General features: G+C 34.8%; 300 protein-coding genes, 2 tRNA genes, 1 other RNA gene and 1 pseudogene. 233 read left to right on the plus strand and 71 right to left on the minus strand.

Annotated features, from left to right (window positions below; all coding sequences use genetic code 11):
- Nucleotides 1-911: 911 nt before the first annotated feature.
- From ACT3CE_RS04355 to ACT3CE_RS04365, 3 genes are all read left to right on the plus strand, one after another.
- Nucleotides 912-2465: a sulfatase family protein gene (locus ACT3CE_RS04355; protein WP_444708536.1), complete on the plus strand. Its 1554-nt coding sequence runs from the start codon at nt 912-914 to the stop codon at nt 2463-2465.
- Between the two features lie 250 nt (nt 2466-2715).
- Entirely contained in the window at nt 2716-3921 is a 1206-nt protein-coding gene (locus ACT3CE_RS04360; RefSeq protein ID WP_444708537.1) for a glycoside hydrolase family 117 protein, read from the plus strand.
- 145 nt (nt 3922-4066) lie between these two features.
- Nucleotides 4067-6295 (plus strand): T9SS type A sorting domain-containing protein, encoded by a 2229-nt coding sequence (locus ACT3CE_RS04365; protein WP_444708538.1) that lies wholly within the window; start codon nt 4067-4069, stop codon nt 6293-6295.
- Nucleotides 6296-6383: 88 nt separating this feature from the next.
- Here ACT3CE_RS04365 and ACT3CE_RS04370 read toward each other — a convergent pair whose 3' ends face one another.
- Nucleotides 6384-10538 carry a hybrid sensor histidine kinase/response regulator transcription factor gene (locus ACT3CE_RS04370; protein ID WP_444708539.1) on the minus strand — a complete coding sequence of 1385 codons (4155 nt, stop codon included), beginning with the start codon at nt 10536-10538 and terminating at the stop codon, nt 6384-6386.
- A 269-nt stretch (nt 10539-10807) separates the two neighbouring features.
- On the opposite strand from ACT3CE_RS04370, the gene ACT3CE_RS04375 reads away from it, so the two are divergent.
- The 9 genes from ACT3CE_RS04375 (at nt 10808) to ACT3CE_RS04415 (ending at nt 24847) form a co-directional block, all read left to right on the plus strand.
- A complete protein-coding gene (locus ACT3CE_RS04375) occupies nt 10808-13927 on the plus strand; it encodes a SusC/RagA family TonB-linked outer membrane protein (RefSeq protein WP_444708540.1) in 3120 nt (1039 codons plus the stop codon).
- An 18-nt stretch (nt 13928-13945) separates the two neighbouring features.
- Nucleotides 13946-15715 (plus strand): RagB/SusD family nutrient uptake outer membrane protein, encoded by a 1770-nt coding sequence (locus ACT3CE_RS04380; RefSeq protein ID WP_444708541.1) that lies wholly within the window; start codon nt 13946-13948, stop codon nt 15713-15715.
- A gap of 128 nt (nt 15716-15843) precedes the next feature.
- The gene (locus tag ACT3CE_RS04385) at nt 15844-17400 is read left to right on the plus strand and encodes a hypothetical protein (protein WP_444708542.1); all 1557 of its coding nucleotides are present in this window, start codon (nt 15844-15846) and stop codon (nt 17398-17400) included.
- 596 nt (nt 17401-17996) lie between these two features.
- Nucleotides 17997-19010: a zinc-dependent alcohol dehydrogenase gene (locus ACT3CE_RS04390; RefSeq protein ID WP_444708543.1), complete on the plus strand. Its 1014-nt coding sequence runs from the start codon at nt 17997-17999 to the stop codon at nt 19008-19010.
- Between the two features lie 53 nt (nt 19011-19063).
- On the plus strand, nt 19064-19834 hold the full coding sequence (locus ACT3CE_RS04395) for an SDR family NAD(P)-dependent oxidoreductase (protein WP_444708544.1): 771 nt from the start codon (nt 19064-19066) through the stop codon (nt 19832-19834).
- 247 nt (nt 19835-20081) lie between these two features.
- Nucleotides 20082-21530 carry an aldehyde dehydrogenase gene (gene aldA, locus ACT3CE_RS04400; RefSeq protein WP_444708545.1) on the plus strand — a complete coding sequence of 483 codons (1449 nt, stop codon included), beginning with the start codon at nt 20082-20084 and terminating at the stop codon, nt 21528-21530.
- Nucleotides 21531-21623: 93 nt separating this feature from the next.
- Nucleotides 21624-22715, plus strand: coding sequence for a mandelate racemase/muconate lactonizing enzyme family protein (locus tag ACT3CE_RS04405; protein WP_444708546.1), 1092 nt, complete (start codon nt 21624-21626; stop codon nt 22713-22715).
- A gap of 26 nt (nt 22716-22741) precedes the next feature.
- A complete protein-coding gene (locus ACT3CE_RS04410; protein ID WP_444708547.1) occupies nt 22742-23791 on the plus strand; it encodes an aldose epimerase family protein in 1050 nt (349 codons plus the stop codon).
- A gap of 42 nt (nt 23792-23833) precedes the next feature.
- Entirely contained in the window at nt 23834-24847 is a 1014-nt protein-coding gene (locus ACT3CE_RS04415; protein WP_444708548.1) for an L-rhamnose/proton symporter RhaT, read from the plus strand.
- A 299-nt stretch (nt 24848-25146) separates the two neighbouring features.
- On the opposite strand, the gene ACT3CE_RS04420 is transcribed toward ACT3CE_RS04415, so the two are convergent.
- Entirely contained in the window at nt 25147-26556 is a 1410-nt protein-coding gene (locus ACT3CE_RS04420; RefSeq protein ID WP_444708549.1) for a M64 family metallopeptidase, read from the minus strand.
- A gap of 187 nt (nt 26557-26743) precedes the next feature.
- Here ACT3CE_RS04420 and ACT3CE_RS04425 point away from each other — a divergent pair, with 187 nt between their 5' ends.
- The 4 genes from ACT3CE_RS04425 (at nt 26744) to ACT3CE_RS04440 (ending at nt 30602) form a co-directional block, all read left to right on the plus strand.
- On the plus strand, nt 26744-27436 hold the full coding sequence (locus tag ACT3CE_RS04425) for a DUF554 domain-containing protein (protein WP_444708550.1): 693 nt from the start codon (nt 26744-26746) through the stop codon (nt 27434-27436).
- A 46-nt stretch (nt 27437-27482) separates the two neighbouring features.
- Nucleotides 27483-28922: a RapZ C-terminal domain-containing protein gene (locus tag ACT3CE_RS04430; protein WP_444708551.1), complete on the plus strand. Its 1440-nt coding sequence runs from the start codon at nt 27483-27485 to the stop codon at nt 28920-28922.
- Between the two features lie 197 nt (nt 28923-29119).
- On the plus strand, nt 29120-29854 hold the full coding sequence (locus ACT3CE_RS04435; RefSeq protein ID WP_444708552.1) for a nucleotidyltransferase family protein: 735 nt from the start codon (nt 29120-29122) through the stop codon (nt 29852-29854).
- A gap of 118 nt (nt 29855-29972) precedes the next feature.
- Nucleotides 29973-30602, plus strand: a complete 630-nt coding sequence (locus tag ACT3CE_RS04440; protein WP_444708553.1) for a hypothetical protein — start codon at nt 29973-29975, stop codon at nt 30600-30602.
- A 72-nt stretch (nt 30603-30674) separates the two neighbouring features.
- Here the strand turns inward: ACT3CE_RS04440 and mnmA are convergent, their stop codons facing one another.
- Nucleotides 30675-31847, minus strand: coding sequence for a tRNA 2-thiouridine(34) synthase MnmA (gene mnmA / locus ACT3CE_RS04445; RefSeq protein ID WP_444708554.1), 1173 nt, complete (start codon nt 31845-31847; stop codon nt 30675-30677).
- Nucleotides 31848-32414: 567 nt separating this feature from the next.
- On the opposite strand from mnmA, the gene ACT3CE_RS04450 reads away from it, so the two are divergent.
- The gene (locus ACT3CE_RS04450; RefSeq protein WP_444708555.1) at nt 32415-33299 is read left to right on the plus strand and encodes a DUF3078 domain-containing protein; all 885 of its coding nucleotides are present in this window, start codon (nt 32415-32417) and stop codon (nt 33297-33299) included.
- A 59-nt stretch (nt 33300-33358) separates the two neighbouring features.
- On the opposite strand, the gene ACT3CE_RS04455 is transcribed toward ACT3CE_RS04450, so the two are convergent.
- Nucleotides 33359-33754, minus strand: a complete 396-nt coding sequence (locus ACT3CE_RS04455; RefSeq protein WP_444708556.1) for a DUF6146 family protein — start codon at nt 33752-33754, stop codon at nt 33359-33361.
- Nucleotides 33755-33922: 168 nt separating this feature from the next.
- Complete coding sequence (locus ACT3CE_RS04460) at nt 33923-38077, minus strand: fibronectin type III domain-containing protein (protein WP_444708557.1); 4155 nt, start codon at nt 38075-38077, stop codon at nt 33923-33925.
- Nucleotides 38078-38449: 372 nt separating this feature from the next.
- Here ACT3CE_RS04460 and ACT3CE_RS04465 point away from each other — a divergent pair, with 372 nt between their 5' ends.
- The 4 genes from ACT3CE_RS04465 to ACT3CE_RS04480 all read left to right on the plus strand — a co-directional run bounded on the left by ACT3CE_RS04465 (nt 38450) and on the right by ACT3CE_RS04480 (nt 44587).
- The gene (locus ACT3CE_RS04465; protein WP_444708558.1) at nt 38450-41704 is read left to right on the plus strand and encodes a UvrD-helicase domain-containing protein; all 3255 of its coding nucleotides are present in this window, start codon (nt 38450-38452) and stop codon (nt 41702-41704) included.
- A 66-nt stretch (nt 41705-41770) separates the two neighbouring features.
- Complete coding sequence (locus ACT3CE_RS04470) at nt 41771-42580, plus strand: toxin-antitoxin system YwqK family antitoxin (protein WP_444708559.1); 810 nt, start codon at nt 41771-41773, stop codon at nt 42578-42580.
- Between the two features lie 224 nt (nt 42581-42804).
- Nucleotides 42805-44001 carry an isocitrate/isopropylmalate dehydrogenase family protein gene (locus ACT3CE_RS04475; protein ID WP_444708560.1) on the plus strand — a complete coding sequence of 399 codons (1197 nt, stop codon included), beginning with the start codon at nt 42805-42807 and terminating at the stop codon, nt 43999-44001.
- A 34-nt stretch (nt 44002-44035) separates the two neighbouring features.
- Entirely contained in the window at nt 44036-44587 is a 552-nt protein-coding gene (locus ACT3CE_RS04480) for an HDIG domain-containing metalloprotein (RefSeq protein ID WP_444708561.1), read from the plus strand.
- Between the two features lie 29 nt (nt 44588-44616).
- On the opposite strand, the gene ACT3CE_RS04485 is transcribed toward ACT3CE_RS04480, so the two are convergent.
- A complete protein-coding gene (locus ACT3CE_RS04485) occupies nt 44617-45192 on the minus strand; it encodes a DUF2284 domain-containing protein (protein ID WP_444708562.1) in 576 nt (191 codons plus the stop codon).
- A gap of 141 nt (nt 45193-45333) precedes the next feature.
- Here ACT3CE_RS04485 and ACT3CE_RS04490 point away from each other — a divergent pair, with 141 nt between their 5' ends.
- The 6 genes from ACT3CE_RS04490 to ACT3CE_RS04515 all read left to right on the plus strand — a co-directional run bounded on the left by ACT3CE_RS04490 (nt 45334) and on the right by ACT3CE_RS04515 (nt 56144).
- A complete protein-coding gene (locus ACT3CE_RS04490) occupies nt 45334-47115 on the plus strand; it encodes an SLC13 family permease (protein WP_444708563.1) in 1782 nt (593 codons plus the stop codon).
- Between the two features lie 44 nt (nt 47116-47159).
- Nucleotides 47160-47969 (plus strand): 3'(2'),5'-bisphosphate nucleotidase CysQ, encoded by an 810-nt coding sequence (gene cysQ, locus ACT3CE_RS04495; protein ID WP_444708564.1) that lies wholly within the window; start codon nt 47160-47162, stop codon nt 47967-47969.
- A gap of 29 nt (nt 47970-47998) precedes the next feature.
- Entirely contained in the window at nt 47999-50815 is a 2817-nt protein-coding gene (locus ACT3CE_RS04500) for an alpha/beta hydrolase family protein (RefSeq protein ID WP_444708565.1), read from the plus strand.
- Nucleotides 50816-51173: 358 nt separating this feature from the next.
- Complete coding sequence (locus ACT3CE_RS04505) at nt 51174-51635, plus strand: Lrp/AsnC family transcriptional regulator (protein WP_444708566.1); 462 nt, start codon at nt 51174-51176, stop codon at nt 51633-51635.
- A 100-nt stretch (nt 51636-51735) separates the two neighbouring features.
- Nucleotides 51736-55086, plus strand: a complete 3351-nt coding sequence (locus ACT3CE_RS04510; RefSeq protein ID WP_444708567.1) for a PAS domain S-box protein — start codon at nt 51736-51738, stop codon at nt 55084-55086.
- Between the two features lie 128 nt (nt 55087-55214).
- On the plus strand, nt 55215-56144 hold the full coding sequence (locus tag ACT3CE_RS04515) for a hypothetical protein (protein ID WP_444708568.1): 930 nt from the start codon (nt 55215-55217) through the stop codon (nt 56142-56144).
- Nucleotides 56145-56164: 20 nt separating this feature from the next.
- Here the strand turns inward: ACT3CE_RS04515 and ACT3CE_RS04520 are convergent, their stop codons facing one another.
- Nucleotides 56165-57607: a bifunctional metallophosphatase/5'-nucleotidase gene (locus ACT3CE_RS04520; protein WP_444708569.1), complete on the minus strand. Its 1443-nt coding sequence runs from the start codon at nt 57605-57607 to the stop codon at nt 56165-56167.
- Between the two features lie 232 nt (nt 57608-57839).
- On the opposite strand from ACT3CE_RS04520, the gene ACT3CE_RS04525 reads away from it, so the two are divergent.
- Nucleotides 57840-58475 (plus strand): 7-carboxy-7-deazaguanine synthase QueE, encoded by a 636-nt coding sequence (locus ACT3CE_RS04525; RefSeq protein ID WP_444708570.1) that lies wholly within the window; start codon nt 57840-57842, stop codon nt 58473-58475.
- 98 nt (nt 58476-58573) lie between these two features.
- On the opposite strand, the gene ACT3CE_RS04530 is transcribed toward ACT3CE_RS04525, so the two are convergent.
- The gene (locus tag ACT3CE_RS04530) at nt 58574-59317 is read right to left on the minus strand and encodes a hypothetical protein (protein ID WP_444708571.1); all 744 of its coding nucleotides are present in this window, start codon (nt 59315-59317) and stop codon (nt 58574-58576) included.
- Between the two features lie 505 nt (nt 59318-59822).
- Here ACT3CE_RS04530 and rbr point away from each other — a divergent pair.
- Nucleotides 59823-60401 (plus strand): rubrerythrin, encoded by a 579-nt coding sequence (gene rbr / locus ACT3CE_RS04535; protein WP_444708572.1) that lies wholly within the window; start codon nt 59823-59825, stop codon nt 60399-60401.
- A 41-nt stretch (nt 60402-60442) separates the two neighbouring features.
- On the opposite strand, the gene trmD is transcribed toward rbr, so the two are convergent.
- Complete coding sequence (gene trmD / locus ACT3CE_RS04540; protein WP_444708573.1) at nt 60443-61120, minus strand: tRNA (guanosine(37)-N1)-methyltransferase TrmD; 678 nt, start codon at nt 61118-61120, stop codon at nt 60443-60445.
- A gap of 262 nt (nt 61121-61382) precedes the next feature.
- On the opposite strand from trmD, the gene ACT3CE_RS04545 reads away from it, so the two are divergent.
- The 26 genes from ACT3CE_RS04545 (at nt 61383) to ACT3CE_RS04670 (ending at nt 95333) form a co-directional block, all read left to right on the plus strand.
- Complete coding sequence (locus ACT3CE_RS04545; protein WP_444708574.1) at nt 61383-61817, plus strand: Hsp20/alpha crystallin family protein; 435 nt, start codon at nt 61383-61385, stop codon at nt 61815-61817.
- A gap of 267 nt (nt 61818-62084) precedes the next feature.
- Nucleotides 62085-64031 (plus strand): DUF349 domain-containing protein, encoded by a 1947-nt coding sequence (locus tag ACT3CE_RS04550; RefSeq protein WP_444708575.1) that lies wholly within the window; start codon nt 62085-62087, stop codon nt 64029-64031.
- Between the two features lie 235 nt (nt 64032-64266).
- Entirely contained in the window at nt 64267-65868 is a 1602-nt protein-coding gene (locus tag ACT3CE_RS04555) for a CTP synthase (RefSeq protein WP_444708576.1), read from the plus strand.
- Between the two features lie 37 nt (nt 65869-65905).
- Nucleotides 65906-67756: a membrane protein insertase YidC gene (gene yidC, locus ACT3CE_RS04560; protein WP_444708577.1), complete on the plus strand. Its 1851-nt coding sequence runs from the start codon at nt 65906-65908 to the stop codon at nt 67754-67756.
- Between the two features lie 387 nt (nt 67757-68143).
- Nucleotides 68144-70402, plus strand: a complete 2259-nt coding sequence (locus tag ACT3CE_RS04565; RefSeq protein ID WP_444708578.1) for an NADP-dependent malic enzyme — start codon at nt 68144-68146, stop codon at nt 70400-70402.
- Between the two features lie 597 nt (nt 70403-70999).
- The gene (locus ACT3CE_RS04570) at nt 71000-71524 is read left to right on the plus strand and encodes a UpxY family transcription antiterminator (RefSeq protein WP_444708579.1); all 525 of its coding nucleotides are present in this window, start codon (nt 71000-71002) and stop codon (nt 71522-71524) included.
- A gap of 18 nt (nt 71525-71542) precedes the next feature.
- Nucleotides 71543-72826 carry a UDP-N-acetyl-D-mannosamine dehydrogenase gene (wecC, locus tag ACT3CE_RS04575; protein ID WP_444708580.1) on the plus strand — a complete coding sequence of 428 codons (1284 nt, stop codon included), beginning with the start codon at nt 71543-71545 and terminating at the stop codon, nt 72824-72826.
- 71 nt (nt 72827-72897) lie between these two features.
- Nucleotides 72898-74121: a non-hydrolyzing UDP-N-acetylglucosamine 2-epimerase gene (wecB, locus tag ACT3CE_RS04580; RefSeq protein ID WP_444708581.1), complete on the plus strand. Its 1224-nt coding sequence runs from the start codon at nt 72898-72900 to the stop codon at nt 74119-74121.
- A gap of 3 nt (nt 74122-74124) precedes the next feature.
- Complete coding sequence (locus ACT3CE_RS04585; RefSeq protein ID WP_444708582.1) at nt 74125-75585, plus strand: lipopolysaccharide biosynthesis protein; 1461 nt, start codon at nt 74125-74127, stop codon at nt 75583-75585.
- Complete coding sequence (locus ACT3CE_RS04590) at nt 75564-76745, plus strand: DegT/DnrJ/EryC1/StrS family aminotransferase (RefSeq protein WP_444708583.1); 1182 nt, start codon at nt 75564-75566, stop codon at nt 76743-76745. Before ACT3CE_RS04585 ends, ACT3CE_RS04590 begins: the two co-directional genes overlap by 22 nt.
- 37 nt (nt 76746-76782) lie before the next feature.
- Nucleotides 76783-77745: a glycosyltransferase gene (locus ACT3CE_RS04595; protein WP_444708584.1), complete on the plus strand. Its 963-nt coding sequence runs from the start codon at nt 76783-76785 to the stop codon at nt 77743-77745.
- 43 nt (nt 77746-77788) lie between these two features.
- A complete protein-coding gene (locus ACT3CE_RS04600; protein ID WP_444708585.1) occupies nt 77789-78994 on the plus strand; it encodes an ATP-grasp domain-containing protein in 1206 nt (401 codons plus the stop codon).
- 7 nt (nt 78995-79001) lie between these two features.
- On the plus strand, nt 79002-80240 hold the full coding sequence (locus ACT3CE_RS04605) for an O-antigen ligase family protein (protein WP_444708586.1): 1239 nt from the start codon (nt 79002-79004) through the stop codon (nt 80238-80240).
- A gap of 121 nt (nt 80241-80361) precedes the next feature.
- The gene (locus ACT3CE_RS04610) at nt 80362-81438 is read left to right on the plus strand and encodes a GNAT family N-acetyltransferase (protein ID WP_444708587.1); all 1077 of its coding nucleotides are present in this window, start codon (nt 80362-80364) and stop codon (nt 81436-81438) included.
- Nucleotides 81431-82360 (plus strand): polysaccharide deacetylase family protein, encoded by a 930-nt coding sequence (locus ACT3CE_RS04615; RefSeq protein WP_444708588.1) that lies wholly within the window; start codon nt 81431-81433, stop codon nt 82358-82360. Before ACT3CE_RS04610 ends, ACT3CE_RS04615 begins: the two co-directional genes overlap by 8 nt.
- A 42-nt stretch (nt 82361-82402) precedes the next feature.
- Complete coding sequence (locus tag ACT3CE_RS04620) at nt 82403-83452, plus strand: glycosyltransferase family 4 protein (RefSeq protein ID WP_444708589.1); 1050 nt, start codon at nt 82403-82405, stop codon at nt 83450-83452.
- Between the two features lie 109 nt (nt 83453-83561).
- Nucleotides 83562-84719, plus strand: coding sequence for a hypothetical protein (locus ACT3CE_RS04625; RefSeq protein ID WP_444708590.1), 1158 nt, complete (start codon nt 83562-83564; stop codon nt 84717-84719).
- Between the two features lie 47 nt (nt 84720-84766).
- Complete coding sequence (locus tag ACT3CE_RS04630; RefSeq protein ID WP_444708591.1) at nt 84767-85903, plus strand: hypothetical protein; 1137 nt, start codon at nt 84767-84769, stop codon at nt 85901-85903.
- A 3-nt stretch (nt 85904-85906) separates the two neighbouring features.
- Nucleotides 85907-86875, plus strand: a complete 969-nt coding sequence (locus tag ACT3CE_RS04635; protein WP_444708592.1) for a glycosyltransferase — start codon at nt 85907-85909, stop codon at nt 86873-86875.
- Between the two features lie 43 nt (nt 86876-86918).
- The gene (locus ACT3CE_RS04640; protein ID WP_444708593.1) at nt 86919-88001 is read left to right on the plus strand and encodes a hypothetical protein; all 1083 of its coding nucleotides are present in this window, start codon (nt 86919-86921) and stop codon (nt 87999-88001) included.
- Between the two features lie 127 nt (nt 88002-88128).
- Complete coding sequence (locus tag ACT3CE_RS04645) at nt 88129-89352, plus strand: hypothetical protein (protein ID WP_444708594.1); 1224 nt, start codon at nt 88129-88131, stop codon at nt 89350-89352.
- Nucleotides 89315-90076 carry a WecB/TagA/CpsF family glycosyltransferase gene (locus ACT3CE_RS04650; RefSeq protein WP_320118835.1) on the plus strand — a complete coding sequence of 254 codons (762 nt, stop codon included), beginning with the start codon at nt 89315-89317 and terminating at the stop codon, nt 90074-90076. The genes ACT3CE_RS04645 and ACT3CE_RS04650 overlap by 38 nt, the downstream gene beginning before the upstream one ends.
- A gap of 41 nt (nt 90077-90117) precedes the next feature.
- The gene (locus tag ACT3CE_RS04655) at nt 90118-91521 is read left to right on the plus strand and encodes a sugar transferase (protein ID WP_444708595.1); all 1404 of its coding nucleotides are present in this window, start codon (nt 90118-90120) and stop codon (nt 91519-91521) included.
- Nucleotides 91522-91631: 110 nt separating this feature from the next.
- On the plus strand, nt 91632-92423 hold the full coding sequence (locus ACT3CE_RS04660) for a polysaccharide biosynthesis/export family protein (RefSeq protein WP_444708596.1): 792 nt from the start codon (nt 91632-91634) through the stop codon (nt 92421-92423).
- 12 nt (nt 92424-92435) lie between these two features.
- A complete protein-coding gene (locus ACT3CE_RS04665; RefSeq protein ID WP_444708597.1) occupies nt 92436-94814 on the plus strand; it encodes a GumC family protein in 2379 nt (792 codons plus the stop codon).
- Between the two features lie 108 nt (nt 94815-94922).
- Nucleotides 94923-95333: a BT0820 family HAD-type phosphatase gene (locus ACT3CE_RS04670; RefSeq protein WP_320118839.1), complete on the plus strand. Its 411-nt coding sequence runs from the start codon at nt 94923-94925 to the stop codon at nt 95331-95333.
- A gap of 10 nt (nt 95334-95343) precedes the next feature.
- On the opposite strand, the gene ACT3CE_RS04675 is transcribed toward ACT3CE_RS04670, so the two are convergent.
- The gene (locus tag ACT3CE_RS04675) at nt 95344-96657 is read right to left on the minus strand and encodes a DEAD/DEAH box helicase (protein ID WP_444708598.1); all 1314 of its coding nucleotides are present in this window, start codon (nt 96655-96657) and stop codon (nt 95344-95346) included.
- 588 nt (nt 96658-97245) lie between these two features.
- Between ACT3CE_RS04675 and ACT3CE_RS04680 the strand changes: the two are divergent.
- From ACT3CE_RS04680 to ACT3CE_RS04690, 3 genes and pseudogenes are all read left to right on the plus strand, one after another.
- Nucleotides 97246-98487, plus strand: a pseudogene (locus tag ACT3CE_RS04680) (site-specific DNA-methyltransferase).
- A 204-nt stretch (nt 98488-98691) separates the two neighbouring features.
- Entirely contained in the window at nt 98692-99723 is a 1032-nt protein-coding gene (tdh, locus tag ACT3CE_RS04685; protein WP_444708599.1) for an L-threonine 3-dehydrogenase, read from the plus strand.
- A 265-nt stretch (nt 99724-99988) separates the two neighbouring features.
- Complete coding sequence (locus ACT3CE_RS04690; RefSeq protein ID WP_444708600.1) at nt 99989-100678, plus strand: DUF4369 domain-containing protein; 690 nt, start codon at nt 99989-99991, stop codon at nt 100676-100678.
- Nucleotides 100679-100818: 140 nt separating this feature from the next.
- On the opposite strand, the gene ACT3CE_RS04695 is transcribed toward ACT3CE_RS04690, so the two are convergent.
- On the minus strand, nt 100819-101166 hold the full coding sequence (locus ACT3CE_RS04695; protein ID WP_444708601.1) for a hypothetical protein: 348 nt from the start codon (nt 101164-101166) through the stop codon (nt 100819-100821).
- Between the two features lie 349 nt (nt 101167-101515).
- Here ACT3CE_RS04695 and ACT3CE_RS04700 point away from each other — a divergent pair, with 349 nt between their 5' ends.
- From ACT3CE_RS04700 to trxB, 7 genes are all read left to right on the plus strand, one after another.
- Nucleotides 101516-102718, plus strand: a complete 1203-nt coding sequence (locus tag ACT3CE_RS04700; RefSeq protein ID WP_444708602.1) for a thioredoxin family protein — start codon at nt 101516-101518, stop codon at nt 102716-102718.
- A 319-nt stretch (nt 102719-103037) separates the two neighbouring features.
- Nucleotides 103038-104435, plus strand: a complete 1398-nt coding sequence (locus ACT3CE_RS04705; protein ID WP_444708603.1) for an MFS transporter — start codon at nt 103038-103040, stop codon at nt 104433-104435.
- A gap of 193 nt (nt 104436-104628) precedes the next feature.
- Nucleotides 104629-105099 (plus strand): protein-disulfide reductase DsbD domain-containing protein, encoded by a 471-nt coding sequence (locus ACT3CE_RS04710; protein WP_444708604.1) that lies wholly within the window; start codon nt 104629-104631, stop codon nt 105097-105099.
- A 498-nt stretch (nt 105100-105597) separates the two neighbouring features.
- Nucleotides 105598-107589: a cytochrome c biogenesis protein CcdA gene (locus ACT3CE_RS04715; RefSeq protein WP_444708605.1), complete on the plus strand. Its 1992-nt coding sequence runs from the start codon at nt 105598-105600 to the stop codon at nt 107587-107589.
- A gap of 358 nt (nt 107590-107947) precedes the next feature.
- The gene (locus tag ACT3CE_RS04720) at nt 107948-110746 is read left to right on the plus strand and encodes a M16 family metallopeptidase (protein WP_444708606.1); all 2799 of its coding nucleotides are present in this window, start codon (nt 107948-107950) and stop codon (nt 110744-110746) included.
- Between the two features lie 136 nt (nt 110747-110882).
- Nucleotides 110883-112163, plus strand: a complete 1281-nt coding sequence (locus ACT3CE_RS04725; protein WP_444708607.1) for an L-cysteine desulfidase family protein — start codon at nt 110883-110885, stop codon at nt 112161-112163.
- Between the two features lie 22 nt (nt 112164-112185).
- The gene (gene trxB, locus ACT3CE_RS04730; protein WP_444708608.1) at nt 112186-113142 is read left to right on the plus strand and encodes a thioredoxin-disulfide reductase; all 957 of its coding nucleotides are present in this window, start codon (nt 112186-112188) and stop codon (nt 113140-113142) included.
- Nucleotides 113143-113226: 84 nt separating this feature from the next.
- On the opposite strand, the gene yccS is transcribed toward trxB, so the two are convergent.
- The gene (gene yccS, locus ACT3CE_RS04735; protein WP_444708609.1) at nt 113227-115359 is read right to left on the minus strand and encodes a YccS family putative transporter; all 2133 of its coding nucleotides are present in this window, start codon (nt 115357-115359) and stop codon (nt 113227-113229) included.
- Nucleotides 115360-115749: 390 nt separating this feature from the next.
- Here yccS and ACT3CE_RS04740 point away from each other — a divergent pair, with 390 nt between their 5' ends.
- The 13 genes from ACT3CE_RS04740 to ACT3CE_RS04800 all read left to right on the plus strand — a co-directional run bounded on the left by ACT3CE_RS04740 (nt 115750) and on the right by ACT3CE_RS04800 (nt 137761).
- Complete coding sequence (locus ACT3CE_RS04740; protein ID WP_444708610.1) at nt 115750-117180, plus strand: ATP-binding protein; 1431 nt, start codon at nt 115750-115752, stop codon at nt 117178-117180.
- A 307-nt stretch (nt 117181-117487) separates the two neighbouring features.
- On the plus strand, nt 117488-118540 hold the full coding sequence (locus tag ACT3CE_RS04745; protein WP_444708611.1) for a serine hydrolase domain-containing protein: 1053 nt from the start codon (nt 117488-117490) through the stop codon (nt 118538-118540).
- A gap of 356 nt (nt 118541-118896) precedes the next feature.
- The gene (locus ACT3CE_RS04750) at nt 118897-120423 is read left to right on the plus strand and encodes a PAS domain-containing sensor histidine kinase (RefSeq protein ID WP_444708612.1); all 1527 of its coding nucleotides are present in this window, start codon (nt 118897-118899) and stop codon (nt 120421-120423) included.
- Between the two features lie 304 nt (nt 120424-120727).
- A complete protein-coding gene (locus ACT3CE_RS04755) occupies nt 120728-121180 on the plus strand; it encodes an Hsp20/alpha crystallin family protein (protein WP_444708613.1) in 453 nt (150 codons plus the stop codon).
- 567 nt (nt 121181-121747) lie between these two features.
- Complete coding sequence (locus tag ACT3CE_RS04760) at nt 121748-123226, plus strand: potassium/proton antiporter (RefSeq protein WP_444708614.1); 1479 nt, start codon at nt 121748-121750, stop codon at nt 123224-123226.
- A 67-nt stretch (nt 123227-123293) separates the two neighbouring features.
- Nucleotides 123294-123659, plus strand: coding sequence for a hypothetical protein (locus tag ACT3CE_RS04765; RefSeq protein WP_444708615.1), 366 nt, complete (start codon nt 123294-123296; stop codon nt 123657-123659).
- 99 nt (nt 123660-123758) lie between these two features.
- Nucleotides 123759-124244: a hypothetical protein gene (locus ACT3CE_RS04770; protein WP_444708616.1), complete on the plus strand. Its 486-nt coding sequence runs from the start codon at nt 123759-123761 to the stop codon at nt 124242-124244.
- Nucleotides 124245-124767: 523 nt separating this feature from the next.
- Complete coding sequence (locus tag ACT3CE_RS04775; RefSeq protein WP_444708617.1) at nt 124768-128529, plus strand: CHASE domain-containing protein; 3762 nt, start codon at nt 124768-124770, stop codon at nt 128527-128529.
- Nucleotides 128530-128541: 12 nt separating this feature from the next.
- Entirely contained in the window at nt 128542-129729 is a 1188-nt protein-coding gene (locus ACT3CE_RS04780) for a hybrid sensor histidine kinase/response regulator (protein WP_444708618.1), read from the plus strand.
- Nucleotides 129730-129877: 148 nt separating this feature from the next.
- Nucleotides 129878-130441: a TetR/AcrR family transcriptional regulator gene (locus tag ACT3CE_RS04785; RefSeq protein WP_444708619.1), complete on the plus strand. Its 564-nt coding sequence runs from the start codon at nt 129878-129880 to the stop codon at nt 130439-130441.
- Nucleotides 130442-130499: 58 nt separating this feature from the next.
- Entirely contained in the window at nt 130500-130964 is a 465-nt protein-coding gene (locus ACT3CE_RS04790) for a hypothetical protein (RefSeq protein ID WP_444708620.1), read from the plus strand.
- 120 nt (nt 130965-131084) lie between these two features.
- Nucleotides 131085-131231: a MauE/DoxX family redox-associated membrane protein gene (locus ACT3CE_RS04795; RefSeq protein WP_444708621.1), complete on the plus strand. Its 147-nt coding sequence runs from the start codon at nt 131085-131087 to the stop codon at nt 131229-131231.
- 1250 nt (nt 131232-132481) lie between these two features.
- Complete coding sequence (locus ACT3CE_RS04800; protein ID WP_444708622.1) at nt 132482-137761, plus strand: PAS domain S-box protein; 5280 nt, start codon at nt 132482-132484, stop codon at nt 137759-137761.
- 293 nt (nt 137762-138054) lie between these two features.
- Here ACT3CE_RS04800 and ACT3CE_RS04805 read toward each other — a convergent pair.
- Nucleotides 138055-138139: transfer RNA gene (locus ACT3CE_RS04805), tRNA-Ser, on the minus strand.
- Between the two features lie 153 nt (nt 138140-138292).
- Nucleotides 138293-139801 (minus strand): ATP-binding cassette domain-containing protein, encoded by a 1509-nt coding sequence (locus ACT3CE_RS04810; RefSeq protein WP_444708623.1) that lies wholly within the window; start codon nt 139799-139801, stop codon nt 138293-138295.
- A gap of 365 nt (nt 139802-140166) precedes the next feature.
- Between ACT3CE_RS04810 and ACT3CE_RS04815 the strand changes: the two genes are divergently transcribed.
- From ACT3CE_RS04815 to ACT3CE_RS04895, 17 genes are all read left to right on the plus strand, one after another.
- Nucleotides 140167-142776 carry a WD40/YVTN/BNR-like repeat-containing protein gene (locus ACT3CE_RS04815; protein ID WP_444708624.1) on the plus strand — a complete coding sequence of 870 codons (2610 nt, stop codon included), beginning with the start codon at nt 140167-140169 and terminating at the stop codon, nt 142774-142776.
- Between the two features lie 88 nt (nt 142777-142864).
- Complete coding sequence (locus ACT3CE_RS04820; RefSeq protein ID WP_444708625.1) at nt 142865-144646, plus strand: arylsulfatase; 1782 nt, start codon at nt 142865-142867, stop codon at nt 144644-144646.
- Between the two features lie 15 nt (nt 144647-144661).
- A complete protein-coding gene (locus ACT3CE_RS04825; protein WP_444708626.1) occupies nt 144662-145498 on the plus strand; it encodes a family 16 glycosylhydrolase in 837 nt (278 codons plus the stop codon).
- A 431-nt stretch (nt 145499-145929) separates the two neighbouring features.
- On the plus strand, nt 145930-147555 hold the full coding sequence (gene glpA, locus ACT3CE_RS04830) for an anaerobic glycerol-3-phosphate dehydrogenase subunit A (protein ID WP_444708627.1): 1626 nt from the start codon (nt 145930-145932) through the stop codon (nt 147553-147555).
- Nucleotides 147556-147567: 12 nt separating this feature from the next.
- The gene (gene glpB, locus ACT3CE_RS04835) at nt 147568-148809 is read left to right on the plus strand and encodes a glycerol-3-phosphate dehydrogenase subunit GlpB (protein WP_444708628.1); all 1242 of its coding nucleotides are present in this window, start codon (nt 147568-147570) and stop codon (nt 148807-148809) included.
- 7 nt (nt 148810-148816) lie between these two features.
- Nucleotides 148817-150076, plus strand: a complete 1260-nt coding sequence (glpC, locus tag ACT3CE_RS04840; RefSeq protein WP_444708629.1) for an anaerobic glycerol-3-phosphate dehydrogenase subunit GlpC — start codon at nt 148817-148819, stop codon at nt 150074-150076.
- A gap of 371 nt (nt 150077-150447) precedes the next feature.
- Nucleotides 150448-152274 (plus strand): sulfatase-like hydrolase/transferase, encoded by a 1827-nt coding sequence (locus ACT3CE_RS04845; RefSeq protein ID WP_444708630.1) that lies wholly within the window; start codon nt 150448-150450, stop codon nt 152272-152274.
- Nucleotides 152275-152314: 40 nt separating this feature from the next.
- Nucleotides 152315-154873, plus strand: a complete 2559-nt coding sequence (locus tag ACT3CE_RS04850) for a VPS10 domain-containing protein (protein WP_444708631.1) — start codon at nt 152315-152317, stop codon at nt 154871-154873.
- 54 nt (nt 154874-154927) lie between these two features.
- Nucleotides 154928-155536: a sugar-binding domain-containing protein gene (locus ACT3CE_RS04855; protein WP_444708632.1), complete on the plus strand. Its 609-nt coding sequence runs from the start codon at nt 154928-154930 to the stop codon at nt 155534-155536.
- 15 nt (nt 155537-155551) lie between these two features.
- Nucleotides 155552-157441 carry a glycoside hydrolase family 2 TIM barrel-domain containing protein gene (locus ACT3CE_RS04860; protein ID WP_444708633.1) on the plus strand — a complete coding sequence of 630 codons (1890 nt, stop codon included), beginning with the start codon at nt 155552-155554 and terminating at the stop codon, nt 157439-157441.
- A 6-nt stretch (nt 157442-157447) separates the two neighbouring features.
- The gene (locus ACT3CE_RS04865; RefSeq protein WP_444708634.1) at nt 157448-158833 is read left to right on the plus strand and encodes a family 43 glycosylhydrolase; all 1386 of its coding nucleotides are present in this window, start codon (nt 157448-157450) and stop codon (nt 158831-158833) included.
- Between the two features lie 30 nt (nt 158834-158863).
- On the plus strand, nt 158864-160456 hold the full coding sequence (locus ACT3CE_RS04870) for a sulfatase-like hydrolase/transferase (protein ID WP_444708635.1): 1593 nt from the start codon (nt 158864-158866) through the stop codon (nt 160454-160456).
- A gap of 65 nt (nt 160457-160521) precedes the next feature.
- Nucleotides 160522-161796, plus strand: coding sequence for a glycoside hydrolase family 117 protein (locus tag ACT3CE_RS04875; protein WP_444708636.1), 1275 nt, complete (start codon nt 160522-160524; stop codon nt 161794-161796).
- A gap of 35 nt (nt 161797-161831) precedes the next feature.
- A complete protein-coding gene (locus ACT3CE_RS04880) occupies nt 161832-162011 on the plus strand; it encodes a hypothetical protein (protein WP_444708637.1) in 180 nt (59 codons plus the stop codon).
- Nucleotides 162012-162443: 432 nt separating this feature from the next.
- Nucleotides 162444-163973, plus strand: coding sequence for a sulfatase family protein (locus ACT3CE_RS04885; protein WP_444708638.1), 1530 nt, complete (start codon nt 162444-162446; stop codon nt 163971-163973).
- A gap of 3 nt (nt 163974-163976) precedes the next feature.
- Nucleotides 163977-166334 (plus strand): glycoside hydrolase family 3 N-terminal domain-containing protein, encoded by a 2358-nt coding sequence (locus ACT3CE_RS04890; RefSeq protein ID WP_444708639.1) that lies wholly within the window; start codon nt 163977-163979, stop codon nt 166332-166334.
- A 20-nt stretch (nt 166335-166354) separates the two neighbouring features.
- Entirely contained in the window at nt 166355-167773 is a 1419-nt protein-coding gene (locus tag ACT3CE_RS04895; RefSeq protein ID WP_444708640.1) for a sulfatase-like hydrolase/transferase, read from the plus strand.
- 164 nt (nt 167774-167937) lie between these two features.
- Here the strand turns inward: ACT3CE_RS04895 and ACT3CE_RS04900 are convergent, their stop codons facing one another.
- Nucleotides 167938-168324: a winged helix-turn-helix transcriptional regulator gene (locus tag ACT3CE_RS04900; RefSeq protein ID WP_444708641.1), complete on the minus strand. Its 387-nt coding sequence runs from the start codon at nt 168322-168324 to the stop codon at nt 167938-167940.
- A gap of 228 nt (nt 168325-168552) precedes the next feature.
- On the opposite strand from ACT3CE_RS04900, the gene ACT3CE_RS04905 reads away from it, so the two are divergent.
- From ACT3CE_RS04905 to ACT3CE_RS04965, 13 genes are all read left to right on the plus strand, one after another.
- Complete coding sequence (locus tag ACT3CE_RS04905; RefSeq protein WP_444708642.1) at nt 168553-169254, plus strand: putative quinol monooxygenase; 702 nt, start codon at nt 168553-168555, stop codon at nt 169252-169254.
- Between the two features lie 2 nt (nt 169255-169256).
- Complete coding sequence (locus ACT3CE_RS04910) at nt 169257-170189, plus strand: SMP-30/gluconolactonase/LRE family protein (protein WP_444708643.1); 933 nt, start codon at nt 169257-169259, stop codon at nt 170187-170189.
- Between the two features lie 60 nt (nt 170190-170249).
- On the plus strand, nt 170250-171170 hold the full coding sequence (locus ACT3CE_RS04915) for a hypothetical protein (protein WP_444708644.1): 921 nt from the start codon (nt 170250-170252) through the stop codon (nt 171168-171170).
- A gap of 35 nt (nt 171171-171205) precedes the next feature.
- Complete coding sequence (locus ACT3CE_RS04920) at nt 171206-171841, plus strand: 4Fe-4S binding protein (RefSeq protein ID WP_444708645.1); 636 nt, start codon at nt 171206-171208, stop codon at nt 171839-171841.
- Between the two features lie 5 nt (nt 171842-171846).
- Nucleotides 171847-172725, plus strand: a complete 879-nt coding sequence (locus ACT3CE_RS04925; protein WP_444708646.1) for a radical SAM protein — start codon at nt 171847-171849, stop codon at nt 172723-172725.
- Nucleotides 172726-172740: 15 nt separating this feature from the next.
- Nucleotides 172741-173337: a DsbA family oxidoreductase gene (locus ACT3CE_RS04930; protein ID WP_444708647.1), complete on the plus strand. Its 597-nt coding sequence runs from the start codon at nt 172741-172743 to the stop codon at nt 173335-173337.
- Between the two features lie 38 nt (nt 173338-173375).
- Nucleotides 173376-173945 (plus strand): peroxidase-related enzyme, encoded by a 570-nt coding sequence (locus tag ACT3CE_RS04935; RefSeq protein WP_444708648.1) that lies wholly within the window; start codon nt 173376-173378, stop codon nt 173943-173945.
- A gap of 114 nt (nt 173946-174059) precedes the next feature.
- Nucleotides 174060-174395, plus strand: coding sequence for a DsrE family protein (locus tag ACT3CE_RS04940; protein ID WP_444708649.1), 336 nt, complete (start codon nt 174060-174062; stop codon nt 174393-174395).
- Between the two features lie 147 nt (nt 174396-174542).
- Nucleotides 174543-175211, plus strand: coding sequence for an NAD(P)H-dependent oxidoreductase (locus ACT3CE_RS04945; protein WP_444708650.1), 669 nt, complete (start codon nt 174543-174545; stop codon nt 175209-175211).
- 109 nt (nt 175212-175320) lie between these two features.
- On the plus strand, nt 175321-176535 hold the full coding sequence (locus tag ACT3CE_RS04950) for an MFS transporter (protein ID WP_444708651.1): 1215 nt from the start codon (nt 175321-175323) through the stop codon (nt 176533-176535).
- 31 nt (nt 176536-176566) lie between these two features.
- Nucleotides 176567-177427, plus strand: a complete 861-nt coding sequence (locus ACT3CE_RS04955) for a helix-turn-helix domain-containing protein (RefSeq protein WP_444708652.1) — start codon at nt 176567-176569, stop codon at nt 177425-177427.
- A gap of 279 nt (nt 177428-177706) precedes the next feature.
- The gene (locus ACT3CE_RS04960; RefSeq protein ID WP_444708653.1) at nt 177707-178552 is read left to right on the plus strand and encodes an SDR family oxidoreductase; all 846 of its coding nucleotides are present in this window, start codon (nt 177707-177709) and stop codon (nt 178550-178552) included.
- Between the two features lie 47 nt (nt 178553-178599).
- On the plus strand, nt 178600-179451 hold the full coding sequence (locus tag ACT3CE_RS04965; RefSeq protein WP_444708654.1) for a hypothetical protein: 852 nt from the start codon (nt 178600-178602) through the stop codon (nt 179449-179451).
- A gap of 89 nt (nt 179452-179540) precedes the next feature.
- On the opposite strand, the gene ACT3CE_RS04970 is transcribed toward ACT3CE_RS04965, so the two are convergent.
- Nucleotides 179541-180563, minus strand: a complete 1023-nt coding sequence (locus ACT3CE_RS04970; RefSeq protein WP_444708655.1) for a LacI family DNA-binding transcriptional regulator — start codon at nt 180561-180563, stop codon at nt 179541-179543.
- 322 nt (nt 180564-180885) lie between these two features.
- Here ACT3CE_RS04970 and kduI point away from each other — a divergent pair, with 322 nt between their 5' ends.
- From kduI to ACT3CE_RS04990, 4 genes are all read left to right on the plus strand, one after another.
- Nucleotides 180886-181728, plus strand: a complete 843-nt coding sequence (kduI, locus tag ACT3CE_RS04975; protein ID WP_444708656.1) for a 5-dehydro-4-deoxy-D-glucuronate isomerase — start codon at nt 180886-180888, stop codon at nt 181726-181728.
- 42 nt (nt 181729-181770) lie between these two features.
- Nucleotides 181771-182562, plus strand: coding sequence for a gluconate 5-dehydrogenase (locus tag ACT3CE_RS04980; protein WP_444708657.1), 792 nt, complete (start codon nt 181771-181773; stop codon nt 182560-182562).
- Nucleotides 182563-182684: 122 nt separating this feature from the next.
- A complete protein-coding gene (locus tag ACT3CE_RS04985; RefSeq protein ID WP_444708658.1) occupies nt 182685-183953 on the plus strand; it encodes a DUF4861 domain-containing protein in 1269 nt (422 codons plus the stop codon).
- A 55-nt stretch (nt 183954-184008) separates the two neighbouring features.
- A complete protein-coding gene (locus tag ACT3CE_RS04990) occupies nt 184009-185325 on the plus strand; it encodes an MFS transporter (RefSeq protein ID WP_444708659.1) in 1317 nt (438 codons plus the stop codon).
- Between the two features lie 296 nt (nt 185326-185621).
- On the opposite strand, the gene ACT3CE_RS04995 is transcribed toward ACT3CE_RS04990, so the two are convergent.
- Entirely contained in the window at nt 185622-189716 is a 4095-nt protein-coding gene (locus ACT3CE_RS04995; RefSeq protein ID WP_444708660.1) for a hybrid sensor histidine kinase/response regulator transcription factor, read from the minus strand.
- A 1073-nt stretch (nt 189717-190789) separates the two neighbouring features.
- Here ACT3CE_RS04995 and ACT3CE_RS05000 point away from each other — a divergent pair.
- From ACT3CE_RS05000 to ACT3CE_RS05215, 44 genes are all read left to right on the plus strand, one after another.
- On the plus strand, nt 190790-193957 hold the full coding sequence (locus tag ACT3CE_RS05000) for a SusC/RagA family TonB-linked outer membrane protein (protein ID WP_444708661.1): 3168 nt from the start codon (nt 190790-190792) through the stop codon (nt 193955-193957).
- 97 nt (nt 193958-194054) lie between these two features.
- Entirely contained in the window at nt 194055-195827 is a 1773-nt protein-coding gene (locus tag ACT3CE_RS05005) for a RagB/SusD family nutrient uptake outer membrane protein (RefSeq protein ID WP_444708662.1), read from the plus strand.
- A 424-nt stretch (nt 195828-196251) separates the two neighbouring features.
- On the plus strand, nt 196252-197460 hold the full coding sequence (locus ACT3CE_RS05010; RefSeq protein WP_444708663.1) for a glycoside hydrolase family 88 protein: 1209 nt from the start codon (nt 196252-196254) through the stop codon (nt 197458-197460).
- A 39-nt stretch (nt 197461-197499) separates the two neighbouring features.
- On the plus strand, nt 197500-198942 hold the full coding sequence (locus tag ACT3CE_RS05015) for a glycoside hydrolase family 30 protein (RefSeq protein WP_444708664.1): 1443 nt from the start codon (nt 197500-197502) through the stop codon (nt 198940-198942).
- Between the two features lie 122 nt (nt 198943-199064).
- Nucleotides 199065-200711 carry a GH39 family glycosyl hydrolase gene (locus ACT3CE_RS05020; RefSeq protein ID WP_444708665.1) on the plus strand — a complete coding sequence of 549 codons (1647 nt, stop codon included), beginning with the start codon at nt 199065-199067 and terminating at the stop codon, nt 200709-200711.
- 24 nt (nt 200712-200735) lie between these two features.
- A complete protein-coding gene (locus tag ACT3CE_RS05025; protein ID WP_444708666.1) occupies nt 200736-201533 on the plus strand; it encodes a DUF1961 family protein in 798 nt (265 codons plus the stop codon).
- Between the two features lie 36 nt (nt 201534-201569).
- Nucleotides 201570-202943, plus strand: coding sequence for an alpha-L-fucosidase (locus ACT3CE_RS05030; protein ID WP_444708667.1), 1374 nt, complete (start codon nt 201570-201572; stop codon nt 202941-202943).
- 146 nt (nt 202944-203089) lie between these two features.
- On the plus strand, nt 203090-206569 hold the full coding sequence (locus tag ACT3CE_RS05035; RefSeq protein ID WP_444708668.1) for an alginate lyase family protein: 3480 nt from the start codon (nt 203090-203092) through the stop codon (nt 206567-206569).
- A gap of 276 nt (nt 206570-206845) precedes the next feature.
- Nucleotides 206846-209362 carry a glycosyl hydrolase family 95 catalytic domain-containing protein gene (locus ACT3CE_RS05040; RefSeq protein WP_444708669.1) on the plus strand — a complete coding sequence of 839 codons (2517 nt, stop codon included), beginning with the start codon at nt 206846-206848 and terminating at the stop codon, nt 209360-209362.
- A gap of 324 nt (nt 209363-209686) precedes the next feature.
- Complete coding sequence (locus ACT3CE_RS05045; RefSeq protein ID WP_444708670.1) at nt 209687-212590, plus strand: heparinase II/III domain-containing protein; 2904 nt, start codon at nt 209687-209689, stop codon at nt 212588-212590.
- An 11-nt stretch (nt 212591-212601) separates the two neighbouring features.
- Nucleotides 212602-215349, plus strand: coding sequence for a hypothetical protein (locus ACT3CE_RS05050; protein ID WP_444708671.1), 2748 nt, complete (start codon nt 212602-212604; stop codon nt 215347-215349).
- A gap of 127 nt (nt 215350-215476) precedes the next feature.
- On the plus strand, nt 215477-216823 hold the full coding sequence (locus ACT3CE_RS05055) for a family 43 glycosylhydrolase (protein ID WP_444708672.1): 1347 nt from the start codon (nt 215477-215479) through the stop codon (nt 216821-216823).
- A 605-nt stretch (nt 216824-217428) separates the two neighbouring features.
- A complete protein-coding gene (locus ACT3CE_RS05060) occupies nt 217429-220782 on the plus strand; it encodes an SGNH/GDSL hydrolase family protein (protein WP_444708673.1) in 3354 nt (1117 codons plus the stop codon).
- A 38-nt stretch (nt 220783-220820) separates the two neighbouring features.
- Nucleotides 220821-222488: a hypothetical protein gene (locus ACT3CE_RS05065; protein ID WP_444708674.1), complete on the plus strand. Its 1668-nt coding sequence runs from the start codon at nt 220821-220823 to the stop codon at nt 222486-222488.
- Between the two features lie 20 nt (nt 222489-222508).
- Complete coding sequence (locus ACT3CE_RS05070; RefSeq protein ID WP_444708675.1) at nt 222509-225136, plus strand: TIM-barrel domain-containing protein; 2628 nt, start codon at nt 222509-222511, stop codon at nt 225134-225136.
- Nucleotides 225137-225257: 121 nt separating this feature from the next.
- Nucleotides 225258-227696, plus strand: coding sequence for a glycoside hydrolase family 3 N-terminal domain-containing protein (locus ACT3CE_RS05075; RefSeq protein WP_444708676.1), 2439 nt, complete (start codon nt 225258-225260; stop codon nt 227694-227696).
- Nucleotides 227697-227826: 130 nt separating this feature from the next.
- The gene (locus tag ACT3CE_RS05080; RefSeq protein ID WP_444708677.1) at nt 227827-230181 is read left to right on the plus strand and encodes a glycosyl hydrolase family 95 catalytic domain-containing protein; all 2355 of its coding nucleotides are present in this window, start codon (nt 227827-227829) and stop codon (nt 230179-230181) included.
- Between the two features lie 412 nt (nt 230182-230593).
- Entirely contained in the window at nt 230594-232027 is a 1434-nt protein-coding gene (locus ACT3CE_RS05085) for a sulfatase-like hydrolase/transferase (RefSeq protein ID WP_444708678.1), read from the plus strand.
- A gap of 40 nt (nt 232028-232067) precedes the next feature.
- Complete coding sequence (locus ACT3CE_RS05090) at nt 232068-232196, plus strand: hypothetical protein (RefSeq protein ID WP_444708679.1); 129 nt, start codon at nt 232068-232070, stop codon at nt 232194-232196.
- 378 nt (nt 232197-232574) lie between these two features.
- Nucleotides 232575-234539: a DUF1565 domain-containing protein gene (locus ACT3CE_RS05095; protein ID WP_444708680.1), complete on the plus strand. Its 1965-nt coding sequence runs from the start codon at nt 232575-232577 to the stop codon at nt 234537-234539.
- 25 nt (nt 234540-234564) lie between these two features.
- The gene (locus ACT3CE_RS05100) at nt 234565-235365 is read left to right on the plus strand and encodes an SGNH/GDSL hydrolase family protein (RefSeq protein WP_444708681.1); all 801 of its coding nucleotides are present in this window, start codon (nt 234565-234567) and stop codon (nt 235363-235365) included.
- 48 nt (nt 235366-235413) lie between these two features.
- Nucleotides 235414-236991, plus strand: coding sequence for a sulfatase family protein (locus ACT3CE_RS05105; RefSeq protein WP_444708682.1), 1578 nt, complete (start codon nt 235414-235416; stop codon nt 236989-236991).
- 18 nt (nt 236992-237009) lie between these two features.
- Nucleotides 237010-238152 (plus strand): glycosyl hydrolase family 28-related protein, encoded by a 1143-nt coding sequence (locus ACT3CE_RS05110; protein ID WP_444708683.1) that lies wholly within the window; start codon nt 237010-237012, stop codon nt 238150-238152.
- Between the two features lie 13 nt (nt 238153-238165).
- Nucleotides 238166-239044, plus strand: coding sequence for an alpha/beta hydrolase (locus tag ACT3CE_RS05115; RefSeq protein ID WP_444708684.1), 879 nt, complete (start codon nt 238166-238168; stop codon nt 239042-239044).
- 4 nt (nt 239045-239048) lie between these two features.
- On the plus strand, nt 239049-240851 hold the full coding sequence (locus ACT3CE_RS05120) for an arylsulfatase (RefSeq protein ID WP_444708685.1): 1803 nt from the start codon (nt 239049-239051) through the stop codon (nt 240849-240851).
- Nucleotides 240852-240901: 50 nt separating this feature from the next.
- Nucleotides 240902-241825, plus strand: a complete 924-nt coding sequence (locus ACT3CE_RS05125) for a prolyl oligopeptidase family serine peptidase (protein WP_444708686.1) — start codon at nt 240902-240904, stop codon at nt 241823-241825.
- Between the two features lie 79 nt (nt 241826-241904).
- Nucleotides 241905-242732, plus strand: a complete 828-nt coding sequence (locus ACT3CE_RS05130; RefSeq protein WP_444708687.1) for a 3-keto-disaccharide hydrolase — start codon at nt 241905-241907, stop codon at nt 242730-242732.
- Nucleotides 242733-242892: 160 nt separating this feature from the next.
- A complete protein-coding gene (locus ACT3CE_RS05135; protein WP_444708688.1) occupies nt 242893-244122 on the plus strand; it encodes a putative glycoside hydrolase in 1230 nt (409 codons plus the stop codon).
- 213 nt (nt 244123-244335) lie between these two features.
- Complete coding sequence (locus ACT3CE_RS05140) at nt 244336-246282, plus strand: hypothetical protein (RefSeq protein WP_444708689.1); 1947 nt, start codon at nt 244336-244338, stop codon at nt 246280-246282.
- A gap of 690 nt (nt 246283-246972) precedes the next feature.
- Nucleotides 246973-248190, plus strand: coding sequence for a hypothetical protein (locus tag ACT3CE_RS05145; protein ID WP_444708690.1), 1218 nt, complete (start codon nt 246973-246975; stop codon nt 248188-248190).
- A 170-nt stretch (nt 248191-248360) separates the two neighbouring features.
- Nucleotides 248361-249122: a DUF726 domain-containing protein gene (locus ACT3CE_RS05150; RefSeq protein ID WP_444708691.1), complete on the plus strand. Its 762-nt coding sequence runs from the start codon at nt 248361-248363 to the stop codon at nt 249120-249122.
- Between the two features lie 676 nt (nt 249123-249798).
- On the plus strand, nt 249799-251232 hold the full coding sequence (locus tag ACT3CE_RS05155) for a hypothetical protein (protein WP_444708692.1): 1434 nt from the start codon (nt 249799-249801) through the stop codon (nt 251230-251232).
- Nucleotides 251233-251290: 58 nt separating this feature from the next.
- Entirely contained in the window at nt 251291-252379 is a 1089-nt protein-coding gene (locus ACT3CE_RS05160; protein ID WP_444708693.1) for a glycoside hydrolase family protein, read from the plus strand.
- A 49-nt stretch (nt 252380-252428) separates the two neighbouring features.
- Entirely contained in the window at nt 252429-254777 is a 2349-nt protein-coding gene (locus ACT3CE_RS05165) for a right-handed parallel beta-helix repeat-containing protein (RefSeq protein ID WP_444708694.1), read from the plus strand.
- 36 nt (nt 254778-254813) lie between these two features.
- Entirely contained in the window at nt 254814-256469 is a 1656-nt protein-coding gene (locus ACT3CE_RS05170) for a sulfatase family protein (protein WP_444708695.1), read from the plus strand.
- A 73-nt stretch (nt 256470-256542) separates the two neighbouring features.
- Nucleotides 256543-258966 (plus strand): glycoside hydrolase family 3 N-terminal domain-containing protein, encoded by a 2424-nt coding sequence (locus ACT3CE_RS05175; protein ID WP_444708696.1) that lies wholly within the window; start codon nt 256543-256545, stop codon nt 258964-258966.
- Between the two features lie 17 nt (nt 258967-258983).
- Entirely contained in the window at nt 258984-259805 is an 822-nt protein-coding gene (locus ACT3CE_RS05180; protein ID WP_444708697.1) for an alpha/beta hydrolase, read from the plus strand.
- A gap of 140 nt (nt 259806-259945) precedes the next feature.
- Nucleotides 259946-262621, plus strand: coding sequence for a hypothetical protein (locus tag ACT3CE_RS05185; protein ID WP_444708698.1), 2676 nt, complete (start codon nt 259946-259948; stop codon nt 262619-262621).
- Between the two features lie 44 nt (nt 262622-262665).
- Nucleotides 262666-263874, plus strand: a complete 1209-nt coding sequence (locus ACT3CE_RS05190; RefSeq protein ID WP_444708699.1) for a glycoside hydrolase family 88 protein — start codon at nt 262666-262668, stop codon at nt 263872-263874.
- A gap of 272 nt (nt 263875-264146) precedes the next feature.
- Nucleotides 264147-265055: a hypothetical protein gene (locus tag ACT3CE_RS05195; protein ID WP_444708700.1), complete on the plus strand. Its 909-nt coding sequence runs from the start codon at nt 264147-264149 to the stop codon at nt 265053-265055.
- Between the two features lie 5 nt (nt 265056-265060).
- On the plus strand, nt 265061-265339 hold the full coding sequence (locus ACT3CE_RS05200; protein WP_444708701.1) for a hypothetical protein: 279 nt from the start codon (nt 265061-265063) through the stop codon (nt 265337-265339).
- A 1-nt stretch (nt 265340) separates the two neighbouring features.
- The gene (locus tag ACT3CE_RS05205) at nt 265341-266030 is read left to right on the plus strand and encodes an SGNH/GDSL hydrolase family protein (protein ID WP_444708702.1); all 690 of its coding nucleotides are present in this window, start codon (nt 265341-265343) and stop codon (nt 266028-266030) included.
- 41 nt (nt 266031-266071) lie between these two features.
- Complete coding sequence (locus ACT3CE_RS05210; protein WP_444708703.1) at nt 266072-267004, plus strand: ROK family protein; 933 nt, start codon at nt 266072-266074, stop codon at nt 267002-267004.
- Nucleotides 267005-267058: 54 nt separating this feature from the next.
- Complete coding sequence (locus ACT3CE_RS05215; protein ID WP_444708704.1) at nt 267059-268234, plus strand: MFS transporter; 1176 nt, start codon at nt 267059-267061, stop codon at nt 268232-268234.
- 80 nt (nt 268235-268314) lie between these two features.
- Here the strand turns inward: ACT3CE_RS05215 and ACT3CE_RS05220 are convergent, their stop codons facing one another.
- Nucleotides 268315-269223: a helix-turn-helix domain-containing protein gene (locus ACT3CE_RS05220; RefSeq protein WP_444708705.1), complete on the minus strand. Its 909-nt coding sequence runs from the start codon at nt 269221-269223 to the stop codon at nt 268315-268317.
- A 119-nt stretch (nt 269224-269342) separates the two neighbouring features.
- Between ACT3CE_RS05220 and ACT3CE_RS05225 the strand changes: the two genes are divergently transcribed.
- The 24 genes from ACT3CE_RS05225 to ACT3CE_RS05340 all read left to right on the plus strand — a co-directional run bounded on the left by ACT3CE_RS05225 (nt 269343) and on the right by ACT3CE_RS05340 (nt 316323).
- Nucleotides 269343-271130: an L-fucose isomerase gene (locus ACT3CE_RS05225; RefSeq protein ID WP_444708706.1), complete on the plus strand. Its 1788-nt coding sequence runs from the start codon at nt 269343-269345 to the stop codon at nt 271128-271130.
- A 76-nt stretch (nt 271131-271206) separates the two neighbouring features.
- Nucleotides 271207-272676 (plus strand): L-fuculokinase, encoded by a 1470-nt coding sequence (fucK, locus tag ACT3CE_RS05230; RefSeq protein WP_444708707.1) that lies wholly within the window; start codon nt 271207-271209, stop codon nt 272674-272676.
- A gap of 4 nt (nt 272677-272680) precedes the next feature.
- A complete protein-coding gene (fucU, locus tag ACT3CE_RS05235; protein ID WP_444708708.1) occupies nt 272681-273139 on the plus strand; it encodes an L-fucose mutarotase in 459 nt (152 codons plus the stop codon).
- Complete coding sequence (fucP, locus tag ACT3CE_RS05240; RefSeq protein ID WP_444708709.1) at nt 273132-274430, plus strand: L-fucose:H+ symporter permease; 1299 nt, start codon at nt 273132-273134, stop codon at nt 274428-274430. Before fucU ends, fucP begins: the two co-directional genes overlap by 8 nt.
- A gap of 112 nt (nt 274431-274542) precedes the next feature.
- Nucleotides 274543-275340: a rhamnulose-1-phosphate aldolase gene (gene rhaD, locus ACT3CE_RS05245; RefSeq protein ID WP_444708710.1), complete on the plus strand. Its 798-nt coding sequence runs from the start codon at nt 274543-274545 to the stop codon at nt 275338-275340.
- Between the two features lie 69 nt (nt 275341-275409).
- Entirely contained in the window at nt 275410-276564 is a 1155-nt protein-coding gene (locus ACT3CE_RS05250; RefSeq protein WP_444708711.1) for an iron-containing alcohol dehydrogenase, read from the plus strand.
- A gap of 713 nt (nt 276565-277277) precedes the next feature.
- Complete coding sequence (locus ACT3CE_RS05255; RefSeq protein ID WP_444708712.1) at nt 277278-280352, plus strand: SusC/RagA family TonB-linked outer membrane protein; 3075 nt, start codon at nt 277278-277280, stop codon at nt 280350-280352.
- Nucleotides 280353-280461: 109 nt separating this feature from the next.
- Nucleotides 280462-282120: a RagB/SusD family nutrient uptake outer membrane protein gene (locus ACT3CE_RS05260; protein ID WP_444708713.1), complete on the plus strand. Its 1659-nt coding sequence runs from the start codon at nt 280462-280464 to the stop codon at nt 282118-282120.
- A gap of 211 nt (nt 282121-282331) precedes the next feature.
- Complete coding sequence (locus ACT3CE_RS05265; RefSeq protein WP_444708714.1) at nt 282332-284749, plus strand: glycoside hydrolase family 3 N-terminal domain-containing protein; 2418 nt, start codon at nt 282332-282334, stop codon at nt 284747-284749.
- Nucleotides 284750-284925: 176 nt separating this feature from the next.
- A complete protein-coding gene (locus ACT3CE_RS05270) occupies nt 284926-287343 on the plus strand; it encodes a glycoside hydrolase family 3 N-terminal domain-containing protein (protein WP_444708715.1) in 2418 nt (805 codons plus the stop codon).
- 156 nt (nt 287344-287499) lie between these two features.
- Nucleotides 287500-290304, plus strand: coding sequence for a hypothetical protein (locus ACT3CE_RS05275; RefSeq protein ID WP_444708716.1), 2805 nt, complete (start codon nt 287500-287502; stop codon nt 290302-290304).
- Between the two features lie 442 nt (nt 290305-290746).
- Nucleotides 290747-292801 (plus strand): glycosyl hydrolase 115 family protein, encoded by a 2055-nt coding sequence (locus tag ACT3CE_RS05280; RefSeq protein WP_444708717.1) that lies wholly within the window; start codon nt 290747-290749, stop codon nt 292799-292801.
- 17 nt (nt 292802-292818) lie between these two features.
- Entirely contained in the window at nt 292819-295125 is a 2307-nt protein-coding gene (locus ACT3CE_RS05285; RefSeq protein WP_444708718.1) for a GH92 family glycosyl hydrolase, read from the plus strand.
- A gap of 135 nt (nt 295126-295260) precedes the next feature.
- Complete coding sequence (locus ACT3CE_RS05290; protein WP_444708719.1) at nt 295261-296565, plus strand: alpha-L-fucosidase; 1305 nt, start codon at nt 295261-295263, stop codon at nt 296563-296565.
- Nucleotides 296566-296647: 82 nt separating this feature from the next.
- Nucleotides 296648-299209 (plus strand): glycoside hydrolase family 3 C-terminal domain-containing protein, encoded by a 2562-nt coding sequence (locus ACT3CE_RS05295; protein WP_444708720.1) that lies wholly within the window; start codon nt 296648-296650, stop codon nt 299207-299209.
- Nucleotides 299210-299230: 21 nt separating this feature from the next.
- Nucleotides 299231-301090 (plus strand): alpha-L-rhamnosidase-related protein, encoded by a 1860-nt coding sequence (locus ACT3CE_RS05300; protein WP_444708721.1) that lies wholly within the window; start codon nt 299231-299233, stop codon nt 301088-301090.
- Between the two features lie 45 nt (nt 301091-301135).
- Nucleotides 301136-302998: a family 43 glycosylhydrolase gene (locus ACT3CE_RS05305; RefSeq protein ID WP_444708722.1), complete on the plus strand. Its 1863-nt coding sequence runs from the start codon at nt 301136-301138 to the stop codon at nt 302996-302998.
- Nucleotides 302999-303122: 124 nt separating this feature from the next.
- Nucleotides 303123-303407, plus strand: a complete 285-nt coding sequence (locus ACT3CE_RS05310; RefSeq protein ID WP_444709170.1) for an alpha-L-rhamnosidase C-terminal domain-containing protein — start codon at nt 303123-303125, stop codon at nt 303405-303407.
- A gap of 114 nt (nt 303408-303521) precedes the next feature.
- On the plus strand, nt 303522-304442 hold the full coding sequence (locus tag ACT3CE_RS05315) for a sialate O-acetylesterase (protein ID WP_444708723.1): 921 nt from the start codon (nt 303522-303524) through the stop codon (nt 304440-304442).
- 61 nt (nt 304443-304503) lie between these two features.
- Nucleotides 304504-306123, plus strand: a complete 1620-nt coding sequence (locus ACT3CE_RS05320) for a sialate O-acetylesterase (RefSeq protein WP_444708724.1) — start codon at nt 304504-304506, stop codon at nt 306121-306123.
- 190 nt (nt 306124-306313) lie between these two features.
- Nucleotides 306314-307372 carry a phosphatidylinositol-specific phospholipase C1-like protein gene (locus ACT3CE_RS05325; RefSeq protein ID WP_444708725.1) on the plus strand — a complete coding sequence of 353 codons (1059 nt, stop codon included), beginning with the start codon at nt 306314-306316 and terminating at the stop codon, nt 307370-307372.
- A 6-nt stretch (nt 307373-307378) separates the two neighbouring features.
- Nucleotides 307379-310342: a glycosyl hydrolase 115 family protein gene (locus tag ACT3CE_RS05330; RefSeq protein WP_444708726.1), complete on the plus strand. Its 2964-nt coding sequence runs from the start codon at nt 307379-307381 to the stop codon at nt 310340-310342.
- Nucleotides 310343-310368: 26 nt separating this feature from the next.
- Nucleotides 310369-312207 carry a metallophosphoesterase gene (locus tag ACT3CE_RS05335; RefSeq protein ID WP_444708727.1) on the plus strand — a complete coding sequence of 613 codons (1839 nt, stop codon included), beginning with the start codon at nt 310369-310371 and terminating at the stop codon, nt 312205-312207.
- Nucleotides 312208-312321: 114 nt separating this feature from the next.
- On the plus strand, nt 312322-316323 hold the full coding sequence (locus ACT3CE_RS05340) for a hybrid sensor histidine kinase/response regulator transcription factor (protein ID WP_444708728.1): 4002 nt from the start codon (nt 312322-312324) through the stop codon (nt 316321-316323).
- A gap of 641 nt (nt 316324-316964) precedes the next feature.
- On the opposite strand, the gene ACT3CE_RS05345 is transcribed toward ACT3CE_RS05340, so the two are convergent.
- Both ACT3CE_RS05345 and ACT3CE_RS05350 read right to left on the minus strand, forming a co-directional pair.
- Nucleotides 316965-317049, minus strand: a tRNA-Ser gene (locus ACT3CE_RS05345).
- 287 nt (nt 317050-317336) lie between these two features.
- On the minus strand, nt 317337-318485 hold the full coding sequence (locus ACT3CE_RS05350; RefSeq protein WP_444708729.1) for a molybdopterin molybdotransferase MoeA: 1149 nt from the start codon (nt 318483-318485) through the stop codon (nt 317337-317339).
- A 353-nt stretch (nt 318486-318838) separates the two neighbouring features.
- Between ACT3CE_RS05350 and ACT3CE_RS05355 the strand changes: the two genes are divergently transcribed.
- A complete protein-coding gene (locus ACT3CE_RS05355) occupies nt 318839-319765 on the plus strand; it encodes a cation diffusion facilitator family transporter (protein ID WP_444708730.1) in 927 nt (308 codons plus the stop codon).
- A 13-nt stretch (nt 319766-319778) separates the two neighbouring features.
- Here ACT3CE_RS05355 and ACT3CE_RS05360 read toward each other — a convergent pair whose 3' ends face one another.
- Nucleotides 319779-320426 (minus strand): HAD family hydrolase, encoded by a 648-nt coding sequence (locus tag ACT3CE_RS05360; RefSeq protein ID WP_444708731.1) that lies wholly within the window; start codon nt 320424-320426, stop codon nt 319779-319781.
- A gap of 716 nt (nt 320427-321142) precedes the next feature.
- Here ACT3CE_RS05360 and thrA point away from each other — a divergent pair.
- The 10 genes from thrA to ACT3CE_RS05410 all read left to right on the plus strand — a co-directional run bounded on the left by thrA (nt 321143) and on the right by ACT3CE_RS05410 (nt 333783).
- Entirely contained in the window at nt 321143-323581 is a 2439-nt protein-coding gene (gene thrA / locus ACT3CE_RS05365) for a bifunctional aspartate kinase/homoserine dehydrogenase I (protein ID WP_444708732.1), read from the plus strand.
- Nucleotides 323582-323667: 86 nt separating this feature from the next.
- Nucleotides 323668-324594 carry a homoserine kinase gene (locus tag ACT3CE_RS05370; protein ID WP_444708733.1) on the plus strand — a complete coding sequence of 309 codons (927 nt, stop codon included), beginning with the start codon at nt 323668-323670 and terminating at the stop codon, nt 324592-324594.
- A 29-nt stretch (nt 324595-324623) separates the two neighbouring features.
- Nucleotides 324624-325931, plus strand: coding sequence for a threonine synthase (thrC, locus tag ACT3CE_RS05375; RefSeq protein ID WP_444708734.1), 1308 nt, complete (start codon nt 324624-324626; stop codon nt 325929-325931).
- A 318-nt stretch (nt 325932-326249) separates the two neighbouring features.
- Nucleotides 326250-326609 (plus strand): HU family DNA-binding protein, encoded by a 360-nt coding sequence (locus ACT3CE_RS05380; RefSeq protein ID WP_444708735.1) that lies wholly within the window; start codon nt 326250-326252, stop codon nt 326607-326609.
- Nucleotides 326610-326677: 68 nt separating this feature from the next.
- Entirely contained in the window at nt 326678-327367 is a 690-nt protein-coding gene (locus ACT3CE_RS05385; RefSeq protein WP_444708736.1) for a TrmH family RNA methyltransferase, read from the plus strand.
- A gap of 164 nt (nt 327368-327531) precedes the next feature.
- Nucleotides 327532-328239, plus strand: coding sequence for a LytTR family DNA-binding domain-containing protein (locus ACT3CE_RS05390; protein ID WP_320118947.1), 708 nt, complete (start codon nt 327532-327534; stop codon nt 328237-328239).
- Between the two features lie 51 nt (nt 328240-328290).
- Nucleotides 328291-329484 carry an aspartate aminotransferase family protein gene (locus tag ACT3CE_RS05395; RefSeq protein ID WP_444708737.1) on the plus strand — a complete coding sequence of 398 codons (1194 nt, stop codon included), beginning with the start codon at nt 328291-328293 and terminating at the stop codon, nt 329482-329484.
- 3 nt (nt 329485-329487) lie between these two features.
- On the plus strand, nt 329488-330297 hold the full coding sequence (locus tag ACT3CE_RS05400; protein WP_444708738.1) for a hypothetical protein: 810 nt from the start codon (nt 329488-329490) through the stop codon (nt 330295-330297).
- Nucleotides 330298-330420: 123 nt separating this feature from the next.
- Nucleotides 330421-332379, plus strand: coding sequence for a dipeptidyl-peptidase 3 family protein (locus ACT3CE_RS05405; RefSeq protein WP_444708739.1), 1959 nt, complete (start codon nt 330421-330423; stop codon nt 332377-332379).
- Nucleotides 332380-332520: 141 nt separating this feature from the next.
- Nucleotides 332521-333783 (plus strand): M28 family metallopeptidase, encoded by a 1263-nt coding sequence (locus ACT3CE_RS05410; RefSeq protein ID WP_444708740.1) that lies wholly within the window; start codon nt 332521-332523, stop codon nt 333781-333783.
- Between the two features lie 425 nt (nt 333784-334208).
- On the opposite strand, the gene ACT3CE_RS05415 is transcribed toward ACT3CE_RS05410, so the two are convergent.
- The 4 genes from ACT3CE_RS05415 to ACT3CE_RS05430 form a co-directional block, all read right to left on the minus strand.
- A complete protein-coding gene (locus ACT3CE_RS05415) occupies nt 334209-334952 on the minus strand; it encodes a DUF6261 family protein (RefSeq protein ID WP_444708741.1) in 744 nt (247 codons plus the stop codon).
- 702 nt (nt 334953-335654) lie between these two features.
- Nucleotides 335655-338288: a DUF5686 and carboxypeptidase regulatory-like domain-containing protein gene (locus ACT3CE_RS05420; protein WP_444708742.1), complete on the minus strand. Its 2634-nt coding sequence runs from the start codon at nt 338286-338288 to the stop codon at nt 335655-335657.
- 387 nt (nt 338289-338675) lie between these two features.
- Complete coding sequence (locus tag ACT3CE_RS05425) at nt 338676-340322, minus strand: hypothetical protein (protein WP_444708743.1); 1647 nt, start codon at nt 340320-340322, stop codon at nt 338676-338678.
- Between the two features lie 5 nt (nt 340323-340327).
- Nucleotides 340328-341125 (minus strand): ABC transporter ATP-binding protein, encoded by a 798-nt coding sequence (locus tag ACT3CE_RS05430; protein ID WP_444708744.1) that lies wholly within the window; start codon nt 341123-341125, stop codon nt 340328-340330.
- A gap of 257 nt (nt 341126-341382) precedes the next feature.
- Here ACT3CE_RS05430 and htpG point away from each other — a divergent pair, with 257 nt between their 5' ends.
- Nucleotides 341383-343434: a molecular chaperone HtpG gene (htpG, locus tag ACT3CE_RS05435; protein WP_444708745.1), complete on the plus strand. Its 2052-nt coding sequence runs from the start codon at nt 341383-341385 to the stop codon at nt 343432-343434.
- 246 nt (nt 343435-343680) lie between these two features.
- Here the strand turns inward: htpG and ACT3CE_RS05440 are convergent, their stop codons facing one another.
- Nucleotides 343681-345018 (minus strand): DEAD/DEAH box helicase, encoded by a 1338-nt coding sequence (locus ACT3CE_RS05440; protein ID WP_444708746.1) that lies wholly within the window; start codon nt 345016-345018, stop codon nt 343681-343683.
- Between the two features lie 109 nt (nt 345019-345127).
- Nucleotides 345128-345652, minus strand: coding sequence for a DUF7935 family protein (locus ACT3CE_RS05445; protein ID WP_444708747.1), 525 nt, complete (start codon nt 345650-345652; stop codon nt 345128-345130).
- 179 nt (nt 345653-345831) lie between these two features.
- Between ACT3CE_RS05445 and ACT3CE_RS05450 the strand changes: the two genes are divergently transcribed.
- The 3 genes from ACT3CE_RS05450 (at nt 345832) to ACT3CE_RS05460 (ending at nt 348451) form a co-directional block, all read left to right on the plus strand.
- A complete protein-coding gene (locus ACT3CE_RS05450; RefSeq protein WP_444708748.1) occupies nt 345832-347025 on the plus strand; it encodes a pyridoxal phosphate-dependent aminotransferase in 1194 nt (397 codons plus the stop codon).
- Between the two features lie 165 nt (nt 347026-347190).
- Entirely contained in the window at nt 347191-347802 is a 612-nt protein-coding gene (locus ACT3CE_RS05455; RefSeq protein WP_444708749.1) for a hypothetical protein, read from the plus strand.
- A gap of 10 nt (nt 347803-347812) precedes the next feature.
- Nucleotides 347813-348451, plus strand: a complete 639-nt coding sequence (locus ACT3CE_RS05460; protein WP_444708750.1) for a hypothetical protein — start codon at nt 347813-347815, stop codon at nt 348449-348451.
- 57 nt (nt 348452-348508) lie between these two features.
- Here ACT3CE_RS05460 and ACT3CE_RS05465 read toward each other — a convergent pair whose 3' ends face one another.
- From ACT3CE_RS05465 to ACT3CE_RS05485, 5 genes are all read right to left on the minus strand, one after another.
- Nucleotides 348509-349708: an FprA family A-type flavoprotein gene (locus tag ACT3CE_RS05465; protein ID WP_444708751.1), complete on the minus strand. Its 1200-nt coding sequence runs from the start codon at nt 349706-349708 to the stop codon at nt 348509-348511.
- 186 nt (nt 349709-349894) lie between these two features.
- Entirely contained in the window at nt 349895-350566 is a 672-nt protein-coding gene (locus ACT3CE_RS05470) for a Crp/Fnr family transcriptional regulator (RefSeq protein ID WP_444708752.1), read from the minus strand.
- 159 nt (nt 350567-350725) lie between these two features.
- Nucleotides 350726-351961 carry an ABC transporter permease gene (locus tag ACT3CE_RS05475; RefSeq protein WP_444708753.1) on the minus strand — a complete coding sequence of 412 codons (1236 nt, stop codon included), beginning with the start codon at nt 351959-351961 and terminating at the stop codon, nt 350726-350728.
- Nucleotides 351962-351987: 26 nt separating this feature from the next.
- Entirely contained in the window at nt 351988-352914 is a 927-nt protein-coding gene (locus ACT3CE_RS05480) for an ABC transporter ATP-binding protein (RefSeq protein ID WP_444708754.1), read from the minus strand.
- Between the two features lie 67 nt (nt 352915-352981).
- A complete protein-coding gene (locus ACT3CE_RS05485; RefSeq protein WP_444708755.1) occupies nt 352982-355234 on the minus strand; it encodes a T9SS type B sorting domain-containing protein in 2253 nt (750 codons plus the stop codon).
- Nucleotides 355235-355539: 305 nt separating this feature from the next.
- Here ACT3CE_RS05485 and ACT3CE_RS05490 point away from each other — a divergent pair, with 305 nt between their 5' ends.
- The 11 genes from ACT3CE_RS05490 to ACT3CE_RS05540 all read left to right on the plus strand — a co-directional run bounded on the left by ACT3CE_RS05490 (nt 355540) and on the right by ACT3CE_RS05540 (nt 365259).
- Nucleotides 355540-356829, plus strand: coding sequence for an ABC transporter substrate-binding protein (locus ACT3CE_RS05490; protein ID WP_444708756.1), 1290 nt, complete (start codon nt 355540-355542; stop codon nt 356827-356829).
- A gap of 32 nt (nt 356830-356861) precedes the next feature.
- Complete coding sequence (locus ACT3CE_RS05495) at nt 356862-357569, plus strand: GTP-binding protein (protein ID WP_444708757.1); 708 nt, start codon at nt 356862-356864, stop codon at nt 357567-357569.
- 149 nt (nt 357570-357718) lie between these two features.
- Nucleotides 357719-358747, plus strand: a complete 1029-nt coding sequence (locus tag ACT3CE_RS05500) for an ATP-binding cassette domain-containing protein (protein WP_444708758.1) — start codon at nt 357719-357721, stop codon at nt 358745-358747.
- A gap of 202 nt (nt 358748-358949) precedes the next feature.
- Nucleotides 358950-359192, plus strand: coding sequence for a hypothetical protein (locus tag ACT3CE_RS05505; protein WP_275108677.1), 243 nt, complete (start codon nt 358950-358952; stop codon nt 359190-359192).
- Between the two features lie 275 nt (nt 359193-359467).
- Complete coding sequence (locus tag ACT3CE_RS05510; protein WP_444708759.1) at nt 359468-360271, plus strand: ThuA domain-containing protein; 804 nt, start codon at nt 359468-359470, stop codon at nt 360269-360271.
- A gap of 40 nt (nt 360272-360311) precedes the next feature.
- Complete coding sequence (locus ACT3CE_RS05515; protein WP_444708760.1) at nt 360312-361304, plus strand: Kelch repeat-containing protein; 993 nt, start codon at nt 360312-360314, stop codon at nt 361302-361304.
- Between the two features lie 159 nt (nt 361305-361463).
- Entirely contained in the window at nt 361464-362135 is a 672-nt protein-coding gene (locus ACT3CE_RS05520) for a GOLPH3/VPS74 family protein (RefSeq protein ID WP_444708761.1), read from the plus strand.
- Between the two features lie 2 nt (nt 362136-362137).
- Nucleotides 362138-362791, plus strand: coding sequence for an HD domain-containing protein (locus ACT3CE_RS05525; protein WP_444708762.1), 654 nt, complete (start codon nt 362138-362140; stop codon nt 362789-362791).
- Between the two features lie 58 nt (nt 362792-362849).
- Complete coding sequence (locus ACT3CE_RS05530) at nt 362850-363791, plus strand: TRM11 family SAM-dependent methyltransferase (RefSeq protein WP_444708763.1); 942 nt, start codon at nt 362850-362852, stop codon at nt 363789-363791.
- Nucleotides 363792-363853: 62 nt separating this feature from the next.
- On the plus strand, nt 363854-364201 hold the full coding sequence (locus ACT3CE_RS05535) for a DUF1801 domain-containing protein (RefSeq protein ID WP_444708764.1): 348 nt from the start codon (nt 363854-363856) through the stop codon (nt 364199-364201).
- Between the two features lie 254 nt (nt 364202-364455).
- Entirely contained in the window at nt 364456-365259 is an 804-nt protein-coding gene (locus tag ACT3CE_RS05540; RefSeq protein WP_444708765.1) for a Cof-type HAD-IIB family hydrolase, read from the plus strand.
- Nucleotides 365260-365334: 75 nt separating this feature from the next.
- Here the strand turns inward: ACT3CE_RS05540 and ACT3CE_RS05545 are convergent, their stop codons facing one another.
- From ACT3CE_RS05545 to ACT3CE_RS05560, 4 genes are all read right to left on the minus strand, one after another.
- Nucleotides 365335-366456 (minus strand): hypothetical protein, encoded by a 1122-nt coding sequence (locus ACT3CE_RS05545; protein WP_444708766.1) that lies wholly within the window; start codon nt 366454-366456, stop codon nt 365335-365337.
- A gap of 191 nt (nt 366457-366647) precedes the next feature.
- Complete coding sequence (locus ACT3CE_RS05550) at nt 366648-367793, minus strand: YibE/F family protein (protein ID WP_444708767.1); 1146 nt, start codon at nt 367791-367793, stop codon at nt 366648-366650.
- Between the two features lie 143 nt (nt 367794-367936).
- The gene (locus ACT3CE_RS05555) at nt 367937-369454 is read right to left on the minus strand and encodes an alkaline phosphatase (RefSeq protein ID WP_444708768.1); all 1518 of its coding nucleotides are present in this window, start codon (nt 369452-369454) and stop codon (nt 367937-367939) included.
- A gap of 90 nt (nt 369455-369544) precedes the next feature.
- Nucleotides 369545-371452, minus strand: a complete 1908-nt coding sequence (locus tag ACT3CE_RS05560; RefSeq protein ID WP_444708769.1) for an AMP-dependent synthetase/ligase — start codon at nt 371450-371452, stop codon at nt 369545-369547.
- Between the two features lie 309 nt (nt 371453-371761).
- Here ACT3CE_RS05560 and ACT3CE_RS05565 point away from each other — a divergent pair, with 309 nt between their 5' ends.
- Entirely contained in the window at nt 371762-373225 is a 1464-nt protein-coding gene (locus ACT3CE_RS05565) for an aminotransferase class V-fold PLP-dependent enzyme (RefSeq protein ID WP_444708770.1), read from the plus strand.
- A gap of 115 nt (nt 373226-373340) precedes the next feature.
- Nucleotides 373341-374273, plus strand: a complete 933-nt coding sequence (locus tag ACT3CE_RS05570; protein ID WP_444708771.1) for a metallophosphoesterase — start codon at nt 373341-373343, stop codon at nt 374271-374273.
- On the opposite strand, the gene ACT3CE_RS05575 is transcribed toward ACT3CE_RS05570, so the two are convergent.
- A complete protein-coding gene (locus ACT3CE_RS05575; protein ID WP_444708772.1) occupies nt 374260-374646 on the minus strand; it encodes a hypothetical protein in 387 nt (128 codons plus the stop codon). The two genes, ACT3CE_RS05570 and ACT3CE_RS05575, sit on opposite strands and share 14 nt — an antisense overlap.
- A 263-nt stretch (nt 374647-374909) precedes the next feature.
- Here ACT3CE_RS05575 and ACT3CE_RS05580 point away from each other — a divergent pair, with 263 nt between their 5' ends.
- Nucleotides 374910-375599, plus strand: a complete 690-nt coding sequence (locus ACT3CE_RS05580; RefSeq protein WP_444708773.1) for an HAD family hydrolase — start codon at nt 374910-374912, stop codon at nt 375597-375599.
- A gap of 5 nt (nt 375600-375604) precedes the next feature.
- Here the strand turns inward: ACT3CE_RS05580 and ACT3CE_RS05585 are convergent, their stop codons facing one another.
- Genes ACT3CE_RS05585 through ACT3CE_RS05615 form a run of 7 tightly spaced genes read right to left on the minus strand, consistent with a single transcriptional unit; the run spans nt 375605 to nt 382316 of the window.
- The gene (locus tag ACT3CE_RS05585) at nt 375605-376180 is read right to left on the minus strand and encodes a peptidylprolyl isomerase (protein ID WP_444708774.1); all 576 of its coding nucleotides are present in this window, start codon (nt 376178-376180) and stop codon (nt 375605-375607) included.
- A 10-nt stretch (nt 376181-376190) separates the two neighbouring features.
- Nucleotides 376191-377522 carry a DUF58 domain-containing protein gene (locus ACT3CE_RS05590; RefSeq protein WP_444708775.1) on the minus strand — a complete coding sequence of 444 codons (1332 nt, stop codon included), beginning with the start codon at nt 377520-377522 and terminating at the stop codon, nt 376191-376193.
- Nucleotides 377523-377548: 26 nt separating this feature from the next.
- Nucleotides 377549-378529 (minus strand): AAA family ATPase, encoded by a 981-nt coding sequence (locus ACT3CE_RS05595; protein WP_444708776.1) that lies wholly within the window; start codon nt 378527-378529, stop codon nt 377549-377551.
- A 23-nt stretch (nt 378530-378552) separates the two neighbouring features.
- Nucleotides 378553-379740 (minus strand): DUF4350 domain-containing protein, encoded by a 1188-nt coding sequence (locus ACT3CE_RS05600; protein WP_444708777.1) that lies wholly within the window; start codon nt 379738-379740, stop codon nt 378553-378555.
- A complete protein-coding gene (locus ACT3CE_RS05605) occupies nt 379737-380483 on the minus strand; it encodes a hypothetical protein (protein ID WP_444708778.1) in 747 nt (248 codons plus the stop codon). Before ACT3CE_RS05605 ends, ACT3CE_RS05600 begins: the two co-directional genes overlap by 4 nt.
- On the minus strand, nt 380476-381333 hold the full coding sequence (locus tag ACT3CE_RS05610) for a hypothetical protein (RefSeq protein ID WP_444708779.1): 858 nt from the start codon (nt 381331-381333) through the stop codon (nt 380476-380478). The genes ACT3CE_RS05605 and ACT3CE_RS05610 overlap by 8 nt, the downstream gene beginning before the upstream one ends.
- Nucleotides 381334-381353: 20 nt before the next feature.
- Nucleotides 381354-382316, minus strand: coding sequence for a stage II sporulation protein M (locus tag ACT3CE_RS05615; RefSeq protein ID WP_444708780.1), 963 nt, complete (start codon nt 382314-382316; stop codon nt 381354-381356).
- A 207-nt stretch (nt 382317-382523) separates the two neighbouring features.
- Here ACT3CE_RS05615 and ACT3CE_RS05620 point away from each other — a divergent pair, with 207 nt between their 5' ends.
- The 4 genes from ACT3CE_RS05620 to ACT3CE_RS05635 all read left to right on the plus strand — a co-directional run bounded on the left by ACT3CE_RS05620 (nt 382524) and on the right by ACT3CE_RS05635 (nt 385714).
- On the plus strand, nt 382524-383237 hold the full coding sequence (locus ACT3CE_RS05620) for an RDD family protein (protein ID WP_444708781.1): 714 nt from the start codon (nt 382524-382526) through the stop codon (nt 383235-383237).
- A 116-nt stretch (nt 383238-383353) separates the two neighbouring features.
- Nucleotides 383354-383608, plus strand: coding sequence for a hypothetical protein (locus tag ACT3CE_RS05625; protein WP_444708782.1), 255 nt, complete (start codon nt 383354-383356; stop codon nt 383606-383608).
- A gap of 181 nt (nt 383609-383789) precedes the next feature.
- Complete coding sequence (gene sigZ, locus ACT3CE_RS05630) at nt 383790-384344, plus strand: RNA polymerase sigma factor SigZ (protein WP_444708783.1); 555 nt, start codon at nt 383790-383792, stop codon at nt 384342-384344.
- Nucleotides 384345-384478: 134 nt separating this feature from the next.
- Entirely contained in the window at nt 384479-385714 is a 1236-nt protein-coding gene (locus tag ACT3CE_RS05635; protein ID WP_444708784.1) for a DUF438 domain-containing protein, read from the plus strand.
- Between the two features lie 62 nt (nt 385715-385776).
- On the opposite strand, the gene ACT3CE_RS05640 is transcribed toward ACT3CE_RS05635, so the two are convergent.
- Nucleotides 385777-386151 (minus strand): thioesterase family protein, encoded by a 375-nt coding sequence (locus ACT3CE_RS05640; protein WP_444708785.1) that lies wholly within the window; start codon nt 386149-386151, stop codon nt 385777-385779.
- Between the two features lie 29 nt (nt 386152-386180).
- The gene (locus tag ACT3CE_RS05645; protein ID WP_444708786.1) at nt 386181-387755 is read right to left on the minus strand and encodes a peptide chain release factor 3; all 1575 of its coding nucleotides are present in this window, start codon (nt 387753-387755) and stop codon (nt 386181-386183) included.
- 209 nt (nt 387756-387964) lie between these two features.
- On the opposite strand from ACT3CE_RS05645, the gene ACT3CE_RS05650 reads away from it, so the two are divergent.
- The 3 genes from ACT3CE_RS05650 to ACT3CE_RS05660 all read left to right on the plus strand — a co-directional run bounded on the left by ACT3CE_RS05650 (nt 387965) and on the right by ACT3CE_RS05660 (nt 392503).
- Nucleotides 387965-388468, plus strand: coding sequence for a metallophosphoesterase family protein (locus ACT3CE_RS05650; protein WP_444708787.1), 504 nt, complete (start codon nt 387965-387967; stop codon nt 388466-388468).
- Between the two features lie 370 nt (nt 388469-388838).
- Nucleotides 388839-391103, plus strand: coding sequence for an aconitate hydratase (locus tag ACT3CE_RS05655; RefSeq protein ID WP_444708788.1), 2265 nt, complete (start codon nt 388839-388841; stop codon nt 391101-391103).
- 65 nt (nt 391104-391168) lie between these two features.
- Nucleotides 391169-392503, plus strand: coding sequence for a citrate (Si)-synthase (locus ACT3CE_RS05660; RefSeq protein ID WP_444708789.1), 1335 nt, complete (start codon nt 391169-391171; stop codon nt 392501-392503).
- 465 nt (nt 392504-392968) lie between these two features.
- Here ACT3CE_RS05660 and ACT3CE_RS05665 read toward each other — a convergent pair whose 3' ends face one another.
- The 6 genes from ACT3CE_RS05665 to ACT3CE_RS05690 all read right to left on the minus strand — a co-directional run bounded on the left by ACT3CE_RS05665 (nt 392969) and on the right by ACT3CE_RS05690 (nt 399838).
- Entirely contained in the window at nt 392969-394762 is a 1794-nt protein-coding gene (locus tag ACT3CE_RS05665; protein WP_444708790.1) for a hypothetical protein, read from the minus strand.
- Nucleotides 394763-394960: 198 nt separating this feature from the next.
- Complete coding sequence (locus ACT3CE_RS05670; protein ID WP_444708791.1) at nt 394961-395473, minus strand: methylated-DNA--[protein]-cysteine S-methyltransferase; 513 nt, start codon at nt 395471-395473, stop codon at nt 394961-394963.
- 20 nt (nt 395474-395493) lie between these two features.
- Nucleotides 395494-396216, minus strand: coding sequence for a tRNA threonylcarbamoyladenosine dehydratase (locus tag ACT3CE_RS05675; RefSeq protein WP_444708792.1), 723 nt, complete (start codon nt 396214-396216; stop codon nt 395494-395496).
- On the minus strand, nt 396209-396877 hold the full coding sequence (locus ACT3CE_RS05680; RefSeq protein ID WP_444708793.1) for a TatD family hydrolase: 669 nt from the start codon (nt 396875-396877) through the stop codon (nt 396209-396211). The genes ACT3CE_RS05675 and ACT3CE_RS05680 overlap by 8 nt, the downstream gene beginning before the upstream one ends.
- 439 nt (nt 396878-397316) lie before the next feature.
- Nucleotides 397317-397964: an AlbA family DNA-binding domain-containing protein gene (locus tag ACT3CE_RS05685; protein ID WP_444708794.1), complete on the minus strand. Its 648-nt coding sequence runs from the start codon at nt 397962-397964 to the stop codon at nt 397317-397319.
- A gap of 53 nt (nt 397965-398017) precedes the next feature.
- Entirely contained in the window at nt 398018-399838 is a 1821-nt protein-coding gene (locus tag ACT3CE_RS05690) for a peptidase U32 family protein (protein WP_444708795.1), read from the minus strand.
- Nucleotides 399839-400119: 281 nt separating this feature from the next.
- On the opposite strand from ACT3CE_RS05690, the gene ACT3CE_RS05695 reads away from it, so the two are divergent.
- On the plus strand, nt 400120-401202 hold the full coding sequence (locus ACT3CE_RS05695) for an alkene reductase (RefSeq protein WP_444708796.1): 1083 nt from the start codon (nt 400120-400122) through the stop codon (nt 401200-401202).
- Nucleotides 401203-401247: 45 nt separating this feature from the next.
- Here ACT3CE_RS05695 and ACT3CE_RS05700 read toward each other — a convergent pair whose 3' ends face one another.
- The 9 genes from ACT3CE_RS05700 to ACT3CE_RS05740 all read right to left on the minus strand — a co-directional run bounded on the left by ACT3CE_RS05700 (nt 401248) and on the right by ACT3CE_RS05740 (nt 411108).
- Nucleotides 401248-402126 (minus strand): aldose 1-epimerase family protein, encoded by an 879-nt coding sequence (locus ACT3CE_RS05700; protein WP_444708797.1) that lies wholly within the window; start codon nt 402124-402126, stop codon nt 401248-401250.
- Between the two features lie 314 nt (nt 402127-402440).
- Nucleotides 402441-403190: a tetratricopeptide repeat protein gene (locus tag ACT3CE_RS05705; protein ID WP_444708798.1), complete on the minus strand. Its 750-nt coding sequence runs from the start codon at nt 403188-403190 to the stop codon at nt 402441-402443.
- Nucleotides 403191-403217: 27 nt separating this feature from the next.
- On the minus strand, nt 403218-405026 hold the full coding sequence (locus ACT3CE_RS05710; protein ID WP_444708799.1) for a BatD family protein: 1809 nt from the start codon (nt 405024-405026) through the stop codon (nt 403218-403220).
- 162 nt (nt 405027-405188) lie between these two features.
- On the minus strand, nt 405189-405977 hold the full coding sequence (locus tag ACT3CE_RS05715; protein ID WP_444708800.1) for a tetratricopeptide repeat protein: 789 nt from the start codon (nt 405975-405977) through the stop codon (nt 405189-405191).
- 21 nt (nt 405978-405998) lie between these two features.
- Entirely contained in the window at nt 405999-407036 is a 1038-nt protein-coding gene (locus ACT3CE_RS05720; protein WP_444708801.1) for a VWA domain-containing protein, read from the minus strand.
- Between the two features lie 36 nt (nt 407037-407072).
- Nucleotides 407073-408065: a vWA domain-containing protein gene (locus ACT3CE_RS05725; RefSeq protein WP_444708802.1), complete on the minus strand. Its 993-nt coding sequence runs from the start codon at nt 408063-408065 to the stop codon at nt 407073-407075.
- An 18-nt stretch (nt 408066-408083) separates the two neighbouring features.
- Entirely contained in the window at nt 408084-409103 is a 1020-nt protein-coding gene (locus ACT3CE_RS05730) for a hypothetical protein (protein WP_444708803.1), read from the minus strand.
- Between the two features lie 23 nt (nt 409104-409126).
- A complete protein-coding gene (locus tag ACT3CE_RS05735; protein ID WP_444708804.1) occupies nt 409127-409993 on the minus strand; it encodes a DUF58 domain-containing protein in 867 nt (288 codons plus the stop codon).
- 119 nt (nt 409994-410112) lie between these two features.
- Complete coding sequence (locus ACT3CE_RS05740) at nt 410113-411108, minus strand: AAA family ATPase (RefSeq protein ID WP_444708805.1); 996 nt, start codon at nt 411106-411108, stop codon at nt 410113-410115.
- A gap of 346 nt (nt 411109-411454) precedes the next feature.
- Between ACT3CE_RS05740 and truA the strand changes: the two genes are divergently transcribed.
- From truA to ACT3CE_RS05760, 4 genes are all read left to right on the plus strand, one after another.
- Nucleotides 411455-412213, plus strand: a complete 759-nt coding sequence (gene truA, locus ACT3CE_RS05745; protein ID WP_444708806.1) for a tRNA pseudouridine(38-40) synthase TruA — start codon at nt 411455-411457, stop codon at nt 412211-412213.
- Nucleotides 412214-412251: 38 nt separating this feature from the next.
- Nucleotides 412252-412734, plus strand: coding sequence for a ribonuclease HI (locus ACT3CE_RS05750; protein ID WP_444708807.1), 483 nt, complete (start codon nt 412252-412254; stop codon nt 412732-412734).
- Nucleotides 412735-413002: 268 nt separating this feature from the next.
- Nucleotides 413003-413470, plus strand: coding sequence for a DUF1847 domain-containing protein (locus ACT3CE_RS05755; protein WP_444708808.1), 468 nt, complete (start codon nt 413003-413005; stop codon nt 413468-413470).
- 2 nt (nt 413471-413472) lie between these two features.
- Nucleotides 413473-414138 (plus strand): PHP domain-containing protein, encoded by a 666-nt coding sequence (locus tag ACT3CE_RS05760; RefSeq protein ID WP_444708809.1) that lies wholly within the window; start codon nt 413473-413475, stop codon nt 414136-414138.
- Nucleotides 414139-414365: 227 nt separating this feature from the next.
- On the opposite strand, the gene ACT3CE_RS05765 is transcribed toward ACT3CE_RS05760, so the two are convergent.
- The 3 genes from ACT3CE_RS05765 to ACT3CE_RS05775 all read right to left on the minus strand — a co-directional run bounded on the left by ACT3CE_RS05765 (nt 414366) and on the right by ACT3CE_RS05775 (nt 417073).
- Nucleotides 414366-415394 (minus strand): anion permease, encoded by a 1029-nt coding sequence (locus ACT3CE_RS05765; RefSeq protein ID WP_444708810.1) that lies wholly within the window; start codon nt 415392-415394, stop codon nt 414366-414368.
- A 105-nt stretch (nt 415395-415499) separates the two neighbouring features.
- On the minus strand, nt 415500-416138 hold the full coding sequence (locus tag ACT3CE_RS05770; RefSeq protein ID WP_444708811.1) for a response regulator: 639 nt from the start codon (nt 416136-416138) through the stop codon (nt 415500-415502).
- Complete coding sequence (locus tag ACT3CE_RS05775; protein ID WP_444708812.1) at nt 416135-417073, minus strand: sensor histidine kinase; 939 nt, start codon at nt 417071-417073, stop codon at nt 416135-416137. The genes ACT3CE_RS05770 and ACT3CE_RS05775 overlap by 4 nt, the downstream gene beginning before the upstream one ends.
- A 664-nt stretch (nt 417074-417737) precedes the next feature.
- Between ACT3CE_RS05775 and ACT3CE_RS05780 the strand changes: the two genes are divergently transcribed.
- The gene (locus ACT3CE_RS05780) at nt 417738-418580 is read left to right on the plus strand and encodes a GLPGLI family protein (RefSeq protein ID WP_444708813.1); all 843 of its coding nucleotides are present in this window, start codon (nt 417738-417740) and stop codon (nt 418578-418580) included.
- A 78-nt stretch (nt 418581-418658) separates the two neighbouring features.
- Nucleotides 418659-421352, plus strand: a complete 2694-nt coding sequence (locus tag ACT3CE_RS05785) for a TonB-dependent receptor (protein WP_444708814.1) — start codon at nt 418659-418661, stop codon at nt 421350-421352.
- A 159-nt stretch (nt 421353-421511) separates the two neighbouring features.
- Here the strand turns inward: ACT3CE_RS05785 and ACT3CE_RS05790 are convergent, their stop codons facing one another.
- The 4 genes from ACT3CE_RS05790 to ACT3CE_RS05805 all read right to left on the minus strand — a co-directional run bounded on the left by ACT3CE_RS05790 (nt 421512) and on the right by ACT3CE_RS05805 (nt 426366).
- Nucleotides 421512-422255: a shikimate dehydrogenase family protein gene (locus ACT3CE_RS05790; RefSeq protein WP_444708815.1), complete on the minus strand. Its 744-nt coding sequence runs from the start codon at nt 422253-422255 to the stop codon at nt 421512-421514.
- 15 nt (nt 422256-422270) lie between these two features.
- Nucleotides 422271-423215, minus strand: coding sequence for a DUF368 domain-containing protein (locus tag ACT3CE_RS05795; protein WP_444708816.1), 945 nt, complete (start codon nt 423213-423215; stop codon nt 422271-422273).
- A 41-nt stretch (nt 423216-423256) separates the two neighbouring features.
- The gene (locus tag ACT3CE_RS05800; RefSeq protein ID WP_444708817.1) at nt 423257-424660 is read right to left on the minus strand and encodes a tetratricopeptide repeat protein; all 1404 of its coding nucleotides are present in this window, start codon (nt 424658-424660) and stop codon (nt 423257-423259) included.
- Between the two features lie 149 nt (nt 424661-424809).
- Nucleotides 424810-426366 (minus strand): DUF4301 family protein, encoded by a 1557-nt coding sequence (locus ACT3CE_RS05805; protein WP_444708818.1) that lies wholly within the window; start codon nt 426364-426366, stop codon nt 424810-424812.
- 433 nt (nt 426367-426799) lie between these two features.
- Between ACT3CE_RS05805 and ACT3CE_RS05810 the strand changes: the two genes are divergently transcribed.
- On the plus strand, nt 426800-427750 hold the full coding sequence (locus ACT3CE_RS05810; RefSeq protein ID WP_444708819.1) for a TIGR01212 family radical SAM protein: 951 nt from the start codon (nt 426800-426802) through the stop codon (nt 427748-427750).
- On the opposite strand, the gene ACT3CE_RS05815 is transcribed toward ACT3CE_RS05810, so the two are convergent.
- A complete protein-coding gene (locus ACT3CE_RS05815; protein ID WP_444708820.1) occupies nt 427751-428470 on the minus strand; it encodes a tetratricopeptide repeat protein in 720 nt (239 codons plus the stop codon).
- A 249-nt stretch (nt 428471-428719) separates the two neighbouring features.
- Nucleotides 428720-430555, minus strand: a complete 1836-nt coding sequence (locus ACT3CE_RS05820; protein ID WP_444708821.1) for a YgiQ family radical SAM protein — start codon at nt 430553-430555, stop codon at nt 428720-428722.
- Nucleotides 430556-430690: 135 nt separating this feature from the next.
- Between ACT3CE_RS05820 and hisJ the strand changes: the two genes are divergently transcribed.
- From hisJ to ACT3CE_RS05835, 3 genes are all read left to right on the plus strand, one after another.
- On the plus strand, nt 430691-431530 hold the full coding sequence (gene hisJ, locus ACT3CE_RS05825) for a histidinol-phosphatase HisJ (protein WP_444708822.1): 840 nt from the start codon (nt 430691-430693) through the stop codon (nt 431528-431530).
- A 221-nt stretch (nt 431531-431751) separates the two neighbouring features.
- Nucleotides 431752-433557: a lysophospholipid acyltransferase family protein gene (locus ACT3CE_RS05830; protein WP_444708823.1), complete on the plus strand. Its 1806-nt coding sequence runs from the start codon at nt 431752-431754 to the stop codon at nt 433555-433557.
- A gap of 54 nt (nt 433558-433611) precedes the next feature.
- On the plus strand, nt 433612-434262 hold the full coding sequence (locus tag ACT3CE_RS05835; protein ID WP_444708824.1) for a LysE family translocator: 651 nt from the start codon (nt 433612-433614) through the stop codon (nt 434260-434262).
- Between the two features lie 358 nt (nt 434263-434620).
- Here the strand turns inward: ACT3CE_RS05835 and ACT3CE_RS05840 are convergent, their stop codons facing one another.
- The gene (locus ACT3CE_RS05840) at nt 434621-435649 is read right to left on the minus strand and encodes a DUF2027 domain-containing protein (RefSeq protein ID WP_444708825.1); all 1029 of its coding nucleotides are present in this window, start codon (nt 435647-435649) and stop codon (nt 434621-434623) included.
- A gap of 140 nt (nt 435650-435789) precedes the next feature.
- On the opposite strand from ACT3CE_RS05840, the gene ACT3CE_RS05845 reads away from it, so the two are divergent.
- The 6 genes from ACT3CE_RS05845 (at nt 435790) to ACT3CE_RS05870 (ending at nt 446079) form a co-directional block, all read left to right on the plus strand.
- Nucleotides 435790-437046, plus strand: a complete 1257-nt coding sequence (locus tag ACT3CE_RS05845; RefSeq protein ID WP_444708826.1) for an S-adenosylmethionine:tRNA ribosyltransferase-isomerase — start codon at nt 435790-435792, stop codon at nt 437044-437046.
- A gap of 245 nt (nt 437047-437291) precedes the next feature.
- Nucleotides 437292-438212 carry an SPOR domain-containing protein gene (locus ACT3CE_RS05850; protein WP_444708827.1) on the plus strand — a complete coding sequence of 307 codons (921 nt, stop codon included), beginning with the start codon at nt 437292-437294 and terminating at the stop codon, nt 438210-438212.
- Nucleotides 438213-438343: 131 nt separating this feature from the next.
- The gene (locus ACT3CE_RS05855) at nt 438344-438700 is read left to right on the plus strand and encodes a four helix bundle protein (RefSeq protein WP_444708828.1); all 357 of its coding nucleotides are present in this window, start codon (nt 438344-438346) and stop codon (nt 438698-438700) included.
- Between the two features lie 136 nt (nt 438701-438836).
- Nucleotides 438837-439200: RNase P RNA component class A (gene rnpB, locus ACT3CE_RS05860), an RNA gene on the plus strand.
- 1995 nt (nt 439201-441195) lie between these two features.
- Nucleotides 441196-443151, plus strand: a complete 1956-nt coding sequence (locus tag ACT3CE_RS05865) for a polysaccharide biosynthesis protein (protein ID WP_444708829.1) — start codon at nt 441196-441198, stop codon at nt 443149-443151.
- A 504-nt stretch (nt 443152-443655) separates the two neighbouring features.
- Nucleotides 443656-446079, plus strand: a complete 2424-nt coding sequence (locus tag ACT3CE_RS05870; protein ID WP_444708830.1) for an SLBB domain-containing protein — start codon at nt 443656-443658, stop codon at nt 446077-446079.
- Nucleotides 446080-446454 lie beyond the last annotated feature (375 nt).

Consider the following 446454-nt stretch of genomic DNA (forward strand, 5'->3'; position numbering starts at 1 on the left):
CAGCCAAATCATAATTAATCATATTTAGGCTTTAGAATCAATAAGATAGTTGAATAAAAGTGCTAGAATTAAATTTTCAACAAGCCAAAATGTTTACAATCTTAAAAATCTGCGTCTGATAATTTTGGGATACTTTGGCGATGTGGAAAAAAAGCCGCTGGAAATTCATAATTCTTAATTACTCATTATTAATTTTCTTAATTCCTTCCATTTGTGTCATTTGTGGACCTTTTTTCGACCTTGGTTAAAGAGATCCTTCGTCGCTCCGCTTCCCTCAGGATGACTGCAAACTTTGGACCTTTTTACCTTTTCACCTTGCCACCTTTCGTCGCAGGAGCCATCTGCCTTTAATTTAACAAAGCTGTGCGACAATTTATATTGGGAACTTTCTATCCCAGGGTGGCATTCGCTGCGCTCATTTGCCCTGGGCTATAAATATGTTTGCCCTACAGGCAAAAAAAAACAAATTACCTTCTATTTTTAAAGACACTTCGACTACGCTCAGTGTAGCGTTTTTCAACACTTTGGGCTTTGTTACTTGGAACTTGGAACTTGGAGCTTGGATTTTGGACTTTGTTACTTGAAACTTGGACCTTGGATTTTTTTCGTAAGGTCTTTTGCAGTTATGGGTTCCCCATCTACTTTGGCGAGGTCAATGGCCCTCCAGATAATTTTTAATTCTTAATTACTCATTCTTAATTATAAGTAGCACTTACTTGTTCCTTTATCCCTTATCCTTGAAACTTGTTCCTTTTTACTTGTCATTTGGAGCTTGAAACTTATTATTTGTCATTTGTTCCAGACCATTTTTCCTTTGCCCCCCTTAAAAGTGATTATTTAATCCCTAAGTTGATAATTAAATGGGTAATTTTGGATTACCAGGTCTGATTACTAAAATCAAAAAATTAAATATGAATTTATTTACAAAAAGAAAACTGTTTTATGTGATGATAGCTTTAGTGCTATTTTCTTCTTGTAACAGTTCCCAGAAAAAAGAAGAAAAATTGTCTAAACCGAATGTAGTTGTTATTTATTTAGACGATTTAGGTTATGGTGATTTGGGGATTTATGGTGCCAAAGGATTGGAAACCCCAAATATTGATAATCTCGCTAAAAATGGAATAAAATTTACCAATGGGTATGCAACATCGGCTACTTGTACACCCAGTAGATATGGATTGCTGACAGGGATCTATCCATGGAGAAATAAGGATGCTAAAATTCTTCCGGGAACAGCTCCTTTGCTTATTGGAACCGAGCAAATGACAATTCCTAAAATGATGAAAAAGCAGGGGTATCAAACTGCAGTTGTGGGTAAATGGCACCTGGGTTTGGGTTCTGGTATTAACGATTGGAACAAGCATATTACACCTGGTCCTAACGAGGTGGGTTTCGACTATGCTTATATTATGGCGGCTACGCAAGATCGTGTTCCTACGGTATTTATTGATAATGGATATGTTGACGGTTTGGATCCAAATGATCCTATTGAGATTAACTACGATAAGAATTTTGAGGGGCAGCCTACGGGGAAGGATAATCCGGAATTGTTAAGAATGAAATGGCATCACGGACACAATAGCAGTATCGTAAATGGTATTCCGCGTATTGGTTACATGAAAGGTGGAGAGTCTGCAAAATGGGTAGATGAGGATATGGCTGATCATTTTTTGGCGAAAGCGCAAAAATATGTGAAGGATCATAAGAAAGAACCCTTTTTCTTGTACTATGCAATGCAGCAGCCTCATGTTCCGCGTACTCCTAATCAAAGATTTGTTGGAAAATCGAGTTTAGGACCAAGAGGAGATGTTATTGTAGAGGCCGACTGGTGTGTGGGTGAATTTATGAAAACATTGAAAGAGGAAGGAATTTTAGATAATACCTTAATTATTTTCTCGAGTGATAACGGACCTGTTTTAAATGATGGATATTACGATGATGCTGTTGAGAAGCTTGGCGATCATCAGCCTACAGGCGGATTAAGAGGTGGAAAATACAGCTTGTTTGAAGCAGGCACGCGTGTTCCTTTTATTACTTACTGGAAAGGGAAAATTTCTCCCGCGGTATCCGATGCTTTAGTATGTCAGGTTGATGTGTTTGCTTCATTGGCAAATCTTGTGGGTAGCGATATCGCCGTAAGCGATAGTGAAAATATGCTGGGTTTATTGCTTGGAAGCGATAACAAAGGCCGCGAAGATCTTATAATAGAAGCTACCAGCAGAACGGCTTACCGAAAGGGGGATTGGCTAATGATTCCTCCGTATAAGGGAGATAAACTTCTGAAGGAAGTGAATATTGAGATTGGCAATTCTGATGATTTTCAGTTGTATAACTTGAAAGAAGATATGGGACAACAGAATAATCTGGCCAAAACAAATCCGCAAAAGTTAAAAGAAATGCTATCAGGTTTTGAGGCGATTCGTGGAACCGATTATAAGGAAATTGAAGCGGTAGAATTAAAATAAACTGATTGATATCATCTTAATTGTAAGGCTTGTTCATAGTTTGAACAAGCCTTTTTCTTTGTTAAAAGCAAGTGTAAATATGTGTTTTCGTTTACTATTTACCCCCCTTTGGATTATCAAATGCATCCTTTTATATCAAACACACATGCTATATGTGTTGAAACACGGAGGGAGAAGGCTGTAATTTATATCTAGTTTTGAGTAGTGTTTAATTTAGACCTCGAATATTAATTAGAGATATTGAAATGTTATGAAGAGATTACTTAATTTACTACTTATAGCTTTGTTTGCAGGTGTGACTGCCTGCAATTGTAACAAAGAAAATCAGTCCGATTTTGATATCAGGAACTATAATGATGCAGATTTTGATCGTTTGGGCATAAGCGATAAAAATCATTTAAGTGAAGCATCTAAAAGAGCATTGAAATGGGGAAAGATGAGTAATGAATGGTTTATTGAGTTTGAGGTTTCGGATCTTAAAGGAGATTTGGCCTACGAAGAGGGAGTTGTGAGAAGAGATCCAAGTGCGGTTATAAAAGTTAATGATAAATACTACGTATGGTATACAAAGAGTACCGGACCAACTCAGGGGTTTGGAGGTGATGTTGAGAATGAAAAAGTTTTTCCCTGGGACAGGTGTGATATTTGGTATGCCACATCGAAAGATGGAATTACCTGGAAAGAGGAAGGCTTAGCTGTTGGTAGAGGTCCCAAAGGAGCTTACGACGATCGTTCCGTATTTACTGTTGAGGTGATGCAGTGGGATGGCATGTATTATTTATCTTATCAAACCGTCAAATCACCATACACAGTACGTGTAAAAAATCAGGTAGGTTTGGCTTGGTCTAATTCTCCCGATGGTCCATGGGTAAAATCAGAAAAGCCAATTTTGAGTCCTGCCGATAATGGAGTTTGGAAAGGTGAAGAGCAGGATCGTTTTAGTGTATTGAAGAAGGGTGATTTTGATAGCCATAAAGTACACGATCCTTGTATTATTCCTTTTAATGGTAAGTTTTATCTGTATTATAAAGGTGAGCAAATGGGCGAAGAAATTACTTTTGGAGGTCGCCAGATTCGACATGGTGTTGCCATTGCCGATAAACCCAAAGGTCCGTATGTAAAATCGCCTTATAATCCAATTAGTAATAGCGGACACGAAATTTGTGTCTGGCCCTACAATGGAGGTATTGCCTCATTAATTACTACCGATGGTCCCGAAAAAAATACCATTCAGTGGTCGCCCGATGGAATTAACTTTTCAATTAAATCGGTTATTAAAGGTGCACCTCATGCAATCGGTCTTAATCGTTCTGCTGATAGCGAAAAAGAACCAACAGAAATACTACGATGGGGATTAACCCATGAATATAAAAGCTACGATTATCAATACATTAGAAGATTTACTTCGAGGCGTATTGTTGCTCATAAAGCAAAAGGTGTGGGGCTTAAAAAATAATGAAATTAGATTAGTTATTAGTGTGTTAAAAAGGTCGTTTCATATCTACTTATGGAATGACCTTTTTTAGAAAATTATTGTTTTGATTACCGATATTACCCTTTCAAGTGTTAGTATTTGCAAATAGAATTTAAATATAAAAAATATGAATAGGTTGGCGTTTTTAGTAGGTATTGTTATTTTTTTCTGTAACGAATTGCAGGCTGCAGAACCCGATAAGGTAATTGTAGATGTGAATTTAAAAGTGCAGAGAAATTTAGGTGAGATATCAACTTTTGATAGAAATAAATTTATTGCTATACATGCCGATATTAGCGAACAGGAATGGGACGGAGATAATTTTACTGCTGATTTACGAAATGATTTTTTGAATGGGTATGATGTTTACTTAGGCAGAAACACAGGAAGTATTGGTTGGAATATGAATGCTGTTGTAAGCGAAGATCCGGATAGATCTGGTTATGCCGATCCTGAAAGTATAAGAAGTACTGGAGAGAGTGCTAAAGCCAGTTACGGAAATAATACTGAGTATCATGCCTACGAGTTTAGAAACGATCAAATTCTATGTGCTCAGCTGCATCCTTTTTGGCCCGATGGTCAGGAAACGAAAAAAGGATGGGCTTTTTCGCAAATCGATACTGATAAAGAGGCATTTGGAACGGCATCGGGAGAATATATGGGACGTTATATTCACGATCATTATGCTAAGGGCGGAGCCACGGGAAAAGCAGAACCTAAATATGTTGAAGTGATTAACGAACCTCTTTATTGGTTAACAGATAATGGTAACGAAGAACCGGAAAAAGTATTTCGATTTCACAATGCGGTAGCAAATCAAATTAGAAAATTTAATCCCGATTCGGATATTCTAATTGGTGGCTTTTGTGTTGCATTTCCGGACTTTGAGAAGAATGATTTTAAGCGCTGGGAAGAGCGATGGAAATTATTTATGGATATGTGTGGTGCCAATATGGATTATTTCACCATTCATTTGTACGATTTTGCAGCCAAAGAGGGGAAGCAAATGTATCGAAAAGGCAGTAATATGGAAGCTACTTTCGATATGATGGAGCAATATTCTTACTTGTTATTCGGAAAGGTAAAGCCAATAATGATTTCGGAGTATGGGGGCGTTTCCCACGACTTGAAAGGAGCCTGGTCGCCTTTGCGGGACTGGCATCATATAAAATCGGTAAACTCCATGAGAATGCAATTTATGGAGCGGGCAAATATCATTACTAAAACCATCGATTTTTTGCCTGTAAAAGCAGAATGGGGATCAACAGCAGCCGATAATACCTACAGTCATCGATTAATGCGCAAGGCAAATGAACCAGATAGCTATACTGGCCAATGGGTGTATGCCGAGACTGCAAAAGTTTACCAGTTATGGTCTGATGTGAAAGGAATTCGTGTGGATTCAAAATCGACAAATCCTGATCTGATGACGGATGTGTATGTGGACAAAAATAAGGCTTATGTAATTTTAAATAATCTTGACTTTACGCCTCTTGATGTTTCAACTACTATTTTGGACCCTAATCTTAATTTGCAGAGCCTAAAAATTAAACATCTGTATTTATCAGGATCAAATGTGGTGCTAGATGAGGAAATACTTAGTCAGGAACAGGAGGTGTATACAATTGGAGCCGAGGGAAGTATGATTTTAGAATATACTTACGAAGATGATATTGTGATTGATGAAAGTTCTGCAGAGCAAAAATATTATGCAGATACTTATTTTAAGACGATAACAGCAAATACTCCGGAAACATTTATTCTGCAGGGAGTGAATACCGGTAAATATGGCGAAGCTACTTTGCGTATTGGTGTGGGGAGAGCTCATGGAAAATCTTTACATCCCAAAGTATTGGTGAATGGTAGCGAAATAGATGTTCCAACGAATTTTAGAGGTGGAGCACAAACGCAGCGAGAAAGTTTTTTTGGTGTACTAGAGATTCCTGTTCCTTACGAGTTGATAAAAAGTAGCAATACAATTTCAGTAAGTTTTCCGGAATCGGGAGGTCATATTAGTACTGTGACCATGATTTGCAATTTGTTTAGTAAGGAGATTATAAGATCGGGGAATGTTCCTCTTGCCATTGAGGATGAATTACCCAAAAACAGAAATTCAAAATTGGGTATTAAATTATACCCTAATCCTGCTAGTTCACTACTAAATGTGCAGATTGAAGATAAGAAAAGATTTACCCATTTAGAGGTGGTTTCGCAAAATGGAAAAGTGATTTTAAAATCGAATATTGAGAATCATGATGCTACTATTCAGATAAATATAAATTCGTTGCCCAACGGTTTTTATGTGCTCAGATTAGAAGGGGATAGCTTTCAATCTTTTCCTTTTATAAAAAATTAGCCGTTGCTCGGCAAATAAATATAAAGGGTCTTGCAAACACATTTATTGTTTGCAAGACCCTTTGTCTATTTTATAAATAAAGAAGTTTTTATTTGTTATTGGATTTAGCATACTCTGATGGGCTCACTCCAAATTTTTCTTTAAATCGGGTTCTAAAGGTTCGTAAATCGTTATAACCCACTTGCCAGGTTACTTCCGATACGCTTAATACATTCTGACTTAGTAATTCAGCAGCATGTTTTAAACGTATGTTTCGAAGAAACTGGTTTGAGGTTTCTCCTGTTAGCGCCTTAATTTTTCTGTTCAGGTATATTCTCGAAACACCATATTCTTTGGCTAGTTTTTCTATGGAAAAGTCCGATTCGGAAAGGTTTTTCTCAATAATTGCTAAAATCTGATCTAAGAATTTTGAATCGGTAGGCGAGTTGGCAATAATCATTGGATTAATCTCAATCTCTTTCTGAAATTTTTGGCGAAGTTTTTCTCTGTTCTTTAAAAGAGAAATTACCCGTGCTCTTAAAATGTCAGAATGGTAGGGTTTGGGAATATAGGCATCGGCACCAATTTCAAAACCTTCAATCTGCGATTCTATGGTATTTTTTGCCGTCAACAATAAAATAGGAATGTGACTCACCGCTTCCTCCGATTTAATTTTCTGACAAAGTTCAATGCCATCCATATTTGGCATCATTACATCACTAATAATTACATCTGGCTGATGTGCCATGCATTGTTCATATCCCTGTAATCCGTCATCGGCTTCAAAAACAATAAAATCGTCTTTAAAAATATCACAGACCACATTCCGTAAATCAATATTGTCTTCAACCAGAAGAATTTTGTAATGATTTTTCTTAAAATCAGTAGCTCTTTCGGTATTTAATGGAGAATATTCTTCTTCGTTTTCTTCCTCGTAATTGTATTCTGCTTCGGAAGGTGCAATAAGGCTTAACGAATTTGATTCCATCCAGCTTTCTCCTTTATGGAGTTTTACTGCAAACGAAGTACCTTTTCCTTTAACGCTGTTTACCTCTATTGTTCCTTTGTGCATATCTACAAGTCCTTTGCAAAGGGCCAGACCAATTCCTGTTCCACCAAAAGATTGTTTGTCTTTACTTTCCGATTGATAATAGCGCTCGAAAATATGTTCCTGTTCCTTAGGATCGATCCCAATTCCTGTATCAGAAACATAAATGGTAATAAAATTATTGTTTTCAGAATCTTCAATTTCAAGATTTATCGATCCATTTTTTGGGGTAAATTTAAAAGCATTGGAAAGTAAATTATAAATAACTTTTTCAATTTTTTCCGGATCGAAATACATTAATTGTTCCTTATCGCTTGCCTCAAAATTAATGTTGATATTTTTTTGTTCAGCCCAGGGCTTAAACGATTGATAAATATTATCTACAAATTGATTCAACTCAATAGGCTCCAGTTTTAATTTCATTTTGTTTTGATCCAAGCGTCTAAAATCCATTAGTTGATTTACCAGACGCAGCAGCAGATTCGCATTTTGCTTAATTAATTTGTAGTTGCTTAATCTTTCTTCATCGGATAATTCTTTGTTTTTGCTTATTAACTTATTTAATGGACTTGTGATCAGGGTTAATGGAGTTCTGAATTCGTGAGAAATATTAGTGAAAAAGCGAAGTTTAATTTGAGCAATTTCCTCTACTTTATTTTTCTCTACTTCTGCAATTAATAGTTTCTTTTTCTTGCTTTCGTTCATCTGAATTACGCGGTAAGCAACGTACATAATCAGTAACAAGAGAATAAAATAGGCCAGATAAGCGTAGGAGGTTTTGTAAAAAGGAGGTTTAATTTTTATGCTAATGCTAGCAGGTTGGGGGGCCCATATATTATCGCTGTTTGCAGCAATTACCTTAAAAGTATATTCTCCTACAGGAACATTGGTGTATTTTGCAATTCGATACGAGGCTGAAGCATTGTACCAGTCGGCATCAAAGCCTTCTAATATGTATTTGTATTTGTTTTTTTGTGGTGCATTGTAATAAAGTCCCAAAAAACCAATCGAGAAACTATTTTGATTGTAGTTTAATTCAATTTCTTTGGTGTATTCTATACTTTTTTCGAGAATAATTTTCCCATTAATCTTTTCTCCGGGCTTAAGTTGTTTGTTTAAAATATAAAAATCGGTTAAGAATAGTTTAGGAGCTACTGTGTCTTTGTGAATTTGCCGAGGCGAAAAAACATTAAAGCCGTTAATTCCTCCAAAAATAAGATCTTCGTTGGCTCTTTTGTAGGCACAGATCTCACTAAATTCATTGTGCTGCAACCCGTCTTCGGCATCATAATTAACAATCTTACCTGTTTTCGGATTGTATCGGCTCAGCCCTTTGTTTGTTGAGAGCCATAAATATCCCTTTTTATCTTCAAGTATCGATTTTACGGTATTATTTGGTAATCCTTCCTGCATAGTTACCTTCGAGAAATGATCCTGCTTACTGGCATCAAGCCAGTGAGATACAAGCCCGCTGCCCATACTGCCCATGTATAATGCGCCATTTTTGGCTTCATAAATCTGTAAGCAGTACATGTCTTTAATGGATTTAGAATTCTCGAAACTTTCAAATTCAGGATTGGCTTTGTTTAGTTCACTGGCTTTAATTCTGTTTAAACCTTTATCGGTAGCAATCCATAAATTATTATTTCGGTCGAGCAATAAATGTCTTATAATTCGCGATGAGATATGTGATTTTGTACCATTTTGAGGAGTAAAGTTTTGGGTTTTGGTAATTTCTCCTTTTTTATTGAGGCTTAGTTTCCAAAGTCCTTCCCCGTAACTTCCGGCCCACAAAACGCTGTCTCCCTGCGATTCAAGGGTGAATAAAAATCCCAGATTCTCATTTATGTAATTCAAATCTATTCTTTTTAGGCTTACTGGGTTTATAGCTGCCAGATTGGTTGGAAAGCTGGAGCCAACCCAAATTAAACTTTTGTGATCTTTAGAGTCTGGGGTTAAGGTTTCTTCTATGGCGTAGGCTCTGTTTTCTTCTGGGTTATTACTAACACTAATATTCTTAAATCCCTTGTTGTAGTTATTTGGGTTCTTGTTCGAAAGAAAATTGATTCCTTCATCTTCTGTGCCTATCCATAAATTTTTATTGTGATCTTCGAATACAGATTGAACAAAATTACTACTAATTGATCCTTTCTTAGTGGTTTTGTAATAATGTTTGAATTTTTTTGGACTCAGGTCGATGGTATAAATTCCTCCGGCTCGTGTTCCAACCCAAATTTGACCGATTTCGTCTTCGGTTATAGAGGTAACAATATTACTTTTGATGTGCTCATCTAAATTGGTTTTATTAATTTCTAACTCTACTTGCCATCCTTTGTCGGGATGGTATTTTAAACAACTAATTCCATGTCTGTTGCCCGACCATATTTTTTGATTTTTATAGATGAATCCGTTTGTTGATAAGTTGTAGATCAGGTTTAATTTGTAGGAAGCATTTTTTTGTTTTTGAATAGCATAAATACTGCTACCTCCGGCTAAAAGTCCATCTTCGTATTCATAAAAAGCATTCCCCTGGCAGTCGAATTCTTCATATTTTAGGTTTTCTTTTTTTTCATACGGATTAATAATTCTGAAAACCCTAAGGTTTGTACCCAGCCAAATTTTTCCTTCCTTATCCTGATGGATCTTTTTAATGGAAAGTTTAATGTTATCCTCTGTGAATTGATCCTGAATTGGTATTGTGATTATCTCTGATATTTTATCCAGGTTTTTATCCAATTTTATTCTTGAATAGCCATACCAGTTTCCGAGCCAAATAACATCATTATTATCAATAATCATACAGGTAACATCGTTGCTGTGTAGTTTGGTGTTTTTGTCTCCTCTGGTATCATAAATGGTAAATTTTTCGTTTAGCGGATTTAATTTACAAATTCCCCGACCATAGGTGCCAATCCAAATGTTCCCCTTGCTGTCTTCATCAATAGCAATTATCATATTACTACTAATACTTTCGGGATCGTTAGATATTTGGTAGGTTTTATAGGTATAGCCATCAAATCGGAGAAGACCATCTAAAGTCCCTATCCACATAAAACCTTTGCTATCCTTAAATATGCAGTTAACATCGTTTTGAGGTAGATTTTTTAATTGAAATACCGAAAAGGAATCATTTTTATCAGCGTAAACTTTACTTGTAAATAAAGGAAGCCAAAGTAAAGCTATTACCAATTGGTATTTTATAATTATATTTTTCATAAACGAGCTTTGTTTTTTAATTGTGTAGCATCAATACGTGTAAAAATACTCAATTTATCTTTTTTATAAACTCGTGTTTGATAACTACTCTTCGAAAACGTTATCAAACACCACCTTGTTCTTCTCAAATATCTTATTTGTTATCATTTACACCTACTTATTTATGGGAAATGGGGCGGTATTCTTACTGTACTATGAAATAAATTTGAATCTAATCAAATGAGTAACGATTTATTTTAATCCTAAACTGTAAATGAAAATGCTTTCTTATGAGAGAACTAATTAGAATTAATGGAAAATCAATAGTCTTATTGGCTTTCCTCTGTCTGTTTTTTGGTGCAAACGTTATTGCCCAAGATAAGAGTATTACTGGAACTATTTATGATTCATCAAATGGAACGCCGCTTCCTGGCGCAACTGTTGTCGTAAAAGGAACTACAATTGGTACAACCAGTAATATTGATGGTGTATTTACAATTAATACATCTGAAAATAGTATCCTTCTTGTGTCATTTATTGGCTATGTAACTCAGGAATTTCCATTGTCAGGAAAATCAAGTGTAAAGATAAATCTTTCGCCCGATTTTGAGGAATTATCCGAAGTTGTAGTGGTAGGTTATGGTACACAAAAGAAAATTGAGTTAACAGGAGCTGTTTCATCAGTTAAATCGGATGAGATGGCGAAGATTGTTTCTTCCGATTTTACCAAATCACTTCAGGGTAAAATTGCCGGAGTTAGTGTAATTGAAAGTAGTGGTCGCCCGGGAGATCAGGCCAATATCCAAATTCGTGGATTGGGATCCATCTCGAGTAATGCCAGTCCTTTGTATGTAGTCGATGGAATTCCTTACGATGGAAATCCAAATATTGCATCGGAGGATATTGAAACTGTTGATATTTTAAAAGATGGTGCATCGGCAGCGGTGTATGGTACGCGTGCATCCAATGGGGTAATTTTGATTACTACCAAAAGAGGAAAAGAGGGAAAAACAAAAGTAAGTTTTTCTTCTTACTATGGTATTCAGAATATTACTTCGGGAACAGAACTTTTAAATACAAAAGAGCATTTATATGTTGATGAGATGATGCAACAAATGCAAGGTTCTCATTCAAGTATTCTTCATTATAATCCTAATGCAATGGATTATGATACCGATTTTGTTGGTTCTATTACCAATGATAATGCAGCCATTCAAAGTCATAATGTAACTTTATCGGGTGGTCGCGATGGGCTAACCTTTAATGTAAATGCCAATTACTTTAATCAGGATGGTATTTTACGTCAATCAGGATATAACCGATTTACCACTCGTGCCAATGCAAGTTTAAAAAAGGGAAAGTTCGATGCTTTTGTAAGTCTTGGTATAATGCACTCTAATAAAGAGCAGGAACCATGGGCACTGTATGAGTTTGCAATGTTTCAGGGACCTTACCGTCCACCATTGGCCGGACTAGCAACAACAGAAAATTCAGTTGTAATTCCAGGTAATAACCCCGATCATGTGGGATATTTATCCCGATTGTTAAATCAGGAAGATGACAGAATTGAAAATTCTTATAATGTTTCGGCCAACCTAAAATATGAAATAGCAAAAGGTTTGACTTATCAGGTTAACTTAGGTTTTAATCACTGGAACTACCACCGTGAATTCTGGCAACCACAATACCTGGTATACGATGAGGATGGAGATCTTAATAAATTAGGTAGTCGTGAAGAGGCCGTTTTAACTGAAGATTTTACTACATCGTATAAATACACAATGGAAAATATTGTTAATTATACGAAAACGTTTGATAAACATACCATTACAGCAATGTTAGGTTATACTATCGAAAAATCGGACTACGATAAGACTTCTGCAACCAAAAAAGATTTTATAAGCAATAGTGTTTCTGTTTTTGATGGTGGTTCAAGCAATACAGCAATAACAGGGAACGATAGTGAACATGGTATTGTAGGTAAACTGGGACGTTTGCAATACAATTATGACGATCGTTATTTGTTTAGTGCAAGTATTCGTTACGATGGATCTTCAAATTTTGGTGAAGATTACCGATACAATGAGTTTTATGGAGCTTCTCTGGGTTGGAATATCAGCGAAGAGAGTTTTATGGATTCTTTCGAATCTATTGATAATCTTAAACTTCGTGCAAGTTATGGTGAGGTAGGTAATCAGGGAATTTCTTCATACTTGTATGCTGCTTATGTAGATGCAAATATTGATTATGTATGGGGACCTGAAAATAGTGATGAACTGGGAGCTGGAGCTATTCAAAGAGGTTATGCAAACCCTTTGGTACAGTGGGAAACCAACGTTTCACAAAATATTGGTGTTGATTTACTAATGTTCGATGGCAAATTCAGTTTTACCGCCGATGTGTACAAGAACGATAAACAAGACATGCTTTTAGATGTTCTTCTTCCTGCATCTACAGGAACAACGGTTCCTGGTGACTGGGGAAATTACAATTCGAAAATTTCCAATGTTGGTAATATGGTGAATAAAGGATTCGAACTTTCAGCTTATTATAAGGAGAGAACGAAATATGGCTTAAACTGGCAGTTGACAGGTACTTTTACCCGAAACATAAATGAAATTACCGATTTAGGTGACGATTTAGATAAGATTGCTTTGGAAGATAGTAAGCCTGGAAACTGGCGTGCAACACAACAGGATATCACAACTTATATGGTTCCAGGTTACGAAGCCGGAGCATTCTTCCTGATTCCTACTGATGGGATTTTTAAAACTGCCGAGCAGCTTGCAGCTCATGTACATACATACGAAGATGGAACAACAGGTGCTATTCAGCCAAATGCTAAATTAGGAGACTTAAAATACATCGATACCAATAATGATGGAGTCATTAATGATAACGATCGTGTGTATCAGGGATCGGGTATGCCTAAATTCGAAGCGGGTTTAAACTTTACTGCTGACTATAAAGGATTCGATTTAAGTGTTCAGTTGTTCTATTCTAATGGAAATAAGGTGTTTAATGGATCTAAGTTGTTTGCTTATTCAAATAAACGACATAAAGATCTGTATCAGATGTGGACTCCTCAAAATTCTGATTCTGATATCATGTCAGCCCGCGTTAGTTCTGAGCACGATAACTTCCGTTCTCGTTCTAATTATTTCCTTGAGGATGCCGACTTCCTTAGAGTTCGTAACCTAACCCTGGGGTATTCTATTCCTAAAAAGATCATAGGAAAACACCTTGATAAGTTGAGAGTTTATTTTACAGCTCAAAATCCATTCACATTCACCGATTACGATGGTTATGATCCTGAAATTGGTGGAAATGGAGTTTCAACAAGAGGTATCGATAAAGGAACATATCCTGTAACTCGTAAGTTTTTAATGGGAGTACAAGTTGATTTTTAATATCAAAACAAGTAGAAAATGAAAAATATATTAAAATATACGCTAATTTTCGTGCTCTTGCTTGGTGCGTTAAGTAGTTGTGAAGATGATTTGCTGGAACAGGTAAACCCCAATGCGGTTACCACAGACTCGTTTTGGCAATCGGCAGAAGATTTCGATAAAGCTGTAAATGCATTATATAGTTCTTTACAGTTTCCTGCAGTTAGTGGTCAGGGGCTTGTGAAAAATATGGTTAGAAGCGATTTTGCCGGATCAGAAAGTTGGTACGCAGATGTAAAGTATTCAAATTTAGTTTGGAATGATGCCTCAGATAATGTTGTAGATAGATGGTCACAACTGTATGTAGGTATTTACAGGGCAAATCAAATATTGTATTATATCGATGGAGTAACATTTTTAAGCGATTCTGAAAAAGAATTAATTATTGCCCAAACTCGCTTTTTAAGAGGATTGAATTATTTCTGGTTGATACAATCTTATAATCAGGCAATTATTCATGATGTGCTTCCTGTTGAAGATGTGGATATGCACAAACCTTTGAGCACCAGAGAAGAAGTGCTTTCAGAAATGATAATTCCTGATCTTACTTTTGCCTATGAGCATCTTCCTAAAACCTGGTCGGATAGTGATACTGGTCGATTTACCTGGGGAGCTGCAGCTTCTATGCTGGGAAAAACCTATTTGTATGAAAAAGACTGGACAAATGCAGCAAAGTATTTTAAAGAGGTGATTGATGCTGCTGATAATGATGGCCTTTATTCATTGGTACCTAATTTTATGGATAATTTTACCATAGAAAATGAATTCAATTCTGAATCAATTCTTGAAGTGGCTTATTCTGATAATTATAAAGAAGGTGCCAGCGGAACCCGACAAGATGATATAGGAACAGTTCCCGGATCGGAAGCTACTTCTATTGCAAGTTCTTTTGCCAGTATTACTGGTGCAGGTGGTTACAATACCTGTTTGCCAACTTATTGGTTACAGGAGCTATTTGTTGCAGCCGATTCCATTGATCAAGCTAATCCTGTAAATATTGGAATGCGTTATTCGCAAAGAACCTATGCTACTATTGCTGTTGAATTTGGAGATGGTGATTATTATCAGGCACCACTAACATCCACAGATACAGAAAAAAGTAAAGCTAATTTTAATTACGGACAAGGTTCTAAAGTTAAAAAATGGACAAGTTGGTATTATAAAGAGAGTGAAGATGCATCAACCTCTGCACGTTCTGGTATTAATTTCCGTCACATTCGTTTGGCAGATGTGTATCTGATGTATGCAGAAGCGGTGCTCGAAAAAGATGGAAATACGACCGAGGCTTTAAAATATATCGAAAAAGTTAGAGCCAGAGCTGGCGTATTGTCCTTACAACATTATATGGATAATAATAGCGGAATGATTCCTGTTTTGGATAAAGCTCGTTTCCCAAATGGTTTAGCTCAATACGATATGGTAGCAGTAAGCAAAGAATCTTTACTTCATCACCTAAGAATGGTAGAAAGACCATTGGAACTTGCATTCGAAGGACATCGTTGGTATGATTTGGTTCGCTGGGGTATTATTGCTGAAACCTTTACTGCAAGAAAAGCAGAAGAAGATTTAATCAAGGAGAAGCTTCTCGATCCGGTAACGAATAAAATGCTTGGTGATAAAATTTTCCCACTGTACTTAAATGAGAGAGTTCGTCCGGATTGGCCTGTGCCAGCAGCTAATTACAATAGTGCTGTTCACGATTATTATCCAATTCCTTCGATTGAAAATCAGTCAAATAGAGAATTGTAATTGTTGAGGAATAATTTAAAAAGATTAAAATGAAACTAGCAAGATTAACTAATTAGTAAGTCATACGTGAATACGATTAGTTAAGAATGCTAAGTTTCATGAAATCTTAAAATGAAAATTATAAACAGATGAATAAGATATTTAATAAAATCGGATTATTGCTGGCAATGACCCTCGTGATTCTTTGGTCGTGCGACGATGAATATGAAACTCCGGGAACAGAGCCAAGTCATGTTTATGCAACCACATCCTTTGGTGATACAGAAAATAAATTACAGGTAAACAGTTTCATGTCTTTTATTGATCTTTCAAGAGGTGTAGAAAGCAGAATGTGGACATTTACTGATGATGCAGTTGGTATTGATGGAAATGGCTTGCCAAGTTCTTCGGAAGAAGCTGTTAAAGCCATGTTTACCACAGCAGGAGTGCACAATATAGGCTTGTCTCAAACATTTTCAGGAAATGTATGGGTTGGCGAGACTCAAAAAGAGACTGCAACTTACGATACGATAATTGCAATTACAGTTTTAGATAGTGTTAAAGCCAGCTTTACTGCTTTTCAGGTAAAAGAAGGAACCGATCTGGTAAATGCTGACAATGCTATGAATGAAGTTTATGCGGGTCGTGAAATTAAATTAACACAAACAAGTTCCGAATTAATGGGAGCCGATAATTTTGTTTGGTATTTTACCAAGCAAGGTGGAGCCAGCTTTAAATATGAAGAAGCAGAAGTTACAGCAAAATTTAGTAGTGTAGGGGTTTATGATGCGATGCTAATTGCATCTAATGAATTTAGTAAAGATACTGTTTCTTACGATTCATATTTAAATATAGTAGCATCTACCGATCCTGTTGAGTTATTGGGAATAACTGTTGATGGTGACCTAAAAGTTCGTTTCGGACGCGACATGGGCTATCCAACAACTTGTGATCCTGCATCGTTTAGCTTAACGGTAACAAATAATGGAGTTGATATTCCTGTTAGTGTTACAGGTTTAAGACTGGATGCTGATGAAAATAACGTTATCGTTTTAGAATTGAGCGATGAGTTATTTAATAGTGATGTAGTAACAATGAGTTACGATGCTACGGTAGGCGATTTAATTACATCTGATGGAATGTTAGCTGATTCGTTTACAGATGAGAAAGTTATATTTATTACTGATAATATTCTTGCCGCATCTGATTTCGATTATGGATTTGAAACAAGCACAACCCAAGACTGGAAATATCTTTGGTGGGGTGGTGTTTGGGGAGAATACACTTTCGAGGTGTCAGAAACACAGTTCTATAAAGGTAAAAAGAGCGGCCATGTAAGTATGAATCCAGGTGGTGGAATGATTATGGGATTAAAAGATGCAGCCAATGAATACATTACTTTTACAACCGAAGCTGGTAAAGAATACGAGATTTCCTGCTGGGTGTATATGGAATCAATTGGAGACAGAGCATCTACTCCTGATTTACGTTGTTACTGGTCTGCTGATGTTGACTGGAGTGTTCAGGGGGCATTTTTCGATCCTGAATATGAGGAAGGAAAGTGGGTTTACCACTCATGGAGAGTGAATTCACCTGGCGATGGCGAGTATGGCTTCCAGATTAGAGGTGATAATCAGGGTAACTCTCAGGCTTGTTCATTCTATTTCGATGAAATGTCTATGTCGGTAGTTGAGCCAAGAAAATAAAAAGAGTTTAAATTTTAACAGATAACAGGGAGAGCAATTTGCTCTCCCTTATTTTATTTATGTGGCATAAACTTTACTAAAAGTTACTCTTAATTTTAAGGGTTCACTTAAACCATTTAGCAATTAAATGCTCATTTGTATTTTCATTTTCATTAAGGATGTAAATTTTAGGATTCAAACACCCCCTGTAGTCCATTTTTAGCACCTTTTGTTATCAAACGCCCCTAGTTTTTTATTCGGCTTACCTCCTGCACAGCACAGTTTGTCTGCTTAAATTTGATAGTGAAAAGCAAGTCTTAACTAGCAATGTATGAGTGAAAATTAATGATTGATAAAGGTTTTATTCGCAGCAGAGTCAGATAAATTATTGCCTTTTGTTTTTGTTTGTGAGGGTGAAATTCAAACTGAACATTAACTCAACAGTTCTTGTAAGTTCTTTGTTGATAAATGTTTTGTGGATTTTTAGATCATTGCCTATTTAAAATTTACCCCCTTTCAGAAACTTGGATTGAGCTTATATTTAAATCAAAGATTAAGTAAAAATTAGTGTGTAGATATTATTTAGTAGAATCAATAAATATTAATTCATAGTTATTATGAAAGCATCATTATACGAAGGTAACAAAACCTTCTCGGTAGTCGAAAAAGAAAAAGAAGCGCCAAAGGCTGGCGATGTAAGAGTAAAAGTAGCCTATTGTGGAGTTTGTGGAACAGATGTTCACATCTATCATGGTATGATGGATCAGCGTGTGAGTATTCCGGAAACAATCGGACATGAAATGTCTGGAATTATTGATGCTGTGGGGGAAGGAGTAACAGAATTTAAAGTGGGCGATAAAATTACAGTTCGACCATTGGATAACAGATTGGAAGAGGCTTCCGATAAAGGATATAGCCACATTGCTAAAAAACTAAAATTTATTGGTATTGACAGCCCCGGTGCCATGCAGCAATACTGGAATGTTCCAGCATTTACATTGCACAAATTACAGGAAACAACAGATTTGAAATTGGCTGCTTTAATCGAGCCTTTATCAGTTGCTTGTCATGATGTGCGCATGGGGCAGTTAAAAGCTGGCGAGACGGCAGTGGTATCAGGTGGTGGCCCTATTGGTTTACTAGTAGCCATGGTTGCCAAAAGTAAAGGTGCCAATGTAATCATTTCGGAGGTGAACGAGCTTCGCATTAAAATGGCCGAAGAAATGGGATTCGAAGTAGTAAATCCTGCTAAAACAGATTTAGTTGAGTATGTAGATAAAAAAACAAATGGAGCTCTAGCTGATGTGGTATTTGAGGTTGCCGGCGTACAGGCTTCATTGGATATCACTACAGAGGTAGTTGGCATACGAGGAAGAATTGTGTTGGTAGCTATTTATGGAGAAGCAAAACCTGTGAACTTATTCAAATTTTTCTGGAAGGAATTGAGATTAATTGGAGCTCGTGTATACGAAAAAGAAGATTACGAAGAGTCAATTCGCTTGATCACAGAGAATAATTATCCTTTCGAAACAATTATAACGGATACAAAACCATTGGAACAAATTCAGGAGCTTTTCGAAAGCATTGATACCAATCCAAATGGAATGAAATTCTTAGTAGACTGTCAGTAAGGATTTATTCAATTAATATAGATAATTAACAAGTTCATAATAAAATAATCACAATGAGTGTTTTAAATACATTTAATTTAGAGGGTAAAGTAGCTTTAGTAACAGGTTGCAAAAGAGGTATCGGAATGGGAATGGCAATTGCTTTGGCCGAAGCTGGTGCCGATATTATTGGTGTAAGTGCTTCATTAGAAAAGTCAGGAAGTGCTATTGAAAAAGCAGTTACTGCTGTAGGACGCAAATTTACTGCTTACACCTGTGATTTTAGTGATCGTAAATCTCTTTATGCATTCATTAAAGAAGTAAAAGCTGAGAATCCAGTAATCGATATTCTGGTAAATAATGCAGGTACTATTTTAAGAGCGCCAGCGGCAGAACATCCAGACGAAATGTGGGATAAAGTAATTGAGGTAAACCAAAATGCTCAATTCATCTTAACACGTGAAATTGGTAAAGAAATGGTAGCACGTGGTGCTGGTAAAATTGTATTTACAGCTTCATTATTAACCTTCCAGGGTGGAATTACCGTTCCAGGTTATGCCGCCAGTAAAGGTGCTATAGGTCAAATGACTATGGCTTTTGCTAATGAGTGGGCATCGAAAGGGGTTAATGTAAATGCTATTGCTCCTGGTTATATCGATACAGATAATACAGAAGCTTTGCGTAATGATCCTGTTCGTTCAGAACAAATTCTTTCTCGTATTCCTGCCGGAAGATGGGGTAAACCAGCAGATTTTGCAGGTCCAATCGTATTCCTTTGTTCAGATGCTGGTGCATATATGCAAGGTAGTATTGTAACAGTTGATGGTGGCTGGATGGGACGATAGTTCAAAATAGCTGTTAGAGATTAGCTTTAAGCTATTAGCTAACAGTTTATGATACTCCGCTGGCTGTACTTATGAATCAATTAGGTTATTGTCAAATAATGATAAAAATGGTGAATCGTAAATTTAATAGAAGTACTAAAGAAATTTGCGTTACAAATAGTATTATAGTTCAAACTAAGCTAAAATTTATTAGAAACTTTTATTGGCATAGGTTAGCAGCCAAAAGCCAATAGCTAAAAGCTAAAAAATGGATCTAAATTTTAAACAATATATCAATGGAGCCTGGGTAGCTCCAACAAATGGACGTACTGCTGATGTTTTAAATCCGTCGAACGACGAGATTGTAGGAACAGTAGCAAACGGAAACGAAGAGGATGCTGTTGTTGCACTTGAGGCTGCAGAAAAAGCACAAAAAGGATGGGCGAAGATTCCTGCTCGCAAAAGAGCTGAATTGATGTATGCCTTTGTTGCGGAAATTAAAGCCAATCGTGAAGAGCTGGCAACCGTTTTAACCAAAGAACAAGGGAAGCTTTTTAAAGTAGCTCAGTTCGAGGTTGATGTTTGTTGTTCGTTTATTGAATATGCTTGCGAGTGGGCACGTCGTATCGAAGGGGATATTATTCCTTCTGATAACGAAAACGAGCAAATCTGGATTCAGAAAATCCCTCGCGGAGTAGTGGTAGCCATTACGGCATGGAATTTTCCATTGGCTTTAGCGGGTCGTAAAATTGGACCAGCTTTGGTGGCGGGTAATACTATTGTTGTGAAACCTACTACGGAAACGCCAATGTCTACTTTAATGTTGGGTGAACTGGCAAAGAAAGCCGGTATTCCTGATGGTGTTTTAAATATCATTACAGGTCCTGGTCGTACCATGGGAACAGCACTTTGTAAGAATGAAATCACAAAAATGGTGAGCATGACAGGTAGTACTCCTGCAGGACAAGCTATTTTTAAATCAGCTTCAGAGAACCTGGCTCACGTACAATTAGAGTTAGGTGGAAAAGCGCCATTTATAGCTTTCGAAGATTGTGATGTCGATGCAGCGGTTGAAGGTGCATTGCATTCTCGTTTTGATAATTGTGGTCAGGTTTGTACTTGTAACGAACGTATGTATGTTCACGAAGATATTTACGATGTGTTCATGGAGAAATTCATGGCTAAAGTCAAAGAAATCAAAGTAGGCGATCCTTTCGATGCAACTTCTGATATGGGAGCGAAAGTAAACAAATCGGAGTTAAAGCACATGCACGAATTGGTTGAGGTAAGTTTGAAAGAGGGAGCTACTTTAGCTTACGGAGGAAAAGCTCCAGAAGGTGCTGAATTCGAAAAAGGAAACTGGTTTATGCCGACTATCCTTACCGATGTGAAGCAGAATATGACTATTGTTCATGAAGAGGCATTCGGACCAATTCTACCCGTAATTAAATTTTCATCTTTCGATCAGGTAATCGAATATGCGAATGATTGTGAGTTTGGTTTGGCTGCTATGGTTTATACCAACGATATGAACAAAATCATGAGCTGTAATAGTGAATTAGATTTCGGTGAGATTTATATCAATCGTGGACATGGTGAGCTTCACCAGGGATTCCATAATGGATATAAGATGTCTGGAACAGGTGGAGAAGATGGAAAATATGGCTTCGAGCAATACCTGGAAAAGAAAACTTTCTACGTAAGGTTTAAAGGTTAATTTAAATACAATACGCAATGAATTATTCCTACGTCATTTCTAATTAGGAGATGGCGTAGGTTTGGTTTAAGGCTTGCTTATAAAATAGAAAAAATGAGTAGTAAGATTTCAAATATAAAAGTGCAATTGTTTAAAGTTCCTCTTCCTGAGGTACTTTCCGATGCCAAACACGGAGATCATTTTCATTTTGAATTGGTAACGGCAACAATTACTCTTGAAGATGGTAGCGAGGGGACTGGTTATACCTATACAGGAGGTAAAGGTGGTCATGCCATAAAAGCGATGATTGAACATGATTTTGCACCGGTTCTTATAGGTAAAGATGCTGATAAAATTGAAGAACTTCATGATTTTATGTGGTGGCACATCCATTATGTTGGTCGTGGAGGTATTGATGCTTTTGCAATGGCAGCTATTGATATTGCCTTATGGGATATTCGCTGTAAAAAAGCGGGAGAACCATTATGGAAAGTCGCTGGAGGAGCAAATAATACATGTAAAGCATATTGTGGTGGTATCGATTTAATGTTTCCATTACCAAAGTTATTGGATAACATTAGAGGATATCTGGATAGAGGATTTAGTGCTGTGAAAATTAAGATTGGGCGTGATATTCTCGATGAAGATATTGAACGTATCAAAGCAGTTCGCGAACTAATTGGTCCGGACGTAACTTTTATGGTAGATGCCAATTATTCAATGAGCGTAGAGAAAGCCATCGAAGCTGCCAATCGATTCAAGCAATATAATATTTATTGGTTCGAAGAGCCAACAATTCCAGATAACTATAAAGGATATGCCGAGATTGCCGATGCAACAGGAATGCCTTTAGCAATGGGCGAAAATCTTCATTCTATTCATGAGTTTGAATATGCTATGGCAGATTCGAAATTGTCTTTTGTTCAGCCAGATGCATCCAACTGCGCTGGAATTACCGGATGGTTAAAGGCCGCTAAATTAGCTGCAGAGAATAACATTCCAGTATGTTCTCATGGAATGCAGGAGTTGCATGTTAGTCTTGTTTCTTCTCAGCCAAATGCAGGTTGGATTGAGGTGCACAGTTTCCCTATTGATGAATATACAACTCGTCCTTTGGTAGTTGAAAATTACCGAGCAGTTGCTCCTGATTATGCAGGTGTAGGAGTGATTTTCGATTGGGAAAAATTGGCTCCTTATAAAGAGTAATCAGTATTCATTCATATCTGAACAAAATGAAAAATCAAAAATCCCGTTTTGGAGAATATCAAGGTGAAGCAATAGAATTGTTTCATTTGGAAAATGACAATGGAATGATTGTAAAAATCATGAACTATGGTGCTACGATTACGTCCATTTCGATTCCATCGGAAAATAACTCTAAAAGAATAGAACTGGCTTGTGGTTTCGATAATTTCGATGCTTATTTTGCAAAAGAATATAAAGAAAATTCACCTTATTTTGGATGTACGGTAGGCCGATATTGCTCCCAGATAAAAGATGCAAAGTTTGCCATAGATGGAAAAGAATACCAATTGGCTAAGAACTGTGGTGAAAATAACCTGCATGGTGGAACTGTTGGTTTCGATAAAAAAGTTTGGCAAGCAGAAAGTACAAATGCCGACAATTCGGTAGGTGTGCAATTGAAGTTAAAAAGTGCTGATTTGGAAGAAGGTTTTCCTGGTAATGTTGCTTCTACTGTTACTTTCATGCTTACTAATGATAATGAGATTCAAATTACTTATCAGGCTACAACCGATAAAACAACACCGCTTTCACTAACGAATCATACCTATTTTAATTTATCTGGATTTAAAAATGATATCACCGATCATAAGGTATCCGTTTTAACAGGAAAGCGTTTAGAAACGGATGAGACTGGCGCTGCTACCGGAGTTATTCTAGATTTAGATAATGCAATTGATGATTTGCGAGAAGGAAAAATTGTAGCAGATGTCCACAAAGCAATGGAGACAGGCTTCGAACATTTTTTTGTTTTTGAAGATGCAAATTTCGAATTGCAAAAGGTTGCTGAGGTAGTAGATCCAGAAAGTGGACGCAAACTAGAAGTGGAAACCTCTGAACCATGCATGCTTTTTTACACAGGAATGTACACTTCAGATGAATTGAAACGCGAAAATGGCGATCAATTTGGAAAATATCGTGGCTTTTGTTGTGAAACGCATCGATACCAAAATGGTCCCAATATAGAAGGATCTCCGAAAACGATGACGAGACCCAATGAGTTTTTTAAAAGTAAAACTGTGTTTCGGTTGACTTTTTAATCTAATCCAGAAGAATAAACTAATCACATAAAAATTGTAATTATGATTGAAGGAATTATATGGGCCATATTTGCCGGATTAATGCTGGGAACTTATGCCTTACCCGAAAAATTTACCAAAGACTTTGAGTTTGAGAATACCTGGGGTTTAATGTTTACTTTAAATATGTTTTTGATTCCCATTATTTCAGCTTTATTGCTGATTAAAGGTTTTGGAGGTATCCTTAATGGAATTCCAATGGACATTTTGTTGAAAATGGGAATCGCAAGTATTCTTTGGGGAGTAGGTGTAATGATGTGGGGAAAAGCAATCAACCACATTGGATTATCTCTTGGTTTTTCAATTTTTATAGGAACCGTAATTTTAGTAGGTTCACTATTACCATTCTTAGTTGATGGATTGCCATCGGGTAATATGCTGATTTATATTCTTTCAGGTATTGCAATTGTATTAGTGGGTATTATTGTAAATGGTAAAGCAGGAATTCTACGAGAGCATGATGAAAAAACAGATAGCTCGTCTGATAAAAAATCAATGGGAGCAGGTATTACCATTGCTGTTGTTGGTGGATTATTAGCTACCGGATTTAGTTTTGCCAATGCCGTAGGACGTCCTTATTTGCATGAAGCTTGTCAGGCTGCAGGAAATTCGGAATGGGTAACTTCAGTAGCAGTTATGTTTGTAATTTATGTTTGTGGAGGTTTATTTGTAGTTCCGTATTTTGTTGTGAAATTGAGTCAAAATTCGTTATGGTCTAATTTTAAAACACCTCACCTTACAAAAAATGCGATAATGACACTTTGCATGGCAGTTTTAAACTTTGCAGCATCGGCAGTTTTTGCTTATGCGGCTTTTAAGTTGGGAAAAGCTGGAAATACAGTTGGATATGCAATTTTTAATACCATATCGGTGGCTGTAGCTATTATAGGTGGTTTGCTTACCAGCGAGTGGGCAAAAGCTTCGGGAAAAGCAAGAATGTATTTGTATCTCGGACTGGCAAGTATGATAATTGGTGTACTTGTAATTGCTATTGGCAATAGTCAGGGAATGATGTAATATTGTTTTTAGTACAATCATATTGAAAAAGGCCAAAATCTTTAAGATTTTGGCCTTTCTTCTTAAACACAGATCTTTCTGATTGTTGTATTTTTTAGGTCGCCTTGAGTTTTTTCCTTAGTTTTTGGGTCAAGCCAAAAAGTAAGAGCCCTTCCGGCTCGAGGATAAAAGAATGAAAAGTCAAAAAATAGATGACCAAACAAGTAAGCTTATGCAGATCAATTTACTCCTCAATTGTGAAAACTTTCATTCCTGTTGGTGATTTCCTTTAATCACGTATGTTTTTACAAGATATTCTATTATTTCGAATATTGATCGATAATTAGTTTAATAGCTCGCTGGCAAGCCGGGCAAAATTCATTGTGACGGGTGAACATGATACAGTTGGCAGCACTTCTATACAAACCTTTCGATTTGTATTGAGCACCTTCAAAAGCACCAACTTCTCCGCTGTGTTCCATATTCGATAAAAGTTCATTGTCCCAGGCTTTTTTCTTCATAAAGAATTCTTCCATTACCTTTTCATCGACTTTTGCTTTACGCATTTCTACACGTTTTTTCTGAGTAGCAATGCTGTGCTTGTCGTATTTTTCTTTTTCCCAAGGTGTTGGAATAGGCGTTCCGGGAGTTAGAATGTCTTTCCATTTTATACTTTCCGGATCAGCATTAGCGGTTACGTTCAGTTCCCATGGTTCTTGGTGTTCCGCATCCATTTCGTAAGCTGTTGCTGAGGTGTAATACTCATCGGCCAAATCGGCAAAATGATGACCAAATTCGTGTACAAACAAATATTCCTGAAAAGCATTATCAGCGGCAGCTGTAATATAAAGATTGTAAATACCTCCTCCTCCATAAATCGAATCGTTCATTAAAATGGCTGTAAATTCGTAAGGAACAGCAGCTGCCGCGTTACGAATGGTTTTGTTATCGAATCCCAAAGCATACCGTTCCGAATCGAAAGCACCGTAAGTTACCGAAAGAGCCGAGCGTGTATGAATATCCTGATGGGGATGATTCACACCAGAGTCGGGCGATGGTGTTTCAACTGCACGAATCGAAAACTTATTTTTAGAAGAAGCAAAAGGCTCGGTACTCAACAAAACTTCGGCAAAACGTTTTGCATCTTTCCTAAATTTGCTCATGTCATTTTTTGCGTATCCTTCGCCCAATACCACAATGTCAACTTGTTTTTCAGGTTTTCCGTTTACCACAATATCAATGGTATTGTAATGGTTTTTTACAGCACTTGGAAATGCACGATGATGTTTTGGATTTACTCTGTAGGTCCAAACCGGATCGAATCCATTATTAATATTTCTTTTCAGAATGGTAACATTAACATCAGTTTTGGGCCAGGGGAAACGTAACGATTCATGAAAGCTGCCCCATTCTTTTTCTGCTTCGGGTGTGGTTTCCCATTCTCCGTAAATACTTGCAAATCCTCTCGAATAAAGTAGTTTTCCTGATTTTGGATCTTTCACCTCGAAGAAATATTTTCCCAGTCGCAGTTCATCGATTAAAACCGTTTTGCTACCGGCCCATTCGCCATCGTTAAGCATTTGGTCGAAGGCAAAATGTTCTTCTGTTGCGGTACCTACATGGTTATAATCCAGTCGCATGCAGGCAGAGGTAAAATAATCGGCATATTGTGCCTTGGTAAACAGAGAAATACCCATTAGCATTACAGCACATACAAAAAATTTTTTCATAGTATTTGTGTCTTTTCTTAGTGTTGGTTTTGATGCACAAGATAAGGAATATCAATTATTTTAAAGATGCATAAAATCATATCTAAAAACTTATGCATTTATTAATAATCTCTCTTTTTTCTCCTCGTTTAATCAGCTTCCGAATATTTCTTTTAATTTAGATTTTTTGTAACAATACACATTTTTTATGATAGGAACACTCGTAAATGTAGCAGCCATAATTGCAGGAGGAAGTTTAGGTCTTTTGTTTCGCACAAAAATTCCCGATCGCTTGTTTAAAATTGTTTTTCAGGCCTTGGGTATTTTTACCTTGTATTTGGGTATTAGTATGGCTTTAAAGGCGAACGAACTACTAATAATGGTTTTTAGTTTGGTTGTAGGGGCATTGTTAGGTGAATATTTTCAATTGGAAGAACGCATTGAAAAATTTGGCGAGAAACTTAAAAAAAGAATTGGAAGTAAAGATGCAAATTTTACAACAGGCTTACTTACTGCTTTTATGTTGTTTTGTATGGGAGCCATGACCATTGTGGGTAGCATGGAAGAAGGAATGGGAAAAGAACCAACCTTACTGCTAACAAAATCTTTAATGGATGGGATTTCATCGGTTGCATTGGCGGCAGTTTTAGGAATAGGAGTTTTATTTTCGGTGGTTCCTCTTTTAATTTTTCAGGGTGGATTAACTTTATTGGCTGCTTATTTTGGCGATGTAATTCCCGAAATTATTATTAATGAGATTACCGGTATTGGTGGTGTTTTAATCATTGGCTTGGGATTAAGTATATTAGATGTCAAAAAAATAAAGGTTTTAAATATGCTGCCGGCAATTTTGGTGGAACTACTTCTGTGCTATCTCTTTTTATACTATAAGTTTTTGTAAATTTGTATTTCCTTGAAATATCAGGCTAACTAAAAGAAAAATTACCTTGAAACAAGAAATAAAAAATGCGCTTATCCAATTGTTCGAAGATTGGGCCGATGATAAAGTTGTTGATGTTGAATTGTTACCACAATCGGGATCTTATCGCGAATATATCCGTCTAATTGGTGAAAAAAGAACGGTGCTGGGGGCTTACAATGCAGATAAAAAAGAAAATAATGCATTCGTTAGTTTTAGTAAACATTTTGCTTCTAAAAATTTGCCGGTTCCCGAGATTTACCATCAGGATGACGAGCAAAATATCTACCTTTTACAGGATTTAGGAAACACCACCTTGTTCGATTATATTCTTCACCTTCGTGTAGGAGAAGGTTTTGCGAATGATTTGGTGATTATTTATAAAAAAATAATCACTCAATTGGTACGTTTTCAGGTAGAAGGTGGCGATGGCCTAGATTATTCGGCTTGTTATCCTCGTGATAGTTTCGATAAGCAATCCATGATTTGGGATTTGCACTATTTTAAATATTATTTTCTGAAACTTGCAAAAATTCCTTTTGATGAACAGTTGCTGGAAAATGATTTTCAGAAATTCTCTGATTACCTTTTAGAAGCACCAAGAGAATATTTTTTATATCGTGATTTTCAGTCCCGAAATGTGATGCTGGTAAACGGTGAACCATGGTTTATCGATTATCAGGGAGGCAGAAAAGGAGCCTTGCAATACGATTTGGCATCTTTGTTATACGATGCAAAAGCAGATTTACCGCAGGATGTGCGCGATGAATTACTAGAGCATTATCTTCAGGAAGTCAAAAAAGTTCAGGAAGTAGATCCAAAATCCTTCCGTTCCTTTTTTCAGGGATATGTGCTTATACGTATCATGCAGGCAATGGGAGCTTATGGGTTTAGAGGTTTTTATGAGCGCAAGGAGCACTTTTTAAAGTCTATTCCTTTTGCTCTTAAAAATTTGGAAACTATTTTAGAAAGAATGGATATTCCAGTTGAATTACCAGAGTTAAGCAAAGCTCTACGAGAAGTAATTAATTCTGAATTTTTGCAACATGTTGGGAGAGAGGATGAGGTAAAACTACATGTTGAAATCAACAGCTTTTCGTATCGTAGAGGAATTCCTTTGGATAAAACAACCAATGGTGGTGGTTTTGTTTTTGATTGTCGTGCTATTCATAATCCCGGGCGATATCAGGAATATGTAGAGATGACAGGAAAAGATCAGCCAGTGATTGATTTTTTCAAAGAGAAATCGGAAATGGATGAGTTTCTACATTCAGTTTTCAATATTGTAGATATGAGTGTGGATAAATATATTAGCAGAAAATTTCAAAATTTACAGGTGAGTTTTGGCTGTACCGGAGGTCGTCACCGTTCGGTATTTTCGGCCGAAAGTCTGGCGAAGCATTTACGCGAAAAATTCGATGTTAATGTTACTCTGCGTCATATCGAAAGGGAGATAGAAGGCAATTAATATGGCAAAGAAACGTTGTAAATTATCGCCACAGGAATATGCGGAGAAGGTATGCGACTCCGCTAATTTTGTGTGCAAAAAATGCAACAGAGTAGCTAAAAATATAAAGAAACTTTGTAAACCAAAGAAAAAGTGATTGCAAGTTTCTTGAGAATAAAAATTCTTCATTATTAATTTATAATTCTTAATTAAACAAGATGTTAAATGCAATGATATTTGCGGCCGGATTGGGAACTCGTCTTAAGCCATATACTAATTCTAAGCCTAAAGCTTTGGTGGAATTAGCAGGAAAATCTCTTTTAGAGCGAGCCATTTTAAAGTTAAAAGATTTGGGTGTCGATCGAATTGTAATTAACGTACATCATTTTGCCGATTTAATAGAGTTATTCTTAACGGAGAACAATAATTTTGGTCTTGATATTCGCATATCCGATGAACGAAACGAATTATTGGATACTGGTGGAGGTTTGAAAAAGGCTAGAGATTTATTTATTCCCAATGAATCCATTTTAATTTATAATGTAGATATTCTTTCTTCTATTGATCTGAATCAGTTAATAGAAAGTCATCTAAAATCGGAAGCTTTAGTGAGTATGGTAATGCGGAAGAGAGAAAGTAGTCGTTATCTTTATTTTAATAATGATAATCAGTTAACAGGCTGGAAAAATTGCAAAACAGGAGAAACGAAAGTGGCACGTAGCGATATGAATCAATCGCATCCATTGGCTTTTAGTGGTATTCATCTGGTCGATTTTAAACTGTTCGATTTAATTGATGAAAATGGGAAATTTTCTATTATCGATTTATATTTGCGATTGGCAAAAAATGAAAAAATGCTGGCTTTCGCCGATCAGTCGGATCTTTGGTTCGATTTGGGTAAACCAGAGCAACTAAAAAAGGCAGAACAGATAATTAGTAACTACGAATTGTAGAAACAAATTATCTATTTAAGCAGGCTTAAGTATTTTCTCTGGAAAAGAGAAAGGATTGTAAAAATAGAATTATTGGTCGTTTTATTTTACGACTATTAGATTATTAAAATATTATAAGATGAATTTGAAACCGATAATTTTTGCAGCAGTACGAGTGGTATTGTATGCCATTCCTGTGGTAGCATCGGCATTAATCATTAAAAGCGATGCAGGTATTTTGATTGATGGAGGAAAATTTGGTGAAGCTTCGCAAACCGAGCTGTTGCAGGAGCTTTATTTGTTACTTACCAGTTTAACTTTTATTCTGGTAGGTGTACGTTCTAAAAATCACAAAGCCATTTCTTATCTGTTTGGAGGGGGAGCTTTCGTAGCGTTTATTCGCGAGTTGGATGTGTACTTCGATCAGATTTATCATGGTGCATGGTTTCCATTGGCAATGATAGTTTTGCTTGTTGCCGTATTTCTTGTTTTTAAGAAGAAAAAGCAAATCTGGGAGAATCTCGAAGAGTTTTTTACCACTCCGGCATTTGGAACATTTATTGCTGGATTCTTAAGTGTATTTGTATTCTCGCGATTATTCGGAACCAAAAAAGTATGGAGAGCCTTGTTCGAAGTTGAGCAACTAGAGCCTGTGCAACGTTGGGTGAAAAATGCAGTTGAGGAGGGAAGTGAATTGTTCGGCTATACCTTACTGTTTATTGCAGCGGTGGAATTCTTCGTATATGTAAATAAGAAATTGAAAGAGTAAGCAGAATTAAATATAAAATTAAAGCCGTTTTGTTACAACAAAACGGCTTTAATTTTATGGTTTTTTTCAGGTTTAATCAATAACTCCAGAACCAATTAGCTCACCTTTATCGTACCAGGCAGCAAATTGTCCGGCAACAATGGCACGTTGTGGTTCATCAAAATGGATGTATAATCCTTCTTCTTTAAAATGAATGTTTCCACCTTGCAATGGCTGACGATAGCGAATTCTGATATCGTATCTCCTTTCGCAATTCTCAGTAGGACGCAAATCTTCACGAATAAAATGAATTTCTTTTTTCGGGATAAACAGAGCTTTCCGCATTAGCAACGGATGTTCGTGTCCCATTCCAACGTAAACAATATTTTTTACCACATCGGTTCCAATTACAAATAAAGGTTCTACCTTACCTCCAACATTTAAACCTCTGCGTTGACCTACCGTAAAGAAATGAGCACCATTGTGAGTTCCTACTTCAGATCCCATTTCAGGTGAAAATTGATAGGGTTGTGCAATGTCTTCTAAAGCTGTTGATTGTGGGATAATTTCATGAGCTTTATCAGCTGTTATTTCTATAATTTTTCCTTTTTTGGCTTTTAATTTTTGTTGAAGAAAAACAGGTAAATCTACCTTACCGACAAAACAAATTCCCTGAGAATCTTTTTTCTCTGCCGAAGCCATTTTTTCCCGGCGGGCGATTTCTCTCACTTCAGGTTTTTCAATGTGTCCGATTGGAAACATAGCTTTTGAAAGTTGTTCTTGCGAAAGCTGGCATAAAAAGTAAGACTGATCTTTGTTTTTATCTTCACCAGCAATTAGTCGGTATATTTCTTTTCCATCTTTTACAATGGTTTCTTTTTGGCAGTAATGTCCTGTTGCAACGTAATCGGCGCCCAATTCTAACGCTTTTTTTAGGAAAACATCGAATTTAATCTCGCGATTACAAAGTACATCGGGGTTTGGTGTTTTTCCTTTCTCGTATTCGGCAAACATATAGTCAATTACCTGAGCGCGATATTCAGTGCTCAAATCTACAAAATGAAAAGGAATACCCAATTTTTTGGCAACCATTTGCGCAAATAGAACATCTTCTTCGAACGGACATTCTTCCGATTTTAATCCAACTGTGTCATTCCAGTTTTGCATGAACAGTGCTTCTACTTCGTAGCCTTGCTCAATTAATAAATGAGCAGCAACGCTTGAGTCAACTCCTCCCGATAATCCGATTACAACTTTTTTCTTCATCAATTTAATTCTCCTGTTTTCAGCTGACAAAAGTATTCATTTTTTGTTTAGGGGACAAGTCTCAAAAAATAAGTACAAAGCAGATATTTTTATGATGTAAGTTAAGGCCAAAATTTAAGTTTATAGAAGTGTTAAATCATTACTATAAAACGAATATAGGATATGAGTTTTATGTATTTGATTTTAAATATTTACTGATATTTATGTCTTTGCTACTTATTGCAGTTTTATCTTTTAATTATAAGAATAATTTTAGGTGGGTTTGATTAGCTTAAAGATCTATATAATAGTTTGTTTGTGTGCAATAGTCAATTGATAAAACCGATTATAAAAAGACAGATGTAAAACAGATTGTGAATAGGTAAAATTTTGTAAATTAGGGAATGAGTAATGCGAATTGCTTCAATTATAAGTTCATAGATTATCTTTAACAATCAATTGCTATTTTCTATAATATTTTTTTTTATGAAAGTATTTTGAAAAGGTAAAAAGAGTTAACTTCGTTTTAAATTTGAAGATAAAATTGACCCTATTCATATTAAATAACTAAAACTAAAATTTAATAAAATGAGAAAAATTGCACTATTATTATTTGCTGTAATGCTAGGATTTATTGCCGTAGCACAGGAGAAACAAGATACTTCGTATTGGAAAAAAGGCGGGATGGCTTCTCTTACCTTTTCGCAAACATCATTAACAAATTGGTCGGGTGGTGGCGATAATGCTATTTCTACCAATGCTTTGTTAGATCTTTTTGCTAACTATAATAAAGGTAAAAATAGTTGGGAGAATACTATGAAATTAGAGTATGGTTTGGTAAAACAAGGCGACGAAGGAGTTCGTAAGAGTATTGATAAAATTGATTATACATCGAAATATGGTTATAAAAATGGTGGACACTGGTTTTATTCGGCTTTATTCGATTTTAAAACTCAGTTTGCCAAAGGTTATAACTATGCAAGTAGCGATGCTGATTCAGATGTGAAGGTTTCAAATTTTCTAGCTCCAGCTTATGTTACTTTCTCACTTGGTATGGATTACAAGCCTAATGAAATATTTTCAGCTTATTTGTCTCCTGTAACTTCTAAAATGACAATTGTTAACGATGATGATTTATCAGATGCCGGAGCTTTTGGTGTTGATCCGGGAGATAAATTCAGAGGTGAGTTTGGTGCATTTACCAAAATGGCTCTGAATAAGGATATCATGAAAAATGTAAATCTAAAAAGTACTTTAGACTTGTTCACGAACTATTCTGAGAATTTTGGAAATATCGATGTAACCTGGGAAGTAATGGTAAATATGAAGGTTAATGATTTCTTAACGGCGACTATTAATACATCATTAGTTTACGATGATGATGTTGACTATGTTAACGATGAGGGATTAAATAAAGGACCTAGAATTCAGTTTAAGGAAATTGTAGGAATCGGTTTAGCATATAAATTTTAATCGATCTAAAAATAAAAAAACGGAAGAACTATTTTTTAATTCTTCCGTTTTTTTATGCTTTATTTTCCACGCTGTACCAGATTAATTCCTGTTTTATCTTCTACAAAAAGGAAATAATGATAGAGTTTGTAGTTTACATCAAAACCATAATCTTCCATTGGACTGAAATCAATTAAATTTTCAAAATAAGGATGTCCCTTTAGATACAATCTGTTCCATTCTAAGATATATCTTTCATTCCAATTTTTATAATACTCTTTAGAATGTGCAGCTGCAAGCAAGTTATGAGTTGCAAACCAGCTTTCGAAGCGAAGGTCTAAAATTACAAGCTCATATTCGCTACTATCTGTACTGATTATTGCTTTGTCTTCGGTCTTTTCATTGTTAAATGATGAATAAGTACCACAGGAGCTTAACAGGAGCATTGTTACTATTAAAATCAGTAAATTCTTCATAAGTATGTTATTTAAACTGAAAAGAATTTTTGAGCAATATTGATAAAATCAATAAATAGAGAGTTTATATTATAAGGAACGTAAGGCAATTAAAAAGGTTGCAGAATTAGAGTGTGTATAAAAAAGGCAGATGTATTACATCTGCCTTTCCACTATGATTTATCTAATTTATAGTTTAAGTAATTTTTTAGTTACAACTTCTTCTCCATCTTCAATCGAAATAAAATACATGCCTGAAGGTAGTTCCGAAACATCAATGTTATTATTCTCCATATTCAAAGTCATCAGTTTAATGGTTTTACCCGTAATTGTAGTAATACGAACCCGAGATTGAATATTTCCCTGAATGTAAAGATTCACATAGTCTTTAGCCGGATTTGGATATACTTTTAGTTCTTCAACAGGAGGCGTTTCGCTTAGAGATAAGCCTAAAGCCATAGTTTTAGTAGCAAGATTTTGTGTTGTATTTGAAATGTTAATGGTATAATCTTCAACCTCACCCTGACTGAATATCTGACAAGCATCGGCAGCGCCTCTTCTGTGTTTTAAGATAACTCTCATTCTTGTATGTCCTAAAGCTGCATCGGCAGGAACTAAGACATTGGTCGAATAAGTTCCACTGCTTATTGCATATCCTGAAACAATATTTTCATCCTTGCTAAAAGTTCCATCGCGGTTAAAATCAATGTATATTTTCCAATGGCTTAAATAAGTTCTTGATTTGTAAGCCAACGAAAAGTTTAAAACATAGCTTCCACCAGGATTAACATCTGCAATTAAGCCTGTATAATCTCCATATCCACCATCGTCGCCCGATGGATTGCTCATATTTGCAATTTCTACCAAATCGATGTACTGATATCTGGTATCTTTAGCATAAGATTCACAATATTCGGGTGTTGGAGAATCTTCCAGTGTAGTTACTGATTGAATAGGAGTGTATTCGCTTTCTCCAGAAGAGTTGGTTGCTCTAAGTTGATATTCATAGCTTGTTTCGGCACTTGCCCCTATATAATCGAAGTTAGTAGATGAGCTTGAGAATGATTCCCAGGCAGCACCAGATTCCCGAATTTGAATATCGTAATTATCTGCAAACTCCATTGCATTCCAACTTAAAGTAAACGAACTGGCAGTAATATTAGATGCACTTAAGCCTGTAGGAGTTTCAGGAACAGGAATAGGATTGGTTGTTAGCGTACCTACAACCGAATATTCTCCATTTCCAACATTATTGTTTGCTCGTACTCTAAATTCATAATCAGAATTCGCTTCGGCAGGACTAAAGTCATATGAAGTAGAAATAGTATTAGTTGATTCCCAGCTTCCACCTGATATCCGAATATCTACATCGTAATTATCAGCATCGTCTACATCATTCCAGTTAATTGTAAATGAGTTGTAGGTTATATTGCTGGCAACTACATTTTCAGGGATTCCTGGAACGGTAGGTTCTGAAAGTGTTTCTGCGCTTACAATAGCAGAGTAGGCACTCGAACCAAAATCATTATTCGCTCTTACCTGAAATTCGTAGGTAGTTGCGCCACTAAGTCCGGTATAATTATATGAAGTAGCAGTTTGATTAATTGTAGTCCAGCTTTCACCAGTAGCCCGTACTTGTAAGTCATAGTTGTTTGCATCTTCCGAGCCATCCCAGCTAATGGTCATAGAGTTATAGGTAATTGCCGAAGCTATTAGGTTAGCAGGAGTTTCAGGAGCCGGAGGAGCTTGAAGTGTGCTTACTTCAGTCGTTGAAGTAAAAGCACTTGCGCCTATGTCATTTTTTGCCAATACTCTAAATTCATAAGTAGTTTCAGCGCTAAGTTCTGTATAATTGTAAGAGGTGCCTACTTGCTCGATACTTGTCCATGCTTCACCTTTTGGTCGAACATTTAATTCGTAACTGTCGGCATCCACTGATGCATCCCAACTAATAGTCATGGAGTAATAGGTAATATCCGAAGCTATTAAATTTTCGGGAGTAGCCGGTGCAGAAGGAGCTTCCAGAGTAGTTGCCTGAGCAATATCAGAATAGTCGCTCGAACCATTATTATTTTTTGCCAAAACTCTAAATTCATAAATAGTTTCAGCGTTTAGTCCGGTATAACTGTAGGAGGTTCCTGTTTGCTCAATACTTGTCCATGTTTCACCATTAGGGCGAACATTTAGTTCGTAGCTGTCGGCATCCACTGATGCATCCCAGCTAATGGTCATGGAGTTATAGGTAATATCCGAAGCCAATAGGTTAGCAGGAGTATCTGGTGCCGAAGGAGCTTCCAAAGTTGTTGCTGCTACTATTGCTGTATAATCGCTTGAGCCTTCTGCATTATTGGCTCTTACTTTAATCTGATAAGTTGTTTCTGCGCTTAATGATGTGTGAGCATAAGTAATTTCTGCTTGAGTAATTGTAGTCCATTCTCCTCCTTCAGGACGAATGTCAAGATCATAATCAACAGCATTTGTAACAGCATCCCAGCTAATGGTCATAGAGTTATAGGTAATATCAGTAGCAGCTAGGTTAGTTGGTGTATCGGGAGGAGTTGGAGCTTCTTCGGTTGTAAGTGTTGCTATGGCAGAATATGAACTTGAGCCTGAATCATTATTTGCTCTTACCTGATATTCATAAGTTGTACCCGCAGTAGCACCTGAATAGTTATAGCTTAGTTCACTTGTGTTGTAAGTTGTCCAGCTTTCTCCCTGTTCACGAATTTGTAAATCGTAGGAAGTAGCACCACTCACGGTATTCCATTCAATAGTAAAAGAAGTTTGTGTAATATTTGTTGCTGTTAATCCTGATGGAACAGATGGTAAATTGTCGCCGCTAAGTGCTTTGTATGCATTTAACCTTCCGCTACCTAATTTGCCAGCATATCTTGAGCTTTGTAAATCGTCAATAGGATCAGTATTGTCAACAAGTTTGTTCCATACCTCGCTCGGAGTTATGTTTCCAGCATACTTGGATACGATTAGAGCTGCAACTCCTGATACATGAGGACAAGCCATTGATGTTCCTTGAAATACTCCATACTGATCGTCAGGGAATGTACTATGAACAGCTGTAGGATCTTCGTTAGTAGTTTCTAACTCTCCACCTGGAGCGGCAATATCAACCCAATCGCCATAATTCGAGTAATAGGATCTTACATCGTTTTTATTAGTTGCAGCAACAGCCATAACCTTATCGTAATAAGCAGGATAATATCTGCTTTGAGAATTATCGTTACCTGCGGCAAAAATTACGATTCCACCATTCATAGGTGCACCGTTACCACCTGCATTGGCAATAAAATAGTCTATTCCATCAAGAACAGCCTGATCGTATTGATAAGGATAAGAGTAACTCCAGCTATTTTGAGAGATAACAGCTCCATTATCGGCCGCATAAGTAAAAGCTTCAGCAAAACCACCACTTGAGGCTCCAAAAACATTACATGACATTAGCTTGACACCATCATTATTACCGCTACCACCGGCAATTCCACTTACACCAATACCATTATTATTAACGGCAGCTACGGTTCCTGCAACGTGAGTACCATGATCACCAACATAAATATCCCCAGTGTCATCTCCAAAGTTATAACCATAAATATCATCCACATATCCATTGTTATCGTCGTCAATTCCATTTCCAGGAACTTCACCACTATTTATCCACATATTCGCAGCTAAATCTACATGATCGAAATCTACTCCACCATCTTCAATAGCAACAATTACATTAGAGTTACCGGTTTCAATTTGCCAGGCTTCCAGCAGGCTAATATCAGCTCCTGCAGTACCTTCGTTTTGTCCGGTATTTTCGTAATGCCACTGATCTCCAAACAGAGGATCGTTGGTTCCGGTAGGCAATGCTGTAGGTTCAATTTTTTTTCCATTTTCAGCGCCTATCATTTTTGTAGCATGTACTCCCTCTGCAACAGAAATTTCTGCTACATTTTGATAGGATTCAATTAATTGTTTTACGGGAGTATTTGAGTTAAACTCTATTTCGTACCATAGGTGCAAACCAAATTTTCGGTGACGATCTTCAAATTTACCGGCATCACGGTAAACTCTTTTCATCTTGTGTGCCTTAAATTTTTCGTTAACTCTATCCAGATTTCTGATGTTGGTAGTTACAAATTCTGGTTTTTGTTTTAGTTTTATTTTTTTTGCATCCAGTAGAATTTGATTTAGGGCATCTACTTTTTTAACTTCTTTAGGTGCAAATTTTACATGAATAACACCTTTGTATTTACCTTCGGTATTAATTTCCCGGTTTTGACTATAAGCAGTACCTGCAATAAATATAAAACAAAGAAAAAGAGTAAAAAATCTTTTCATAATTGGTTGGTTTAAAAGTGAATATTTTGATAATAGAGATTAAGTTAGTTAAAATAGTTTTCTATGTCAATACCAATTAATTAAGGAGTTTTTGGTGTTTTATATTTTTATTAAGTTATGTAAAATTTAGTTTAGACAAGATAATTATTTGCTTATACTAGGGAAATAAAGAGAATTTAAAATTAATATCTGCTTTGTTTATTTTAATAAAAATTAAACTCTATTTTTTATTAAGTTAATTAAAGTTTTGAGTGAAAAAAATATGATTTTTTCAAGAGTCTGTTCTTCTTAATAGTTTTTCAAATATTAATGAGCTTTTAATTCTTAATCCATTTCTATAATTAGTATTTTTCGAACTAAATATTATCCATAATGTCAGAACTTAATATATACCGAGCTTCAGCAGGTTCGGGCAAAACCTATACTTTAACGGGTGAGTTTTTGAAACTGGTTTTCGAAGATCCATCTAATTACAAAAGCATTCTTGCAGTAACCTTTACCAATAAGGCTACTGATGAAATGAAATCCAGAATTATAAAAGAAATACATGTGATTTTTTCAGGGAAAAATTCTCCTTATGCTAAAGATTTATGTGTAGCTAATAATTTAAGTATTGCTGAATTACAAAATAGGGCTGGTGAAATTTTAAATCGTTTACTTCACGATTATTCGCGGTTTTCGGTGACAACAATTGATAGTTTTTTTCAGAAAATTGTTCGTTCGTTTACACGGGAAATTGGTTTGCAAATGGGTTATAATATTGAGTTGGATCAAGGCAGAGTTTTAAATGAGGTTGCCGATTTGCTTTTGCAGGATGTTGATGATGATAAACAGTTGAGAGCATGGTTGACTTCCTTTGCAGAATCGAAAATAAGAGAAGGAAAAACCTGGAATTTTAAACAGGATATTCTGGTTTTGGGAAGTGAAGTTTTTAAGGAAGATTTTCAGAACTTTTCAGGAAAACTAATTGAAAAATTATCTGATAAAGGTTTTTTGAATGAATACCGAAAAATTTTAAAAGAAATTAAAGATGATTTCGAAGCTTATTTTACACGAATAGGAGAGAAAGCCAAAGAGCTTATAGAGAATCATGCATTGGATGTTTCTGATTTTTCCTATGGTAAATCGGGTGTGGCAGGATACATAACAAACCTGGGTAAAGGTGGAAAGTTTGAGCCTGGAGCAAGAGCCAAATCAGCTGTTGATACTCCTAAAAAGTGGTATGCCGGAAAAGCATCTCCAGAAATAAAAAAAGCTGTTGAAGCTGCGTGTTCAGCGGGATTAAATGAGTTATTAAAAGATGCAATAAAATATTATGAAGAGCAGGGGATGCTCTACAAATCAACAGATAAAACCTTGAGTTATATTTATACTCTGGGAATTTTAACCGATTTGTCAAAAAAAATCAGAGCGTACTCAGAAAGTGAAAATATTTTTCTGTTATCGGATGCCAGCAGACTGCTGAGAAATATAATTGGAGAGAATGATTCTCCATTTATTTACGAAAAAATTGGTAATGTTTACAAGCATTTCATGATTGACGAATTTCAGGATACCTCATCAATGCAATGGGATAATTTTAGACCTTTGCTTGGAAATTCACTGGCTGAAAATCAACATTCACTGGTAGTTGGAGATGTAAAGCAATCGATTTATCGCTGGCGAAACGGGGATTGGAAATTATTGTCGGAGCAGTTGGATATTGATTTTGAAAGTTACGGTGTAAATGGCATGAGTCTAAATTACAATTGGCGAAGTGCGAAAAATGTAATTGACTTTAACAATGCCGTATTTTCTCTGGGAGCAACTATTTTGCAGAATGATTATAATGCCTCTATTCCAGATGAAATATCAGAAGCATTGCAGGAAGAGCAGGGGAAAATTTTAAATGCTTATAAAGATGTGTATCAGCATTACCCAGACAAAAAAGAGGGTGTTGGAGGGTATGTAAAAGCTCATTTTATAGAAAAAGATTCAGAACGAGATTGGATCGAACCTGTTTTGGAAGATCTACCTTTGAAAATAGAGGAGTTACAGGCTAATGGATATAAGGCCAGAGATATTGCTATTTTGGTTAGAAATGGGAAAGAAGGTGGCTTAGTTGCAGATGCACTTATGGCTTACCGAGCCAGTGAAAAAGCAATGAAAAATGTTAATTATGATGTGATTTCCAATGATTCATTGTATCTGAAAAATTCATCGGTCATAAATTTTCTAGTCCATCTTCTTCATTATCTGGTTTATCCTGAGGATAAGGTTAATATTGGTTTTTTGCGTCAGGAGTTTTGTTTGTACGTGGAGGAAAGTACCGATTTAGCAGCTGATGATATTTATAGTGTTAGTGATGAGGCGAAATCAGTTTTTCCAAGTGAATTTACTGATCATATTCCGGAGCTAAAAAGACAGCCTTTGTATGATTTAACTGAACGATTAATACAAATGTTTAATTTGAATAAAAATCCTCACGATTATCCTTTTTTAGAGGCTTTTCAGGATTTTGTTTTAGGCTTTACCAAAAGTGATTCCCCAGATTTAAACTCATTTGTTTTGCATTGGCAAGAGAGAAAAGATAAGGAAGTAATTTCGGTGTCCGACGAGCAGGATGCAATTAGAATTATGACTGTTCATAAATCGAAAGGTCTGGAATTTAAAGCTTTAATTTTACCTTTTTGCAATTGGGATTTAGACAATACACGACATACCAATATTCTTTGGTGTCAGCCTAAAGTAGAGGGCTTTGATGTTTTAGATGTATTACCGGTTAGGTATGGAAGTACTTTAAAGGATACCATTTATTACGAGGAATATTTTACTGAGAAACTTCAATCGTATATCGATAATTTAAATTTATTGTATGTGGCACAGACTCGTGCCGAAGAGGTTTTTATCAGTTATTCTCCATTAACGAATAATAAAGAATTGAAAACGGTTGCCGATTTATTGCATTTTTCTTTTCAAAAATCCAGCGAGTTTTCTTCCGATTTCTTTGGTGATAAAATAATTTCTTTATCTGAAAACTGGAACGAGGAAGGAAAGTTTTTTGAATTGGGAAAAATAGTAAATAAGAATGCAAGTATTCCTGCAGAAGCAAAACATAAAATGCTGGAATATCCTGCTTCGCTTTTGGATGACAGGTTAAAATTGCGATCGCATTCTGCTGATTATTTTGATTTTTCGGAAGCAGAATCTGTGGAGACATTTTCGCCTGTGAGCAGAGGAAATATTCTGCATCAGTTGTTCCAACTTATTGAGTATGCCGACGATTTAGATAAGGCAGTTACCGCTTTGCAGTTCGAGGGGAAATTAGATTCCAATCAAGCAAACGAGGTAAAAGAATTTGCAAACGAACTTTTAGATAATCCGAAAGTTAAAATGTGGTTTTCGAAAGAATGGACTGTTGTGAATGAGAGAGATATCTTAAAGGGAAATGGTGATATTTACCGTCCCGACAGGGTGATTTATAAAGGAAAAGAAGCAATAGTTATTGATTATAAATTTGGAAAAAAGAAAGAGAAAACTCACCAGAAACAGGTGTCTACGTATAAAAATCTGATTAAAGAATTGGGTTTTAATTCGGTTAAAGGCTATGTTCTTTACGGAAAACTTTCAGAAATAGTAGAGGTCTGAAAATTTAATTAGTTTGCCAGTATTTATTTTTACATCTTGTTCAATAATCAATAAAACAATTAATTTATGAGACTTACTATTTTGCTGATTTCAATATTATTGCTTTTTAACTCTTGCGATTTTATTGCATCTGGAATAAAAACTTTTAGTACTGTTAAGCAAGAAGTACAAAAGAAAAAGATACAGGAGGAAGATCAAAAAATAAATGAATCCTTAAAGCTTAAAGATGGTGAGAAAAAATATTATTATGCGAATGGTAATATTAAGTCAATTGTAAATTATCGTAAGGGTAAAAAGATTGGGATAAGTCAGACTTATTATAAATCAGGAGAAAAGCAGTATGATATTCCGTATCAGGATGGAATGAAACATGGAAAAGTAATTTGGTATTATAAAAGTGGTAAAATTTATCGAGAGACCCAGTACAAGAAAGGAAAGAAGAATGGTTATCAGCGAAAATACTGGGAGTCGGGTAAGTTAAAATCAGAAATGATGTATTTCGATAATTTATTATCTACCGGATTAAAAGAGGTGTCGAACACAGGAAAAGTAAAGAAGATGCCAGTTATTAAAGTAGAAAAGATCAACCGTTTAAAGGAGACAGGAGAATATTGGTTGAAAATGAAACTAAGTAATGGAAGATCGAAAGTACAGTTTTATTTAGGGGATTTAATTGATGGTAAATATTTTCCGGCTGATGGACGTGGATTTATGGCAATAGATACTAAAAATGGAGTTGCTGTTTATAAAATAAGAATTGGTAAAGGAGAGCAATTAATTGGCGATTTTAAACTTGTGGCAATTGAAACTACAGCTTATCAAAATAAAAGATTATTGCACAAAAATATTCCTTTAAACATTAGAAATGCTAACTAAAAATATGATTATTATTTAGTATATAAAGCTCCCTAAACAGGAGCTTTTTTTATGACTTTTAAAATTTTTACAAGTACTAATTTTTAATTTCTGGAAAACAGTTTTTTATTCTGAAATAAAAAGGATCAATCTGATTTACTAAAAATATTATTTTAAATAATGCGTGTAATTCCTTATATTTAAGATAGATATATACTAGTACATATTCATTAAAACACTAAGCAATGACAACAAGAACGATTGTTAGCATGCCAGGCGATGGTATTGGTCGCGTTGTAGTTGAAGAAACCCAAAGAGTTTTATTGGCTGCCGGGTTTAAAGCCAATTATGTAGAAGCTGATATTGGCTGGGAGTTTTGGTGCAAGGAAGGAAATCCTCTTCCCGAACGAACTATTAAGTTATTAGAAAAACATAAAATTGCTTTGTTTGGAGCAATCACGTCAAAGCCTAAAGATGATGCAAGTAAGGAGCTTGCAGCCGATTTACAAAATAAAGGGCTTGTTTATTCCAGTCCGATTGTGGGTTTACGTCAGTATTTTAATTTAGATATTTGTATTCGTCCTTGTAAAAGTTATCAGGGCAACCCCCTAAATTTTATACGGCGTGGTAGAAATACGACCATAGAAGAACCCTTGGTTGATGTTGTGATTTTTAGACAGAATACCGAAGGCTTGTATGGTGGTGTGGAGTGGTCTAATCCTGATAATGTGGTATATGCTGCATTAACCAGTCATCCAAAATTTGTAAAGAATTTTGGAATGGTTCCGCGTGAGGAGTTATCTGTGTCGACCCGAATTTTCTCTAAAAATGCAACAAGCAGAATTTTATATGCAGCCTTCGATTATGCCCGACAATACAATTACAAGTCGGTTACCGTTTGCGAGAAACCCAACGTAATCAGAGAAACTTCGGGCATGATGTTTAAATTGGCTCAGGAAATTCAAAAAAAAGAGTATCCCGAAATTGATTTGTGGAATACTAATATTGATGCTCAAATGATGTGGCTTACTAAAAATCCTGAAAATTATGGGGTAATTGTTGCCGGTAATATGTTTGGTGATATTGTATCCGATGGTTTTGCTGGCCTGATAGGAGGTTTGGGTTTTGCATGTAGTGCGCAGATGTCGAACGATGGACTTGCCGTTTTTGAACCTACACATGGTTCTGCTCCCAAATATGCCAATTATCCGGTTTCCATTGTTAATCCCATAGCAATGATAGAGTCGGCCTGTATGATGCTCGATTATCTTAAGGAAAAAGAAATTGCCATAAAAATAAGAAAGGCTGTTGCTCAGGTGATTATGGAGGGTAAAGTGCAAACTTATGATATGATGAAAATGCCGGGAAACCCGAATGTAATTAATCAAGGTGCTGCTTCTACAGCGCAAATGGCCGATGCAATTATAGAAAAATTAGCATAAACTAATCAACTGGTATTAGATTTAAATTGATCTTATGAGAGAAACAGTAAAAGAATTGTGGCCCGAATTAGATTGGATTAAGGATAAGAATCTGAGAGAGAAAACAACAGGGGTGTGGGAACTGGCACTTAAAAAAAGCGTGCTTTCTGCAGGCGATTTAAAGCTTATCCCTTTTACTTTATTATGTGATCCCGAATTAAAAGTTAGCTTTATGGATCATAAAAAATGTGTTGTTCATATTGCCAGAGAGAGTGGTCTAAAAATGAATGCTTTTTTTAGCGATCAACTGCCTGTTAATATGGATGTTTTAATTTCGGGAGCCATATTATGCGATGTTGGAAAATTACTGGAATATGTTTTCGATGAGAATGGAAAAGTTGTTCAGGGAGCTTATGGCAAATATCTTCGGCATCCGTTTTCCGGGGTTTCATTGGCCGAGCAATGCGGGTTACCGCCAGAAGTTTGTCATATTATTGCGAGTCATGCTGGTGAAGGGGATTTGGTAAAGCGCAGTACCGAAGCATATATTGTTCATCATGCCGATTTTATGACATTTCTGCCATTTAAAGATCGCTTGCAAATATAATAGTTTTGTAGGAGTAAGTTTTGGGCAAGCTATTTTTGTAGTATCGCAGCAAGACTACTAATATAATCAGGAGCTTTATCTTTATCGAGCCATTTTAATTCATATTGAAATAAATCATTCATTATTGCGTTTACATTAAAACCGAAAGCAACCAGATTGTACCTTATTTTTTCAGGCATCGGACAATTTTTACCTGAAGCAAGAGCGCAGGGTGAACATATTTCACAACTATTTGCAGCAATCATTATGTTGTTTTCAGATTCGATGTCGTGCAAATAGGATTGTAGTTCTTCTTTTATAAAATTATAGGCTTTTAAACCGCGATTTTTAGCTTCGATAAAATTAAACTGATCGGTACGCGTATAAAATAAGTGTAGATTAATTTGTGAAAAATTTTTTGCATACTCAGTAAAAGGGGGACAATTAGGTGGACAAGTCCATTTTTTATTAAAATTTGAACATCCTTCTTTGCACAGGGAATTAAATTTATCAGGCTGTAAATAGGTTAATATCTCATTTGTAGGAATCTGTAACTGCTTGTGTTCGATTGTTATGTTCTTATGAAAATAAGTTTTAATCAGATGTTTATTTACAGTTTTGAGCATTGTAATTTTATGTAGTTTAGTACAAAAGTAATTTTTTTCATACTTTACTAATAAGTTGTATGACATATTGATAATGGATTGTAATGTGTCTAATTGTATTTTTGTATCTTCGTAACTTGAATATTATCCAAAAATCTATCTATGCTCTCATTTGATGCGATCGTTGTATTAATCGTATTGGTATTTATTTTAATCTCATTCTACAAAGAATGGATCGGACCTGCATTTACATTTCTCATTGGAGTAGTCGTTTTGGGGATATGTGGAATTTTAACTCCATCTGAGATTTTAAGTGGATTTGCCAATGATCAGGTTGTTGTCATTTTAATGTTATTGCTTATTGGCGATATCATTAGAGATTTAGGAATTGTAGAAACCCTGTTCGACCGAGTCTTTCAGAACGCACGAGGATATCGGCAATTTATGGCTCGAATGATGTTGCTGGTCGGAGGTTTTTCTGCGTTTTTAAACAATACCCCATTGGTAGCAGTAATGATGCCTTACGTTCACAATTGGAGCAAACGTAATAATATATCCCCTTCTAAAATGCTTATCCCATTGTCGTATGCGGCAATTTTAGGAGGATGTATCACATTAATCGGAACTTCAACAAACCTTATTGTTAATGGTATGGTTAAGGATCAGGAAATTATTCCGGCATTAGATTCTTTGAGTATGTTTAGTTTTGCTTATGTTGGAATTCCGATGATGTTTATTGGATCGGCCTATTTACTTATTGTTAGCAAAAAATGGCTGCCAGAAAAAAGCGATGTTTTAGGAGAATTTTCGGAAAACGCCAGAAAATATATTGTCGAAGCTCACGTAAAACCAAATTCCGATTTAATTGGAAAGACCATTGAAGAAGCCGATTTAAGAAACTTAAAAGGCTTGTACCTGTTTCAGATTAACAGAGGGGGAGTTAAAGAAGCTGCAGTTTCTCACGATTTTAGATTGGAGAAAGGGGATCGTTTACTTTTTGCGGGTGATACCGAAACAATAGCCGATTTGGTGCTTCCAAATTCAGGATTAACATTGCCAACCGTTGGTATGTTAACACACAAAAAACATTTAGAGGTAGTAGAAATTGTTATTTCGCACAATTCAACATTAATTAGCAAAACAGTAAAAGAGGCCAATTTTAGAGGACAGTTCGATGCCGCAGTAATTGGAATACATCGAAATGGAGGTCGTGTGAGCGGTAAAATTGGAGAAGTAAAATTGCGGGCTGGCGATGTTCTGTTACTATTAGGAGGTGATGATTTTGTAGAACGAACTCGCCGAATACAGGATTTTTATTTTATCTCAAGAGTAAAAGAATTTAAAAAACAGGAAGGATATAAAATTGGATTATTATTAGGAGGAACAGTGCTGGCAGTTATTTTATCGGCACTTAATATTGTTCCATTATTTATGACATTAATTGTAATGATTATTGTTGTGCTGGCTTTAAAAATATCGAATCCTAAAGATATTGCTACCATGATAGATTTTAATTTGGCCCTAATAATTTCACTTTCCCTCGCATTTGGAACAGCAATGATAAAATCAGGATTGGCAGAAATTATCGCCGATTTGTTGATTTCAGTCTTTTTACCACTTGGTCGAGTTGGAGTTTTATTTGGAATTTATCTGATTACCTCAGTTTTGGCAGCTTATATTACCAATAAAGCAGCAGTAGCCATTGTATTTCCTATTTCATTAACCATGGCTTTAAGTTTACATTTAAATCCGGAACCATTTGTATTAATTGTAGCCTTTGCAGCAGCAGCTAATTTTATGACTCCTATTGGATATCAAACCAACTTAATGGTATACGGACCAGGAGGATATTCATTTAAAGATTTCTTTAAAATAGGATTCCCATTAACAATTATTTATATGATTGTTACAGTTTTAATACTGTCAGTTATTTATTTTTATTAGTCGATATTATTACTTTCTACTTAAGTAGATTAGAAAACTTATACATGAATTTTAGTAAAAGAAAAGAACTCCTTTTTACAGCAATTTTAGCATCGCTGAAAGCAGGCAAAAAGATTTTAGACGTTTATCATTCTGATGATTTCGAAGTGCAATTAAAATCGGATGATAGTCCGCTAACGATTGCCGATCAGCGGGCACACAAGGCAATTGTATCACTTATTGATAACTTAGGGATTCCCGTTTTGAGCGAAGAGGGAGTTCATGCCAATTACGAAGAGCGAAAATTATGGAAGCAGTGTTGGATTGTTGATCCCCTTGATGGAACCAAAGAATTTATAAAAAGAAACGATGAATTTACCGTAAACATTGCATTAATTGATGAAGGAAAACCTGTTGCAGGAGTAATATATGTTCCAGTTTATCGTCAGTTGTATTTTGCAGATAAGGATTTAGGTGCTTTTCGTACCGATGATATTGAAGATTGGAAGCAGAATTTTGATGATCTGGTAAAATTTTCCAATAAAATGCCCTTCGATAAGAAAAGAGAAGGCCTGATTGTTGTAGGTTCCCGTTCTCATATGAATGTTGACACTCAGAGTTTTATCGAAAATTTAAAAAAGGATAATTCTCGGGTAGAAATGATTTCGAAAGGAAGTTCCTTAAAGTTGTGTATGGTAGCTGAAAATGAGGCTAATATCTATCCGCGCTTTGCTCCAACTATGGAATGGGATATTGCCGCAGGACATGCTATTGTAGCTGCTTCGGGAGGAAAGGTTTTGCACATTAATTCGAATTTAGAACTTAGCTATAATAAAAAGGATTTGTTAAACCCGTTTTTTATATGTAAACGATAAGTAGCCAAAACAGAATCAACACAAATACTATGAAAAGATTTATAACCTGCTTTATTATCTGTACACTTTCTATACAGATGATGGCTCAGACAAAAAAAGTACCGCTTAATCATTCTGATTATGATGGATGGAAGAATTTGATAAATCAGCAAGTTTCTAACAACGGGAAATGGATTTGTTACGAAGTTAATCCGCAAAAAGGCGATGGTTTTTTATATCTATACGAAGTAGCAAGCGATAAAAAAGATTCTATTGCCAGAGGATATGATGCTAAATTTTCTCCTGATGCTGATGTGTTAAGTTTTAAAATTAAAGCGCAATACGATACCCTTCGTCAGGCTAAACTCGATAAAGTTGATAAAAAGGATCTGCCAAAAGATTCATTGGCAATTTGGAACTTGTCGAATGGGGAGTTGACTAAATTCTCAAATCTTAAATCGTTTCAAATGCCAAAAGAAAAAGGCGATTGGATGGCTTTTTTACTGGATATGCCAAAGGAAATTGCGGATACTTTACAAAAAGATTCGACTGAATTGCCACTAAAAAAGAAAGATAAGAAAAGAAAGAATAAGAAGAAAGACAAGTTGGAAAAAGGTGAACTGCTGATTAAAAATTATAAATCGGGAAAAGAGTTCAGATATATGAATGTTAGCGATTATGCTTTATCCAGAAATGGGAATGCAGTAAGTTTTATTCAATCGAAGGGCGATAGTATCCAAATCGCTTCTGTTCATAAATTTGTGGGCAAATCAGAGGAAGCAAAATTAATTTTTGAAAAAGAAGGAAGCGCCAAAAAAACTACAATTTCGCCCAATGGAGAGAAGTTAAGTTTTATTTTTTCTGCAGATACATTAAAAAACAAATGCTACAATCTTTTTTATGCAGATTCTAAAACTGAAGCAAAAATTATTGTAGATACATTAAATCGCGAAATTCAGGACAATTGGACAGTGAGCGAGAACGGAAAAATTTACTTTTCCCGTAACGGAAATAAAATGTTTTTTGGGGTTGCACCTAAGCCAATAAATGAATCTAAGGATAGTTTGCTGGATGAGGAAAGATATAGTGTAGATATTTGGAATTGGAAAGATCCTTTACTGCAACCACAACAAAAATTACAAGCTAAAAAAGAGAAAAAACGAACTTACTTAGCAGTCTATCATACTCAGGATGATAAGGTAGTTCAGTTGGGGCAAAAAGAAATGCCGAATCTTAAATTATATGATAATGGCAATTCAAATTTGGCTTTGGGAAGTTCAGAATTACCATATCAGATATTGACTTCCTGGGACGATTGGTATTCCGATTATTATTTAGTAAATCAGGAAACGGGAAAAAGAGAGCTGATTTTAAAAAAGAAAAATTCTGATGTGAGTATTTCTCCCGATCAGAAGTATATGATTTGGTTCGAGACTCAGGATAGTATTTGGTATTCTTATCAAATAGAATCGAAAAAGAAAATAGCTTTGAATAAAAAAGTTAAAGCTGCATTTTACGACGAAAAACATGATACTCCAAGCGATCCATCGCCCTACGGATTGGTTGGCTGGACCAAAGGAGATAAAAAAGTGATTGTTCAGGATCGATATGATCTTTGGATGCTCGATCCCAGCGGGAAAACCGGAGCTATTAATTTAACCAATGGATATGGAAGACGAAATAAAATTCGATTCGACTATGTAAAATTCGATGAAGAAGATTTATTTGTTGATATCACCAAACCTATTTTGTTAAGTGCATTTCATGAATACAATAAGAAATCAGGCTTTTTTAGGTTGGAAAATGAGGAAGATCCAACAGAATTTGTTTTTAAGGATGTAAGTTACCGAAGTCTTAAAAAAGCAAAAAATGCTGATCGTTTAATTTGGAAACGATCTACTTTTAAGGAATATCCTAATTTATGGACCAGTAACATAAGTTTAACATCACAAAAACAAGTGTCGGATGCTAATCCTCAGCAGAGTAAATATTTATGGGGAGATGTTGAGCTGGTAGACTGGACATCCGGTGATGGTGAACAATTACAGGGATTACTTTATAAGCCTGAAAATTTTGATCCAAATAAGAAGTATCCTATGTTGGTTTATTTTTACGAAAGAACATCGGATCGTATGCATAGTCATCATGTTCCACGACCTAATTGGTCTATCATAAATCCTTCTTATTGCGTTAGTAACGGATATCTTGTGTTTATGCCAGATATTACTTATCCAAAAGTTGGATATCCGGGCGAATCGGCTTATAGTGCAGTTGTTACAGGTACACTAGCTATGATGGATAGGTATAAATTTATTGATAAGGAAAATATTGCATTGCAAGGTCAAAGTTGGGGCGGATACCAAATTGCATATCTGGTTACAAGAACCGATTTATTTAAGTGTGCTATGGCAGGAGCACCGGTAAGTAATATGACTTCGGCTTATGGTGGAATGCGTTGGGGAAGTGGTATGAGTCGTATGTTTCAGTACGAAAGAACACAGAGTAGAATTGGAGGTACTTTATGGAACAGTACTTTGCAGTACATTGAGAATTCTCCGATCTTTTTTGCTCCTAAAATAAAAACTCCATTGTTAATTATGCATAATGATAATGATGGTGCTGTACCCTGGTATCAGGGAATAGAATTATTTGTTGCCATGCGACGATTGCAAAAACCATGTTGGATGCTTTCCTATAATAACGAAGCCCATAACCTAAAAAAGCGTCCCAACAGAATGGACTTATCAGTTAGAACTATGCAGTTTTTCGATTATTATTTAAAAGGAAAACCTGCACCTATTTGGATGATCGAAGGAATTCCAGCAATTAAAAAAGGAAAAACAGATGCCTACGAATTTTCTAAATAACTAAGTTTATAAAATGAAAAATGCGCCTGATAAAGAGCGCATTTTTTATGGATAAATATGAGTATATCTCAAAGAAGAACGCCTTCATTTCCGATAAATGAAGGCGTTAAAATTAGTCTTAATTGTTAGTTAAGTGCTTTGTTGTTTGTTGTTGTGTTTTGTGTTAGCTAAAATAGCCAGATAATATTTAGTGTTGTTGTTGTTTTCAGTATTATTTGATAGTAAAGTAAATGCTTTTCCAATATATTTCATACATATTTGTAGAAAATAAGTAAAAATTACCGATATTGTAGGTGTTAGGAGTAAAATCAGCTAAAGCTTTATGCAAACGTTATAAATAGGAGTAAAAATTTCTTTTATGGAAAACCTAGATCAAACCGATAAAACCATTTTGCGAATACTTCAGAATGATTCGAAAAAGACAGCAAAAGAAATTGCTGGCATGTTAAATATTACAGTATCGCCGGTATATGAAAGAATTAGAAGGCTTGAAAATCAGGGATTTATAAAGAAATATGTTGCTATTCTCGATAAAAAAAGAATTGAAAGAAGCGTAACAGCAATCTGTCAGGTTTCAATGAGATATCACGACGAGGCATTTATTGATGAGTTTGAAACACAAATACAAAATTTAAAAGAAGTTCAGGAGTGCTATCACATGGCTGGCCAGGTCGATTTTATTCTAAAAATTCATGTTCGAAGTCTGGAAGAATATCATGAATTTGTTCGTTATAAATTGTCTAAAATTAAGAATATTGGTGTTTTAAACAGCACATTTGTTATTAAAGAAATTAAACATACCTCTGAATATTATATATAAAAATACGTAAAAGAAATACAGATTTGAATATCTTAAAAAATTTTGTAACTTACTTTTAACTAATGAGGTATGAAATTGTAAGTTGATAAGATATAAAGATATGACAAAACAATATCATCATAACTGCTTAGATAAATCAGATAAGAATGTTCTAAACTACAAGAAGAAAATTGAAGTTCTGGAAAAGGAATTGGAACAACTTCGGAAAGAGAAAAAACGATATGCTCAAGATTTCCATAATGCCCATTCTGTAAGTAATTACGAATTGCTTTTTAAGTATACTGGGCTTGGTGTTATTTGCCGAAATCAAATGGGTAAAATTATTTATGCCAACGCTGCTGCCTCAAATATATTAGGGGTATCTAATAGTAGACTTCTAAATATAGAGAGTTTTGAACCTGCCGTAAAAAATATTTATAAGGATGGTACCTCGATGACAGGAAGTATGCATCCAGCTAAAAAAGTGTTCAAAAGCGGTAAAGAAATTGCTAATGAGCTTATGGGGGTTTATAACTATGTAAGTCAGTGTTATGTATGGATAAACCTAACTGCAATTCCTTTAATTGATCATTTGGGACAAGTTGAAATGGTTTATACTGTTTTCGAGGATATCAGCGATAGAATTAAAATGGATGAGTTATTGGCTGATAATATGGCCAGATCTAAAGCTTTGTTAAGAACTATTCCTGATTGTATTATAAGAATTGATAAACATGGAAAACTTTTAGACTTTCATGGTGAGGATTTAAAATTATTTTTGGTTGATAAGGCAGTTATAGGAAAGAATGTTAAATTATTATTTAAACCTGATTTTTATCAGTTTTTTACTGATAAGCAAGATCAGTTGAAAAGTAACAAAGAGTTATTTGTTTTTGAGTATCAAAATATCTGGCCTAATAGTAAAAAGCTATTTTTCGAGATTAGAATGAGCTGGAATGAGAATGGTGAAATTACAGCAATTATAAGAGATGTTACCGCTACTAAAAAGTCAGAACAAAAAATAGAGGAAGCAAAAAGACAACATTCCACATTAATGGGGAATTTGAATGGGATAGTATATCGATGCTTGGCCGATAAAAATTGGACCATGCTTTTTCTTAGTGATGGAGTTTATAATTTAACTGGTTATAAAGCTGATGAACTACTTAATAACTCTTTTATATCATTTGGAGATTTGATATATCCTGAAGACAGAAAAAATGTTGAGGAAGTTATAAATAAGGCAATGCTTGCCAACGAGAGATTTAGTGTTGAGTATAGGGTTTTAACAAAAAAAGGCAAGCTAAAATGGGTTTATGAACAAGGTCTTACTATAAAAGATACATCTAATAAAATTTTGTTTATTGAAGGATATATTAGTGACATTACAGATCGGAAACAAGCTCAGGAAGATATAGAATCCCGCGAAGCTAAGTATCGATTATTGTTTAATTCTTTAAATCAGGCAGTTTTTGTACACCCTTGGAAAGAATCGGTATTTCAAACTTTTGTTGAGGTTAATGATATGGCCATTCATCGTTATGGATACACCAGACAGGAGTTTCTAAACTTATCTCCTTCTAATTTAATCAAGCAGGGTGAGTTAAGTGGAGCCGAATTAGAGAGAATAAGAAGATCGCTTAAAAATTTTGGTCAGGTTCGTTTTGAAACCAGGCACTTAACTAAGTCTGGAGAAATATTTCCTGTTGTACTCTATGCCAGTATAATAGAATTAAATGGAGAGAAATTTATTCAGTCAATTGTGCGGGATGTAAGTGAACAAAAGAAAGCTGCCGCAAAGTTGAAGCATAGATCGCAAATTGAAAAACTGATTAGTAGTGTTTCTAAGGAATTAATAAGTTCTGACATTAATAAGTTCGATAAAGTAATTGATAGAGCTTTGCAGAGTATTTCAGAAATTCTTTATGCAGATAGGAGCTATATTTTTCTTTTAGACAATTATAATTCGAATGCAGTTAACTCTCACGAATGGTGTAGAGAAAATGTGCCAAATGTCTTAGGAGAGCAAAAAGAAATTCCTAAAGGCTTATTGCATTGGTGGATTCGTAAATTCGAAAATCATGAGCAAATATATATATCATCTATAGCTGATCTGCCTAAAGAGGCTCTTCTTGCTTTTGGAATAAACAAACAGGAGAAGTCAGGATTGTATTTGCCAATTTTTTATCAAGAACAATTACTTGGTTTTATCGGGTTTGAAGTATTGCAGTCTAATGCAGGTTTGAATAAAACCGATTTTTATCTTCTTTATACTTTTGCTGATTTGTTAGCTGGAGTATTTTATCGTAGAAACTTCGAAGAGCAATTAATAATTGCAAAGGAAAAGGCAGAAGAAAGTGATCGGTTAAAATCTGCATTTTTAGCTTCAATGTCGCATGAGTTAAGAACACCATTAAATGCAATTATTGGCTTTAGTGGTTTGGTAGAAAAGGATATAAATAATGAAAATTACCAGAAATGGAATAAAATTATTAATTCAAGTGGAAAACATCTGCTTAATATTATTGAATCAATTTTTGATGTGTCCTTGTTGCAGGCAAAAGAAGCCAGATTAGAGGAGGTTGAATTTTCATTATCTGAATTCTATTCAACCCTTCAGCAATATTTAAAATCTCAGCTTAAAAAGCATAATAAAACAAATCTTGCTGCTAAGATGTTTAGCTTTTCAAATTCTGAAGTTTTTATTAAAGCTGATAAAACTAAGTTGCTGCAGCTACTTACGAATTTTCTTAATAATGCAATTAAGTACACTGAGCAGGGAGATATTGAGTATACTTACCGGGTTATGGGAAATGATGTTTTGTTTAGTGTATCCGATACGGGAATCGGGATAAAAGATGAACATAGGCGTGTAATTTTTGATGTTTTTCGACAAATTGAAGATTCTATGGGTTCTATTCAATCGGGGGTAGGTTTAGGTTTAGCGATTTGTAAAGAAATTTCTGATTTAATGAATGGAGAAATTTGGTTAGAATCGGAAGAGGGAAAAGGATCAACGTTCTATTTTAAGTTATTTGATGTCGTTGTTAACAAGCATGAACAGCCTAGGGAATCAAAAGTAAAGCCACCCAGTTTAAGTGGAAAAACTATTTTGGTGGTTGAGGATGTAGAATTCAATTATTTATTAATAAATGAGATGCTGAGTTCAACTTCGGCCAAGGTTCTTTGGGCAAAAAATGGGAAAGAGGGCGTTCGTTTGGTTAATTCTGAATCGTCAATCGAATTAATATTAATGGATATAAAAATGCCTTTAATGGATGGTTATGAGGCATCTCGCAGAATATCAAATACAAAACCTAATATTCCTATTATTGCACAAACAGCCTATGCTCTTAGTAATGATAAGAAAGATATAATTGAAGCCGGTTTTATTGATTATATTCCGAAACCTATTAATGAAGCTTTGTTGTATGAATTGCTTAGGCGTTATTTATCCCCAAAAATGGTCTAATGTACTTTAATACAGGATGAAAAAATGCTGAAAATTTATTGGTAATAAAAGTTTGAATATCAGTTTGTGAATGATTGATAAAGTCAATTTTTTTGTTCAGTTTTGTGATGAATATAAAAATACAAAACATGAAAAATCTAATCGTACTTAGCTTACTGATATTGCAATTTTGTCTTACTTCTTGTAATTATTGTTCTCGTAAATCAAATTCGGAAGCAGAATCCGGACTTGAACTTATGTCTAAAAAAATAAGTGCTTATCAACCTGTTTTGTTAAGTAATACTTTATCCGAAAAGGTAGATGAACAATCGGGAATAGTTTGGTATGATAAGCTTTTTTGGGTGAATAATGATAGCGGTTGTGAGCCCGAATTATATGCCTATAATAAATCCGGAAAGCTTCAAAGAACAGTACACATTAAGAATATAAACAATGCAGATTGGGAAGATTTAACCGACGATTCAGAATATTTTTATATCGGAGAATTTGGAAATAATTACGGTCGTAGAAAAGATTTAAGAGTGTTGCGTGTTGCAAAATCACAATTAACAGAAGAGCAAAACATAGAACTTACTGCCGATGTTTTAACTTTCGAATGGGCCGATCAGCATAATTTTGAGAAGCGTAAGCACAATCATGATTTTGATTGTGAGGCTTTTTTTTCCTACGGTGATTCCTTGTATTTATTTTCGAAAAATTGGGCCAATTATAAAACCCGAATGTATGTGATGCCAAAAACAAAAGGGCACCATAAGCTAAGTCCTAAAACCGAGTTTAATACAGGATTTATGGTAACTGGAGCCGATATTTCCTCAGATGGTAAACAGGTATCATTAATAGGTTATAAAGATTTTAAAACCTACATGTATTTGTTAACAGATTATAAGGGAACTGAGTTTTTTAGTGGAAATAAAACATGGGTAGATATGAGCCCTTTAGGAGGAGCGCAAACCGAAGGGATTGTTTATGGAGAAAACGACTCTCTTTTTATTTGTACAGAAAAAACAAATCAGCCACAAAGTATTTATAGAGTAGAGTGGGAACAATGGAAAAATTAATTTTACAGAATTCAATTTTATTATTGCATTCTAAAATACCTGTCGCAAGCCGGATAATCTATCTCATTGTTTAAGCTCATAAGGTAAGAGATAATGGTTTCTGTATCAGTTTGATTCTGTCGGTCTCTATTCTCAGGGAAATAATCATCATGCACAGCTGGTATATAATCGTTTAAGCCAACTTTTAAAATTGTTTGGTCGGCGAGAGCTTGTCCTTGCAGATCTTTAATGATAATGTTTTTATCTTGCTGATTTAAAGTAACTCCTGAGTAGTAAAAGCCAGATCCGCTCTCTTTTAGAAAATTTTTTATTTCTAGTACACTCATTTCATAAATAACTGTTCCGTTGTTAAATGGCGATATTTCATATACTTCTTTTTTGGTAATATCGCCTTCGTTTAAGCTTGATCTTATTCCACCAGTATTTTGAAAACAAATATCAACTTGCAGTTGAGAGCGCAAAGCATCGGTATAGAAACAACCAACCTGATTTTTTTGATGATACTTGTTTGAATAACCAATAACATCTGAGAGGTAAGATTGATTGTTGTAGGTCTCAATAATAGACTTCATGTCAGAGTCTGACTGATTGTATTTGTTAAGGTCTATTAATTCAAATTGTATGTTTTCTATTTTTTTATTGATTACCGAGAGTTCAATTTTTCCCAGATAGTTTAAATAACTTCCCGATTGGAAAATAGGAATACCATTGACAGTTCGGTTAACTTTTGCATGAGAATGTCCACCAATTATCAGGTCAAAATAAGGAAATTTACTTGCCAATTGATTGTCTCCCAAAATATTGTTGTTTCCATCATCGCCTAAATGACTTAGGCAAATATACAGATCCGAATTTTCCTCCTTTTTTATGTTCGAATATAGAGATACAACATTTTCAGGACGATAGAATGATAGATTTTCCACCCTCCATGGATGAGTGGAAGGAATTGTGGCATTCTTTTTACCATTGGTCTCCACAAGTCCTAAAAATGTAAGTTTAATATTGTCTTTTATAATGCTTACATATTCATTTGGTTCTGGTAATTCACTAGTGTCGGTGTCAACATTCGCACACACCCATTTAAATTCCGATTGTTCCATTCTGTCTTTCAGAAAATCAGTACCATAATCAAATTCGTGGTTACCAAAAACCGCAACATCAAAACCAATTTTATTCATTAAATCTATTATAGGATATCCTTTCTGGGGATGATTATCTACAACAGGATTACCTGAAAATAAATCACCTGCACTAACAAGAATCACATTGCTCTGTTCTTTTTCCTGATCGACAATATATTTAATTTTTGAGAAATTTTCAATCTTACCATGAACATCATTAACGCAAAATATAGTTATCTGTTTTTTGGTATTGTCAATTGAGGAAATATTCTTTGTGTTGCTATCCGAACATGAAGTAAATAAAAGTAAGACAACAAATATATAAAGGATTTTATTTTTCATAAGTTATTAGGCTAATTACGATAGTTAAAAATATTAAAAATATAGTAGAAAAATGTGTTTGCTTTTAATTATCGTAGTAGATATGAGATTTCGCTCTATTTAATGATTGTAGAATGTTGACTGTAAAATAATCTTGCGCTTTGATTTTGAAATCCTTAAAAAGCGTGTGATTTTGCAAGCCAGTTTACTAAACAGCCAAAATTTAGGGTTTTAATTGGTTAAGAAGAACGTTTTGAAAGACAAGTACAAAGAATTATTCGATAAAGGAACAGATTTACCTCTAGTTGAGGATTTCTATACCATACAAGGGGAAGGGTACCACACGGGTAAGCCTGCTTACTTCATAAGAATTGGTGGCTGTGATATCGGTTGCCGGTGGTGCGATAGTAAGATTTCATGGAATCCGGCAGAGCATCGTTTAATTTCGGTGGAAGAGGTTGTTCGAAAAGCAGTTGAGTCACCAGCAAAAGCTGTTGTTGTAACGGGAGGGGAACCTTCCTTATATAATTTAAAGCCTTTGTGTACGGAACTCAAAAAGCACAAGATTGAGAACTTTTTAGAGACTTCGGGCGCCTATGAAATAAGTGGTGAATGGGATTGGATTTGTTTGTCGCCAAAGCGTAATATATTGCCAGTGCCGTCGTCCTACCAAAAAGCAAATGAGTTGAAGGTGATTATTTACGATCTGGAAAAAGATTTTGAATGGGCTGAAGAGTTGGTAAAGAATGTTGGTGATGATTGTTTGTTGTATTTGCAATCGGAATGGAGTAGGTATGTTCATAATGTAAAGCCAATTGTAGAGTATGTGAAAAATAATCCGAAATGGAATATTTCATTGCAGGCACATAAATTTATACGAATTCCATAAGTTGTAAGGATATAGATAGTAAGAAGGGCATTCAAAATTTTTTGAATGCCCTTTCTTTTCCTAAACTAATAATCTAAAATTGGTAAAAACTAATACAATTAAAATGATACTCCTAAAACAAGGAATAAATTTTCAGCCATTGGGTTAGCAATTACTGATGCTGATAGGGGTAGTGAAAATTTTTCTGTGATACTTATTTCTTTTGAGGCTGTAAATCCCATATTTACAAATCCTGCTGTTTCGCCGTAAAATCCAGATTCACCTTTTTCTTCGTCGGCATCAATTGGTGTAAAACCTGCAAATACATCAATGCCAATTTCTTTATAGGTAAAACTGTGTCCAAGTTCAATATATAATGAATATTGCTGATCGCCGTTGGCATCTTGATCAGCTCCCCAAAAGTTCATTGCTGCCATTATGCTTATAGGAAATCCTTCGCTTCCGTTAAAGGCAAGTGTTCCTTCTAGTATATGGCCTGTTGATGCTTTTTTAAAGTCAAAATAGCTATTATTCATAGCAATTTCATCCGTTGGAAAAAAGTAATCGGTAACAGTAGCGGTAAATAAATCGTCTGCAAATGTGTAGGACATATAAAGATCAGCCTCGGCACCATCTGCGCTGCCATTTTGTGAGTATGAACCCCATGCGCCAATTGCAAATCCACCTTTGCTATATTCTACTCCTGGCTGAATTACAGGACCGGTTGAAAATTGTGTTCCTCTCCATACATACCTGCTCATTAAATCAGCTCCGAATGTTAATTCGCCTTCCTGGGCTTTTGCATTTCCTATAAATAGGATTATTCCGAAAATTAAGGTGATAATTTTTTTAGCTTTCAACATAGTAATACATTTTAGGATTAATAAATAATAGTAATAGTTATATCTAAAAATTGTGGTTTTTGTTTTTTTAGTTAAAAGTAACACCTACCCCTTTTTTCGAGGGGCAGGTGCTAGCATGAATCAACTAATTTTTATTTCATCCCTAATCATTATGGGGTTGCCTTGTCAAAAGTATAAAAATATTTTAATGAGACATCATTTTCAAGGGGGTTTATTTAAATAAAATGTATTTTTTTAAGTGCAAAGGTTTTAATTTAAGGGGGTATGTTGAAAAGTAATGCTTTTTTGTAAAAGGGAGGTGTGGATTAAAAGGGGTTTAAACTAGAATGAAGATATTTTTATTTATTTCTCTAATCAGATTTATTTAAAAGTAAGTTGTTATCTATTTTTGCTTAGGTATTTTGTATTGAATATAAATTAATTAAAAATATAGAGAATCTGTTTTTAATCTTTGAAAAATTATAGACATTCGTGTAGGTGAAATTAAAATCAATAAATTAAAACTATGAGCGAAAGTATAAAAGGTACACAGACAGAGAAGAATCTTTTGAAATCATTTGCAGGAGAATCTCAGGCTAGAAGCAGATATACCTATTTTGCAAAACAAGCTAAGAAAGAAGGTTACGAGCAAATTTCAGCTATTTTTATGGAAACGGCAGAGCAGGAAATGCAGCATGCTAAAAGATTTTTTAAATTTTTAGAAGGTGGTGAAGTTGAAATTACTGCTGCTTTTCCTGCAGGTGTAATTGGAACAACAGCAGAAAATTTAAAAGCTGCAGCTGCAGGTGAGAACGAAGAATATACCGATTTGTACCCTGAATTTGCAAGAGTTGCGGAAGAAGAAGGTTTTAAGAAAATTGCAACAGCATATAAGTTAATCTCTAAGGTTGAAAAAATGCATGAGCAAAGATATTTGAAACTTCTTGCAAATCTTGAGGCTGAAAAAGTTTTTGAATCAGAAGAAAAGGAAGAATGGTATTGTCGTAATTGCGGATATGTTCATGAAGGAACTAAATCTCCTAAAATGTGTCCTGCTTGCGAACATCCACAAGCTTATTTCGAAAAGAAAGCAACAAATTATTAATTGTTAAAATAAAAAAGCTTCCATTAGGAAGCTTTTTTATTTTAGTCCTTAAGTAAGTCGGGACGAAGTTTTTTTGTTCGTAAATAGGCTTGTTCCTCTTGCCATTTTTCAATTTTTTTATGATCTCCCGACAATAAAATATCTGGAACTCTCCAGCCTCGAAATTCTGCAGGTCTGGTATAAATTGGTGGCGATAAAAGATTATCCTGAAAAGAATCGGTTAGTGCCGACGTTTCATCGCTCATCGCTCCTGGTATTAAGCGAACTACACTGTCGGTTATAATAGCAGCAGCTAATTCACCTCCTGTAAGCACAAAATCTCCTATGGATATTTCTTTACTGATAAAGTGATCTCTAATTCTTTGGTCGATACCTTTATAGTGTCCACAGAGAATCATAATGTTTTCTTTTAAGGATAAGTTGTTAGCTGTTTTTTGATTGTACTGATCACCATCGGGTGTTGTGAAAATAATTTCATCATATTTTCTCTGTTCGCTTAGGTGTTCAATACATTTTACCACAGGCTCAAGACGCATCACCATTCCAGCACCTCCACTAAAAGCATAATCATCAACTTTATTGTGCTTATCTTCCGAAAAATCACGAATGTTATGAATGTGTATTTCAACTACGCCTTTGTCTTTGGCTCTCTGGATTATAGAATGATTTAAAGGACTTTTCAGTAATTCGGGTACAACAGTTAGTATATCGATTCTCATTTTTTTTAAATTTTCTGTAAAAGTATATAACCCATGCTTGTGTTGCAAGGAAATAAAAAATCTCATTAAAAATAGATATTTAATGACATATAGTCATGGTGTAGGTGTATTTTGCAGTCAGTATGGCATTAAATATTTTATTTTACTGTCGAAAATAGTTTAAAATTCAAACGGCACAGACATTGATTAATGATTTCTGAAAATAATTAAAAAAATATCGGAATCCGGAACCGAATAAATAAAGTAAAAGGAGATTTAAGTTATGACAGTTTTAAGATATTCAAGACCTGGTGATTTTTTTACAAATCAATTAATGAATCAATTATTTAGAGAAACAAAGGATAGTTTTAAAAATGCAGCTGAGAGAGAGTCTGGTTTTCATCCGGCAACAAATATTATTGAGGAAGAAAACTATTATCTTATCGAGATGGCTATTCCTGGATTATCTAAAAAAGAGATTAGTATAAACGTTGAAGATGGATTCTTAAAAATTTCAGGAGAGAAAAAAGAACAGCAGACCGATACCAAATTCTTACGTAAAGAATTTGGTATTAAAAAAGTAGAACGCAATTTTAAATTAGCTGATGCTGTAAATAAAAATAATATTTCGGCCGAAGTTAAAGATGGAATATTAAATGTTGTACTTCCAAAAGTTGAAAAAGTAGAGCCAGAGGTTCAGAACATAGAGGTAAAATAGTTTATTGAATACTATATATATTGTTATGAAATAAGTAAAATTTAATGCAAATAATAAGTATTAGTGTAATTAATTAGTTTGTTTTAGTTAAGAGGTTCGCATATCTGTGTGAACCTCTTTGTTTTTAAGTAATAAAAAACTTGAAAAACTTTGAGGATTAGCACATAATTAGTTAAATTCGTAAGAAAGTGTAAAAAGAATTCCTTTAAGGTTGTATTGTTAACGCGGGACTTCGTTCTTTCGAAATCCTAATCTAACTCAAATTACATGAAAGCACAAGATCTATCAAATCCCTCTCAAGAGAATGAATTAAATGAGAATGTTGAAGAGCAAGCTAAGTTTACCGAATCTGATAAAGAGGAGAAAGTGGAAGAAAAACTAGTTAATGAAGATTCCGCTTCTAAAGATGATCAGGTATCAGAAAAAACCGATCAAAAAGAAGGTGATCATGAAAGTTTGCAAGAAGAAAAAGAAGGTGAGTCAGAACTACAAAAAGAACCAGATTATAGTTTAATGGAGAAAAGTGAACTACGCGATAGGCTGGTGCTCTTGCTAGAGAATGATTCTTTGATAGATATAAAAGATAAGGTTGCAGGTATAAAACTGAATTTCTTTAAGAAACATAATGAGGAAGTTGCTCTGCTTAGGACTAAATTTATTGAAGGTGGAGGCAAAGAGGAGGAATTTTCTTATGATGAAGGCGAGGTAGAGAAACAAATTAAAGAGTTGCTGCAAAAATACAAGCAAAAAAAATCGGAGATTACTCGTAATCTGGAGCATGAAAAAGAAGAAAATCTTAAGAAAAAATATCAAATTATCGAGGATATTAAAGATCTGGTAAATCGAAAAGAAGCCTTCGACAAAACATTTCATGAATTTAGAGCATTACAAAAGCAATGGCATGAGATTGGTATGGTTCCTCAACAGGCATTAAAAAATTTGTGGGATAATTATCACCATCATGTCGAGAACTTTTACGACTATATAAAAATTAACAAAGAGCTTCGCGATTTAGATTTAAAGAAGAATATGGCTTCGAAAATCAAATTATGCGAAGAAGCTGAAAAATTATTAAACGAGGAGTCTATTGTAAAAGCATTTAATACACTTCAAAAATTTCATGAGCAGTGGAGGGAAATTGGACCAGTGCCTCGCGAAGATAAGGAAGCACTTTGGGCACGATTTAAAGAGACAACAACCATTATTAATCGTAAACATCAAGGTTTTTATGAAGGATTAAAATCTGAACAAAAAGAGAACCTTGAAAAGAAAGTAGTGCTTTGTGAAAAGGCAGAAGAAATTGCGAACCGAAAAATAGAATCGCATAAAGAGTGGAATGCTACATCTAAAGAAATTATAGAGCTTCAGAAAGTTTGGAGAACAATTGGTTTTGCACCTAAAAAAGATAATAATAGTATTTATCAGAGATTTCGTGCTGCCTGCGATTTGTATTTCGATAGGAAACGAGATTTTTATATGGTGCTAAAAGAGAAGCTCAATGAGAATCTGACCAAGAAAAGTGAACTTTGTGAAACCGCAGAAAGCCTTCAGGATAGCGAAGACTGGAAGGAAACAACAGATAAGCTAATTACGATACAAAAACAATGGAAAAAAATAGGACCAGTTCCAAGAAAATTTTCTGATGATTTATGGGGGAGGTTTCGTGCCGCTTGCGATAAGTTTTTTGATAATAAGTCTGAACATTTCAATAATGCAGATACCGATCAGCTCGATAATTTAAAAAGTAAAGAAGCATTAATTGAACAGATCAAAGAATTTGAATTATCGGAAAATAACGAAGATAATTTAAATGCTCTTCGTAAATTTCAAAAAGAGTGGTCGCAAATAGGATACGTCCCTTACAAGAAGAAAGATCGAATACAGGAAGCTTTCCGAAAAGCTATTAATCTTGTGTACGATAAAATGAAAATGGATGGTGAGAATGTTGAACTTCAAAAGTTTAAGTCTAAGATTGATGCCTTTCTTGATATGAATAATTCTGAAGATAAAATTATTATTGAAAGAAATAAAATAGCTAATAAAATTAGGCAGCTTGAAAGTGATATTGCTCTTTGGGAAAATAATGTGGGATTTTTCTCATCATCGAAAAATTCGAGTGTTGTTGCAGATATTAAAGAGAAAATAGAAAAAGGAAAGCAAAATTTAAATCTGTTAAACCAAAAACTGAAAGTGATAGATGGATTAGTTTCCTAAATATTTAAATGAATTATAAAGAACATTCTTGTAAATAATATAGAATGTTCTTTTTTTTGTGATTGATAAATTAGTTAGAACTTTTATTTCCGCATAAAGTGAAAAAAAGAACTTGCTAAGTGCTTAAAATTTAATTATTCGTGGATTCATGATTTGAAACATTAAAATTGTTTCTTAAAAAACTATAAAATGACTACTTTTGCTGCTTTATTAATCCAGTAAAACGTATAGAAAAGTGTCAACAACCAAATACATCTTCGTTACAGGTGGGGTTACCTCATCATTGGGAAAAGGAATTATTGCATCTTCATTGGCTAAGTTACTGCAGGCCAGAGGGTATTCCGTTACAAACCAAAAATTGGACCCTTATTTGAATGTCGATCCGGGAACATTAAATCCGTATGAGCACGGTGAATGTTTTGTAACCGACGATGGCGCAGAAACAGATTTGGACTTAGGACACTACGAACGTTTTACGAATGCACCTACTTCTCAGGCTAATAATGTTACAACAGGAAGAATTTACCGCAACGTAATTAATAAAGAGAGAAAAGGTGATTTTTTAGGGAAAACAGTTCAAATTATTCCTCACATAACCGATGAGATTAAACGAAACATTAAAATGCTTGGCACAAAGCAGAAATTTGATGTTGTAATTACCGAAATTGGCGGAACTGTGGGAGATATTGAATCATTACCATATATCGAGGCTGTGCGTCAGCTAAAATGGGAATTGGGTCGCGATGCTCTTGTCATTCACTTAACATTGGTACCTTATTTGGCAGCATCAGGTGAGCTAAAAACAAAGCCAACGCAGCATTCTGTTAAGTCTTTATTGGAAACAGGCGTTCAGCCAGAAGTTTTGGTGTTAAGAACCGAACATGAATTACCTAGTGATGTTCGTCGTAAGGTTGCATTGTTTTGTAATGTTGAACCTAAGGCTGTTATTCAGTCTATCGATGTGTCGACGATTTACGAGGTGCCATTAAAAATGCGTGAAGAAGAGCTTGATAAAACAGTTTGTGAAAAGCTTGGACTTGACCTTAAAAAAGAGCCTAAACTAAAGGAATGGACTAAGTTTCTTACCCGCTTGCAAAATCCAAAATCAGAAGTGAAAATAGGATTAGTTGGTAAGTATGTAGAACTACATGATGCTTATAAGTCTATTGCCGAATCATTTATTCATGCCGGATCGGTAAATGAATGTAAGGTAAAAATTCAATGGATTCATTCTGAGAAATTAAGCGATAAGAATTATCAGGATGAACTTAAGGATTTGAAAGGAATTCTAGTTGCTCCGGGGTTTGGTCACCGAGGACTTGAAGGAAAAATTTTAGCTGTAAAATATGCTCGTGAAAATAATATTCCATTTTTAGGAATATGTTTAGGTATGCAGGTTGCAGTTATTGAGTATGCCCGAAATGTATTGAAATTAGAGGAAGCCGATTCACTGGAAATGAATCCGAAAACTCCACATCCGGTTATCAACTTAATGGAAGAGCAAAAAAATGTAACCGAAAAAGGGGGTACCATGCGATTAGGAGCTTACGATTGTATTTTAAAAGATGGATCGAAAGCAATAAAGGCTTATGGGAAAAAAGAAATCTCAGAGCGTCATCGCCATCGTTACGAATTTAATAATGAGTATTTGGAGCAATTCGAAGCAGCAGGAATGAAATCTGTTGGAATGAATCCAGATACAGGTTTGGTTGAAATTGTTGAATTAGATACTCACAAATGGTTTGTTGGAGTGCAATTCCACCCAGAATATAAAAGTACAGTAATTAATCCACAACCATTGTTTGTAGATTTTGTGAAAGCAGCAATGAGTGAGTAAGGACTATAAAAATTGATTAAGAAACTAAATAGAAGAAATGGATAAAAATTCGATTTGGGGTTTGGTGATCATTGGAGCAATTTTGCTTGGGTATACATACCTGACAAAACCTTCTGATGAAGAGATCAAGGCCATGAAAACAAGAGATTCCATTGCAAGTGTTGAACGCTTGCGCGATGAGAAACTTGAAGCTGCAAGAATTGAAGGATTGAAAAAGCAGTATGCCGAACAAAAAGAAGATACTGTAGCTCTTCAAAAAACTTATGGCGCATTTGCAGGAGCAGTTCAACAAAAAGAAGAGATTATTACTCTTGAGAACAAGTTGGTAAAACTTAGCATTAATACGCTAGGAGGTAAAATTGCAAATGTTGAGTTGAAAGATTATAAAACTCATGATGCTAAGAAATTGATGCTTTGGGGCGAAAAGAATTCTAAATTTGGATTGACATTTTATGCCGAAAACAAAGCACTAAATACTCAGGATTTATTTTTTGTTCCTGTAAAAGCTCTTAAAACTGTTGATGCTTCTACTGCCGAACAGGTTGTTAGCATGCGTTTATCTGCTGGCGAGGGAAAATATATCGAATACAAATATACTCTAGAGCCCGATTCGTATAAAGTTGGTTTTGATATCAATGTTGTAGGAATGCAGGATGTAATATCTTTGAATCAAAGAGATTTAACTTTTAACTGGGCTGCCGATATTCCAAGTAAGGAAAAAGGACGTAAGTTCGAAAATCAATATACTGCATTGTATTATAAATTCTTCGAAGATGATGTGGAATCTCTTTCTGCATCAGGAGAAAAAGAAGAGAGCGTAAGTACAAAAGTAAAGTGGATTGGTTTTAAGCAACAGTTTTTCTCATCAGTTTTAATTGCTGATGAAGCTTTCAAAGGAATCGAATTTAAATCAGTTGATATGGAGGAAACTTCTCCAATCCTGAAAAACTTTTCTGCTGCCATTTCATTACCTTATCAGGGATCTCAATTAGAAAACTACCCAATGAGTTTTTATTTTGGTCCTAATAAATACAAAACTTTAAGAGAATATGGTAAGGATATTGAACTTCACTCATTGGTTGATTTAGGATGGAAAATGTTTGCCTGGGTAAACAAGTGGTTTGTAATTCCTATTTTCAACTTCCTGGAGAAGTATATCATGAATTACGGTATCATTATCCTGATTTTGACCATTGTTATAAAATTGATTTTAGCACCACTTACTTATAAGTCGTATATGTCGACAGCTAAAATGAAGGTATTGAAACCACAAATCGATGAAATAAACGAAAGAATACCAAAAGATAAAGCAATGGAACGCCAGCAGGCAACCATGGCATTATATAAGAAAGCCGGCGTAAATCCAATGGGTGGATGTTTGCCAATGGTGGTACAGTTCCCGATTTTAATTGCTCTGTTCCGATTCTTTCCATCATCTATCGAGTTGCGACAAAAGAGCTTCTTGTGGGCTACAGATTTATCATCATACGATTCAATTGTGAGTTTACCTTGGGATATTCCATGGTATGGAGATCATGTTAGTTTGTTCTGTTTGTTAATGGCAGCAACCAACTTAATTTATACTCGCATGAATAGTCAGATGCAAACTTCGCAACAAATGCCTGGTATGCAAACCATGATGTATATGATGCCTCTAATGTTCTTGTTCTGGTTCAATAATTATGCATCGGGTCTTTCTTACTACTACTTTATTGCAACCTTATTTACTGTTGTTCAAACATGGGCAATTCGTAAATATTTAGTTGACGATGAAAAAGTATTGGCAATGTTAGAAGCTAACAAGAAAAAGCCAGTTAAGAAATCGAAATTCCAACAACGTTTGGAAGATGCTGCAAAACAAAAAGGTTTTAAAGCACCTAAAAAATAAGATCGATTAGATTCTATATAATGAGCTCCACAATTTTTTGTGGAGCTTTTTTGTGATAATACCTCATTGACTAGTCACTAACCCAAAAGAAAAGCTTATAATCTTTCGATGTTTTAATTGTGAAGTTTCTCTTTTCACTACTAGAGGGCTAGGCGTTTAAGTATTTCAAATTATTGATCACATTCCTTGAAGTTTTTTCGATTTGGCTTTTTTCTTTAAAAAAAATGGCAGAAATTATAGGTAGATAAAAATAATCTTTATTTAGAAGTCAGGTTCTTAGTTTTATACCTGCCTAAACATAGGAATTAGTCTATTAGTTCTCTTTCAGGGTGTTTATCGCCTTATCTGCGTTTTGCAAAGAATTAATTACATCCAAATTTACTAATCATGGCTAAGTTTACCAAAGAGGATGCATTACGGTATCACGAAGGAAATCGGCCAGGGAAAATTGAGGTAATCCCTACCAAATCTTATTCTACACAATTAGATTTATCGCTTGCCTATTCGCCAGGAGTAGCAGAACCCTGCCTTGAGATAGAGGCTAATCCTAAAAATATTTATAAGTATACAGCAAAAGGAAATTTGGTGGCAGTAATTTCAAATGGTACAGCAGTACTTGGTTTGGGAGATATTGGTGCTGCAGCAGGAAAACCTGTTATGGAAGGAAAGGGCTTGCTTTTTAAAGTGTTTGCCGATATCGATGTATTCGATATCGAGGTTGATACAAAAGATGTAGATGAGTTTGTTAAAATTGTAAAAGGAATTGCTCCTACCTTTGGCGGAATTAACCTGGAAGATATTAAGGCACCCGAATGTTTTGCCATAGAAGATAAGCTTAAAAAAGAACTTGATATTCCGGTAATGCACGACGATCAGCATGGAACAGCTATTATTTCGGCTGCGGCTTTATTAAATGCTGTAGGCTTACAGAAAAAAAAGTTAAGTGAGATTAAGCTAGTGGTAAATGGAGCCGGAGCGGCGGCTGTGGCATGTACTCGTTTGTATATTTCATTGGGTATAAAAAAGCAAAATATAGTAATGGTCGATAGTAAGGGTGTAATTCATAAATCGAGAGCCAATTTAAGCGATGTAAAAAAGGAATTTGCAAGTTCGAAAGATGTTTACACTTTAAAAGATGCTATAAAAGGTGCTGATATGTTTTTAGGATTATCGGTAGCTAATGTTTTAAAACCTGAGATGGTAAAAAATATGGCCAGTAGACCAATTGTATTTGCATTGGCGAATCCAAATCCTGAAATTACTTATGAGAAAGCCATGAATGTCCGTGATGATTTAATAATGGCTACCGGCCGATCGGATCATCCTAATCAGGTAAATAATGTCTTGGGTTTTCCATTTATTTTTAGAGGTGCTTTAGATGTAAAAGCCAGTGGTATTAACGAGGAAATGAAAATAGCCGCAGTAAAAGCAATAGCCGGATTAGCCAAAGAGGATGTTCCTGATATGGTAAATACAGCATATCAGGAAATAAATTTAAATTTTGGGAAGGACTATATCATTCCGAAACCTTTAGATCCCCGACTGCTTACAGTTGTTGCGCCGGCAGTAGCTAAGGCTGCAATGGATTCTGGAATTGCCCATTCATCAATTCACGATTGGAATGCTTATAAAATGGAATTGGAAAAGCGAATGGGGCGAGATAATAAGCTTCTACGGGCATTAACAGATAAAGCAAAACGAAATCCTAAACGAGTGGTATTTGCCGAAGGAAGTAGTTTTAGGATTTTAAAAGCTGCACAAACTGTTCTTAATGAAGGTATCGCCAGACCTATTTTGTTGGGTGATCAGGAATATATCAGTAAAGTTATAAAAGAAAATGAACTGGATTTAGGTGATGTTCCAATTATTAATTGGAGATCGATAGAGGAGAGAACGAGAAGAGAAGAGTATGCAAAAATATTGTTTCGTAAGAGAAATCGTAAGGGATTAACTTTTACAGAGGCTATCGATAAAATGAACGATCGTAACTATTTTGGTGCTATGATGGTTGAAACTGGGGAGGCCGATGCATTTATTAGTGGATCAACTTCGAAATATGCTGACACCATTCGTCCGGCAATTCAAACTGTAGGAATAAAATCAGATATAAATCACATTGCAGGAATGTATTTGTTAATGACCAGTCAGGGACCAATTTTCTTTTCGGATACAACCGTAAGTCCTCGTCCTGACGCACAAACTTTGGTCGATACAACTTTACTAACAGCGGAAGCGGTTCGAAAGTTTAATATCGATCCGGTAATTGCTATGGTTTCTTATTCTAATTATGGATCAATACGAACAGGTAGTCCAACCCGGGTTCAAAAAGCAGTTGAAATTTTGCATCATCAATATCCCGAGTTAATTGTTGATGGAGATATTCAAATGAATTTTGCTTTGAATGCTGATTTGCGAACAAAGATGTTCCCATTTTCAAAATTAGGCTGGCGAAAGGTAAATACCATTATTTTTCCGAATTTAAGCAGTGGAAATATAGCCTATAAAATGATGCAGGAAATTGGTGGAGCAGAGGCTATTGGTCCAATTTTGTTAGGAATGAATAAGTCAATTCATATTGTTCCTTTGGAAAGTTCTGTTCGGGAAATTGTGAATATGGTTTGTATTGCAGTAGTTGATGCCCAATAAGAAATAAGCTATATATTTAAACTATGATTAATAGTATTTGGTTATATTGAAGCCTAACTATAAGTTGTACAATGTGTTATTAGTGGTGTAAGTGGGAGGTATTTAAAATATAATAAACAAAATAGGAGAGTTTAAGTTTTATTAATTATTGGTAATCAGGTTAAAATGTAGATTGGTCAGCTTAGATTAACCTCTCACCAAAATTACTTAGATTAAATCTAAGTAATTGCCAATCAAATTTGTTCAATTCCCTAAATGTCCCGAAATTTTATTTACAATTAGAAAAAATACGAAGGTGTATTTTCTAATGCTATGTAAGAATGAAAATATCATTTTTGCATAAAAAAGATTACTACCCAAAATAAAACTATCAATTACCCAAAAAAAGTGTAATAAACTTTTCTTGTTAGAAATATTTATGGATTATCGGCAGTATTAATTTCTGTAACCGAGGAAGCGAAGCTATGCCGATAGTTAAAGAAAAAAAGTAAACGTACCTCCTTATTAAATAATGAAAAAGAGACTTCAACCATCTCATCAATTTTAGTTATTTTTTAAGTAGTTCATTCACTAGTATAAACCTTAACTCAATCAACCATGCAAGCCTTAAAAAGGCCATATTTTTGGCATGCGATTTATACAAAATCGCGTGCTGAAAAAAGGCTCTACAAAGAATTGTGCTCAAAAAGTATTGAGTGCTACCTTCCTTTAAAAAAACAGCTCCGTCAGTGGAGCGATCGATCTAAATGGGTTGAAGAACCTTTGCTAAGATCGTACTTATTTGTAAAGGTTAGCGAAAGAGAATATTACGACGTTGTAAATTCAAATTATGCGGTTCGATATGTAACTTTCGGTGGCAAAGCTGTGCCCATACCTGAAAAACAAATCCTTACACTTCAACTTTTTCTTGAAAATGAAAATCAGAAAGTAGATCTCAGTCATGAGAATCTGGAAAAAGGTGAAATGGTAGAAGTTGTTGGAGGTCCCTTGAAAGGGGTTACGGGAGAAATTATACAAATAAGGGGAAAGAATCGAATCGTTATTAGATTTGATTCTCTCGGGACTTGTGTTTATACCGATATTTCATTGAATAAGATTAAGCAAGTTCAAAGCGTTTTTTAAATTTATCCATAGAATTTTATGAAGCATTTCGAAGTAGTTACCACAATTGGATTGGGGTATATCGGACTTCCTACGGCCTCACTTATTGCTAAAAGTGGGATTCGTGTGTATGGGGTAGATACAAATCTGAAAGTTGTTGAAGCCGTAAATCAGGGAAAAATAATTATTGTAGAACCCGATTTAGATAAACTTGTAAAGCAAGTTGTTGAAAATGAGTTTTTATCTGCCCATACAAACCCCATGGAAGCTGATGTTTATACCATAGCAGTTCCAACTCCTTTTAAGGGCAATCATGAGCCTGATATTTCTTACGTGATTAAGGCTGCTAACTCTGTAATTCCTTTATTAAAAGAGGGCGATTTATTTATTATTGAATCAACATCTCCGGTTGGAACCACCGAAAAAGTACAGAATTTAATTTATTCAGTGCGTCCCGATTTAGAGAATAAAATATATATCGCATATTGTCCGGAACGTGTTTTACCTGGAAATATAATTTACGAACTGGAAAATAATGACAGAGTAATTGGAGGAATTAACGAAGAATCGACCGAAATGGCTTGCGAATTTTTTAGGCAATTTGTAATTGGTGAATTACATAAAACCGATTCAAAAACTGCCGAAATGTGCAAATTGGTAGAGAATTCTTCCAGAGATGTCCAAATTGCTTTTGCCAACGAACTTTCTATTATCTGCGAAAAGGCCGGTATTAATGTTTGGAAACTTATAGAATTAGCGAACCGACACCCAAGGGTTAATATTCTAAATCCTGGTTGTGGAGTAGGAGGACATTGTATTGCGGTAGATCCTTACTTTATTGTTTCGGAATATCCGTTGGAAAGCCGAATTATTGGTAAAGCTCGTGAAATTAATAATTACAAAACCTTTTGGTGTGTAGAAAAAATTAGAAATGCCCGATTGGAATTTAAAATTACCCATGCTTACGATCCAAAAATTGCAATAATGGGGATGGCTTTTAAGCCTAATATTGATGATTTAAGAGAGTCTCCAGCGCAGTATATTGTCAAAAAAGTGATAGATGAAGGATACAATGAAGTAATGGTGGTTGAGCCTAATATTAGTAATCATGAAGAATATACATTAATCAATTTTAAATTGGCATTTGGAGAAGCTGATATTGTAATTTATTTGGTGGCTCACGATGAGTTTAAACTATTACCCTTTACCAGAGAAAAATTAATTCTCGATTTTTGTGGCGTTACCCGATATCAGGATAAGGTATCAGAAGAAGTTTTTGTTGAGGCTGTAAAATTCAACTCAATAAGAAATAAAATTTCCTGATAAGCTCTAATTTTTACTTCTACATATATTTTGTTCTTGTTTAAAAAAAATCAAATTTAATCATTTTTCTTATGGATGCTAGTAATAAATATCGTGTATTATTGGTATTTGGAACTCGACCCGAAGCTATAAAAATGGCTCCTTTGGTAAAAGAGTTTCAAAAATATACCGAAGAATTTGAAACTGTTGTTTGTGTAACCGGCCAACATCGCGAAATGTTAGATCAGGTATTAAACTTATTTGAAATAGTTCCTGATTATGATTTGCAAATTATGAAATCGGGACAGGATTTATATGATATTTCTGGAAAAGTCTTATTAGGGATGAGAGATGTTTTAAAAGAAGCACAACCCGATTTGGTGCTTGTGCACGGCGATACAACAAGTTCTTCAATTACTGCTTTGGCTGCATATTACCAGCAAATTCCTGTTGCTCATGTTGAAGCAGGATTGCGCACTTTAAATTTGTATTCACCGTGGCCCGAAGAAGCTAATCGGCAGATTACCGGACGCCTGGCACAATGGCATTTTGCTCCTACCATTATGGCTCAAAAAAATTTATTAGATGAGGGAATTAGTAAAAACAGAATTATAGTAACAGGAAATACTGTAATTGATGCTCTACAGTTAACATTAACAAAAATTCATCGATCGTCGCGCGTGGTAATGAATATTGTAAATGCTTTGCAAGCCAAAGGAATACCAACAGGTTTGGTTGCCGAATGGGTATATCGGACCAGAAAAATGGTGTTGATAACAGGGCATAGAAGAGAAAATTTTGGGAGAGGATTTATGAATATATGTGAGTCTGTTAAGTTTCTCGCCAATAGATATCCTGATGTTGATTTTGTATATCCAGTTCATCTAAATCCGAACGTTCAAAAGCCTGTTTACGATATTCTAGGAGATGATTTAGCAAATGGCAAAGAGAAGAGTAAAAATATTTACTTAATCGATCCTGTTGAATATTTGCCTTTTGTGTATCTAATGAATTTGTCTCATATCATATTAACCGATTCGGGAGGAATTCAAGAGGAAGCTCCTTTTTTAGGAAAGCCAGTTTTGGTAATGAGAGATACCACAGAGCGTCCCGAAGCCTTAAACGCAGGAACAGTAAAGTTAGTAGGCACCGATTCTCAAAAAATTATTGAATCGGTAGAATTTCTTTTTGAAGAAGAACTTACTTACCGAAAAATGGCTCAGGCTATAAATCCTTACGGAGATGGTAAGGCATGTATTCGAATTGTTCAGGAAATAAAAAAATCATTAGAAGTTAAAGAGCGAGGTGTTGCCTAGAGTATGTCCGATTTAAAAAGCCAAACAATTAAAGGTGTTTTCTGGAGTTTTATAGAAAAGTTTGGGAGTCAGTTTATTTTACTGATATCACAAATTGTTTTAGCAAGGTTGCTGGAACCGGAAGATTTTGGTTTATTGGGAATGATTGCCATATTTATAGCAATATCTCAGGCTTTTATTGATAGTGGTTTCGATAATGCTTTGATTCAAAAAAAGAATCCCACACAAGTTGATTTTTCCACAGTCTTTTTTTTTAATATCAGCATAGCTTCTGTTTTGTACCTTATTTTATTTTTAGCAGCTCCACTTATTGCTGATTTTTTTAGATCTCCGCACTTGTTAAATTTAACAAGAGTTGTTTGCTTAATATTAATAATTAATTCGTTTGGACTCATTCAATTTGTAAAGTTCAAAATTGATATGGACTTTAGAACCATAGCTCAGGTTGTGGTAATTGCAAATCTGTTTTCGGCAGTAATCGGAATCTCAATGGCACTCACGAATTTTGGTGTTTGGGCATTAGCCGGACAAATTCTGTCAATGTATTTTTTTAGAACTTTATTGTTTTGGTTTAAAAGTAGCTGGAAACCTTCTTTTGTATTTTCTATTCAATCGTTTAAAGGTCTGTTTAATTTTGGTTCGAAGTTACTTTTGTCCGGACTAATTAATCAAACATTCGAGAATATTTACTTATTGGTAATTGGCCGGATGTTTTCGGCTACAGCCCTTGGGTTTTATGATCAGGCAAGAAAGTTTCAGCAAGTTCCTGTTGCAACATTGGCGCAAGTAGTCGGGAATGTTACTTTTCCAGCTTTTTCGAAAATTCAGGACGAAAACGAGCGTCTTCGCATTGGCTTTAGCAAACTTATAAAGCTATTAGTTTTTATAAATTTTCCTCTCATGATTGGATTGGCAGTAATGGCTGATCCCTTATTAATCGTAATTCTGGGTGCCAAATGGCAGCCTACAGTTCCTTATTTTCAGTTGTTATGTGTTGCTGGAATGATTTATACGGTACATACTTCGAATCTTAACATTTTAAAGGTAAAAGGTCGTTCCGATTTATTTCTTTATCTGGAAATAATTAAAAAAGGAATTGTAGTTATTGCCATTGCCGTTGGATTACAATGGGGAATTATTGGCTTGATATTGGGGCAGATATTTACCTCATTTGTAAGCTTTTTTATAAATGCATTTTTTACCGGGAAATTAATTTCCTATACAATATCAGATCAATTAAAAGACATGAGTCAGGCATTCCTGATTACGATTTTTACAGCTGCTGTAATGAGTCTTGGTTGGTTAATTCAAAATCAAATTTTAACTCTCTTATATCAGATACTTAGTGGTATCGGTACGTATTTGCTACTAGCTTTTATCACAAAACAAGAAGCTATTAGCGATGGTTTATTAATTCTTAAAGAACTAATGCCAACACAAAGATGGAAAAACGTAAAATCTTAGTAACCAGACCTCAATTGCCTCCTTTAAACGAGTTTATTCCGCTTTTAGCTGATATTTGGGAAAGTAGATGGTTGACAAATAATGGCAAATATCATCAGGAATTTGAGAAAGCATTGGCACATTATTTAGGTGTTCCCTATGTTTGTTTATTTGCAAACGGAACATTGGCTTTAATGGCAGCCTTACAATGTTTACGAATAAAAGGTGAGGTAATTACCACTCCTTATAGTTTTGTTGCGACTACACATTCGCTTAAATGGAATCATATAAAACCTGTTTTTGTAGACATAGAACCAGATTACTGTAATTTAGATCCTGCAAAAATTGAAGCCGCAATAAGTCCGCAAACAACAGCAATTTTGCCTGTCCATGTTTATGGTAATCCTTGTGCTGTTGATCAGATTCAGAACCTTGCGGATATATACGGATTAAAAGTAATTTACGATGCAGCACATGCTTTTGGGGTTCGTAAAAATGGTTCAAGTATATTTAATTATGGGGATTTATCGATTGTTAGTTTTCATGCTACTAAAGTTTTTAATACAGTTGAAGGAGGAGCAATTATTTGTCATGATTTAAAAACAAAAAAAAGAATCGATTACCTTAAGAATTTCGGTATTGCGAATGAAACAACAGTAATCGGACCAGGGATTAACGCTAAAATGAACGAATTGCAAGCTGCCTATGGATTATTGCAATTGAAATATTTCGATACGGTAATTGATGCACGAAAATACATTACCGATAAATATAAGAAAGGTTTGCAAAGTATTGCTGGTATCCGTTTTTTGGATGTTGCCGATGATATTGATTATAATTATGCTTATTTCCCTGTTTTTATTGATGAATTACAGTTTGGACAAAGTCGAGATGCTGTCTTCGAAGAACTTAAAAAACATGATATTTTTGCGCGCAGATATTTTTATCCACTAATTAGCGAATTTCCAACCTACCGAAGCTTACCATCTGCAAAAGGATTACATGTAGCACATGAAATGTCGAGACAAATTATCTGCTTGCCACTTTATCCAGACCTACCCGATGAAATTGTTGATTTAATAATTTCTATAATAGAGAATATGTCGGAAGTGTCTGCAGCCAAAATATCTGTTAATGTTTTAAGTGATTTAAACAGGAATCATGATCTTCATAAAAAGTAAGCTCAATCATATTATTGATATTTTTTGATAAATAGATATGGAAAAACCATTGGTGAGTGTTAAAACAATAACTTACAATCATCAGGAATACATTGCCCAGTGTATAGAAGGGGTTATGAAACAGAAAACGAACTTCTCATTTGAATATATTATTGCAGAAGATTGTAGTACCGACCATACTTTGGAAATTGTTAAGGAATATGCCAATAAATATCCTGAAATTATAAAAGTAATAAGCAGCGATAATAATGTTGGAGCATGCGAGAATGATCACCGATCGGAATTGGCATGCACAGGAAAATATGTAGCATTATGCGAAGGTGATGATTACTGGACAGACCCTTTTAAATTACAAAAACAGATAGATTTTTTGCAGGCCAATCCCGATTATGGCCTGGTGCATTCTAGTTTTTCTTGTTTAACAGATAAAAAAATACTTGAAGATGTGTGGGGGAATAATACGGTTCCAACTGGCAATATATTAGATAGTTTAATTAAAGGAAACTGTATTGCTACGGGAACGGTGTGTGTACGAAACGATTTGTTAAAAAAAATTAGAATAGGTCAAATTATAAAAAAACAGAATTGGGGAATGGGTGATTATCCTTTGTGGATAGAAATTGCAGCCGTGTCGAAAATCGGGTATATTACGGATGTAACTTCGGTGTATAGAGTTCATTTTGGATCGATAACACATGGTTTAAATTGGGAAGGAGAATATAATTTTTTTATGGATCGCTATCGAATAAAAAGATATTATGCCAAAAAATATAAACAAGAAAATATTTTGCCGTCTATTGATGAGATGTACCATAGAGAGTTACTTAAATATGCTATTTTTCTAAGAGATAAAAAGCTTAGAAATAATTGTATTAGCTACTTCGAAAAAGCGAAAACAATAAAGGATTTACCCTTTTTATGTTTCTCTAAATTTTCTTTTCTAGATTCCATTTTTAAGTTTATATATCGCTCAAAAAAACGTTTTATAGCAAGTGTTTAGTTCGTAATAATATGTTTTATACAAATTTGCAACTCAGGAAATCATGACAGATAGACAAAAAAGATTGTTAATCCTAGGTGGGTCGCCTTTTCAAATTCCCTGCATTGAGTATGCAAAATCGAAAGGGTATTATGTAATTACATGCGATTATTGTCCTGATAATCCTGGGCATAAATATGCCGATGAATACTATAATGTGAGCACTACCAATTTACAGTCGGTACTAAAGTTATCCAGAAAGTTGGAAATTGATGGGATATTGGCTTATGCATCCGATCCGGCAGCTCCTACGGCAGCTTATGTTACCGAAAAAATGGGTTTGCCAGGAAATCCATATAAATCTGTAAAAATATTATCAGAGAAAGATCTTTATCGTAGTTTTTTAAGACAGAATAACTTTAATACTCCTTGGTATGGAGGATTTAATAACTTAAAGGAATTCGCAAAATCTTCATCTCAGTTTTCTTATCCTGTTTTGGTTAAACCAGTAGATTCGAGTGGAAGTAAGGGAATTTCGGCAGTCAATAATTTTTGGGAAATGGATAAAGCAATTAATTATGCCATTAAATTTTCCCGATCGAAAAGGTTTATTGTTGAAGAGTTTATAGAGAAGAAATATCCTCAACTCGATGGAGATATTTTTGTTTATGATGGAAAAATTATTGCCTATTATTTAGGCGATCAGCGCAATGATGTTGCTGTTAATCCTTTTGTTCCTTCTAGTATAAATTATCCTTCACTACTTCCGCAATGGGTGCACGACACAATAAAAACAGATTTACAACGGGCAATTGATTTATTGAAAATTAAAATGGGCGGTTTTAATATTGAAGTAATCGTAAATGAGAATGATGAGGTTTATCTTATTGAAATGGGCGCAAGAAATGGAGGAAATTGTATTCCTGAGATTATTAAATGTGCCAGTAATGTTGATATGATAAAAATGAGTGTGGATACATGTATGGGGCTAGAGCCAAGTATCTTAGAGCAAAAGCTAATCGATAGCTTTTATACAACTTATGTAATACATTCAAATAAAGATGGATATTTTAAATCTGTAGAGTTGGATGATGTCATTTCTAAATATGTTTTAGATGTAAAATTAATGGTTCAGGAAGGAGAAGAAGTTTTAAAGTTTAATGGTTCGAATTGTACAGTTGGAGTTGGTTTATTCGAATTTCCCGATTTACAAGTACGCGATAAAATGATGAATAATATAGAACAATTAATAAAAGTAGAACTCGAGTAATTACAAAATGAAGTATATAAAAATAGGATTTCTATTCCTGATTTTTTTTATAGCATTTTATCTTAAAAGCTTTACAATTGGAGGTTTCGAATTGGTTTATGCCTGGAAACTACCTTTACTATTTTATTTGATATATCAGCTTGCCGGTCAGGAAATAAAATATGCATTTCTTGTGTTGGGTTATGCTTTTGCCATTAAAAATATTATTAATGTTTCATTTTTTGATTTTCCCCTCGATACATTCATAAATTTTATAAAATACATGAGTATACCCTTATTTGCTCATTGGATTTTGTTAAATGTTAATAGCCTTAAATCGTTACAAATATTGCGTATTGTCCCTGTATATTTGTCTGTGTTTTTTATTATTAGTAATGTTCCTTTTTACCTGGGAATAATTTCTGCTCCAGTTCAAACTATGATGTGGCTGGAAGATTCTCAGTTAGACGGATTAATAGGGATCTTAGGAGCTGCACATTATTCTTCGGTTGTTCTGGCTGTTACATCGGTAATTTTGCTCGAGTTTTTAATAAAAAAAAGAGCACAAGGTTTTATAAATGTAATTTTAATTTTTGTGCTTTTGTTGGGTTTGTTTTTTCTATTTAAAACCTATGCAAGAACAGGATGGTTGATGTTTGTACTTGGATCTTTTGTGCTGTTTATTCGGAATATATCGTTTAAGAATATGGGTAAAATAGCTATTGTTTCTATGGTATTAATAGGTGGCTTGTTTTTCCTATTTCAAACAAATGAGGGATTTCGACGGAGAGTTTTAGACGAACGAGCAGGTCAGGAAGAACAATCAACCTATGAAACAGTTGGTTCGGGAAGGCTTAAAATTGCAGAAATATATCTTGAAAATTTATATGAGAGTAATTTTCTTACCTATTTAATTGGTATGGGTATGGAAGAATCGATTCTTAGGTTCGAGAGAAAAGATGGGACTCCTCTTTTTGCGCACAATGGATTTATTCAAACGCTTGTAGATAATGGTCTTATAGGTTTTGCTTTGTATTTGATGTTTTTGATATTGATTTATCAGGCGATTTCTAAATCCGTAAGTAGTCATAATCAATTGGCTGTGGCAATTTTTTTTATGTTTATTTCATGTCTGGCTACACAGCAGGCAAATTACTTTTTACTCGATGTTTTTTTGTCTGTATATATTGGCATAGTACTTATTGAAGATCGTATTAATTTACATGTTCATTACCAAAAAATCAAACCTAAATTAGTATCTGATTAAAAACTTATTTGTTTATTAGTGCATCTGTTTTAGATGTTTACTGTAAAAACAGATGCAAGTTTATCCATAAATTTATTATAAAATATCCGTTCATTTTATTCATAAACATAATTAAAAGGAAATGTATACTTTTCAATTTATTTCATTGAGTGAACTGGGGCAGGTAGAGTATAAAGGGGAATTTCCTAGTTGTCAATATAAGTGGATAAAAGACTGGTATTCAGTTTTTAAAAATGTTGAGAATAATGTTATAGGTTATAAGAAAAAGCCTTATATAATTGCTGCTTATACAAATAATACTTTGGTAGCTATTGTTCCATTGGTTAAGTTATGCAGGGTTTATTGTAGGTGCATTCGTTTAGAATTTATTGAATTTTTAGATCAGCAATGGAGTAGTATGGGAAATGATATTATATCCGTTAAACCTTTACAGCATAGTTTTGTAAATGAACTAATTTATTGGATTGAGAAGAATATTAACTATCACTTTATTTTCCTGAAATATCTACCAAAATCGACCATATTAAAAGAAAAGTATAAAATGTATCATTATTCTGGAATTCCGTTTATACCTCTTTCTAAATATCAAGATTATCAGGATTTTAGAACGAGAGGTTATAAAAAAAGATTTCGAAAGCAATTGGATAGAACTTACCGAAAAATAGAGCGAGATGGTTTTACTTTTGATTTGTCGTTTGAAGATGTAAACGAAACCAATTTTGAAGATATTAAAAGAATTTCCAGGACAAAAAAACTTGATGGCAAAGGCTTTTTGTATGGAGACTCCAAAAAGGAAGAGTTTTATTTGAAACTGTTTAAGCATTATTCTTCTAAAGTTGTACTCGTTAAATTGAATAATCAGCCAGTAGCCTATGTTGTTAATATTGAGTGTAATGGTGTTAGAATAGGTGTAGATTGTGCTTTTGATAGAGAGTATCGTACATATGGCGTAGGTATACAGTGTATGAATGGTAATATTAAGTATAGTTTTACTGCTAAAAATGATCAGTTTTCTTTTGGTGATGGATTAGATCCTTATAAATTTCAGTTTACACATTGTGCAGAGCCTCTTTATATGTGTTTTGATTTTAAATACAGTTTCAAATCTATACTTGCTTTGCCTTTTTTAATGTATCTGATAAATAAGAAAGATAAAGAGGTTTATAATCAGCTTCAAAAAGTAGATTGTAATGAGTAGTTTAAAAAAGGCAATTGCCAATTCTTTAGGTTTTGTAATGCTCCTATTTTTTAAAAGAATAGCATTAAAGCAATTCGAAAAATGTGTTTTATCAATTTACTTTCACAATCCATCTGCAATTTTATTTAAGGGAATTATTAATTTTCTAAATGCAAACGGATTTAAATATATCGATGAAAAAGAATATTACGAAATCGTAAAAGGGAATGCAAATATAAGTGGCAGAAGTGTTTTTATTTCCTTTGATGATGGTTGGAGAGGTAACTTAAAGTTAATTCCTGTAATTGAAAAATATAATATTCCCATAACAGTTTTTGTATCGGTTAAACCTGTAATAAGTGGAAATTTTTGGTGGGAATATACCGATTATATAAAAAAAAATAATTCTAAAATTTCAAGTGTTGAGGATTTAAAAAAAATGACCAACGAGCAACGTCTTTATCATGTGAATAAAGCTATCGAGCATCGTAAACTTGAAAGATCTGCCATAAATAGTGATGAGTTGTGTTTATTACACAATCATCCTTTGATAACTATTGGAAGTCATACCTATACTCACCCAATAACAATAATGTGCAGTGATGATGAGCTGCAATTTGAATACAGGGAGTCGAAAAAATATTTAGAATCCTTACTTCATACCAATATCGAGTCTTTGTCATTTCCAAATGGAGATTACAATAAAAGGGATTTGAGCTTGTTAAAGAAAAATGCTTACATAATGGCTTTTACGACCTCTGTAAATATCTTTAATGATATTATTGATGAATATGAGATTCCCCGAATATCCATTAATTCCATGGGAGGAAAATATGAGAATATTTCTAGGATGCTGGGGTTATGGGATCAGTTTATTCAACCACTTCATTTTCGATTACGGGAAGTTAACCGGAAACTTAAAACTGCCATATATTGTTTTTAAAACTTTGTTTATTGTGTTTCCCCTAGATATAATCCTATTTAAATGAAAGAAATACTCTACATAAGTCCGGAATTTAAAAATAGTAGGGGCGGAATAGGTTTATGTGTAAATAATTATGCACAATTTATGCCGACCTTTAAGATATTGGTAACAAATAGTTTTCGTTCTAAGTTGCTCAATTTTATATATTTCCCTGTTTGTATTTGTCATTTATTCTTTAAATTAATTACTGATAAAGACATCAAAATCATTCATATTCATGGTGCATCGAAGGGAAGTTTCTACCGAAAATACATTCTTTTTATTATGGTAAGAAGTCTATTTCGTAAGAAGGTAATTTATCACATGCATGGAGGTGGATTTCGTGATTTTTATAATGATTCACCTTTGTTTATCCAAAAGAGGATTCGTTACATGATTAATTCTTCGGATCTGTTAATTTGTTTATCGCAAAAGTGGAAAGATTTTTTTACCGAAACATTTTATCCAAAGCGAATAGAGATACTTAATAATATGGTTTTGCCTCCTGTAAATACAGATAGAATAGAATCGAAAAGAAAGTTTAGACTCTTTTTTTTAGGCTTAATAGGGGATAATAAGGGGATATTTGATTTGTTAGAGGTGATTGCTGAAAATAAAGAACAGTTCGGGAAACTGCTTATTTTAAAGGTTGCCGGTAATGGAGAAATAATACGTCTGGAAAAGAGAATTAAAGAATTAGGAATTGATAAAATAGTGCAATTCCAAGGATGGGTAGATTCGAAAAAGAAGGAAGAATTATTTCGTTCATCAGATGCATTAATTCTTCCATCCTATAAGGAAGGCTTACCCTTATCGATACTAGAGGCTATGAGTTATGGACTACCCATTATATCAAGCGATGTGGGCGGAATTCCTGATCTGTTGCTTACGCATAAAAATGGAATATTACTTGAACCAGGAAATAAATTATCAATACAACAAGCGATTATGAGTCTTGTAAATAATAAAGATTTGGTGGAAAAATTTTCTAAAAGATCGATAGAAGGAGTTGCGGAATTTTATCCTCAGAGTGTGCTAAAAAAATTGAACTCTATTTATGATGAATTATAAACGAGCAAAGGATTTTATAGTTAAGAAGCTTAAGTATGGATTCGTTTTCGAGAGAGAATTAAGAAGAGTCAAATTCTTACATTCACTTGATAAATCTCAATTACTTGAGATGAAAAATAAAAAATTTATTCAGCAATATCGAAATGCCTATTTGAATTCTCGCTTTTATAATAATTTGTATCGCCACCATGGATTAACATTAAATTCAGTTAAATCTTTAAGCGATATTGAAAAATTGCCGATAATAAGTAGAAAAGACATTCAGCATAAAGTTGAGGATCTTCTTACTACAAAACGAATATTTGTGTACGAAGCATTTACCAGTGGAACATCTGGTTCGCCTCTAAAGATCTATCGCGATTATGTATCGGCATGTAGAGAACATGCTTACTTGCATTATTTTCAGCAGCTTTACGGCTATGAGTTAGGCGATCCGGTATTGTCATTAAGGTCTTTTCACGATAAAAACAGATTATCATATTTAGATAAAAGTAATAATATACTTCACTTGTCTAGTTTTCATATCAATTCTGATAGAATTAATGAATATCATCAGCTAATAAAGGGTTTTAAGCCAAAAGTGCTAAAATCTTATCCAGGATCGATGCATATTCTTGCTACAGAGCTTTATAAGGCTGGTAAAGAAATACAAATTCCTATTACTTTTTCAGCATCAGAAACTTTACATGATTTTCAAAAAAAGAATATTGAAAAAGTGATGAATACAAAAATTTATGATTGTTATGGTAATGCAGAGAGGACAGTTGCTTTGGGGCAGTATAATGGTTCTTTATATCGTGAATTTCCTTTGTATTCACATGTAGAGGTAAAATCGGATCATCTTATTACAAGCAGTTTTATAAACTCTTCGTTTCCTTTAATTCGTTATACAGTTAACGATGTACTTAAACTTTCGAATAGCGGTGACATAGATAAAATCGAAAAAATTATTGGTAGAAGTAACGATTATGTTTTAATGGAAAACGGACAGAAAGTTTCAAGTTTAGAATTGGCATTTAAAGAAGTCGAACATTTATGCGCAGCTCAAATTGTTCAGAAACAAATTGGTTGTTTGAATGTTAATATCGTTCCTGATAAGAAGTTCTCAGAAAAAAACCGACAGCATCTCGAACAAAACTTAAGAAATTATTTAGGAGATAAATGTAGAATTCGTTTTGATATTATAGATACCAATCAATTGATTTTAACTCAGAAATCGAAATTTAAATTTGTGGTTTCTCAATTAGATAAAACCAAAGTAGGATAAATAATAACCTCTTGTTTAAACGATTAAATCTCATTTAAAAAAATACTATGACAAATTTATGTCTTACTCTCGATTATGAATTGTTTGGTTCGGGAAGAGGAAATGTATTTCAGCATATTATTGAGCCTACAGAACGTTTATTAACGATTTGTTCGGAGCATAATGTTAAGCTTAGTATTTTTTTTGAAGTTGTGGAGTATTGGAAAATTAAAGAATACTATGAAAATGGGGTAAGTATGGGCTATCAGTGTAATCCTGCTGATGCAATGAAAGAGCAAATTATTAGGGCTTATCAGCAAGGACACGATATTCAGCTACATGTTCATCCACAATGGATTGATGCAAAATATACAAATGATAAATGGATCCTGAATTTAGATTACTGGAGATTACCTCAGCTGCCAATGCAGGCGAACGAATCAATTAGTATGGGATTAAATGATTTGATTAGAAATGGGAAACGATGTCTGGAAGAGTGGTTACAAGTAATAAACCCTGATTATAAATGCAATATTATTCGTGCAGGAGGTTATAATGTAGATCCTTCTCAAAACCTGATTAAAGTATTAAAAGATAATGATTTTGTTGCAGATAGTTCGGTGTATTATGGTGGAATTATGAATAGTGAATTATCAAAATATGATTATTCCGAATTATCGCAGGAAATTCCTTACTGGTATAGTTCTAGTTTTTCTTTATTTAAAGAGGATAGGAATGAATCGGGTATTTTAGAATTGCCGGTTTTTGCAGATAATATCCGTAGGATACATAAGTACGATTGGATAAGGATAAAGTCAGCATTGAAAAATAAAACAAATGCAGTAGAAAAATTTAAGAATAATTCTTTAAAAAAATCGAAGTGGGAAATGCTTGGTTTTATACTCGATAAAGAGGCGGTTACCTGGGATTTCTGTTTGTTCTCAACTTTTAAAATGAAAAGATATTTAAAAAAGGTCAATAAAATTCAGTTAAAATCTTCATTTCCTTTTCATCCTTTTGTATTAGTTGGGCATCCTAAAGATTTTTATTATTCGGATGCACTAAACTACATAATACAGTATAATAGAAAACAAAAAGGAAGATTTTTAACAGTAAGCGAAACGGTAGAGAAAATAAAAAGTGCTGCTGTTAACCGGCCAGCAGTTTGTAAAGAAGAATTAATTATTGATAAGATAAATCAGTAAATTATGATTAAACCCCTTGTTAGTGTTAAAACCATTACTTATAACCATCTGCCTTATATAAAAGATTGTATAGAAGGTGTTTTAATGCAGAAAACCAATTTTAGTTTTGAATATATTATTGGTGATGATTGTAGTACCGATGGAACAGCAGATATTGTGAATGAATATGCTCAAAAATATCCACATATAATTAAATTGATTTCGTCTGAAAATAATGTGGGTGCCTGGCAGAACGATAGACGAACAACCAATGCATGTAATGGAAAGTATGTGGCTGTTTGTGAAGGTGATGATTTTTGGACTGATACTCTAAAATTACAAAAGCAGATTGATTTCTTAGAAGCTAATCCCGATTATGGAATGGTGCATTGTGATTTTTCCAATAAAATTGGCAGGATATTGGTTCGAAATGTTTGGAAAAACAGGCAAATTCCTCAGGGTGATGTTTTCCAAGAGTTGGTCCTGGAGAATTTTGTGGTTACAGCTACAGTTTGCATGCGGAACGATCTACTGCAGGAAATATGCATTAATAGTGCCGACAAAACAAAAAAATGGATAATGGGTGATTACCCTTTATGGCTTGAGATTGCCAGTAGAATGAAAATCGGTTTTATTACCGATGATATGGCTACTTATCGGGTACATTCTAATTCTGTTTCTCATAATCTTGATCTAGAGGGGAGTTATAAATTTTTTACGGACAGATATGACATAAAAAGATATTTCGCAAATGAATATGGAGCTAAACACTTGAATTCTACTATTGAGGATAATTATCACAAGGAGCTTTTAAAGTTTTCAATATTCATGAAGAGTTCGAATTTAAGAAGGCAGTGTATTAATCATTATAAAGGCAGTGAGAAAAAACGTTTCTTTTTGTGGAATTTATTTGCAAAATATTCAATTCTCGATCCTCTTTTTAATCTGCTTTACTTTTTGAAGCAAAAATTTAAGTTGCGGGAATCATTATAATTAAAGTATAAAATTATTCTATTTAGAAAAGCTATTTATAATTATGAAAGATAATGAGTATACATTTAAACGTATTTCTTTACAGCAGTTTGCAGAGATAAAATACCATAGTGATTTTCCCAGCTCTATAGTTGATTGGCTTTTGGAATGGTATGTTATTTTCAATAAAAAGCAGGATAATGTGCTTGGTTATAATAAGGATTTATATTTAATAGCTTCCTATCAAGAAGGAAAAATTGTGGCTATTTTACCATTAGTTTGTGTTACCCGACGTTATTTTGGACTTTTTTCGGTACGTTTTTTAGAGTTTCTAGGTCAGCAGTGGTCTAGTTTTGGGAACGATTTAATTATTATTGAAAAAATAGGAAAAGATTTTTTTCTGCAGTTAAAGAGTTGGATCAAACAAAATATATCCTATAATTTTTTGTTTCTTAAGTTTATGCCAAGAGAGTCGATTATTGAAAGGAATTGCCGCTTTTATAGTCACGGTGGAGCTCCGGCAATTAATCTTTCTAATTATGAGGATTACAATCAATATGCCAAGCAGAATCATTCTCGTAATTTAAAACAGAATTTGCGGAAAGCTTTAAACAAAACAAAAAAAAATAATATTCAAATTCAGGAATGTGTCGAAGAAATAAATGATTCTAATTTTAAGGAGATTAAACGAATATCAAAAAGCAAATTGATTGACAATAAGGGGTTTGTATATGGTGATAAGGAAAAAGAAAATTTCTATCGATTTGTGTATCAAAAGTTCGATTCGAATGTGGTTTTTGTAAAGTTTAATGGTGTAGCTGTAAGTTACCGCACGAATATTTTTCTTAATGGAAACAAATATTGTGTTGATGCGGCCTTTGATCGTGATTACAGAAAATACAATTTGGGAATTTGGAATGTAGATGCCAGTATTAAAGATAGTTTCTCCAGAGGCATTAAAATTCATTCGATGGGACCCGGATTAGATAGCTATAAGTTCAAGTTTGCCAATGCTTTTAATAATTATTTTATGTGTGTAGATTGGAAGTTTAGCTTTAAATCATTACTTCTTATTCCATACTTTATTTATTTATTGCGCAGAAAAAATAGTTCCGTTAATCAAGAGTTGCAAAACTTTGGTTTTTAGCAAGGGCTGCTTGTAAAATCACATTATAATCAATTGAGAAGTCTTATTGCAAAATGGCTTGTTTTCGAACAGGCTTACTATCAAACACCCTTTTATTTCTAGTGTGCCTATTTAAAATTTCTTTGATATGATTGTTGAAAATAGAAGTAAAATTGCAGAAAGTTTTGAACGTTTAAGAGAATATTGTGAGGCGGAAGAATTTAAAGGCTGGGATCCTTATGATGGATTAAATTCCAAAATTTTTAAGGCTTTTCCTTTAGTAAATAAGAGCAGGCTAATTCGATTAATTTGGATACAGATATTTAAACGAAACTTAATTAATTTCCGGGATCTTGCAGGGATTAAAAAGGCTTATAACCCTAAAGGTCTTGGTTTATTTCTTAGCGGTTATTGTAAGCTTTATCAATTTGATCGCACACAGGAGGTAAGATCCCGGATTGTTTTTCTCTCTAAAAAGTTATTAGAATTACAAAGTAAAGCTTGGTCGGGTGCTTGTTGGGGTTATAATTTCGATTGGCAGGCTCGTGCATTTTTTCAACCCAAAGGAACACCATCGGTTGTTGTTACATGCTATGTAGCTAATGCTCTACTCGATGCCTATGAGATATTAGAAGATCCCGAATTACTCGAAACAGCCATAAGTGCAAAGGATTTTATCTTAAACGATTTACATAGAACTTATGATGAAAAAGGAGATTTCTGTTTTTCATATTCTCCTTTAGACAAAACGCAGGTTTTTAATGCCAGTTTGCTGGGAAGTAGCTTGTTAGCTCGTATTTTTTATTATACAGGAAATGAGGAATTGGCAATTAATGCCAAACATTCGGTTCAGTTTTGTGCTACCAATCAGAATACCAATGGTTCCTGGTCCTACGGAACTTTAGCTTATCATTCCTGGATTGATAATTTTCATACCGGATTCAACCTGGAAGCCATAAACAATTATCAAAAATATACGCAAGATAAATCATTTGATAGTATACTAACTACAGGATTAAACTACTACCTGGGGAATTTTTTTACCAACGAGGGCATACCCAAATATTATAACAACTCAATTTATCCTATAGACATTCATTGCCCAGCTCAGTTGCCAATTACTTTGAGCAAACTGGGAAAGCTAAACGAAAATATTGAGTTGGTAGATAAGGTTATGAATTGGACTCTATCCAATATGCAAAGTTCCCGTGGATATTTCTTTTTTCGAGCAGGAAAAAGATTTAAAATCACCATCCCCTATATTCGCTGGGCACAAGCCTGGATGTTTTTATCATTATCAACTTTATTAATGGAAACCTTAAAAGCACCAGAATATGAGAAAGAGAATTACAATAATGAATTCGCCGGTTGATGTTTTAACAATGCGCCAAACTATTGACTTAATTAGTGATTCCATTCGCGATAGAAAACCAATTCAACATATTGTTGTGAATGCAGCAAAACTGGTTCTCATGCAGGAAGATAAAGAATTGTATCAATCGGTTGTGAAAAGTGATATAATAAATGCAGATGGAATGGCTGTTGTATGGGCCGCCGAAATTTTAGGAAAGCCCTTACCTGAAAGAGTTGCAGGTGTTGATTTAATGCAAGAACTTGTGATACTAGCCTCAGAGAAAAAGTATAAAATATTTTTCTTTGGCGGAGTAGAAGAAGTGGTTTGCGAGGTTGTTCGTAAATACAAATCTGTATTTGGCGAGGAAATAATAGCTGGATATCGTAATGGCTATTTTAAGAAAAATCAGGAAGCAAATATTGCTGCGCAAATAGCAGAATCTAAAGCCGATATTTTATTTGTAGGAATTAGTTCGCCGACCAAAGAAATATTTCTGAATACTTATAAAGATAAATTAAAAGTGCCTTTTATTATGGGAGTGGGAGGATCTTTTGATGTGTTGGCGGGAAAAGTAAAAAGAGCACCCAAATGGATGCAAAAATCTGGTTTGGAATGGTTTTTTCGTTTTTTACAGGAGCCAGGACGAATGTGGAAGAGATACTTGTTTACAAATTCTCTGTTTATTTATTATGTATTAAAAGAAAAATTTAAAAGTCTATTCGCAATTAAAAGATCTAACTAAAATCTTCTACTAAAACCACTTTAAACCTTAATAAACCAAGCATGATTAAAGGAAGAGAAAAAACACTAGCAAGAATTAGTATTCTTTCGCAGGTGGCTTTGTCTGCAGCATGTTACTGGCTTGTGACCTGGGCGGTAACAAATTTCTTGCGACCAATGCAAATTGCTGATCATGACAACAATACCATTTATTTATTGATAATAGCCATTTGGTATACTCTTATAAAGGAATTTAACCTGGGTAAAATGCTTAGAGTTAAAACCTACTCCGAATTATTTACCGAATATTTTGCAATGGTATTTATTAGCTCTGCGATTCTATATTTGGGCAGTTTGTTTTTAACCGATTCTGTGCCTGTTTTAATTCTTTGTTTGTTTGCCTGTTTAAATATGACTTTACTTTTCGGCTTTAGACTGTTAAGTTATCATTTTTTTAAAAAGATAAGAGGAAAGGGCTACAATCGACGAAATGTATTAATCGTTGCCGACGATGAATCTTACGTCCATTTTATTGACAGAATGCTTTTCGTTAAAGATTGGGGCTATCATGTGTGGGCCATAATGTCCGATGGGAAGCATATAAAAGATCAGTATGAATCGCATGTTAGAGTTCTTCCGGAACATTTTCAACTCACAGAAATAATAGATGCCAACGTGGTTGATGAAGTAATCTATTGTAAAGGAAATTTTGATAATACTGAAGTTCGCGACTTGATTTATACCTGCTCCGAGGTAGGTGTAAAATTTCGGGTTTATTCCGAATTGCTTAGTGTAGTTAGTATGCAGTCTCATCTGACTTATTTTAAAGAACTTCCCTTCTTAACATTTGCAAATACTACCAAGAATTATTTTGCTCTTAAAGTGAAGGAGATATTAGATTTTATTTTTTCTTTCCTAATAATTTTGCTGATCTCTCCAATATTGTTAGCCATAGTAATTGCAATAAAGATTGAAGATCGGGGAACGATTTTTTTTAAGCAAAGACGAGTTGGTCTGAATGGACGAATTTTTTCCTGTTTAAAATTTAGAACAATGGTCGAAAATGCTGAGGCTTTAAGGGTTAGTTTAGAGAATCAGAACGAACAAAGCGGACCTGTTTTTAAAATTAAGAATGATCCTCGGGTTACCAAAGTAGGACGCTTTTTAAGAAGAACATCATTAGATGAATTGCCACAATTTTTTAATGTTTTAAAGGGCGAAATGTCCATTGTAGGACCCAGACCTCCAATTCCATCGGAAGTGCAGCAATATCAGCGTTGGCAACGTCGCCGATTAAGTATGAAACCGGGAATTACTTGTATTTGGCAAGTCTCGGGTCGCAATAACATTCCTTTCGAAGAGTGGATGAGATTAGACATGATGTATATCGATACTTGGTCGTTAAAGCTCGATTTAATGCTTTTTATAAGTACCATCAAAGTTGTTTTAACTGGCGATGGGCAGTGATTTACTGAGGGTTCAAACTTTCCTTTCTCCTTAATAGTGCATATTATCAATGAAATAAACCACCAATTACTAGTTAACAAGCGATAATTATTAATTAAAAAACCAAGACCATGACTAAAAAATATTTAATCCTAATGGGCCTTTTTATAGTAATAGGGCTTATTTCCTGTCGATCGAATAAGGATTTGGTGTATTTGCAGGATGCTGATGCTGAGGTTTTAGCACCCGATTTTGTGATTAGCGCACCCGAATACAAAATTAAAACGAACGATAATTTGTTTGTGAGTATAATATCTTTGAATTCAGAGATAAATCAATTGTATAATCCTGCACAGAGTATCGGTGGACAACAGGGTAATCAGCAGTTGTATAGTCAGTTACCCGATCAGTATCTTAATGGATATTTAGTAGATTCTCAGGGGAATATTTCCTTGCCAATAATTGGAAATGTAGGAGTGGCCGGTTTAAGTCAGGCTCAGGCTCAGGCAAAAGTGCAAGAACATGCCAACGAGTATTTGAAAGATGCCAGTGTAAAAGTGAAATTATTAAATTTTAGGGTTAGTGTAATGGGGGAAGTTACAAGTCCTGGAGTTTACTATAATTACAATAGCAACTTAACTATTTTAGAGGCCATTAGTATGGCCAATGGTATTACCGATCACGCTAAAATAAATAGAATTTTGGTAATTAGAAATTCCAATAATCAGAGTAAAACTTATCGTGTTGATCTATCTTCCAAAAATGTATTAAAATCAGAAGCCTTTTTTTTGCAGCCAAATGATGTTGTTTATGTTGAGCCTCATAAAATTAAAAGTACCGATATGAACTCTAATATTTATAGTTTGTTGTTGTCGACTGTTTCAACCGCTGTGCTTATTACCAGTTTGATTATTTCCAATTAATATTGAGCCATTATGCAATATGTAGATGAAGTAATGGATTATTTCGATAAAAAAGAAGGTCCTGATGTGAAAGAATTTCTCTATCGCATCTTGTCCAAATGGAAATTATTTGTGTTTTGTGGAATTCTTGGGCTTGGTGCTGGTTACCTGGTCAGTAAATATACTACGCCTGTTTATATGATGCGAAGTTCTCTTTGGGTACATGTTGATACGGAAGAAACGAATGCTAAAGCGATGTTTGAGGGGTATCAGGTTAAGGATAAGGCAAATATTCAAAACCATGTTGAGATCCTAAAATCATTTACCCTGAATAGGAAAGCAATGGAGAATTTAAACTGGAAACAATCCTGGTTTAAAAGTAAACTGTTTAGAAATGAAGGTTTGTATCGTAAAGAGCCATTTGAGGTGGTACAGCATGAAGGGGTTAATCTGTATCAAATTCCGATATATATAAGTCAGTTAGATAAATATACCTACAAAATTAAAGTAGATGGAAAAGCTGAATATAAGGATGATGAAATTAAGGTGAAGTTTGAGGAAGAAGCCTTTTTCGATATGCCTTTTAAGAATGAATATTTCAATTTTACACTGAAGAAAAATCAGAAGAAAATAAACAGGGAAAAAAATTATTTCTTTGTTTTTAATGATTTGGATAAGATTACATTGAGATATATTGATAACATGTTGATTAGTGCTGCGGAGAAAAAAGCCGAATTAATACACCTTAGAATCGATGATAGTGAACCCGCTCGTGGAGTAGATTATTTGAATGAGTTGAATTGGGTTTATCTCCAATTTATGCTAATAGAGAAGAATAAAAAATCGGAAAATACGGTTCGTTTTATTGATTCTCAGCTAAAAGGTATTGTTGATTCATTGCAATTGGCAGGACAAAGTTTTACTAATTTTCGATCGAGGAACAGAATTGTTGATTTAGGACAGGAAGCAGGTGTTGTTGTTGCTAAAATGGAAGAAATAGAGAGCCAGTTATCTGAGGCTCAAATTTCTTTGGAATACTATGAAAATTTGCTTCGTAATTTGGGCGATGCCAATCGAATGAAACAAATGCTCGCACCTTCAGTAGCAGGTATAAGCGATTCGTCCATAGGTGCTTTGGTTGCTAAGCTTACCGATTTGTATGGTAAAAGAGAAGTGTTATCCTATAGTGTGCAAGCCAAAAATCCTAGCCTCCTTATTTTAAATAAAGAGATTGATTTAATCCGTCAAAGCTTAGACGAAAATCTAAAGACTTTGGTGGCAAACTCTCAAATCGAAGTTCAAAGCCTGAGTTCAAGAATGGATAAAGTAAAAGCACAGCTTGCCAGAATGCCAAAGAATGAACAGAAATTGAATAATATGAAGCGTAATTTCGATTTGAATAATGAGCTATATACTTTTTTGTTGAAAAAAAGAGCTGAAGCGGCAATTGCTAAAGCTTCGAATGTTTCAGATTCGCAGATTATAGATCCTGCCCGCCTTTCAACCATTGTAAAAACAAAACCTAATATTGCTATAAATCTTTTAATTGGTTTGCTTTTGGGCTTAGGTTTGCCTTTTTTAATTATCATATTACGGGAGTTCTTTAATGATAATATTCAGAGTAAAGAGGAATTACGTAAAAATACACAATTGCCAATTTTAGGAACAATTATTCACAATCGATACGAAAATTTACTTCCTGTCTTTCATCATCCAAGATCTTCTATTTCTGAATCTTTTAGGACCTTACGAACCAATCTTAATTATGTTGTGCCCGATCAGCCTTGTAAAATCATCGGAATACATTCGACTATGCCTTCTGAAGGAAAGTCGTTTGCCTCGGTTAACTTAGCTACTATTATAGCTATGAATAATAAGAAAGTTTTATTGATTGGTGCCGATATGAGAAAACCTCAGATTGATAATATTTTTGATTTGGAGAATACGGTAGGTTTGAGCACTTATTTAGTTCGGTATAATAAATGGCAGGAGATTATCCAGGAATCAAAAATTAAGAATTTAGATTGTGTAAGTTCCGGGCCTATTCCTCCCAATCCGGCTGAACTTCTTGAAAATGGGCGATTGAAATTATTTTTAGAGAAAATCAATAATAGTTATGATTATGTAGTAATTGATAATGCTCCAATTTCAATGGTTACCGATGCTTATATTACTGGAAAATTGTCTCATGCAAATCTCTTTGTTTTGCGTCAGGATTATAGTCATCGCGATCAGATTGATTTTGTAAATCAAATATCCGAAAAAGGAAATATCGAAAATGTTTCTCTAATTTTGAACGATGTTGATGCATCAAGTAAGTATGGACATTATTCAAACGGAAAGGGCTACTACTATGAGGAACCTTCACAAGGAATGTTAGATCGTCTTTGGCAAAAACTTAGTAGTAATTAATATTTAGATCGTGATGGAATAAAATCGAAGCTTTTTATTCATTTACATTGAGATAGAACCAAATAATTGCATAATTTTATAGGAGTGTTATTTTCTAAAATTTTGCTTATGATTATTGCAGTTGATTTTGATGGTACGATAGTACAACATAAATATCCAAAAATAGGAAAAGAGATCCCTTTTGCTATTGAAAGTTTGCTTCAACTGCAAAAAGAAGGACATCAAATTATTTTGTGGAGTTACCGAACAGGAGAACTATTGCAGGAAGCCATTCGTTTTTGTAGTAGTAATGGTTTAGAGTTTTATGCTGTTAACTGTAATTATCCCGAAGAGGAATTTGACGAATGCGTGAGTCGAAAAATTTATGCCGATTTATATATTGATGATCGAAATATTGGCGGATTGCCAGATTGGGGAAATATCTATAATATGATTTCAAATTCGAATACAGAGCCTAAAAATGAAGCAAATTCAAAAGGCTCTATCATTCGATTTTTGGATAATATTTTTGGAGAGTAGTTTGCTAAAATTAGAAAGATAGTTCAATTTTGACTTTCTTCTTTTTAACTTTCTCATGTTTTAGTTTACCAATTAATTTTTTTCCTAGTCCTCTTTTTACAGCCACATAAGAGGTGTGATCTAAAACATCGATTTTTCCAAGTTCATCTTTCTTCATTTTTCCCATTTTAAAGAAAAATCCTACCAAATCAACTTTGTTTACCTTTTCCTTTTTGCCAACTCCAACGTAAAGGGTTTCCCATTCGGGTAATTTTGGAACACTAATTTCCTCCAAAAGTGGCATTATTTCCATATCCTCAGGAATAAAATCAGGAACTCGTTCGGCTTCGGCAAGAACAATAAATGAATTCCCATTGGCGTGCATACGAGCAGTTCTTCCATTACGATGCACAAAAGCTTCCTCTACTCTTGGCAGTTGATAGTGAATTACATTTTTTATTTCTGGAATATCCAATCCGCGTGAGGCCAAATCGGTGGTAATTAACAAATGGTTACTTCCATTTCTAAATTTAATTAAAGCTCGTTCCCGGTCCGATTGCTCTAATCCACCGTGGAAAATATCACAACTAATTTCCTCATCCAGCAATAGTTCCCCAATTCTTTCTACAGCATCTCTGTGATTACAAAAAACAAGACTCGGTTGATCTCCAACTTTACAAATTAACTGAAAAAGAGCAGCAAGTTTGTCTTTGTCATTCGCAATTACCTTCATTTGTGTTAAGGCAATTTGTTTTTCTTCCGGAAGAAAATTAATTTCTTTTGGAAAGTTCATTTGTGCAAATTCAGGGAGTTCAATTCCTTTTGTTGCCGAAGTAAGAATTTTCTTAATGCGATTGGGTAATGCTTGAATTACCTCGGTCATTTCTTTCTGAAATCCCAATTCAAGAGCCTTATCAAACTCATCCAAAATTAGAATCTTAATTTTAGAGCAATCTACATTTTCTCTGCGAATATGATCTGCTATTCTTCCCGGAGTTCCAATTAAAACAGCAGGAGGAGTTGTTAAGTTATTCTTTTCAATTTTCATGGAATGTCCACCATAACAGCAATTTACTTTCAGCGACGTTCCTAAGGATTTAAAAACGGATTCAATTTGCAAAGACAACTCTCTGGCAGGAGAAAGAATCAATGCCTGAACACCTCTTTCCGTTGGGTTCAGATTTCGCAGCATTGGCAATAAAAAAGCCAGTGTTTTCCCTGAACCAGTAGGAGACAAAAGAACCAAATCTTTATTGGTACTCCATGCTTTAGCTGTAGAGTTTTGCATTTCATTCAATTCCTGAATGCCCAGTTTCTTTAAAATATCTTCCGTATTTATTTTCATGCCGCAAAGGTAATAACAATTTAATCAGTTTTAGGTAACCTATCAGAAACATACTCTTATCTTACCTTTCTTAAATTAGCATAGACAAACTACAATCTATAATTATGGAAGCTCGCAAAGAAGGAATGTACAGAATTGAAGTTTTTAATCTTGAAGGAGATATAGTTTTTCTGAGTCTGGATTCTTTAAATCATTTTTATGAGGATTCCTTGCCTGGGAACTTGCCTTAAGATGCATATACAGTAAGAATTTCAGGAAATGATGATTATTTTTACGAGAAGTTATTGATTGCCGAAGAATGCTAGTATTATTGTAGATATTAATAGCTGAATTTTTATTCAAAAGCTAAATGTGTTAGGTTTGTGATAGAATTTTATTGCTTTCCTAATTCCTATGACCAAAGAATCGAAATTACTTTCTAATTATCTAAAACAAAAGCAGATTAGAGCATTAAAAGAATTAATGCCACAGGTTTTTAATGGTGATAAACTGAATTTAAACCAACTGAAAAGTTATTTGGGAAGTGATTTGTATTCCGATGAGAATAATTACGGATTAAGCTGGTTTAGTAAGCAGTTATGTGTCGATATGAATGAAGATACTGAACTGGGAAAATTCATTTTAGATAAAGAAAAATCTTTAGGATTAAATAATAGCAACTTTTTAATTGAAGGGGATAACTTAAGTGGTATAAAGCTTTTAAAAAAGAACTATCGTGGCAAAATTAAGCTGATCTATTTCGATCCTCCCTACAATACAGGCAAGCAATTTGTTTTTAGTGATAATTATCAGATTAGTTCTTCTCAATATCTGGATTATCTGAATGAATTGAACCCAGTTAGAGTTGATACTTTAATGCAAAATAGAATAGAAAGTGGAGAAAAGCATACCCAATGGTTAAATATGATTTATCCACGATTGATACATGCCTGCGATTTATTAACTAAAGATGGGCTTATTTTGTTTTCGATTGATGAATCGGAAAAAAGTAATTTGTAAATTATCTGTAACGAAGTACTTGGAGAGGCAAACTTTGTTGGTTTGTTTATCTGGATTAATAGAAGTATTCCAAACGATTCGTCTAATTTTTTTGCTACTACGCATGAATATATTTTAGTGTATGCAAAAAATAAAGAATTGATAAAATTTAAAGGTGAGGAGAAGGATTTATCTTTGTATGCTAACCCTGATTGCGATTGTAATGGAGATTGGATTGCTGATAATCCAACAGCAGCAAGTGGAAATGAGAACTCGCGTTTCCCAATTAAAAATCCTATGACAGGAGAAGAATATTTACCGCCATTGGGAAGATATTGGGCATTTTCAAAAAATAGAGTAGAGGAGTGGACTAAATCTGGTAAGTTAATTTTTCCTGAGGAGCTTGGAAAACGTTTTTTGCTTAAAAAATACAAAAGCGAATTAAAAAGCAGAAGAAAACCTATATCTTCAATAATTACCGATATTCCTACATCGAAAGGTACTAAAGAGCTGAAAGCTTTATATCCCGAAGGAGTACCATTTAAGTATCCTAAACCTACCGATTTACTTGTGAAATTATTTGAGCAACTAAGTGATGATGGAGATTATATTCTCGATTTATTTGCCGGATCGGCTTCGACTGCTCATGCTATCTTTAAATTAAATGAAAAAGAGAATACCAATCGTCATTTTATTTGTCTACAAAACGATGAGCCAATACACAAAGGTACCGATGCTTACAAAATAGGGTTTCGGAGTTTGTGCGATCTATCAAGAGATAGAATTGTTAGAGCAGGAAAATTGTATTCTTCAGAAAAATCAGGGTTTAATTATTTAAAAATTGAGTTTTAGGAGTAAAAATTCCTGTGTTTTGATGTTTTATTCTAAAATCATACTAAACGATTCTTATAAGTTATACTTTATCAGTTTTATTTACTTAATAGTGTTGCTTGTTGTTGAAATTATACTCAAGTTTTTTTACTTTGCATAAGGCTACCGACTAATTGGAAAGCTCAAAAAACAATACTTAAACAAACAACAATATACCTAGTTATCATGGCAAAAATGAAAGCTTTAGTAAAATCCAAAGCAGAAAAAGGAATTTGGATGGAAGAAGTTGATATTCCTAAGATTGGAGTAAATGATGTTCTTGTTAAAATTAGAAAAACTGCAATTTGTGGCACCGATTTACACATTTATAAATGGGATGAGTGGTCGCAAAATACGATTAAGCTAGGAATGATTATTGGTCATGAGTATGTTGGCGAAGTGGCCGAAATAGGTGCTGGTGTTACAGGTTTTAAAATTGGCGATCGGGTTACAGGAGAAGGTCATATTGCTTGTGGTCATTGCCGTAATTGCCGACGAGGACGTAAACATGTTTGTGAAAACACAGTTGGTATTGGCGTAAATATCGACGGGATTTTTGCCGAATATGCAGCCATTCCTTCATCAAATTTGATGAAGATGAGCGATCAAATTGAAGACGAATTGCTTGCCATTATGGATCCTTTTGGAAATGCAACTCATACAGCTCTTTCTTTTTCAGTTATTGGTGAAGATGTATTGGTTACAGGTGCCGGATTAATTGGTTCTATGGCAGTGGCAATTGCTAAATTCGCTGGTGCTCGTTATGTTGTGGCTACCGAAACAAATCCCTACAGAATTGAGCTGGCTAAGAAAATGGGTGCAACTCGTGTTGTCAATCCTATGGAAGAGAGTCTTGATGACGTGATAAAAGAGCTTGGAATGATTGGTTTTGATATCGGATTGGAATGCTCGGGTGCACCAGCAGCCTTTAACGATATGGTAAGTCACATGTACAATTCAGGTAAAATTTCATTATTGGGAATTTTACCTTCTCAAACTACTGTAAATTGGAGCAATATTATTTTTAAAGGACTTCAGCTAAAAGGTATTTATGGTCGTGAAATGTACGAAACATGGTATCAGATGGAGCAAATGTTAATGAGTGGATTGGATCTTTCTCCAATGATTTCTCATCGCTTTAAAGCTGATGATTTCCAAAAAGGTTTCGAGATAATGGAAAAAGGGGATTGCGGTAAAGTAATTTTGGATTGGGAATAATACTTATTTTATGATACAGAGAAGCTCGGTTTTTTTTGCCGGGCTTTTTTTGTGAACTAATGTCAAAAAATCGAATAGTCAAAGAGTATGTAAAAGTTTTAAAAAGAGAAAGGTAGGTTTTAAACTTTGGGCGGCTATAAAAAATAATCAGCATCTATTCACCCTAAATCATTTCTGTGCGTCATAATAATGTAAGTGCAAAATTAATGCACGTAAAATCAACTACTAATTATTATAATCACTTAAGCTTCTTAAATAAAAAATAATGAAAAAGATAGGGTATTTGTTAATAGCGATTTTGTTTCTGTTTGCTTGTAATCCGGAATCAATAAAATTAAAAGGAGAAATAGAAGGATTAGAAAATGGACTTTTGTTGGTGAAAATGAAAACCAATAAAAAGCTTTCGGAAAAATATATTGATACCATTCAAGTAGTAAATGGTGAATTCGAGTTTCGATCAAATGATATTAAGCCTCCTGTACGACTTACAATGTGTGAAAACAAAAATTGTGAATTCGATATTTGGCTTGGGAAATATGGAAGCTTTACTATTACCGGAAATATTTCTGATTGTAAGGATGCTGTTGTATATAAAGATGATTTGGCTACAGAATATAACGCATATCTTACTCGTTTAGATGATGCCTACATTGTTCCTGTAAAGAAAAAAATAGCTTGGGTACAACAAAAAAACGAGGAAGCTGAAAATGGAAATAAATTATCGCAGGATGATGAATTTACTATGTTTGATTACAAAAAGGACATAAAGAAAGCATTCTCGCGCAGAAGAATGTCTATTGTAAAAACTGTACGTGCCAACCCTAATTCACCTGTGGTAATGGCCGTAGTGCAGAAAGAGTTTAATTCGTTTAATAAACGACATAAAGCCGAAATGAAAAAGATTTTTAGAAGAAGGTTTAGCGATACAGCTTTGTATTGGCAATTATGCCCGTAGGAAAATTAAATATTGCTGATGTATGAACGCAAAAAGAGCAGTCGTTTGTGATACGACTGCTCTTTTGTTTATTTAATATTGTTTTTTAGAAGAAGGCCAGTTGAGTATGCCTTTTTCTTCTATATTAAATCAATAAGTTGTCAGTTCTTTTTTACAGGTTCATTTTTCTTTATTTTGTTTTTGTTATCAATTGTGATATAATTAATTCCCGTAGAATCAACTTTTATACGAACACCTTTTGTTTTAGAATTTACAATGGTATCACTTTTCGTTCCCAAAACAATTTTTCTTCCATCCGAAAGAATTAAAGTAGCCTGTTTTTTCCCTGGCTTAATTTTTTTATCCGCTAACACTTGATTATTTGCCGGCAGAATAAAAGCGACTACAACAAGTGCAATAGCAAATCGATGCAAACAAATGGTAGCATTCACTAATTTACCTTTACGATCCAAAAAGTTTATGGATTTGGCAATTTTTCTCTTCTTCATTATTTTCCCCCTATTTATATTACGCTAGCTCAGAATCGAAAAAATTATTCACAACCTAACAATACAATAACAGTCGAATGTTATTATTGGGTGAACATTTAAGTGTTATTTTTTGTTAAAAATGTCAAGGCTATAGTTTAAAGGAGTACTTAATAATACTATGTGTTTGTGAATTAGTTTAATTGTATTACTTGTGTAAGTATAGTTAATGGTTGAAAATGAAAAATCTCAACTGTAGTATGGTTAATTAAGGTTAAAAAAACACATTCCATTCACACAAAAAGCATTTTCTATTGTCTAAAGGGTATAGAATTTAAATTAATTGGGTAATACCACTAAAATTAAACAAATGAAAAAAGTATTTGGAGTAATAGTAGCATTGTTCTTAACAAGTAGTGTTTTTTCTCAGGGAATCGCATTCGAACACGGAACATACGCCGAAGCTTTGGCAAAAGCAAAAAAAGAAAACAAAATGGTTTTCATGGATTGCTATACAACTTGGTGTGGTCCTTGTAAAATGTTGGCGAAGAATATTTTTCCACAAAAAGAGGTGGGCGATTTCTTCAACAAACATTATGTATCTGTAAAAATGGATATGGAAAAAGGGGAAGGCATTGAATTAATGAAGAAATATGAAGTGAAGGCATTTCCAACCTTATTATTTTTGGATGATAATGGAGTTGTTCTTCATAAAATGGTGGGGGGATCGGATGCTGCCGGATTAATAGGAGAAGCCAAGGCGGCTCTTGATCCAAATCAGCGAATTGGAGCTTTAGATGCCCGATATGCAAAAGGCGAAAGAGGTGTGAAATTTGTAGCCAAGTACATTCAAGCACTGCAGAAAGCTTACAACGAAGAGAAAATGGCTCAGGTAGGAAAAGAGTTTATTGAAAATACCCCTGTTGATCAACTCTGCAACGAAGATGCATTTACAATTTTATCCTGTGGAGGTACCGAGTATAATAGTAAATCATATCAATACCTGATCGCTAATAAAGTTAAATTTATTGATTTGGTTGGTGAGGAAAGTTTTGCTCAGGTAATCGGATCAGCAATTAACAATCATTTAAATGCTTTTGCTGCAACAAGTACATTGGAAGGTTTAAAATCCGAAATTGAAAACACAAAGAAAGATTTTGTCACTCCAAATCAGGTAATGATGGAAAAGAATTTAATGAGTCAGTATTACCTTTCGCATAAAGAATTCGGAAAATGGTTCGATGAGCAAATAGCAGGAGCGAAAGAAGCTTTGAAGACCGATAAGAGAATGGGATCAAGTATCTTAATTAATACTACATACAGAGTTGCGATGGATCCTGCATTCGAAGGTGCCGGATTGTATGGTAAAGCAATTACTGCTGTCGAAGATTATTTGAAAGAAGATGGTGAAATGTTAGCCGGATATTACTGTTTAGCCAGCTTGTACAAGAAAGATGGCAACAAAGAGAAGGCTTTGGAAAATATAAATGTGTTTATGACTAAGAACGCAGCAGCAGGTCGACAAAATGATAGCAGAGTGGAGCAGTTCAAGCAATCTATTGAAAGTATGTAATATCGAAGTATGCCTTTAAACAGAGGTCTATTTTATAACGAAAGGCTGTCTCAGTGTGGTGAGATAGCCTTTTGTTTTTGCAGACAAACATACCTATTTTTAAGGAGGCATTCGAAGGATTGAATTGCAGGAATGATCCGATTCATTCCTTTATTTAGGCAGAAGCTGGAACGAGATTGTCTTTTATTAAGGATGCTACAGAAGGTTTTATGTGAAAATAGCTTTATCTCTACTTGTGTAATTCACTTAGGAAATCTATTTTTACCAATTATAATAACGGACAAGTTGATCTTAAAATAAAAACGAACAAAGAAGTTATATGAGTGTTGAGAAGGAAAGTGTAGCGAAAGCGGGGTTTAGTAAAGCCTTTTGGGTTGCCAATTCAGTGGAGCTTTTAGAAAGAGCTGCCTATTATGGAGTATTTATCGTAATTACCATTTATTTATCCCGAATATTAGGATTTAGTGATATAGAAGCAGCCTTGATTTCGGGTAGTTTTTCAGCTGGATTGTATTTTCTGCCCACATTTAGCGGTGCTTTGGCCGATAAAATGGGCTTTAGAAAAGCTCTTTTGCTGGCATTTAGTTTGTTAAGTGTTGGCTATGCCGGATTAGCACTTTTACCCACTATGCTCGAGTCGGCGGGTTTGGTAAAGTATACCGATATAACGGAATTTACTGGATTGGAAAATACCAGCTGGAAATGGATGATTGTACCTATTGTTACGGTGATTATGATAGGAGGATCGTTCATTAAATCGGTAATTACAGGAACGGTTGCAAAGGAAACAACTGAGTCGAACCGAGCCAGAGGTTTTTCTATTTTTTATATGATGGTGAATATTGGTTCTTTCTCGGGAAAAACCATTGTTAAGCCTTTGCGCGAAGCCATGGGAAACGAAGGCCTGGTAAATTTAAATTACTTTTCGGCAGCCATGACCTTTCTTGCAGTAATTGCAGTTTTCTTTTTCTTTAAGAGTGCGAAAACTGAAGGTGAAGGAAAGTCTTTAAAAGAAATATGGGATGGTTTAATCAGAGTGGTTTCCAATGGGCGTTTGGTGGCTTTAATCCTTATTGTAACCGGATTTTGGATGGTTCAACACCAGCTGTATGCCACCATGCCTAAATATGTATTGCGTATGGCAGGAGAGGGAGCTTCCCCATCTTGGTATGCCAATGTAAATCCATTAGTGGTTGTTTTATCAGTAGGTTTAATTACTCAGCTTATGAGCAAACGTTCTGCGCTTTTCTCAATGACAGTAGGAATGTTTATTATGCCATTTTCCGCACTTTGTATGGCTGCAGGTAATTTGTTAGATGTAGAAAGCATAAATTTAGGTTTTTTTAGCTTGCATCCAGTTGCTTTTATGATGATTGTAGGTATTATATTCCAGGGGTTTGCAGAATCTTTTATTTCTCCCCGGTTTTTAGAGTTTTTCTCATTGCAGGCACCAAAAGGTGAAGAGGGAATGTATTTAGGATTTAGTCATTTGCACTCCTTTGTTTCTTCTATTTTAGGATTTGGATTGTCGGGGGTTCTGTTAACCAAATACTGTCCCGATCCAACATTGTACGAATCGAGAGCAGAGTGGGAATTAGCTTCGGCACATGCTCATTATATATGGTATTATTTTGTTGCTATTGCTGCAGTTTCGGCAATTGCATTGATTATTTACGGGCGAGTTACTCGTAAAACCGATGCTAAATTGAAAGTTTAAATTAAGCAAAACATTACAGGAACCGTCTCTTTTAAGAGACGGTTTTCTTGTATACACAAATTCACAAAAGTTAATTAAGCTTAAAAAATTCTACTTGCTTTCACCCTATTGGGATTTAATATTGTCTTACTAACAGAAAGAATATCTACTAATGATAGAAGAGAGACTCTTTTATCCTGAAAAAAGAAATAAAATGAAAAATAAAATTGCAGTACTTCTGGTACTAATGATGAGCGTATCGGTTATTTCGTTTGCACAAATTTTAACTCCTGCGAAGTGGACTTCAGAATTATCGAAGAAAGAAATTAAGGTGGGAGATGAGATTGAAATTATTTTCAAAGCAAAAATTGATAAAACCTGGCATGTGTATTCCAATGATTTCGATCCTGAATTAGGCCCCATTTTAATTGAATTTGATTTTGAGGCTGATGCAAGTTACGAACGAGTTGGAAAAGTAAAGCCTGTAAATGCCCAAAAGCATTACGATAAAATTTGGGAGGGCGAAGTAAGTTATTTTGAAAATACTGCCGAAATGCGTCAGAAAATTAAGGTTAAAAGTTTACCATTGCATATCGAAGGAACTTTCGATTTCCAGACTTGTTCCGATCAAACAGGGCAATGTGTAATGGGCGATGATGAATTTGAGTTTACTTATGGAAAGTAGATTGGTTCAAAATTGATATGCTTAACCTAAGATAATAAGCAGAAGTAAAGATTACTTGTAGTTTTATACTAAAGTGATCTTTTTTTTTAGGTGTTGTTTAGGATAAGCTTAAAATGAAAATTAACTGAATTTGTCAGAACCATAATTAAATTGAAAGGAAAGTCAAAGTCAGTAACAAAAAACTACATAAATTCATAAGTTTTTTTAAAAAATAATTCTTATCTAATCTAGATTGTAATAGAATTTATTAGCCATAGGTAATCAGTAGTGTTATCATGTTTTTAATAAACAAAATAAAATATAAATTGTCTTGTGTGTGTTAGCTAATGTGCTTATTATTAACATTAATTAACGAAATTTTTCTTTACTTCGTTCACCCATTAATAGATTTTAGTTGTCTTTAATGCAAAGGTGAAAAACAAAATACATAAACAAATAAATCGAACAAGTTGGAAATTGCAGTAGGAGACTATTTCCAGCAAATAAAAAGACTGAAAAATGAGAGGTAAAATTACAATTTTGGCCATTTTTATGATGGTGTTTAGTGGACTTTCTTTCGGGCAAGTAATACAACCAGCCAAATGGAAAGTAGAATTCTCAAAAAAAGAAGTTAAAGTTGGCGATAAAATAGATATCGTTTTTAAAGCTTCAATTGATAAAACATGGCATGTTTACTCTAATGATTTTGATCCGGATTTAGGACCGATTCTAATTACGTTTGATTTTAAAGACAACGCGAGTTACGAAAGAATAGGTGATGTAAAGCCAGTAAATGCCCACAAACATCACGATGAAATATGGGGCGGAGAGGTCAGCTATTTTGAAAGTGAAGGAGAAATGCGCCAATCCATTAAAGTAAAAGAATTGCCTCTTAAAGTAGCTGGTACTTTCGAATATCAGACTTGTTCAGATGAAACCGGACAGTGTGTAATGGGCGATGAAGAGTTCGATCTTAAAGCTGGTAAAGAAGATGCTAAAGTTGTTGCTGCTGCAAGTCAAACTCCGGTTAAAAAATCGGATGATCCAACAAAAGGATCGCTTTGGAATATTTTTATTCTTGCATTTTTAGGTGGTTTAGCTGCTATTTTTACTCCTTGTGTATTTCCTATGATTCCAATGACTGTGAGTTTCTTTATGCACAGTGATGAGAATAAAGCAAAGGCAAAATTTAAAGCATTTTTTTACGGATTTTCTATTATTTTAATTTATACAGTAATTGGTACTATTGTAGCAGTTACCTTAGGAGCTAATTTTGCAAATTTCCTAAGTACTCACTGGATTCCTAATGTGTTATTTTTTGTTATCTTCATGGTTTTTGCAGCATCCTTTTTCGGAATGTTCGAAATTACCATGCCAAGTTGGATCGTAAATAAATCGGTTGCAAACGAAGATAAAGGTGGTTTAATGGGTGCATTTTTTATGGCATTTACTCTGGTACTGGTTTCATTTTCATGTACAGGTCCAATTGTAGGTGCAATTCTGGTAGCATCGGCTGGCGGTGAGGTGTTAATGCCAATTATAGGAATGTTAGGATTCTCTTCTGCATTTGCATTACCTTTTACACTATTTGCAATTTTTCCATCGTGGCTAAACAACATGCCAAAATCTGGTGGTTGGTTAAATTCTGTAAAAGTAGTTTTAGGTTTTATCGAGGTGGCTTTGGGATTAAAATTTTTAAGTATTGCCGACCAAACATACCATTGGGGAATTTTAGATCGAGAAGTTTATCTTGCAATTTGGATTGTAGTATTCACATTATTGGGATTTTATTTATTAGGAAAATTAAAGTTTGCTCACGATAGTGATGTTAAGTTTGTGAGCGTTCCTCGATTAATGTTGTCGATTGTTACATTTGGTTTTGTAGTGTATATGATTCCTGGTTTATTCGGAGCTCCGCTAAAAGCATTGTCTGGATATATGCCTCCACAAGCTTCTCTCGATTTCGATATCAATAAAATTGTAATGAATAATTCGGGTGGGAGCACACCTAAGGAAACGCATACCGCGAAATATTCCGATTTCTTACACTTACCTCATGGCTTAAACGGATATTTCGACTATGAAGAAGGAATGGCAGCTGCTAAAGCACAATCTAAGCCGGTATTTATCGATTTTACAGGTCATGGTTGTGTTAACTGCCGCGAAATGGAATCGAATGTTTGGTCCGACCCTCAGGTTTTAAAACGCCTGCAAGAAGATTATATTGTAATTGCAATGTATGTTGATGATAAGACAAGATTACCTAAAGAGGAATGGATCGTTTCGGAATACGATGGCAAAAAGAAGAAAACTTTAGGCAAGAAAAATGCCGATTTTCAGATTTCAAATTACAATGTAAATGCTCAACCATACTATTGCTTGCTCGATTCCAATGGTAATGATTTAACAGAACCAAGAGCTTATGATTTGAATGTAGAGGCTTTTGTAGAATTTCTTGATAGAGGAAAACAAGAGTTTAACCAGAAAAAAACAGCGCAAGCCATAAAATAATACATGAACAAAGTGATGATAGATAGGCTGGAAAAGTTCTTGTAGTATTGGTAATGCTTAGAAGAGAAATTTAGGATAAGAGAAACATTTTTCGTTTCTATATTATCTAGGATATCTATTTGGATTTATACAAAAACAACAACAAATACTAGTTAGTGGTTAAGAGCAGAACAATAAAAGACTTTATCCCAATATATGATTTTAAAGTTTCTGCTCAGACCCTTTTTTAATTAGAAAAGCACTTGTCCAATAACATTTTTTAATACACAAAAATTTTACTTTTGTATGTATTAAAAGGGTAATGCGGATCAAAGGAGCTCTAGGAATGATTTTGAGGAAAACTTTAAAAAATAACAAAATGAAGAAATATTCAATTTTACTCATAATGAGTACTATTTTGTTCTCTGTAATTCATATTCAGGCTCAGAATACGACTACAATACCTTTAAAGTCGGATGTGAAGCATGGTACGCTTTCAAATGGAATGCAATACTATGTAATGCATAATGAGGAGCCAAAAGATCGTGCTAGTTTTTATTTTGTACAAAATGTAGGTGCAATTTTAGAGGAAGAACCTCAAAATGGTCTTGCTCACTTTTTAGAGCACATGGCCTTTAACGGTTTAGAGCATTACCCTGGAAAAAATATGATTAACTACCTTGAAAAGAACGGTATTCAGTTTGGTAGAGATATTAATGCTTATACTGCGCAGGACGAAACAGTTTATAATATCAGCAATATTCCTACAAATAATGAAAACCTTTTGGATTCAACTCTTTTGGTTTTGCACGATTGGTCAGGCGGATTATTGCTGGAAGGAAAAGAAATTGAATCGGAACGAGGTGTAATACACGAAGAGTGGAGAACTCGCAGAAATTCACGTTTCAGAATTGGAATGCAAAGAAATCCGGTAATGTACAATCACTCGCAATATGCAATTCGCGATGTAATTGGTTCTTTAGATGTGATTGATAATTTTGAGCATCAGACACTACGCGATTACTATAAAAAATGGTATCGTCCAGATAATCAGGCAGTAGTTGTTGTTGGAGATGTTGATGCTGCAAAAATGGAAAAAAAAATAGAAACTTTGTTCTCGAAAATTCCAATGCCAGAAAATGCAGCAGAAAGAGTCTATTATCAGGTAGAGGATAGTAAAGAAACTCAGTATGTGTTGGCAAAAGATAAAGAAGCAAAATCGGTTTCTATTAACTGGATTTTTCGCAAGCCGGTAACAACTGTTCGCGACGAGAAATATTTAAGAGAAAGCCTGGTTAGTGGGATGTTTAACACCATGCTAAACAATCGATTAAAAGAATTGATGCAAAAACCAGAATTTCCAGCAGTTGCAATGGAAGTTGGTGATTTTGAAATGTGTAGAACAAAAGCAGCAAATTATTTATATGTTGCTCCTAAAGAGAATAAAGAGTTAGAAGCTTTTGAGGCATTAATAACAGAATTTACACGAGTTCAGCGCTTTGGATTTACCAAATCGGAATTGGAACGCGTAAAAATATCTTTCTTAAGAAGCTATGAATCATACCTTCAGGGTAAAGATAAAATATCTAATGAAGATTGGGCAAAAACATTCCAAAAGCATTTCTTGAAGGCAGAGCCTGCATCATCAGTAGAATGGGAGGTTGAATTTGCTCAGAAAGTAGTTCCTCAAATTACACTTCAGGAAGTGAATTCAATGTTAAAGAATTACGGAAATGTCAACAATAGTTTATTTTCGGTAAGTGGTCCTGATAAAGCAGAGATTAAATATCCTACCAAAGAAGAATTATTTGCAACTGTTAAGAAAGTTATGACTTCGGATATTGAAGCTTATGCTGATGAAACAGGAGATGCTCCACTTGTAACTGATGAATTAACTGATAAGAAATTTGTTTCAGAATCGCTTGTTAAGGGTACTGATGCTAAGAAGTATGTTTTGGAAAATGGAGCAAAAGTAGTTGTTCTTCCTACAGATTATAGCAAAGATGAAATCTTGTTTAATGCATACAGTGTAGGTGGTAGTTCCTTATTGGAAAGAGCAGATATGGAGTCTGGGGAAATGGCAACCATGTTAGCCCAAATTTCGGGTGTTGGTGAATTTAATGCTATTCAGTTAAGAAAGAAATTAACGGGTAAAATTGCAGGTGTTAAGCCATCTTTGGGTGAGTTTACCGAAGGTTTTTCTGGTTCGGCATCGCCAAAAGATTTTGAAACTATGCTACAGTTGTTGTATCAGTATTTCGAGCATCCAAGATTCGATCAGAATGTATTTCAGGCTCAAATGGGAGCAATCAAAAACAATCTTCAAAATGCGAAGGCTGATAACGGAAAAGCATTAAAAGATACCATTGGTCAGATAATGACAAATTACCATGAGCGTGCTTTAATGTTCAACGATAATTTTGTAAACAATATCGATTTTGAGAAGGCTAAAAAAATCTATTTGGATAGATTTAAAGATGCCAGCGATTTTACATTCTTTTTTGTAGGTAATATTGATGAGGAAAAACATTTACCTTTGATTAGAAAGTATATCGGAAGTATTTCATCGGAGAAACGTAATGAAAACTGGATTGATCGTAAGGTTAGAATGCCTGAAGGAAAAGTACAAAGAATCTTCGAAAGAGAGATGCAGGTTCCTAAAACAACTGTTTTTATTGCTATTAATAACGAAATGGAGTATAATCTTAAAACCAGGATGTATGCCAGAGTAGTTGCTGAGTTACTATCGAAAAGATATATGGAAACTATTCGTGAGGAAGAGGGTGGAACTTATGGAGTAAGTGTTAGACCATCAATTAGCAAGCGACCTTATGAACATGTTGTTTTAACAATTAACTTCGATTGTGGTCCTGAAAAACAAGAAAGACTAAGAGAATTGGTTTATAAGGAAATTGATGCAATTGTAAAAAGCGTGAATAACACAGATCTTGAAGAGATTAAGAAAAATTACATTAAGAGCAGAGCAGAATCGGAAAAAGAAAATAGTTTTTGGTTGAGTGTAATTAAAGGATCACTAATAAATGATGAACCAATTACTAGTACCGAAGGATATAATGAGCTTGTGAATGATATAGATGCAAAGAAAGTAGAAAGTTTTGCAAAAAAATTATTTAAAAAATACGATTCAATAGAGGTCGTTATGAATCCTAACGAATAATAAATCGCTTTGGAATTGAGTCTGTCAAAATAAAGAATTTGGCAGCTCGCCTTTTTCATCTAACTAATATTTAACCACAAAAAAGATTGCTATAAACAACAACAACAACAACAACAAACACATAATTTAAATCAAGATGAAAGAAATTTTTTTACAAAAGATGAAAGAGGAATTCGTTCCTGCTCTGGGCTGTACCGAGCCTGTTGCTTTAGCTTATGCTGCTGCAAAGGCAAGAGAAGTTTTAGGTATGCAACCTGAGCGCATAGAATTTCATGTAAGTGGAAATGTTTTTAAAAATGGTATGGGAGTAGGTATTCCCGGATCAGGAATGGTTGGTTTACCTATTGCCGGAGCATTAGGAGCATTAGGGGGCAACCCCGATGCCGGTCTGGAAGTGTTAGGAGGCATTTGCAGCGAAACAATGGAGTTTGCAAAACAATTTGTCGATCAGGGAAATGTAAAGGTTGATGTAAAATATAAAGTACCTAAGCTTTATATTGAATGTGTGTGTTATAATGGAGAAAACTCGGGACGAGTAATTATTAAACACAGGCATACCAATATTGTTTCTGCAGAAAAGAATGGAGAGCTTTTGTTTAATAATGATGAATCTGCTTCAAATGAAGAAGGAACAGATTTTTCGAAGTGGAACTTTAGTGCTATTTATGATTTTATTACTACTGTTGAATTGGAGGAAATTGCTTTTGTAGAAAAGGGAATTGAACTAAATAAATTAATAGCTCAGGAAGGCTTAAGAGGTAATTATGGTTTACAAGTTGGTAAATCTATGATGTTGAATATAAAGAATGGTATTCTTTCGGGAGATATGATGAATCGGTCTGTAATGCTTACTGCAGCTGCAGCAGATGCACGTATGGCTGGTAGTTCTATGCCTGTTATGTCGAATTGTGGAAGCGGAAATCAGGGACTTAGCGTATCTCTTCCGGTAGTGGTAGTTGCTGAAGAACTAAAAGCCGATCGCGAAAAACTACTTCGTGCACTAGCTCTTGCTTTATTAGTAACCATTTACATGAAATCTTATGTTGGGCAGTTATCTGCTTTATGCGGAGTATTGTTATCTACGGCAGGTGCTGCTTGTGGTATAACGTATATTATGGGAGGCAATTTTAAGCAATTAGGAATGACTCTGCAAAATATGACAGGTAGTGTTACAGGAATGATTTGTGATGGTGCAAAATATGGATGCTCCCAAAAAATTGCTGCTAGTGTAAGTGCGGCTGTACAATCATCATTATTAGCCATGAGTTGTAATAGTTTAGGAGGGCAGGATGGTATTATTGATGATAATGTTGAAGAAACAATTCGTAATATTGGTCGTCTCGCAAATGAAGGAATGGAAGTTACCGATGAGGTGATTCTAAAAACCATGTTGGAAAAGATGAACAAACCTATATAAGTTTGGATTTATAGTAAAAAAAATGAACGTAAAAGAAAATACAATAGAAAAAGTAAAGTGTCTGATAATTGGATCGGGTCCGGCTGGTTACACTGCAGGAATTTATGCTTCTCGTGCTAATTTAAATCCTGTAATTATTGAAGGATTGCAGCCGGGAGGACAGTTAACAACAACTACCGAAATTGATAATTTCCCTGGATATCCCAAAGGAATTAGTGGTCCGGTGATGATGGGTGAGTTAAAAAAGCAAGCGGAACGTTTTGGTTGTGATTGCCGTTGGGGAATTGTAAGCAAATCGAATTTAGAGCAGCGACCATTCAGATTAACCATTGATGGAAAAACTGAAATAGAGGCTGAGTCGGTAATTATAGCAACCGGAGCAACAGCAAAGTATTTGGGTTTGGAAAGTGAAGAAAAGTACAAAGGATCTGGAGTTTCGGCTTGTGCTACCTGTGATGGCTTTTTTTACAGAGGTAAAAATGTTGCAGTAGTGGGTGGTGGTGATACTGCTTGTGAAGAGGCATCTTATTTGGCAGGTCTTTGCAAGAAAGTATATTTAATAGTGCGAAAAGATTATTTACGAGCATCAAAAGCTATGCAGGAGAGGGTTTTTAATACTCAAAACATAGAAGTATTGTTCGAGCACAACACCAAAGAGTTAAGTGGAGAAAATGGAGTGGAAGCTTGTACGCTAATAAAAAAGGCAGGAACTTCTATGGAACAGGAAGTTAAAATCGATATTGATGGATTTTTTCTTGCAATTGGACATCATCCAAACTCTGATGTTTTTAAGAAGTACATAGATACTGATGAGCAGGGATACATTATTACCCAGGCAGGTACGCCAATAACAAATGTTAAAGGAGTGTTTGCTTGTGGCGATGTGCAGGATCCTAATTACCGTCAGGCCATTACATCAGCAGCTTCTGGCTGTCAGGCAGCAATAGAAGCAGAAAGATATTTGGCCGAGCTAAATTAAAACCAGTTTTTAGCATTATCTATAAAAATTTATTGTGTAAGTTTAATAAAAATGCCCGATCAGATATTATGGATCGGGTATTTTTTATTCGTCTTTCTTATTTATGAGGCTGGCTTTTTGTACCAATTGCTCAGTAACTTCGGCAATATTATAAAGCAATACCAGTTTTTGTCGGCGGATTCCTCTTTCAGTTTCGTTAAGAATCTCATCAAGTTTTTCTAGTATGGACTGTAAATTTTCATTCGAATCGCAAGGAGTTTGATTCTGGATGGCATTTGCCGCTATCTTAAGAGTTTCCTCAACATCTTTATACATGCCTTGTTCTTTTTCTGTCATGTAATTTGGGGTATTGCGATGAGCTCCCAGAGCGGATAGATATGATAAGAGAGCATGGTTTAGATAGGTAAGAGAGAAAGCTCTTTTCTGAAGTTTCTGATGTTGTTTGGGTTCTAATTTCATTCCACGCCAAGCCATTGCCAGCGAATTGTCGGCCTGATGGGCTTGGTATCTTGAAATGCGATAGGAAAGATCATCTTCGCTAGGCTGATCGTATTCCAGTAAAATACGGCTAAAGTATTCTTTATTCTTAGCAATAGCTATGGCAAGTAGCTTGGGTAATTTTTTGTATTGCCAGTCGGGCCACATAAAACGAACGACAGCAATAGCTAAAATAGCTCCAATTAGGGTGTCTAAAACTCGGGGTCCCATAACAGCAACTCCTCTATCAGCAATGAGATTAAAGGCGGCAATTACAAAAATAGTAACAAACACCACCGATAAGGAATAATTCTTTTTAAGCCATACAAAAAATGCATAGGCAGCAGTTAGCAGCAAAATAATTTGGCCGGCTTTTGTAGGAAGAATCTGTACAATTAAAACACCTGCAATAACACCACTTAAGGTGCCTAAAATTCTTTGGAATAACCTGCGACGTGTTTCGCTATAACTAGGCTGACATACAAATAAACTGGTTAGCAAAATCCAGTGTCCTTTTTCCAGCTTAAAAGCAATAATCAAGATATATCCAATGAGAAAACAGGTGCTCAATCTAATGGCGTATCTAAATTTAGGGTGATTCCAGTTCAGCTGTTTAGAGAATCTTATCCATAAACTTTCTTCGTCGCGATCTACTCTGGGAAGTAATCCTGTTTCCAGATTATAGTTCATATTTTGTAAAGACAAATGCGATTGGGTAAGGTTTTTTAATAGCAAGCCCAAATCATTATGTTTTGAGTTTGATTTCTTTTTTTTGATCTGATTTCTTAACGCGCTGATTGTCCATCGAATAGATACAGGGTGATGATAATCTGTCCCCATTAATAAACTTTTAGATAATTCATGTGCCGCCTGCGATAATTGAATTAATAATTGTCCAAGTCCTTCCAGTATTTCTACATTATCTGAATTTTTACTTAGCAAATCGTATTTTTCGTGACTGGAGGCAGCGCGCTCATGTAAACTTTGTAATAGAATAAATTTATGCAAATAGGGCCGCAGAATATTTTGATCCTCTATTGCATCTGCATAACTGTTTATTACATTTTTACATCGACCAAGAGAGTTGACAAGCTGAATGTTAAGTGTAGCCAAACGGTTACGTGTTTTCTTTTGTACAGATGCATCGCTGGGGAATAATTTTGCTTTTTCTTTCATATAAAGCGATAGATCCTCGAAACCTTCAGCTAACTGTTCTTCTAATAAGCGTTCAGGATGGAAAATTAACAGGCTTAATGAAAGCAGTCCGTAGCAGAGGGCTCCTGCAGGCAGTAAAATAGGTTGTATATACCATTGTGGAGAAATACTTGCACCAAGCATTGTGTAAATAGCAACTAAAAGAGCTCCGAAAGTAACACCTCGGTATCGTTCTCCCAGGCCACCAAGTATTATAAAACTAAGCGTAGAACCAATTAATCCAACACCAAATAATATGGGGTAGGGAGTAAGTATCTCGACCGAAATACTAGAAATTGCAAAACTAACAATGGTAAGCAATAATGCTTTTATTCTTCCTTTTGGATGGTCATCTGTTTCAGATAGAGCACCAGCTAAGGCTCCAAGAGCTAGAGTAACACCAATAAACGATTGATTAAGAATGACAAATGGAATAAGTAAGCTACCCATTGCAATTGCAGCTTTTAAGGCTAATAAACGATTTGGATAGCGCCACAAGTTACGTATTATAAACTCATACCATGTTTTGCCTTGAAATTGATTCATTGATGTTCTGTTTCTCATTTTTCGTGATAAATATGGGGCAAAGATAATACATTGAAGATATTCAACACAAGGGAATTTAAGAATTGGAATTATTGTAATATGATGCTGGGTATAAGTCGTAGGTCTAAATAAAAAAAACAATTTAAATTTTGCTCAGTATCTTTATTTTTGTTGTAGGTTTGAACATTAGGATTTGTCTCCTTATTTCATGTTTTTAATGAAAATTATATTTTAGATCTGGTATTTGATCTTATATGTTTGATCTTTAAGTGTAATAAATTAAAAATCTTATTTTATCTGGGAAATGCAAAGTTATCATTGTAAATTTTCACCCATTTTAAGAAACTTTAAAATCGTAGTGTCCGTATTGTTATTATACGTTTTTAGTCTATGAGAAAAATTCATTTTATAACTTTACTATTTATTTGGATACTGCTAATTAGTATTTCATTTTTGTGGAATTATTCTAATGTAAAAGTAAACAATGAAAAAGTTGTTTTAAATAAATCACAATCTTTTTTTAATCAAATACTTATTTCCAGAAGTTGGAATGCAAGCCATGGAGGGGTTTATGTTCCTATTGATGAAAAAACTCAGCCAAATGAATATTTAAAAGATTCTGCAAAAAATATAACCACCCTTAATGGAATGCAATTAACTAAAGTTAATCCATCCTTTATGACCCGGCAAATTGCAGAACATAATGATAGGCGAAATAATGTTCATTTTCACATTACAAGTTTAAATTGTATCCGCCCTAAAAATAAGCCAACAGAAAAAGAAATACAGGCTTTAAAAAGATTCGAAGCAGGGGAAAATGAAGTTCTGAATTTTGTTGAGTTTCCTGAACCTAGTTATATGTATATGGCGCCCTTACATGCTGAACAGTCTTGTCTTCAATGTCATGGTTTTCAGGGGTACAAAGCGGGTGATGTTAGAGGAGGAATTAGTGTATCATTTCCGGCTAAAGTATATATCGAAGCTATGAGATCACAAATAATTTCCTTATCTGTTGTTCATTTTATTTTATTATTTCTTGGAATTTTGGGAATTGTGTTATTTTATAAAATTAACAATAAGTATTTTGCGATTATTGGTGATAAAAATTTAGAGTTACAACAGACAATTTCTGGTAGAGATAAGCTTTTTGCCATAATTGCTCATGATTTAAGAAGCCCATTTTCGGCTATTTTAGGTTATTTAGATATTTTGCATCAGGATTATAAAGAGTTAAGTGAGGAAGAGATATCTGATTGTATTAACGAAGCCGATAAGGCTGCTCACGATTCATTTGATCTACTTAATAATCTACTTATTTGGGCAAAATCACAACAAGATGGAATTGTTATTGATATTAAAAAAGTAAACCTGTGTCAAATTATAAAGGAAGCTTTATTGCCCCATTTAAATAATGCTAATATTAAAGATATTACAGTTAAAATTGAGGTTTCCGAGGAAATTTTTATTTGTGTTGATGAATTTACATTTCAAAGTATAATTTCTAATATTATAACAAATGCATTAAAATTTACACCCCGAGGAGGTACAATATCAATATCAGCAATAGAAGAAAATGAGTTAGTTAAAATTACTATTTCTGATACAGGAGTAGGAATACCATCGAATAAAATAAAGAAAATTTTTAATGAAGATGTTCTTGTGACTACAAAAGGAACAGATGGTGAAGCAGGAAGCGGTTTGGGCTTAATGCTTTGTAAAGAATTAAGTGAAAAAAATAAGGGGAAAATAAGTATTGAAAGTACTCTGGGAAAAGGAACTAATGTTATTCTTAAATTTCCCAATTGTAATACGAACTTATAGTTCAGAATAAAAATGTTTTCAGAAACAGCTAAAACCTTGTGTTTATTAGTTTAGTGCAAATTTTTAATTGCCAGCTGGTAATGTGAGCAGATATAGTAGCTAATATTTTACATAAAAGATCGATTTAAGTACTATTCTTACTTGTTATCTTCGTCGGTTTTTTTGTTTTTACTAATCCTATTAATTTATTAAATTCTATTCAAATATATTTTTATTTACGAGTAAATAGATATGAAGTATTCTTTAATTTTGTTCAATTAATACTTCTATTTATCAGTAATTTTTGAAAAATACCAGTTGACATATTATGACTAAGATAAAGATAAAAGGAATTCTGAGAATTGTTTTAATAGTTGCATCTATATCCTCCTTGTACTTTGTACCATGGCTTTTGGTAAAAGCATGGATACTTCCTTTGCCAGATACGGTTCAGGAACAGGTAAATGAAGCCATTGATCATGGATTTGATGGCATGGTTGTTTATGTAGATCAAGCTGGTCATGCACCTCAGTATTTTGCTTCAGGCTGGCATAATCGAAAATTGAAAATACCTGCGAAACCTCACGCATTATTTAAAATTGCAAGCATTAGTAAACTGTACGATGCTGTGGCTGTAACCAAATTGGTAAGTGATGGACGTCTTTTTTTGGATAAAACACTAGCTGAATATTTACCAGAACTTGTAGGTCGAATCGAAAATGCAAATAAAATTACTTTACGCTTGATGATACAGCATAGAAGTGGAATTCCTAATTTTACGGACGCTCCAAATTTTTGGGCATCTCCAACACAGACCTTTGAAGAAAGTCTTGCATTGATTCTCGATAAACCAGCCAATTTTAAGCCTGATGAAGATTATGAATATTGTAATACGAACTATCTGTTAATTAATAAGATTATGGATGATGTACTTGCCTATGATAATTTTAAGTTTATTCAGGAGGAAATTCTAAAGCCACTAAATCTTAACAATACTTTTGCGTCTTTAAAAGATGTGAATTTAGAGAATGTAATGAGTGGATATCATGTTGGGCATCCTTTTGATTTAAAGACAGACGAACATGGGATGTTAGCTACAGCAGAAGACGTTGGAATTTTCTTGCGGGCATTAAACGATGGAACATTGTTTAAACCAGGTGAGCAGGAAATATATTCTTCCGTTTATAAGTATGAACATGGAGGTTGGGTTCCGGGATATCAAAGTTTTGCAAAGTATTATAAAGATATTGATGCTGTTATTGTTGAATTTTACAGTACAACAGATTCCAGACTGTATAACTGGAATTTATCAGAAATCATAAACAGTAGAATAGTCAAGATTCTGAAAAAGAGAAAATCTACCCGTCCCGAAGATCTGTAATTAGAAAATAAATATGTTAACTAATAAGCTAAAAGTAATTATCGATACAAGGTTTACACTACTTTTTAATTTGTAACCATTAATTATATTTTGATGCTTACTTCACCTGAAGTTTTGAATCATACGAAAGCAACAAAGTACAATTGTCTTCCTGACATTCTTAAAAAAAAGGATGTATTGTTAGTTGTAAAAACTCTTTAAGGATTAATGTTATAGCTCAAGAAATATTTATTATATTTAAACAACAAAGTCTCAGCCAGAAAGAAATATATCGTTATAATAGGTAGGTTTACTGGAGAGTTGTGGAGTATGAAAAACCATATTACGTTTTAAATAATGATAAAATTTTTATTAGAATGGAAGAGCAAGACCTAGAAAAATTTGCGAATAGTAAGCTTGATGTATTAAGAAAATTAAATTTATCGTCCATTTTTGAGAATACAAGTGATAGTGTTTGGGCTATAAATTCGCATTATGAGATTTTGTTCGCTAATAAGATTTTTATTTCTGCATTTTATTCTAGTTTTGGTATTGAACTTAAGTTAGGTACAAATCTTCTTTTATCACTACCTGAACCAATTCGAGAGGTTTGGAAATTAAGATATGACAAAGCACTAAATAACGAATCATTTTCTTTTATAGATAAAGTTAATATTGGGCTAGAATCATTATATATTGAAGTGTTTATGAATCCTATAATACTTGACAAAAAATTAATTGGAGCATTATTTTTTGGTAAGGATATTACTGAACGTAAACTGGATGAGTTGGCTTTGAAAAATTCACAATTGCTTTTAAAAGCTAGTTTGGAAAGTCAAAAAGATACCATTCTTTTCTCTATAGATAAGAACTATGAGTATTTGTATTTCAATTCAGCACATGCTAAAGTGATGAAATATGCTTATGACAAAGAAATAGAAATTGGCTCTAATATATTGGAATGTATGAGCTCTGAAAATGATCGATTGGTGGCTAAAGAAAATTTCGATCGAGCATTATTGGGTGAGTCTCATTCTAATATCAGAGTATATGGAGATGAAAATAAAGCTTATTACGAAAGTTTTTTTAACCCGATAAGAAATGATGAAAACAAAATTATTGGAACAACAGGCTTAGCTAGGGACGTAAGTCATAGGAAAAAAACAGAGTTGGCTTTATTAGAAAGAGAGAGAGAACTAAAAGAATTAAATACGACCAAGGACAAACTTTTTTCAATTATAGGTCACGATTTATGTAATCCCTTTAATAATATACTTGGGTTTTCGGATTTACTAATTGAAAATTTAAATGATCCTAGCTTTAATGAACATGAAAAATATTTGAAAATTATAAACGACTCAGCTAATAATACCCTTATACTTCTCCAAAATTTATTAGATTGGGCAAAATCACAAACAGGAATGTTGAGTGTCAGGGAAGAAAAATTAATTCTATCTGATATTATTCTTGAAGTTATAGAATTAAAAAAGCCCAATGCTAAGGCAAAAAATATCTCTATAAATTATTATTTAGCCAAGGAAATTAAGATTAGTACTGATAAGAATTTGCTGAAAACAATTCTTAGAAATTTAATTTCTAATGCCATAAAATATACTGAGCCAGAGGGAGAAATACAGATATCTGCGATTCAAAAGAAGGAATGGATAGAGCTTACAGTTTCAGATAACGGAATTGGCATAAGTAAAGAAAAACAGCATAAGCTTTTTAAGTTGTCACTCGAATCCAGTACAATTGGCACAGCAAATGAAAAAGGTTCTGGCTTTGGCTTGCTATTATGTAAAGATTTTATTAAAAAACTCAATGGTAAATTGTGGGTGGAGAGTATTGAAGGGAAAGGAAGTGATTTTAAATTTACATTACCGTTGGGTAAACTCTTAAAATAAAAACGAACTTATTGTAAGAGAAAGTTGTTCGCAATTAAAATTTGCAAAAAAAAACTTGTTGATTCGAATATGTTATTTCCTGTCATTTTTTCATCTTAATCTGTCATTTTTTCAAGAATTTAATTTATTCCATGTCATTGTTACAGTGTTGTTTAGGTTTTAAGTATTGCTCCAGTTATATAAATATATGAAAATCAGTAGAGTGATGTTTTTTAGTATGTTTTGTCTTCCAATTGGCATTTGATTTGACTATCATTAATCGAAATTAATAAAAATTGTTTAACTAAAATTTGGAGGATTAATCATGACATTAGCAAGATTATCAAACAATGCATTTCCATCGTTTCCTTCATTATTTGATAGGTTTTTCGATGGGGATTTAATGGACTGGAACAGAGGTAACTATTCAAGTGCAAATTCAACATTACCTGCAGTAAATGTAAGAGAAGATGATGATGAGTTTAAGATTGAAGTAGCTGCCCCGGGTATGAAAAAAGAAGATTTTAAGGTTAGTTATGATAATGGAAGACTTACCATATCATCTGAGCAGAAGAATGAATATGAAGATAAGGATAAGGACAAAGTTACACGTCGTGAATTTAGTTATCAGTCATTTCAACGCTCATTTACGGTGGCCGAAAATGTAGTAGATGCTGAAAAAATTGCTGCAAATTACGAAAATGGTATTTTATATCTTACATTGCCAAAACGTGAGGAGGTTAAGCCAAAACCAGCAAAACAGATTGAAATTATGTAATATAAAATTGGGACGGTTTATTCTGTCCCATTTTTTTTGCTAAATGTAACTTATTGCAAAAAAAAGGTAGGCATCTGCTGGCTATGATTATTGCTCAAGGTAAAATACATACAATTGTAAGTAATAAGATTTTAAGACTGTATGTAAGCTTGTAATGCAACTTTATTAACAATACTATTATATATTTTATTTGGTGCAGGATATTTAGACAATTTTTAGGTCTGTTGTTTAATTTATCTTGCACCAATTTTATTTTAGATGCTAACATTTCAAAAAAAAATCTTTTTAGGAACATGCTTTAATTAATCTATTTGTATTTTTATAAACTCAGGCAAAAATCACATGGTTTTTTTCCTTGTAATCTTGCAATTTGCAGATTTCGAATTTGATGTTTTTAATTCGGGATCATAAAAAAGATAAATAAGGGAATAAAATCTTATAGAGTATGCGATATAGATTTTAGTGGATTGATTAAAATAGATATTGAAACCTATTTTGGAAGGTATTCTGTTGATCTCAAAATAGAATTTTTAATTTTTTTATGTAATTTTTTGTATTTCGTTAACAATGAATATCACAATAGAAAATATCATCCTTATTGGTTCAATACTGCTTTTTATAAGCATAATTGCTGGGAAAACAAGCTATAAATTTGGTATTCCAACCTTATTACTTTTCCTTTCAATTGGAATGTTAGCTGGTTCTGAAGGTATTGGCAGAATTTACTTCGATGATCCTGGTATTGCTCAATTTATTGGTGTTGTATCACTTAATTTTATTCTTTTTTCCGGGGGAATGGATACGGAGTGGAAACATGTTAAGCCTATTCTTAAGGAAGGACTTGTATTATCAACTCTAGGAGTATTGTTTACTGCTACTACTTTAGGGCTTTTTGTTTGGTGGGTAACAGATTTTAGTTTGTTTGAAAGTTTGTTGCTTGGTTCGATTGTTTCCTCCACCGATGCAGCTGCCGTGTTTTCAATTTTGCGGGGTAAGAATTTAAAGTTAAAAAACAATATTCGACCTACTTTAGAGCTTGAGAGCGGAAGTAATGACCCTATGGCTTATGTTCTTACCATTACTTTTTTATCCTTGGTAATAAATCCTGAGAAGAGTTTTTGGTCTATTCTTTTGCTTTTTTTCCAACAAATGAGTTTGGGAGCATTGGCAGGTTATTTATTTGGACGTTTAAGTAAATTTATCATTAATCGGATTCACCTCGATTTTGAAGGTTTATATCCTGTTTTAGTAATTGCATTAATGTTTATAACATTTGCTGCTACTAATTTTGTAGGGGGAAATGGATTCTTAGCCATTTATATATGTGCGGTTTATTTAGGCAATCATAATCTAATTCATAAGACCAATATCATGCGTATGTTTGATGGTTTGGCCTGGTTAATGCAGATTGTGCTTTTCCTTACACTTGGTTTATTAGTTTTTCCATTGCAAATAATACCTTTATTTGGAATTGGTTTATTGATTGCTGGGGTTCTTATTTTTGTGGCTCGCCCTTTGGCTGTTCTTTTGGCATTGTTACCATTTAAAGCAAAATTTCGAAACAAAGTATTTGTTTCCTGGGTGGGGTTAAGAGGAGCTGTTCCTATTGTTTTTGCAACATATCCATTAATTGCTGGAATAGAGAAAGCTCACTTAATTTTTAATATTGTCTTTTTTATTTCTGTCACCTCAGTTCTAATTCAGGGATCTTTCTTACCTATTATGGCCAAATGGTTAAAAGTTGGTCAGCCCGAAGTACAAAAAATAGTCTCGGCTGCCGAGGCTTTAAATCAGGAGCATCCGAGTAGTATCTTAAAAAAAATTAGCATATCAGAAGGTGCAGATATCGTTGGCAAAAAAGTTGTGGATTTAAATTTTCCACAGAATTCTATTATTGCAATGATTGAGCGTGATAAACAATACTTTACGCCTAATGGTTCCTCTGTTATTGAAGCCAGCGATGTTCTTAATATTATAACTGACAAAAAGGAAAATCTGCAAAAGGTTTATGAGAGTTTGAGCCTAAGTCGCGCAGAAAATAGGTGAATCATTAATTAAATAGGTAATAATTCTTAATTTTACAACCTGTAAATAAATAGATAAAAAGTTGAATTTGTTAAAAAATATCGGAAATAGAATAATTGCTGCACTGGCATTGGCCTTCCTATTTGTTCTTGCCTTATTTTTTGATGTTCAACCTTTAACACTATCTTTTAATAAGTTAGATCCGGGTACTAGTAAGCAAATTTTACTTTCTCAAAATCGAATTGTACCCATTGCTGAAAGTAGCATATTATTTTATAATATTAGTATTCAGCCAGCACCACGGCAATACAATAATGAACAGTTAAATGCATTATTGTTTGAATATAATCAGCAGGTTAAATGTAGCTTAAAACGACAATTTCATTTTCTGGCTACTGTATATCTAAAATATAGGAAGTCCGATTTTCTATTTCCATCTCATTATTTTTGGTAACTCATTTTCTTTTAAAAATATTGGTAAAGACTTTGATGCTTTAATTTATTGACAGTAGTAATAATACTGTCTGATTTTTAAATGTTTAAATAGAAGAAAATGGATATAACAACAACCATTATTGGGCTTGTTATGCTTGGGATTTTTATTGTTCCGGTAGCAATAGTAAGTTCTCGTAACAAAAATAATAACAATGCTTTATTAACAGAGTTAAATTATTTTGCAACGCAGAATAATTGTGAAATTTCAGAACACAACATCAATTCTCAATTTGCTATTGGTATTTCCACATCAGGAGATAAGGTGTTTTTTATACGAAAACAGGGATCAGATCAGGAACTTTTTAAAAGTTTGGTTCCTTTGAAACAGATAAAACAGTGTGTGTTAAAAACTCAAAACAGAACAGTTAAATTGAAGAAAAACACAGAAAATGTAATTGATAAAATTGAGATTAGATTTCAAAGCAAATTAAAAGAAATTAATGAGCTTAGCTGGCTTTTTTATGATTCAACTATTTCAACTGAAGTTATAAATGAATATCAGCTAGCAACGAACTGGATTTCTAGAATAAATAAACACATTTAAAATTGGTAAGATCTAGTGAGGTATTCCTCATTAGATCTTATTAAAAATTAAATTGAAATGTTTATGTTGAAATAATCATTTTGTTGCCATTACTGATATTTTTTAATTTCTAATTATTAATCATTTGGAAAGGGTTAAAATTTAAATTAGCAAACACTAAAAGAACTTGCTAGAGTGTGTAAATATTTGATTATGGAGAGTTTTTTCTTCTACTATTAAGCGAAGTGCAGATATTCTAATGGGAATCTTCTCATATCCATCTATTACATTTTTCATTTATATATTGTATATGTAAAAAAAGTGAATCTTTTTACATATTATGTGCGTATATTAAAGCTTAGTTTTAGAATGACTAAAAAATGTGTTAACTAATTAAAATGATACAATCATTTTAAAAGGCTATTACGATATAAAATCATGATAATAATTAGAAAGTGATGTACTTATAATCTACACTTAAATGATTAGAGTGTTTTGTTTAGCTTATTATGTGTTTGTTATAGGTCATTAATAAGAATTATTTATGAAGATAAGAAACGACTGGCGGATATGGTTATTATTCGCTCTTGCTATAATTTCTACTCTTTTTGTTACTCACGTAATTAAGAAGGACTTTGATAAAATTGCCAAAACTGAGTTTTTGTTTGAATGTAAGGAGATTACAAGTAAAATAGAATTAAGACTAGATGCTCATGCTCGATTGTTGCAAAGTGGAGTAGCATTTTGGAATGCTTCTGATTTTGTTAATGGAAAAGACTGGAAAGAGTTTATTAAAAAGTCGAAAGTGGATGAAAACCTGCCTGGAATTTTGGGTACTGGATTTGCTAAAATTATAAAAAAAGAAAATTTAGAAGAGCATTGTATACAATATCAAAATTCAGGTTATCATTCATATAAGGTTTGGCCAGAGTTTACAAGAGATGTGTATACTTCAATTGTTATGTTGGAGCCACTTAACGATCGCAATCTGCGCGCCATTGGTTATGATATGATGACTGAATCTGTACGAAGAAATGCGATGGAACGAGCCAGAGATTATGATATTGCCGCTTTATCGGGAAAAGTGTTGTTGGTGCAAGAGATAGGTAATGAGGTGCAGGCAGGTAACCTAATGTATGTACCTGTTTATAAAAAAGGATTACCCGTTTCGAATGTTGAACAAAGAAGAGCTGCAATAATTGGTTGGGTGTACAGCGCTTATCGCATGAATGACTTGGTAGGTGGAATACTGAAAGGTTGGGATTTTAATAAAGGACAAAGAGAGCTGCAATTAAATATATATGATGGTAATTCAATTTTGAATGACAATATTTTGTTTAAATCTCACAAAGATTCTTTACAGAAAATTGAAAAGACTGTTCGTTTTTCTTCACATGTAAATGTTGATTTTAATGGGCATACATGGGTATTGGAATATAAGCAAATTAAAGGTAATCTATATAAAGATTATGAAGGTGTTTTATATGTATTCATAGGAGGAATAATAATAAGTTTTTTGCTGTTACTGCTTGTAAAATCGTTGGTAGAGACAAATTATAAAGCTCAGGAAATAGCACATAGTTTAACTTTTCAACTTAAAGAAAATGAGATACAATTAAACGAATCACAGAAGATCGCAAGTTTAGGACGATATTCTTTAGATATTGTTGCAGGTAAGTGGAAAAGTTCGGAGGTTTTGGATAGAATTCTAGGAATAGAAAGTAATAAAATACATACAGTTGATGCCTGGCTTAATTTAATACATCCTGATGATAGAACTACTTTAGAGACATATTTTAACAAGACCATTTCAGAGAATGGCTTTTTTGATAAGGTATACAGAATTGTAAGGAATACGGATAAGAAGGAAAGGTGGGTACATGGTTTAGGTAAAATCATTTTTGATGATAAGAATAAACCTGTGAGCATGATTGGTACGATGCAAGATATTACCGAACAGAAATTAGTTGAGTTTGAAATCCAGGATATTTCTAATCGATTACAATTGGCAACTAGAGCGGGAAGTATTGGAATTTGGGATATAGATTTGATTACAGGAAAGGTTATTTGGGACGGTACGATGTTTCAGCTATTTGGTTTAGGAGGCGATAAGACGATTGATCCGACAAACGTTTGGAGGAATTCAGTTCATCCGGAAGATAGAGAGAGAGTTGATCGTGAAATTCAGGCTGCAATCAATAAAGAAAATGATTACCGAACAGAATTTAGGGTCGTATGGCCAGATAAAAGTGTACATTTTTTGAAGGGTTATGGTTATGTTCGTTGTGATGTTAATGGTAATCCTAATCGTATGCTCGGTATAAATATGGATATTACTGAGCAAAAACGGGCGCATGAGCTTATTCAAAAGCAACAGGAAGAATTGGAAATTAAAGTAGCCGAAAGAACAAAAGAGTTAACCATATCAGAAAAAAAATTAAAGCAAAGTGTTAAAGACATACAAGATTATAAGTTTGCTCTAGATGAATCAAGTATTGTAGCCATTACAGATAATAGAGGAGTTATTACTTATGTTAATGATAAATTTTGTGAAATTGCTAAATTCAATCGGACTGATTTAATCGGAAATAGCCATAAAATAATTAATTCAGGATACCATCCAAAAGAATTTTTTATCAATTTATGGAGAACAATTGCACAAGGGAAAGTTTGGAGAGGTGAAATTAAAAATCGGGCTCAGGATGGAACTATTTACTGGGTTGATTCTACAATTGTTCCTTTAATAAACGATGAAGGAAAAGTAGAACAGTACATTGCTATTCGAACCGATATTACTAGCAAAAAAAATGCAGAAGAAACTATTATCAAAGCTAAAGAAATGGCTGATTCTGCCAATCGTGCTAAAAGTGAATTTTTGGCAAATATGAGCCATGAAATACGTACACCAATGAATGCAGTTATCGGCTTTTCTGAATTGTTAGCCAAATCAGTAGTTGATAAAAAACAGCGCTCTCAAATTGAATCAATACGAAGCAGTGGTAAAACTCTTTTAAAAATCATAAACGATATTCTTGATCTCTCAAAAATTGAGGCAGGTAAGATAGAGATTGTTCCGGTCGCCACTAATATTAAGGGGTTGATGGTTGAAATTGAAAGTATGTTTGTACTTCAGGCAAAGGAAAAGAAAATCGATTTTGAGATTGAATATGAAAGTATTATACCTCAAGTATTGTTATTGGATGAGGTGAGAATTCGACAGATATTATTTAATTTAATAGGGAATGCACTTAAGTTTACCCAAAATGGATATGTAACTGTAACCCTTGATGCAAAAAGAATTACCCAGTTTAACGACAAAATAAATTTAGTAATACATATAGAAGATTCTGGAATCGGAATACCATCAGATCAACAAAAATTAATTTTTGAACCTTTTACCCAGCAAAAAGGTCAAAGTATCAAATATGGAGGAACAGGATTGGGCTTATCAATTACCAAAAAATTAGTTGAGAAAATGGGTGGAAATTTAACCTTGGAAAGTACTTTAGGAAAAGGGAGTAGCTTTTCATTAGAAATTCCTGAGGTTATGGTGATAGAAGATAAAAGCAAGGAAAAAGAGAAAAATAATGATCATTTTAAAGTGGTATTTTCAGGTGCAAAAATTTTACTTGTCGATGATAATTCAGAAAATAGAAAATTAATTATTGATTTGTTCGAAAACTCTCAGATTCAAATTTTTGAAGCAACTGATGGTAAAATGGCTGTGGAAATGGCAAAAGAATATATTCCAGACATTATTCTGATGGATTTAAGAATGCCGGTTATGGATGGTTATGAAGCCACAGAATTAATAAGGAAAGAACAAACGACCCGTAATATCCCTGTTTTGGCAATTTCAGCTTCTACCCGAAAAGTAATTCACGATGGCAGAACCAAAAATATCTTTAACGAGTATTTGTTAAAACCTATAGACTCAAAAGATGTATTCGAGAAAATGAAAAAATACTTGCCTTTTGAGGAAGTAGAAATTGTTGATGCCGAGAATCAAACTGAAAAAATTAATTTGTTGAAAGAAGAAGAATTAAAAGATTTGCCCAACATTATAAATGTTCTTGAAACAGAATTTATGCCATTCTATTTAGAAGTATTCGAGTCTCAAATGATAGATGATATAGAAAGGTTCGGAAATGAGCTTAAAATATTTTCAGAGAAAAATAATTTTAAATATTTACTCGATTATGCTAATAAAATCTACAATTGTGTTGATAATTTTGAAATTGAAAAATTACATCAATTATTAGAATATTTTCCGCAAATAATTGAGCAGTTAAGACAAAATCAGTAAAATTCCCTTACGATGTTAATAGACGAAAAAATAATGAAAACAAAGATATTAGCAGTTGATGATAATCCTAAAAATATTCAGGTACTTGGGAGTATACTGCGTGATGCAGGCTACTCTGTTGGATTTGCAACAGATGGAGAACAAGCACTAAAAATTTTGGAAAACTCTCCAGATTTCGATTTAGTATTAATGGATATTAACATGCCAAAAATGAATGGATTGGAGGCATGCCAAGAAATGCGTAAGAGAGAAAAACTTAAGGATATCCCTGTTATATTTCTTACCGCACGAGATGATGTGGAAGATATGGTTACAGGATTTAAATCGGGAGGTCAGGATTATGTGACAAAGCCATTTAGTTCTGAGGAGATACTTGCTCGTTTAAAAACTCATGTGGAGTTAAAACAAAAGAAAGATCAGTTAAAAATGGTTAATCTTCATCTTGAGCAAAAAGTAAAAGAACGAACACAAGAGCTCCAGGTTTCTCATGAAAATTTAGAAAAAGCTTATGAAGAACTAAAGGTACTAGACCAATCAAAGTCTGATTTCTTGTCGATTATTAGCCATCAGATCAATACCCCTCTGAATGGGATTCTTGGTTTCATCGATTTGCTGAAAGATAAAATTACGGATACTCACCTTAAAGAACTATTTTCATATCTCGAACAATCTGCCAATAGACTCGATGCATTTGCGAAGTTAAGTTTACGGATCACCGAATTGAGAACTAGAAAACTCCTTGTGGATAAAAGAGAAGTTTCGATTAAAAGCCTAGTGAAGACGAGTGAGGAAAACTTAAGCGAAAAATTGAAAGAAAAGAAGATTCAAATTCATTTTGAAAATAATTCACCCTTTGATATTATAAGTGGAGACCTGCAACTGCTCCAATTTTGTTTCGAAAGTATTTTTGAAAATGCGATTCAGCATTCGCATGAATCAAGTAATATTATTTTGAAAATTGAAAATAATGAGAATAAAATATGTTGTTTTTTTATGGATGAGGGCGTTGGCTTTGACTCGGAAATGATTAAGCAATTATTTAATTTATTTGTTACAGGAGACAAAAACAGAGATGAAAATAAAGGATTGGATTTAGCCTTGGTAAAAATCATTGCAGAACTTCATAAAGGAAAAGTAAAGGCCTATAATCAAGAAGGAAAAGGTGCTGTGGTTAGTTTAACTTTACCGTTACTTAATTAATTCTAAAATAACAATCTTATTCATTTTCTTTCAGATTGTCATAGCAATTGGTAGCAAGTACAAGTAAATAAGTATTAAGAAATTTTTAACAGCTTATAGTATTACAAATCTAAACGATTGTTTAGATTTGTAGCGTAATTAGAATACAATGTCAAGAATAAAAGCATACAACAAAAAGGAAGTAACTCAAAAAGCAATGAATCTATTTTGGAAGAATGGCTACAATACTACTTCTATGCAGATGCTCGAAAAAGAAATGGGTATTAATAAGTACTCTATTTACGACAGTTTTGGAAGTAAGGAAGGTTTACTGGAAGAAAGTATTAAGTGTTACGCTCAAAAGCTAAATAGTATTATAGAAAAATTAAAAAAATCTTCGAGAGGTATAGTTGCAATAAAACAATATTTCTTTGATTTTAAAGATCTTTCTGTTGAAAATGATATAGCAAAAGGATGTTTTGTTACCAATACAGCTAATGAGTTAATGGACAGCTGTAATAATGCTATAAAAATATTACTGACGGATTGTACCAATAAAGTAAGAACTACTTTTGCTCAAAAATTATTGGAAACAGGCCAATATTCATTTGAGGAAATAGAAGAAATGGCTGATTATTTAATTGTTGCCATGGCTGGATTTTCATCTGCAACTAAAATGTTTAGCGCAAAACAAGTGGATAATTATTTGCAGCAAATTTTTAAGAATATATAAAAAATTTTAATTTATATCTAAACGATTGGTTAGATATAAATTAATAAAAATTGAAACAATGAATAAATTAGAAAAAATAATACTATTTACTACGACTTTATTAATGGGATTGGTATTAAGCAGGTTTGCAATTTCAAAACTTACAGGTTGGGAAATTTCAGTAAAAGCATTTATTGAAATGGCGGAACCTCTGGGGATAAATCCCGCATTTTTTAGAATTTCAACAGGTATATTACTATTAATAATTTTCATAGCCTATTTAGCTACTGCTACTCTAACTATTTTTAAAGATAAAGTTCGCTTGCCTGCTAAGTTTACTTATTTTAACATCGCATTTTTTGCTAATATTTTAGGTTTATTAACCATGATTGGTGCTTTGTTGGCTGAGTTTTATTTAAGAGTGCAGCCCAAATGGTTGTTAGTGTATATTGCTGTAGGAGTAATTATTTTTTCGGCCATTAATTTATTTATCGTAAAGAATAAATCCTCTTTTTATCTACAACTAATAAAATACAAAAAATAATGAATATTAATTTAGATAATAAATCACTAGCTGTACACTTATTACAAATATCTTTTGGGATTAATTTCTTATTTCATGGACTAAGTGAGGTTACCCAATTTAGATAAATTTATTGTGCGTATGCAAGATAAATTTCAAGATACTATTCTGCCAGACTTGTTAGTGACCCCAATGGCGTATTTGATTCCTTTTGCTGAAGCCACTATTGGACTGCTGTTGCTACTGAATAAATTTACCAGGGAAGCACTAATTGCATCTTTTATATAATAAACATTTTGGTGTAGGGAGTTCTGTATTGCAAAATTGGGAGTCTGTAGGATTAAAGTTAAGCTATATTGGCTTCTTATTTGTCCTACTTTTCTTTACAAAAGATATGCATAGATCAAAAAATAAATAAATTTTAAAATAAGGTTTATCGGTTTACTGGCAGCAAGTTATCTAAACCAATAAAAAGAAACGAAGACAATAAATACTCAGAAAACGAAAGTAGAAACATCTATACATTCAGAACTTGAAGTACGCAAACTTAATTTTAGTAAAAAAGAAGATATACTACCAAACAGATTTACCAATAAGACCTAGATGCTGTTATAATTACTATTGATAGAAAAATTGAGTTTGTCTTTTTAAATGCAGATTATAAAAAGTGTGCAGGGCCAAATGAAATAACCATTTTTCTTAGGGACATGAAGAATTAGAATAAACCTGTATTTTTGTAAGTTTATAGTTTTCCGGGGTATAGGATTTTAAATTGTATCCCGGAAGCTGTTACCTAAACTTATTTTAGTAGAGCTGTGTTACAGAAAAATGTATCATAAGGTGAGAACTTCTTTAACGATACCGATGAGTTTAGCGATTTTCAAATAAATTTTAATAAAACTTGCCCAAAAAAAACTCCGCTTAGTCTATAATTTTCTAAATTCCACAAACAGAAAAAATAGTAAAATTAGCATTATAAAAGAGTTACTTGATAAAAATAGTCTGGCAGTACTTAATCTGAAAGATCGACTTCTGGACGAATTTTTAATTTTCTTCAGTCCTATTTTTTACAGAAACTTAACACTCAAAGTTTTGTACAATAGCTTTAATTTGGTTGTAAAGTGAATAGTTTTTATGTTATAGATGCATAAAGATTGCAGTTTTTTTTACAAAAAAAATCAACTATTATTCAGAGTAAACTATTCCATGACTAATGTTTTAGCTCAAAAAGTAATTATCATTTATTTTAAATAAAAAGATAAGAAAAAATTACCGAGTCTATTTTATTGGTGTTACTATTCACTATATTAATATGTTATGGCTTTTTGGTGTGGGTGGTCTAAGCTATTATATTTAGTTCCCATAATTTTCATAGAAACTAAATATTAACTATTTTTAGATTTCGTAAATTTTTTGCATTCAAAATAGAAGTAAAAACATAGCCTTATCCAAACGAAGATATTTGGAGACCATTGATAGCCTTACCGAGTTATTGGCATTTCTTTTGAATTTCGGATGTTTACTAAATTCAGGTAATTATGACAAATAAAGATTTTTTCATTGTTGGTATAGGCGCATCTGCAGGCGGCCTTGATGCTATTCAACAGTTGTTTGATAACATCCCAGCCGAAACGGGAATGGCATTTGTAATTGTACAACATCTTTCGCCCAATTTCAAAAGTTTAATGCCTGAGTTGCTGGCAAAGCATACTCATATGAAAATTTTTACAGCCGAAGATAGGCAGATCCTGAAACCAAACTGCATTTACCTGAATCAAAAAAGTAAAAACCTGCATGTGGTTGGTAATCAGCTTTTTTTAACCGAAAAAAGCCCAAGACCTAACTTGAATTTACCCATAGATCTTTTTTTTCACACCCTGGGTGAGCAACACAAAGATAAAGCGATAGGTATTATTTTGTCGGGCACCGGCTCCGACGGATCAAGAGGTATTAAAACCATAAAAGAGGCGGGGGGCATATTGATTGTGCAAGAACCTGAAAGTGCGCAGTTCGATGGCATGCCAAATACCTCTATTGCAACAAATCTTGTCGATTTTATATTAAATCCTGAAGAGATTGCCCAAACTCTTATAAAAATTCCTAATCACCGAATACTTCTGACTGAAGAAGAGGAGGAGGTGAAGTCAAATGAAGTAGCTTATTACCAAATTTTAGATCAGGTACATAAAAATTCGTCCATCGATTTTAAACAATATAAAAAAAATACGCTGCTGCGCCGATTGGAAAAACGGATGAATATCAACAATTTTACGAAGCTGCACAATTACTTTGCATACCTAAAAAGTAACTCTAGTGAAGTTCAAAAATTAAAACAGGATTTTTTAATTGGAGTAACCAGTTTTTTTAGGGATGTGGAGGCTTTTGAACTTTTGAAAACCAAAGTAATCCCTGAGCTGTGTAAAGCCAATACTAATTCAGAAGAACCTATACGGGTATGGATAGCTGGCTGTTCAACCGGCGAAGAAGTTTATAGTATTGCCATACTATTGGATGATCACATAAAACGGGAGCGCTTAAATGCTGACTTTAAAATTTTTGCTACTGATATTAATGAGGCGGCGCTTGAAATTGCTGGGAATGCTATTTATTCACACAATTCGGCAAGTGAAATTGCCCAGGAATATGTCGAAACCTATTTTGTGAACAATGCGGGTAACATGAAAGTTATTAAACGCATTAGGGAACGTATTGTGTTTTCCAAACATAACCTGTTAAAAGATCCACCGTTTATACGTATGGATTTAATTTCTTGTCGCAACCTCCTTATTTATTTGGAAGGGAGTCTGCAAAAAAAGGTACTAATGAATTTTCAGTTTGCCTTGCGTAAAGATGGGTATCTGTTATTGGGAAGTAGTGAATCGCTGGGACACTTGTCCAAGTTTTTTAAATCCATTAGTTCGAAATGGAAATTATATCAATGTATAATAGATAGCAAGCGCTTACCTATGCACGATATCCCTGAAGGGCGTATTAATTCCATGAGTTTTAAAAATTCACAGACACCTGTACTTCCAAAGTATGAATATCAGTTTAAACAAAATCCTGAAAATGCCTTTTACAAATTTATGGGGCAGCAGTTTAGTCCGGCTATGGTATTTACCGATATTGATTTCAATATTCTGTTTGTAAATGGCAATATCACCACTCGACTTTCGGTAAATCAGGGAGTATTTCAAAGTAACCTTCTTAAGCTGGTGAGCAAAGAAATGGCTAGTATCATTCGCAGTGGTATTCGAAAAGTTGAAAAAGAAGATGCCGAGGTGGTGATTACAGATGTAGTAAACAGAATTGGGAATCAGGAGTATTGTTTTGACCTTGGCTTTCGTAAAGCGAACGATTTTAATGGTTTGGGTACTGTTTATGTAATCCATTTTAGTAATGATAAGCAAAATCAGAACACCATTACACTAAAAAATGTCGATACGGATGAAGTTAGCAAGCAAAAGGTAGCAGAGCTCGAAGACGAACTAAAAGAGAATAGAACCCGTTTGCAAAGTGTTGTTGAAGAATTGGAAACCAGTAATGAAGAGTTACAGTCATCAAATGAAGAGTTGATGGCTTCCAATGAGGAACTGCAAAGTACCAATGAAGAATTGCAATCGGTAAACGAAGAACTTTATACCGTTAATTCTGAGCTTCAGGAGAAGAATAAGGAGCTTTCGAATTTAAACAATGATATTACCAACTTATTGAATGCTACAGACATTGGGACTTTGTTTTTAGATGTGGATTTTCGTATTCGTAAATTTACGCCCGCACTTCAAAAGCATTTCAATTTAGAACCCGAAGATGTGGGAAGGAGTATATCGAGTTTTGCTTCTAATTTTAATGAAGATGACAGGAAATGGATGATAGAAGATTGTAAGGCAGTTCTTGACGATTTAAAAGTAGTAGAATCGGAGGTGTCTAGTTCTGATGGGGAGTGTTTTTTACGGAGAATAAGTCCTTTTATCACTAGCGACAAAAAGATTGATGGTCTTGTAATTACCTTTGTAAATGTTACAGATATACTAAAAATAGAATATGAACTAAAAGAAAGTGAAAATAGATATAGAACTGTTTTTACTAATGCAGGAGTGGGTATTGCTACTGTTTCGGCCAAAGGTAAATTATTAACCGTTAATCCTGAATTTGAAAATATACTTGGATATTCAAGTAAAGAACTGACTGAAATGATCTTTCCGGATTTTACTCATATTGAGGATATTGAGTTGGATTTGTCACAATATACCCAATTAATGAAGGGAAAAATCGATTCCTATAAAATGGAGAAGAGATACATCCATAAAAAGGGACATATTGTTTGGGGACAACTTACAGTAACTGCAGCAAAAGATAAGAAAAACAAGATCCTTTATTCTGTGGCATTGATAAAAGATATTACCAAGCGCAAAAAAGCAGATCAGGAATTGTTAAATGCCAAAGATAAAATTGAATTAAGTGAGAAACGATACAAAGGCTTGCTTACCAATACCGACATTGGTGTAGTTGTACATGATAGAGATACATCCATTTTGTTTAATAATCCAAGATCAAGTGAATTGTTGGGTTTAAGCGAAGAACAAATGAGAGGAATGCAGGTGCCTAATTCTTACTGGAAATTTGTAAATGAAGACAATTCCACCATATCCATAAGTGATTATCCGGTAAGTAGGGTAATTGCAAATAAAAAAGAATTAAACAATTTAATAGTAGGAGTAGTTCGAAAGAAGAATGATATTGCTTGGTTGATGGTAAGCGGATTTCCTGTATTTACACCCGAGGGAGAAATTAAAGAAGTACTCATTAGTTTTATCGATATTACCGAACGGAAAAAGGCAGAGGAAACCTTACAAAAAACAGCTGAGCGTTTAAAAGAAGCACAAAAAATTGCATTACTGGGTAATTTTGAACACGATTTTAAAGAAGATACATTGTGGTGGTCTGAACAGAGTTACAAAATATTAGGATTTAAGTCAACACCGAAACCACCAGAATTTAATGTGTTTATAAAGAGGTTACCCGACGAGGATGCTAAAAAGTTAAGTGTATTGTTGCATAGAGCTGAAATTCATGGTGAGGATTACAGTTTAATCTTTAAGTATTATTTGCCAAAAACAAGCGAATTAAAATATATCAGTCTACAGGCAAAAGTTTTATTCGATAATTTAAATAAACCCAAAGGGGTAAAAGGTATTGTTCAGGATGTAAGCGAAAAACGGGAAATGGAGCTGGAAAAAGATATATATCTTGAAAGAATGTCTTCTTTGATGGAATATACCGATGAGGGTTTTTATTTATTTGAAGCCATTGAACCTGTTGATGTGAAACTACCCGTTGAAAGGCAACTGGAGCTTATCTATGCCGGAACGATAGTAGAATGTAATACTGCTCAAGCAAAGATGTACGGATACAATAAACCCGAAGAAATTATTGGCAAAACATTAGCCGAAATGCATGGGGGAAGTTCACATCCGGAAAATATATCATTTATTTCGGACTGGATAAAAGGAGGATATGAAATAAGAAATGCTGTATCGGAAGAGAAGGATAAATATGGCAATACGGTTTATTTCTCGAATAACATTATTGGTATGATAAACAATGGTGTGCTCGAAAGAATTTGGGGTACACAAAAAGATATAACCAATAGTGTAGAATACGAAAAAAGTTTAAAGGCCGCCAAGAAAAAAGCAGAGATTGCCAATGTTTATAAGAATCAGTTTTTGGCCAATATGAGTCACGAAATTCGAACTCCAATGAACGGTGTTGTTGGTTTTGCTGATTTGCTTGATAAAGATAATATCGAACCTCAAATTAGAACGAGATACATTAATATTATTAAAAGTAGTTCTAATCAGTTACTTAATTTAATTAATGATATTATTGATGTTTCAAAAATTGAAGCCAATGAATTAGCACTTGAGTATAAAGAGTGTAATCTTATAGATTTAATGGAAAATTTGGAAACAACGTTTAATGAGACAAAAAAACAAAAAAATAAGCAGCATATTTCATTAGAGTGTATTGTTCCTAATGAATATACGAGTCTGAATATTAAAACTGATCCTGTGCGTTTGCAACAGGTGTTGTCGAACCTAATTGGGAATGCCTTAAAGTTTACTGAAAAAGGCTCCATAGAATTCGGATTCAATCTTTTAACCAAAGATACAATTTCATTTTTTGTAAATGATAGCGGCCCAGGTATTCCACAAGAAAAACTGGAAGCCATTTTTAATCGTTTTGAACAACTTGAAACTAATAGAAATATTACCAATGAAGGTACTGGGCTAGGTTTATCAATTTCGAAAGGTATTGTTAGTTTGCTCGAAGGAGATATTAGCGTTGATTCAGAAATAGGAAAGGGGACAAAATTTACATTTTCTATTCCGCTGATTAAAGGGGCAAGCATACAGAAGAGAAAAAATAGTGAAGTATTCGACACAAAAATATCAGAAGAAATAAACTTGCTTGTAGCAGATGATGAACCTGTAAATATAGAATATTTTAAAGCAATTTTTGCAACACTACCAGTACGTGTTTCTTATGCTCAAAATGGTAAAGAAGCTCTAGAGATTTATAGTCGTAATAAAAATATTGATGTTGTATTAATGGACATAAGAATGCCTATTATGGATGGAATTGAAGCAGCAAAAGAAATATTAAAAATAAATCCAAAGGCCATAATTATTGCCCAAACTGCTTATGCGATGACTGCTGACCGTAATAAATATTTATCCATGGGATTTGTAGATTATATTTCTAAGCCCATAGATAAAATAAAATTAATGAAAAAATTAATTGACTTTAAAAAATAGAAATTACAAAGCACTTATATTTTGGCAGATAATACGCTAAAATTAGAAATGAAATACCAATAAATACGAAATATTAAAGGATAGAATATTGATTTAGATATTTTAATGACTCGAATGTAAAATTAAGAGCTGTAATAATTGAATTTGAAATAATATTGAATGGAATTATAAATTTCAGATTCAGTTTTAAATTAAATGTCTGCAAAAGAAGTGCTTTAATATTTCTGTATCCAAACAAATGCGGTACTTTAGGGCGTAAAAAAAGCAGCTAACAAATAGCTGCTTTTTTGTAGCGGAGAAAGAGGGATTCGAACCCCCGGTGCCTTGCGGCACACGAGCTTTCCAGGCGCGCACAATCGACCACTCTGTCATTTCTCCAAACAATATCCTTATGAAGGATTGTGTGGCCACAAAAGTAGAATAAAATTGCAGATTATAAAATAATATGATGAGAAAGTTTGTTGTGATTTACCCCATTAATTAGGCTTATACATTGTTCTGATATTATTTTCACTTTTAAAAAAGATTATATTACTCAGCATCAATTTGTCTGCCATTTTCCAGTTTTAAAATATTTTTCACACAATTGGGAATTTGATCTTTATAGTGACTCACATAAATAAGAGTAACATTACTATTTTCACAGATTGCTTCTATAATATGTTTAAAGTTGTTTATTTGATGGGTATCTAAACCCTGACAAGGTTCGTCGAATATTAGTAATGGCGGATTTTTGATTAAAGCTCTTGCCAGTAAACACAAGCGTTGAGTACTTGTGGAAACTTTTTTAAATGGTTTATTGGCCGAATTTTCTATCTCTAAAAATCGCATCCATCGCTTTACAATTTCTACTTTAGTAGGATCGGATTTTCTAAAAAGACCTAAAGTATCGTAAAATCCCGATTCAATAACCTGTAAACAAGTATTACCATTTGGAAAATATTGGAAAAGTTCAGGTGACACAAAACCAATATTCCTTTTTATATCCCAAATGCTTTCTCCACTTCCTCTTTTTACATCAAAAAGAATTATGTTGTTAGAATAAGCTTGTGGGTTATCGCCATTGATAAGACTTAACAGAGTAGATTTACCAGCACCATTACTGCCAAGAAGAGCCCAGCGTTCTCCCTGCTTTATATTCCAGTTTACCTTATTAATAATTAGTTTATTATCATATTTAATGATAATATCTTTCATTGCAATAATATTTTCATATTTGTTTTGCTTTTCAACTGGCAATAATTTTTGTAGTTCACTTACATTAATTTTATTAACATTTGTAAAAGCTAAATCATCAGCTTTAAAATCAGCTTTAATAAAGGTATTTGTTATTTTACCTTCATCAAGTAGTGCTATATGAGTAATCGCATCTGGAATTTCGTTTGGCGAACTAGCTAGTATAACATTAATTCCAGAATTTGAAATCTCAGATAATAAATTATTGAAATCTTTTCTGGTATCTACATCAAGTCCACTTAAAGGATTATCCAGTAAAAGTAAAACCGGATTTTTCAATAATGCTTCAGCAATAAGTAATCTTTTTGTTTCACCATTTGATAGTTTAATAAGGTGTTTGTCTTTTAAATTTTCAAGATGCAGTCTGCTTACTACCTTTTCGTAGCTCCATTGTTTAGAAGGTTGAATTGCCTTAATTTTAGAAAGGTATTGTGCTACAGTTTGTGTATCGCTAGAGTGAGCTGTGTTGTAACGTTGCTGATAGTAAAAACTATTTGTATTGGAGAGATTTTTAAATCCATGCCTTGGAGACACCATACTTATAAAATTTCGCCAACTAATCAGCTCTTGTTTATTCTTATGGATTTTGCAAAGTTCATCCAGGTGTGGGTGTTTAAATTCGCCTTGGGTGATTGCAAACTTTCCTGTAATGGTTTTCAGTAATACACTTTTACCGGAGCCGCTGGCGCCAACTAATGCCCATTGTTCTCCTTTTTTTACTGATAAGTTAAGCTTTGTTAAAAGTGTCTGATTAAGGGATTGTATATTCGTATTTTGGAAAGAAATGATAGTAGGATTATTCATGAGAAGTAATTTTTAATCTATACAATTAAGGATGTTAGTTGTATATATTCATGCTTGGATTATAGGTGTAAAAGAATAAAAAAACTTGTGATTAGTGAATGGTAAATATAGTAATAGTAATATTGCCATTTTATATCTCTAACAAAAGTTTAGTATTTAGCATTTTCTTAGATTGTTAAGCGGTAATTTAAAGTGGTGTTTTAATATGTTGATTGTTAGGTGTTATAGCGATGTGAGTTCTGAATTGTCTAGTTTTTGTTCAGATTAATTTTAGTGATGATAAGTTTTAGTAAAAGCAATTCTACCATCATTTCGCGTGCTTATATGCAATTTTGAAATCAGTACTTTGATAAAAAAAGAAAGCTATGAATACTTGTTATAAAATGACTTTTAAGACTGTTCTTGCCGTGTTGTTTATGCTGTTTTTAATGAACACTAGCTTTGGGCAGGATTTCCAGAAAGAAAAGAAAGCCTTTTTCCGAAAAATAGAAATCGAAAAAATTCAATCGGATCCTTCGGTTGAATGGAAAAATTTTGGTCCAGGAATGTCTGGTTACAATGAAGAATTTTGGTGTCATCCAACAGATACCAATGTGATGTTTATGGGTCCCGATATGCATGTATCTTATGGAACATGGGACAACGGGAAATCATGGCATTCCATTAAAGATTGCGATGGCGATGGAAAAGACTTGGAACGTGTTCATGATATTGTATTTTCCAGGCAGAATCCTGATTTTGGATTGGCGCTCGAACGAAGAGGGAAGATTTTTGAAACTACAGATAGAGGAAAAACATGGAATTTGATTTATACGATTCCCGGAGCAGAAAAGTCAAGCTATAATGCACATACTAAAATGGCAATTCATCCAAGTAATGATGATATTTGGTTTGTAGGAGCTGGAGATTTCTGGAATGTGAAACAAAATCACCGATCAAAAGAATTTATTCATGGTAAAAAGCAAGCAAGAGCACGTTATGGTTATGTTTTAAAAACAGCCGACCATGGTAAAACATGGAAGAAAGTTGCCAATACTATTTCCAAAGATCTGGATGTAGCTAGAATTATTATGAATCCAGCAAAGCCTAATCAAATGTATATTGCTACAAATTATGGCTTTTTTGTTAGTAATGATGAGGGAGAAACATGGAAATCAAGCGGGAAAGGATTACCAAATAATCTTCCCCGAGACTTATCGTCTTACTATAACCCAAAAACAAAAGAATTTATTCTATACCTGGTTGAGCAGACTGTTTATGAGGCTAATGGGAAAAGTATTACTACTAAAGGAGGAGTATATAAAAGTAGCAATGGAGGTAAAAGCTGGGAGAATATTACGGGAAATCTTGGCGTTAATTTTAATAAGATTACCGATAATTATCACAGAAACAATTACTATAAAGTACTAACCTATTGGTTTGGTGAAAACTCGAAAAAGTTATATCCTCAATTTCCAGAAAATACATATTCTATTTTTAATAGGATTGTTGTGAATCCAGTAGATAAGAATGAAATTTACTTAGTTGCAAATCAGCGCCACGATAAGAGTTTTGGACCGGGAGATGCATGGAAGACTGAAGATGGTGGCAAAACCTGGAAGATTTGTGCACGTGCGGGAGCGTACTGGAATCATGAAAAGGATAAAGAATATTGGACAAGTAAGGGATTTGAAACGGGAGCTAATGTTGAATTTGCTCATGTAGGAATAGCCAATGCTGAGTTAAATGAGGTGAGGTTTGGAAACAGAATGTTAGCCATTAATGCAAAAGGAGATGTGTTTATTGGTGTTCAGCAACAAACACAACGCTCGAATGATGGTGGTAAAACCTGGAAGCAAGTGGATGATTATGAGACTGAACCAGGAAGCAATGCTTGGGTAGGTCGCGGTGATAGTGACTTACCCGGGCGTTTTATGTTATTGGAAACTGGGATTAAAGATCGTTATTTGTTTTGTAGTGGAGAGCATGGTTTATGGCAAACTGCACCTCTTGGAAATTATCCTGATAAAGATGCTGTTGCTGTAAAACAAATTGATGGTCAGGTAAATGATCATGGAGGAAATCATGGTTTGCATTCAGTATCTACAGTGGCTGTTCATCCTAAGAATCCGAATATTATTTATACTATTGGCTGGCGACAAGAGCACCGTGGTAAAATGCGCCGATCAACCGATGGAGGGAAAACCTGGGAGAATATTTCAACAATTTTTGAAGGAAATAACCCATCCTATAGAGGAATAGCACCACAGTATTCTTTAATGATAGATCCTGAAAATCCAGATAACATGTATTTTTGTGCAATCCGTCATGCCATTCAGGAAGTGGGTACTTCGCCCAAAGAAAGTGTCATGAAGAAAGGGAAATATGGTGTTTATCGCTCAAATGATGCTGGATACAACTGGAAGCTAAGTAATGAAGGACTGCCAGAGTTAGGAAGTGTTCGTCGTTTAACAATGGACTCTGCTAACTCTAAGGTGTTGTATGCTTCGGTAAATCAAAGAAATAAAAATCATGTTGGAGGATTGTACAAGTCGGAAGATGGAGCATTAACATGGAAAAAGCTAAAGATACCTGTTCAAATTAAATCGGTGAATAACCTGTTTATTGATAGGAATACCAAAGATATGTATTTATCGACAGGTTCTACCTTTGGACCATATACTGCAGGAGGTGTATGGAAAAGTAGAGATAATGGTAAATCATGGGAGAAATTTTTCAAAGCACCCTATGTATGGCAGGCAGAAGTTTCTCCTGTTAATTCAAATATTATTGTGGTGAATGTCCCTTACCAGAAATCGTTTAAGAATCCTGGTTTATATTTAACTCCTAATGGAGGAAAATCCTGGTCTAAAATAAATAAAGGAATCGGTCAACCCGATAAAATGACAGAGCTAAAACCAGATCCTTATAATGAAAAAATCTTATGGAGTGTCGGATGGGGAAGTGGCTGGTTTAAAGCGATTATAAAAGATTAGATCAGATATGAACTTATTGAAATGGATATTGATTACAATTGAACGTTTTTTGGTTTGAATGAATTAGATTGTTTAAAGAATTAAAAATATGAGACAGTTTCTACTATTTAGTGTTGTTATTCTGCAAATTTTGGTCGCAAATGTTCTTGTGGTAAAGGCGGGTAATCCTCCTAATGTAATTCTAATCCTTACGGATGATCAGGGAATAGGTGATTTAGCTTGTCATGGAAATCCTTGGATAAAAACACCTAATCTTGATGCATTTTACAAAGAAGCGGTGCGCATGACCGATTTTCACGTAAGTCCGTATTGTGCGCCAACCCGAAGTTCGATTATGACAGGTCAATATCCAATTAATAATGGTGTGTGGGCAACCTATAAAGGACGTGATGCACTTTCTGAAAATACATCAACAATGGCCGATATATTTCAACAAAATGCTTATGCAACAGGTATGTTTGGGAAATGGCATTTGGGTGATAATTACCCTGTTCGTCCTACCGATTGTGGTTTTGATGTAGCGGTTCAACACAAAGCCGGTGGAGTTGGAGAATTGTCTGATTATTGGGGCAATACTTATTTTAATGATGTGTATTACGTGAATAATGAACCAAAACAATTTGAAGGTTATTGCACAGATGTTTGGTATAATCAAGCCACAAAGTTTATTGATGAAAATAAAGAAAAACCATTTTTTATATATCTGGCAAGTAATGCTCCACATAGTCCTTGGATTGTGGATGAAAAATACTCCGAACCATACAAGCAACTAGAAAAGGATAAAAAAATAGTGAGTGCTAATTTTTATGGGATGATCGCTAACTTGGATGAGAATATTGGTAAACTGGAGAGATTCCTAAAGAAACGGAATCTTACAGACAATACCATTTTAATATTTATGACTGATAACGGTTCCAGCGGGGGGATTAGTCGTAATGGTAAAATAGGGTACAATAAAGGTTTTCGAGGAATGAAAGGGGCCAAAACAGAAGGTGGGCATCGGGTACCATTTTTTATTCGCTGGCCTGATGGTAAAATTGAAGGCGGAAAGGATATCTCTGATTTGACTGCTCATGTTGATTTATTGCCAACATTGGCACATTTGTGTCAACTGAATCTACCTCAACACATGAATCTTGATGGAGTGGATTTTTCTTCTCTTCTCGTCAATAAGGGGAGCAAGTTAGACGATCGAACTGTTTTTGTTCATAATCGACAGGACTGGCGACCTCCAATGGATGCAAAGCAAAATTGCGTGATGAGCGACCAGTGGCGATTGGTGAATGGTAGGGAGCTGTATGATATTGAGGAAGATCGGTACCAGATAAATAATCTGGCTCAGGAACATCCTGAATTGGTCAAGAACTTGCTGAATGACAATGAGAGATTTGTAAAGTTGGCAAAGACAAGATCAGAATATCAGGAACTGCCATCTCATGTGATTGGAAATAGTGAACAGAAAGAAATTACGTTAACCATTCAGCATGCTATTGGCGACGATGGAGGAATTTGGAAATGCGAACAAGTTGCCGAAGGAATGAGAAATACTAATAATACGCATGCCTTAAGAGTGGATTGTGCTGGCACCTACGAAATATCTTGTTGCAGATGGCCAAAAGAATGTCCCGGTCCTGTTTGGGGAACACCTGATAAAAATCCGAAGAATTTTTTTACCTACAAAACAATAAAGCCTGAAAAGGTTAGAATTAGTATTGCCAATCAGATACTTGAAAAAGAAATAAAAGGTGATGAGGAAGCAGTTAGCTTTCAAGTTAATCTTGATAAAGGAAAAACTTTGTTGGTGAATGATTTTATTGAAGGGAAAGAAAAATATGGGGTGTATTACACTTATATAAAAAAGGTAGATTAAAAGAAAACTTATAAAATGGATAGAATTTATATAAATTTAAAATTATTCTTAACAATATTGTTCATTATCAATACACTGTGCGTAATGTCTCAGCCCATGGCACCTAAAGGATACAAATGGGAAGTTGTTAAAGTTTTAAGCGATGAATTTAACGACTTTGATGAATTAAAATGGAACTATTCTTTATGGAATTATGATGCTCCAAATATCATGATAAAAAGTCAGGTTTCTGTAAAAAATGGAAAGCTATGCATTAAGGCAGAGAATCATAATGATTCTGTAAGGTGGATGAAAACAGGTCGAATTATGTCTAAAGCTCAAATCTCTTATCCAATGTATACCGAATGTCGTATGAAGGCTGCAGATATTTCTGCATACAATACCTATTGGCTGAATAATGGAAATTCTGAGAATAGAAATGAGATTGATATTTGTGAGAACAATGCCAATCCTAACAATCCAAAAACAAAACACGGTATTGCTGATTTTCCATATATTATGCAATCAAATATTCATCATGCGGTAAATGGAAAAAATTTGCGAAGTCCTAGTGCAGCATCAACAAAATTTCTTTCTGAGAAAAATAAGAATAAAGGAAAGAATTTTCATGAAGCGTATCACACATTCGGACTTTATTGGGAAGATGATCGTAAGTGTCATTGGTTTTTAGATGGTGAATATGTTGGGTTCTCATCTGCTCAGCGAAAATTTACTCGGGAGCTAAATATTTATTTTGGTTTATGGTCCAACTCCTGGGATGGTTTTCCAAATAAAAAAGAATTAGATGATAATTCAAAAAATACCATGTATGTAGATTGGATTCATACGTATAAGTTGTGTAGGAAAAAGTAGAATTATTTTTGAGATCTACTTTAAATGTATAAAATTGATTTTAGGGTTGGACTTTAGTGGGTCTAACCCTTTTTTTATTTAGAATAAATATAATCTTCTTCAAATCAGAATCTATTACGATGCCCGTAAACTCTCTGTTTTACTGGTGTTTTGCCTTGTTTTTATAAGTGTTAATAATCAATGCTTTATAATGCAATATATATTTAAATAGTACGTACTTTGCATTACTAGGTAATTTATTTATATTTGTGGTGTAAAACCCAAGAATAATGTGCAATTGTTAAAATGGTTCATAATAAGTTGAACAAACGTTTGAAATTTCAGATATATAATAGAGGATATTCTTCGAACGCTTATTGCGGAAATTAAATTATACCAATAGATAATTGTACTTCAGAAATAAAAAAGATGTCAATAAAATAAAACTCATCATGAACAAGAACAAATCCAAAGAGTACGATGTGATTATCATTGGAGGTGGAGTCACCGGTGCAGGAACAGCAAGAGATTGTGCGATGAGGGGACTAAGTGTATTGCTTGTTGAACGTCATGATTTTGCCACTGGAGCTACAGGACGAAATCATGGTTTACTGCACAGTGGAGCAAGATATGCTGTTACTGATCATGAGTCTGCTTCGGAATGTATCAAAGAGAATATGATTTTGCGGAAAATTGCAAGTCATTGTGTGGAAGAAAACGATGGATTATTTCTTACTCTTCCCGAAGATGATATGTCTTTTCAGTCTCAATTTGTAGATGCTTGTACAAGTGCAGGTATTAATACTGAGATTATCGATCCGGCTTTAGCTCGTCGTATGGAACCTTCTGCAAACCCAGATTTAAGGGGAGCAGTAAAAGTACCCGACGGATCGGTAGATCCATTTCGACTGACCATGTCGAATGCATTAGATGCGAGGATTAATGGAGCAGAAATTTTAACTCAGCATGAGGTTATTGACATTATAAAGGAACAAGATCGAGCAATTGGAGTTGATTTGTTTAATCATAAAACAAAAGAAAAAGTTCAGCACTATGCAAAAGTAATTGTAAATGCAGGTGGAATTTGGGGCCATCACATTGCAAATCTTGCGGGGGTTAATATTAATATGTTTCCAGCAAAAGGTTCTTTATTGATTTTTGGACACCGTGTTAATAAAATGGTACTTAACAGATGCCGAAAACCAGCTAATGCGGATATTCTTGTGCCAGGAGATACCATCTGTTTGATTGGTACAACTTCGGAACATATCGATTATGATCAGATAGATAATATGTTCGTATCTAAAGAAGATGTAGATGTATTAATTCGTGAGGGAGTGAAGCTTTCCCCATCATTAGCTACAACACGTATTTTAAGAGCTTATGCGGGAGTAAGACCTTTGGTTGCTGCCGACGATGATCCTAGTGGAAGAAGTATTAGTCGTGGAATTGTTCTTCTTGATCATCAGGAACGTGACGGACTTTCTGGTTTTATTACCATTACAGGAGGAAAGTTAATGACTTATCGATTAATGGCCGAAGAGGCTACCGATTTGATATGTAAAAAACTTTCTATTGATAAAAAATGTGAAACGGCAGATAAACCATTGCCAGGATCCGAAAAAAGTGATCTTTCAATGGAAAATGCCTCGAAAAATATCTATTCAGGATCTAGTATAGCACAAAAATCGGCGAAAGACCGACATGGTTCTCTTGCACATAAAGTTTCTAACGGAGGAGAAAATGATGACTCATTGGTTTGTGAGTGTGAGGGGGTATCAATTGGAGAAGTAAAATATGCCATTAACGAATTGCATGTAAATAACCTTATTGATTTGCGTCGGCGTACTCGTGTGGGAATGGGAACTTGTCAGGGAGAATTATGTGCTTGTCGTGCAGCTGGATTGTTGTGCGAATCGATGGAAGAAGTAGGTAAAGCAAAAGACGATTTGGCTAATTTTCTGCAGGAACGCTGGAAAGGAATGTCCCCAATTGCCTGGGGAGATACAATTAACGAAATACAATTTACTTCATGGATTTATGATGGAATTTATGGATTGAAACCAGATAATAATTAAGAAAGCATTAACATGAAATTTGATAACATTATAATAGGTGGAGGTTTAAGTGGACTTACATCTGGAATCAAACTGGCAGAGCAGGGTCGAAAATGTGCAATTGTTTCATCGGGTCAGAGTGCAATCCATTTTTTTTCTGGTTCTTTCGATTTGTTGGGAAAAATTAATGGGCAGGAAGTGGTAAATCCGCTTGAGGAAATGAAAAAATTGAGCCTTAAACATCCATATCAGCGCATTGGTATGGAAAATATTGCTCCTTTAGTAAATGAGGTTCCTCAATTCTTAAAACGTGCAGGTCTTTCTTTTTCAGGACAAGCCAGTAAAAATCATTTTGTTCTTACTCCAATGGGCGTAATGAAACCAACATGGCTAACTATCCAGGATTTTACCTGTTTCGATACTAAAGATGAATTTCCATGGAAGAAAGCTGTGATTCTAAACTTTAGCGGATTTTTAGATTTCCATACTCTATTTATAAAAGATGGATTAAAAAAGTTTGAGGTAAATGCTCAAATTAAAAATATAGCCATGAAGGAGTTTGAAGCAATTCGTCGTAATCCAAGCGAAATGCGTTCTTCGAATATTGCGAAGGTATTCGATCAGGGAGAAGCTATTAATGAATTTGCAAATAAAGTAAATGAACTTAGCGAAGGTTTTGAGGTAGTTATTTTACCAGCAGTATTTGGTTTAATGAATAATAAAGTAGCGGCAGATCTTAAAGAAAAAATCAATAAACCTTTGGTATTGCTTCCAGCTTTACCTCCTTCCGTTCCGGGTATTCGTAGTCAGATAATGCTTCGCCAGCGCTTTCAGGAATTGGGAGGAACATATTTTTTAGGTGATAATGTGGAAGAAGGCGTATTTGAGAATAATCGTTTAATCGAGATAAAAACCAATAATCATGGTGATATAAAACTTGAAGCAGACGAGTTTATTCTGGCGAGTGGAAGCTTTTACAGTAAAGGTATTGTGGCCATTCACGATAAATTATACGAGCCAATTTTCGGTTTAGATATTGATGGAGATAATGATCGTGCCCAATGGCTAGATGAAAAATTTTTTAACGATCAGCCATATATGCACTATGGTGTTAAAACCGATGAGCATTTTCGTGCAATGATGAACGGTAAACCAATAGAAAATTTATATGTGTCAGGCTCTGTGCTTGGAGGAGCAAATCCTCTTAAAGAAGGTAGTGGTGCTGGTATTAGTTTATTGACATCCCTTCACGTAGCTGAGCAAATTTTAAAATAACAGGACGATGAAAAAGGAAATATTCGAGCCGTTTAATATAAGCGACAATAATTTTGAACAGTGTGTTAAATGTACAGTTTGTACAGTATATTGTCCTGTACTAGAGGTTAATCCAGATTATCCAGGTCCTAAACAATCGGGACCCGATGGAGAACGATTGCGTTTAAAAGATCCAGGTTTTTTTGATGAGGCATTAAAATTATGCATGAATTGTAAGCGTTGCGAAGTTGCTTGTCCACATGGTGTAAAAATTGGTGATATAATTCAACTGGCACGTATTAAGTACAGCAAGCAAAAGCCAAAATTAAGAGATATGATTTTGGCTAATACCGATATTGTTGGAACAATGGCAAGTACTTTTGCCCCTATTGTTAATCCTATGGTGGCTTTAAAACCAGTCCGAAAAGTAATGGATAGTGTACTTAAAATCGATCATCATCGAATATTTCCTAAATATTCGGGTATGAGATTCGAAACCTGGTACAAAAGGTATGCAGCTAAAAAACAAAAGGATTTTAAAAATCATGTTAGCTATTTTCATGGTTGTTATGTGAACTATAATTTTCCGCAACAAGGAAAAGATTTAATAAAAGTTATGAATGCTGCAGGTTATGGCGTTCATTTACTCGAGAAAGAGAAATGTTGTGGTGTAGCTTTGATATCAAACGGTTTAATTAAGCAAGCTACCAAGCAGGCGAAACAGAATGTGGAAGCGTTTAAAAAGTCTATTGTTGGAAGAAGTATGCCTGTAATCTCAACATCTTCAACATGTATATTCACAATTCGTGATGAGTATCCTCATTTGCTTGGAGTTAAGAATGATGAGATTCGCGATCAAAGTGAGTTGGCAACGCGTTTTCTATTTCGTTTAATTGATTCTGGAAAGCTTAAGCTGGTATTTAAAAAGAACTACAAAAAGCGAATTGCTTATCACACTCCATGTCACATGGAGAAATTGGGATGGTCGATTTATTCAACATCCTTATTAAAAATGATACCTGGAGTAGATTTTGTTCAGCTTGAATCGCGTTGTTGTGGTATTGCAGGTACCTACGGATTTAAGAAAGAAAATTATGAAACTTCTCAGGGAGTGGGTAAACCTTTGTTCGATCAGATTGAGAGTTCGAATGTAGATTTTGTAGCGACCGATTGTGAAACTTGTAAGTGGCAAATAGAAATGTCTACCAGCAGAAAAGTAGAGCATCCTATTTCTATTCTTGCCGAAGCATTAGATGTGGAGGCTACTATGAAATTATGGCAAAAATAAATAGCCATAGTAAAAGTAGATATGGAAGTTAAAGTTTAGGTTAAGCATAGTTATATTTTAGGTTAGTGCCGTAATTATTGGATTTATTTAATCCAATGATTACGGCATTTTGCTTTTTAATAATTCATGTTAGTGCTTTATATTAGATCAATTTGGTTTACAAATTTTAAATTTCATCCTTTTAATTTATGAATAAAATCAGTAAAGTTTCATATACAAAAACTATACTGTTTTATTGTAGATTACTGATTGATAGAGGTATAGCTATGTTGTGTAATATACACCCTTTTATAGTAGTATTTTTACTCGTATTATAACTTGTGTAATAAATAAATTTGCTTAAAAGATTTTAGAATTAATATTATACTCCGATGAATGCAAATAAACTATTTATTCTTACATTTTTAAGTTTGTTAATTGCAAGCAAAATTGTAATAGCTCAAGAACAACCCAACGTACTTTGGATACTAACAGATGATCATCGTTACGATGCAATTCGTTCTTTTAATAAGATGCTTACGGGGAATGAAATGAGTGAATTAGGTTATGTTGAATCTCCTAATGTAGATCGATTAACAGAGATGGGAACAACTTATATAAATACCTATTGTCAGGCGCAGGGATGTGCTCCTTCGCGTGCTTCCATGCACTATGGTCGTTATCCATTTCGTTCTGGAGTTTATGAGTTTGAATATCACAACAACAATGCAGAACATTGCCGACCAACTTTGCCCGAGCAAATGGCTGATTTAGGCTATCAAACCCTACGAATTGGAAAATTGGGCGTGCGGATAAAAACGATTAAGAATGGTAAAGTGAAACCGGCTATTATCTATCAAAATAATATAGATTTTAAAAAATTACGAAGAGAAGGTTTAACGGGATGGGGTAAAGATTGGTTTTATGAATTGGATGGAAAGAAGTTTGAAAAACCAATTAAAAATTTAGAATTTTTTGTGACTCCTGAAGGAGAGTTTAAGTACACTTCTTTAGAATTAGAAAGACAAAGACCAGAATATGCAGGTATGGCAGAAAAGACTGTGAAAGAATATGATATGCTTCGTCATTACACAGAAAAGAAAGGAAAACATTTAGATAGCGGAATGATTCTTTCAGGTGTTAGTTCACAGCCAGCAGGAAAAACAAGAGATGGATACTATTCTTCTATTTTTATTGATTACTTAAAGAACAAAGACAGTAAATTTACAATTGGTTCACAAACCATTGATGGGATTGATGCTGAGAAACCACAATTCTTTTACATTGGATTTGACTTTCCACATACACCTGTATTGCCACCAGCAAGTTATAGAAAACGTTTTGCAAAGCATACTTATAAAGTTCCGGAATTTGATGAAAAGGAATTAAAGACAATGGCAAAGCAAATGAAAAAACAAGTGTCGAATGGCTATTCAGATCATTTTACTGATGAAGATAAGCAAAAAATGATTCAGGATTATTATGCATTTTGTGCTTATGGCGATAACTTAATTGGTCAATCGGTAGATGCATTTATAGAGTACAATGAGAAGAATAATAAAGAATGGATGATTGTATACGTAAATGGAGATCACGGCTGGAAATTAAACGATCACGGTTCAGTTTCTAAATTTACTCCTTGGGATATTGACTCGCACAATCCAATTGTTGTGGTTTCATCAGATAAAAAGAAATTTCCTGCAAGTAAAGTGGTCAGAGATTATACTGAATTTGTTGATGTTGCTCCAACAATTCTTGTTGCAGCGGGAGCTAAATTACAAGATCCTAAGTTTAACTATTTGGATGGATTCGATATGGCAAAAGTTGCTTCCAAAGAAGTTCCTGCTAGAGATTATGTAGTTGGAGAAAGTCATGCTGTAACCGGACCTCGTGCATTTATTCGTACAAAAGAATATGTATTCTCGATGCAAACTCGTCCCAATAAGAAACGTGGTGAGAATATGGATTGGGCTCGAAATGCAACTTACGAAGAATTAGATCCAGCATTGTATTGCACAACGAAAGATCCTCACGAAATCAACAATTTAGCTTTCAATAAAAAATACAAGAAAGTTGCTAAAGAGATGAAAGAAAAATTAATGAATATTGTTCTTGGTGATGGTCGTGTTGAGGTGCAATGGGGTAAAAAAGCGGATGGAACAAAAGTATTTCACGGTGATTTTGCACCAGGTTCTCATGATTATAAATTGAAATTGTAACGCGTGTTTTTGTGGATATAAAATCATTAATCAGTACAATATGAAAAAAATAGCACTGATCGCATTTTCAATTCTTTATGGATTAAATGGACATGCTCAATTAGATAAAACTTACTTTAAAAAGCTCCAATCTCAACGTGTTGAATCTTCTGATTTGGTGGAATGGCAACAATTTGGTCCTGGAATGGCAGGTTATTGTGAAGAGTTTTGGTGTCATCCTACCGATAAGAATGTGATCATGATGTCGCCAGACATGTTCAATAGTTACGGTTCATGGAATGGAGGTAAAACTTGGCAAACCATTAAAGATTGTGATGGTGATGGAAAAGATTTACCACGTATACGCAGGTTTACATTTTCACATCAGAATCCAGCATTTGGAATGGCGATTAGTGGTGGTGGAAAATTATATAAAACAGAAGATACAGGCCGAACTTGGAAGCAAATTGAAAGTTTTAAAGGACGTTTTTCAGAATTAACTGTAGATCCATCCAATGAGAAGCTTTGGTACTTGGGACCAGGTGATTTTTGGAATGTGAAAAAGAATTGGCGTCATCAGAATGGTCAGACTCGCAATTTTAAAAATGAGGGAATCTATAAAAGTAAGGACAAGGGAAAAACATGGATCAAAATTACGGTTGGAGAACATTCCGATTTAGATGTTGGTCGAATAATTGTTGACCCAACAAATTCAGATGTGATTATTTCTGCTACAAATAAAGGAGTCTACAGAAGTCAAAATCAGGGTAGAACTTGGAGTTTAGCAGGGAAAGGACTTCCTGTGAATCGTCCGCGAGATATTGATTCTTATTATAACAGCAAGACGGGTGAGTTTGTTTTGTACCTTCTTGAACAAACAGCGTTTACGGCCAATGGCAAAACCGTTGATGTATCGGGTGGAGTTTATAAAAGTATCGATCATGGGTTAAGTTGGCAGAATATGACTGGAAATTTAGCGGTTGATTTCAATAAAATTACCAGCTCATCACTTCGAAATAAATATTGGGGAGCCTTGGCAACTTGGTTCGAGACCGATAAGGAAACAGTAAAGAAGAAATATCCAGAGCTACCAACTTCTGTTTACTCGATTTTTCATAGAATACGGGTAAATCCGAATGATAAAAATGAAATTTATCTGTCGCACAATAACAAGCACGATAAAGCTTTTTTACCAGGAGGAGCATGGAAAAGTTCTGATGGTGGGAAAAACTGGATTGCAGCGACACGAACAGGGAAATATTGGATTAAAGGAGATGATAATGCTTATTGGAAATCAAGAAACAATCCTGTAAATGTAAATACAAGCTTTGCACATCTTCAGCCTGAAATGAATAGTAGAGAAGAAGTATGGGGCAACCGATTTTTGGAAATGGGTGTTGACGGGAAAGTTTATATTTGTCTCGATCAGCAGGTGTTGGTAACAAATAATAAAGGAAACGATTGGCAACAAATTGATGATTATGAAACTGCTCCAGGGAGTAAACACTGGGTTGGTAGTGGTGATAGTAATTTACCTGGTAGATTCATGTTGTTAGAAACAGGTATTAAAGATCGTTATTTGCTTTGCAGTGGAGAGCATGGTTTATGGCAAACGGCACCATTGGGGAATTATCCTGATAAAATGGCTGTGGCAGTAGAGCAGTTAGAAGGGCAGAATAAGCATGGAGGAGCACATTCCATATCTACAGTTGCTGTGCATCCAAACAATCCGGATATTATTTACTTTTTAGCATGGAGACAAGAACATCGGGGTAAATTGAGGAAATCGACTGATGGTGGGAAAACGTGGAAGAATATTGCTACAATTTTTGAGGCTGATAATGCCAGTTGGATGGGTGTTGTTTTTCAAAATTCTTTGGTGATTGATCCAGTCAATCCAGATAATATGTATTTCTGTACCACACGCAAACCAATATCGGAAGTGAATGGTCCCAATGCAGGAAAATTAACAAAAGGGGGCTATGGCTTTTACCGTTCTTCGGATGGAGGATATACTTGGGAACTAAGTAATAATGGTTTTCACGATGGAGCTAGTGTGCGACGAATAGTAATGGATTCTAAAAATCCAGATGTGTTTTATGCAGCTTTGAATGATGATAAAGGAGGTTTGTACAAATCCAATAACAAAGGAAGCGATTGGGCGAAAATGAAGATTCCATCGGTAATTAAATCAGTAAACAATATTTTTGTAGATCGTAATACCCGCCAAATGTTTATTTCTTGTGGCAATGAAAAAGCAACCGACCTAGGAGGTGGAGTATGGCGAAGCAAAGATGATGGCAAGTCATGGAAAAAGATCTTCGATATGCCTTTTATCTGGCAAACAGAAACCTCTCCAGTCAATCCTGATATAATAATGGTAAACGCTGCATTGCCTCCAAAAGCGAAAGGAAATGCAACATTAAATCCTGGTGCTTACCTATCCTTGAATGGAGGAAAAACTTGGAATAAAATCAATACCAATTTAGGTCAGATTGATCGAATTACAGACTTAAAACCAGATCCTTATCGCGAAGATGTGTTTTGGTGCGCTCAAAAAGGGAGTGGCTGGGCAATTGGATACTTAAAAGGAACAACAAAAGGATGGTCTGAAAAGTAGTTTGGAAAGAGTAATAGGATCGTAAAATAGTTATAAAAATATAATAAAAGTAACATGAAGAGGACACTTTTTTTAACAGCCCTTTTAATAATATCTCTGGCTTTTCAATCATTGAAAGCACAGAAACGAGAGGCAGATTTTAATTTCGATTGGAAGTTTACTTTACTTGATGATACCAAAATTCCATCTCAAATTCCTTTTGAAGATGAGGCTTGGAGAGAAGTGCGTTTGCCTCATGATTGGAGTGTGGAATTTTCATTTGATGAGAAAATGGAAGGTTGCACTGGCTATCTAGCTGGTGGAGTTGGAGTTTATCAAAAGCATTTTAAAACAGCAACTGACAAAAATAAAAAAAGCACCTTTATTCTATTCGATGGGGTATACAACAATGCGACTTTTTGGCTAAACGGAAAACGTTTGGGAGAGAATCCTTACGGTTATTCTCCTGTTTACTTCGATCTCACACCATTTTTAAAGGAAAAAGGAGAAGATAATGTGTTAACGGTACACGTTGATCATTCTCGTTATGCCGATAGCAGATGGTACACAGGTAGTGGGATTTACAGAAATGTAAAATTGATAACCGTTGACAAATTGCACATTCCTATTTGGGGGACTTTTGTAACAACGCCACAAGTTTCTGCCGATGAGGCAACAGTGTAGATTGAAACAAAAGTGTTGAATTCAAGAAAGAAAAGTAGCAAGTTTGTTTTTTCAACGGATGTAGTTGATGCAAGTGGAAAAGTTGTTGCTTCAGATAAAAAGGAAGTAAAATTATCGTCTGGAAAGGAAACGAAAATTTTGCAGACTATTTCTGTAGGTCAGCCTAAATTGTGGGATACTAAAAATCCGAATATGTACAAGGCAGTTTCCAGGTTAATGGTAAACAACAAAGTAGTTGATCAATATAGTACATCATTTGGAATTTGTAGTCTTCGAAACGACAAAGATCATGGCTTTTTTCTAAATGGAAAGTCTACATACGTGAAAGGGGTTTGTTTGCATCACGATGGAGGATTAGTCGGAGTTGCAGTGCCAAAAGGAGTGTGGAGACGTCGTCTTCAAAAGCTAAAAGATGCTGGTTGCAATGCCATTCGTACTTCTCACAATCCTTTTTCTGAAGAATTTTTGGATTTATGCGATGAAATGGGATTTCTAGTTCAGAATGAAATATTCGACGAGATGGATAACCCTAAAGATAAGCAGTACAATATGAACGAGCGTGAGGTAAAATACATCACACGTGGTTATACCGAGCATTTTCAGAAATGGGGAGAAAGCGATTTAAAGAGAACCATTTTGAGAGATCGAAATCATCCATCAGTATTTCAGTGGAGTATTGGGAATGAGATCGAATGGACTTATAAAGATTATAAGCATGTAAGTGGATTGTGGGATCCTGAGTCTAAAGGTGGATACTGGAATAAAATACCAGATTTAACAGCCGATGAAATGAAGGCACGATACAATGCCTTGCCAGATAGAAAGTACAAATTGGCCGAAACAGCTCAGAGATTATCCAAGTGGGTTAAAGAATTGGATACAACACGAGCAGTAACAGCTAATTTAATTATTCCTGTAGCCAGTTGTGCTTCTGGATATGCAGATGCTTTAGATGTGGTTGGTTTTAGTTACCAAATTGCACAATACGATTGGTGCAAAAAGAATTATCCTAACATGATGTTCACTGGAAATGAAAATTCTGGATTGTTGAGCGAATGGCTTTCAATTATCGAGAATCCTATGGTTTTCAGTATGTACATGTGGACAGGAATTGATTATATGGGAGAATCTCAGGACAAATGGCCACAAAAAGGTTGGGATGGCGACCTGCTTGATTTTGCAGGCTTCGAAAAGCAAAAATGGAATTATTTCAAGAGTATCTGGGTAAACAAAGCTCATTTGTCAATCGGGACATTACCTGTTGAAGGTTCAAAGTTTACAGTAAATGAGTTAAGCGGAAAACCAGTTGCTAAAAATAAAAAAGCAATGAATTGGGCCAATTCAAATATGCATTGGAATTACAAGGATAAGGAGATGGTTTTAGTTGAAGTATGCTCAAACCTTCCAGTAGTAGAATTGTTCTTAAATGATGTTTCTCTGGGATGTAGAAGTCTATCGGAATGTCCCGATCGTATTTTCCGTTGGGCTGTTCCCTTTCAAGCGGGAACACTTACCGCAAAAGCAGGTTTCGATGGAGCAAGAATTCATGCAGAATTAAAAACGACATCAGCTCCTGTGGGTATTCGTTTAACAACCGATAAATCAACACTTACTGCTGACGGTTACGATGTAGCTCATGTAATTGCTCAGTTAGTTGATAAGGATGGAAATGAGGTGAAGACATCGGATGTAAAATTGACTTTTTCTATCGATGGAAAAGCAAGAGTTTTGGGTGTAGATAATGGTTCCAACAAGAGTGTTCAGGATTATCAATCGAACGAATTGGTAACTTCTCAAGGTCGAGGGATGCTTTTGATACAATCTTTAAAAGATAAAAGTGAGATTATTGTTAAGGTACAAGCGGATGGCTTGAATAGTAGTAGAGTTCATATTGAAACAAAATAAATGGTTATGCAATTACTTAACAGAATACAAATTTTTATCGCATTAGGCTTATTAGTAATGAGTAGTTGTACTCAAACAAAGAAAAAAGGAGAATCAAATGCTCCGATTATTAATCCTGATGCAATAAGTGTAGATGTAATCGTTCCAGAACATGGAATGGCTGATCCTCATGCTTGGGTACAAAACGATACGGTGTTTGTGATTTGTGGTCACGATGAATCCTGGGAGGGGAAAGGTTCTTTTCGTATGGATCGATGGGAAGTTTGGTCAACCGCAGATTTAAAGAACTGGGAACACCATCGTAATATCTATCCTAAGGATACTTACATTGGTGATAATCCAAATTGTTGGGCAGGAGATATTTGCGAGAGAGATGGCAAGTATTATTGGTTTTTCTCCAACAGAAATATCGATACTGGTGTGCTTGTTGCTGATAAAATTACTGGCGAATACAAAGATTTACTAGGTAAACCATTGTTGCCTAAAGGAATTGTTCCTGTACATCCTTACGATCCTGAGATCTATATCGAGAATGATGAATACACCATTTGCTTTGGTGTGAATACCTACTACATGGCTACACTGGCTAAGGATATGAAATCTTTAACATCTGAGCCAAAGGAAATCATCGTGAAAGATGAGAATGGTGAAAAAGTAATTGCTGAGGATAAACCTACCTTATTTAAGCGCAACGATTGGTATTATTTAGTTTTTGGAAGTCGTTATGCCATGTCGAAGAATTTATATGGTCCGTACGAATTTAAAGGTGCATTTTTATCTGGTGGGCACACAAGCTTCTTCGATTGGCAGGGTCAAAAATATGTATTGCAAGAGAATCATGATATCAGTGCATTTTACCGTGGGGCAAGTCTAAAACCAGTATTTTTTAATCAGGATGAAACTATTTTTATTCCTGAGGATGATAGAATGTATCCAGCTCCTGGAAGACCTTTCCAGTTTAAAAATAGCACCATGGGTTGGAAAGCATTGAATGGAACTGATCTTCAATTTTCTGATGGGATTTTAAAAGGGACAATTTCTGCTAAAAATGCAATAATTCAATCTGCTCCTTGGTTGTATACCGATACTCAATTGTGTTCTAAAGTAAGCTTTAAAATGAAGAACAATAGCGATGCCAAGGAAATGAAATTTGCTATTTATACTCGAAATCAAGGTCCTGGTTTTTGGGGTAAAGGAACCGGTCAAGTAGATTGGAAACAACAAGAATGGATTAGTATTCCGATCAGTTCTAACGATTCTGATTTTGTGACTTACACAATTGAATTATCTCAATTTAAAGAGGTAAATGAGCGCTTGATGCAAATAGCCTTACAACCTGCAACGAATGTAAATTCAGGCTCGTGGGAAATCGATGAGGTTCTGGTAAAATAATAGAATGGAAGTATGATAAAATTAAATAGGATGAAATCAGTAATGAAAAAAGGACTATATCTGTTTGTAGTGTTTTTGTTTTCTTTATCGGCGCAAGCGAAAAAAAAGCCCAATGTAATTATTTTTTTTGCAGATGATATAAGTGCACGAGAGTTTCCAATGTATGGTTCTTCTGTTTGGAGTGATCCCAAAGGGCACAATACAGACAATCCTGAATTTCGTGCTAAAACACCAGTAATGGATCGTTTGGCCGATGAGGGGGTAACAGTTAAAACGGCTTGGGCAGCAACCGTATGTAATCCTAGTCGTGCCATGATGATGACTGGGCGTTACGCTCATATTCACAAGTGGTGGCACAATAAAGACAAAGGTTGGTATATAAATGAAAAAGGTAAAAAAGCTACATGGCCTCCTTACGAAAGTTCGCCGATGTTAATCGGTCATATCGCTCAAAAAGCGGGTTATGGAACCTATTGGGCTGGGAAAACACAGATGGCTGGAGATTTAACGAAATATGGATTCGATGAGGGTTGTTTTACACCTGGTTCTTTATCAGATAAAGACAATCCGTATACTGACTTTAAGCACAAGATGCTTAAAAAAGATGGGAAAAAGATTTTACTTAACGCGGATACAGGAAAGCCTTGTAAAACTTACATGCAACATGGTTGGTATTGGTATCCACATGTGCGTTTGATGAATGACCCAGTTTCAGGAAAAAAATTCAGTTGGTGGCCAAACACAAAGGAATCTAAAGCATCTTTCGGAATCAATACTTATGGTCCAGATGTTGAGTTGGATTTTGTATTCAATTTTATGGATCGTCAGGAAAAAAAAGATAAACCATTTTTCATTTATCACACAAGTCATTTAGGACACGATGCATTTGATTGGTTCAAACCAGATTCTAAATGCAAGTGGCCAGGAGCTCCAATTGTGAAGTGGGATGGAAAGAAATATACAAGAACAAAGCCACAGGTTACAGGCGATAATGGAGTATACGATACGCATGGAACCATAACTTCTTCGGGAATCCACAATCACATCAACTACATCGATTATCAAATATCTTTATACCTGAAGAAGCTTAAAGAAATGGGTGAAGATCAAAATACCATTATAATAATAGCTGCTGATAATGGAACTAGTGGCTACGGAAAAGCGAGTCCTGATCGTCAGAAAGGCTGTCATGTTCCTTTTATTGTTTATGCTCCAGGTTTTGATTTTACCAAAAGTGGAATGCAAGATGTATTGCTAAATATTGCTGATGTTTGGCCGACTTTGGCTGAAGTTATGCAGGTAGATGTTCCAGATGATTATGAGGTGAATGGTGAAAGTTTTTGGGGATGGTTGACTACCGATAAGCAAGAGCACAGAGATTGGATTTATGCTTATAGAAAGGAAATGCAATTGGTTCGAGGGAAGAATGTAATGAAAGATGGTTATGGTAAATGGTGGGATGTATCGGAGCAACCCGATGATTTGATTGATTTCCAAAAAATAATGGATTGGGAAAAAGAGTCGAAAACAAATCGCAAGGAGAAAGAGCAGCTTTTAAAGACCATTAAACCTTTCGATAAGCATGAAACAGAGCATGATGCACCTGGTTATAAAAAAAGATAAGGATTCAATTGGTTAGAGTTTTCGTGTTGTAAATGAAAGGTTATAAACCCACTAAAATAAAATAGATGTATAGATTATTTTTGAGTTCGGCCATAGTTGGATTGCTAATTTGCATGTTTTCCTGCCAATCAAAAAAGCAAGAAAGTGAAGCAAAAGATCAAGGCGGTTTTCCTTTTATTTTACCCGATGAAAAGCCAGATCGAGAAATGAGTGCTGCTATGGAGCGAATTTACACTGATTATGAGGCTCCTCAACCACATCATAACGAATTGTTTTCTCAGTTTAAATATACAGAGCTTAAAGGTTTCGATTACAATAACTACGACGGAACAATTTCGCGTCGCGATCCATCAAAAATACTTTTACACAAGGGTAAATACTATGTGTGGTATACCTATCGAAATACGCCTACTCCGCCACAAGGAGCCGACAAATGTAATGATACCATCCCGTCGGCAGATTGGGATTTAGCAGAGATTTGGTACGCTACTTCTACCGATGGCTTTAATTGGGAAGAACAAGGTGTTGCAATCAATCGTCCTGAAAAACCTTTGGTTGGTTGGAGAGCTGTTACCACAACTGATATTTTAGAATGGAAAGGGAAATACTATTTGTACTACCAAGGCTTTATGCAGGCTAGTGGAAAGCGTGGAGATGATTGTCCGGTGGCTGTATCTTATGCGGATTCTCCTGATGGACCGTGGACTCCTTACAACAAAGTAGTGATTGCCAATGGAGCAGAAGGGGAGTGGGATCAATATTCGATTCACGATCCTTATCCATTAGTTCACAATGGTAAAATCTATATTTATTATAAATCTGATTTTGGTGAGAGACCAGACTTGGTGCGTATGCAAGGTTTGGCAATAGCCGATAACCCATTAGGACCGTTCAAAAAACATCCTTTAAATCCTGTAATTACTTCAGGACATGAAACATCTTTATTTCCTTTTAGAGAAGGTGTGGCTGCATTGGTTTATAAAGACGGACCTGAGCACAATACCATTCAATACGCGAAAGACTGGGTAAATTTTGAGATTGCTTCCATCACTGAATTGATGCCCTATGCAGCAGCTCCATACGTTGCCGATGCTTTTACCGATACAAAAGATGGTAGAGGAATTACATGGGGAACAGCTCATTTTATAAACGTTACTGGTAAGAGGGATAAGTTCTGTTCAAAATTAGTTCGCTTCGATTGTGATTTAAGTCAAGATATTAACGATCCAGAAATGAAACAGCATCGTGTAAAACACAAGCCGGATGTATATTTTCGTCAAAGATTGAGCGCAAAGCAGTTAAGTCGAATTGAGCAAGAAAATGAAAAACGGATAAAATAATATTTTTAATAAAATGAAGAATTATTTAGTTGTAATTGGATTGTTATTGTTTAGTATCTATTCCTGGACATCCTTACGAATCTGAAATTTTTATAGAGAATGAGATGTACACCATTTGTTTTGGTGTAGGTCAATACTATATGGCTACACTGGCCAAAGATATGATGTCTTTGGAAACTGAACCTAAGCCTATTTTAATCATCACAAGTTTTTAAATACCCCCCTTTATCCTTTTCATTTTATCTTATTGCGATTTTTTGAGATTAAAAAAACAGATTAGTTGTGATTTTGTTCAGTTATGTAGAGTTTTTGAATAGTATTTTTTCTACTATAACAGCTACTTAAACCTTAACTTTAACAGATGTTTTAAAGACAATTTAGAATTGGTAGTTTACAATTCGCTTCTGGGATATTGCAGCTATAGAACGATTGAGTAGGAGTGAATAAAGTTGTATCAGAAAAATTCAATTTTTAAAATGTAGCAAAACATGGTTTAATACAATTATCGGAGAATTTTCGAAAGAGGTAGAATACGTTAAAAAGCCACTTGAGTTTTGGGATTGGAGACTCTGGAAGGGAGAAGCAGATGTAATTCTGATTATTCGAAACTTAGAATCAAAAAATCAAATAACATAAAATATGTACCAATGATAAAAAGAAATTTATTATTCTATTTATTCTTATCAACCTTATTGTTGATGAATGCAATGCCAGCACAGGCAAAGAAAAATACTAAACCAAATATTATTGTAATTTATTTAGATGATTTAGGTTATGGTGATTTAAGTTCATACGGAGCCACCGAGTTGAGCACGCCTAATATTGATTTAATAGCTAATGAAGGCGTGAAGTTTACCAATGCTTATTCTACTTCGGCAACATGTACGCCTAGTCGTTATGGTATGTTAACCGGAGTATATCCTTGGAGAAACCCAAAAGCTAAAATTCTTCCCGGTTCGGCACCCTTAATTATCTCTCCAAAGCAGGAAACATTACCTAAAATGTTGAAACGTGTTGGATACCAAACTGCAATTGTAGGAAAATGGCATTTAGGTTTAGGTGCTGGTAATTTAGATTGGAACGAACACATTACACCGGGTCCAAACGAAGTAGGATTTGATGATGCCTATATTTTGGCTGCAACTCAAGATCGTGTTCCAACTGTTTATATTAAAAATGGTTATGTAGATGGATTGGACCCTAAAGATCCGATACAAGTAAGTTATAAGAAGAACTTTGATGGAGAACCTACAGGAAAAGACAATCCTGAATTGACAACAATGAAATGGCATCACGGTCACAACAACAGTATTGTGAATGGGATACCCCGAATTGGTTACATGAAAGGTGGCGAAGCAGCGAAATGGACGGATACAGAGATGGCCGATCATTTTTTAGTAAAAGCGAAAGATTACGTAAAAAATCATAAAGACAAGCCATTTTTCTTGTATTACGCTCTTCAACAACCTCATGTTCCTCGTACTCCAAATCCACGTTTTGTTGGAGCATCAGGAATGGGACCTCGTGGCGATGTGATTTTAGAAGCTGATTGGTGTATTGGTGAGTTCATGAAAACTTTGGAAGAGGAAGGCATTTTGGAAAATACCTTAATTGTATTTTCGAGCGATAATGGACCTGTTCTTCAGGATGGTTATTTCGATAATGCGATTGAAAAATTAGGTAAACATACTCCTGCAGGCAAGTTGCGAGGTGGTAAATACAGCTTGTTCGATGCAGGAACGCGTGTTCCATTCATGACCTATTGGAAAGGAACAATCAAACCTCAAGTTTCGAGTGCTTTAGTTTGTCAGGTCGATCTTTTAGCCTCTTTTGCTAGTATGTTTAATGAAGATGCAGATTTAAATGACAGTGAGAACATGTTACCTGTTTTGTTAGGAAAGAGTAAAAAAGGACGTAAGAATATTGTTCTTGAAGCAAACTCAAAAACTTCATTCCGTTCTGGTGATTGGGTTATGATTCCTCCATACAAAGGAAAACCATTAAGTTGGAAATCAGGTATTGAAACAGCAATAAGTCTAGATTATCAATTGTACAACTTAAAAAAGGATGTAGGGCAAAAAGAAAATTTGGCTCAATCAAATCCTAAAAAGTTAAAAGAAATGATTCAAGAATTTGAAGCGATTCGAGGAAAAGATTATTCCAATATCAAAAACTAAACGATGCGAAATAAAATTATTTTATTGATATTATGCATGAGTTTTAATTGGGGTCTTTTTGCTCAAGAAATGACCAATTCGAACTATTCTACTCCAGAAATTGATGCTAAAGTTAAAGCTTTGATGTCTAGCATGACAATGGATGAAAAGCTGGCTCAAATTATGGGAACTCGAATTCGAGATATCATGGTAGATGGTAAAATATCCTTGGAAAAATGCCGTGAACACATCCCTTATGGAATTGGACATTTCTGTCAGTTTTCGTCAGGTCAAGAACTTTCTCCAGAAAAATTAAGAGATTTAGTGAGAGAGATTCAGCAGTATTTAATGACTGAAACTCGATTGAAAATACCGGCTATTTTTCATGAAGAAGCGATTACGGGTTTTGCAACATTGGGCGCAACAACTTTTCCTCAGCAGATAGGGGTTGGCTGTACTTGGAATACAGAATTGGTTGAGAAAAATACAAATTCAACAGCGCAAAATATGCGTGCAGCAGGAGCAACTTTTGCGCTTTCTCCAATGCTCGATTTAAGTAGAACGGCTCATTGGAATCGTCATCAGGAAAGTTATGGTGAAGATGCCTATTTAACTTCACGAATGGGCGTTGCCTTTGTTCAAGGTTTACAGGGAAATGATTTTAAAACAGGAGTTGCAGCCACAGTGAAACATTTTGCTGGTTATGGAACTAAAAATAACAATTCAAAATTGTTGTATGAAGAGTATTTGATGCCTCACGAAGCCTGTTTTAAAGTGGCAGGTGCAAAAAGTGTGATGCCATCTTATGGAGTTTACAAGGCATTGCCTGTTGCAGCCAGTCCAACCATGTTAGATCAGATATTACGCAGAGATGCAGGTTTCGATGGTTTGGTGGTAAGTGATTATGGAGCCATTACCATGCTTTATAAAAAATATAAAGTAGCCAAAGATAGTATGATGGCTGCTGCCTTGGCATTGAGTGCAGGTATGGATATTGAATTGTCTTCGCCAAGCATGTTTCCGAAATTACGAGAAGCTTTAAAGCAAGGATTGGTTACCGAACAGTTGATTGATGGAGCGGTGAAGCGTTCTTTAATCATGAAAGCAAAATTGGGTTTGCTGGATAAAAAGCCAATAATCGGAAAAGATGGCGACTTGGATTTTGATCCTCCAGCCTTTCGAAATTTAGCCTACGAAACAGCCTGTCAGTCAATTGTATTGTTAGAAAATAATGGCATTCTTCCTTTAAAAAAGGAGGTTAAAAAAATTGCTTTGGTAGGGCCGAATGCAGCGAATGTATTTGGTTTGTTAGGCGATTACACTTATCAGGGCATGCGTTCTTTTTGGAAACAAACTACATTTGATGCAAATAACCCAAAACTGATTACTGTAAAAGAAGGTCTTGAGAATAGATTGGGTGAAAATGTTCAAATTAAGCACGAACGAGGATGTGATTGGAGTGCTGCCTTGGAAGCAAAAATTGATAAAGAAGGATTTGGAGATAGCCGAATTGAGAAGCTAAAGATGATGACGGTAAGCGGTCTTCCACAAGCTGATTTGAAAAATGCGCTTCAGATTGCTAAGGAAAGCGATGTGATTATTGCCGTTATGGGAGAAAATCTATACCTAAATGGAGAAGGACGATGGCGCAAAGGCATTAAATTACCTGGAGAACAGGAAGCTTTTGTGGAGCAATTAATCGCAACCGGAAAACCAGTTGTTTTGGTCCTGTTGAGTGGTCGTCAACAAGTTATTAGTCAGTTTTCAGATCAATGTGCTGCGATTGTGCAAGCTTGGTTTCCGGGCGAAGAAGGCGGTAATGCGATTGCTGATGTTCTTTTAGGGAATGTGAATCCATCCGGAAAGCTATGTGTTTCTTATCCTCGCACCGAAGAGAAAGTTGAAATAAACTATCAGGATGGCTATGAAAATAAAGAATTGGTGCATTATCCTTTTGGTTACGGCTTATCTTACACGCAATATGAGTACAGTGCTATTAAAATGAAATCGAAAGTTGACATTACCGATGAGCGCTTTAGCATTTCTTGTACAGTGAAAAATACTGGATCTGTTGATGGAACCGAAATTGTTCAGCTGTACGTATCTCCTAAGAATGCCAATTCAAGCATGAAACCAATTTTACTGAAAGGATTTCAGCGAGTTGAATTGAAAGCTGGAGAAGGAAAAACCATTCAGTTCAAAGTTTCTCCGCAACAGTTGGTAGAATATAAAAGCGGTAAATGGATTATTGAAGCCGGAGATTATGAGTTTAAAATAGGAGCTTCCTGTACTGATATTCGTTTAAAAGGCTCGATCAATTTACAGGGTGAGAATTTACAATTGGAAAACGGAAGAGAAGTCTTTTTTTCAAAAAATAAATAAACTATTAAAAAAATAATAAGATGAAAAAACTAGCTGTTCTTAAAGGTTTTTTTCTATTGAGTCTGCTAATGAGCTTCTTCATTTTAAGCTCGGAAGAAGCAATGGCTCAAAAGAAAAACATCATTATGCTGTTAGCAGATGATGCTGGATATCATGATTTTGGATTTCAGGGAAGTAAAACGATTAAAACGCCCAATTTGGATCAATTGGCTGCAGAGGGTGTTATTTGTAAGCAAGCATATACCACAGCGGCGGTTTGCGGACCATCAAGGGCAGGTTTATTAACGGGAATATATCAGCAAAGATTTGGTATCGAAGAAAACAATGTTCCTGGTTACATGAGCGAATCGTCGAAGTTATTGGCCGATGAAATGGGCTTGCCATTGCACCTTAAAACAATAGCTGATTATCTTCATCCAATGGGTTATAAATCGTTAATTTTAGGAAAGTGGCATTTGGGTAGTGCCGATAAATACCATCCATTGCACAGAGGATTCGATGAATTTTATGGTTTTAGAGGAGGGGCTAGACCTTTTTATGCTTTAAGCCAAAGAGAAGCGGTTGAAAATCCAGATAAAAAATTAGAAATCGGTTTTGGGAAGTTTGAAGAGCCAGAGAATTATTTGACCGATGCTATTGCTGATGAGGCATGTAATTTTATCGATCGAAATAAGAAGAAACCATTTTTTATCTACGTATCGTTTAATGCAGTTCATTCTCCTTTGCAAGCAAAAAAACGCGATTTAGAAAAAGTAAAAGGATTGACTGGAAAACGGAAAAAATTAGCCGCCATGACTATCGCTTTGGATCGTGCTTGTGGTCAAATTCTTAAAAAAGTAAAAGAACTTGGTTTGGAAGAAAACACATTGGTAGTTTTTGCCAACGATAATGGTGGTCCCGATGGAACTTTAACTTGTAATTATCCTTTGAGTGGATGTAAGTCAAATCACCTAGAAGGAGGGCTTAGAGTTCCTTGTATCCTAAAATTGCCTAAGGTAATTGAGGCAGGAACGGAATATACCAAAGCAATTAGTATGTTGGATATGCTTCCTACGTTTGTAAATGCTGCCGGTGGTAATGCATCAAAAATTAAAGGTTTAGATGGTGTTGATTTATTGCCTTATGTAACTCACAAAACAAAATCGGCTCCTCATGAAATATTATATTGGAAAAAAGAAAATAGAGGAACAATTCTAAAAGGAGATTGGAAAATGCTTCGTTTTCCAGATCGACCAGCAGAATTGTATAATTTAGCAAAAGATATTTCTGAGAATAATAATTTGGCTTACAAACATCCTGAAAAAGTAAGAGAATTATTTAAAGATTTATGGGAATGGGAAGGGCAATTGGAGCGTCCTTTATGGCAATTGAAACGAATTTACGAAGTGAACGCCATGAAAAGAATTGACGAGAAAAGAACACCAGTTTTAGATCAGTAAAAAATAAAATTATTTGTTTGTGAGTAGTTGTCATTATTAATTTAGCTGACAATATAAAAAGCCTAGAGATGTAAAATCTTTAGGCTTTTTTGCTTAAGGGGAAAATATATAATTAAATTTTAGAGTATGTTTTGCTGGAAATATGCCATAAAAATTAGGGTGAATTACTTTTTCTGTTCTACAAACTCTCCTTTTTCTTCCGCTGCAAAAATTCCCCACTCTGTAATTGCTTCTAAAACAGGAACTAATGTCTTACTAAAATCAGTCAATGAATATTCAACTTTTAAAGGAGGTGTTTTTGTATATACTTTTCGTGATATTAAATCATCTTTCTCCAATTGTTTCAACTGTAAACTTAGTGTACGTTCTGTTATTGTCGGCATTCCTTTTCTTAATTCATTGTACCGTTTTTTACCGTCAATTAAATGCATTAAAATAACACTTTTCCATTTTCCTCCAATTAATTCCATAGCTGCACTTGTTGGACATGGAAATAATTTTTCATGGAGCTTTATCATCGGTCTTTTCTCAAATAGCTCTTTTCTATCCATTATAAATTCGTATTAAGTACGATTGTATCACACAAAGGTATAAAACTATACTTATTTTTACAACTATACTTTTTATAGTTTATTTTTCACATTTTAACTTACTGATAATAAGGCTTATATTGAAATATCTCAATACTATCCATTTTGACCGTTATTGTGAGAAATTAAAACTATACATACTTTTGTCACTATACAAATGATAGTTACAATTGAATTAATAAAAATCGAATGAAGAAACTATTATTAATAATTGCATGTGCAATGAGTTTATGCGCCAATGCAGAAAAATATAAAATTAAAAACACCATGAATGTACTTGTAGAATTTACCATTAAAGCTGACCGTTTTCAAGAGTTTAAAAAAGCAGCAATACACAGTTTAAACCTTTCTCAACAAGAAGACGGAAATTTAGAAATGAAGCTATATACCGATAAAAACAGACCTAACATTTTGTTTGTTTATTCGCGATGGAAAAATGAAGCTGCTTACGAAACACACACAACTTTTTCTTATTCAAAAGATCTTGGTTTGTTAGCAAAAGAGGTATTAGAGTCGGCACCAAAAATAATGAAGCTAGGAGAAACAAAGTTTAAACCTTCGCACTACGAAAATTCAGTAAATCCTGAAGACAAGGAAGAAACATTGTTCTTTATTTTCAAAATAAAAGACGGATATCGCGATCAAGTCATTAAAAGATTTGAAGATCATGTTGCAAACACGCATAATGAAAAAGGAAATCTCTTTTTCGATTTTTACACTGTTGAAGGTGCTGATGATACTTTCGTTGTGTATGAAAATTGGAGAAATCCAGCTGCAATTTGGGATATCCACATGAAACAATCTTATGCTGAAAAAACAGGTGCTTTATTAAATGAAGCCATAATTGGAAAATTAGAAGATGGTATGAATTTCGTTTCTGAAGTTAAATAATCATGAAGAAAGTACTACTAGTAAACACCCTACTACTTTTATTTTTAGGAGCATTTGGTCAAACAAATAATCCTTACAAGGAGAAAACGATAAATCTTGTTGATAATCGTATTGTAAAAGAATTTAAACGCTTTGAATTTTTGGAGAGTGTTGCCTCAGGAAAAGATGGTTCGATATACACAACCAACTTAATGCTGGGCTTGGTTTATCAAATTAAAAATGGAAAAACCTCAATACTTGTCGATTTTGAGGGTCAATTGGCTGGACTAACATTTTTAGATGAGAGTCATTTACTAGTGACAGGTACATCCGATAAAAAAGAAGCTATTGTTCTTCAAATAAACCTAAACATAAAAGAATCAAAAATATTGGCAACTGTTCCTAAAGGCATTCTATTAAACGGAATTACCCAATTAAACAAAACCAATTTCTTAATTGCTGATTCTTTTAAAGGTGTAATTTGGAAATTGAATATTAAAGACTCTTCAGTGAAACTTTGGCTAAAACATGACTTACTAAGTAGTCCTTCTATTGAAAAGCAAAGCCCAGGAGTGAATGGTATTAAAGTACAAGGGAATTCTGTTTATGTCAGTAATACGGGAAAAATGTTGATGCTGAAAATTCCAATTATAAAGGGCGATAAAGCTGGTGATCCAGAAATATTCCACAAGAATGTGTTTATAGATGATTTTGAAATGGATTCAAAAAGCAATGTTTATGCAGCGACTCATGTTTATGACAATATCATAAAAATAACACCCAAAGGTGAAGTGAGCATTATCGCTACCGCAAAGCAAGGTGTTGCTGGAAGTACTTGTCTTGCTTGGAAAAAAAAGACAAAAAATACTTTGTTAGTATCAAGCAATGGAGGCATCCTAAAAGCGAATAAAGATGAGGTTGTAAGCGCCAAAGTCGTTGAGCTAAATCTGGAATAAGACAGTCTTTATTAATAGATAGTTCACCCATTCTTAAGGGATTAAAATAAAAATAAGAAGATGAAAAATATCGTTTTAACACTAATGAGTGCAATTATATTAATAGGCGGAACACTTTCTACTACTGCACAAGAAAAGGAAATATTTAGAGAAGAAAGCATGCGAAAATTCACCGTGAGCAACACAACAGTTCAACTTGAAAAAGGAACCATGTGGGTTTACAATTACGGCGATGTGAAGTTACATACTTACGAAACCAAAGATTTCTTCGGAACATTCGCATTTATTTTGGAGAAGAATGGAAAAGCTGTATTGCTTGAAACACCACCAGTTAAGGACAACTACGAAGAGTTGATAAACTACATAAATGGCTTAGGACATAAGAGTATTGACTTGATTGTTTCTTATCATCCAATTGGAGCAGATTTTATTAAAACCGATAAGCTGAAATTCACCAATATTTATTCTATGCAACATGCCACAGATCATTATGCTACAGGTGCAGGAGCACCATCTTTAATTGGTTTAAAAAAGCGTTTTGGTGATCCAATGGACGTGACCATTTACAAGCCTACAGTTTTAATGGAAGAAGGTGTGAATGAGATTGCTGGAATAAAATTTGACATTTCTAATAAAGATTTTGCTTTCGATCTGGCAATTCCTGAAATTAATGCGATTCATCTGCACATGTTGGGTCACGACAAGCATGCTCTTATTTTTTCTTTTGAATTTTTAGATCAGTATATCGCTCAATTAGAAGGTTATCAGAAGAAAGGCTACGATATGATTTTTAGCTCGCACGGAGAGCCAGAAACACAAGGGGATGTAACTATTAAGCTTCATTACCTTCAAGATTTAAAGAGCATTGCTAAAGCATCGACGAATAAAGAAGAGTTCTTGGCTAAGATGAACAAAGCATACCCAAATTTTGGATGGCCTTTTTATTTGCAAGGAACTGCTAATTTCTTATTCAAAAACTAAATTCTTAAGCCAAGATTACGCTAATAAGTTGCACTATGAAAATAGAAACAAAAACCTACTTGAAAGTTTTAGCCGAAGAAATTCACTCGGTTGTTGTAGCAACTACCGACGAGAAAGGCTTGCCGGTAACCAGAGTGATTGACATCATGTTGCACGATGAGGATGGCATCTATTTTCTAACAGCAAAAGGAAAAGCCTTTTACACGCAACTGATGGACAAAGGCTACATTTCGCTGAGTGGAATGACAGCAGGAGTCGATTCCATGTCGAAGAAAGCCATTTCCGTAGCCGGTTCGGTAAGGAATATTGGTAGTGAAAAACGTGAAGAGATTTTTAAGAAAAATCCATACATGGCAGATATTTATCCAAGTATGGAAAGCCGAACAGCCCTAGATATATTCCATTTGTACAAAGGACAAGGTGAGTTTTTTGATTTAAGCACGAAACCCATTACGAGAGGAATTTTTGCATTTGGAGGAAAAGAAATACAAGCCTTTGGCTATCAAATTACAGAAGATTGTAATGCTTGCAGTTTGTGTTTAGAAAAGTGCCCACAAGACTGCATTCGTATTGGTGAGCCGTACGAGATTATACAAGAAAACTGTTTACACTGTGGCAATTGCAAAGAAGTTTGTCCTATAGGAGCAGTCATTAAATTAGAAGAAAAATAAGAATTATGAAATATACAGGAACAACATACCGACCACCGATTGAGGCGAATACTTTACTGCTTCAAGTAACGGTAGGCTGTAGCCATAATAGCTGTAGCTTTTGCACCATGTACAAAGATGTTCAATTTAAAATTGAGCAGATGGAGCAAATCGAAAAAGATTTGCAGGAAGCGAAATTGCTTTATGGTTCGCAGAAAAGAATCTTTCTATTAAATGCAGATGCTTTTGTTTTAAGCGCTCGTAAATTGAAAGAGATTTCGACAAAAGTTATCGAATACTTTCCCGAAATAGAAGTCATTACCATGTATGCTTCTGTTAGGAATATTATGAGTAAGACCGATAACGAACTTCGTGAACTCAGAGAAATGCGCATTAACGATTTGTGGGTTGGGCTGGAATCAGGTAGCGATGATGTATTGAAGAAAGTAAACAAAGGTCATACAATAAATGATGCTTACGAGCAGTTGGAGCGCTTGACTAAAGCTGGAATTCGACACAATGACATTTTTATGTTGGGCGCCGGAGGTAAAGGCAAGTCAATTGAAAATGCCATGCAAGCTGCCAAGCTAATCAACATAACAGGTTCTAATTTGGTAGGTGTTACTTCGCTTGGATTTTTCCCAGGAAGCAAAATAGCGAAAGACGTTGAAGACGGCACATTTATACCGGCTACGGAACTGGAAATACTTGAAGAAGAGCGCAAACTAATTGAGTTGATTGAAGTAGAAAATATGCCTTTTTATGGAGGTCATCCTATTAATGCAACACAATTAAATGGTTTATTACCTCGTGATAAAGTGCAAATGCTTCAATCAATTGATGATGCAATTAGTATTAGCGACCAAACCTTTCTTAATGGAGTTGCTGAACGTACAACATTATAATAATGCCATTACAATATGAAATATACAATTACAATGATATCTGATTTTCAATGTCCGTACTGCTATATTGGCAAAGGCATTATTGATGGATTGAAAAGTGAATATGATATCGAAATTATCTTTAAAGGATACGAGATACATCCCGATATTCCTGAAAATGGAATTCCATCGGAAGATTATTTTCCAAATGCCAAAGAGAAGAACTTGCAATTACAAGCATTTGGTCGTCAGTATGGTCTCAACTTTACAGATATTACATCAATGCCAAATTCAAATAAGGCACTACAAGTTGCTGAATATGCGAAATCTGTAAACAAATCGGATGAATACAATACTGCAATGTACGAGGCTTTCTTTTTTAAGGATATCAACATTAGCTTGATCCCAGAAATTAAAAAGCTTGCTAAATCGATAGGTATTTCGGAAGAAGAAGTTGATGCCGTTTTCGCGACAGATAAATACAAGAATGCTCTTAAAGACAATAAAAAATTTTGTGTGGATAATAATATTACAAGTGTCCCAACTTTTATAATTAACGATAAAATTGGAATTGTAGGAGCACAAAGTCCTGAGAATTTTAGAAGGGCTTTTAAGCAACTAAATGAACAATAAGGAATAAAAAACATTTAAATAACTAAATAAAGCATATCATGACAAAGAAAATTAGTAGATACCCAGTACCAGAATTGAATGAGTTACCAGAAGACGTTCAAGCTATTTTAAAAGGCGCAAAAGAAAATTATGGTTTTGTTCCCAATGTAATAAAAGCACTTTCGCACCGACCAACTGAGTTGCGTGCTTTTTTAGCCTACAATGATGCATTAATGAATAAAGAAAGTGGATTAACTGCTGCCGATAAGGAGATGATTATCGTCGCTTTTTCAGCCAAAAATGGTTGTTCGTATTGTGTACAATCTCATGGAGCATCACTTCGAACACTATCGGGAAATCCTTATGTTGCCGACCAAGTTGCTATTAACTATAAAGAAGCCGATATTACTGAACGTGAGCGTGCTATGATAGATTTCGCAATGAAGGTTTCTTTTGATTCTGCTTCGGTAAACGAAAAGGACTTTGAACTATTGAAAGGTCACGGTTTTAGCGACGAGGATATTTGGGATATTAATGGAATCACCGCTTTTTATAATATGTCCAATAGACTAATGAGCTTTTTAGCTGTTCACCCTGACGAAGAGTTTTATAGCATGGGACGCAACTAAGTAATTATAAATTAATAATGGGCAATTAAAAATTATAAAAAAAGCTGTCTGTTAGTTAATTTTAAATAATAAAATACGACAACACATTACTCATAATACTATTTTTTTAAAAGGATGGACAAACTAAACATCTTATGGACCTCCAATGATCGAGACAGCTTTTTTAATATGCTATCGATGTATGCCATTAACTCGAAAAAAAGAGGATGGTGGAAAAGTGTGAACCTTATTATTTGGGGAGCATCGGTAAAACTTACAGGTAATGATACTCAAATACAAAGTGAAATTATGGAAATGATTCAATCGGGCATAACAGTAGAAGCCTGTAAAGATTGTGCTGAAAATTTTGATGTAAAAGAACGCTTAGATAAATTGGGTGTAAATGTACACTATATGGGTATTCCTATGACAGAATATCTTAAGAATGGAGAAAAAATATTATCGCTATAATTTTTTTAATAGTATAAGTAGGATTAATTAAATATGCTTAACATTTTATTACAATTTTGATAGCCTAATTTTACTAAAATTGCAAATAGTTAATGTAGCAATTAAATTATAATGAATAAATATCATCAATTTAGAAAAAAGAAAGAGATGAAAGCAAAAAAAGAAGACATACTAAAAGCACACGCTTACCGAAGAGCAATTAAGGAATTTGATGCAGATCAAAAAATCAAAGATGAAGATTTTGAATTTATTCTCGAAGTAGGAAGACGCTCACCAAGTTCGTTTGGTTGGGAGCCTTGGAAATTCGTTGTTGTACAGAATAAAGATTTGCGTGAAAAATTGTCTGAACCAAGTTGGGGAGCTCAAAAGCAATTGGCCTCGGCAAGCCACTTTGTTATCCTTTTGGCTAGAAAAGGTGACGAAATGCGTGCTGGTTCAGACTACTTAAAATACAAATCGCAAGTGATCGATAAATTACCTGCTGAAGTGGAAGAAATGAAGGTAAGTTTCTTTAAAAACTTCATGGAAAATGAATTCGATTTGACCGACGAACGCAAAATTTTCGATTGGTCTAGTAAACAGACCTATCTTCCATTAGGAAATATGATGACTGCGGCGGCACAAATTGGAATTGACTCTTGTCCAATGGAAGGTTTTAGTAGAGCAAAAGTAGAAGAAATTTTAAGTGACGAAGGAATTGTAGATACTACAAAATTTGGTGTTTCGGTTATGGTCGCTTTTGGTTACAGAAAGGAAGATTCTCCATTTCCTCAATCTCGTTTTCCGATGGAAGAAATTGTTGAATGGGTGAAGTAAGATTTGAATGATTAAAAACACCCAGCTTTTATTTTTATTGTAAAGTGCAGACTAACATTCTGCACTTTTCTTGGTTTACTACATAAGTGATTGTAAATTTGCCTTTAGTTTGAATAAATTTCAAAATCAGGTAATGGCCAATTCAAGTAATAGTTCTAGTGCTGAACAGAGTTCAGGGAAATTTCAGTCGGGTAATGTTGTTCTAATATCTGCATCTCACATGTTGCATGATATTTATTCATCTTTTTTGGCACCTCTTCGTCCTTTATTAATAGAAAAATTTGGAATTACATTGGCTCTCGCATCAATTTGGGATTTAATTATGCGTGTACCCTGGTTTCTAAATCCTTTTATCGGAATTATTGCAGAACGAACAGCTGCCAGATATTTTATAATTGTTACTCCGGCTATTACAGCAATAGCAATGAGTTTACTTGGAGCAGCTCCTTCTTTTGTAATTATATGTATACTGCTTTTTACCATGGGAATAAGCAGTGCAGTGTTTCATGTTCCGGCACCAACAATGGTAAAACGATTATCAGGAGAGCGTACTGGGCGAGGCATGAGCTTTTATATGTTTGGAGGAGAGCTGGCAAGAACTGCAGGTCCTTTATTAATTACAGCTTCGGTATCGTATTGGGGATTAGAAGGAACCTGGCGATTAATTCCCTTAGGTTTGATTGCTTCATTTATTCTATTTTTAAAACTAAAGGATATTAAAATATCCGATGAAATTAAAAATAAAAAGTCGGGAAAAGGCAGTGAGTTATCATCGCTAAAAAGATATTTGCCATTTTTTGCATTACTTATTGGTATTACCTTGTTTCGGGCAATCATGAAATCAGGGTTAAGTGCATTTTTACCTACTTTTTTCTATACCGAAAGAGGCGAAAGTTTATGGTTTGCCAATTCCGCTTTAGCTGTATTTCAGTTGGCCGGAGCGGTAGGAACCATATTAGCTGGTAGTATTTCCGATAAATTGGGAAGAAAAAGAACATTGCTTATAATAAGCATAATGTCTCCCGTAATGATGTTTCTTTTTATTAATTCTACAGGTGCATTATCCTTTGTTTTTTTAATGTTAATGGGCTTTTTTGTTTTTGCACCAGGACCGGTTTTAATTGCTTTAGTACAAGATAGATCAAAAGATTTCCCCGTGTTTATGAACAGCATTTATATGACTGTTAGTTTTGTAACCTCGGCATCGGCAGTGTTTTTTGCCGGAGTAATGGGAGACTGGCTTGGACTTGAAAAAACATATCTTATTTCTTCTATTTTGGCATTGGGAGCAATTCCTTTTGTTTTGTCTTTAAAAAATAAATAGCATTTCTTATTAACAGAATGGTTGTACGATTATGGATAATTCAAAGATTCCAAAATACGATTTTAACAATAAAAAATCTAAACTTGGATTAGAGATTATTCCTCTTAAAAGAATTGTAACTTATACGAAAAAAGCGGCTTATGAGGCTCATCGGCTTAATTTTTATCAAATTCTTTTTATCACCAAAGGCAGAGGAATTCATGAAGTCGATTTTGAGAGTATTGCATATTCCGAGAATACAATTATTCCTGTGGCAATGGGGCAGGTTCAGCAGTTTTCGAATAATGATCAACTCGAAGGATATGCGGTAGTTTTTACTCCCGATTTTTTAGTGAAAGACGATTCCGATTACAGATATTTATATGATTATACAGCTTTTATTCATTCAATTAAGCCTGTAGGTTTATTTGCAAACAAGTTTATCTATACTCTTTTAGAGGATATGATTTTGGAACAGCAAAAAATACAGGATTTTGAAACTAGTGAATATCAACGTAACCTTCTTAAAAATTTTTTAATTCAGTTGGAAAGAAGTAAACGTGGCCGAATAGAGATTCCTTTTAATGATACTTTTAGTCTTTACATGAAATTTAGGAAAGTACTCGAAGAGAGAGTTAATTACAAAGTGCGAGTTGTTGATATTTGTGAACGATTAAACCATACTCCTAAACAGATTAATGCTGCAGTAAAATTATTTGCCAATACTACTGCAAAACAATATATCGAGGATCGTGTAATTTTAGAAAGCAAGAGGTTGTTGGTTTATTCGGTTCTTTCGGTTAAAGAAATTGCTTATGAAATTGGATTCGAAGATCCAACAAATTTTACCAAGTATTTTAAGGCTCGCGTAAATATGCTTCCCACCGAATATCAAAAGATGCGTAAGTCTTAGGTTTAAGATAAATATCAATAATTTATAACAATTAACAGGAAGTAGATATTTCACTATTAAATTTAGGCTTACCTGAAACTAAGTAGTAGTTTTTATTAGTGTTGAATAATTACGTTTTTTTGCTGTTTTTATTGTGAGAGTAAATCTTACTAAAGATTTTCCCGAATCTTATTTTACCATTCTTAGGAATATTTTTACCTTTTCTCAGCTTGCTTCTCTCTATACTTTTGTAATGTACAATTTCAAACAAGAAATATAAACATTAAAAAAATATAGAACATGAAAATTGCAGTAACAGGATCAACAGGACAATTGGGACGTATTGTTGTAGAAGAACTAAAAAAGAGAGTTTCGAATGAAAGTATTGTAGCCTTGGCTCGTAATATTGAAAAAGCTTCGGGACTTGGAGTAGAAACCCGTGAATTTGATTACAGTAAACCTGAAATTTTAGTTGAAGCACTAAAAGGTATTGATCGTTTATTGTTGATTTCGGGAAGTGAATTGGGACAACGTACGCAGCAACACTCCAATGTAATTAATGCTGCAAAAGAAGCAGGTATAAAATGGATAGTTTATACTAGTTTATTACACCTAAATGATACTACTTTAAATCTTGCGGGAGAACATATCGAGACTGAAAAAGCATTAAAAGCATCGGGTATTGAATATACTCTTTTGCGAAATGGATGGTATTCTGAAAATTATACTGCTTCGGTGCCCGGAGCAATTGGGGGAGGTACATTTTTAGGAAGTGCAGCCAACGGAAAAATATCGTCGGCAGCTCGGGTCGATTATGCCGAAGCAGCTGCTATTGTTATTGCTGATGAAGATAACAAGGGTAAAACTTACGAGTTGGCTGGCGATGAATTTTATACTTTAACAGATTTATCTGCTGAAATTTCAAAACAAACTGGTAAAAATATTCCTTACAATAACCTAGCAGAAGAGGAATATGCTAACATTTTAAAGAATATTGGATTGCCGGAAGAATTTGCTGATGCCTTGGCAAATTGGGATGTAAGTGCATCAAGAGACGATTTGTTTGATGATTCGCGTCAGCTATCTAGAATTTTAGGCCGATCCACAACTACAATTGCAGATTCGGTAAAAATTGCCTTAAGCTAAGCAGGAATTGATTTAATACAATTTTAACTATTCAATAGAAATCAAAAATGAAAAAGACAATATTTACAATTGCAATATGTTTAGTTTCTATACTAAGTTTTGCACAGCCGAAAGCAAATTTTTCAAGCGATAAATTTGAGAATTTTACACTTCATACCTATGCATCCTTTGATGCAATGGCTGATGTTTCTTTTATTGTGGAAAGTGAAAATAGTTTAGTAATTATAGAACCACAAGCTTTTAAAGGTAAAGTAGAAGAATTTGTGAATTATACTAAGAAGCTGGCTAAGCCTGTAGAAAAAGTATTGGTTTCTTTTCATGCTGCAGGTTTAAAAACTTATCCTAGCGAGCAGAAAGTAATCACAAAACCAATGGCTGAGTTTATGAAATCGGATGCTGCAAAGGGAATGTTAGGATTCTTTAATCAGGCCTTTAAAGGTGAGATGGATACAGAACTTGTTGAGTTCGACGAACAGATTGATGCTTCGACAAATTTTACGGTTGATGGCGTAACTTATAGCTTAGAACCTACGTCGTTACCAGGAATGCCTGGAGTAAATATTGCAATTGGTAATAAGGTTTATTATCAGCATTTTGCTCCGGCAAAAGGATATCATGCCTCTAAAAATCAAATTAAAAATATAGCTTCTATAGAGGGAGCTTTAAGTGATGCTCAAAAAGCCAAAAAGAAAGGATATTCTTTATTGCTAGGTTCTCATGGATACGGAAAAGCAGGTGTTGAGGATTTAAATTTTCAAATTAAGTATTTGAAAATAATGAAAAATATTGCCTTAAAAGCAGTTTCGAGTGAGGATTTTATAAAAAAAATGAATAAAAAATATCCTAATTGCAAGGGAGAAAAGGATTTAAAAGCAATAGCAATAGAATTGTATAAGTAAAAATAAATCCATTTTAATAGTACATTTAATCGGCTTAATTCCATTTAATTAGGCCGATTTTTTTATGCTGATTTAATATCAGGATAATTCTATTTTCTATTCGATGATTCTCTCTCTAATAGATTAACCGGCAGAACAATAGTTTCTTGTTTGTTACCTGTTTTGTTAGAGATGATATCTAATAATAATTCAGTTGCTTTAGTCCCTACATTAAAGCCTGATTGTTCAATTGTAGTGAGTGAAGGAGACAAATATTCGGAGAATGGTTCATTACTGAAACCAACCACGGCCAATTGTTCTGGAATGTTAATGTTATTTTCTTTTGCGTAAAGAATAATGCTTAGTGCAGTTGTGTCATTGGCTGCAAATATTGCATCTGGAGGATTTGCTGATTCTAATAGTTTTTTAGCGCAGAGTAAACCATCTTCACGGGTTAGAGAGCTTTCCAGAATTAAATCTTCAGCAATCACAAGTTTGTGTTTACGCATTGCTTTTAAATAACCCTGCAGTCTGTTTATATAGATATTTAGGTGTTGTGGTCCGCTAACGTGTGCAATTCTTTTACATCCTTTTGAAATTAGGTGCTCGGCAGCTATAAAACCTCCTTTAAAATCGTCAACCACAACTTTACATGTTTCTAACTCATCAACAATTCTATCAAAAAATACAAGAGGAATATTTCTGTTGGTAAATGTTTTATAATGATCGTGATTAGTTGTATTGATTGCAACAGAAGAAATTATACCATCCACTCGTGATGCAAATAAAGTTTGAACGCAATCTGCTTCACGTTCTTCTTCGTCATTCGATTGGCAAATAATAACATTGTATCCTTTCTTGCGTGCAAACTCCTCGATACCTGTTATTGCAGAGGAGAAGAAATATCGACTTATTCGTGGAATGATAACACCAATGGTTTTTGTGCAACTAGTGCGCAAATTAGATGCTAAAGCATTTGGTTGATAGCCAAGTTTATTGGCCATTTCACGAACCGCCTTTTTAGTTTTATCGCTAATGCGAGAATTATTGTTTAAGGCTCTTGAAACAGTAGATCCAGAAATATTTAAAGCTTTGGCGATATCATGAATTGTAATGTTGTTGTCTTTTTTCATTCTTTTGTTAGTGGTGGTAAATTACAGTGCAAAGATGCATATAATATTTTAAAAAAGGTTTAAATATAGTAAATAAGGGGTAATCGATTGCACTAAAATATGTGATGTTAATTTTTTAATATTTTTGTAAATGATACTAAGAGTGCAGTGTTTAAGTAATTTGTGTCTATTTTGTTGTTGGTGTGAAGTGGTAAAAAATTATAAAAAATAAAGACAATCGATTGCACATGTCAATTGCATTTTATTACTTTGTATTGTCGGAGAGCGAAAAATAAAATTATTAATCCGATGTATGAAATTCAAATTATTAATACAATTAGTTATGAGCTTAAAATACGAAGAAAGATACGCTACGCATCCTGCTGATGCGAAAAATTACGATACTAAACGTCTAAGAGATGAGTATTTAGTAGAGAATTTAATGGAAGAAGGAAATGTGAATTTAACTTATTCGCAGTATGATAGATTAATTGTTGGTGGCGTAGTGCCAACCAAAGAAGCTTTGGTATTGGAATCAATTGATCCTTTAAAAGCCGATTACTTTTTGGAAAGAAGAGAATTAGGTGTAGTGAATGTTGGAAGTAAAGGAAGTGTAAGTGTTGATGGTGTTGTTTATGAGTTAGACTACAAAGAGGCACTTTATGTTGGAAAAGGCAACAAAGAAATTATTTTTTCAAGTGCAGATGCAAAAGCTCCTGCTCATTTTTATTTGAATTCTGCACCAGCGCATGAGGTATTTCCAAATGTGAAAGTAGGTCGTAAGGATGCAATTGTAATTGAATTGGGTGAAGCCGAAAATTCAAATCGCAGAACATTAAACAAACTTATTGTTTCTGATACAATCAAGACTAACCAATTGCAAATGGGAATGACTGAATTGCATCCAGGAAGCGTTTGGAATACAATGCCAGCTCATACGCACAGTAGAAGAATGGAAGCATATTTTTATTTCGAAGTACCAAAAGGACAAGCAGTATGTCACTTTATGGGAGATCCTAAAGAAACTCGTCACATTTTTATGGGCAACGAAGAAGCTGTTTTCTCACCAACATGGTCAATTCACTCAGCAGCTGGAACCAGCAATTACACTTTTATTTGGGGTATGGCTGGTGAAAACTTGAATTATGGCGATATGGACGTATGTCAGCCAGATGAGATGCGTTAAGAAAATTGAATTGTTGTATTTGAATGTAATGTTTTTAAAATCATGATATTAGATTTTTTTAAATTAGATGGTAAGGTTGCATTGGTAACCGGTGCTACACATGGGTTAGGAATGGCTATGGCTACAGCATTAGCCGAGGCAGGAGCTCAATTGGTTGTTAACGGAAGTTCTAAAGGAAATATGGACAAAGCAATTGCCGAATACGCAAGTAAAGGTATTAATGCTAAAGGTTATGTTTTTGATGTTACCAATGAGGAACAGGTAATTGCAAGTGTAGCAAAAATTGAAGAAGAAGTGGGAGCAATTAATATTTTGGTAAATAATGCCGGAATTATTAAGCGTGTTGCCATGCAAGATATGGAAGTGAGCGATTACCGCCAGGTAATTGATGTGGATTTGGTTGGACCTTTTATTATGGCCAAATATGTTGGGCGTAGAATGATTGAACGTCGCGAAGGTAAAATCATTAATATTTGCTCTATGATGAGTGAGCTTGGACGTAACAGTGTGAGTGCTTATGCAGCAGCTAAAGGTGGTTTAAAAATGTTGACAAAAAATATGGCTACTGAGTGGGGTAAGTATAATATTCAAACTAATGGTATCGGTCCAGGGTATTTTGCAACTTCTCAAACTGCTCCAATTCGTGTTGATGGTCATCCATTTAACGAATTTATTGTGAATCTTACACCTGCAGCTCGTTGGGGTAATCCCGATGATTTATCGGGTACAGCAGTGTTTTTGGCATCAAAAGCATCCGATTTTGTAAATGGACAAGTGGTTTATGTTGATGGTGGTATTTTGGCTACCATTGGTAAACCATCTAATGAGGAATAGTTAGTAAAGAGAAAGGAATAAAAAGAACAGTAGTATGGATGCGCTGGGGAGTAAATCCATGTTCTTTTTATTCCTATTTTTATGTTCATTAAATCTGTATTTCAGGACCTAAAAAACTTCTTATGATAAAATATAGTTTTATTGTAGTCATAATGGCTACCGTTTTAAGTGCTTGTAGTTCATCAACGACTATTGAGTTGAAAAACGAAATGGCGCAAGCTCGAAAAGATGCTCCAATTGTTATAAACAGAGCAGATGTAAAGAAATTAGTGGGAGAAATTCCTGCGGATAAAATTCTAGTGGTACTAGATGCACAGGGAAAATATATACCATCTCAGGTTGATGATTTAGATCAGGACGGACAGTGGGATGAGTTGGCTTTGGTTTGCGATTTTACTGCAAAAGAAGTGAAGAAATTTAAGGTGAATTTTGTGGATGCTGATAAAGCTCCAAAATATACAATACGTACAAATGTTCATTTGGGTCTTGGAAACAAGGAAACAGGTTTTAAAGCCACAGATCATGCGTTTTCTCCAGAAGGATTTGTTGGAATTCCGATGGCCTACCAATCAGAAAGTGTAGCTTGGGAAAGTGATGTGATGGGTTTTCGTGACTATTTTGATTGTAGAAATGCAAAAGATTTATTTGGAAAATTAATTCCAGATATGCTTATGGATAAAATTGGAACCCATGAAAGTGGTAGTTATCATGAATTAAGTTCATGGGGAATGGATGTTTTGCACGTAGGTCCTTCTTTGGGTTCTGGTGGTTTGGCTTTGGTTCATAAGGATTCTTTATATCGTTTAGGTTCTGTTAAGGAATTCGAATATCAATTGGTTACTAAAGGTCCGGTTCGTTCTGTTTTTGATCTTAAATACAAAGGTTGGAAGGTAGATGGGAAACAATTGTCCGCACAGGAAAGAATTTCGATTTGGGCAGGAAAATATTGGTTTCAAAGTGATGTTACCATCGTGGGCTTAGATCAGGATGCTGAATTGGCCATAGGGATTGTAACAAGTCATTTGAAAGATAAGAAAGCTTTTTCTTTTTCAGCAAATAAGGATTTTGCCGCTGTTGCAACTCATGGTGTTCAATCTTTGAATGATGATAATTTAGGAATGGGAATTTTATTGCCTGCTAATAGTAAGGTAAGAACAGGCGACGCTCCTGTTTTAAGTGAAGAAATTATATCGGGTAGTCGTTACAATCAACCCGTAGGACAAACCCATTTTGTAAGTCAAAAAATCAGTGATAAAACTAGTGCACGACATTACTTTTTTGCAGTATGGGAGCTCGAAAATAAAAAATGGGCTGATCAAGAAAATTTTGAGAACATGATGAAAGTTCAGGCTGATGAATTGAGTTCTCCAATTGTAGTTACCATTAAATAAGTAACCAAAAAAATATAGTGAGAGTATGACTTCTTTGCTATAAATAAACTTAGATATGAACGAAAATGTTTTAGATAAACCTTCGGGAAACTATAGGTACAGGATACTTGCATTGCTTTTTGCAGCTACTACCATAAATTATATGGATCGTAGTATTATGGGAGTATTGGGTCCAACTTTAATGGACCGGTTTAATTGGACTAATGCTGATTACGGATATATAAATATGGCTTTTAAAGCTGCTTACGCCATAGGTATGTTAACTATGGGTGGGGTTATTGATCGTTTTGGAACTAAAATTGGATATGCAGTATCTATTGCCATTTGGAGTATATTTGGAGTTTTGCATGCTGCAGTTCGTCCAGCTTTTGCTTTAGTTGGTTTTATTAGTGCTCGTTTTGGTTTAGGAATTGGAGAAGCTGGTAACTTTCCTGCTGCGGTTAAAACCGTAGCTGAATGGTTTCCCAAAAAAGACAGGGCCTTTGCAACAGGTATTTTTAATGCAGGTTCCAATGTAGGTGCAGTTTTGGCTCCGGCAATTATTCCACTGGTAGTAGCTTCCAATGGCGATAACTGGCAGTTTGCCTTTTTGGTAACAGGTTTTTTTAGTGCAATTTGGGTGTTTTTATGGTTTAGAACCTATAAAAAACCAGAGGAACATCCTAAAGTAACAAAAGGTGAATTAGCTTATATTTTACAAGATAATAATACCGAAACTACAGAAAAAGAAATAGAGAAATTACCGTGGTCAAGAGTTCTACCATTAAGACAAACCTGGGCTTTTGCCATAGGAAAAATTACAGATGCGGTATGGTTTTTCTTTATGTTTTGGAGTGGAATATTTTTCAAACAAAAGTTTGGTCTAGATAGTATTAAAGAACTTGGAGGAGCCCTGGTTGTAATTTATTTGGTAGCCGATTTTGGTAGTATCGGTGGAGGATACCTTTCAAAATTCTTTCTTAACCGAGGTTGGAATTTAAATGCTGCTCGAAAGGTTTCATTATTAATATGTGCATTGTGTATTGTTCCGGTGTCTTTTGCAGCCTTAACTAGTAATGTTTGGATTGCTGTGTGTTTAATTGCTTTAGCATCGGGCGGTCATCAGGCGTGGTCGGCAAACTTGTTTACTTTAGTTTCCGATGTAATGCCTAAAAAAGCTGTCGCTTCAGTTGTTGGAATTGGAGGTATGGTAGGTGCCATTTCTGGTATGTTAGTTGATTTTGCCTTGGGTAATGGTTTAGATGCTACAGGAAATTCCTTCTATTTTTGGATGTTTCTTGTTGCTAGTATGCTGTATCTGGTTATTCTAGGTATTATTCACTTAATGTTACCAAAACTAGAATCGTTAAATGAGAATTTAGAATTAAAATAATAAAGATATTATTATAATTGAGGAGTTGTAATAATTTTTAGATTAGTTAGTTAAAGCCGCATTTTTAGAAATGTGGCTTTTTTATTTTAAGCAAGTGTATTTTTGAATAAGATAAAAAAATATTTAATCAAAGTCGCCAACTTTTTTGCTTCCTTATCCATCTAGTAAAATAAGAAGTAAGGTTTAAGCTAATCACTAATTATTAAAATGTGATTGGTGCTCGTTGTATATGTGTTTTAGCTTTAATGCTAATTGAGCTAATTGCTGGCTTTCGTGATTATTAGATTAATATACTCTTACTTGGTGTATGTTTTATGATGTAAATCATTTTTAGCTAAGAAACTTTCAGAGTATTGTTTTGGTGTTTGTCCAAATTGGTTCTTAAACAAAGAAATAAAATGAGAAACATCCGAAAAACCTGCCATATAAGTAACTTCATTTACATTGTGCTGATTTATTTTTAATAATTCGGCAGCGTAATTTAAACGTGTAACTCTAATAAATTGACTGGGAGTTGTATCCATAAGAGATTTAAATTTACGGAATAGTTGACTTCTGCTCATGCCAAGGGCAGTACTAAAACTTTCAACAGATAAGTCGCTATCTGTTATTTTCGATTGTATAATGTCAGAAACTTTATCAAGAAATAATTTATCTATAGGAGGAACATCTTCTTTAATCGTATTAACAATATTGTTTTCTTTGAATTTTATTTTAATGCTTTTACGCAATTGCAAAAGGTTTTCGACTTGTATTTTAAGTAGTTCTATATTAAATGGCTTTTCAATATATGCATCAGCATGATGCTTAAAGCCTTCTAACTTTTGATCGTCGGAAGTTCTGGCTGTTAATAATATGATGGGAATATGAGAAGTTACAAAATCTGTTTTTAATAGGTTACACAGTTCAAGGCCATTCATTATTGGCATCATAATATCAGATAAAATGATATCAGGCATTTTTTCTTTGGCTTGCGCTAAGGCTTCCTTACCATTTGTACATTCAATAATATTGTAATTCTGGAAACTTGTTATTAGATATTCTCTCAAGTCGTCATTATCTTCTACAATTAATAGAGAATCTTTCTTTTTGTTAGTTTCAATATTTTTTTGCGTTGATACTGCTATTTGAGGTACCGTGTTTGTATTAGAAATTGGCTCTTTTTTAGTAACAGAACGAAACTCATCAGCTTTAAATGCATCTTTTTTTACGGGAATTTGTACAGTAAAGCAGCTTCCTTTATTTACTTCACTTTCAACACTAATGCTTCCACGATGCAAATCTATCAGGCTTTTGGTAAATGATAAACCAATTCCAGTTCCTGTTTGATGATAATCAACAAAATCGGTAGTGTAAAAACGATCGAATACTTTATCTAATAGTTCTGGGGCGATACCAATACCACTATCAATAATTTTTATTGTGGCTATACTATCTATTACATGAAGGTTTAGATCAATTGTACCATTTTTATTGGTAAATTTTAGAGCGTTGGATATAAGGTTAAATAATACTTTTTCAAGAATCCCAAAATCGTACCAGTATTCTATTTCTTGATTTTTTGAACTGTTAAATTTTAATGAAATATTTTTATTGTTTGCTGCATATGAAAAGCTCTTTAGAATTTCCTCTGAGTCATTGAAAATATTTCCTTTAGAAACTTTAAGTTTAATTCTGTTTTCTTCTACACTCCTATAGTCCATAAGTTGATTAACTAATCGCAAAAGGCGTTGTGCATTTCTGTTCATACCTAATATTAGCGATTTAAGTTGAGCATCTTTATATTGGTAATTAACCAGATTTTCTAAAGGTGCAGTAATAAGTGTGAGGGGTGTTCTTAATTCATGAGAAATATTAGTAAAAAATTTTAATCTGTTTTTAGCTGCTTCTTCTATTCGTTGTTTGTCTAGGATCTCGGCTTTTAATTTATTTTCATGATTTGTTCTATAGATAATCATATTTGTGAATAGGAAAAGCGAAAGAACTAAAAATATAAAATATAAAAGTAAGGCGATATTGCTTTTCCAGAATGGAGGATCAATTTTTATTTGTACAGAAGCTCCTTTGTTGTTCCAAACGCCATCATTATTCGAAGCTATAACTTTAAAGGTATAATCACCCGCCGGAACATGTGTATAAGTAGCAATTCTACTATGTTCGGCATTCTTCCATTCGGTGTCATACCCTTCCAGTTTATAACGGTATTGATTATTTTCAGGAGAGGTATAGTTGATTCCGATAAATTCAAACGAAAAAGAAGATTGTTCGTTGCTTAGTTCTAATTTGTCTGTTAAGCTAATATGTCTGGTAAGAGGTGATCCTTTTTCGCCAATTTTAACAGTTTTATTAAGCACTAACATATCAGTTATTAAAACATTGGGAATGTTTGGATTGTCTTTAATTGAATCGGGATGAAAAATATTAAAGCCATTTTGTCCTGAGAATAGTAATTTTCCAGTGCTTGTTTTTAATGATACAAATTCTTCAAATACATTTGATTGAAGACCATCATTTTTATCGTAATTTTTAAATTTATTTGTTTTTGTATTTAATTTTGAAATTCCCCCTTTGGTGCTTACCCAAATATTATTGTTGTTGTCGGTTAAAACTGCACATATATAACTACTTGATAAGCCATGCTTTTTATCATATAATTTAGTTGTTTTTGTTTTAATTATGTGTTTTATCAAGCCTTTATTGGTGGCTAACCATACATTCTTATTTTGATCTTGCGTTATGGAATTTATTCGGGTTTTGCTAGTAAGTGTATTATAAGAATTGTTTAGCTTATAAGTGTTGGCAATACCGGTTGATTTATTATATATGTATAAACCATTAGACCAGGTTCCTATTAATATGTACTTGCCAATATCTTGAAAGCATCTTGCATAAGTAACATTTTTAAGATGTGTGAATTGTTTTGTTTCTGGCTTATAGATATCTACGTATGAGTTATTGCCAATCCAGATATTACCATCGTAATCTTTGTAAATCGAATATATATTATTATTTGATATGGAATTTTCGTTTTCTTTAGCAGTAGAAAACTTAGTAAAATAGTTCTCTTTTTTGTGAAAGGTGAATATGCCACTACCAAAAGTACCTATTAATAATTTTCCTTTTTCTAACTCATTAATTGCAATAATAATATCGTTATCCAGCCAGTTTATTTTCGATTTATCTGCTTTGTAATTGTTAAAAATTTCTTTATCCGTGTTAAACTTACTAATTCCTCCACCTTCTTTTGTGCCAATCCAAATTTCTCCATCCGAATCTTCAAATAGTGCTCTAACACTATTGCTCATTAAACCTTTACTTGTATAGTTAAAATGATAATGGTCAAATAATTTTCTGTGTCTATCAATGAAATTTAATCCATTGTTGTAACTACCAATCCAAAGGTTTCCAAAACTATCGGTAAACATTGTTCTGGGCGTTTTGCTTTTTATACCTTTTGGGTTATAGAGATCTGGCTGCAATAAATGAGATTCTCCTGTAGATTGATTTAGAACCAGTACCCCAAAGTCTCTAATTCCTGCCAATATAATATTATTATTGTAGTTCGAAATACTCGATATCCAATTGTATTCCGTAGTTTCCAGATTTGGCTCATAGTATTTTGAAATACTATCGTTTTCGCATATATAAAGCGAGTTGCTTTGTTTTGATCCAATCCATAATCTATTGTTGGAGTCCGAAAATAAGGTTGTTATATTTAGTTGTTCCTTATTTTCGAGAGTGTATTTAACTTGTTTGAAAGTATTTGTTTTAGGAAGGTAATAGTATAGGCCTTTTTCTGTACCAAACCAAAGTCGCTGTTTTTTGTCTTTGTAAATAGCAGTTAGGTATTTGGGAACATTTTTATTGGTTTTAGATATATTTATAAAGGAATCTTCCTTTGCATTGTATTTAAACAAACCTTCGTTAAATCCCTCATTAAATCCTTCAACCCAAACATTACTTTCGCTATCTACACAAACCGATCCTCTAGCAAAAGGGGTGTACGATTTGCTTTGGGAAGTGGAAATACTGTAATTTTTAAATTGATAATTGTTTTTATCAAATTTGGAAATGCCATTAGAAGTAACCAACCATAAGCAATTGCGAGTTGTATCTTCAGCAATAGATGAAATAAAATTGTTCGCAATAGAAGTGCTATCCATAGGAATATTTTGAAAACTATCAAATGAATATCCATTAAAGCGACACAATCCTTCGGCTGTACCAATCCAAATAAAATCATCATGATCCTGAGTAATCGCATTAACCCAGTTCGATATTAATCCATTTTCGTAATTGTAATGCTTAAAAGGAAAAGATTTTTGACCCAAGACATTTAATACCTGGCAGAATATAAGTGTGATTAATAGAAATGGTTTACTTTTTGTCATAATATCTGTGTTAATTACTTCAATACCATTAGCTATAAATGAGCCTTAAAAAATGTCTGAAGTAATGGAGCTGGATGTTTGTGGTTTTGGTTGACCAAAAATAGTTAAAGCTTTTATTATAAAAAATTCTAAAAGGAGAATAGTGAAGCAAGTTTATCATTCTATTTTTGTTTAATGTTAACCTAGATTATTCATTTGTAGATGATAAGAATGTTTTGATTGTGATGAGTGTTTTTTACTAATTAATTTTATTTCATTCTGCGAAGTAATTTATAGAATGTGGAATTGTTGTTTTTATTGTTCGGCCAGTTCTCAAAGCTTATTCTTAAAATTGCATGTAAGAATCAAAATATTTATATCGTTTTATTTGCGATTTTATGTTTTTTGTAAGTATTAGTTAGTCCTAACGTAATAGGATCTTTCATTTAAACCTATGTTGTGTTTTTTACTTAAGTAGTGTAAAAAATATTTTCTTTAACTATTTCCATATTTTTTTTAAGAATATATTTATTTGTTGTTAAGTTGTAGTGTAGTGTAAATCAAATTAGTAAACTTTAACTGCAACAAATATCCTATTCTTTGGAACGCATTTCCTACACCATATCATGTAGTCTTAATACTTTTAATGTATGAAAAAAAGAGTAATGGATTGTGTAAAGGCAATTAGCAAGAAAAAGTATGTTACGTATATATATACGGTAGTAATCGCCTTGTACGTATTTTTTATTCTATACCTATTCTTATAATCTATTAAGTCAATAAGTTTTAATTAATAAAATATATTTTTTTACATGTGGGAGCAAACGTTTTCAGACAAAAACAAAATAAGCTTTACATCAATAATAATGTGGTTTATCCATATACACGAGTGCAGTTAATAGAGATTGGAAATATTGTTTTAGATAAATAAATTTTATAAAAAGAAAACGAGAGACGCAGCAAACATCTCTCGCAAAATAATATCTAGCAATAGATATTATCTATATAATAATAACTTATAATCTTACAAATTTATGAAAAAAAAATCGTTTTTAAGGCATTCAGCCTTTAGAGGTGGTTTAAAATGTTTCAGCATGTTGTTAGTATTGGTTCTGTTCAATATGGCAGCTTATGCGAATCATTACGCTCCAACTAACGAGAATGACATTTTTGACTCTGAAAGTCAGCAGAATCGAAAAGTAACAGGTAAAGTGTTAGATGAGGAAGGGATTTCTCTTCCTGGAGTATCCGTTATTGTAAAAGGAAGCACTTTAGGTACGATCACATCAATTGATGGAGATTTTGCAATTGATGTACCTGAGGATGCAACAACGCTTCTACTAACTTTTGTTGGTATGGAAAATGTTGAAATTGATATTCAAAATCAAGATTACTTTGATGTGACAATGGTAAGTAGCTCAATTGGGCTAGATGAATTAGTTGTTGTTGGGTATGGCGTGCAAAAGAAGGCATCTTTAACTGGTTCTATTGATCAGGTAGATTCTGATGCTTTTAATGATAGAGCAACGACAAGTCCTGCCTTAGCATTACAAGGACAAACTCCAGGTTTAGTTGTAAGTCGTAGTTCATCTCGACCAGGTAAAGAAGGTCTTGATTTTACCATTCGTGGAGCTACTTCAGTAAATGGTGGAGACCCACTTATTGTAATTGATGGGGTACCAGCCATTAGTGATCAGGCATTTTTAAATATGAACTCAGATGATATCGCATCTGTTAGTGTGTTGAAAGATGGTGCTGCTTCTATTTATGGTGCGCGTGCTGCTAATGGTGTTATTTTAGTAACAACTAAGAAAGGTAAAGGAGCCATGAAGGTTAATTTTACCAGTAATGTTAGTATCCAAACTCTTGGAATACGTCCTACATCTCCTACAATGGGTGAATATGCAACAGTTTGGCTTGAAGCTGCAGAACAAGATGGAGATTACGCCAACTATTGGGGTTGGGCAACTGAAGAGAACCTTTTACGAATGCAACAAAATGAAGCAGGATATTACTCTACTTCATATTGGGGTGATATTTATCTTCAGAATGCTCCCCGTTATGACGAAATGTATGGATCATCTGTATCGAATCAACAAAATTTGAGTATTTCTGGTTCATCTGATAAAACAAGCTATCGTTTGTCTGCTGGTTATTCTGAGAACAGAGGGATGCTAAAAACCGCATATGATGGGCAAAAACAATATAACGTAAGATTTAATTACGATTATAATATTACCGACTGGTTTAAAATTGAAAGTGGATTTTCATATTTAAATACAAATACAAATTATCCTTCTACAGGTTTTGGATCATATTCAGTAGATCAAGATCCTGGAATTTTCGCGTCTAAAAATGAAGATGGACAGTGGATGGGGAACTTTGGAGCAATGGGTGGAAATAAAAATACCGTTGCTGCAACTACTGATGGTGGTGAAGAAACACAGGTACGTGATCAGATTCGAATGAATTTTGCTGCGACCATAAATTTAACCAAAGATTTGTCTTTGAGAGGAACGGCTTCTTATGAGAAAGAATTTTTGAATATAGACAATTATCAGTTAACAGTTCCTACTTACGGATGGGATGGTACGCCAGCAAAATCTTTTATTAATGGTACATCTAAAATAAGTAAAGAGCAGAAAACTAAAACCTATAAGACTTTTGGTGGTTTTGTTAACTATAACAAAGATCTAGGCGATCATTCTTTTGCTATTATGGCTGGTGTAACTGGTGAATTACAAGAGTATACTAGATTATATGGATACCGTCAAGGATTAGAGGATTATGGCGTTTATGATTTAAATGTTGGGTCTACAGAGTCGAAAGAAACAAATGGAGGAGGTGCAAGCCACTGGGGACTTTACTCTTTCTTGGGTAGATTTAATTACGCCTATAAAAACAAATATATTTTCGAAACTACTTTCCGTAGAGATGGATCATCGAAATTTGCGGATGATGAGCAGTGGTCTGATTTCGCTTATGCTTCGTTAGGTTGGGTTTTGAGTGAAGAAGATTTTATGGAATCTTTAGGTGTAATTTCATTCTTGAAATTACGTGCTAGTTATGGTGAAACTGGAAATCAAAAAGGTATCGGAACTTATTCTGATATTTCTTCGATGAGGTTTGGTTCTAAAGTTTTTGGTACAACTTCAGGCGTATTGCAGGATGTTGCATATGTAAACGGAATGACAACCAATGCAGCAACTTGGGAACGTGTGAAAAACACAACCCTTGGTGTTGACTTTAGATTATTAGATGGTAAAGTATTTGGATCATTCGACTATTTTAAAAAGAAGAATGATGGAATGCTTATTAATGTGAACTATCCAGGTGTTCTAGGTGCAACTGCTCCTAAAACAAATAGCGGAAAATTGGAAACAAAAGGATGGGAAGCTGTTATTGGTTATAAAGGACAAGTTGGAGATCTTAAGTTTAATGTATCTTTCAATATTGGTGATTCAGAAAATGAATTAGTTAGTATGGAAGGTGTTAATACATATAAAGCTGGAAAGAATTCTAAAGTTGAAGGTTATCCTTTGAATTCATATTTCTTGTACCAAACGGATGGTTACTTTGCTAATAATGATGAAATGGAAGCTTATTATGCTACCGTTAACGATTCTGGCACTACAATTCCTGATTATCAGGATCCTCGTAAAAAGCTTAGAGCTGGAGATACTAGAAAGGTTGATTTAGATGGTGACGGTGCAATTACGAGTTCTGGTACTATTGGTGACGGAAATGGTGATGTAAAATACATGGGTGATAATCAAGCGCATTATAATTATGGACTTAACCTAGGATTAAATTATAAGAATTGGGATATGTCTTGTTTCTTCCAAGGTGTATTAGATCAAAATGTGGTTAGAACAGGTAAAATGGCATATCCATTTTTTGTACCCTATTCAAATCAAACAAACCAATACATAGGTAAAACTTGGACAGAAGACAATACGGGTGCTGATTACCCTAGAATGACATTTGATAGAACAAGATCAAAATGGAACTGGCAAAATAATGACTTTATGATGCAAAACAACCGTTATGTGAGATTAAAATCACTTGTAGTAGGTTATACATTTAATAATCTTAAGCTTGATAAATTAAACCTTGAAAAGGTAAGACTTTATTTCTCTGGTAACGATTTGTTTGAAATTACAAGTATTAAGGATGGTTATGATCCAGAGTTTGGAGAGAGTTCAAGCTCATCTTATCCGTTTAACAGATCATGGTCTTTTGGTGTTAATGTAACATTCTAAGAAATTCAAGTATTAATTTCAATGAATCTAAATATAGTTTTGATTTATAGTCAGACTTATTTGATTTCTCTTGGAAATACAATAAAAAATTAAACAGATGAAGAAAATATTATTTATACTTTTAGCTTGTGTGATGCTGTTTTCAGCATGTCAAGACACATTTTTGGATTTGGATCCTCAGGATTCCATAACCGAAGCTGCATATTACAAAACACCAGATCATTTTAAAGCAGGAACAAACGATCTTTATTATGGACTAGCAGGTTGGAGAACTACTTATGACAATGAATTTAGGGACTTTGGAACTGACTTATGTGGATATGCTCAAGAAGAAGGACGTGGTGATGACGTCGTTCCAGACTCTGATGGTTATTGGACTAACACTTATAAGTATTTAAGAAAAATAAATACAATTCTTGAAAAAGCAGCTGAATATGACGGAGATCAGGCTGATATTGCAGAATATGTTGCTGTTGCTAAATTTTTCAGAGCTTATCAACACTTTTTCTTATTGCAACGATTTGGAGGTGTCCCAATTGCTACAGAAGTACCTGATATTTCAAGTGATGTTGTAAGTGCACCAAGAAATTCTCGTTATGAGGTATTTGCGCAAGTTCTTACTGATATTGATGAAGCTATCGCAGATTTGCCAACAGAACAACAAATTGCTGAAGTGGATAAAGGTAAAATTAGCAAGTGGGCAGCAGAAGCGTTTAAAGCAAAAGCTTTACTTTTCGAAGCTACTTGGGAAAAAAATGTTGGAACTACAACAGATGGTGATGGCTCGACTAATGGAGCAGGATCTGTTAAACCAGCGTCATATCCTTCTTTTTCGGAAATGATACAAATGGCTAATACTTTAGCTAAAGATGTTATGGATAATGGAGGATATAGCCTTTGGAATCATAATGCTGAATTGGATAATTTAAGTACGCTATATCTTTATAATCTAGAAGATGCAGGATCTAATCCAGCTGGATTAGAAAAAGCTTCTAATCATGAGTATATCCTTTACTCAAAATACGATTATGATTTGTATAGAGGAAACCAAAACATTTCACATACTGCAAGAGGTCGTTTGGCTCCTTCTCGTAAATTAATGGATATGTTTTTATGCCTTGATGGTAAGACAGCACAAACATCTGAACAGTTTTTAGGTTATGCTACTTGCGATCAGGAATTTGAAAATCGTGATTATCGTATGAAAGCTTATTTTGCAGATGTTGATACTTGGGAATTATTTACTCCTGGTACTTTGGTTTTACCTGGTGCTAGTGGTGGAGCAGGTGTTGCATGGGAATGCAGAAAGTTTTATTCATGGAACTATGGATCATACAGAAATGTGAAAGAAGAATCATTCGACTATCCAATTATTCGTTTACCAGAGGTGTATTTTATTTATGCAGAAACTTTGTATGAAATGAATGGTAGTTTAACCGATGCTCAAATGGCAGAATCAATTAATAAGGTTAAAGAACGTGCTGGACTTCCAGGTATTACAAATGCTTCTTTAGCTGCAAATGGCATGAATATTTATGACGAGATCATGCGTGAACGTGCTATTGAACTTTATTCAGAAAATAACAGATATTTGGATTTAAAGAGATTGGGTATTGCAGAACAAGAGCTTAATGAAGCTATTTGTGGTCCTATTGTTGAAGGAAATGCGTTTGAGAATAATTTAGCTTTATACGATCCTGCAACATATAATTATGGAACAAAAAAAATTCAAACAAAATTTGGATTGCTTGATGCTGTTGTGATTGATCCAGCTGAGGTTCGTAATTTTGAAAGAAAACATTACTTATTCCCTCTACCAATTGATCAAATGGATTTAAATAGTAATTTATTGCAAAATCCAGGATATTAAATCTTTAGGATTTTCAAATTTATAAAAACAGATTGGACTAGTTAAATAGTTTGGTTTGTTAGTAACAAGAACATTACGGGCAATTTATTTCTTAGGATTTATTATTGTCCGTAATGTTTGTCCTTATGAGAATATGTTTGTTGATTTTTATAATCAATATGAACAGGAATATTATCTAGTGATTTAATCATGCAGCTGTCATGTTTAGTGTACAGTTGATAAATTATCTTTGGCTTACAGCCAAAAAAAAACACTACGAAAATTTACGATTAATAATGAATTGGAAGATCTAATTTATTTATGGATAAACTTTGTCTTGTGCAAGGTGAAAATCAATTAGCAATAATAATAACGAGGTTATGTGTTTTGAATAGGACTTATTTCTAAACAAGAAAGCCTTAGTTAGCATCAAATAAAGGAATTAATGAAGAGAGTGAACAAACTGATAACAGCTTTTTTAATCTTAATTATAACTGTTTCATGTTCTAATGAGAAGAAAGCGATAGAAAAACTTGATACTGACAAGGTCTTGGAGTATTGTGTAAAGAAAGCACAAGAAACAATGAATGACCTTACCGATGTTGACAGTTTACCGAGGAATATATATCCCGGACAAAAAAAATGGAATAAAGTAGGGAATAAGGATTGGACTTGTGGTTTTTGGCCAGGTGTACTTTGGTATGCTTACGAGGCATCCAATGATTCTACAATTCTAGAAAAAGCAAAAGATTTTACAAATCCACTGACTGCAGTTCTTGATGTTCCTGTAGATAATCATGATTTGGGTTTCATGTTGTACTGCAGTTTTGGAAATGGATACCGTCTTACTAAAAATCCAGAGTATCATGATTTCTTAATTGAAGCAGCAGATTCATTGGCAACATTATACAATCCTAAGGTAGGAACTATTCTATCGTGGCCTGTAATGCGTAAGAAAATGAACTGGCCTCATAATACTATAATCGATAACATGATAAATTTGGAGCTTTTGTTTTGGGCTTCGAAAAATGGTGGAAAACAAGAGTGGTACGATATGGCTGTTAAGCATGCCGAGACATGTATGACTACACTCGTTAGACCAGATTTTAGTACCTATCACGTTGCCGTATTCGATACGATTGATGGGCATTTTATTAAAGGTGTTACACACCAAGGATATGCTGATGATTCTCAATGGGCACGTGGGCAAGGATGGGGAATTTATGGTTATTCTATGTGTTATCGTGAAACAGGTGAGGAGAAATTTTTAGAAACATCTAAAAAACTAGCTGATGTTTTTATTGATCGTTTATCCGAGGATGGTGTTCCTTATTGGGATTTCGACGATCCTTCAATTCCGAACGCGCCAAAAGATGCCTCAGCAGCAGCCGTTGTAGCTTCTGGTATGTTGGAGCTTTCAACATTCGTGAAAGACAAAGCAGATCAATTGAAATATAGAAATGCAGCTGTTTCTTTATTGACAAAACTTTCGACAGATATGTATCTAAGTAAAGATGAGAATCAGGCAATGTTGTTGCATTCAACAGGTCATCTTCCTCATGATTCTGAAATTGATGCATCGATAATATATGCAGACTACTATTTTATTGAAGCTTTACTTCGACTAAAGAAAATTGAAGAAAAAGAATCATAAGGAATAAGAAATTAGAATGTCTTTCTAAAGAATAATAAAATGAAAAATTATATCGTGAACATTAAAATGATGCTAGTTGTAGCTTTGTGTATAATGTTTATAAAAGTAGAGGCTCAAAAAGTTGAACTGATTTATACAACAACTTCGGATAGATGGGTAAAAGATAAAAAAGCAGCGAAATTTGAGAAAAATATAGCTGGAAATCCTGATATTACAGTATATGCTGATAGTTCTTTGCAGGTTGTAGATGGTATTGGTGGTGCTTTTAATGAATTGGGTTGGACTGCGACTTTAGCTTTGCCAAAGGAAGATGCATCTAAAGTATTTGATGCGCTTTTTGGAGAAGATGGATGTAATTTTTCAATGGGTAGGGTACCAATAGGTGCAAGTGATTATGCTTTGAGTTATTATTCTATGGACGATGTGCCGGAAGATTTTGAAATGCGTGATTTTAATATCGATCGTGATCGTTTTATCATGATTCCTTATTTAAAAGAAGCATTTAAACGTCGCCCAAATTTTAAACTATGGGGTTCCCCTTGGACTCCTCCAGCATGGATGAAAGTGAACGAACATTACTCTTTGCGAGCTGGTGAAATGGGAGAAGGTAGAACAGGTGGTAATAAAATGGCTCCTGGTAAAGAAATTAGAACCAGTTCAACAGCTTTTAAAATGCAGAAACGATATTTAGAAGCTTATGCTTTGTATTTTTCTAAATTTGTAAAGGCTTACAAAGAAGCAGGAACGCCTGTTTTTATGATTCAGCCGCAAAATGAAATTTTATACGCACCCAACTGGCCTGCATGTACTTGGTTAACAGAAGATATGTCCTACTTTATTGGAGACTTCTTAGGTCCTAAATTTGAAGCGGACAGTATAGATACTGAAATATGGTTAGGTACAATCAACAGTCCTGATCCTAGGTATGTACAATATGCGCTTAAGCATAAAAATGCCAAAAAATACATCAAAGGTGTAGGTTTTCAGTGGAATGGTGAACGATCCATTCCAACCATTGCAAAAGAATTTCCTAATGTTAAATTAATGCAAACAGAGAATAAGTGTGGAGAACAGGAAAATGACTGGTCGTCATTAGAAAGATCTTGGAAATCGATGGTGCATTATTTTAATAATGGAGCAGGATCTTACTTATATTGGAACATGATTTTGGATGAAACGGGTAAAAGTGCCTGGGGATGGCCTCAAAATTCGATGGTGGTAATCGATAAAAACACCAAAGAAGTGAAATACAACGATGAATTTTATTTATTCAAACACCTTTCACATTTTGTACAACCTGGTGATCATTTCTTGAAGTCAGAAGGAGAAAACCAATTGGCATTTAAATTAAAAGATGGACGTACAATGTTGATGGTTTATAATCCAGATAAGAACGAAAAAATATTGAATATTAAACTTGGTGAGATAAACTTAAAAGCGAAGCTGAAAGCTGTTTCTATCAATACAATTGTACTGAACTAAGTTGTAGATATTAATAAGGTTCTGTTCCCTTTATTAAAGGGAATAGAACTTTTTTTCAATAGATTTTTTTTTACCGATAAAGAGAATTTAAAAGACTGTAACTACTTAAAATTAAATATAAAATGAAAAAATTACATCTTCAAATATCCACTTTGCTATTGTTGGTTCTGACGATTTTTCCAGGAGCAAGCATGTCACAAAACTCAATTCAGATTGATACAAAATCTGAAGGTGAGAAATTCGAACACTTTTGGAGTAAGTGTGTAGGTGCCGGTAGAGCCAATGAAGCCTTAAGAGCTGGGTGGCTTGAGCAAATGGAGCAAGTACAGGAAAATTGTGGCTTTGAGTACGTCCGTTTTCATGGCCTGTTTCACGACGATATGTTTCCTGTTTTTGAAAAAAATGGGAAAACAGTATACAATTGGCAATACATTGATGATGTGTTTGACCGTTTATTAGACTTAAACGTAAAACCGTTTGTTGAATTGGCTTTTTTGCCTAAAAGTATGGCCGCAAAAGATTCAAAAACAGTTTTTTGGTGGAAAGCCAATATTACACCTACTGAAGATTCATTTGAAAAATGGCACGATTTAGTGTCTGCCTTTACACAGCATGCGGTTGATCGATATGGTATTGATGAAGTGTTAACTTGGTATTTCGAAGTGTGGAACGAGCCAAACCTGTATCAATTATTCTGGGATGGTACTAAATCACAGTATTTCGAAATGTATAAGCAATCAGCATTAGCTGTAAAAGCTGTTGATAAACGTCTTAGAATTGGTGGTCCGGCTACAAGTAACTTTGTGCCCGATGCGCGTTTTGATACTGAAACCTTAGACAATAAAGCTGCGGAAGAAGTTTTTACTATTGATGATATTAATAAGTTGGATTGGCATGGTGTGTGGATTGAAGATTTCTTGAAGTATTGCGATAAAGAGAATTTACCTGTTGATTTTGTTAGCTGTCATCCTTACCCAACCGATTATGCCTTTAATCCTGAAACAGGAAAAGGAAGAGGTCTTACCCGTTTTATTCATGCTCCAAAGTTGGATATGGAATGGTTGAAAAAAACAGTTGAAAAAAGTGCTTTCCCAAATGCAGAAATTCACTTGACAGAGTGGAATACCAGTCCCAGTAGTAGAGATGCCATGCATGATTTCTTACCTCCAGCAGCCTATATTGTAAAATCTAATCTAGATTGTCTTGGCTTGGCTAATTCGTTGGCTTTTTGGACGTTTACCGATATTTTTGAAGAAAAAGGTGGCGCTTCGAGTATCTTTCATGGTGGTTTTGGAATGATAAATTATCAGGGGCTAGTTAAGCCTAGCTATCATGCTTATCGTATGTTGCACCAGTTAGGAGATGAAGAACTGTTTAAAAATGATTATCTGTTTGTAAGTCGTAAATCAGCAAATGGTAAAATAGTAGCCTTAGCTTATAATTATCCTAAAGAGTATTATGGTTCTGTTCCTGCAGGAAATAATAAATTGGAAGAAGGAACATCGAGAATGCTTGATTTCAAACTTACAGGTTTGCAAGCGGGAAAAATGTTCAAAATCGAAATCTTAGATAAAGACCACGGGAATATTCATAATTCTTGGGAAGCAATGGGAAAACCAGAACCTCCAACACGTGAGCAGATAAAAGTGATGAAAAAAGCAGCGAATGCACTAAAAACTGAAGTGGTATCGGCTGATAAAGACGGTAACTTAATCATTAAGCATGAAATTACACCTTGGAGTTTAGTGCTTATTGAGCAAATAAATTAGATTAATATAAAACCTAACTTGATCATGCATTATTTCTTTAAAAGCCTTGCTTATTTGACTGTTGCTTGTCTTCTAATGAGCTGTTCGGCTAAGCCGAAGAACGATTTCGAAAGCTTAAACTCCTCGAAAGATTGGACTTTAAAGCTTTCTGATTCATGCACGGGAAACTGGCAGGATAATTGGTTTTTGGATGGCTTGATTGCCACTGTTGAAAACAGTAAAAAAGGAATGAACTTTACTGCAGGACCTGAATTTAGGAACGATGCACATCATGCTGTTCTTTGGACAAAAGAATCTTTCAAAGGTGATGTTAAAATCGAGTACAATTATACGCGAACTGATATGCAGGTAATCAATGTCAATATTCTATACATACAAGCACAGGGAATTGGCACGGGACCTTACGATAAGGATATTTCTAAATGGAATAAATTAAGAGAAGTGCCAAAAATGAGTCTTTATTATAATTATATGAATCCACTTCATATTAGTTATGCAGCCTTTCCTATGGTTAATGAAGATCCTGAAAATGATTATTTGCGTGTAAGAAAATATCCAGTTACGGATGACATTAGCTTTCAAGATATGGAAGTAGAGCCTTCTTATTTTGATATCGGACTTTTTCTTCCTAATGTGACCTATAAAGTTACTGTTATAAAAACGGACGCACAATTACTTATGAATGTTGAAGGTGGTGGAAAGAAGAAACTTTATTCGTGGGATATATCAGATAAAGAAAAATTGATTGAGGGACGAATCGGATTAAGACATATGTATACACGTTCGGCTCGATATAGTGATTTCAAGGTTTCGATTAAATAATAAGAGTAAAAAATAATATAGTAATAGAATTTAGTTATGAATAAAATAGTACAGGTTTTCGCAATTAGTGTTCTACTATTCAGTTTTGGATGTGGACAGAAGACAAAGAAAAATACTGATGATAAAGCAGTCGTGAAATTATCGGATGATGAACGAATGGAATGGTGGCGCGATGCTCGATTCGGAATGTTTATTCATTGGGGAGCCTATGCTATTCCTGGAGGGGAGCGCAATGGTGAAGTTTGTAAAGGTGGTGCCGAATGGATCATGGATAAATTGGATTATACCATTGAGGATTACGAAAAGGAAGTTACAGCTAAATTTAATCCGGTAAAGTTTGATGCTGATGCATGGGTAAAAATGGCAAAAGATGCAGGTATGAAATACATTGTATTAACATCTAAGCATCACGATGGATTTTGTCTTTGGGATTCTGAAATTACCCATTATGATGTGATGGAAGCTTGTCCGTTTAAGCGCGATATCGTTAAAGAATTATCAGAAGCTTGTAAAAAAGCTGATATGAGATTCTGTTTGTACCATTCAATTGTTGATTGGCATCATCCACAAGCTCAGGCTCCTTTGTATCCAAATTACAATGCGGGTCAAAAAGATCAGACGGTTGTGAATCCTGAATTTCCAAAATACTATGAGAATTATTTAAAACCAATGGTTGGTGAATTGCTAACGAAGTACGATAATGTTGATGTTATCTGGTTTGATGGTGATTGGATTGCTGATTATACGACTGAAATGGGTAAAGATTTTTATTCTTATATCCGCAGTGTAAAACCAAATGTAATTGTAAATAACCGTGTTGACAAAGGTCGTAACGGAATGGAAGGAATGGATAAAGAAGGTGAATTTGCCGGTGATTTTGGTACTCCTGAGCAAGAAATTCCTGCAACTGGTATCGATTCTGATTGGGAAGCATGCATGACAATGAATGGCTCTTGGGGTTATAAACCATCAGATGAACACTGGAAAAGCAATACAGTATTGATTCGACACTTAGTGGATATTGTTTCGAAAGGTGGAAACTTCTTATTAAATATTGGACCTGATGCACAAGGTTTATTTCCACAACAGAGTATCGATCGCTTAAAGGCAATTGGAGAGTGGACCAAAGAAAATGGAGAAGCGGTTTATGGTGCTAAAGCAAGTCCTTTCGAGCGTCCAGAGTGGGGAAGATACACTAGTAAGTCAGGTGTTGTATATGCTCATGTATTCGATTGGCCTAAAGATGGAAAACTAATTTTAGATTCAAGCATCAAAATTAAAAGTGCACGTTTACTAGGCGATTCATCATCAGAATTGAAAGTAAATACTGTTGGAAATGTAATTTCCGTAGAAGTTCCGAAAAAAGCATCTAATAGTTATGCTAGCGTAATAAAGTTAATTGTAGAATAGAATCTATAAGTCTTAAATAATTAACGGCAAGTATTCTTAATAATACTTGCCGTTATTCAATAAGCTAAATTCCTCTTTTCAAATACTGACTATTCATTCTAGTATTTTTTCCTGCCAAATATAGAATTAAAAGAAAATCAAAACTGATGAAACTATACTTATCCATACTTCTTCTATTGCTAGCAAATGTTACGCAAGCTCAATTAAAACTCTCTATAGGGAAACCTGATTTCTCCGATTGGTCAGGAATTATAAAAGTCAAAAACAAGCATGCAAATATTCATAGTGGTGAAGCTATTTTTTTTGCATATCCAAAGCTTAAAAGTCACTCGAAAGGTTATAGAGATTATTATACAGATGCTTGCGATTGGAGTAAGTTTGCGGGTATATCTTTTGAGATTTTCACTAAAAATGAATCGGCTACAGCGATAGAACTTGAATTTTCTGTAGCACCCGAAAGTACGAGAAAACTTCAAGCCAAAAGTACAGCAACTATTCATGTTCTTGGAAAAGGTTGGCAATCTGTTTTTGTACCTTGGAACATGTTTAATCTGGCTGAAGGACAGAGAGGTACACTTCAAGGAGTAAGTAAGCTGAGAATTAAAGCGACATCAGAAAAAAATAAAAGCTTACAAATCAAAGATATTAATTTGCTTAAGGGGCAAACCATTGCTTTAGATGCCCCAATTAAAGGTAAATCTGCTCAAGCTGGTTCTATTGTGGAATACGAAATAGAGATAGGCAACACATCCAAGAAAAATCAAAAAATACAACTCGTTTTTCCTAGAGTGGGATGGGAAGCAATGAAAGCTTCTGTTGAGCCAAGTACGCTTGAATTATCACCAAATGAAATTAAATCTTGCAAGGTCTTGGTTAAACTTCCCGAATCACTTCCGCAAGGGGCAAGAGAAAAGCAAGTTTTAAAAGCCATTGCAAATGGAAATACAACAGCTACGTTAGAGTTTACTACAGCTGTTACTGTACCTTCTCCTTTTATGGTGCATACAAGCGAAAACTGGAATGTTGTTTTAGATAAAATTGAAAAATACGACTGGGCAAAAGAAGGCTTGGCAGAATATGAAGCGAAAGCACATAAATGGAAAGTTCCCAACTATGCAAACAAAGATGCACAAATAGATGTTTTTCGAGGTCCTTATTTATTTCATAATAATGAGGCAGGAAGCATGATGAATTGTGCCATTGCTTATCGTTTAACGGGTAAAAAGGAATATGCTCAAAAGTGCGTTGATTTCTTGCGAAAACTCTCCGATGAGAAAAAAGGATATCCTGCTACTTTAAGAGTCAATCAAAATAATTTTGTAAAAGAAGGTGGCGTATTTCAAGATGTTGCGAGAGGTTATGACATGGTGAAAGATTGTGATCTACTGACTAAAGAAGATCATAGACTTATAGAAAAAACACTTCGTTTGTATGTTGAAACTGCCATGTTGGGTAACGACAATGGAGGTGTTAATAATTGGGATCTTAGTGAATTAGCTGGAGCTTTTTATAGTGCTTTGGTAATTCAGGATTGGGATTTGGTGGATTGGTGTCTAAACTCACCATCTGGAGTTTATCGTCAGTTTACGCAAGGTGTTATGAGTGATGGATGGTGGTACGAATGTGCGGTTGGTTACAACCTTTGGTGTTCAACCATGTTTTCTGAAATGGCAATTGCTTTGCGTCCATGGGGAGAGAATTTTGTAGATGCACAAAAGCCTATTGGTACAACACCATACTATTCTTTGTTGCCAGAACGTATGAAGCCAGGTTTATATGGAATGAACTTTGATAAATGGGGAACCATTAACAAAAATAGTGTTGGAATTAAAGATATGTGGAATGCTCTTATTCCGTTTTTAGATTACCGCGGAGTCATGTTTGCTGTTAACGATGCTAAGGAAGATTTAGTTGTTGGAGAACCATACGAATTAGCCTATTATTTATATGGCGATCCTGAGTATGCAGCAGTGATTAATCGTGGTAAAACCCGCAACTTATTGTATGGAGTTCCTGAATTACCACTTGTAGAATCTGAAAAAATAAAACAATCGGCCTATTCTGATAATATGGGGATTGTACAATTGCGTAGCCAAACAAAAAATAGAGAACAGAGCGAACAAATTCAGGCGGTGTTACATTACGGAACATTTGGAGGATATCACGGTCATTTCGATAGAACCAATTTCTTGAGCATGATGCGATATGGACGAAGTTTCTATAATCCTGAAATGTTTTGGTATGGCTATAAGTCGCATTTGTATAAGTTTTTGGTGCAAACATCCATCAATAAAAATATGGTGGTTGTCGATCAAAAAATGCAGGAGCCTAAGGAAAGTTTTAAAACCTTATACTATACTGGAGATATGATGCAGGCAACTGCCGTTGAAACTAAGTCACGTTGGAGTAATCCTCCTTATGGTGGAATGATATATGGCGACAAAAAGCATATGACATTTGCTGAAAAAGCATTTGAAGAAGGTCGTTCTGTTGTTGTGCCTGTTGATGCTCCTGCTTATGGAACGATAACTGATTTTACAGAATCAGTACTGCAACGCAGACTAATGATTATGATGGACGATTATGTAGTCTTGGCCGATTATTTACAAGCTGATACTGAACATACTTACGATTGGTTGTTTCAAATGAAAGGTTTTAAAGAACTACTAGCTGATAAATCGGAGCGAATTAAACACGATAATCAAATGAGTGCTGACCCACTAAGTAGTGCGCAGTTTATTACAGATTGTGATTGGTACAAAACGAATGGAGCTTCCCGTGCTCAATTCGAAATGTGTTGGGGAGAAGGCTGTGATAATGGAGGAGCTCGTATGCCACACAGTGAAGATGGACCATTAAAGATTGATGTTATTACTGCTTGGCCACAACAAAATGATATCATGATAGGTACCGCTCCTGAAAGTTTTGGAGTCAATAAGCAATTATGGTATTCGGTAAAAGCCGATGATCAAATTTTAGTAAATGATAGCACAGGTGCCTGGATTTTGGGTAGCAAAAATATAGAGCTTAACATCGAAGGGAAGAGTCAATTAACTCTCACAACTAAATTAGGTCGCAAAGCAAAAAATAATACGATTTTTTGGGGTGATGCAAAATTGATTCTAAAAGATGGATCAGAAGTATTACTATCTTCTCTTCCTGTTAAAACCAAAAATATATTGAGACCCAATGCAGGTGAGGATTATTATGGTGGAGCTATAAAAATTGGTGGTGAATTAATGCCAAATTCTACGCCAGGAATGCCTGAAAATTTTAAAGAAGCTGGAGAAATTACGATCGATTTATCAGGAATGGATGTGCTAAGTTTTAAAGCGAAAATTGGTGGTGACTTTCCATTAGGAGATGAATCATCAAGACGTAAAACTATGGCCGTTCGTACGCAAGGGAAAAATACGCGCTACCTATCAGTAATTGAACCATACGAAACAAAATCTGTTATTAAATCGGTAACAGCTAAAAGTGCTAATGAGTTAATTGTAGAGTTGCTGGATGGAAGAATTCAAGAATTAACCATTTCTGATTTTGAAGGTGATGGTACACAAATTAAAGTCTCGGTTAAAGAATTTTTAAATGGAGAGCTTCTTCGCGAAGAGCAATCAAATTAAAAAGTAGCAATAGAATTGAATTGAAAGTTGTTCAAAATAGATGTTTTTTACGTAAAATGAACATTTTGTAATTATTTAATGTTTTGAAAGATAAGGTATTGATGTCAAAAACAGAAGTTTTAGAAATAAAATAAACTTTTAGCTTGCCTTATCTTTCGTCGTAATTTTTGCTTCTTGTCAATTGCATGAGCAAAAAATTAAAGTAGGTGATGATGAGTTTCAAATCTAGTGTATACAAAAGTGATTTATAATATGAAGGGTATTAAACAAAGGATAATGTCGCTTTCAAAACTAGTTTTGTTTGTTGCAGTGGCTCTTAGTATGAGTTTTTGTTCTGCAGAACAAGCTCCAAAAGCGAATTTAAAATTATGGTACGATGCGCCAGCAGCAGACTGGAATGAGGCTTTACCTATTGGAAATGGTCGTTTGGGTGCGATGGTATATGGTATTCCTAATCAGGAAAATATTCAATTGAATGAAGAAACACTTTGGTCTGGAGGTCCACATCGAAATGACAACCCTGATGCGAAGGCGATTTTAGATAAAATCCGTAAACTTTTATTCAACGGAAAATACAAGGAGGCACATAAATTGGCTAATGCAAAGATTATCTCACAAACATCTGCTGGGATGAACTATGAAACGGTTGGAAATTTGCGTCTTAATTTCGATGGTCATGAAAATTATTCTGATTATTCTCGGGAGTTGGATATTGAGAATGCAATTGCTAAAACATCCTATGTTGTTGATGGTGTTGAATATATTAGAGAAGTATTTACATCTTTTACCGATCAGGTTTTGGTGATAAAACTAACAGCCAGCGAAAAAGGAAAAATCAGTTTTTCTGCAGGCTTAGACAGACCTGAACCTGCTGTTGTTAGTGTAAGTACTGAGGGCGATAATGTAGTAAAGATGACAGGTACTTGTGCTGACACAAAAAGCAAAAGAACACCTAAAAATACGCTTCCTATTAAAGGGCGAGTAAATTTTGAGTCGAGAGTAAAAGTTGTACCTGAAGGTGGTTCTTTGTTTTCAACCGAAAATACAGTATCCTTAAGCAATGCCAATAGCGCAACTTTATATGTATCAATAGCGACTAACTTTGTCAACTATCAGGATGTTAGTGCCGATGAGCACCAACGTGCAAGTGACTATTTGGCTAAAGCTGAAAAGAAAAGCTACGAATTGTTAAAGTCCGATCATTCTGCTTTTTATCAAAACTATTTTAACCGGGTATCGCTCGATCTAGGAAGTACTGATTCTATTCAAAATCCGACTGATGTTCGAATCAAACAATTTAGCCAAGGTAACGATCCTGCTTTGGCAGCCTTGTACTATCAGTTTGGACGTTACCTATTGATTTGTTCTTCTCAACCGGGTGGGCAAGCTAGTAATTTACAGGGGATTTGGTGCAAGGATCTTACTCCACCATGGAAAAGTGCTTATACTGTAAATATAAATACAGAAATGAATTATTGGCCTGCAGAGCCAACAAATTTGAGCGAGTTGCACGAACCTTTAATTGACTTAGTAAAGGATCTTTCAGTTGCAGGTCGTAAAACGGCGCAAGATATGTACGGAGCTGATGGTTGGGTTTGTCATCACAATACAGATTTATGGCGAATTTGTGGACCTGTTGATGGAGCTACCTGGGGAATGTGGCCTAGTGGAGGAATTTGGTTAAGTCAGCACTTATGGGAAAAGTATTTGTACAGTGGTGATCTAGAATATTTGAAAGAGGTTTATCCTGCAATGAAGGGTTCTGCTGAGTTTTGCTTAAGCTTTTTAACACCAGAGCCTGAACATGGATGGTTGATTTTCGCACCATCTACTTCGCCAGAGAACAGACCTTCATTTCAGCAAAAGATGGTGAATATTGCCTATGGAGCTACTATGGATAATCAGTTGATATTTGATATGTTGACAAGAACAGCTGAAGCGGCCAAGCATTTAAATATTGATGAAGACTTTGTTAAAGAGTTAGAAGCAACCATTCCAAAACTGGCACCAAACCAGATTGGTCAGCATGCGCAAATACAGGAATGGATTCACGATTGGGATGATCCGGAAGATAAGCACCGTCATATTTCGATGTTGTATGGTATGCATCCTTCCAATCAATTTTCACCTTTCCGAACACCGAAATTAGCCGAAGCTGCTCGAAATGTATTGATTTACCGTGGAGATCCATCTACAGGTTGGTCCATGAACTGGAAAATTAACCAATGGGCACGTTTACTGGATGGTAACCACGCTTACAAAATGATGACAGACCAAATTAAATTGGTAGGTCGCCCTGATTCACCCAAAGGAGGGGGAACTTATGCAAACATGTTAGATGCACATCCACCTTTTCAAATTGATGGAAACTTCGGTTTTACTGCTGGTTTAACCGAGATGTTAATGCAAAGTCATGATGGTGCTATCCATTTAATTCCTGCTTTACCTGATGTATGGAAAAAAGGACGTGTTACAGGTTTACGTGCCAGAGGAGGTTTCGAAATAGAATCGATGGAATGGAAAGACGGAAAAGTAATGAAAGTCATTATAAAATCTACCATTGGAGGCAATTGCCGAATTCGTTCCTATTCTGAATTAGAATTAGAGGGGGAAGGAATACTTGAAAAAGCTAGTGGTACAAATACCAATCCTTTTTATCAGGTTCCAAGCATCAAAAAACCTTTGATTTCAGAGAAAGCAGATTTAAAAGGATTTGAGCTTCGAGATACATACTTGTATGATATTGATACAGAGATTGGACAAACACTTGTTTTAGTAAATGGAAAATTATAAAAGCGGAAAATAGGAAGCTTAAGATTAGAATTATAGGCGATTATTGATGTTTAATCTAGCCAGTAGTTTGTGTGCTTTAATTTTTGAAAAACAATAGTGGTATTTTGTATATTGCTTAGAATTAGAATGTAAGGAGTCTTAGGGATTATGGTAATTACTTATTCTGCAACAAGCTCACTACTTTTTGGGATTAATATTAGATACACATGTAGGGCTATTATTTACTTTAGCTATCTCATTTCTCCTTGCGTGAAGAGAGCATATATGTTATGCAAACGATATAGGTGAATGTGCAGTATTAACGAAAAGTGAAAATCCCAATTTATGAAACTCTACCTAAATTTAATATTAGCATCCGTGTTCATGATGTTTTTTAATAAGCAAAATAAGGTAAAATCTATAGGTGTTAATTGGATGAGAATTTTAATGGTGTTCCTGTTGATGATGCAAATAGGAATTGTTTGCGGACAAAATAATGTGAATAATAGCACCACATCAAATAAAATACATCCTAGAATTCTTAATTCTGAACTTAAACGAGAAGCTCTAGAAAACTCTTTGGCTAAAGTAGAATGGAAAAGAGAGTTTGTCGAAAGAAAAAAAGAGAGTGTAGAAAAGTACATCCAACTGTGCGAAAAAGATCCGAATTGGTTGGTTTCCCGTTTGCAAATGAATTGGAAAACGAAACATTCAAATGTTTATTTAAAAGGAGGTAATTTTTCATATTCCGATGGAGAAGCACCTGTTCCTACAGTTCGTTATTCGGGAACTCGAGATTGGGCTACTGATTACATAAAGCCAAAACTCGAGGATGTTGAACCTTATTTTGACGATGAGCGTGGCTATTTTCTGGAAAATAAGAATACAGGCAAAAAAGAGTGGGTTCATCCATCAAAAATGGGTCATGCTATCGAAGGTATCAACAGGCAAATATTATCCATTGTGCAAGATGCAGCTTTTTTATATTGGCTTACAGGTGAGGAAAAATATGCCAAATTTGCAGAACCTGTATTTCTAACCTATATGGATGGAATGCATTATCGCAATCCTCCAGAGGTGTTGGATGAATCAAGTCAGAAAGATATTTCAGGCTTAGCCACCTTCGAGGTGATACATGAGCAGGCCGTGATTCATTTGGCGCTATCTTACGATTATTTGTATAATTATTTTATCAAAAATAAGCGAGATCTACATCATTCGGTGGCCGTTTTTCAAAAATGGGGCGATCAAATTATTAAATACGGTATTCCAGATAACAATTGGAATTTATTTCAGGCACGATTCTTAACTTATATTGCTCTGGTTTTGGAAGGTGATGAAAATTATGCCAATGGAAAAGGACAGCAGTATTATTTGAAACACACTTTTGATGTATCAACGCCACGTCAAATTGCGATAAAAGACGCATTGTTGGTTTATGATCAGGAGACGGGCATCTGGCCTGAATCACCATCCTATTCGATGCATGTAAATACGACTTTGCTCGAAATAATGGCTTTGCTGGATAATGTGACTAATGCCAATGAATTAGCCAATTTTCCTATTATTGAGAAGGCTGCACTAGCCTGTTTTCAATATTTATTTCCAAGTGGGAATAATGTGGGTTTTGGTGACTCTGGTCATGGTACTATTCCTTTTGAAAATTTTGAGCTGTTAATAGCAAATTATAAAAAGTACAAGAACACGAAGAAAGAACAATTGATCACTTCCTTGTTGCAACCGGATATTGAAAATGGATCATACAAAAGAAGAGCTAAAGATTTGTTTCAGCTTAATTTTTATGTTGATGAGTTAAGTAGTATTGCGGAAGAAGTAGAAACATCAGCTTTAATGACGCCCACTTTTTATGCTTCCAATGTAAGTATGTTTGTGCAGCGTATGGGAAAAGCAGATAAGGCCATTATGGTTTCTACTGTTGGTTCGTATGGAAATCACGCACATACCAATGGCATCTCCATGGAATTGTTTGCTAATAATTACGTTCACGCACCCGATATGGGCAGAGGTAGAAGCTATTGGAGTCCTGATTTTAAGGAATATTACGCTAAAATGCCAGCGCATAACACTGTTGTGGTAGATGGAAAGTCGAACTATAGCAATATGCGAAGTTTCCATCCATATAGTATGGATCATCACTATCCAAAATCGGGAGAACTAAATCCTGGATTTAAACAAGTATCATTTTGTAAGGTTTCATTTGTAGAACCAGCAACAAATGCCGATCAACAACGATTGACGGCTATTATTAATACGCCATCGGGTAATGGATATGTGCTGGATTTGTTTCGGTCGAAGACAGAGGAAGATACTCAAAAGCACGAGTACTTTTATCACAACTTAGCTCATTCGTTCCAGCTTTACGATCATGCAGATAAGCAATTGAAACTGAGAAAAACCAAAGAGCTAACATCAAAGGATGGTCAATTAAAAGCCTACGATTATTTGACCGATAAGAAAGAGATAACACTTGATGGTGACTTAAAGGCCATGTTTAAAATTAAAGAAGACGGTAAACCTGATAATTTGATGAAAGTTTGGATTAAAGGGAATGAAAACCAGTCTATTTTTTCGGTTAAGAGCCCCAAAAGTAATGCCATATCAAAAGGGACTGGTACTGCACCCAAATCTTTGATTGGTAAAAAAATGCCAACATTAATTTTGAGAAGAAATGAGGAAGCTTGGACAAAACCATTTGTATTACTGTTTAACCCATATTTTGAAAATGGAGATAACCCGATAGAAGATGTGGATTTTAGTGAAATGCAAAAGAATCCTTCTTGTCAGAAAATAAAAGTTAGCCATTCCAATGGAATAACAAATGACCAGATTGTCGTATCAAAATCGGAAAATGATGTCGTATCGAATGATGATTTCTATCAAAAAGGGTTATTCTCAATAGTGAGGGTGACTGAAGAAAAGGATATTCCTGATTTTATATTTGCTTCAGGTGTTTATCAATTAAAATACAAAGAGTGGGAAATTTTAGCGGTGAATACGGCAGCTACAGTCTCAATCGAAAACACGAATGAAGGACTGATGGTACAAAACGATAATCCAGTGGTGTTGAAAGTCCCTATAATTACTGATTTTAAACCTGCTATCATTCGATTGTTCGATGAAACCGGAAAGTACATTGATCGAAAAGGAAATGTGAACAGGCACAATACAAACCAGATTGAGTTTCGTTTAGCAAAACCTTACAAAAAAGCTTTAATCATTTCAGAATAAAATATTTTACGATGCATTTTACAAAAAAAATAAGCGTATCGATAGCGTTCATTTTTATGGCTATTGTTGCGAATTCGCAAGTAAGCAGTAAGATTCCATTACCTAAAAATTTGGAACAAGGATATCCTCGTTTATACATCACTCAGGATGAAAAGCCAGGATTAGAAGCTACCATTAAGGAAGAAAAGTGGGCACAAGATGTTCTTAATGGAATTCATAAGCGAATTGACAGTTATGTCAAGCGTCATGTAGACGATCCTGAATGGATGGTATCGCGCCTGCAAATGCACTGGAAAACAAAAGCAAAGAACGAATACATCAATGGTATTTATTATTCGCACTCCGATGGTGAAGCTCCAGTTCCTACAGTTCGTTTTTCTGGTTGTCGCGATTATACGACTCCTTATGGCATACCCAATTTGGAAGATGTTGTTCCTTACTTAGATGATGAGCGTGGTTTATATTTGCCAAATCGTAGCAAAGAAGGAAATCCTTTCGAGTGGGCTGAGCCAGCAAATACGGGGGGTATAATTAATAGACTTAATGAGAAAATTTTGTCCTTAGCTCGTGATGCTGCTTTTATTTATTGGCTCGAAAATGATGAGCGTTATGCCAAATTTGCCTATGATATTCTCAATACTTATATGGCAGGTATGTATTACCGAAGCGAACCAATTGACTTGTTGAATGGGCATATTCAAACTTTGGTAGGCTTTACTTGTTTTCAAGTCATCCACGAAAGAGGTCTAATTTATGTTTCAGAGGCCTACGATTTTTTACATTCTTATATCGAAACAAAGTACAAGGGTGAAATAGCAAATTACGATGCAACCATTAAGCGATGGACCGATCAAGTGATTAAAAATGGAGTGCCTCAAAACAATTGGAATTTGCATCAGGCGAATACGATTTTAAAGGCTGCCATGGTGTTGCGCGATAATAAGAATTACGAAGATGCAAAAGGACGCGAGTATTACATCAACCATATATTAAATGTTACATCGCCACGTCAATGGTCGTTTACTAAGTTAATGGATTACGGTTACGATGAAAATAATGGTGTTTGGGCTGAGTGTCCTGGTTACTCGCAAGGTGTTACCAAAGAAATGATGCATTTTATTGCCGATTTCGATCATACTTTCGATCATAACATTTTGCCTTATACGCCGGTCATGAAAAAGGCGGTTAAAATGTTGCCACAATATTTGTTTCCCAATGGACAAATTGTAGCTTTTGGTGATTCCTACTATGGACCAATTTACACTCAACCAATTAGTGATATGATTCGCTTGGCTCAAAAATATAAGGATACTGAAATGGAAGCTGAATTCACGGCCATGTATCGTTTGTTTGAACCTGATGCTGATTATACAAAAAAGAAAGGCAAAACAAAGGCAGAGATTTCTTCCTTTTTCGCCAGTAAACCATTGGAGCTTAATCCCAAAATGAAAGCTGGTAGTTGGAGCGATTACATCACACAAACATTTTATGCACCCAATGTAAGTTGGCATGTACAGCGCATGGGGCAAGGTACAAACGGTATGATGGTTTCCCTTAACGGATCGCTTGGAAATCATATGCATGCCAATGGAATTAACATGGAACTTTATGGAAAAGGTTTTGTTCAAGGAGCCGATCCTGGGAAAGGAGCTGGTTATTTACAGCCAATCTATTTGGAGTACTATTCTCAATTTCCAGCACACAATACAGTTATGGTCGATGGAATTTCTTCATATACCGAAATGTACAGTAGTCATGCTTTTGATTTAATGGGAGCCTATCCAAAATCAGAGAAAAAGGAGGGGTTTTATACGGATATTACTTATTCTGATGTTGCTTTTCTGGAACCTGAAACACAAAGTGATCAGAATAGAACGGTTAGTATTGTTAAAACAGGAGAAACAACAGGATATTATGTCGATGTTTTTCGTTCAAAGAAACAACGAAAAGGAGATAAATTCCACGATTATTTCTACCATAACCTTGGGCAAAGTATGCAACTAAGCGATGCGGAAGGCGTAGCCTTGGATTTGAAACCAAGCGAAGAAATGGCTTTTGCAGGAGGACATCTCTATGCACTGGATTACATGTGGGATAAAAAATCGATTCGCACGAATAAGGATTATCAGGCAGAATGGAGAATAGACATGCCAGAAGGTAAATCGGATGTGTTTATGAACTTGTGGATGAAAGGGACAGAAGGGCGTGAAGTGTTTTCTATTAAATCACCTCCATGTAAATCATTTAAACATAGCAAAGGTATTCCTTATGATGTAGGTAGCGAACCTTATTTAACTTTAGCTGCTCGTCAACACGGAGAAGCTTGGGAACATCCTTTTATTTCGGTGTATGAACCTTATACTTCTGAGCAGGGGAAAAGCATAATTTCTATTCAAGGATTTGAGGACGAAAATGGAAATAAAGATTTTGCAGGTTTACAGATCATGAACAAGTCTGGACGTGAAGACTTTATATTCTCATCTTATAATGGAAAAAAAGCCCAATACAATAACATGTCATCAGATGCTACCTATGCATTAATTGGCAATGAAAAGAATGGTGATTTTGTTTTGTTCATGGGAAATGGAACCCAATTAAAGGCAAAAAGATTTACCATAAAATCAAGCGAAAAGGGAAATGTTGTATTGAAATTTAAGGATGGAGATTTCTATTTGCATAATGAGGTGGCAGTAACTATTTCTGGTAAAAAGGAAACTACATTTAAAGCTGGTGAATTACGTAAAATCAAATTAAAATAATAAAACCTAAGTGTGTTTTTTAGAAATCTAATATTTAATGATGTACCTAGTTTAGCTAGATTAAATATAGGTTTAACAAAACAAACAATTTTTAATGAATATAATTTTTACATACAAATCAATTAACATGAAGAAGTTTTTTGTTTTATTGCTTTTGAGTTTTATGATGCTTGGAGGGTATGCTCAAAACCCGGTTTTCACCCATGTTTTCACCGCTGATCCTTCACCACATGTGTGGCCAAATGACGATCGCCTTTGGGTATATACATCGCATGATGAACCGGGTTCCAATAACCATTATGGGATGACTGGTTATCATGCATTTTCTACAACCGACATGGTTAATTGGACAGATCATGGCCGTATTTTACATTTAGAAAATGTGGAATGGGCCGAGAGTCATGCTTGGGCAATAGATGCTGCTTATTATCGAGGAAAATACTACCTTATTTATTGTATGAAAGAAGTTGGTATTGGACTTTTTAGAACTGGGATTGCTCGTAGTGACAATCCTGAAGGACCATTTACCGACTTAGGTTATGTTAAGGGGGTTGAATTTGGTCAAGATCCTGCGCTATTTATTGATAATGGCATTCCATATTTGTTTTGGGGACATGATCGTAAATGTTTCGCGGCTGAATTGAATGATGATCTGATGTCGATTAAACCTGAAACTTACATCGATTTAACCTCTCAGTTGACCCATGTTTTTGAAGGTCCTTGGGTACATAAACACAAGGGAAAATATTATCTAACTTATCCGGGGCTTACTCCTCGTAGATGGCCAGAAAAAATGTTTTATGCTGTTGCTGATAAACCATTAGGACCTTACGAGTTTAAAGGATGCTTTATCGATGATTTTGAAGGTCAGAGTGGAACCAACCATGGTGGTGTTGTTACCTATAAAGGAAAGGATATCATGTTCTACCACAGTGCTTGGCTTTCTGGCGGTTTAAGTGAAACCCGCTGTGTAATGGCCGATTATTTGCATTACGATAAAGACGAAAATATCATACCTATTGTTCCTTCAAAAGAAGGTTTGGGGAATGCAAAGTGTACTAAAACAACCCTTCAATTAGAAGCTGAAAATGGATTTGCCGCCGGTGGTGAATTATATAACGTAATTGTTGATACATGGATTAAAGGATATAGCGGTAAAGGATATGTTACAAATTTTGATAATCCTTACGACCATGTTTCTATTTTGGCTCAAGTAGCTAAACCAGCAAAATATCGTTTTATCGTAAGCTATGCTTCCCCCGATGGAGATTCAAACCACGATGTTCTGATAAATAGTTATCAGTACAAAGAGTTTGCTTTTCCTCAATCGAAAACATTCCGTGAAATTGATTTTGGAACTGTAGAATTAAAGGCAGGTGATAACCTGATACGAATATTGAAAAAAAACTGGAAACCTTCTACGGGACAACTAGCCATCGATTACATTAAACTGGAGCAAATCATTGAGGACTAAATGCTTATTGTTATCCTAAACTAAGTTTGGGATGACATATTTTTAGTGTTAAATTTAAATAAGCTAAAATACATATAACTATGAGAACGCCATTTATTGTCCGATCCTTCAATCGATTTAATCACTAAGTCTTCAATTTAATATTTTCGATGATTCTGCTAAACTAATAGGCTTTGCATTTGCTTACAAGGGAGAGATTGGCTACGGTGGTTCTCTACCTTTACGTACTTTTACCAATGAAAACAATGTGATAGTAGGCCTTACTTTAGGTCGAAATTTTGAAAGTGAAGAATACTTGGTTGATATCGTGAAACTTTAGAATTGAAGGAATGATTGGGGATTTATATTCTACGATATTGGAAAAAAGTTACGATTGATTATTCCTGTAGGTTTTGAAAAGGAGTCTTCTCTGGATATTGATCTTATTGGAGAGTACAGCTAAATAGAACACAAAATACAGTTGAAGTTTGGCATCCTGAAATTTCAAATCCTATTGAAGTTCGTTATGCCTAGTCATCGAACCCAGAGGGAGCTAACCTATACAATAAAGAAGGATTACCAGCATCCATATTTAAAACCAAAAATTAATATAAACACAAGATAGCATGATAATTAGTAAGTACATTATTGTTTTTTTATTTTTTATTTCTTCACTCACTGCCTTTTCACAGGACATAAAATTTCAGAATGCACCTGAAGATTTTCAACTATATGCTCGGGATAAATCCGATAGTGCCAGGGTTGCAGTGCGAGGGAAGTTTAAAAAAGGGGTGAAATATGAAAGGGTATCGCTTCATGTTTTTAAGGATAATCAACCTTATAATAGTCAAAAATGCGCATTGAAAAAGAATGCCTTTTCGGCGAATACGAAGATTCATGCCGGACTTCACGAGTTCCGCTTTGAACTTCATCTTAATGATGGACTTAAGGATAGTGTTGTTATGCTAGCCGATAGTGTTGTTTGTGGCGATGCTTACATTATTACAGGTCAATCCAACTCGCATGCAAGTAGCATGTATTCAAAGTATAGCAGTGAATATTGCCGAAGCTTTGGTGTGAAAACTGGCTACGAAGCCTACAACGATGCGGACAAAAAAGTTCGTTGGGGAAGAGCAACAGGTAACTGTGTTGGTTTAAAAAAAGAAGGTGGTTGGTTCATGAAAAATAAGTTTGGTGTTGGCGCCTGGGGGATGGAGCTGATGCGATTGATCAAAGAAAAATACAATGTTCCCATATGCATTATTAATGGAGGAAGTGGTTCTTCTTTCATCGAAGAAAATATGTTGGAGGGACCTGAAAAAGCATCACTCGAAACCAGCTTTGGTCGTTTGGCTTATCGGGTTAGTCAAGCAGGATTGAAGGATAAGGTGAAGGCCATATTTTGGCATCAGGGTGAATCGAACTCAAAATTTCAGCAAAGCGAGAGTAATCCGGATGAGAATTATAAAATCTATTCTGAGAACTTTGATATTCTTTACAATGATTGGAAGCGTGTTTATACAGGACTCGAAAAAGTGTATCTGTTTCAACTTCACCCAGGCTGTGGAGGAAATTACCAATCTGAAATGCGTGAAACACAAAATCAGATTGCTAAGCATTACAAAATGATTGACATCATGTCTACTACAGGAGTTGTTGGACATGAAGGATGCCATTATGCTTTTGCAGGTTATTGCGAGTTTGCAGAACGCCTTTTTCCCTTAGTTTCTCGTGACTTTTATCAGGAACAACCACAAGGAATTATTACGCCTCCTCAATTAATTGAAGCCTCTTTTTCTAAACATGGAGAGATCGTTTTACAATTCGATCAGCCTTTAATTATGGAGGATAGTTTGGAAGTAAAAGGAAATACTCATTATATAAAAGACCAGTTTTTCTTCGACAATGATAAAAAGGCAAATTTGGTTGAGAAAGCCTTTGTTGAGGGGAATAAGGTGGTGCTTTTTATGAAGAATACGACTTTTTATAAGTCTGTTACCTATTTACCAAACAAGTGTTATCTGAATACGAAGGATGTTTATGAAGGACCATGGATTTTTGGTGAAAATAATATTGGTGCTTTAAGTTTCGACAGAAGAACAATTGAACTTCCTAAGACTCTTGGAGTGAGATCTCAATGGAAGGGCTATGATATGTTAGACTCGACCTTGAATGGCGTTAATTTTAAAATAGTTTCTCCGAAAAAAGCGAATAAAAATAGAGATTGGGTGTGGCGTGCTCGTTTTTGGGGACATGAACCACAAACGGATTTAGCTTTACTTGAACAAGGATTTCATATAGCATATATTGATGTTACTGGACTTTTTGGAAGTCCAAAAGCTACCAAAATATGGGATGAATTTTATGCTTTTGCAAGTGAGAAATTCCAATTAAATAAAAAAGTGGTGCTCGAAGGCATGAGCAGAGGTGGATTGATCATCTTTAATTGGGCAAATCAAAATGCTGATAAGGTAGCTTGTATCTATGGCGACAATCCAGTATGTGACTTTAAAAGTTGGCCTGCAGGTAAATACAGTGGTGAAGGTTCGCCAAAGGCATGGAAAAAGTGTTTGGCAGAATATGGATTCAATGCGCAGGAAGCATTACAGGCCAAAACCAATCCTATTGACCACATGGAAAATGTTGCTAAGGCACAGATTCCTATTTTGTGTCTGATTGGTGATGTTGATAAAGTGGTTCCATTTGCCGAAAATACAGCTCTTTTACAAGCCAAGCTAAAGCAACTCGGTTTAGATATAACCATTATTCACAAACCAGAAGCAGGTCATCATCCTCATTCGTTAATTGATCCAAAGCCTATTGTTGATTTCATATTAATGCACACGGGTAACAAGTTGCAACAAGTTTCTGAACGCCCCGAATGGAGCATGAATAATGTGACACTTCGAAGCAATTTTAGAAATTGTAAGCTTCAATTTGAGCAATATAAGACGGGGCATGTCGCATTTATTGGTGGTTCTATTACCGAAATGGACGGTTATCGCCCTATGATTTGCAAGTATCTGGAAAAGCAGTTTCCATCAACCGAATTTAATTTTACCGATGCTGGAATTGCTTCTACAGGATCTACAACTGGAGCTTTTAGAATGGATCGTGATGTGTTAAGCAAAGGCCCTTTAGATTTGCTGTTTGTAGAGTTTGCGGTAAATGATGATCAGGATACTTCAGATTCGTATGAAGAAGCCATCTTAGGCATGGAAGCCATCATCCGAAAAGCCAGAAACCACAATCCTAATGTCAATATTGTCATGACTTACTTTGTCAATCCCAATATTTTGAGTGATTATCAGAATGGCAAAATACGTACATCCATTGCCGCACACGAAGCAGTGGCAAAACACTATCATATTTCAACATGTAATCTTGCAAAGGAAGTTGCTGACCAAATTGCGGTGGGAACTTTAGATTGGAAAACTTTTGGAGGAACCCATCCTCATCAGTATGGAAACAGCATTTGTGCCAACATGATTACTTCAATGTTAGAGAAAGCGTGGAGCACAAAAACGAGTTTTAAGAATCCAAGTGAAAAAGTGAGTGCTCTTAATTTTGAGAATGGACAATTGATAAATCCTAGGGACTGTGATTTTGATTCTAAGTGGTCGTATGGAGTTCCTGATTGGAATAAATTGAAAGGTGATAAACGGGAGCGATTTACGAAAATTGATATGTTGAGCACAACTAAAAAAGGCGCGGAATTAAGCTATGAGTTTAACGGAACGGCAGTTGGTGTATACGTCGTATCTGGTCCTGATGCTGGGACTGTCGAAGTAAGTATTGATGGAGGTGATGTTCAGGAGTTTGATTTGTATCATCATTTTAGCAAAAGTCTACATTATCCTCAAACCATTCTATTTTCTACTGATCTTGAAAAAGGGAAGCATACTCTAAAATTGAGAATGCTTAAAAAAACATCGAGTAAAGGTAGAGCAATGCGAATTATGAATTTTGTAGTGAATTAAATTATCAATACAAATAAGAAACATAGGTAATAAAATACATGAATAAATTAAATTTTTATAAAAAGTTAGTAGTATCCATTTTTGTGTTTACATGCTTTTTTGGTGTTAATTCGATAGCACAAAACCAATTTTCTAAAGCTTTAATTTTGGATATGGTTCATCACAACCCTGGTGAGGAGCCTTATAAATCGGCTTATAATAATCCGGCAGTGATAAAAGAGATGGGGTACAATGGCAAGGTTTATTTCCTTTTCGAATCGCCTGCTTTGGCAATCAATTGGGAATCTGTCGATCCGGATATTTTACCTAAAGGTTCCAAAGAGCGAGAATGGGTAGACGATAAGGCAAGCCAAATTAAAAAAATGCAGGCTTCTTGTGTGGAACAAGGGATGTCTATTTATGCGATGTCGGATCTTGTTTTATTTCCCAAAAGGTTAATAGAAATGTATGGAATTGAAAAAACATTTGGTGACCCTAATGATCCTAAGACAGAAAAGTTTATTCGTGCTCAAATTAACGAGATGTTTGATCAGTTTCCAAGTCTGGATGGACTGGTTGTTAGAATTGGAGAAACCTATTTGCACGATGCACCTTATCATCAAGGAGCAATAGATAATAAGACAAGCCCTGAAAATACAATCATCCCACTAATGCAAATTTTGAGAGAAGAGATCTGTGTGAAGCGAGATAAACAGTTGATTTTTCGTACCTGGAATTCTTTTGATAGAGATAGGGTGGCTTATATGAAAGTGAATGATGCTGTGGAACCACATCAAAATCTCATTATTAGTATTAAGCAATGTGAGGGTGACTTTCATCGAGCTCGTCCATTTAGTAAATTGATAGGTCAGGGACGTCATCCTCAAATTATTGAAGTACAATGTGCGCGAGAATACGAAGGGAAAGGAGCTTATCCAAACTACATTGCCAATGGGGTAATTGAAGGTTTTGAAGAGCATGCAAGAATGCCTGAAGAACAGATAAATAGTTTGCATGAATTTGTTGAGAAGAGACCTGATATCTATGCTGGAATTTGGACTTGGTCGCGCGGTGGCGGTTGGGATGGTCCGTATATCAAAAATGAAATGTGGTGCGATTTAAATGCTTGGGTAATGGCTCAGTGGGCAAAAGATCCAAGGCAACATGAAGAACCTATTTTTAACAGATATGCAAGCGAACGTTTACATCTTAAGGGAGCTGATATTGCTAAATTTAGAAAACTTTGTTTGCTTTCAGCAGAAGCTGTTGTTAGAGGCAGAAACACAACATATAATGATATTAGTGATGTGTGGTGGACACGTGACCAAGGTATAGGTTGGCCTGCATCTGCAAAAGATTCTATTGCTCAAAAACGTAATTTGGAACAAAAAGATGAGTCTGTTGCCAAGTGGGAAGAGATTGTTAAACTGGCAAAAAAGATTCATTGGGAGAATGAGAAGACTCGTGATTATGCAGTAGGTTCTGCAGAGTATGGATATAGATTGTATAAAATATATCGAATACTTGTGAATATGTCTGATGCGGAAGCCAAAGGAGATATGAAGCGTGTTGAAAAGTGGATTAAAGCCTACGATAAAGCGTGGATAGCTTATAAAAAACTCCCAGAAAAGTATAATTCAATGTCAACATTGTATACTCAAGAATACAATCGTCATATCAAAAATAATGCAGATCAGAAAGTGAACAAACTTAGAAGTTGCAATTAGAACAAAACTAAAATATTTGTATGAAAACAATAATAGTGGGCTTTAGTGTGTTAATTTTTGGTTTGATGGGATGTCAGTCAAGATTTTCACATAAAATAGAAAAATCAGATCATGGTATAACTATCTATCAGGATAGCTCAATTATTCAAATTGAGATTATAGATCAATCGATTATTCATATTAAAAAACAATTGAATAACACGCTAGAGTCAACTATTCCAGACTATGTAACCATTTTAGAGCCTCAGGATGTAGATTGGAACGTTCTTGAGGAAAAGGATCAACTATGCATTATTACTGATGATTTAAAGGTGATAGTGAACAGTGACGGTACGATAGACTTTCTTAGTAAGGATGATAAAAAACTACTGGCAGAAACGAATGAATTGACCTATATCAAAGCAAATAATACAGAAGGAAATACGGTATCGCAATCCTTTCTTGCTGGTGATGAGGCTTTGTATGGTTTAGGACAGTTCCAGAGTGGCATTATGAACTGGAAGAATGTTCCCATTCGTTTGCAGCAGTACAATCAGGAAATTGCCATTCCATTTTTGGTTTCTACCAAAGGTTATGGTATCTACTGGCACAATTATAGTTTGACAGATTTCAATGAGCCTCAAAACGAGATTCAGTTTGCTTCAATAGCTAATGTTAAAACTAAAAATAATAAAACAGAAATTACTGCTGATGGTGAAAAAGAAGATGTGGCAGCCCACATTACAAAGCAAGATATAGCGAAAAACATTCGTGAAACCACCTTCACTCCAGATCAAACTGGTGAATATACTTTTATGGCATTAAGCGATAACAATGGTAGAATGAGAGGAGAGATTAAAGTGTCTATTGATGGAGAGGACATTATCAATTACTCTACCATATGGATGCCAAGAAGATATTCTGGAAAAAAACAGTTAGAAGCTGGTAAAGAATATAAAGTGGTGTTTCAGAATACCGGAGCTAAGGTTTCCGGGCAACTATTTTATAACAAACCAGATTACAATAAAACTGTTTTTAGCAGTATAAAAGGACAGGTCATCGATTATTATTTAGTGAAAGGTGACAATCCTCAAGAGATTATTTCTCAGTATCAAAACCTAACAGGAAAAGCGCCTATGTTTCCTAAAAGTGCCTATGGCTTTTGGCAGTGTCGTGAACGATATCACAATCAAAAAGAATTATTAGAAAATGCTCGTGAAATGAGAAAACGCGAGATTCCTTTTGATAATATTGTTCAAGATTGGTTTTATTGGCCAAAAGGAACCAAAGGTCCAGAGTGGGATAGAGCAAAATATTCGAACCCAAAAGCGATGGTTGATGAGTTGAAAGAGTTAAATTTGAAACTAATGGTTTCAGTTTGGCCTGAAGTGAAGAATAAAGCTCTGGAGGAGAAGTACAGTCTTAAAAAAATAGAGAGTAGCAACTACGTAGATATTTACGATCCGGCAATCAGAGAGCATTTTTATCACATGTTAAGCGATTCGATGTTTCATTATGGAGTGAACTCTATTTGGTTGGATGGAACAGAGCCAGAAGGAGTCAACAATACAAAAGTGAATACAGCCGTAGGACCCTATGAGGAGGTTCAAAATCCATATTCCTTGGAAGTTACCAGAGCAGTGTACGAGGGACGAAGAGAAGAATTCCCTAACGAGCGTGTTTTCAACCTGATTCGTTCCGCTTATTCCGGACAGCAACGTTATGGCGCTGCCTCCTGGTCTGGAGATGTAGAGGCATCTTGGGAGCAATTTTCAGAACAGATTGCTGCAGGTTTAAACTTTACCATGGCAGGAATCCCTTATTGGTCGCACGACATAGGAGGATTCTTTAGAGATTCAAAATCCATTAATCCTCAGTTTGATAGTCAATATACGAATCCTGAATATATCGAATTGTTAACGCGTTGGTTCCAATTTGGTTCTTTCAGTCCGATTTTCCGTATTCACGGATATAAATCTGAAACTGAAATTTGGCGATATGGACAAAAGTTTGAAAGCATGGCTCGTAAATTCATAGAATTACGTTATCAGTTGATGCCTTATATTTATTCTGAGGCTTGGAAAGTTACCAACGAAAGTCACTTACTGATGAGTCCTTTGGTTTATTACTATCCAAACGATAAAAATACTTGGGGTATAAAAGATCAGCTTTTCTTTGGAGAATCAATGATGGTATCCTTTGTTACGGAGTATCAAAAACGAAGTAAAGAGGTATACTTACCCGAGGGAGATTGGTACAATTTCTGGACCAATGAAAAAGTTTCAGGAAGCAAAAAACTTAGCGTTGAAGCGCCATTTAATAGTACACCAATTTTTGTAAAAGCAGGATCTATTATTCCAACAGGGCCAAAAATTCAGTACACAACCGAAGAAACCGATGAGCCCTTACGCATTAAAATCTATCCTGGAAAAGATGCTGAGTATGTGTTGTATCTAGATGATAATGAAAGTTACGATTATGAAAAAGGAGAATACTCAGAGGTGATATTTTCTTATTCCGGATCAAGTAAAACAGTAAGTATTACAAAGGGAAAAGATAATTATACTGACTTTAGTAAAAATCCTCTCGATTTAATTATTGATGGAATTGGTACTGGAAAACAAGAAAAAGTAAGTTTCAAAGGTACTGATATACAAGTTAAATTATAAATACAAATCTTATTGCATCATTCGAATACATCATTTTATTCTTTCATATTTTGAGTTTGACAATGGTTTTAAAAGCCAATATTGGTTTTAGCATGCATATTTCCCCTAAAAAAAATAGACAATGAGTTTTAAATTATTACATGAAAAGATTGGCCATATGAGTAGAAATTTTAGTTTTCTACTAGCATCAACTAGTTTAATTATATTGCTGGCAGTACTTGCATTTTCCTGTAGTCAACCGAAAAAGATTGAAGACTTCACTGTTACTCCAGAACCTTTTTCAACTCCTGAAATAGAATTACGAGTAGATTCTATTCTGGCAACAATGACTTTTGAAGAGAAAATTGCTCAAATACAAGGTATACGTCCAACCGAACTCTTGGTAGACGGAAAACTTTCATTGGACTTATGTCGCGAAAAGATACCCAATGGTATTGGGCACATGTGTCAGTTTTCTTCTTCATTTACCATGGAGCCTGAAGAATTGCGTGATTTTGTGCGCGAAGTACAGAGCTATTTAATGACGGAAACACGCTTAAAGATCCCTGCTGTGTTTCACGAGGAAGCCATCACTGGTTTTTCAACAAAAGGCGCAACAACTTTTCCACAACAAATTGGTATTGTTTGTTCCTGGAATCCAGAAATGGCCACAAGAAACGCTTTGTCTACTCGCAATAATATGAAAGCAGTAGGTGCTAATTATGCTCTATCGCCTATGTTGGATGTAATCCGTACCGCCCATTGGCCTAGAATTGAAGAGAGCTATGGCGAAGATCCTTATTTGACATCTACAATGGGAGTAGCCTTTATTAAAGGACTACAGGGCGATGACTTTAAGTCAGGCATTGCAGCAACCACCAAGCATTTTGCCGGATATGGTGCCAATACGAGTAACGAAAAAGATTTTTTTGAGGATTACCTTATGCCACACGAGGCGGCTATTAAGGGGGCTAATGTAAAAAGTGTGATGCCTTCGTATGCGGCCTATAAAGGGGTGCCCGATGTGGCTAATCCTGAATTGCTTACTGATATACTTAGAGGTAAATTGGGTTTTGATGGGATAACGGTGAGTGATTATCATTCCATTGATCACGTTTATGGAAAATGGGAGCAAGCATCTTCTTATAAAGAAGCTGGTGTCATGGCCTTAAAAGCGGGTAACGACCTAGAGTTTCCTTTACCAAAAACGTATGAGTTTTTACCAGAAGCTCTCGAAGAAGGATTGATTACTATGGAGGTAATTGATGCCGTGGTGAAGCGTTCTTTAATCATGAAAGTGAAGTTGGGTTTGTTAGACAATCCTGTGTTTGGCGCGGAAGGCGATTTAGATTTTGATCCTCCTGCAAACCGAAAGTTGGCTTATGAAGCGGCATGTCAGTCCATTGTTCTTTTAGAAAATAATGGTATTCTTCCCTTAAAGGTGGATGAAATAAAGGATATTGCACTCGTTGGGCCAAATTCCGATAATGTATTTTGTTTATTGGGCGATTACACCTACCAGTCGATGATAACGTATTTCTGGGGACAAATATTTGATCCAGAATCGCCTAGAATTGTGACCATTATTGATGGACTGAAGAACAAACTAGGAAATAAAGCAAGCATCCATAATGAACGAGGGTGCGATTGGACAGAACCTTTGGGAACGCTTATCGATCCTAATAGTTATGGAGGTGGAGAATTGGGTACAGCTAAGAAAAACATTTTAAGCAGAGTAGCGCAACCTGATTTTGAAAAAGCACTTTCAATAGCTAAGAAAAGCGACGTGATTATAGCTGCCGTGGGCGAAAACACTTATCTGTGTGGCGAAAATCGTGAGCGCGAAGGCATTCGTTTACCTGGTGAGCAAGAGTTGTTTGTACAGAAACTCATTGAAACAGGTAAGCCTGTAGTATTAGTCATAACGGGTGGAAGACAACAGTTGGTAGATAAATTTTCGGGTCAATGTGCGGCCATTATTCAGGCATGGTTCCCGGGCGAAGAAGCGGGAAATGCACTTGCGGATATCTTGCTTGGAAACGTGAACCCTACTGCTAAACTGTGTGTCAGCTATCCTAAAGATGAGTCTGAAGTAGAAATGAATTACCAGCATGGGTATAAAGAAGTTCAACCGCAATATCCATTTGGTTTTGGATTGTCCTATACGACCTATGCTTATTCTGATTTTCACATGCCATCAAAAGCCAATATAAATGATGCCTCTTTTAGCATATCATGTACTGTTGAAAATACTGGCTCGGTAGATGGTGCCGAAATTGTTCAGCTGTATGTTTCTCCTTTGGATGAATCCTCCTCTATGGATGCCATTCAGCTGAAAGGATTCAAACGCGTAAATCTAAAAGCTGGAGAACAGAAAACGCTTACTTTTGAAGTGTCCCCCCAACAGTTGATGCAATATCTTGATGGAAATTGGAAAGTTGAAGCCGGTAAATACGCATTTAAAATTGGCGCTTCTAGTGTGGATATTCCTTTAAGTGGAATTATTGAATTGCAGGGAGAGGATATGGTATTAGAGGGTAGAAATGTGTTCTTTTCAAAAAGTAAGGTGATCGATGAATAAGCCTCATTATACGTGGTAAAGGAAGGGGTTTAAATGAAAAATAGTGTAAGGTTTAAAATTTAGATTTAAGATGAAATCAGTAAAAATAATTCTCATAAGATGTGTTGCTGTCTGTCTGACATTCATCTTTGTGAATTCAGTTTATGCGCAGGTAGAAGAGACATCGACTTGTTCCAAACGTATTTACAAAGTGTGGGATAACCAGCCAGCCCCCAATAGAGGTGGCGATTTTAATATCAAAAAAGCACGAGGATATCCTTATGATGAAGATTGGGAATTGTATTCCTATCCCATCGGCAACGGTTACATGGGCGCAAATATTTTTGGAAGAACAGATGTTGAACGCATACAGCTTACCGAAAAAACATTGGCCAATGAGGGCCTTTATGGTATTGGCGGGTTAACCAGTTTTGCTGAGATCAATATGGTGTTCAATCATAACAATCCAACCAACTACAGTCGCTCTGTGAATATTAACGAAGCCATTTCTTATGTGAACTATGTTTGTGATGGAGTAGAATATACTAGAGAACATTTTATTAGCTATCCCGATAATGTGATGGTTATAAAATTGAGTGCCAATAAAAAGGGTAAAATTTCTTTCTTGCTGAAACCAGAAATTCCTTATCTCAGAGATTCTACTCAAAAAAATACCAGAACTGGGAAGATGGAAGTTGAAAATGATTTGATTACCCTGTCGGGTTTTATTGACCATTTCAGCGTTAATTATGAGGGGCAAATTAAGGTGATCAATGAAGGCGGAAAGCTGTCGTCAGTAACAAAAGGAGATCGGGTTGAAATAAGCGTTTCAAAGGCCAATAGTGTGGTGCTATTGGTTGCTGCTGGTACGAACTATGAATTGAATAAAGAGCTTTTTTTAGAAGATGTACATGCTAAAAAATTGGATCCTGAAAAATTTCCACATCGCAGAATAAGTGGTTTAATCAATGCGGCTGCCACCAAGGGATATACAGCCCTGAAAGCAACACACCTGCAGGATTATCAAAATTTATTTTCACGGGTAAATTTAGAATTCTCCAAGGAAATGCCGCAAGTGCCTACTAAAGAGTTGTTGGAAAGTTATAAATTGGATATTTCCAACCATTATTTGGAAGAATTAATGTTTCATTACGGACGTTATTTATTGATCTCTACCTCCAGAAAAGAAACCCTTCCTTGTGGTTTGCAAGGTGTTTGGAGTCAGTACGAAGTCACGCCTTTTACAGGTGGTTTTTGGCACAATATCAATGTTCAAATGAACTATTGGGGGGCTTTCAACAGTAATTTAGCTGAAACGTTTACGCCCTATGTTGAATTTTTCGATGCTTATCTTCCAAAGGCAGAAAGTTTGGCTACCGAATACCTGAAAAAGCATAACCCGAAAGCTTTGGCTAAAGACAGTCTTGATAACGGATGGACTATTGGAACGGGAACAACTCCACATAAAATTGTAGGTCCTGGTGGTCATTCTGGCCCAGGAACAGGTGCTCTCACCACCAAAATGTTTTGGGATTACTACGAATTTACAATGGATACCACCTTCCTTCGCGAAAAGGCTTATCCCGCTATTTTAGGGATGAGCAAGTTTTTGTCGAAGACTCTGGTTCCTGTTGGAGACAGTCTTCTTTTGGTGACGCCTTCAGCATCGCCAGAACAAAAGCATAATGGCGAGAATTACATTACTGCCGGCACCACATTCGATCAAGAGCTGGTATGGGAAAATCACAATGATTTACTTAAGGCTTCCAAAATCTTAAATCTAAAGGATGCTTTTATTCAAGAGGTTCAAAACGAAATTACAAAATTAGACCCTATTATAATCGGTAAATCGGGGCAGGTAAAAGAATTTAGAGAAGAGGAGTACTATGGTGAAATTGGCCAAAAACATCATCGCCATATCTCGCATCTTTGCGCGCTTTACCCTGGAACTCTTATCAATTCAACTACAAAAGATTGGATGGATGCATCCATCGTTACGCTTGATTTAAGAGGGAATAATACTACGGGATGGGCAATGGCCCACCGGATGAATGCACGGGCTCGGACAAAAGATGGTGAGAAAGCTCACGAAGTGTATACCAAATTTATTAAAGAAAGGACTTTGCCTAATCTTTGGACTACCCATCCACCATTTCAGATTGATGGTAATTTTGGATGTATGGCAGGAGTAGCCGAAATGTTATTGCAAAGTCACGAAGGGTATATAGAACCACTTGCTGCCTTACCAAAAGCATGGAACAATGGTAAGTACAGGGGGTTAGTAGCCAGAGGTAATTTCGAAATTTCACTTGTATGGAAAGATGGAAAGGCGACTTCAATCGAAGTTCTTTCGCACAGCGGAGGCGAGTGCAATCTTAAATATAAGGGAATTGCTAAAGCTATATTAACGGATAGTACAGGTGAAAATATTAGTTTTAAAAGTGCAGATGCTGACTCCATTTTATTTGAAACGGAGAAGGGGAATAGCTACTTTATAAGCTTATAAAGTTCTCTCATTAATAGTTCATAATAGTTAAGTAGATCTCAAAGTAACGAAGAGTAAACTGATATTATTTAATTCAGATTAAAAAATCTAAAGGCAATGGAATTTGTTCTTTAGAAAATTGTGTTGTCTTTTTATAAGATCTTCTTAGGAAGGATAAGTGAATTCACGGTTTTTGTTGGATAATATATCCTTAGAAGCTCTGTTTTATTCATTATGCAACATTCTTCCTATTTTTTGAATTATCTTTTTGATATCATTAAGTGTATTTGTGGCAAATTTACAAGCGGTAATTCAAAGGGTAAAACAATTGTAATGTATTTTGTGAATGTTTAAAATAGATATAAAATAAACAATACTGAGCATTTTCTATCTGATCCGATTTTAAGAATTTTAACCAAATAAAATTAATGAAATGAAAAAATATTTTTTACTATCCTTTGTTCTGCTTTGTTTTTCGATGTTTACATCTTGTAAACAAGAAAAAGTACAGCCGAATATTGTAGTCATCTTGTGCGATGATTTAGGTTATGGTGACCTATCAACCTTTGGTCATCCTGTTATTGAAACGCCTAATTTGGATGAATTGGCAGAAAAAGGAATGAAGTTTACGAACTGTTATTCTGCAGCTCCTGTATGTTCGCCATCACGAGCAGGTTTATTAACCGGACGAAGCCCAAATAAGGCTGGGGTTTATGATTTTATTCCTAGTCCTAAAAAGAGTCCTGATTGCAGAGATTTAGTTCACTTGCAAGCACATGAGCAAACGATTCCAGCAATGCTAAAAAAAGCTGGATATGCTACTTGTTTGTCAGGTAAATGGCATTGTAGTTCGCGTTTTAATAGTGATGCGCAACCTAAACCAGGCTATTTTGGTTTCGACCATTGGTTTTCTACTCATAACAATGCAGCTCCAAGTCATCATAATCCTAATAATTTTGTGCGTAATGGCAAAAAGGTGGGAGAAATAGAAGGTTTCAGTTGTCAGATTGTGGCTAATGAAGCCATGCAATGGCTAAAGGACAAAAAAAATGACAAACCCTTTTATCTTCAGGTGTGTTTTCATGAACCACATGAACCTATAGCTTCTCCAAAGAATTTAGTGAAAAAGTACTTACCTCAAGCTGAAAATGAAAATCAGGCCGAGTATTTTGCTAATGTTGAGAATATGGATAAAGCTGCCGGAAGTTTGATTAAATTTTTAGAAGAAAATTATGGCGACAATACGCTTGTGTTTTTCACCTCTGATAATGGACCCGAAACTTTAAATAGATATTCTAGAGCAACTCATTCTTATGGATCACCTGGTAAATTAAAAGGGATGAAATTATGGACGAATGAAGCAGGATTTCGTGTTCCTGGAATTCTATGTTGGTTGGGAAAATCTACATTTAATGGTACAACAGATGCTATTGTTTCTTCATTGGACCTATTACCAACTTTTGCTGAATTATCAGGAGCAGAATTGCCTAAACGAACATTAGATGGAGAATCTATTACATCATTAATAAACACAGGTAAAAAGGAAAGGATTAAACCTTTAATTTGGGCTTTTTATGATGCCATAAATGAAGAAAGAGTGGCCATGCGTGTTGATGACTGGAAAATTATGTGTCGTTTGAAAACAGATACAGCTTATATAGGGCATATTCACAATTTGTACGAGGGCAACGAAAAGCTTGTAAAAGAGGCTAAAATGGTTGATTTCGAACTATTCAATATGAAATCAGATATGAGTGAGACTGAGAATGTAGCTCAGAAATATCCCGAAGTATTTAAAAGTATGAAACAGAAATTTGAGTCGGAATATGCTGCCTTGTTAGAAGAAAGTCATATCTGGAAAAGATAATCAGAATAAAAGATAAAATGAATTCGTAAAATTCACACTTATGCTTATTCTATTGGCACTAGCAAAAGCTAGTGCCAATAAAACCGAAAAGAATTCGAAGCTAAATGTGATACTAGTTATGCTTGATGATATAGGAGTTGGTGGTTTGGCTTGTAACGGGAACCAATAGATTAAAACTCCAAATGTCGATGTGCAACATGCTAAAAGTACACGTTTTACAGATTAACATGTAAGTTCTACTTGTGCACCTGCGCATGCTGCGATTATGACAGGGCAGCATAACTTAAAGAACAGGAGTGTTTTTTACAATAAAAGGTTGTTTTCTTAGTCTGGAAAAAGAAACGACCATGGCTCAGGTTTTTAAATAGGATGGATATAGTACAGCAATATTCGGGAAATGGCACTTAGGTGATCATTATCCATTTCGTCCGCAGGATAAAGGATTTGATGAGGTTTTAATAAAAAAAATATGAAACGTCCATATAAAGAAGCGCTCGATAAATAAGTAAACTAAACAATTCTCACGGCTAAATTTCTTTAAAACAAGATGAACAACCTAAAGTCAATTGTACTGATATTAATGCTTGCCTTATCAATGATAGTGCAAGCAAAAGAATACCATGTATCTAAAAGTGGTAACGATTTTAATAATGGAAGTATTGAATCTCCATTCAATACGATTTCTAAAGCGGCAAGAATTGCTCAAGCTGGAGATGTTATTACAGTACACGAAGGAACCTATAGAGAATGGGTCAATCCTTATTATGAAGGGCGGAATGATAGAAATAGAATTGTTTATCAGGCTGCCGAAAATGAAGAGGTTTGGATTAAGGGATCGGAAGAAATTAATACTTGGAAGAAACACAAAGGTTCTATTTGGAAAGTCGTTTTAAAAAATGAGCTTTTTGGAGATTTTAATCCCTACCAAGAAATTATTTATGGCGATTGGTTAACAAGAACTTCTGGTCGTGATCACCACTTAGGTGAAGTGTATATAAATGGTAAGGCTCTATATGAAATTGACAGTTTATCCAAAGTGTTTTCTGAAACTCCTTTAAAAAAGGCAAGAGATATTGAAGGTTCTAAGTACAAATGGTATTGTGAAAGTAATCAGAAAACAACAACTATTTATGCTAATTTCAATGGCGTAAACCCAAACAAGGAATTAGTTGAAATTAATGTGCGTCCCACTGTATTTTGGCCTAAAAAAACAGGAATAAATTACATTACTGTACGTGGTTTCAATATGTGTCATGCGGCTACACAATGGGCACCTCCAACCGCAGAGCAAATTGGTTTAATTGGGCCCAACTGGAGTAAGGGATGGATTATTGAAGATAATTTGATCTCTGATTCGAAATGTTCAGGTATTGTTATCGGAAAAGAAAGAGCTTCGGGGCAGAACCAGTGGAAACGTGATAAGAGAAAACAAGGAACCCAGTATGAGCGTGAGGTTGTTTTTAAAGCTTTACAGTTAGGATGGTCTAAAGAAACAATTGGTTCTCATATTGTTAGAAATAATACCATTAAAGATTGTGAGCAAGGTGGTATTATTGGTCATTTAGGCTGTGTGTTCAGCGAAATAAGCAATAATCACATTTATAATATTGGTATAAAAGGACAGTTTAGTGGATGGGAAGTGAGTGGAATTAAATTGCATGCGGCCATCGACGTTTTGATTAAGAACAATTGCATTCACGATAATCATAGAGGAATATGGCTCGATTGGCAGGCTCAAGGGGCACGTGTTTCAGGTAATTTATTTTTTAATCACACAGACAACGAAGATTTATTTATTGAAGTAAATCATGGTCCTATGATTATTGATAATAACATTCTATTGTCTGAAAAAGGAATTTTGAATGCTTCGCAAGGAACCGCATTTGTGAATAATTTAGTAGTTGGATATATTCAAACCCGTGCGGCAAGCAATCGTTTTACGCACTATCATTTTCCTCACTCTACTCAGGTTTTAGGAATGATGACTGTAATTCTTGGTGATGATCGTTTTTACAACAATATTTTTGCAGCAAATAACGACAGCTTGGGTAAAAGTCAATTTTACGGTCTAAATGCTTACAACGATTTTCCACCAGCAGACTATGTTTGGAAATCTCCGGGAAATTTAAATGCATATAACAAACAAAAGTTTCCGATGTTCATCGATGCCAATCTTTATCTGAATAAAGCATTGCCATCGACAATTGAAACCAACTTTGTTGAGGATAGAAGTGTAAATCCAGAAATAAGCCTATCGAAGGAAGACGGTTCTTACTATTTGAACATTACTGTTGATGAGAGTTTTGCAAAAGTGAAAACGCAAATGATAAATACCGAAAGATTAGGGTATGCATTTCAGCCTGAAACTCCTTATGAAAACCCAGATGGCTCACCAGTTACCATAAATCAAGATTATTTTGGCAAGCTAAGAAATACAGAAATACCAATGGTAGGTCCACTTCAAAACCTTACAATAGGAAAGAATAAGATTAAGGTTTGGGATCTCAATTAATTTCTGATTATTTAATTCTTTAAAAATGGAACGAAGAAAATTTATAAAAACAGCTTGTTTAGGGGCTATGAGTATGGCAATTGTACCTCATGCCTTTGCAGGTTTTTGGAACAAAAAATGCGAGCTTGAAACTTGTAAGATTACTTGGGAAGGATTGTGTGGAAATATCGGAAAAACCTATAAAACAGATGGTTTTAAATATGTTCACCCAACAAAGAAAATACCCAATGTGCTTTTGTATGGTGATTCCGTTTCAATAATGTATACCTCACAAGTAAGAAAGAGTTTAGAGGGAAAAGCAACGGTAGTTCGTTTGTTTAAAAATGGAGGATCAAGCCATAATTTTATTCCCAATATGGATAAAATGAAGGAAACAATGTTCCAGCCTAGTTTGAAAGGCGGTTGGAATTTTAAATGGGATGTCATTCACTTTAATGTTGGTTTGCACGATTTAAAATACTTAAAAGGCAAGAATTTGAGCAAGAAAGGGAAGCAAGTTTCATCAACAAGCTTATACAAAGAAAACCTAGATGATATCTGTAAGTATTTGAAGAAGAACTACCCAAAGGCTAAATTGATTTTTGCCACAACGACTCCTGTTCCTGAAAATGCTAAAGGCAGATATAAAGGCGATAGCATAAAATTCAATAAGGCAGCAATGGATGTATTGTCAAAACATCCTGATATTATTGTAAACGATCTTTATTCATTCACCTTTCCACATCATAAAGAGTGGGCTCAAGCGCCTGGAAATGTTCATTACAATCAATTAGGATTTACTCAGCAAGGAAAAGAAGTGGCACGAGTTATAAGTGAAAATTTATAAACCCGTATATCTTGATTAACAATTTACAGTATAAATATTTATAATAAAATGAAACTAAACTACTCTAAAATTTTCACCTTTTTTATTGGTAGCTTCTTGTTTTGCATGAGTTCATGCACTAGTAAAGCTAAGATTGAAAACAAGCCAAATATTGTAATCATTTATACCGATGATCAGGGGTACGGAGACGTAAGTGCATTAAATCCAGAGGCGAAATTTAAAACGCCTAATATGGATAAAATTGCGAATCAGGGAATCGTTTTTACCGATGGACACAGTAGCGATGCTGTATGTTCACCATCAAGATACACCTTACTAACCGGACGATATAGTTGGAGAACTTCTTTGAAAAAGAGCGTTTTGAGAGCAGATGGTCCTTGTTTAATAGAAAAGGATAGAATGACTATTGCATCTATGTTGAAAGAAAATGCTTACAATACGGCAATGGTGGGTAAATGGCATCTTCAAATGGACTTTGCCGGCGAAATAGGGAAAAATCGTGATTGGTCAAAACCTTTTAAAGAAGGTCCTATTGAGCATGGATTCGATTACTTTTTTGGGATTGCAGCTTCGATGAATTTTGGAGTATTATCACTTTTAGAAAATGATAAGGTATTGAATCCTCCAACTTTGTACACGCATAAAAAAAGAGATGTAACCCCTCATACATTCCGGTTTACTCCACCATATGATGAGGAATACAAGAAGGGAAATATTGAGGTTGCACCTTCTTTTAATGATGAATTGGTACTAGAAAAACTGGCAGGGAAAGCGGTTGAGTACATCAATAAATCAGCTGAAGATGCAAAAAAAGGGAAACCTTTCTTTTTATATTTTGCCTTAACAAGTCCTCATTTGCCTCATTGCACACATCCCGATTTTCAAGGGAAAAGTAATTGTGGTAATTATGGCGATTTTATGATGGAAACAGATTATAGGGTTGGACAAGTATTAGCTGCTTTGAAAGAAAATGGTTTAGAGGATAATACCTTGGTTATTTTTTCGTCTGACAATGGTGCAGAAAGCAATTATGCTTATCAACGAGATACATACCAGCATTATTCTTGCATGAATTTTAAAGGAGGGAAACGAGATATTTATGAAGGCGGACACCGTGTACCTTTCCTTATGCGTTGGCCTGGTGTTATTAAAGCAGGTAGTAAGGTGAATGTTCCTGTTTGTCAATCGGATTATTTGGCAACCATAGCTGATATTGTTGGGGCTTCAATTCCTGATAATGCTGCAGAAGATAGCTATAGTTTATTGCCACTTATGACTGATGAAGGCACTGAATCATATCAATCAGACAGAGCGGTAATTCACCATTCTTTCACAGGGCATTTTGCTATTCGTCAAGGCAAATGGAAATTAAATATGTTGAGAGGTTCAGGAGGTTCGTTAAAACCTAAAGTTTTTGAACCAGCAGAAGGTGAAGCGACTTACGAATTATACGATATAGAAAATGATCCTTCAGAGATGACTAATTTGTATTTTGAATATCCTAAAGTCGTTGAGAAGTTGAAAAAGGAAATTACTGCCATCATTAAAAATGGACGTTCAACAGCTGGGGCTCCTCAGGATTTTGTAAAGGAAAATTGGTCTCAAGTTACTTGGATGAATTTTTAAATTTAAGAAGGTCTAATCATGAGATTTTTTAAATATACACTTATTGTAGGCGCTCTTTTCGTGATGTTGTTTACGTCGTGTACTAAAAGAAATAATGTTCTTACTAATGTCATAATTGAATCTGAAGTAGATTCAATTATGACAGCCAAATGGGGCAGCGATTTTATACACGCAGAATATCCGAAGCAGTGGACTGATAATGTGATCGTAGTTAAGCCTAAAGAATCAATTCAAGCAGCTATTGATAAGGCAAATGAAGCAGGTGGTGGGATTGTCTTTTTAAAAGAAGGCGTTCACATTCTAGATCGTACTATTACCTTAAAAAGCAATGTTACAATTATTGGGGAAGGTAGCGATAAGACGATTCTAATGCAAGGAGCCAAGCTTGATATGGCCGCATTTAATGTGGAGGCAAAACCAACAATTACCGATGTTTTAATTAAAGATCTGACTATAAAAGGAACGAGAAGTGGTAAGGTCAATGGGATACTTATTCGTGGAAGAAATGAGGACAGGCATAAACGAATTATGTTTCAAAATATTGATGTCACTGATTGGTCTGCACAAGGTGTTCATATCAAACGAACCAACCATATCATCATGGATAATTGCAATTTTCAGTATAATGGTTCCGGTGGAGGTTTGTACCATAATTGTTACTTCTTGTACAACAAATCTATATTGCAAAGTGATTTAGATATGTCTTTTCCTATAAAGGGTAAGGGATGTAAATATACGTCTTGTGAGTTTGTATTGGCACAGCGATGTACCATAAAAGATACGCATGGAAATGGAATTCAGGCGGATCATGAACAGGCTGGATATTTGTTTTTTCATAAATACCACATTTCGGGGTGCGAACGTGTTGCAATGTGGTTTCCTTGTGAAGATTATTACGACAAGTTTACCTATAAAGAAGACTCTAAATATGCACCTCAGAATATCATATTAAATCGATGTGAGATTGTTGATAATACTTGGGGTGCCATGTGGCGTGCCGTGAATGATTCCTATGTGATAAACAGTCATTTCTCCAATAAGAAAATTGATATGGGCTTGTTGAAATGTCATGTGCAAATGGAAAATAGCACCTTCGATAAAGGAAATGAAATTTATACCGATGTAAAACAGTGGCCAGAAGATGTGAAAATCTTGTGGTAAATAAACATGCAATATGAAACATTTTGTACTATTATTCATCTTAGGTTTACTTGTGTCTGGCAGCTTGCAAGCACAGGAAAAAGAGGTCATAAACCTGGATCATGAGCAAGAACAGCCTTTCGAATTAACCTATAAAGTTGTCGATAGTGTTGTTCTGAATATGACTCTCAGGTATCCTGCTGATTTTAAAAAATCGAAAAAATATCCCACTATGATTTTCTTTTTTGGTGGCGGATGGAATGGCGGAAAAATATCTCAATTTCAACCTCAGGCTGAGTATTTTGCTTCGCGAGGAATGATTACTGTTTTAGCAGATTATCGTGTAAAATCAAGACATAAAACTACGCCTTACGAGGCTGTTGCCGATGCCAAGTCTGCGATTCGTTTTTTACGACAACATGCCAAAGAGCTGAATGTTAATCCTAAAAAGATAGCCGCTTCAGGCGGATCGGCAGGTGGACATTTAGCTGCAGTTTGCGGAAATTGTCCAGGTTTAGATGAAGTTGGAGAGGATTTAAGTATTAGTTCAAAGGCCAATGCTTTGGTTTTATTTAATCCGGTATTCGATAATGGCCCTGATGGTTTTTGTCATGAACGAATGGGCAAACGTTGGCAGGAGATTTCTCCAGCACATAATATCCGTAAAAATGCACCTCCAACTATTGTCTTTTTAGGATCTAAAGATCATTTGATTCCTTCTTCGATAGCTAAAAATTATCAAGCGAAAATGGAAGCGGTAGGAAGTCGATGTGACTTGCATTTGTACGAAGGACAAGATCATGGCTTTTTCAATCAGAAGAAAAAAAGCCACGAGTACTATAACAAAACAGTGCATGAAGCTGATCTATTTTTACGCTCACTAAAGTATATAAAAGGAAACCCAAAAATATAGAATGATGAAAACGTATCAATCAACTTTTTTAGTTGCGATTGGCTTATTAATGGGATTTGTAAACCCCATTTTAGTTAAAGCACAAGGCAAGACAAAACAAAAGCCGAATATTATTTTAGTCATGACCGATGATCAGGGAATGGGAGATTTGGCTTGCACAGGAAATCCCTACATAAAAACGCCAAATATTGATGAATTTTATTCCGATGCGGTAAGATTGACCAATTACCATGTTTCCACAACATGCGCACCAACCCGTTCTTCTCTTATGACGGGTCGTCACTGTAATCGTGTTAATGTGTTTCATACTATTGCAGGTCGTTCCATTCTTTTCGAAGATGAGGTGATTTTGCCTCAGGTATTGGCTCAAAATGGTTACACCAACGCTATGTTTGGTAAATGGCATTTAGGTGATAATTATCCTTATCGACCAGAAGATAGAGGTTTTCAGGAAGTTGTTCGCTTAGGGGGCGGTGGTGTTGGCCAAGCACCCGATTATTGGATGAACGATTATTTTGATGATACTTATATTCACAATGGTGTAGAGCAAAAGTATGAAGGTTATTGTACTGATGTTTTCTTTTCGGAAGCTATGGATTTTATCGAAACCAATAAGGACAAGCCTTTCTTTTGTTACTTGGCTACCAACGCACCACATTCTCCTTACAATTTACCAGAGGAATATTACAATCAGTATCAAGGTAAAAAATTCGAGAAGTTAAATCCTCGACTTCGACGTTTTTATGGTATGATTACCAATATTGATGATAATTTTAAAAAATTGGAAGAAAAGTTGGATGAGCTTCATTTAACCGACAATACCATTCTTATTTTTACCACAGATAATGGAACTTCAGCAGGTCGTTCAACCTATAATGCCGGTCTAAAAGGAGGAAAGGGAAGTCAGTACGATGGCGGACATCGTGTGCCATTCTTTATTCGTTGGCCCAATGGAGAGTTGACTGGTGGAAAAGATATTGAGAGACTTGCTGCTCATTACGATTTATTGCCAACTTTTGTCGATTTATTAGGTCTTGATTTTAATCCGGTAAAACCATTGGATGGAAAGAGTTTAAAGCCTTTGCTTGAGGATGAAAATGCTGAATGGGCAAATCGTATTTTGTACATGGATACTCAGCGTGAGCAAAATCTGATCAAGTATAAAAAATATACCGTAATGGACGATAATTGGCGTTTGGTAGATGGAAATGAACTATACGAAATGGACAATGATCGTGGAGAGGATAAGAATGTAATAGATGCACACCCCGAAGTTGCTGCCCGTTTGGCTGAAGGCTATGAGCGCTGGTGGCAATCGTTTATGGACGATGGTGTAGATGAGAAATATGCTTACATCAAAGTAGGATCGCCATATGAAAATCCGACTAAAATTTGTTCTCATGATCTATTGATCGGAAGATACAAAGGTGTTTGGCATCAAAATGGTGCTATTGAAGGAGAACAAGCAGAAGGTTCATGGAAAATAGAATTTGTTTCTGGTGGTGACTATAGTATTACGCTTCGCAGATTCCCTCGCGAAAGTGGCTTAGCCATTAATGAAACTTTCCCTGCTCAGGAAAAAAGAATTGAATTGGATAAAACAGCTCCAGCAGGAGTGAAAAACGATTTTACTGAGGCTCGATTGTATGTAGCAGGTATAACGAAGTCCCTTGAAATTAAAGAAGGACAGGCCGAAGTTACTTTTAATGTTAAAGTACCCGTAGGAAAGTACGATATGGAAGCTCGATTAATTGATCAAGATAATCGCGTACATCCTGCATACTATGTCTACATTGAAAAATTATAGTAAGACCCATTTTTTAGGTTAAAGCTTTTAAACAATTAAATTTTTAGGTTATGCGTAGTGTATTATTCGTAGTTATTTTTCTTTTCAGTTCATCTTTTATGTATGGGCAAAATGCTAGAGAGCTTGAAATATTAAAGGATTTCAACAACAAAGAAACTGTAGTTTATAAAACGGTGGATGGGCTTGAATTAAACATGGATATTTTTTATCCTGATTCGTCTAAAATGAAGCAGAAAAATCCTTGGATGATACACGTGCATGGTGGTGGCTGGGCTGGAGGTAGTAAATACAAAATCTTAAAACCTCCTTTCCTGTCTACTTTGCATACGCTTGTTGATAGTGGTGTTGTGTGTGTAAGCATAGAGTACCGAAAAGCCCGTGGCAGTTCTAATGCCTACGATTCTGCTGTGGATGCTAAAGATGCTACTCGTTTTCTTTTGAAAAATGCAGCAGAATTTAAATTGGATCAAGAGAAATATGGTGTTTGGGGAGGTTCTGCTGGAGGACATCTAAGCTTGGTGACTGCTTTAGGAGCAGATTCCGATTTTCAAGGAGATGCACAATTGGCAGATATTTCTACCCGATATAAATGTGTTGTTTCTTATTTTCCTTTTACTTCATGCATAAATCCTGATTTAAGACCGGGTTCTATTTTTGAAGATGAGACTCTTTTTGTTCGCCTTTTAGGTGCACCATTAAATGAGAAGCCTAAATTGGCTCGCTTACTTAGTCCTACAGAACTTTTAAAAGAAACGAGTTCTCCAATACTATTAATTCATGGAGATAAGGATACAACACTACCCATTAAGAATTCTCTTTACATGATGGAGGTGGCGAAGAAGAAAAATGCGGATGTTCAATTGTTTACGATTAAAAATGCTGGGCATAGCTTTAAGGGAGCAAATATTTCACCTTCCATGAAGGAGCTTAATAATTATTCTGCCAAGTTCATTCTTTCCCATTTGAAAGACTAAGTACATCAAAATAGATAGCTGTTAAAAATACTATTGATTTTGAAATTTTTAAAAGATTGCTTACCTAAGAGATGAAACAATGAAAAATAGAAACAGACTTAGATTATCAAGTATCTTATTAGTAATGATCTTCTCAATTGTTGCCAAAGCACAAAACACGGTTCAGACCAATGATGGTTTTGTGAAACTATTTAATGGTGAAAATTGGGATGGCTGGCATCTTAAATTGAGAAATGGAGATGAGGAAATGGCTAAAAAAGTATATGCCATTGAAGATGGAATGGTGCATGTTTTTAAAAATTTTCAAGATAGTATCGATATGAATACTGGTGAAAATGGAACACACGGACTTTTTTATACCAATAAAAAATACAGTAAGTATATTCTTCGATTTCAGTACAAATGGGGGACTAAAATTGCTAATAATTTCGACAGATGGCAATACGATGCAGGTGTTTATTATCATGTAATAGATGAAAAAATATGGCCTACCGGAATTGAATATCAAATTCGATACGATCACATCAAAAAAAGCAATCATACTGGAGATTTGATACGACCCAAAGGTACCGATTATACATGGTATTGCGATGAAGAAAGCAAGACTTACTTGCATCCGAATGATGGTGGAAAACCTGAAGTAAAGAGAGATTGGATGCATTTGGCTGCTCCAACGAAAAATTTTCAGGCTGTAAACGGCAAGTGGAATCAATGTGAAATTATTGTTATGGGCGCTCAATATGCCATTTACAAACTAAATGGAGATGTGGTAAACGTAGCTTATAATTTAAGCCCTGGAGAAGGAATCTTAGGCTTTCAATCAGAGACTGCCGAAATTTATTATCAGAATATAGAAATAAAAGAATTCGATGAGATTGTTCCTATTGAGAAATTTCTAAAGAAATAGGATTTGTGATTAATTCTCAAAAATAGAATTAAAAGGGATTGATAAAAAGACAAAAGCCGGAGAGAAGATTGTTTTGATTCGGGAATAAATAAGGAGAATCTATCTTTAGAGTTTGAAGGCAGATTTTTAGGTGATAATTGAAAAATAAAAAGTTAGATTGATGAAAAAGAAATTTTATAAATCTGTGTTAGGACTAAGCTTATTTTTGTTCTTTGCTGCAACAACTGAATTGACGGCACAGGGATCACATGAAACAGAAAGTGCGAAGAGTTTTGTGCTAAATGATGGTAGTTCGTTTAAAGCTAAGGCTTGTTTTCCTGAATTTTCTTGGGAGACAACGCCTATGTATTATCACTTTGGTGATATTGACAGAGTATTAACACCTAGTGAGGTTAATAATATAGCGGGTAAAACAGGTTTTATATGTATAGAAAAATCACATGCTTATCGCCAACTTGGTGATCAGGTATTAGGAACAAAACATGAAGTGAAAGCGTTTCATAAAGTGAAACCAGAATCAAAAGTATTATTCTATTACAATTCATATGTGGCATGGCCTTTCCCTAGATTCAACAAAGAGCTTACCCCAGAGGGTATTGCTAAAAATAAAGAATTAGCTAAGTTCTTAGCTATTAATCCAAAGACAGGTAAATTGAAGGAAAAAAGGAGAGGACCTGCTTTTTCATATTATTTTGAAGCTTTGAACCCTGATTTTCGTAAATGGTGGGTGAAATCGGCTGCTAAAGGGGTGAAAATTTCAAAGGCTGATGGGATTTTTATTGATCGTATGAATGTGAATCCTGGTTCAGATTATCCAGAAGATAAATTGACTGAAATAGCTATCGCTAAAGGTGAGATGATGGCTAATTTGAAAAAAGCAATTGGCCCAAAGAAAATATTGATAGGTAACAACGGCGCTAATACCAAAGAAGTTTTTCCTTCTTGCGATGGTTTCATGTTCGAGCATTACAATGCTTCTGTTATGACTAAAGAAAGTCTTCTAAAAGATTGGAAAGATATGCTTAGAATTGCTAAAGCTGGAAAAATGTCGATTTACCGTTTCGGAGCAAAAGGTAAAGGTAAAAGAGATATAACGATGGGTGCAACAGACAAAGGTGGTATGGAACAAAAGTCTAAGGATCAATTAGAATATTACCTTGCTTGTTACCTTATTGGTGCACAACCGTATTCTTATCTTCAATGGAATTGGGGTTGGAATTTAGCTGATGGTAACTTAGTAGATTATCCCGAGTTAAGAAAACCACTTGGAGCTCCAAAAGCAGCCTATAAACGCGTAAATGCAGAAGCTTGGGAGTTTACTCGTGAATTTGAGCATGCGAGTGTTTGGTTAAATACAGAAACTAAAGAAGCTAAAATAACTTGGCGATAAACGGGACTGTTTGCCCAAAAGCAAAGGGATTTTAGGCTTGAAAGGAATTGATAAAAGAAGGAAGCGAGATTGTTGCATTGTGCTAACAGTCTCGCTTTTTTATTGCATTTATTGTAAATGCAACATTTCACCTATTTATTGGAATGAATTCTAGGTCTTCGAACTGGTGTTTATGACTAATTTGCAATTGTTAATCTGAAAAATTGTAAAGTTATGAAGACATTTAGGAATAGTTTTATTCTGATACTTGTTGCATTTGTGAGTATTGTGTACTCGTGTGCAAACCCAAAGATTAAAAAAGAATCTTTGGATATTTCTGCTTATTTGAAAGCGGGAGATAGCAAGTCTATTTATCCAACTGTTGAGCAATTGGAAATGCTCAAAAATGTAGTGCCTGCAAATTCATTTCAACCTGCACCCTCAGTATCCCATCGTAATTATTGGAACAGAATAGCAAAAACCGAGGAAGGGAAAGACTATTTAAAAGAGGCAGTTTCACTACTCGGAAGGCAACCAGAAGTTCCTATTTCAGATGCCATTTATCGACGTGCGAATAAAGAGGGAAATCGAAAAATATACAAACCACGTTATTATCGCACGATGGATCGACTTGAGAAGTTTACTCTGGCGGAGTGCATTGAAAATAATGGACGGTTCATTCCTCAAATTGAGGTTTATTGTGATTCGATTATGGCAATGAAATCATGGATGCACCCCAACCATGATGATAGAGAAAATACGGTATTGGAAGGGAAACGAGTGTCAATTGATTTGGGAGCTCGAAAATTCGGATTGGTTTTAGCTCTTACCGATGCTTTGCTCGAGGATAAATTATCTGAGGCGATTAGAAAGGAAATAGCAGTTCAACTAAAGTGGAGAATAACAGATTCGTATTTGCAAACTTGTAGAGGAGAAGATGTAATAAAAAGCAATACTTGGATACGCAGTACCAGTAATTGGAATTCGGTTTGTACTAGCGGTACCCTATTTACAACTATAGTAGCTTCAAAAAACAATAATGAGCGTATTGCAGCAATAGGGTGTGCCTTAAACAGCATGGTATATTACTTGTCGGGTTTTGGTGATGATGGCTATTGTTCTGAAGGTACAGGATACTGGAATTATGGTTTTGGTCATTACCTCTACCTAGCTGAGATTTTAGATGATTACACGGATGGGAAAATTAATCTATTCAAATTTAATAATCCTGAAAAATTAAATAATGTAGCCAATTTCCCTCATAATTTTCAGATTCACGAAGGCATGTATGCTCCCTTTGCTGATGGAGTAACAAGATTGAAGTCTGGAAGTGATAATTTTGCTTCTGCGATTGCCGCTAAACATTACGGTTCAAAAAAACCATCGAGATTTATTCCTGATGAAGGCGTACAAACCTTAATTATTTGGAATGATGGTGACGATTATACTTCTAAAAATGAAACTAATTCTGAATTACCAGGGCATACTTATTTTGATGATTTTGGTATATTAATTTCAAGAGGTCAACAAGAGAATCCTTTATCAATAACAATTAAAGCTGGGCACAATGCCGAAAATCACAACCATAGCGATGTGGGAACTTATGTAGTGGTTTTGGATCAGGATTATGTATCTGGCGACATAGGTGCTCCATCTTATACTGCTGGAGCTTTTTCAAAGAACAATCCAGCTCGCAGTTCTTGGGGACATCCAGTACCAAGAATCAACAACACCTTACAGTCAAATGGAATAGAGTTTAGAGGTGAGATTTTGGAAACAAGTTTCAACACGAATGTGGATAGTCTTGTTATGGATATTAAACCAGCTTATGATCTTGAGGTTTTAAACAAGCTAGAACGCACCATGGTAAACAATAAATCGGGGAAGGGAACAATTACGGTAAGCGATAATTTTGAAGCTTCAAAACCAGTTAGTTTTGGAACCGCCATTATGGTGAATGTAGCTTACGAAATTGTAGACAATAATACAGTAATCATCAGTTCTGAAAATCATAAAGTAAAAGTTGAGATTACTTCTGTTGGGGGTGATATTAGCATAAAAGATGAGCAAGTACCCGTTAAACATTTACGAAGTGGCAAAAAATCTTACCGCATCGGACTTGACTTTAAAAAGCCCGTTAAATCAGGAACAATAGCAGTAAAGTACACACCTATCAGTTAATAGAACAAGCACAAGTGTGTAAAAACAATGCTTAGTGAAGTTTTATGCGGCTATCGTTCCGAATTTATTGAGCGACCGTATTCTGGTTTCATTTTCTGTTGTTTGCGTCAATGGCGAATAGGTCTAAAAATCGATCGAGCAATAACGGTTTCTTGATGGTTTTGGTCATTGAATTGCTACTTTATGGGGAATGGTCTAACTTAAGGAACCTTTAACAAAGAGAATGCTAGAAAATGAAGTTCCTAAAGTGGATTGATTTTAAAACGAATATAAAGCTGTGGAGTAATCTACAGCTTTTTTTGTTCTCATTTCACAAGATTTCACTAGTGCACATAGCTAAGGCAGTTTTGCGGAAAATATTCTTCCTGCAGTACTGAGAAAATACTTGCTAAAACTATTGTAAAAGTAAATGTTCCCAAACGAGAAGGCCTTCATTCTTCACGATACATTCAGGTATTATTAGGGCATAATTCTTCTAAAACTACAGAAATAGATACGCAGGTAAGTGATAAAATCTCAGACAAATAAAAGGCCCGTTGTATGATATTATATTGTAAAATAATCATTATTTTCGGGATATTATTAAAAAGAAACCCTAGCCAAAGTGGATATGTTGATACCATAGGTAGGCATACTGAATAGTTATCTGCAAGTTGACAAAACAGATGACCCTAAACTAATAAATTATACATGAAAGAAATTAAAGACAGATGGCAATTAATTATTGGCTTCGCAGCAATTATTATTTCATTAAGTGCTTTTAAAGACGAATTGAATAAAATAATTGTAGATTTTCAGTTCATTTCTTTTTCGCTATCTCAATATTTATTCATCTTGATAATTAGTTTTATATCAGTAATTCATCTTTATGTTATTCCATTCATTTTTAGCACAACTAAATATTCCAATTTAAAGGTTTTTAAGCATATTGAATCTTTGAGTTATATTTTGTTTCTCGTTATTATATTATCGCCTTCTCTCTTACTGATTATCTATTTATTGCAACTTTTGATTCTACAAATTTCAGTAATAAATGAAACTGCAAAATCTGTTTCAATGTCGATTCTATCAGCAATAATTGGCGCAATAACAACTTATTTTTCTAAATATGTTGTGGGTAAATATCAGTCTTCTAAGAAATCAAGAGAAGATTCAGAAATTATTGAAAAGGAAGTGAAATCATTTGAAATTGCTGACAAATTAATTAAAGATGGATATTATAATCAATCATTATTTGAAACATTCAAAATGTTAGAAAATGGGATTTATAAAGCTTTAAGACAACGTGACCTAATATTTAGAAAAGCTCCATTTCTTGAAATGATTAGAATTTCTGATAAATACAACATATTTACAAAAGGGCAAATTGAACAAATAAATCGGATAAGAATCAAAAGAAATGAATTTGCACACAATATTTCATCAACTATCACTAAAGCAGAAGCAGAAGATGCTCAAAACTTAGCAAAAGAGATTTTGGCTAATACTGAAAACATAGAAACAGAAAATATTGAGAGTGAAAATAAATACTTTTTGGGTAAGGTTCATACAGATCTAAAACATGCTAAAGAACTATCTAAGAAAGCAAATAAACCTATGTTTGTTGTGATTTATAATAAATTACACCCAAAACTTAGTAAACTAGAACATTCTCTTGGTTATTTCATGGAATATGAAACAACCAAGAAAATGGTGAATAATAACTTCATTCAAGTATTGACTGATTCAGAAAAACCAGAAGTTAAAGAGTTGATTCCAGCCGAAGAGCCATTGGAAAATTGCTTATTGACTGTATTAACACCAGACAATGGAATTCTAAGACAAGAAGGCGTTTATGCGAATCCAGACGAGGGATTGAAAAGAACTAAAGAAATAATTGCTAAATGGAATAAAACAACCAGCAGCTAACAATGTATAAAAATAATAGTCGAAACAGCTGTAATATCAAGGGTTTTAGCCAGCTTCAAATTTCTTGTAATTTGACAGGAGAGCACCACGCAGTCGGTTACTATTCTTATACGCAACGTTGGCAATAATTTACTTAAAACCAACGAAAAAGCTCGATTACATCAAAAACTATGAAATTCAAAGAACCTTCTGAATATAACATTATTAATTTTGAGGAAAACATAAGTATATTTAATTTAACAAAGATAAAAAACGGAATTTACCCAGCAATAATTACTATAGATGGTTTTTTAAATGAAGATAAAGATGATATCAAAGAATGGGAAATCACTATTTTAAAAAAATATCCTAATAACTCTTGGTATCATTTGAATTGGCAATCTGAAAATAGAAAAAAACTATTAAGAAGAAGTTTAGAAAGAGTTGGCATAGCTTTAATACCTAATCCTTTTTATTTTATTACATTACCTAGAGTAGCAATTGGTTTAAGTGGAATTACAAAAACTTGGAAAAATGCTTTACGTAAAAGTGAAGAAACAGGAAGTTTACTATCAAAGGTACTGTTAAAGTGCGAAATAGATGAGTATATTTTAATAGGTCATTCTCTTGGGAGTAGGGTTATATTTAATTGTTTGAACGACTTAAAAACGAACGAGAAAAAAATTATTAAAGATGTTCATCTTTTAGGAGGAGCTGTCACAAATAATAAGGAAAAATGGTCTTTAGCCGAAAATGCTGTGAAAAATAAAATCTATAATTATTATTCTAAAAAAGATAGTGTTCTACAAATAGTATATAAATTAGGAACATTTGACAATAATCCAATTGGAAGAACTTTAATAAATAGTAAAAAGTCTGAAAATATAAATGTAACAAAATTAGTAAATAGTCATATGACTTTTAAAAAACATTTCGGACGTTATATAAAATAAAAACTATTGCCAACAACTAAGCGTTCGTGTGGCAGGAACTGCCCAATAGGTACGGTAGGTTGACGGAACCGATAACAGAATTGCTACTTTATGGGGAATGGTCTAGTTTGAAGAACTTTTAAGAAAAGAAATCTTGTAGTATGCACCCTTTAAAATGTAGTAAATCCAAAGAATAAAATAAAGTTGTAGATCAGTCTACAGCTTTTTTTGTTTTAGATTACTAATGGCAACTTTGTGCGTGTATCTACCCAAATATTCGGTAAGCTTTTTAGGTCCAAACAAAGGCCGTTTGAAAATGAAAATTCTTCAGTATTGGCACTTAATTTTTCCGAATAGTGTTGCGTTGCATGATAGAAAAATTCTAGCGTTTTACGAAAATATAGAGTCGGATAATTCCTTTGAAAGCAGAGTAGAAGTTTTCTGTTTCCCTTGTAAAAAACGTTTGTTAGGGCGATGGATTATTAAAAAGAGTGTTCTTGAATCCTATTCGTCGTAAAACAAAATACTATAGTAATTCCAATTAAAATACTCACGTAAAAACTGTAGCGGGCTAATATTCATAGAGTCCGCTATTTTTTTGCAACAAATTCTATATTCTTTGAGATTTATCTTTCATCAGAAAATATCGTATTTCTGTACTTTGCAATACAATTCAAAACATAAAAAATAAATAATAATGATCCTTTTTGAGAAAAGATTTAAGAATGCTGCCTCTATCAGATTAAAGGAATTTGTTCTTTTCTGTAGTGTGTTTTTTATTTCGCAGTCAGTATTCTGTTCTGTAAAAGTAAATTCTTTAATTGATTTGTTACCCTACCTGAAACAGGATAATGTCGATGTGAAATTAGCTCCAGGAATTTATGGAATAACAACTGATGATATTGCAAAGGGAACTTTTGGCACCACGGATTTTGAAGATAGAGCTAAGATACTTTTACAATTTTCTGGCAACAATAGCACTTACGATTTTACAGGAGTAACGCTTACTATTGAAACAGGCGTATTTAAATGTTTTGGAAAATACAGAGTACACGAACTGGTTGTTACAGGAAGTAATAATGTGTTGAAAAACCTTACCATGATTGATTTGGGCTCGGAGCAAGACAGACCAAACAAAGGAGCTTTAGGAGTTTGTATGGATGGAAGAGACAATCGAATTGAAGGTTTTCACATGACGGTTAAAGGTTCATATCCTTATGGGTATGGCGATGCATTTGGTAAAGGAAAACGCAATGTGATTAGGCATTATAAACATTCGGCATTTTTGGTTCGTGGTCTACGAAATCATGCAAAAAACTGTCATATCATTCATAGATCATATGGTCATGCCATATTCATGCAAGCAGCAAGTTATCCAACTATTGAAGGTTGTGTGGTAGAAGGGAAAATGCGTAAAACAGATGATATTTTAGCAGAAACGTCAGGTCCTGCTTTTGATGTTGACTTTATGACAGCTTGGGGTTATAAACTTCCTGCTGGGTATATGTTGAGTCTTGGTGAGGCAGGTATCCGTGCTTATAATGGAGGGAAAACTATTATTGATGGAAAACAATACAAACGAGGAACGGATAACCCGACGGTACTGAATTGTACCGTGAAGCATATGAGAACAGGAGTAACTCTTGCACATGCTACGGGTAAAAAATATGTTGAAGCTTGTGTTGCCATTGGATGCGAAAATGGCTTTTCTTTAGGGTCGGGTGATGTGGTCAATTGTAAGGCAGACTGTGCCTTCGGACCCGTTTATGCAAGTACATACGAAAGTGACTTGGGCTATAATGCAGACATAACAATTATACCTGCCATAGATGAGTATTGCAATGGTTCAGGATGTGTAGCATACATTGGAGGTCATGGACATAAAATTACTTTGCGTGCTGGTGCAGAAGCAGTAGAGAAGGGATTGAGTATTAAAGTGGGTGGAGATAAAGGTAATATACGTTTAAAACACGGGAATTTTCCTAAACAAAATAATTTTAAAGCGTTTAGTTTTGAATTGAACAATCTAACCAATTATCCTGTGGAGCTTTCAACTAAAAGTTCTGAAGTAAGAGTAAAATCCAGAGGAAAGGTTTTTGATAAGGGTTCTGATAATCATGTAAATAAATAAATTTTAGGCTTAAAAATACTTGGATGTTGGCAAGCTTATAAATAAAGAATGTAAAAGAATGAAGACACTCATTTTATCAATTTTAGTTTTTTTAAGTTCATATTGCTATAGTCAGAATCGAGCGATTGGAGAGTTTGATGCAGCACCTGTGAATGGTGGTTTTCAAATGGAAGACTATTGGGTTTGGGGAAGTTCTGTTATCAAAGGAGATGATGGAAAATATCATATGTACGCTTCTCGATGGCCAAAATTTCTTCCTTTTCATCCTGGCTGGATGATTGGTTCTGAAATAGTTCATGCGATTTCTGATACGCCTGAAGGACCTTATGATTTTGTTGATGTTGCTTTAGGTGCAAGAGGAGCCCAATTTTGGGATGGAAGATCTTGTCACAATCCAAAAATAATTAAATACAAAGATGAGTATCTAATTTACTATATGGGTTCTACCCATCCTTTTGAAGAGGTAAACGAGCAGAATGCAAATGAACTTACGCTCGACAGCAAATGGTGTATTGCCGGTCGCTGGGGAAAACGAATTGGTGTAGCCACTTCTAAAAGTCCTTATGGACCCTGGAAAAGGTTGAATCACCCAATATTGGATGTAAAACCTGATTCATTTTATAGCTTTCTAACTTCCAATCCATCACCGCTAATTAAAGAAGATGGATCGGTTGTGTTGATATTTAAAAGTCGTGATTATGACGAAAATGGTATTTCAAAAGGAGATATGAAGGTTAGTGTTGCCACAGCACCATCTTATCAAGCTAAATATACTGTATTGGGAGATACACCTCTTTTCTCGAAAGATAATTTTGGAGAAATTGAAGATCCTCACTTGTGGAGCGATAAGGATGGCTATCACATGATTGCAAAAGATCAGCGTGGGCAAATTACGGGTACTGCCGGAGATGGTTTACTGGCACATTCGCAGGATGGCATACATTGGACTGTAGATGAAAATCCAAAAGCATATACCAAAACTGTGAAATGGGACAATGGCAAAACGATTAAGCAAGGTCAATTGGAAAGACCTTTTGTTTTGGTAGAAGATGGAAAACCTACCCATCTGTTTTTTGCCACTATGGATGGACCCGGTGGTTTTGCAAATGGAACAAAAACTTGGAATATGGTAATTCCTTTGAAATAGGATTTGGAGCGTATTTAAACGAAATTAAGATATAGAAAAAAGAAAATTCATGATAAAAAAAATAACAGGATTATTGGTTTTGTTTGCTTTTCTAGTTAGTAGCTGTAGCGATAATAAAATAGATTTATTTGTTGATTTGCATGCAGGAGAAGGTAATTTTACTACTATCCAGGATGCTATAGATGCCGCTAAGGAAATAAAGAAAAACAATCAGCATGCTCAAATTACGATTCGTGTGTCAGCGGGGAATTATCATTTGGATAAGGCCATTGAAATAAGGCCAGAACTAAATGGCATATCCATTGTTGGTGTAGGAAGTAATGAAGTAAGTATTAAAGGTTCAGTTCCATTACAATTGGATTGGAAAAAGCATAGCGAAAATATTTATGTCGCATCGGTACCAGAAAAATTAAAATTTGATCAATTGTTAGTGGATGGCAAATCGCAGATATTAGCTCGTTATCCAAATTACGATGAAACGGCTCATTATTGGCAAGGATATGCCAAGGATGCTTTTTCAAAGGAACGAATAGCATCTTGGAAAAATCCCAAAGGTGCATTTTTTCATGCTTTACATGGTGGCAGATGGGGTGGATTTCACTGGCAGATTGTTGGAATGAATGAAGATGGTTCACCAGTATTAGAAGGAGGTCATCAAAACAACAGAGGTTCCAAACCACACAAAGAATACCGAATGGTAGAAAATGTGTTTGAGGAATTGGATAGTCCTGGAGAATGGTATTTAAATGAAAGTGAAAATAAACTTTATTATTGGCCAAAGAAAAGTGTTGATCTTCAAAAGGCAAGTTTCGAGGCTTCTGTATTAAAAGCGTTGATAGAGGTAAAGGGAAGTTTGGAAAATCCTGTGAAGAATGTGAAAATTTCAGGAATTAGATTTGAAAATACGCATCGCACCATAATGGAAACGTATGAGCCTTTGTTAAGAAGTGACTGGACCATTTACAGAGGTAGTGCAGTATTTTTCGAGGGGACAGAAAATTGTGTTGTTGCAGACTGTGAATTCACCAATTTAGGTGGAAATGTAATCATGGCCAGTAAATACAATCAGGACTTGCAAATTAAAGGCAATCATATTCATGAATGCGGAGCCAGTGCTATATCTTTTGTTGGTGATGCTTCCGCAGTTCGTTCACCATCATTCAATTATGGGCAATATGTTCCTCTACAAGATATGGATACTGTAAAAGGTCCTAAAAATGAAATGTATCCTCATAATTGTTTGGTAGAAGATAACTTGATCTATAGAATTGGAAGAATTGAAAAGCAGAGTGCGGGAGTTCAAATTTCAATGGCTATGGATATTACAGTGAGTCATAATAGTATTTACGATGTTCCTCGTGCGGGTATTAACATTGGAGATGGAACTTGGGGCGGTCATATCTTGGAATATAACGATGTCTTTAATACTGTGCTTGAAACCAGTGATCATGGTTCGTTTAATTCTTGGGGACGAGATCGTTTTTGGCATCCTAAAAGAAGAGTAATGGATAGCATGACTACTGCAAATCCTGATATGCCAAAATGGGATGCTATCAAAACAACAGTAATTAGAAATAATCGTTTTCGTTGCGATCATGGTTGGGATATTGATTTAGATGATGGATCATCAAACTATCACATTTATAATAATTTGTGTTTAAATAATGGTATCAAATTAAGAGAAGGCTTTTTTAGAACTGTAGAAAATAACATTACAGTAAATAATTCAATACATCCACATGTATGGTTCGCAAAAAGTGAAGATGTGGTTCGGAAAAATATATTGATGGATGCTTATCAGGATGTTGGCGTGTTAGGTTGGGGAAAGGAATTGGATTACAATTTATTTCCGAATGAGGCGTCAATGATTAAATCTCAGATTTATGACAGAGATTTAAATAGTGTTTATGGAGATCCTATGTTTAAAGATCCAAGCAAATTGGATTATACAGTGGCAGATAATTCTCCAGCCTTAAAACTTGGTTTTGTGAACTTTTCAATGAATGATTTTGGAGTTAAAAAGGCTGAGTTTAAGAAAATAGCAAAAACACCAGAGATTCCTGTTTTAAAAGATCTAGCAAATAGTGGGATTGGAGAAAGTCCAATTGTGGCTTGGTTAAGAAATCAATTAAAAGATGTTGATTCGGAGCAAGAACAATCAGCTTATGGACTAAATACTACTGATGGAGTTATTGTGTTGGGTGTTTGGAAACACAGTCCGGCAGTAAAAAATGGAGGCCTTAAAAAAGGTGATGTAATTTTAGCTGTTGAAGGAATGAAAGTAAAGAATACGGTTGAATTTCTTAAGAAAATTAAGAATTATCAAACCATCGGTAAGGTTCAAATTTTAGTAATGAGAAATCAGAAGGAAATGACTTTTAGAATTCAAGTCAAATAGTAAACAATTAAAAATTAATAAAAAAAGTAAGGGATTATGAAATTGCAACAAATTGTATTTGTATTGTTTTGTACAGTGCTCTTTTCTTGTCAATCGGCAAAAAAAGATAAAACTACAGCTAAGGAATTGCCCAAGCGACCAAATATCATTTTTATGATGTCGGACGATCATGCTTATCAGGCAATTAGTGCCTATAGTAATCGTTTGACAGAAACGCCGAATATTGATCGAATCGCTAAGAATGGTATGAAATTTACCAATGCTTGTGTTACCAATTCTATTTGCGGGCCTTCTAGGGCTACAATATTAACGGGTAAGCATTGCCATATACATGGTAAAACAGATAACGTTTTTCCGTTTGACGAAACACAAACAACATTTCCTCAGTTGTTACAAAAAGCGGGTTACCAAACGGCTATGTTTGGTAAATTGCACTTTGGAAATAATCCAAAGGGAATTGATGAGTTTAAAATCCTCCCAGATCAGGGATGCTATTACAATCCTGATTTTGACACCAATGATGGTAGAATTACGGTTGAAGGTTATGTAACCGATATTATTACCGATATGTCGATTGACTGGTTGGACAATCGTAGAAAAAAGGATAAACCTTTTGTGATGTTTTATTTGCATAAAGCACCTCACCGCGAATGGTTACCAGCACCACGCCATTTTAAAGAATATACGAAGAAATCATTTTTAGAACCTGAAACTTTATTTGACGACTACGAAGGACGAGGTACAGCAGCGAAGACAGCTGAAATGAACTTATTGAAACACATGAACTGGGCTGGTGATTCAAAGCTTTATCCAGAAATGATGGCTGAATTAGGTCTTAAAGATGAGTCTGGATGGGATTTGGAAGCTTTCGATCGTGAGGTTGGACGAATGAATGCTCAACAACGTGCTGTATGGGATTCAACCTACATGCCTTTAATGAAAGATTTTAAAGCGAAGTATCCTAAAATGAACGATACTGAACTAATGAAATGGCGTTACCAACGTTATATGCAGGATTATTTAGGTTGTATTGCAGGTGTGGATGAGAATGTGGGTCGATTATTGGATCATTTAGAAGAAGAAGGTCTTACTGAAAATACGATTATCGTTTATACTTCAGATCAAGGGTTTTATTTGGGAGAACACGGTTGGTTCGATAAGCGTTTTGTATATAACGAATCGTTTAAAACCCCTTTACTAATTAGTTGGCCAGGAGTTATAGAACCTGGAACAACAAATACAGAAATGGTTCAAAATCTAGATTTTGCACAAACTTTTCTGGAAGCTGCCGGAGTGGATGCACCGGATGATATGCAAGGAGAAAGTTTAATTCCTTTATTGCAGGGAAATGATGAGGAGTGGACTAGAGATGCTGTTTATTACCATTATTACGAATATCCATCTATTCACATGGTGAAAAGGCATTATGCGATTATTACTCAGGAGTACAAATTGATTCATTTTTATTACGATGTTGACGAGTGGGAACTTTACGATCGTAAAAAAGATGTTCAAGAAATGCACAATGTAATTAACGATCCTGCATATGCAGATGTTGTTGTAAAGCTTAAAAAACAATTAGTGGAAATGCGCAAAAAATATGGTGATAGTTCACAATTAGATCAGGAATTGATTGATAAATATATTCAAGAGAAAGAGAATCCAAGTATAGATAAGGTTTCACTTCATTAAATAATAATTGAGCTGCTAAATGAATCATTTTTGATTCTTTTAGCAGCTTTTTTACACAGATTAAACAGAAAGCATGCAATACCGAATTCGAATACAACTAACAACGGTTTTATTACTTTGTTTCGTTTTATTCTCAGGAATGAAAAAAGCAGACAAATCAATTTACCACAAAAATTGGATTGATTTCAATAAAAATGGAGTCAAGGATATTTTTGAAGATCCTTCTCAAAATATTGAAAGTAGAGTTAAAAATCTATTGTCTCTGATGAATGTTGAGGAGAAAACCTGCCAAATGGCAACACTTTATGGTTATGCTCGCGTTTTAAAAGATGAGTTGCCAACCAAAGAGTGGAAGAATTGTGTTTGGAAGGATGGAATCGCAAATATCGATGAGCATTTAAATACCATTTGGAATCAGCCAAAAACATATACGCAGTATTCCTATCCCTACAGCACCCATGCCGAGGCGATTAATACGGTTCAAAAATGGTTTGTAGAAGAAACACGAATGGGAATTCCTGTTGATTTTACCAATGAAGGCGTACATGGTTTGTGTCATAAAAAAGCAACTCCTTTGCCCGCTCCAATTGGTATCGGTTCTACTTGGAACAAAGATTTGGTATATCAGGCTGGTGAAATGGTAGGGCGAGAAGCGAAAGCTTTGGGTTATACTAATGTTTACGCTCCCATATTAGATGTGGCGAGAGATCAGCGTTGGGGTAGAGTTTTAGAGTGTTATGGAGAATCACCTTTTCACATTGCTGAAATGGGCAAGCAAATGACTTTGGGAATTCAGTCTCAAGGAGTGGCTTCAACATTGAAACATTTTGCAGTATATAGTATTCCCAAGGGAGCTCGCGATGGTGATGCTCGTACCGATCCGCATGTTGCACCTCGTGAAATGCATCAACTTCATCTTTATCCTTTTAAAAGGGTAATTAATGAAGCCAAGCCGATGGGAATTATGAGTAGTTATAACGATTATGATGGTGTTCCGGTAACCGCAAGCCATTATTTTTTAACTGAATTATTGCGTCAACAGTTTGGTTTCGAAGGTTATGTTGTTTCCGATAGTGAGGCCGTTGAGTATGTTTCTGACAAACACAATGTGGCCGAGGATTACAAAGAGGCTGTTAGACAGGTTGTGGAAGCAGGATTGAATGTTCGAACTACTTTTAGAACCGCTGAATCGTACATTGAACCTTTGCGAGAATTGATAAAAGAAGGCAAGCTTTCAATGAAAACTATCGACGCGCGAGTGGGTGAGGTATTGGCTGTGAAATTCCGATTGGGTTTATTCGATCAGCCTTATGTCGAAAATCCGAAGGAATCTGACAAATTGGTTCATACAGAGAAGGATGAAGCATTATCAAAATTGATTAATCAACAGTCGATGGTATTGCTAAAAAATGAAAACAATCTACTTCCATTGGATGTCGATAAAATTGACAAAATTTTGGTTACAGGACCTCTTGCCGATGAGGTAAGCTATACTTTTAGCAGATATGGTCCGGCTAATAATCCTTCAGTTTCTGTTTACGAAGGGATAAAAAAATATGCAGCAGGAAAAATAGACGTTGATTTTGCCAAAGGATGTGATATAGTGGATCCAAACTGGCCAGGTAGTGAAATTATTCCTGAGCCACTTTCTGTGGACGAACAAAATGGAATTCATGCCGCAGTAGAAAAAGCAAAACAATCTGATATCATTATTGCAGTTGTAGGCGAAGACGAGAAACGAGTGGGCGAAACCAAGTCGAGAACAAGTCTTGGACTTCCGGGTAGACAATTTCAACTGGTACAAGCTTTGTATGCAACAGGGAAACCTGTCGTTCTAGTATTGATTAATGGACAACCATTGAGTATTAATTGGGAGAATAGATTCTTGCCTGCAATTCTTGAGGCTTGGTTCCCTAGTACTTCTGCTGGTGATGTCGTTGCCGAAACCTTGTTTGGCGATAATAATCCAGGAGGTAAATTATCTGTGACTTTCCCAAAAACAGTTGGTCAAATTCCTTTGAATTTTCCTTGTAAACCGGGATCTCAAGCAGGTCAGCCAGGTGAAGGCCCCAATGGATATGGTAACACACGTGTGCTGGGTCCTTTGTATCCTTTCGGATATGGTTTAAGTTATACAACTTTTGAGTATGCTGACTTAAAGATTAGCCCTAAAAATGCAAAATCACAGGCTGAAATAAATGTTTCATTTTCGGTGACGAATACAGGAAGCCAAGCGGGAGATGAAGTGGTTCAACTTTATCTGAAAGATGAGGTGAGTAGTGTAACAACTTACGAATCTCAACTAAGAGGTTTCGAACGCGTCCATTTGCTTCCTGACGAAACCAAAACGATTCATTTTAAACTTCAACCTGATGATTTGGCTTTATTGGATAAGAATATGAATTGGACTGTTGAATCCGGAAAATTTAAAATCATGATAGGGAGTTCATCCGTTGATATCCGTCTATCTGATGATTTCAATATAGAAAGCAAGTAAATTAAATCAAAACTCAAATGAAAAAAGTATTTGTATTAATCTTTCTAATAAGTAATGCCATAAATCTGTTTGCTTCACAGATTGATACTTTGATGGTTATAAGTGAATCTATGAACAAAGAATTGCCTAATTTGGTCATTCTGCCAGATAGTTATGGTGATAAAAATAAGGCGTTTCCAGTTTTGTATTTATTGCATGGTGCTTTTGGTAATTTTGGCGATTGGTTGCATAAGGTACCACAACTAAAGGAATATGTGGATACTTATAATTTTATCATCGTTTGCCCTGATGGAGGTTATACAAGCTGGTATTTTGATAGCCCTGTAGATGAAAAAATGCAGTATGAAACTTATATCACCAAAGAACTATTACGGTCAGTAGAGAAAAATTACAAAACCATTCCCAATCGATCGGGACGAGCCATTGCTGGATTAAGCATGGGCGGACATGGAGCATTTTATCTGGCTTTCAAACATCAGGATATTTGGGGCGCGGCTGGAAGCACAAGTGGAGGTTTGGATATTCGTCCTTTCCCAAGCCGTTGGGATATTTCAAAACGATTGGGATCGTATGCTGAAAATAAAGAGGTTTGGGAGGAAAATTCAGTGATCAATTTAGTTTACCTTTTAACGGGTGACAATTTAAAATTGATTTTTGATTGTGGTGTTGATGATTTCTTTTATGATGCCAATAAACGAATGCACAAAAAACTATTGGAGCGAAACATTCCTCATGATTTTATTGAACGTCCAGGGGAGCACAATGTTAAATACTGGGACAATTCTATCAAATACCAATTGTTATTCTTCGATCAGTTTTTCCGATCTGAAAAGCTGTGAAACCACTGATCATCGGATGAAGAAGCATGTTTTGCAACAAATTTCATACTTATTGCAACATAAATTCTGCTTTTTCGATGTTTGTTGAGCTATTTTTGAAGAGACAGTAAAACTTACAAAACAATTGTAAATTATTAAAAATGGTCTCTAAAAGAATAGCTCAATTATTTTTTATAGCCTTGGTTTTTTTTATTCAGGCAGAAAGTATATTTGCTCAGATACATCCAAATTTATATGTTACAAATGAGGATAGACAAACTATTTTATCAAAAATAGAGAATGAAGAATGGGCAAAGAAAGCCTGGGAAAATCTTCAAGAAAAGATAAATCCATATGTAAATAGACATCAATCCGATCCGGAGTGGATTACATCTCGTTTGTCCATGTATTGGAAAGATGGTGGTCGTTTCACTCAATGTTATATCAAAAAACAAAATTGGGATTATGGTGAGGGAAATGCACCTGTTCCTACGGTAAGACTGCCGGGTATGCGTACTTGGAATAGCTACATTAATGTTCCTTTAGAAGATCGATTGGCCTATAGCGAGAATGGCGATATGTTAGCTATTGATAGAGCTAGCGATGACAAAACACCTGTTTTAGTGCCTTACAAGAAAACAGGACATATGGTTCGCGCCAATAATGGAGAAATTTTAAAATTGGCCGAAGATGCTTCTTTTGCTTATTGGCTGACCCAAGAAGAAAAATACGCTAAATTTTCTGCTGACATATTTAATACTTGGTTGTTGGGAATTTATTATATGAATCCTCCCTTAGATCCTCAGAAATCGACCAAAGGTGCTGGTGGTTACGAGCCAGGTGGAATAATGGGTTACTACGATTACGAGCAAATTCATGATGATCGTCAAATAAACGCAGCTTTTATTTATGATTTCTTATACGATTATCTAAATGAACATCCAGCAGAACATCTAAAGACGATTCATAAAGATGTGACTGAAGTAGCTGGAGTTGTTTTTAAACGATTTATCGATTTAGGCTTAATTAGAGGAGGAAAACGTGGTAACTGGAATGTAAATGGATTTAAAAATATTATTCCTTCCATTTTGGTTCTCGAATCGAACGATTATTATCAAGACAAAAAAGGGAAAGAATACTATATTCCTTACTACACAAAAATTACAACCGATTATCATGAGGCTTTGCCTGATTTCATCAAAAATTTTGATGCCGTAACAGGACTTTGGCCAGAATCTCCAGGATATGCTTCTGGCATGATTGGAGCAATCGTGAAAATGGCAATGCCACTTTATAAATCAGGAGTAAATACCATTGGGGATAACCCACTGATTCAAAAAGCAGCAATGGCCAATTTGGGTTGGTTAGATGCTCGTGGAAATTTGGTAGTCGTTGGAGATATGCGAGGTGGTCCTACCGATTTATCCGTTTTTGACAACATGCTTACTTATTACACCTGGGAAGGCGATACTGAAAATGCGAAAAAAATGGCAACCGTTATTCGCAAGGGCATTGCTTCCGGACAATACAGTCGTAGTGAGATCGATTGGAAAGGAATTTGTTTGTTTGAAGCACTTCCTGAATCGGGTAGCGAACTTCCTTTTCATAGCGCAGCTTATTCAGAGCATCATCGTCACATTATCATGAAAAATGGCAATAGTGAGGAAAATGGATTGATGTTTACTTTATATGGAGGTAGCAAAGGCGGTCACTTGTCGCCCAATGGTTTGGCCATGCAATTTTATGGCGATGGCTATGCCTTAAATCCAGATGCATCGGCTTATGAATCTTATTGGTCGAAAGATGCAGCTTACCATCGTGAGATAACCGGTTCGAATACCATAATGCCAGGTTATACCAAAGGAGAAATCACGATCAATGCAATGGACCCTTTTGTGGATGCATCAAATAGCTTTTATAATACTAAAGAAATTTCTGCTAGCTGTTCTTTTGCAGATATTAGCGCTGATGAAAAAAGACGCATGGTTGCTATGGTTCGAACTTCTCCAACATCAGGTTATTATGTAGATGTTTTTCGTTCAAATCAATTGGATAACGACTATGTACAACATATTTTAGGTGATGAGGTAAGTCTAAAAGATGGGCAGGGAGACTTGTTAGATTTAGAGAATGTTGATCGCATTAGCAATCATCATCATAAAGCATATTCGTTTTTTGCAAATCCTCGAAAGATAGATTACAAGAATGATTTTACTGCTACTTGGACAATTGATAAAGTAAGTCCAAGTTTGAAAACGACGATGTGGATGATGGGACAAGACAATCGTGAAATTTATATGGTTGATGCACCGCCTTCTACATTGCGAGCTGATATAACTCCTGGAATGGTAAATAGAAGTCCACTAACAACTCCAACAATTCTAGTTCGACAGACGAATAATAATGCTCAAAAGCACCCTTTTGTAGCAGTCTTCGAATCTTTTAATGAAGGTAAAAAATCGGTGAAGAAGATTTCTAAATTGGTTACTTCTGATAATTTTGTGGCTCTTTCGGTGAGTTCTAAAGATGGAGCTTCCCAGTTTATTTGTAATGCCATTGATAGTAAGCTGTATAAACCATTGTCTGATCTTTCTTTTCAGGGGATTTTTGGAATAGCATCAGAGAATAAAGATGGATTTCAATACCTATACTTGGGGAAAGGTAAATCTTTGACAAAAGGAAAATATTGTATTGAAGCGGTTAATGGAGAGGTTACTGCAGAGCTGAGATTTGTAGATGGAGAGTTTTTCTATTCTGCCGATGCTCCAGTAAAAATATCCTTGAAAAAGGGAAAGGAAAAAGAATACAAGTCGGGTTATAATATTCGATTAAAATAAGACTTTTATAGATGAAGTCGTAAATAATATAAGAAGTTAAGAATATGAGAATTAGTAAGATTTTTGTGGGGTTTGTAAGTATCGTGTTGATGTCGAGTAGCTGTACATCTTTTTCAAAAGATAAAAAGGTACTTAATGTGAATAAGGTTTTGGAGAGTAGTGTGGTGAAAATCAAAAAAAGTGCTAATGATTTAAACGATTATACTCATTTCCCTCGTCGTATACGTAAAGACAGTACCAATTGGAATTGTGTTACAGTTAAGGATTGGTGTAGTGGATTTTGGCCTGGTGTACTATGGTATGCTTATGAGTTTTCGGGCGATAAGGATATAAAAAAGCAGGCCGAATTATTTACGGCTTCAGTTAAAGAAATTGCTTATACACCAGCTCATGACCATGATATAGGGTTTCAAGTGTATTGCAGTTATGGTAATGGTTATCGCTTAACAGGGAATCCAGAATATAAAAAAATAATGTTAGCTGCCGCTGATACTTTAGCTACGCTTTACAATCCAATTGTAGGAAGTATTCACTCTTGGCCTTCGAAAAAACAGTATCCTCATAATACGATTATCGATAACATGATCAATCTGGAATTATTGTTTTGGGCATCAAAGAATGGCGGAGGAGAACGCTTGAAAAATATCGCGATTAGCCATGCTGAAGTTACAATGAAGCATATTGTGCGTCCTGATTATTCAGCTTTTCATTTAGGATCATTTGATGATAAAACAGGAGCGTTTATTGAAGGAAAGACACACCAAGGTTATGCCGATAATTCGATGTGGGCTAGGGGTCAAACTTGGGGAATTTATGGTTTTTCTATGGCTTATAGAGAGTCAGGGAAAAAAGAATTTCTAGAGACATCAATGAAAATGGCTGATAAATTTTTAGAGCGTTTGCCTGAAGATGGTATTCCTTATTGGGATTTTGATGCACCACTAACAGCTGAAACACCAAAAGATGCATCTGCTGCGGCTATTGCTGCTTGTGGTATGTTGGAACTTTATCAATTAATAGATGATGAAGTGGTAAAGAACAAGTATAAGGAAGCAGCAATTTCACTACTTAAAATTCTATCATCACCAAATTATTTAAGTGGGGATAAAAATCAGGCAATTTTATTACACTCTACAGGACATAAACCTAAAAATAAAGAAATTGATATTCCAATTATTTACGCTGATTATTACTTTTTAGAAGCTTTGTTAAAGCTAAAGAAGATAGAATCAAGTGAATTGTCTAGTAAGTAGTTAGTTGAAGAAAAAAGAAATGAGAAAGTTCGGCTTTCTATTTCTTTTTTTTGCTGGAATATTGCTATCGTTTGCAGCGGTTTTCAATAGGACTTATCATTGTTGCAAAACTTCAATAAAGTGTATAAGAACGAAATTGAATCAGCTTTGCAGTAGGATTGAATTTAAGGGAATAACATGTTGAGTGGGGATTGCTACCTATTTAGTTCGTGTTGTTTTGAAGTAATTCTAGCCCGGATTTATAAAAAAGAATGAAAGTAAATAGATGACAGATGAAAAAAATAACGATATTTTTATTTTGTGTAACGATTAGTTTATCAGCCTTATCGCAAACATCTTTATGGCAAGGCAAAGGTCGTATTGCTATTAGTTCGGATGGTAATGAGCATGATCATGATGATTGGGCGGCAACACCCTTGTCGCTTAGTTTGATTGCGGCAAAAGGCTTGCAAAATAGAATGGTCTTGTATACTTATAGTGACCATGTTTGGGGTAGTAATCTACAGGTACCAATTGGTAAAGGAGGATTAACTGCTTATGAACAGATGAAGGAAAGTGTATTAGGCGGGGCTAAGATGTTCGGATTTAAGAAATCAAATTTTATTTGCGCTGTTGATAATCCAGAAAAAGCGTACAATGCAATGGCTCGGGTAATCAATGAGTCGTCGGAAGATAATCCGCTGTTTATTATAGCTGCCGGACCCATGCAGGTTGTTGGGGAAGGAATCAGACGATCGAATTTTGCTAAGCGCAAGTTTGTAACTGTAATTTCTCATTCGAATTGGAACAATAAACATGCTGCAAATTCATACGATTGGGAGCCCGAACATAAAGGTTGGACTTTTGACATGATGCAGAAAAATTTTGGCAGCAAGAAAGGTGGTCAAATGAAATTTGTAAAAATTGCAGATCAAAATGGAGGAAAGGACTATCTCGGACTGAATTGTGCTATTAAGCATTTTGATTGGATGAAAACATCATCTGCTAGAGAAAATAAACGGTATAAAAAAGGAGCTTGGGATTGGTTGTATTCCCGACAGGAGACTTGTATTAAGAAAGGTGGAAAAAACTTTGATCCCTCCGATGCTGGTATGTTGTTATACTTATTTACTGGGGTTGAAAAGACGAATCCCGATATGGCTAAAGAGATCATGGAAAATCCAGTGTCGAAAATTCATTAATACAATTGTTAATAAAACAAAGTGGAAATAATGGAGTTCATCCAAGCAAGATTGGATACAAACGGGTAGCTGATCGAGTGTTTGAATTTTTAAGTAGTAATCAATTGTTGTCAAAATACTGGAAGATCATGTGTTTTGGCGATTCCATCACTTTTTGGGTTGGAGCTAAAGGAGGAAGTACGCATACAGGAGACGATTACCCATCTTTTTTACATCAAAGAATTGCCGATCTAGCTTGTAAATATCAGCGAAGAAAATTAAAAAATCAATCTAAAAATGACTAGTATGAAAAGTTTAAAGTCACTTCTGGTGATCTTGTTTATTGGATGTTTAAGTTCATCATCAATGGCTCAAGATTGGGCTAATTTAGGACGATATGCGAAGGCTAACTCTGAATTGGTAGCGCCATCGGCAGGAGAAAACCGTGTTGTATTTATGGGGAACTCGATTACCGAAAAGTGGGAGAAATACGATTCCTCTTTTTTTAGCTCAAATCCATACATTAATAGAGGTATTAGTGGACAGGTGAGTTCTCAAATGTTGCTTCGTTTTAGACCTGATGTGATTGAATTAAATCCGAAAGTAGTGGTGATTTCGGCAGGAACAAATGATATTGCCGAGAACAAAGGACCCATAAGTATCGAAGCAATTGCTGGAAATATTTTTTCTATGGTTGAGTTGGCTCAGGCGAATGGAATTAAGGTAGTTATGACAAGTGTTCTGCCTGCTACTTCTTTTTCTTGGCGCAAAGAAATTAAGCCAGCCGATAAAATTATTGTTCTCAATAAACTGATTAAAGAGTATGCTCAGAAAAATAAGATCGTGTATGTAGATTACTACAAACCTATGGTGAATGAGCAAAAAGGATTAAAGAAAGAGTATGGAAGAGATACGGTTCATCCGGGTGTTGAAGGATATAAAGTAATGGAGAAATTGGTGAAAAAAGCCATTAAAAAGGCTTTGAAAAGAAGTTAAATTGAATCAGAAAGAAAATTATTTAGATATTTAAAATTATTATGAAAAAATACGCAATTGGAACCGATGTAGGAGGGAGTCATATCTCATGTGCACTTGTTGATTTGGAAAAAGGAAAATTGGTAGAAGGAACCCATAACGAAGGAGATGTAGATAATAAAGCCGACGAAGCTACAATTCTTAAAAGTTGGGCTGATGTTTTGGTTAAATCATTAAAAGGAATCAGTAAAGATGATTTAGCAGGAATAGGTTTTGGTATGCCAGGACCATTTGAGTATGAAAATGGAATTGGTCGTTTTGCTCAAGTGGATAAATACGAGAGTTTGAATGGCGTGGATGTCGCTTCAAAATTGAAAGTTTTACTTGGGCTTGATGATTCTACTCCGCTTCGCTTTATGAATGATGCATCCGCTTTTGCAGTTGGTGAAGCTTGGTTGGGAAGTGCTTCAGATGCAGTTAAGAATATGTCAATTACATTGGGTACTGGTTTTGGTTCTGCCTTTGTTGATTCTGGTGTTCCAGTTGTAGATGGCGATAGTGTTCCAGAAATGGGATGTGTATGGCATTTGCCTTATGCAGATGGAATTGCTGATGATTCATTTTCAACCCGATGGTTTATTAAGAGATACAAGGAAGAAACAGGTTTGGAAGTTTCTGGAGCTCGTCCAATTGCAGAGGCAGCTTCGACAAATTCTAAGGCAGCCGATATATTCACTCAGTTTGGGCGAAATATAGGTGAATTTTTAGGTCCATGGTTAAAGAAATTTGATGCTCAAGTTCTGGTAATTGGTGGTAATGTTACAGGTGCCTATAATTTATTCGGACCAGCTTTTGAAGCGGCTTTGAAAGCTCAGGGAGTAAGCACTCAGATTCATCTTTCCTCTTTAAAAGAGGATGCTGCAATTATTGGAAGTGCACGAATGTTAAATTCTGATTACTGGGATACAATTAAAGCAACTATTCCTTTGATGTAATCTATTTTATTGAGAACTAAAAGTGAATTAAATATCAATTATTAATTTATAATTATGAGTAAAAAAATATCAATTTCAAAAATTCTTCCTGTACTGTTTGGATTTTTTGTTATGGGATTTTGCGATGTGGTTGGAATAACATCAGCCCACGTAAAAGAAGATTTGTTAGGTTCGTATAGTCCTGCCTTTCAGGATACTTTATCAAATTTGATTCCAGTTGCATTGTTTTCAATGTTCCTGATTTTCTCAATTCCTACTGGTTTGTTGATGAATAAAATTGGAAGAAAAAAGACAGTGCTTTTAAGTAATATAATTACAATTGTGGCCATGTTTATTCCACTAATCGATTATAGTTTTATTACCTCTTTGTTCGCATTTGCTTTGTTGGGAATTGCAAATACAATATTGCAGGTATCCTTAAATCCATTGCTTACAAATGTTGTTAAAGGAGACAAGTTGACCAGTAGTTTAACAGCGGGTCAGTTTGTGAAAGCCATTTCATCATTTAGTGCACCATTTATTGCAGCATTTGCAGCAATACAATTGGATAATTGGCAATACATATTCCCAATTTATGCAGTAATTACACTTCTTTCAACAGTTTGGTTGTTAGCAACACCTATTCATGAAGATCCTATCGAAGGAAAAGCAAGTTCTTTTGGTGATATTATTGAAATCCTAAAGGATAAAACGATTTTTTTAATGTTTTTGGGAATTTTATTTGTAGTAGGAGTAGATGTTGGAGTTAATACAGCATCGGCGAAAATTCTAATGGAACGTTGTGGCTTAAGCTCTATTGATGCAGGTTATGGTCCAAGTGTTTATTTTGCATTCCGTACTTTAGGTGCATTTTTAGGAGCTTTCTTTTTAGCAAGATTTTCTTCGTACAAATTCTTTAAAATAAATATTGTTGCTGCAGTTTTGGCTTTAATTGCCTTGATTTTTATTGGCGATAAAATGGCCGTATTTGCAATTTATGCAGTAATTGGTTTTACCATTGCTAATGTTTTTCCAATTATTTTTGGTCATGCGATTCAGTCTCGTCCCGATAAAGCGAATGAGATTTCTGGTTTGATGATTACAGGTGTATTTGGAGGAGCAATAATTCCATTCATCATGGGATTGATGTCTGATGGACTAGGTTCGCAGGTAGGTGCGGTTATCGTAATTCTTGTAAGTGCAGTTTATCTGCTTTATTTGGCTTTCTCGATGAATGAAAGTAAAGCTTAATTACAGATATAATTTTTGTATGAATTTATATAGGAGGTAGCATTCAGATGCTACCTCTTTTTGGTTTTACATATTTGGCTTTATTTCATTCCAAAAACTTTTTTATACTTTGCAGGTGATATACCTGTTATTTGTTTAAAGATTCTGGAGAAATGATATCTGTCAGCAAATCCGGTTTGTATTGCCACTTCATCTATCGATAAATTTGAGTGATGAAGGAATATACATGCTTTGTCAATTCTCTTTTTCTTTACATATTTTTGAGGCGAAACTCCTATTTCTTCTGTAAAAAGGCGTGTGAATGCATTGGTAGCTAATTTGGCTTTATTGGCTAAAGTTGTGTTGCCTAATTCGCTGTCTATATTCGATTCTACATGGTTTAAAACTTCTAATATGCGATAATCTTTCGTAATTAAATCCCATTTTTCTTCTGGTAGTTCAGATAATAAATCCCCAATTAAAGACTGAATGGCTAAACTTGAATGAAAACTAAATCGGGTAGGCTCATAATTCAGATGTCTTTTTATTATTTGTAATTTTTCCCGTAAATGCTCAGTTAAATCGAAGATAAATATGCCAGGTGAAACATTATCGTATGGCATTCCAATATTAAAATGGATAAATAAGTGCAATACGAACTGCTCATCGATAACTTGTTTTGAACTGAAAGTAGAGTTCACTCTTCCCCCTTTTAAAGAATAGCCAATTTTAGGAATTTCGTTATCGAACATTCGTGTTGAGTAGGAAGTATTAGGTGCAATTAATACAATCTTATCAGGTGTTAAAGCATATTCTACATTATCATTTAATATAATAGCTCCCTGATAGCTATTGTGATATATCCGCCAAAAAGGGAACGATAATTCATTAAACTCCCAATTTTGCAGCCACCAATATCTGCAGCAGTGTAATTGTAAATTATATCTGGGAAATATCTGTAAAATATCAGATGGATCAGCTTTATCGGGTATTTTCTTAAATGTCTCCATATTAGCGATGTTTAAAACAGATACAAATTTACAAAAACTAAACATTTCATAAGTACTAAGTTGTATACATTTTTGTATCAAAGAATAATATTAACTATCACAAACGAAAATATATAGAAATGGCTAGTAGATTAATTGGAGATTTACCAAAAATTGGAATTAGACCCGTAATTGATGGACGAGAAAATGGTGTGAGAGAATCATTGGAAAATCAGGTAATGGATCTTGCAAAATCAGCAGCAAAATTTATTGAAGAAAATCTAAAGTTTCCAAGTGGTGAGAAAGTTGAATGTGTTATTGCCGACACTTGCATTGGAGGTGTTGCAGAAGCTGCAATGTGCGCCAATAAATTTAAAAAAGAAGGCGTTGGTGTTTCTTTAACTGTTACTCCTTGCTGGTGTTATGGTACCGAGGTTATGGATACAGATCCACTATTGCCAAAAGCAGTTTGGGGATTTAATGGAACCGAACGTCCGGGAGCTGTTTACTTAGCCGCGGCTTTGGCAGGATATACTCAAAAAGGATTACCAACTTTCGGTATTTATGGCCGCGATGTGCAGGATGCTGGAGATACAGCTATTCCTGCTGATGTTCAGGAGAAGTTATTACGATTCGTAAAATCGGCTCTTGCTGTAGCGCAAATGAATGGAAAATCGTATTTATCTATTGGCTACAGTTCTATGGGAATTGCAGGGTCGATGGTTGATTCGAATTTCTTTCAGGATTATTTAGGAATCCGTACTGAATTTGTTGAGTCGGTTGAAATTCTACGTCGCATTGATGAAGGTATTTACGATGAGGAGGAATTTAAAAAGGCATTAGCCTGGACTAAAGAAAACTGTAAGGAAGGTGAAGATCCAAATGCCCCTGAAAAACAGGCAACAGCAGAAAGGAAGAAAGAAGAATGGGAAACGGTTGTTAAAATGACTTTGATTTGTCGTGATATGATGATCGGTAATCAAAAAGTGATAGAAAAAGGATATAGAGAAGAAGGATTGGGTAGAAATGCAATTCTTGGAGGTTTTCAAGGGCAACGTCAATGGACGGATTATCAGCCTAATGCCGATTTTACAGAAGCTGTTTTAAACTCATCATTCGACTGGAATGGTATTCGTGAGGCTTTTGTGTTTGCTACTGAAAATGATAGTTTAAATAGTGTATCAATGTTATTTGGACACTTATTAAGCAATACAGCACAAATTTTCTCTGATGTAAGAACTTACTGGAGCCCTGATGCAGTGAAACGAGTAAGTGGAAAAGAATTAACTGGTTTAGCCGAAAATGGTATTATTCACTTGATTAACTCTGGATCTACTACGCTTGACGCTACTGCACAACAAAAAGATACAGAAGGTAAACCAGCAATGAAACCTTTCTGGGAAATTACAGAAGAAGAAGTTCAAAAATGTTTAGATAAAACTGTATGGCCACAAGCTGATAGAGGCTATTTTAGAGGAGGTGGATATTCTTCAAAATTTAGAACTGAAGGAGAAATGCCAGTAACCATGTGTCGTGTAAATATGGTAAAAGGAATGGGACCTGTACTTCAAATTGCTGAAGGATGGACCGTAGAATTACCTGATGAAATTCATACTGTTTTAGATAAAAGGACAAATCCAACATGGCCAACAACTTGGTTTGTACCAAGAACAAGCGGAGAAGGTGCATTTAAAGATGTTTATTCAGTAATGGCTAACTGGGGAGCAAATCATGGTGCTATAAGTTATGGTCATATTGGTGCCGATTTAATTACTCTGGCTTCTATGTTGCGAATTCCCGTAAATATGCACAATGTTGACAAGGACAATATATTCCGTCCTAGTGCATGGTCTGCATTTGGTGAAGATAAAGAAGGTTCAGATTATAGAGCTTGTGATACTTATGGTCCACTTTATGGACGTAAGTAAGCGAATAATCGGATTATAAATACAAAGACTTTCTTAAGGTTGTATACTTTGAGAAAGTCTGTTAGAAGCTTAAAATATGCAGGAAAAAGACATAGCTGTTGTATTTGATTGTGGGGCAACCAATGTAAGGGTAATTGCCATGGATATGCGTGGATTAATTTTGGCCTCTCATTCCAGGTCAAATGAAACGGATGAAGATCCTAATTATCCGGGAGGAAGAATTTGGGATTTAGAAAAATTATGGAATAAGTTATGTGAATCTTCTCGAGTTGTTACTTCTCAAATAGATACCTCTAGAATTGCTGGAATTACAGTTACAACTTTTGGTGTTGATGGAACATTTGTTGATGAAAAAGGAGAATTACTTTATCCAGTTATTTCCTGGCAATGTCAGCGAACAGCGCCAATAATGGATAATATAAGCAAATACATTTCATTAGAGGAACTTTATAAAATTAGTGGTGTTTATCCTTATGCCTTTAACACAATCAATAAAATGATATGGTTTAAGGAAAATAAGCCTGAAGTAATCGAATCATCTCATCGATTTTTATTCATACCATCACTTTTAATTCACAAGTTATCCGGAGCATTGAAGAATGATGCCACCATGATGGGTACTGCGATGATGGCAGATCTTGGTAAAAGAAAATTTTCGGATCATATAACGGGTGCATTAGGTATTGACAAAGGAATATTTGGAGATATTGCTGAGCCCGGAGAAAAAGTTGGAGAACTTAACAGTGAAGCCTGTGTTTTAACAGGTATTCCAGAAGGAGTTTCTGTATTTGTAACTGGACATGATACTCAATTTGCCATTTTTGGTTCCGGAGCCCAATTAAATCAGCCTGTACTTAGTTCAGGAACCTGGGAAATCTTAATGTCGAGAAGTGCTTCATTTTCTGCTTCGACAAAAGAATTGGAGAATAATTTAACTACCGAGTTAGACTCAATTGCTGGTGTTTATAACATCGGACAAAACTGGTTAAGTTCAGGGGTTATGGAATGGTTTTCTAAAAACTTTTATCCAGAATTAAATGGAGACGAACTTTACGAGTTAATGATAAAAGAAGCTGAGCTTGAAATGCCTGGCGCAAAGGGTGTAATGGTTGATCCTGCTTTTTATGACGATGGTTCAAGTATTAACAGTGGTACAATTACAGGTTTAACAATTAATACAAGCAGAAGTCAATTGTACAGAGCATTTCTTGAGAGTCTGGCATTCAGGCTTCGAGAAGGTATGGAAGCTTTGGAAATTGCGGGTAACTTTAAAACAGAGAGAATTATTTGTGTTGGAGGAGGTTCCAAGAATAGATTATGGAATCAGCTTCGCGCTGATGTTTGTAATGTCCCAATTCAGTTAATCGATCAGAAAGAGACAACCGTATTAGGAGCATCAATGTTCGTTTTTGCAGGAACTGGGGTATATAAATCTGCAAATGTAGCTCGTCAAAGAATTTCATATCATCCGCAAGAAATAAATCCATCTGGTAACAGATTGGTTTACGATCAATTGTATAATAAGTACATCAAGTTAAAAAAATAGAAATATGCTAAAAGGAATATCACATCTGTTAAGTCCTGAATTGCTTTCAGTTTTATACAAGATGGGGCATGGCGATGAAATTATATTGGCTGATGCTCATTTTCCAGGAGAGAGTTATAATAATAACGTATTGCGTGCCGATGGTATTAAGATACCCGATTTGTTAGAAGCAATTTTACCTTTATTTGAGTTAGATCATTATGTTGATTATCCATTAGTTATGATGAGTGCCGTAGAGGGAGATCAGCTTGATGCTAATGTTGAACTTTCGTATATGAAAAGCATTAAGAAAACTAATTCTAATGTTAAATCATTACAAAGGGTAGATCGTTATGCATTTTATGAACGTGCAAGCGAAGCTTATGCCGTTGTAATTACTGGTGAGACTGCAAAGTATGGCAATATCCTATTAAAAAAAGGGGTGACCCCAATAGAAACTTCTAAAATAATTTATTGTGAGTAGTAAAGCTAAAGTTGTAGAAAAACAATATTTCATTCCATTCATCCTTATTACAAGTCTTTTTGCTTTGTGGGGATTTGCCAATGATATTACCAATCCAATGGTGGCGGCTTTTAAAACGGTAATGGAATTAACAAACACCAAGGCTACTTTAATTCAATTTGCCTTTTACGGAGGATATACTACCATGGCTATTCCAGCCGCATTGTTTGCACAAAGGTACAGTTATAAAAAAGGGGTTTTACTAGGTCTTGGTTTATATGCATTAGGAGCTCTTTTATTTTATCCTGCCGCTCAATTCCAAATGTTTGGTTTTTTTGTGGGTTCCTTGTATGTATTAACTTTCGGCCTTGCTTTTTTAGAAACCACATGCAATCCGTTTATTCTTTCGTTGGGATCGAAAGAAACAGCTACCCGTCGACTAAATTTAGCACAGTCCTTTAATCCAATGGGCTCATTTATTGGGATGACTGTTGCAGCAAGATTTGTTTTGGCAAACTTAAATGCTGATAATCATTTTGACGCGACAGGAAATAAGATAGAGTTCTCAACGTTGAATGAGGCTACCAAAGCCTTGGATAAATTGCACGATCTTGCTGTTATTAGAGATCCTTATGTAGCCTTGGGGCTTGTTGTTCTTGCGATGTTAATACTTATTGCTGTGGTTAAAATGCCTGATACTGCCACTCATGAAGAAATGCACCCTTTGCAATCTATGAAGAGGTTGTTTAAAAATAAGGTATATCGTACTGGTGTTATCGCTCAAATTGCCTATGTGGCTGCGCAAATTATGTGTTGGACATTTATTATTCAGTATGCCGAGAGTTTAGGATTAACAAAAGAAGCAGGGCAATATCATAATATGGTGGCCATGGGACTGTTCATTGTAAGTCGTTTAGCCAGCACTTTTATTTTGAAGTACGTTAATGCAAGTAGACTTTTAATGTGGTTTGCCATTGGCGGAATAACAACAACAGCCTGTGCGATTTTTATTGTTGGTTTGCCTGGTTTATATTGTTTGGTTGCAACATCAGTATTCATGTCTTTAATGTTCCCAACAATTTACGGCATAGCCTTGGGAAATGTGGGCCAGGATACAACCTTAGGATCTGCAGGATTAGTTATGGCCATTGTTGGTGGAGCTATTATGCCAATGCTACAAGCTATGATTATGGATTTAGGAACCGTTGGGTTCTTACCTGCGGTGAATGCATCCTTTATTTTACCCTTATTGTGTTTTGTTGTAATTGCATTTTATGGCAAGTATTCGAGTAAAATTTTAGCGAAAGGCTAGTGTTTTTTATATGTTTTATTGAAAGGGTCTTATTCGAAAATAAGGATTGAGCATATAAAACTCAATAATGAAAGAAATAATAAAATTAGTATATAAATATAATAGTAGAGTTATGAATAGCTTGACGAATTTACCAGAAGGAGTTCAAAAAGAAATAGATAAGGTGTCTGAAATTGCAGGATACTTATGGAATCGAGAATGGGCAGAGCGAAATGCAGGGAATATTTCTATCAACTTATCGGATTATTTTAAAGGAGTAGAACTTAGTAATCCTGATCGATATTTTGATTATGATTTTCCAAAAAATGTTGCAGGACTGGTTGTATTTATTTCAGGAACAGGATGTCATCTTCGACACCTAATTAATCGTATTGAAGAGGCTGCCTGCATCTTAAAAATTAACGATGATGCTACCGGCTATTCAATAGTTTGGGGTGGTAAAAAAGAAAATTTCGGTCCCACTTGCGAACTGATTTCTCATGTTAAAATCCATCAATTTAATAGTGTAAATAATCCAACACATAAAGCAATTGTCCACACCCATCCAATCGAATTGATTGTGATGAGTCATCATCCTATTTTTAACGACCAGGATAAGTTGAACCATTCTTTATGGAAGATGTGTCCGGAAATTAAAGTGTTTGTACCAAAAGGAGTGCATTGTACACCTTATGCTTTATCTAGTTCAGAAGATTTAGCGGATAAGACCATCGAGGGGCTAAAAAATTATAATGTTTCGCTTTGGGAGAAGCATGGAGCAACAGCAACAGGAGAAGATGTTGAAAGAGCTTTCGATTACCTGGATGTAGCAAACAAAGGAGCAAAGCTACTATTAACAGCATGGTCAGCCGGATTCGATCCTGTTGGCTTGAGTAACGAGCAGCTGACCGAATTGGAACAATTTATTTAAGCAGATAATATTTGAAGGGGCTGTTCGTTAGAATTGCCCCTTTTATCTAATTTTTATACAATAAACGAGATGTTAGAGAAAAGAAGAATTTACTTACCACCTTTGAGTTTAGTGGGGCCTGGTGTAATTGTCGATTTAGCTGAAGAAATTAAAGACTTAGCCGTTAGTAAAGTGCTAGTTGTTACTGATAAAATCTTAAACGAGCTAGGAGTTGTAAAAAGCGTTACCGATTTATTAGATGCTCAAGGAGTTAATTATGTCGTTTTTGACGAAGTTAAACCTAATCCAACATGTGCGAACGTAAATGATGGCTTAGCTATTTTTAAAGAAAACAATTGTGATTTTATCCTAACTATTGGCGGAGGTTCTCCTCAGGATTGTGGTAAAGCAATTGGAATATTAGCTACTAATGGCGGAGAAATTAAAGATTACGAAGGAATTAATCTTTCTAAAAAGAAAGGAACTCCAACTGCCGCTATTAACACAACTGCAGGAACTGCTAGCGAGGTAACAATTAACTATGTAATTACCGATGAAGAGCGTAAAGTTAAAATGGTAATGGTAGATAAAAACTGTTTGGTTTCTATTGCTGTTAACGATCCTGAACTAATGCTAAATAAGCCAGCTCCCCTAACTGCTGCAACAGGGATGGATGCATTGACTCATGCTGTTGAAGCTTATGTTTCTGCAGGAGCTTTTCATTGGTCCGATCACATGGCAATTTATGCGATTCAATTGATCAGTGAAAGCTTAAGAGATGCGGTTAAGGATGGTAAAAACCTAGAAGCAAGAAGTAAAATGGCTTGGGCACAATTTATTGCGGGGCAAGCTTTCTCAAATTGTGGATTAGGATTTGTTCACTCTGCAGCGCATCAATTAGGTGGACAGTACAATACACCTCATGGAGTAGCAAATGCAGTTTTATTGCCACATGTAGAGCGTTTTAATTTACCAGCTAGTCCTGATAAATTTGCTAAAATTGCAGAGGCAATGGGTGTTGATATTTCAGCCATGAGCACTCAAGAAGCGGCAGAAGCAGCCTTAGATGCAATTTCATCTTTATCCAAGGATGTTGGAATACCATCAGGAATTAAAGAATTAGGAGCAAAGCCTGAAGATTTTGAGCTTATGGCAAAAAATGCTTTGGCAGATGTTTGTACTGGAGGTAACCCTAAAGAAGTAACATTGGCTAATGCGATGTCAATATACGAGAGTGCATTATAAGAAAATATAGTGTGATTAGTTTTTTAGCGATTCCCTGGGAGTTTATGTTTTCATAAATTTCTAGGGAATTCTTTTTGATAGAATCGAAGGTGCTTTTCTATTATTTCGTAATTCTTATTTTAAGGATAGCTTCTTTAACCTAGTTGAGTGAATGTAGTAAACAAAGGGATGTACAGTCCTTTCGATATTATAAGAGACTCAGCTTCCAGAAGGTAATGTCTGACTTGTAACTGTGAAATCTTCTAAGGAAAAAAATAATGATTTTTCTTTGTCTCTAGTATAATTCATATCACTATTTTAAGTAATGTATCAGAATTTAAAAAAGCCAGTGAGATTTTCTTTCAGTCTGGTCGTCGTTTGTAATTGTGATAAATATTCAATTATCAAGATTAATTTTTAAATAAATACATTGTGTTTTGCTATTTATTATTTCGATGTAATTCATAATTGAATTAATGAATAATTGCAGCTTGTTTTCATGATTGTTATCTTGAAAATTGGAGTGTTTTCACAGGATTTTATTGTGAAAGCCTTCCCTAAACTATATCAAAAATGAAATATTTTCATTAAATTATTCTTCTATATGTGTAGTAAAAACAATAGGTTTGGATGTGTGAATGATATGTCCATGCTTTTGGAAAATGTGTCCATTTGTCGGAAACGGTTTCGAGGTACATTCGTGGCAAGATTTGTTTACTAAACCAAAAAAATCTATGAAGAAATTTAAGTTAAAATTATTGATGCTAGCCTTATTAATAGGATTAACGTCTAACGCGTGGGCGCAAACGTTAGAAGTGTCTGGTGTGGTCGTAGATGACCAAAGTGTAACAATGCCAGGTGTATCTGTTATAATAAAAGGTACCACAACTGGTACAGTAACAGATATTGATGGAAAATTTGCAATCGCTGTTCCCGATGGAGCAGGTACTATTGTATTTTCTTTTGTTGGGTTCGAAACACAAGAAATTGTATTAGATGGAAAAAAGACTGTTTATCAAGTGCAATTAGCTACTTCATCAATCGGGTTGGATGAAGTTGTTGCGATTGGTTACGGTTCAGTAAAGAAAAGTGACTTAACAGGTGCTGTTTCTTCTCTTGATACCGAGAAGTTAACACAAATGAAAAAAACCGACATTGGTCAGGCCATTCAAGGGCAGATTGCTGGGGTTGATGTTCGTAGATTAAGCTCTAAGCCTGGAGCTCCACTTTCAATTAAAATTCGTGGTAATACCGTTATTAAAAACACGAATGTTGGTAAAGATGGTGTGAGTGATGATTTAGATGATGATTTGTCGAAACCATTGTATGTGGTAGATGGAATTTTCATGAGTGACATTAGTATTATTAATCCTGCGGATATTGAGAAAATGGATATCTTAAAGGATGCTTCTGCTACTGCAATTTATGGTTCTCGTGGTGCTAATGGTGTAGTTATTATTACAACAAAATCAGGTGTTAGTGGTAAAATGAGAATTACCTATGACGGAAGTTTTGGTGTAAATCATGCCGTAAACAGACCAGATTTTTTCTCGGGTGATCAGTATGTTGATTTTGTTTCTGATAATCTAAAAGGAGCTCAATGGAGAAGTCTGTGGGATGATGGTGTTGCTACTGTTGCAGATTATAACAATATAGTGATTAATACGGATACAGAATTTTTTGATGAGAATGAAAGAAATAATGTAGCTAATAAAAATTATACCGATTGGGCTGATCTTTTAAGAAAGACAGGTACTCAAACAAGTCATACTGTTGGAATCTCTGGAGGAGAAAATGGATTGGTTTATAATACTTCGGTTGCCTATACTAAAGATGAAGGTTTAATGGGAATTGAAGATTATGAACGTTATAATATTAGTTCTTCAATTTCGAAAAAAATTGGTGATAAATTTACTGCTGGTGTGCGATCTTATTTTGCTTATTCAGAGCGTGAAGAAGGAAGTAAGGAGCTTTTTAGAAGTTCATTTCGTTTGGCTCCAACAGTGAATCCTTATAATGAAGATGGTTCTGTTAAATTAATTCCTGATGCTCAGGATGTACGTTTTATTAACCCTCTTTATGAATCGGAAGGTTCCTGGACTGTAAATACTCGCAAGTACAATTTTATTGCCAATGCATTTTTAGAATTTAAGCCAAATAAATGGTTTAATTTTAAGACTAATTTTGCTCCTGAGTTTACAACAGAGAGATATGGCGAGTACAGAGGTTTGCTAACAAAAACTGCTCGTAACGATCAATCTCGTACACGTGCTTATAACAATAGCGATTTTAGTAATTCTTATGCATGGGATAATATTGCAAACTTCGATTTTGATGTTGCTGAAGGTCATAACTTAAAAGCTACATTTATCACTTCTATTTACTATCAGCAAGAAGAAGGTTCAATTCTTCAGGTTCGAAATATTGATTCGGATTCTTATTCATTTTACAATACTGAAGGCGGTGATGATATTAAAGATTACGATACTTTCTATTCAAAAGAAACATTGTCTTCTTTTGCTTCTCGTATCAATTATAATATCAATGAGAAATACTTATTTACCTTTACAGGTAGATATGATGGATCTTCGAAATTAGCTAAAGGTAACAAGTGGGCATTTTTCCCTTCTGCAGCTTTCGCTTGGAGAATGAGTGAGGAAGATTTTATGGCTGATATAGATTGGATATCAAACCTTAAACTTCGTATGAGTTATGGTGAATCAGGTAATGATGCTACTGTAAGTCGTTATGCATCTCAGGCATATTTAACTGATGATAGTTATGTGTTCGGTAGTAATGCTACAGCTGCAAAGGTAATTGCTGATTTATCGAATGAAGATTTAAGCTGGGAAAGATCTAAGGAATACAATATTGGTGTAAACGTTGGATTATTTGATGGTAGAGTTAGATTAGAAGCTGAATATTATAACAAAAAGACAGTTGATGCTATCTTAGGAAAATCATTAATGAGTTTAACTAGTTTCTCTTCTGCCGAAGGAAATTATGGTTCTGTTCGAAATGAAGGAATTGAATTAGTTCTGAATACAGTAAATGTTCAAACAGATAACTTTAAATGGGAAACCAGCATTAACTTCTCAAAAAATAACAATGAAGTTGTTGCCCTTACTGGTAATGTAGATAAAGAGGTTTACGGAAAACATGGCGTGCTTCAGGTAGGTAAGCCAATTGATGCTGTTTACTCTTACGAAAAAGCGGGTATCTGGCAAATGGATGAAGCTGCTGAGGCTGCTGTTTATGGATATGTTCCAGGACAATATAAGTTTGTAGATCAGAATAATGATGATATCATTAATTCTGAAGATAAAGTTGTGATTGGTTCTCATTCTCCAGATTGGACTGGTGGTATGACAAATAAATTCAAGTACAAAAATTTCGATTGTTCAATAATGGTGTACACTCGTCAGGGCGTTTATGGTCACTCAGAATTTTATCAGAATTACGCAACTCATAATGGGGATAAAGCAAAATTCAATCGTATTGATATGGATTATTGGAGTCCAAATAATCAAGATGCAACTAACCCAATGGTAGGTGTTGGATCAGATTCTGAGTGGTATTTTGCAGATATGTCATTCGTGAAAGTGGGTAATATTGGTTTTGGTTACAAAGTTCCAAGAAGTTTAACAGATAAACTTCACATCTCTAACTGTAGATTATCTCTTGATCTTCAAAATCCATTTACGTTTACAAATTATAAAGGTCCAGATCCTGAAACAGGTTTACAAAATTCTTACGGAATGGCTTATTCTGTAAGTACAGTATTGTTTGGATTAAAATTTGATTTGTAAGACCTAATAAAATTAAAATACTAAAACCGTAGAAGAGGAAAGTGAATAAAGAGGAGGATGAACTGAATCTTTATTCACTAAACTCTGGAGTTTTAAAAATTTTGAATATATGAAAATAGTAAAGAAATTATTATATACGAGTTCACTGTTAAGTCTCTTGTTTGGATTTAGCTCGTGTAATAGTTATTTAGAGGAAGAAAATCCATCTGAAATAACTGAAGAGAGTTATATTGATGAATCTACTGCCGATGAATTGGTTGTTGGTGTGTATGCGGCTGAACGTGGGGTTTATAAGCAATATGGATCGATGTTTTATGGTACAGATATGTTTACAACGCAAGATCCTCTATATAGCTATAATGCATCTAATGATTACGTTAATTTGAAAGATGGATTCAGCGGTGTTTGGAGTAATAATTATTCGGTAATTAGTAAAGCAAATGCTGTTATTAATCGTTACGAAAACGAAATCGCCTGGAGCGATTCTAATTTAGAAGCAAAAGCCTATGGTATTGCTCAAGCTAAGGGATTAAGAGCTTTGGCTTACTACAATTTAGTACAACAATTTGGAGGTGTCGTTTTGTATTTGAACGAAATTGCTTCTATCGATTTTACTTATGCTCGTTCTACCGAGGAGGAGTGTTTTGCTCAAATTATTAAGGATTTAGAAGAGGCAATTCCTGATTTGGAATCAAATCCTGATTTTGGACGTTTCTCCAAAAGAGCTGCTCAGCACGTGTTAGCTGATGTGTATACGACTCGCGGATATAAATCTTTTGCAGGAGAAAATGATTTTACAACTGCTGCAAGCCTAGCTGAATCAGCAATTGGTTCTTATGATATCAGAAGCCAATCTTATGCCGAAGTATTTGATTACGATAATCAGGAAAATGATGAAGTTTTATTTTCTATACAGTATAGTGAAAACGGAGAAATTGATGATCGTAATAATAACAAGCAGGGAATTATTCAAAACCAGGTCTACAATTATATCGGAATAGAAAGAACTACAAGTACCTATGGTGAGAAGACTTTTTCAGCGATGCCAACGGATTATTTTTATACTTTATTCGAAGACAATGATACCAGAGATGATGTTACTTTCTTCCGTGCATTGCTGGCAACAGAAGAAACTTCATATACTTCTGATTTTGGAACGGATTATATAAGTGTAGGTGATACAGTAATTTATTACCCTAAAAGCACTCTAAGTACAGCTGAGTTAAATGAAAGATTAAATAAATACTGGGTTTATCAACCAGAGGATTATGCTTACGATGCAGCTTCTGATGTTGATGGAGTAATCTATCAGTATTCTACCAATTCGATTAAAACGAATTTTCCAATCTTTAAGAAATTTAATGATGTAAATTCTAATGGTGTTGATGGAGGTATTAGAGATACTTATGTATTTCGTGTAGCTGAAACGCATCTGATTGCTGCTGAAGCTTATTTGCAAGCAGGTAATACAAGCGAGGCACTGGCGCATATTAATATTGTTCGTGAGCGTGCAACAGGTGTTGTAGATTACTATTCTAGCGTAACAATCGATGATATTTTGAATGAACGTGCTTTAGAGTTAGCAGGGGAATCAAATCGTTGGAATATCCTAAAAAGAACAGGTAAATTAGAAGAGAGAATTAATCTTTATAATCCTCATGTTGTTAATCATGGAGAATTTGATGCTTCTATTCACTTGCTTCGTCCTATTCCTTCTGGTGAGTTGGAACTTACTGATGGTTCATTGGAGCAAAATTTTGGTTATTAAGAATTTGAATATAGATTAGTTAGTTAAGCTTTAAACGGGCAGGCGATTATTGCCTGTCCGTTTTTACTTTATAGAAATATGGCTCATGAACTTTTTATTTTAGAACTAAGTGAGAGCCTCATTTAAAATTGGGAACTATACGTTTGTTATACAAAGGGAATTGTAAGAATAGTTCAAACTAAAGGTTTACCTTCTTGAAAATTAAATTATTATGAGAATCTATAAGGTGCTTTTTTTCGTTTTGTGTCTTTTTTTATTGACAGCTGCAGGAAAGAAAGCAGATAAACAAAAAATCTACCACAAAGGGTGGATTGATTTTAATAAAAATGGGGAGAAGGATATTTTTGAAGATCCTAGCAAAGGGATAGATGCACGTGTTGCTGATCTTCTATCGCAAATGACGATGGAGGAAAAAACATGTCAGATGGTAACCCTTTATGGCTATTCTCGAATTTTGAAAGATGAATTACCTACGCCAGAATGGAAACATAGGGCTTGGAAAGATGGAATTGCCAATATCGATGAGCATCTTAACAGTATTGCATTCAGACCAAAAACGGAAAATGCGTATTCTTTTCCTTACCATAAACATGCAGAGGCAATCAATACCATTCAAAAATGGTTTATAGAGGAAACCCGCTTGGGAATACCTGCCGATTTTACCAATGAAGGTACGCACGGATTGTGCCACGATAGAGCAACTCCTTTGCCAGCACCAATAGGAATCGGAAGTACTTGGAATAAAGAACTGGTCCGTAAGGCTGGAGAAATAATTGGTCGTGAGGCCAAAGCATTGGGCTATACCAATGTCTATGCACCCATACTCGATGTAGCGAGAGATCAGCGTTGGGGAAGAATATTAGAGTGTTTTAGTGAAGATCCATTTTTGATTGGGGAATTAGGAACTCAGATGACATTAGGTATTCAATCTCAAGGGGTAGCATCTACCTTAAAGCATTATGCTGTATACAGTATCCCAAAAGGAGCTAGAGAAGGAAATGCTCGTACCGATCCGCATGTGGCACCTCGTGAAATGCATCAACTTCATTTGTATCCATTCAAAAAAGTGATTGAAGAAGCCTCACCTCTTGGTGTAATGAGCAGTTATAACGATTATGATGGTGTACCGATTACAGGTAGCCATTATTTCTTAACAGAACTGTTGCGAGAAAAATTTGGATTTGAGGGTTATGTTGTGTCGGATAGTGATGCCGTAAAATTCCTATCTACCAAGCATCATGTTGCCGAGGATTATAAAGAAGCGGTTAGACAAGTGGTGGAAGCTGGTTTAAATGTTCGAACCAATTTTAAAACACCAGAATCTTATTTGGAACCCTTGCGTGAATTGATTCAGGAAGGAAATATCTCTATGAAGACAATTGACTCGCGTGTGGCTGATGTTTTATCCGTAAAGTTCAAATTGGGATTGTTCGATCAACCTTATGTTGAGAATCCAAGTTTTTCAGATCAATTGGTTCATACTGCAAAGTATGAGGCTTTTGCGAAGCAGATAACGAAAGAGTCATTGGTGCTGTTAAAGAATGAAAATAAGTTACTTCCTCTTGATATAAGTAATCTTAAAAACGTACTTGTAACGGGTCCTTTGGCTGATGAAACGCGTTATACTTACAGTCGATATGGTCCATCAAAAAATCCAGCAGTTTCTATTTTGCAGGGAATAAAAAATTATGCGGGAGAAAAATTGAATGTGGAGTATGCTAAAGGTTGCGATGTGATTGACGCAGATTGGCCGGGTAGTGAAATTATTCCAACTCCACTTACGCAAGATGAGCAATCAGGAATTGAAGCTGCCGTGCAAAAAGCCAAAGAATCGGATGTTATTATTGCCGTACTTGGTGAAGATGAAAAGAGGGTAGGAGAATCTCGTTCACGAACTTCTTTAGGATTACCTGGTAGACAATTTCAGTTAATTCAAGCTTTATATGCTACGGGGAAACCAGTCGTGTTGGTACTTGTGAATGGTCACCCGCTGACTATTAACTGGGAGAATAAATTTGTTCCTGCTATTTTGGAAGCTTGGTTTCCTGGACCATCAGTAGGGGATGCAATTGCAGAAACACTGTTTGGAGATTATAATCCTGGAGGGAAATTATCTGTTACCTTCCCAAAAACAGACGGACAAATTCCATTAAATTTTCCATGCAAGCCAGGTTCTCAGGCTAGTCAGCCGGGCGAAGGACCAAATGGTTACGGAAATACTCGTGTTTTGGGCCCCTTGTATCCTTTCGGTTATGGTTTGACTTACACCACTTTTGAATATAGTGATTTGAAAGTAAGTCCTAGGCAAGCAAATGCAATGTCTGATATACATGTTTCTTTTAAAATATCAAATACGGGTGAACGGGATGGTGATGAAGTTGTACAGTTGTATCTGAAAGATGAAGTGAGTAGTGTAACTACCTACGAGTCACAGCTCAGAGGATTTGAGCGTGTGAAGTTGTTGGCAGGAGAAACAAAAACCGTAAATTTCATTTTGCATCCCGATGATTTAGCATTGTTGGATAAGGATATGAATTGGACGGTTGAGCCAGGAACTTTTAAAGTAATGATAGGAAGTTCATCGGAATATATTCATTTGACGGAGGAATTTGTCATACTAAATCACTAGGAATTTGGCTATTTATGTATGATTGATAAGGTGTTAGAGCTAGAGGTATAATGGATTTGGAAAATCATCCATACTTGTGGGACAAGAGTCCATATTAAAAATTGCATAATATTCTAAATTTGAACTTGAGATCATTAGTAGTAATTTCCAATGGCAAATATTTAAATTAAAATATAATGAGAATCTATAAGTTGTTTTTTTCTGTTTTGTGTCTTTTCTTATTAACCTCCGCGGGGCTTAAGAAAGACAAGCAAAATATTTACAAAAAGGGTTGGATCGATTTTAATAAAAATGGCGTGAAAGACATTTTTGAAGATCCTGAAAATACGGTTGATGATCGAGTGGCAGATCTTTTGTCACAGATGACCATGGAAGAGAAAACCTGTCAAATGGCAACGCTTTACGGTTTTTCGAGAGTATTAAAAGATGAATTGCCAAATGAAGGTTGGAAAAATCGTGTGTGGAAAGATGGAATCGCGAATATTGATGAACATTTGAATACCATTGCGAATCGACCTTATACCTATACCGAGCATGCTTATCCATATAGTAATCATGCAAAGGCAATCAACCTAATTCAAAAGTGGTTTATCGAAGAAACAAGAATGGGAATTCCTGTTGATTTTTCCAATGAAGGGGTTCATGGCTTGTGTCATAAAAAAGCGACACCTCTTCCTGCTCCAATTGGTATCGGTTCTACTTGGAATAAAGAATTAGTTTATAAAGCTGGTGAGATCGTAGGTCGAGAAGCCAAAGCATTAGGATATACCAATGTTTATGCACCAATTCTTGATGTTGCACGTGATCCTCGTTGGGGACGAGTAATAGAGTGTTATAGCGAAGATCCATTTTTGATTGGAGAGCTTGGCGTTGAAATGACAAAAGGAATTCAGTCTCAAGGAGTTGCTGCTACCATTAAGCATTTTGCTGTTTACAGTATCCCTAAAGGAGCTAGAGATGGTGAGGCCAGAACCGATCCACATGTTGCACCTAGAGAGATGCATCAAATGTATCTTTATCCTTTTAAGAAGGTGATTCAAGAGGCTAATCCAATGGGTGTTATGAGTAGTTATAACGATTATGATGGGGTGCCAATTACAGGAAGTCATTACTTTTTAACTGAATTGTTGCGTGAGCAATATGGATTCGATGGTTATGTAGTTTCGGATAGTGATGCGGTGGAATATTTGAACGAAAAACACAATGTTACTGCAGATTATAAAGAGACTGTTCGTCAGGTTGTAGAAGCAGGCTTGAACGTTCGTACTCGTTTCAGAACGCCGGAATCTTTTATTGAACCTTTGCGCGAAGTAATTAAAGAAGGTAAAATCTCTATGAAGACTATCGATGCTCGTGTGGCCGAGGTGTTATCGGTGAAGTTTAGATTGGGATTGTTCGATCAGCCTTATGTGGAAGATTGTGAATTAGCTGATAAAGTGGTTCATACCGATGAGGATGAAGCTTTCGCAAGAAAAATTACCAAAGAATCAATGGTTTTGTTGAAAAATGAAAACAATCTATTGCCTTTGGATATTAAAAAACTAAAAAATGTATTGGTGACAGGTCCTATGGCTGCTGAGACCAATTATGCTTACAGTCGATATGGTCCTTCTTTTAACGAAGTAGTTTCTGTTTATCAAGGAATCAAAAAATATGGTGCCGATCAGCTGAATGTGAAGTATGCGAAAGGTTGTGAGGTGATTGATGAGAGCTGGCCAGAGAGTGAATTGATGGATGTTGCCTTAACGGCAGAAGAACAAGCCGGTATTGATGAAGCTGTTGAGCAAGCCAAAACCTCTGATGTTATTATTGCGGTAATGGGCGAGAATGAAAGTCGTGTTGGTGAGAGTAAAACACGTACAAATCTTCAATTGCCAGGAAGACAACTTCAACTGGTAAAAGCGCTCTATGCAACAGGCAAACCTGTGGTTTTGGTGTTGATTAACGGACGAGCACTTACAATTAATTGGGAAAATAAATACATCCCATCTATTCTGGAAGCATGGTTTCCAGGAGCATCTTCGGGAGATATTGTGGCTAAAACTCTTTTTGGTGATTACAATCCAGGAGGAAAACTATCAGTAACCTTTCCAAAGTCGGTTGGGCAAATTCCATTAAACTTTCCTCATAAAGTTGCCTCTCAGGCCGGACAGGTAGAAATTCCTGGGAATGGTTATGGTAAAACCAGAGTTTTGGGTTCACTTTATCCTTTTGGGTACGGTTTAAGTTATACTACATTCGAGTATAGCGATTTGACTGTTAATCCTAAGAGTGCTTATCCTCAGGCAGATATCCAAGTTTCTTTTAAGGTTAGCAATACCGGAAAACGAGCAGGTGATGAGATTGTTCAACTCTATTTAAAAGATGAGGTGAGTAGCGTAACAACTTATGAATCTCAGTTACGAGGTTTTGAGCGTGTGCATTTATTACCTGGAGAAACTAAAACGGTCAACTTTACACTTCATCCTGAAGACTTGGAACTATTAGATATAAATATGAACTGGACAGTTGAGCCTGGAAAATTTAAGGTGATGATTGGAAGCTCTTCTGAAGATATTCACTTGAACGATAGTTTCGAAATACTTAATTATTAATATTAGCGTTCAATTCGATTGATATTTCTCATTTGAAAGATATTAACAGATTTAGGGAAAATACCGGTTTTTAGTTAGAGTATGATTTACAGGTTTTCTTGTACAATTACACAACTATAAAAACCGGTATTTATTTTTAAGCAAATAGGTAAACATATGTACTACAAATTAATATTATTACTATTCTCCTTCTTATTGAATTTTGCCTGTTTATTTGGTCAGACAAATACACATCCACGTATTTATTGTAAGAATACCAATAGTGCAGAATTTTTTAAAACGACTAATGCGGTAAAATGGAAAAAGCAATTCGTTCAGGAAAAGAAAGAAAACCTGGAAAAATACTTGAAAAAATGTAAGGATGATCCTGAATGGTTGGTTTCTCGTTTACAGATGAACTGGAAAACCAAACATAGTAAAGTGTTTTTACATGGAGGTAAATTTTCTCATTCTACAGGTACTGCTCCTGTTCCTACGGTTCGATTTTCTGGTACTCGTGACTGGGCAACGGACTATAAAACACCGAAGTTGGAAGAGGTAGAACCTTATTTCGATGATGAAAGAGGAATGTATCTGACCAACAAAAATACCGAAAAAAAGGAATGGGTACATCCATCAAAAGTTGGTTTTGCCATAGAAAAAATCAATCGTTCTATCATGTCATTGGTTGAAGATGCTGCATTTTTGTATTGGTTTACGGGTGAAGAGAAATATGCCGAATTTGCTGAGCCTGTTTTTTTAAAATATATTGAAGGAATGTACTACAGGGAGCCGCCTGTTGACTTGGATAATACAGTTCAGCAACGTGTGTCTGGCTTATCAACATTTGAGGTGATTCATGATCATATGGTTGTTCATCTTACAGTTGCCTATGATTTTTTATATCCTTTTTTAATGAAGAATAAAAGGAAATTAAACCATATTTCTGCTGTGTTTCAAAAGTGGGGCGATCAGATCATAAAAAATGGAATTCCAGATAATAATTGGAACCTTTTTCAAGCAAGGTTTTTAACTTATATTGCTTTAGCTCTAGAAGGAAATGATGAGTATGAAAATGGCAAAGGACAGGGGTATTACTTAAAATATACGTTTGACCAATCCACAGAGCGTCAATGGTCAATTAGAGAAGCAGTATCGGGCTATGATCAAAAGACAGGTATATGGTGCGAATCGCCATCATATTCTTTACATGTAACTGAAACTTTGCTGCGCATTCTCACTCTTTTAGATAATTTGACTCATCAAGATGAGCTTTCTAATTTTCCTATAATAGATAAAGCTGCTTTGGCATCCTTACAATACCTTTTCCCTAGTGGTTATACGGTGGCTTTTGGCGATGCACATCATGGAATTATTCCTCCTGAAATTTTCGAGTTGTTGATTGCAAATTATCGAAAGTATAATAAATCTGATAAAGAGTTAATGATATCAGAATTCTTAAAACAATTGATTGACAAGGGAGAGTATACTAGAAAGAGTGAGGACTTATTTCAATTGTTTTTTTACGAAAATGAATTGAAGAAAACGGATAATAATGAATCTAAAGAGTTTTCTAGAAGTGTGATAACACCTACTTTTTATGCGCCCAATGTAAGCATGTTTATTCAGCGAATGGGTGAGGCAGATAATGCAATGATGATTTCTACAGTAGGCTCTTTTGGTAATCATGCTCACGTAAATGGAATATCCATGGAACTTTACGCCAATAATTATGTGTTGGGACCAGATATGTCAAAGGGTTCGAGCTATTGGCATCCTGATCATCGGGAGTATTATTCACAATTTCCTGCTCATAATACGGTGGTGGTTGATGGCATATCTACCTATGGACGAATGCGTGGTTATCATCCTTATACATTGGATAATCATTTTCCAAAATCAATGGACAGCAGAATTGGTTTTGACAAAGTGAGTTTTTCAAAAGTTTCTTTTGTTGAGCCCAAAACAATGTCTGATCAGCAGAGATTAACTGCTATGATCAAGTCAGAATCAGGAAAAGCTTATGCTATCGATATTTTTAGATCCAGAAAAAAGGATTTGTCCGAGCAGAAACACGATTATTTCTATCACAATTTGGGGCAATCTCTTGAAATTTTAGATCCGAATAATCAGGAATTGAGTTTGCAATCAGTAAATGAACTGGGTACTGAACATGGAGACATGAAAGCTTACGATTATTTAAGCAATGAAAAGACGGTGTCAGCTTCAAGAAATATCAACGCTTTGTTCACATTAAAAAGCAAAGGACAACCCGATAATTTGATGAAGATGTGGATAAAAGGAGAGAAAGACCAGAGCGTTTTTACGGTTGATGCGCCTAAATCAAATGCCATATCTAAAGGAACGGCTCCAAAAGAAGTGTTGGGGCAGAAAATTAAAACTCTTATTGTGAGAAGAGAAGCAGAAGCATGGAGAAGTCCTTTTGCAGTAGTTTTCAATCCTTATATCGAGGGAGGTGAAAATCCTATTTCTAAAGTAGAATTTCCTGAATTAATTGAAAGTCCAGAGACTCAGAAAATTGAAGTTATTCATCAAGATGGAAAAACAAAGGATATTATTGTCGCTAATGCTTCGCAGAATGATATTGCTATAGATGAAAATTTCTTTCAAAAAGGGCTTCTATCAGTTATTCGAAAAACAGATTCAGAAAAGACACCAAGCTATTTGTTTGCTTCTGGAATTTATAAATTGGATTATAAAGAATGGGGAATAAAGGCGTATGCAAATGCTGTATCCTTAAGTATTGAACGAACAGATGTGGGATATTTGATTCAAAATGATAATCCCGTTGTAATTAAAATTCCAATTTTTAAAGGACATCAGCCTGAGCAGTTACAAATTTATGAAGATGGAAAACTGATCAATCAACGGTCTATTTTTGCAAACAGAAATAATCCAAACCAAATTGAATTTAGATTAGATAAAGCTTACAAAAAAGTTGTTGTGCTTGTGAAAAAGTAGATAAGTAACGGTATTTAGTGTAGATGAACCCAATTCTGAGAAGGATTGGGTTTCTTAATTTATACGTATTGATTATCGTTTTTTTTTCGAATACGATCTAGAATATTTGAGCGAAATCATAATGAAATCTATCTACATCCAAGTTAGTAGGCTGTAATAATTGTGAATTGTCTGAATAAATCCATCATTTAAGTTCTCGTTTTTGTTGAACTAAATTAGACTTTATTGATTGTAATGTGCAGGTAGTTAGGTGGAAATATTTTGTCCATGCTTGTGGTCTAATAATCCATACCTAAATTTCAATGATGTTATATTTTTGAAATATTGATTAAAGGTAGTTCTCTTTTATTTGTGAGGTAGGGATAATTAAGGCATGTAACGAGTCAAAAGGATTCGTTGAAGAATTGGTTGTTGCTATGTAATGTGTTAATGAATACGAAGTATGATTTTAGAATTGAAAAATAAAATAGTTAAGGTATTTCTTTTAATGACTGTAGTGCTTGCTATAAGTAATCATCTATATGCTTTGCCTAAAGTTTATTTAGTGCAAGGGGAAAAGGCTACTCAAGTTGAAAAGAGTACAATTCTCGATTTTAAAAATGACATATCTAAAGTAATAGAGGCTGAAGTAATAGTGATTACAGATAAGGATAGAATTCCTACGAATGGAACTGTATTTTTGTTAGGAACGATTCACTCGAACAAAAAACTGGCTAAATTATCCAGATCAAAAAAGATTAGTTTATCTGATAAGCAACCTGGAGCAAGAGGAGGAATATGGGCCAAGCTACATCTGAAAAAATATAGAAATGTTATTGTGCTGGGAGGTTCCGATGTGCAAGGTTTGCAATATGCTATTTACGATTATTCGCATCAAATTTTAAATGTCGATCCTTTTGAATATTGGACTGGGAAAGTGCCGGTGAAAAAGAAGAGTTTCGACTTCTTTAATTTTGATGGAAAAACGATTGCGCCTCCTTTGGTGCCAATAATGTGTTACTTTGAAAATGATGTTGATGAGTTGGCAAATTACAGAGGCAAATTACTTGAGTACGATTGGGAATCCTATACCGAAATGATCAATTCATTGGTTCGAATTCGCTACAATGCCATTCAATTTTTTGATATGTTGGGGCGTCCCGAATTTTTTGTGCGTCCAGCGTATAAAAAACTGAGTCCTAATTATCAAATCGATGAGGCGTATTTAGAGAAAATGATTGATTACGCTCATTTAAAGGGAATGCAAGTGCAAATAGACTTATCATTGGGATATCAGATTCATCCATTGTCAGTTGACGAATCGTATTGTTGGACGACCTACAAAGAAAAATGGATTGAGGGATGGAAATATTATTTTGAAAAAACAGCTATCGCTAAAGCTGATATATTTTCGTTACGTCCACGCCACCAGGTTTGGGATTGGGAATATACAAGTGCTTGTGGTGAAGACAAAATAGTGGTTTTTAATGAAGTTTATTCTGTATTAGGAGAGTTAATAGATCATTACAAACCAAATGCCACAAAAATTGCCTTCTGTTATCACGATGGAATGGAAATGTTTAATGAAGGATTTAATCCTCCTAAAGATTGGATTGCTGTATGGTGCGATGATGGTTTTGGTGATTTTGATTATCTGCCAAAAAGTACCAAAGGATATGATTTTGGGACTTATATGCATGCAGGATTTTGGAAAAATCATACCGTTCATAATCCATATCCCATGAAAGTGGATACCATCATGAAAAAAATGTTTCGTGAGTATGGTGCGGATAAATATTGCCAAGTAAATGGACAAAATTTTAGACCTTTTTTGTTTAACTTAGAGGCTTACAGCGAAGTATGCAATCAGCCGGAGAATTTTAATGGTGAAGATTTTTACCAAACATGGTGTGAAAGATATTTTAGTAAGGAAGCTGCTAGATCGGCTGTTAAATCTATGAAGATATTGCATGAAGTTCAGACGGGGCGAAATGGTTATGTTCAGCATTTATGGGAGATTCTTGAAGCAATTTCCTATTTGTCAAATAAGCCAATAGAATTACCTGGTAAAGATGCTGTTCCTTATTCTTACGAGAGAGTTGAAAACGATATTGATAATTTGAAACGTGAAATCGATAGTTTTCAAGTTGCAATAGATCAGGCTGAAAAAGGGATGGAAACTAATATAATGAATAAGGAGTTTTACTATTCTTATATTCTTCTTCCGGTTCATTTATATTCCAATTTAATTTCTTTTGAAAGTACGCTTCACGAAATGGCTTTGTTAAAAAGAGAGTTTGAACAAACAGGCGATAAGCTGAGTATCGCCAAAGCAGAATTGCTTTTGGAAACAGGTAAAGAAAAATTAAAATTAGTATACAAAAATTGTTATGAAGGGGATCAGAATCAGAAATGGGATAATTGGTATTCTCCTGAAATTCGTCGCCCAAATAATGGTTTTCCCACTTTTGAAATGCTCGATAGTATTAGCGAGACTCTTAAATCATTAAATCAGTAAGAAAAAAGAAATTTTCTATGAAATTACCATTTGCTAGATTTACAACAATTAGTTTAATCGGTTTGCTTCTTTTGGGATGTCAATCGGAAAAAAAGAATATCGATTATGTAAATTATGTCAATCCATTAATTGGAACGGCACCATTTACATCCGAAAGTACACTGAAACATAGTGTGGGAACTGAAAATAATTCACAAGTAGTTCCTTTCGTAACTGTTCCCTTTGGAATGACCAATTGGACACCTCAAACAAAGGATGGAGAAACAAAATGTCAATCGCCATACTATTATACAGATTCTATTATTCAGGGGTTTCGTGGAAGCCATTGGTTGAGTGGATCCTGTGTTCAGGAATATGGAAGTATGACAATTATGCCTATTTCTGGTACTCTAAAATGTTTGCCTAATCTTCGTGGATCCTCTTTTTCTCACGATAAAGAAATGGCTAGTCCTTACTTGTATCAAGTTCGTTTAGATGATTATGATATTGATGTAGAAATGACGGCTACTAAGAGATCTGGCTTGTTTAAATTTACTTTCGAAAAAGAAGGTGAAGCACATATTGTAGTCAATCCAAACAGTGACGAAGGACGTGGCTTTATTAAAATAATACCTGAAACAAATGAGATTGTAGGTTACAATCCTGTTCACCGAATTTATCAGGGTTGGGGAGAAGAAGCTGGTTTCAGTGGCTACTTTGTGGTTCGTTTTCAAAAAGATATTGAAACTTATGGCGTTTATCAGGGTAACAACATTAATGAAGGTGTTTGCCAAGTAGCCGATTTAGAAAATCTAGGTGCTTATGTATCTTTTCTTGCTCATGAAAATGAAGAAGTTCTGGCTTCGATAGGGACTTCCTTTACCAGTATAGAACAAGCAAGAAAAAATTTAGATGCTGAAACTAGTGAACTTGATTTCGATTTAGCAAAAACCGAATTACAAACGACTTGGGAAAACCTTTTATCGAAAGTTGAAGTAGAGGGTGAAGTCGAAGATGATAAGGTGAAGTTTTATACTGCCTTGTATCATAGTTCTTTGCAGCCAAGAACATTTAACGATGTTGATGGTTCGTACATGAGTTTTGGTGGTGGAAAAGAAGTCATGAATAGTGGCGATCAGGATTACTACGTGGATTTTTCGATGTGGGATACATACAGAGCTTCTCTTCCTTTATTCAATTTCTTGATGCCAGAGGTAAGTGCTGATATGATTAATAGTCTTTTCTTGAAAGCTGAACAAGGCGGTTGGTTGCCAATTTTCCCTTGCTGGAACAGTTATACGTCTGCAATGATTGGTGATCATGCCATTTCTGCTATTGCTGATGCTAACGTAAAAGGAATTATTGATATTTCAGATAAACAATATGCTTACTTGTTACAAAACGCCTTTAAGTCACCTGATACTTTTGAGGAATACAAGGAAGGAAAAGGACGTCGTGGCTTGAAATCTTACCTTAAATATGGATACATTCCATTGGAAGATGAAGTGAAAGAGTCTTATCATGATGAAGAGCAGGTTTCACGAACTTTAGAATATTCTTTCGATGATTTTGCACTGAGTCAAGTTGCTAAGAAGCGTGGTGATGTGAAAAATGCAGAGATTTTGAAGAAAAGAGCGCAGAATTATAGAAATGTTTACAGTGCTGCCGATTCGTGCGTACGTGGTCGATATATCGATGGAACTTTCACCAAGGAATTCGATAAGTATATTCGTATGCCCTACATCACAGAAGGTACACCTTATCAGTATACATGGTATGTCCCTCACGATATGGCAGGTTTAATGAATTTGATGGGTGGAGAAGATGGTTTTAATACCAATCTAGATCGCTTTCATGCTATTGGTCAGTATTGGCATGGTAATGAACCCGGACATCAAATTCCATTTTTATACAATTATAGTGGACAGCCTTGGAAAACACAGGCCTTGGTTACTCAAATAATGGATACTGAATATATTACAGGTCCTGGAGGATTAAGTGGTAATGACGATGCAGGTCAGATGTCAGCATGGTATGCCTTTGCTGCCATGGGATTTTATCCGGTATGTCCATCTGTTCCAGAATATGTTATATCAGGTCCACATTTCGATAAAATTAAAATCCACTTGGAGAATGGAAATGTAATCGAAATCAATGCCAAAGGTGCTTCAACGGGTAGCAATTACATTCATTCAATGAATGTAAATGGTGTTTCTACGGATCAAAATTTCTTTAATCATTTTGATTTGATAAAAGGAGGCGTTCTTGATTTTGAAATGGGAAAACTTCCTAATAAAAAGTGGGGAACGAGCAAAGAGTTTCGTCCTTATTCCGAAACAAAATAATAAAGAGGGAAGCGAGTTTTCCTGCCTATTTAATCAGCAATAAAAATGAAAAGATCTATGAAATTATTTGTTTTTATTGCTGATTCTAATTGTAAGTAGTTGTTTTTGATTGTTGTAAATTAAAAATAGAAACCCATGATTCGTAAATTACTCTATTCGGTACTATTTCTAATGCTAAGCTGCTTTTCAGTTTTCGCACAGCTTAAAAACAAAGCTCAACTAGAAGAGAAATTCATGGATATGGGCTTAGGAATTTTTGTTCATTGGAGCATGGATTCACAATTGGGAAGTGTTATTAGTCATAGCTTAGTGGGAGCTTCGGATGACTATGTAAACAAATACTTTAATGAGCTTCCTAAAACATTTTATCCAAATAAGTTTGATTCGGATGAATGGGCACGATTATTTAAATTGGCAGGTGCAGAGTATGTTGTGTTCACGACAAAGCATCATAGTGGATTCTGTATGTGGGATACCAAAACTACCGAATTTAATATCATGAATACACCTTATGGCAAGGATATTACGGCTATTCTTTTTAAATCATTACGCAAATACGGATTAAAAGTAGGTGTGTATTTTTCTCCTGAAGATTTTCATTTTCTGCACGAACAGGGAACTTTAATTTCTCGAAAGCGAGAAGGGAGTCAGATAACGGAAAATCAAGAACTTTTGGCCTACGACAAATCTCAAATAGATGAACTTTTGGCCAATTATGGACCGATTGATGTCGTATTTTTTGATGCTTTTAAGACAGGACCTTTGGTGCAATACATTCATGAAAAGGATCCAAATATTGTGGTAACACGAGGAGGAATGAAAACACCTGAACAGAGTATACCGGGTGGAGCTATGAAAGGTCCATGGGAAACCTGTATGACTATGGGAACTCAGTGGCAATACAAACCTACCAACGAAAACTATAAAAGTGGTACAGATGTAATTGATAAATTAATAGAAATTAGAGCAAAAGGTGGAAACTTTTTGTTGAATATAGGTCCAAAACCCAATGGAGAAATTGCCATAGAGCAGGAAGAGCGTTTACGTGAATTGGGGCTTTGGATGTTTGTGAATGAGGAAGCCATTAAAAATATTCGCCCTTTGCCAGGAATTGTTAAGGATGGATATGTATGGTTTACACAAGATGAAAAAGAAAATACCGTCTACGCCTTTATAACTGGTCAAACTGAATGGTTCAAAGGACGACGACGAAACTTTTTAATGAAAAACTTAAGAGCTACTGATAAAACAGAGATTTCTGTTTTGGGTCAGAGTGATTTGGTTGTGGAGTATTGGCCAGAAAATATTCCTGAATCGAGATTCATTCAGCATAAAGATCTGTTGGAAATTTCTGTTTCTAGAGCGCAACGACTTTATAATGATAAAGTATGGCCCAATCCGGTTGTGGTGAAACTAACGAATGTTGAGATCATTAAATAAGTCAGTGATTTTAAGCTGTCGAAAAGAATAGTAAAGGGAAGTCTCAGGGTTTCCCGTATTTTTAAAATTTAAAAGCTAATCAATGAAATTGAAGCTACTGTTTATTTTGGTAATGGGCTTGGTCCCATTTTATGGATTTACACAAAGCAAATATGCTTTCCAGAACGCAAACCTTTCCGTCGAAGAACGGGTGGATGATTTAATGAGCCGATTAACTGTCGAAGAAAAGGTGTTTCTGCTACAGGCTTCTGCCAAAGAGATTTCGCGTTTGGGTGTGGACAAATATTATCATGGAAATGAAGGCTTACATGGAGTTGTTAAAGGTGGACGTTTTACTGTATTTCCTCAAGCCATTGCACTTTCTGCAACCTGGAATCCCAACTTAATTTACGATGTAGCTACAGCTATTTCAGATGAAGCTCGTGCCAAATGGAATGAATTGAATCAAGGGAAAGACCAAACATCAGGATATAGCGATATGCTAACCATGTGGTCGCCAACTATTAATATGGCAAGAGATCCTCGTTGGGGGCGTACTCCTGAAACCTATGGTGAAGATCCATTTTTAACCACTAGAATTGGGCTTTCTTTTGTAAATGGATTACAAGGAGATGATGATAAATACTTGAAAGTTGTGGCTACACCTAAACATTTTGTAGCCAATAACGAGGAAGAAAACCGATTTGCCTGCAATGCTGACATATCTGAAAGAGCTTTGCGTGAATATTATTTGCCTGCTTTTAAAGCATGTATCGTTGAAGGAAAAGCACAAGCCATTATGAGTGCTTACAATGCCATAAATGGTATACCTTGTACCGCAAACAATTGGTTGTTAAATGATGTATTAAGAGATGAATGGGGTTTTAAAGGTTATGTTGTAAGTGATTGTGGAGCTCCTAAATATCTAGAAAAATCACATCATTATGTAGATTCACCGCAAATGGCTGCAAAAGTAGCTATCGAAGCAGGTCTCGATTTGGAATGTGGTAACGTAATTTATACAAATCATTTGTATCCAGCTTATCAGGCCGGACTGGTAAAAAAGGAATCAATCGACAAAGCAGCTCGCCGTGTATTAGAGGCCCGATTCAAATTGGGTATTTTCGATCCTGTGGAAGGTAATCCTTACGCTAAAATATCTCCCGATGTAATTGGTTCAAAAGAGCACCAGGAACTTGCCCTTGAAACCTCAAGACAATCAATTGTTTTGCTTAAAAATCAGGATAATATATTGCCTTTAGATGCCAATGCGATTAAAAAAGTAGCAGTAGTTGGTTTCAATGCCAACCAAGTTGTTTTTGGTGATTACAGTGGCTTACCAGTTATATCTCCTATATCACCGCTAAAAGGAATTCAAAACAAATTAGGCGATAAAGTAGAGGTGCAGTATGTAAAATGGAAAACTGCAGCTCGAAACCTTAATATTCTTGAAGGAGAATATTTACGCAACGATAGAAATGACAAAAAAGGACTGTATGCTGAATATTATGATGATAAGTTTTTGACGGGTACACCGAAGACGAGAACCGATAAAGTTGTTAATTTCGATCCAGTAAATCAGCCACCAGATCCTTACACGAATTACAAACATAAATCAATCAGATGGACTGGTTATATAGCCCCTAACATTACGGGGGATTATAAAATTGGTGTGAATTCGGATGATGGAATCCGTTTGTGGTTGAATGATGAATTGGTTGTTGACGAATGGCACAATCGTGGTACAACAACCGATCAGGTAGATATTAAAATGGAAGCCGGTAAAAAGTATGCCATCAAGTTGGAATATTTTGATAATGGAGGCGATGCAGTTTGTCAATTGCTTTGGAAAGTTCCGAATTCTAAAGGAGGTGATTTATACGAGGAAGATATACAAGCAGCACGAAGCAGTGATTATGTGATTGCCGTTATGGGAATCAATAAAACGATCGAAAAAGAGGGGAAAGATAGAGTAGAACTAGGCCTTCCAGAAGATCAGGTTAACTATTTAAAAGATATTTATAAGGAAAACAAAAATATGATTGTGGTGTTGGTAGCGGGTAGCTCCTTAGCCATCAACTGGATGGATGCAACCGTTCCTGCAATCGTGGATGCGTGGTATCCAGGCGAAAGTGGTGGTACTGCTATAGCTGATGTTCTTTTTGGTGATTACAATCCTGCCGGACGTTTGCCTTTTACTTTCTATAAATCGGAGAAAGATCTTCCGCCAATGAACGATTATGAAGTTACGAAAGGTAGAACTTATCAGTACTTCGAAGGTGAACCTCTTTATTCTTTTGGATATGGCTTAAGCTATACTTCTTTTGGATATAGTAATATGGAAATTGCTAAAAATAAGGAAAGTATTATTGTATCTGCAACGATTAAAAATACAGGAGACTACGAGGGAGATGAGGTGGTTCAATTGTATGTGAAAGATGTGAAATCTTCGGTACAACGTCCCTTAAAACAGTTGGTAGCATTCGAGCGAACAACATTGGGAATTGGAGAGTCAAAGACAGTGAAGTTTGAAGTTCCAATAGAACAATTGATGTTTTGGGATGAAGAGTGCAACGACTGGCATTTTGAAAAAGGAGCCTTTGAGTTTATGGTAGGCGCATCATCAAGCGATATCCGATTAAAGAAATCCTGTAAGGTCAAATAAATTGATTAAGAATAAAGACTCATGAAGATATTATCGAATAGTAAATATTACTTGTTGACCTGTTTGTTTTTGACTTTGTGTACATTGGTGCAAGCTCAAATTACGGAGGTACCCACCGAAAATGATTTTGAAACGGTATTGAACAAGGCAGAAAGAGTTGTAAAATTAGGTGAAGGCCACTATTTTATCGACTTTGGGAAAGCTTATTTTGGAACTGTAGTTCTGCATTCAAAACAATTACAGAAGGATAGTTTGATTGTTCGTTTGGGTGAAAAATTAACTGAAGAAAATCAACTTGATCAAAATCCTGGTGGAACAATTCGTTATCAGCAAGTGAAGCTCGATCAACTAGAAGCAAACAAGGATGTTTTGCTTAATTTGGTTGCAGATAGACGAAATACGAAACCTGGTGCGATTCATCTTCCAGAATCATTTGGTGTGATTATGCCTTTTAGGTATTGTGAACTGGAAAATCTTAAGGTGTCGATTGAAGATGTTGAAATCAGTCAAAAAGCATTCTATTATCAGTTTAACGATGAAGCAGGAACTTTTACTTCTTCGGATACAGTGTTGAACGCCGTTTGGGACTTATGCAAACACACCATAAAAGCAGCTAGTTTTACAGGTTACTATGTCGATGGTGATCGCGAACGTATTCCTTACGAAGCTGATGCTTATATCAATCAGCTAAGTCATTATTCTTGCGATAATGTTTATTCTATAGCCCGCAGAACCAACGAATATTTCGTTGAGCATCCTACCTGGCCAACAGAATGGCTTTTGCATACTGTGTTGTTGTACTATCAAGATTACATGTATACCGGTGAGACTGAAATGCTTGAAAAATATTATGATGTTCTAAAAAAGAGAACCTTAATGGACTTGGAACGTGAGGATGGATTGATCAGTTCAAAATCGGCTAAGTTAGATGGAGCATTCAAATTGGAATTAGGGTTTAAAAAAGCAAAAACGAGAGTTAGGGATATTGTTGACTGGCCTGCAGGGCAAAAGGATACAGGTTGGAAGCTAGCAAGAAAAGAAGGTGAACGTGATGGCTACGAAATGGTGGCGATTAACACCGTTGTCAATTCGTTTTACTACTACAATCTATTTTTGATGTCGGAAATTGCTGACTGTCTTGGGAAAACAAAGGATGCTGCTTTCTTTCAGAAAAAATCGAAAAAGCTAAAAAAGGTCATCAATAATAAACTATTCGATAAATCGAGAGGTGTTTATATTGACGGAGAAGGTTCTAATCATGCTTCGCTGCATGCCAATATGTTTCCACTTGCCTTTGGTTTAGTGCCGGAAAAAAATCAGAAATCGGTAAGTGAGTTCATCAAAACAAGAGGAATGGCTTGTAGTGTTTATGGAGCTCAGTATTTGTTGGATGCTTTGTTTAATGCCAATGAATCGGAATATGCTTTGAAACTAATTACTGATACAACTCATGATCGTACATGGTGGAACATGATTGAAATTGGTTCGACCATGGCTTTGGAAGCCTGGGATATGAAATACAAACCCAATTCAGATTGGAATCATGCCTGGGGAACTGCTCCTTTAAATGTTATTTCGCGTCGAATGTGGGGAGTTACTCCAAAAACACCAGGTTTTGAAAGTGTACAAATTAAACCTCAATTGGCGGATCTTCAATTTTCAGAAATAAAAGTTCCTACCCTAAAAGGAAGTATTGAGGCCAAGTACAATGTATCGGATAAAAACGAGCAGATCTACGAAATTAAGCTACCCAAAGGCATGAATGGTGAGTTTGTTTTGCCGAACAGTAAGACGAAAGTTTTGTTGAATAATCGAGCTCTTAAAAATAAAAAAATAGTGAAGCTGAACGAAGGAGTAAATATTATTGTAGTTAAGAAATAAAGCAACGATTAATAAGTAGTTAGCAAGCAGATAAAAAATATTTAAATGAATTATTTATTACGCCTAAATTTAAGCCGAACATTTATCATATTAAACTTGGCACTAACTTCTTTTTTGAGTTTGCAACAGGTTTCTGCGCAAAACCCATTTATGCCACCAACAGCTTTTATTCCTGATGGAGAGCCTCATGTATTTGAATATAATGGAGAAAAGAGCTTGTTTATTTATGGTTCAAGAGACGAACGCATCATGGGTTTTTGTGGCTATGGTCATGATGTATGGTCGGCTCCCGTGAAGGATTTATCAAAATGGATGAATCATGGAGAAATATTCAGCGTAAAACAAGTTCAGGATATTGGGTATGGAGTGATTGAAGAACAGCATTTTGGTGCGCCTGATTGTGTATACAATCCCAAAACAAGAAAATATTATTTATATACATTTCTTGGAATGCTTTATAAAATGAATGGTGTGCAAGGGCCACTTATTGGAGCAAAAAATTATATCCCCGGCTTTGAGGACTGGGGACCCAAATGCATAATGGCTTCAAGTGATAGTCCTACAGGTCCATTTATTAATCCTGTAATATGCGATTGGCCACCAGCAAATAAGGAAGGTACTTTCGATCCATCTGTCCTTGTAGATGAACTAGCAGATGGTTCTATCAGGGTATATGCATACTGGGGAATGAAAAGCGGTGACAGATGTGCTGAGTTGGATCCCGTAGATATGCATACGATAATTCATCCTAAAACTCGAAGACCCGACCGAAACGCATGGCATAAAACTTTAGATCCTGATAAAATAAAGAACTCCTCTGTTTTTGAAGCTTCATCCATTAAGAAAATAGACGATAATCATTATGTGTTTATTTATTCACCAAATGAACGTCACAGTGCTTTAGCTTATTGTTATAGCAGTAGCCCTGAGGGGCCATGGATTTATGGAGGAAAGATAATTCGTAATGGTATTGATTGGAAGGGAGGGAATAACCATGGAAGCATAGCAAAAGTATTGGACCAATGGTATGTAGTATATCATAAGGCAACAATTAATAGTAAGAACAGACAGGCTATGATTGAACCAATTGATGTAAAGATTGATAACGAAAAGGTACTTATTCCTCAAGTTGAAATGACTTCTCAGGGAATAATTCGTAACGGACTAGATGCCTTCAAACGATATAATGTTAACATCGCATGCTTCCGAACCAATAATGCTTACATAGATGGGACAGTAAGAAATGAAGCTGGATTAAACCCTATGAGAGGATTAGATGGCCCTAATACTACAATTGGATTTAAATATTTCAATTTCGGCAAAAAAGCAGTAAAGAATAAAGATGATTTAAAGCTAAAATTGAACTGTAAGATTTTTCATCCATTAACAGTAAGTGTTTTTGTTGCTGCACCTGAGGATGCTAATTCTGACAAAAATTGGATATTAATTGGTGAACATCCTATTGCGGATAATTTTAATGAGTTTCGCGATTATTCAATTCCAATAAATCGAATCCTAAAGAATGACGAGTTAAAAAAGATAGGAGGTTTAAAAGATAAATTGGCCGTCTTTGTAACATTTACTGGTAAAGAAAAAAATCTATGTGAATTGATTGAACTTGAATTTTCAAAAGGAAGTATTTCAACTCCAAATCCGCTTAATGTAATCAATATCAAAAAAAATAATAAAGTGAAAATTGTTTCAACACCAACAATGGCAAGGGATGGCGAATCGGTAAAACTAAGTATTGAACCAGAAGGTAATTATCTAATTCAAGATATAAAAGTAATAGATGGTAATGGGAACGACATAAATGTCAATAAAAATAAAAAAGCTGAATATGCACCAATATCATTTAACTTTTTCATGCCAAATTCACCGGTAACTGTTGAAATGAAAATAAAATAATAAGTTAGATCTAAGAGTTAGGTTAACTATAATTTTAAGAAAATAAAAGTCTTACCCCAGAATTGATTTTGAAGTTTTGCAGGAAATAAATCTTTACCTGTATTTATAGGAGAATAGGGAAGTTATTCAAAAAACACCAGGTTTTGGAAGTGTACAAATTAAACCTCAATTGGCGGATCTTCAATTTTCAGAAATAAAAGTTCCTACCCTAAAAGGAAGTATTGAGGCCAAGTACAATGTATCGGATAAAAACGAGCAGATCTACGAAATAAAACTACCCAAAGGGATGAATGGTGAGTTTGTTTTGCCGAACAGAAAGACGAAAGTTTTGTTGAATAATAGGATCATTAAAAATAAAAAAATAGTGAAGCTGACTGAAGGGGTAAATACCTTGCACATTCAGCAGTGAAAATATTACTGTTCCAGATGATATTGAGCAGGAAAATGAGCCTAAAAAGCGAATTTTTCTGCTCAATTCGTATCTTTGAATTCGTAAATTTTGTTCAATTGAAAATCCGATATAATGATAAAAAGAAAAATAGTTCAATTATTGATATTGCTTGCGATTCCATCATTTGGAATGGCTCAAAATTCAACACTCGATACCATACGTGTATTCTATTTGGGTGGACAGTCGAATATGGATGGTTATGGTTATAGTAAAGACTTGCCGGATTCATTACAACAAACTTTCAAGGATATTTATATTTTTCATGGCAATCCTGTGAAAGATAATCATCTAAATGGAGGTATAGGAAAATGGGAAGTTTTGCAAGCAGGACATGGAGCTGGTTTTTCATCGGATGGTATTCAGAATAAATTGTCTAATAGATTTGGAGTGGAGCTATCTTTTGCAAAAAAAATGCAAGCGCTTTATCCTAACGATAAAATTGCGATCATTAAGTATTCAAAAGGAGGAACTTCTATTGATGCGAAAACCTCCCGAAAGAGTAGTTGTTGGGAGCCTGATTATAAAAGTGAAACGGGTATTAATCAGTACGATAATTTTTTAGCGACGGTACGTAATGCTTTAAAAGTAAGAGATATTGATGCTGATGGAAAAGAGGATTATTTGCTTTTATCAGGAATTGTATGGATGCAAGGAGAGAGTGATGCACACGATGAAGATGTGGCCATGCGTTACGACTTTAATTTAAAAAGATTAATGGATCTTATTCGAGCTAGTTTTCGCAATGGCGATTTACCCGTTGTGCTAGGAAAGATATCCGATTCTGGAAACAATGCTGAAGGCAAAGTTTGGGAGTGCGGAGAATTGGTTCAGTATGCTCAAGAGAAATTTGCGAGTTCAGACGAAAATGCAGGTATTGTTCGAAGTACAAAATCGTATGACTATTCTGATAAATGGCATTATAACAGTGCAGGATTTATTGATTTGGGTGTGAAGTTTGCCGAAGAAATGCATCGATTGATGCAACAAAATTAGGACAAGTAAGGATTCTAATTCTCCGAGTTTTAGAAACAACAACAAATAAACTGATAATCATATGAAATTTACTTTTTCAATTTTAGCTCTTTTTTTCGTCTTGGCGAGTCATGCTCAAACAAGAGATACGCTTTATTTATGGCCAGACAAAGTGCCTGGCGAACTGAAAGCAAAGCATGCCGCTGTTGTGTCTGATAATTCGAGTGGCAATGTCATCCGTCTAGCTGAGGTTACCAATCCTTCTCTGGTGGTTTTTGAACCTGAGAAACCGAATCATTCTGGTGTTGGAATAATTGTTTGTCCTGGTGGCGGATACAATATACTTGCCGTAGATAAAGAAGGATATGAAATAGCAGAATGGCTCAACACGCTTGGATATACAGCTTTTGTGCTTCAATATCGAGTGCCAAAGAAACAGGAAGGTGCTTTGCAAGATATTCAAAGAGCGATTCGTATGGTTCGAACTAAGGCCTATGAGTATAATTTGTATCCCGAAAGAATAGGAACGATAGGCTTTTCTGCCGGAGCAAGTTTGTGTGCTCGTGCTTCTACTCTGTTTCAGTACGACTCTTATCCAAAAATAGATGCTGTGGATGAGCTTTCTTGTCGTCCGAATTTCTCCATGTTAATTTATCCCGCTTATCTAGATAAAGGGGAGAATAGAAGTTTGACACCAGAATTGACCATTAGCGAGTCTACGCCACCCTTTTTCCTTTTCGGAACAGCTGATGATAAATATGGAAATAGCTCTTTGGTAATGACTTCCGCTTTGCGCGATAAGAAAATACCCGTAGAATTGCATGTTTTAGCAAAGGGTGGACATGGTTATGGACTGCGAAAAGGAAATGTAGCTGGGGAAACATGGCCTGCATTGGCTGAGAAATGGTTAAGTAAAATGGTAAAGAACAGGCGCTTCGAAAAGCATCAAAGAACAATGAATTTCCCGAAAGCGACAGTTTATCCGAAGAAAATGCCTAAAAAGAAAGACCTTTGGGTTTTTATGATGGCTGGACAGTCGAATATGGCTGGTCGTGGATTTGTTGAGCCTCAGGATACTCTTACTTCTGAAAGGATTCTAACGATTAACAAGAGCAACGAGATTATTTTGGCCAAAGAACCGCTGAATTTTTACGAACCCAAAATGAATGGTTTAGATTGTGGTGTTTCATTTGCGAAAGAGCTTCTTAAACAGGTGCCCGAGAACGTATCGATTCTTTTGGTTCCAACGGCTGTAGGCGGAAGTTCCATTAGCCAATGGTTAGGAGATTCCATTCATAGAAAAGTGCAATTACGCTCTAATTTTGAGGAGAAGATGAAGCTGGCAAAAAAATATGGAAAGGTAAAAGGAATTTTGTGGCATCAAGGGGAAAGTGATGCCAATAAAAACTGCATTCCATACTATGAAAGAAGACTTACGAACCTAATGTCAAAATTTCGAAGTTTTGCAGGAAATAAATCTTTACCTGTATTTATAGGAGAATTGGGAAGTTATTCAAAAAGTAAAGCCAACTGGTTACTGATCAACGAACAGATCAAAAGCTATGTTTCCCAAGATAAGAATACAGAATTAATTCAAACATTCGATCTAATTAATCGAGGAGATAGTTTGCATTTCGATTCTCAAAGTCAGAGAATAATGGGAGAACGATTTGCAGATAAATATATTCAGAGTATAAAATAATTGGATTTCATGGAAGTAGGTTTTTTGGACTCATTAAAATGCCCTTTTCTCGTTCACTTTGATTTCTTATTCCGCATAGATGAATTAATGCATAGTGATTGATTTATCCATATCTGTGATTGATTTGTTCATTTATTTGGAGGTCTTATTTTGTAATTTCACAGCTTAAGTAATAAGCAAGAAATTAAGAATGAAGAAACTGATATTAGTACCACTAATTATTGTATTGATAGCATCCGCATGTAGAAAAAACGAGGTGCGTTTGAACGATATTCAAGTAATTGGAAGCCATAATTCCTATAAAATTGCTATAGAAAAGCCGCTTTGGAACTACCTTGCTAAAGTAGATTCGGCAAAAGCAATGTCCTTACAATACGGTCATATTTCAATTAAAAAACAGTTGGAATTAGGCTTGCGAAATGTAGAATTGGATGTGTTTAACGATCCTCAAGGAGGTCATTTTTCAAATCCTAAAGGATTAGAGCTGATTAGAGAATCAGGGGTTGAACCTAAAGAATATGATAGCGAACAAAAACTAGCCGAACCTGGCTTAAAAATGTTTCACATTCAAGATATAGATTTTCGAAGTCATCATCTTTTGTTTAAAGATTGTTTGAAGATGATGAAAAAATGGTCAGATGAAAATCCAGATCATACGCCGATTTTTGTTCTGATGAACACCAAGGATCAAAAAGTGAAAGGTACAAGAGATCCTCTTCCTTTTACCAAAGAAGCTTTAGATAGTTTAGATAAGGAGATTAATTCTGTTTTTTCTAATGATGATTTAATTACTCCGGATTTAGTTCGTGGTGATTTTGAAAGTTTAGAAGAGGCTGTTTTAACAAATGGATGGCCAAAATTGGATGAGGTAAATGGACGGTTTATTTTTGTGCTAGACGAAAAAGAAGAGAAAATAAATCATTATTTGGAGGGACATCCAAGCTTAAAGGGAAGAGTTTTATTTGTGAATAGTCCTGAAGGAAATCCAGAAGCCGCTTTTAGAATCATCAATAATCCGATTAGAGATTTTGATTACATAAAAAGTTTGGTTGAGAAGGGCTATTTGGTAAGAACACGTGCCGATGCAGGAACTAAGGAGTCTAGAACTCTCGATTATACAAGGTTTGAAAAAGCAAAAGAATCGGGAGCTCAGGTAATTTCAACAGATTATTACATTCCAACAAAGCTATATAAATCGCCGTTTAGAGTGGCTTTTGAGAATAGTACATACGAAAGAATTAAAAAATAAGGCATCATGTTTAGATATAAATTAAAGGTTTTAGCTTCTGTATTATTGCTTTCTATGCTCGCAACAATTGTACGAGCACAGAGGAATGAATTTTCAATAGCTTCCGGAGATCAAATTGTAGGAATTACTGTGGCTAAAAAGGAAGCAAAAGTGGTTAAAATAGCCGCTGATATTTTAGCTAGTGATATATTTAAAGTCAGTGGAAAACAGATTCAGGTTTCTACGGCTATTAATAAAATGGGAATCATTGCTGGAACCATCGGTAAAAGCAAATTGATTGATCAACTAATTTCGAAACAGAAAATTGATGTTGCTAAGGTAAAAGGTAAATGGGAAACTTACTCTATCCAAATAGTTGAAAATCCTGTAAAAGGAGTTGAAAAAGCTTTGATTGTGGTGGGTAGTGACCGACGAGCAACTGCCTTTGGCCTATTGGAAATTTCTAGAATGATTGGTGTATCGCCTTGGGAATGGTGGGCAGATGTTACGCCTGATAAAAAAACGGACTTGACTATTTCTGTGGAGGATAAAATATATGGTTCTCCATCGGTAAAATATCGAGGACTATTTTTGAATGATGAGGATTGGGGATTGCAACGATGGGCGGCTTTGAATTATGAGCCTGAAACTGGAGATATTGGACCTAAAACCTATGCCAAAGTATTTGAGTTGTTGCTTCGTTTAAGAGCTAACACCATTTGGCCTGCGATGCATTCTTGCACCAAGCCTTTCTATTCATATCCTAAAAATAAGCAAGTGGCAAACGATTATGCCATTGTTGTGGGTACATCGCATTGCGAACCAATGCTTTGTAATATAAATGCCGAATGGGATAGTAATACAATGGGCGAATGGCGCTACGATAATAATTCAGAAACCATTAAAACATTATTCCAAAAAAGATCAAAGGAGACTGCCAATTACGAAGGTATTTATACAATGGGAATGCGTGGAAAACATGATTCTCCAATGATTGTGGGTGAAGATAATACTGATTCTCAAGTAAAATTGCTAGAGAATGTGATTACAGATCAGCGAAATATCATAGAGAAGGAAACGGGTAAAAAAGCTGCAACGCTTCCGCAAATTTTCATTCCTTACAAAGAAGTGTTGACTTGTTATCAGAATGGAATGGAAGTGCCTGAAGATATTAGTCTAGTCTGGACCGATGATAATTATGGATATATCCGCCAGCTGAGTAATTCTGAAGAGCAAAAGCGTTCGGGTGGAGCTGGGGTTTATTACCATACATCTTATTGGGGACGTCCTCATGATTATTTGTGGTTGAATTCTACCAATCCGGTTTTAATGTGGGAAGAAATGAGTAAAGCTTACGAATTCCAATCACGTGATTTATGGATTCTGAATTGTGGCGATATTAAACCACATGAATATAATATTGAGCTGTTTTTAGATATGGCTTGGGACATGAGCTCTTTTGACAAGAGTAAAGGAGTGAAAAATCACATGCAAAATTGGGCTGGGCGAGAGTTTGGAGAGCAAAATGCAAATTCAGTTACCGAATTGATGTATGAATACAATCGATTGGCTTTTCAGCGTCGTCCTGAATTTATGGATTGGAGTCGAGTTGAACCTGTTACAAAATCAGGAGAAACAGAATTGAATCAAATTCATTACGGAGATGAAGTTTCAACAAGAATTCAAGATTATCAGAAACTTATTGATGCTACTGAAGATTTGAAAACTAATATTGCTGACAATAGAAAAGATGCCTTTTTCGAGTTGGTTTATTATCCTGTATTAGGAGCAGCAAATATGAATCATAAATGGTTATATGCCTATAAAAATAAGTTTGCGGCACAACAAGGTCGAAAAAGTGCTGAGTATTTTGGGCAGAAATCCATGGAAGCTTATCAACAGATAAAGAAAGAAACACAGTACTTTAATAACAAGTTGCAAAACGGGAAATGGAATCATATCATGAGTATGTCGCCACGTTTTTTGCCAGTTTTTTCTACTCCTACAATTACAACTTCTGTTGGTGGTCATAAGCCTCAATTAGGTTTGGCATTGGAGAGTTACGAAATGGAAGTGAATCATGATGTGATTAATTCTTATGCCGATGTGCTACCTGTATTTAATGCCTACCTTAATAGTCGTTATTTTGTAGATGTATTTTTAAAAGGAGAAGGTGAAATTGATTGGAAAGCAGAACCTAAGGCTGATTGGATTCATATTTCGAATGCTAAAGGTACTTTGAATAGTAAGAATCAGGAACAACGTATTTGGGTGAGTATCGATTGGGATAAAGTGCCTGTAGGAGCAAATAAAAAAGAAGCGCCTTTAGGACACGATTATCAGCTTATACCGCCAAGTTACAAGGTGAATTCAGCTATCGATTTTGTTTCTGGTGATTCTACTATTAGCATAGGAATTTCTGTTTTTAACCCAAAATATAAGGCGTTAGAGAACTACAAAGGTTTTGTTGAAGATAAAGGCTTTGTTTCAATTAATGCAGAAAATTATTCAAGCACAAAATCAGGAAAGCAAGCTAGCTGGGAAACTTTCGACGGTGTGGGCTATACAAGTAAAGTGGTAACAGCTTTGCCTCGTTCTGCTGATTCTCAAACTACGATTCAATCAATTGTAAATAACAGTCCTGTTTTGGAGTATGATTTTTATACCTTTAATTTTGGTGAAGTAAATGTGTTTTTACAAGCAGTACCTACACATGCAGTTAATAATGAAAGAGGTGTACGTTGTGCTGTTTCTATAGATAATGCTGATCCTGTAATCGTCGATTTTCAAACCTTTGGAAGAAGCGATGAGTGGATGGAAAATGTATTGAAAAATACCTCGGTTCAGTCGGCACAACAAATTGTGAATAAAGCAGGAAAACATAAGCTTAAAATATGGATGGTTGATCCAGGAGTGATGATCGATCAGATTTTAATTGATTTGGGTGGATGGAAGAAGAGTTATTCATTTCCTGCAGAATCAAAATTGTAAAAGTTGAGAGATAAAAATTCGTAATGATGAGAAGAATTTTAAAATCAGTAGTAATTCTATTAGTTGTATTTACAGCTTTTTCATGTAAACAAGATCAAAGTCAAGAAAAGGGCAATTTTCAGATTGCTTTTATGGCCGATGTTCATTTGAGTGATGTTTATGGCGAATTCCAGGACTCCGATTACAAAGGCGTACTGAATTCAGAAAATGGGAAATATGCCAACCCAAGAACTATGAAAGCACAGTTGCATTCTACTCGAATTTATAATGAAAATTATTTTGCATTTTTAGCAGCTTTAGATGATGTTGCTAACAGAGGAATAAAATATGTGGTTTTGCCTGGTGATTTTAGTGATGACGGTCAGCCTATAAATATTAGGGGTTTACAACGAATTCTAAATGAATATGCTGAAAAATACGACATCAAATTCTTGGCTACAACAGGAAATCACGACCCTGTTCGTCCTTTTTTAATGGATGCAGGGAAAAAAGATTTTTTAGGGAAAGATGGGAAACCTCAGGTAATTATGAGCGCCGAAGGAATGTATGTTCCAAAATCGACTGACGAAAACCCTGTGGTTATTACTAAGGATATAGCCAAAATGGGTTACGAACAAATCATTACGACCTTAGGTCAGTTTGGTTTTTTCCCTCAGCAAGAAGATTTGTATTGGGAAACTCCTTTTTCAAGCTATCAATACAACGATTATAGCTTTGCTAAAGCGACTGAGGACTCTAATTTGGAACATAGAAATTATACGATTCCTCCCTATAATACGACTATGCCTGATGTTAGTTATTTGGTAGAGCCTGTGAAAGATATTTGGTTTTTAGCCATTGATGCAAATGTTTATTTGCCTAAAGAAAGTGCTGAGAATAATCCTTTAAAACCCGCTAATTATGCAGGTTCTAGTATTGGTTATTCCAATGTTCTAACGCATAAAAAACATTTAATTTCTTGGGTTAAAAAAGTTACTGCAGAAGCAGAGAAACGAGGTAAGACTTTAATTGTTTTCAGTCATTATCCGATGATTGATTTTAACGATGATGCTTCAGATCATATTAAAAATTTGATGGGCGAGGGTAAAATGCAATTGCACCGAGTTCCTGCCGAAAGTGTAGCTAAAACTTTTGCCAATGCAGGAATCAAATTGCATTTTGGTGGACACATGCACATTAACGATACAGGAATCAGGAAGTTTGACAATGGGGATTTTTTGGTTAATGTTCAGATTCCTTCGCTTGCAGCTTACATTCCTGCTTACAAAATTCTAAAAGTGAAAAGTAAAACCTTGATGGAGATCGAAACAGTTGTGATTGATTCGGTTCCTCGTTTTAAAGAGCTTTTTCCACTTTATGAGCAAGAACATGCTTATTTGGAAAAAATTGGTGCGCAGAATATTTGGAATAAGGATATTTTAGATGCCAAAACTTACCATGAATTTACCAATTGGCATTTGAAAGAACTGGTTCGATTACGATTTTTGAAAAAGGATTGGCCTGTAGAATTTAGAGACTTCTTATTGAAAGCTACTGGAAACGAATTATTGAATGTAGCTGGTGTAAAGGTAGCAGATTCGGCGTCGTTTGATAACTGGACAGGTTTCGATATGATCTTTGATTTCTATCGCCTTAGAAGCGCTGATAAATTAGCTATAAAAGATATTGGAATCGATCGTATTAAGCAATATCAAATCATCATTAAGTCATTATTAAAGGAAGATACTAATTCTAATATAACGGATGATGTGCGAAAAGATTTTTTTGAATTTGCTGAGATTTTTCATCATTTCTTAAATGGAGCTCCTGCCGATCATTTTCAGATTGATCTGAAGAATAATGCGCTTATTGATTTGGTTGAGTAAATTTTATAAACGTAAATTTAATTTTTATTTGTAATAATCGGATGTGTTGTAAACAGCATTTATTGCTTAAATTTGTTTTCTTATCTTACCCCCAAATTCATTAATATACTGAACATGTTGAGGCAAATTTTTTGTTTTATTTTACTTCTATTATCAACTTCTGCTTTTTGTGAAGAACTTAGATTTGAACATTATAGCAATGAAAAAGGATTATCACATAATTCTGTACGATCGATTTTACAAGATAAGAATGGTTTTTTGTGGTTCGGAACTTTTGGGGGCGTAAATCGCTTCGATGGAGTCGAGTTTAAGGCATTTACTGGAGAGGTTCAGAATCCAAATTACCTGCAGGACGATGACATCACTCAATTGGTTGAAGATGATGAAGAAAATATGTGGATAGGAACCAGTAATGGCTTAACACGCTTTCATTTGCCTACTTCTAAATTCAAAACATTTCATCCCGATTCAAATAAGAACAATCAAATTTGTGGAAATAAAATTAGAGCCTTATTTATTGATAATCATAAGAGGGTTTGGATTGGAACCAAGCATAAAGGATTGTGCTATTATGATAATGAAAAAAAAGTATTCCGAAAGGTTGAGCTGAACAATGTTGAGTACATCCGATCGATAACTCAAACGACGGACGATAAAATATGGGTTGGTACCTATGAAAAGGGCATTTATTCCTTTGATATAGATGATTCTGGAAGGGTTACAAACCTTGTTTGTGTAGAAATGAAGAACAAGGGGCAGGAATCGCTTAATAGTACTGTTTATTTTCTTTACGAGGATCATAAATTTGATGTTTTTGCAGGTACTCGGGCAGGCTTATACAAGTTAAATAAGCTTAAAGGGGAATTCGAATTGTTGAAACAAGAAGGTGTTGCGATTGATTTTTTTCGATGCATAACTCGCGGACCTGATGATTACTATTGGGTTGGAACTACCAATGGCTTGATTAAGTGTAGTTTGATAGAAGATATTGCCTTGAATTCATATGATCGATACGATACAGATTTATCTTATAATAAATCTCTTACAAATAATTATGTTTCTTGTTTGTGTTTCGATGCTACAGGTGTTTTATGGATTGGAACCGAAAATGGTGTTGAAAAGTATGATCCTTTCGATAACCAGTTTAAAATGACTCGAATAAAAGCTGTGTCAGGGAATCGAATCCCTATCGTTAGCAGTTTTGGACAAACCTACGACAACAATATTTTAATTGGTACACATGCCAATGGAATTTATTTGAAAAAGGCAGATGAGATTCGACTAATTTCGGCAAAAGATCTTCGAATTGTCAGTATTTATAGTGATAATGGAATAACCTTTTATTGTGGTTTGTGGGATGGGCGAGTTCTGAAATTTGATTATTTGACTTCAAAAATGGAGATTTTAGAGGTTGGCTTTACTGATGTTCCTGTTGTTTCCATGGTAAAGATTTCTAAAGAGAAATTATTAATTGGATCGAACGGAGAAGGTTTAATAGAATACAATATTAGTTCTAAAAAATATCATGAAGTAAAGCCGGAAACTTTAGGAAAGCAAGTAATCAACAAAATTGTTCAAAATGATTCTGGACTCATTTGGCTAGCAACAGAATATGGGATTTTTAAATACAATTCTAAAACAAAATCTTTAAAAAATTACACAGTTCACGAGAAGGGTGATCAAGGCCTTTCCAATGAGAAAATTAAAGATATTATTATTGATGAAAAGGGAAAAGTTTGGGCCTCAACTCGCCATGGTTTAAATTATTACGATCCTTTACCAGATGAGTTTGTTACTGTTAAAGAACCAAGGGAACTTCAGGATATTTGGATTACAGATATGGCCATTGATTCAACAGGTCAAATTTGGTTGAACATGAATTTTAATCAAATTGCAAAGTACAATCCAAACGATAAGGACTTACGTGTATTCTCTGTGAATAATGGACTTCGATCAAATATTTACAACAAAAGAGGTTTTCTGTTTTTCAATAAAAGTGAAATTTATTTGGGCGGAGAAAATAGTTTTATTTCATTTCAACCCTACCTGTTTAAAGAGAATGATTATTCTCCAGCGCCTTTAATTAGTGATTTTCGAGTTCAAAATAATACAGTTTTACCTGGCGATACCATTAATGGACAAGTTATTCTGCACGAAGATTTGAATTATTCAAAAAGAGTGGATTTAAATTATGATAATCGCATGTTTTCCATAAGTTTTAGTTCCTCTTCCTATGTAAATGAAATACATAATAAATTTCAGTACATGCTTGAGGGATTTGACCAAGATTGGATTGACGCGACAAATAGCTCTAAAACGGTTCAATACACGAATTTATATCCCAATGAGTATTTATTTAAAATTAGAACTGTAAATAGCAACGGATATTGGAGTGATACTTCATCTTATCAAATTAATATCTTGCCTCCTTTTTGGTTAACCTATAAGGCTTTTATTCTATTTTTTATTCTGATTGTTATTGCAATTTACCTTGTTCGTAAGCAATTAAAAAACAGATATAATTTAAAACAGGAGCTCCTTCTTGAGAAAGTAAAACGAGAGCGTGATGAAAATCTTATTAACGAAAAACTTCGTTTTTTTACAAATATATCTCATGAGTTGAGAACACCTATTTCATTAATACTAGGACCTGCCAAACAATTAATTGAACAAGGCGAGGGTACCGATTATCAGAAAAGTAGAGTAGGTCTGATTTTACAAAATTCTAGTAGATTACTTTATTTGGTAAACCAGTTATTAGATTTTAGAAAAGCACAAACAGGAGAACTTCAGTTAAAAGTTTCGAAAACCGATATATTGTTATACACAAGAAATATTTTTCATTCATTCAAAAGCTTTGCAAAGGAGAAAAAAATAAGCCTGAATTTAGTGTCAGAGGAAGTTTCAATTAAAGGATGGATAGATCGGGACAAATACGATAAGATTTTATATAATCTTCTGTCAAATGCCATAAAGTTTACTCCTAAATATGGTAATGTTGATTTATATATTGGTATAAAAGAATTTAAGCCAAAACGTTTGGTAATAGAGGTTAGTGATGATGGAATTGGCATTCCGCAGGAAAGTCAGAAAAAGATTTTTTCGAGATTTTATCAGGCCGAGAATAGCAGGGAAGATAATACAGGTTCTGGAATTGGATTATCCTTGGTTAAATCTTTAGTTAAGCTTCATAAGGCAACAATTGATGTGCAAAGCATTCCAGATAAGGGAAGTGTATTTGCTTTGGAAATTCCAATAGAAAGAGAGTATTACAAGGATTCAGAAGTATTTGATTACGAATCAAAACCAATTGAACCAGTTAATTTGAATCCAATAAATAAGAAAAAGACAGTGCAATCGACTCATCTAAAAGAGAAAATACTAGTTGTTGAAGATAATGCTGAACTAAGACAGTTTGCTGTTGAGTATTTATCGGATTATTTTAGGGTTTATGAAGCCGAAAATGGGGAAGAAGGATTGAAGATTTGTCGTCAAGTAAAACCTGTGTTATGTGTTGCCGATGTTATGATGCCTGTGATGGATGGATTTCAATTCTGTAAAGAACTAAAAAGTGATGAAAGCATCAGTCATATTCCTGTTGTTTTATTAACGGCATTATCAGACAATGAAAATAAAATAAAAGGATACAAACTTGGTGCAGATGCTTATCTGGTGAAACCTTTCGATCCGTCTCTCCTGAAAACACGAATCGATAACATTATCAAAGTAAGGCTAGAGTTGAAAGGTAAGTTTTCTGAGGACGCAGAAAGTGATGTGAATGTATTAACTCATTCGCCAGTTGATGAAGAGTTTATGACTAAGCTAACTGTGTTTATCGAAGAAATGTTAAGTGAGCCAGAGCTTACTGCAAGTTTATTGTGCGACAAAATGGGCATGAGTTCTTCTAAATTGTATCGTAAAATTAAGGAGTTAACCGATTTGGCACCGAATGAATTTATTCGAACCATACGATTAAAAAAATCGGCTCAACTTTTAAAAGGAAAGCGTTTTAATGTATCCGAAGTTGCAACTATGGTTGGCTTTAACGATCCATTGTATTTTAGTAGGTGCTTTAAAAAACAGTTTGGTTATCCACCCAGTAAGTTGATTAAATAGTGTTTTTTAAAATATGTACTCTTAAATTATAATACTCCTTACTAATTCTTAAGAGTGGTACGCGAGATGTTTTTTTTGTCATACAAAAACGCTTTTGCTTTTCAATAGGAACTTTTCATCAGAAATGAAAAGCTTGATTGTCGCAAGGACAAGAAAAGAAGATTGGGGATAATGAAATAATTTTCCTTTCACTTATAAATGCAATTTATTCTGCTTCCTTTTGCCAAAATCATGACCTTGATAAAAGGGATGTTTACGTAAGTATGAAGGGCCTTACTATATGCTTATGAGATTAAATTTTGGTTGCAGAAACTAGGAATGGGACATTTGAAAGGATTTTGGTTTTCTTTCGTTGAGTAATGATCCAATTGTTACCATCGATTTCTTTTCTGATATGATTTACAGTTAAATTGATCACATCCTATTTTACGAAAGCTAAAATAATCTACTTTCCCCTGTAGATTCCCCTAAAAAACAAAACCCCTTGAAAATCAAGGGGATTTCTATTTAAAAGCGGAGAGAGGGATGACTCTTCGTTTCACTTATCGAGAACATGTTACGAACCCCCAAAGGGTTCTCATCCCAAGAAAGTTTAGTGCAAAAAAAAAGCATCAAGTATTTCTACTTTGATGCTTTGTCAGCGGAGAGAGAGGGATTCGAACCCCCGGTACGTTGCCGCACAATGGTTTTCAAGACCACCGCATTCGACCACTCTGCCATCTCTCCAGTATTGTTTGTGAGCTTTAATTGCTCAGCTATCTCTTGTGATAACGGGTGCAAATCTAAGACAAATAATCATTGCCACCAAACTTTTTTTTGCAATAAATGAGGAATATTATCGAATACTCTGTATCTCAGTATGATTAATTTTAATTTAATTTTTAAATGTAGTATTTATGGGCAATTTAGAGTGAAAACTACATTTAAGAATTACTTCCTTTTATCACTATTTCAAGATTTAGAAGGTTCTTATAAACAATAAGCATGTCTTTAGTTTAAAACAGATCTTATTTTTACAATTGTCTAATAAAAACGAATTCTCCTTCGGTAAATTCATCAACTTCGCGAGGAACAATCATAATGCCATTTGCATGAGTAAATGAATTAATGCGTTCTGAACCATTATATTTAATCGGAATAATCTGATTATTTGCATTAAAACGTATAGGTATAAATTCTAGTTGGGCTGTATTTTTTCTTTTATAATTTAGTGATATTGGCATTTTTACCATTGGAGCATTGTAGTTATGTCCCATTAGTCTGTAAAGCAGAGGTTTCCCTAATAGTTCAAATTGAATAAATGATGAGGCAGGATTGCCCGACATTGCAAATATATATTTCCCATTTTTCGAGGCAAAAACCGTATGTTTACCTGGTCTAGCAGCCAAGGTATGAAACCAGATATTAAAACCTAATTTTTTAAGAATGGGAGGAAGGTAGGTATGGTCGCTCTTTTTAGGGTCTTCTAATAGAATTAAAATGTCATTTTCTTCAATACATTTTGTAATTGTCTTTTTATTATTTTCTTTCGATGCTGTTAGAACCCCATGATAATTCTCTTTGATCCCCATTTTAAGCAGCTGAGCCTGTAATTGCAATGAGTTTACGCTTTGCTTATTTTGTGGCTCATTCACTTCATTAGTTTTACTTAATGTTGCAAGTTTAGGTTTTTTATAAACCATAGGTTTTGTGCAGTTAACAGTAGCTAATACAGAAATGTGATGTGGTTTTAATCGCGTACCCTTTTGTAAGACTATATCTTTATTTTTAATATCCTCACCTTTAATAAAGATATTTGACTTAGATTCTTCCTTACTAATATGTAGTAAGCCATTCTCTAATTTTTCTGTATTCTTAATTTTAACAACAGTATCAGCTCCTTCGGGAATCTTTTCTCCAGGCATTATTTTGCAGCACTGTTTATGCAGTAAGGATTTATTGGTTATGTCTCCTTGAGCAACTATTTCTAAATTATCCTTTAAATCTGATTTTTTACATGCATATCCATTCACTGCCGATTGATTAAATGGCGGAATATTAACATCTGAATATACATTTTTTGCTAATACACGATTTAAACAGTCCGATAAATCAACATATTCTTTTTCTAGTTTTTTTGTTGCGTTTTTAACGGTTTCCAGTGCTTCATAAAAAGTAATCATAGTGTTAGTTTTTTATCCATTATTTTGCAATTGGCTTCTTTTAAATCAAATATTTCACCATTAAATTTGATTTATTATCAGCACGTTATTCGTAATTATTGTATATGCTTGTATTTCTTTTGTTCTTTCTAAGAATAAAGGTATCAATATTAATCAATCTATAAATGTGTATGTATGTCTGCTAACGTTTTCGCAATTCTTGAAAAGTATATATATTGCAGATATATAGGTATATAGTCGTTAGGTATATGTACTTGATAATGTTGTAGAATAGATTTTGACAACTTATTTAAATTTAGTTTTAATAAAAACAATAAGACTTATTATATTTGTGTTTCAATTAATTATTTATAATGGGACATCATAATCATTCACACGACCATGGGGAATTAAAAGGTAGAAATCTTGGCATAGCTATTCTTTTAAATGTTGGTATAACTGTAGCTCAAGTTGTTGGCGGACTTATTTCTGGTAGTTTAGCTTTAATGTCTGATGCTTTGCATAATTTCTCAGATGTTTTAGCCTTGATTATTAGTTGGTTTGCCAGTAGGTTGTCGCGACGAAAGCAAACAGCAAAACAAACCTTTGGATACAAGAGAGCAGAAATATTAGCTGCTTTGTTTAATGCAGTTTCTTTAATTGTAATTGCCTTTTTTCTTTTGAAGGAAGCGTTTGTGCGGTTCTCAACCCCTCAGGATATTCATTCTATACTAGTTATGGCGTTTGGTGGATTGTCGATTGTATTAAATGGGCTAAGTGTTTTACTGTTAAAAAATGATTCGAAAACTAATATTAATATGCGTTCGGCTTATTTGCATTTGTTAACCGATATGCTTTCGTCAATAGTTGTTGTTTTGGGCGGCTTAGCAATGTATTTTTGGAATGTGGAATGGATTGATAGCATTCTCTCAATACTTATTGCTTTATATTTGGTATATTCCAGTTGGGGCTTATTAATGGAAAGTGTACGTATTTTAATGCAGTTTACGCCGCTTCATATCGATATAAATGAAGTAAATAGAAAAGCAAAAACGTTGCCTGAAATTGAAAATATGCATCATGTTCATGTTTGGCAACTCGACGATAAACAAATAAACCTCGAGGCTCACATTAGCTTTAAGGAGGATTTGCCTTTAAGTAGAGTAAATGTGGTATTCCATAAACTGGAGCATTTATTGCACGATGAATTTGAAATTAATCATGTGACTTTGCAGCCTGAATTAAATGGTTTCTGTGAGGATAATAACATTATACATCAGGAAAAATCACATGATCATTAATCTTCTAATTATATTACAGCGAATTCAATAAATTCAGTGGATTTTCAAGAAGTGTCTGAGCTCCGTTTTCAAGTAATTCTTCCATATCTCTGAATCCCCATAAAACTCCAACTGCGTTCATTCCCGAATTGTTGGCTGTTTGCATGTCAACACCCGAATCGCCAACATAAATTATTTCACTAGGTTCTAAGCCCATTTTTTTGCTGATATAAATTGCTCCTTCAGGATTTGGTTTTCGTGGAATATCGCCGCCAGCACCTAAAATATATTCAAATTCCCAATCTGCTAATAAAACTTTAGTCACTTTTTGTGTAAGTTCATTTGCTTTGTTCGAGAAAACTGCAAGTTTAATTTCTTTTTTGCTAAGCTCGGTAAGTAATTCGGGTATGCCCGGATATAAGCCGGTTTTTGCAATACAGTTTTCATCATATACTTTCATCATACGATCAAAATTACTGCTTATATGTTCTTCCGTTCTTAGTTCTTCGGGTAAGGCTTTTTCTACTAAACTTTTTATACCTCTGCCTACAAATGTTTTATAGGTGTTGTAGTCATGGATTGGTAGGTTTTTTTCTTTTAATACCTGGTTCATAGAATCGGCTAAATCTTCAATAGAATTGGCTAAAGTGCCATCAAGATCGAATATTATTCCTTTAATCATATTGTCAACATTTAAGTGTGATGCAAATATTGTTATCTATAACAAACAATACAAGATATTTACCAAAAAATGCAAGTCTGAATTTGGTAAATACAAATTGTATTGTTGATTTTTGAAATAAATTTTTGTTTACTAGCGTATCTGACTATAAAATATTAATTCAATAGATGATCAAGTTTATTTTGAGAGTAAACTTAATTTGTTGTTTTGGGTATGAATGTAATGGGCTTCTTAGTTTTAGATATTTCTTTTATTTTTAATTTGTATCGATTGCGTGAGTAATGACTTAAATATATTAGTGTTTTTTTTAAATTAACCCATGTTATACACTTGTATGGTGCTTAAAAAATTCTATATTTGAAAAACTAAATATGAAGTAATTCTTAAATGAGAAATGTGAATAACATAGCAATGATGGTTATCATGCCTGTTTCAGGCTTGGGAATTGCTATGCATAACACATTCATGCGAATTTCTTTTACTACAATCACAACTACCACAACGACCCTTTAGGGGGTTATTTTATTACATATCGCCAAAGGTGGGTAGTACATACTCAAAAAGTTCATAATAAAATTGTGTAACCACAACAAGTGTCGTGCATACTTATTTGTAAATAAGATTGTAAGATAGTTGTAAACTATAACCAATATATAATCATTGATGATAGACTTGACATTTGTAGGGAGAGGAAATTATCAGAAGAAATCAAAACCATGAAAGTTTTAAAATTTGGAGGAAGCTCGGTTTCTAATGCAGAGAACTGCAATCGGGTAAAAGAGATCATTAAAAAGAATTATAAAAGCTGTAAGCAAGTTGTAGTTGTGTCGGCTTTTGGCGGAGTTACTGATGAGTTGGAACGATGCATTTCAATAGCTATTGATCGAAATAAGGAATACGAAAAAGGATTACAGGCTCTAAAGAATAGGCATTTGAAAGTATCTAAAGAGCTCGATTTACCAGAGAGTGCAGAATCACTTATTTTAAAAAAGTTTAGCGAACTTGAAGAGGTATTAAAAGGAGTTTATCTTCTCGAGGATATTTCTGAAAAAGTGAAAAATATGGTAATGGGATCAGGTGAGCTTTTATCATCGGCTATTATTTCAGAATTTTTCAAAAAATCTGGTATGAATGCAGTTTATTTCGATTCCAGAGAGTTTATAAAAACCCAAAATGGGAAAGGAGTATATTTAAACAGTCAACAAACTTTAAAAAATCTCAATAACATTAAGGAGGCTGATTTTGAGCTTGCCGTATTTCCAGGATTTATAGCTTCGGGGCAAAAAGGAGAAACAACTCTTTTAGGACGAGGAGGATCGGATTATACTGCGTCAATATTAGCTGCAGGTCTAAATTGCTCGGAGCTAGAGATATGGACAGATGTAAGTGGAATGTATAGTGCTGATCCACGTTTGGTGTCTCAAGCTGAACCTATCAGAAGAATGTCTTTTCAGGAAGCAATGGAGTTGTCTCATTTTGGAGCTAAAGTAATTTATCCTCCAACTTTAATTCCGGTAGTTCAAAATCAAATTAATGTTCGAATAAAAAATACTTTTTTGCCCGATGATGAGGGAACACTAATAAGTAAAACGCCCGAAGAAAAACGATCTGTAGTTAGAGGTTTGTCATCGGTAAACGATATTAATCTATTTACCCTATCGGGAAGTGGAATGGTCGGAATTAGCGGATTTGCATCTCGTTTTTTTACCTGCTTGGCCAAGAATAAAATTAATGTTGTTTTAATAACTCAGGCATCCTCAGAGCATAGTATAAGTGTTGGTATTCAGAAAGATGATACCGAAATGGCAGTTGAAGCTGTTTGGGAAGAATTCGAGATGGAGATCAAAATGAAATTGGTAAATGATCCTGGTGTTGAAGAGAATCTTTCAATAGTTGCCATCGTGGGTGAAGATATGGGATTTACTCCAGGTATCTCCGGAAAGGTATTTAGTGTTCTTGGAAGGAATGGTGTTAATATAAGAGCGATGGCTCAGGGTGGAAACGAAATGAATCTTACATTCATGGTTCCTACTTACGATATTAAAAAGGTCCTGAATGTAATTCATGAGGAATTTTTTGAAACTACCTATAAAAAAGTAAACCTATATATTGCTGGAGTTGGAAATGTTGGAAGCAAGCTTTTGGAGTTCGTGAAAAATCAATACGATTTTTTAATGGAAGAGAAAGGTCTTCAGTTAATTGTTCGTGGAATTACCAATAGCCGGAAAATGTATTTTGCCGGCGATGAAAATATATTGTCTTGCTGGGAAGAAAAATTGAATAAGGAGGGAGAGAAAGCTAACTTGCAAAAGTTTGTGCAAAAAATGGAGCAGGCAAATCTTCGAAATAGTGTATTTGTTGATATAACAGCAAGTGACTATGTTAGTAAGATATATCAGCAGGTTTTAAGTTCTACAGTATCTATTGTGGCATGTAATAAAATTGCAGCATCATCAGGTTTCGATAACTATATGAAAATTAAAGCTGCAGCAAAAAAACACAATGTGGAATTTATGTTCGAAAGTAATGTTGGTGCTGGCTTACCTGTAATAAGCACCATCAATAGCTTAATCGATACAGGTGATAAAATTGTAGGAATAGATGCAGTTGTATCAGGCAGCTTAAATTTTATAATGAACGAATTTAACAACGGATGTTCGTTTGTTGATGCTGTTAAAATGGCAATGGAACAGGGGTTTACTGAGCCTGACCCTAAAATTGACCTTAGTGGTATGGATGTGCTAAGAAAACTACTGATTCTATCAAGAGAAGCAGGATACAAACTTGAGGAAGGTGATGTGGAACATGAGCCAATGATCCCAAAATCATGTTTAAAGGGAAGTAGTGCAGAAGAATTATTGAAAGATTTAGAAGAAAATAACGATTACTTTGAACAGTGGCGAAAGGTGATGGAGGAGAAGAATATTCGATACCGATATATTGCGTCGTTTAAAAATGGAAAAGCAAGTGTTGGAATGAAAGAGGTTTCGCCTGATCATCCATTTTATGATATTCATGGAAAAGACAATGTGATTTCTTTGAATACAACCTGGTATAACGATCAGCCTTTAATTATTAAAGGTGCAGGTGCAGGTGCTGAAGTAACTGCTTGTGGAATTTTTGGTGATATAATTAAGATTACCAGTAATTCATAAAACTGAAATGCAAGCATAGTAAGAAAAAGTAATTTGAATTTTAAAATGTTGTAAGCCTTTAGCAAGCAGCAAAAATCTGAAATAACATGTCAGAAGTTGTAAAAATATTTGCACCCGGCAGCGTTTCTAACGTTGGTTGTGGTTTCGATATATTAGGATTTGCCATCGATGGAGTTGGCGATGAAATGATCCTAAAGAAAAATGATAAGAATGCAATAATTATAGATCCGGTAAAAGACTATGAGAATCTTCCTACTGATCCAAAAAAAAATGTTGCAGGTGTTGCCATTCAGGCACTTCTCGATGATTTGAATAGTGATCAGGGATTTGATGTTGAAATTATTAAAAATATAAAGCCAGGTAGTGGTATTGGATCGAGTGCAGCAAGTGCTGCTGGTGCAGTAGTTGCAGTAAATGAGCTTCTTGGCAAACCATATACTAAAATGCAATTGGTCGATTTTGCCATGAAAGGTGAAGAGCTTGCGTCGGGCGATGTACATGCTGATAATGTTGCACCGGCAACCTTAGGAGGTTTTTGCCTGATTCGTGGATACAATCCATTGGATATTGTACATATTAATCCTCCCAAAGATTTATGGTGCACTGTAATTCATCCGCAAATCGAGATAAAGACCAAAGAATCCAGAGAGTTATTATCTCCGGAAGTTCCATTAAAAAAGGCGATTCGTCAATGGGGTAATGTGGCTGGCTTAATGTCGGGTTTATATACTTCCGATTATGGACTAATTGGTCGATCTCTCGAAGATCATATTGTAGAGCCACAACGAAAAGTTTTAATTCCTGAATTTGATAAACTTAAGGAATCAGTTATGAATGCTGGCGCATTGGGCTGTTCAATTTCCGGATCGGGTCCGTCGGTATTTTCATTGGCCAAAGGAAGAGAGTCGGCCGATGCAATAGCTGCAGCAATGGATACAGTATTTAAAAACACTAATTTAGATTATAAAATTTATGTTTCTAAAATTAGTGAAGGTGGTGTAAGAGTTATATAAATATTGTATTGAACTTAAGTTATTCGTAAATGAAATATTTTAGCACAAATAATAAAGAATTAAGATACGGATTTAAAGATGCCGTAATAAAAGGACTGGCTCCGGATAAAGGTTTATTTTTTCCTGTGTCTATTCCTCAGTTAAGCAAAGCGTTTTTTGAGAAATTACCTCAAATGAGTTTGGCACAGATTGGTTTTGAGGTGGCAAAACATTTTGTAGGTGAGGATATCAGTCAGTCCGATTTAAAAAATATATGCGAGGAGGTTTTCAATTTCCCGATTCCATTAGTTAAGGTAGAAGATAGCGTTTATTCATTGGAATTGTTTCATGGTCCTACTTGTGCCTTTAAAGATGTAGGCGCACGTTTTATGAGCAGATGCCTGGGTGTATTTGCAAAACAAAATAAAGAAGAAGTAACAATTTTAGTTGCAACATCAGGCGATACCGGTAGTGCTGTTGCAAATGGTTTTCTGGGCGTAAAAGGTGTTAAAGTCATTATTTTGTATCCCAAAGGAAAGGTAAGCAAAATACAGGAACAGCAACTTACTACTATGGGACAGAATATTACAGCCCTAGAAGTGGAGGGAACATTCGACGATTGTCAGGCTTTGGTAAAGAAAGCTTTTGCCGATAAAGACTTGAGTACAAAGATGAATTTAACATCAGCTAATTCAATAAATATTGCTCGTTTGCTTCCTCAGAGTTTTTATTATTTCTATGCTTTGGCGCAATTACAAGCTAAAGATAAAGATGTAATTGTATCGGTGCCAAGTGGTAATTATGGAAACTTAACAGGTGGATTGCTGGCTAAGCAAATGGGATTGCCCATAAAGAAATTTGTAGCCTCGGCCAATAGAAATAAGGTAGTGCCCGATTATTTAGAAAGTGGTTTGTATGAGCCAAAAGCTTCGGTTCAAACCATTTCTAACGCAATGGATGTTGGTGCCCCAAGTAATTTTGAGCGAATGATGGAATTGTACCAAAATGAGCATGTGGATATTTTAAAAGATATTAATGGTGCCTGGTATTCTGATAAGGAAACTGAGAAAATAATGGCTGAGGTATACAAAAAAGAGGGATATATTCTTGACCCTCACGGAGCTGTCGGCTATTTAGGATTAAAAAAATATCTGGATAAGAAAAGTGAACTTGGTATTTTTTTAGAAACTGCACATCCTGCTAAATTTAAGGATACAGTTGAAAAAGTAATAAAAAGTGAGCTAGAGATACCAGAATACCTTAAACAGTGTCTAAATAAGGAAAAAAACAGCATTATTATTGGAAAGGAATTTGCATCTCTTAAAACATATTTATTAAAGCAGTCGCTTGTAAAATAAGGTTAAATTAAAATTGATACTAATTTAATGTGTTGAGTACGAAGCAATCTAAAATTGTTTAATAGTTTATATTGTGTTTTGCCTAGTCTTATTTTGCTGATTTACAGTTCGTAATATATTTTCTAGTATTCAATAGAGGCTTAGGGGTAAATTAAAACGTTTGTTGTAAATTAAATTCTGTTAAATTAAAACATCAAATAAATACAGTTATGATTTAATTAAAATTCGTGTATTATTTGGTAAAAGGGACTTCTGGAGAAAAATAGATTTTTATTATGTTGATGTTATTAAAATGGGAAAATTCTTATTTTTTCCTAATTGAAATTTGCAAACGTTCAGAAATCCTTTATATTTGTATATGATTCAAGTTTAAAAGCATTTTTAACCCTAAAATTTTATAAAGTTATGAACAAAGCTCAATTAATTGATGCAATTGCAAACAAAGCAGGTTTAACTAAAGCAGATTCTAAAAAAGCATTAGATGCTTTTATCGAAACAACAACTGAAGCGTTAAAAGGTGATGATAGAGTTGCTCTTGTAGGATTTGGTTCTTTTTCAGTTTCTAAGCGTGATGCAAGAACTGGTAGAAATCCTCAGACTGGTAAACCTATTAATATTCCAGCTAAAAAAGTTATTAAATTTAAAGCTGGTTCAGAATTAGCAGACTCTGTACAATAAATATATTGTAAGTTAATGAATTTGAGGGGGTATTAATACCTCCTTTTTTTATATCTAAATTTTTGAGAATGGAGAAAAAACTCCTTGTTGAATCGGTTAAGTTTATGGAACAATTTGTGTCCGAGAAACGTGTAAACCTGGTTAATTCGAATGCAGATAATAGAACAAGGTACATAACTGTTGTGCTGGAAAATATTTTCCAAGCTCAAAATGCCAGTGCCGTTATGCGGTCTTGCGATTGCTTTGGAATTCAGGATTTGCATGTAATAGAAAATTCAAACGAATATACTCTTAATCCTGATGTGGTTATGGGATCTTCAAAATGGGTTGACCTGTACAGATATAATGAAAAAGAAGAAAACACTTTAGATACAATACACAGCCTTAAGAAGAATGGCTATCGCATAATTGCAACTACGCCACATACAAATGATATCTTATTACCCGATTTCGATTTAAAAAAAGGCAAAGCTGCATTCTTTTTTGGTACCGAATTAACCGGTTTGTCGGATGTGGTAATGAATAATGCCGACGAATTTGTTAAAATACCAATGTATGGTTTTACCGAAAGTTTTAATATTTCTGTTTCAGCAGCCTTGGTCTTAAACCATTTGTCAACAGAAATTAGAAGAGAGAATGTAAATTGGAGCTTGAGTGAGACCGAAAAACTAGAATTAAAACTCGAATGGTTAAAAAAATCAGTAAGAAAAGGCGATAAATTACTCGAAGAGTTTTTTTTACGATTTAAGAATGAGTAATTTATTAAGAAGAAATACTGTTTTCTTAGTTTTTTATTCGTGAGAATATTATTTAATAAATATTTCGGAAATGGTAAAAAGATTATTATTTTTGATGAAGCCAATATTCCTGTTGATAAGTAAAATTTATTTACTTTTTCTTGACCTTAAAATTTTTCCAATATATGAATTGTGTTGTAATAGATGATGATAAACTTTCAAGGAAAGTTGTTGAAAGTTATATAGAAAGAACTGATTTTTTAACATTTGGAGCATCCTATTCAAGTGCGATCGATGCAATTAATAATATCAAGAAAAATGAGCCTGTAGACTTGATTTTTCTGGATATTGAGATGCCTGAAATGAGTGGAATGGAGTTCTTAAATAGTTTAAATACTACTCCGCAAATAATAATAATATCATCAAAAGAACAATATGCGCTCGAAGCTTTCGAATATGATGTAACTGATTATTTACTTAAACCAATTAGTTACAGTCGATTTTTTAAAGCAGCAAACAAAGCAAATAAACGTTATAAAAATAGCGAAGGCTTTGTTCAGGATAATAACGAAATCTTTATTAAAAGTAATTCCTCTTTAGTTCGTTTAAATTACGATGATATTTTATGGATAGAAGCTTTGGAGAATTATGTTGTGGTAAACACTTATCAGGAAAAGTATACAATCCATTTTACCATGAAAGCTATTGAAGAGAAAATGCCAGCGGCAAGATTCTCAAGAATTCATCGTTCATATATTGTAAATCTTAGCAAAATTGAATTAATCGAAGATAATTCTGTGGTAATTAATACCGAAGGTGGAGCTAAGTCGATTCCAATTGGTAAATCGTATCGCGACAAGTTAATGGGAGATATTAATTTAATGACCCGATAGTTTTTTTATAGCAGGATTTTTGTGAATTTTGTAAGCAATATAATTCTGGATATGATTACAAATCGACAATTATTTCTACAACACGTAGCAACTACCTCTGATTACCCTATTTCACTGGAAATTGAGAGAGCAGAAGGAATATATATGTACAGCCCGGACGGAAAGCCATATTTGGATCTCGTATCGGGCGTTTCTGTTAGTAATCTTGGGCACGGACATCCCCGTGTAAGACAAGCAATAAAAGATCAGGTTGATAAATACATGCACCTAATGGTGTATGGGGAGTTCGTTGAAACTCCACAAGTACTTTTGGCAAAGCTTTTAGCCGATAATCTTCCGGAAAATTTAAATTCTGTTTATTTTGTTAACTCTGGAAGTGAGGCCAACGAAGGTGCGCTAAAATTGGCAAAGCGATATACTGGTCGATCTGAAATCATTTATTTTACAAGAGCATACCATGGAAGTACTCATGGAGCTTTAAGTGTTTTGTGCGACGAAGAAATGAAAAATGCATTTCGTCCTTTATTGCCAGATACCCGAATGATTGAATTTGGAAATTCAATTGATCTGGATCAGATCACAGAAAAAACTGCTTGTGTAATCTTAGAGCCAATTCAATCAGAAGGTGGAATGATTATTCCATCGAAAGAATACATTAAGGCCTTGCGTGCCAAATGTACTGAAATGGGCGCTTTGCTTATTTTTGATGAGGTGCAGATGGGATTTGCTAGAACAGGAAAACTATTTGCTTTTGAGCATTTCGATGTTGTACCCGATATTTTATGTCTGGGCAAAGCAATGGGAGGTGGAATGCCAATCGGAGCGTTTGTATCCGATAAGAAAATCTTAGATTCGTTTAAAAGTAACCCAATGCTTGGGCACATAACAACATTTGGAGGTCATCCTGTTTGTTGTGCCGCAGCTAAGGCAGCATTGGAAGTGTTACTCGAAGAAAATATAGTAGTCGATGTTCAGCGTAAAGGTGAACTTTTTGTTGAACTTTTAAAAGATCATCCATTGGTGAAAGGATTCCGACAGTTAGGGCTTTTTATAGCTGTTATTGTAGAATCAAAGGCTATCATGCTTGAGATTATGAAAGAAGCTTACGAATTAGGTGTGGTAATGGATGCTTTCCTTTTTTGTGATGATGCTTATCGAATTGCACCACCATTAAATATTACTGATGAGGAAATTCATAGTGCAGCTGACCTACTAATTAGGGCTATGGATAAAGTAAATAAATAAAGTATGAGGTTTTCGTTTGTTCTTATTCTAATTGTATTTACATCTTTTAATCTTGCTGCTCAATCGGTGTTGGCAGATTTCGAAGTAATGGCAAATACGAAATTTGAGCAATTACAATTGGCAAATTCCGATTCTCTTAAATTAGAGATTTGTAAAAGTCTGGAGGATTCTTTTTTTGATGTTCTAAGTCATGAAGAGAGTTTCCTGTATCCTTTTTCTAAATTAGATAAAATGGGGAAGTTAACTTCTCCCGATAATTTATTTAGGATATACAATTGGAATTGTGTGTTGTCCGATGGCACTTATCGCTACTTTGGATTGATTCAAATTGCGGATAAATCGAATTGTAAGCTTATCAAATTATCCGATAACAGAGCCAATGCCAATATGTTTACAAGCTATAAGGCAAACAATTGGCCGGGAGCTCTCTATTATAAAATAATTCCATTTAAATCCGAAAAGGTAAATTCTTATTTGCTTTTGGCCTGGGATGGAAATACGATCTCATCGAATAAGAAATTAATTGAGGTGTTAAGCATAAATAAAAATGGAGAAGTTCAATTTGGGAAACCTGTAATTTTGTGGAGAGGGAAATTGTTGAATCGGGTGGTTTTTGAATATGCCAAACAGGCTCAAATGACCATTCAGTATCAGAAAAAAAAGAAGCGATTAGTTTTCGATCATCTGGCACCATCTTTACCGAATTACAAAAATCAATTTGAATATTACGGACCCGATTTTTCCTATGATGCACTGATTTTAAAAAAAGGCATCTGGAAATTAAATGAAAATATCGATCCTGTAAACAAGTAAAACCAACACTTAATTTATAGGGGCAATTTGTGCTTAACTGCGAATGTATAATAAGTTGTATGAAAATATGGCTTTACTAATTTGAGAACTGTATAGGTTCTCTTTTAAAAAAGGGTATAAATTATGAGTGAATCATTTACATATCAAACCGAACAGTTTGCTGATATTAAAATAGTAAGATATCAGGTTCCTGGATTTGAAGATTTAAGTCTGCGACAGAAAGAACTGATCTATTATTTGGCGCAAGCTGCTCGTTGTGGAAGAGATATTTTATTCGATCAGAATAACAAGTATAATTTAAGTATCAGAAGAACTTTAGAAGCCATTCTAAAATCGTATGATGGTGATCGTGAATGTGAAGATTTTAAAAATTTTATAGTCTACACTAAACGCGTTTGGTTTTCAAATGGGATTCATCATCATTACTCAATGGATAAGTTCTTGCCTGAATTTGATGCTGAGTATTTTGGTGAGTTGCTGGCAAATACAAATTTCGAATTGTTGCCTTTACAGGAAAAAGAAGATGTGCCGGCTTTGATGAATCGATTGGTTCCTGTGATTTTTGATGAAAAAGTCGATTGTAAGCGTGTAGTATTAAATCCGGAAATGGATTTGATAGCCGATTCGGCAAATAACTACTACGAAGGCGTAAATCAGGAAGAAGTAGAAGAGTTTTATGCTAAAGCAGATAAGGGTGATCCGGAAAAACCCTTATCAATAGGATTGAATTCGAAATTGATTAAAGAGAATAATCAAATCATTGAAAAAGTTTGGAAGATTGGAGGAATGTATAGCGAGGCAATTGAAAAAATTGTTTTCTACCTGGAAAAAGCTATCCCTTTTGCTGATAGTGAATTGCAAAAGAAATCCTTGCTTAAATTGGTTGATTTTTACAAAACCGGTGATCTGAAAACCTTCGATGAATATTCCATTCTTTGGGTGAAAGATCTGGATGCACACATTGATGTGGTAAATGGTTTTATAGAAGTTTATGGCGATGCTTTGGCTTTTAAGGCCAGCTGGGAATCGGTAGTCAACTTTAAAGATATTGAGGCTACAAAGCGTACCGAAATAATATCGAATAATGCACAATGGTTCGAAGATAATTCGCCGGTTGATGAGCGTTTTAAAAAAGATGAGGTAAAAGGTGTTAGCGCTAAGGTAATTACGGTTGCTATGTTGGGTGGCGATTGTCATCCGGCAACGCCAATTGGAGTTAACTTACCAAATGCCGAGTGGATTCGAAAAGACCATGGAAGTAAATCGGTAACAATTGATAACATAACACATGCATATCATCAGTCTTCTTTAAAAGGTGGAATGATAGAAGAATTTGCATATAGCAAAGAGGAAGTTGCCAGAGCAAAAGAACATGGATATTTAGGTGGAAATTTGCATACCGATTTGCATGAATGTTTGGGGCACGGATCGGGACAATTATTGCCCGGAGTAGGTATGGATGCCTTGAAAAACTACCATTCAACTTTGGAAGAGGCAAGAGCCGATTTATTCGCCTTGTATTACATGATGGATGAAAAAATGCTTGAGTTGGGATTAATGCCAACTCTTGATGTAGCCAAAGCGGAGTACGATGGATATATTAGAAATGGTCTGCTTACTCAGCTAACCAGAATTGAATTGGGAAAAGATATCGAGGAATCGCACATGCGAAATCGCCAGCTGATTGCTAAGTGGGTGTATGAAAAAGGAGAAGGAGTAATTGAGAAGCGAACAAAAGATGGCAAAAGCTATTTTGTAGTAAATGATTACCAGAAACTAAGAAATTTATTTGGAGAGCTGCTAGCTGAAGTTCAACGTATAAAATCGGAAGGTGATTTCGAAGCTGGAAAAGCTTTGGTAGAAAATTATGCCGTTAAAGTAGATGTCGACTTGCACAAAGAAGTAAAGGAGCGATTCGAAAAATTGAATTTAGCTGCCTATGCCGGCTTTATCAATCCTGATTATCATCCGGTAATGGAAGATGGTAAAATAGTGGATGTAAAAATCTCTTATCCAATGGATTTTACACAGCAGATGCTGGAATATGGAGAGAAGTATTCTTTCCTACCACATATCAATTAAAGTTATAAAATAGAGACCTTGCTTGCGAGGTCTCTATTTGTTTTATCCCGGAAATATGCTTGTATAACGAATAAAGTAAGGACTCTTACACAGAGAAATTTTCTTTTCTTATTTTTAGGCTCAACCTAATATCAAAACAGAATGATTCAAAAATTAGCTACCCTATTTAGTGTATGCCTGTTTTCTTTAACAGGCTTTGCACAAGACATGAATTATACCAAACAGTTGGTAGAGAAGTTAAGCTCAAAAGAATTTCACGGTCGTGGATATGTTTACAAAGGCGATAGTATTGCTGCTGCATATTTGTCGAAAGAGATGAAAACTATCGGACTACAAAGTTTCACTAAGAATTACTATCAGCCGTATACAACTTCGATTAATACCTATCCCGAAAATCCAATGCTAAAGCTCGATGGTGTGGAGTTGGAGTCGGCGAGTGAGTACATCGTAAATCCAAATGCAAAATCTTGTGCTGGAGAATCGGAACTCTGCTGGATTACAAAGGATGTGCTAACCAATCAGCGAAGCCTGGGAGATTTTATGAAGAAAGATCTTTCGAATTCGTTTTTGGCAATCGATTCTACAGGGCTAAACAATAAAGATTTGTACAATTTTGCTCAGGCAATGCTAAAAAAGAATGTTTTTAATGCAAAAGGTGTGGTGCTGATTAATGGTAAATTAAAGTTTTCGGCACGGACTAAAGTTGTTGATTATCCAACCTTTATGCTCAAGTCGGATGTGATTTCTCCTGATGCAAAGAAAATCAGCTACAACATAAAAAGTCAATTTATCGAGGAGTACCATACGCAGAATTTAGTTGGCTACATTCCCGGGAAGTCGGATACTTGTATTGTTTATTCGGCTCATTACGACCATTTAGGGCACTTTGGCGATAAATTTTATCCTGGAGCTAATGATAATGCCAGCGGGGTTGCCATGGTTTTAGATCTGGCAAAATATTTTAAAGCCAAGAAGAAGAAACCTCATTATACCCTGGTTTTTGCTTTGTTTAGTGGAGAAGAAGCTGGTTTGTTAGGATCAAAACATTATGCTGCAAATCCATTGCTGCCTTTAGCCAAAACTAAAATTGTTCTTAATTTTGATATGGTAGCCACTGGCGACAAAGGAATTTATGTAATTAATGGTAAAACAGTGCCTAAGGAAATGGCAAAGTTCACAGCCATTAACAAGGAAAAAGAATATGTGTTTAAGATGTTCCCAACGGGTGAATCTTCATCTTCCGATCATGCTTCCTTTCACGAAAAAGGGGTAAAAGCAGTATTCTTTTATACGCATGGCGGATTAGGAGATTACCACGAAACTACCGATACCGCCGACAAATTAGGATACGATCAGTTCGAAGGTATTTTTAAATTGATTACTGATTATACCGAAATGAAATAAGCAGTAGCCTAAAAAAACATTTACCACGAAGGGTAACGAAGAATTTTACAAAGAAACACAAAGAGCTTTTGCCATTGGCAAAAGCTCTTTTTTTATGATATCAAATCAAAACCTGTCAGGATTTTGAATCCCGACAGGTTTAAAATACAAACTAAAATGAGACTCCGAAGGAGTCAGATGTTTATCGCAATGTAATGCTATCAACCTGCGACCCCCTGTGGGGTCGAATCTATGGTTAAATATGGCATTTCGTTTATGTTAATAGTTAGTGTTAGTGCCACTGTATGATTTAAGCTCTTTTGGTTTTTCGCACCAGTACAAGTAGGGGGAGTCGTGTTTTTTTATCTTGATAGTAGTTCCCATTCTAAAAATAAAACAAGGCCTCCCGGCCTTGTTTTTACCCAACGCATTAAATTAATTTTTATTTATTCTTCCTCGCTGTTTGCTTCTGCTTCGGCAGCAGTTCGGTTTCTGCGAGCTCTTATTTTGGTGTTAACCGTATCAATGTAACGAGCAATTTTAGTAAAGATCACTGCATATTCGGCAGGTTTTACTTTCGCCATAGTTTTCAGATAAGGTAGTAGATCATCATTAAAAATATCGACCACTACTTTTTTCTGTAGGGTAGAGGGAATCACATCTTTTTTAAGAGCCAAAACATCCTGATTTTGTTTATACAATTGGTTTAGATTATTGGCAGATGTTTTTAATTCTGCAAGCGGTTGTACTACACCTACTAATGATTCTACTACAGTTTTCATATCCGGTTCTTCGAATTCCTGTAGTAAAGAAAATGCACGAGGCAATTCCTTTTCGTAACCCAATTTGTAGAACGACAAATCGTAGCCAGCTAGTTTATCTAATGCTTTCTCAGCATTTTTGGCTATAACAGGATCGGAAGAATAGGTATTGGCCTCAATAAATTTTTTCAAACAAACTACTCTGTCGTCAAAAATTTCATCGAGTTCGGCCAATTCGTTGGTAAACTCATGTTTTCTTTCAACTCTTAAAGATTCTGATAAAGCAGAATTTTCGGTATTCAATTTCGACTTTAGGTCCGATAAATAATTATCGGTACTTAAATCCATTTCATCAAGTGTTGAAAGGGCAGTACTACCAAGATGTGCTGTTTCGTCGGCAGCACATTTACTTAGAATTTTAACTTCCATAATTCAATTATTTTTAAGGTTTATTTGGGTTGGATAATTGAAATTAAAAAAAGATTATGAATTGTAAAAATCAGTCAGTATAAAAATGCTAAGTTTAACACCTTTAGAAACTTGGCAGATTTGACAGCTTAATTTTATGAATATTATTTGTACATTAATAAGTTTTTTTTGCTGCAAAGTGAATTCCATTGGCAAAGGTTACTTCGCAATGAGGGCGGGCAAAAATCTGTTGGCAAAATTCCCAAAACGAAAAAAATGGCAAAATCCACGTGGAAAAATGCTCTCGACGAAAAAAGTTGATCAAAACCACGTGGAAAAATGCTCTCGACGAAAAAAGTTGACCAAAACCACGCGGAAAAATGCTCTCGACGAACAAAGTTGACCAAAACCACGCGGAAAAGTGTTCTCGACGAGTGGAGTTGACCAAATCCATGTGGAAAAATGTTCTCGACGAGCGGGGAGGGGAAATTTTCAACAGCAAAGAGCTCTCAATGAATACTATTTGTTTTTACCTTTGGTAGAGTGGTAGCATGCTAAGGTTCTAAAGGATCTCAAAAATTAAAAACCTGTCAGGATTCTGAATTCGACAGGTTTAAAATACAAACTAAAATGTGATTCCGAAGGAGTCAGATGTTTATCGCAATGGAATGCTATAAACCTGCGCCTCCCTGTGGGGTCGAATTATCTGTTAATCGATTCATCTTAAAAATTAAACTTCAATTTTACGCCAGTATCGCGGTGCTGCTTGCCATCGAAACTCCAAAATACTTCCACATCAAGCAGAAGGAAAATCTGCGATAAGCCATAACCTACTTCCCAGTAGTTTTGTTTATTGGCATGAGTTAGGTAATTGGCAAATAAGTTTTCCTGAATGGCAAGTGAGTTGTTTAAAATAGGCAAGCGTTTAAGTAGAAAACGATCGGAGGTATATTGCAAATGTGCTTCCAGATAATCTTCGTTTGTAGAGTGTTGGTAGTAATCCAGCAATCGGAAGGTATCCCACGAACTGCCAAGCATTACTGTTGGTTTACTGGTATTAAAATGGCGATAATCAGCAAAAAAAGTTTTTTTGTGCGAAAGAAAACTACCTGCTTTTAGCTTATACTCTAGTCGGTCGTTAAAACCAATATCGAATGCTTGTTTTAGTGATGTTTCCAAAAGAGAATAATCGGTTTCCGAATCGAACACATCTTTAAGGCCTTTTTTGTAGAGTAGCGAGAATGTTGGCTGAGCGTGATAGCTGATCATACGTTTAACACCTTGTTTTACGGTATATCTATGGCGAGGGGTATAGTCCAGTTGAGCAATAAAAGTTAAGGCCTTATTATCGCGTACCAATTCAGGATTTATTCCTTCCGGAATGTTCGATGAATAGTCCTGATCATCAGGATTGGAAATGTACCAGCTGTTGGTATTGTACAGTTGTTTTCTGTTGGCATATTCCAGTTCTGTATAAAGATTTAGGCCATTTGAAAGATCCGTTTCGTGCCAGATGCTCACATAATTTTTATCGTAGAGTTTTAGGTAATTATCTTTAAAATACAAGCTACTTATTGCGTTTAACATTGGATTAATTCCCGATTCCTCATTAAAATCGACAGCCTTGCTTCCTGCTTCAAAGGCAATCCAGGCACGTTTCATTCCGTTGTAACGGTAACTACTTTTAATCGAGAAATCGAGATGCTCACGAGAAAATGCATAGGTAGGAGCCGATGTTAATTCGAAATAATGCCCCAAAGTATCTTTTTTTGAATACGAGAAAGGAGCTTCGAAAGTAAACCCCTGAACCGTATTATAGGAAATTTTATCGATAGCAAAAAGACCAGGAACCGATAAACGAGAATTTTCTTCTTTGTATCGATAGGTTTTACCAAACAGGATGTGATTGAATTTAAATTCGCGATTGGCTCTGCGAACTGAGTCTTTGTATTCTGGTGTGTTACGCACAATTTTGAGAGAATCTTTTTGGTCGAAACTAATTTTCTCATCATCAGAAAGTGGGATAGGGCGCATTTCTGCCCAATACAAAGAGTCTTTGTTTTTGGCATCTTTCGCCATTTTTACTTTCTCTATTTTTATTTCCAGAGGTTCTTTTATTTTCTCTTTTTTCTTTTCCTGATTTTCTTTCTCCATCAGTCGATACAGCTTTCGCATATCCCCATTGTCCATATCGTTTTTTTCCAAAAGATTTTGAATGTCCTCTTTTCGTTTTTTCTCCCTGGTCGACAGAATTTCAGAATCTTTACCATCGGTTAATTGGCTGATATCTTTTTCTTCCTGTTTTCTGGCTAGCTCTTGTTGTTTTAATAAATCATGATTTAAATCCGGATTCAATTTTACTTTGTAATCTTTAATCGAGGCAACATACATTCCCTCCAAACCAAATCCCAAGCCTTTAAATTTAATTTCGAAATCGAAACTTACAGGCATCCACACCTCTTTTGTTACGGGAGCATACAATTGATGCATCTGAACATCGGTCATGGGAAGAGTGAGTTGTAAATCGGCAGAATGAATGTTCCAGTAGGTTTCGCTAATGTTTAAGTATCCGCGAAACAAATCTTTTCCTTTTCGTTTAGGGATTACTTTAATGCGATTTATGGTTCTTCCCTGATCTTCAAAAACCGATTCCAATTGAAATTTGTATACACTAAAAGCGGTTTTGTCGAGTGGCGAAATAAATCCATCGTCACGGGTATTGTATAAGTTTGCAGTAATAAACTGCATCGGATTTGCCTGATCATCCAATCCCGATGTTCGAATAGAAATTACTTCTTCCTCAACTTTATTGGGCAATTTAAAATGAATTTTTGAGATATTTTCGGTTACGAACGTTTTTCCTACGCTAATATCTTGTTCGGCTAATTTCTTTTTAAAAAGTCGGGGTACACTGGTTATTTTTCCCGATCCTTTCAGGTATACCTTATTATCGTATTCGCTAACCTGTTTGGTGTAATAATCGCCCATGGCAATGGCTTTTCGCATTACATAGTAAGCCGGATCTTCACCACTTGCCAGTATTTTTACTTCAGTTAACTGATAAGTTTGAGGAGCTAAGGCTACATCCATTTCCAGATCATTCCCGTTCATGTTAACTGTTACTTCTTTGGTTTTAAAGCCCAGATATCGGTATTGTAAATTCCATTCTCCAGCTGGCAGATCGAGGCGGTATTTACCTTCGATATTTGAAGTAGTTCCGCTTGCCAAATCTGTAATGTAGATATTGGCAAAGGGAATGGCATTTCCATCGGTATCGGTAATTTTTCCTGAAATTTGTTGTGAGAATAAAGTTGCAGGGAATAAGAAAAATAGTAGGAATAGGAAATTTTTTGTCATGTTTGGCTTTTGTTTTATGTGACGCTTATGGGGTTACTATAGTTACAGTTGATGCTAAAAAGAGAACTGAATTTAGTTGTTGTCTTTAATTAGAATGCATTGGACATGATATTGGTTGCCTGAGATTAAAAAACATACAAAACAATATATTTTATACTATCAATTGTGAATTTAAATAAAAAAGAAATATTCTGGTAAACAGTTTTGTGTATTTTATGTTTTTTTAACAGCTTAAGAAAACTCATGTTGTAAGTTTGGAATTCCGACTTGAGTTCTGATTCCCAATATATTTTTTGTAATCGTTTAAGCAGCGAGAATCATAAATATCTTACACAATCTGCGTCTAAATAGAAAAAAAGCTGCCTCTTTCGAAACAGCTTTGATAGTTTAGTTTTTAATCTTATTCCAGGATATTTTCCTGAAACTACGTAATCTTATGTAGACTATAAGAGCTAGAATCGGTATTGCAGCAGGTATTCCATAAGGAATAAAGCTAAGTCCATAATGCAGAAGACCAATTGCTGTTGCTGATATCATTAACAACATTCCTTTCAGAAAGTTTCCACCAGCATCTTGTGTTTCTCTTTCTTTGGTAAATGGAAGAATAGGATCGCTCCACGATTGCATTAAAGATGAAACAATTACGATAGAAAGAAAGCCATAAATCAAATCATCAATTACTTGAATACCCCAAATTGTTAGGGCTGCTGCCGATATAATGATATAAATAGGAATATAATATTTTACCATTACCGATTTGAATGATCCCAATAAAACATCGCCCGGTTTATCAATTGGGAGAATCTGGTAGAACCAGCTCGATTTGTTCTGATCGCTGTATCCCAATTGCTGAGTAATGCTAAAAGAAACAACAATGGTAGTATAAATAAACCAAAGGTATTTATTGCTTTCGGCAAGAGCTTCTATACTAAATGTTTCCTTTGTTTTAAAGGCAAATATCAAAATAAAGATAAAGATGTAACCAAAGGAAGGGTATGCAGATTGTTTGAATTTTCGTTCGCGTCCGCTTATGAGCCAAACCATATTAAAAGCTGTTGATTCCACCTGATTTTTTGTGAATATTCTGCTTAGTCTGGAACTTAAGCTTCTGTTTTCATTTTTTTCTTTGATTACTTTTTTTTCTTTGTTACCTGCGGTGTCGAGTTGAGCTAATGCATTGTTAAACTTTGGAGCCAGTACCTTCACAACAAAAACCAAACTGATAATCGGAACCAAAACAGCACAACTAAAAAAGATCAAGTGCGATAGGTCGTAAGTGTTTGTAATGTAGGCATCAAAGCTACCACTCATCCACAAAGGAGGAACCAGGTAAGACCACCAGTGAATTTGCATTTGAATATTGCTTACATCATACACATCCATCATTTGTGGCATTAGCTGATAAGCCCCCATAAACAAAATGGCCATGGCAATCTGGAAATACACAATAATGTCTTTCAGTTTTTGTCCACTTACCAAATTCATTACTCCCAAATAGAAAATATTGGTTAAAAACAAGGTGAAAAGCGCTGCAAATAATAGGAGTAAAAGCAGAATAATGGTGGCAATAAATCCATGGTTGATAATGCTTGTAATCATCATGAATAGCGATAAAGATAAACTCATGTGGAGCATGTAACAGGCAATATGAAGAATTTTTGCCAGCACAATGGTTCTGCTATTTATTGGGCGTGGCATTAATATGCTATTGTCTCGGGTATCCATCAATACATTGGTAAATTCCGATATCATTAACATAGCAATCATCATCATTACAAAAGCAAAGAAAATAGTATAACTTACCATTGGGTTTTTTATTCTAATGCATATTAAGCCTATAAACGCACCCAATACGCTGTAAACTAAGGTTTGCAGGAGTAATTGATTGTTAGAATTTTTTCCTTTTTGCGACAAAGATATACTTCTGCGGTTGTCCATTTTTAGTTTCGCAGAAAGAATAATGCAAAGCTGATGATAGTCGGCTCCCATTGCATTTATTAATCCCTTAAATGGGAGTAAAATAGATTTTACCATGCTCCCTAGTTTTCGAATACGTTAATAATTTCTTCTGCCTTTTTGCTGTGTCCCGATGTCCCGGTTAATGCGGTGAACAACGATTCCAGCGAGCCGGTACTTGCTTTTGAGTTTAATTCCTCAAAACTACCATCAGCTACTACTTTTCCCTGATCGATGAGTATAATTCGGTCGGATATTTTTTCTACCACATCCATAATGTGAGAACTGTAGAAAATAGTTTTGCCTTCTTTGGCCAGTTGTGTCAGAATCTCTTTTACAATAATCACCGAATTGGCATCTAAGCCCGATAAGGGTTCATCCATGAAAATGATATCCGGATTGTGAATTAAACCTGAGATAATTAAGATTTTCTGACGCATTCCTTTCGAGAAAGAATTCAATCTCTCATCGGCATGAGCCTTCATCTCAAATAAATCAAGAAGTTTTTCAGTTTTAGTAGTAATATCACTTATCGACATGCCATGCAATTCGCCAACAAATTGCAAATATTCACGTGGAGTCAGTGTTTCGTATAAAACAGCATTTTCCGGAATGTATCCAATTCTTTTTTTGATATTTGTAGCTTCCTTTTTTAAATCCATTCCAAGGATCGTTATCTCACCTTCAAAATCGGTTAATAATCCACATAAAACTTTAACAGTTGTTGATTTTCCTGCGCCATTTGGGCCAATATATCCTATAATCTGACCCGGTTTTATTTCCAAATCAATTCCTTTCAATACCTTATTTTCTGCTCTACCATTTTGGTAACTTTTTTCAAGATTTTGAATGCTGATTACAGTATTTTGATTTTCGTGCATAGTTTTTTTCTTGGTTTAATAATGTATCTAAAAGTAAGATAAAGTTAAATAGAATGTTTGTTAAATTATGATTTTTCGATTTTCCAGCTGATTTGATCGGGAAAATGAAGTTTTTGCACGATTTTATTGATCCAAACTGACAGATTCCTGCATTTTTTACACATTTTCTGTCTTAATGACAGTTTTACAGTATTGGCATAAGCTTTGACTATTGGCAAGCTGAAAAATTGTAATTAAACTTTTAAAATAATATAAGTATGTCAACAGGAAAAATTGGTGTTACCAGTCAGGATCTGTTTCCAATCATTAAGAAATTTTTGTACTCAGATCACGATATCTTTTTAAGAGAGATTGTATCGAATGCAGTAGATGCAACTCAAAAATTGAAAACTTTAGCTTCAACAGGTGAGTTTAAAGGTGAATTAGGTGACCTAACTGTTCGTGTGAACATTGATAAAGAAGCCAAAACCATTACCATTTCGGATAGAGGAATTGGTATGACTCAGGATGAAATCGAAAAGTACATCAATCAGATTGCATTTTCTGGAGCTGAAGAGTTTCTTGATAAATACAAAGATCAGGCTAACGCAATTATTGGTCACTTTGGTTTAGGATTTTACTCTTCGTTTATGATTTCTGATCGAGTGGATATTGTAACTTTATCGCATAAAGAAGGTTCAAAAGCTGTTAAATGGAGTTGCGAGGGAAATCCGGAATATTCTCTTGAAGAGGTAGAGAAAGCTGAAAGAGGAACCGATATTGTAATGCATGTTTCGGAAGAGGAAGAAGCTTTTTTAGAGCAGAGTCGTATTCAGGAATTATTAAATAAGTACTGTAAATTCTTACCTATTGAAATTGCCTTTGGAAAAAAGACAGAATACAAAGATGGTAAGCAGGAAGAAACCGACGAGGACAATATTATTAACGATACAAATCCTGCATGGACTAAGAAACCTGCAGATTTGAAAGAGGAAGATTATGGTAATTTTTACCGTCAGTTGTACCCAATGGGAGAGGATCCATTGTTCCACATTCACCTTAATGTGGATTATCCTTTTAACCTAACTGGTATATTATACTTCCCAAAAATTAAGAACAGTGTAGAAATTCAAAAGAATAAAATTCAGTTGTACTGCAACCAGGTTTTTGTAACCGATTCAGTTGAGGGTATTGTTCCTGAATTTTTAACTCTTCTGCATGGTGTTATCGATTCACCAGATATTCCTTTAAATGTTTCTCGTTCATATTTGCAGAGCGATGGTAATGTGAAGAAAATTTCGAATCATATCACTAAAAAGGTTGCCGATAGCCTGAACGATATTTTTAAGAAAGATCGTAAAGATTTTGAAGAGAAATGGGATGATTTACGCATGTTCGTACAGTACGGAATGTTGACCGAAGAGAAATTTTACGATCGTGCCAAGAAATTCTTTATGGTGAAAAATACCGAAGGAAAATATTTTACTTTGGAAGAATATGAAGCCATCATCAAAGAAAATCAGACTGATAAGGACAAGAATATGATTACTTTGTATGCAACAGATGTTGATGCACAGTACACTTATATTGAGGCTGCTAAAGCAAAAGGTTACGATGTTTTGGTTATGGATAGTCAGTTGGATAATCACTTGATTAACCATTTAGAGCAAAAAACACCAACAACTAAATATGTTCGTGTAGACTCCGATATTATCGATAAACTAATTCAAAAAGATGAGGTAAAAGCATCTAAATTAACTGAGGAACAAAGAAATGATTTGATTCCTGTATTTAATGCTCATTTACCATCGGAAAAGGTAAATTACCTTGTTACTTTTGAATCTTTAGGAGAGGATTCGCAGCCACTAATGATTACACAGGCAGAATTTATGCGCCGAATGAAAGATATGGCTGCCATGAATGCCGGTATGGGATTTTATGGTGAAATGCCAGATTCTTACAACCTGGTTGTTAATTCCGATCATGCTTTAATTGGGGATATTCTTAAGGATAAAGAATCAAAAATGGGCGACAGTCTTACCGAGGTTTCGGCTAAACTAAAACCATTATTCGAAGAACGAGATGCTTTAGAAGCTTTAAAGAAAGATAAGAAAGACGAAGAAGTTCCTCAGGAAGAGAAAGATAAAATGGCTGATATTCAGAAACAAATAACTGAAGTAAATGCCGAGAAAGAAGAGTTGTTAAAAGGATATGGTAAAGATAATCAATTGGTAAAACAATTAATCGATCTTGCTTTACTAGCTAACAATATGTTGAAAGGTGAGGAATTGGCAAAATTCGTAAAACGTAGCGTTGAAATGATCAAATAATAATGATCCTTAGATATTATGAAAGCCGGACTCTTGAGTCCGGCTTTATTTTTTGATCTTTTCGAAGACTAGTTAATAGCTGGGAATTTGCAATTTTGTTAAAACATTATTTTCTGAAGAATATACTATTTCTGATTGGAAGTTGTTATTCTAAGCAAGAAGTTCTTGAACTATTTTTTTTGCCAGACTGGAGAGCTTCTTGCGTAAATTTAGTAGTGCAAAAAAAAAGCCCAATAGGGCTTTTCATTATTTCTTTTTATATCTGTTTCTTTTCTTTTGATTTCGTTTTTGAGCTTCCAATTGTTTTTGTCGACCTTTCGACATTGAAGGAGTCTTAGAGTTTTTAGCAGATTTTTTGTGAAAAGCTCCGCTCTTTACATCCAAACGAACCGTATTTTTAATTTTAATATTTCGGGTTTGTTTTTTCTCATCTTCTAAAAGCTGAGAGGTAATTTCAACATCTAAAGGAACCGACTCCAGCGATACTGGTTTTTGAATTAATTCCTCAATCTTTTCCATTAATTCCTCTTCTCCGGCATTCACAAAACTAATAGCTGTACCTTCTTTTTCGGCACGTCCTGTTCTACCTACACGGTGAACATATTCTACATAGTTAGAAGGAATATCGAAGTTAATTACGTGGCTAATATCATCAATATCGATACCACGGGCAGCTACATCCGAGGCAACCATAACTCTTGCACGTCCTTCTTTAAATGCATTTAATGCATTAATACGAGTATTCTGCGCCTTGTTCGAGTGAATAACACTAAGATCTTCGCCAAGAATAGTTTCCAGGCGTTCCACTATTCTGTCAGCATTTTTTTTGGTCTCGGTAAAAACCATCACCTTATTAAATACTTCTTTGTCTTCCAGTAAATATTTTAACAGATTAATTTTACTTAGAATATTTGGTGCCTGATATTGTATTTGGTGGATGTTTTTTACGGTAGATGCCTGAGGAGCAACTTCAATTCGATCTGGGTTTAGCAGAAATGAATCGGCCATTTGAGCAATTGTATCCGAGAAAGTTGCCGAGAACAATAAGTTCTGATGAGCTTCAGGTAAAATCTCAAAAATAGCATTTAACTGCGGCATGAAACCTAAGTCCATCATTTTATCAGCTTCATCAATAACTAAGGTTTTGATTTGTGTAAATTTCAGGATTCGGGTCATGTAGATATCCATTAGGCGACCCGGGGTTGCCACAATAATATCAACACCTTCATATAGTTTTTCTTTTTGAGTGTTGATATTTACACCACCGTAAACGCCAACAGCTCTAATATCCATATAAGGAGTTAGTAATTCGATTGTTTCTACAACCTGCAGCACTAATTCTCGAGTTGGAACCACAATTAAGGCTCTGGGATCATAGCCTTTTGCATAAGCCAGTTTCATCAAAATAGGCATTAGGTAGGCTAAAGTCTTTCCTGTTCCGGTTTGGGCTATTCCAATAATATCTTTTCCCGATCGAACCGGAGAAAATACTTTGTGCTGAATATCAGTCGGTTTTTCGAAACCGGCTTCGTCCAGCGCCATTCTAATTTGTTTGCTTAATTTGATATCGTCGAATGAATTCATCGCGGTATTTTTATTGAAAATTTCAGCAAAAATAGTTAAAATAAGTGAATGTGTGAATTTGTATGAAGTGATTGAACGAAAAAAATGAATTTAAATTCAATACACTACTTTATTTCCAAATTAAACCAATTTCTTCTTTTAATGCATTAATGGCAATATCAATGGGCGGTTTTTGCAATTGCATGTGTGCTTCTATAACCGATTTACTTAGTCCTAGCGACGAATCGGTAGGAATTAATTGTAAAGCTTCTGCATTTATTAGTTGAACCATAGCTTCTTTTGCATTTTTAATTTGCGTCCAAAGTTGGGGAGAGATATAAATCTGTTGAGATAAATTGTGTTCGAATTCTGTTCTTATTGCATTTACTAATTTCTGTTGAAATTGTTGATTGTTTAATCCTGCTGTATTTTCACGAATTATTAAGGATTCAGGATGAATACGTTCCAGAAAAAGGATTAAGCGTTCATAGGCTTGCAGTCGTATTGGAGTAATTTCCTGTTGATTGGAAAGGTATAAGTCCATTTTTTGTTTTTGATGTTCACGACGTAAAAATGCACGAATTACAATATATGCTGCCATAAAAACTACCAGTGATGGTAGTATATACTTACTTATTTCTAAAAAGTCTTTCATTTTTTATACTTCCTTAATGATTTTTTGAATTTTATGAGCTCCCCGAATGTCTAAAAAGATTATATTTACACACTGATAGCAGAATTAGTTGTAAGATACAATTTTGTTTTGCTAGCATGGGGGAATTATTTTAAACAAAAGTATTAACCAAATTATTAAATCCCTAAATTTAATCTAGAATGTTGAAAGTTTCCGATCGAATTGAAGCAATGGAGCTATCTCCAACGCTTGCAATGTCACAAAAAAGTAGAGAAATGAAAGCTCAGGGGATCGATGTTATCAATCTGAGTGTGGGTGAACCCGATTTTAATACTCCTGATCACATTAAAAAGGCGGCGCAACAGGCAATTAATGATAATTATTCTCATTATTCTCCTGTACCCGGTTTTGTAGAGTTACGTAAGGCTGTTGTAGGTAAGCTAAAACGTGAAAATCAGCTGGATTATACGGTAGATCAGATTGTAGTTTCAAATGGTGCCAAACAGTCAATTGCAAATGCAATGATGAGTGTAGTAAACCAAGGCGATGAGGTTATTATTCCTTCTCCTTTTTGGGTTAGCTACAGCGAAATTGTAAAATTGGCCGAGGGAACATGTGTGTTTATTCCGGCAAGTTTAGATCAGGATTTTAAAATTACTGCCGAACAGCTGGAGAATGCAATTACTCCTAAAACCAAAGCATTCCTGTTTAGTTCGCCAAGTAACCCTACAGGTAGTTTATATTCTAAGGAAGAGCTTAGAGCTTTAGCTGATGTATTTGTAAAGTATCCGGATATTGTAATTCTGTCGGATGAGATTTATGAGCACATCAATTATGTTGGAGCCCACGAAAGTATTGCACAATTTGCCGATATAAAAGATCGTGTGGTAGTTATTAACGGTGTTTCTAAAGGTTATGCAATGACTGGATGGAGAATTGGTTATATAGCTGCTCCATTATGGATTGCTAAGGCTTGTGGTAAGCTACAGGGACAAATGACTTCAGGAGCTTCATCTATTGCTCAAATGGCATCGGTTGCCGCATTAGATGGTGACCAGTCTTCGGTAAATGAAATGCGAGAGGCTTTTCGTAAACGTAAAGATTTAGCTTTGGCACAGATAAAAGAAGTTCCTGGCTTCGAGATTCGCGAGCCTAAAGGAGCATTTTATTTGTTCCCACAGGTAACTCAACTGTTTGGAAAATCGAATGGTAGTGTAACAATTAATAATGCTACCGATTTAAGTTTGTATTTGTTGGAAACAGCAAATGTTGCAACGGTAACAGGAGAAGCTTTTGGTGCTCCGGAATGTTTACGTTTGTCTTATGCTACAAGCGAAGAACAAATGGCCGAAGCTATTAAAAGAATAAAAACAGCAGTAGAGAAATTGAAATAAATTTATCTAGTACTATATAGAGGCCGTCATGTTTATTCATGGCGGCTTTTTTTGTTAAAAACTGTTAAGTTATTTAATTCGAATACGTGATTGGGTTTTAAGTATTGTCATATCTGTGAAAGTCAAATACAAAGACTGTAATATGGTAAGCTTAAAATTAAAATTATGAAAATTGTAACGATCCTGTTTTTGGCAATGAATTTACTTTTATGTTCTGTTGTTTCTATGGCTCAGTATTCTTATCAGGAAAAAGTTCCTAAAGTATCAAAAGGCTCAGAATTTGAAGTAGGTTTTCATTATGGACCAGCATGGACATCGGGTGATGTAAAGGAATATGCTCAAAAAGGCAACTCTTTTAGTCTCGATTTAGGTATAAATAGTGGTGTTTTTTATGTAGGAACCGAGTTTACACTTACCTCGTGGAACGATTTTAAAGATGCTGCTGATGCTGAAGAATTGAATTTTGAGGAGACTAATCTATTATGGTTGGTGCACGCCAAATTGTTTATGGGAGAGGGAAAAGTTAAACCATACCTGGGACTGGGAACCGACTTAATTAGCTTGGGCGAGAGTATTTTTACATACGAAGAGGATGATTGCTATGATAATTATACTTGTAATGATTCTGATGAAGAATCTAATTATAATGCATGGATTGTTCCAAATTTTGGTGTTCGTTGGGAAATGGGACCAGATGTTTCTGGAAACGTGGGGTGTAGTGTGAATGCATCGGATAAGTATACTTTTTTACGTTTGCAAGTGGGGATTGTTTTTTAATTAGTAGCCTATGAATTACAAAGGAATCATTACTGTACTCGTTATTCTGCTGCTTTCATATAGTCATTCCATAGCGCAGGTAAAATATTATCAGTATTCAAAATCAGTTAAAAAAGATAAACTTGACCTGGATTTGATAACAGAGTTTGAAATTGGTTTTCATACAGGGTGTAACTGGACAATTGGTTCTGCTAGCAAAATTGCAAGATCAGAACAAGTATATAGTTTAAATTTGGGTTGGAATAATGGACGGTTTTATGGTGGAACCGAGTTTAATTTAAAATTTTGGGATGAAGTTTTGAATAAGGATAAAGCAAATAAACTTAATTTTAATCGAAAGCAATTTTTGTGCTTATTGCATGCCAAGTGGTATGTTTGCAAAGGAAAAGTACAGCCTTTTTTAGGTGTGGGTACTGATTTTTTATCTTTAGCAGAAACAATAATTAATCCGAAAGAAGAGGAAGAAGACTATAGACAGCATGATAATGATAATTTTTTGAATTATAATGCATGGTTTGTGCCTGCATTAGGTATTAGAAGTAAGCTGCGATCAAATTTATTTGCCGACCTTACTTTTAGTTTAGATCACTCAGATCATTACGATTCGATGCGTTTACAGCTTGGTATTTCTTATCAACCTCAGTTTTAGATATAAAAAAAACTCCCCCAGTTTGGAGGAGTTTTAAATATATATGAAGTAATTCTATTACTTGTAAAGTTCCTTTAATCTATTTGCCATTCCTTCGGCTAAAGCGGCACATTGGTCGAAATCTTCGCTATTTGGTGCACAAAGAGCTTCCGGTGTTGCCTCAATGGTTTCCCATTTAATAGCCTCTGCAAATTTGTTTAATCGTTTAAGGCCGCCGCCTCCCCAGGATTTAGAACCAAATACACCAAGAACATGATCTTTTATGCCCATGTGTTCTAGCTCGTTAATTATGGTTTCCATTGTAGGAAAAACATTGCCATTATATGCACAGCTTCCTAAAATAACACCTCTAAATTTAAAAATATCATTAATGATATATGATGGATGAGTTTTAGATGAATCGTGAATGCGAATTTTTTTAATTCCACGTTTTACCAACTGGCGGGCGATATTATCGGCCATTTTTTCTGTATTCCCATACATCGATGAGTAAACAATAACACAACCTTCGTCGGTTTTGTACTGGCTCCATTTGTCATATTTAGCAATAATATCGGTAATATGACTTCTCCAAATTGGTCCGTGCGTGGCACAAATCATTTTAAGATCCAGTCCGCCTAATTTTTTTAATGCGTTTTGGGTTGGTCGGCCATATTTACCAACAATATTTGCATAGTAGCGGCTAATCTCATCTTCCAGATAAGCCATATCCAATTCATCATCAAAAATACCACCATCAAGAGTTCCAAATGCACCAAAAGCATCTCCCGAGAACAAAATTCCATTGGTCGATTCAAATGTTACCATTGTTTCAGGCCAGTGCAACATTGGCACCATATAAAAATTTAGTTTGTGTTCGCCTAAATCAATTTGTTCGCCTTCTTTAACCTCTAAAAGGTTATTTTTAATTCCGTAGAAACGCTCCAACATTGGAAATGTTTTTTTGTTTCCAACAATTTTCATGTCTGGATAACGTTCCGAAAGAGAACGGATTGATCCGGAATGATCAGGTTCCATGTGATTTATGATTAGATAATCAGCTTTTCGGCCGTCAAGAACTTCCTCTATATTATCTAAATATTCATCCATTGTACCTTTTTCAACAGTATCAACAATGGCTATTTTTTCGTCGACAATAACATACGAATTATAGGCAACTCCTTTGGGTAATGGCCAGTAGTTCTCAAAAAGCTGGGTTCTACGATCGTTAGTTCCTACCCAAAAAATCTTATTAGTAATGTTGTTTTTATTGTGCATTCTTTATGATTTTGAATATTTTGCATTTTCAGACTTTAAAATCTTTTTGTTGCATCAAATCCTATGAGAAACAAAAAATAGAAAAACAGAATAAGTAATTTTATTCATTCAGTTTTTCAGCTCCCAAAATTAAGAATATTTTTCTTTCTGAATTGCCTAAGCAACATGTTCTTTAAAAAAAATGACCTATTGTTGAAGAAGCCTGATAAGTTGTTGTTTGTTTATGATTTTTATATTTCTTCTGTTAATTTCAATAATGCCTTCTTGTTCTATTTCTTTTAAACTTCGGGCAAAGGAAGGGCGGGTTACACCAAAAAAATTGGCCATTTCGGCTTGTGACTTCGGAAATGTGATTTCTTTTTTATCAGGAGCTGCTAATTTTAGAATGTAGTTGGCTAGTTTTCCTTTTATGGTTTTAAAATTTAGAAACATGAGTTTGTTTGCCAAAAACTGGCTCCGATTCGAGATTGAGTTTAGATAGTTTGTTAGAAATATTTTATTTTCCTGAAAAAGATCTACTACCGATGCTTTGCTTAATGAAAATATCTCGACATTATCGTTTGCTGTTACATTCACAGGAAATTGATTTCGTTGCCCGAATAAAAAAGCCGAGGCAATAGGATAGGGTGCCATAATATCTTCTATTTTAATGCTTTTTCCTGATGGATCGAGCATTTCTCCTTTTACACTTCCTTTTAATACAATCATCAAATTTTCACAACGATCTTCACGAAAAGCGACCATATCTCCTTTTGAGTATTTTTTAATTTGATATTGTGCTTTACTTAATAGAATTTCCAGTTCATCAGCATTTATTCCTCTGAAAACCGGCGATTGAGATAGTTGTTGATATAGCATTATTCCTGTTTTTTAATGATTCCTCAATAATAGTGGTTTCCTGTTAATCTTCAAAAATAAAAGATAATTTTATCTTATTTAAAGAATAGGATTTGATTCAAAGAAGAACATATTTTTACAATATGTTCTCTTGGATATTTTATTTACTCTTTTATTGATTTATATCATTTTTAGATAATTACGTTTGAAAGCAACAATCGAAATGCTAGTTAATACAGCGCCTATTCCAAGTAATATCAACATTTTTGGCAAGATATCAATGATTGGTAATTGTCTCCAGAAAATATCGAAGAATCCTTCCATAGCCCAATAGTTAACCGAAATAACAGCTAGTTTTTTCATAATTGCCGGCATAAAAAACAGTGGCATCATACTGCCACCAAGAGCCGAAATTATCAGTATAATTAAGGTAGATAAACTTTCAACTTGCTTGCGGCTTTTGCATACCGATGCCATGAAAATTCCAAAGCTAGAGCATGCAATAGCTGCGCAGAGTATCATTAACAGTAATGCTGGTAGATTAATGAAAATATCTAAACCTAAAACCAACCAGGAATATATAAACATAATGGTAAGTTGTAGTATCGACATAAAAAGTGTAGATAACATTTTACCAAACAGAATTTCAGACGGATTAATCGGTGTAATTAACAGGCGACGAAATGTTCCATCTTCTTTTTCCTGAAGTAGGGTAGCTCCGCTGGCCGACACACTAAAAAGTAACATCATTATGGCTATTCCGGCAATTGCTTGCACTAAGCCTAAATTTCCATTTTTTTCTTCGCTAACCAATGCTGTCATAGGTAAGCCCGAATTGTTTTCTATTTCCGATGATTCTTCTGAAGATTCAAAGTCACTAAATTGATTTTCTACCTTCGTTTGAATGTCGGTAATTTGAGAATCATTAAGATCTGGATTTTGTTCTTTTATCCAATTACTTACTTTTCCTTTAATTCCTTTTTTCATGGTAATACCAAATAGGTTCGACCACAGGGCTTGTTGCAAAAGACCCATTTCAATTTCTTTGGCCTGGTCGTAGAAAAGTTCCATAGGTATTTTTTTTCCTGCATTAACCGAATCCTGAAATCCATTATATAGAACCAAAACAGCACTGTTTTTTCCTTTTCGTATTAACTCTTCGGCTTCATTGTAGGGCCTGGCAATTAAATTCAATCCTTCCTCATTGTTCAATTTTGTATATACTTCTGCCGATAGTTGGGTATTATCCTGATCGGAAAATAATAGAGAAATGGGTCTGGATTCTTTTTTTGAGCCAATACCTCCGTACATTAATGCAAAAATAGTGATAAGAGCTATGGGAAGTAGTAGCGATAAGAAAACAGCTGTTTTATCTTTAAAATATCGCTTGATGCCTTTTAGTGCTATGGTAAACATGAAAATAGATTTAGGAATGGATAAAATTAGTCTCTTAATGATTTTCCTGTTAATTCAAGGAATATACTTTCTAAGCTAAGACTTCGAATGTCGATTTTATCGAGAAGAATATTTGACTTAACGCACGATTGAATTAGTTCGGGCAGATCGGCATTGGCTTGCGATGTGGAAAATAGCATAGTATTTTTATGCAATTGAAGCTGAGATTTGTATTTATTCTGTATACCACTTAAATTAGATTCTTTATTTGTGGAAAATTTAAGGTGAATTTCTTCTTTTACCGAGGATGCTTTTTTTAATTGATCGAGATTGCCTTCTGCTATAAGTTTTCCTTCGTCGATAATACCAATTCTATCGCATAATCGTTCTGCTTCTTCCATATAATGAGTGGTGTAAATCATAGTTAAACCACGAGAATGAAGTTCCTCAATTACTTCAAAAATAAGATTTCTGCTTTGTGGGTCGATGCCTACAGTGGGCTCATCCATAAATACAATTTCAGGTTCGTGAAGAAGTGCTGCTGCAATGTTTATTCTTCGTTTCATTCCTCCCGAGTATGTTTTTATTTTGTGGTTTTTACGTTCTGTAAGTCCTAAAAAATTTAGTAACTCATCGCTCTTTTGCTTAAGTTTTTTGCCTTTTATTCCGTACATAGTGCCCCAAAAATTAAGATTTTCTTTAGCTGTTAAATCTTCGTAAAGAGCAATTTCCTGAGGAACAACACCAATTAGTTTTTTACATTCGGATAGATTTTGATATAGAGATTTACCATTGTACATTATCTCTCCCGAGTCGGGTTTTAAAAGAGAACTTAAGATACTGATTGTGGTGGTTTTTCCCGCTCCGTTAGGTCCTAGCATTCCATATAATTCACCTTTCGGAATGGTAAGGTTTAAATTGGATAGAGCTTTTATATTTTTGTATGATTTACTGAGGTTTTTAGCAGTTAGCATAGAATTTACTTTGAATGGGTATTTGTTCTGCACAATTTACACAACTTTAAGTAAAATTGAAAGTTTGTTAGCGAAGAAGCGATACGTTGCCTTTTTTTAAGATCTTTCTGTTGTCTAAATAAATAACTTCTAATACATAAATGTATACGTCAATGTTTTGAAGTTCTCCTTTGTAAAATCCGTCCCAACCTTTGTTTATGCTTTTAGTTTCAAACAGTTTATGTCCCAATCGATTATATATTATTAGGTGTGCCTCCTTAAAATCTGTACCTCTAATAAATAGCTTATCATTATGTCCATCACCATTGGGCGTAAATGCTTTTGGAAGTCCAACAAAGGGATAATCTTTTGCAAATCCGACCTCAATTGTATCTTGCGCAGAACAATTAAATTCGTTGTTTACTTTTACCCAATATTTTCCTTCGGTATTTATTGATATTTTTTGAGATATTTCTCCTGTAGACCACGTATAAAAACATCCTGGGTTTCCTGCATCTAAAATAATTCCATCGTTGGGGTAGGATATAAAATCCTTACCAAGGTTAATTATAGGTATACTGAGCATTTTAATATCCAGGCAGTCCGATTCAATGTTTCCGTTTGCATCTGAGACTTCGAGGCATTGTGTTCCTGATTTGGTTAAATATATTTCGGGAGTATTCTGTTTTAAATCTGCCCAGTTATAGTTAAGAGGATAAGTTGGATTTCCTTCGATTTGAACTGTAATTAAAACAGAATCTCCTTTACATATGGATTGATCTTCGCCAATAAAAACACCGAACTTTTGACCATTCTTATAATCAACGTAAATAGTATCTTTATTCGAACAACCATACTGATCTGATACCTCAACAGTAAAATTGCCACCGCTGTTAATTGTAATTTTTTGTGAATTTTCTCCATTACTCCAGGTATAATCGGCACCAGAATTTTTAGCATCAAGTACTGCTGTTTCTCCTTCCCAGAGAACAAGATCTTCGCCTAAATCGATAATTGGGTTTGCATGATAAATTACCCGGGTACTATCGGTTTTTTCAAATCCATCTGAATCGCTTACCGTAAGTATGTAATTTCCTTCTTTCTCGATAGGGATGCTTTCGTTTGTAGAACCATTATTCCATTTAAATGTATAGGTCTGATTAATTGATAGTTTTGGACTTAGGCTTGTTTTTTCTTCGCCACACATGTGTAGTATGTCGGGTAGATAGAGAGTGAAAAGATCTTCCTGTGTTTTTGTTTTGAATGATTTTGTGTTGGAACATCCAAAGTCCGATGTTTTTACTACTGAATATTCTCCGGTTTTTAAAAATTGATTACTACTTTCTGTGGAACCATCGCTCCATAAATAGCTGCAGCCTTCAGAATAAATATCGATTACCGAATTGTTTTTATCTATGATGATACGATCGGCAATATTAATTTCTGGTGGTTCGTGTACTATTATATCGACATTTGTCGATATAGTCTGATTATCATTTAAATCAGTTACACTTACGGTATAATTTCCTTCTTTACTTACAATTATAGAATCACTTGTTTCATTAGTACTCCATTGATATGAATATTGTGATGGTAAATCGATTTGGGCGCGAAGAGTAATTGAATCTCCTTTGCAAATGTGTTTGGTTTCTCCCAGATCAACATTAAATTTTTTCACAATTTCAATTCCTGCAAAAATTGTATCACTATTACAACCAAAAGCATCCGTTTCTATTAATTTTAAAATATGAGCTCCTTCTTCTTCGGGCCATTCTACAGTAAGCTCAATTCTTTGTTTATCCGATGATTCATTGTTTTTTTTATCAAGTAATTTAGCTCCTTCGGGAAGTAAAACAGAATAAGTTGAATATTTCCCAATTAAAGCTGTATAATCTTGTTTCGATTTGCTTTTTGCTTTTGGGTAATAGTCTTCGACCTCAGGACTTGGCAGAGGTAATATTTGAATGGTTGTTGATTCGTAACCTTTGGCGATATTTATTGGAGTAAAATCTTCGAACCAGGCTTTCTTTAACTCAATGGTGTAGTTTTTAATTTTTCCACTATAGTTTTTTAAAAGCAATGAAAGATTGTATTTTGAAAGTTGTACTGCATTTTTACTATATAAAACCATTGTAGGGCTGTTGTTAATAGAATAGCTAACAAACCATTTTTTATTTTCAGGTCCTTCAATTTGAATTCTAATTTCTTGTTCGGGAAGAGCAATGCCATTGTTTGCAGAGCAATACATTACCTGATGATTAGATTTAATCTTAACTTCTTCGGTTTGAGAGAATAGTAAATTAGGCAGTAAAATACCTATGAGAATCAAGAATATTCTCATGCGAGATTGTTTTGATATGTTTTTAACATTTATCATTCTTAAAAAAATGATTTTGTTATTCTGTGATTTTGTATTTTAATTCTGTTATAAATATACTTTAAAAAAAGCAAAGTGGAAATTTAATCAAGATTAATGTATAATTAGTCATAAAATAACAATCATTCGTCAATGTATATAATTACACTAAGGTGTATCTGTTACATCTGTTCTACGCAAAAAAATAAAATATGTAACATTGGTTACAGTTTTTTTTTGTGCATAGATCTACATTTGTATCAGAAAATCATTAAATAATCTTTTTCAAGATGGAGAATCAATATTTTAATACCACAGATAGTTTACTTGATATTTGCACGAGATACCCCGAAACGGTAAAAATTTTCGTTTCAAATGGATTTAAGCAATTGGAGGATGAGAAGAAGAGAGCGCTTTTTGGAAAATCACTTTCTCTGGAGATGGCTTTAAAGATGAAGAAATTAAATGTGGATACTTTTACTGCTTTATTAGTAGAAGGAATTGATTTGAATCGCAAACAAGTTGATGGTGATTTGAACCAGAATACTAAAAAACAAAAGGCAGATTCGGTTCACATTCAAGGATTACTTCCTTGTCCGGTTCGTGTTCCTTTAGTTGAAGGTATTGAGGGATTTATATCCGACTATGAAAAGGAGCACGATAATGAAATCGTATATGATTTAAAAGCTGCTTCGATGGGATTAGATTGGTTAATTGATGATGTAATTAATCAGGAGAATACCGATAATTTAGCTGATATTTTTATTTCTGCAGGTTTCGATTTATTTTTCGACGACAACCTAATGGGGAAATTTAAAAAGCAGGGCGTATTTAAAGATAGCACAGGTTTCGATCGCTTGAACAAGGATTTTGATAATGATGAGATTAGCTTAAAAGATCCACAAGGACATTATTCAATGATTGGAGTTGTACCAGCAGTATTCTTGGTAAACAAGGATGAGTTGGGCGATAGACAAGTTCCTCGTACATGGGCAGATATTTTTAAGCCTGAATTTAAAAGAAGTGTGAGTTTGCCAATTAGCGATTTTGATTTGTTCAACTCTATGTTACTTCATATTTACAAAGCCTACGGAGAAGAAGGAGTTAGAGGTTTAGGAGCTTGTTTACTCGAGAGTATGCACCCATCTCAAATGGTAAAATCGCATACCAAAAAGAACCAAAAGCCAGCCATTACAATTATGCCTTATTTCTTTACTAAAATGGTAAAAGTTGGAGGCCCAATGATTGCAGTTTGGCCAGAAGATGGAGCGATTATCAGTCCTATTTTTATGCTCACAAAAGAGGATCGCCTGGAAAAAACGCAGCCAGTAATTGATTTCTTTGCATCGGAGAGAGTGGGTGAGATTCTTTCGCACCAAGGTTTGTTCCCAAGTATCAATCCAAATGTTGATAATCGATTGCCAGAAGAGAATAAATTCATGTGGTTAGGTTGGGATTACATTAATAGTAACGATATTGGAAGTATGATTAAAAAATGTGAAGGCATTTTTAATAAATCTATTCAGGATGAATCATTTGCAAATATAGGGCCTTTGAATTATACTCCTAGCAATGATTAATGAGTAAACACTAATAGAAAACAACACTAGATATGAACTTAGTTACAGTTTCAGGACCTCCTTCGTCGGGAAAAACAGCGGTGATTTTAAAAACCATCGATTCGTTTCAAAAAAGAGGATTGGAAGTTGGAGTGGTAAAATTTGATTGTCTTTATACAGATGATGATATTTTATATGAGAAAGCAGGAGTGAAAGTAAAGAAGGGATTATCAGGATCACTTTGTCCTGACCACTACTTTGTGAGTAATATTGAGGAAGTTACCCAGTGGGGATTGAAAGAAGGATTAGATATTCTAATTACAGAGAGTGCTGGATTGTGTAACCGTTGTTCTCCTTATGTGAAGAGTGTTACTGCGGTTTGTGTAATTGATAATTTAAGTGGGATAAACACGCCAAAGAAAATTGGTCCGATGTTAAAGAGTGCCGACTATGTTATCATTACCAAAGGAGATATTGTTTCTCAAGCAGAAAGAGAAGTATTCGCTTCGAGAGTAAATCAGGTAAATCCGGGTGCAAATATTATGCATGTTAACGGACTAACCGGACAAGGGGCCTACGAATTAAGTACCTTGTTGTACGATGATAAAGTTGAGGTGAAAACCTTAGTGGGCGAGAAACTTAGATTCTCAATGCCATCGGCATTATGTTCTTATTGTTTAGGGGAAACCCGAATTGGAGAAAGTTACCAAATGGGTAACGTGAGAAAGATAGATATGGAAGATAAGAAAGGGAAGAAATAATAAGGATGAAGTCAAAGGGATAAAGTAAAAAATCCAAATTTCAATTTCCAAACCCCAATAATTAAGTGTAGAATTAAAGAATTTTCCCTTTATAAGGGAGATCCCGACAGGGAGAGGGTGTAAAATAGGAAAGTAAATACAAAAACAACATGATCACAATACAAGATATAAAAGAACAAACTATTGCTGATTTATTTGAGCAATATCCTTTCCTTCCGGGATTTTTTGAAGAGAATACCTTGGAAGTTGATGGTCAAATCAATGAAAAGTTAGATGATTTTTTGAGTATTCTTGATGATGAAGAAGAAAAGGAAAATCGTGCCATGGATAAGTTGCAGGTATTGGAATCGATGACTGAATACATTACACAAATGCTCGCTTTTTTAGGGGAAGATGAGGACGATGGAGTGGACAGTATTACCCTTTTACCAGGAACAAATAAATCGGGAGAGAAAGAGCAGTTTGAAGAATTGACCATTAATAAAAGTGAAATTGTTTGTATTGTGGGTCCAACGGGATCGGGAAAAAGTCGTTTGCTGGCAGATATTGAATGGGTAGCGAGTAATGATACACCTACTTCAAGATCTGTATTGATAAATGGAGAAAAAGGAGATAAAAAATGGCGTGTAACTTCGGGGCATAAGCTTGTTGCTCAGCTTTCTCAGAATATGAACTTTGTTATGGATCTTTCCGTATATGAGTTTATTGAGCTGCATGCTCAAAGTCGTTTGGTTGAAGATGTTGAAGGTGTAATTATGAAGATTTTTGATCAGGCAAATAATTTAGCCGGAGAGAAATTTGAACTGACAACACCAATTACAAGTTTAAGTGGTGGACAATCGAGAGCATTAATGATTGCCGATACGGCAATTTTAAGTAAGTCGCCAATTATTCTGATTGATGAGATTGAGAACGCAGGTATCGATCGTAAAAAAGCATTGGAATTATTGGTGGGCGAAGAGAAAATTGTATTAATGGCAACTCACGATCCTATTCTAGCTTTAATGGGCGATAGAAGAATTGTAATTAAAAATGGAGGAATCCATAAAGTAATTGATACCAGTGGAGAAGAAGATGCTTTGCTTACAGAATTGGAACGTATGGATTCGGTTATTCAGAACATGAGAACTCGTTTACGACAGGGAGAAACTATTCGTAAAGAAGACATAGGTTTTTAATTAAGAATTACGAGTTATTAGTTAAAAATTAGGATAGACCTGAAAATTTATTTGAGAACAGAAGATTAGGTGAATTCTCCCTTTTTAAGGGGAAATAGCGACAGGCAGAGGGGTGATGAAAGTTGAAATATAGAAAGTAAGAATATAAATAAAATATAGAATTGAATTAATTTCTCAATTCTAATAACAGGAGGAAAAAATTATGCATGACGGTTGCGCAGGAAGTTTTGAGAACGGACAACAAGTAGTTGATAAAGTAAGAATGATGGGTTTTGCTCAGCAATTGATGCCAATGCCATTGGATATCGAATGCCATGGTTGCAAAGAAACATTTACCATGGAAGAGTTTGAAGGACATTGTCCTAAATGCGATATGGTACATGGTGTAACACCTTGCCACGCATTTGATCCTAATAATATTATGGCTGCAGGGGTAGGTTATTAAATTTATTTGCAGGAACATGCAATGGTGTGTTCATACAGGGAAATCCCGATAGAATATTCTATTGGGATTTTTTGTGCTTTTAATATTTACGATTAAAAAGAACAGCTTAAATTGATAAAGGAGTATTCTAAAAAAGTATAAGCTAGCATTGGTGTTGAATAAAATGAGAAGGAAAATTTATTTTTAGAAATAGTAAATAGGCGCTTTGCGCGGATATTTTTTTATTTTTAGAATAAAATAGCCCACCAAGCATTTTTTAATCAAAATAGAAAATAATGTTAAAAACAGTTCGAGTTGCCTTTTTAATTGCCTTTTGTTTTGCGGCCAATTTAAGCAGTTTTGCTCAGATTAGTAAAATACCTTGTTTAAAAGGCAAGAAAGTATTAATCGTGTATGGTGGTTGGGGAGGACACAATCCAAAAGCTTTTGTCGATAAAATTGTTCCCTGGCTAAAAGCTGAAGGAGCTGACTTGACCATTTCGACCAGTTTAGATTCTTATACCGACGAGAAATTGATGGCTGAAACGGATTTGGTGATTCAATCGTGGACCATGGGGGACATTAGTAAAGAACAGGTGAACGGATTGCTGAAAGCAGTTCGTAATGGAACAGGTTTAGCCGGTTGTCATGGTGGTATTGGTGATTCGTTTCGCAATCAGGCTGAATATTTGTATATGGTTGGCGGACAATGGGCTGCGCATCCTGGTGGTAAAATTAATTACGAAGTCAATATTTGTGATACTGAAGATCCAATTACTGATGATCTAAATGATTTTAGAGTTGAAAATACCGAACAATATTACATGTTGGTCGATCCGAATTCAAAAGTGCTGGCAACAACTACTTTTAGTGGAGAACACAATTCGTGGATTGATGGAGCTGTAATGCCCGTTGCTTGGAAAAAGTATTATGGGAAAGGTCGGGTTTACAATTTATCAATTGGTCATGAACCAAAAGATTTTGATAATCCATCGGTGTGGATACTGCTAAAAAGAGGCTTTGCCTGGGCTGCTGAAAGTAAATATCAGGTAAAAGAGAATTTGATAACTCCTGTTTATGATACCAAACATAAACTATAATAATTGAATCGAAATAAAATTCATTCTTATATCTGGAAAAATGATAAAAAAAATATATGTCACATTGCTGATTTTTGCAGCAGTACTAAGTGTAAATGCACAAAATTTAAAAGATTATCGTTGGAATATTTTGGAAACTAGTGGAACCGTAGTCGGGCGACACGAAAATGCTTTTGTCGAATTTCAAGACAAGTTTTATTTGATTGGAGGCAGAGGGATTAAACCTGTAAATGTATTCGATCCGCTAACAAATTCCTGGGAAACAAAAGGAAAGACACCTTTGGAGTTCCACCATTTTCAGGCAGTAGTATATAAAGATGCTATTTATTTGGCAGGCGCTATGACTGGACCTTATCCAAAGGAAACTCCTTGTAAATACATTTGGATTTATTATCCAAAGCAAGATAAATGGAGGAAAGGTGCCGAGATTCCTTTTGAAATGCGAAGAGGGAGTGCGGGAGTAGTAATTCGTGATCATAAAATTTATATGACTTGCGGAATAGAATATGGACATACCAGTGGTACTACTAATCGTTTCGATTCTTATGATTTAGAGACTAAAAAATGGAAAAGTTTAACCAAGGCGCCCCATGTTCGAGATCATTTCTCGGCTATTGTGCTTAATGATAAGTTATACTGTATTGGCGGAAGAAACACCAGCGTTCATTATAAAAATAATTTTGGCGCATTTTTTAGCGCAACCATCCCTTTTGTTGATGAATATGATTTTAAAACTGACAAATGGTTTACACATAAGAACCCACTTCCAGTGCCAACTGCCGCGGGTGGAATTGTAGCTATAGACAATAAGATTGTTTACATGGGTGGCGAAGGAATGAGCAGAAAAGCTTATGCTGAAACGCAATGTCTTGATATAGAAACCGGAGAATGGGAGCTGTTGTCCCCATTTAAAATTGGCCGACATGGAAGCAATGCTATTTTTTATAAAAACAAAATATATTTTGCTGCCGGAAGTCCCAAGCAGGGAGGTGGTAATATGAATTCAATAGAGGTGTTTTCAATTACGCACTAAGATTATTCGCAGTATACACTATTTATTGATATTAATCCCAATTGAAAATTCTGTTGGGATTAATTTTTGCCTGTTTCATGAAAAGTGAAAAGTAACAGTATCATGATTTCAGGTCGTTTCTATTAATTTGTTACATTAGGACTTTCAAATTTTAAAATCATGAAGTTAAATTTAGTTGATCAACTTACACTCCTTGCCTTAGACGATGTGAAGGGTAGTTTTATTGCCAATTCAATGTCTTTTGGATATGGGTTGGCGGGTGCTGTTATATTAGAACTTTCTTTACAAGATAAGATTGAAGTTTGTGAGAAAAAATTGAAGGTGAAATCGCATAAATCCTGTAATAATCAATTGTTAGATCACTTTTTAGATACCATTCGTAAGGCGAAAAAAGAAAAGGAGATTCAGGATTGGGTTGAAGTAATAGGCGGTGACGAATCTTACATAAAGCAGAAAACAGTAGACAGATTAATAGATGCTGGCATTCTTAGCAAAAAGGAAGAAAAAATTCTTTGGGTGTTTACAAACGATAAATATCCAACCAGAAATGCCAAACCCGAAAATGAGTTGAGAAAGCATTTGAGTGAACTATTAACAAATAATTGTGAAGTAAATTTGCAGGAGATGATGCTGATAAGTTTAATTGATATGTGTGAATTAAACGAAGAGGTGTTTGGAAAACAGAAAGCTAAAAAATACAAAGATAAAATTAAGAAAATTATTGCAAGTGAAAATTTGAGTTCTTCACTTACCCAAGCTGTTAAAGAGATTCATGAGGTTTTGATCGGGGTAATTTTTATGATAGTAACTGTTAATATTATTAATAATTAGATATGTGTAAAGACCAAATTATTACCCAAACAATAGAATTTGTAAAACAAACACTTGCCGATGCCGAAGGGGGACACGATTGGTTTCATATTTATCGAGTATGGAAAACGGCGAAGAAGTTAGCTGTTAGTGAAAAAGTAGATTTATTTATAGTTGAATTAGGTGCTTTACTACATGATATTGCCGATTCAAAATTTCATGATGGAGATGAAGAAGTTGGTCCAAGAATGGCCAGAGAATTTCTTTCTTCTTTATTGGTTGATCAAGATAGTATTCAGCATGTAGTAGAAATTATTAAGAATATTTCATTTAAAGGAGGTAAAGAAAGACAAAAATTTAAGTCGCTCGAACTGGATGTGGTGCAAGATGCCGACCGTATGGATGCTTTGGGTGCCATAGGAATTGCTCGTACTTTTAATTATGGAGGACATAAGAATCGTGCGATTTATGATCCTGCAATATTACCAAACCTGAATATGAGCAAAGAAGAGTATAAAAACTCAACAGCTCCAACCATTAATCATTTCTACGAAAAACTATTGCTTTTAAAAGACAGAATGAATACCAAAGCTGGAATAGCTATGGCCGAAAAACGTCATGTTTTTATGGAACAGTATCTCGAGGAGTTCTATAAGGAATGGGAAGGTAAATATTAACTGACTTTTGATAAATTGTAAAGGCACATTTTTAAAATTGCCACAAAACATAGAAAATATGCAAATTAATAAGCACATCTATTTCTTTAGTTATGATCATACAGAAAGTGAGTTATGTAAGCTCGAATCAAAATATATTTTTGGTAAGGAAGAAAATAATAAATTGCTTTTTTCCGATCTAAAAGTAGAACCATCAAATAGTGCTTTTATAAAAAAGAGACTTGATGTGATTTCATTTTCGAAAGATTATTCAAATCTCATAAGTGAAATAAAAAAAGAAAATATACACATTAATGGTTTTAAAGTTGAATATTTAGTTGTTGATGGTGATCCAACAGAATATGGGGATAGGCTTGGGAAGTTAAAAGATGTTGGCTATAGTATTGAAGGTGATCCCGATTATTATAATCCAAAAGTAACTTATGCTATATGTTATTACGAGGGAATTTGGTTTTTTGGGAGTTTAATTAAGAATAATTATGAATGGAAAAAGCACAAGAAAAAACCATGTTCTTATAGTAATTCAATAAATATAAAGGTTGCTAAAGCTCTGGTTAATATTGCTATAAAGGATAATAAAAATAGTATTTTGCTAGATGCTTGCTGTGGTGTTGGTACAATAATGTTAGAAGCTTGTTTTGCCGGTTATAAGATAGAAGGTTGTGAAATTAACTGGAAAATATGTAGAGATGCAAGAGAGAACCTTTCATATTTTAATTATTCTACAAATGTTTATCGTTCTGATATAAAAGATATTAACGAAAGTTACGATGCTGCCATTATCGATCTTCCATACAATTTATACAGTTGCGCAAGCGATGAGGATATTCTGCATATTGTTAGGTATACAGCGATGCTTACAGATCGCTTAGTGATTGTATCAACCTCTGACATTACAAATTTAATTCACAATGTTGGATTAAATTTGTTAGATTATTGCGTTGTTAGTAAAAGTGGGAAAAGAAATTTTACCAGAAAAATATGGGTGTGTGAAAAATAGTAATAGCTAGCTCGTATTGTAATGATATTAAAGCCGATTTGAGAATCTAAAATTATATTCTTATGAAAAAATCTATCAACAAAGAGGTACGGGAATTTATCGATTGCTTATGTAAAACAAACCCGCTCAATCATCAAATAATTATAGCTTCACGTAAGGTGGTTTTTGATAATTATCCGAATGCAAAAGAGCGAATAATGTATGGAGGAATCCTATTTTCCCTGGAAGAGGATTTTGGAGGAATATTTGCTTATACAAATCATGTTTCTTTTGAGTTTAGTGTTGGATTTAAATTTAATGATCCGGATAAATTACTTGAAGGAAAAGGTAAGTTTCGACGCCATTTAAAATTAAAATCGCTGGAAGAAGTAGAAAGTAAAAAATTAGATTTTTTTGTAAAACAATCATAGATTAAAAAGTAAAGATAACTTTTAATAAATAATTGAATTAGTAGAAAGTGAGACTTATTAGGTTTCGCTTTTTTTTTTATTTGCAAACTAAAAAATGGATTTATAAAATCAACTTAAATTAATTAAAATTCGATTTTGGGAGAATTCAATAATTGTTTTTATTTTCGCAGGCTTAAATAAAAATCTCTGCCTGGAAAATCGTCTTGTAAAGAGGAGGTAGGACTTGTATAAAGAGATAGTTAAAAGAAGTAGAGATGAAATATAAAATGTTAGTTCTGGATTTAGATGATACGTTATTAAGCGATGATCATTGCATTTCGGAAAGAAATAAAGAGTTGTTGGTAAAAGCCCAGGAACAAGGAGTTTACGTAGTTTTAGCCTCGGGAAGACCTACACAAGCTATGTTAAAATATGCCGAAGAACTTGATCTGAAAAAGTATGGTTCTTATATTATTTCCTACAATGGAGCTATTATTACCGATCTAAACAGGAAGATCCCAATTTTTGAGCAAACTCTAAGTAAAGAGCAAATTCATGGGTTATACGATTTTTCTTTGGCCAATAATGTAGATATTATCACATATTCTTCAGATAGTATTATTAGTGAATCAACATCGAAATATATTGATGTTGAGGTGGAACTTACTCAGATGAAATTAAATAAGGTAGACTGTTTTAAGACTGCTGTAAATGAATCGGCAGTAAAATGTATTCTATTAGAAGATCCTGAATACCTAAAAATAGTTGAAACGAAACTGAAGAAAGAGAAACCAAATAAAAGTGTGGCCATTTCTAAACCTTTCTTCTTAGAGGTAATGCCGCAGGGAATAGATAAAGCTGCAAGTATTGCTCGTTTGGCAAAGAAATTAGAAATTAGTCAGGAAGAAATTATTGCGGTAGGCAATGCGGGTAATGATTTAACAATGATTGAATATGCAGGATTAGGGGTTTGGGTAGATAATGTTACACCAGAACTTCGTCATCATGCCAATGTTATTGTTGCTTCTAATAACAATAATGGTGTGGCCGAAGTGGTAGAAAAATATATTTTAAGCTAAAGTATTTTGTATGAATTGAGACTCTGACTTTAAATGGGAGTCTCAATATATTTCTTTAAGATAAGCAGTGTTCGATTAAAACATTTTACGGTAGCACCGCTTGCGTTTGTGCTGAATGTGATCGAATGATTTCCACAATTGAATCGCTACATGGTTATTTTCAAGCATACCAGTAGTTTCAGCAAATCGTAATCCGTCGGCATTCGATGTTTTTAATAATTCATGCATAAGAATAGAAACAAAGCCTAACTTTTGGCAGTCGTGATCAATTCCCGTTAGCATTAAATCCATTTCGGTAGGATATTTTAAAGCTTTTCGTAAATGCCACCAGCCAAAAGGAAAAAGCTTTCCTTTTGCTTTTTGCAAGGCTTTCGATAAAGAAGGTAATGCAATAATAAATCCAACTAGTTTGTCATTCTTATCTAAAATAATTTTTACATAATTAGGATTTAGGATAGGGAAATATTTTGAAATGTAAAAACGAATTAGCTTTTCTGGTAATTTAAAGGTGCCAAACAAGTCTGAAAAAGCATCGTTAAATACCTTAAATATTTTTTCCTTATATGGTTCCAGTTCTTTTTTTGTGCTAAAATTAACGGTTTGTAAACTATATCTTTTCTTAATCAACTCGGCAATGCGTCCTGCTTTTTCGGGTGTTTCTTTCGGAAGGTTAATTCTAAATTCCAACCAGTCAATTTCTTTTGTATAATTAAGTCTTTCGAAATGTTTTTGGTAGTAGTTAAAATGATAATCGGAAGCCATAGAAGGCAGCCATTCGTGTCCTTCAATTAACAATCCTGCATGATCAAGATTCGAAAAACCTAGTGGACCACTAACACCTATCATACCTTCTGTTTTTAACCAATCTTCGGCTACTTTGAAAAGACTTTCTGATACTTCATATTGGTCAATTAATTCTATTCTGGTAATTCTTCCTATTTTTTCGCCTTGTTTTTCAATACTTAAATTGTTAACAATAGCACCAATTCTACCAACAACTTTCCCATTATGATATGCCAGCCAGAATTTTGCTTTACAGAAATCAAAAGCAGGATTTTTCTCAGGCATCAACAACTCCAATTCTCCTGATTTAATGGGAGGAACCCAAAATTTATTATCCTTATATAAGTGATAAGGGAAATTGATAAACTTTTTGCGTTGGCTCTTGCTTTTTACTTCTTCAATCAAAATATTCATAATGATAATCACTTTAAAAATAAAGATATTGATTTCCTGATCAATCAAAATGCAAGAGGAAACTCATTGTTTGTCTGATTTAGAATAATCAATTTATAGCGCAAATTACCAAAAAGGATCTCAACCGATTGTGTTTTGTTCGATAAAATTGATATGTCGTAAAACATTTATTTGCGTAATTTGTTGAGAATCTACATTTTTGAATTGTGTATTTTTGTGTACACCCAGGCACCTATAATAGCAGTAAATGGTGCTACCAGCACTAATCCAAAGCTACCTACAAGGGTATGTAGGATTTCGCCCGAAACATAGTTCAAATTTAAAATATTCATCATTGGAGTACCTTGTGCAATAAATACCATTAATAGGGCAGAAAAACCTCCAGAGTATGCCAGAAGCAATGTGGTAGTCATGGTGCCCACCACTGCTTTTCCTACTTCGAATCCCGATTTGCGTAATTCTTTTCTGCTAATGTTGGTATTAGCTTGATAAACTTCGAATTGAGCTGCTGCTATATCCATGGAAATATCCATAACAGCTCCTGAGGAGGAGATAAAAATGCCGGCAAGGAAAATTTCGGTAAGATTAAGATAGTTGTATCCCGAATAAAGCAGAGTTTCAGAGAATGGTTTTATGGCGCCATGAATATTGAAAAGCTTACCAAAAACAATGGCCATAAAACAAGTGATTGCTATTCCGCTCATGGCTCCTAAAAATGCAGTGAATCCTTTTTTGTTGATACCTGCAACTAAAAATATGATTACTGAAGTTAGAAGTGCAACTATTCCCAGCGAAAGAGGAATAGGAGAATAGCCTTTTAATAATCCGGGTAATAGTAGTTTCCAAATACATATTCCTGCAAATAAAAAGGAGAGCATGGCTTTTACTCCGGTCCATCCGGCAAAAGAAATCAGGAAAATTACAAATAAAGCCAGAAGAAAAATTTCCAGATTAATTCGATAATGATCAATTACATTAGCACTAATAATATGAGATTTATCCTGACTTAAATTTAATACGCAAAGGGTTTTATCGCCTGTTTTGAAAAATTTATCGAACTCCATGCGACCAATAAGCTGATTAAAAGCGCTTAATTCTTCTCCTTTAAATTGACCATTTAAAACTTTAATTTTTAAATTTTGTGTTCCGGTTTTTATAATACCAGTTTCCACAATCATACTATTGTCTGTTGTTAAAACTTCTGCTTTTACTCGAATTGAGTTGTCAGTTTCTTTCTCAGAAAATCCGTTAGGGCTGAACACTATAGCAAGACTTAAAAGTGTTAGCAGACTAATTAAAAATAAATCTGATTTATGGGGTGCTTTAAATTTAAACATGATGTAAAGTTATAAAAGTCTGGAAAAGTTCAAGGATAAGAAGGTTTAAGAATGTATAAGTACTATATAAGTAGTAATACTAAACTTGCAGCAGTAAAAAGCCCCGCATTTCTGCAGGGCTAATATCTATTATTATGGTTAACTTATTCAAGAAGTTTCTTTAGTCTTTTAGAGACATCGGTATTGTCGAAAAAACCAGTAAATTGTTCGGCACCAACACCAATAGAACGAATTGGAATTGGCGATGCCGTATGTGAGAAAGAAGTCCAGCCGATACCTGCTTTTTGCGATAAGATATGACAAGCAGTAACAGTAAAAGGATCGTAGCTTCCATATAATAAGTAGAATTGATCATCTTTAGACATTTTGTATTCGTAGATCATACTTTTTTCGAAGGCATCTTTTAATTGCTGCAGTTCAAATTCGTTTAGTTTCAGATTTTTTTCTTCATTGCCTAAACCAAAATGTTTCTTCACCAATTCGAGACCGTAATTTACATCGGGTTGTTTCGTACTTTCTCTGTACTCTTTCACCAACTGAGCAAATTTCTCATAGGATAAATTTTGGTTTTGTAAGAGAGAAAATGCTGATTGGTAGTGGCTTCCCGAAAAACCCAAAGCCATTCCTCCGGTTTCATGATCGCCTCCAATAAGAATTAAAGTTTCTTTTGGGTGTTTTTTATAAAACTCAAGAGCAGCCGAAACAGCTTTATCTAATTGTAAAACTTCTTTAATTACAGTGGCAGCATCGTTGGCATGGCAGGCCCAATCAATTTTTCCAGCTTCTATCATCATAAAGAAACCCTTTTTATTGTCGAGTAGCTCTATTCCTTTACGTGTAAAATCTTCAAGCGAAATATCTGTTTTTTCATCCTGATCGATAGAGTAAGGAAGAGATTTTCCTCCAGCTAATCTTGGAGCAATACTAATAATTTTGTCATCTCCTTTTTGTAGAGCTTTAAAATCATCGAGAGTATTTATTATAGTGTATCCTCTTGCTTTAGCTACTTCCAGCGAGTTTGGTTTTTTCTTAGCTAATTTTTGATCGGCACCCATTCCAAAATTTGCCATGGTGTTGTTTTCATCTATTTTTCCATCTCCTTCGGGATGTTTAAATCCTCCTCCGGCAAAATAGTTAAAACCACTTTTGCTTAAATCTAAGCTTATGTCGTAGTACATATTTCGGGTTGGCTGATGCGCGTAGAACGAAGCAGGTGTTGCATGATCGATCGATACAGAGGTTACAATACCAACTTTATAGCCTTTTTCTTTGGCTACTTCAGCAACCGATTTTAGTGGTTTTTGACGTTTTGCATCCATACCAATTGTACTAATGCTGGTTTTTTCACCTGAAGATAAAGCTGTGCCTGCTGCTGCCGATCCGGTAATAAAACGATCACTCGCATAGGTGGTATAAAATCCCTGGTTTGGTAATGTTGTGAAATTTAGTCTTTTAATACCATTGCTTTTATTTAAGGCTCCTAAATAAGCCTCGGCGGTGTTTGCCTGCGATAGTCCCATTCCATCACCTATAAAAAAGAAAATGTATTTGGGTGTTTTTGTATTTTCTGAGCTGTTGTCAGCATTAACCTTAGCTGATGAGGCTATTAAAAGTATTATGGCGACAAACCAAATTCGTAAATTAAATATTGTTTTTGACATGACTATTTTTTTTTTGAAGCTACTAAAGAATCTGCTATTTGTATAATAATAGGAAATAAAATTGTAATAACTTGATGGAATGATACCCATTTATAAAATCATTTTATTAATACTCTCCTTGTTTTTAGAATTAATAAAGGTTTTTCCTTCAGGAGTATACAGATAATCTACATATTCTTTAAAGTAGGTAATAACTTTATCGCGAACTACCTTCATGGTAGAATTCAGTAATTTATTTTCCTCGGTAAATCCTTCGGGAAGTACCCCAATAGCAGTTGGCAGCCATCTGTGAGGGAACATGTTTTCAAATTTTCCTCCAATACGATATTCATTTATTTCTCTCTGGAGCAATTCCAATACAGCTTTTTGTCCTTTTTCGCTATCAGCTTTAAGCTTTAAAGAACGAAGATGCACGAGTATTGCGGCCTTGTTTGGAACAATTAAGGCAATGGTATAAGGATTTTGATTGTTATACAAAATACACTGATCCATGTAAGGAGATTGATCAACAAAGGCTTCTTCAATTCCTTCGGGACTAAATTTTTCACCATCGTTGGCAATAAGTAAAGATTTAAAACGCCCTAAAACATGAAGAAATCCATCTTCATCCATATAGCCCATGTCGCCGGTATGTAGCCAACCATCGCGAAGGGTTTCTGCCGATGCTTTATCATTTTTCCAGTAGCCTTTCATTACGTTGGCACCTTTAATAACAATTTCTCCTTTTTCACCATCGGGGAGGGCTTTGCCTTCATCATTTGCAATTTTTAATTCCATATTACTAACTAAAAATCCCGAAGAGCCTAGTTTGTGTTTATGATGCGCATTTGATGAAATTATTGGTGATGCTTCTGATAATCCATATCCCTGATACATGGGAATACCAATTGCATAAAAAAATCGTTGCAATTCTATGTCGAGTAAGGCTCCTCCGCCTACAAAGAATTTTAAATTGCCTCCAAAGTTTTCTCTTATTTTTGAGAATAAAATTTTGTCGTAGAAAAGATACATCGGCTTAAGTAGTTTACGGGTGCCTTTTCCTTTGTTCCAGCCGTATCCATTATATTTGTAGGCCAATTGTAAAGCTTTATTAAATATTTTTTCTGCTTTGGGACCTTTAGCTTTTATTCCTTTTTCAATATTCTTTTTAAAGTTTTTTGCCAGAGCAGGCACACTCATTAGAATATCAGGTTTAATTTCTTTTATATTTTTGGGTATATTTTTTAACGCCTCCATGGGCGATTTTCCTTGCTGAACAGCTGCAATAGACGCGCCTTTAAGCATAAAACTATAGATTCCTGCTGTGTGAGCAAAGGAATGATCCCAGGGTAAAATCAATAGAGTTTTAAAATGCTCGGGAATGTGCATTAAGCTCGACGATTGAATTACATTACTGGTGTAATTGTTATGCGTTAGAATAATTCCTTTAGGATCGGCAGTTGTACCCGATGTGTAGGAAATATTTGCATTATCATCAGCCTTAATGTTTTGTTGAATAATGTCAAGTTTCTTTTTATCCTTATTGGTTAAATTTTCACCAAGCTGAATAATGTCTGAGAGGTAAACTTCGTTGCCATCGATATCAACACCTTCGTCGATTACAATAATTTTTTCGAGAGTTTCGATTTCATCTTTAATTAATCGAATTTTTTCTAAATGATTACGCGATACAATTACAAAGCGAGCTTCAGAGTGAATTAATCTAAATTTTAATTCGTTTTGCGCATCTAATTTTACAGATAGGGGAACATTTACCCCTGCAGAAAACAGAATTCCAAGTTCTGATAGCACCCATGCATTTCTTCCTTCCGATAAAAGTCCGACTCTATCTCCTTTATTTATTCCTGAGGCATATAAACCATAGGCCAAACTTTTTACTTGTTTATGAAGTCCTTCATAACTTAGCGACTCATATTGCTTCTTAGTTTTTTCCCACAAGTAAGGATTTGTACCATATTTTTTAACGCTCTGCTCAAAGAGTTGAATAATTGTATTCATGTATATATTGTAAAAAAATGTTGTGCTTCAGATTTTAGAATTCCAAAAATAGCTGAATTGAGCGGTCAAAGCAAATAGCAAGAGTTAAAAAAAGATAAGTTATCGTATCGTAAGTTTATGTAATAATAAATTCTAATAGAATTAAAAGCTGATTAATCTTTTTGGTTTTACTGTTTAGAATATCTAATTTCAATCAAATGATTTTTAGAATTGAATTATGAAAGAAACTGTAAGTTTAGATTCTGTTTCAACAAATCGATTTTAATTTCTGGATAGAGAAATAGTAATGATACTTTAATACAAACATGAATGAGTAATTTAGAAGAATATTTTAAAAAGTTTAGAGAAAATACCATAGGATACGATGCTAGTTTTTATTCACCTTATGGAAAACAAAATATTATTTATGGCGATTGGATTGCCAGTGGTCGATTATATGGACCAATAGAGGATAAAATGGTAAAAGAATTTGGCCCTTATGTAGCCAATACTCATACTGAAACAAACGAAACAGGAACATTAATGACTCAGTCGTATCATAGGGCACAAGAGTTAATTAAAAAACACGTTAATGCCGACTCTGAAGATGTTATTATTCATGCTGGTTTTGGAATGACTGCGGTAGTCAATAAATTACAACGTATTTTGGGTTTGAAAGGATGTAGTCCTTTTATAGATCATCCTAACGAAAAACCTGTGGTATTTTTAACTCATATGGAACATCATTCGAACCAAACTTCGTGGTACGAAACTAATGTTGATGTAGTTGTTGTTCCTCCAGGAAAAAATTTAAGCATAGATTTAGAAGAGCTTCGTATGCAATTAGAAAAATACAAAGATCGTGTAACAAAGATTGGTTCTTTTTCGGCATGTTCAAATGTTACTGGTATTGTAACACCTTATCACGAAATGGCAAAAATAATGCACCAGAATGGTGGTATTTGCTTTATCGATTTTGCAGCATCGGCACCTTATGTTGATATTGATATGCATCCTGAAGATAAATTAATGAAACTGGATGGTATTTTCTTTTCGCCACATAAATTTTTGGGTGGTCCGGGTTCATCTGGAGTTATGATATTTGATTCGAACTTATACAATAGCGAAGTGCCTGATAATCCGGGAGGAGGTACCGTAGACTGGACTAATCCATGGGGTAAATACAAATATATTGATAATATTGAGCTTAGAGAAGATGGAGGAACACCAGGTTTTCTTCAGGCTATTCGTGTTGCTCTGGCCATTGAATTAAAAAATCAAATGGGAACAAATAATATTATTGCGCGCGAAAAGGAACTTCTCGATCTTGCTTTTTGCAGGTTAAAAGCAGTTAAAGATGTGCATGTGCTGGCCGATAATGTTCAAAAACGTCTGGGTATCCTTTCTTTCTATGTTGAATATATTCATTACAATTTATTGGTTAAGTTATTAAACGATCGTTTTGGAATTCAGGTAAGGGGTGGTTGTGCATGTGCAGGTACTTATGGTCATTACCTATTAGAGGTTAGTCAGGAGCAATCCGATGCTATTACAAGTGAAATTACGCTGGGTGATTTATCGCATAAGCCTGGTTGGGTTCGTTGGTCTTTGCATCCTACTTCTACAGATTGGGAGGTTTTGTATTTTATTGATTCCTTGGAAAAGCTTATTGATAATTATGAAGAGTGGAAAAAGGATTATTCTTATAACAAAAAAAATAACGAATTTTATTATAGTGGAACTAATGAAATAACAAATAAAATAATAGTTAACGATTTATTTAAACTTCAATAATTATGATTTAAAGATGAGCATTTAACTACCTAAACAATAAATAAGGTTTGGCAGTAAAAATTTATATTCAGATATTTTTATATTTTTGGAAAAGATTAATAAATCAGAAAATAAAGTGTACGATATAATAGGAGATATTCATGGCGATGCGAAAACATTAAAAAAGATGTTATTAGCGCTTGGCTACGAGGATGGTGAGGAAGGATTTTGTCACTCAAACAGGAAAGCAGTATTTGTTGGTGATTTTGTAGATCGGGGACCTAAAATTTTTGAAACACTTAAAATTGTAAAGAAAATGGTGTCGGCAGGTAATGCTTATGCTGTATTAGGAAATCACGAATTAAATGTAATTGCATATTACACCAAAGATAGTGATGGTGTGTATCTGCGTGAACATAGTGTAAAGAATAAAACACAAATTAAAAATACTTACCAGGAATTTAAAAAAGACAAGCCCAGAAGAAAAAAATATCTTAAGTGGTTAAGATCATTGCCTGTTTTTCTCGAGTTGGTTGATTTTAGAGTTGTTCATGCTTGCTGGGATCAGCATGCGGTTGATTTATTGAGAAAAGTTAACCCTGAAAATCGACTTAGTAAATCATTTTTGCGAGATATTTATTTAAAAAAAGGAAAGGTATTTAAGGCACTAATGCTTCTTTTAAAAGGAAGAGAATTTAATTTTCCGAACGATATGCAGATTAAAGATGCTTATGGGTTTAAGCGAACAGCCTATCGTATTAAATGGTGGGAACCAATGGAGGGGAAAAGTTTTGAAGAGATTTCTTTTGGAAACCGATTTAAGTTGCCGGAATATACAATCCCATCGCAATTATGTTATGATATTCCTATGTATGCAAATGAAGAACCACCCGTCTTTTTTGGACATTATTGTTTAAACGGTAAGGCAGGTGTAATTAGTGAAAATCTATGTTGCGTAGATGGTTGTCTGGCAAATGGAGGTGATTTGGTTGCATATCGTTATAATGGTTGTGTGAAATTAGATTCGTCCAATATATTTACTGTTAGTAAAGTAATTAAAGATTCTTAGTATAGAGGTTTTTTTTTGCGTGCATTAAAAACATAATTCCCGAAAAAGATAGGGGTATTAGAAGTAGAAAAACTTCCCATCTCATTGAATCGAAAAAGCCATAAAAAGCAATTCCAATACTGCAGATAATCATGATAATTGCACCCGCTTTTATTTTCCAAAAAGTAAGAAGAAAACCGAATCCGTAGGTTAAGGATAGGGCATAAACTAAAAAGACCCAAAATTCTGTATCATAACTTAATGTATCGAAATTAGATATAAACTCGGGAAGAATAAATAAGATATAAACTCCTGCAATAAGAAATCCTATAATACGGGCTAAAATAAGCATAAAATGGGAAGGATGATCCTGGTATTTCAATCTTTTGTTCATATTGATTTTTTGTTGATCGACAAATAAATTTGCCACATAAGTTATTTATACATAATTAAATGTACAAAATACTATTTCGATTATCAATATTTAATTTAGAAAAATAAAAGCAAACTTTTTGATATGAAACGTGTTTGTAAATTATTCATCTGTATTTTACACTTTGGAATTATTGAATTATATTGCGGCTCTCCTAAAAAATACGGGGCAAGCTATCTGCTACGCAAAAATGCTGGAAGTATGTTTTTATAATTAAATTATTAATGAAAAGTATAAAAGTAATAGGTTTTGATGCCGATGATACTCTATGGGTAAATGAGCCTTATTTTAGAGAAACTGAGAAAAAGTTTTGTGATTTATTACGAAACGGAATGAGTTTGGAAGAAGTTACAGAGGAATTATTGGCAATAGAAATCGGAAATATCCCATTGTATGGATATGGAACCAAAGCCTTTACTCTTTCGATGATAGAAACCAGTCTTAAAATTTCAAATGGAAATGTATCATCCGAAAAAATTAGTGCAATACTCGATTTAGGAAAAGAGCAAATAAACAAACCCATCGAACTAATTGATGGTATTGTTGAGGCTCTGGAAAATTTGCAGGGAAAATACAAACTTGTAGTTGCAACAAAAGGCGATCTGCTTGATCAGGAAAGAAAACTTCAGAAGTCAGGTTTACAAAAGTATTTTCATCATATCGAAGTAATGAGTGATAAAAAAGAGGGTGATTACAGAAAATTAATTGAACATTTAGATATAAAACCTGAGGAATTTTTGATGGTGGGAAATTCATTAAAATCGGATGTTTTGCCGGTTTTAAATCTCGGAGCGAAGGCTGTTCATGTTCCTTTTTATACTACATGGGTACACGAAATGGTAACTGACCAAGAAATTTTAAATGTTAATTTCCAAAAGATTGAACGTGTTAGTGAACTTCAAGGATTATTATAATGTACTTATTTTCTTTTTATGGATAGAATAGGAATTGTTTGCGTAAGCATTTGGTTTTTATCTTCCATATTTTGAATTTTTTTCACAATATCCATTCCCGAAATTACTTTCCCAAAAGCTGCAAAGCCTTGTTTGTCCGGGTTTCTATTGCCATTATAATCTAACTCAGGTTGATTGCCAACACAAATAAAAAATTCTGTGCATGCTGATCCAGGCTCTAGTCTTGCCATCGATATTACTCCGTTTTTATGAAGTATTCCTGTTGTTTTTGTGCTTTCATGTTTAATTGTTGGCATATTATCAACAATTGAATCGTGAAACAAACCTCCCTGAACTACTTCAATTTTTATTTTATTGTTGGGTTGGTTATTGGGACGGACAACTCGGTAAAAACAAGCATTTTGAAAGATATTTTTGTCGATATTATTCAGAAAGTGTGTGGCAGTAAGCGGGGCTTTATCCGTGTAAATTTCCAAATCTATATTTCCCAGGCTGGTTTTAATTTCAATTATCTGATTTTGTGAGTTTACACAGCAATAGAAGAGAGGAATAATTAGTAAAAGAAGAAAGATTCGTTTCATTGTTTTGAATTTAAATTAAGCCTCTCGATTTCAATTCCAGATATTTATTTAATGCGTAAGTGCTTAGGTTTTTGGGATCGGTTAATATGGCATGAATACCATATTTTTCTAATTCCTTTACAATTAATTTTTTGTCGTAAAGAAATTTTTCTCCAATGGTTTTTATGTAAATATCTTCAATGCTACTTACACTTTGCTTTGTCATTTTTAATATTTCGGTATTGTTAAATAGTATCACAACGAGTAAGTGATTTTTTGCCAATGCCTGCAAGTAAGGAAGTTGTCGTTTCATGGAATCTAAACTTTCAAAATTGGTGTAAAGCATAAGTAAGCTTCGACCTTTCACAAAGTGTTTTACCGATGAATATAACAGCTCAAAATTTGGCTCGGGATAATCTGTTTTCTGATTATAAAGCAGTTCCATTATCTTTTTTACCTGAGTTCTTCTCCCGCCAGCAGGAAGGTGAGTGTGAACATTCTTTCCGAAACAGAGTAAACCAGCTTTGTCGTGTTTTAGAATTGCAGTATTCGATAAAACAAGGCTTGTATTAATTGCATAATCGAGCAGACTAAGGCCGTAAAATGGCATTTTCATAGAACGGCCACAATCAATAATAGAATAGATTGGCTGAGCTTTTTCATCTTGATATTGATTTACCATAATTTGAGACTTTCGAGCAGTAGCTTTCCAGTTTATGGTTCTATAATCGTCACCTTTTACATATTCTCTAATCTGGTCAAACTCCATTTGATGACCAATGCGACGAATTTTTTTAATACCAAAATCGCTTAATCTGTTCGATGCGGCCATTAATTCGTATTTGCGCATTTGCATAAACGAAGGATAACAAGGAAGCATTTTATTTGCATTAACTTTGTATCTGCGTTTAATTATTTTTAGAAAAGAACTTGCATAAACATTAATGTTGCCAAAATGATATTCGCCACGTTCAACAGGTCTTATACTATAATTAATATGATGCTGTTTGCCTGGCTTAAGCAAAAATCTATAATTAAAATCTCTTTTCTGAAATTGTATAGGAATATCATCAATTAGTTCAATCCTAACATTAAAATTGTAATTGTTTTGAATGCGTATGCTTATTGGATTCTGATCACCATTAGATAATTTTTCCGGACAAATTCGGTCGGTTTCCAGTCCATTTTTTACCCGATATACTAAGGCAATATCAAAGCCAATTGTAATTGTAAAAAGCAGCGTTGCCAATCGTGCTACAGCATAAAGAATGGGGTAAAAAAATCCCAGAACCGAACAGACTGCTATTGCACTAATAATCCAGTAGAAAAATGGATGTAAGTATAGAGATTTGAAAAATTTCATTCGCTATTTTGTTACTGATAAAATGGTTATCGAGGAATTTCAATTCCTTCGAGAACCTGATTGATGATTTCTTTGGCTACGATTCCTTCCATCTCTTTTTCGGGCGTAAGAATTAATCGATGATGAAGAACTGGAGCAACAATTTTTTTAATATCATCGGGAGTAACAAAATCGCGACCATTAATGGCTGCAAATGCTTTTGCTGCAGTCATTACAGCAACCGATGCACGGGGCGAAGCTCCTAAAATAATTCCAGTATTTTTTCTGGTGTTTTGAACTATTTGTACAATGTATCTTTTCAAATTTTCATCGATATGGATCGATTGAACAAGATTTTGCATTTCCTTAATTTGTTCGGCATTAATTACTTCCGAGATTTCATCGATTTCAGAATTCCCTTTTCGTTCGTGTTTGGTATTTAGAATACTTAACTCCTCATCTTCGTTTGGATAATCAAATTCTATTTTCATTAAAAACCTGTCGAGCTGAGCTTCGGGCAATCGATAAGTTCCTTCCTGTTCAACTGGATTTTGAGTTGCCAAAACCCAAAATGGTTCATCCATTTTATAGGTACTGCCATCTATACTTACCTGATATTCTTCCATTACTTCGAAAAGTGCAGCCTGAGTTTTTGCAGGAGCTCGGTTAATCTCATCAATAAGAACAATATTCGAGAAAATTGGACCTTTGTTAAAATCGAATTCCGATTTGCTCATGTTAAAAATTGTTGTTCCTAAAACATCAGAAGGCATTAAATCTGGTGTAAACTGTATTCTTGCAAAATCCGAGCTAATTGTTTTTGCCAGTAATTTAGCCGATAGAGTTTTAGCAATTCCAGGAACTCCTTCAATCAATACATGTCCTTTGGCAAATAGGCCAACCAGTAATAAATCAATATTATGTTCTTGACCGATTATTACTTTCTGTATTTCAAATTTTATTTGACTAATTAATTGATTCAACTCATTTAAATCAATTCTACTTTCGAAATGTTTTTGACTTTCCATATCTGGATGTTATCTTGTTTTGTTTATTTACAATTATTGTAGATATATTCAATTTTAGAATGAAAATTCTCCAAATCTTCCTGCGATAAGGAGCTAATTTCCTGTATCGATTCGGCTTGTCTGAATAATATCTGAAGTGTTTTTATAGCTATACCTGATCGTTTACTTAAATCATCTAAATTTCCCAACTTAAATTCAGTGTGGTATTTGCTTCGTATAAATTCTTTAAAGTGTCTTAACTTTTTTTCAGCTATGTCTTTGTGGTTTTTTCTCGAATAATATAATCTTCCTAGGGTTTGTATAAAATCTAAGGAAGAATTGCGTAATGGTTTAATAATAGGAATAATTTGTTGTTGTCTTTTACCCTGAAAAATTAATAAAAATAGTAAACAGAATAAAAGTAAATAATAAGCTAATCGTAAGGGAGGTTTTGTCATCAGATAGCTAAGAGGAGAGCTTGTGCGAAAAAGTGTTACGGGTTTATAATATTCGTCCCAAACTATTGGTAAATTGGGTAAATAGCTAAATACACCTGCTATATACTCTGCATTATTATCCGATAAAACATTGTAATTGGTAAAAGCCAGTGGCTGACAGTTTATGCTTATGCTTCCTTTTCCAATTTTTTTCTGTATAAATTGAACTTGCTTTTTTTCATCTACGCCAAGTACAGTAAGACTGTCTTTGTTAAATTTTATGATAGAATTAATATCGAAAGCTTTCTCGTAGTTAAAGGTTTTGTTACCAACAATACTTGTGTTTGTAAGGTGTTGTTCCTTCTTTGTTTGTGTAAGGTTTGCAAATTTAATATTACGATCAATTTTTAAATTTAGAGTATCTTCTAAATCTTTACCAATACTCGAGGCTGCAATAAATATCTGATTGCCTTTTTTTACCAGCTCAATCAAACGGGAAACGTCCCACTTTTTCATTTCTAAGTGATTGGTGATATATATGTAGTTTTTTAATTTTGTTGAATCTTCCTGTTCCGGATAATTAAAAATAGGAACTGTTCTAATTTCAAGATCCTGATTGGGGAAAAATTCTGTTTCCACCAAGTCTAGCATTAAAAAAGATCCGTAAGGTCTTTTATCATGAGAATTAAAGTTTTGAGTCCAGTCGATAGGAGTAGGAGTGAATAGTTCAACTAAAATTAGCAGAATTAAAACTCCTATAAAAGGAAATATGGATTTAGGAATAACTAATTTCATGATAACGATTTAGAATCTTTGTGAAACATTGAATTAAAACGATCAAAATCGGCACCAATAACTTTATAATCTTCCTGAACAATAGGAAAATTTCCATACCAAACAGCTTCATATAATTTGCTAAGTTTTGTAAACTCTACTTTAATGCTTTGCTCCTTAATTTCGAGAATGTAATCGGTATTTGTTTTTTCCGATTTCCAAGTTATAAAATCCAGCTTACTTAGAGTTTTTAAGCTTGCTAAAAATTGGTAGCGCACAGCTAATCTGAACTCTTTATTTTGTATTGCTTTGCTAATTTCTTCTTCCCATTTAATTGTATTTGGATTAATATGATCGGTAAAATTAATGGGAATAATTTTTTGATGTGGCCTGAATAGTCCGCTTGAATTACTTTTGGCGATAATTACAACAAGAAATATAATTAAGCCACCAATTAAGATATACCTCAAATACCAGATTACACCTAAGCTTTTGGATATAAAAGAAAGCCATCTTTTTATCATTGCCGAGATTCTCTCAAAAATATTTTGAGATTCGGGTTCCGATAAATCGTAATTAAATTCTTTTTGTTGCCGATAACTCTCAATTTTCTCTCTGGGATTAACTTTTTTATAGATTGTCAGCTGTCCATTATCATATCTTAAGCTATCCTTGTCTGTTTGATTTGGACTAGCAAAAAGTGTGGTTCCTGAAAAAATCAGGAACCAAATATTTAAAAAAATTATTTTAAAAGATTTATTCATTTGTACCTACTGTTTCCAGATCTTTTAATAAGGAAGGGTTTTGTTTTTGTTCAATTAAGCTAAAGTATTGCATTGCAATGGCAGTAATTGGAAGCATTTGTATAAATCCAGATCCTGCTGCCTGAATAATAGAAAATAAAATGCTTAAAGCCTTGCTCGGTGTAATTGGATCGCCAGTACCAATAAATATTGCCAAAACTACCTGATAAATAGTTGAAGGCAATTGAGTAACAAAATTTAAAGAATAACCAATAATACTAATAACGAATAAAAATGCAAAGGTATTCCACCAATTATTTTTAATAAGGCTAAAGCAGCTTTTTAATGCAGATCCAATAGTTTCGTTTTCAAATATTACAATTGGAATTACCAAACTAACACAAATAGAAATATATATTCCAGGAATCACAAGAATTATAAATCCAAATCCAGCCAAAAGCCCACTCACAAATAAAGCGGCAAGTATTCGTGGTATATCTTTTACCATTCGTTTCCATACTTCGCTTAATTCATAATTATTTGCTCCTTTTTCTTTATAAATTTTTATATAGTTCATCATAAAGGACATGGCAAAAGAATAGGCCACAAACATTAAAAAATAGCTAATAAGAGTTGAAATTATTACAAAGCTAGAACCATCGGTAAATAAATTACCTCCTGTAGCCAAAGAGTTTACCGACTGGTATTGTACAAATCCTAACACAATTCCTTGTATTAAACTAATGGGCAATACATAGTAAAGAAATCCTTTTGCTAAATTTTTAAAGTTTTGTTTAAGAAATAGAAAAGTATCACTGAAAAGTAGTCCAAAATCGCGAACTTTTTCAAATTTAAAGTCGTTTGTATTCATTTTTTATAGTTAGGTAGTTATTAATTTTTTGTCTTTTTATGATATACTCTAATTGGATTAATTGCAAAATACCAAATTATAAATGTAAAAGAGCTGAGTATAATTATCCAGCTTAATGCAATTGGCATTTCGGTATGTCGGGTAACAAAACCTTCGAGAAAGCCTGCAACAATAAAAATGGGAAAAATACCTGCTATTACTTTTATACCTTTTCTTACGCCATTTTGTAGGGAGACTTTTCGGGATAAGGTTCCAGTAAAAATAAGGCTGTTACCCAGTGTAATTCCTGCTGCTCCGGCTATTATAATTACCGATATTTCTAAAGCGCCATGAATCCATATTATTCGTGTTGTTTCCCAAAATAAGTCGTGTTGCACAAAAAAATAAGTAAAGCTGCCTAACATTACCCCGTTCGAAAAAAGAATATAGCCTGTGCCAAAAGCTGTAAATATTCCTAATACAAATGCTAAAAAGGAAACTTTAATATTGTTTATTGTAATTCCTAAAAACATTTCGGTAGAAGCTTGCTGCTTGTAAACAGCCATAGGATCGTTTTTACGGATATTATCAATGGTCATATTCACATAATCGTCGCCTAAAATGCTGCGCACAAATGACTGATCTCCTTTTGACGATATGATGCCGATTAAAACTGAAACCATAAAAATAATCAAGGCGTAGAGCAATTGTTTTCTTATGTCATAAAGAGTGAGTGGTAAATCGGTTTTCCAGAAATTTTTAAAAGCAGCTTTCTTAATCTTCTTATTTTTATAGATTTGCTGATGCACCTGCATGCTTAGCTGGTTAAGATATACCGTGGTTGATGATTCGGGATAAAATGTTCGTGAATACGATAAATCATCGGTAAGCTGAATATACAAATTGGCAATGGTATCAGGATTACTTTCTGAAGTTTGATTTAAAAGGTTTTCAAATTTTTCCCATTTGTGCTTGTTACGATTCAGGAATACAATCTCTTTCATATAAATTAGGCCAAAAATCTTTAATATAATGTTAAAGTTATCTTTAATTATGAAATAAACAAATCACTTTTACTGTTAATATAATTCTTGCTATTTAATCGTCAGAATAACAGTATTGTGAGTAATGCGATATTATTTATCGAATCTGAATATTTTTATCTTTAATTTATGATAGGTATATTCGTTAGTTCTAAACTTATTATTCTTATGTCGAAAATAAATATTGAAACCAGCCAAAATGTACAATTAAATTTTCCAGTAGCAAGTGTTGGAGAAAGAATGGTAGCCTATCTTCTTGATATGGTATTTATTGGGGTGTGCTTTATGTTTTGTGGTTTATTATTTGGTGCATTAGGTGAAGAATATGTGATGATTTTTGTTATAATGATACCCTTTCTTTTTTATTCCTTACTGTTCGAGTTGTTTATGGGAGGGCAAACACCAGGTAAGAAAATAATGAAAATTAAAGTTTATAAAATTGATGGTGATTCAGCAGATTTTATCAGTTACCTTATTAGGTGGATGTTTAGGTTAGTGGATATTGGTTTAACTAATGGAATTGCCGCAATTCTTACCATTGTGATTGGAGAAAAAGGACAGCGTGTTGGTGATATTCTTGCAAAAACTACCGTTGTAAAATTAAATAGAAAGCTTAGTTTAAGTAATACTATTTTAAGTGATATTCCAGAAAATTATGAATTGGTGTTTTCTGAAGTTAAGAAGTTAAAAGATAATGATCTAGAGCTTTTTAAACAGGTTGTCGAGAAGTTAAAAACAATGGATGATTATGTTGAAAAGCTTACTTTTGGTTTAAAAGCAAGAAAGAAGGTCTCCGATAAGTTGGGAATACAAACAGAAATGCCACCCGAACAGTTTTTTCAAACACTAATTACAGACTATAATTACATTCATAAAAATTAAGTATTTATAAATGTATCAAAAAAAAATAATTTTTGTCGATTTTTTTTGCGTCCATTTCATAAAGTATACGTCTACCTATTTGAAAGTAGAGTTTAATAATTAAGAAAAGTAAGCTTATGAATAGCCAATGTTGTGGGTCACAATTACATCACACGGAAACTTGTTGTAACGACGATAGTGTGAATGTAGAACTGATAAATCAGGTGCTGGAAGCCCCAGAAGAAAAAGCGCTTAAAGATTGTGCCTGTAAAGGTTTAGGACCATGCCAATGTCCACCAGAAGAAAAACAATCGGAGAAGATTTCAGAGCAATTTACAGATCTAAAATATGCTGGTGATAAATGTGGTTGCGGAGGAAACTGTAACTGCTGATAATATTTTAAATCTATTCTCGCCTTACGAGAACAATTAGCTAATTAATTTTATAAACCATCTTTTGTTACTTCTATATTGTAAATAGAAATAGCAAAGATGGTTTTTTTATTTAGAATGATTTCAAATTATTAAGTTGCTTTTTGTATTTTTGTTTAGATTTTAAAAAATAATAGAATAGATGGTAGAAAATATCTGGAGAGAATATCATAAGCAATTGTTAACTTTTATTCAAAAAAGAGTAGGCGATCCTTCTATGGCAGATGATATTTTACAGGAAGTGTTTTTAAAAATTCATTGTAAAATTGATAGTTTACAGCAGGAGCGAAAAATAAAAGCCTGGTTGTTTCAAATCACCCGAAATACCATTATCGATTTTCATCGGAAATCATATTCTAAGACTGATTTAGATGAGCAAATCATCGATTTGGAAGATGAGAATGATCCAAAAGCCATGGAAGATATTCAATCTTGTATTGTTCCGATGATAAAGTCTTTACCCGAAGGCTATAGAGAGGCTTTAATCTTATCAGAACTAAACGGACTAAGTCAAAAACAACTTTCTGAAAAATTGCAAATATCTTATTCTGCTGCAAAGTCGAGAGTCCAAAGGGGACGAAACCTTTTAAAAGAGGCACTCAATCAATGTTGTAGTTTTGTACATGATTCTAAAGGCCGAATAATTGATTACGAAAAAAAAGTTTCTAGTTGTAAAAATTGTCAAGATAATAAGTGAATTTGTTTTATTCTTAAGCTGTTATTCACATTAACTTCGAATAATAAAAGTAGTAAGTTGTCCTACAGATGATAGTAATTATGGGTATTTATTGTATTTTAAAGCAATAAAATTAATTCAATAAAATATCCGATATGTCTGAGTTTATAAATAATAATAATACCCGTATAGAATCAATATTTCAGTTTTGTTTTAAGCTGATTAAGGGAGAAAAAGGAACTGAGCTAATAAAAGAACATCAGGAGGCGATTAATAGTGTTATTCCCAACGATATTGTGATTGCAGTACATCGTTTGGTGGAAGCAAATCTGCCAATGAACGATTTAAAAATAGGGATTAATAAGGCATTAAATGTTTTTCATAAAACAATTGTAAGTAGACCGAAAATTCAGCTTTCACCCAATCATTTTTTAGGAATTATGATGAGGGAAAACAGAGCCTTGGAAAAATGTTTGACTGAAATTAAACCACTGGCAAAAAAAATAAACTTGCTTAAAGATGAGAATGAGCTTGTGCAAACTTTGTCTAATCTCAAGTTAAAGGTCGAAGAATTAGCAGAAATAGAGAAGCATTATTCCCGAAAGGAGAATGTGTTTTTTCCTTATTTCGAAAATCAATATCCCGAATATAAATGTTTGGGTGTAATGTGGTCAATTCACGATGATATTCGCAAAGTAAGGAAAGATTTAGTTGAAGTTTTAGGAGAATCTTCGTGTAATTTGAATAGAATAAATAAGTTAATGGGCGACTTGTTTTTCTTCATGAATACAATAATATTCAGAGAGGATTATTTATTGTTTCCGGTTGCTGTAAATGCCGTATCGGATGATTTGTGGGAGGAAATGAATCAGCAAAGTCTTGAAATAGGTTTTAGCTTTATTGATATTCCTGTTTTTTCGGAGAAGAAGAAAATTGCAAAAAAAGGATTTGTATTTGAAGGAGAACAGCTGGATACCATTCAATTGAAGGATACACTTCTTAATTTCGATACTGGATTAATGACATTGCAGCAAGCCATGATGCTTTTGAATAATTTGCCGGTTGATATTACTATGATTGATGAAAACGATAGGGTGCGCTTCTTTTCAAATCCTAAAGATCGATTTTTTACCCGATCGAAAGCTATAATCGGAAGAACCGTTCAAAATTGTCATCCACCGGAAAGTGTGCATGTTGTTGATGATTTGTTAAAAGCATTTAAGAGTGGCGAAAAAGATAGCGAACCATTTTGGATACAAATGAAATCTCGCTTTATTTTAATCCAGTATTTTGCTTTGCGCGATGAGGATGGAAACTATAAAGGTTGTATTGAAGTAAGTCAGGATTTAACCGATATAAAAACACTCGAAGGGGAGAAAAGATTGATGTAATGCATTAAAAAAGCCTGATAGATTAAGTTCTACCAGGCTTCTAAATATTATTGAATAGAGTCTTATAATCTGCTCATAAATTTTATTGGATCGATAATGTAGCGAACGTGATGTGCAGAACCAATTTTTCCTCCTTCATCAGATGCTTCAATTTCGAAAGTTAATTTTTTACCGTCAATTTTAACCAGTTTAGCAGTACAGCTTACTTTTGCATTTAACTTGGTTGCTTTAATATGTTTGGTGTCAATTTGAATACCTACACTATCAGTTCCTTTTGCCATATCATTATCGATACAAGCAACTGCAGTGCTTTCCATAAAGGCAACCATTGCAGGAGTAGCAAATACTTCTAATTTTCCCGATCCGTGATATTTTGCCGTATCCTTATTGGTTACAGTCATTGTCTGACTGATTGATAATCCTTCTACTAATGCCATAATAAGCTATTTTATATTCTTATTTTATCTTAAAATTCTGAGGTGAAGTGGAATTCTAAATCAGTATAATTGTTTTGCGCCATTTGAAGCATATAGCTCGAATCGGCAAGAAAAACATCTCTACCATGCTTGTCTTTAGCGATGTATTGGAATTTAGCTTTCTTAAATTCTTTTAATTGTTCATCGTTATTTGATTTAATCCAGCATGCTTTGTGTAGGTTAATATGTTCCCATCTACACGATGCAGAATACTCATGCAATAAACGGTACTCAATAACCTCAAATTGTAGAGCTCCCACAGTTCCAATTACTTTTCGACCATTAAATTGAGAGATAAATAACTGAGCAACACCTTCATCCATTAATTGGTCAATACCTTTAGCCAATTGTTTTGATTTCATCGGATCGGCGTTTTCGATATATTTGAAAAGCTCTGGAGAGAAACTAGGAATTCCTTTAAAATTTATTTTTTCTCCCTGAGTTAGTGTATCACCAATTTTAAAGTTTCCTGTATCGTGTAAACCAACAATATCTCCAGGGAAAGCTTCTTCTACAATAGATTTTTTCTCGGCCATAAATGCTGTAGGACTCGAGAATTTCAATTTTTTGCCATTGCGAACATGTAAATATGGTGTATTTCGTTTAAATACTCCCGATACGATTTTCACAAAGGCAATACGATCTCGGTGGTTAGGATCCATATTAGCATGGATCTTAAAAACAAAACCAGAGAATTTTTCTTCTGTTGGCTCAATTACTCGTTCAACAGTTTGGCATGGTAGAGGAGAAGGTGCAATTTGAATAAATGCATCCAAGAGTTCACGTACCCCAAAGTTATTTAAAGCCGATCCAAAGAAAACAGGAGCAATTTTTGCATCTAAATATTCCTGAACATCTAATTCAGGATAAACACCAGAAACAAGTTCTAATTCTTCTCTTAAAACTTCGGCATCTTCACCAATATATTCTTCCAGTTTTGGATTCGAAAGATCATCAAATTCAATTGTTTCTTCAACAGTTTGAGTTGCAGGAGTGAACAAGCTCAAATTCTTTTGAAACATATTGTAAACTCCTTTAAAATCGGGTCCCATGTTAATTGGCCAGCTTAATGGGTTTACGCTAATTTGTAATTCGGCTTCAATTTCATCAAGTAAATCGAATGCATCTTTACCACTACGGTCCATTTTGTTAATAAAAACAATAACCGGAGTTTTACGCATTCTACAAACCTTCATTAATTTTCTGGTTTGAGCTTCAACCCCTTTAGCAACATCAATAACAATAATTACACTGTCGCAAGCAGTTAAGGTTCTAAATGTATCTTCTGCAAAATCCTGGTGACCTGGCGTATCGAGAATATTAATTTTGTGTCCCTTGTACTCAAAACCCATTACCGAAGTGGCAACAGAAATTCCTCTTTGGCGCTCAATTTCCATAAAATCCGAAGTCGCTGTTTTCTTTATCTTATTCGATTTTACAGCTCCTGCAACGTGAATTGCACCACCAAATAATAACAGTTTCTCCGTTAATGTTGTCTTCCCCGCATCAGGGTGCGATATAATTCCGAAAGTTCGGCGTCTTTGTATCTCTTCTTTAAACCCCATTTATTGTATTGTGTTTACTTTCAAATTTCAGTTTGCAAAAGTAATAATTTTAACCGATAAGCAGTACTCTTAGCAATTATATCCCACCTAAATTGTCATATTAAAAGTACTAATCTTATTTATTAGGAAACTATTTTAATTGATATTGTGATTATTTTTCTGTGTTTCTTTTATTAACTTCACGCCTCAAAATTGTGAAATTAGCTTAAATGAAACGCATAGGTTTACTTTCGGATACTCACGGATATATTGATACGCTTGCTTTAAAACATTTGAAAGAGTGTGATGAAATATGGCATGCCGGTGATATTGGAAATATGGAAACTGTTGATAAACTGACTAAAATCGCACCTCTTATTGCTGTTCATGGTAATATTGATGGTCAGGAAATTCGGGCTATTTACCCTAAACATCAACGTTTTTTATGTGAAAGTGTTGATGTCTGGATTACACATATTGGTGGATATCCTAAAAGATACGATACCAATGTTAAACCAGAGATTTTTGAAAATCCGCCTCAGCTTTTTATATCGGGACATTCACATATTTTGAAAGTTGTGTTCGATACAGATTTAAATTTCTTACACATAAATCCGGGAGCAGCCGGAATACAAGGATTTCATCAGGTTCAAACTTTGGTGAAATTTACCATAGATCAAAAAAATATAAAAGATCTTCAGGTGGTTGAATTTGGTAAAAAAGGACGATTGTAATTCTTCATTCTACCAAAAATTAACACCTAATATTTCAAATTATTTAAGGGGGAAAATAGGGTATTTAAAATAGATTCTTAAAAATCGGAGAAGCTTAATTTTCTTAAACAAGATTTTTGGATTCGTCTTTTTAAAATACCAATATTTTAGTATATTTAGATACTTGAATTTAATGATATGAATATGATATTATTAATTGTTCATAGTTCTAAATATCTATCTGGTAAAACTTAAGGTGGTTCTTATTATATGTGTTAAACGCATAAAAAGATCTGTAGATCTGCTAAGGCTTTTTCAATTAAGATTGAATAAAGTTTTAAATTTTACCAAGATTGATGTATAAATAAAAAATAATAAAAAATTATAGAATATGTTATTTGATTTTGACTTAATTAAATCTGTTTATGAGAAGATGCCCGATAGGGTAAATAAGGCTAGAACCAGTCTGGGAAAACCATTAACTCTTAGCGAGAAAATATTGTATTCTCACTTGTCTGTCGAAGAAAAAGGAGATCAATTTAAAAGAGGCGAGGATTATGTGAATTTTGCTCCCGATAGAGTAGCAATGCAGGATGCAACTGCTCAAATGGCGTTGCTTCAGTTTATGAATGCTGGAAAAGTAAAAGCTGCAGTTCCTTCAACAGTTCATTGTGACCACTTAATTCAAGCTTCAACAGGAGCAGAAAAAGATTTAGCCGATGCTAAATTACAAAATAATGAAGTGTATAATTTCCTAGAGTCGGTATCCAATAAGTATGGTATTGGATTTTGGAAGCCTGGTGCTGGTATTATTCATCAGGTGGTGCTTGAAAATTATGCATTTCCAGGAGGAATGATGATTGGTACCGATTCGCATACTGTAAATGCAGGTGGTTTGGGAATGGTTGCTATTGGTGTTGGGGGTGCCGACGCAGTAGATGTAATGGCAGGAATGCCATGGGAATTAAAAATGCCCAAACTAATTGGAGTGAAACTTACTGGAAAATTAAGTGGTTGGGTTTCTCCTAAAGATGTAATCTTAAAAGTGGCTGGAATTCTTACTGTTAAAGGAGGAACTGGAGCTATTGTTGAATATTTTGGAGAAGGAGCAGATTCTTTGTCTTGTACCGGAAAAGGTACCATTTGTAATATGGGAGCTGAGATTGGTGCTACTACCTCTATTTTTGGCTACGATCGAAATATGAGTAATTATTTGCGACTTACAGGACGAGAAAAAGTTGCAGATCTGGCCGATGTTGTAATGAAACATCTACGATCGGATGATGAGGTGTATGAAAATCCGGGAATGTATTATGATCAGGTGATTGAAATTAACCTTTCTGAACTTCAGCCATATATTAATGGGCCATTTACTCCAGATTTAGCGCATAGCTTATCGGAATTTGCGGCCGCAGTTAAGGAAAATAATTATCCTCGTACTCTTGAAGTAGGTTTGATTGGATCCTGTACTAATTCTTCTTACGAAGATTTATCCAGAGCCGCATCTTTGGCGCGTCAGGCAAAAGATAAAAATTTAAAAGTAAAGGCCGAGTTTGTGGTTACCCCAGGGTCCGAACTGGTAAGATATACTGCCGAAAGAGATGGGATTCTTAGTGAGTTTGAAGGTATTGGTGGAGTTATTATGGCTAATGCTTGCGGACCATGTATTGGTCAGTGGAAACGACATACAGATGATCCAACAAGAAAAAATTCCATTATAACTTCTTTTAACCGGAATTTTGCGAAAAGAAATGATGGTAACCCAAATACACATGGATTTGTGGCATCGCCAGAATTGGTTACAGCAATGGCAATTGCCGGCGATTTGTGCTTTAACCCAATTACTGACACTTTAGTAAATGAAGATGGGGTAGAAGTGAAGTTAGATGAGCCTGTAGGATTGGAATTTCCACCTCAGGGATTCGATATGAAAGATTCTGGTTATCTAGCTCCAAACGAAAATGGTTCCGATGTTCTGATTAAGGTAAGCGATGACTCAGAACGTTTGCAATTACTCAAGCCATTTAATAGTTGGAATGGAGAGGATTACAAAGGATTAAATCTGCTAATTAAAGCAAAAGGAAAGTGTACAACAGATCATATTTCTATGGCTGGTCCATGGTTACGATATCGTGGACACTTAGACAATATTTCCAATAATATGTTGATTGGTGCTGTTAATTATTTTAATGAGGAAACCAATTCTATTTTTAATCCTGTATCTAAAGAATACAACGAAGTTCCTGCCACAGCAAGAGCTCTTAAAGAAAATGGTTTTGGGTCGATTGTTGTTGGTGACGAAAATTATGGAGAAGGATCTTCGAGAGAGCATGCAGCAATGGAACCTCGTCATTTAGGTGTTAAAGCAGTAATTGTACGTTCATTTGCCCGTATCCACGAAACGAACCTTAAAAAGCAGGGAGTATTGGCTCTTACTTTTGCCGATAAAGCTGATTACGATAAAATACAAGAGAAAGATAAGATTGATATTATTGGCCTGACTGAATTTAAAACGGGAAAAGCTCTTAAACTAATTCTTACTCACGAAGATGGAGCTGTAGACGAAATTATGGCGAATCACTCGTATAATGATATTCAAATTGAATGGTTTAAGGCTGGAAGTGCATTAAATTTAATCAGAAAACAAAATAGCTAATAATAAATTGATTATAATCTTGAAACGATACCTGGTAAAGTTTCGGATATTAAAAATATATCAAGATGAAAAAAACACTTAAACAGATCTTATCTGAGAAAATTGAAAAACAAAAACCCAGAACAAAAAAGTTATTAAAAGAATATGGAGATGTAGTTGTTGATAATGTTACCATTTCCCAGGTTATTGGTGGAATGAGAGGGCTTAAATCATTGGTTACTGATATTTCTTACCTTGATCCTGAAGAAGGAATTAGGTATAGAGGATATACTTTAGGTGAGGTAATTGAAAATTTGCCGAAACCGAAAGGTGGGGATATGCCTTATGTTGAGGGATTGTTTTATCTTCTTTTAACTGGTGATGTACCTAATCAGGAGGAGGTAATGCAGGTTGTTGACGAGTTTAGTAAGCGAAGAATTGTGCCTCGTTATGTGTACGAGGTAATTGATTCATTCCCATGTTGCAGTCATCCAATGGCAATTTTCTCGACTGCAATTCTTACATTAAATCGCGAATCTGTTTTTAATAGACAGTATCATGCGGGTTTAAATAAAAAAGATTATTGGGATGCAACCTACGAAGATGCATTAAATTTATTGGCTAAGTTGCCCGAAATAGCTGCGTATATCTATAATAAATTGTATCGTCAGGGACCAAGAATTCAGTCTGATCCTAATTTGGATATGGGGGGTAATTTTGCTCACATGATGGGAATTGCTAAACCTTACGATGATGTATCCCGTTTGCATTTTATTATTCATAGTGATCATGAAAGTGGTAATGTGAGTGCGCATACTGGTCATTTGGTTGCTAGTTCTCTATCGGATATTTACCTTTCTATTTCAGCTATGATTAATGGATTGGCTGGTCCTTTGCATGGATTGGCTAATCAGGAAGTTTTAAGGTGGCTGCAAGAGGTTATGGATAAAATGGGTAATCGTTTACCAACCGAAGAGGAAATGCAACAATTTGTCTGGGATACCTTAAATTCAGGACAGGTTATTCCTGGTTTTGGTCATGCGGTATTACGTAAAACCGATCCTAGATATATGTTACAACGCAAATTTAGTTTAAAGCATTTGCCCGAAGATCCTATTTTTAAATATGCCGATTTACTTTATAAAGTAGTTCCTCCAATTTTACAGGAACATGGTAAGGCAAAGAATCCATGGCCTAATGTTGATGCTCAATCGGGAGTAATTCAATGGCATTATGGTGTTACAGAATATGATTTCTATACCGTATTATTTGGTATTGGACGATCGATAGGTATTTGTGCTAATATTATTTGGGACCGAGCTTTAGGGTATCCTTTGGAAAGGCCTAAATCTATTACAACAGAAATGCTTGAGAAAATTGCTGGTATAAAAAGTGAGCTCGTCGAAGCAGAGAAAAATTAAGAAAGTGTAAATTTTATGAGAGCTGGATTCTACTATTGAATTCAGCTTTTTTTATCAAAAAAAAACTGTAAAAGATTGGTGAAGATCTTTTACAGTTTTGAAGCAAAAACTAACAATATGGAAATATTCCAATAAAATTCTAAAAAAACACTTCGAATCCTACATTAAACTCTAACCTTAACCTAAATCACTGTAGGATCGAAGTGTTGTTTGTAGTTTAAAATTAAACTACTCTTTCTGCACAATCACAATTTTGAAAATTCTTTACTGTGATCTCTTTCGCACACTACAAATATGCAGCCTTTTAGTGAATTGAAGTTCAGGTATTTTACCCAAATAGCAGAAATAAACACTCAAAAAACAATAGGTGTTTTACGCCAATCGAAACATAATAATTAGGGTAAGATTCAGTTGTATAGGATGGTAATAAAAAGAGTCAAGCTTATTTTAAGCTTGACTCTTTTTTTAAGATTCTCGTATTAGCGTGTCTTTAATTTTTACTTCTAAATTATTTAAATCATTTTCAATTTGAGATTTCATGTGAATAAACTTATCAGAAAATTTTTGTGATAAATCTTTGTAATAATTTACTCCATTTAACAAATTGTTTTTGAAAGTCTCGAGCGATTTAATTTGCTTTGGAACTGGCTTTTTAGGCTCTTCGATTTGTTCCTTTAAATAGTCGTAATAAATATTTAATTCTTTTATAAACATGTGTGGTCTGTCTTTTCTTTCAATCAAATTAGCTCTGTTATAAATATGATTAATCATATCTTTTAGGCTCGCTCTTTTCGAGAAATAAGCTAAATTAGGACCCGGACAAATTGAAACACCATCACCATCGCTTTTTGTGTCTATATTATTAACAATGTAAGTTGATGCTGATAAACCTTTACATAAACATGTTTTTTCAAGTAAAAGATTAAGTTCTTTTTCGTATGCTTCTTTCGAAAGATTTTGTTTTTTTAAATCGGCGATTTTTAGTCTTTGGTATTGTCTGGACGCAGTACAAATAGGTTTCTCAGTAAACTCCTTGTTTACAATCATATATCTTTTTGTGCACACGCTGCCTGCTTCGTTTTTAGCCATACGTTCCCATTTCCCAATGTCGCGAGTATTTGTAGCTAAATTATTAAATCTTACCCCAAGAGGAGAGGCATGACTTAAAAATAGATCTTTTTCTTTGGCTTTTTCCAGGAGCGATAAGGTTTGTTCATCAACATTACAAACTTCCGGAACCAAAAGAAAAGGAGTTCCCCAGCCTATGGAATCGAGATTGTATTGATTTATAAGAAAATCATGTTCTTCTGAAGTTCCCACACCACCCTGAGCAGTTACTTTAATCTCGAGAGGATTTGTGGGAATTACTTTATTCTTTTCTTTTAGCGCTTGCAACAATACCTGATATGTACTTTCTTTTAGCTCATCTCTTTTATCTTTGAAATCCTGCAAAATAGGTCCCATTAAAAAACCGTCGGTAGCAAAGGCATGTCCGCCGCAATTTAAACCCGACTCTATTCTGTATTCCGAGATCCAAATTCCCTTTTTAGCAAGAAATCTACCTTGAATTAAAGCAGAGCGATAATCGCTAACCTTTAAAACAATTTTTTTCTTGATATAGCCATTGCTATCAGGATAAAAATCTTTGAATTGCTCAAGGTATCCATATAAACGAGGGTTCATTCCTGCAGAAAGTACCATGGAGCTCTCCAGGTTACTCATCGCAAATCCACGAAGAGCTGCATGGGCATCATTGAATTCTGTTGGTAATTGTTCCCCTTTATAAAAGTTACTCTTGTCTAGTTTGGTCATGATGTTAACATCAATATCCCCTAATGGAAGATGATTGCTTAACCACTCTTTTGCTTCCTTAAGGTATGGATTGTCGGCAAATTTTGCTTTAAATTCCTGTTTAACCTCCGAAAGATCTGGTAGCATATCCAAATATTCTTCCAACTCTTTACTTTTATCCTGAATGGATTCCTTTAGATTTTCGAACTTCTCAGTAACTACTTTATCTAATAAATTTAGATAAGAAGTAATTCTTTCTGCTCTAAAATCTTTGGTTTTTTCCGTAATTGGTTTGAACGGTAAACTTAATTTACTGCAATATACTTCCCGCATTTTTTCTACTAGCAAATCATCCACAATGGAAACAACTGATGAAATTCCAAGGTGAGCGACTTTTACAGGAGTATCCACAGTAAAGCCCGTGCCCATAACCGGAATATGGAAACTGTGTCCTAAAATTTTACTCATGAATTAGTTTATTGATTTAATGATAAATTCCTATTGTATTTTATGCTTTACAAGCACACCAATACAATAGACTGGCAAGTTATATGAATTAGCCTTTAAATCAAAAATAAAACAGATTTATCGCAAAGTATTAAGTTTTAATCTATCTAAACTTTAATATGGGGGGGTTAATCTATTTCAGAACAAAATAGATGTCAATTAAAACAAATCATATTGTTTCGTATCACTTTTAAATTCGATATTTTCTAATTGTAAAAGTTTGGCCTTATTATTCAGACCTCCCGCATATCCGGTAAGTTTGCCATTTTTTCCAATTACTCTATGGCAGGGAATTATAATTGGTATAGGATTTAGAGAATTAGCCATTCCAACAGCTCGGCAGGCTTTGGCCTTGTTTATGGAATTGGCGATGTCCTGATATGATTTTATCTTTCCGTAGGGAATTTCCTGTAATTTTTCCCAGATTTGTTTTTGGAATGCCGTTCCATTGGGGTCCAAAATCAAATTAAATTGTTTTAGCTCCTTATTAAAATACGAGTCGAGTTGTTCTTTAATTTCAGATAATTTTGAACTATTGAGTTGCCAATTTTTATTAATAGTGATATTCTTGAGTTGTGATTCGAATAGAATTTGTTTTAATCCTTTCTCACTTGCTAATAAAAGCAGTTTCCCAATTGGAGATGATATTATGTCGTAGTATAACATTCGCATATAGATGTATGGTTAATAAATTATGCTTCGGCTAAAAGCTCATTAATAACAACCGATGAAATAAAGCATCCGAATAGAGGAGGCATATATGAAATGGTACCTACATTTGATTTTTTATTTCTGCTTTCATCAATAATTACTGCATTTTTAGAAACATCTTCGGGCGAAAATACGACTCTCACTCCTTTATGGATACCTAATTTGTGAAGTCGCTTGCGAAGCATTCTTGCCAATTTACAATTGTATGAATCAGAGATATCCGCAATTTGTATTTTACTGGGATCGGTTTTTCCACCAGCACCCATCGCGCTCACGATTTTTAAATTATTTTGCAAGCTGTATTCAATTAAAAATATCTTAGGTGTTAAAGTATCAATGGCATCTACAACATAATCGAATTGTCCTGATTTTAATATTTCGCTAGTTCGTTCTCCCTTTAGAAATTCGTTTAAAATTGTAAGTTGCAGCTTTGGGTTAATGTCGAGTAATCGGTCACCCATAACTTTGGCTTTATCTTTACTTACATTTGATGTGGTTGCGGCTAATTGTCGGTTAATGTTTGATGTATCGATAGTATCTCCATCAACAATTGTCATTTTACCAACTCCCGAACGGCAAATTTGTTCTGCGGCATAAGCTCCAACACCTCCTAATCCTACAACTAACACATGAGCTTTTTGCAAGCGCTCCAATTTTTTATCCCCCAGTAGCAGTTTGGTTCTGCTTAGCCATTCTTCACTCATAACTTTTAAAACAGGTATTATAATTTATTTGTATTTGTTTTTTCAGATCTTCAAGTCTAATTTCTTTTATTTCTGCAGCTTTATCGTATATTTTCATGATAGATAGTTCACTATCATCGGTTTCCAGAAAGAATTTATCATTTGGTATTTGCTTAAAAACTTGCTGAAGTTTTTTATTCCTAAGAATTGCTTCTCCAAATGATAAGTAGCAATCCGCTTTAAGCAAATTGCTTGCGATTTCTATATTTTTTTGATAGCCATGAATAATCCATGCAGTATGGCTTTCGTGTTTCTTTTTTATTTTTAGTAATTCGGAAAATGCTCTAACACAATGTATAATTACGGGTTTTCGTAATTGTCTGGCAATTTTTATCTGGCTTGTAAAAATATTTTCCTGCACTAATAAGTTTGTACTTATTGCCTTATCTAAACCTATTTCTCCAATTGCAATAGCTTTTAATTTTTTTGTTTCTGAAATTAAAGATTGTTCGATTGATAGTCTTTCTTCTTTTATATTCCAGGGGTGTAAACCTACAGAATAATTTAAATTATTATTGATGTTAGTATTATCTTCAAACAACGAAATATTCACAATAGCCTTAATTTCCTGAAAAAAATTAAGATTATGAGTATGAATATCTATATAAGGAGTTGCTGCCATTTTTAAAAATCAGTCGGTAAAAATACAAATATTGGCAAAATCAGCAAAGCGAGGGCGAATTTCTTAATAAAAAATTAATAGCAAAGAATTTTCTAAAAAATTCATTGCTTGAATGTTGCAGGTTTTTATTTTTTAGATTCGTCAAAATATGTGAAAAAAATTATTGCAGCCCTTGTTTTATGGGATATTCTTGCTTAATTTGCATGTATAAAGAACGTTCTTTTAATACAAGATATAGACATACCGCATTAATTAGCGATTGTTAAACTCAACAGTTATCACATACCGAGAAAGCAACATGCTTGCAAAAGCAGGCCCCAACCTTCGGGTTGCTTCGGCACAGGGGAAACTTGACCAAGCAGGCACTCAAATCCTGTCATACAGGAGTTTAAAATCCCAATAATTAGTGCGGTTTTTTTATGTTTTAGAATGAGAAAATCTAAAGGGAGCTTTTATTATTTTCTTTGAGCTTGTATCTTGTTCCAACTTCCTCAAATACAGGTTCTATAATATTCCAGCAAATTAATTTTACGAGTACTTTTTCGGCTTTATACCGACTTATTTTAGCCAGTTTATAGAATTTGTTAAGGCTTATTGTCTCATTTACTTTTAAATAATCTAAAAGCAGGCTTTCTGTTGTGCTGTATTGTAAATAAGAACCATTTGTTTGTGATTTTTGTTTCCAAACTTCCAGTATAATTCTATTGGCCAATTTGTTTTCATCATCTTTTCGGATGTATGCCAGCCATTTACCATTATCATTTTGTGCGTAATGTGGTTTTTGTGCTGATGCTTGAATAATAATTTCCAAGACATTTTTACCGTGAACATGCCAAACTTTACTATCGAAGCGTATTTTTGGGCGGCAGTACATATCTGCTGCCGCCTGAATCATGTGGTACTCTTCATCTATTTGAGCTCCGGAAATTTTACCATTGTCTTTCACGCCGATAAGCAATCTGCCTCCATCGGTGTTGGCAAAGGCCGATAAAGATTTAGCAATTTTTTTGGAATCAGTAATACAGAATTTGAAATCCTGTTGTTGATGTTCACCTTCGCGAATTAATATTTCTATATCAGTAAGCATAACCAATATCAATTTTAGAGCTTCTTTTTTTACGTTTGAAGAATTTATTCGATTTATTCGAAAATAATTTTCATTTCGCACCTCTGGCAATTAAATTCTAATCTGTATCTGTTTTTATTATCAACTAAATACAGTGGAGAATTCTTTTTTATTCCCGTTTTAACCTCTTTATTGCATAAGCCAAATTCATGTCTTAGGCAATGTTTTGTGGTCATTATTGTTTTACCGGAATTATTTTGCTGTAGTTCAAATCCATCTTCAATTTTCTCTACGCCACATTTATTATAAAATTCTTGGGCATTACAATTTACCACATTTCCCATATAAGTTAGTTCTTTAGATGGATATTGCGGATGTGAAATTAAAGGTCTCGACTTTTCTGTTTTTGTGGCTGCCAATCTATTTTCGCTCAATTGCTTTAAACAATCGCGACGAAGTTCGTTTAATAATTTAGCCTGTATAAATGGTACTTTATCGTATTCGGTTTCTATATTGCTAAGTGTAAATATTGAATCACCTGTTTTTTGCAATTGCTTTTTAATGTTGGCTATGGCCATTTCTTCGTTTCGGGCAAGTTCAAATCCACCTTTTAGTTCGATATTCGCCGAAATTTCGTCTTCATCAATAGCGGTAAGGTTAAGGGTATCTTCAAAAATAGTTAGAAAAAATTCTACTGATATTTTCCTTACAGAATTATCGCGTTTTAAGATTTTTGCAAATTCATGATCGTTATTTCTATACAAAATAGCCCCATTTTGAATCATGCTCATATCGTTAGGAAAGATTCTGTCTCCCTTAACTCCATTAACCTGAAGTCCCTTTAAAAGTTTATTTTTATTGAAGAAACATAATCCATCGCCATTGTTTAATTTAAACTTACTTTCAACAATAAAGTGGTCTTTTTTTACATCAATAATTTTACCGATTTCTTTACCCATTGATTTTGGTGTGTAGAAGTTGGCAATTTCGGGTACTCTTCCAGAGAAGAAATAATTGGTGTATCCACGGTTAAAAGTTTTATCCAAATCGGGAGTGAAATCAATATTGATTTGACCCGATGAGCTAGCTTCGAATTCTCGTTTTTTATCAAAAATAGAATCTAATTTCTGGCGGTAAAAACTTGTTACATTTTTAAGGTAGGAACTATCTTTTAACCTGCCTTCAATTTTTAAAGAGCATATTCCGCTTTCAATTACTTCTTCCAAATGATCAGATAAATTTAAATCTTTAAGAGAGAGAAGGTATTTGTCTTTTGCGATTACTGTACCTTCTTCATCTACAAGATCGTATTTCATTCTGCAGGCTTGACTGCATTCTCCACGATTTGCCGATCTTCCATTAATGGCTTGAGAAAAATAACATTGTCCGCTTAGCGACACGCAAAGTGCACCATGAATAAAGTATTCCAGCTCAACATTGGTATTTTTTCTAATATTTTTGATTTGATCGAGAGATAGTTCCCGCGCAAGAATGATTCTTTTGAAACCAACTTTTTCTAAAAATTGAATTCGTTCTAAATCGTAATTGTGAGTTTGCGTGCTTGCGTGTAATTCGATAGGGGGAAGATCCATTTCAAGAATTCCCATATCCTGAACGATTAGTGCATCGGCACCTATTTCGTATAGTTTGTGAATTAAAGCTTCGGCTTCTTTTAGCTCATTGTCATACAGTATGGTATTCATGGTAATAAACACCTTAGCCCAATATCGGTGAGCATAATCGATAAGCTCTTTAATATCTTCCAGGGTGTTACCTGCGGCTGAGCGGGCTCCAAATTTTGGGGCTCCAATATATACGGCATCAGCTCCATAATTTATGGCTGCAATACCTGTTTCCAGATTTTTAGCTGGAGCTAATAGTTCAATTTTATTCATGCGGATCTAGTTTCCTTGGTGTTGCAATATTTAAATCTCAGCGAAATTCTTTATAATACACTTGTGTGGATATTGAATTTAGATGTCTGTTTTTTGTGCCTATTGCTAATTTTGGACGAAGATACAAAGCAATGATGGAATCTGTAAACTATTCCGAATCTAATTTGAATCTTGTTTGGTAATGGCTTTCTATTAATTTATTTATACTATTCTAAAAAAATACTTTTTCAAGATATAAAATCTTATTTGTATTTTGTATAAATAAAAATAAGAAAGATATAATGAAAAATAACACACTATTAAGTACTTTTTCGATTGCCGATTTAGACTTAAAAAATAGAATGGTAATGGCTCCAATGACCAGAAACAGAGCTGGACAAGGTGATGTGCCTACAGACTTAATGGTAAAGTATTATGAACAAAGGTCTGGTGCAGGTATTATTATTACCGAAGCCAGCCAAATATCACCACAAGCAAAGGGTTACCCTGCAACTCCTGGAATTTACAGTAAAGATCAGGTTGATGGATGGAGAAAAATTACAGAAACAGTACATCGGAAAGCAGGGAAAATTTTCATTCAATTGTGGCATGTAGGGCGTATTTCTCATCCCGATTTTCATGATGGCGATTTGCCTGTAGCACCTTCTGCAATTAAGCCGGCAGGACAGGCTTTTACTTTTGAGGGTTTAAAAGATTTTGTTACACCGCGTGCTTTGGAAGAGTTCGAAATTAAGAATATTGTTGAGGATTACAGACTTGCTACTAAAAATGCGAAGGAAGCAGGTTTTGATGGTGTGGAAATTCACGCGGCTAATGGTTATCTGATTGATCAGTTTTTGGTTGATAAAACCAATAAGCGTATCGATAAATATGGTGGAAGTATTGAAAATCGTGCCAGATTCTTATTCGAAGTCTTGGATGCTGTAACAGAGATCTTACCTGGCGAAAGAGTCGGAGTTAGGCTGTCTCCCAGTGGTTTGTTTAATGATATGGGAGATTCTAATCCTGCAGAACTGTTCTCTTTTGTAATTGAGAAATTGAATCACTACAATTTGGCTTATTTGCATTTAATTGAACCACTAATGCCAATTGATGAGTATCCGCAGTTGATAAAGAATGTGTTGGAATATTATGGAAAGTTTTACAAAGGAGTACGAATGATTAATGGTGGTTTTACCAAAGAGTCAGGGAATAAGGCGATTCATGATGGACTGGCGGAATTGGTTTCTTTTGGAGTGCCTTATTTGGCCAATCCTGATCTGGAAAAGCGATTTGAATTGGATGCCGATTTAAATGAAGCGAATCAGGATACTTTTTATGGAGGAAATGAAGTGGGGTATACCGATTATCCATTATTAAAATAATTGAAAAGGAAACGCGCAGTAAAATTGGTTTACTGCGCGTTATTTTTATTCTTTTATTTCAATGGAGTATTCTGCTGTAAACATTTCTGAAACAGGAAGTTTCTGAATTAATTCTTTGTTTTCGAATTCTCTGTTTGTATCTGCAGAATCGGCAATTCCAATCCAGGGTTCTATGCACACATAGGGAGCATTGGGTTTGGCCCATAATCCCAGGTAAGGAAAATCTTTGAATTGTACTTTCAATTCAAAATCAGATTTCTTGCATTTTAAACTTACGGCTGACGATTTCAAATTCTTGAAAATTAATGCATCATTGGCAAAAATTTCAGGATGTAAGTTGATTTGATTTTCATTGTTTAAAATTTGCTCTCCTTCTTCTGCTATTAATCCGCCTTCAGTTAAATTCCAGGTGTTAAGCGTTTCGTTTTTTTCAAATTCCAGGTAGTAATCATTATAGCTTTCATTTTTATTAAGCTGACAATTAAAAGCCGGATGAGCGCCAAGATTGAAGAGCATTTCGCTATTTCCTGTATTTATAATTTGGTGAACGACTTTTAATTTATTCGATTCTAAAATAAAATGAATACGAAACTCAAATTTGAAAGGATATAGGACTCTTGTGTTATCATTCGATTGTAAGACAAAACTTAGCTTATTTTCACTTTTATCAAGTAATTTTATATCTGAGTTGTTTCTGATAAAGCCATGCTTAGGTGTTGCATATTCTTTTCCGTCATAAATAAGAGCATTGTCTTTTAAACAGCCAATTATAGGGAATAGGTTAGGAGCGTGGCTGGCCCAAATGTCAGGATTAGCTTGCCATATAAACTCTTTACCGCTTGCAATGGATTTTATGCTGCACAATTCTGCTCCGGTTTCTTTAACACTTATTTGTAGAGTTTCGTTTTGTATACTGTGTATCATTTTGATATATAAAATTATTCATTCAACTTTAACTGCTCAAGCTGCAGTGGCTCATCCTTTTTCCATTGATGAAAAAGGATGCAAAAAATCTAGGGCATGTAAGCTTTAGTTACTTCTACTTAAAATCTTTAAGTTGGGTGGGAGGATCTTCGAACAAGTTCTCAGCTATCCCATCTTACTAAAAAAGTACCTCAATCTACCAATGCCCATAAATTTAGCACAAAATTAGCAAGACTCTTAGGGGGATTTCTTTTTATTGTATAAAAAAAGCTGCTAGTAAAACTAACAGCTTATATCTTAAATTGAAAGAAGGATTAGATCTTTTCGATATCTTCTTTTTTTAACCAACCTTCGTTTCCATCGCTTAACTGAATATTTCTCCAGTCCCCAAGACTATCAATAACCTTTACTTTGGTACCTTCGTGTAAAAGGAAAAGTTCCGTTCCACTATCATCAGGCGATCCTTTAATGGTTACACTTGGGTTAAAAATAATTGCATATTCTCGAACCGCAATTTCTTTTGTTTTTTGCGAGGCAAAAGAGTAAGAAAGAATACTTAGTATCAGGCAAAGTGTAGCCAACAGAAAACCAAGTTTTTTTAAGCCAACTTTGTTGCTATAAAGGTAAAAGCATGCAAAAACAAGACAAATAAAGAATAGTGCAATTGAGAAATAAGACCATAACTTAGCCGAGAATGCATTTCGAATTCCCGCATACCATTTGCTTACAAGTAATTCGGGTAGTACTTCTAATTTATCGAGTACATGAACCTGTGCCAATTTTAAATTGTATTGAATATCTCCATCTTCGGGAGCAAGAAGTTTTGCTCTTTCGTAGTTTAAAATAGAGGGAGCTATTTGCCCGGTTTTGTAGTAAGCATTGGCTAGATTAAAATAAATTTCAGGCGATTCTATATGTGTTTCCAATACAAATTCGTATGATTTGATTGCTTTTTCATACTCACCTTTCTGATAAAAATCATTTGCTTCGCTAATTGGTGTTTGCTGAGCCTGAACAGTAAACGAACAGACCAAAACCATTAGTATATATAATAAATTTTTCATTTTTCGAATGCTATTAAACTTCAAAACTTAAATGTTCTTTTCTAACTTAGTAATAGTTTCCATTGTCTTTTTATACAATTCATCCATTTCCGATGATCCGGAGGAAGGTGCATATCTCGCAAATTCGCAAGTATCCAGAATTGTAATAAAATTACTAATCAACTCTTGCTCTAAAGCTTTATTCTGAAGAATATCTGTTATGTTTTCTTTGTTAAGATCTGCTAAAGGCAAATTTAGTTTGTCTGAAGTATATCCCCAGAGTGCTTTTAATATTTCATCGTAAAATTCTTCTTTTTGTTTCGCTTTTAAACGTGCCGATGCAGCTTTTAAGCGTTTCATAGCTACGCGGTTGGCTCGTTTATTTTTTATTCGGGCAACATCAGCATTTTCTTTAATGCGTTTTCTGTTGACAATAAAAGCCAATATGAAAATCACAAAAGGAATAAGATATCCCAGGTAAAAGTTTAAGCTTCCAAAAAATACTTCGCCTTTTACACTTGGCGTAAAATCGTTGGTTTTTATAAATCGGATATCTTTACCAATAAATTTCACATCCTCTTTCGAGAAGGAGCTGATTACCGTTGACGAAGCATCACCCTGACCTTTGCCTACTTTAATGTTGAATTTAGGTGTTGACCTTGTTCTGTATATTCCCGCTTTCGGATCGAAATAACTAAAGTCAACAGCTGGAATTTCATAATTACCTGCATGACGTGGAATAATTAAATACTCGAAAGTGGTTGATCCATTTGTTCCTGTTGTTGTATTTTTAAGATTCTGATTCGTTTTAGGATCGTACACCTCAAAATCGGCAGGGAAGTTGAATTCCGGGGGATTTATTAATTTAAGATTACCATTACCAGATATTTTTACTTTTAAAGTAACTGCATCATTGGCTTGTACGGAGTCTTTATCGATAGTAGCTGATAATTTAAATTTACCAACAGCACCATCGAAACTGGCAGGTTTGTTTGCCGGAAAATCTTTAACCCGAATGGTAACAGGTTTACTTTTACGCGGAACACGAACATCCTGATAATTATCGAAGAAATCGTCGAAGAAACCTCTGCTACCACTGGCACGACTCTGACGAATGATACATTCCAATTCGAAAGGATCAATTGTTATTTTACCTGTGTGTTGAGGAAATAAAATCAATTTTCGGATGGTTCCAACATTATATATTGTACCATTTACATTTTCTCTTTGCAAGGAAATTTGTCCGGAAGTTGGAATTTCCTGACTTAAAAATCCGCTGAACGAAGGGAATTTAGAATCACCAAAGCCAGCAATATTCAATCTTGTGTAAACCTTAATGGTGGCAACAACATGCTCGCCCATATAAACACTTTTTCGGTCTACATTAACCTTAACAAAAAGGTTGGCCTGAGTGATTTTGTTTTCACTAGTCCGGCTTTGTTTTTGACTGCTTTGTGTATTTTGAGTTTTGTTGTTGGTTTTAACAACTTCGATATTTAGCGAGTTAGATGTAAAGTTGTAATCTTTCACCTTAATTTTAGCCGGATTAATGGTGAATTTGCCTTCTTTCTCAGCCAGTAGAACGTAGGTGTAGGTGTAAGAGGTTGCAGAAGACCATTTTCCGTTAATGTATTGAGAACTGGAACTTCGCGAAGTTGATGGCCCCATTAATACTCTAAAGCCTGCAAGAGAAGGCATTTTTAAATCCTTGCCCTTTTCGTTAATGCTATAAACAAGTCTGAATTGTTCACCAACTTCGACTACCTTAGGAGCCGATGCTGTAAACTTAACTTCCTCGGCAATGGCCGAAGAGCTAATAAAAATTGTCGCTAATAATAAGAAAAATAATTTCTTCATCCGTATATAATAGTTTTTCAGATGTGTTCTTTAAAATATCAGTTAATTGATCTGTGGCACAAATGTACTTATAAAACATTAGTTAAATAAGTTGGTATTTCGCTTAATTTTCGAAAAACAAAAGAGTTTTAGTTTTCTGTTTCGAAGTAAGGATGTATTATTTTACCAATCTTTTTTAATTTTTGTTTTTTTCGCTTTTTGAGCTTTTGCTTTGGCTTTTTGAACTTTTTCCTGAACTTTTTTCTCGTCGTTTTCTAGAGCTTCCAGTAAGCGTTGAGCATCTTGTTTAGAAATTTTATTTTTTTGTTGTTGCTGATCTTGTTTCTTTTTATCCTGATCGCCCTGCTTATCTTTCTGATCCTGTTTTTGTTTGTCTTTGTTTTGTTGATCTTTCTTGTCCTGATCCTTTTTGTCCTGATCTTTCTTGTCTTGATCTTTTTTATTCTGGTCTTTGTTTTGATCCTTTTGATCTTTATTATCCTTGTTTTGCTGATCCTGTTTCTTTTGCTCTTCCTCTTGTTTTTTCTTCATTTGGCGAGCATATTCGAGGTTGTACTTTGTCTCTTTCGAATTGGGAAAGTTGCGCAAGGATTGTTTGTAGGCTTCTATGCTTTCATCTATTTTTTTATTTGCCAACAGGGTGTTGCCCATATTGTGATAGAGCTCTCCCAGTTTTTTAGGATCTTTTTCGCTTACGGCTAAAGTCTGAAACTGTTTTAATGCTTCATCATATTTTTTTTGCTTATACAAAGCATCACCTAAGTTAAAACCAGCTTCGTACGAATTAATTTTTTTATCGAGGGCTTTTCGGTATTCAACTTCGGAGTTTTCAAATTTATCGCCTTCAAAAAGATCATTTCCTGCACGAATAAATTTTCTTTCTTTTTGGGCATTGGCCTCCATACTTAGAAGACAAATCATGCTCATGAACAGTATTAAATATTTTTTCATAATTGCTCTGTTTGTCTGTTGCTATTTCGATGGTTTAAATAAATCTATATCTTTTAGGTGTCGGTTTTTACGTTCTAATACAAACATTTCGAAAAATAGAAGCAGAATACCTATGGCGATAAAAATCTGAAATTTTTCATCGTAAGCAGCATAAACTCTAGCTTCTAGTTCTGTTTTGTTCATTTTATTTATTTCTTTAAATAAAACGTTTAAGCCTGTTGTAGTATTATTGGCAATAACCGGTTTTCCACCTCCGGCAATGGCAATTTGCTCGACCATTTGCTGGTCTAACTTCGAGATTACTATATTTCCTTCCTCATCTCTTCTAAAGTCGCTTGATCCTGAACTTACCGGAATAGGAGCACCTTCGGGTAATCCCATTGCAATGGTATGAACCGTGATGCCTTGGGATTGTGCCATTTTTGCTGCAGCAACTGCATCATCTTCATGGTTTTCTCCGTCGGTAATAATAATAATTGCTTTGCTGGCTTCGCTATCAGGAGTAAAACTCTTTGTTGCCAGGTTTATTGCCGAACCAATTGCTGTTCCCTGAATAGGAACGATATCGGTACTTATGGACGATAAAAATAATTTTGCCGAAGCATAATCGGTTGTTATTGGTAATTGTGTGTATGCTTCTCCGGCAAATACCACCAAACCAATTTTATCGTTATTTAGTTTATCAACCATTTTTGAGATGGCACGTTTTGCTCGTTCCAGACGGTTGGGTTGAATATCCTGAGCCATCATCGAGTTGGAAACATCAAGGGCAATTATAATTTCTACTCCCTTTCGTTTTATTTTCTTAAGCTTGGATCCGAATTGAGGACCTGCAATGCCGATAAAGATAAATGCCAGCGATAGGGTAAGAATTATGAATTTATAAATTGGCCTTGTAAAAGATGCAAAAGGCATTAATTGAGAAATAATACTCATTTCGCCAAATTTTTGCAAAGCTTTTTTCTTGATTATATGGCTCACCCAATACAAAACCACTAAAATGGGAATGAGTAGGAAGAGATATAAATATTCTGGATGATCGAAACGAAATTGATCCATTTTAAAATTATTTTCAGTTATTCAATAATGTTATTCTTACGGAATATTCCGTAAAATTGAATTGCGCAGTGCTATTTCCAATAGAAGGAAAAAGGCACCTAAAAAGGCGAATAGTAAATATTCCTCGCTTTTAGTACTGTATTGTCTTACCTCTATTTTACTTTTTTCGAGTTTGTCAATTTCAGCATATATTGCTTTCAGCTTGTTATTGTCTGTGGCACGAAAATATTTTCCGCCAGTCATATCTGCAATTTTGTTTAAAACTTCCTCGTCAATTTTAACAGGCATATTTCTCATGCTTATACCAAAAGCGGTCTGAATCGGATAGGGAGCTTCGCCCATTGTTCCTATACCAATTGTATATACTCTAATGCCAAAAGTACTTGCCAGTTCGGCAGCGGTTAATGGAGCAATTTCTCCCTGATTGTTTACACCATCGGTTAGTAAAATTACCACTTTTGATTTGGCTTGGCTGTCTTTTAATCGGTTTACGGCATTAGCTAATCCCAGACCAATTGCTGTGCCATCTTCAATCATTCCCGATTGGATATCCTGAAAAAGGTTGATTAAAACGGCATGATCGGTAGTTAAGGGACATTGAGTAAAGCTCTCACCACTAAAAATTACCAATCCTATTTTATCTTCAGGACGACCCGTAATAAATTGTGTCGCCACATCTTTAGCTGCTTCTAATCTGTCTGGTTCAAAATCGCGGGCAAGCATACTGCTAGAAATATCCAGCGACATTACAATGTCGATACCTTCGGTGCTTGTGTTTTCGAATCGGTTGCTCGATTGTGGTCGGGCCAGTGCTGTTATTAAAAATGCAATAGCCAAAACACGAAATACGATCAGCGCATGACGCAGATAATATTTATAGGTTCTTGGTGCTGCATTAAAGCTTTTTACGGTTGAAACCTGAATACTTGCTTGTGCATTTTTATCCTTAAAAATATACCATGCAATAAATGGTAGTAGAAGTAATAAAAAATAGAAGTATTCGGGATTTGCAAATTCAATTGAACTCATACTTTGCTGTGTCAATGTTTATTTATTATCCTCAGTTTCTTTGGTATTAGTTGTTTCCTCGTCTTTTTCCTTGTCAACAAGAATTGTGTTTTCAACAATCTGATAAGCATATTTTAGGCTTCGCTCATTTTCGTCGGGCAAAGGCTGAAATTTTGCAAATTTTGCCAAATCGGCACGTTCTAATATTTCTCTTAAATTACGATGCCAGTCATTATTTACTTCAACAGAGTTTACTGCTTCAAGAATTTCATCGGTAGTAGATTCTTGTGTCGATAAATTATAACGCTTGTCTAAATATAACCTTATGGTATCGGTAATTTCAGAATGAAACATTTTTATTTTGCCCGATTGCCATAGCTTTTCTTTTTTTAGCTCGTCTAACTTACGAAGAGCTATAATATGAGCAGGTTCGTCGGGTTTTGTTGTCGTAAACAAGGGCTGATCTTTTTTTCTGAATCGGAAATACCAAATAAGAAATCCTATTAACGCTATAAAGAGTAGCGCTCCTACTAACCAGGGAGCTATTTCGGCCAAGGATAGAGGTGTTTCTATTGGCATTACAATGTCGAAATTAGCCTTTGTTGTATCTATTTGCATGGTGTGTACTCCCAGTAGTAGGGTGTCGCTTCGGAATACTTTAATTGAATTTTCATCGTAAACCTGAAGTTCGAAAGGTTTTAGCTTATACACACCTCCCTCAAAAGAGGTAATCAAAAAGTTTTTATCAACTTTAATCATACCTTCGCTCACAATACTTGTATCCTGAGGAAATTGATTGATAATTTCTACCCCATTGACAATGCTATCCGATAAAACGGGAAATCCGATTTTAATATCTTTCGGCTGTTCTACCGATAGTTGTAGTTTAATCTGATCTCCAATTACAATTACATTGGTGTCGAGCTTTACACTGTAGTTGATTCCTTTATTGTCCTGTGCAAAGGACGATTGGGTAAAAACTACCATGCATAACAAGAAAGTAAAGGCAGTAATTGTCTTTATCAAGAAATTTTTATTTGTTATTATTTTATTTGCCATAGTTTTTAGTTTCCTGATTTTATTTATCCTCTACGTTTAAATAAAGCGATTAAGGATTTCACATAATCCTGATCGGTTCTGATGTTTGCAACATCAACGCCCGATTTTTTAAAAACTTCGGTGGTTTTTTCTTCCTGCTTACGCCACCATTCAGCGTATTTATTACGCACTTTCTTATTCGATGTGTCTACCCAGGAGTATTCACCTGTTTCGGCATCTTTTATTTTAATTAATCCGATAGAGGGAATTTCCTGCTCGCGTTTATCGTAAATTTTTAGTGCCACCAAATCGTGTTTTCTATTGGCGATGCTTAGGGCATTTTCAAAATCGTTATCAATAAAATCGGATATCACGAAAGTAGTACACCGTTTTTTAATTGCATTGGTTAAATATCGCAATGCATTGCTAATATCGGTACTTCTGTGTTCTGGTTTAAAATTGATTAATTCACGAATAATTCTAAGAATATGGGATTTTCCCTTTTTAGGAGGAATAAACTTTTCTATGCTGTCCGAAAAAAAGATAACCCCAATTTTATCGTTGTTCTGAATGGCCGAGAATGCCAAAACAGCGGCAATTTCCGTAATTTGGTTTTTCTTTAATTTCGACATGCTACCAAATTCGCGACTACCACTTACATCAATCATTAGCATAACCGTAAGTTCCCGTTCCTCTTCGAACAGCTTTACGTAGGGGTGATTGTAACGTGCGGTAACATTCCAGTCGATGTTTCGGATATCGTCACCGTACTGGTATTCACGAACTTCACTAAAAGTCATTCCCCGACCTTTAAACGCAGAATGGTATTCACCCGCAAAAATATTGCGGGAAAGACCTCTGGTTTTGATCTCTATTTTTCTAACGCGCTTTAATAATTCATTAGTCTCCATAAAATAATTAAGAATGATATCCCGATAGCTATCGGGAACGAATTAATAATTAAGTCGTAACAATCGTGAATTACGTAATAATATTCAATTCATAATCCATAATTGCTAATACATAATTCTTAAGGTACCTCAACAGTATTTAGGATTTCGCTAATGATAGTTTCGCTGGTGATATTATTTGCTTCAGCTTCGTAGGTTAATCCAATTCTATGGCGCAATACATCGTGACATACTGCACGAATATCCTCAGGAATAACATAACCTCTTCGTTTTATAAATGCATAAGCTTTGGCTGCCGATGCCAGTGAGATACTTGCACGAGGCGATCCTCCAAATGCAATCATATCTTTGAATTGATCTAATCCATAATCGGAAGGGAAACGAGTTGCAAAAATGATATCAACAATATATTTTTCAATTTTTTCATCCATATAAACATCTTTAACCACATCTCGTGCTTTAATAATGTCTTCTGGTTTTAAAATCTGACTTGCTTTTGGAAAGGCTTTTAAAAGGTTCTGACGCATAATAATTTGCTCTTCCTCTTTTTTAGGGTAGTTAATTACCACTTTAAGCATAAAACGGTCGACCTGTGCTTCGGGAAGAGGATAAGTACCTTCTTGTTCAATTGGATTTTGTGTTGCCATTACAAGGAAAGGCTCTTGCAATTTATAGGTGTTATCGCCAATTGTAATTTGTCGTTCCTGCATAGCTTCCAATAAGGCAGCTTGTACTTTGGCAGGGGCACGGTTAATCTCATCGGCTAGTATAAAGTTAGCAAAAATAGGGCCTTTTTTCACCACAAATTCCTCTTTCTTCTGACTGTAAATCATTGTACCCAAAAGGTCGGCAGGAAGAAGATCCGGAGTAAACTGGATTCTACTAAAATCAGCTTCTACTGTAGTTGCAAGCGTATTAATAGCAAGTGTTTTTGCCAGCCCGGGAACTCCTTCCAACAGAATATGTCCGTTAGATAGCATACCGATTAATAAACTTTCAACAAGATGTTTCTGACCAACAATTACTTTGTTCATCTCCATAGAAATCATATCAACAAAGGAACTTTCTCTTTGGATACGTTCATTTAATTCTTTGATATCAACAGTTTGGATCATAGAAATATTATTTAATGCTTTAATTTTTACATAAAAAGTCTTTCTTTTTCGAAAAAACCTCTACAAAGTTAAACCTTTGAAGCTTTTTTGAAAGTTCAGCATCGTTAAAAAGTGTTAAGAATGTTATATAGAACAAGTCTCAGGAAATAAGCCCCAGGGTTTAGGGTCTATACATCAAGCTCAAAGCTTTAAACTTCAGATGCCAGGTCTATCGTTTCGAGTAGCAAGGTGTTTGAATTATCTAATCTTTCATTCTCTTTTTTTTCTTGTTCTACTTCTACTATTGAACTCTTTTCTTGTTCTACTTTTTATTACTTTTGTACAGGATTTTGAAAATAGGAAAGATTTGAAGAAGCGATATTTTATCAGGTTAAGTTATAAAGGAACAAATTATCATGGATGGCAAATACAGCCTAATGCAATTAGTGTTCAGGAGGTGTTAAATAAATCACTGTCTACCGTTTTAAATTGTGCAATTAATGTTGTGGGTTGTGGTAGAACCGATACCGGTGTACATGCAAGTGATTTTTATGCCCATTTTGATATGGATAAAGATCAACTAGTTGATTGTGATAAATTGTGTTTTCGCCTGAATCGTTTTTTGCCTCACGATATTGCTGTTAAATCAGTTTTTCCGGTTAAAGAAGATGCTCATACACGTTTTGATGCAATTTCACGAACTTATCATTACTTTCTTACCAAAGAGAAGAATCCTTTTCGCAGAGAATCGCATTGGCAGGTACCTTATAAATTAGATGTGCAAAAAATGAATGAGGCGGCTAAAATTTTGTTTGAATACGAAGATTTTACCAGTTTTAGTAAGTTGCACACCGATGTGAAAACTAACAATTGTAAAATTGACAAAGCGCTTTGGGAAGAATCGGACGATGAGTACGTATTTACTATTAAGGCTGACCGTTTTCTTCGTAATATGGTTCGGGCAATTGTAGGAACTTTGGTAGAAATAGGACGAGGTAAAATGAGTATCGATGAATTTCGACAAGTAATCGAAAGTAAAAATCGCTCGAATGCCGGTTCTTCGGTACCAGGTCATGGGTTGTTTCTGGCTGATATTGAATATCCAAAGACAATTACCAAAGAGTAGTTACCAAAGAAGAGTCTAAAAAGTTCAGATATTATTGTATGCCTGCTAATTATTTCCTTTTTACCGATGCTAGTGTAAATCCGCAATCTAAAACTGGTTATGGCGCATGTTTGTTATTGTCTGATTTGGATATTCCTGTAGATGAAGCGAAAAAATGGCTTGAGTTAAAAAGTTTTGAAAATACTTCCTCATCTAAATTAGAATTACAAACACTTTTATGGGCTCTTGCCAAAATTAAAAGGGGAGTGAGTGTGACCATTTACACCGATTCTCAGAATATTATTGGTTTGCCTGGCAGGCGTTCCCGATTTGAGAAGAATAATTATATTTCTAAAAATGGAAAGAAAATTAGGAATGATCTCTTGTATCAGGAATTTTATAAACTTACCGATAAAATCTCATGTACCTTTGTAAAGTTAAAAGGACACAAAACTTCTTCAGAAAAAGACAAAGTGGATAGTTTGTTTACAATAGTAGACAGGGCTTCGAGAAATGCTTTACGTACTAATATTGCGTTGTAGGTAATCTTCCTGATATCTCAAAAATCATTATTATTTATTTAAGGATATTTTTATAGATTTAAAATAAAACACTTATCCGTTTTTGTAATGAGAATATTCTCATTATATTTGTGGCTCAAATTACAACACACAGCATTAATACATCTCAGGTATTAGATTTAGAAAATAGTACATCTCCTCAAAAACATAGAAGCTGTTAAGTAAATTAATTAAACGATTTAAATTTTAAATACCAATCGGCATTTCGATTGGTGAATATATTAGTAAGATGAACGATTTATACACAAAAGAATTTCGTAGAATAATGCAAGTGAATTATGATTATACCAGTATGAGTTCGAATCGTATTGAGGAAATCATGAATTTCGCAAGAGGGATCGACTTTGAGCGAATTGGAGTGGCGCATTGCATAACATTTTCGGAGGAGGCACGCTTGTTGAAAGAGTATTTTTCGAGGTATTTTGATGTTTACACAGTAGATTGTAAGTATGGAAGAATACCAAAAAAGGACCTTCTTGGAGGTACGGGTGGTCGTATTTTATGCAATCCTGCAGGTCAGGCCGATTACCTAAATAATAAAAAAACGGATTTAAATATTTCAATGGGCTTATGTGTTGGTCATGATATGATATTTAGTAAAAAGTCGAATGCTTTGGTAACAAATTTGTTTGATAAAGATTTTACAAATAACAATAATCCTGCAGAGGCAATTGCCCGTATTCAAAAAATAATATAATTATGAAGACTATTGATTTGCACATTCACACAAGTGCATCGGATGGCTCTTATTCACCCAGAGAGCTTGTAGATTATGCTGTAAAAAAGAAACTATCTGCTATTGCTATTACCGATCATGATACAATGAAAGGGATTGAGGAAGCAATGAGTTATATCGATAAACTGAAACTTCCTATAGAGTTGATTCCAGGGATGGAAGTCTCAGCTTTGGGTATGGATGGGGTTTATGGGACTCATATTCTGGCTTATTTTATTGATAAAACTCCGGAAGAGCGAGCTCGCATAATAACTAATGTAGAGGTCGATCTTCGGAAGAGTTCCGGAACTCCTAAAGAGGTTATTAAAATTATCTCGGCCTATGGGGGGATTGCTTCATTGGCACATCCTCTGGAGTATTGTTTATCGATGCCCGAAATGGATCAATTATTAGGAAAGCTTGCATCTTTTGGCTTAAAAGGGGTAGAAGCAATTTACACCACTCACTCCGATTCTGTGATAGAGCAGTTAAAGTCTATTGCGTCGAAGTATAATTTGATAATCACTGGAGGATCAGATTTTCATGGGACCAGAAAACCAGGTGTAGACCTTGGCAATGGTTTTGGGAATATGCGTATTCCTTATGATATTGTAAATTCGATGAGAGAAAAAACAGTAGAGTTAATTTGAGTTAGAAAATTTGCTTTACTTTTTGCTGCACTGTGAGCCTAAGTATAAGAGTGTCTATCCATAACAATGTTATTCAGTTTTTTTTAGGAGGTAATAGACTAGCTTAAGGCTGCAGCGCAGCTAATTTTTTAGAGTAGAGAAGTAAATGATAAATGTAAAGAGTAAGCTGTTATGTTTCAATGATAGTTTAATGTGACTGGAAGGCTTACATTTTAAAGATTTACCAATTACGGAATAGTTAACAATCCACATTTATCAACAAAATAGGTAAAAAATAGTGATAGTGAAAAAGATACGATAGGTGCGATAATCCACATAATAAAAAAGCGATCAACCTCTGTTTTTCTAAAAATATTTCGAAAGCCCAGTTTGGCAACACCAATACCTATAATAGCTCCTACATTAAGCTGAACAAGCGATGTTGGTATTCCTTTTAGTAAAGAAGCACTAAGTAACAGACTGGCAGAAATAAAAGAGATAATAACCGCTTCGATACGTCCGAAAAGAACAATTTCCTTTCCTGTATTTCGTACAATTTTATCACCAAAAATCGAACTTCCTATACTAAAACTTGGTGCAACAATAAGGGTGGCTAAAATCATAACCTGCAAATATTGATGTTTTGCTATGTGTAATTCGTTGCAAGCCATACTTGAGAGCGGACCTGCTGCATTGGCAACATTATTTGTTCCTATCGAAAATGCAACATACATGGCCATAAGAATAATCAAACCTTTTAATAGATAGCTGTTGTTAATCTGTTTGGATATGGTGTATCCTCGTTTTCGTATGGGTTTATAGATGTATTTTCCGGCAGCATAAGCCAATAAGAATGATAGTAAAGGCATAACAAACCAAGTTGGGATAATCTCGAATAAAAGTTTATCGGTATTTAAAGAATGAAAGTAAATGGCAGGCGCCGTTACGGCCATTACTGTTGCCTGACTGGTTGATTGAGGTATACCAAAAAGGTTGGCAATTAATAGGGAAAATGCTACCGAAAGTAAGATAACCGATACAATTGCAAAACTCATTAATTCAGGGTTTAGTAATCCTTTACCTATTGTTTTGGCGGTTTCTTTTCCTCCCACAATTGCGCCAATAAATACCATGAGTCCAAACAATCCGGGGATAATACTTTTTTTTATTACGTTGGCTCCATAGGCTGCCGAAAATGCTGGTGCAGTTCCACTACCACCCATTGTAATGGCAAGAAATATGGCAATAACGAAGGGAATTAAAAAAGGAATAAGCATAATTCTGATATTTTGATTTTATACGAATCAAAAGTATCGGAAGTATGATATTCAGGAAACAGTATTTTAGCGTAAAACCCTAAGTATTTCAGCGTATTTGTATCTTTAAATTTGGAAAATATGATGTTTTATTGCGTAAACAACGAGCGATGCCGTATTTTTTGATTCAGTTTTCAGAAGAATATTTTCACGATGTTTGTCAACGGTACGTTTGCTAATACATAATTGCGAGGCAATCTCCTGATTCGATAATCCTTTGCAGATATTGTAAAGAATTTCTATTTCTCTATGAGTAAGATCTGATTTGTGTTTTTCTTTATGATTTAAATTTTTGATGATGCTTTCGAGAATTTCGGTAGAGAAATAGCTGTTGTTGCTATTTACGGCTTCTATTGCCTGTTGCACTTCTTCAAAACGAGAATTTTTTAAAAGAAAGGCTTTTGCTCCGGCATTTATCATTTCGGAATAATAGTTTTCGTTGGCATGCATCGAAAGAGCAATAATTTTTGTGTCAGGATATTTCTGGCTGACCTGTAGGCTTGCCTCAATGCCATTCATTACCGGCATTTCAATATCCATTAAAATAATATCTGCCTGCCAATAGCTTAGAAGTTTAAGTAATTCTTTGCCATTGCTGGCCTCTTTTATTTCATAATAATCCGTTTGTTGTTCGAGCAGAAACTTTAATCCTTCTCTAAATAATTTATGGTCGTCTACCACGGCTATGCGAACTTGTTTCTTCATTTTTCGGGAATTTCTATTTTTAAGTAAAAGCCATTTTGTATTTTATTACTTAGTTCAAAGCTGCCATCCAATGATTTAATTCTTGATTTCATATTTGCAATTCCCATACCATTGATTTCTTTTTTTCTTGAAAATCCTTTTCCATTGTCACAATAAATAAGTTGTAGTTTTTTGTGAAAAGAAAGAAGTGTAAGTTCGATTCTCGATGCATTGGCATGTTTTATGGTGTTGTTTATCAGTTCTCCTATTACTCTGTAAATAACAAGTTCAATATTGTAATCGAATCTTAATTTTTCTACCTGTAAATTTAAAATTACTTCTAATTTATCAGGTAAATGTATATTGTTAATGAATGTTTTAATGGCTTTTTCGAGTCCATATCGTTCTAAAAGATGAGGACTTAATTTGTTTGATATCTCTTTCACGCTTAGAATAGCTTCGTTTGTTGCCTGATCGGATTTTTCTAAAAGGACCAGGTTTTTCTCATTTTCCTGGCTCTTATTTATTGCTGAAAGTGTCATTTTTATATTAGATAAAATAGGGCCAAGTCCATCATGCAATTCTTTGGCAAATTTTTGACGTTCTTTTTCTTCTGTTTTAAGAATTGCATTTAGCACCTTGGCTTCGCTTTCTTTACGAAGTTTATCTATTTTATCTTGTAGCTTAAAAATTCTTCTAATATAAAAGGCACCAAAAAACATGAGAAGAGAGATAAATACGGCAATCCAGTTGGATAGCAATAGATCTATATTTTTTACGCCGGCATTCCACAACTGAACAAGTTCAATACACCTGCGCACAGCCATCAATAAAAATCCAATAGAAATCATAATCCACGAAACATTAAATCTGGTTTTCGGAATTAGATTAATGGTGATAAAAAAAGCACCAAATTGTAAGAGAACAGATAGAATAAGAGCAACTTGTAAAATCATACTACAATAGTAGTGATATTATTTTTGATAAAATTACGTAGATAAACGTATTAAGTGGAAGAAATATAAATCCTTTTACATCAGATTTGAGACACGACCTCCATTACAGGTTTTTGAACTTCCGAGACACAAACTTGTCCTTCCGTATGTCACGGAAGGGGTACCTCGTGTCACGGAAGAGCAAAAGCATGTCAAGGAAGTGACTTTTCCTAAAATAACTTGACAGATTATTGTCTAAAACAGGAATTGAAAAATACGGAGCAATCTTATTCCGGATACTTTGTAGAATTTGCTGGTATAGGTCTGTAAGCCGGACCTTTGCTATGGCAAAATATACTTTTTGCTTTGCAGGATAGAAGTTGGAAAAAAGTGTATTGTTGCGACCTGGATCTAACTTATTTTCTATGAAAAATAGATACGTGTGAAACACTTGCACCAACAGTATCTATGATAATGATAGGTAACATACGGCCAGAGCGCAACACACCTTACTTTACTTATCTGTTTAGTCCTGTTATTATATCATTACAACTATCGAATTGATTAAAAGCACAATAATTAACAAAATTATTAGGAAGTAAAGTTTTTTTTAAATTTTTACGTTTAGATTAAACCTTTGGATCCTATTGAAGTCTTAGAATCAGTAATTACTAATAAGGAAAAAATGAAGAATATTTTATTAGCTGTTTTCAGCATACTTGCTTTTAGTACAGCGGTTTTTGCACAGGATTTTCAGGGAAAAGTTTATTACGAAAGTAAAACCACTGTTGACATGGATTTTGGGGGTAGACAAATTCCTGAGGATCGAAAAAAGAGGATATTGGAAAGAATGAAGCAGATGAGTGAGAGAACTTATATTTTAAGTTTTAACAGAACAGAATCGATATACAAGGAAGACGAGAAGTTAGAGCAGCCCGGAATGCAACAAAGGGGGGGTATGCGCATGGCCATGATGATGGGCGGCGGAGAAGATTATTACAAAAATGTAAAACAAGGTACTTATGCTGTTTCGAAAGACTTGTACGGAAAAATATTTTTGGTTAACGATAGCTTGCCAAGTCTGCAATGGCAAATGCAGGCCGAAACCAAAAAGATCGGAAGATATACAGCATATAAAGCTACGGCCATTAAGAATGTTCGCGAGCCAAATATGAAAGCAATTTTTCAGCCAGGAGGCAAATCGAAGGAAACTGAAAATAGAGAACCAGAAATGATTGAAAAGGAAATTAAGATTGTTGCCTGGTATTGTCCGGAGATACCCGTAAACCAAGGTCCGGGTGAATATTGGGGGTTACCGGGTTTAATTATGGAGCTGAACGATGGCAGAACAAGTATTCTGTGTTCTAAGATTGTTTTGAATCCGAAAGAGAAAATTGCTATTAAAGAGCCATCGAAGGGGAAGAAAGTAAATCAGGCTGAATATGACGAGATATCACGTAAGAAAATGAAGGAAATGCGTGAAAATTTCAGAGGAATGAGACCTGGTGGCGGCAGAGGAAGAAGATAGCGATTATCAGTGATCAGCGAAAGCGAATGATTAGAACAAAACCCACTACCTCATTAATGTGAAAGTAAATTAAAAATCATGAAGAAATATTTTTTCATACTCTTATTTCTGTGCAGTTCTATTATGACTTATGCACAGGAAGATGTTACCCTTAAAGGTACTGTAAAAGATAAACAGGGTATAGCTATTGAAATGGCAAATGTAATTGCTGTAAATTCCGAATCTAAATTGCTGGAATCGTATTGTGTGACTAACCATAGTGGTTTGTATAAGTTAAAGCTAAAATCCGGATCTGCCTATGATGTAACAGTAAGTTTTATTGGTTTTGGATCAAAAGAATTTCGCTTTGAGGCAACTGAGAATGATGCAGTGAGAGATGTAATAATATCGGAACAGGAGAGTATGCTAAACGAGGTAGATGTGACTTATACTATGCCTGTTATGGTTAAGGGCGATACCATTGTGTATGATACCGATTCGTTTACCACAGGAACCGAGCGAAAACTTAAGGATGTGCTGGTATCATTGCCCGGGGTAGAAATGAGCGATGACGGACAAATTGAAGTCGAAGGCAAGCAGGTGCAGAAAGTAATGGTGGAAGGAAAAGACTTTTTCGATGGAGACTCAAAAATTGCATCAGATAATATTCCTGCTGATGCGGTTGATAAAATAGAGGTGCTTAGAAACTACAATGAAATTGGTCAGATGAAAGGTTTAACTAATGATGAGGATAATATTGCTCTGAATATCAAATTAAAGAAAGGAAAGAAAAGTTTTTGGTTTGGAGAAATTACCGGAGGAGCAGGTCCTGATGAGAAGTATTTGGCACACCCAAAGCTTTTTTATTACAGTCCGGAATTTAGCCTGAATATTATTACAGACGTAAATAACATTGGAGAAGTACCTTTTACACGCAGAGATTATATGAATTTTAGCGGAGGTTTTAAAGGCTTTCATCCTGGGGGAGGAAGTTCTATTGGTACAGGTTCTGGCGGGTTGGGAATATCAACCGCTCAAAATAATCGCGCTAAAGATATTGATACCAAATTTGCGGCACTTAATTTTAGTTATGCGCCATCGGAAAATTGGGATATTGGTGGTTTTGGAATCTATTCCTACACCGGAACAGTAATGGAGACTCAAAAAATGACCACTTACGAATTAGAAGGAAATCAGTCGCAGGTAGAGGAGAGTATCAACAGGAACGATCAGGATGCAAGTTTGGGATTATTTAAATTTAACTCGGTTTACAAACCAAATTCAAATTTCCAGTTCGATTACGATATTTTTATCAAGCAATCGGATGATGATGAAGAGGAGGAGCTTGTTTCGGTGGTTGATGGCGTATCCGACCAGATAAGTCAGCTAAAACAACAAAAACCTATTTCTTTAAATCAAACAGCAAAAATATATTATACGCTTAACGATAAAAATATATTTGCATTCGATGCTCAGCATTTGTACAAGAACGAGGACCCATTTTATAATTCTACTCGCGATGAGTTCGCATTTACCGAATTAGTTCCGGTTAACGAGTCGGTAAGTTTGTACGATTTAAATCAGAGCAAGGGAATAATTACCAATAAATTTGATGCTATGCTTGATTATTATCTGGTAACAGGAGATAAAAGCAATTTACAGTTTACTTTGGGAACAACGCAAAATCATCAGAATTACGATTCAGATATTTTTCAGGTTTTAGATGATGGTAATCAGAATAAAATCTCTGGAGATGATTATACAAATGATGTAAAGTTTAATGTTTCGGATCTGTTTTTTGGCTTTCATTACAAGCTTAAGGCGGGATTATTTACATTCAATCCTGGTTTTAATCTTCATCAGTTCACAACTAAGAGTGAGCAAAAAGGAGTCACTTTTAAAGATGATTTAACATCAATATTACCGGATATTTATATTAATATGCAGTTAAAAAAATCGGAGAATCTGCGATTTAACTACAATATTACAAGAACTTTTACCGATGTTTCGAAATATGCCGAAGCTTATGTTTTAAGTAATTACAACTCGGTTTATAGTGGTAATCCTGAGCTGGAAAGTTCTTTAAAGCACAATCTGTCTTTAAACTTTTTTAGCTTTAATATGTTCAATTTCACCAATATGTTTGCCACTATAAAATACTCTAAAAGCGTAGAGGGTTTTAAGAGTAATGTTGTGCCTATTGGTATTAATCAAATTACTACCACTTTAAATTCTGATTTGGCTGATGAATCTTTGAGTATGAATGCCCGATATCAGAGAATTTTTGGCAAGATAAAAACGTCTTTAAAAGGAAGTTTGTCGTGGGCCGAGAACAACAATCTGGTAAACGGAAATCCGAGTACATCGAAAACTTTTGCTCAGAATTATACTGGTTCGGTAGAAACGAACTTTAAGAATGCGCCTAATATCGAATTGGGATACAAGTATGCGATTAATGATTACGAAAGAGGAGCTACTACGTCGACTTATTACACACAGCGACCTTTTGCCAAGTTAGATGTGGCCTTTTTAAAGAATTTTATTTTAACGGCCGATTATGAATTCTATTCCTACACCAATAAGGAAAATACCATAGAGAATGAATATAGCTTTCTGGATGCCGATTTAATTTATCACAAAAAAGAAAGTAAATGGGAGTTTGGAATAAAAGGAAAGAATTTGCTGAATACTGATTCTCTGGATAAAAATAGTGAGAATGACTTTTCTTACTCAACGTCTACTTATTTTGTTCAGCCAAGATATGTGTTGCTTACAGTAAAATACGATATATAAGGAATTGGGTCTTGAAATTATAGCTTATAAATGCAGCCGGTGATTATTTCACTGGCTGTTTTTGTATAGGAATGCTTCTGAACTTGCTTTTTTAAGAGAGCCACAGATCCAGTAAGTTTTTTGAATCACCAATAGGTAAAATTGGAATTCATTTTATCCTTATTTTTGATTCCAGATTTCCCAGTTTCTCTCTGCCTGTAGATGCAGCATTCGCAGTCCATTGTGAGTGTTAGCTCCTTTTGCTGCTCCTTTTTTCAGGAAAAGTGTTTCTGCCGGATTGTAAACCAAATCGTAAAGAAAATGTTCCTGACTTAAAAAGTCATAAGGAATATCCGGACAAGTATCTTCTTTTGGAAAAGTGCCCAAAGGTGAGCAGTTTACAATAAGTTTGTATTCTTTAATGATATTTGCATTGAGTTGTGTGTAGGTAAAGCAATTTTCTTTGGCATTTCTACTTACAAATTTAAAATCTATGTCCAGTTCTTCTAATCCCCCGGCAATGGCTTTTGAAGCACCTCCGGTTCCTAAAATTAAGGCTTTGGGTCGCTTTGCTCCCAAAAATAGTTTTAAGGATTCTAAAAAACCATAAATATCGGTGTTAAAACCTTTTAGTTTTATTTGATCTCCCTTACGTACAATTTGAATTGAATTTACGGCTCCCAGTTTTTTTGCCAGAGGATCAATTTCGTCTAAAAATTGGATCACTTCCTCTTTATACGGAATCGTAACACAGAGTCCGTTAAGATTATCATTCTTTTTTAGTACAGCCGGTAGTTCTTCAATCGCAGGGAGCTCAAAGTTTAGAAACTTAGCTTCTAAGTTTAACTGATTGAATTTTTCGGTAAAAAATTTTTTCGAAAAAGAGTGTCCTAAAGGATATCCTAAAATTCCATAGGTTTTCATGGGTGCAGATTTTGGTTATGCTTTGTCTTGAGTTGTTTCCGGCGAATATTTTTCCATGATCCAAATTAACAAAAATCCTGCAACAGCAAGTGCTAGTGCAAAAAGCAATTGAGAATCCTGATTTGTTAACGTCTCAAATGTATATGGCATAATATTCTCTTGTGTTAATGGTTTCTCAGCTCCATGACTATCTACGAAAGTGCTAAGTGTTTCTTTCCATGGCCACACTTTATTTAGCGAGCCAATCATAAAGCCTGAAAGTAAACCAATGGTCATGTTATGGTACTTTCTAAGTAGCCAGCTAAGAAGATGCGAAAAGCTTAAAATACCAACTCCTGCACCTGCTGCTACCACAGCAATGATATCAAGCTTTAAATTACTTAACGCCTCAAGTATATGATTATACGATCCTAAAAGAACCAATATAAATGCGCCTGATATTCCAGGAAGAATCATAGCACAAATTGCCAGTGCACCCGATAAAAACAGGAACCAATAGCTTGTTGGAGCATGGGCTGGAGTACTAACAGTAACCATATAAGCTATGCCAATGCCAATAAGCATGGCAATTATGGTTCTGATTTTCCATTCTGTTATTTTTTTAGCAATAACAATTGCAGAGGCAATAATTAAGCCAAAGAAAAACGACCAGATTAATATCGGATGAGTTTCTAAAAGAAATTTAATTACTGTGGCTAATGATTTAAAACTGATGAGGATACCAGAAATCAATGCCAATATAAAATTTCCGTTAACAGCTTTCCAGAAATCTTTTAATTTAAATTGTAAAAGTAGTTTAATAGAGCTAAGGTTAACCGATTTTATAGTATTGATTAATTCTTCGTAAATACCAGTTATAAATGCTATTGTTCCACCAGAAACTCCCGGAACAACATCGGCAGCTCCCATGCCCATTCCTTTTAAGGCAATAATAACATAATCTTTAATTTGTCTGGACATAGCTATTTTAGAGTTGAATTTGTAAGTATAAGTTGACTTTTTTACGAGTATAACTTAATAATATTGTTGAATTCTGTATTGTTTTCCAGTTCTGGAAATTGCAAAAAGATTTCTTTAATATTTTCAGCATCGATATCAATGGCTTTCTTGATATAGTGTTCGGCAGCATTTAAGTTATTCGTTAGCATATAATAAGCCGCCAGATTGTTTAAAATTTGAGGAACATCAGGAGTAAAGCCCAGACTTTCCAAAAGTACATCAATGGCGGTTTCCAGCTTGTCGTTCTGATGGTAATATTCGGCAAGAGTAACCGGATAGGTTGGATCGTAAGGATCCAGATCTATTGCTTCCCGAAAAGCCTGAACTGCTTTTTGAGGAGTCTGAGATCTTGTGTATGCGGAGCCTAAGGCAAACCAGTAATCAGGGTTTTCAGGATCCAGTTTTTTTGCTTTTTCAAGGTAAACTAAGGATTCATCAATTTTATCCTGATACATTAATATTAATCCCATTCCAAACCAGGGTTCAGGGATGCTATCATTGGTTTTAATGGCCGTTTCGTAATAATTAAGGGCCTGATCGTACTCACTTAATTTTTCAAAACACTCTCCAATATACGAGTAGGTTGATGCATGATCATCTTCGAATTCCAGGTATTCGATATAGTGTTTTATTGCATCTTCAAACTTGCCCATGTTTGCAAAAGCATTTGCTTTGTTAAAGTATGCCTTACTGTGCTGACCATTTACTGCTAAAGCAAATTCGTAGGCTTCTATTGCTTTTTCATAATTTCCAAGGCGATTGTATATGATTCCAATATTATACCAGGCATTATCCGAAAAAGGATTTAAATCCAGGTACGATTCATAGGTTTCTATGCTTTGTTCATCGAGACCTGTTTTTTCGTAGCAATAGGCCAGTTCAAACAGAACTTCTGAATCTTCTTGGTTTATTTTGATTGCTTCTTCCAGGTAACCAATAGCCAAATCGAACTGATTCAATTGTTCAAAGGCTAGTGCAATTCTAAAGAGTAGGTCTTCGCGGCTTTCATGTTCTTTTTTCAGGGCTTCGTCGAATTGCAATTTTGCATTGTGATGCTTGCCCATAAGGTTGTAAATATTACCTTTTAGCAACCAGATTTCTTTATTGGACGACTCAATAGCCTGTACCTTTTTTAAAATAGAAAGGGCTTCTAAATGCTGACCACGATTAATTAAAACCTGTGCTTTTTTTATTTGCAAAGAAATTGCTGCAGGGTGTTGTTTTCCTGCGATATTAGAAACCTTTACCGCTTCGGAAAGTTTATTTTTCTCGATATAATGATCGATTATGCTCTCGAATTCGTGTACGTCAAAATAATAAAGCTTTTGGGCTTCAATCATTTTCTCAAATCGACTTACAAGAGTAAGTGCATCTCCGTCAAGATAGTTTTCCGTATTATCTATCATCTATCAAATTAAAATGATTACTGCACTGCAAAAGTAGAATTTATTTTAAAAAATTCAAGCTTAAGATAGTAACATACGTCGACCAGAAGCAAATGTTTCGGCGGTATATGTCTAAAACAAGCGGTCTTGCAAGGCAAGACCGCTGTTAATTATAAGTTTCTGTGTTCTATTCTTAGTAAATCGAATATGGTTTTTACCGGGTTAAAAGTAATAATCGGAACTTCTACAAAGGCTGTATTCCAGTCAGACATGGCTCCATTCCATAATCCGGGAAGTTCCATTGCTTTAAGATCGGCTCCATTATGCGATTTCTCTGATATAAATCCAGTTTGTTTGTCAACGTATTTAGGTAAGTCGAATTTATTTCCCTTAAAATCTTTAATTCCACAAATCAGGTCAACAGGATTAAAATGAGTTGCTCTTTCTAAAATATTTTTTTGTCTCACATCCGATTTGTCAATTTGTGAGCCTTCAACAATTTGTAAAGATACCGAACCATCGGCATTACGAGCCCAGAAAGGACCACCACCAGGTTCACCCTCATTTTTCACCATCCCACAAACACGCATGGGTCTGTTAAATTTTTCGAATAAGTATTTTTTCAGTTTTTCAGGATTATCTTTCTTTAAGCTGGCAGGAGCAAGGGTGCAAAGCTTTTCTTCCAGAAAAGCAGACATTTCATCAAGTTTTTCCTGACTTATATTATTGTCTTCCTCTAAGGTTTTAAGATAATTAAAAGTGATTGATTGGTACTCTAAAAGTAAGCCAGCCAGCACTTTCTTAAACTGATAGGTTGTTTCTTTTAATCTGTCAGGAACGACATTATCAATATTTTTAATAAATACCACATCGGCATCCAGTTCATTTAAATTTTCGATAAGAGCACCATGTCCTCCCGGGCGAAATAAGATAGAACCATCTTCGTTGCGGAATGGGTTGTTATTAATATCTACAGCGATAGTATCGGTAGATGGTTTTTGAACCGAGTAATCAACTTTTAAACTTCCCTTGTATTTTTCTTCGAATGTTGATTTTGTTTTTTGAAAGCGATTGTTAAACAGTTCTTTGTGGTCTTCTGATACTGTTAAGTGAATTTTTGCTTCTCCATCTTCGTTTTTTGTGTAGTTTAAAGCCTCAACAAGATGTTCCTCGAAAGAGGTTCTGGAGTAGTGCTTGTATCTATGGAATTTAAGTAGTCCTTTAGGTAAATTACCATAGTTAAGGCCTTTGTGGTTCAGAAGCATTGATAAGATTTGCTTGAATTGGTTTTTTTCTACCATTTTATCCAAATCGATATCTTGTTCGATGCAGATATTTCTTAAATCTCCATAGAAGGCAAAATCTTCCAATCGGTCAAAGAAATTATACATGCTTTCCGGACCTTTATTGCACAAAAATTTTAAATATTCATCTTCAGTGTCCTGATAGGTATTTAAAAAGTCGTATAAATACTTAAACATTCTTGAAGCCGCTCCCGAAGCAGGTACAAATTTTAATAGGGATAAACTTTTAGAGTGCTTGTTGTATACTTCTTCGTATACCTCCAGCTCTTCGTCTTTTATTTTGGTTATTCCCTGATCAATGGTGGCGGGCTTTTTAAGTTTCATTTTAGGAAAACCACTATTGAAGTTCTTTATTTGTTCTTCAATTGTTTCCTTCGAAATTCCTTTCGATTCAAATTGAGATAGATCTTGTTCTGAAAACATGGTTAAAGGTTTTGATTTAATTATCAGGCAATATAAATAATACTTTCAATAAATGAAAAGCCATTTTCATTTAAAAGTAACACAATTATGCCTCCTGAATTTAGTCAGGAGAAATTACATAAGATTGCTGATTACTGGTAAAATTAGCATTTGTTATGGAAAGTAATGTCATCAATAGATTAATTTTATGTGCTTTTTTTTAATCTCAGGTACTGAAATCCTGCTGTACTGCTTCTTCTGCTTGCTCTTATTTTTTGGTGTTGCAAGTGTATAGCTGTCTGGTTTGGTCATTTAAAATTTTTGTGAATAAAAAATCTATTTTGTTTGTATTGATATCAGATAACTATAGAATATGAAGCTAAAGGTATAATTCTTCGAATCTGATGTGTGTGATGATTTTCTTTTGTATTTTTGGACAAAATAAAAAAATAGCATGACAGATATTATCTATCCCTGGGGACACAGCAGAAGATACAATGATTTTCCATCTTATTTTAAAAGCCGTTTTACCGAGAGAATTCAAAAAGTTTCTATCGATGCAGGATTTACTTGCCCTAATCGCGATGGAAGTAAAGGGGTAGGCGGTTGTACCTACTGTAATAACAACAGCTTTAATCCTGATTATTGTAGCCCCAAAAAAACAATAAGTCAGCAAATTAACGAAGGTGTAGATTTTTTTAAAGCCAAATATAAAAGTCAGAAATACCTGGCTTATTTTCAGGCTTACTCCAATACTTACGGTTCTATCGATCTTATAAAAAGATTGTACGAAGAAGCATTGTCTCACGAAAAAGTGATTGGTCTTGTTATTGGTACCAGACCCGATTGTGTTAGCAATGAGGTTCTGGATTATCTTGAGAGTTTAGCGAAAGATCATTATATAGGAGTGGAATATGGTGTTGAGTCGGCTAATGATGAGGCTTTAAAAGCCATTAACCGCGGACATACTTATGCCGAGGCCGAAGCTACAATATTAAATACTGCAGGAAGAGGCATTCATATTGGGGCTCATTTGGTTAACGGTTTGCCTTTTGATAGCAAAGAGGATATGATTGCTCATGCCATTCGGGTATCTAAATTACCGGTTGAGACACTAAAATTGCATCAGTTGCAGGTGTTAAATCACACCCGTATGGCTAAGGAGTATGAAAAGGAGCCAGATAAATTTTATCTTTTTGAATATGAAGAATACCTGGAGTTTATTGTAGATGTAATCGAACGAATAAATCCAGATATAATGCTGGAGCGATTCTTAAATCAGGCACCTCCGGGTTGGTTGATTGCACCCAAATGGGGAGGCGTTAAAAATTTTGAATTTATAAATCAGTTGGATAAAAAATTAAAAGAAAGGGAAACCTGGCAGGGAAGACTCTTCGAAAAGTAATTAGTCGATTTGCTCTAAACTGATATTTTTATAACCCAATTTTTTGGCTTTCTGAATGTCTTTTAGAGCACTTTTTTTATCTCCGGTTTTAAGTTTAGCAATTCCCCGGGCATAATAAGCACGGTCGAGTTTTTTGTCTATACGAATGGCTTTGCTGTAGAATTTTATTGCCTCTTTAAAATTTTTAGTGCAATCTAAACAAACTGCTTTATTGTAATATACAGCCGATGAGTTTAATCCCAGTTGAATGGATTGATTGTAATCGGCAATTGCTCCCTTATAATCTTTATTATAATACTTACAAATTCCTCGGTAATGATAGGCTTTAAAGCTTTCAGGATTTATTTTTAGTGTTTGCGTATAATCTGCTATTGCTTTTTTGTAATTTTTCTGATTCTCGTATAAAATAGCTCGATTCAGGTAAGCTTCTTCTTCCTGTTTTTGTTTTGTAATTACAACAGTTAAATCTTTTATAGCAGTACTGTTATTGTTTAGGTAAGAATAGCAGATTGCTCTATTAAAATAAGCAGGAAGATAATTTGCATCCTTTTTTATAATTTGAGAAAAATGCTGAGCAGCTTGCTTGTACTTATGGCTTTTAAGTAATTCAATACCCTTTTCATTTTCAATATCTTTTTCATTTTTATTACATCCGCTAAAGGTGAACAAAAAACTTATAAGAAGTAGAAATAAAAATGCTTTTTGGTATGAGTGTGCCATATAATTTAAGGAGCTATTAAAAAAGCTAATATACAATATATATAATAAATATTAAAATTTTAATCTCAGTAATGTTAGTATCAATTAATTTCAGGTTTAAGCTTAAGGAATTCATTTACCAAAAGGAATCGTGAAATTCTATTTTGCGATCCAAAATAGTTCGGCATCCCATTTTGCTGTAGGAATGCCGAATAATTTACAGGGACTGATATTGATATCTTAAGTAAGTTGTTCCTAATAGGAGTGTAACTATTTAAATAGCTTAGTGATCATATCTTTTTTACCCATCATAGTCAGTTCGTTTTTAATAGCTTCGCGATATTCTCTTTTGTACCAAAATAAGAACTTGCGTTGCGATAATTTTTCTTTTTTCGATTTCGCGGTATACACTTTCTTTAAGGTATATGGGTGATAGCCAGAATAGTAAATAACCGTTGCTACAGTCATAGGTGTAGGCGTAAAATCCTGAACCTGTTCCAGTTTGAAATCCAGTTCCTTTGTTTTTATTGCCAGATCGGCCATGTCGGCAGGATGACTTCCGGGGTGACTGGAAATAAAATACGGAATTAGCTGTTGGTTTATGCCTTCCTTTTTGTTTATGCTATCGAATAAGTTTTTTAGTTCGTAAAAGAGCTTAAACGAAGGTTTTCTCATCACATTTAAAACTTCGTCGGAGGTGTGTTCCGGAGCAACTTTTAGTCTTCCGGATACATGATTTTTAATTAGTTCGACAGCATACTCTTTATTCGATTTATTTGTCGACTCATTTTTTGTTTTATGCATCATTAAATCGTAGCGTACACCACTTCCAATAAATGATTTTTTTATTCCGGGAATTTTATCGGCTTTTCTGTAAATGTCAAGCAAAGGCTTATGGTCGGTATTTAAATTCGGACATACATTAGGATGCAGACAGGAAGGTCTTTTGCAGGTTTTACAAATCGACTCATCCACACCTTTCATTTGGTACATATTAGCCGATGGACCTCCTAAATCAGATAAATATCCTTTAAAACCATCCATTTTAGTGATTTGTTCCACCTCTTTTAGTATTGATTTTTCGGAACGATTGGCAATAAACTTACCCTGGTGAGCAGATATGGTACAGAAGGAACAGCCTCCAAAGCATCCCCGATGCAGGTTCACCGAAAATTTAATCATATCAAAGGAAGGAATTGTTTTTCCTTTGTATCGTGGATGCGGTAGGCGAGTAAATGGCAAGTCGAAAACTGCATCTAATTCTTTTTCGCTCATTACCTTATACGGAGGATTTACAATGATTTGCTGGTCTTTGTAATTTTGAATCAGTTTTTTGGCCTGCATAGCATTGGATTCCTCTTCGATATGGCGGAAATTAGCTGCAAATTTCTTCCTATCTGAAAGACAATCTTCATGAGAATTTAGTTCTAAACTTTCCCATTGTTTTTTGCTGGCATATTTTTCATCTTTATTTGCAAGAAACGAGGTTTGAGGAATATTAGTAAGAGAATAAAAAGGAACTCCTCTTTTTAGTAGACGTACAATTTCTTTTAAAGGTTTTTCTCCCATTCCGTAAACCAGCAAATCGGCATGACTATCGCACAGAATGCTGGGGCATAATTTATCTTCCCAGTAATCGTAGTGAGTTAACCTACGCAGAGAAGCTTCAATTCCACCAATTAATATGGGGGTTTCAGGAAAAAGTTTCTTTAGTATCTGAGAGTAGACTATTGTAGGTTTGTCCGGACGAAAGCCATGTTTACCTCCAGGGGTATAGGCATCATCATGTCGCAATCTTCTGTTTGCAGTATAATGATTTACCATGGAATCCATATTTCCAGCAGAAATACCAAAAAATAATCTTGGCTGACCCAGCTTTTTGAAATCACGCAAATCGTCCCGCCAGTTTGGTTGTGGAACAATGGCTACTTTTAGCCCTTCCTTTTCCAGAACACGGCCAATAACCGATGTGCCAAAAGAAGGATGATCTACATACGCATCGCCACTAAACAGGATAACATCCAATTCGTCCCAACCTCTTTCTTTTACCTCTTTGGCCGATGTAGGTAGCCATTGCTTATATTGAGTATTATTTTTTTCTGCCATAAATTTCTAAATTACCGCAAAGATAAGATTTTAATAATTATTTCTACTAGCTGTGCCTTTATCTATAAGCTAAGGAGCAATTGTTAGTTTGTTAGTTCCGAACTTTGATTTTATATTTGTCAACATAAAAAAACGATGACTCACTTTTCTTTTCATACACACTCTTCCTTTTGCGATGGTAAAATGACGCCTGAAACTTATGTTTTGCATGCCATTAGTTTGGGAATGAGTTCAATTGGCTTTTCATCTCATGCACCTTTGCATGACAATTTTGTCTGGGCCATGAAATCAGACAATTTAGAATCCTATTTATCCGAAATTGAAAGGTTGAAAAAAAAGTATGAAGGAGAAATTACTATTTTTCTTTCCCTCGAGATTGATTATGTCCCGGGAGTAAGTCAGTCTTTTGAAAAGTGGAAACAGGAGTGTGCATTAGATTATACAATTGGATCTGTTCATTTGGTTAAAGCTGGCTCGGAACGCGATTTTTGGTTTCTGGATGGTCCGGATCGTAATTATAGTAAGGGAATTAATGAATTATTTTATGGAGATGTGCAAAAAGCTGTGAGCTCTTACTACAATCAGGTAATTGAAATGATAAAAGAACAAAAACCAGATGTAATTGGACATATCGATAAAGTAAAGATGAACAATAAGAATATTTTTTTCGATGAAAAAGAGGATTGGTATATTGATCTTCTTGATAGAACTTTAGCAAGTGTAGAAGAATCCAATTGTATTGTGGAAGTGAATACCCGTGGCATATACAAGAAGAAATCTCAAGAGCTCTTTCCCGATTCATATTTTCTGGAACAATGCTACCGCAGAAAAATTCGGATGACTATTAGTTCCGATGCTCATCATCCCGATGAATTAATTGCGGGTTTTGATACTGCAAAAAAAAGACTGAAAGATATTGGTTTCGAGTATGTTTATGTGTTTTTTGAAGGAGAGTGGATGCCAGAGCCTATCTGAATTCATAAAAAACGAATCTTTAATTAAGTAAATAATCGGAAGGAGTATAGATAAATTATGCTATTTTTACTCTCTTCAAAATACAGTACTGCCTTTGTAAAAGAAAATGGCTCTATTTGCCTGTTCTGTATTTAAAAAATTAGACCTTAAAATAAAACATAAAACAAGCTTCTCATACTTACCTTAATCGGAAGAAAGGGCTTGGAGGAAAAATATTATATATGAAATTAGTTGATCCCAAAGATTTACTTAAAGCAAGTGAAAGTCTCAATTGGTTTGGAGGGGAAAGCTTTGCTAAATTGCTAATGTATCTTCTTAAGTTAAACAAACTTAACGAATTGTATTCTGCCAACTGTCGCAAAGATGGAATAGATTTTATTGATGCTTTAATTGATGATCTTGGAATTAAATTTGAAATTGATGATGAGGAGTTAAAGAGAATTCCTAAAGAAGGACCATTTATAAGCATCTCTAATCATCCTTTTGGTGGAATAGATGGGATTATACTTATTAAGATAATTTGCATGGTTCGTCCGGATTTTAGGGCGATGGCAAATTTTTTATTGAAAAAGATACAACCTATTCAGGATTATTTTTTAGGTGTTAACCCTTTCGAAACCCGTAAAGGTGTTGCCTCCAGTACAGGTGGTTTAAAAGAAGCCCTTAGACATTTAAGTGATGGGAAACCATTGGGAATTTTTCCGGCAGGAGAGGTTTCTTCCTATCGGTTCGAAACGCATAATATTACCGATAAGCAATGGATGCCTTCTATCCTGAAATTTATTAAGAAAGCAGAAGTTCCTGTGGTTCCAATTTATTTTCAGGGTAGTAATAGTTTGATATTTCATCTTTTAGGGATGATTCATCCTACCTTAAGAACGGTGAAACTGCCCTCGGAACTTCTAAATAAAAAGAACAAAACCATACGCATAAGAATTGGAAACCCTATTTCTGTAAAAGACCAGAAAGATTTTACGGATATTAATCAGTACGGACGATTTTTGCGTACAAAAACATATATGCTGGGAACACCTATTGAGGTGAAAAAATTCTACAAGCTTAAGCGAAGAAGTAAAAAAGAAAAAGTAGAGCCCCTTATCGATCCGGTGGATCCGGAATTAATTCGGTCCGAAGTAGAGAGTCTGAAGGAAGATTATATGTTATTTAAAAGTCGTTCTTATGTTGTATATTGTGCGCCTTCTGCTAAGTTGCCAAATATCTTAACAGAACTGGGGCGACTGCGTGAAATTACTTTTCGTGAGGTAGGCGAAGGAACCAATCAGAGTATCGATGTTGACGAGTACGATTTGTATTATCATCAGCTTTTTATCTGGGATGAAGAGAATCATAAAATAGTAGGAGCCTATCGGGTAGGAAAAGGAAATGAAATTTTATCGGGCTATGGGCTTAAGGGGTTTTATTTGCAAAGCCTTTTTAAAATGAGTAAGCAATTTCAGCCTGTATTAAATCAGTCGCTGGAATTAGGTCGCTCGTTTATTGTTAAGGAATATCAGCGAAAGCCAATGCCTTTGTTTTTGTTATGGAAAGGGATACTGTATTTCCTTCTTAAAAATCCCGAGTCGAGATATTTAATCGGTCCGGTGAGTATTAGTAATCAATATTCGAATTTATCTAAAGATTTGATAATTAAGTTTATCATGTCCAATTATTTTAATTATGAATTGGGACAACTGGTTAAGCCTCGAAAACAATTTAAAGTTAAAACAAGCGATCTGGATATTGATATATTACTGGAAACAGCAAAGAGTGATATCAATAAATTAGACAAGCTGATTGGTGATTTTGAGATTACAAATGATAAGTTGCCGGTTTTATTAAAAAAGTATATTTCCTTAAATGCCAAGATTATAGGTTTCAATATCGATCCTAATTTTAATGATTGCCTGGATGGTTTAATCGTGATTGATCTTTTCGATGTGCCACTTAAGGTAATAGAGTCATTATCAAAGGAAATTAACGATGATACAATTCTACAAAGATTTTCTTCTGAAGAAATAGAGTTTTAGAAGATATTTTACGAACTTTGCGATTCAATTTTGTTAACTGAAAAAGACGAGTAATTGGACTTTCAATATATTTTTAAAGGCATTGTTGTTGGCTTAATGGTATCTATACCTTTGGGGCCAATTGGCGTATTGATCATTCAAAAGACAATACAAAAAGGGAGGCTGGCCGGTTTTATTTCCGGGATGGGTGCTGCCGTTGCCGATATGTTTTATGCAACAGTTGCTGCATTTGGTTTGGGAATTGTCCTGAATTTTATAAAGACACAGGAATTTTACCTTCAATTAATAGGCAGTATTTTTTTGGTGTACGTGGGCATGCGAATTTTTCTTACCAATCCGGTAAAGCAAATACGCGGGGCTAAAAAAACTGGTAAAAAAGGAATGCTGGGCGATTTTTTGTCTATCTTCTTTCTGACTGCATCGAATCCTATAGCAGTATTTGTTTTTGTGGCAGTATTTGCCGGGACCTCTATTTTTGGAAGCAATCCAACCCTTCGAATCGAGCTGTTTCTAATTTTGGGAGTTCTCCTGGGGGGAGGACTTTGGTGGTACACACTTTCAACAATCATCAATGCATTTCGTAAAAAATTCAGATTAAAACAGTTGTTCTGGATCAATAAAATATCCGGAATTATTATTGCTGTTCTAGGTCTGCTCGCATTTTTGGCCTGTTTCGAGCCTATTAAGTCTTTTATTCATTCGTAGGTTTTAAGTGACAAGTTCCAAAAACCAAGTAGTAAGGAAAAAGGAAAAAGGAAGAAGTTCCAAGTTTCAAGTTCCAAAAAACAAGTAGTAAGGAACAAGGATAAAGGAAGAAGTTCCAAGCTCCAAGCTCCAAGTGTCAAGTGACAAGTATCAAGTAATAAGTAACAAGTTCCAAGTTTCAAGTGACAAGTATCAAGCTCCAAGCTCCAAGTGACAAGTATCAAGTAATAAGTCTAAGCTTTAATTTTTGGTTTTGAAATTTGGGTTTTGATTTTTGGAATTTATTTTTTTTGACTTTGGACTTTGAAACTTGAAACTTGGGTTTTGAAATTTGAAATTTGATTTTTTTGAATTTGCCTTACCTAATCGTTACCATCGTAGCTCCCCAGCCATACTCTTTAAAAGAAGCATCTTGCTGGTAATATTTTTTGTACTTGCGGCGCAATTCGTCGTGTAGTTTCTTTTTTAAAGTGCCATTCCCAATTCCGTGAATAAACACTATTTTTTTGCCTTTACTATTTTCATTTTGTCTCAATATATCGTGGAATTTATTGAGCTGATAGTCTAGAATATCGGCATTAGATAGGCCAGTAACCGAATCTATAAGTGCATTAATATGCAGGTCGATTTCCAGAATATCACCCTTGGTTTTTGTACTTGCTTTTTGAGGTTTAGCAGTTCCTGAAAATTCTTTTTCACGAATTACCTTCTTAAACTCACTTTTACTTAACTCCTCAAGTTTATCTTCTATTGCTTCACCAGTAAGCTTACTCAGAATCACATTTTGCTGAAAATAGGCTGTTTCCTTATAAGAGCTCGATTTGTAGAACTTAACCGGCTGAATTTTTATGCTTTTCTCCAGAGGTTTCTTTATGGCCGATTTTCCTTGCTGATAAAAGAGGATTTGAAAGAAACAAGCGGATAAATTGTTCAGCTCTTTGGGGTCGTATTCATTTAGTAGAATTTTCGATTTTGGATCCAGATTACCTGCAGTAATTCCTTCTTTGTCACCCTCTTTTTCATCATAAAAAGAGTAGAGTAAAATGTGATTGGTATCGTTTATCAGATACAGTTCCAGCGGACTTTCGGTGATTTTGTATCCTTCTCGTGGAGCAAATGCAATGTATACATCTTCTTTTTCGACATGTAAAGGTTCTTTTGTGGCTGTAAAAACAGGACTATGACTTTGTAATCCGCTTGTGTTTTTGGGGGGCTGACTTTCTCCTCCGGCTGATTCTACGACTACCAGATTTTTTTTGAGAGTAGGAATCTCAAACTCATCTTCATCGTTTAAAACCATAACTGTATTGGCATCTATAATCCGGGTAACCGCACCGCCACCAATTTCATTTAAAAATCTAACTTTATCTCCTATGTTAATTTGCATCGTATTTGTTTTTTTATTGATATCAATTCAAGTATTCATAAATTATGAATGATAATATGCTTGAATCGCACACTATGTTTTCAATTTCGAACAAAGTTAGCTATTTTTGCCGATCAAAATTAATCGCATAGCTAAAATATATGCAGGGAGATAAAAGTAGGATGGAAACAATTACCAACAGCTTAAAATCGGAGCCTAAAGAAATTCAGATTTCGGAATATACATACGATTTACCAGATCAGCGAATCGCTAAACACCCTCTCGAAAACAGAGATTTATCGAAATTGTTAGTGTTTAAAGGTGGGGAGATAAAAGAATCGGTATTCTGCCAGCTTTCTGAGGAGATAGATAGAGGGACGAAAATGGTGTTTAATAATACTAAAGTTATTCAGGCACGATTGATTTTTCACAAAGAAACCGGTGCGAGAATTGAAATATTTTGCTTAGAACCTATAAATCCTGCAGATTATAGTCTTGCATTCCAGGCCAAAGGGCAGTCTTCCTGGAAATGTATTATTGGAAACCTGAGAAAATGGAAGTCTGGCGTCTTAAAAATGCCATTTTTTGTCGATGGACAAGAATTTTGCTTGCAGGCCGAGAGAATCAACCAACTCGATGGAGCTCAGGAGGTGCAATTTTCATGGAATCACCCCGAACTTTGTTTTAGCGATGTGCTGGAACAGACTGGTAAAATTCCTATCCCTCCTTATTTAAACAGGGATACCGAGGCTTCCGATTTGCTTCGCTACCAAACGGTATATTCTAAATATGAAGGTTCGGTGGCAGCACCTACGGCAGGTTTGCATTTTACTGAAAATGTATTTGCTAAGCTAGATAGCAGGGGAGTGCAGCGCGAGGAGTTAACTTTACATGTGGGTGCCGGAACATTTAAGCCAGTAAAAGCAGCACAAATTGGCGATCATGAAATGCATACTGAGCACATTCAGGTGAGCAAAGAAAGTTTAAAAAGTATCGGCAGCAGCATCGGGAAAATTGTTGCTGTAGGAACCACTTCGGTGCGTACCTTGGAGAGTTTGTATTGGATGGGCGTAAAGATTTTAAGCAATAAGAATAATCCGGCTCTGCTAGAACAATGGGAAGCATATCAGCTGCCAAAGCAATATGATTTAAAAGAGTCATTCGATGCAATTTGTGATTATATGGACGAAAGAGAGCTGACTTTATTCAATGCGGCGACTCAAATTATTATTGCTCCAGGTTATGATTTTAAGGTGATATCTGGTTTGGTAACTAATTTTCATCAGCCCCAGAGTACCCTGCTATTGCTGATATCGGCATTGGTGGGCGATAAGTGGAGAAAAATCTACAAATATGCAATGGAGAACGATTTTCGATTTTTAAGCTATGGCGATAGTTCTTTATTAATGAAGGAGTAGAATCTTATAATTAGACTTTCCGGGAGTGCTTTTTATTTTATGTCTTACTTAATAAATGCCTTGTTTGTTTGGGTAATCTGTGATTGTTTACTACTGATATATGTGGTTTATAAGGACTAAATGGGTGATTTTATCAAAAGCAGTCGTTGTTTAATTAATTTTATTTTCTATCCACGAGTATTTTATTATATTTACTATTGTTAATCTGATGAAATAATCTCAGTGTTCCATTCTACCTATTTGTTATGAGAAACATATTCTTTTTGATTTGTATTTCTTTATCGGCCGGAATCATTAGCTATTTTTCACCTTTTTTTGATATTAATTTTAGCTCATCGTACTCGGAAGAAAAGACCTATGCTGTAGAGATTGCAAAGTATAAATATCCTGTTTATACAAATTATTTTGATAATCTTGATAATGTAATCGAATTAAATGGAAAAAATGGTGAGTATCGCTATTTTTCAGGCATTACAAAATCAATAGCTGAGGTAGAGGAGTTAAGTGAGAAAATTCGAGAATTGGGATACGATCAGGCTCGAGTGGTGAATTTAAAAAATGAATATTCATCTGATGTTGTAAAAGGAATTTTACAGGATCATCTTCAGGTAAAAAGGGCAGAAAATCCGTTTGTAAAGAAAAAGGCAGTTCCTGTAAAGCCAACTGAAAAAATTAAAATGCCAGCAGTTCCTCAAAAAATATCTTCGAATCACGTACAGATTGTTCAGGACAATATGGGGCGCAAAATGCGTGGTAAGGAGTATCATGATTATTATTATGAGTTGACTCATGTGTTAAGTACAGCTCCTGAGTATCATATCGAACTAGGGGCTTACGCAGATAAGGCAACGGCAAAGGCAGCTATTCAGAAATTAAAAAATGCAGGGTTCACTAAGGCAAAAATAAGAACTCCCGGAACTCAGGAAAGCTCTTTTCCTACAACAAAAAGTTCCACCTCTCCCCATTATACCATTCAGATTTTTGCAGGGAAAAAAGCGCTGGAAAGCACTCAGTTTTCCATCAAAGGGATCAGCCGAAGCTACGATCAGTATGAAGAATTGTACCGATATTTCTCGGGGGATTATGATAATTATTGGGTTTGTCGCCGCCAGTTACGCGAAGTCAGACGTAAAGGCTATCGGGATGCTTTTATTGTAAAGTTGTAGGTGTCAAGTTGCAAGTATAAGGGGTAAAGTGATAAGTGAAAAGGATGAAGTGAAAAATCATCAAGGATTAAATTGATATTGTTGGTAGTACTACTCTATTTTGTGGAAAAGTGATAAGTAACAATTATAAAATGGGACAGAATCAATTACAGAATCGGCTATTTCATTTCTCTGTAAATATTATTAAAAATGTACGAAATTTACCTGTTTCAAAGGAGTATAATGTTATAGCATTTCAAATATTAAAATCAGCTACTTCTGTAGGGGCAAATTATGAAGAGGCCCAGGCTGCAGTTTCTGGTGCAGATTTCGCAAATAAAGTAGGCATTTCATTAAAAGAGATGCGAGAAACTAACTATTGGATCAGGATTATTATTGCCATATCAGAAAATGATAAAGAATGGTTGAAGCTTGAGGTGGAATCGAATGAGCTTGTGAAAATTCTCGGGACAATAAGTTATAAGACCAGAAAAAGGCTAACGAAGTGACAACTTTACCCTTATTACTTGATCTTTTTTTCTTCATCCTTCATCCTTTTTTCTTTATCCTTCATCCTTCATCCTTTTGTTTCTTATTACTTATTCTCTGTCACTTGCTATTTACCACTTATTCCTTATCTTTGCGGCGGCAAACCGTTCTATCGCTGCTTCGCAGGAAGGAGAGGAAAGTCCGGGCAACACAGAGTAACATACTTCTTAACGGGAAGAAGGCCGAAAGGCTTTAGTAGTAGAGCAGAAAAGAACCGCCAATAGTGCTTTGTAATAAATTGGTAAGGGTGAAAAGGTGAGGTAAGAGCTCACCGGTGCCCGTGGTAACATGGGTAGCCGTGTACCTTATGTGTTGCAAGATCAAGTATACCGGCAGCTGTAGGCTTACTCGGCCGATGTCGGGGGGTAGATTGCTTGAGGCATTTGGTGACAAATGTTTTAGATAAATGATAGAAACCTCTTTGGAGGGACAGGACCCGGCTTATAGGTTTGCCACTTTTTAATTAGTAATGAAAAATTAGTAATTAATAATACCATCTCAGGAAACTGGGATGGTTTTTTTTCTTCACGCCTTTTTCAGCTATGGGGCCCCACCTGCCTTGTTCATGTCGAGTAGACGATTCGAGCAGACGACCAATTAATTTGTGAGAATTTAAGGTTTCCTTTAATTCCATGAGATCCTGAAACGAGTTCAGGATGACGTGCAAGTGGGGACATTTAGCCTTTAACCTTTAAATCGGTGAGATCCTTCGTCGCTGCGCTTCCCTCAGGATGACGTGCAAGCTTTTGATTTTTCGACCTTTGGATTTTGGAATTTGGACTTTGGAATTTCCTCCTTTACCCTTTTTCCTTTACCCTTTAAACTTTATGCTTGAATTTCTTTAATTCCTTGAGATCCTGAAATCCTTGAGATCCTGAAACGAGTTCAGGATGACGTTCGTCAGTTCAGGATGACGTGTGATCATGAGAATTCCACATTGTCTTTGCGAGGAGGCACGACGTGGCAATCTGTTGATGTGGAGTACAAAGTCCAAATTATTAATTCCTAATTCTTAATTATTTGAAGAGATCCTTCGTCGCTGCGCTTCCCTCAGGATGACGTGCGATTATGATTATCTTAATTAAAAGCAGGCTGCCAAATCATACTTTATCATATTTATGTCTTAGAATCAATGAGACAGTTGAAGCAAGGTTCTAAAATTGTATTTTAAACCAAGCAAAATAGTTACAATCTTAAAAATCTGCGTCTGATGCTTTTAGGATGTCCGAAATAGCCGCCAGATAATTTTTAATTCTTAATTTTTTTCTGTCCTCTAGCCGGAGGGGCTTTTCATTTTTGGCTTGACCCAAAAACGAAACAAAAAAATCAAGACTGCGCCAATCGGTGACCCATCACGCTTTAAAGGCTAAAAAAAAGTAATGTTTTTAAAATGACTTGTCGTTTATTCATATAGATCGTTCCTTAGAATTCATACGATAAATACCTATCAGAAGAAAGTATTCATTTTAAAAACGGATTTTTTTCTTCACGCCTTTTTCAGCTATGGGGCCCCACCTACTTTGGCAATGTCGAAAAAAGCCGCCGGAAATTCATAATTCATAATTAAAAGTGCTCAACCGAATTTGTGTTGATTCGTGTTATCTGTGAAATCTGTGGTTTCCTTTTTCCTTTACCCTTTAAACTTTATGCTTGAATTTCTTCAATTCTGTGAGATCCTTCGTCGCTGCGCTTCCCTCAGGATGACGTGCAAGCTTTTGACTTTTCGACTTTGGATTTTGGAATTTGGACTTTGGAATTTCCTCCTTTACCCTTTTTCCTTATTCCTCCTTTAGCCTTTAACCTGCTGTTCGATGAGATCCTTCGTCGCTGCGCTTCCCTCAGGATGACGTGCAAGCTTTTGACTTTTCGACCCTTCAACTTTGGATTTTGGATTTTGGGATTTGAAATTTCCTCCTTTACCCTTTTTCCTTTACCCTTTAAACTTTATGCTTAAATTTCTTCAATTCTGTGAGATCCTGAAATCCTTGAGATCCTGAAACGAGTTCAGGATGACGTTCGTCAGTTCAGGATGACGTGCAAGCTTTTGACTTTTTGACTTTTGTCCTTTAGTCTTGGGGTTTGAAATTTGGTTTTCGAAGTTTGAAAACTCTTCCTTTAAACTTTGCTACTTTCCCTTTATTACTTCATTTTTGTTTCTAGCATAACAATCTTATGAAGTAGGGTGAAACTTGATTTAAGCGGAATCAATATTAAAAATATAGAAAAAAATAACGCAACCCTTTGCGGAGACATGAGTCATATTAGAGAGTTTTTTCTTAGATAAAATTTTGATTTGAAGGTGTGAATTTGCTCTTTTTCTTGATAAAAATAAAACTTGACAGCTTTGACACTTGCATATAGTAGAATAAGGCTTTACTTTTGTAGGCTAAACTGTAGTTAGATTTTACTGATTGAGTTTTTTAAAATGACAAACACTACTTATATACTATAAATTATGAATTTATTAAAAATTAATGTTTTTGATAAAACAACACCAAGATGGATTGTTTTTGTAATCGACTTGGCAATTAGTTTAATTTCAATCTCTTCTGCTTACTTATTGCGTTTTAATTTTAATTTTGAAGCTGTTCATAACAGTGCAGCTGTGATTATTATTCCAATTTTTGTTCTGTTTAGGGCCTTAACGTTTTTGTACGGTGGTACTTATGCGGGTATAGTAAGATACACAAGTTCTAAGGATGCAGAAAGAATTTTTGTTGTGGTTACCATTGGTTCTGCAGTATTTACTCTTTTTAATTTAATAAGCTTTATTGGGAGAGAGGGAGTGTTCATTGTTCCTTTTTCCATATTAATAATCGAGTACATTTCGGTTGTTTTTTTGATGACAACTAGTCGTATTATATTTAAGGCAATTTATAATAGATATTTAACCCGCTCAAAAGTTCGTGAAAATATATTGATTTATGGAAGTGATGAGTTTGGTTTGATGGCCAAGCATGCTTTGGATAGTGGCTCTGATGTAAATAGTTATATTGTGGCATTTATCGATCACAACAATAAGAAAGTGGGAAGTAAGATCGAGGATGTTAAAATATATAGTACAAACGATTTAGGTGTTTTAATTGAAAAAGAGCAGATTGATAAAGTCATAATAGCTAAAAAGGATTTGACGGCTGAGCAAAAAAGTCAGGTTGTAGAGAAATGTCTTGAGTTTAATGTTAAGGTGTGGGAGGTTCCTAAATTTGAAAGTTGGGTTAGTGGTGAGCTGAGTGTGAAACAAATTCGTGCCATTAAAATTGAGGATTTATTGGAGCGTGATCCTATTAAATTGGATTGGGACCAGATTAATAAGCAGGTTAATAATAAGACGGTATTGGTTACAGGAGCTGCTGGATCTATAGGTAGTGAAATGGTTCGCCAAATAGCTCGTTTTAATCCGAAAAGTATTGTGTTGTTCGATCAGGCAGAGTCTCCTTTGTATGATATTGAACTTTCCTTAAAAGAAGAATTGAATTTCTATAAGGCAGAAATAGTAATTGGGGATGTGAGGGATAAGGAAAGGACTCAAAGGATGTTTGAGGTTTACAAACCAGATTTGGTGTATCATGCGGCAGCATATAAGCATGTTCCTATGATGGAAAACAATCCGTCCGAAGCGATTAAAACCAATGTGTTTGGAACAAAAAATATTGCAGATTTAGCATTAGAGTTTGGCATAGAACGATTTGTTATGGTTTCTACCGATAAGGCAGTAAATCCAACCAATGTAATGGGTGCTTCTAAGCGGATAGCTGAGATTTATACTCAATCCTTAAATAAACCAGGGGGCAAGACTCATTTTATCACCACTCGTTTTGGGAACGTTTTGGGTTCCAATGGTTCGGTTATTCCGCGATTTAAAGCTCAAATTGATAAAGGTGGGCCTGTTACGGTTACGCATCCTGAAATTACGAGGTATTTTATGACCATTCCCGAGGCTTGTCAGTTAGTGATGCAGGCAGGTGCAATTGGCTCGGGTGGTAAGATCTTTATTTTTGATATGGGAAAATCGGTTAAGATTGCTGATTTAGCATATAAAATGATTAAACTAAGTGGTTTAAAGTGTGGAGTAGATATTCAGGTGCAATTCTCGGGTTTACGACCAGGTGAAAAATTATATGAAGAATTATTGAATGTAAAAGAAAATACGATTCCTACCAAGCATCCACGAATTATGGTTGCAAAAGTTCGGGAGTATCAGCTTATGGAAGTGCAGTTGTTGATAGAGCGTTTTCATGAAATTCTTGAAACAAATGATAATTTTAAGATTGTAGCTCACATGAAGAATATCGTACCTGAATTTAAATCGATGAATTCGATTTATGAGCAACTGGATAAAAATATTGTTTCGAAAAGAAAGCTTGTGGGAGATAATAAAGTACCTGATGAAATTAAGAAAATGCTAAACTAAATTGATCTATTCATACTATTGAGAGCTGTTTTGTTTATTAAAAAACAGCTTTTTTTATTCTCGTACAACTTGGCACATTTGGCAGTTTATTTACTGGTAATTTCTAGTTATGTTTGCGAGCCTGAAAAAATGAGCTCTTGTATTGTTTTTGTTAAAACTAGAGGGTGAGTTAGTATTTGTTTTTTGTTCTATTGGAAGGGGATTGGTAAAAACAACAAGTTTTAGATGTTTTTTTTGTGTATCCTTGTAAAAAAAATTAGTAGAAGATGGTTTTTAGTTATGAAGTTGTTTTTCAGGCTGAAAGTTGAGCCTTTTCTATTTTAAAATGGTAAGAAGTACAACAGGGTATAAAAGATGCATTAAAATTAGGGAATTGCGGAAGTGTTTTTTAATTTTGCACAGCTAAAAAAAACATTGATCCTAAATAAATAGGCTTTTGTCAATGCAAAGTGATTTCTGAAAATATAGATAAAAATAGACCGAATATTAAATATTTATAAAATTATGGTTCGATTCATTCGAAAGTGTTCTTTGTTGATGGGGTTTTTAGTAGTGGTCTGTATTGGTGTTTCAGCCCAGTCTACCTCTATTAATCCTGCTACCGTTGATGTAAAATCCTTAAGTGATGCGCAGATTAAGAAAGTGATTGATGAGATGGATAAAAATGGCATGAGTCTGGAAGAGGCCATGACTATGGCCCGTGCAAGAGGGGCTTCTCAGGTGCAGATTGATCAGTTGACACAACGTATTAGAGCGTATCAGTTAACACAACAGTCCAATAATGTAATGTTTTCAGCAGAGTCGGATAGTTCTGATTATTTACAGGAGCAATTTTCGGACAAAGTTGAATTTGAGGCAACAGAAAAAACAAAGAAGATTTTCGGATTCCAGTTTTTTAATTCCGAGAATTTAAGTTTTGCACCCAATGTAAACGTACCGGTATCCGATTCTTATGCCTTAGGAGTGGGCGATGAAGTGAATATCTCGGTATATGGAGCTTCTCAGCAAAATTACCTTCTTAGGGTACAGAAAAACGGAGCACTTCAAATTCCCGATTTGGGACCCGTAAATGTATACGGACTAAGTTTTAAAGAAGCGAAGGAAAAAATAAAGAGCCGTTTGGTGAGCATCTACAATGGCATGCAGGGAGCGAATGCCAATACCTTTGCCGATGTGAGTCTGGGAGCTTTGCAGGGAGTTAAGGTAAATGTAATTGGAGAGGTGAATGTGCCGGGCACCTATTCTTTGCCCGCAACTGCTTCGGTGTTCAATGCTCTGTATTTGGCTGGCGGACCCAATGAGAATGGATCTTTTCGAAGGATCGATGTGGTTCGTGACGGTAAAGTAATCAATTCGGTTGATGTATATGCTTACCTAATCGATGGAGAAACACAAGCTAATATTCAATTGCGCGATCAGGATGTGGTTTTGGTGCGTCCTTATCTGAATCGAATAAAGCTGGGAGGTGAGTTCAAACGGGTTGGTTTGTTCGAGGCCAAAGACCAGGAGAATGTAACAGACATGATACGTTATGCGGGAGGTTTTACCGATAAAGCTTACACTCATCGTCTGGAGATGTATCGTAATAACGGACGAACCTTAAGTTTTACAGGTCTTGATTCTGATGAATATCAAACGAAAGTGTTGATTAATGGAGATTCTATTTATGCAGGTGAGATTGTTGAGCGGTTTGCGAATCGAATCAGTATAGAAGGAGCTGTGTATCGTCCGGGTAATTATGAGTTGACTGAGGGCATGAGCTTATCGAAATTACTCGAAAAAGCAGAAGGTTTAAGGGAAGAGGCTTTTCTAGAGCGTGGAGTAATTACCCGCAAGAAAAGTGACATGAGTCTGGAATCCATTTCTTTTTCTCCCCGCAAGGTGCTTAGTGGAACAGAAGATGTAGAATTACATCGGGAAGACAAAGTCTTGATTTCCTCTATTTTTGAGATGCGCGAAGCACGTACGGTGGAAATTGTTGGAGAAGTTCAATTTTCAGGTACGTATGCCTGGGCAGAAAATTTAACTGTTAGCGATCTTGTTTTTCAGGCCGGTGGCTTTAAGGAAGGGGCTGAGGTTACGGGTGTTGAAGTGAGTCGTGTGCTGAATTATAAGGAGACCGCCGATTTAAGCAAATCTCTTCTGCATACTTTTCAGTTGGGCGTCGACCGCAATTTAAAACTAAATGCTGAAGATGCTGCTTTCATCCTGAAGCCATTCGATAAGGTGTACGTTCGCCGTGCACCGGGATATCGCGAGCAGGGAACTGTCAGCGTGCAGGGAGAAGTGAAGTATGCCGGAGAGTATGGAGTAACGAAGAAGGATGAAAAAATATCCGATGTGATCAATAGAGCAGGGGGTTTAACACTCGAGGCTTATGTGAAAGGTGCATCTTTAAGAAGAAGAATAGAATTGAGTGAGGCAGAATATCAGGCCAAACTGGCCATAGCTGCTCAGGATACAACCATGAATCCGGGTGAGGTAGAAAAAGTAAAGTATCAGGTAGTTGGACTTAATCTGGTTGAGATCATGAAGAATCCAGGAGGAGTAGAAGATTTGCAGCTGCTGGCAGGAGATCAGCTTTTGATTCCATCGAAACTTGAGACGGTAATGGTGTCGGGTTCGGTTCTGAATCCGGTGGCTCATACTTTTATGAAGAGGAAGAATGCCAAAGACTACATTATGAACTCCGGAGGATTTGCCCTGAGAGCTAAAAAAGGAAAGGTATATGTATTGTATGCCAACGGAACAACGGCAGCTACCAAAAGTGGTTTGTTTGGTCGTCGTTTCCCAAAGGTAGAGCCAGGCTGTGAAATTATTGTTCCGGAAAAACCAGAGGTAGACAAAGCAACGCAGGCAAGCAAATGGCTGGCCATCGCATCGACTTTTGCTACGCTGATTACGGCAATTGCCGTGGCTACGAGATAGTTTGCCGTGGCTTCTATTAATGAATGTCTTTGCGAGGAGGAACGACGAAGCAATCTGTTAGGTAGGGATTACACCTCCCGATAGCTATCGGGATAAAACGGATTACACGAATTGACGTCTGTTATCCAGAACTGACGCAGTCATCCTGAACTGACGAACGTCATCCAGAACTGACGCAGTCATCCTGAACTGACGAACGTCATCCTGAACTGACGAACGTCATCCTGAACTCGTTTCAGGATCTCAGGATCTCAAGGATCTCAAGGATCTCAAGGATCTCAAGGATCTCAGGATCTCAAGGATAAATACAGATGCTGAAACAAGTTCAGCATGACGAATATTATTTTAATTAAGAGTTTGAATCCAGAATTAAAG

Source organism: Marinifilum sp. RC60d5, from assembly GCF_052400665.1.
GTDB lineage: Bacteria > Bacteroidota > Bacteroidia > Bacteroidales > Marinifilaceae > JBQTGK01.

Coding starts and splice junctions, on each gene's coding strand:
- ACT3CE_RS04355 (WP_444708536.1), top strand. CDS start 912: ATGAATTTATTTACAAAAAGAAAACTGTTTTATGTGATGATAGCTTTA.
- ACT3CE_RS04360 (WP_444708537.1), top strand. CDS start 2,716: ATGAAGAGATTACTTAATTTACTACTTATAGCTTTGTTTGCAGGTGTG.
- ACT3CE_RS04365 (WP_444708538.1), top strand. CDS start 4,067: ATGAATAGGTTGGCGTTTTTAGTAGGTATTGTTATTTTTTTCTGTAAC.
- ACT3CE_RS04370 (WP_444708539.1), bottom strand. CDS start 10,538: ATGAAAAATATAATTATAAAATACCAATTGGTAATAGCTTTACTTTGG.
- ACT3CE_RS04375 (WP_444708540.1), top strand. CDS start 10,808: ATGAGAGAACTAATTAGAATTAATGGAAAATCAATAGTCTTATTGGCT.
- ACT3CE_RS04380 (WP_444708541.1), top strand. CDS start 13,946: ATGAAAAATATATTAAAATATACGCTAATTTTCGTGCTCTTGCTTGGT.
- ACT3CE_RS04385 (WP_444708542.1), top strand. CDS start 15,844: ATGAATAAGATATTTAATAAAATCGGATTATTGCTGGCAATGACCCTC.
- ACT3CE_RS04390 (WP_444708543.1), top strand. CDS start 17,997: ATGAAAGCATCATTATACGAAGGTAACAAAACCTTCTCGGTAGTCGAA.
- ACT3CE_RS04395 (WP_444708544.1), top strand. CDS start 19,064: ATGAGTGTTTTAAATACATTTAATTTAGAGGGTAAAGTAGCTTTAGTA.
- aldA (WP_444708545.1), top strand. CDS start 20,082: ATGGATCTAAATTTTAAACAATATATCAATGGAGCCTGGGTAGCTCCA.
- ACT3CE_RS04405 (WP_444708546.1), top strand. CDS start 21,624: ATGAGTAGTAAGATTTCAAATATAAAAGTGCAATTGTTTAAAGTTCCT.
- ACT3CE_RS04410 (WP_444708547.1), top strand. CDS start 22,742: ATGAAAAATCAAAAATCCCGTTTTGGAGAATATCAAGGTGAAGCAATA.
- ACT3CE_RS04415 (WP_444708548.1), top strand. CDS start 23,834: ATGATTGAAGGAATTATATGGGCCATATTTGCCGGATTAATGCTGGGA.
- ACT3CE_RS04420 (WP_444708549.1), bottom strand. CDS start 26,556: ATGAAAAAATTTTTTGTATGTGCTGTAATGCTAATGGGTATTTCTCTG.
- ACT3CE_RS04425 (WP_444708550.1), top strand. CDS start 26,744: ATGATAGGAACACTCGTAAATGTAGCAGCCATAATTGCAGGAGGAAGT.
- ACT3CE_RS04435 (WP_444708552.1), top strand. CDS start 29,120: ATGTTAAATGCAATGATATTTGCGGCCGGATTGGGAACTCGTCTTAAG.
- ACT3CE_RS04440 (WP_444708553.1), top strand. CDS start 29,973: ATGAATTTGAAACCGATAATTTTTGCAGCAGTACGAGTGGTATTGTAT.
- mnmA (WP_444708554.1), bottom strand. CDS start 31,847: ATGAAGAAAAAAGTTGTAATCGGATTATCGGGAGGAGTTGACTCAAGC.
- ACT3CE_RS04450 (WP_444708555.1), top strand. CDS start 32,415: ATGAGAAAAATTGCACTATTATTATTTGCTGTAATGCTAGGATTTATT.
- ACT3CE_RS04455 (WP_444708556.1), bottom strand. CDS start 33,754: ATGAAGAATTTACTGATTTTAATAGTAACAATGCTCCTGTTAAGCTCC.
- ACT3CE_RS04460 (WP_444708557.1), bottom strand. CDS start 38,077: ATGAAAAGATTTTTTACTCTTTTTCTTTGTTTTATATTTATTGCAGGT.
- ACT3CE_RS04465 (WP_444708558.1), top strand. CDS start 38,450: ATGTCAGAACTTAATATATACCGAGCTTCAGCAGGTTCGGGCAAAACC.
- ACT3CE_RS04470 (WP_444708559.1), top strand. CDS start 41,771: ATGAGACTTACTATTTTGCTGATTTCAATATTATTGCTTTTTAACTCT.
- ACT3CE_RS04475 (WP_444708560.1), top strand. CDS start 42,805: ATGACAACAAGAACGATTGTTAGCATGCCAGGCGATGGTATTGGTCGC.
- ACT3CE_RS04480 (WP_444708561.1), top strand. CDS start 44,036: ATGAGAGAAACAGTAAAAGAATTGTGGCCCGAATTAGATTGGATTAAG.
- ACT3CE_RS04485 (WP_444708562.1), bottom strand. CDS start 45,192: ATGCTCAAAACTGTAAATAAACATCTGATTAAAACTTATTTTCATAAG.
- ACT3CE_RS04490 (WP_444708563.1), top strand. CDS start 45,334: ATGCTCTCATTTGATGCGATCGTTGTATTAATCGTATTGGTATTTATT.
- cysQ (WP_444708564.1), top strand. CDS start 47,160: ATGAATTTTAGTAAAAGAAAAGAACTCCTTTTTACAGCAATTTTAGCA.
- ACT3CE_RS04500 (WP_444708565.1), top strand. CDS start 47,999: ATGAAAAGATTTATAACCTGCTTTATTATCTGTACACTTTCTATACAG.
- ACT3CE_RS04505 (WP_444708566.1), top strand. CDS start 51,174: ATGGAAAACCTAGATCAAACCGATAAAACCATTTTGCGAATACTTCAG.
- ACT3CE_RS04510 (WP_444708567.1), top strand. CDS start 51,736: ATGACAAAACAATATCATCATAACTGCTTAGATAAATCAGATAAGAAT.
- ACT3CE_RS04515 (WP_444708568.1), top strand. CDS start 55,215: ATGAAAAATCTAATCGTACTTAGCTTACTGATATTGCAATTTTGTCTT.
- ACT3CE_RS04520 (WP_444708569.1), bottom strand. CDS start 57,607: ATGAAAAATAAAATCCTTTATATATTTGTTGTCTTACTTTTATTTACT.
- ACT3CE_RS04530 (WP_444708571.1), bottom strand. CDS start 59,317: ATGTTGAAAGCTAAAAAAATTATCACCTTAATTTTCGGAATAATCCTA.
- rbr (WP_444708572.1), top strand. CDS start 59,823: ATGAGCGAAAGTATAAAAGGTACACAGACAGAGAAGAATCTTTTGAAA.
- trmD (WP_444708573.1), bottom strand. CDS start 61,120: ATGAGAATCGATATACTAACTGTTGTACCCGAATTACTGAAAAGTCCT.
- ACT3CE_RS04545 (WP_444708574.1), top strand. CDS start 61,383: ATGACAGTTTTAAGATATTCAAGACCTGGTGATTTTTTTACAAATCAA.
- ACT3CE_RS04550 (WP_444708575.1), top strand. CDS start 62,085: ATGAAAGCACAAGATCTATCAAATCCCTCTCAAGAGAATGAATTAAAT.
- yidC (WP_444708577.1), top strand. CDS start 65,906: ATGGATAAAAATTCGATTTGGGGTTTGGTGATCATTGGAGCAATTTTG.
- ACT3CE_RS04565 (WP_444708578.1), top strand. CDS start 68,144: ATGGCTAAGTTTACCAAAGAGGATGCATTACGGTATCACGAAGGAAAT.
- ACT3CE_RS04570 (WP_444708579.1), top strand. CDS start 71,000: ATGCAAGCCTTAAAAAGGCCATATTTTTGGCATGCGATTTATACAAAA.
- wecC (WP_444708580.1), top strand. CDS start 71,543: ATGAAGCATTTCGAAGTAGTTACCACAATTGGATTGGGGTATATCGGA.
- wecB (WP_444708581.1), top strand. CDS start 72,898: ATGGATGCTAGTAATAAATATCGTGTATTATTGGTATTTGGAACTCGA.
- ACT3CE_RS04585 (WP_444708582.1), top strand. CDS start 74,125: ATGTCCGATTTAAAAAGCCAAACAATTAAAGGTGTTTTCTGGAGTTTT.
- ACT3CE_RS04590 (WP_444708583.1), top strand. CDS start 75,564: ATGGAAAAACGTAAAATCTTAGTAACCAGACCTCAATTGCCTCCTTTA.
- ACT3CE_RS04595 (WP_444708584.1), top strand. CDS start 76,783: ATGGAAAAACCATTGGTGAGTGTTAAAACAATAACTTACAATCATCAG.
- ACT3CE_RS04600 (WP_444708585.1), top strand. CDS start 77,789: ATGACAGATAGACAAAAAAGATTGTTAATCCTAGGTGGGTCGCCTTTT.
- ACT3CE_RS04605 (WP_444708586.1), top strand. CDS start 79,002: ATGAAGTATATAAAAATAGGATTTCTATTCCTGATTTTTTTTATAGCA.
- ACT3CE_RS04610 (WP_444708587.1), top strand. CDS start 80,362: ATGTATACTTTTCAATTTATTTCATTGAGTGAACTGGGGCAGGTAGAG.
- ACT3CE_RS04615 (WP_444708588.1), top strand. CDS start 81,431: ATGAGTAGTTTAAAAAAGGCAATTGCCAATTCTTTAGGTTTTGTAATG.
- ACT3CE_RS04620 (WP_444708589.1), top strand. CDS start 82,403: ATGAAAGAAATACTCTACATAAGTCCGGAATTTAAAAATAGTAGGGGC.
- ACT3CE_RS04625 (WP_444708590.1), top strand. CDS start 83,562: ATGAAAAATAAAAAATTTATTCAGCAATATCGAAATGCCTATTTGAAT.
- ACT3CE_RS04630 (WP_444708591.1), top strand. CDS start 84,767: ATGACAAATTTATGTCTTACTCTCGATTATGAATTGTTTGGTTCGGGA.
- ACT3CE_RS04635 (WP_444708592.1), top strand. CDS start 85,907: ATGATTAAACCCCTTGTTAGTGTTAAAACCATTACTTATAACCATCTG.
- ACT3CE_RS04640 (WP_444708593.1), top strand. CDS start 86,919: ATGAAAGATAATGAGTATACATTTAAACGTATTTCTTTACAGCAGTTT.
- ACT3CE_RS04645 (WP_444708594.1), top strand. CDS start 88,129: ATGATTGTTGAAAATAGAAGTAAAATTGCAGAAAGTTTTGAACGTTTA.
- ACT3CE_RS04650 (WP_320118835.1), top strand. CDS start 89,315: ATGAGAAAGAGAATTACAATAATGAATTCGCCGGTTGATGTTTTAACA.
- ACT3CE_RS04655 (WP_444708595.1), top strand. CDS start 90,118: ATGATTAAAGGAAGAGAAAAAACACTAGCAAGAATTAGTATTCTTTCG.
- ACT3CE_RS04660 (WP_444708596.1), top strand. CDS start 91,632: ATGACTAAAAAATATTTAATCCTAATGGGCCTTTTTATAGTAATAGGG.
- ACT3CE_RS04665 (WP_444708597.1), top strand. CDS start 92,436: ATGCAATATGTAGATGAAGTAATGGATTATTTCGATAAAAAAGAAGGT.
- ACT3CE_RS04670 (WP_320118839.1), top strand. CDS start 94,923: ATGATTATTGCAGTTGATTTTGATGGTACGATAGTACAACATAAATAT.
- ACT3CE_RS04675 (WP_444708598.1), bottom strand. CDS start 96,657: ATGAAAATAAATACGGAAGATATTTTAAAGAAACTGGGCATTCAGGAA.
- tdh (WP_444708599.1), top strand. CDS start 98,692: ATGGCAAAAATGAAAGCTTTAGTAAAATCCAAAGCAGAAAAAGGAATT.
- ACT3CE_RS04690 (WP_444708600.1), top strand. CDS start 99,989: ATGAAAAAGATAGGGTATTTGTTAATAGCGATTTTGTTTCTGTTTGCT.
- ACT3CE_RS04695 (WP_444708601.1), bottom strand. CDS start 101,166: ATGAAGAAGAGAAAAATTGCCAAATCCATAAACTTTTTGGATCGTAAA.
- ACT3CE_RS04700 (WP_444708602.1), top strand. CDS start 101,516: ATGAAAAAAGTATTTGGAGTAATAGTAGCATTGTTCTTAACAAGTAGT.
- ACT3CE_RS04705 (WP_444708603.1), top strand. CDS start 103,038: ATGAGTGTTGAGAAGGAAAGTGTAGCGAAAGCGGGGTTTAGTAAAGCC.
- ACT3CE_RS04710 (WP_444708604.1), top strand. CDS start 104,629: ATGAAAAATAAAATTGCAGTACTTCTGGTACTAATGATGAGCGTATCG.
- ACT3CE_RS04715 (WP_444708605.1), top strand. CDS start 105,598: ATGAGAGGTAAAATTACAATTTTGGCCATTTTTATGATGGTGTTTAGT.
- ACT3CE_RS04720 (WP_444708606.1), top strand. CDS start 107,948: ATGAAGAAATATTCAATTTTACTCATAATGAGTACTATTTTGTTCTCT.
- ACT3CE_RS04725 (WP_444708607.1), top strand. CDS start 110,883: ATGAAAGAAATTTTTTTACAAAAGATGAAAGAGGAATTCGTTCCTGCT.
- trxB (WP_444708608.1), top strand. CDS start 112,186: ATGAACGTAAAAGAAAATACAATAGAAAAAGTAAAGTGTCTGATAATT.
- yccS (WP_444708609.1), bottom strand. CDS start 115,359: ATGAATCAATTTCAAGGCAAAACATGGTATGAGTTTATAATACGTAAC.
- ACT3CE_RS04740 (WP_444708610.1), top strand. CDS start 115,750: ATGAGAAAAATTCATTTTATAACTTTACTATTTATTTGGATACTGCTA.
- ACT3CE_RS04745 (WP_444708611.1), top strand. CDS start 117,488: ATGACTAAGATAAAGATAAAAGGAATTCTGAGAATTGTTTTAATAGTT.
- ACT3CE_RS04750 (WP_444708612.1), top strand. CDS start 118,897: ATGGAAGAGCAAGACCTAGAAAAATTTGCGAATAGTAAGCTTGATGTA.
- ACT3CE_RS04755 (WP_444708613.1), top strand. CDS start 120,728: ATGACATTAGCAAGATTATCAAACAATGCATTTCCATCGTTTCCTTCA.
- ACT3CE_RS04760 (WP_444708614.1), top strand. CDS start 121,748: ATGAATATCACAATAGAAAATATCATCCTTATTGGTTCAATACTGCTT.
- ACT3CE_RS04770 (WP_444708616.1), top strand. CDS start 123,759: ATGGATATAACAACAACCATTATTGGGCTTGTTATGCTTGGGATTTTT.
- ACT3CE_RS04775 (WP_444708617.1), top strand. CDS start 124,768: ATGAAGATAAGAAACGACTGGCGGATATGGTTATTATTCGCTCTTGCT.
- ACT3CE_RS04780 (WP_444708618.1), top strand. CDS start 128,542: ATGTTAATAGACGAAAAAATAATGAAAACAAAGATATTAGCAGTTGAT.
- ACT3CE_RS04785 (WP_444708619.1), top strand. CDS start 129,878: ATGTCAAGAATAAAAGCATACAACAAAAAGGAAGTAACTCAAAAAGCA.
- ACT3CE_RS04790 (WP_444708620.1), top strand. CDS start 130,500: ATGAATAAATTAGAAAAAATAATACTATTTACTACGACTTTATTAATG.
- ACT3CE_RS04795 (WP_444708621.1), top strand. CDS start 131,085: ATGCAAGATAAATTTCAAGATACTATTCTGCCAGACTTGTTAGTGACC.
- ACT3CE_RS04800 (WP_444708622.1), top strand. CDS start 132,482: ATGACAAATAAAGATTTTTTCATTGTTGGTATAGGCGCATCTGCAGGC.
- ACT3CE_RS04810 (WP_444708623.1), bottom strand. CDS start 139,801: ATGAATAATCCTACTATCATTTCTTTCCAAAATACGAATATACAATCC.
- ACT3CE_RS04815 (WP_444708624.1), top strand. CDS start 140,167: ATGAATACTTGTTATAAAATGACTTTTAAGACTGTTCTTGCCGTGTTG.
- ACT3CE_RS04820 (WP_444708625.1), top strand. CDS start 142,865: ATGAGACAGTTTCTACTATTTAGTGTTGTTATTCTGCAAATTTTGGTC.
- ACT3CE_RS04825 (WP_444708626.1), top strand. CDS start 144,662: ATGGATAGAATTTATATAAATTTAAAATTATTCTTAACAATATTGTTC.
- glpA (WP_444708627.1), top strand. CDS start 145,930: ATGAACAAGAACAAATCCAAAGAGTACGATGTGATTATCATTGGAGGT.
- glpB (WP_444708628.1), top strand. CDS start 147,568: ATGAAATTTGATAACATTATAATAGGTGGAGGTTTAAGTGGACTTACA.
- glpC (WP_444708629.1), top strand. CDS start 148,817: ATGAAAAAGGAAATATTCGAGCCGTTTAATATAAGCGACAATAATTTT.
- ACT3CE_RS04845 (WP_444708630.1), top strand. CDS start 150,448: ATGAATGCAAATAAACTATTTATTCTTACATTTTTAAGTTTGTTAATT.
- ACT3CE_RS04850 (WP_444708631.1), top strand. CDS start 152,315: ATGAAAAAAATAGCACTGATCGCATTTTCAATTCTTTATGGATTAAAT.
- ACT3CE_RS04855 (WP_444708632.1), top strand. CDS start 154,928: ATGAAGAGGACACTTTTTTTAACAGCCCTTTTAATAATATCTCTGGCT.
- ACT3CE_RS04865 (WP_444708634.1), top strand. CDS start 157,448: ATGCAATTACTTAACAGAATACAAATTTTTATCGCATTAGGCTTATTA.
- ACT3CE_RS04870 (WP_444708635.1), top strand. CDS start 158,864: ATGAAATCAGTAATGAAAAAAGGACTATATCTGTTTGTAGTGTTTTTG.
- ACT3CE_RS04875 (WP_444708636.1), top strand. CDS start 160,522: ATGTATAGATTATTTTTGAGTTCGGCCATAGTTGGATTGCTAATTTGC.
- ACT3CE_RS04885 (WP_444708638.1), top strand. CDS start 162,444: ATGATAAAAAGAAATTTATTATTCTATTTATTCTTATCAACCTTATTG.
- ACT3CE_RS04890 (WP_444708639.1), top strand. CDS start 163,977: ATGCGAAATAAAATTATTTTATTGATATTATGCATGAGTTTTAATTGG.
- ACT3CE_RS04895 (WP_444708640.1), top strand. CDS start 166,355: ATGAAAAAACTAGCTGTTCTTAAAGGTTTTTTTCTATTGAGTCTGCTA.
- ACT3CE_RS04900 (WP_444708641.1), bottom strand. CDS start 168,324: ATGGATAGAAAAGAGCTATTTGAGAAAAGACCGATGATAAAGCTCCAT.
- ACT3CE_RS04905 (WP_444708642.1), top strand. CDS start 168,553: ATGAAGAAACTATTATTAATAATTGCATGTGCAATGAGTTTATGCGCC.
- ACT3CE_RS04910 (WP_444708643.1), top strand. CDS start 169,257: ATGAAGAAAGTACTACTAGTAAACACCCTACTACTTTTATTTTTAGGA.
- ACT3CE_RS04915 (WP_444708644.1), top strand. CDS start 170,250: ATGAAAAATATCGTTTTAACACTAATGAGTGCAATTATATTAATAGGC.
- ACT3CE_RS04920 (WP_444708645.1), top strand. CDS start 171,206: ATGAAAATAGAAACAAAAACCTACTTGAAAGTTTTAGCCGAAGAAATT.
- ACT3CE_RS04925 (WP_444708646.1), top strand. CDS start 171,847: ATGAAATATACAGGAACAACATACCGACCACCGATTGAGGCGAATACT.
- ACT3CE_RS04930 (WP_444708647.1), top strand. CDS start 172,741: ATGAAATATACAATTACAATGATATCTGATTTTCAATGTCCGTACTGC.
- ACT3CE_RS04935 (WP_444708648.1), top strand. CDS start 173,376: ATGACAAAGAAAATTAGTAGATACCCAGTACCAGAATTGAATGAGTTA.
- ACT3CE_RS04940 (WP_444708649.1), top strand. CDS start 174,060: ATGGACAAACTAAACATCTTATGGACCTCCAATGATCGAGACAGCTTT.
- ACT3CE_RS04945 (WP_444708650.1), top strand. CDS start 174,543: ATGAAAGCAAAAAAAGAAGACATACTAAAAGCACACGCTTACCGAAGA.
- ACT3CE_RS04955 (WP_444708652.1), top strand. CDS start 176,567: ATGGATAATTCAAAGATTCCAAAATACGATTTTAACAATAAAAAATCT.
- ACT3CE_RS04960 (WP_444708653.1), top strand. CDS start 177,707: ATGAAAATTGCAGTAACAGGATCAACAGGACAATTGGGACGTATTGTT.
- ACT3CE_RS04965 (WP_444708654.1), top strand. CDS start 178,600: ATGAAAAAGACAATATTTACAATTGCAATATGTTTAGTTTCTATACTA.
- ACT3CE_RS04970 (WP_444708655.1), bottom strand. CDS start 180,563: ATGAAAAAAGACAACAACATTACAATTCATGATATCGCCAAAGCTTTA.
- kduI (WP_444708656.1), top strand. CDS start 180,886: ATGAGCTTAAAATACGAAGAAAGATACGCTACGCATCCTGCTGATGCG.
- ACT3CE_RS04980 (WP_444708657.1), top strand. CDS start 181,771: ATGATATTAGATTTTTTTAAATTAGATGGTAAGGTTGCATTGGTAACC.
- ACT3CE_RS04985 (WP_444708658.1), top strand. CDS start 182,685: ATGATAAAATATAGTTTTATTGTAGTCATAATGGCTACCGTTTTAAGT.
- ACT3CE_RS04990 (WP_444708659.1), top strand. CDS start 184,009: ATGAACGAAAATGTTTTAGATAAACCTTCGGGAAACTATAGGTACAGG.
- ACT3CE_RS04995 (WP_444708660.1), bottom strand. CDS start 189,716: ATGACAAAAAGTAAACCATTTCTATTAATCACACTTATATTCTGCCAG.
- ACT3CE_RS05000 (WP_444708661.1), top strand. CDS start 190,790: ATGTTGTTAGTATTGGTTCTGTTCAATATGGCAGCTTATGCGAATCAT.
- ACT3CE_RS05005 (WP_444708662.1), top strand. CDS start 194,055: ATGAAGAAAATATTATTTATACTTTTAGCTTGTGTGATGCTGTTTTCA.
- ACT3CE_RS05010 (WP_444708663.1), top strand. CDS start 196,252: ATGAAGAGAGTGAACAAACTGATAACAGCTTTTTTAATCTTAATTATA.
- ACT3CE_RS05015 (WP_444708664.1), top strand. CDS start 197,500: ATGAAAAATTATATCGTGAACATTAAAATGATGCTAGTTGTAGCTTTG.
- ACT3CE_RS05020 (WP_444708665.1), top strand. CDS start 199,065: ATGAAAAAATTACATCTTCAAATATCCACTTTGCTATTGTTGGTTCTG.
- ACT3CE_RS05025 (WP_444708666.1), top strand. CDS start 200,736: ATGCATTATTTCTTTAAAAGCCTTGCTTATTTGACTGTTGCTTGTCTT.
- ACT3CE_RS05030 (WP_444708667.1), top strand. CDS start 201,570: ATGAATAAAATAGTACAGGTTTTCGCAATTAGTGTTCTACTATTCAGT.
- ACT3CE_RS05035 (WP_444708668.1), top strand. CDS start 203,090: ATGAAACTATACTTATCCATACTTCTTCTATTGCTAGCAAATGTTACG.
- ACT3CE_RS05040 (WP_444708669.1), top strand. CDS start 206,846: ATGTCGCTTTCAAAACTAGTTTTGTTTGTTGCAGTGGCTCTTAGTATG.
- ACT3CE_RS05045 (WP_444708670.1), top strand. CDS start 209,687: ATGAAACTCTACCTAAATTTAATATTAGCATCCGTGTTCATGATGTTT.
- ACT3CE_RS05050 (WP_444708671.1), top strand. CDS start 212,602: ATGCATTTTACAAAAAAAATAAGCGTATCGATAGCGTTCATTTTTATG.
- ACT3CE_RS05055 (WP_444708672.1), top strand. CDS start 215,477: ATGAAGAAGTTTTTTGTTTTATTGCTTTTGAGTTTTATGATGCTTGGA.
- ACT3CE_RS05060 (WP_444708673.1), top strand. CDS start 217,429: ATGATAATTAGTAAGTACATTATTGTTTTTTTATTTTTTATTTCTTCA.
- ACT3CE_RS05065 (WP_444708674.1), top strand. CDS start 220,821: ATGAATAAATTAAATTTTTATAAAAAGTTAGTAGTATCCATTTTTGTG.
- ACT3CE_RS05070 (WP_444708675.1), top strand. CDS start 222,509: ATGAAAACAATAATAGTGGGCTTTAGTGTGTTAATTTTTGGTTTGATG.
- ACT3CE_RS05075 (WP_444708676.1), top strand. CDS start 225,258: ATGAGTTTTAAATTATTACATGAAAAGATTGGCCATATGAGTAGAAAT.
- ACT3CE_RS05085 (WP_444708678.1), top strand. CDS start 230,594: ATGAAAAAATATTTTTTACTATCCTTTGTTCTGCTTTGTTTTTCGATG.
- ACT3CE_RS05090 (WP_444708679.1), top strand. CDS start 232,068: ATGCTTATTCTATTGGCACTAGCAAAAGCTAGTGCCAATAAAACCGAA.
- ACT3CE_RS05095 (WP_444708680.1), top strand. CDS start 232,575: ATGAACAACCTAAAGTCAATTGTACTGATATTAATGCTTGCCTTATCA.
- ACT3CE_RS05100 (WP_444708681.1), top strand. CDS start 234,565: ATGGAACGAAGAAAATTTATAAAAACAGCTTGTTTAGGGGCTATGAGT.
- ACT3CE_RS05105 (WP_444708682.1), top strand. CDS start 235,414: ATGAAACTAAACTACTCTAAAATTTTCACCTTTTTTATTGGTAGCTTC.
- ACT3CE_RS05110 (WP_444708683.1), top strand. CDS start 237,010: ATGAGATTTTTTAAATATACACTTATTGTAGGCGCTCTTTTCGTGATG.
- ACT3CE_RS05115 (WP_444708684.1), top strand. CDS start 238,166: ATGAAACATTTTGTACTATTATTCATCTTAGGTTTACTTGTGTCTGGC.
- ACT3CE_RS05120 (WP_444708685.1), top strand. CDS start 239,049: ATGAAAACGTATCAATCAACTTTTTTAGTTGCGATTGGCTTATTAATG.
- ACT3CE_RS05125 (WP_444708686.1), top strand. CDS start 240,902: ATGCGTAGTGTATTATTCGTAGTTATTTTTCTTTTCAGTTCATCTTTT.
- ACT3CE_RS05130 (WP_444708687.1), top strand. CDS start 241,905: ATGAAAAATAGAAACAGACTTAGATTATCAAGTATCTTATTAGTAATG.
- ACT3CE_RS05135 (WP_444708688.1), top strand. CDS start 242,893: ATGAAAAAGAAATTTTATAAATCTGTGTTAGGACTAAGCTTATTTTTG.
- ACT3CE_RS05140 (WP_444708689.1), top strand. CDS start 244,336: ATGAAGACATTTAGGAATAGTTTTATTCTGATACTTGTTGCATTTGTG.
- ACT3CE_RS05145 (WP_444708690.1), top strand. CDS start 246,973: ATGAAAGAAATTAAAGACAGATGGCAATTAATTATTGGCTTCGCAGCA.
- ACT3CE_RS05150 (WP_444708691.1), top strand. CDS start 248,361: ATGAAATTCAAAGAACCTTCTGAATATAACATTATTAATTTTGAGGAA.
- ACT3CE_RS05155 (WP_444708692.1), top strand. CDS start 249,799: ATGATCCTTTTTGAGAAAAGATTTAAGAATGCTGCCTCTATCAGATTA.
- ACT3CE_RS05160 (WP_444708693.1), top strand. CDS start 251,291: ATGAAGACACTCATTTTATCAATTTTAGTTTTTTTAAGTTCATATTGC.
- ACT3CE_RS05165 (WP_444708694.1), top strand. CDS start 252,429: ATGATAAAAAAAATAACAGGATTATTGGTTTTGTTTGCTTTTCTAGTT.
- ACT3CE_RS05170 (WP_444708695.1), top strand. CDS start 254,814: ATGAAATTGCAACAAATTGTATTTGTATTGTTTTGTACAGTGCTCTTT.
- ACT3CE_RS05175 (WP_444708696.1), top strand. CDS start 256,543: ATGCAATACCGAATTCGAATACAACTAACAACGGTTTTATTACTTTGT.
- ACT3CE_RS05180 (WP_444708697.1), top strand. CDS start 258,984: ATGAAAAAAGTATTTGTATTAATCTTTCTAATAAGTAATGCCATAAAT.
- ACT3CE_RS05185 (WP_444708698.1), top strand. CDS start 259,946: ATGGTCTCTAAAAGAATAGCTCAATTATTTTTTATAGCCTTGGTTTTT.
- ACT3CE_RS05190 (WP_444708699.1), top strand. CDS start 262,666: ATGAGAATTAGTAAGATTTTTGTGGGGTTTGTAAGTATCGTGTTGATG.
- ACT3CE_RS05195 (WP_444708700.1), top strand. CDS start 264,147: ATGAAAAAAATAACGATATTTTTATTTTGTGTAACGATTAGTTTATCA.
- ACT3CE_RS05205 (WP_444708702.1), top strand. CDS start 265,341: ATGAAAAGTTTAAAGTCACTTCTGGTGATCTTGTTTATTGGATGTTTA.
- ACT3CE_RS05210 (WP_444708703.1), top strand. CDS start 266,072: ATGAAAAAATACGCAATTGGAACCGATGTAGGAGGGAGTCATATCTCA.
- ACT3CE_RS05215 (WP_444708704.1), top strand. CDS start 267,059: ATGAGTAAAAAAATATCAATTTCAAAAATTCTTCCTGTACTGTTTGGA.
- ACT3CE_RS05220 (WP_444708705.1), bottom strand. CDS start 269,223: ATGGAGACATTTAAGAAAATACCCGATAAAGCTGATCCATCTGATATT.
- ACT3CE_RS05225 (WP_444708706.1), top strand. CDS start 269,343: ATGGCTAGTAGATTAATTGGAGATTTACCAAAAATTGGAATTAGACCC.
- fucK (WP_444708707.1), top strand. CDS start 271,207: ATGCAGGAAAAAGACATAGCTGTTGTATTTGATTGTGGGGCAACCAAT.
- fucU (WP_444708708.1), top strand. CDS start 272,681: ATGCTAAAAGGAATATCACATCTGTTAAGTCCTGAATTGCTTTCAGTT.
- rhaD (WP_444708710.1), top strand. CDS start 274,543: ATGAATAGCTTGACGAATTTACCAGAAGGAGTTCAAAAAGAAATAGAT.
- ACT3CE_RS05250 (WP_444708711.1), top strand. CDS start 275,410: ATGTTAGAGAAAAGAAGAATTTACTTACCACCTTTGAGTTTAGTGGGG.
- ACT3CE_RS05255 (WP_444708712.1), top strand. CDS start 277,278: ATGAAGAAATTTAAGTTAAAATTATTGATGCTAGCCTTATTAATAGGA.
- ACT3CE_RS05260 (WP_444708713.1), top strand. CDS start 280,462: ATGAAAATAGTAAAGAAATTATTATATACGAGTTCACTGTTAAGTCTC.
- ACT3CE_RS05265 (WP_444708714.1), top strand. CDS start 282,332: ATGAGAATCTATAAGGTGCTTTTTTTCGTTTTGTGTCTTTTTTTATTG.
- ACT3CE_RS05270 (WP_444708715.1), top strand. CDS start 284,926: ATGAGAATCTATAAGTTGTTTTTTTCTGTTTTGTGTCTTTTCTTATTA.
- ACT3CE_RS05275 (WP_444708716.1), top strand. CDS start 287,500: ATGTACTACAAATTAATATTATTACTATTCTCCTTCTTATTGAATTTT.
- ACT3CE_RS05280 (WP_444708717.1), top strand. CDS start 290,747: ATGATTTTAGAATTGAAAAATAAAATAGTTAAGGTATTTCTTTTAATG.
- ACT3CE_RS05285 (WP_444708718.1), top strand. CDS start 292,819: ATGAAATTACCATTTGCTAGATTTACAACAATTAGTTTAATCGGTTTG.
- ACT3CE_RS05290 (WP_444708719.1), top strand. CDS start 295,261: ATGATTCGTAAATTACTCTATTCGGTACTATTTCTAATGCTAAGCTGC.
- ACT3CE_RS05295 (WP_444708720.1), top strand. CDS start 296,648: ATGAAATTGAAGCTACTGTTTATTTTGGTAATGGGCTTGGTCCCATTT.
- ACT3CE_RS05300 (WP_444708721.1), top strand. CDS start 299,231: ATGAAGATATTATCGAATAGTAAATATTACTTGTTGACCTGTTTGTTT.
- ACT3CE_RS05305 (WP_444708722.1), top strand. CDS start 301,136: ATGAATTATTTATTACGCCTAAATTTAAGCCGAACATTTATCATATTA.
- ACT3CE_RS05315 (WP_444708723.1), top strand. CDS start 303,522: ATGATAAAAAGAAAAATAGTTCAATTATTGATATTGCTTGCGATTCCA.
- ACT3CE_RS05320 (WP_444708724.1), top strand. CDS start 304,504: ATGAAATTTACTTTTTCAATTTTAGCTCTTTTTTTCGTCTTGGCGAGT.
- ACT3CE_RS05325 (WP_444708725.1), top strand. CDS start 306,314: ATGAAGAAACTGATATTAGTACCACTAATTATTGTATTGATAGCATCC.
- ACT3CE_RS05330 (WP_444708726.1), top strand. CDS start 307,379: ATGTTTAGATATAAATTAAAGGTTTTAGCTTCTGTATTATTGCTTTCT.
- ACT3CE_RS05335 (WP_444708727.1), top strand. CDS start 310,369: ATGAGAAGAATTTTAAAATCAGTAGTAATTCTATTAGTTGTATTTACA.
- ACT3CE_RS05340 (WP_444708728.1), top strand. CDS start 312,322: ATGTTGAGGCAAATTTTTTGTTTTATTTTACTTCTATTATCAACTTCT.
- ACT3CE_RS05350 (WP_444708729.1), bottom strand. CDS start 318,485: ATGATTACTTTTTATGAAGCACTGGAAACCGTTAAAAACGCAACAAAA.
- ACT3CE_RS05355 (WP_444708730.1), top strand. CDS start 318,839: ATGGGACATCATAATCATTCACACGACCATGGGGAATTAAAAGGTAGA.
- ACT3CE_RS05360 (WP_444708731.1), bottom strand. CDS start 320,426: ATGATTAAAGGAATAATATTCGATCTTGATGGCACTTTAGCCAATTCT.
- thrA (WP_444708732.1), top strand. CDS start 321,143: ATGAAAGTTTTAAAATTTGGAGGAAGCTCGGTTTCTAATGCAGAGAAC.
- ACT3CE_RS05370 (WP_444708733.1), top strand. CDS start 323,668: ATGTCAGAAGTTGTAAAAATATTTGCACCCGGCAGCGTTTCTAACGTT.
- thrC (WP_444708734.1), top strand. CDS start 324,624: ATGAAATATTTTAGCACAAATAATAAAGAATTAAGATACGGATTTAAA.
- ACT3CE_RS05385 (WP_444708736.1), top strand. CDS start 326,678: ATGGAGAAAAAACTCCTTGTTGAATCGGTTAAGTTTATGGAACAATTT.
- ACT3CE_RS05390 (WP_320118947.1), top strand. CDS start 327,532: ATGAATTGTGTTGTAATAGATGATGATAAACTTTCAAGGAAAGTTGTT.
- ACT3CE_RS05395 (WP_444708737.1), top strand. CDS start 328,291: ATGATTACAAATCGACAATTATTTCTACAACACGTAGCAACTACCTCT.
- ACT3CE_RS05400 (WP_444708738.1), top strand. CDS start 329,488: ATGAGGTTTTCGTTTGTTCTTATTCTAATTGTATTTACATCTTTTAAT.
- ACT3CE_RS05405 (WP_444708739.1), top strand. CDS start 330,421: ATGAGTGAATCATTTACATATCAAACCGAACAGTTTGCTGATATTAAA.
- ACT3CE_RS05410 (WP_444708740.1), top strand. CDS start 332,521: ATGATTCAAAAATTAGCTACCCTATTTAGTGTATGCCTGTTTTCTTTA.
- ACT3CE_RS05415 (WP_444708741.1), bottom strand. CDS start 334,952: ATGGAAGTTAAAATTCTAAGTAAATGTGCTGCCGACGAAACAGCACAT.
- ACT3CE_RS05420 (WP_444708742.1), bottom strand. CDS start 338,288: ATGACAAAAAATTTCCTATTCCTACTATTTTTCTTATTCCCTGCAACT.
- ACT3CE_RS05425 (WP_444708743.1), bottom strand. CDS start 340,322: ATGGTAAAATCTATTTTACTCCCATTTAAGGGATTAATAAATGCAATG.
- ACT3CE_RS05430 (WP_444708744.1), bottom strand. CDS start 341,125: ATGCACGAAAATCAAAATACTGTAATCAGCATTCAAAATCTTGAAAAA.
- htpG (WP_444708745.1), top strand. CDS start 341,383: ATGTCAACAGGAAAAATTGGTGTTACCAGTCAGGATCTGTTTCCAATC.
- ACT3CE_RS05440 (WP_444708746.1), bottom strand. CDS start 345,018: ATGAATTCATTCGACGATATCAAATTAAGCAAACAAATTAGAATGGCG.
- ACT3CE_RS05445 (WP_444708747.1), bottom strand. CDS start 345,652: ATGAAAGACTTTTTAGAAATAAGTAAGTATATACTACCATCACTGGTA.
- ACT3CE_RS05450 (WP_444708748.1), top strand. CDS start 345,832: ATGTTGAAAGTTTCCGATCGAATTGAAGCAATGGAGCTATCTCCAACG.
- ACT3CE_RS05455 (WP_444708749.1), top strand. CDS start 347,191: ATGAAAATTGTAACGATCCTGTTTTTGGCAATGAATTTACTTTTATGT.
- ACT3CE_RS05460 (WP_444708750.1), top strand. CDS start 347,813: ATGAATTACAAAGGAATCATTACTGTACTCGTTATTCTGCTGCTTTCA.
- ACT3CE_RS05465 (WP_444708751.1), bottom strand. CDS start 349,708: ATGCACAATAAAAACAACATTACTAATAAGATTTTTTGGGTAGGAACT.
- ACT3CE_RS05470 (WP_444708752.1), bottom strand. CDS start 350,566: ATGCTATATCAACAACTATCTCAATCGCCGGTTTTCAGAGGAATAAAT.
- ACT3CE_RS05475 (WP_444708753.1), bottom strand. CDS start 351,961: ATGTTTACCATAGCACTAAAAGGCATCAAGCGATATTTTAAAGATAAA.
- ACT3CE_RS05480 (WP_444708754.1), bottom strand. CDS start 352,914: ATGCTAACTGCTAAAAACCTCAGTAAATCATACAAAAATATAAAAGCT.
- ACT3CE_RS05485 (WP_444708755.1), bottom strand. CDS start 355,234: ATGAGAATATTCTTGATTCTCATAGGTATTTTACTGCCTAATTTACTA.
- ACT3CE_RS05490 (WP_444708756.1), top strand. CDS start 355,540: ATGGAGAATCAATATTTTAATACCACAGATAGTTTACTTGATATTTGC.
- ACT3CE_RS05495 (WP_444708757.1), top strand. CDS start 356,862: ATGAACTTAGTTACAGTTTCAGGACCTCCTTCGTCGGGAAAAACAGCG.
- ACT3CE_RS05500 (WP_444708758.1), top strand. CDS start 357,719: ATGATCACAATACAAGATATAAAAGAACAAACTATTGCTGATTTATTT.
- ACT3CE_RS05505 (WP_275108677.1), top strand. CDS start 358,950: ATGCATGACGGTTGCGCAGGAAGTTTTGAGAACGGACAACAAGTAGTT.
- ACT3CE_RS05510 (WP_444708759.1), top strand. CDS start 359,468: ATGTTAAAAACAGTTCGAGTTGCCTTTTTAATTGCCTTTTGTTTTGCG.
- ACT3CE_RS05515 (WP_444708760.1), top strand. CDS start 360,312: ATGATAAAAAAAATATATGTCACATTGCTGATTTTTGCAGCAGTACTA.
- ACT3CE_RS05520 (WP_444708761.1), top strand. CDS start 361,464: ATGAAGTTAAATTTAGTTGATCAACTTACACTCCTTGCCTTAGACGAT.
- ACT3CE_RS05525 (WP_444708762.1), top strand. CDS start 362,138: ATGTGTAAAGACCAAATTATTACCCAAACAATAGAATTTGTAAAACAA.
- ACT3CE_RS05530 (WP_444708763.1), top strand. CDS start 362,850: ATGCAAATTAATAAGCACATCTATTTCTTTAGTTATGATCATACAGAA.
- ACT3CE_RS05535 (WP_444708764.1), top strand. CDS start 363,854: ATGAAAAAATCTATCAACAAAGAGGTACGGGAATTTATCGATTGCTTA.
- ACT3CE_RS05540 (WP_444708765.1), top strand. CDS start 364,456: ATGAAATATAAAATGTTAGTTCTGGATTTAGATGATACGTTATTAAGC.
- ACT3CE_RS05545 (WP_444708766.1), bottom strand. CDS start 366,456: ATGAATATTTTGATTGAAGAAGTAAAAAGCAAGAGCCAACGCAAAAAG.
- ACT3CE_RS05550 (WP_444708767.1), bottom strand. CDS start 367,793: ATGTTTAAATTTAAAGCACCCCATAAATCAGATTTATTTTTAATTAGT.
- ACT3CE_RS05555 (WP_444708768.1), bottom strand. CDS start 369,454: ATGTCAAAAACAATATTTAATTTACGAATTTGGTTTGTCGCCATAATA.
- ACT3CE_RS05560 (WP_444708769.1), bottom strand. CDS start 371,452: ATGAATACAATTATTCAACTCTTTGAGCAGAGCGTTAAAAAATATGGT.
- ACT3CE_RS05565 (WP_444708770.1), top strand. CDS start 371,762: ATGAGTAATTTAGAAGAATATTTTAAAAAGTTTAGAGAAAATACCATA.
- ACT3CE_RS05575 (WP_444708772.1), bottom strand. CDS start 374,646: ATGAACAAAAGATTGAAATACCAGGATCATCCTTCCCATTTTATGCTT.
- ACT3CE_RS05580 (WP_444708773.1), top strand. CDS start 374,910: ATGAAAAGTATAAAAGTAATAGGTTTTGATGCCGATGATACTCTATGG.
- ACT3CE_RS05585 (WP_444708774.1), bottom strand. CDS start 376,180: ATGAAACGAATCTTTCTTCTTTTACTAATTATTCCTCTCTTCTATTGC.
- ACT3CE_RS05590 (WP_444708775.1), bottom strand. CDS start 377,522: ATGAAATTTTTCAAATCTCTATACTTACATCCATTTTTCTACTGGATT.
- ACT3CE_RS05595 (WP_444708776.1), bottom strand. CDS start 378,529: ATGGAAAGTCAAAAACATTTCGAAAGTAGAATTGATTTAAATGAGTTG.
- ACT3CE_RS05600 (WP_444708777.1), bottom strand. CDS start 379,740: ATGAAATTAGTTATTCCTAAATCCATATTTCCTTTTATAGGAGTTTTA.
- ACT3CE_RS05605 (WP_444708778.1), bottom strand. CDS start 380,483: ATGAATAAATCTTTTAAAATAATTTTTTTAAATATTTGGTTCCTGATT.
- ACT3CE_RS05610 (WP_444708779.1), bottom strand. CDS start 381,333: ATGAATACAAACGACTTTAAATTTGAAAAAGTTCGCGATTTTGGACTA.
- ACT3CE_RS05615 (WP_444708780.1), bottom strand. CDS start 382,316: ATGAAAGAGATTGTATTCCTGAATCGTAACAAGCACAAATGGGAAAAA.
- ACT3CE_RS05620 (WP_444708781.1), top strand. CDS start 382,524: ATGTCGAAAATAAATATTGAAACCAGCCAAAATGTACAATTAAATTTT.
- ACT3CE_RS05625 (WP_444708782.1), top strand. CDS start 383,354: ATGAATAGCCAATGTTGTGGGTCACAATTACATCACACGGAAACTTGT.
- sigZ (WP_444708783.1), top strand. CDS start 383,790: ATGGTAGAAAATATCTGGAGAGAATATCATAAGCAATTGTTAACTTTT.
- ACT3CE_RS05635 (WP_444708784.1), top strand. CDS start 384,479: ATGTCTGAGTTTATAAATAATAATAATACCCGTATAGAATCAATATTT.
- ACT3CE_RS05640 (WP_444708785.1), bottom strand. CDS start 386,151: ATGGCATTAGTAGAAGGATTATCAATCAGTCAGACAATGACTGTAACC.
- ACT3CE_RS05645 (WP_444708786.1), bottom strand. CDS start 387,755: ATGGGGTTTAAAGAAGAGATACAAAGACGCCGAACTTTCGGAATTATA.
- ACT3CE_RS05650 (WP_444708787.1), top strand. CDS start 387,965: ATGAAACGCATAGGTTTACTTTCGGATACTCACGGATATATTGATACG.
- ACT3CE_RS05655 (WP_444708788.1), top strand. CDS start 388,839: ATGTTATTTGATTTTGACTTAATTAAATCTGTTTATGAGAAGATGCCC.
- ACT3CE_RS05660 (WP_444708789.1), top strand. CDS start 391,169: ATGAAAAAAACACTTAAACAGATCTTATCTGAGAAAATTGAAAAACAA.
- ACT3CE_RS05665 (WP_444708790.1), bottom strand. CDS start 394,762: ATGAGTAAAATTTTAGGACACAGTTTCCATATTCCGGTTATGGGCACG.
- ACT3CE_RS05670 (WP_444708791.1), bottom strand. CDS start 395,473: ATGCGAATGTTATACTACGACATAATATCATCTCCAATTGGGAAACTG.
- ACT3CE_RS05675 (WP_444708792.1), bottom strand. CDS start 396,216: ATGAGTGAAGAATGGCTAAGCAGAACCAAACTGCTACTGGGGGATAAA.
- ACT3CE_RS05680 (WP_444708793.1), bottom strand. CDS start 396,877: ATGGCAGCAACTCCTTATATAGATATTCATACTCATAATCTTAATTTT.
- ACT3CE_RS05685 (WP_444708794.1), bottom strand. CDS start 397,964: ATGCTTACTGATATAGAAATATTAATTCGCGAAGGTGAACATCAACAA.
- ACT3CE_RS05690 (WP_444708795.1), bottom strand. CDS start 399,838: ATGAATAAAATTGAACTATTAGCTCCAGCTAAAAATCTGGAAACAGGT.
- ACT3CE_RS05695 (WP_444708796.1), top strand. CDS start 400,120: ATGAAAAATAACACACTATTAAGTACTTTTTCGATTGCCGATTTAGAC.
- ACT3CE_RS05700 (WP_444708797.1), bottom strand. CDS start 402,126: ATGATACACAGTATACAAAACGAAACTCTACAAATAAGTGTTAAAGAA.
- ACT3CE_RS05705 (WP_444708798.1), bottom strand. CDS start 403,190: ATGAAAAATTTATTATATATACTAATGGTTTTGGTCTGTTCGTTTACT.
- ACT3CE_RS05710 (WP_444708799.1), bottom strand. CDS start 405,026: ATGAAGAAATTATTTTTCTTATTATTAGCGACAATTTTTATTAGCTCT.
- ACT3CE_RS05715 (WP_444708800.1), bottom strand. CDS start 405,977: ATGAAAAAATATTTAATACTGTTCATGAGCATGATTTGTCTTCTAAGT.
- ACT3CE_RS05720 (WP_444708801.1), bottom strand. CDS start 407,036: ATGGATCAATTTCGTTTCGATCATCCAGAATATTTATATCTCTTCCTA.
- ACT3CE_RS05725 (WP_444708802.1), bottom strand. CDS start 408,065: ATGAGTTCAATTGAATTTGCAAATCCCGAATACTTCTATTTTTTATTA.
- ACT3CE_RS05730 (WP_444708803.1), bottom strand. CDS start 409,103: ATGGCAAATAAAATAATAACAAATAAAAATTTCTTGATAAAGACAATT.
- ACT3CE_RS05735 (WP_444708804.1), bottom strand. CDS start 409,993: ATGGAGACTAATGAATTATTAAAGCGCGTTAGAAAAATAGAGATCAAA.
- ACT3CE_RS05740 (WP_444708805.1), bottom strand. CDS start 411,108: ATGATCCAAACTGTTGATATCAAAGAATTAAATGAACGTATCCAAAGA.
- ACT3CE_RS05750 (WP_444708807.1), top strand. CDS start 412,252: ATGCCTGCTAATTATTTCCTTTTTACCGATGCTAGTGTAAATCCGCAA.
- ACT3CE_RS05755 (WP_444708808.1), top strand. CDS start 413,003: ATGAACGATTTATACACAAAAGAATTTCGTAGAATAATGCAAGTGAAT.
- ACT3CE_RS05760 (WP_444708809.1), top strand. CDS start 413,473: ATGAAGACTATTGATTTGCACATTCACACAAGTGCATCGGATGGCTCT.
- ACT3CE_RS05765 (WP_444708810.1), bottom strand. CDS start 415,394: ATGCTTATTCCTTTTTTAATTCCCTTCGTTATTGCCATATTTCTTGCC.
- ACT3CE_RS05770 (WP_444708811.1), bottom strand. CDS start 416,138: ATGAAGAAACAAGTTCGCATAGCCGTGGTAGACGACCATAAATTATTT.
- ACT3CE_RS05775 (WP_444708812.1), bottom strand. CDS start 417,073: ATGATTTTACAAGTTGCTCTTATTCTATCTGTTCTCTTACAATTTGGT.
- ACT3CE_RS05780 (WP_444708813.1), top strand. CDS start 417,738: ATGAAGAATATTTTATTAGCTGTTTTCAGCATACTTGCTTTTAGTACA.
- ACT3CE_RS05785 (WP_444708814.1), top strand. CDS start 418,659: ATGAAGAAATATTTTTTCATACTCTTATTTCTGTGCAGTTCTATTATG.
- ACT3CE_RS05790 (WP_444708815.1), bottom strand. CDS start 422,255: ATGAAAACCTATGGAATTTTAGGATATCCTTTAGGACACTCTTTTTCG.
- ACT3CE_RS05795 (WP_444708816.1), bottom strand. CDS start 423,215: ATGTCCAGACAAATTAAAGATTATGTTATTATTGCCTTAAAAGGAATG.
- ACT3CE_RS05800 (WP_444708817.1), bottom strand. CDS start 424,660: ATGATAGATAATACGGAAAACTATCTTGACGGAGATGCACTTACTCTT.
- ACT3CE_RS05805 (WP_444708818.1), bottom strand. CDS start 426,366: ATGTTTTCAGAACAAGATCTATCTCAATTTGAATCGAAAGGAATTTCG.
- ACT3CE_RS05810 (WP_444708819.1), top strand. CDS start 426,800: ATGACAGATATTATCTATCCCTGGGGACACAGCAGAAGATACAATGAT.
- ACT3CE_RS05815 (WP_444708820.1), bottom strand. CDS start 428,470: ATGGCACACTCATACCAAAAAGCATTTTTATTTCTACTTCTTATAAGT.
- ACT3CE_RS05820 (WP_444708821.1), bottom strand. CDS start 430,555: ATGGCAGAAAAAAATAATACTCAATATAAGCAATGGCTACCTACATCG.
- hisJ (WP_444708822.1), top strand. CDS start 430,691: ATGACTCACTTTTCTTTTCATACACACTCTTCCTTTTGCGATGGTAAA.
- ACT3CE_RS05830 (WP_444708823.1), top strand. CDS start 431,752: ATGAAATTAGTTGATCCCAAAGATTTACTTAAAGCAAGTGAAAGTCTC.
- ACT3CE_RS05840 (WP_444708825.1), bottom strand. CDS start 435,649: ATGCAAATTAACATAGGAGATAAAGTTAGATTTTTAAATGAAATTGGT.
- ACT3CE_RS05845 (WP_444708826.1), top strand. CDS start 435,790: ATGCAGGGAGATAAAAGTAGGATGGAAACAATTACCAACAGCTTAAAA.
- ACT3CE_RS05850 (WP_444708827.1), top strand. CDS start 437,292: ATGAGAAACATATTCTTTTTGATTTGTATTTCTTTATCGGCCGGAATC.
- ACT3CE_RS05855 (WP_444708828.1), top strand. CDS start 438,344: ATGGGACAGAATCAATTACAGAATCGGCTATTTCATTTCTCTGTAAAT.
- ACT3CE_RS05865 (WP_444708829.1), top strand. CDS start 441,196: ATGAATTTATTAAAAATTAATGTTTTTGATAAAACAACACCAAGATGG.
- ACT3CE_RS05870 (WP_444708830.1), top strand. CDS start 443,656: ATGGTTCGATTCATTCGAAAGTGTTCTTTGTTGATGGGGTTTTTAGTA.